Raw genomic sequence first — 451,435 nt, 5'->3', positions numbered from 1 at the left:
GACCGAGGCGACACGCCTGCGGGTCAAGCAGACAGCGGCGGCGCTGGGTTTCCGCCCCAATGCGATGGCGCGGGCGCTGACCCAGAACCGCAGCTTCACTGTGGGCCTCCTGACCGACGACACCTATGGCCGCTTCACCCTGCCGGTCATGGCAGGCATCAACGAGGCCCTGGTGGATCAGGGCGTTTCGGTCTTCCTTTGTGGCATTGAAGACGACGCGGCGCTCGGGGAGGTGCATGTCAATGCCATGCTTGACAAGCAAGTGGACGGGATCATCGCCACGGGCAAGCGCATCGACCGCCGCCTGCCGATTGACCTTTCGGGCCTCCCGGTGCCTGTGGTCTATGCCTTCACCCAGGGCCCCGAAGACGCAGTCACTCTCGTCTCCGACGACGCGCAGGGCGCGCGCGAGGCTACGCAGCATCTGGCCGCCATCGGACGACGCCGGCTTGTCCATGTCACCGGCCCGGAGAGCTTTGCCTCGGTAAGAACGCGTGCGGACGCATTCCACGCCGTCGCGGGGTCCGCAACCCCGGTGTTCCACGGTCCCTGGTCCGAAGCATGGGGGCATGAGGCCGTCACCCGGCTCTGGGGCACTCCAAACCCTCCAGATGGTATTTTTTGCGGCAATGACCAGATCGCGCGCGGGGTCATCGATGCGCTGCGCGAGCGCGGCGTGTCGGTGCCGGGCGCCGTATCGGTCATCGGCTTCGACAATTGGGAAATTGTCGCCGCGGCAACGCGACCGCCGCTTACCACCATTGACATGAATCTCAAGGAACTCGGCCGCGAAGCCGGACGCCTGATCCTGGATCTTGCCGAAGGCAAGCCAGTCGAGCCGGGCATCCGCACGCTGCCGTGCAAGCTCGTGGTGCGCCAATCCTGTGGGGGTACAGTGCCCGTCGCAGGCAAGCTGGAGGTGCAGCAGGAGACCTGAGGAGTGCTGCTACAGGCATTGGCGTGCCCGTAGCAGCGAGGAAATAGCCGCAAGGGAAGAGGAAACCCAAGCGGCGCAGCGCGGCCGAGGCCGCAAGGGAGGATATAATGCAGTTCACCAAGCACGGTCTATTGGCCGGTCTCGCTTTTGGCACATTGGTCGCAGCCACAACGGTACAGGCACAGGAAGACGTCACAATCACCGTCTGGTCGATTGACGGTGCCAATCAGGTTGGCCCGTCCGATACGTTCTCGGCCGAGTTCGACGCGATGGACAACGGAATTAAGGTTGACTACCGGATCCTGCAGTTTGACGAGATCGTCAACGAGACGCTCCGCGCCTATGCGACTGGCAATGCCCCGGACATTGTCAGCCTGGACAATCCGGATTTCGCGCTCTTCTCGTCTCGCGGCGCTTTCCTCGACATCACCGACATGGCCGCCAACAGCGACATCATCAATCCTGACGTCTATTTCGAAGGTCCGCTCAATTCGGTGAGCTGGGATGGACGCCTCTATGGCGTGGGCAAATATACCGACACGATCGGCGTGTTCTACAACAAGGACATGTTTGCAGCCGCCGGCATTGAGAACCCGCCACAAACCTGGGCTGAGTTCGAGGAATATGCTCGCAAGCTCTCCAATCCCGACACAGGCGTATACGGCGCGACACTGTCCGCGCGTGGCAATGAGGAAGGCACGTTCCAGTTCCTACCCGTCATCCAGATGTCCGGCGGCGGCTATGAAAACGTCAACACCGAAGGTGCCCGCAATTGGCTCTCCATGGTCAAGGGCATGATTGACGACGGCGTACTGAGCCAGGACGTGCTCTCGCTCGGACAGTGGGATTCTACCGGCACGTTCAACTCGGGCAATGCTGCCATGGCCATTTCCGGCCCGTGGGAAATCGACCGCATGGTCGAAGACGCTGATTTTGATTGGGGCGTGACCCTCCTGCCGACCTTCGGCGAGGGCGATGCGCGCTCTTCGGCTCTCGGTGGCTTCAACCTGGGCATAATGTCGACAACCAAGCATCCCGAAGAGGCCTTCAAGGTGCTTGAATATTTTGTCAGCCAGGATGATCGATTGTTCCCGGAATTCGGCTACTTGCCGACCCGCGGAGACGTCGAGCTCCCAGCCTCGGGCATTGCCAAGAAGGATGCCGCACTCGCGGTGTTCCAGGAGCAGCTTAAATACGCCCAGCCGCGCGGTCCGCACCCGGAATGGCAGAAAATCTCCAAGGCCATCTATGATGCCGAGCAGGCAGCACTCACCGGTCAGATGACGCCGGATCAGGCGCTGAGCCAGGCTCAGGCAAGCATCGACACGATCATCAAGAAGTAATCCTCCCGGACTGACCGGCCGGGGTGCGCTCCGGCCGGCATCTTCTTCAATTGCGCTGGAGGGTCCGGTGACACGATTTTTCAACACCCTGCGCGACGGGGTGGGCTTCGATATTCTGCTTGTCGGCGCGGCCTTGCTCTTTTTGCTCGCTCTTGCAGGCGCCCCGCTTGTCTATAATGTGCTGATGAGCTTCCAGCAGGTGGACATGTTCACTCTGGGTGTTTTGTTCCGGCCCTTTGTCGGCTTCGACAATTATGTAGCCGTGGTGCAGCAGTCAGAATTCTGGCTGGTCACGCGCAACACCTTGATTTTCGTATTTGGCTCCATGAGTGGCCAATTCGTTCTTGGTTTCGCCCTTGCCCTGTTTTTCGCCCAGAATTTCCCGGGCGCAGCCACCATTCGTGGCCTCTTCCTCGTGTCCTGGGTCATGCCAGGCCTGGTCGTCGGCGCCATCTGGAGTTGGATCCTGGCCGGTGACTTTGGCGTGCTCAATGTCATCCTCAAAAATCTGGGCATCATCCAGTCCAACATATTCTGGAAATCGGACCCGAACTTTTCCATCTGGGCCGTGATCATCGCCAATATCTGGCTGGGTCTGGCCTTCAACATGTTGCTGCTCTCGGTGGGACTGGCGGCTATTCCACGTGACCTCTACGAGGCCGCCGAGCTTGATGGCGCCAATGCCTTCCAACGATTCTGGACGATCACCCTGCCGATGATGCGCTCCACCATTGGCGCTGTGCTGTCGCTTGGCCTGATCGGTACGCTGCAGCAATTCGACCTGTTCCCGGCGCTGACGGAGGGCGGTCCCGCCAATTCATCAAACGTAGCAGGCTTCTGGTCCTGGCAGTTGAGTTTCAAGCTCTATGACTTTGCCAAGGGCGCGACAGTGTCCGTCATGATGTTCCTGCTCGTGTTCCTGGCGTCCATCATCTATGTGCGCTCGACCCGCCATGAGGTGCGCGGATGACCAAGACCTATACGCCCTGGTTTCTGCTGGTCGTCGCACTGGCACTGGCCGCCGTCTATCTGTTCCCGCTCTATTGGATGTATGTGACCAGCCTGAAGACGGGCTCTGAAATCTTCGCTAATCCGCCTACCTTATGGCCCAGTGCCCCCAATGCCGACATCTATCCGGAAACCTGGACACGGCGCACCATGCCGGTCTTCCTTCTCAACTCGGTCATCATTGCCGGAGGCATTACCGCCCTCACGGTCATCCTGGGCACGGGTTGTGCCTACGTGCTGGCGCGATACCGAAATGTGTGGATCGATGTTGGACTGTTCTGCGTGCTCATGCTGCAGGTCCTGCCGGCCTCGGTCATGGTGACGCCGCTGTTCGTCGGCTTCAACCAGATCGGCCTGCTCAACTTCCCCCGCACAGCGGTGGTCCTTGCCGCTGCTGCAAAGGCCATGCCCTTCTTTGTTGTTCTGGTCAGGGCCACTTTCATGAGTGTCCCGCGCGAACTCGAAGAAGCGGCCCTGGTTGACGGCAATTCCCGCGTCGGCGCCTTTTTCAACATTGTCCTGCCTTTGGCACGCAATGGCATCCTGGTCTGCGCCATCCTCACCTTCATGAGCGCCTTCGGCGAATACATCTATTCCAAGTCGATCATCCAAAGCCCCGCCCTGCAGCCCGCCAGCGTTGGCCTCAGCGGTTTCCTGGGCCCCAACTCGACCGACTGGAACGGCATCATGGCTTACTCCGCCATCTACGTGACGCCGATCCTCCTTGTCTTCGTCATCCTGCAGCGCCGCATTGTGTCCGGCCTTACCTCGGGAGCCCTGAAATGACCGCACAGATTGAGCTTGTCGATATCGACAAGCACTATGGCAGCTTCCATGCGCTCAAGAATGTGTCGCTGACGATCGACAAGGGGAGCTTCGTTGCCCTGGTCGGGCCATCGGGCTGCGGCAAGTCTACACTCCTGCGCTCCATTGCCGGATTGGAGACCATCACGTCGGGCCGCATGTCCATTGCCGGCAAGGAGATGACAGGCGTGCCGCCGCGACACCGCAACATCGCCATGGTGTTCCAATCCTACGCACTTTACCCGCATATGACGGTGGAGGAAAACCTCACCTATTCGCTGCGGCTGCATGGTGTGAACAGGGCCGAAGCGAAGCGGAAGGCGGTCGAAGTGGCGGCCACTACAGGTCTTTCTGAGCTCTTGGCGCGTTATCCGCGCCAGCTTTCAGGAGGGCAGAGGCAGCGTGTGGCCATGGGCCGAGCCATTATCCGCAACCCCAAGGCCTTCCTGTTCGACGAACCCCTATCCAACCTCGATGCCGCCTTGCGCGTGCAGATGCGCAAGGAAATCCGAGCCCTGCATGATCGCCTTGGCGCCACCTCGGTCTATGTCACGCACGATCAGATCGAAGCCATGACCATGGCTGACTGGGTCGTGGTAATGCGCGCCGGGATCATCGAGCAGCAGGGCCGCCCGCTCGATCTCTACGACAAGCCGGTCAATCGGTTCGTCGCCGGGTTCATCGGCTCACCGGCCATGAACTTTCTGCCCGGCTGCCTTGCGGAAAGCGGTAATACCGTGGACCTCGATGGTGGCGGCACGATCCCGCTGGCCCGCACTATCGAGCCCGGACGGCCGGTGGTCGCGGGTGTCCGTCCGGAGCACCTGCTGGTTCAGGCAGACCAGGCCACTTTTCATCTCGAGATCGGCGCCGTCGAATCCACCGGATCGGCCACCTACCTCACCTCACGCGACGGAAATTTCCAGTTGCTCCAATCGGAACGCACACAACTCGCCTCGGGCGATCGTGTCGGTCTCAGCATCGACCCGTCCCGCGTCCATCTCTTCGATCCCAAAACCGGCATCGCACTCTAAGGCACACCCATGTCCCGTTATGCTCCCGTTCCCTTTCCACAGGTCAAGCTCGAAGGCCAGTTCTGGCACGAGCGGCTCGATACCGTCCTCCATCGCACCGTGCCCAGCCAGCATAAAAAGCTGACCGAATACGGCATTCTCGACTCCCTCAAACTCCCCAATCCACCGCCTCCGCTACGCTTTCCCCGCCACTCAAACGGCTTTACCGTGCAGGTGTTCTGGGACAGCGATGTGGGCAAATGGATCGAGGCGGCCAGCTATGCCTTGGCCCATCGCCGCGACGCCGAAATCGAGACCAAGATCGAGGCTGCCATCGATGATCTGGAAAAGGCCCAGGCGCCGGATGGCTATCTCAATTGCTGGTATCTGGGTCGCGAGCCCGACAAGCGCTGGACCAATCTGCGTGATAACCACGAAATGTATAATGCCGGGCATCTGCTCGAAGGGGCCGTGGCCTATTTCCAGGTCACCGGGCGTCGGCGCTTCCTTGATGTGATGGAGCGCTATCTCGACCATATCTACGCCACTTTCGGCACCGGTCCCGGCCAGCGCCGCGGTTATGACGGCCACGAGGAAATCGAGCTGGCGCTGATGAAGCTCTACTACCTGACCGGTGAGCGCAAACATCTCGATTTCGCGACCTATATGATCAATGAGCGCGGGAACCAGAAGCCGCACTATTTCGACATCGAGCGCGAGCAGCGCGAAGGCAGCGGCGACAAGCGTCAGCCTTATGTCTTTCCGAATTACGAATATTCGCAGTCACACAAGCCGGTGCGTGAGCAGGACAAGGTGGTCGGCCATGCCGTGCGCGCCATGTATCTGTATACCGCGATGGCGGATCTGGCCGCCAAGCTCGAGGATGAGAGTCTCAAGCGTGCCTGCGAGGTCCTCTGGGACGACGTCATGGAAACCAAGATGTATGTGACCGCAGGTCTCGGCCCCTCGGCGCATAATGAAGGTTTTACCCACGACTTCGACCTGCCCAACCAGACGGCCTATGCCGAAACCTGCGCGTCGGTGGCGTTAATCTTCTGGGCGCAGCGCATGCTGCATCTCGATCTCGACGGCAAATATGGCGACATTCTTGAACTCGCCATGTTCAACGGCGCGCTTTCGGGTCTCAGCCGCGATGGCGAGCATTATTTCTACGCCAATCCGCTGGAAAGCGACGGCACGCCGACCCGTTGGGAATGGCATACTTGCCCCTGCTGCACCATGAACGTGTCGCGTCTGGTTGCGTCCGTGGGGCAGTATTTCCTTTCGACTGCACCCAATGGTGTCGCATTCCACCTTTATGGTGGCATTGCTTCGGACGTTGAAATTGCCGGAACCCGGGTCAGTCTGCGCGAAGTGTCGACCTATCCATGGTCCGGCGACATCGCAATCCATATCGATCCGGAAACGCCCGCCGCGTTCGACATCAAACTGCGCATTCCGTCCTGGTGCAGGGGCCCAAAGGTTGCGGTCAACGGCCAGGCTGTCGATGTCGCGGCAACCGAAAGCGGTTACCTGACCATCCACCGGACTTGGCAGAAGGAGGACAAGATCACCCTTGATCTGCCTATGCCGCCCGAGCGCCTTTACGCCCATCCGGGCGTCATCATGGATGCCGGCCGCGTCGCGCTGAAGCGCGGGCCTCTGGTTTATTGTCTCGAAGAAGTCGATAACCCAGGGGGGCGGGTGCAACGTCTGAAATTGCCACGCACGTCAGAATTGCGCGCCGAAAAGTTGGACCTCTTTGACGGCATTGTCGCTCTCAAGGCCGACGCCACTGCCATCGACGAGAGTGAGTTTAACCAGCTTTATCGAACTGCACCGCCCAAGGAAACGGCCTCAACGCTCACCGCAATTCCCTATTTCCTCTGGGCAAACCGCGAGCAAGGCTCGATGGTGGTTTGGGTGCCCGAGGGACAGGGTGCGACTCCACCGTGATATGGACGGTCGATTGGGTAGCGTCCGTCAACGTGGTGTAATTTCGGGTGTGGTTCCGGGCTGTCATGATCAGGCGGCTCTTGGTGTAATCTGAAGCGTCTTCTCCTCCTCGACTGCTGGAGTGTTGAGGTCGGCCATGGCCTCGACCTGCATGTATCGGTGCTGAAGCTGCCACTCGTCATTGGCCTCGAGCAGGACGGCTCCGATCAGGCGGATGATGCTGTCCTCGTTGGGGAAGATGCCGACCACATCGGCGCGGCGCTTCACCTCCTTGTTCAGACGTTCCAGCGGATTCGTGCTGTGCAACTTCGTTCTGTGCTGGGATGGGAACACCATGTAGGCGAGCACATCAGCTTCGGCGTCGTCCATGAAGGCTCCCAGCTTGGGCCATCTGGCCCGAAGCTGGTCGGCGACATGCCGCCAGGTCTGCACGGCATTGTCTTGGTCGGGCTGGATGAAGGCCTGCCGGATCGCGGCCGCGACCATGGTGTGCTGGCCCTTGGACCTCGAAGTTCTCTGCGAAGACGCGCTCGATCTCCGGTTTGAGCTCCAGGTCCCGCTTCGCCCGCGCCGACAGCTTCGCGGGATCAGCGCGCTTGGCGACATGATCGTGGTAGGTCGATGGGGCGATCGGCAGCACCTTGCAGATCGGCTCGACCCCATGCGCCTCGCGGTGATCGTCAATGAACGAGATCATCGTTTGAATGGGCGGTCGAGCTCCGCCTGGGCAAAATAAGCGCTCGCCTTGCGCAGAATCTCGTTGGCCTGCCGAAGCTCCCGGTTCTCCCGCTCAAGAGCCTTCATCTTCGCCGCCATATCCGTCGACAAACCGGCCCGCTTGCCGGCATCGATCTCGGCTTTCTTCACCCAATCCAGCAGCGTGTGCGTCGCACAGCCGATCTTGGCGGAAATCGACTGGCAGGCAGTCCAGCGGGAGGAATGATCAGCTTCGTGATCCAACACCATCCGCACGGCACGCTCGCGCACCTCAGGGGAAAACTTGTTCGTCGTTTTGCTCGTCATGGCTCCATCCTTTTTGGAAGTTGGAGCCTCCGGCAAACCCGGGGCGGTTCAAACCTTGTGGGCGACCCCTCGGACGTCGAGCGAACGATCCCGGTAAGGCGCGCGGTAATCTGCTTGTACCGCTCGTCGGGTCGGGTTTCGATCCAGTCATCCGAAAATCGTTATGGAAGACGGTGCACCTTCCAAGCGCTGGAAGGTCAAGAGCAATCGCTTCAGCGCTGGAACGCCCGTTCGTGCGGGAAACTGCCTTTTTCAAGATACACGTCTTCCGCCTCGGTGGATCTGCGGCCAAGAACGCGATTGCGATGAGGGTGACGACCGAAAGCTTCGATCACTTCTTTTACGTCCCGTGCCTGTTTCACCAGTGATTGGTAGATCGGCTGTAATGGCTCTGGTGCTTCTGCAGCGATCTCCTTGCGCAGCCCGATGAGGCGATTGATGCGTGCAAGGTGATCCGGCCCTTCGCAATGACCGAGCGGCAGGCCGTGAACGATCTTGAACCATGGGGTTGGCAGGGCGGCGTAATGACCATTCACCAACCCATCCAGCGAAAGCTCCAGCGCCGCCGGGTCCTGTGCGAAGGCGCGTGGGGAACCGCGCCAGACCGAGCGCGAAAATTGATCCAGCAATATGATGAGTGCGAGCCTTCCCTCAGGATCGGTGGCCCAGTGATTGAGATTGCCAGCCGCAGCTTGTGCGGTCATGTCTGAAAAGCGGGCGATGACCTCGCGGTCCGCGCCGCCTCGCATCCGCCAGAACCAGTGTTCCCGGTGGGCGTTCGATGCGATTGCCGCGAAGCGTCCCTCGGGGAACCAGAACTGAAGAACCTCGTCCCAGGGTTGTTCGTGGGAGTGAGTATTCATGTCCGCATCTCCGTCAAATCATTGCTGCCGCTTTTTGTACCTTATCGAAAGTTCCATCCCCGCGCCGGTGGGCGCGGGGAGACTCGTCATGAACACAGTTAGGTTCTAGCCCTGACTACCGTTGCGGCGGACGCCTGCGTTTCCCGACTGATGGCCGCGCGCCGGGCCGCCTTCGGCACCCGCAGCAGCCGCATGCCATTGGCGATGACGATCAGCACCGACAACTGATGCACCAGCATGCCGCCCGCCATATGAATGTCGCCCGAGAACACACCGGCCAGCAGTCCGGCAACGGTCACCAGAGCGATCACCAGATTCTGGCGCATATTGCCAAGTGTCGCACGCGAGATCGCCATGGCCTCGGGGATCTTGCCGAGATCATCGTTGAGGAGCGCAATATCGGCGGTCTCGATGGCAACATCGCTGCCCGCGGCACCCATGGCGATGCTGGTATCCGCAGCCGCAAGGGCGGGCGCATCATTGATGCCGTCGCCGACCATGGCGACATGGGCGCCCTCGGCCTTCATCTTGCGGATCAGTTCCAGCTTGTCCTCCGGCATCAGGCCGGCATGAACCTCGTCAATGCCGACCTCGCGGGCAATGGCCTTTGCCGCGCCCTCTTGGTCGCCGGTCAGCATGACGACGCGCCTGATGCCAATCTCGCGCAAGCGGGCAATGGCGTCCTTCGCACCTTCGCGAGCCATGTCCGACATGCCCAGCAGGCCGATTAGCCTGCCGTCCGCTGCAACCAGGATCGGCGTCTGGCCGGCCTTGAGCAGCTGTTCCAGCCCGGCTTCGCCCTCCGTGCCGAGCGGGATGCCAAGCCTTTCCATTAGGCGACGGTTGCCGGCGGCGATATCACGCCCCTCGATGCGGGCGCTGATGCCCATTCCGGCATGTTCGTCCAGGGCTTCAGGCGTCAGCAACGGCCCTTGCTTGCGAGCAGCTACGACGATGGGGCGGCCAAGTGGATGGTCCGATCCAGCTTCGGCAGTAGCGGCAAGGCGCAGCAACTCGTCCTCGCCCATGCCTTCTAGCGCGATCACCGTTGCCAGGCGTGGCTTGCCTTCCGTCAGGGTGCCGGTCTTGTCGAGCGCCAGCGTGTCGATCCGTCCGGCACTTTCCAGATGCTGACCGCCCTTGATCAGGATGCCGCTTCTTGCCGCCCGGCCGATTCCGGCGACAATTGACACCGGCGTCGAGATCACCAGCGCACCGGGGCAGCCGACGACCAGCAAGGTCAGCGCCAGCCTGATGTCCTGCGTGAAGGCGAAGGTCAAAACTGCAAGCCCGATGATCGCCGGCGTATACCATTGCGCAAAGCGCTCGATCATGCGCTGGCTGGGCGCTTTTTCCTCCTGCGCTTCCTCGACGCGCTGGATGATGCGCGCAAGCGTGGTGTCTGCGCCGACATTGGTGGCGCGAATGCGCAGGAGACCGTTCTCCGCTATGGTCCCGGCGTGAACGTGGCTGCCAGGTGCCTTCTCGGCCGGCATTGGCTCGCCGGTGATGGCGGCCTCGGAGACGGCGGCCGTACCCTCGGTCACCTCACCGTCGACCGGGATGCGCTGGCCAGCCTTGGCCAGCACGATCTCGCCCGGCTGCACTTCATGGGCCGGTATGTCGACCGGCTGACCATTGCGCAGGACGGTGGCGGTAGCAGGCGCGGCGTCCAGCAGTTCCTTCAATGCGCCGCGGGTCTGACCCATGGTCCGCACCTCGAGCCATGCACCGAACATGAAGAGGAAGGTGACGGCGGCCGATTCCCAGACTTCGCCAATCACCAGTGCGCCGACAGCAGCAACGGTGACAAGGAGCTCGATGCTCAGATGTTTGACCCGTAACGCCCGCCAAGCGCGCACGGCAATGTCGGAACCAGCCAGTAGGGCGGCGGCGACCATCAAGGCGGACCACAGCTCGATCATGCCAAAGCCATAGCGCGCAAGAAGACCGGTGGCGATCAGTCCGCCACTGCCCACAGTCAGCCAGAAGCGCCGGCGCGCCGGGTGCGCGAAGGCGTTTCTGATCTTCATTGTGACACCGCTCATCTCAACTCTCCTTTTCATCTTCCACAAAATGAACCGGCCGCGCGGTTCTTCGACGCGGCCGGTGAGTGGGGTTGGTCAGAAGGCCGATGGTCTTGCCTCATAGCCAGTGCTCCTGACCGCCTCGACCAGCGCTTCGACGTTCGTCTGGTTTGGATCGTGCTCGACCTCGATCTTGCCGGTGTTGAAACGCACAGCTGCCTTCTCGACGCCCGGCAAGGCATTCAGCGCCTTCTCGATCTTCGGCACGCAGGACGGGCAGGAAAGTTCGTCGCTACGCAGGACGGTTTTCATCGCTTGAGACATGGCTTTCTCCTTTCAGCTTCGGCCAGACGGGTGATGCTGGCCCTCGCTTTCAGATATGGTCTGTGCGAGACTGCATTTTGATTGGCAAAAGCAGCAAAGACGTCTTGCATGGATGCAAAGGCACAAAATTGGGATGACCTGCGCTACTTCCTGGCAGTCGCGAAGACCGGGTCGCTATCTGGTGCTGCAAGAAGGCTCGGGGTGAATCACTCGACCGTATTTCGCCGCATTGGGGCCTTTGAGACGCAGCTCGGAGTTCGTCTATTTGAACGCCTGCCAAGTGGTTATCTGCTTACCCAAGCGGGAGAGGAGATGCGCGAAGGTGCGCTGCGGGTCGAGGATGAGATTGCAAGCCTCAGTCGCAAGGTGACCGGGCAGGATCTGCGCCTCAGCGGCACGATCCGCGTGACCACGCTTGACATGCTGGCCTTTGGTTTGCTGCCGCGCCACCTTGCCAATTTCCGGACCGTTTATCCTGGCATTGAGGTGGAACTGATCGTTGGCAATGTAACGTTGAACCTGAACCGGCGCGAGGCCGACATCGCCTTGCGGGTTGGAAACACTCCACCAGAAACCCTGGTCGGCCGCCGTGTCGGGCAGCTGGTCTTCGCAATCTACGGCTCCGAGAACTATCTGGCCGGCAAGGGCGGTACCGGGCTGGAGCAGCATGACTGGATCGGGTTCGATACCGAGCACGCCGCGCTCACGCGCCGCTTTAGCGCGTTCTTGCCAGCGGCTCAGCCGCTGCTGCGGACAAATTCGATCGCCGCTGCCATCGCCGCCACAAAGGCTGGCATGGGATTGGCTCCTTTACCTTGTGGGCTTGCCGATCTCGAACCCGATCTCGTGCATGTTGCCGCGCTGCCGGAAGACTTCACGCTCGATCTGTGGCTTCTGACCCATGAGGATCTGCGTCAGACGGCACGGATTCGCGCATTTCTTGATTTCCTGGCCGGAGAATTGGCAAGGGAAGCGCCATTGCTGAAAGGAAACGGTCGTGCCGGGCCCGCTTCATCAATGCAGAACCACCCCATGAATGCCGAGGCTCGTGCCTCGGCCACGAGGAGATGATGTGAAACGCCTGTTGCAGATCGATCGTTCTTCCTTGCTGACGGTGCTCACCGTCTTCGGAATGGTGCTGGCAACGCTAGCGCTATGGCCGCTGGACGGCTCCCTTGCGGCATCCGCTTCCGTGACGGGTCTTTCGCTTGTTTATCTGGCTGGCGGTCTGCCCGTGGGCTGGCGGGCGGCCGTCACCTTGTGGCAAGAGCGCGTTCTCGACATCGACCTCCTGATGGTGGTTGCGGCCGTCGCTGCGGCAGTGGTCGGTGCTCCTTTTGAAGGTGCGGTTCTGCTGACGCTGTTCAGCATTTCCACCACGCTGGAGGAACGGGCGCTCGGCCGGGCACGCCGCGCCATCGAGGCACTCATGGAACTTCGACCCGAAACGGCCCTTCGAAAGGCACCGGATGGTTCAGTGACGGAAGTTGCTGCAGTCGACCTTGGCGTAGGCGATGTCGTGGTGCTGCGGCCCGGCGCGCGCGTGCCGGTGGACGGTCTGATCGTCAGCGGGCGCGGCTCTCTAGATGAAGCAAACATTACCGGCGAGTCGATGCCGGTCGCCAGGGAACCTGGCGCACAGGTCTTTGAGGCAACGGTCAATCTCGATGGCGTGCTTGAGGTCGCAGTGACCAAGACGGTCGAGGAAAGCACGATTGCCCGCATGATCGCCCTTGTGACGGAGGCGCAGGCGGCCAGGGCCCCGTCCGAACGCTTCAGCGCCTGGTTCGGCCAACGCTATACGGTCGCGGTGATGGCAGGGGCTGTCCTGGCCTTTGCTGCCTTCTACTGGCTCGGGCGCGACTGGGAAGAAGCACTCTATCGCTCGGCGACATTGCTGGTGGCGGCCAGTCCTTGTGCCATTGTCATTTCTGTTCCTGCTGCAATTCTGTCTGCCCTTTCTGCTGCCGCACGTGGCGGTGTGTTGTTCAAGGGTGGCGGCGCACTTGAAACCCTCGCTGCCGTCGACACTTTCGCCTTCGACAAGACTGGAACGTTGACGACCGGGAAGGCAACCGTCACTGCGGTTGTCGCGCTTGACGGTGATGAGCAGGGCTTTCTGTCGTTGCTCGCAGGGCTTGAAGCCCATTCCGAGCATCACAGCGCAGCGGCAATTCGGCAGGAAGCTGAAGATCGCGATATTGAACCGTCAATTGTCGTAAATGTTGCAGCCCGACCAAGCGCCGGCATTGTCGGCGAGTGGGGCGATGAGCAGGTCTGGGCCGGCAATCCACGCCTTGCTGCACAGATGAAGGCTGCGATCGACCACCCCGCCTTGAAATCGCTGGCTGCTGACACTCAGACCGTCATTTATCTGGGGCGCGGCGCGCAGGTGCTAGGGGCGGTCACGATTGCCGACCAGATTCGCCCGACCTCAGTTCGCGCCCTTGCGGCATTGAGGCAAAGCGGGGTCGCCACCATCGTTATGATGACGGGTGACAGATTGCCCGTCGCGCAGCGGATCGGTGCTGAACTTGGATTGAAGCCCACGGAAATCCATGCCGACATGCTGCCTGAAGACAAGGTGCGGATGGTGAGCGAACTGACGGCGGACGGGAAGATCGCATTTGTCGGTGATGGCGTCAACGATGCGGCGGCGCTGGCTCGTGCCGATGTTGGCATTGCCATGGGGGCGGCAGGGTCGGACGTCGCATTGCAGGCTGCCGACGTGGCGCTGCTATCGGAGGACATGGGACGGCTGGCGGATGCGCATCGACTTGCCCGCCACGCAGCGACAATTATTCGGCAAAACCTCGTCTTTGCCATGGGCGCCATGGCGATCCTCGTCACCGGCGGGCTATTTTTCGAACTGCCCCTGCCACTTGCCGTGATCGGCCACGAAGGTGGAACAGTTCTGGTCGTACTCAATGGCTTGCGCTTACTGAGGGATCCCATTCGCCGGGACGGAACGAAAACAGCGCCAAACACCTCTGTTCCTGCGAGTTCGAGCCAGCCCATTCCGCGAGAGGCCTATAGGAGAAAGGTGCCGAGGCGAGCAGGTTGATAGAACTTGGAATGGAGAAGGTTGGATGTCAGGCCCATCCCCTCCGCCATTTTGCTAATCGGCATCATAAATCCTCCTAACATATTGAACGGTAAAGACTTTTTTGGGGTTCGAAAGCCCTGAATCGGGTCATAGACCAGGTGGTCAGCGAAAGCCAATTTCAAGACTAATTTTTGGTGCGCAGGATTGCCAGAACTCCATAATTTTGAAGGGTTTGCGATAAATTCGAAGGCGAGTTCGAACATTTCCTCAAATGTGCCTCGCGAACGCCCTGCATTCTGGCGTTTTTCTTCCAGCACCAGCTTGCTGCGTTCCAGTACCTTAATTTTGCGCTCAAATGCGCCCATAACGGTTGAAGTCGTGGCCTCCACAATGCGGTCAAGCAAGCCAGATATCTGCTTCTCAACCCTCGCCACTTCACGTTCATAGCTAAGCGCCATCGCGCGGGCTTGGGTCAGTCGCTGATCCCATGCATCGCGAAACATGTCCTGGACCAGTAAAAACAGCGCTGGCGCGGGCGTCAGATCACCTAGAAGACCTTTAAAATCACCTTCCAGCTTGTCGCGCCGAATGGATTTTGACCTGGTTCACAGCCTTTCGTCACGCATAGATAATAAGCGTGTTTGACGCCTGTTTTGCTTTTTGACCAGCACGAGGTCATTGGCCGCTCGCAACAGCCGCAGGCGACCGCCCCACGCAGCGGAAAGTCCGCGCTGATATCCGGGCGAATGGGTATCCGCGCCTTGCTGTTCAGTCGCTCTTGAATGCGTTGGAACGTGGCCAGGCTGATTAGACCTTCATGCTGACCTTGGCGTAACGAGATGCTCCACTGCGGGCGCTCGACGTATCCTGCATAGACTGGATTTGTCAGAAGCTCTGGCACAAGCGTATTGCGCACCATGCCCCGCTTGCTTGTGGGGTATCCTGGATGCCCCTCAATGAAGCGCCGGACCTCTGCTTGCGATTGAAAGCGTCCCGACGCGAACCCTTCCAATGCTTCTTGGATAATGGACGCGATAGGTTCGTCGCGCACTAAAACCTTACCTTTGTCAATCGGCACCGAACTTTGACCCCTTATCGGCGCCCAATATTGACCCCCTTATTGGATGGCTGTGGAGCGGGGCGGATGGCAGAGCTGGTCAGGGTTGCGGCGCTATCCGGCCCGCGGGGGCAGGATGTCAGATACGGTTTTTGAAGCGCCAGCTGTCGTTGCCGGTTTCGACGATATCGCAGTGATGGGTGAGCCGGTCGAGCAGCGCCGTGGTCATCTTGGCGTCGCCGAAGACGGACGGCCATTCCCCGAAGGTGAGGTTGGTGGTGACGATGACCGAGGTCTGCTCGTAGAGGCGGCTGATCAGGTGGAACAGCAACTGGCCTCCTGACTGGGCGAAGGGCAGATAGCCCAGTTCATCGAGCACGACGACGTCCTTGCGGCCCATATAGTCGGCCAGGCGCCCCTGCCGACCGGCGCGGGTCTCTGCCTCGAGCCGGTTGACCAGATCGACGACGTTGAAGAAGCGGCCTCGCGCGCCGTTGCGGATGCAGGCCCGGGCAATGGCGATCGCCAGATGGGTCTTGCCAGTTCCGGTACCACCGACCAGCACCAGGTTACGCTGCATGGCCAGGAAGTTGCCGGCGGCCAGATCGCGCACCAGGGTCTCGTTGATGCCAGTGCCTTCGAAGGTGAAGTCGTCGATGTCCTTGGCCAGGGGCAGCTTGGCGATGGTCATCTGGTACTTGATCGAGCGGGCCTGCTTCTCGGCGATCTCGGAGGTGAGCAGGTCCGAGACGATGCGAGCGGGCTGATGCTCGCGTTTGATCGCCGTGGCGATGATCTCGTCATAGGCGCTCTTCATGCCATAGAGCTTGAGCGTGTTCATGGTGGTCAGGATCTCGGAGCGTTCCATCATATTGCCCTCCTCAGGCTGTCGTAGCGGGAACAGTCGGCCATGGGCTCGACGCGGAGCCGGAGGGCCTGTGGGGTATTGAGGATGGTGACCGGGCTGCGGGGTTCGCGCTGCCGGGCCAGGATGTTGAGCACGATATCGGCGGAGCAGACCCCTTCACGCAGCGCCTCGGCACAGGCCGCCTCGACCGCCGGCAAGCCATCGCTGAGCACGGCGGTCAGGATGGTGACCATCTGCCGGCCCCCATCGGTTGCCGAGCCCAACCGGCGCCGGATCTTCTCGATGCTGGCCGGCAGCACCCAGTCCTTGAAGGGCGCGCCATTGCGCCAGGCGCCGGGCTTGCGCGCCAGCACCGGCACGTAATGCCAGGGGTCATAGACGGTCTGGTCGCGACCGAAGATGCGGGGATGTTCACCCACTGGCCTGCCGTCCTGACGCAGCTCGATCCGATCGGCATAGGCCCGGATCTCGACCGGTCGCCCCACCGCACTGGCCATCACCGAGTACTTGTTGTTATCGAACCGAACCAGGCAGGTCTTGGAGACCGAGGCCGTCACCGCATGGAAGCCGTCGAACCGGCCGGCATAAGGCACCAGACTGCCGCGCTCTGCCTCGAAGGCTTCCCAGATGGTCTGGTCGCGGAACTCGGGATGGCGATGCGCCCGGGCATAGGCAATGGTCTTGTCCAGCAGCAGGGCATTGAGCTCGTCATAGCTGCTCACGCGCAGGCGGGGCGTGAAGAAGCGCTCCCGCACCAGCCCGACCTGGTTCTCGACCTGGCCCTTCTCCCAACCTGAGGCGGGTGTGCAGGCCACAGGGTCGATCAGATAATGCCCGCACATCTGCAGGAACCGGCGATTGTAGACTCGATCCTTGCCCACCAGGATCGTATCGACCGCCGTCTTCATGTTGTCGTAGATGCCGCGCGTGCAGGTGCCCTTGAAGAAGGCGAAGGCCCGATCATGAGCGTCGAACACCATCTCCTGGGTCTCGCGTGGATAGGCCCGCACGAACAGCATCCGGCTATGGCAGAGCCGGACATGGGCGACCTTGACCGTCACCGTGGTGCCGTTGATCAGCACCACGTCGTGGCTCCAGTCGAACTGGTAGGCCTCGCCCGGCGCAAAGCTCAGCGGCACGAAGGCGGATGCAACCGTAGCGGAGCGATCCTGATCCCAGTTCCGGGCATAGCGACGAACTGCATCGTAGCTGCCCGAATAGCCCAGTCCCGTGAGTTCCTCGAACACCCGGATCAGCGTCAGCCGCTCACGCGCAGCCTTCCCTTCATTGGCCAGCAATAGCTTATCCAGATCCCCCTGCCACGGACCGATCCGGGGCAGCGGCTGCTTCTCACGCTCATAGGAAAAGCTCGTCTCACCCGACCGGATGATCTTGCGCACCGTGTTGCGCGCAACATGCAACTCCCGCTCAATCTGCTTGATGGACTTGCCCTGCACAAAATATGCCCGACGAACCCGTGCAATCGTATCCACGCACTTCATCCCCCAACCGCCTATCCCAAACCAAAGGACGGACAGTCTGCCTAAAACACAAAATGGGGGGTCAATATTGGACGCCGATTACCCCCGGTAAGGGGTCAAATTTGCATGCCGAAACACAGGGTGAGGAAATGGCGGCTGGCATACAGACAGGCATTTTCGTCTCGCCCGATGAACATCATGGTCGGCCGCTGTTCGACGGTGCCAATCCGGAGCAGGAGGGCCTCGCCGTCCAGTTCGCCCATGAGACTGTGCTGGGGAGCCTGTCACCGGCGCGGGTGCTGGACATGGCGCGAGAGTTGTATCGGGCAGAGAGAGCGGGTCGGTAGCGGCTTCGCCTGTGCCATCGGACCATTGGTCTGATGGAGGATACGGGGTGGGGATGGGGCGCCCGGTTCAAAAATGGATATGCGCTACCCGGAAGTTTTGGTCATCGATTTTGACCCTTGAACACCCCCGTTACATCCTCAAGATGAGCGGAAGATCCGGAAACCCGCAACACTTATCCGACAAATGCGATTCCCCCATTAGACTAATGGTCCGATGGGGATTTCCATGCCTTGGCAGATTATTTTAGCCCGGCCGCAGATTCGTGCGTGTGGATTTCCAGGATCCAGTATTCATAGAGTGTGCGCTTGTGACAGCAGGCGTGCGTACCGGCCGTCCAGCCGGCGGAGCATTGTCCATGAAGCCCGTGGCATACTCTGTTTCCGATGTACTCAAAATGGTCGGCATCAGCCGCACCACCTTCTATCAGTTGGTCAAGTCGGGCAAGATCAAGGTCCGCAAGGTCGGCAATCGCAGCCTGATCCTGTCCCGCGACCTGGAGGAATGGCTCGACGGCTTGCCCGCCCTGCATGATTTCGGGGATGAGGAATGACCGAGCACCATTCGTCGCGCCTCGCCCGTGAAAAGAAGGACAGCGACCGTCAACAAGCTCACCGTGATGACCTAAAGGCGTCTGGCACTCCAACCACGCATGTGCTGAACCGCGCTCTGGTGGAAGGCCTGATGTGCCAGATCGACCTGCACCGCAAGCGGGACGTTGACCTCAAGGACATGAAGGTTTCGGTCCAGAATATTGTCGCTTATGCCACGTCCATTCTGACAGCGGGCACCAATGCCAGCGACCACTACGATGTGGAATCGGTAGTTGGGACCATTCGCAAGCGCATCGGCCAGCCCAAGCCCGGCAAGTTTCGCCTCGAATACATCCCCCAGCGCCTGCGCAATGCCGATGCCTTGAAGGCCATCGACTACGCCCATGACCTCGATGACTAGGAATCGACCCATGCAGCGAGACGACGTTCGGCTTTAGGGTAAACTTTAGGGTTGATGACGGGGTAAAATCCGAAACATCAGCAAAATCAAATCATTATGTAGGATAAATGGCGGAGAGTCGGGGAGACTCTTCGAACCCTGATTTAGTCGATTTCGATGAATTGTTCCAAGCCCTTTCGGACTGGGAACACCAGTTAAAACATACGGATAATGATATCCGGGAGGTGTTGTGATGAGCAACTTCCCCGGATTTCCCGAATTGGGCGGCAAAAAACGCCGCCCACCGCTGTCCATCCGCCTAACGGAAGAAGAACGCGGCAAGCTGGAACAACTGGCTGGCACAATGTCGCTGGCCGGTTTTATCAAAATGGTTGCTCTCGACGGCCATAAACCCAGCCGGGCACCCGTTCGCATGAAGGCCGACCAACGGGTATTGGCAAAGGTGCTGGCGGCGCTAGGTGCCAGCCAGCTTTCAGCGTCGCTGGAACGGCTGTCGTATGCCGCGCAGAACGGCAGTCTCTATGTCGATGACCGTCTGGCTGCAAAGTTTGGTGCGGCGTGTGATGACATCCGCGCCATGCATCTGCATTTGCTGGATGCTCTGGGCAAAAAGCCGCCTCGCGCACCTGTGCCAGGGCAGCGCCTAGGTATTCGCTTCGCGCAGGCTGCGGCGGATATAGATGAGGGAGTCGATCAATGATTTTGGTTGGCTCCCAGCGTGGCGGTGCGGGCAACCTTGCCCGCCACTTGCTCAATGACAAAGAAAACGACTATGTGACCGTGCAAGACCTACGCGGCTTCACCGCACGGGATTTGCACGGCGCGCTCGAAGAAGCGCACGCCGTGTCGCTGGGCACGAACTGCAAACAATTCCTGTTTTCGCTCAGCCTCAATCCACCAAAAGATACGAATGCTAGCCTCGATGACTTAACCCGTGCCGCTGACCAAGCCGAAGCCAAGCTTGGCCTGATCGGCCAGCCCCGCGCCCTGGTGGTGCATGAGAAGAACGGTCGCCGCCACGCTCATGTCGTGTGGTCGCGCATCGACGGTCAGGAAATGAAGGCCATCAACATGGCCTTCTTTAAAACCCGCCTGAACGACCTATCCAAATCCCTGTTTCTCGAACATGGCTGGAACCTACCAGACGGCCACCGCGAAAACGGCTGGAAAAACCCTCTCAATTTCACGCTGGCGGAATGGCAGCAAGCCAAACGACTCGATCTCGACCCCCGCGAAACCAAGCTGGTGTTCCGCGATGCGTGGGAACGCTCCGACAATCTCCCCAGCTTCAAAGCCGCTTTGGAAGATCGCGGCTATTTCCTGGCCCGTGGTGATCAGCGTGGTTTCGTCGCCACTGATATTCATGGCGAGGTTTACTCCGTCTCGAGAATGGCCGGCGTCAAAACGAAAGAGCTTCAGGCGCGTCTAGGCAGCCCCAATACACTGCCCAGCGTGAATGAAGCGAAAGCCGATACGCATAAGCGTATCTCCGCCCGCCTGCGCGACCACCTCAAGACGGTGCGCACCGAACAACAAGCGGCTTTGCAGCCCATACGGCAAAAACGCCAGCAGCTCGTCATCCGTCACCGTATGGAACGGGACATGCTCTTACGCGGCCAAGAACGCCGTTGGGATACCGAAACAAAAGAACGTAGCGCACGCTTGCGCACGGGCATCAAAGGCCTTTTGGACATCATCATCGGTCGCGCCTCTGCCATCAAAAAACGCAACGAACAAGAAGCCTATCAAGGTTTTCTACGTGACCGCGCGCAACGCGAAGCGCTGTTCAAATCGCAATCCGCCGACACCGCCACGCTGCACAAACTCTATGCCGCCCTGACTGCCCGACAACGGCAGGAACGCCAAACCCTCGCGGGCAAGGTGGGAGAGATGCTGCGTCTAACACGCAAGCCCGAACATACGCCGGAACCCCATCCATCCCGCTCGCGCCAGCCAAGTCGCGGCGCAGATTTCAGCCTGTAGGGAGGCGAATAATGTCTTTGAATCTTCCTCTGCCCTCCGATGATGATGGGCTTGATAACACTTTCATACCACTGGGAACGGCGGACTGGCTCGTCTTTGAAAACGACAATAAGCCGATTTTCAAAGACGGTGATTTCTGGCTTTCTCGTCTACCTTCAGATGAACCGGTAGGCTACCGCGATGACCGTCACGTTCTGGTTGTCAGTGGCACGCGCTCCGGCAAAGGCGCATCCGTCATCATCCCTAATCTGTGCCTATGGCCTGGGTCCGTCGTAGTCATCGACCCCAAAGGTGAAAACGCCATGGTGACGGCCAGACGCCGTGCGGGCGGATCGCAATGGTCATTGGGCATGGGCCAATCCGTGCATATCCTCGACCCCTTCGGCGAAACCACCACACGGCATGACGATTTTGCCGATTTGCGGGCATCCTACAATCCGCTGGATCTTTTGCAGGCCAACGCGCGGGATGCCGTCGATGACGCCGCCCGCATGGCTGATGCGTTGATCGTCTCAGAAGATTCCCGCGAGCCCTTCTTTGATGACTCTGCCAAGGGCGTCATCAAAGCCCTGTTGCTACACGTCGCCAGCTGGCCTGAGTTCCCGCCAGAAAAACGCAATCTGATTACACTTCGCTATATTCTGCTCGCGGGTGACGACGAAATGCGCCGCCTAATGGTGATGAATGATGCCGAGGATGCCCCCACGGGCATGAGCCTTCTATTCCAGACCATGCAACGCAATAGTGCCTATGATGGTTTCATCGCCAATGCGGGTGCCATGTACGCCGAATTGCTGGAAGCCTCGCCCCGCACATTAATGTCGGTGCTACAGGTGGCTCGCACGAATACCGAGTTTTTGGAGAGCCCCATGCTGCGCGGTTGCTTGCAATCGTCCAGCTTCCAACTGGCTGATTTAAAGCACAAGCCCACTACGCTCTATCTGTGCTTGCCACAGCGTTACATGGAGAGCCACTACCGTTGGCTACGCATGATGACCACGCTGGTATTGGGCGAGATGGAACGCACGCGCCCAAGGCCCACACCCGAACACCAGGTGCTTATGGTGCTGGATGAGTTCCCAGCCCTACGGCGCATGAAAGTTATTGAAAACGCTGCCGCTCAAATTGCAGGCTACGGCGTCAAGCTGATGTTCGTCGCGCAAACCCTTGCCCAACTCAAAGACATCTACAAAGACAACTGGGAAACCTTGGTTGCTAACGCTGGACTAAAACTCTTCTTCGGCAACGATGATCATTTTACCCGCCAATATGCCTCCAAACTCATGGGCGAGTTGGAAGTCCGCCGCTGGGGAAAAACTGAAAGTGACACGCAAGGCACATCACATAGTGAGGGTCACGGCACCCATTCCGGCAAATACGGCAGCGTGACACAAGGGTCGTCTTCCAGCATGGGCATGAATGGCGAGCATTTGAGCATGAGCTTTGGCTCATCCAGCAGCGTTACACATGGATGGTCGAACGGCAGATCACAAAATGTTAGTCACGGCAGCAATGAAAGCCATACTGAGGGCACGACGGAGACATTCCACAAACGTAACTTGCTCAACCCCGATGAAGTCGGGCGCTTGTTCGGAAACCGCGAAAACCCTGCCATGCTGGCTATAACATCAGGCCTGCAGCCCCTGGCCCTCAAACGCACGATGTACTTCACGGACCCAAAGTTCAAAGGTCTGTTCGATCCACATCGTGACCACGCCGAACCCATATCGCTCATCAGAGCGATTATGGACGAAGCTTGCGCCCAACAGAAAGTCCAAGGACGAAAAGCCAATCGAGCAATGCCCAAAACCATTGATGCAAGCGTAAGCGCCACGGCGCAATCCGTGCGGTTCTCCAAAACTAGGGCATTTCTACGCACCGCCATCTATCTGGGCTTTGTGGCATCGGTGATTTGGCTGCTAGGCAATATCTTGTCGTAGCTCACACTGCTTATGCTCTCGCGCTCAGAGTGTATCATTTCGGTGGCAGATTCTTCAGTTTGCCACCGTTCGATGTGAGCTTTGAGATCGAGCTATTGCTCCATGTTGGGAGGAACAAGAGCATAGCTTGTACTGCGGCCACCGCCCGGCACCTTTGCCAACACACCGCGATCAAGCAGATCGTTGATATCGCGCAGCGCCGTATCGGATGAGCATCTCTGAATCTTCGCCCATTTACCCGATGTGAGGTTTCCAAAAAAGCCATTTAGCAGGCGCATCAGCATGTCACGCTGGCGTTCGTTGAATGCATCGTTGGCGTGATACTCCCAAAACCGCGCCTTACGCAGGACGTTGGCTAGCGTTTCTTCAGCATGGTCAAAGGCACGATCCAAACAGCCCAAGAACCATGACAGCCAGGGAGTGATATCCAAGCCGTCTTTTTGCGTGCTCTCCAGAATATCGTAATAGTCGTTGCGCTCGATGCGTATCTGCGCGGACATTGAGTAAAACCTCTGTGCGCTGCCTTCGGAACGCGCCAAGACCAAATCTGCTATCGCCCGCGCAATACGCCCGTTACCATCTTCGAACGGGTGAATGGTCACAAACCAAAGATGCGCGATGGCCGACTTGAGCACCAAATCCAGTTTTGCATAACCCTCAATCCAGTCATGAAACGCAGACATCTCAGCATCCAAGCGCGCTGCCTCTGGCGCTTCATAATGAATGCGCTCTCGCCCCATAGGGCCAGACACAACCTGCATGGGGCCGTCTCGATCATCGCGCCACGCGCCAACCACTATGCGGCTCATGCCGGAGCGTCCTGTTGGAAACAGGGCGGCATGCCAATCGAACAAGCGTTCTTGGGTTAGTGGTTTCGTATAGTTCTGCGTGGCATCCAGCATCATTTCTACAACGCCCTCGACGTCACGATCTGCTGGAACGAGGCCGCCTATATCCATACCAAGGCGCCGAGCAATGGATGATCGCACTTGGTCTGCGTCGAGGCTTTCACCTTCGATCTCGCTAGACTTAATAACGTCCTGCGTAAGCGTTTGGAGAACGGCCTCGCCGCGCAGTTCGAAGCCCAGTGCCTCCATGCGTCCAATTAAGCGCCCTTGCCGATGGCGGACAGCAGCAAGCTGGTCTGACAGCGCTTTGTCATCCCATGTGAAATTAGGCCAATCCGACAGCTGGTGGTTATAGTTTATGGGCATAATCTCCGCACTCCTTGCGGTGATTATGCCAGATATTCGTCGCATAAAGCAACCTTATTCGCCGCTCAAAATGCGGTGAATGACCACTTTAATCACCGCATCCGCAGCTGCATAATCGTCTTATATGATAAGGTCAAAACCCTCATAATAAGCTGCGCTAGACACCGCGCGTCAGTTTCTATTGTATATAATATAGCATGAATAGTAATTTGCCTTATTGTAAAATTACTCTGGAAAATCAATGTTAGAATCCCGTTTAAGAGACTTGCTCTCGACGCAGTTAGAAATAATAGAAGACGGCATCGAATTAATCAAAATAGAACAGTATTTACCTAGCTCTCTGGGTACTAGAAGCTTTATCGATATACTAGCCAAAGATCGCCGTGGCCGCTGGGTGTTGATCGAGCTCAAAAGGAGCGATGCAGCCGCGCGCCAAGCAATACACGAGATACATAAATACGTTGAGGCCGTCAAAAGCCATCTAGGGGCACGTGACGATGAAATACGTGCGATAATCGTTTCAACGGAATGGAAGGAACTGATCGTTCCATTTTCGCGATTCTTTCACGATACCCCGATTTCAATTATCGGCATAAAGCTGACAGTCGATGATGCTGGTAACCTGTGTTTCGGCATGCAAATTTGACCCCTTACCGGGGGTAATCGGCGTCCAATATTGACCCCCCATTTTGTGTTTTAGGCAGACTGTCCGTCCTTTGGTTTGGGATAGGCGGTTGGGGGATGAAGTGCGTGGATACGATTGCACGGGTTCGTCGGGCATATTTTGTGCAGGGCAAGTCCATCAAGCAGATTGAGCGGGAGTTGCATGTTGCGCGCAACACGGTGCGCAAGATCATCCGGTCGGGTGAGACGAGCTTTTCCTATGAGCGTGAGAAGCAGCCGCTGCCCCGGATCGGTCCGTGGCAGGGGGATCTGGATAAGCTATTGCTGGCCAATGAAGGGAAGGCTGCGCGTGAGCGGCTGACGCTGATCCGGGTGTTCGAGGAACTCACGGGACTGGGCTATTCGGGCAGCTACGATGCAGTTCGTCGCTATGCCCGGAACTGGGATCAGGATCGCTCCGCTACGGTTGCATCCGCCTTCGTGCCGCTGAGCTTTGCGCCGGGCGAGGCCTACCAGTTCGACTGGAGCCACGACGTGGTGCTGATCAACGGCACCACGGTGACGGTCAAGGTCGCCCATGTCCGGCTCTGCCATAGCCGGATGCTGTTCGTGCGGGCCTATCCACGCGAGACCCAGGAGATGGTGTTCGACGCTCATGATCGGGCCTTCGCCTTCTTCAAGGGCACCTGCACGCGCGGCATCTACGACAACATGAAGACGGCGGTCGATACGATCCTGGTGGGCAAGGATCGAGTCTACAATCGCCGGTTCCTGCAGATGTGCGGGCATTATCTGATCGACCCTGTGGCCTGCACACCCGCCTCAGGTTGGGAGAAGGGCCAGGTCGAGAACCAGGTCGGGCTGGTGCGGGAGCGCTTCTTCACGCCCCGCCTGCGCGTGAGCAGCTATGACGAGCTCAATGCCCTGCTGCTGGACAAGACCATTGCCTATGCCCGGGCGCATCGCCATCCCGAGTTCCGCGACCAGACCATCTGGGAAGCCTTCGAGGCAGAGCGCGGCAGTCTGGTGCCTTATGCCGGCCGGTTCGACGGCTTCCATGCGGTGACGGCCTCGGTCTCCAAGACCTGCCTGGTTCGGTTCGATAACAACAAGTACTCGGTGATGGCCAGTGCGGTGGGGCGACCGGTCGAGATCCGGGCCTATGCCGATCGGATCGAGCTGCGTCAGGACGGCAGGCCAGTGGGTGAACATCCCCGCATCTTCGGTCGCGACCAGACCGTCTATGACCCCTGGCATTACGTGCCGGTGCTGGCGCGCAAGCCCGGCGCCTGGCGCAATGGCGCGCCCTTCAAGGACTGGGTGCTGCCGGCCAGCATCGAGAAGATCCGGCGCCGGTTGGGCTCGGCAACCGATGGGGGCCGGCAGATGGTCACCATCCTGACCGCCGTGCTCAGCGATGGCTTGCCGGCGGTCGAGGCGGCCTGTGCCGAGGCGCTGCGTGAAGGGGTCTGCTCCGCCGATATCGTGCTCAACATCCTGGCCCGGCAGCGCGAACCCCGCAGCCCGGTCACCATCCTCAATACCCCACAGGCCCTCCGGCTCCGCGTCGAGCCCATGGCCGACTGTTCCCGCTACGACAGCCTGAGGAGGGCAATATGATGGAACGCTCCGAGATCCTGACCACCATGAACACGCTCAAGCTCTATGGCATGAAGAGCGCCTATGACGAGATCATCGCCACGGCGATCAAACGCGAGCATCAGCCCGCTCGCATCGTCTCGGACCTGCTCACCTCCGAGATCGCCGAGAAGCAGGCCCGCTCGATCAAGTACCAGATGACCATCGCCAAGCTGCCCCTGGCCAAGGACATCGACGACTTCACCTTCGAAGGCACTGGCATCAACGAGACCCTGGTGCGCGATCTGGCCGCCGGCAACTTCCTGGCCATGCAGCGTAACCTGGTGCTGGTCGGTGGTACCGGAACTGGCAAGACCCATCTGGCGATCGCCATTGCCCGGGCCTGCATCCGCAACGGCGCGCGAGGCCGCTTCTTCAACGTCGTCGATCTGGTCAACCGGCTCGAGGCAGAGACCCGCGCCGGTCGGCAGGGGCGCCTGGCCGACTATATGGGCCGCAAGGACGTCGTCGTGCTCGATGAACTGGGCTATCTGCCCTTCGCCCAGTCAGGAGGCCAGTTGCTGTTCCACCTGATCAGCCGCCTCTACGAGCAGACCTCGGTCATCGTCACCACCAACCTCACCTTCGGGGAATGGCCGTCCGTCTTCGGCGACGCCAAGATGACCACGGCGCTGCTCGACCGGCTCACCCATCACTGCGATATCGTCGAAACCGGCAACGACAGCTGGCGCTTCAAAAACCGTATCTGACATCCTGCCCCCGCGGGCCGGATAGCGCCGCAACCCTGACCAGCTCTGCCATCCGCCCCGCTCCACAGCCATCCAATAAGGGGGTCAATATTGGGCGCCGATAAGGGGTCAAAGTTCGGTGCCGATTGACATGAATGCAATTTCAAGCGCATTGACAGCAGTGTTGGCTGCCATCAGAGCGATCATCGACGCGCCCATCAGTGTTGCAAGACGAGCAGTTTTCATATCCGTTCTCCTCCCTAGACATCTAGGATTTGCTGGATCGGCCTCCACCGACGATCAAACCGTCGCATGTTGATATTACATTTGTCAAACGAAATTACATTTGTATTCTAGGGGGATCTAAGTGATTGGAAATGAGGGCTTTGTGAGCGAAACCGAATTGGTGGCAAAGGCCGCCTGGCTTTATCACGTGGCTGGTTTGAACCAGGAGAGCACCGCAAAACGCCTCGGCATTACCCGGGCCCGCGTCAACAAGATGCTGTCCGATGCTCGCGAGTCGGGACTGGTCAGCATCAGTATCAATCAGGCTGATGTCGGCCTTCTGCCGGTCGAGGAAGCGCTGAAGGCCGAATATGGCCTGGATTTCTGTATCTGTACGCCGGCGCTCAACCTCAGTGCCGAAGAAGATGGCGATTTGAGCCAGAAGTTCGCGTTTCGGGCCGTTGGGGCGGCGGCGGCGGCGCATCTGCGCGAGGTTCTGGCCGAGAGTGCGCATCCGGTCATCGGCACGGGCTGGGGACGAACCATAGAGCAGATGACGTTACAGCTTGCCGGCATGCGTGCGCCCCACGCCCGCTTCATCAGTCTGATGGGGTCGCTGACCGCCAATTCGGCCTATAATCCATTCGAAGTGGTGCATGCGCTCGCCCGGAATACCGGCGGGCAGGGCTTCTTCCTGCCGGTGCCATTCATCGCCGACAGTGCCGAAGACCGCCAAGTATTGCTGTCGCAACGCTCGGTGCAGCGGGCGCTGGACATCGCCCGCACCACCAGTGTGGCCTATGTCAGCGTTGGCGAATTGACCGAAGATTCTTTGCTGCGCCAGCAGGAAATGATCACCAGGGATGAACTTGCGGCGCTGCGGGATTTAGGGGCCGTTGGGGATACCAATGGCATCTTCTTCGACCAGAATGGCGTTCCCGTTGAACACGATCTGGCGCGCCGAACCATCGCGATGCCGCTCGATGAGCTCAAGGAGGCCAGCATTGTTGCCCTGGTCGCGGGGATTGCCAAGGTCAAGGCGGCCAAGGCCCTTCTGCGGTCCGGCCTCTGCCGTGGGCTGATCATCGATGGCGATACGGCGTTGCAATTGATACAGCCGAGCTAGATTTGCAAATTGGTGAAAAAGCGCAGCGTCGGCGCGGAAACGTCAGGTTTTGGTCGGCCCATTTTGTTCGGGACCAAGGATGAGGCGCGCTCTATCGTCTTACTTGTGCAATTTAATCTCGAGGTTCATTCCATGATGCATCCCAAGCTGACCGCCGCAGCCGCGATGGCCGTTCTCTTAACCGCTCCCGCCCTGGCCCAGACCGATATGCTGGGCGTACCCGGGCCGATTTTGTTCCAGGGCGAGGACTATGCTCTGGCTTGGACATCGCAGCCTTCTGATGCCTATTTCAAGCAGGAATATGTGCCGGTGGGGCAGGCGGTCGAGACCTATGCCGACATGGTGCTGGTCGAAGCTGTGGCCGGAGCGATCACCCCGGCGCAGGCGGCGGCGTCGCAGGTCGAGATGCTTGCCTCGCGCAAGGACACCGATCCGGTAGTCAATCATGAAATCATTCGCAACGAGGTAACCGGCGAAGTGCTGCTCGACTTCCTGGTCAGTGACCTCAGCGCCGATCCGATATTGGTCGAGTGGAATGCCTATCGCTACTTGCCGCTCGCCGAAGGCGAAGGCGTTGCCCTGTTCGCCATTAGCCGCCGGGGTTATGGCGAGGATGGAGTTCGCGCCTTCCTCGGAGATTTGGGAACGGTGCGCGGCGAAGCGATCAACGCCCTTGCCACGTTCGATATCCCCGCGATCGGCATCCGCTGACGGTCACTGACGCCACGAGTGCGCATTCGGGCCGAGACGCCTCTCGGATCAGAACGCGCTGAAGAGTGCTTTTTGAGCGATCTTCAGAGCCGCTATGGCGTCATGCGGGCTTTGGGCCTCCTGTGGACAGCGCGCTCGACTATCTCGAACTCGCTGTCCAGCGGAATGAACCCAATGTTCTCGGCGTCAGGCTGGAATTGCCCGTAGCCGTCCTGAGCCAATCGCCGCGTTATGCTGAACTCGTCGCCCTGATCGGTTTTTCCGTCCAATAGATCGCTTCAGATTATAGAAAGGCGCGCTGCGGGCAGCGCGCCTTTCCGGGCTTGGGGTGTCGGCGCGGCTATATTCAGCGCGAATTGATCAGCCAGAAATCCTGCCAATCCTGGAGATGCTCGAAGTCGCTGGCGGCGGTTTCCGAATGCGGGACATGCATCTGGTCGAGATAGTTGATGATGCCCGAGGCTTCCGTTTCCGGCATGGTGGCATTGGTGTTGGTCGCCAGCTTGCCGTCATCGAGCTGCGGGATCATGCCCTCGCCCGACATCATGAAATGGGAGAAGAGCTTGGCGGCGTTCGGGTGCTTGGTGCCGCTGGCGATAACCGCGACGCGGGGGGTAAGCTGGCCGACCCACGGCTTGAGGCCATCGCAGATGCCCATGCCATAGCCATTCTTCTGCGCATCGCGGAAGATCGAGGTCGAGAGGAAGCCCATGAAGGGGTTTTCCTGGCCGGGCGCGCCGATGACCGGGCCGACATCGGTGTCCGAACGGGCAACGCTCGGCTTGTTCTGGGCCAGGCGCTTGACCCATTCGGCGGTGGCGCTGTCCTCGTCGGTCACGAGCTCCTCACCGAAGAAAGCCTCATAGGCCGCGCGCATTTCGGCGTCGTCATGCGTGGCGATCTGGTTGAACCAGAACATGGTCTCGTTGCGCAGGAGCGGGTCGGGGATGGCGACGCGTCCCGTCCATTCCTCGGTGGTCAGCGCCCATAGATTGTCGATGGGGCAGCCATCGGTGTGCACGTCGGTATTATAGGCCCAGACCCAGGGGTTGAGGCTGGTAATGGCCGGGTTCTGGTATTCGGCGGGGACCTGGTCGATCAGATCGGGCGGCATCCAGCTGGTGCCGGCGCCCAGCACCATGATCTGGGTCGTCACCGAAGGCAGGTTGGACATGTTGAACACGTCGGTCTGCACGTTCTGGGCCTGGGCCTCGCGCAGGATGATCTGCTCCTGGTCCTGGCCGCTCATCTTCACGCCGGTGGCTTCGATGCCGTATTTCTCGGTGAAGGCATTGGCCATGTCGACGATCTTGCCGGTGGCGTCGATAACGGTGATCGGACCTTCCTTCTGGGCGGCCTCGATCAGGGCGTCGAGCGAATAATCCGCATCGGACAAGCCGATTTCCTGGGCGGCGGCGGGGCCCAAAAGCATCAGGGCCAGTGCCGAAATACCGGCGGTGAGCGCCATCCGGGCGCGGGCGTGGGTCTTGGACGTGAGAGTCATCTGCTCCTCCTTGTATTGTCCGTTGAATTATTGAATTTCGATGCGGCGACCGGCCGCGTCGAAGATGTGCAGGTGCTCCCGGGAGACCGAGAGACCGACATTGCCGCCCGGCGCCACGCGAGGCGCTTCGGGCGTAATGGCGAAGAATTTATCGTTGTCGACCGACAATTCGACGATCCAACTGCCGCCGGTGGGGACGATGTCGACCACTTGTGCCGAGCGGGTTTCGTCGTCGGTTTCGCTGGTCAGATGCACCGATTCCGGGCGGATGCCGACCGAGCCCGCAGCTTCGGGCAGAGCGAGCTTTGCCAGCATGGTGCGCACCCAGTCGACCAGCGGGCCGCTGGCCCCGTCCTTCAGCTCGATGATATTGATCGGCAGATTGCCGACGAATTCGGCGACGAAGCGATTGGCGGGACGCTCATAGATGTCGTCGGGCGTACCCAGCTGCTGCAATTCGCCCTCGCTCATCACCGCGATATTGGTGGCCAATGTCATCGCTTCCCATTGGTCGTGGGTGACGAAGACGATAGTGGCGCCGACCTCCTGGTGGATGCGCTTCAATTCGGCGCGCATTTCCAGCCGCAGCTTGGCATCGAGATTGGACAGCGGCTCATCGAGCAGGATCACGTCGGGCTTGAGCGCCAGCATGCGGGCCAGCGCCACGCGCTGCTGCTGGCCGCCGGAAAGCTGCGAGGGCAGGCGGTCGCGGTAGCGGGCGATGCCCAGTTTTTCGAGAACCTCGGCGACGATGCGGTCGCGCTCGGGCTTGGCCAATTTGCGCAGCTTGAGGCCGAATTCGACATTCTGCGCCACGCTCATATGCGGCCAGAGCGCATAGTTCTGGAAGACCAGCCCCATATCGCGTTTCTCGGCCGGCACATAAATGCCCTCATCGACGGAAACCAGCGTGCGGTCGCCCACGACGATCTGGCCCTCGGTTGGATGTTCGAGGCCGGCGATCATGCGCAGCGTCGTTGTCTTGCCGCAGCCGGAGGGGCCGAGCAGGCAGAGGAAATCCGACTTGACGATTTCCAGGCTGAGCCGGTCGACGGCGGGCGGCGCCGACTTGGTATAGGCCTTGCGGACGTCGCGGATGCTGATGTTGGACATTAATTGCCTCCCAGGCCATCGGAGAGTTTGGATTTGGTGAGCCGCTGCACGAAGAGCGTGCCGCCGAAGGCGATGACGCAGATCATCAGCATGACGGCATTGCTGGCCTGCGCCATGCCGTAATCGACCAGGCGCAGCGCATAGGTGGTGAGCACGTCGGTGCCCGGAACCGCGAGCACGACAACGAGGCTCAACCCCTTGATGCCGGAGATGAACGGCAGCAGCACACCCGAAACCAGCGCGCCTTTCTGGATCGGGATCACCACCGAGGTCAGCCGGCGGGTGAAGCCGGCGCCGGCATTGCGCGCCGCCTCTTCCGGATCGCGGCCCAATTGCATCATTGAGGAGATGCCGGCGCGCGAGGCAAAGGGCATCTGGTCGGCCATGATGGCGAGAACGAGGATGATCGGCGTGCCATAAAGTGCCGGAACCGGCCCGCGCTGCACGGCGAACATGGTCAGATAGGCGGCGGCAAAGGCAATGCCCGGCACCAGATAGGGCAGGAACGTGACCTGCCGCAGGAACATGGCGACGGCCTTCACTTCGGTGCGCGCCACGACATAGCCGACCAGAAGGCCGAGAAAGCCGGCGCCAAGCGAGGCGACGCCCACGATCCACAGCGTGTTCCAGGTCGCCCGCCAGAATTCGGGCGTCAGCAGGATACCCTGTTGCAGCGCGACGGTGCCCAGGCCGGTGCCGATCCAGTATTCGAGGGTGAAATTGTCGGGCGAGAACACACCCGGCACTTTCATGATGGTGGTGAGGAACAGCGCCATCAGCGGAATGAAGGCGCTGACCACAAAGACCAGTCCGGCAAAGCCGAAGGCAGGCAGCCGCCAGCGACCCAGCCGGGTCGCGCGGTTCATCGATCCCTTGGAGCCGATGACGACGAAGCGGCGTGCTTCCTTCAGCAGGTACATGTCGATGAGAATCGAGAACGAGCCCAGAATGACGATGGTGAGCGCCAGCAGGGCGCTCATGCCGGTCTGGTTAGTCGAGATGGCGCGAAACAGCGAGGTTGCCAGCACGTCGAAACCGACGGGTACGCCCAGGATATAGGTGACGCCGAAATCACCCAGGCACTTGGCAAAGATCAGCGTCGAGGCGGAAACCAGCGAGGGCAGCATCAGCGGCAGGATGATCTTGCGCGCAATGGTGCCGCCGCCGGCGCCGATGCTGCGGGCGGCATCCTCCAGCGAGGAATCGAACTGGCGCAATGCATTGCCGAAAAGCAGGATGACGAAGGGCGTATAATGCAGGGCGAGAATGGTGGTGATGGGCAAGAAACCATAGGCGAGCCAGTCGGGCGGGGTGAAGCCGAGGCTTTCCATCCAACTGGCCGAGCCGCCGGTGGTGCGGTTCTTGAACAGCGTCATCCAGGCCAGCGCAAAGGTCCAGCTTGGCAGCATATAGGGCACGATGAGAGCCGTGGAGAACCACTTCTTGGCCGGCAGGTCGGTGCGGCTGATGAGCCAGCCCAGCGGCAGGCCGACTGCGAGCGATATGGTGATGGCGCAGAGGGCGATCAGCGCCGTGTGCATCAATGGCCGCCAGAACACATCCGTCGAAATGGCGGAGAACAGCACGCGATTGACGTAATAGAGCGTCACCTCGCCCATGGCCTGCTGCGCCCGCGTCTGGTCGGCGAACTGGACCAGAAACGCGTCGGCCACCAGCAATATGACCGGCGCGGCGATCAGGTAGGAAAACAGCACTGCCAGCGCCACGCCAATCAGCGTGGTCGGATCCTGATTATGGACCTTGATTTGATAGAGGCTTCTGCCGGGATTCTGCATGACTTTCCCTGATTGCGGGTGTGCGGGGCAGCGGCCTGGCGTTCTGGCCAGCTGCCGGGGGGATGCTTGGAAATTGCTCTTGGTTCAGAAGGGCGGCGGATCGCTCACCCGCTCGATCACCTCGCGGACCGAGGCCCAGTCGCGATCATAGCTGATCGGCAGGAAATGCTCGTCGCCGCCGAATTCGGCTTTCATCTCATCGGTGAAGGTGAAGTTGAAAAAGCAGCGCTTCATCTCGGCGACGAGGTCGGGATGCAGATCATGCGCATGGGCGAAGGAGGAGGTCGGGAAAAGTCCGCTCTCATAGATGACGCGAAAGGCCTCACGGCGCACCATGCCGCGCTCGATCATCCGTTCGAGAACGTCGGACGCCACCGCCGCCATGTCGTAATCGCCGTCGGCCACGCCGAGAATCGAGCGGTCATGGCCGCCGGACATCAGCGGCACATAATTCTCGCCCGGCACCAATCCCTCGGAGGGGAAGAAGACCTGGGGCGCCAGATGCCCCGAATTGGAGAGGGCGGAAGTATGCGCCACCTTGCGCCCGGCCAGATCGGCCAGGTCCCGATAAGGCGAATCCGCCCGCACGATGGCGAGGACGCGATAGCCGCGCAATTGGTCGCCTATGCCCTTGGCCGCGAAAGGAACGGCGCCGGCATGGTTGACCGCTTCCACGGTCGGCCCGGTGGAAAAGCCGGCAAAATGCAGACGCCCCGAACGCATCGCCTCGATCTCGGCCCCGGTGCTCAACACTGGATAATAGACGATCTGCCGCCCAAGGCAGGTTTCGAGGTGGCGGGTGAAGGTCTTGAAGAGATTGGCATAGACCGCCGGGTCTTCGATGGGCGCATAGGCCCAGACCAGGGTTTGCGGATCACGCCACAGGGCCGGATCGGCGGGTAGGTCCGCGACCTGGTCGCCATCGGCGTCGCAATAGCGCTCGTGCAGGGCGCCCTGGGCGGCACATTGCTCTGCCGCCACCGTCGTCAGCGACGACAGCAGCATCATGCACAATGCCAAGCTCGCAGCCAGATGCCCTGACACCCTGTTTCCTCTACCTCCGACCGCCGGTTTCGCCCATATGGGTTTCCGGGTTTTGACGTAACGCCGATGATACTGGCCGATGCTGTCATAATCCTGTTACTTGCTGGAACATGCGTATCCTGCTGATTGAAGACACTCCCGACATCGCCTTTGCCATCTCGATGCGGCTGGAAGATGAAGGCCATAGCGTAACCGTCGCGCATGACGGCGATGCCGGCGAAGCTTTGGCTATGGCCGGCGGGCACGATCTGGTCATTCTCGATATCAACCTGCCGAGAAAGGACGGCTTTGGCGTATTGCGCAGCATCCGCGATAGCGGCCTCTTGCTGCCGGTCATCGTCATCACCGCCCGCAATCAGGTGGCGGACAAGGTCGGGCTGCTCGATCTGGGAGCCGACGATTATCTGGTCAAGCCTTTCGACCTTTCCGAGCTTGTGGCCCGTATTCGCGCGGTGGCGCGGCGGCATCTGGGCGCGGCCCAACCGGTATTGCGGCTGGGCGCGGTCACCATCGATCTCGCCTCGCGCGCAGTGATGGTGGCGGGCAAGCCGCTCGATCTGGGGCGGCGCGAATTCGACGTGCTGCAAATGCTGGCCAGTCGCTCCGGCCATACCGTCAGAAAGGACAAGCTGGTGCTGAAGCTGTTCGGCTATGAGGATGCCGGCACGCCCAACGCCATTGAACTGCTGGTCTCGCGGGTGCGGCGCAAGCTGGAGGGGAGCGATCTCGAAATCGTCACCCATCGCGGTATCGGCTATATGCTGCGCCGGCGCGCGGAAGGGACGGCCGTTGACGCGTGAATTCTCCATTCAGAGGCGGCTGCTGCTCAGTGGCGCGGCACTGCTGGCCGTTGTCAGCCTGTTCATGTTCCTGGTGGTGCGCTGGTATGCCCATGATGCGGCGGAAGAAGCCTTCGACCGCGTATTGGGCGCCGCGGCGCTGTCGATAGCCGATACGGTGTCGATCCAGGAGGGCGAGGCGACGGTCGATCTGCCGCATTCGGCCTTTGCCATTCTGGGCACGTCGCGCCTCAACCGCATTTTTTATCGTGTCGTCGCGCCCGACGGGACCCTCATTACCGGTTCGCCCATTCTCGGGCTCGAAGTACCGCACGGCACCGGGCCGGGCCTGCGCTTCTTTCCCAGCACCCATCGCGGCGCGCCGGTGCGCATCGCCGCTGCAGCGCGCTATCACACCGATGCGGCCGATGGCGGCTGGGTGGATGTGCTGGTGGCCGAGACCCGGGAGGCGCGCGACCAGCTCGGCCTGCAACTGACCGTCAATGCCGCCCTGCCGGCGATAGCGCTCGCTTTGCTGGCTTTCCTGCTGATCTGGCTGGCAGTGCGACAGGCCTTTGTGCCGCTGCGGGCGGTGGAGGCCGATCTGCGCCAGCGCACCGCGTCCGATCTGAGGCCGGTGGCCGGGCCGGTGCCGCACGAGGTCAGCGCCCTGGTCTCGGCTCTCAACGAATTCATGGAGCGGCTGGATTCGGTGCTGGTGGGGCTGAAGGGCGTTACCGCCGATGCCGCCCACCAATTGCGCACGCCACTGACGGCGATGCGGGCGCTTTCGGAACTGTCGCTCGAAAGCGCGCCGGAAGGCCGCCATCGCGAAATCATGCGCCGCATCCATGCCAATTCGGTCAGCGCCACAATCCTCGCCAACCAGATATTGTCGGACGCCACGACGCTGCATTCGCTTGAAACCCGGCTGCGGGAAAACCTCGATATGCGACAGGTTATCCGCGACGCCCTGCAACGCCTGCAGACCGAAGGTTCCTATCCCGATCTGGGCGGCGCGCTGCAACTCGAGCTTCCTCAGGAGCCGGTCATCGTCGAGGGCGAGCCGACCAGCCTGCGCGAAATGGTGCGCAACCTGATCGAGAATGCCCAGATTCATGCGCCGGGCACGATCGCGGTGGCGCTGGGGCAGGAGGGCGAGGACATTGTCCTCACGGTCGCCGACCGCGGCCCCGGCATTGCGCCGGAAATGCGGGAGAGGGTGTTCGAGCGTTTCGAGCGCGCCGGCAGCAGCCGGCCCGGATCGGGCCTCGGCCTGCCCATCGCCCGCAATGTCGCCAGGGCGATGGGCGGCAGCATCGGCATCGCGGATCGCGAGGGGGGCGGGCTGGCGATCACCGTGCGCCTGCCCAGCAGCGGCGGCAACAAAGGCGGCGGACGATGAAGCGGCGCTCCTTTCTTTCGCTCATGCTGGCAACGCCTTTGCTTGGGGCCGGATTGTCGGGAGGCGCCGCGCAGGAACGCCAGCCGCTGGTGCTGATGGGCACTGAAGCGCCGGAGGTCATGCGGGGACTGGTCGAGGCCCTGGGCCAGTCGGCGGAAAGCGGCGGGCTGGCCGTTGACTATCGGCAAGCCCGGCCGGCCCAGATCGTCTCTCGCCTCTCCTCGCAGGCGGACGCGGCGGCGCTGCCGCATCTGGTGCTGCTGCCGACGCCCGATCTCGCTGTATATCTCGCCAATGAGGGCCATACCCTGCCGCAAGCGCTGCCGGCCGGCCTGCAGGCCCCGCATTGGCGCCACGAGGTCTTCGTGGTCGGCCACGATGCGGCGGTGTTCGTCACCCATAAACGGCGCGTCGCGGACGAAGAGGGGCCCCGGTCCCGCATCGAGCTGGCCCGCATGCTGGAACGCCATCGCAGCCGTTTCCAGGGGCGGGTGGGGCTGGTCAATATCGGTATCGACAATGTGGCCTATGGCTATGCGGCCCAGGATTCCCTGCGCTCGGCCCTGTTTTGGCGCATTTCCGGCGCTTTCGGCGCATCGCGGGCGCGCATCTTCGACACTCCCGAGGAATTGCTGGCGGCGCTTTCCGAGGGGATCATCGATTTCGGCTATAACGTGCCGCTCTCCGCCGCCCGCCGCGCCGCCAGCAATGATCCGGAAATCCAGATCATCATTCCGCAGGATTATGTGCTGGCCCTGCCCTGGACGGTCCTGGTTCCGGCCCGTGCGGGAAGACAGGACGGCATGCTCTTGCCATCCGAGCTTGTGGGGCTGTTTTTCCTGCCCCCTGTCCGCCAGGCATTGAGCGGGATGGGGCTGATCCCGATCGGGGCCGGCAGCGGCATGGAGAATATGCAGATGATCGAGCTGGGGCCGGAACTTCTCGTCTTTCTCGATCCCCTCAAGCGCAGCCGCTTTCTCGATACCTGGTTTCAGCAAGTGGTGCAGAACTGAAGGTGGACTCCCTCCGCTCCCACGCGCCTCAGCCAGTCATTCGTCCGGACGATGCTATCGGTCTCATGGCTTTTGCAAATCGTTGACTGGGCGTGGGGGCGCCAATATGGTCAAAACATGATCACAGGGCGCGATGCTGCCAAACGTGCGGCATTCCGCCCAAATTTGTCCGCTTATCTCATCAAAGGAGCGCCTCGTGAATCGCAATCCTCTCTTCGGCGCCACGGCCCTCGCGGCCATTACCCTGGCCCTGGCGACCTTCTCCGGCGTTCACGCTCAGGACGGCAGCATTTCCGGATCGAACCTGGTCGTCTATACGCCGAACGAAGAAGGGATGCTGGACAGCCTCATCCCGGTTTTCGAAGCTGAAACCGGCGTCAGGGTCCAATTGATCACTGCGGGCACCGGCGAGCTCTACCAGCGGATCCGCAGCGAAGCGGCCAACCCGCAGGGCGACGTCATGTTCGGCGGCGGCGCGGCTCAGGCCAATGCCAATGTCGAGCTCTGGGCCGAATATGTCTCTCCCGAAGATAGCGCGATGGTCGATGCCGGCAAAAACGTTACCGGCTCTATCACCCCCTATCAGGCGGATGGTTCCAACCTGCTCGTCAATGTCAACGCAGCGGCCGATGCCGGGCTGGAAATCGGCAGCTATGCCGATTTGCTGGCGCCGGAGCTCAAGGGCAAGATCGCCTTTGGCGACCCCACGGCGTCGTCCTCGGCATTTGCGCAATTGACCAATATGCTCAAGGCGGTCGGCGGCGATTATGAATCCGATGCGGCATGGGATTATGTCCGTTCTCTGGTCGTCCAGCTCGATGGCATTTCCATCGGCTCGTCCACCCAGGTGGCCCAGGACGTGGCCAATGGCGAATATATCGTCGCCCTGACCTATGAGCCGCTATCGCTCAATTTCGTCAGGAGCGGCGCTCCGGTGGAGATCGTCTATCCGGCGGAGGGCGCCGCTTTCCTGCCCGCAACGATCCAGATCATCAAGGACGGGCCGAATCCGGCGGCGGCGGAAGCCTTCATCGACTTCGTGATCTCCGAGGAAGGCCAGACGATCATTGCCGAGCAGACCGCCGGCCGGCCGCTGCGTGATGGCGTGACCAAGCCGGGCCTGCCGGCTCTTGCCGACATCCCGACCATCGAGGAAGACGGCGCCTATGTTTCCACGCATCGCGATGAGATCGTGGCGAAGTACAAGTCCATCCTCGAGGCACAATTTTGATGCTCAACGGGGCTGATATCGGGGCAGCGCGGTGACCAGCATCGCGCTGCGCTCCCTGCGCAAGGAATATGGCCAGCAAGTCGCGATTCCAGACCTCGATCTGGATATTCGCGACGGCGAGTTCTTCACTCTCCTTGGTCCGTCAGGATGCGGGAAGACCACCTTGTTGCGCATGATTGCCGGATTCAACACGATTGAATCCGGCACTATCGCTTTCGATGACATCGTCATCAACGACCGGTCGCCCGCCGCGCGCAATATCGGCATGGTGTTCCAGAGCTACGCGCTCTTTCCCCAGATGACCGCGGCGAAAAATGTCGCGTTCGGCTTGCAGACCCGCAGGATCGAGCGGGTCGAGAGTGACAGGCGGGTGGGCGAGGCGCTCGAATCCGTGCATATGGCGCATCTCAAGGACCGGCTTCCGGGGCAGATGTCGGGCGGGCAGCAGCAGCGCGTCGCTCTGGCCCGGGCGCTGGTGATCCGGCCCGCGGTGTTGCTGATGGACGAGCCGCTCTCCAATCTCGACGCCAAGCTCCGGGTGGAGATGCGCGATACCATCCGCGAAGCGCAGCGCGAGACCGGGATTACGACGGTCTATGTCACCCACGACCAGGAGGAAGCGATGGCGGTGTCCGACCGCATCGCCGTGATGAATCTGGGCGTCGTGCAACAGGTGGGATCGCCGGCCGAGATTTACCGTCATCCGGCAAACCGGTTCGTCGCCGAATTCATCGGCAAGACCAATCTGCTCGATCGCGAATTGCACCGTCGGAACGGCGCCGCCGTGATCGAACTGGGTGATGGCGTGACGATCGACGTCACGTCCATGGTCGAGCCCGCAGCGGGTGGGCGAGTTCAGGTATCGGTCCGTCCCGAAGCCGTGCATACCGGCGATGGCGGCCTTGGCGCCGAGATCGTCGATGAAACTTTCCTGGGCTCGCATTCCCAGGTTCGGGCGCAGCTGCCCACCGGCGAAACCATCGAATTCCTTGAATTCTCGCGCCGCTCCTCGCGGTGGGAGCGCGGGGAAAAAGTTTTCCTCGAGCTCAATACGGAGATGCTGACATTCTTCGACGCGCAGAGCGGCGTCTCGATCATGCGCGGAGCAGGGGAGTGAAGCTGCCCGGCGACCGCTTGGACGGCTGGACCTCCGTAGCCGTTGTGCTCACCGGCGGCTATCTGCTGATGGTGATCCTGCCGCTGGTCATGGTTCTGATCAACAGCGTCAGCAGCGGCGGCGAATTTACGCTGGCGGGCTTTGCGACCTTCTTCTCGTCGCGACTATATTACGGGACATTGATCAACAGCATCCTGGTTACGGTTTGCGTCACCGTTTTCGCGCTCGTCATCGCCTTCCCGCTGGCCTATTTCATGACGATGTTCCGCGTTCGCGGCAATCGCACCGTGCAGATGCTCATCCTGGCCTCGATGATGTCGCCGCCCTTTATCGGCGCCTATTCATGGATATTGCTGCTCGGCAATAACGGCATGATCACGCGGCTGTTCGAGAATGTTTTCGGCTTCAAATCCCCGAGCATTTACGGCTTTGCCGGGATCGTGCTGGTACTGACGCTGCAATTGGTGCCGCTGATCTTCACCTATCTGATGGGGGCGTGGCGCACCATCGACGTCTCCCTGCTGGAAGCCGCCGAGGGCATGGGCATTACCGGCTGGCGGCGCGCCGTCCAGGTGATCACGCCGCTGCTTTGGCCTACCGTGCTTGCCGGCAGCCTGCTCGTATTCGTGCGCGCCTTCGCCGATTTCGGTACGCCGATGCTGATCGGCCAGGGCTTCCGCACCATACCCGTGCTCATCTACAGCTCCTTCGTGGGCGAGGTGAGCATCGACCAGACCTTCGCCGCGGCGGTCGCGGTGATTGTCATGGTGGTCACGCTGGCCATTTTCCTGGTGCAGAAATATCTCGTCGACCGCCAGCAATTTTCCATGACGGCATTGCGCTCCATCGAGGCGCGTCGGCTGCCGGGATGGCGGGGCGTGGCCATCCACCTCTATGTGTACGGGTTCCTGACGCTGGCGCTGGCGCCGCTGGTGGTGGTCGTCGTCAGCTCATTCCGGAATACGCTCTATGGCCAGTTCGTCGATGGCTTCTCCTTTGACAATTACGTCAAATCGCAGCGCGACATTTTCCGCTATGTCGGCAATACATTCGGGATCGGGATCACCGCCTTGCTGATCCTGGTGGTCATCGCCGTGCTGGTTGCCTATCTCACGGTGCGGCGGAAAGGCATCCTGACCGGCGCGCTCGATACCATGACGATGGTGCCTTACGTCGTGCCCGGACTGGTGATCGGCATTGCCCTGATTACCGCTTTCAGCCAGGGGCCGCTGCTGCTCACCGGGACATTCGCGATCATGGTGATCGCCTTGACGATCCGGCGCCTGCCTTATTCGGTCCGCTCGACGACCGCGCTCATGCATCAGCTCAACCCCAGCATCGAGGAAGCCGCGATCAGCCTGGGCGCGTCGAAATTCCGGACGCTGGTGCGCATCATCGTGCCGGCTCTGGCCCCAGGTATCCTCTCCGGCGCGGTGCTTAGCTGGGTGACGATCATCACCGAATTGAGCACGACGCTGTTCCTCTACAACACCTCGACGCAGACGCTGTCGCTCGGCATCTATGCACAGGTGATCCGGGGTCAGCTCGGGACCGCCGCAGCGCTGTCCACCTTGCTGCTGGTGCTGACCATGCTGTCGCTGTTCCTGCTCATGCGCCTGCCAGGCGGCCACAGGGAATTGCGAATATGATGCGGGTTCGTCGCGACAGGCAGTCGCGCGGCGATAAACCGTCAGGGTACGGATATACCGCAGCCGCGTGACATCATGGCTGCCTGGCAAATTCGACCGCGTCCTCGCCTGCTTGACGTCAACATGCCCGTGAACCGAATATGCCGGAGCTTGAATGCAAGCAGGAAGTGCTTCATAAGGCCCCAAGTCGGCGCGCGCATGCTGCGCTGGCCAATTCTGAAAAAGCATAGGCTATCAACCCATGGACGACCCTTCCAGTCGTTTTCCTAGTAATCGAAGTGCCGCCTCCCACGCGCCACGTTCGACCTTGCACGGCTGATTGCCGCGCCTCGGTCGTCGTCCGTGAGGGACGGCGAAAAGAAACCGAGGTGCAACATGACCTTCGAGACACTCGCCCACGCGCTCGTGACCGGCTCGAACGCCGACACCAAGAACAATCGCGAATTCATCGCAAGCCGCCACGCCGCCGACATCGCGCAGTTCCTCAAGGAACACGACGCGGAGATCGACTGGCGCGTGCTCGACCTTATGGACCTCTCCAAGCAGGCCGACGTTCTGAGCTATCTCGACCGCGGCACGCAAGTTGAGCTCGCCAAATCCGCTCCGCGCAAGCGGCTGGCTAGCATTGTCACCGAGATGAATTCGGACGACCGCGCCGACTTCTTCAATGCCCTTACCGAGGACGAGCAGGAAGCCCTGCTGCCGGCGCTCGCCCAGGCCGAGCGCGAGGATATAAGGCGTCTTGCCGCCTATGAGGAGGGGACCGCCGGGGCGATCATGACCTCGGATTATGCGGTGCTGTCGCCCGAACTCACCGCTCGCCAGGCGCTGGACAAGCTTCGCCTCGAGGCCCCCGACAAGGAGACGATAAATCGTTCCTATGTCGTCGACGAGGACCGCAAGCTCATCGGCTCGGTCCGGCTTCAGGATCTCATCCTCGCGTCGCCGGCGTCCCGGATCGGAAACGTCATGGAGCGCGATACGCGCGCGGTGCGGGTTGACGAGGACCAGGAGGAGGTCGCCCGCAAGATCGCCCATTACGACCAGATCGCGCTGCCGGTGATCGATGCGGACGAACGCATTGTGGGGATCGTCACCTATGACGATGCGCTCGACGTCCTCACCCAGGAAGCCACCGAGGACTTTCACAAGTCCAGCACCGTGCGGGGCCTGACCGAGAGCGTGGGACGCGCCTCGATATTCATTCTGTATCGGGCACGGGTGGGCTGGCTGGTGCTGCTGGTCTTCGGTAACATTTTCTCGGGTGCCGGCCTGGCCCATTTCGAGGATGTCATCGCCGTCCATATGGCGCTTCTGTTCTTCCTGCCGCTGCTGATCGCCTCGGGCGGCAATGCCGGCACGCAGGCTTCGACCCTGACGATCCGCGCCATGGCGACCGGCGACGTGCGTCCAAGAGACTGGACACGGATGCTGGGGCGCGAAATCCTGGTCGCCGGGCTTCTCGGACTGACCATGGCGCTGGCCATTTACGGCATCGGCGCGTGGCGCGGGGGTCCGGACATCGCCGCTACCGTGTCGATCTCCATGATGATCATCGTGCTCGCGGGCTCGCTGATTGGGATGATACTCCCCTTCATCCTCGAACGCGCGCATATGGACCCGGCCACGGCCAGCGGACCGCTGGTGGCCTCGATCGCCGACGTCATGGGAATTCTGATCTATTTTGGGATCGCCCAGACAATCCTGAACTGAAAACGGCTGCGAGCCGCCCGGCCCTTCAATACCGTGGAAAACTTGGTGACCACGGCATTGAAGCGGTGGGCTGGGGGCGCTCGGCCGGGGGCTCGCACTTAGCGGTCCCAGACGACGGTGTTTTCGTGTCGCTTGATTATATGCTTGAGTTCATCGAACACATTGATGACGTGGTTGGCAAAGCGGTCGGCAGCGGGGACTTTGAGGGCATCGTGACGCCGCAGGATACCAAGGGAGCGGTCAGGCTGCGGAATGGAATAGGGCAGGGTGACGATCCGGTTTTCCCGCCGCAATGCGAATACCACCGAAAATGGCAGCACCGCCAAAGCCTCGGAATCGGCGAGAAAGTTGACCACGCTCATCAACGAGCCGCCTGAATATCGAATGTTCAGTTCGGAAACACCCAGGCTCGTCAGGATCATCTGCAGGTCGGTCATCAGCGGTGAACCGGGCAGGGGGGCGATCCAGGGATAGGCTGCCAGATCGCTGGCCTGTGGACGCGCCCGGCGAAGCAGCGGATGGCCGGTGCGACAGGCGACGATGTTCCGTCCGGGCAGGATTTCGATGAATTCATATTGCGATCCCGGATGCGTCGAGCCGATGGGAACGATGCCCAGATCGATGATCTGCGCATCGAGCGCGGAAATCAGCTCGGGCAGATTGCCATAGCTCTGTTGGACGGTGATTTCCGGTTCCTGCTCATGAAACTGGGCAATCATCTGGCTGACGATGGCGTCCATGAAGAACGGCACGCCGCCCACACGCACCAAGCCAGTCGTGCCCTTGAGATGCCCTTCCACCGCGTCGGTGGCACGGCGCGACGCGGTGAGGATCGCCCTTCCGTGAACAGCCAATTGTGTGCCCAATGCGGTGGCCTGCAAAGGGCGCCGGCCACGAACGAACAGCGCTTCGCCGACCCGCGCTTCCAGCATGGATAGCGACCGGCTGACCGCCGATTGCGTCATGCCCAGCATCGCGGCCCCCTCCGATACCCCGCCGGCATCCAGAACGGCTGCAAGCTGCATGAGATGTCGCTCGTTCAGCTTCATAGCAAAATGCTATATTACCTCCACCACAATTCATCAACATCCATGGCGGTGCGTGGCAGATTGTTTTCCAGGGATGGGAGACAATAGAGATGGGCGGCGGCAAGCACGCGAGCATCGACGTCAATGCCAGCGCGCGGCAGGCCTTCGAGGCGCGCCTGGCGACGCTGGCGCCGTCGCGGTTGGTCGAGGCCGTCGGCATTATCGGCGCGCATCTGCATGAGGTTGTCGAAGACCTTCGTCCAAGCCCCGCGGAATTTCGCGCGCTGCTCGCCTTCCTGACCGAGACGGGTCATCATGCCGATGCCCGGCGGCAGGAATGGGTATTGCTGGCAGATGCTCTGGGGCTCTCCAGCGCCATAGAGAAAATCCATTCCGTGCGGCCCGCCGGCGCGACGCCCGATACCGTGGCCGGTCCGTTCTATCGCGCCGACGCCCCTCTTCTCGCGCCGGGCGACGATATTTCCCGGGATGGCAAGGGCGAACCGATGCTGGTGACCGGCCGGGTGACGGCTCTCGCCGGCGCTGCCATCGATGCGGCGATGGTGGAAGTCTGGCAGGCCAATGGAAAAGGCCGGTACGAGAACCAGGAGCCGGACGCGCAGCCGGAACACAATCTGCGTGGCAAGCTGCAAACCGATGCCCAGGGCCGGTTTCGTTTCCTGACCGTCAAGCCACTCGGCTATTGTCTGCCCGCAAGCGGGCCAGCGGGAACGCTCCTGGCCCAATTGGGCCTGCCCCTTAACCGGCCGGCCCATCTCAATCTGCGGGTCTCGGCCGAAGGCTTCGAGACATTGACCACCCATATTTTCGACCGCGACGATCCGGCCATCGGAGAAGACGCCATTTTCGGCGTCAAACCCGAGCTATTGGCCGATTTTCGCGCCCTGCCAAACCGCGAAGGGCGCATTGCCTACGCCCTCGATATCAACCTTGTGCTCTGCCCCAAGGGCGGCGCGCAGCCCATGCCAGGAAGGAACCAAAAATGAGTGGCATCAACGGCTATCATCACCTGACGCTGTCCACGGACGGCGCTCAGGAGGATTTCGACTTCTACACCAAGACCCTCGGGCTGCATTCGGTGAAGCGCACCGTGCTGTTCGACGGCGTCCTGCCCGTCTACCACCTCTATTACGGCTCGCCCGATGGCGATGCCTCGACCATCATCACCACGTTCCCGTTCCGCAAGCCCGGCGTCTATGGCCGGCGCGGCACCAATCAGGCGCGGGCCATCCTGCAAGCCATTCCCAAGGGCGCAGCGGGTTTCTGGGTCGATCGGTTGAATGGTCGCGGCATCGAGGCCAGCAAGGTCACCCGCTTCGGCACCGAGCGCGTGATCTTCGCTCATCCTTGCGGCATTCCGCATGAATTGGTGGAAAGCGACAGCGACAGCCGCGAGCCGATCACCAATGAAGCGCAGGGCATTGGCAAGGAGCATGGCATCAAAGGCATTTATGGCAGCGTCGTCGCCACTACCGACAAGAGCGCCATGGACGATTTCCTGACGATCGCGCTGCCGCTCGAACTGGAATCGCGCACCGATGATGGCGACGTCTATCGCGTGCCCGACGCCAGCGGCGTCATTCAGCGCGTCGAGGTGATCACCGACCGCGAGAGCAGCCAGGGCACCTGGACCTTGTCGGGCGGCACCATCCACCATCTCGCGCTCAATGTGGGCGACGAGGAAACCCAGCTCAAGCTGCGTGCTCATATCGAGGGCCTCGGTTTTACCGACATTTCGGAGCAGAAGGACCGCAATTACTTCAAATCCTGCTATGTGCGGTCGCCCGGCGGCGCCTTGTTCGAATTGGCCTGGACCACGCCGCAGGGCTGGACCTCGGATGAGCCTCCGGGCCAGATCGGCAAGACCCTGGTGTTCCCGCCCTGGTTCAAGGACCGCGAAGCCGAATTGCGCGAAGGCCTCGAACAGGCGGATTTCGTCTGATGTCAATGCAGGCCGGCATGCGGCTGGGGGCATCCGGCTCCGGGGTCAGGGCGCTTTGCGTCCTGGTCCATGGCCGCGGCCAGTCGCCCGAGGAAATGGAGCGCCATATTCTCCGGCGCCTCGATATTTCTGATGTGGCCTTTGCCCTGCCGCGCGCGCCGGGCGGCGTCTGGTACGATGCCCGTGCGGTCGATCCATTGACCGATGGCACGCGGTCGCAGCTCGACGAGGCGCTGAAGGCCTTGCACGCGGAAATTACGGCTCTGCAAGGGGAGTATCCGGGGCTGCCCCTGCTATTGGCCGGCTTCTCCCAGGGAGCCTGCCTTTCTATCGAATATGTTTGCCGCGGCCATGCGGCACCGGATGCGCTGGCGGCCCTGACCGGCTGCCGTGTCGGCACGCCGAGCTGCGAGCGGCCCGATGCCGCCGCCGCCAATCTGCCGGCCTATCTCAGCGGCAGCGACGCCGACCCCTGGATTCCGCTTGCCGCGATGGCGGAAGCGGCGCTGGCGCTTGGCGGCCGGGGCCTTCGTCTACGCGCCGACATCTTCCCCGGCCGGCAGCATGAAGTGTCCGATGCCGAGATCGGCATGCTGGCGGGCATGCTGTCCGACCTGGCGGCGGGGCAGGACCCCGGATTGGCGGCGGCGCGATGAACCAGCCGGCTCCTTCAATCGCGCCAGACGGTATTCTGCTCATGTTGCTGGATGAAATGCGACAGGTTGCGGAACTCGGTTTCGATGAAGCGATGGAATCGGCGCACGGTGGGTCCGGCTGTGTCGACGTCCCGGGTGAGAATGCCAAGCATCCGTTCGGGATGGCCAATGCGGATGGACAGAGCCGAGAGCACCCGCTGCCGCCGGGCCATGAACACCACGGAATAGGGCAACACGGTCAAAGCGTCCGAATTGGACAGGATGGCGGTCATCGAGGCGAGCGTGCCGCCGGAAAAGGAGATGCGCGTATCGTTGACGCCGATATCGCTCAGGATATGGCGCATGTCTTTGTAGAGCGGGCTCGATGCCGGCGGCGCGATCCACGGATAGGGCGCGATGTCGGCCAGACGCAGCGATCGTTTGCGCAGCAGCGGATGCTGGCTGCCGCAGGCGATGACATTGCGGCCCGGAAGCACCGGCACGAACTGGAAGCCCTCGGCAAGCGCGGCCGGGTTCAGCGGGCAGATCGCGACATCCAGCGCTCCGGCGCTGAGTTGGCTCAAAAGCCCGGGCACGTAGCTGTAAGACTGCTCGATCCGCACCTGCGGATGCTTCTGCTGAAACTGCGCGATCAGCGCCGAAATTACCCCGTCCATGAAAACCGGTGTACCGCCGATGCGCACCATCCCCCGGTGCCCCGTTCTGAAAGTGGCGACGATGGCCGAGGCCGTGTTCCCCGCCGCACGGATGCGGCGTCCCTCGCCGGCCAGGCTGAGGCACAATTCGGTCGGCGCCAGCGGGCGCTTGTTCTTCTCGAACAGCGGGGCGCCGATCCGCGCTTCCAGCATGGCGATGGTGCGAGACACGCTGGGCTGAGCCCGGCCGACGCTCTGGGCGCCCTCGGTCAGGCCACCGCCATCGACAATGGCGGCGAGGATTTCGAGATGTCGCGGATCCAGCTTCATAACATGATGTTATGTGATGCCACACTATTTCGATCAAGATGGTATGAAGTTCGTGGCATCTTGCCCGAAGCCGCGTGGCCTTGCCGGCCGCGGGGGAGGGATTGATGTCGCATTTCACCTCGAGTTTCGTCGCCCAGCTCGCCTCGGTCCGCGTTCGGTTCGGCGTCGGAATTCGCCGCCAGGTCAGCGAGGAGGTGGCGCGCCTTGGCTGCAAGCGGGCGCTGGTCCTGTCCACCCCGGCCCAGGCCGACGCGGCCATGGAGATGGCCCAGGAAATCGGCGATATGGCGGTGGGCGTCTTTACCCGCGCCACCATGCACACCCCCATGGCCGTTACGGAAGAGGCGGTGGCCCACGCGCTGTCGGTGAATGCCGATTGCCTCGTGGCTATCGGTGGCGGATCGACCACCGGGCTGGGCAAGGCCATAGCGCTGCGCACCGACCTGCCGCAGATCGTCGTGCCGACCACTTATGCCGGCTCGGAAGCGACCAATATTCTGGGGCAGACCGAAAACGGCGAGAAGACCACGCTGACCGATGCCAGGGTGCAGCCCGAGGTCATTCTGTACGATCCCGAACTGGTGCGCACGCTTCCGGTGGAGTTGACCGTGACCAGCGCGCTCAATGCCATGGCCCATGCTGCCGAGGGTCTTTATGCGCGCGACCGCAACCCGATCTCGACGCTCCTGGCCATCGAGGGCCTGGAGGCCTTCGCCGAATCCCTTGATCAGGTCGTTGCCGATCCGGGCAATCTGGAGGCCCGTGCGCGCACGCTCTATGGCGCCTGGCTCTGCGGCACCGTGCTGGGCCAGGTCGGCATGGCGCTGCATCACAAGCTTTGCCACACATTGGGTGGATCGTTCGACCTGCCCCATGCCGAAACCCACGCGGTCATCCTGCCGCATGCCATCGCCTTCAATGCGCGCGCCGCGCAGCGGGAGTTGCAACCGATCGCCCGGATTTTCGGCGATCCGGCACCGGGCAAAGCGCTGCATTCCTTCGCCAAGAAACTCGGCGCTCCCATGGCATTGAAGGATCTGGGGCTGGGGGAGCGAGACCTGGACAGGGCAGCGGAGATTGCCACGTCCAAGCCTTACTGGAATCCGCAAAAGGTAACGAAAGACGATATCGCCACGCTGTTGGCGGCCGCCTGGAAGGGCGATCCGCCGGCCTTCTGATACCCGCCGCAAGGCTCATGATTTTTGGGAGGAGAACCAATCATGATTACCCGCCGCAATCTGCTCAAAGGCACCGCCGCGACCGGCCTCATCGCCGCGACCGGCGCCTTTCCCATGCCCGCCATCGCCCAGGGCGCCAAGATCAAGCTCGGATATGTCAGTCCGCAATCGGGACCATTGGCCGCCTTCGGCGAGGCCGACAATTTCATCCTGTCCAATTTCGCCCAGAGCGCGGCCGCGTCCGAATTCGAGATCATCGTCAAGGATAGCCAGTCCAACCCGAACCGCGCCGCCGATGTCGCTCAGGAATTGATCATTTCCGATGAAGTCGACCTGATGCTGGTGGCGTCCACGCCTGAAACCACCAATCCCGTGACCACGACCGCCGAAGCAGAAGGCGTGCCGCTGATTTCCACCATGGCGCCCTGGCAGCCCTGGTTCATCGGCCAGCAGGGTAATCCGGGCGATCCGGACAGCTGGCGTCCGTTCAACTATGCCTATCACTTCTTCTGGGGCCTGGAGGATGTGATCTCGGTCTTCACCAATATGTGGGGCCAGCTCGAGACCAATAAGATCGTGGGCGGACTTTTTCCCAACGATGCCGACGGCAATGCCTGGGGGGACCCCGTCAGCGGCTTCCCGCCGGCCCTGGCCGAAAAAGGCTTCCAGATTTTCGATCCGGGCCGCTATCAGAACCTCACCGACGACTTCTCGGCCCAGATCAACGCCTTCCGCCAGGCCAATGCCGAGATCATCACCGGCGTACCGATCCCGCCCGATTTCACCACGTTCTGGACCCAGGCCCGCCAGCAGGGCTTTACCCCCAAGGCGGCCTCGATCGGCAAGGCCATCCTGTTCCCGCAGGCCGTGGAGGCACTCGGCGATACCGGGCACAATCTGTCGTCCGAAGTCTGGTGGTCGCCGAGCCATCCGTTCTCGTCCTCGCTCAACGGCATGAGTTCGGCCGAACTCGCCGAGGCCTATACCGCCGAGACCGGCAGGCAATGGACCCAGCCGATCGGCTTCGTGCACGCGCTGCTGGAAATGGCCACCAATGTGATGGGCCGGGTCAGCGATGCCGGCGATGTCGACGCCGTGGTCGAGGCGATTGCGGCTACCGATCTGCAAACCATCGTCGGCCCGGTCGTGTTCAATGGCGCCGGCGTCCCGCCCTTCGCGGCCACCAATGTCTGCAAGACGCCGCTGGTGGGCGGTCAGTGGCGCATGCGCGACGGCGGCGGCTACGATCTGGTCATCGTGGATAATACCGGCTTCGAGAACATTCCCGCCGGCGGAACCATGGAAGCCATTTCCTGACCGCAATATCCGCCGGGCGCGCCAGCGCCCGGCCAAAGGGGCACCCGTAATGACCATCATTGCGCTCGACAATGTCAGCAAAAGCTTTGGCGCTCTCAAGGTCGCCGACGCCATCTCCCTGGAGGTGCGCGAGGGCGAGGCGCTGGGCATTATCGGCCCCAATGGCGCCGGCAAGTCGACGCTGTTCAACCTCATCACCGGCAATCTCGCCGCCGATAGTGGCACCGTCCATTTCATGGGCGAGGATGTGACGCGCGCTTCGGCCATGCAGCGCTGCCTGAGCGGCATCGGCCGCTCGTTCCAGATTCCGCAGCCTTTCGGCAAGATGACGGTGTTCGAGAACCTGCTGGTCGCTGGCGCCTTCGGCCAGGGCCGCAGCGAGCGCAGCGTCGAGGCGCAATGCGCCGAGATCCTGGAGCGGACCGGCCTTATCTCCCGCGCCAATGCCATTGCCGACAGCCTATCGCTGCTGGAGCGCAAGCGCCTGGAATTGGCGCGCGCTTTGGCCACCGATCCCAAGCTTTTATTGCTCGACGAGATTGCCGGCGGACTGACCGAAGGCGAGTGCCGGCAACTCGTGGCCACGATCAAGGATATCCATGCTCGCGGCACCACCATCATCTGGATCGAACACGTCCTTTACGCGCTCAACTCGGTGGTGGAGCGGCTGCTGATCCTCGATTTCGGCAAGGTCATCGGCATCGGCGAACCGGCCGCCATTATGGCGAGCCCCCAGGTGCGCGAAATCTATCTGGGGATCGAGGTCTGATGCCCATCCTCTCCACCCATGGCCTTACCGCCCATTACGGCCAGTTTCAGGCGCTGTTCGGCGTCGATATCACACTGGAGCCGGGCGAATGCGTCGCCATTATCGGCGCCAATGGCGCCGGCAAGACCACGCTGATGCGGGCCTTGTCCGGCATTCTGAAGAGCGATGCCATGGCGATCCGCTTCAACGATGTGGCTGTGGGCGACCGTCCCGCCGACGAAATGCTCAAACGCGGCATCGCCATGGTGCCGGAAGGGCGCAAGCTCTTTCCGTCCCTCAGCGTCGAGGAAAACCTGCTGATCGGCGCGCATGCCCGCCGCCTGGACGGCCCCTGGACCCTCGAAGCGGTCTATGCGCTTTTTCCGATCCTCAAGGAGCGCCGCAACAGTCCCGGCACCGCGCTTTCCGGCGGCCAGCAACAGATGGTCGCCATCGGCCGGGCTCTGATGAGCAATCCTGACGTGTTGCTATGCGACGAAATCTCGTTGGGCCTCGCTCCGGTGGTCATCCGCGATATTTACAATGCACTGCCCCAGATCCGCTCGGGGGGCGCCGCCTTGATCATCGTCGAACAGGATATCGGGCAGGCGCTGAAAGTCGCCGACCGGGTCTATTGCATGATGGAAGGGCGGGTGACGCTGTCCGGGCCGGCCAAGGACCTCAGCCGCGAAGCCATCCACAATGCCTATTTCGGAGCGGCGGCATGAATTGGGTCGATACAATCGTTCAGGGCGTGCTGCTGGGCGGACTCTATGCTTTGTTCGCCACCGGGCTCAGCCTCGTGTTCGGCATCATGCGGCTGGTGAACCTGGCCCATGGCGATCTCATCATTCTGGGCGCCTATCTGATCCTGCTGATCATTTCGCTGCTGGGGCTCTCGCCCTTTCTGGCGGCGCTCATTGCCCTGCCGCTCATGTTCGGGCTGGGTTATGCGCTCCAGAAGGTGGTGCTCAACCGCGTTCTCGGTGAAGATATCCTGCCGCCGCTGCTGGTCACCTTCGGTATTTCCGTGGTGGTGCAGAATGCCTTGCTGCAGGGCGCTTCTGCCGATACGCGCCGCTTGCCCACCGGCGATATCGGCGTTGCCTCCATCAATCTCGGCCCGGTCACTGTAGGCGTTCTGCCCGTGCTCACCTTCGTTTCCGCATTGGCGGTCATCGTCATCCTCAACCAGGTATTCTATCGCACGGCCATGGGCCGCGCCTTCCGCGCCACCTCCGACGATCCCGTCACGGCCAGCCTTATGGGCATAAAGCCCAAGGCGGTCTTCGCCCAGGCGACCGGCATAGCAATGATGATCGTAACCATTGCGGCGCTCTATCTGGGCATGCGCGCCAATTTCGATCCCGCCATTGGGCCCGCGCGGCTGATCTATGCCTTTGAGGCGGTGATCATCGGCGGGCTGGGATCGCTGTGGGGTACGCTGGCCGGCGGGGTCATTATCGGCGTGGCGCAAACGCTGGGGGCGGCCATCAATCCCGAATGGCAAATCCTCGCCGGCCACGTCGCCTTCCTGCTCGTCCTGTTGTTCAAGCCGCGCGGGCTGTTCCCGCGGGCCTTCGATTGAGGCCCGCCCATGACTGATCCGACATCCCATGCTTATCGCGTCGAAACGCGCACCCGCATGTCGGTGGTCGCGGGCGTCGCGGCCATCGCGCTCGTTGCGGCGCTTGTCGTCCTGCCCGCCTTTGCGTCGCGGAGCCTCGTCCAGGATCTGTTTTTCATTCTCACCATGCTGACCCTGGCGCAGTTCTGGAACCTGCTGGCGGGTTATGGCGGCCTGGTCTCGGTCGGCCAGCAGGCCTTTGTCGGCATGGGCGCGTATGCGCTCTTCGCCGCCGTGATCCTGTGGGGGCTCGATCCCGTGCCGGCCATTCTTCTGGGCGGGCTGGCGGCGCTGGTACTGGCCGTGCCATTCGGTTTTTTCGCCTTCCGGCTGCAGGGCGCCTATTTCGCGATTGGTACCTGGGTCCTGGCCGAGGTCGTTCGCCTGGTCGTCGCGCAATGGCGCGCTGTCGGGGGCGGCACCGGCACGTCGCTGCCGCGTGACGCCACCGAGAACATCATGTTCACCGCCGCCATCGCCGAACTGTTTGGCGTCCGCGCTCCGGCAGCGCGGGACATCCTTGCCTATTGGCTGGCGCTGGCGCTCGCCATAATCGCCATTGGCGGCATCTACTGGCTGTTGCGCTCCAAGCGCGGCCTGGCGCTGGCGGCGATGCGCGACAACCCGCAGGCGGCGCGTTCGGTGGGCATTGACGCCCAAAGGATCAAATGGGTCGTTTTCCTGACGGCAGCGCTCGGCACCGGCCTCACCGGCGCGCTCATCTACATGCAAAAGGCCCGCATCTCGCCCGATGCGGCGTTCTCGCTCAATGACTGGACCGCCTATGTGATCTTCATCGTGGTCATCGGCGGCATCGGCACCATCGAGGGGCCGATCGTGGGCGTACTGGTCTTCTTCATCCTGCAAAGCCTGCTCGCCCAATACGGCGCCTGGTATCTGATGGTTCTCGGCCTGATCGGCATCGGGGTCATGTTGCTCGCGCCACGCGGGCTATGGGGAAGCTTCTCGGACCGCACCGGCATCCAGCTGTTTCCTATTCGGCGGCGCCTCGTCGGCGGTCCCCTCGCATCCAAAACTGCCGCAAGGGAGGAATAATCATGGCGGATATCACCACCGACGTCCTGGTCATCGGCACGGGCCCGGCCGGATCGGCCACCGCGGCCCTGCTCTCCACCTATGGCGTGGATAACCTGGTCATCAACCGCTACCGCTGGCTGGCCAATACGCCGCGCGCCCACATCACCAACCAGCGCACCATGGAAGTGCTGCGCGATCTGGGGCAGGAGGTCGAGCAGGAAGCCTATCTCTACGCGACCGAACAGGAGCTGATGGGCGAGAACATCTTCTGTGAGAGCCTGGCGGGCGAGGAAATCGGACGCATGAAGAGTTGGGGCAACCATCCCCTGTCCCGCGCCGAACACCTGCTATCCTCTCCCACCAGGATGAACGACCTGCCGCAGACCTATATGGAGCCGCTGCTGTTCAAGACGGCCTGCGCGCGGGGCTCGCAATCGCGCATGTCGACCGAATATCTGCGCCACGAGCAGGACGAGGAGGGGGTGACCACCACCTGCCTCGACCGCCTGACCGGCAAGGAGATTACCATCCGCTCCAGATATCTGGTCGGCGCCGATGGCGGCAATTCCAAGGTTGCCGAACATGACGACCTGCCCTTCGAAGGCCAGATGGGCGTGAGCGGATCGATGAACATCCATTTCCGCGCCGACCTCTCGCGTTACGTCGCCCATCGCCCCTCGGTGCTCTATTGGGTGATGCAGCCGGGCGCCGATGTCGGTGGCATCGGCATGGGGCTGGTGCGCATGGTGCGGCCCTGGCATGAATGGCTGATCGTCTGGGGTTACGACATCAACCAGCCGGCTCCGGTCGTCGACGCCGAATTCGCCACTGGCGTCGCCCGCCAATTGGTGGGCGATCCGGAGCTTGAGATCGAGTTGCTCTCGGCCAGCGTCTGGACCGTCAACAATATGTACGCCACCCATTTGCAGAAGGGGCGGGTATTCATCATGGGCGACGCCGCCCATCGGCATCCCCCCTCCAACGGGCTGGGCTCGAACACCTCGATCCAGGACGCCTTCAATCTGGCCTGGAAACTGGCGGCGGTGGTCAAGGGCCAGGCCGGCCCCGGCCTGCTCGACACCTATTCGGTGGAGCGCGCCCCGATCGCCAGGCAGATCGTCACCCGCGCCAATCAGTCCATCGGCGAGTTCGGCCCCATTTTCGAAGCCCTGGGCATGACTGGCGGCTCCGATATCGACAAAATTCGCGCCTCCATGGACGCCCGTTGCGACGCGACGCCGGCGGCCGAACTCCAGCGCGAGGCCCTGCGCCAGGCCATCGCCTTCAAGAAATACGAGTTCGACGCCCATGGCGTGGAAATGAACCAGCGCTACAAGTCCGATGGCGCGGTTACCGATGGCCAGATGGAGCCGAGCTTCGACCTTGATGCCGAACTGCATTACCAGTCGACTACCTGGCCCGGTGCTCGCGTGCCGCATGCCTGGCTTTTCGACAGCAGCGGCGCCAAGCATTCCATCCTCGACATTACCGGTAAGGGCCGCTTCACCATTCTCACGGGTATTGCGGGTGAAGCCTGGGCGAAAGCCGCCGAAACGGTCGCCAAGTCGCTGGGTATCGACCTCGTGGCCCATGTCATCGGGCCGCGCCGCGCGCTGGCCGATCTGGAAGGTTCATGGGCGCGGGCCCGGGAAGTCGCCGATGGCGGCTGCGTCCTGGTGCGGCCCGACCATCACGTCGCGTGGCGCGCCGAGGAAATGATGGCCGATCCGGCGGCCGAACTCACCCGCGTGCTGTCCTCGATCCTTGATCGCGACGCGCTTCCCGGCCGCCAGGCCGCCGAATAGGAGGTCATCCATGACCGATACAATCGACTATTTCACCGAAGAGCGCAGTGAAGAAGTGGTCAATGCCAGCATGGGCGCCGATATCTCCCCGCGGCTTGCCGCGGTGATGACCTCGCTGGTCAAGCATCTGCATGCCTTTGCCAAGGATGTGGAACTGAGCCAGGAGGAATGGGCCTATGCCATCGATTTCCTGACCCGCACCGGTCAGATGTGCGACGCCAATAGGCAGGAATTCATTCTCCTCAGCGACGTGCTGGGCTTGTCGATGCTGGTGGACGCCATCAATCATCGGCGGCCCTCGGGGGCTACCGAGAACACGGTGCTGGGGCCGTTTCATGTCCCCGGCGCTCCAGAATATCCCATGGGCACCGATATATCGCTCGATGGCAAGGGCGAGAGCTGTCTGTTTACCGGCCAAGTGCGCGATAGCGCCGGCAATCCGATCGAGGGCGCGCGCATCGATGTGTGGTGCGACAATGCCGATGGCTATTATGACGTGCAGCAGCCGGGCATTCAGCCGAAATGGAACAATCGCGGCATTTTCGTCACCGGCGCCGATGGCGCCTATAGTTTCCGCGGCATCCGTCCGGTTTCCTACCCCATCCCCGATGACGGCCCGGTGGGCCAAATGCTCGGCGCTCTCGGCCGCCATCCCAATCGTCCGGCCCATATGCATTTCATTGTCAGCGCTCCCGGCCATGAAACCATCGTCACCCATACCTTCGTCGATGGCGATCAATGGTTGAGCTCCGATGCCGTCTTCGGCGTCAAATCGTCACTTGTCGCGACAATGGAGGCAGCAGACGACACCGCCTGGCGCTCGACCTTCGATTTCGTGATAACCCGGGCAGAGCCGGCTTCCTGAGAGAAACAGAAACCGGAATGTACCAGCGGTTCTCGGCTGCAACCGCTGACCTTCTCCACGCGCCGGCGGCGGCGATCATGCCTGGCTTGGCATGGCCAACGCTGTCGGCGTGTCGAACTATTTGTGTGTCGGCACGTCAATTCTTGATAGGTCCGAAAGCAAACAAGCTGCGATATCGAGCCGCATCAAGCATTTGTTCGGAGAACACCCATGGCCTTTCGGGCTTGTCAGGGTACAAAGGTATCCGATTGCGAAAGGAGAATTCATGCTTCATCTCGACATTCCCACTAGAAATGAATTTGCTCTGGTGGCGGACAAGCGCGCCGATGCCTGCGTTTCGATTTATTTGAAAACAACGCCCGTTACCGAGAACATACAGGCGTCCCGCATCGAAATGAAAAATTTCATCAAGGAGGTGCAGCTTCAGCTCGAGGAAGCCGGTCTGGACAAAAGGCGGTTGGCTTTGCTGCTGGATGGCCTCAACGATCTGCTCGACGACGATGAGTTCTGGCGGTTTCAAGCGAACAGCCTCGCCGTCTTCGCCACGCCGGACAGCATCCAGACATATCGGCTGGCCAACGAGCTGACCTCCATGGTGCAGGTTTCCGACCGCTTCCATCTCAAGCCGCTGTTCCGGGCGATTACCTTTCCGCACTCGGCCTTCATTCTTGCTCTGTCGGAGAACGCCGTCCGGCTGGTGGAAATGAATGCCGATCTGCCGGCAAGCGAAATCAAGGTGCCGGGCCTGCCGAAGGATGCCGCGTCGGCGCTGGGGAAGTCCACGCTCAACGACCGCTCGTTCAGCGGCCGCATTCATGGTTCGGAAGGCCAGAATGTCCGGCTCCAGCAATATGTCCGACAGGTCGATGCAGCCCTGCGATCAGTTCTTGCCGGTCGCGAAACCCCGCTGATCCTGGCGGCGACAGGCAGGGTCGCGGAATTGTTCAAGCAGATCTGTTCCTATTCGGCCCTGTTGCCCGAGACGATCGCAGACAGCCCCGACCGGCTGACCGAAGCCGAACTGGTCGCACGGGCGCGGCCGGTTCTCGACAATGCCTATGCCAAGCAGGTTGCGGATATCAGGGCGGTGTTCGACAAGCGCGCTGGGGAACGCCGCACGACGACAGACATTTCCGACGCGGCGCGCGCGGCGACGTTCGGAGCGATCCAGACGCTGCTGGTCGACATCGATTCCGTTGTTGCCGGTTTTATCGACAATGAAAGCGGCGCCGTGACCTTCGTTGAGCAGGACGACGCCAAGGCCTATGGCGTGGTCGACCAGATCACCGCCCGCGCTTTCGTCAATGGCGCAACGGTGCTGGGGGTCCGGCGCGAGGACATTCCCGGCGGCGGCGACCTGGCGGCGATCCTGCGCTATCCGCATTGACAAGGAACGTGCAAGGGGGCGGCAGCCGTCCCCTTGCACTTACTCCGACGGGGAAGACGCTATGTCGATAAAGATCATATTGGTTGCGATGGCGTTGGAGGACGACAGTACGCAGGTCGCCGATCGGGCCATCGCTCTGGCCAATGAGCATAAAGCGCAACTCGTCGGCGTGCATATCGTCGAGACCCTGCCGCCTCGCGATCCCGACTTGCCGCTATCGATCGACACGGACGCGCTGTCGGCGATGATCAGGGAAGAGAGGGCCGGACAGCTTCAAGCCCTGCTCCAGAAAGCAGACAGGCCCGCAATCGTCCATATCGATGCTGGCAAGCCCCACGCAATCATTGAAACGCTGGCGCGCTCCCACCATGCCGACCTGATCGTCATCGGCCCCGGCATTGCCAGGAACTTGCGAGAAAAGGTCTTCGGTTCCACGGCGGATCGCGTGGTCAGATGTGCGCCCTGTCCCGTGCTGATCGTGCGCAAGCATGCGCTGGGGCCCTATGGCCATGTCGCTATCGGCGTCGATTTCTCCGATCATGCGAAAGCGGCCGCGCATTGCGCCGCGCGCGTGTCGCCCAGCGCATCGCGCGAGTTCATTCACACAATCGAAATTCCACTCGCATTCGAGCAGGCCATGCTCAAGGCGGGCACGCCGCAAGCCGAAATCGACCGCTATCGCCGGGCGAAAGCCAAGGCCGCCCGTCAGCAGGTCATGGACACATTCGGCGAGAACGGGCGGTTGCCGGAAGCGGCGCGGGTTAGAATCGTTCAGGGAAATCCGGCCATTGTCCTGCTCAATGCTTCGCGCCGGCGCGGAACGGACCTGGTGGCTCTCGGGACGCAGGGCGCGAACGCCGTGACCCAGCATCTGCTGGGAAGCGTTGCGCGCAAGGTCCTGGCCGGTTCGGGATGCGATGTTCTGGTGGTGCCGGATTCGGCAGTATAGCACCGGCTCGGGCCGAGAGGCCCGGTCAGCCCCTGGCGGCCCTTATCTTATGTCAGGCGTCTATCCGCCGACCGCTATCGGGGTCGAAGAAATGCGGCTCATGGGCGCCCAAGGCGATGGTGGCGGTTTGTCCGACGCGGTTATCGAGGCGGACCCGGTCGATAGTCACGATCTGGGGGCCGCCCACATCGATGAACAAATGCTGCTCCGCACCCATCGGGTCGATCTGGGTGATGGTTCCCGACAATCCGGCATCGGCAAGCACGAAATTTTCTGGACGGATGCCCATTTCGACCGAGCGGCCGGACAGAGCCATGTATTTCGGCGCAAGCGGCAGGGTGCCGGCAATGGTGCGGAACAGGACTTGTCCGCCTTCCGCTATCACCTCGCCATGGATGAGGTTCATCGACGGTGAGCCGATAAAGGTCGCCACGAACCGGTTGGCCGGACGCTCATAGAGCTCCTGCGGCGTTCCCAATTGTTCGAGCACCCCGCCATGCATGACGGCGATCCGATCGGCCATGGTCATGGCTTCCACCTGGTCGTGGGTCACATAGACGATGGTGCTGCCCAGCCGCTGGTGCAATTGCTTGATTTCGGACCGCATGGTGACGCGCAGCTTGGCGTCGAGATTGGAGAGCGGCTCGTCGAACAGGAAGACTTGCGGGTTACGCACAATGGCCCGGCCCATGGCGACGCGCTGACGCTGCCCGCCGGACAATTGGCGGGGATAGCGCTTGAGCAATGGGGTCAGCCCGAGAATTTCTGCGGCCTTGGCCACGGCGGCTTCCCGCTCGGCGCGCGATGCGCGCTTGAGTTCGAGCGAGAAGCCCATGTTTCGCGCCACTGTCATATGGGGATAGAGCGCGTAGTTCTGAAACACCATGGCGACGTCGCGCCCCTTGGGAGGGCGCTCCGTCACGTCTTCTTCGCCAATGTGGATTCGTCCGGCGGTTATGCCCTCAAGTCCGGCAATCGAGCGCAGTAGCGTCGATTTTCCGCATCCCGAGGGACCGACCAGAACCAGAAATTCGCCATCGGTGATGTCGATGTCGATATTCTTGAGGACTTCGACATCCCCGAAGGATTTCCGCACACCGTCGATACGAACCTTGGCCATGGTGTTTCTCCGGTCTTGATCAGGCTGCGACGAGCAACTGGTTCGGTTTGGTCCAGAACGGCGGGAAGCACAGCGGCGTCGAGGACAAGGGCAGAATGCAGTCCTTAAGCGTGATGCCGAGAACGTCGCGCATGAAGTCACGCCGTGCCTGCATGCGGGCATAGACTTCCGGATGCGTCTCGGCGATCCGGGCCCGCAATTGTTCATCAGCGATAACGACGCCATCCTCGCAGTTGAGCCCCTGGCCAGCGGCCATTGGCGCGGGAATGATATCCACCTGGAACACCATGCCGGACTTCACCACATCTTCGGACCCCGCGCGCAAGGGCGAGTTCATCCATTCGTCGTGGCTGATGAGGTGGCCGGGGTTCAGGGCCGGCCGCAGACCGACGGTGGCCAGTTCGGCTTCGACCGCCTTTGCCACGTCCTTGCCGGCCACGCCGATATCCACGGTCTCGTACCAGGCCCGCAACGCCCCAAAATAGGCAATGGCCTTTTCCAGGAAGGCATCGTCGTGATCGGCCATGAGGCCGGCGCGGCACGACAGGCCGCCCCAATAGCCCACGGCGGTGGTGACGCCGTCGCCCGGCCTGATCTGCCGGGCCGAGGGGCTGCGGAGGCCGATAACGGCTTCGGGCGCGGTGGCCGAACTCATCATCACATGGCAGTTCAGCGGCTCGCCGGCATATTCCATGAGCGCTGCGCATTGCAATTCGCTCATGCCGGGCTTGGAGCCCTGCACGATCTTCCACACGGCGGCGGAACTGCGCGCCGAGCCCCATTCAATCTGAGCGATTTCGTCGGCATCGACGATGGCGCGGATGCCATCGGCCGGGCTCATGAGGATCGCCGTCGCATCGGTGATCCGCCCGGAAGGGCCGGTCGCCGCGCGCAGGCTGTCCACAACGAAGGCGGGCACGAAGAAGGTCGGGGCGCTATCGCTCCACTCCTCGGCGACCAGGTATTTCCATCCGGCAAGGGCAATGGACTGGCCGCTCGAAATGCCGCATTCGCGCAATATGGCGATGAGATCGGGAGACTGGCTGCGATCCTGGCCCATGAGGCTGAAGCTTTGCGCCAGCACCCCGCGCGTGTTCGGCAGGATCGCCACGGGCGTATAGTCGATGCTTTCGTTGCCGGTGACGATGATGCGCTCGCCATTGCGGCCCAGCAAGAGCAAGGCTTCTTCGAAGCGCGGTTCGAAGCCGGTCAGGAAGGCGATATTGGCCAGGTGTTCGCGGTCGGCATAGACCACGACCCAATCGCTGGCGGCGCGGTTGATAAGCGAGGTTACGCGAGCCTCGTAGGTGGCGGCGGGCACTTTCGGGCGGGCCTCGGGCACACCGAAATCGGGAACGGAAATTTCCTTGAGGACGACGGTCATATCAAGCCTTCTTCTGTAAAGGGTGGTTGGATGTGGCTGTCAGCCGGTATAGGTGGAATTGCCCGGAGACCAAGCGAAGTCGGGGTCGGCCGGCAAGGCCGGGCGCACGATGTGGCGCCAATCGCGGTTTTCCAGGTCAAGCGAAACAGTGCCTTCGCTCAATAGCAGGATATGGCGGTGCGCGATGTCTTCGATGCGCGGGTGCAGATAGCCCAGCTTGACCACGAATGCGGTAAAGGCAGCGCGGTCAAGGCCCATGGAGTCGAAGTGCTCGGGCGTGGTTATGCCGATGGGCCGTGCGTGGAAGGTCGCCACGATATCGCCGAAACGGATCGCGGTCCAGGCTGCCTCGACGCTGCGATAGGGCTGGAAGCCGGAGAGGTGCAGTTCTTCGCCGCCATTGATGATCTCGCCGGTGACAACCTTCTTCGTGCCTGCGAGGCTGATATGCTCATCGCCCAGCGTGATCTCGATCTGGGCGCCGATGCCTGCCCGGAGCGCTTTCCGCACCAGTTGCGGCGCCGTGATGCCTGCGACAACGGCCTTAGGCGGGGCTGGCAGGTCGAGCATCGCCTGCAATATGCCGGTCAGGTCCCCCGGCGCGCCGGCGGTGGTGTTGTCGCCGGAATCGCTGACGAAGACCGGCCCCTCCGTTGCCGCGGCCAAGCGCGCAAGGCCCTCGGTCACGCTGGCTGTCTCCATGCGCAGCACGAAGTCGTGGCGTCGTTGCCAGATGTCATTCGCCAATTCCTGCGCGCAGGAAGTTGCCAGTTCGGCGTCGCCATCGCTGGTGACGAGCGCCGTCATGCCGCCCCAGGGGACGTCGTTGAAGGCGAAGCCGACGAGAATATTGGCTTCCATGATTCCGTCCCGCGCATCGTATGAAGCAAGGCTCGCGTAAAGGCTCGCTCCGGGTTCGGTGGTGGTCACCGCCGCCTCGCCGGCGGTCAGGATCGGAATCGTGACGGCGGAGATATGCGGCTTGATGCCGGTGCGCAGCACGCGCAATAGCTGATCGGTGGTGCGATAGCCAGTCTGGCGATCGTCGCGATGCGGCGCGGTTCGCAGCGCGCTGATGACGGTCGCCAACTCGATGAATCGCGGGCTCATATGGCCGTGCAGATCCAGCGAAGCGCCGACCGGCACGTCCGGGCCGACCGCTTCGCGAACCGCCTCGAGAAAGTCCGCATCGGGCTGGACGGTGAGACCATCCACTTCGAGCGCGCCGTGATTGATGACAACCACACCATCGAAAGGACCGTTTTGCCGCAGCAATTCGACAGTTTCCTTCCGGATCGCGGCATAATTATCGGATGTCAGCGCGCCGCCGGGCAAAGCGGTCGCCCACATCAGCGGCACGGCCAGGACATGGTCGTCTTCGGCCAGGCGCTGCAGGACGCCGCGCACCATCCACAGATCGCCATCGATCATTTCCTGGCCGCGATAAATCTGCATGTCTGCCTGTTCCGTCTTGAGCGGCGAGCCGATCAGGCACTCAACGGAAAGGCCGACAATGGCAATTCGCAATTCAGTCATGAGATGGTCCTTGGAAAATAAGCGCTCACCACGGGAATGGTCCGTCGGCGTTAAGATAGGAAAGTCCCTGCAGAGCCACCGCCAGGGGGCCGTGGGAATGCGGCTTCTGCGAAAGCTTTGAAATCAGGATCGTGCAATGCGCCAATGCCTCGGGCAGGGCATGACGGCGCAATATGCGTTCCGCCGGCGGCATCAGGTGGGGTGCCAGCACTGCCAGCCCGCCGCCGATCACGATATTGGGCGGGTTGAGCAGGTTGATGAAGTTGGATAGCGCCAGGCCGAGAATCTGGCCGGCTTCATCGAGCACGCCCAATGCTTCCGGAATTCCCTGATCCGCCAATGCCTTCATCTCGGGAAATGAATTGGCGACGAGGCCGGTCCCCTTGAAGCTTTGGCGCAAAGCGGGCCCGGAAATATAGGCGGAGAGACAGCCGCCATCGCCGCATTGGCAGGTCCGGCCAAAGGGCACGATCTTGGTGTGGCCAATTTCGCCTGCAATGCCAAGCGAGCCGGCGTAAATCGCGCCCTCCAGATAGAGCGCGCCGCCAACGCCCGAATGGGAATCGATGAACACGTAGTCGTCGACGTCCACGCAACAGCCGAACAGGCGTTCGGCCAGCCCGGCGCCGCGTGCGTCATTGTCCACCCAGACGCGCTGGCCGAGACGCTGGCTCAGTTCGCCCGCGACGTCGACAGTGCCCCAGCGGAAATTCGACGAGGAAATGAGTTTGCCGCTGCGATCGACCAGACCGGGCAGGCAGACCCCGATGGAGCGCACCTCGGCCAGGGATTTGCCGCTCTGGTCGAGATGCGTCGATACCGCCGCGGCCACGCTGTCGGCGAATTCGTTCTCGTGCACGACGGCAGGATATTCGCTGGTGTGCAGCAGATGTCCGTCTATGCCGGCAGAGATGACCACAAGACGCTCCGGTTCGATATCGATGCCGAGCATCATTCCGGCGGCGCCATTGAGCTTGAAGCTTTCCGATGGCCGCCCGCGACCCTTGCGGGTTTCATCCGCGACGCGCTCCAGAAGCCGCAGGGAATCGAACTGATTGATGACGGCCGAGATGGTGGATTTGTCGATGCCGGTGCGGTCGCCGATTTCGCGCTGGGATATGCCCGGCTGCAGGCGGATGGCGTGAAAAATCTCGATCGAATTCGCCCTCCGCAGCACCGATGAATGCGATCCGGCCACTCCCCTGCTATCTCTGATCATTTTATCCGATGCTCGCACTAATCTTGAGGTTCGCAGCCCTGACGCAGCTTCTTCAGGCCATAATTTCTGCGTATTTTTGATCTATCCATGCAGTTATGTGCGCTATCGAGCAGTATGGTTGGACTTTTTGGCAGTCTTCTCGAGTGAAAAGTACAATGAACATTGTAAATTCTACCAAAAAATTACATGATTGCTCTATATGACGGGCCATTACTGGCCAATCTTTCTATAAGCTCTCAATTCTTTATGCTGTCGCTTGACTCTTGGTAAAGCTCGTCGTTATCATTTTTCCTAGGATCAGAAAAAAAGATCCGCAAGTCAAGGGAGATTTGATGATGAAGAAACTTGGAGCCGCTATCGCGCTCTCCACCATGCTCTCCACCTCCGCTCACGCGCAGGACGCCAGCCAGGTCTGGCACTATTGGGGTGGTGGCGCCGAACTCGATGCTGTCGAGGCATTGCTGTCCGTTGCCAATGAGCAATCGCCCGAAACCCCCATTGTGGGGCAGGATTTCCCCGGCAACGCGATCGAATTGCGGCGGCAATTGCAGACGGCATTGCTCGGCGGCACACCGCCGGCGGCCTATCAGAGTTCCATGGGCTATGAACTCAAGACCTTTGCCGATGCAGGTCAGCTTCGTGACATTTCCCCGCTTTGGGATGAGTTCGGTGGCGACCGGATTTTCCCTGTCGGGCTGCAACGCGTGATGAAAGTGGAAGGCGTGCCTTACGCCGTGCCGCTCAATATGCATGCGATCAGCAATATCTTCTACAACAAGGCGCTGGTCGACGAACTCGGTATCGCCATTCCCACGACCTTCGAGGAATTGCAGGCGGCTTGCGAAGCTATCGAAGCGGCCGGCAAAGGCTGCCTGGCCAATGCCGGTGGACCCTTCTGGAGCCTCTACAATTTCTACGTGCCACTGATCGCCGCCGTGGGCGCGGAAGGCTATTTCCAGCTCGGTTCGGGCGAATTGTCTTTCGACAGCGATGAGTTCCGCGCCGCGCTGGCCAATTACCGCGACACCTATGCCAAGCATTATATCGCCAACTGGTCGGGTAAAACCTGGCCGCAGGGTGCCGATGACGTTGTCGCCGGCAGGGCGGTGTTCTACCAGATGGGCGATTGGGCTGCGGGCTATTTCAAGGATGTCGGGCTGGAGGCGATCACCGATTACGATTTCTTCGCGGCGCCGGGCACGGGCGGGGCAGTGGTGATCCAAGTGGATGCCATCGCGACGCCGAACGGCACCGAAATGTCCAATGCGGCCGCCGACGCCTTGCTGCGGGCTGCCGCGGGGCCGGAAGGTCAGGCCGCGTTCAACGTCCATAAGGGCTCGGTCGCCGCCAATCTGGAAACGCCGACCGACATCTATGACGCCATCGGGGTCAAGACCTATGAGACGATGATGGCGGCCGAACAGAATGGCGCCGTTCTGCCCAATCTGTTCTTCCTGCTGCCAACCGAATTGGGTTCGGAACTGGGCGTACAGATCGAGCGCTTTGCCGCCGACCCGTCCGACGCGACGATGGAATCGGCGATTGCCACGCTGGAGAATCTGCGCCTGTCCGCCAAGGATCAGGGCCTGTTCGTGACTTGGTAATCCCGGGGCCTCCCTCCTGGGCCAAGGAGGCGGCTGTCTTCGGGCAGCCGCCTCTCGCTGAAATCCGACGACCAAATCCGCCTATATCGGAGCAGACGACATGGCAAAAGATCCTCCGGCCCCCTGGCAAAGCGGCTCGATGCGCGTCTATGCCCTTTTTCTAGCGCTGCCTGTCGGCATGTTCTGCCTTTTTTATATCTATCCGGTCTTCGAGACCTTCGTTCTTGCCTTTCAGCGTTGGGATGGCTTGTCACCCAATCGGGTGGATGTGGGTTTCGGCAATTTCGCGGCCCTGCTGCGCGATGGCCGTTTCCATAACTCCTTGCTCAACAATCTGCGCTGGCTGGTCTTCTATGTTCTTGCCCCAACCGGGCTAGGCCTGGCGCTGGCGCTGCTGGCCAATTCGCTGGTGCATGGACGCGGGCTGGCGAAATTCGTCTATTTCCTTCCCTATACATTGCCGCCCGTGGCGGTCGCCGCCATCTGGCGTTGGCTTTATGAGCCCAGTGCGGGGCTCATCACCCGTGTGCTGGAGGAAATCGGCCTCGGCTTTCTGGCGCAGAACTGGATCGGCGATACCGCCATCGTCACCTATTCGCTGATGGTGTCGGCGGCATGGTGGTCGGTGGGCTTCTCGTTCATCGTATTTTTCGCCGGCTTGCAGAACCTGCCACGTGAATGTCTGGAGGCGGCGCGCATCGATGGCGCCAGCGCCTGGCAGACTTTCACCAAGGTGACCTTTCCGCTGCTCTGGCCTTCCACCGCTGTGGCTCTGGGAATGTCCAGCGTCGACGCCATGCGCCTTTTCGACATCGTCTGGGCGACGACCGCCGGCGGCCCCGCCTATGCGTCCGACGTGCTGGCAACGCAGATGTTCGACGTCGCCTTCGGACGGCTCAAAATGGGCGAAGCAAGCGCCATCGCGGTCTTCATGCTGCTCATCTCCGCCGCAGTAATCCTGCCGTTCATCATCTATATGGCCCGCCGCGTCGAGGAGGCCTCCAATGATCAATGATCAAAGCACATCCTGGCTCAGGCATGGACTGGCCCTGATCGTCGGTCTGTTGATGGCAGTGCCGATCCTGGTCGCCATCAATACCTCGCTGAAGACCCCGGCAGAGGTGCTCGACGTGCTGTCGCTGCCCTTCGCCCCGACCTTCGACAATTATGCCGAAGCATGGCGGCGGCTCGGACCGACCTTTGCCAACAGCCTGATGATCACCGTGCCGGGCGTTGCGCTTTCCGTGCTGGTCGGCGCCATCGCCGCCTATCCGCTGGCCCAGATCAAAGGGCGGCTGGGCTTTGTCATCTATATGTTCCTGCTCACGGGCATGCTCGTGCCCTACCAGATCGTCCAGATTCCGCTGTTCTCGCTGATGCGCAATCTGGGGCTTTACAATTCCATACCGGGCATGTGGCTGGTCCACGTCGCCTATGGCGTACCGATTTGCACTTTCTTCATGCGCAATTTCTTCGCGTCGGTGCCGCGCTCCATGTTCGAAGCGGCGCTTCTGGATGGCTGTGGACACGGCCAATATTTCTACAAGGTCCTCTTGCCGGCATCCGGGTCCGGTCTGGCCGCGCTCAGCGTCATTCAGAGCCGTGCCGTCTGGAACGATCTTCTGTTTGCCATGACCCTGACCAATAACGACAATGCCCGTCCCGTAACGGTCGCCCTCAACGCCTTGACCAGCGGCTTTCAGGTGCAACACGGCACCCTGATGGCGGCGACCATCATCACGATCGGCCCCATTCTTCTGGCATACCTGCTCTTCCAGCGGGCGTTTGTCGCGGGCGTTCTGGGTGGCAGTTCGAAATAGGGTCGCGACGCCGAGGCGGCATGATCGGCTTGGGTCAGGACTTCGACGGTGGAGGCGGCACTTGCAGGAGTTGGTCGGCTTCACGCTGCCGCAGGCAACGGTCCAGGGCCTTGAACCAATATTCCTGCTCTTTTCCTTCCGGCCGGCCGTCCTGCTCCCAGAGGAAATAGGCCGTCTGCCGTACGGAATGCTCAAATTCCGGATCGATCCAAGGATCCTTGGTCACGTCATCGCATCCTGCGTCAGGTTTGGCCGGCCCAAATACCGGGCTCGAAGTCAACGGGGCTCCATGACATTGGCTCCCGGCTTTTGGAACAAAAGCGTGCTGAGTATTGTTCCAGCAGGGAAGGGAGCGGATCATGCATTACCGGCAGATAGAAATCGGGGAAGACGCGCCTGACGCCGTTACCGTCGGCATCGAGCGCGGCGAGAACGGTTCACCAATAGCCTCCATCTGGTGGCCCGCGCGCCCGGATGCGGATGCCGATGAGGCGATGTGCAATTCCGTCGAGGAGGCCTTGGAAAAAGCCGAGGCCGCGCGGGAATTATATGGCTTTTCCGAGATCGTCATCGCTCTTCAAAGCAGCGACCTCTGGCAGCCGGCCTGGGGCGAATTGGGCCCGGCGCCGCTTCGGCTCAATGAGGCGGAAGCGCTGGAGCTGGCCAGGGCGACAGAGGCCAGCCGCGACGCGTGACGGGCGAAAATGCTGTGTTGGATCTGGATCGAAACTGGGTGCATATCTGTGTCGATATGCAATCGCTCTTCGCTGAGGAGACCGATTGGCACGCGCCATGGCTGAAGCGAATTCTTCCTGCCGTCGAGGAGCTCGTGGCGGCTTCGGCGCCCCGCACCATATTCACCCGGTTCCTGCCGCCGGAAACGGTGGAAAGCGCTGGAGGCGGTTGGCGCCGCTATTATGAACGATGGCCCGGCATGGTTCGTCGAAATCTGGCGCCGGGCCTGCTGGACCTGGTTCCGTCCCTGGCCCGCTTCGTGCCGCCGGCGCATCTTTTCGACAAGGCCATCTATTCGCCCTGGCTTTCGGGGGCGCTGCATAATGCGCTTCGCGCCCGGGGCATCACTTCCGTGGTGATCAGCGGCGGTGAAACCGATATCTGCGTTCTGGCCACGGTGATGGGGGCGATCGATCTGGGGTATCACGTCGTTCTGCCGATAGACGCGCTGTTCGGTTCGGCCGATGCGACGCATGATGCCACGCTGGAAATCTACAAGAACCGCTTCCAGACCCAGCTCACCATCGCCAGCGTCGAGGATTTGGTTCAGCTTTGGCAGGAACAAGCATCGTGACGCCAGTGTCTGCGGCAGGATGCCTGAAAATATCGGCGCAATTGAGCAGCTAATGATCTGGATATTTCCGACTCAATGTCTTGAGGGTTTCGTCGGCGCCCTGGGGGTCGACTTTGCGCAGGATCGCATCGAGCTTCGCCTCGGAGCGGTCTTCGCTATCCTTCGATTGCGGCGAGCCCACCTGAAGCAGGATCGAGAGGCCCACCACCTGCCATAACAATTGCAGGAATTCCGATTGCCAGTTCTCAAGGGTGTCCCGGAGCATCTCGACGACATAGCCGCCGACCTGTATCGGTGCGTGATGCATGGCCTGCTCGTCGACATAGGCGAACCAGCCGAACAGCCAATGCCCGACAAGACTGATGCCGAAAAAGCCCAGCGTGACCCAGGCGAAGCCATATTTGCGCATCGGTGACATGGTTCTATTCCCTTTGGTTGTGCATCCAGGTCCAGGCAAGTGCGCTCCAAGCACCCAGCCGCACCAGTTCGCCCTGCTGGATGAACTCTCCAGTCGTTATCGGCGTACCGGTCACGACGCAGGCGAGATCGGCGGGGAAATCGCTGGCGTTGAGCGCCATGATCAGAATGCCAGCCTCAAACACACACAGGCGAAATTCAGTGGCCGAACTGCCCAGGTGGGGCCCGAACAAAGCTTTCATGATGTCGTTCCGATGCGATGCCCGGAACAACGAATGGGAGGTGACGGGCGTTCCGCAGCGGCAATTTTTGGCCGGGGTTCGAGGGTTAGGGATCGACAAATCCCAGCACGAAGAGTTCCAGCGTGTCCTCCGAAACCGGCGCGGTAAAATTGAACGTTACTTCGCGCACCGATTCGGCGGGCACATAGTCGAGGACGGCATGGCGGGGCAGGGGGTCGCCAGCCAGGATGCCGGCGATTTCCACTTCGGCGGCGGTGGCGTGGCCGACATTGCGCACTTCGATCACCACGCCATATGCCTGTGCGTGATTGACAATGCGGACCACTTGCAGGCTCAGCAATGGCTCGCCGCCGGACTTGGTGATCCCTTCAAAGACCAGGAATCCCGCAAGGCCCAGGACGATCAGGCCCGACAAGCCGCCCAGGACCCATTCCACGGCATGGACCTTGCCGTTATTGTTGCTTTTCGTGGTTGCGTCGGGGGTCGACATTGGCGCTCCTACAGGATGAGCCTGGCGGCGGCGGCGCCGATTGCGGCGGGAAAGCCCAATACGATGATGGCGGCGACGATCTGGTGGAGCGACATGCCATCCAGCCGGGAAAAAGTCCAAAGCGCGTAAAGTGCGATGGCAAGGCCCATAACATAGCCGACCAGTGTGAAGCGCAGCAGCGGTTGCCATATCGGGGTGCCTTGAGGCAGGGCGCCGCTGCCCTTGAACTCCACGGCGTAAACGAAGCCATGCATGACGAGAATGGAGACGACGACCAGCAGCAGGCTGTGCCAGGGAGTCATGCGATAGGCGATCACCATGGTCTCGTCGGTCGGGGCAATGTTGAGACTGAGAAAGAGGGCGCCTACGGCCATCACGCCCAGTTCCCCTCGATACCCCTCTTCCGGACCATCTTCATCGCGGTCCTGGCCAAGCTGACTTCGCGCCAGCAGGGCGCCCAGGGCGGCGGGTACGGCCTGAAGCACGAGCTTTCCGACAAGCTCCGACAGGGACATGCCGGGACCGGTGATCGCGAGCAGCAGCATGATGGCGCCGCTGGCCAGGATGCCGACGCCATAGGCGACGCCGACATCGCGGAGATCGTCCTGCCAGCCCTCGGTGCGCTCGAAGCCGGAATAGTGAGAAAGGAACATGAGCACCGGGACGCTGGCAAGCAATAGCAGCAGCAGCCGCCAGCGATTCATGGTGAAGCCCAGTTCCCACATTTCCATGGTCATGATCATGGGAAGGGAAAAGATCAGGGCGCCGCCAAAGGCGCGTCCCAGATCAACCGCCAGGGGGCGCAGCGACGAATCTGAAACCTCGCTCATGCGTCACCGGGATTGTGCCGAAAGCGATCGAGATGAGGACGGGCCGTTCATTTGCCCGCCCCGCCGGTTTTCCCGTCATGGGCCGGCTTCGTTGGCGCCTTGCCGCTATGGGTTTGGGGATTGACCTTCTGGACCGTGTCAGGCGGCGGCCTGGCGCCGCCGGGCCGGGCCTGATCGTGATAATGTTCTTCATCTTCCGAATGAGGGTCGTTGAGGCTGACTGGTTCGCTTGGGCCGGGCATTTGATGGCTCCTCAATTGCCTAGCCTGAACGCCTATCCTCCGGCTTTGGCTCCCTGTTGCGGTTCAGGTCAGGCTTTGCCCGGATCGATAAGCGGGATGCCGCTCTCCGGATCCAGGCGCTTGCGCAAATAGCTCGGCGACTCGGTCAGGATAATTTCGAGGGTAGGGCGCACGATGCCTCTCTGAAGATGTCCGGCAAGAGCCGAGCCATTATGCAATCCCAACACCGCGTGGGCGTGTACTGCCGGTTCGCCATCCGGCCCCAGCACGACATCGCCGGTAAAACTCGCGACTTCGACCTGCGCATCGACAGGAATGGCGCGATATTGTTTGGTCTCCCAGTCGAAATAGGCCAGTTCAGCGCGTTCGAAAGCGCCGATGGCGGTGAAGCCGGCCGCCGAGAGCTGTTCCGCCTGGGCGAAGGATTTCAGGCTGGCCATCGCTTCGTCGCCGCTGGCCAGAACGATGGCATAAGTCTTTTGCCCATCGGCCTCGTGGATAAGCTTGCTCTGCATGATTGGTCCTATTCCGATCCGCGCTCGGATGCTTTTTCAAGTTCGGCCACTTCCCGCTCCAGCCGCTTCCGCGGATCGCCGACAGGCTCCGGCGGCGTCGCCGCCTCCTTCAGCGCCTGGGCCAGGACCTGCTTCATCTGGTCCGGCCCGGCGGCGTAATGCTGGTCCACCAGCGTCTTTGCCGCCAGTTCGAAATTGGTGCCCATGATGCTCCTCCACTTTCCGCCTTGAAGCTCAACGCGCGGGCGGGAACAGAGTTTCGTCGGCAATGGCCCGATGATATCGCCAAGGGTCGACCGATGCCCCTATGTCGCCAGCCAGATCGCGGCGACGACGAGGGCAAGGGCGACGATCATGCCGATATAGAGCGCCATTCCGCCCCAGCGATCGCCCGGATCGTGAGCGACATCGCGCCTTTCGGACGGAAAACGGGTAGATACCCCGCCTGCTTCCGCGTCGGTCTCCAGCGGCGCGGCGGCGGGATCGGGAAAGGCCACCTTGTCGCCGGTCCTGCCGGCATCGATATCGTCCCGAAGCTGTTCGCCGGTGATTTTTTCGGCCATGGCTTCACCTAGGCGATGCCCTTGCCACCGGTGACCCCGAAGACCTCGCCGGTGATGAAGCTGCCTTCCTGGGAGGCGAGCAGCACATAGATCGGCGCCAGTTCGACGGGCTGTCCGGGGCGGCCGAAGGCGCTGTTCTGCCCGAAGGTCTCGACTTTCTCGGGAAATTGTCCGCCGCTGGGCTGAAGGACGGTCCAGAAGGGGCCGGGGGCGACCGCGTTGACCCGGATGCCCTTTTCGATCAATTGCTCGGCCAGGGCCTTGGTATAGGCGACGATCCCCGCCTTGGTGGTGGCGTAGTCGAGCAGGTGGGCCGAGGGCTCATAGGCCTGGATGGACGCGGTGGTGATAACCGAAGCGCCCGGCGGAAGATGTGGCACGGCGGCCCTGGCAAGCCAATGCAGCGCATAAAGGTTGGTCTTGAGCGTCTTGTCGAAATCGGCGCTGCTGACGTCTTCCACCGACTCGCGGGCCTGTTGGCGCCCGGCGTTGATGACGAGGATATCCAGGCCGCCCAATTGGTCCACCGCATCGGCGATGATGCGCTTGCAGGTGGCCTCGTCCGAGACATCCCCGGGCAGGGCGATGCCCTTGGTCCCGGCCTTGTCGATATATCCGATCACCTCATTGGCATCGTCCGCTTCGACGGCCAGGAAATTGATCGCGACATCGGCGCCTTCCCGGGCAAAGGCGATGGCCGCCGCCCGCCCGATGCCGGAATCGCCGCCGGTGATGAGCGCCTTGCGGCCCAATAGCCGGCCGAATCCGGCATAGCTTTCCTCGCCATGGTCCGGTGGCGGTTCCATCTTTCCCACCAGGCCTGGGCGTGGCTGGGTCTGACGCGGGAAAGGCGGCGCCGGATATTGATATCGGGGATCCTGCATGGTGAAACGGTCTGTCATCGCGGCCTCCTTGCGCTGCGAAAGCCAATGCCGCAGGCCGGACAAGCGTTCCCTCCGCGCTTCACCGAGCGCCGATCACTTCTTAAAAAAGCGAGCTATTCTTCGTCCGGATAATGTCCCTTGGTCTGCCCGACCAGGCGCGCCAGCGCGGAGAACGAGGCCAGTTCGCCATTTTGCGCTTCGCTGTTCGCCAGTCTCAGCAGGCGGGCCGGAAAGGCCAGGGCGTCCCGGCTGGCCGGGTTCAGGTCTTCCATCGACCTCTCTTCGCCTAAAGCTGCCTGTTCGGCGCGCGACAGGGCCAGGTCGAGCTCTTCCCGGGTCAGCACACCCTTGCTGACCAGACCTTCGAAAATGCCGGCGAGGACGATATAAAGCCCCTGAAGCTGCAGGTTCGACACGTTCATTGCACTTCTCCTTCGGCTGACACAGGCGCATTATCGGCGCGATAGCGGGCTAAAAGGGGGCGGTCAGCGTCCGACAAACATTTCGGGTTTGCCGACGCTGCGCAACACCTGACCTGCGGAAGTGCGGATGCGTCAGACGGTTTGGTGGAAGTGGCGGCTGACCGCGGCGAAAAGTTCGAGATCGGCCATGGAATCCTCGAGGCTGGTCTTGTTAGGGGTGCCGTTTTGCACGCTGTCGAGGAAGGCATTGAGCTCAATGCGGAAGGGATCTTCGTAGATCGGGCCGATGATTTCGGTGCCGGTTTCCGTGGCCGACGAGGTGGTAATTTCGAGGCGTGTCGGGAGGTTACGGATATAGGGGGTATCGTAATTCATCTTGAAATGCTGGGTCTGGGTCAGCACTTCGATGCCGGCGTCGAAGCGGGAGACGTCGTCGATGACGGCCTCGTAGAGGGCGGTGAAATGGCCGTAATCGAAGAGGGCGATGACGGTTTCGCCATGGTGCTGATGGGCATAGCGCACCCCTTGGGGCGGCCCCAGGAGATCGCGCATGGCCGAGAAGCTGTGCGAGGCCAGGCCGGTCAGAACCTGATAGGCGCGCAGGGCGTCGGGAGGGCAATCCTCGCCCATGACGGAGCGCAGCATGGCTTGCGTTTTGGCCCGGCCTTCGGCGATGAGCTCGGGCGAAATATCGTTTGGCTTGAAGATGTTACGGGTCTGCGCGACGAAGAAGGGCGCTTCGCGGATGATGTCGCGGATGCGGACATGGCGGATGGTTTCAAGCGGCGGCAGGCGCTGCTTGAGTTCGAGGAATGCGCGGGAGAAGCGGCGCATATAGCCGACGAAAACCACCTGTCCGGGCCGGCGCGGCATGGCCAGGATCGGCGCGAGCTGGCCGGCGGTGAGGCAGGCGGGCTTTTCGATGAAGACGTGTTTTCCCGAGCGAATGGCTGCTTCCAGCAGCTCGGCATGCAGGTGGTCCGGCGTCAGGATGAAAACCGCATCCACACCCGGATCGGTTAACAGACTGTTAGCATTTGGGTGTAGCTTGCCGACGCCATAACGCACCGCGACGTAGTTGAGGAGACTGGGCGACACATCGCTGATCGCGGCGATGGAAAAACGCTTGTCGTCGGCGAGCAATGGCAGGTGCATGAGCTGGGCGACTTCGCCCAGACCGATCAGGCCGACCTTGAGGGGAGCGGTCATGAATTGATCCCGTTCATATAAGCGAGGTTGCGGGCAGCGAGCTGCAGCGGGGTCTCGGCGGCATTGGCGGCGACGTCCTGCTCGACCACGATGGGGCCGGAGAAGCTGCGGTCGGCGAGCAGGCGCATGATCGCCTGGATATCGACGGCGCCATCGGGCAGGGGGCACATGACGCCGGCGCCGTAGGAGGCGGCAATCGACAGCTCGCCCGAGAGCACGCGGGCGCGGACTTTCGGATCGACATTTTTCAGATGCATATAGGCGATGCGGGAAAAGACCTTGTCCATATAGGCGAGGGGGTCCTGATCCCAGAAGGCGTGATGGCCAGTGTCGAAACAGAGGTCGATTTCGGTTTCGGCCAAGAGGCGATCGATCTGCGCTTCCTTTTCGACGGCGGTGCCGACATGAGGGTGGAAGCTGAGCTTGAGCCCATATTCGCCTTCGACCAGTTTCTGGGCCTCGCGGACCATGGTGACCAGGCCGCTCCAGCCGGCGGCGTCGAGCACGCCTTCTCTTCCTTCGGGATAGAAATTGCTTTCATCCATGATGACGAGGTGGCCGGCGTCGAGCGAGACGAGAAGTTTCGAGAGGTCCCTTAGCGTCGTCATGAAGGCGGGGGCGGAGCCGGCATCGCCCAAAGTGTGGACATGGGTGGCGCCGATCAGCGTCAGGTCGCGCCCGGCCAGCTCGTCCTTGAGCAGGGCGGCGTCTTTGGGCAGGAAGCCGAAGGGGCCAAGCTCGGTACCGCGATAGCCGGCCTGGGCCACCTCATCGAGATATTGCTGCCAGGAATAGGAATTGCCATTGGGATAATTGATGCCCCAGGAACAGGGCGCGTTGGCGATGAGCATTTGGGTCACTCGTTCTGTTCCCCTTCCCTTTGAGGGGAGGGGTTAGGGATAGGGCTGCTGCGGGTTTTGTTCAGAGCGGCATTGGAGGATGCTCCGACACCCCCATTCTCGATCTCGCCCCTCCAGGGGGAGGGAGGCGAAGGAGCCGCACCCGCAGCAAAAGCCTGATTAGCCGCGCACATAGATCGGATTGCTCAATGCGCGGCGGACGGGTTGTTCGGCCAAATCGGCACCCTGGAGTTGCCAGGGGAGGTCGCGGCCGTCGAGGGCGGCGGTGAATTGGGCGATGAGATCGCTGCGGCTGGCCTTGGCGATGATTTCGGCGCGGAGGAATTTTTGCGGGTCGACCGGGATGGTAGCCTGCCAGTCGTCGCTGTCGATCTCCAGCGTGGCGACGGGCCCGGTGGCGTCGATCAGGACAAGCTGGTCGCCCGGCGCGCCGTGCACGATCACGGTGACTTCCGGAAGCGCAGATAGCGTGTCGCCCATGACGGCGTTGCCGACGTGGATTTCCAGATGCGGGCCGGTGGGGCTTTCGGTGATGTAGCCATGGCCGGATTTCATGGCGGCGAGAATGGCGTCCTCGGACAGTTCGGGCAGCCAGAGCATGGTGGTGGGGCGGGCGAGGACCAGCGGACCTTCAGGCAGGACCCGGTCGGGCTGGTGATAATCGGAGCCGCCGATGGCCGAGAGCTTCATGCCGGCGGCGAGGCGCTGCTGATAGCGCTCCAGCGAGACCCAGTTCCAGGCCAGCCAGGTGGATTGCCAGACCTCCTGGCAATCGGCGACGGGGAAATCGTAATCCCAGGGAATGGTGGGCTTGTCGTGGTTGATGGAGAGCAGGCCGCCTTTGTCATGCACCAGCTTTTCCAGCACATGGGCGTCGGAGGGCCGGGTCATGCGGAAGTCGATCCAGTCATCGACGCCATAGACATTGGCATGGCCGATGGCGGTGGTGACTTCCATGGCGCGGACGAAGACCAGATCGGGCGATGAATTGGGATGGAAATAGCGGCGCTGGGTAATGGTGTTGTGGTCGGCCACGGCGAGGAAATCGAGGCCGGCCTGCCTCGCGGCTTCATGCAGCAATTCGGGGGCACCGCGGGCGTCGGAATGATAGGTGTGGCAATGCAGGTCGCCCTTGTACCAGCCGGCTTTCTGGCGCACGGGCCAGGTGCGGGCGGGCTGGGGGGCGAGGGCGCGGGGGGCGGCGTCGAGCGTGATGGTGACGATCGCCTCGGCGCCGGCTTCGGGGACTTTGTAGAGCCCGAGAATGACGTTCCAGGTGCCGGGCTGGATGTCGCCATGGATATAGCCGGGCGTGGCGTCATCCGTGGCGATGAAAAAGCTATCGCGAGCGCCGCCGCTCCAGCCGCGAAAACCGTCCGGGGTGGGATAGCCCGCATCGCGCGGGTCGAAGGCGCCGAGGTCGATGACACAATCCTCGGCCTTTGGATAGGCGAGGGCGACGTCGATGCGGGTCGTGCCCTCAGGCACGGTGAAGGGGATGTAGAAATAGGGGTTCGCTGACTGGTCGGCGCGGGTGATGCGGGTGGTGATTTTGGTCATGACGGGAACAATCGGTCCGTCGCCTCCCTCCTCCTTGGGGGGAGGGAACGAGGGTGGGGGTGCTGCGGGTTGAGGGCGCTTAAAAGCTCATTCGGATTCGAGGATGGGCCGGCACCCCCACCCCTAACCCTTCCCCTCAAGGGGGAGGGGGAGGCGCTGCCTGTGGTGTGGCGGAGGGCAGGCAAATCACTCCCCCGCCGCCGGGATGCGCATGCCGGCGCTGTCGAACAGGTGGACGTGTTCGGCGGTGAAGCTGAGGGTGACATTGTCGCCGAGATCGAGATGGTCGTCGGTGAAGATGCGGGCGGTGACGCGGGCGCCTTCGCCGCGATCGACGGTGACGAGGCTTTCGGGGCCCATATTCTCGTTGGCGAAGAGCGGGGCGGTGATGGTGTTGGCGGCGTCGGGCGCGGCGATGTGGAGATGTTCGGGGCGGACGCCGAGGGTGAGCTTGCTGCCGGCGGACAGGGCCTTGCCGATGGCGTCGGCCATGGGCAGGGCGGCGATGGTGAGGCCATCGGCCTGGAGCTGGAGCTGGCCGTCGCCCTGCCTGCCTTCGACCTCGACCAGGTTCATCGGCGGGTTGCCGACGAAATTGGCGACGAAGGTGGTGGTGGGGCGGCGATAGATTTCGATGGGCGAGGCATATTGCACGATGCGGCCGTGATCCATGACGGCGATGCGGGTGGCCAGCGCCATGGCCTCGGCCTGGTCATGGGTGACGTAAACGGCGGTCATGCCCATGTCGCGCTGCAAATGGTTGAGGAAGCCACGGGCTTCGAGACGCAGCTTGGCGTCGAGATTGGAAAGCGGCTCGTCGAACAGATAGACCCTTGCCGGATAGACCAGAGCGCGGGCCAGCGAGGTGCGCTGCTGCTGGCCGCCGGAAATCTGGCTGGGCAGGCGGTCCATCAGATGGCCGATCTTGAGCACGTCGGCCACTTCCCTGGCGCGGCCATGGCGCTTTTCGACGGGCTCTCCGCGCACCTTGAGCGGATACGCGATATTGTCGGCCAGGTTCATATGCGGATAGAGCGCATAATCCTGGAACACCATGGCGATGTTGCGATCCTTGGGATGGAGATGGGTCACCTCCTCGCCGCCGATGAGAATCCGGCCCGAGGTCGGGGTTTCGAGGCCGGCCATCATGCGCAGCGAGGTGGTCTTGCCGCAGCCCGAGGGGCCGAGCAGGCAGACGAATTCCCCGTCGCCGATATCGAAGCTGACATCGCTGACGGCCTTGAACTCGCCGAAGCTCTTTGTGACGTTCTTGAATTCAACAGATGCCATGGATTTACGCCTTGATGCCGCCGAAGAACCGGAAGCCGAACCTCCAGCTGACGAAGAGATAGAGTGCCACGACGGGCAGCGAATAGATGAGCGAATAGGCCGCCAAGAGCGTCACGACCGGGGTGCCGGCCTCCGAATAGAAGGAATAGATGGCGACGGCGGCCGGCATGTTGGCGCTGGAGCGCAGCAGGATGAAGGGGATGAGGAAGCTGCCCCAGATATTGACGAAGCTCCAGACGACGATGACGACGATGCCGGGGCGGATGACCGGCAGGGCGACATCGAAAAAGGCCTGGACCGGCGAAGCGCCGGCCACCATGGCGCTTTCCTCGTAGGATTTGGGAATGCCGTCGATGAAATCGCGCAGGATGAACATGGCCGTGGGCAGGAGACCGCCGGCAAAGGTGAGGATGACCGCCAGATGCGTGTCCATCAGGCCCATCGAGGACACGATGAGAAAGATCGGCACCATGGCGGCCGAGCCCGAGACCACCGAGGAAAAGAGCAAGAGGATATAGGTGACGGCGCCCTTGCCGGGGATGGAGGAGCGGGAGAGGGCATAGGCGGCGAGCGTGGCCGCCGCGCCGACGAGAATGACCCCGCCCACGGCCTGGATGAAGCTGTTCCACAAGGCCTGCATGGCAAAGGAATTGCCGAAGACGGTCATGAAATTGGCGAGCGTCCAGGGATCGGGCAGGGCCAGGCCCAATTCGGCGCGGGCATTGAAGGGCGCGAACAGGAACCAGAGCAGCGGCAGCGCGAAGATGATGCCGATAATGGTGGCCAGGGCCGAGAAGGCGATGCGTCCGAACAGGGCGGGGAAGGTCAGCTTCATGGCATTGTCCTCAGGTCTTCGGCGCTTTTTTCTTGCGGCCTATGCTCAGATAGACCAGTGCGAAGGCCAGATTGATCAGCATCATGATGACGCCGACGGCAGCGCCCTTGCCGAACTGGAAGTCCTGGAAGGCGACGCGGTAATTGTAGATGGAGACCAGTTCGGTCCGGTAGCTCGGCCCGCCATTGGTGAGCAGGAAGGGGGTGAAGGTGTTGAAGGTCCACATGGTGATGAGGATCAGGTCGGTGACGATATGGCCGCGAATGAGCGGCAGGCCGATATCGCGGAATTTCTGCCAGGAGGAAGCGCCGGCCACGTCCGCCGCCTGGAAATAGGAGGGCGGAATGGAGGAGAAGGCCGAATTGAACAGCATCATCGAAAAGGCGGCGCCGCGCCAGGTATTGAAGACGACGATGACCCAGAAGGGGGAATCGAGCAGGTAGTCCCCGGGCGGGAAGCCGATGCTGGTCAGGATCATGTTGAGGGTGCCGGCATCGCGGTCGAGAAAGGCGAACCAGGCAAAGCCGATGACCACTTCGGGCAGGATCCAGGCGGCGATGACGAAGGTTTCGGTGATGCGCTTGACGGTCGGCGGCACGGTCTGGATCAGCCAGGCGAGCAGCAGGCCGAGCAGCGCCTGGCCGATCAGCGCCGAAGCCAGCACGAACTGGGTGGTCAGGATCAGCGAGAAGCCGAACTGGCCGCGCTGGAAGAAGGTCGCCGGATCGAACAGCGCCAGATAATTGGCGAGACCGACGAATTCGGGATTGAGGGCGGTGCGGCCGAGCAGGGTGCGGTTGGTGAAGGAAACGAAGATCACCCAGAAGAACGGCACGATGACGAAAAGCGATACCAGAATGCCGGCCGGCGTGAGGAAGGCGGCGCCGGCGCGCGAGGAGAGCAGGGCGAAATTGCGGCCCTTGCGCCGGGGGGAGGTCTGGATGGTTTCGGTGGTCATGGCGGTCTCGCGGCATCCATTCCCTCCCCCTTGCGGGGAGGGGCCGGGGGAGAGGGTCGCGCGGCTCCTGCCGAACGATCCGAGCTTGCACGATCACCCGCTCCCCAGCCCTCCCCGCAGGGGGGAGGGGCGAGGGAGCCGGCAATGCTGTGCTTGACAAAGGTGCCCGGCACCCCGAAGGGCGCCGGGCGGCCGAGGGAGCTCTAGAGCAGGCTGACCGTGTTTTCTTCACCGACGATGGCGATGACGGCGCTCTTGTACTGGGCCATGGCCTCTTCGGGCGAGAGTTCGCCGGAAACCACGGCTTCGGTCATGCGCTGGATTTCCTGGCTGACCGAATTGTAATTGGCGTCGTTGGGACGCGCCGTGGTCAGCGGCAGCAGTGCCTGGCTGGTTTCGGTCAGGAAGGGCGAATCTGGGATCGGCACGTCCGAACGCGAACGAATGCCCGGCTGGTAATCCTGGAAGGCGGTCATCTGTTCCTGGCTCATCATGAAGGCGAGGAACTGCCAGGCTTCCTGCGGGCTGTCGGTGTTCGGGTTGATCACATAGCCGGTGCCGCCGGAAACCGAGACGAAGTCCTGGCCGTTCCAGCCGGCGCCCGGCTCCTGGGCCGGCATCTTCTTCCAGTCCATGACATTGTCGCGGTCGGCAACCTCGAATTCGGCGCCCGGCGAGGTGACCGCGCGATAGAACCAGTCGCCCTCGACCAGCATGGCGGTCTTGCCATCGCGGAAATTGGCGAAGGAGCGGTTGCGGCCATCGGCCAGCAGCTGGGCGCGCTGGTCGCCCAGGCCTTCATCGACATAGACGGTCTTGTAGAGGTCGAGGGTGTCGAGAATGCCTTTGCTCTCGACGATATATTTGCCTTCGGCGTCGGTGACGCCTTCGCCGGTGCCCAGGAGAGCCATCCAATAGCCCTGCATGGTGGTGGCTTCGCCCATGGCGACGCCGGCATTGAGCTGGAACGGGGCTTCGACGCCGGATTCCTTGAGCTTGCGGGCAGCGTCGAGCACGTCGTCCCAGGAGGAGGGCTGCCAGGAGGCGGCGTCGATGCCGGCCTGGTCGAGCAGGTCGGTGCGCACGAAGAGCATGCGCACATCGGTGCCCAGGCCCACGCCATAGGTCTCGCCCTCATAGGAGAGGATGGAGCGGATGCCAGGGGAGATATGCTCCCAGCCTTCCCAATTGGCGTAGTCGTCGCCGACCAGCTCGTCGAGCGACTTGAGCAGGCCGCCTTCGGCGAAGGAGGGAATGAGGAAGCCGTCGAAACCGGTAATGTCCGGGCCGGCGCCGGTGGAGAAATCGAGCGCCAGCTGCTGGGTGAGCTGGGCGTCTTCGCCGCCGAACTGGTTGAGGGTGACGCTGATATCCGGATTGGCCGCTTCGAAAGCCGGAATGACGCTCTCTTCGAGCCATTCGGCGGTAGCGGAGTTCACGCCGCCGATGACGCAGCGGCAGGTGATGTCGAGATCAACGGCAAAAGCGGGCGTGGCGAGCGCCGTGGCGCCGACAAGACCAAGCGCAAGGCTGCGCAGACGATTGCTCATGGCAATACCTCCCTGTGGATGGCTCCGAATTCTCCGGTAGCCGGTTTGGCCCGCATCGATCCACTCAGGCGGATGATATAGGCCCGATCAGGTTGAACACGTTTTCACTTTCTGTCAATGCGGAGAATTCGCCTGTTAAAAAGTGGCGCGGGGAAGCGCCGGGCGAAAGTGTCGGCTTTCTGCGACGTTCTCATGACAATTCGAATTGAATTTGCCCACGCTTGTCCCGGGCGCTACCTTGACAGTGCCGGTGCGCCGCGCCAGAAAATGAACACGTTTTCATCCCGACGGATGATGGGAGGGACATTTGTCCGATCAGCAGCTGCCCAATGGGCGGGCGACGGCGGAAATGGTCGCCGCACGCGCCAAGGTTTCGCGGGTGGCCGTGTCGCGCGCCTTCAATCCGGGTGCGTCCCTCAAGCCGGAAAAGCGCGAGCTGATCCTGCGCATCGCCCAGGAACTGAATTACACGCCGGACCGCGCCGCAAGGGCGCTGGTGAGCGGGCGCAGCCATTTGATCGGCGTCATCGTGCCGGATGTGTGCAGCCATTGGGAAAGCCAGGAAATCGATGCCCTGACCACGGCCTTGCAGGCCGAGGGCTTTGCGACGCTGCTGTTCAAGACCCGCACCGATTACAGCATGGACGAGAAGCTGCTGGCCTATATGCGCGGCTTCAATCCGGATTCGGTGATCGCCTTCGTCGAGAACGTCAAGCCGGCGACGCTGGTGCGGTTTCTCGACCGGGCCGTGCCGATCTATGTGCATTATCCCCATCCCGACGAAGTGCCGCCGGCGGCCGAGCCGCTTTATGACCGGCTCAATGTCTTGCAGCGCAACGGCATCGAGCAGGCGGTGGCGCTGTTGCAGGGCTATGGCGCGCAACGGATCGCCTATGTCTCCGGCCTCGACAAATCCCGCGCCAATACGGCGCGCGAGAAGATGCTGCGCTCGGTGATGGCGGCGCGCGACCTGCCGCCGCCTATCGTGGTGGCCGGCGATTTCAGCTATGACATGGCCTATGCGGCCACGCTCGACCTGTTTCGGCTGCATGGCGGCGCTGATGCCATTTTCGCCGCCAATGACGTGGGCGCGTTCGGCGTGCTCGATGCGCTGCGGCACGAACTGGGCCTGCGCGTGCCGGAAGACGTCAAGGTGGTCGGCTTCGACGACATCGCCCAGTCGCATTGGAAAAGCTACAATCTCACCACGGTGAAATTCGACCTGGACGAGCGCGTCAGGGCGCTGGTGCGGCTGATCCTGCGACGCCTCAGCGATCCCGGCATGCCGGCGCTGGAAGAAACCCTCAATACCCGCCTGGTCGTGCGCAGCACGGTGGGCTGACCGGAACATTCATGACGACACCTCTCATCCACCTGGTCTTCAAGACCCATCTCGATATCGGGTTCACCGACCATGCCGGGCCCGTGCGCCGGCAATATCATGACCAGTTCATTCCGCAGGCCATCGCCACGGGCGCGCATTTCTTCAATGAAAATCCCGACGCGCCGGCCTTTGTCTGGACCACCGGCGCCTGGCTGATCTGGGACCATCTCAATTCGCAGGCCCCCGAAAAGGTGCGGCTGCTGGAACAGGCGATCGAGCGCGGGCTGATCGCCTGGCATGGATTGCCGTTCACCACCCATACCGAGCTGATGAGCCCGGCCCTGTTCCGCGCCGGCCTCTCCTATGCGAGCGAGCTCGACAAAAGGTTCGGGAAACGGACCGTCGCCGCCAAGATGACCGATGTGCCGGGCCATACGCTGGGCATGGTGCCGCTGCTGGCCGAGGCGGGCATAAACTTCCTGCATCTGGGGGTGAACACGGCCAGCCCGGTGCCCGATGTGCCGCCGATCTTCCGTTGGCAGGCGCCTTCGGGCGAGGAAGTGGTGGTGATGTATCAAGGCTCCTATGGGGCCACCGACTTTCCGGCCGGCAAGGATATCGGCCTCAGCTTCGCCCATACCAATGACAATATCGGGCCGCAAAGCGTGGCGCAGACGGTGGAGGTGTTGCGCCATATCCACCATGAATTTCCCGAGACGGAAATCCGCGCCTCGACGCTCGATGCCTTCGGCGCCGAAATGTGGGCGCGGCGCGAGAGCTTCCCGGTGGTGACCCAGGAAATCGGCGATAGCTGGATCCACGGCACCGGCAGCGATCCGGAAAAGCTGGCGCGCTATCGGGCGCTGTCGCGGCTCCATACCGGCTGGGCCGGGACGCTGACGCCGGAACGGCTGGCTTTCGGGCGCGGCCTGGCGCTGGTGGCCGAACATACCTGGGGCGTCGATATCAAGACCTATCTGCGCGACGAGACCGCCTGGGACCGGGCGGATTTCGAGGCGGCGCGCCGAACCGATTACCGCTTTGCCTATGCCGAGCAATCCTGGGCCGAGCAGCGGGCCTATATCGAGACGGCGCTGGCGGCTTTGGGGCCGGCGGATCGGGCGGAAGCCGATGCGGCATTGGCGGCGTTGGTCGTGGCGCCGGAAGCCGCGCCCGTAGCCGGCACGACGCTGCGCGATGGCGGCTGGACGGCGGAACTCGATGCGGCGAGCGGCGATATCGTGCGGCTGAGCTCGCCGGGCGGGCGTGTGCTGGAAGGGATGGGCGGCAGCCTGATCGGCTATCGCCACGAAAGCTATGACTGGGCCGAATTGCAGCGCCACCTCGACACCTATCTGCAACACCGGCAGGAATGGGCGGTTCTCGACCATGACAAGCCGGGACTGGCCACGGCGAAGACGGCGCGGACTGCATGTTTCGCGCCGCTGCATCTGGGGGTGGATGGCTCCGGGCGGGTGGCGTCGGGCCAGATGCCGGAAGAAGCGCAAGCGCAATTGGGCGCGCCGCGCCGCGTCGATATCGCCATTCGCGGCCTGGATGAAAACCGGCTCGAACTGATGCTGGTGCTGCGCGACAAGCCGGCCAATCGCATGCCGGAAGCGGGGTTCCTGAACCTGACGCCGGCGGGCGGCGAGGGCTGGGAATTGCGCAAGCTGGGCCTGTGGAACCGGGGCGACAACGTGGTGCGCCGCGGCGGCGGGCAATTGCAGGCGGTCGAGGCGGTGCGGAACGGGCAGGTGACCATGACGCCGCTGGACAGCGCCCTGGCGATGCCGGCGGCAGCGCCGTTCATGCCGTTCCAGCCGGAAATCCCCGATTTCGGGGCGGGGCTGAGGTTCAACCTCTACAATAATAAATGGGGCACCAATTTCCCCATGTGGTGGGAGGGGAGCGCGGTGTTCCGGTTTGTGGTGGAGCTGGGGTAGGTCCTCAAGACCAGGGCTATCGTCTATGGCTCGTCACCCTCGCGCTCGACGCGAGGGCTCTTGCGGCAGCTTCCATAAACAAGGACCTTCGCGTCGAGCGCGAGGGTGACGAGCGATGATCGGGCCAAGCTCATGGCCGCTCGGTCCATATGCGATGCCCTCCCCTCAAGGGGGAGGGGAATGCAGGAGCCGATGCTTTGCCGGTGGGACGGGCCGTGCTCAGCGAAATGCCGGGATCACGTGGCGGCCGTAATTGGCGATGACTTCTTCCTCGTCGCCCGAGTCGAGATAGATGTTGAACTGGGTGATGCCGGCGGCTTCGAGATCGCGGACCTTGGCGATGTGCTCGTCGGGCTCGCCCAGCACGCAGAAGCTTTCCACCACATCGTCGGTGATGAAGTCGAGATAGGGATTATCGGCCTGGCCGTGCTTGGAATAGTCGTAGCCGCGGCGCTTTTCGATATAGGAGGTGAGGCTGGCGGGCACCTTGTCGCTGTCGGCGCCGTATTTCTCGACGATGTCGGCGACGTGGTTGCCGACCATGGCCGGGAACCATTTCACATGTTCGATGGCGCGCTTCTTGTCGCCGAAATAGGCGGGGGCGGCGGCCATGGAGCGGAAATTGGCCATGTCCTTGCCCGCCGCCTTGCCGGCTTCGATACATTGGTCGGTGAACCATTTGCACAGGCCCGGATCGGCGATCTGCAAGACGACGCCATCGGCGTGTTCGCCGGCGGTCTTGAGCGCCAGCGGGCCATAGGCGGCGATCCAGCTGGGCATGTCGTGGCCGATGGCCCAGGGGAATTTCACCGCGGCGGGGATGTCGCCATAGCTGACTTCCTCGCCGCGCACCATGGCCTTGGTCTTGTCGATGAATTCGGCGACGCGCTTGAGGGTGGCCGGCTTCTTGCCCATGACGCGCATGGAACTGTCGCCGCGCCCCACGGCGAGATCGAAGCGGCCGCCCGACTGCTTGGAGAGCGAGCCGAAAATGGAGGCGGCGACCGACCAGTCGCGCACATCGGGATTGGTCACCAGCGGGCCGAAGCGCATATCGGTGGTGTGTTCCATGCACATGGCGATGGCGGCGTAGCAATCGCGCCAGAGAATGTGGCTGTCATAGAACCAGCAATAGGAAAAGCCCGCATATTCGGCGGCGCGCACCAGATAGCGCGCCCGCTCGGCTTCGACGAAGCCCTTGAAGGTGATCCCGAATTCCATGATGTCCCTAAGCTCCCTTGTCGGTCTGAAATTTGACCAGTCGATCAAATTTTTGGGCGGCTGGCGCTGGATTGTCAATCGGGATTGTATGGAGACGTTGCGGCAGCGGCGTCGTCATAGACGATCAGGGGGCGGCCGGAGGCGGGATCGGGCAGCAGGCGGGCGCGGACGCCATAGACCTGGCGCAGCAGGGCGGGCGTCAGCACTTCGGCGGGCGGGCCTGCGGCGGCGAGCCTGCCAGCATGCAGGACCAGCAGATGATCGCAATAGCGGGCGGCGAGATTGAGGTCGTGCAGGGCCAGCAGCACAATAGTGCCGGCGGCGGCCTTGCGGCGCAGCAGGGCCAGCAATTGCAATTGGGCGCTGATGTCGAGATGGCTGGTGGGCTCGTCGAGCAGGAGCAGGCGCGGCTGCTGGGCCAGGGCGCGGGCGATATGCACCCGCTGCTGCTCGCCGCCGGAAAGGGTGTCGAAACGGCGATGGGCAAAGGCCGCCATGCCGGTATCCTCGAGCGCTGCGGCGATGATGGCCCGGTCTTCCGGCGCGCCGGCTGTGGCAAAAGCCGATTGGAACGGGATGCGGCCCAGGGCGACCACGTCCCGGACGGTGAGGCGTTCCTCGGTATTGGCGGATTGCTCGACATAGGCGAGCAGGCGCGCCCGGTCGCGGCGCTTCATCCCGGGCAGGTCGGCGCCGGCAAAGCGCGCCGTGCCCGACGAGAGGACGAGCCCGAGCAGGGCGGTCAGCAGGGTGGATTTTCCCGCGCCATTGGGGCCGATAAGTCCGGTCACGGCACCGGACGGGGCGGTGAAGGAAATGGCCGAGAGGATGGCTTTGCCGCCCCGGGCGACGGAAAGATCGTCGATATCGAGGCTCATGTGATCCGCCGATAGCGCAGGAGGACGAAGAGGAAGACCGGCGCGCCGATCAGGGCGGTGATGATGCCGACGGGCAATTCGCGCGGATCGAACAGGGTGCGGGCAGCGGTGTCGGTCCATAGCATGAAGATGGCGCCAACCAGCATGGCATGGGGCAGCAATCGGCGGTGGCGCGAGCCGGTGGCGAGGCGCACCGCATGGGGCACGACCAAGCCGACAAAGCCGATGGCGCCGCCAATGGCCACCATGATGCCGGTGAGCAAAGCCGTGGCGCCGAGCAGGGTCCAGCGCAGCCGCGGCACGTCGATGCCGAGGGCGACGGCGGCATTGTCGCCGAAGGCGAAGGCGTCGAGCGCCCGGCCGGACAGGAGGATGACGGGGGCGCAGAGCGCCAGGGCGGCGAGGACGAGGCCGGCATCGGACCAGACCGCGCCGGAGAGCGAGCCCATCAGCCAGGAGAGGATTTCGCGATAGGAATCGCCGGTGGCCGACCAGAAGATCAGATAGGAGGTGGCGGCCGAGGCGAGGGCGGAAATGCAGATGCCAGCGAGAATGGCGCGGGAGGGCGTGGCGCCGCCAAGCAGGCCGGCGATGAGCAGGGCCAGGGCCAGCGCGCCGAGGCTGCCGAGAAAGGCGCCGAGCGGCATGAGCAGGGCGAAGCCGCCGAGAAGAAAGAGCACAGCGCCGAGCGCGGCGCCGGAGGAGAGGCCGAGCAGATAGGGATCGGCCAGGGGATTGCGGGTCAGGGCCTGCATGATGGTGCCGGCGAGAGCCAGGCCGGCGCCGACGCCGAGGGCGGTGAGGACGCGGGGCAGGCGCAATTCCCAGACAATGGCGTCGCGCAGGCGGGAGACCGGGCTTTCGGGAATGAGGCCAAGATGGTGGAGAATGACCGACCAGACCTCCTGCGGGGTGATGTCGGCCGGGCCGAAGGCGACAGCGGCGGTGGCGCTGACGACGAGCAGGACGACGAGGGCGGGGAGGGAGAGGCGGCTCAAGGCGAGGTTGCCAGACTTGGCCGCGGCGTCATTCCCGCTTGCGCGGGGGTGACACCGAGAAAAAATACGGCAGCAGCGGGCGCGAAATGGACAAAGCTCATTGGGCGGGCCCGCTCATTCCGCGAAATCCAGCCTCGCCAATTGCGCCGCCATGTCGGCAGTGGCCGGGACGTTGCGTATGCCGGCTTCGGCGGCCGGGAACGGAATGATCAGGTAGCGCTGGTGGATCACCGCGTCCAATTGGCTGGTGATGGGATTTTCGGCCAGCAGAAGCTTTTTCTGTTCGGCCGAATTCCAGACGGCGTCGACCAGCACGATGATGTCGGGATTGGCGTCGACAATGGCCTCCCAACTGGCCGAGGTCCAGCCATCGTCGACATCGGCATAGATATTGGCGAGGCCCAAAGCCTGCATGATCATGGCGGGGGCATTGTTGCCGGCGCCGACATAGGGCGTCTTGATGCCGGAGGAATACCAGAGGGCGGTGAGGCCGCGCCGGTCGGCGTCGATGTCGTCGAGCACGGCCTGCTGTTCGGCGATGAGGGCATTGGCGGTGTCCTCGATGTCGAAAATCCGGCCCATTTCGGCGATCTCGGCGAACAGGGCCTCGAAGGTCAGCCTGGGCGGCTGGACGCTGCGGCAGGCGGGGGGGGCGACATAGGTGGCGACGCCCAAACGCGCCAGCGTGGAGCGCTCGCCCGCGCCATCGGCGGCGAAATTGCTCTCCCAGCCGCCATAGATGAAATCGGGCTCGGCTTCGAGCGCGACTTCCTGGCTGGGCAGCTTTTCGGAAAGCACTGGCAGGTCGGTAGCGAGGTGCTCGGGCAGGGGGCCATCCTGGAAACCCACACCGACGATATTATCGCCCAGGCCGAGCGAGAGCAGCAATTCGGTGGCGGTGGATTTGATGGTGACGACGCGCCGGGGGGCGGCGGGAAAGGTGACGGCGACGCCGCAATTGTCGAGCGTCAGGGGATAGGTGGTGGCGGCCTGGGCGGGGAGAGCGAGCGCCAGAAGCGCGCCCAACATGGCCATGCGCATGGTGTCATTGCCGCGAAAGCGGGAACCTCCGTTTCTCTGGGCAAATGCGGTTGGTAACCATCTTGGTGCGCGCATCATCATTCCTGACGCTGCCTGGTCTTGTTCTTCATCTCCGCCAGCGCCGCTTCGTAGCCGAGGCGATAGGCCTCGGCGCTGCCGAAGCGGAACATGTCGTCGTCGCCGGTGCGGGTGAGGCTGCGGGCGCCGGGAGCGTCGAGATCGCGGACGAAGCGGGCGAGGCCGCGCACCACGGCGACGGGAATGCCGGTGGTCTTGCCCTTGACCAGATCGGCGGCGCCGGCGATCTCGTCGGCGATCACCGCCTGGGTGACGTGCAGGGGCCGGCCATTGGCGTCGTCGGCGCCGCGCAGATCGTCGGTCAATTGCAGGCCGGCGGCGCCGATGGCCATGTCGGTCTGGCCGACGCGCCAGGCCCGGCCGATCGTGTCGGTGATGATGAGGCCGATATCGACGCCGAGCTTGTCCCGCAGGCCGGCGCAGAGGGCACGGGCCGAGGCGTCGGGATCGGCGGGCAGGCGCAGGGCCATGCCTTCGGGGACATTGGACATGTCGATGCCGGCGGCGGCCATGACCAGGCCCTGGCGGGTCTCGACGATACGGAAGGTGCCGCCGGGATGCACGCGTTCGGCGACGACGCGCACCGTATCGGCGGCGATGGCCTGTTCGCGCTCGGCGGCGGGCACCTGCATGCCCTCGGATTTGCTGACGATCTTGGAGGTGATGACGAGGATGTCGCCGGATCGGAGGGTAAGGTCGGGATCGGCGGCGGCCTGCGCCTGGATGGCGGTAGCAATCAGGGCGACGAGATCGTCACCGGCAGCGATTTCGGGCAGGCCGGGAATGCCCCAGACGGCGAGACGGGGAATCATGGCTGGAGGCTCCTGCGCCTCCCTCCCCCTTGAGGGGAGGGATCGAGAATGGGGGTGTCGGAGCAACGGCGAAACTGCCGATTATGTAGAAACCGCAGCACCCCCACCCCGGCCCTCCCCTCAAGGGGGAGGGGGCGAAGGAGCCTGTCGTGCCGCTTAAAGCCAGCCTTGGAATGCGCGAAATATGCATTCGTTTGCAAGGGAGGATGTTTGTGCATTTTCACCCCACCGATTTCTTCAGCCGTGGCAAGATCTCCTTGGCGTAAAGCCCGATAAACCGGCTCTGATCGGTTCCGGGGGCGTGGAAGACCAGGTGGTCGAAGCCATAGTCGATATAGGTCTGGATGGCCGCGACATGCTCGTCGGGGTCGGAGGAGACGATCCAGCGCTTGGCGACGCGCTCGATGGGCAGGGCCTCGGCGAGGCGTTCCATTTCCTCGGGGTCCTGCACCGAATGCTTTTCCTCGGCGGAAAGGGAGAGGGCGGCCCAGTTGCGGGTGTCCTCTAGGGCGCGGTCGGGATCGGTGTCGAAGGAGACCTTCACCTCGATCATGCGCTCGAAAGGCTTGCCGGCCAGTTCGCTTTCGGCGCGCCCGGCTTCGACATTGGGCAGCAATTGCTCGGTATAGAGTTCGGCGCCCTTGCCGGAGGTGCAGATGAAGCCATCGCCGGCGCGGCCGGCATATCTGGCATTGAGCGGGCCGCCGGCGGCGATGTAGATCGGCACGGGCTCGGCGGGCTTGTCGTAGATGGTGGCGTTGACGGTCCGGTAATATTCACCCTCGAAGGAGACACGATCCTCGCGCCAGAGCTGGCGGATGAGCTTGACCGCTTCGCGCAGGCGGGCGGAGCGCTCCTTGAGCTCGGGCCAGGCCATGCCGGTGGCGGGCACTTCGTTGAGCGATTCGCCGGTGCCGACGCCGAGGATGACGCGGCCGGGAAACATGGCGCCCATGGTGCCGAAGGCGTGGGCGGTCACGGTGGGATGCAGGCGGAAGGTCGGCGTCAGCACCGAAGTGCCGAGGACGATCTTTTCGGTGCGGGCCAGGACCGCCGACATCCAGCCCGGCGCGAAAGGCGCGTGGCCGTCGGTGTGCTTCCAGGGCTGGAAATGGTCGGAGACGAAAACGGAATCGAAGCCGGCCTGTTCGGCCTCAACCGCGAAGCGCAGGAGGTCGTTGGGGCCGAATTGCTCTGACGATGCCTTATAGCCGAACCGCATGGTTTTCCCTCCCGAGCGTCGACGGTTTATTTTTTTGATCGTTTGGTCAAAAAACATCGATAGTCAAGCGGCTTCATGTTAGAGGGGCAGCATGACAAGACCATAAGCGGATAGAGATTATCCCCTGACGATCAACGGGCCAATTGCATGAAAGTCATTTTTGACACCGATCCCGGCATCGACGATGCCATGGCGCTGCTCTATCTCAGCAAGCTGCCGGAAATCGAACTGCTGGGCATTACCAGCGTGGTGGGCAATGCCGATATCGCCGCGGTGACGCGCAATGCGCTGTTCCTGCGCCAGCAATTCGGCCTCACCGCGCCGGTTATAGCCGGGGCGGGGCAGACGCTGGATGGCGTCGTCAAGGCCGAGCCGGCGATCGTGCATGGTCATAACGGGCTGGGCGATATCGTCATTCCGGCCGTGGATGAAACCGGTTTGCAGCCGGGCGCGGCCAGCCGCTTCATCATCGACACGCTCAGGGCGCATCCGGGCGAGGTGACCATCATCGCGGTGGGACGCATGACCAATCTGGCGCTGGCGCTGCGCGAGGCTCCGGACGTGGCCGGGCTGGCCAAGCAGGTCGTCATCATGGGCGGCGCCTTCGGCTATCAGGGGCGCAGTGGCAATGTCACCCCGCTGGCCGAGGCCAATATCCATGGCGATCCGGTGGCGGCGGACGAGATATTCGCGGCGGAATGGCCGGTCGTGGCGGTGGGGCTGGACGTGACCCACGATATCATCCTCGACACAGAATATCTTGCGGTCCTCGCCGACGAGGCCGGCGCCAATGGCGAATTGCTGCGCCAGATGTGCGGGCATTATGCCAGGTTCTACAATGAGGTCATGGGCCTGTCCGGCGTGGTCGGGCACGATCTGCTGGCGGTGACCTATGCGCTGCATCCCGAATGGTTCGAAACGCGGCGCGGGCCGGTGGTGGTCATTCGCGAGGGCCTGGCCGTGGGGCAGACGGCGCAGATGCCGGAAAGCCGCAAGGGCGGCCATCCCCTCTGGGCCGGACGGCCGAGCCAGACGATCTGCACCGGCGTCGACAGCGCCAGGGTGCTGGAGCATTACCGGCGGACGGTGGGACGGAACTGAGCGCAGCAGACGCGGCGGGCCTGGTCCAAGCCATTGAGGATTAACGGCATTGTTCCGGGCGGGACGATGCCGTTTTTCGTGCGCATAAAGCCACTTTACATATAATAGTACTTTATGTAGCGTCCTCTGACCGTCCGAGGCGAGAAACGCCGGACGGCTTTTGGGAGGATCCATCGTGAGCATCATGACCAAGCTCGCCCTCGCGGCGAGCCTCGCTACTGCCTTGTCTTCCGCCGCCCTGGCCCAGGATATTTCCGGCAAGGTGGTGGGTTTTTCGCAGATCGGCTCGGAATCGGGCTGGCGCGCCGCCGAAACCTCGGTGACCCGCCAGGAAGCCGAAGCGCGCGGCGTCGACCTCAAATTCGCCGACGCTCAGCAGAAGCAGGAAAACCAGATCAAGGCCATTCGCGGCTTCATCGCCCAGGGTGTCGACGCCATTCTCATCGCCCCGGTGGTCGAGACCGGCTGGGACGAAGTGCTCGGCGAGGCCAAGGAAGCGGAAATTCCGGTGCTGCTGCTCGACCGCGGCATCGAGGCGCCGGAAGACCTCTATATGACCGCCGTGATGTCGGACCAGGTGCTGGAAGGCCGGGCAGCCGGCGAATGGCTGGTGAACAATGTCGGCGCGGATGAGTGCAAAGTGGTCGAATTGCAGGGCACGGTCGGCTCCAGCCCGGCCATCAACCGCAAGAAGGGCTTCGAAGAAGCCATTGCCGGCGCCGACAATATCTCCATCGTGCGCAGCCAGACCGGCGACTTCACCCGCTCCAAGGGCAAGGAAGTCATGGAGGGCTTCCTCAAGGCGGAAAATGGCGGTGCCGATCTCTGCGCGGTCTATGCGCATAATGACGATATGGCGGTGGGCGCCATTCAGGCGATCCGCGATGCCGGCCTCAAGCCGGGCACCGATATCCTCGTGCTCTCCATCGACGCCGTGCCGGACATCTTCACCGCCATCGCGGCCGGCGAGGCCAATGCCACGGTGGAATTGACGCCGAACATGGCCGGCCCGGCCTTCGACGCCCTGGCCGCCTATTGGGCCGATGGCACCGAGCCCGAGAAGTTCATCATCACCGAGTCCAAGCTCTATACTGCAGCCGACGATCCGTCCGGCGAATATGAGCGCCGCAAGGGCCTCGGATATTGATAAGATCGCCATGCAAGTGAATGGCCTCCCTCCCCCTTGAGGGGGAGGGAATGCCAGGCGATAGACCGGTGCGAACCGGCAGGGAGGGATAATGGGCGCAGATTATGCGCTGGAAGCGCGCGGGATCATCAAGGTCTTCGGCAATCATGTGGCGCTCGACAATATCAATTTCGGTCTGCGGGCCGGAGAAATCCATGCCCTGCTCGGCGAGAACGGCGCCGGCAAGTCCACCCTGATCAAGATTCTCACCGGGGCCTATCAGCCCGATGGCGGCACGGTGCTGGCCGGTGGCGCGCCGGTCAGCCTCGACAATCCGCAACAGGCGCAGAAGCACGGCATCGGCACCGTCTATCAGGAAGTGAACCTGGTGCCCAACAGGTCGGTGGCGGAGAACCTGTTTCTCGGCCACCAGCCGACAAGATTCGGGCTGGTCGACCGGCGCCGGATGGAGCGGGAATCGCGCGATGTCCTTCAGCGCTACGGGCTCGCCATCGATCCGGCCAGCGAATTGGGGGCCCATTCGGTGGCGGTGCAGCAGATCATCGCCATTGCCCGGGCGGTGGAATTGTCGGGCAAGGTGCTCATTCTCGACGAGCCGACGGCCAGCCTCGACCGCAACGAGGTCGAGCGCCTGTTCGAGATCATCCGCGATCTCAGGGCCAAAGGCCTCGCCATCATCTTCATCACCCATTTCCTCGAACAGGTCTTCGCGCTGGCCGACCGCGTGACCATCCTGCGCAATGGCAAGCTGGTGGAGACGCGGGCGCTGGACGACATGACCCGCACCGATGTGGTGCGGCTGATGCTGGGCAAGGACGTGGCCTTTTCCGGCGCGACGGGGCTTCAGGACGCGCGGCCGGTGGGCGAGGTGCTGCTGGACTTCAAATCCTATGGCCGCAAGCGCAGCGTGCATCCGTTCGACCTGACCATCCACAAGGGCGAGGTGGTCGGCGTGGCCGGGCTGCTCGGCTCGGGCCGCACCGAAATGGCCCGCATCATGTTCGGCGCCGACGCCGCCGATGAGGGCGAGGTGCATATGGATGGGCGGCCCATCGCCCTGGCCCGGCCCGGCGACGCCATTTCCCGCGGCTTCGGCTTCTGCCCGGAGGACCGTAAGGCCGAGGGAATTCTCGGCGATCTGTCCGTGCGCGAGAACATCATCATCGCCTTGCAGGGCAAGCTGGGCTGGTTCAGCGCCCTCAATCGCGACGAGCAGATGGACATTGCCGGCCGGTTCGGCGAGGCCATGGATATCCGCGCCGCCTCGCTCGACATGCCGGTCAAGCTGCTGTCCGGCGGCAACCAGCAGAAGGTGATCCTGTCGCGCTGGCTGGCGACGGACCCGATCTTCCTCATTCTCGACGAGCCGACGCGCGGCATCGATGTGGGCGCGCATGCCGAAATCGTGCGCACCATCAATCGCCTGCGCGACGAGGGGCTGGCGCTGGTGGTCATTTCCTCCGAACTCGATGAAGTCGTCGCCTATTCCTCGCGCATCGTGGTGATGCGCGACCGCGAATTGGTCGCCGAGCTTTCCGGCAAGGATATCAATCCCGGCGTCATCGTGCAGGCGATCGCCAATCATCACGAGGGTCCCGCTTCATGACGCGGCGCATTCTGACCCGGCTGGCCAATCCGCAATTGCTGGCGCTGGCCGGCGTGCTGTTGATCAACTGGATATTGTTTCCCAATTTCTTCCGCATCACCATCCAGGACGGTCGCCTGTTCGGCAGCCTGATCGACGTGCTCAATCGCGGGGCGCCGGTGGCGATCCTGGCCATCGGCATGGTCGGGGTCATCGCCACCAAGGGGGTGGACCTGTCGGTCGGCGCTGTCATGGCCATGGCCGGGGCGGTGGCGGCGACCATGGTGGTGGCCGGCTACCCGGCGCCGGTCGCCGTCGCCGCCGCTCTCAGTGTGGGCCTGCTCTGCGGCTTGTGGAACGGCTTCCTGGTGGCAGTACTCGATATCCAGCCAATCGTCGCCACGCTGGTGCTGATGGTGGCGGGACGCGGCATTGCCCAGCTCATCACCCAGGGTTTCATCGTCACCTTCAACGATCCGGTGCTGATCTTCATTGGCACGGGGTCGTTTCTCGGCCTGCCCATGGCGGTGGTGATCGCCATCGCGCTGTTGATCCTGGTGACGCTGCTGGTGCGGCGAACGGCCATCGGGCTGTTCATCGAGGCGGTGGGCGTCAATCGGGCGGCGGCGAGCCTTGCCGGCATCAGCAGTCGCATGCTGCTGATGCTGGTCTATGGACTGTCCGGTCTCTGCGCGGCGGTGGCGGGCATCATCGTCGCCGGGGACATCCGCGGCGCCGACGCCAATAATGCCGGGCTGTGGCTGGAGCTCGACGCCATTCTCGCGGTGGTCATCGGCGGCACTTCGCTGCTGGGCGGGCGCTTCTCGGTGCCGCTGGCGGTGATCGGCGCCATCATCATCCAGGCGATGAATACCGGCATCCTGGTCTCGGGCTTCCGGCCGGAATTCAACCTCATCGTCAAGGCGGGGCTGATTTTCCTCGTCCTGATCATCCAATCGCCGCTGGCGGGGAAGCTGTTCCCGGCCCGGTTGCGCCCCGTGGTCCAGGAGGCTGACAAATGAGCCGTTCCCTGCGCCCCCTTTTGGCCACGGCGGTGATCTTCATCATCGCCTATTCGCTGAGCGTCATGCAGTTTCCCGGCATGTTCTCGACGCGGGTATTGGGCAATTTCCTCACCGACAATGCGTTTCTGGGCATCGCCGCCGTCGGCATGACCTTCGTGATCCTGTCGGGGGGCATCGATCTCTCGGTCGGGGCGGTGATCGGGTTCACCGGCGTGCTCGTCGCGGTGCTGATCTCGTGGGCCGGTTTTCATCCCCTGTCGGCCTTCGCCGTCGCGCTGCTGGTGGCGGCCATTTTCGGCGGCGTCATGGGGATGGCGGTGCATTTCCTGCAAGTGCCGTCCTTCATCGTCACCCTGGCCGGCATGTTCCTGGCGCGGGGCGGCGCCTCGGTCATCACCCAGGATTCGGTGCCCATCAATCATGAATTCTACAGCTGGATTTCCAGCGTCATGATCCGCCTGCCGGGCGGCGGGCGGCTGAGTTTCATCGGGTTGAGCATGGTCGCCGTCTTCATCGTCGGGGCGCTTTTGGCGCACCGCACCAAATTCGGCTCCTATGTCTATGCGCTGGGCGGCAATCCGGTCTCGGCGTCGCTGATGGGGGTGCCGGTGGCCCGCACCACGATCAGCGTCTATATGCTGTCCAGCGTGCTGGCCGCCTTGGCGGGAATCGTCTTTTCGCTTTATACTTCGGCCGGCTATCCGCTGGCGGCGCTGGGCGTCGAGCTCGACGCGATCAGCGCGGTCGTCATCGGGGGAACGCTGCTCACCGGCGGTTATGGCTTCGTGCTCGGCACCTTTATCGGGGTCATGTTGCTCGGATTGGTGCAGACCTACATTATTTTTGACGGGACATTGTCCAGCTGGTGGACCAAAATCGTCATCGGTGTGCTGCTGTTCCTGTTCATCGTGTTGCAGCGGTTGATCTTTGCGGCCTCGGCACCGGGAGAAAAGGTGACCGAGAAGAGCTAGCATGATCGAAACAGGCAGCCTTATCCGCTCGTTGTCCGGGCGACGCGCTGCACGAAACTTCCACACCTTCGTCATCAACGAAATCGGCCAGGCAATCGTCACAGGCCAGTTTCCCATCGGGTCGGTGCTGGCGAGCGACGCGGTGATGATGGAGCGCTATGGCGTCTCGCGCACGGTTCTGCGCGAGGCGCTGAAGACGCTCGAGGCCAAGGGGCTGGTGGAAGCCCGCCCCAAAGTGGGCACTCGGGTTTCCCCGCGCAGCCGCTGGAACTTCTTCGATCCGCAGGTGCTGGCCTGGCATTTCGAGGCGGCGCCCGATCCGGCCTTCTATGAAAGCCTGTTCCGCGCCCGCGCCGTGCTGGAAGAGCCGATGATCGCGCTGGCGGCGCGGCACCGCACGGCCGAGCATGTGCGCCTGCTCAAATATTGGTGCCACCAGATGGAAACGGCCGGCGACAGCATCGAGCAGTTCGGCCTGGCCTGCCTGGAAGTGCATGGCATCATCGCCGACAGCGCCCAGGACATGCTGCTGCGTTCGGTGATCGGGGTGGTGGAACTGACGCTGGCCCTGGCGCTGACCCGGGACGGCGCGCTGTCCGGCGCCGCTTACCGCGCGCAATCGGCGGGCCTGTTCGCGGAGGTCACCGCCGCTGTCGAAGCGGGCGATGTCGAGGCGTCCGTGGCGCTGTTCGAAACCTGCAGGCTTCTGGATCGGCGGCAGGTTTATTGAGTCCGGTTCGACGTTGAACTTCGTGGCTATCCGTAGGATGCTTTCCGTATGGACGGGAGGCGCCATGACGGATAATGGCGGATTCGATGAGAGGTTCGGGCGCCCGATAGCGGCGGATGAGCATGTGGTGTTCGCCACTTCGCTGCTCGGGCTATACGGCCATCGCTGCGCCGTCACCGGGCGCGCATTCGCCCCGGCCGATATATTGCCGCATCCCGATCTGGACGTCATGCTGTTTCAGCCCCTGTCGCATCGCGGCCTGCTGGTTCCGGGCAATGCTCTGGTGGTGGAAATAGGGGCCGCCGACCTGCTGCGCCGGGGCGTGCTTATGATCAATGACGATTATGAAGCCTATATCGCGCGGCCCGAATTGCTCGATCCGCCCGGCAATGTGCCGCCGCCGCCGCGAAAGCTCCGCCTGCCGGCCGATCCGGCGCTCTGGCCCGACCGATCGGCATTGGCCTATCACCGCAGCCTGTTTCAGGTTCAATAAGCGGGGCTATTTTATCGGTGCGGGAACTTCGCTTTCGGCCGTCCGTTGCAGGTCCAGCGTCATCACTCATGCAATCGGAGCTGAAGACAAATGGCTGACAAGCAATTGGACGATCTTTTCCTCGATACGCTCAAGGACATCTATTACGCCGAGCGGCAGATTCTCAAAGCCCTGCCCAAAATGGCCAAGGCGGCCAGTTCCGAAGAGCTGCGCGCCGGCTTCGAGCAGCATCGCGCCGAGACCGAAATACATGTGGAGCGGCTGGAACAGGTGTTCGAACTGCTGGGCAAGGCCCCGCGCGGCAAGACTTGCGACGCCATCCTCGGCATTCTCGACGAGGGCAAGGAAATCATGGACGATTTCAAGGGCACTTCGGCGCTCGATGCGGGCCTGATTTCCGCCGCCCAGGCGGTCGAGCATTACGAGATCGCCCGTTACGGAACGCTGGCGACCTGGGCCAAGCAACTGGGCCACAAGGAAGCGCTCGACCTGTTCCTCACCACGCTCAAGGAAGAGGAAGCGACGGACGAGAAACTGACCATGCTGGCCAAGAGCTCGGTGAACTTGCAGGCCGCATGAGGCCGGAGCTTGCGACGGATTCAGAAAAAAGAACCCTCGCGTCGAGCGCGAGGGTGACGAGCGTGGTTTGGACTGATCGCGCCGGACCGCGCGAAGCGCGAGCGCAATTCAGTCCTTGGCGCGTTCGACGTAGGAATTGTCTTCGGTGAGGATGACGATGCGGGTGCCGGTGTCGATATGGGGAGGCACCATGACGCGCAGGCCGTTATTGAGCACGGCGGGCTTGTAGGACGAGGAGGCGGTCTGACCCTTGACCACCGGCTCGGTCTCGACGATCTCGAAGGTCAGGCGCTGCGGCAATTCCATGGAAAGCGCGATGCCCTCATGGGTCATCAGGTGCACCTTCATGCCATCGGTCAGATAGGCCTTCTGGTCGCCGACGATCTCGTCGGAGACGACGAGCTGCTCATAGGTTTCCGGCTCCATGAAGTGGTGGCCTTCGCCGTCGGAATAGAGATAATCATATTCGCGGTCGTCCACATCGGCCTTTTCGACCATTTCGACGGTGCGCCAGCGGCCGACCACCTTCACGCCATCGGAAATGCGGCGCATGGTGACGTTGGTCACCGAATTGCCCTTGCCGGGATGCACGTTTTCGGCGGTGAGGATGACGTGCAGATTGCCGTCCTGCTCGACGACATTGCCTTTCCGCAGCGAAGAGGCGATGACCTTGACCATAATTCTTCCTTGTCCGTATCGATGGCGCGGTTTAGAGGCAAGGCCATCCGCGCGCCGCACTATGTCCTGTCGAGCGCCCGATAAACCATTCTGTGCCTTTTCGCCAGACCACACGGCAAGAAACCCGTCATGACGGCATCCGCAACCTCGCCCTTCTGGCATCCCGAACGCCATGCCGACCGCCGGCCGGCGCTGCTGGCGCGCGCGCGCATCGACGCCGCCACGCGCCATTGGCTGGCCGAGCGGGACTTCCTCGTCATCGACCCGCCGGCCCTGCAGCGCTCGCCGGGCAACGAGACGCATCTGCATGCCTTCGGCACCAGCATGATCGGCAATGACGGGCGGGGGCAGGACATGTATCTGCACACCTCGCCGGAATTCACCATGAAGAAACTACTGGCGGCGGGGGAAAAATGCATTGCCAGCCTGCAGCATGTATGGCGCAATCGCGAGCGCAGCGCATTGCACCATCCCGAATTCACCATGCTCGAATTCTACCGGGCCGACGAGCCCTATGAGGCGGTCATCGCCGACAGCCTGGCGCTGATCCGGCTGGCGGCCGAAATTACCGGCATCGAAAACTTCCATTTCCGCGGCCGCGAATGCGATCCGCGCGCCGAAACCGAGCGCATCAGCGTCGCCGAGGCCTTCATGGCCCATGCCGGGATCGATCTGCTGGCGAGCATGGACGATAACGGGGTGCCGGATGGCGAGGCTCTGGCGGCACAGATGCAGGCGGCCGGCATGGCGGTGCCAGAGGATCGGAGCTGGAGCTATCTGTTCACCCAGATCCTGGTCGACAGGGTGGAGCCGCAATTGGGCAATGGGCGGGTGACGGTGCTGGACCGCTATCCGGCCTGCGAGGCGGCTTTGGCGCGGCGGGTGCCGGGCGACAGGCGGGTGGCGGAGCGCTTCGAAATCTATGCCGCCGGCGTGGAGCTGGCCAATGGCTTCGGCGAATTGACCGATGCGGCGGAGCAGCGCCAGCGGTTCGAGGCAGAAATGGCCGAGAAGCAGCGCCTTTATGGCGAGCGCTATCCGATAGACGAGGATTTCCTGGCGGCACTGGCCTTCATGCCGGAAGCGAGCGGGGTGGCCCTGGGCTTCGACCGGCTGGTCATGCTGGCGACCGGCGCCCAGCGGATCGAGGCGGTGCTGTGGGCGCCGGTGGCCGAATGAGCGTGTCCAAACCCCTCACCCGTCTCGGCCTGCAACCGATCCAGTCTCTCCCACAAGGGGAGAGGGGCGCTGGAGAAGGTGCCCGAAGGGCGGATGAGGGGGAGCGGTCCGTCAAGTCAGTCCATGGCCTTGTCTCTGCCGGCTTGGTGCGGTCGGATTCAGAGTCCGCTCTCGATGCCGTTGCGAAAAAATACGCCATCGGCATCACGCCGGCCATGCTCGAGCTGATCGATGCCAGCGATCCCGACGACCCCATTGCCCGCCAATTCGTGCCATCCCCCGAGGAATTGGCGACCACGCCCGACGAACGCGCCGACCCGATCGGCGATCTGGCCCATTCGCCGGTGGAAGGGATCGTGCATCGCTATCCCGACCGGGCGCTGCTCAAGGCGGTGCATGTCTGTCCGGTTTATTGCCGTTTCTGTTTCCGCCGGGAAATGGTGGGGCCGCAGGGCCTGGGTACGCTGACGCCGGCCGAGCTGGAGGCGGCCATCGCCTATATCGCGGCGCATGAGCAAATCTGGGAAGTCATCCTCACCGGCGGCGATCCGCTGGTGCTGTCGCCGCGCCGGCTGCGGGCGATCATGGAGAGGCTGGCCGGGATCGGCCATGTCAAAATCGTGCGCTTTCACACCCGGGTGCCGGTGGTGGAGCCGGAGCGGATCGATGCCGAGATGGTCGCGGCGCTGACAGCCAGCGGCAAGGTGACCTATCTGGCCGTCCATGCCAACCATCCGCGCGAGCTTACCCCGGCGGCGAAGCTGGCCTTTGCGCGAATGATCGATGGCGGCGTGGCGCTGGTCAGCCAGAGCGTGCTGCTCAAGGGCGTCAATGACGATGTCGAGACCTTGGCGGCGCTGATGCGCGGCTTCGTCGAAAACCGCATCAAGCCCTATTATCTGCACCATCCCGACCTGGCGCCCGGCACCGGCCATTTCCGCCTCGGTATCGAGGAAGGCCAGCAATTGGTGGCGGCGCTGCGCGGCCGTCTGTCCGGGCTGTGCCAGCCCACCTATGTGCTCGATATTCCCGGCGGCCACGGCAAGGCCGATATCGGCGCCGCCACGATTGCCGGCACCGATGGCTGCTTCACCATCCGCGACTGGCAGGGCGGCGAGCATCTGTATCCGCCGGGGTATTCGTAGACACCCTCTCGGATCGTTACCCGCGCGCTCGACGCGGGGGCTCTTGCGGTAGCGCCCACAACACAGCCCCCTTGCGTCAAGCGCGAGGGTGACGAGCGGATATGGGTGGAGGCCATCTCTCATAGACCTCATCCTGAGCTTGTCGAAGGACGAGGTCGGAGACCCAGTGGCCGCCTTCGACATGCTCAGCCGGCTCACATGAGCTCCAAGGGGTGTCGGGAGGAGAGGAGCAAGGAGCCGTGAAAAGCTCCTCAGCCTGCCGCCTCAATAATCGCGTTCGTAGAACACGCCGATGCTGGAATTGCCGTCCTGGCCGGCGGCGCCCTTGATGGTCAGATCGTCGGTGACGTCGAGATTGATCGTCACCCGGGACTGGCCATTGGCGCCGGCGGTGACGCCGAGATAGACATTGTCCTGGATATAGGTGCCGGCCTGGACGCCGACATTGCCTTCATCGTCGGTGACGATGTCGAGATCGGCGAGGCCCGCCGCGCCGCGCAGGCTGTCGACCAGGCCGCCGCCGCCACCGCCGCCGACCAGTTCGGCCGCCGCGGCGGCGAGCTGGGCCAATTGCAGCGGCGAGAGTTCGCCCATGGAGCGGTTGAAGATCAGCCGGCTCAGCACCTCGTCCTGCGGCAGGCTCGGATTGGAGCTGAAGGTTATGTCGGGCGCCGAGGCGCGGCCCGAGACGATGACGAAGACGGTGATGCCGTCGCCCTCGGTGCGGGCGACGAAATTGAGCTGCGGGTCGAGATCGCCGGTCAGGGTCACGGTGCCGGATTCGAAGATGACGCGCTGGCCGAGAATGGCCAGCCGGCCCCGCGTCAGCGAGAAGGCGCCGACCGGCTGGACGGCGCTGACCGGTCCGGTCAGCCGCACCGAACCGCCCACTTCCGCATCGAGCCCACGGCCCCGGATGAAGATCTGGTTGGGGGCATCGACATTGATGTCGAGCAGGAGGTTGGGACCGCTGCCGCCGGTCGACATGCCGGTACGCTCATTGATGCGGGCACGGTCGAGCGTCTGCTGTACCGGGGCCGGCGTGCGGGCATGCTGTACATCGATGAGCTGGGCGCCGCCGCCCAGGCTTTCCGGCACGGTGATATTGGCCTGCTCGACCAGCACATTGCCTGCCAGCAATGGCGAGCCGGTCAGATTGCCGGTCAGCGTCAGCCCGCCGGACAGGGTGGCGACGAAAATATCGCCATCGGCATAGCGCGCCGAATTGATGCTGAGCGACAGATTGGCGGGGAAGCCGTCGCCGAGGCCGATCGTGCCGGAGGCCGAGAGGCTGCCGCCGGTCGCCAGATTGGCCGACAGGCTTTCAACATTGGCATTGGTGCCGCTCAGCGCCACGCGGCCGGCAATATCGGTCAGGCGCAGATTGAGCTCGGGGTCGATATAGCCGGCGCCGCTGGTCGAGACGGTGCCGGAAAATTGCGGGTTGGACAGGGCGCCGCCGATATTGGCGTCGAAACTCACCGTGCCCGAAAGCTGCGCGCCGCGCTCGGCCACGAATTGATTGGCCAGCGCCAGCGGCGCCGAGCCATTGAGCGACAGCGCCAGGCCCGGCCCATCGAGCGGCACGCGGCCCGAGCCGGTGACGGACAGGCCGCCATTGCCATTGGCCGTCAGCGTATCGAGGGTAACGGCCCCGCCCGCATAGGAGCCGCTGGCCGCAACGGCGAGCGGCGCAATGCCGAACGGCGCGATGGCGCTGGCGCCGATGCCGCTGGCCCGCGCCTCGAAGCGCACCTGCGGATCGGCGGCGGCGCCGGACAGCGTGGCGCGTCCATTGACGATGCCCGACAGCCCCAGATCGGGCGCAATGGCATTGGCGATGGATAATGGCAGCTCGGAAATATCGACCACCATGTCGAGGACATTGCCCGCCGTGCCGCTGGCGGTGATGCTGCCTGAGCCGACATTGAAGCGGACGGCGTCGAGCGCCACGCTATCGCCGCTGACGGCGAGCGCGGTGGGGCTGGCGAGGCGCGCCGAGAGATCGCCCTGCACCAGATCGGCCCGGTCGAGCGCCAGCCGATAGCCATTTTCCACCGGGCTCAGCGAGCCGGCAATGTCGACATCCGTGCCGGTGGCCAGCGAGGCCTGCGCATCAAAGCTGGTCACATTGCCGTTCTGGCTGGCGCGGGCCGCGAGGCTGGTGACGCTGACGCCGCCGGCCAGCACATTGCTGGCCGTGGCCGTACCATCGATTACGGGAACGCCGAAAAGATCGGCAAGCCCGGCGGAAATATCGGCGCGGCCGACGCTGATATCGTTGATGACGAGATTGGCCGCATTGGCAGTGATGCCGGCGCCCTGCCGGCCATTTTGCGGCGTGAGCTCGACGGCGGCATTGAGCGTGCCGGAGGCATCGGCCAGCAGCAGCGCCGCCGCCAGCGATATATCGGGGGCAGCGACATCCAGCCGGCCTTGCAGCAGGCCGGTTTCCACCGCGCGCGTCACCTCGCCGGAAATGCGGGTCCCGGCGATTTCGAGACCGATGCCGGACAGCGCCTGTTGCGCGTCGTCGGCTGTAAAATGCGTGTTGAGCGTCGCCCGATATCCGTCGAGCATGGCGAGGCCGGTGACATCGCCGGCAATGCTGCCGTCGAGCAGGCTGGCGGCGACGCCGACCTTGGCGTCCCGCAGATCGCGACCGCTCAGCGTGCCGCTGGGCACCTCGGCGTCGAGCAACAGCATGAGCGGCGCTTCGGCGGCCTCGGAGCGGGCTGAGCCGCGTACGGTCAGGGCTCCGCTCGCCTCGTCCGAAAGCAGGCCGAGATCGCGGAGATCGAGCGCGATGTTGAAATCCGAAACCGCGCTGGCATAGCTGCCATCGGCCCGGAACTGCACCTGTTCATTGGCGATGGAGAAGTCATCGGCGGTGATGCCGGCCGTCGTCCGCGCCAGGCGGCCGGACAGGGTGACATCGCCCTCGAGCAGCGCGTCGACGGTCGGATCATCGACGCTGAGATCGGTGCCGATGCCATCGAAAACCAGGTCGAAGCCGCCGCTGACCGGCATGATGCGGCCATTGGCGGCCAGGGTCAGCGCCCCGGCGAGCGAGCGGCCCGCCAGAGCGGAAAACGGCGCGATATTGCCGGTTTCGATTCCGATGCGGCCATCGAAATCGGTGCCGTCGATGAGGCCCGACAGGCCGGCGGTCAGCGCCTCGCCGACGACGCGGAATTCGGCAAGCTGGATGGGCTCGCCCGCATTCCACAGCCCGGCCAGGCCCAGCCCGACGCTATCGCCCAGGGCAGCCTCGATGCCCGGATCGGCGCTGATGCCGGAGAGGGTCCCATCGCCATTGAAGGTGACCATGCGGTTGGCCGGATCGTCGAGATTGCTGGCCACCCCGCCGATGGCGAGGCCGAAGCTCTGCGCCGCAAAGCCAGCGGTGGTGAAGCCGTCGATATCGAGCCCGGCATGCCATTCCTCGCTCGCCCCGGCGCCGAACTGCACCGTAAGCTGCGCCGCTTGCAGGCGCGTGGCGCTGCCGGCCACCGGCAGGGTGACCAGGCCGCCCGCTGGATCGGCGATCTGGGCGGAAAGCTCGAGCCGCGAGAGGAAATTGTCCGCCGTGGTCGTGGCATTGGCCGAGAGCGCCAATTGCCCGCCGCTGAGCGTGAGATTGGAAATCTCGATGCCGCCGCCATCGCGCAGCAGCGCATTGGCGGTCAGCCGGGTGTCGGCGCCGAAAAAGGGACGATAGGGCGCGGCCATCAGCGTCGACAGCGGCCCGCCCAGATCGGCGGCAATGGCAAAGCCGTCCGGCTGCTGGGCGATCCGGGCCGTGCCGGCCAGGGCCTCGCGCTCATCGGCGAGCAGGCGCATCTCCGCCGTCAGGTCGGCCACCGGCCCCGCGCCTTCCAGCGTCAGGGTCATGGCCGGGCGGCCGTCGATATTGAGCAGATTGGCCATCACGCCATTGGGCGGCTCGACCAGCGCCAGGCTCAGATCGATAGCATTGCCCTCGCGCCGATAGGAGACGTCGAGGTCCAGATTGCCGCCCGGACCGTCGAGACGCTCGATATCGAGCACCGCATCGAGATTGCCGCCTTCCAGCGACATCGAGCCGGAAAGCGAGATTTCCGAGCCCAGGCCGAACACGCTTTCGCCGAAGGTGACGCTGGGCACCGACAATTCGCCCAGCTGGATGGCGACGGGAAATTCGGGGATTTCGAACGCGCCGGCTTCGGGCGGCGGCAGGTCCACCGCGCCTTCGACGGGCACGGCATTGCGGATATAATCCACGGATTCGGCGGTGAGCGAGCGCACGTCCAGCCGCCCGGTGAACAGGGCGGCCTGGTTCCAGTTGAGGCTGGCATTGCTGACGCGCAGCCACACGCCCTCGGCATCGGAAATGGTGATTTCGCGGATGGAAACGTCCGAGCCGAGAATGCCGTCGATATTGGAGAGGCGAATCTGCCGCTCGGGCGTCGACAACTGGCCTTCGACGAAACTGGTCAGCCAGTCCTTCTGCTCTTCATTGTTCAGGTCCTGCGCCACCAGCGCCACCGGCACGGCGGCGGGGACCAGCAGGAGGGCGGCGAGCAACAGGGTCTTGCGGGAAGGGCGACGCATCAGAAAGCCTGTCCGATACCGGCATAGATGGCATAATCCGCATCGCCCGGCCGCTTGTTGAGCGGCACGGCCACATCCAGCCGCAGCGGGCCGAAGCCCGTATAATAGCGAATGCCGAGGCCGGCGCCGAGGCGCAGGTCCTCGAGGCCGGGGAAGACGTCGGCGGCCACATAGCCGCCATCGACGAAGCCGACGACGCCGATATCTTCGGTGACCTTGGCCCGCGCCTCCAGCGAGGCTTCGAGCAGATAGCGCCCGCCGGTTACAGTGCCCGAGCCGTCATCGACGCCGATGGACTTGAAAGCATAGCCGCGCACCGAGCCGCCGCCACCGGCAAAGAACAGCTTGTCGGGCGGAATTTCGCTGAGTTCCGGCCCGAGCAGGGCGCCGGCCTTGAGCCGGCCGGCCAGCACGAAGGGATCGTCCTCGCCGAAGCCGAAATAGGTGCGCCCCTCGGCCTCGACGCGCAGGCCGGTATTGCCATAGATGAAATCGTAATAGGGCTCGACATTGGCGGCCGCGTACCAGCCCTCGGTGGGATCGACCGAGCTGTCGCGCCCGTCGAAGATCACCCCGGCATAGATGCCGGCCGTGGCGAAGTCGCGGGTGCCGAAATCGTCATCGAACCGGGCGCGCTTGAAGGTCGCGCCGCCCTCGAAGGTCACTTCGTCCGAGAAGAACCAGGAGAGGCCGAGGCGGCCGGCAGCCGAGGTTTCGGTATAGGTCGGATAGATGGTGCGCTCGGCCGAAACGGCAGCCACCAGGTCGACGTCGGGATGATAGAAGCCCGGCTTGGTGAAGGTGCCGCCGGCAAAATAGTCGAACTGCGCCGTGTCGATCGGCCAGGCAATGCTGGCAATGCGCGCATCGAGCCGCAGCCGTTCGGCCTGCCCGAACAGGTTGCGCCACAAATGATAGCCTTCGAGGCCCAGCCCGTCGATCGTGGAATAGGTGGCGCCGAGGCCGAAGCGGCGGCCGGGCAATTCCTCGACCAGCAATTCATAGGGCAGGAGGCCATCGGCGCCGATGGACTGGGCCGCCTCGAACCGGGCCGAACGGAACACTTCCAGCCGGTCCAGCCGCTTCTGGGCGCGGCGAACATCGTCGGGGTCATATTCCTGGCCCACGACCAGGCCGGTCTGCTGGGCGACGAATTCCGGATTCATGTCCCGCGTGCCTGAGACCGTCACCGGCCCGAAGGCCGCATGGCGGCCGGGATTGACCACGATGGTCGCATCGACGCTGTTGGTGGCATGGTCGGCGATGACATCGCGCGAGACGATTTCAGCCTTGGCATAGCCCAGTTGCCGCCAGGCTTCGAGCGCCAATTGCTCGGCCCTGGCGATCACCGCCGAGCGGGCAATTTCCCCGGCTCCGAAACCGCGCATCACCGGCAGGTCGACCTGATCGCCACGATCGGAGGTCGGCGGCGCCTGGTTGACGATATTGACATTTGCGAAGCGGAACAGCGGCCCGGCGGTGACGGCGATAGTGACGTCCACCGGATCGGGCAGGTTGGTATCGGGCGGCAGATTGGCCGCTTCGACCCCACCGATGCGGATGCTGATCGAGCCGCCATAATGGCCTTCGCCATAGAGCGCGGCGAGCAGGCGGCGATAATCGCCCCTGGCCTTGGCGATCAGCCCGGCGGCCCCCGATGCGGGCTCGTCCTGATCGGCGAGCAATGCCGAAGCATTGCGCAGGGCCGTTTCCACCGAACCGCCTTCGCTGGCGGTGAAGGTGACATTATAGGGCTGAGGGTCGACGATCACCGCTTCCGCGTCGCGGTCAGCCTGATCCTCGAAGAATTTGATGCCGAAGAGTTCGAAGGCATGCAGCGGCGGCGCGAGGGCAAAACTCGCCATCGCGATGCACAAGGCGCCAAAACTCGTTACCAGACGCGCACTTTGCAGTGGTCTATTCCCGCCCATTTACGCTTCAACCAATATAGGGCCGAAGCCGATCATTGCCGCATGGGCGGAAAGATTCCGTTAAGCCTTCCCCGGCCCCACCTGCATCCGCCCAAATGGCGAAGATTTCGTGGCGAGTTTAGGGCCGACAGGCCGGCAGCACTACCCTTGAAGCCAAATTTGTTCCGATTTGGCGGGCGGATCGTGGCGGATGGGCAACGGATTTGCCTCTACCTATTCTCCCGTGCGGGACGCTGCCCGCAGGACGAATGGACTATTCGACCACTCTCGGGTCCACATCCTTGCCGTAATCGACGCCGCCGACCCCGAAGCCGAAGAGCTTCAGGAATTCCTCGCGATATTTCGGCAGGTCGGCCAGCGCGGGCAGGGTTTCGGTGGTGAGTTCGCCCCAGCGTCGGGTCAGCTCGGCCTGCATCGGCGCGGACAATTCCCAATCGTCGACGCGGATGCGGTTTTCCGCATCGAGCTTGAGCTCGCCCTGGAGTTTGTCGCGGAACAGGCGGTCGATCTGGTGGATGGGGCCTTCGCCAAGGCCCATTTCGTCCTCGACCTTGATCAGCAGCGTGCCATAGAGCGGCACGACGGGGATGGCGGAGCTGGCCTGGGTCACCACGGCCTTGAGCGCCACGACATGGGCGGCGTGATCGCCATGGGCGGCGCGGATGGCGGCGGCGGCGCGGTCGAGATCGGCCTTGGCCTTGCCCAGCGTGCCCTTGTGATAGATGGGCCAGGTCAATTCGCTGCCCAGATAGGTGTAATTGAGCGTCTGGAAGCCGTCGGCCAGCACGCCGGCATCGGCCAGGGCCTTGATCCAGAGTTCCCAATCCTCGCCGCCCATCACCTTGACGGTGGCGGCGGCTTCTTCTTCGGTCGCCGGTTCGACGGTGATTTCAGAGACTTCGCCGGTCGCGGTATTGAGCGTCTTGGAGGTCACCTGGCTGCCATAGGGCTTGATCGCCGAGCGATAGGTGACGCCGTCCTTGGGATCGGTGCGGACCGGGGAGGCCAGCGAATAGACCACGAGATCGACCTGGCCGAGCTCGGCCTTGATGGCGGCAATCGTCTCGGCCTTGACCGCGTCGGAGAACGCGTCGCCCTCGATGGTGACGGCCTTGCGGCCGGCGGCGCGAGCGCGGTTTTCGAAGGCGCGGTTATTGTACCAGCCGGCCGAGGCGGGCTTGGTCTCGCCCGGCTCGCGCTCGAAGGAGACCCCGATCGTGTCCGCATCGCTGCCGAAAGTGGTGACGATGCGCGAGGCGAGGCCATAGCCGGTCGAGCAGCCAAGCACCAGGACCCGCTTCCTCTCCGAAGCAATGGGCCCCTTGATCGCCACATGATCGATCTGGCGCTGCACATTGGTGGCGCAGCCAGTGGGATGGGCGGTGGTGCAAATGAAGCCGCGAATCTTGGGCTCGATAATCATGGGATTTTCTCCTCGACTTGAGAGAAGCCAATAGCGGCATTGGCCGGCAAGTTCCAGCCGCCGCGTGCGCTTTTACCCGCCGGACCGATAGCGGTTCGGGCCTATTCGCCGCGATAGATGTCGAAGGGACCGATGGCCTGGGTCGTCGCCATCAACTGGATCTTGTTGACGTTCACATGTTCGGGCAGCGTGGTCGCCCAGAAGATGGATTCGGCGATATCCTCGGCAGTCATCGCCTTGGCATCGGCATAGACATTACCGGCCTTGCCCTCGTCGCCCTTGAAGCGGACCAGCGAGAATTCGGTTTCGGTCAGGCCCGGCTCGATATTGGTGACGCGCACCTTCTTGCCTTGCAGGTCGGAGCGGATGGCGAGGGCGAAATGCTTCACGAAAGCCTTGGTGGCGGCATAGACCGAGCCGCCGGGATAGGCGAATTCGCCGGCCACCGAGCCTAGGGTCACCACATGGCCGCCGCCGCGGGCGATCATGCCGGGCAATAGCAGGCGCACCGTATAGACCAGGCCCGAAACATTGGTGTCGATCATGGTCTGCCAATCGTCGAGATCGGTCTCGGCCGCCGGTTGCAGGCCCAGCGCCAGCCCGGCATTGGCGAGCACGATATTGATGGCGTCGAAGGGCGCGGGGATGGCGGCGATGGCCGCCTGCATGGCGGCGCGGTCGCGCACATCGAGCGGAATGACATGGCAATTGTCGTGGCCCAGCTCGTCGCGCAGCTCCAGCAGGCGATCCTCGCGGCGACCCGTCGCGATCACCTTGCCGCCGGCGGCGACATAGCGGCGCGCGGCGGCGGCGCCGAACCCGGACGTGGCGCCGGTGATGAAGACGATGAAGCGGCTGGGATCGAGCAGCTGGTACATGATAGGTCCTGCGGGGTGATCATAAGAGTGAGAACAGGGTGGACCGCTGGCTTCGCTTCCGTCAACCTTTCCAAAGTTTAATCCGCCCTAACGACAGCTAACGTGAATTTCGGGGGCCAAGGGAGTAGTTTGGCCGTGGAATTCCGTTCGAGGTAGGTTTGTGAAGCGATTTGGCAGATTTCTGATTATCCTGGCGGTGCTGGGCGCCGGCGCGGCTGCCGGCTGGTGGTATTTCTATGGCCAGACCCAGGCCAGGACCGTGCCCAATACGGTGTCGGTAGGCCTGGGGGATATCGAAACCACCGTGCTGGCCTCGGGCGTATTGGAGGCCAGCGCGCTGGTCAGCGTCGGCGCCGAAGTGTCCGGCACCATCAATGGGGTGCATGTGGCGCTGGGCGACGACGTCAAGCGGGGCGACCTGCTGGTGGAAATCGACAGCCTCAATCAGGTGAATGCCGTCAAATCCGCCGAAGCGGCTTTGGCCGGCATCCAGGCCCAGAAGCGCAATCAGGAAGCCAATCTGGCCAAGGCGCAATCCACCCTGTCGCGACAGCAGCAATTGAGCGCCAATAGCCTGATCTCGCAGACCGACCTGGAAGCGGCGCAATTGGCCGTCGAGCAGGCACAGGCGCAGATCGATCAGCTCGACGCGCAGATCGCCCAGGCCGAGCTGACGGTCGAATCGGCGCGGCTCAATCTCTCGCGTACGCAGATCGTGGCGCCCACCGATGGCACCGTGGTGGCTTTGCTGGTCGATGAAGGCCAGACGCTGAACGCCAATTCGGCGACGCCCACCGTCGCCAAGATCGCCAATCTCGACACCATGGTGATCCGCGCCGAAATCTCCGAGGCCGATGTGGTCAAGGTCTCGCCGGGCCAGCGGGTCTATTTCACCATTCTGGGCGAACCGAACAACCAGATCGAGGCGACGCTGCGCGAGGTCGAGCCGGCGCCGACCTCGATCGCCAGCGACACCGCCGCCTCGGGCAATGCCGTCTATTATAACGGCCTGTTCGACGTGCCCAATCCCGAACACAGGCTGCGCATTTCCATGACCGCCTCGGTGACCATCGTGCTCGATGAAGCGCGCAATGTGCTGACCCTGCCATCGGCGCTGGTGTCGCGGCGCGGGCCGGATGGTGGCGCCATGGTCATGGTCTATGACGAACAGACCGAGGAAATGCGCCAGGCGCGGGTCGAGATCGGCCTCAACAACAATATTTCCGCCGAAATCAAATCCGGCCTCAGCGAGGGCGACCTGGTGGTCAACAGCACCGGGGCGCAATTGACCGGCGGCCCGGGCGCTCCCGGCGGCGGCGGTTTCGGCGGGGGACGCGGTGGCGGCGGCATGATGATGCGCGGAATGGGCGGATGAACCAGGCCGCACCGATCCGCTCCGACAGTGCCGCGCCGGCCCGGCCGGCCAGCGCGCCGATCATTGCCATTCGCGGGCTGGTGCGGCGGTTCCAGGCCGGCGGGGAGAGCGTCGACATCCTCAAGGCGGTGGATCTCGATATCCATCGCGGCGAGATGGTGGCCATTATCGGCCAGTCGGGCTCGGGCAAATCGACCCTGATGAACATCCTGGGATGCCTCGACCGGGCCAGCGAGGGAGTGTACGAATTTGCCGGCAAGGATGTCGGCACGCTCGACGCCGACGAGCTGGCGGCTTTGCGGCGCGAGCATTTCGGCTTCATCTTCCAGCGCTATCAATTGCTGCCCGATCTCGATGCGGTCGAGAATGTCGAAGTGCCCGCCGTCTATGCCGGCGTGGTGCCGGCGGCGCGGCGGGAGCGGGCGATTGCGCTCTTGACCCGGCTAGGGCTGGGCGACCGGCTCGACCATCGCCCCAATGCCCTGTCAGGCGGCCAGCAGCAGCGGGTCAGCGTGGCGCGGGCGCTGATGAATGGCGGCGAGGTCATTCTGGCGGACGAGCCGACCGGGGCGCTGGATTCGCGCTCCGGCAAGGAATTGATGGCGCTGCTGCGCGAGCTGCACGCCGATGGCCACACCATCATCCTCGTGACCCATGACCCGCTGATCGCCGCGCAGGCGGAGCGCGTCATCGAGATTTCCGATGGCGAAATCATCGCCGACCGGATGAATACCGAATCCACCCAAGCGGTGAAGGCCCCGGTCAGCGTCAAGCAGGCCGCCTCATGGCGCCGCGGCTTCGACCGCATGGGCGAAGCGCTGAACATGGCCCTGCGCGCCATGGGCGCCCACAAGCTGCGCACCTTCCTGACCATGCTGGGCATCATTATCGGCATTGCCTCGGTGGTGGCGGTGGTGGCTTTGGGGCAGGGCAGCCAGCAGGCGGTGCTGGAGAATATTTCCTCCATCGGCACCAATACGATCAACGTCTATCCCGGCTCCGGCTTCGGCGATATGCGCTCGGGCCGGGTCCGCACCCTCAAGCCGTCCGACGCCGAGGCGCTGGCCGAGGAGCCCTATGCCGACAGCGTCACCCCGCAGGTCTCCGCCAGTGCCACGGCGCGCTATCGCAATACCGCCTCCAATGCCTCGATCACCGGCGTCGGCGTCGACTATTTCCAGGTCAATGGCCGCAGCTTCACCGCCGGCTCCGGCTTCACCCCGGAGAGCATCGACGCCCAGGCGCAGGAAGCGGTCATCGACCAGAACGCGGTCGATGCCATCTTCACCGACGGGCAGGACCCGATCGGCGAGGTGATCATGCTGAGCAATGTGCCGGTCCGGGTCATCGGCGTGGTGGCGACCAGCAGCGGTTTCGGGCCGGGCGGCAACAATGCCAATGTCTATATGCCCTATACTTCGGCGATGAGCCGGGTTCTGGGCCAGTCCTATCTCAGCCAGATCACCGTGCGCATCGCCGACGATTACGATACCAGCGAGGCGGAAGCGGCGATCACCGCGCTGATGGTGCAATTGCATGGCGGCACCCAGGATTTCTTCCTGCAGAACACCGATACGATCCGCGAGACCATTCAATCCACCTCGGCGACGCTGGCCGTGCTGATTTCCACCATCGCCATCATCTCGCTGGTGGTGGGCGGCATCGGGGTGATGAATATCATGCTGGTCTCGGTCAGCGAGCGCACCAAGGAGATCGGCATCCGCATGGCGGTGGGCGCGCGGCGCAGCGACATCATGCGGCAATTCCTCATCGAGGCGGTGCTGGTGTGCTTTGCCGGCGGGGCGGCAGGCGTGGCGCTGAGCTTCGCCCTGGGCTACGGGCTCACCGCCATCGTGCCGGGGGCGCGGCTGGCCTATTCGACCGAATCGATCGTCCTGGCCATTTTCTCGGCCAGCCTGATCGGCGTGGTCTTCGGCTTCATGCCGGCCCGCTCGGCGGCGCGGCTCGATCCGGTCGAGGCGCTGGCGCGGGAATAGGGGGCTCGTTCTCTCGCCGGTGGAGCTTGTCCCGCAAAAGCGACAGCCACTTTTGCTGGAAACGCCCTATTGTCCCGTCGCTCCCCCGGTGCGCGCCGCCTTGTCCGGGTCCCACCACCACAGCGCCGGGAAGCCGGACGAGAATTCCGGCAATTCCTCGGGCCGGCTGAAACGGTCCCAGCGGGCGGCGCGGAGCATGCGCAGGGTATAGCTGGGGATGACGAAATGGTGGGCCAGCACCACCCGGTCCAGCGCCTTGGTCACCGCTTCCTGCGTTTCCCGGTCATCGGCGACGATCAGTTTCTCGATCAGCGCATCGACACCCGGATCGGCCAGGCCGGCATAATTCTGCGCGCCCTGCTGCTCGGCGGTGGAGGAGCCGAAGAAGAAGCGCTGCTCATTGCCCGGCGAATAGGATTGCACCCAGCCATTATAGATCATGTCGTAATCGAAGCTGCGGGCGCGGTTGATGAATTGCGGGCTGTCGACGGTGCGGATATTCGCCACCACGCCGATCTGGGCGAGATTGGTGACCAGGTTCTGCGCCACCGGCTCGATAGTGGGGCCGTTGAGCAGGATTTCGAGGGTGAACGGCGTTCCGTCGGCGCCGAGCAGGCGATTGCCCTCCAGCCGGTAGCCGGCCTGGGTGAAGAGGTCGAGCGCGGTGCGCAGATTGGCGCGGAGCGCGGCGGGATCGCCGCTGACCGGATTGACATAGGGCGTGGTGAATACCGTTTCCGGCACCAGGTCGCGGACGCTTTCGAGCACCTCCAGCTCCTCGCCCTCGGGCAGGCCGGAAGACTTGAACGGCAGGCCGAAGAAGAAGCTGTCGATGCGCTCATATTGCCCATAGAACATGGTATTGCTCAATTCCTCGAAATCGAAGGCATAATTGAGCGCCTCGCGCACCAGCGGATCGGCGAACTTGTCGCGCCGCAGGTTCATGATGAAGCCGACCATCAGCCCGGAACTGGCATAATCCTGGGGGAACAATTCCTTGATGATGCGGCCATCCGTTACCGCCGGGAAATCGTAGGCGGTGGCCCAGCGGCTGGCCTGGTTCTCGCTCCACCAGTCGAACTGGTCGCCCTTGAAGGCCTCGAACATCACCGTCAGGTCGAGGAAATATTCGATTTTGTAGGTGTCGAAATTGTTCTGGCCCACATTGGTGGGGTGGTCTTCGCCCCAATAATCCTCGACCCGTTCATAGGTGATGGTGCGGCCGGGATCGAAGCTGGCGAGATGATAAGGCCCCGAGCCCATGGGCGGCTCCAGCGTCGATTCGGCGATATTGCGCGGCTTGCCATTGGCGTCCTCGCCTTCCCACCAATGCTGCGGCAGCACATGCAATTGCCCCAGGATCAGCGGCAATTCGCGGTTGTCGGTCTGATCGAAACCGAAGGTCACCTCGCCTGGCGCCGTCACCTCGGCTGAGGTGATATTGGCGTAATATTGGGTGCGGTCGGGATTGACCTCGATGAGCTTGTTGAAGCTCCACACCACATCCTCGGCCGTCACCGGCTCGCCATCGTGCCAGCGGGCATCGGGATCGATGCGGAAGGTCACCGCGCTGAAATCGGGCGCGATCTGCAGCGCCTCGGCCACAAGCCCGTAATAGGTGTTGAGTTCGTCCGCCGATGGCGTCAGCAGCGTTTCATAGACGAGGCCGATGCCGCCCGCCGTTTCGCCCTTGGGCAGAATGGGATTGAAGGTGTCGAAGCCGCCCAGATCCCCCAGCCGCACCGTGCCGCCCTTGGGCGCGTCGACATTGACATAGTCGAAATGGCTGTAATCCAGCCCATATTTCGCCTCGCCCTCCAGCGTGAAGGAATTGCTCCATTGTCCGGTCGGGGTTTGCGCCATGGCCGGAGCGGCCATGAAGACGGCGGCGAGGCCGGCCAGGGTCAGGGATGTCAGCTTGGTCGAGAGCGTCATGTCGCGGTTCCGCTTCTTTGGTCGGGTAGAGGTTAGAGCCTTTCAGCTGGTCACGGAAGCGGTGATGTTCGCTCCTCCCCATAGACCTCTTGATGAGCTCGTCGAACCATGGGTCGCGGCTCTTACCATCGCGTCATCCCCGCGAAAGCGGGGTCCCCCGTTGCCCAAGTGAGGCCCCCGCTTTCGCGGGGGTGACACCGAGAAAAAGATGACAGTAGCGCGCGAAATGGGCTTCCCTCCCGCGCGTCACCCTCGCGCTTGACGCGAGCGCGTTACCGGCACCGCAAGAGCCCTCGTGTCGAGCACGAGGGTGACGATCCGGGATTGGGGGAGCGCCGGCGTCTGCGAGAAAATCGGGCACCTTCCAAGCCCTGTGGCGCCGCCGCTTCAGCCGCTTCCCGGGGCGGCCAGGTCGAAAGCAGCGGCCAGCAATTGGCGGGTATAATCCTCGCGCGGCGCGGCGAAGATGTCGGCGGCAAGTCCCTGTTCCACCACTTTGCCATCACGCATGACGATCAGGCGATGGGCGAGGGCGCGCACGACCTTGAGATCGTGGCTGATAAACAGATAGCTCAGATTGCGCCTGTGCTGCACATCGCGCAGCAGGTCGATGACCTGGGCCTGAATGGAGACATCCAGCGCCGAGGTCGGTTCGTCCAACACCACGAGATCGGGTTCCAGCACCAGCGCGCGGGCAATGGCGATGCGCTGGCGCTGGCCGCCGGAAAATTCGTGCGGATAGCGGCTGGCATGGGCCGGATCGAGGCCGACTTCGCGCAGGGCCGCCGCCACCTTGGCGGCGCGCTCGGCGGCGCCGAGGCGCGGCATGTGGACCAGCAGCCCTTCCTCGACGATCTGGTTCACCGACAGGCGCGGGCTGAGCGAGCCGAACGGGTCCTGGAACACGATCTGCATATGCTTGCGCAGCGGCCGCAGCGCCCGCCAGGAGCTTCTGTCGACCGATTGTCCGAGCACGATTATGCGCCCTCGCGAGGGGATCAGCCGCAATAGCGCATAGCCCAGCGAGGACTTGCCCGAGCCGCTTTCGCCCACCACGCCCAGCGTCTCGCCCCTTGCTATGGCCAGGTCGACGCCATCGACGGCGCGGATATGCCCGACGGTGCGGCGGAACAGGCCGCGCTTGATCGGGAACCACACTTTGAGGTCGCTGGCTTCCACGACATTGGCGGCGCCGGGGGCAGGGGCCAGCGGCTCGCCGCGCGGCTCGGTGGCCAGCAGGTGCCTGGTATAGGCGTGCTGCGGATTGGCGAAAATGTCGGCCACCGGCCCGGTCTCGACGATTTCGCCGCCATTCATCACGCAGACGCGGTCGGCAATGCGCCGGACGATGGAGAGATCATGGGTGATGAACAGCATGGCCATGCCGTTCTGTCGTTGCAGCTTCTTGAGCAGGGCGAGAATCTGGGCCTGCACCGTCACGTCGAGCGCCGTGGTCGGCTCGTCGGCGATCAGCAGTTTCGGATCGTTGGCCAGGGCCATGGCGATCATCACCCGCTGGCGCTGCCCGCCGGACAGCTGGTGCGGATAATCCTCGAGCCGGTTCTGCGGGTCGGGCAGGCCGACAGCCGCGAGCAATTCCACGACGCGGCGGCGCGCCGCATTGGCCCGCATGCCCTGATGCACCGCCAGGATTTCGGCCACTTGCCGGCCGATCGTCTGCACCGGATTGAGCGACGACATCGGCTCCTGGAAGATCATGCCGACCTGATTGCCGCGCACGGCACGCAGGGCGGCGTCGGAGGCGCCGACCAGTTCCTGCCCGGCGAAGCGAATGGAGCCGGAAAGGCTGGCGGAGGGCGGCAGCAGCTTGAGCACCGAAAGCGCCGTCACCGACTTGCCCGAGCCGCTTTCGCCCACCAGCGCCAGCGTTTCGCCCGGGGCGATGTCGAACGCCACCTTGCTGGCCGCCGCGAAGGCGCCGAAACGGATATCGAGGTCGCGGACGGCGAGCAGGGCGCTCATCGGAAGGTCTTTCGCGGGTCGAAGGCATCGCGCACCGCTTCGCCGACAAAGACCAGCAGCGTCATCAGCAGGGCGATGGTGAAGAAGCCGGTCAGCCCCAGCCACGGCGCCTGCAAATTGTTCTTGCCCTGGGCCAGCAATTCGCCAAGCGAGGGCGAGCCCGGCGGCAGGCCGAAGCCGAGAAAATCCAGCGAGGTGAGGGTGGCCACCGAGCCGGACAGGATGAAGGGCATGAAGGTCAGCGTCGCCACCATGGCATTGGGCAAGAGGTGCCGCCACATGATGGTGCCGTTGGCGACGCCGAGCGCCCGGGCGGCGTTGACATATTCGAAATTGCGGGCCCGCAGGAATTCGGCGCGCACGATGCCCACCAGCGTCACCCAGGAAAACAGCAGCAATATGCCGAGCAGGACCCAGAAGCTTGGGGCGATGACCGAGGAGATGATCAGGAGCAGGTAGAGCGAGGGCACCGAGGTCCAGATTTCGATGAGGCGCTGGGCGATGAGGTCGAGCCAGCCGCCGAAATAGCCCTGCATCGCCCCGGCCGCCACGCCGATGACCGAGGAGGCCAGGGTCAGCATCAGCCCGAACAGGATGGAGATGCGGAAGCCATAGATCAGCCGCGCCAGCACGTCGCGGCCACGATCGTCGGTGCCCAGGACATGGAAATTGCCCGGCACGCAATTGGAATCCTCCATCCCCAGCGGGTAGCGCTGGCACAATTGCTCGCGGGTCAGCAACCAGCTGGGCGGATTGGCGCCGGGAAAGGCGATATAGGTATCCACCGTGCCATAGGAGAAGCGCACCGGCGGCCAGAGCATCCAGCCATGGGCCTCGATTTCCTCGGCGATGAAGGGGTCGCGGAAATTGGTGGTGGCGAAGAAGCCGCCGAACCTGGATTCGGGATAATCCACCAAAGCCGGCAGCAGCAATTCGCCCTTGTAGGAGACCAGGATCGGGCGGTCATTGGCGATAAATTCGGCGCCCAGCGTCAGGATGAACAGGACGAGGAAGATCCAGAAGCTCCACCAGCCGCGGCGATTGGCCTTGAAATTGGCCAGCCGCCGCTGGTTGAGCGGCGAGAGCCGCGCCGCTGGGGCCATGACCTCGCTCATACGTCGCGGCTTTCGAAGTCGAGCCGCGGATCGACCCACATATAGGCCAGGTCCGAGACCAGCCCGATGACCAGTCCGAGCAGCGAGAAGATATAGAGCGTGGCAAAGACCACCGGATAGTCGCGGGTGACCACCGATTGGAAGCCCAGCAGGCCGAGCCCGTCGAGCGAGAAAATGGTCTCGATCAGCAGCGAGCCGCCGAAGAACACGCCGATAAAGGCGCCGGGAAATCCGGCGATGATCAGCATCATCGCATTGCGGAACACATGGCCGTAAAGCACCTGGCGCTCGGTCAGCCCCTTGGCGCGGGCCGTGGTCACATATTGCTTGCCGATCTCGTCGAGAAAGGAATTCTTGGTCAACAGGGTGGCGGTGGCGAAGGCGCCCAGGCCCATGGCGATGACCGGCAGTACCAGATGCCAGGCATAATCGAGCACCTGCCGATACCAGGGAAAGCCGTCGAAGCCCGGCGAGGTCAGGCCTCGCAGCGGGAAGATCGACCAGAACGAGCCGCCGGCGAACAGCACCACCAGCGCGATGGCGATGAGGAAGCCGGGCACGGCATAGCCGACGATGATGACGGTCGAGGTCCAGACGTCGAAGCGCGAGCCGTCGCGCATGGCCTTGGCGATGCCCAGCGGGATGGAAACGCCATAGGCGATCAGCGTCATCCACAGGCCCAGCGAGATCGAGACCGGCATCTTTTCCAGCACCAGGTCGATCACCGAAATGTCGCGGTAATAGCTCTGGCCGAAATCGAAGCGCAGGTAATTGCCGATCATGGCGAAGAAGCGTTCCAGCGGCGGCTTGTCGAAGCCGAACTGCTTTTCGATCCGCGCCACCAGTTCCGGCGACAGGCCCTGGCTGCCGCGATAGCCCGATGTCGTGCCGCCCTGTCCGGGCTGGCCGGCGAAATCGCCCGCCTCGCTGCCGGTAATGCGTTCGGCAATGCCGACATTCTGCCCGGACAGGTTGGCCAGGGCCTGCTCCACCGGCCCGCCCGGAGCGAATTGGGTGATCAGGAAGGAGATCGCCATGATGCCGAACACGGTCGGGATCATCAGCAAGAGACGGCGGATAATGTAGGCGCCCATTGCTGCTCCGGCCGATCCAGCGGGTTGTGGTCCTCATTGTGCCGCCGCCAGCGCGGCAGGCAAATCACCCTGCGGTGAAATCTCGGCGCCAATGCACCATTTCGATGACGGCTTGGCAATCGCCTTGTGGCTTCAGGGGCTTGGACGGCATCCGGCGCCCGGGACGAAACGCGAGCCCGGCGGGTCATTCCCGCTTTCGCCGCAATGCAGGCGCGGGTAAGATCGCCTTCCCGCCGGTCCGAACAAAAGGCAATTTCATGCGCTTCACCCCCATCGCCCAGGTGAAAGGCCAGTCGCAGGCCCGCGTCCTGCTGGTCGCCCTGCGCGCCCATGGCTTTCATCCGCTCGAACCGCGCGAGGGCGGATTGCCGGGGGTGCCGAACCTTATCGGCGCTGACGGGTTTATACTGGAAGTGCCGGAAGACGAGGCGGAAGACGCCGCGCTGCTTGCGGCCGAATTGCTTAAGGATATGGGCCAGCCCGCCCCGTAAATCGGCCATAATAGTGTGAGACCGGGGACGATGCGGGTTGGGCGATTGAACCGAATGGCCGCTTTGAGATATAAGCCGCCACAAGTGTTAAAATGCATTAAGCCTTTGCGGCAGGAGTGATCGATGCAGGATTGGAAGCACAGCTTTACATCCGTGGCGGGACTGGCGGCCATTGCCCTTGTGCTGGCGGCGTGTTCGCCGAGCAGCCGGACCAATACCGCCAACCTCAATGTGGTTGGCCAGCCGCAACAGCTTCAGCCGGTGCAGCCTTCGAACGTGCAGCAGAACAGTCTGCCGCCGATCGGCGCCACCGGCACTCCGGCGCCGGGTCTTTCCGGGCAGCCGGTCCTGGGCGGGCAGATTGCCGGCGGAACCCAGGTGGCCGGCACGGGCGCCGGCTCCATCGTCTCGCTCGACCAGCCGATGTCCACCGGCATTTCCGTCGGCCCCGAAGGGGCCTGGGACGTGGCCGCCGCCGGCCAGTCCTGCCGGCTCAACCTGCCGCTCACCGCCAAGACCGGCACCAATTATTACCGGGCCTCGGCCCCCGGCTGCACCGTGCCGCAGATCGCCTCGGTCACCGGCTGGCAGCAGGTGGGCAGCCAGCTCCAGCTCTATGATGACAACGGCAATATCGCCGCCTTCCTCGCCCCCTCCGGCGGCCGCTATATCGGCACGATGGGCGGCGGTCAGGCCGTCTCGATGTCGCGATAAGCCGGATGCCCCATTTCTTTGGGGCCGCCACCAATCGGCACCCTCGCGCCTGACGCGAGGGTTCTTGCGATCTGGCAGGACCGGTCTTGTTCTCCGCTCGATCGCTCCCCTCCAGGCTTGACCCCTTAACGCGCTGCGCTCTATGCAAGCACGGTGTCACCCCCGCGAAAGCGGGGGCCTCTGTTTTGCATGTCGATCAGCAGGATTCCCGCTTTCGCGGGAATGACCCGGTGGTAATTTCTTTCATGTCTTCTTCTCCCTCCGCTGCCGTCCGCGCCGCCTATGACGATCTGGTCGCCCGGGCGGCGCTGACCGCCGATCCGGCGCAGCGCGATGCGGCGGGCGAGCTCGACCGTGTGCTCCAGGATCTGCTTGCCGCAAAGCCGAAGCGCCTGTTCGGACTGTTCGAGAAAAACCGCGCGGTCCGTGGCCTCTACCTTCATGGCGAGGTCGGCCGCGGCAAGACCATGCTGATGGACCTGTTCTTTGCTGCGGTTCCGTTCAGGGAAAAGCGGCGGCTGCATTTCCATGAATTCATGGATGAGGTCCATAATGGCATTGCCGCCTTCCGCCAATCGGCCAGGGGCAAGGACGACAATGCCGATCCGATCGAGGCGGTGGTGAAGCCCATCCTCAAATCCGGCCTGCGCCTGCTCTGCCTCGATGAATTCCACGTTCACGACATCGCCAATGCGATGTTGCTCGACCGGCTGTTCGGCAAGCTCTTCGCTGGTGGGGTAACGCTGGTCGCCACCTCCAACATGGCGCCGGACGGGCTCTACAAGGACGGTCTCAACCGCCAGCTCTTCCTGCCCTTCATCGCCCTGTTGCAGGAAAAAACTGTGGTGGCCTCGCTGCCCTCCGAGCAGGATTACCGGCGGCTGAAATTTGCCGGCCAACAGGTCTATGCCTTTGGCAGCGGCCCGGAGGTCGAGGCGGCGATGGACCGTATGTGGCTGCGCATCACCGGGGGAGAGCAGGGGACTCCGGGGGCGGTCGAGAGCATCGGCCGCCAGATTCTCGTGCCCCTCATGGCCATGGGGGCGGCGCGGTTCGACTTTGCCGATCTCTGCGAGACGCCGCTGGGCACCCGCGACTTCGTGCGCATCGCCCATCAATTCGACTCGCTGGTCATCGACAATGTCCCGCAGATGGACCGGACGAAATCCGACGCGGCCAAGCGCTTCATCCTGCTCATCGATTCGCTTTACGACCGGGGCGTCAAGCTCGCTGCCAGCTTCGCCGTGCCGCTGGAGCAATTGGGCGCCGACGACAAGACCGCCTTCGAATTCCAGCGCACCCTGTCCCGCCTCGCCGAGATGCAGTCGGAAGACTATCTGGCCAAGGGTCTTCGAGCCGAGCCATAGGCAAATTCGCTCCGGTGGAGCGAATTTAGGTGAGAAGGCCATGAGAGCTACGCTCGAATGGCGGGGCCGAGCCATAGGCAAATTCGCGCCACCTGCTCTCCGAGGGGGAGAAGAACAGATCGCTGCGGATCTCTTATTCCTCTCCCCCTCGGGGAGAGGGTGGATCGCCCGCAGGGCGAGACGGGTGAGGGGCTCTTTGCCCAAAAAGCATACCCCCTTCGCCCATGAGCATGGCCCATTTCCGCCTTACGACGAACGGTTCACTTGCCGGGCCATGCCGCTGGGGTTAAGAACTGCGCCAATTCAACGCAGTCGGGATGAAGGCTTATGGCGCGCAAGAAGATTGCCCTTATCGGTGCGGGACAGATCGGCGGGACGCTGGCCCTGCTGGCGGCGCAGAAGGAACTGGGTGACGTCGTGATGTTCGACGTGGTCGATGGCGTGGGAGCGGGCAAGGCGCTCGATATCGCCCAGTCGGCTACTACCCAGGGCTTCGACGTCTCGCTCAAGGGCACGTCCGAATACAAGGATATCGAAGGCGCCCACGTGGTGATCGTCACCGCCGGGGTGCCGCGCAAGCCGGGCATGAGCCGCGATGACCTTTTGGAAATCAATCTCAAGGTCATGGAGCAGGTGGGCGCCGGCATTGCCAAATATGCCAAGGACGCCTTCGTCATCTGCATCACCAATCCGCTCGACGCCATGGTCTGGGCGCTGCAGAAATTCTCCGGCCTGCCCGCCAACAAGGTGATCGGCATGGCCGGCGTGCTGGATTCCTCGCGCTTCTGCCACTTCATCGCCGAAGAGCTGGGCGTCTCCATCCAGGACGTCAATGCCTTCGTGCTGGGCGGCCATGGCGACACCATGGTGCCGCTGGCCCGCTATTCCACCGTGGCCGGCATTCCGCTCACCGACCTGGTCAAGATGGGCTGGATGAGCAAGGACAAGCTCGAGCAGATCATTCAGCGCACCCGCGACGGCGGCGCCGAGATCGTCGGCCTGCTCAAGACCGGCTCGGCCTTCTACGCGCCCGCCGCCTCGGCCATCGCCATGGCCGAATCCTATCTCCGCGACAAGAAGCGCGTCCTGCCTTGCGCCGTGCAACTGGGTGGCGAATATGGCGTCAAGGGCACCTATGTCGGCGTGCCGGTGATCATCGGCGCCGCCGGGGCTGAAAAGGTCGTCGAGATCGCGCTCAATTCCGCCGAGCAGAAGGCCTTCGACAAGTCGGTCGCGGCGGTCGAAGGGCTGATCGAGGCCTGCAAGAAGATCGCGCCGAAGCTGGCGTGACCACAAACACGGCGTCATCCCCGCGCCAGCGGGATTTCCGTGTGGAGCGCCGAAGTGAGATTTCCGCTGGCGCGGGAATGACGCGGTGGGGGTTGAGGCCCGGTGATCGCGACGAGATACCCATCCAGGGGAAACAGACATGAACATCCATGAACATCAGGCCAAAGAGCTGCTGAAATCCTACGGCGCGCCCGTCGCTGCCGGCGTGGCCATCTTCGCCGCCGACGAGGCGGAGGCGGCGGCGAAATCGCTGCCCGGACCGCTTTATGTGGTCAAGAGCCAGATCCATGCCGGCGGTCGCGGCAAGGGCAAGTTCAAGGAATTGGGTCCCGATTCCAAGGGTGGGGTGCGGCTGGCCAAATCGGTCGATGAGGTGGTGGCCAATGCCCGCGAAATGCTGGGCAATACGCTGGTGACCAAGCAGACCGGCGAGGCCGGCAAGCAGGTCAACCGCCTTTATATCGAGGACGGCGCCGACATTGCCCGCGAGCTTTATTGCTCGCTTCTGGTCGACCGCGCGTCGAGCCGCGTCTCCTTCGTGGTCTCCACCGAAGGCGGCATGGATATCGAGGCGGTGGCCGAGGCGACGCCTGAAAAGATCATCACCGTCGCCATCGATCCCGACACGGGCGTCACCGATGCCGATATCGCCAGGATCAACACGGCCCTCGAGCTTGACGGCGCCGCCGCCGAGGATGGCAAGAGTCTGTTCCCGATCCTCTACAAGGCGTTCACCGAAAAGGACATGAGCCTGCTCGAGGTGAACCCGCTGATCGTCATGCAGGACGGCCGCCTGCGCGTCCTCGACGCCAAGGTCAGCTTCGACGGCAATGCCGCGTTCCGCCATGAGGAACTCAAGCCCCTGCGCGATCTCAGCGAGGAAGACGCCAAGGAAATCGAAGCCTCCAAGTTCGACCTCGCCTATGTGGCGCTGGACGGCAATATCGGCTGCATGGTCAATGGCGCGGGCCTGGCCATGTCCACCATGGACATCATCAAGCTCTATGGCGCCGAGCCGGCCAATTTCCTCGATGTGGGCGGCGGCGCGTCCAAGGAGAAGGTCACCGCGGCCTTCAAGATCATCACCGCCGATCCGGCCGTGAAGGGCATTCTCGTCAACATCTTCGGCGGCATCATGCGCTGCGATGTCATTGCCGAGGGCGTCATCGCGGCGGTCAAGGAAGTCGGCCTCGAAGTGCCGCTGGTGGTTCGCCTCGAAGGCACCCGCGTCAAGGAAGGCAAGGAAATCCTCGACAATTCGGGTCTCGACGTCATCTCCGCCGACGATCTTGACGACGCTGCGCAAAAGATCGTCGCCGCCGTCGGCAAGGCCGCCTGAGCCCCACCTGCAAGAGAGAAGTAACCCATGTCGATTCTCGTCAACAAAGACACCAAGGTTCTCGTGCAGGGCCTGACCGGCAAGACCGGCACCTTTCACACCGAACAGGCCCTGGCCTATTTCGGCACCAAGATGGTGGGCGGCGTGAACCCCAGAAAGGCCGGGGAAACCTGGACCTCCGGGCTCGATGCCTCCGCCACGCTGCCGGTCTATGCCAGCGTTGCCGAAGGCAAGGAAAAGACCGGCGCCAATGCCTCGGTCATCTATGTGCCGCCGGCGGGTGCCGCCGCCGCCATCGAGGAAGCGATCGACGCGGAAATCCCGCTCATCGTCTGCATCACCGAAGGCGTGCCGGTGCTCGACATGGTCCGCGTCAAGGCCAGGCTGGAAAAGTCCAGTTCGCGCCTGATCGGCCCCAATTGCCCCGGCGTCCTCACTCCGGAAGAATGCAAGATCGGCATCATGCCGGGCTCGATCTTCTCCAAGGGCTCGGTGGGCATCGTCTCGCGCTCCGGCACGCTTACCTATGAAGCGGTGTTCCAGACCACCAATGAGGGCCTGGGCCAGACCACGGCGGTCGGCATTGGCGGCGATCCGGTCAAGGGCACCGAGTTCATCGACGTCCTTGAAATGTTCCTCGCCGACGAAGCCACCCAGTCGATCATCATGATCGGCGAGATCGGCGGCTCGGCCGAGGAAGAGGCCGCCCAGTTCCTGATCGACGAGGCCCGGAAGGGCCGCAAGAAGCCGATGGCCGGTTTCATCGCCGGCCTCACCGCCCCTCCCGGCCGCACGATGGGCCATGCCGGCGCGGTGATTTCCGGCGGCAAGGGCGGCGCCGAAGACAAGATCGCCGCCATGGAAGCGGCCGGCATTCGCGTCTCCAAGTCCCCGGCCCGCATCGGCGCCACGCTGGCCGAAGTGCTGAGGGGATAGGCTCTCATAGACCTCATGGTGAGCTTGTCGAACCATGGGGTCGCGGCCACCGAGCTGCCAACCGCCTCCTGCGGCATCCTGCGCTTGCCGAAGGATCAGGATGAGGGCTACGAGAGGCCATGCGACCAATGTCGGTCGCGCTTCGGTCATGGTTTGGTGCTAAGTCATGACCTGGACGATCGAGTGAGCCGCACCGCCTCTTGAAGGCGCTGCAAGTCTTAACAAGATACAAAGGAAAAGCGGTCATTATTGCCTCGCTTTTAATGACCGCATTTGCAATCGGCGCCGCCGGTTCGTTGAGAAGGATGGCAGGGCGAGAGGTCCTGCGACACACGCGATGACACGACAGGAAAAGAACGACACGTTCTTGCTGACCTCGTTCCTCTATGGTGGGAACGCCGACTACATCGAACAACTCTATTCCAGGTTCAAAAGCGATCCTTCCAGCGTCGACGAGAGCTGGGCCAGCTTTTTCTCCCGGCTCGACGACAGCCCGGACGCGGCGCGGAAGAATGCCGACGGCCCGAGCTGGAGCCGCCGGGACTGGCCGCCGGCCGAAAGCGGCGACCTGGTCAATGCCCTGGACGGCAATTGGGGCGAACTCGCCGTAAAGACCGAGCAAGCCACGGCCCGGCAGGCGAAGGAAGCGGGCAGACCCGCCCCCAGCGCCGACGAGGTGCTGCAAGCCACCCGCGATTCCATCCACGCCATCATGATGATCCGCGCCTATCGCATGCGCGGGCATCTGCATGCCGATCTCGATCCGCTCAAGCTCAAATCCGCCGACCAGGCGTCCGAGCTCGATCCGAAGAATTACGGTTTCACCGAGGCCGATTACGATCGCAAGATTTTCATCGACAATTATCTGGGCCTCGAATACGCCACCATTCCCGAGATGCAGGCCATCCTGCAACGCACCTATTGCGGTACGCTCGGCATCGAATTCATGCATATCTCCGATCCGGAGGCCAAGCACTGGATTCAGGAACGTATCGAAGGTCCGGACAAGGAAATCTCCTTCACCCCCGAAGGCAAGAAGGCGATCCTCAACAAGCTGATCGAGGCCGAGGGCTTCGAGAAGTTCCTCGACGTCAAATATACCGGCACCAAGCGTTTCGGCCTCGATGGCGGCGAAGCCACCATTCCGGCGCTGGAACAGATCATCAAGCGCGGCGGCGCGCTGGGGATCAAGGATATCGTGCTGGGCATGGCCCATCGCGGCCGCCTCAACGTCTTGACCCAGGTGCTGGGCAAGCCGCACCGCGCGCTGTTCCACGAATTCAAGGGCGGCGCCTTCTACCCCGACGATGTCGAGGGTTCGGGCGACGTGAAATATCACCTCGGCGCGTCCTCGGACCGCGAATTCGACAGCAACAAGGTGCACCTGTCACTGACGGCCAATCCCTCGCACCTCGAAATCGTCGATCCGGTGGTGCTGGGCAAGGCCCGCGCCAAGCAGGACCAGCATATCTCGCCCGATGGCAAGCTGGTCAATATCGAGCAGGAGGGCCGGCCCGACCGCTCCATGGTGCTGCCGCTGCTGATCCATGGCGATGCGGCCTTTGCCGGCCAGGGCGTCGTGGCCGAATGCCTGGGCCTGTCCGGCCTCAAGGGCCATCGGACCGGCGGTTCGATCCATTTCGTCATCAACAATCAGATCGGCTTCACCACCTCGCCGATCCATTCCCGCTCCTCGCCCTATCCCACCGATGTCGCCAAGATGATCGAGGCGCCGGTTCTGCATGTGAACGGCGACGATCCGGAAGCGGTGGTATTCGCGGCCAAGGTCGCGGTGGAGTTCCGCCAGAAGTTCGGCAAGCCGGTCGTCATCGACATGTTCTGCTATCGCCGCTTCGGTCACAATGAAGGCGACGAGCCCAGCTTCACCCAGCCGCTGATGTATTCCAGGATCCGGTCGCACAAGACCACGCTGGAACTCTATTCGGAAAAGCTCATCGCCGAAGGCCTGCTGAGCCAGGCCGAGATCGATGCGCTCAAGGCCGATTGGCGGGCCAGGCTGGAGGCCGAATTCGAGGCCGGCCAGGATTATCGCCCCAACAAGGCCGACTGGCTCGACGGGCAATGGAAGAGCTTCAAGCCCGCTCATGATGAAGGCCCGCGCCGTGGCGAAACCGGCGTCGCCATCGACCGGTTGGTGGAAATCGGCACCAAGCTCACCCAGGTGCCGGCGGAGTTCAACGTCCACCGTACGGTGAAGCGTTTCATGGACAACCGGCTGGCCGCCATCGAAAGCGGCGAGGGCATCGACTGGGCCACCGCCGAGGCGCTGGCCTTCGGCACGCTGGTCACCGAAGGATATCCGGTGCGCCTGTCCGGGCAGGACGTGGAGCGCGGCACGTTCAGCCAGCGCCATTCGGTGCTCAACGACCAGAAGGTCGACAACAAGACCTATACGCCGCTCAACCATCTCGATCCCGGCCAGTCGCGCTACGAAGTCATCAATTCGATGCTGTCGGAAGAAGCGGTGCTGGGCTTCGAATATGGCTATTCGCTCTCCGAGCCCAAGGCGCTGACCTTGTGGGAAGCCCAGTTCGGCGATTTCGTCAACGGGGCGCAGGTGGTCATCGACCAGTTCATCTCGTCGGGCGAACGCAAGTGGTTCCGCATGTCGGGTCTGGTGATGCTGTTGCCGCATGGCTATGAAGGGCAGGGGCCGGAACACTCGTCCGCGCGCCCCGAGCGCTTCCTGCAGCTTTGCGCCGAAGACAATATGCAGGTGGCCAATTGCACCACGCCCGCCAATTATTTCCACATCCTGCGGCGGCAGTTGAAGCGTGATTTCCGCAAGCCGCTGATCCTGATGACCCCCAAGAGCCTGTTGCGCCACAAACGTGCCGTCTCGGGTCTGGCGGAGCTGGGGCCGGACAGCGTGTTCCATCGCCTGCTCTGGGACGATGCCGAGGCGCCCGGCCTGCCCAAGACCACGATCAGGCTCACCGGCGACGAGAAGATCCGCCGCGTCCTGCTGTGCACCGGCAAGGTCTATTACGACCTGCTCGAAGACCGCGAGAAGAAGGGCATCGACGATGTCTATCTCCTGCGCATCGAGCAGCTCTATCCGTTCCCGGCCAAGGCGCTGCTGGACGAGCTGAGCCGCTTCCCCAACGCGGAAGTGATCTGGTGCCAGGAAGAGCCGCGCAATATGGGCGCCTGGGCCTTCATCCAGCCTTATGTGGAATGGGTGTTCGACCAGATGGGCCGCGGCAATCAGCGTGTGCGGTATATCGGCCGTCCCGCCGCCGCCTCGCCCGCCACCGGGCGCATGAGCGTGCATCTGGAACAGCTGCAGGCATTCCTCGACGACGCGCTGGGCACCTAGGCCTTGTGACAAGACATAAAGAGCGTCACATTCTTTTCCAGGACGTGGCGCTCTGGCCCGCAAAATAAGGACTAACTTCATGTCGACAGAAATCCGGGTGCCGACCCTTGGGGAAAGCGTTACCGAGGCCACGATCGGCCAATGGTACAAGCAGGTGGGCGATGCCGTCGCCGCCGACGAGCCTTTGGTCGAACTCGAAACCGACAAGGTGACCATCGAAGTCCCCGCGCCGGCCGCCGGCGTGCTCGAAGCCATTGCCGCGCAGTCGGGTGAAACCGTGGATGTGGGCGCATTGCTCGGCGCTATCGGCACCGCCGCTGCTGGCGCTGCCGCCGCTGCGCCCGAAGCCGAAGCCAAGGCGGACGCGCCGGCCAATAATGCTGCGGGCCCCGAGGCGATCAAGCCGGAACCGGCTGCCAAGCCGGTGACCGCGACCGACCGCGCGCCCGCCCCCTCGGCGCAAAAGCTCATCAATGAGAACGACCTCAAGGCCGATGACATTGCCGGTTCGGGCAAGGCTGGCCAGGTGCTCAAGGAAGACGTGCTGGCTTCGCTGGCCAAGCCCGCCGCCGCCCCGGCTGCCCCGGCGCCGGCTCCCGCCGCCGCGCCGCGCGCCCCGGTCGCCGCCGACGATGCCTCGCGCGAAGAGCGGGTGCGGATGACCCGCCTGCGCCAGACCATTGCGCGGCGCCTCAAGGAGGCGCAGAACACGGCGGCCATGCTCACCACCTTCAATGAGGTGGACATGCAGCCGGTGATGAACCTGCGCAAGCAATACCGCGAGCTGTTCGAGAAGAAGCATGGCGTCAAGCTGGGTTTCATGGGCTTCTTCGCCAAGGCGGTGGTGCATGCCCTCAAGGAAATCCCGGCGGTCAACGCCGAAATCGACGGCGACGATCTGATCTACAAGAATTACGCCCATATCGGCGTGGCCGTTGGCACCGACAAGGGCCTCGTGGTTCCGGTGGTGCGCGATGTCGACCGCATGTCGATCGCCGAAATCGAGCAGGAAATCGGCAATTTGGGCCGGAAGGCCCGCGACGGCCAATTGTCGATGGCCGACATGCAGGGCGGCACCTTCACCATCTCCAATGGCGGCGTCTATGGCTCGCTGATGTCCACGCCCATCCTCAATGCGCCACAATCGGGCATTCTGGGCATGCACAAGATCCAGGAGCGCCCGGTCGTGGTCGACGGTCAGATTGTCATCCGGCCGATGATGTATCTGGCACTCAGCTACGATCACCGGATCGTCGACGGCAAGGAAGCGGTGACCTTCCTGGTCCGCGTCAAGGAAAGCCTCGAAGCGCCCGAGCGCCTGGTGCTCGATCTCTAGAACCCAAGCGGGCCGGATCGCGGCCCGGCAATCGCCATTTTCGCAATTTAGAAGGGCCCGCTTCGGCGGGCCCTTTATGTTCACCAAATGGTGTGTGGGGAGCCGGCATCGGGTAACAATCTGTTAGCGAATTGCGTCATTATGCGAAGGAATGGCGCATCGTCACAGCGCTGATCGGAGAGGTTTGTATTGCGTCGGATTCTGATTGTCGCCGCTGCCCTTTTGGCTATCGTCCTGCCCGTCCAGGGTCAGGACGAGGCTGTCGACACCGCCCTGGTCGGCGAGCTGATGGCCTTCCATGGCTCCAAGGCCATCGTCGAGGCCATGAGCACCCATTGCTATGAAACCACCGGCCTGGACAATGCTTACAAGGAAGCGGCGGCGAACTGGTATCTGAGGAATATCAGTTACTTGGACCTGGCCGACCGGGTCATCAACCGCCTGGGCGGCGGGTCGGAGGCAGAGCTTGAGGCCGCCGAGAATTATGGTGGCAGCCAGATCATGAGCGCCTATAATCAGGCGGCCGACAAGAACGCCTTCTGCCGCACTTTCCTCGAACAGGTCGAAAGCGGCACGCTCGATATCGACAAGCAATTGCCCGAAATCCTCAAGCGCGCCCAGGATATATCGGCGTCGTGAATTTTTGTTAGCTACATAAAATCAAAGACTTACCTCGCGCGGAGCCATGATGACCATCGAGCTGACCTTGCTGATCTGGAGCGCCGTTCTTGCCCTGGCCTATGTGGCGGTGCAGTCCTTGGCCGCTCTGCGGGATTACGGCCCGGACTATGCCAGCAGCCAGCGCGACGGCGAGCCCCCGGCGGGCAAATGGGCCGGACGCGGTCAGCGCGCCCTGCGCAATTTCCTTGAAACATACAGCATTTTCATCGCCTTAGCGGTGGCGGTGGAACTGACTGGCCGCTCCGACTCCCTCACCCAATGGGGCGCGCATATCTGGTTCTGGGCGCGCTGGGCCTATATCCCGGCCTATTTCACCGAGGTGAGATATCTGCGGTCCGGCATCTGGGCCTTGTCCATGCTCGGCCTCGTGCTGTTGTTCATCGGCGTCGCCTTTTAGCCTGTGGATTTTTCCCGCCGGGCATCCTAAGTGAAGACAGAGCGGCCAGGCCATGGCCGCACCGCACAATGACAGTTTGGGGCACCCACATGGCAGATCAATTCGACCTCACCATCATCGGCTCCGGCCCCGGCGGCTATGTCTGCGCCATCCGCGCGGCGCAATTGGGCATGAAGGTTGCCGTGGTTGAGAAATGGGCGACGCTGGGCGGCACCTGCCTCAATGTCGGCTGCATCCCCTCCAAGGCGCTGCTGCATACGTCCGAACTGTTCGAGGAAGCGGGCCATGGATTCAAGGCCTTAGGCATCGATATCCCCGCACCGCAGCTTAATCTCAAGCAGATGCTGAACCACAAGGCCGAGACCGTGGCCTCCAATGTCGGCGGCGTGGATTATCTGTTCAAGAAGAACAAGATCACCGTTTTCCGCGGCATCGGTTCGATCCCCTCGGCCGGCAAGGTGCTGGTGACGCCGCAAAGCGGGGCACAGACCGAAATCGCCACCAAGAACATCGTCATCGCCACCGGCTCGGTATCGGCCAATCTGCCGGGCATCGAGATCGACGAAAAGAGCGTCGTGACCTCGACTGGCGGCCTGACGCTGGAGAGCGTTCCGCGCCATCTCGTCGTCATCGGCGCCGGGGTCATCGGGCTTGAGCTGGGTTCGGTCTGGATGCGGCTGGGGGCGCAGGTGACCGTGGTGGAATATCTCGATCGCATCCTGCCCGGCATGGACAGCGAAGTCGCCCGCCAGTTCCAGCGCATGCTGCAAAAGCAGGGCATGGAATTCAAGCTTTCCAGCAAGGTTGCCGGCGTCGACAAGCAGGACGATGGTTCGCTCAAGATCAGGATGGAGCCGGCCAAGGGCGGCGAGGCCGAGGAACTGGATGCCGACGTCGCTCTCGTCGCGATCGGCCGCCAGCCCTTCACCGAAGGGCTGGGCCTCGATATTGCCGGGGTGGCCATGGACGAACGCGGCCGGGTCCGGGTCGATTCCCATTACAAGAGCTCGGTCGACGGCATCTATGCCATTGGCGACGTCATTGCCGGCCCGATGCTGGCCCATAAGGCTGAGGATGAAGGCATCGCCGTGGCCGAAATTCTCGCCGGCCAGGCCGGGCACGTGAATTATGGCGCCATTCCGTCAGTGGTTTATACCAATCCGGAAGTCGCCGCCGTCGGCAAGACCGAGGACGAACTCAAGGCCGAAGGCGTGGACTACAAGATCGGCAAATTTCCCTTTACGGCCAATGGCCGCGCCAAGGCCATGCTGGCCACCCAGGGCTTCGTGAAGATCCTGGCCGATGTCGAGACCGACCGGGTGCTGGGCGCCCATATCGTGGGCAAGAATGCCGGCGAGATGATCCATGAACTGGTGACGCTGATGGAATTTTCCGGCGCGGCCGAAGATCTGGCCCGCACCACCCATGCGCATCCGACGCTGTCGGAGGCCATCCGCGAGGCGGCGCTGGCCCTGGGCGACGGAGCTATCCACATCTAGCGCGCGTCCGGACCGAGATTGTCGGTCCGGGCCGCGGCCTTTATCGTGCCCTTGGCGGCGGAAGGCACATGCTGGTGGCATAATGCGACCGGCACCACCCGGTCTGGCCAATGCGGGAGGACATCGCCGTGCTGACCATAGCCTTTTATATCGCCATAACGGCCGAGGCGATGACCGCGGCATTGGCGGCGGGACGCCGCAAGATGGATTGGTTCGGCGTTTGCCTGCTGGCCTGCGTCACGGCGCTGGGCGGCGGGACGATACGGGATATCCTGCTCGATCATTATCCGCTGGTATGGGTGGAAAATCCCTATCTGCTGCTGCTGGTCTGCGGAGCGGCAATGCTGACCATTCCGCTGGCGCGGCTGGTGGACCGGTTGAAATGGCCCTTCCTGCTGCTCGATGCGCTGGGACTGGTCGTGTTTACGGTCATCGGCTGCAATATCGGGATCGAAGCCGGGGCGCATCCGATGATCAGCATCGTGGCCGGCATGATAACCGGGATTGCCGGCGGTATTTTACGGGACGTGCTCTGCAACGACATTCCGCTGGTTTTTCAGGGCGAACTCTACGCCACCGTCTCGATAATAACGGGTGCGGTCTATTTCCTCGGCCTGGGTTGGGGCCTGCCGGTGGATTTGCTGGTCATCGGGTCCATCGCCATCGGCTTCACCCTGCGCGTCCTGGCCCTGGTGTTCAAATGGGAAATGCCCCGGTTCGTCTATGATCGGGAAATGCGCAAATGAGGCCGGTGCGCATCGTACTGTCGCGACAGGCGGGCTTTGATCTGCAAGCTATCTCGCAGGCGATCAACGGGTTGCCGGCGCGGTCGGTGGCGCGGCCCAGCCCGTGGGGCAATCCTTTCACCATCGAGGCGGTGATGACGGAAACCGGACTGGACAAGTCAGCGGCGCAGGCGGAAGCGGTGGCCCGGCATAGTCGGTGGATGCGTGGAGAAATCGCGGCGGATAGACCGCGCCCGACGCGGCAGGCTGTCCGCGAGGCACTGGCCGGCAAGAATCTGGCCTGCTGGTGCCGCGAAGGCACGCCTTGCCATGTGGACACGCTGCTGGCGCTTGCCAATGATGGCAAAGCCGGCGAGATGAAATGATTATTACCGGAATGGAGTTCTAAGTGCGACAGACGTGGCGGTGGTTCGGCCCCAAGGACCTCACCAGCATCGATGATATCACCCAGGCAGGCGCGGCGGGCGTGGTCAGTGCCCTGCATCACGTGCCCAATGGCGCGGTCTGGACGCCGGACGAAATTGCCAAACGCCATCGTGAGATCGCGATGCGCCTGGATGGGTCCGAATCGGGTCTCACCTGGGATGTGGTCGAAAGCCTGCCGGTCAGCGAAGACATCAAGAAGCAGCGGGGCAATTGGCGCGAGCATGTCGAGAATTACAAAATCTCGATGAAGCACCTCGCCGAAAGCGGCATCGAGACCATCTGCTACAATTTCATGCCGGTGCTCGACTGGACCCGGACCGATCTGCGCTGGTCCGTTGCCCATGGCGGCTCCTGCATGCGCTTCGATATCAACGATTTCGCCGCTTTCGACATCCATATCCTCAAGCGCCCCGGCGCGGCCACCGACTTCACCAATGCCATTGCCGATGAGGCCGGCCGGCGGTTCGAGGCGATGGACGACGACGACAAAAAGCAATTGGCGCGCAATGTCACCATGGGCCTGCCGGGCTCGACCGAGTCGATGACGCTGGAGGACGTGCAGGCGCATCTGGACGAATATGGCGCCATCAACCGCGAGCAATTGCGGGCGCATTTCATCGATTTTCTCGAACAGGTGGTGCCCACCGCCGAGGATCTGGGCCTGCGGCTGTGCTGCCATCCCGACGATCCGCCATTCGCCCTGCTCGGCCTGCCGCGCATCATGTCGACCGAAGACGATTACAGATATATTCTCGATGCCGTCGACAGTCCGGCCAGCGGCATGACCTTCTGCACCGGATCGCTTGGGGCACGGCCCGACAACGATTTGCCGGGCATGGTCGAGCGCCTCGGACCCAAGATACATTTCCTGCATCTGCGCAACGTCAAGCGGGATAATAGCGACATTGCCGGATCGTTCTACGAAGCCGAGCATCTGGGCGGCGATACGGACATGGTGGCGGTCATCGCCGCGATTATCCGTGAAGAGCGCCGCCGCAAGGCCGAGGGGCGGAAGGATTGGGAAATCCCGATGCGCCCCGATCATGGCCAGGACATCCTGGACGATCTGGGACGCCGCTCCCAGCCCGGCTATCCCACGATCGGCCGCATGAAGGGGCTGGCCGAATTGCGTGGCGTGATGACGGCGCTGGAGCATGCGGATTTGGGATTGGCGCAGGATTAGAGCAGCAGGCCGAGGCGACCGAAGCCAAATGCCAGGGCTGTCTCTCTAATCCTCCAGCAGATAGCCACCGGCTCTGGCCGGCAGAATGTCGGTGCCGACGATCTTGGCGACCGATGAGCCGGTAACGGCATATTTGGCGCTGGCCCGGGAGAGGATGAAACCGTCGGTTCCGGCGCGAAGCGGTGTGCGGAGCAGGAAAGCTTCGGGGCCGTCCATGGCGATGAGGTCGGCCACGATATCGCCCTTCTTCACCCTGTCCCCCAGCCCGACACGATAGGCGAGCATCCCGGGCCGGTCGGCGCGCAACACTTCCGTCGCCTCGAACGGGGTGGGCGTCGGCGCCGGATCGGCGGGGCTGGTGGACGCCCGGATCAGACCGCGGCCGGCGAAGAAGTCGAACAGGCCCCTGGCGTCCTGGCTGCCCAAGGCGTCGTGAGTGTCGGCCTGGCCGCGATATTCCAAGGTGGCGGCCTCGACCGCCATGGGAATGGGCAGTTCGGGATGAGAGCGCTGCGCCTGGCGATACAGGCTGGGCAGCATCTCGTCGAAAGAGCCGCCGCCGCTGTCCTCGGCGGTAAGCGTGGCGGCGGAGCCCATCCGGTCCGCCAGGTCCTGCAGGCCGGGCATGAGTTCGGGCGAGGTGAAGATGTGGATCAGGCTTTCATCGTCACAATGCAGATCGAGGACGATATCGGCGTCGTGGGCCGATTTCAGTACGGTCAGGCGAAGTTTCTGAGCGGCGGTCTCCGGTTGCTGGCCGTCGAGCCAATCGCCGACCGCCTGGCGGATCGCGCTGATATTGGCGGCGGGATCGGCAGAGAGTTTCCCGGCCAAAGCCTCGGCGACAAGCGGATAGAGGTCCGGCCAGCGGCGATTGAAATTGACGCCGGTTTCAAGGTCGTAACGGCCGATATGGCGGCGCAGGACGCGGGTGGCGAGCCCCAGCGGATTGACCGAGGGAAAGATGACGAAGCGGCCGTTCAATTGTCCCGCCGCATCGGCCTGGCGCAACATGGGCAGGAGGTGGTGCAAGACCATGGTGCCGGGTTGCTCGTCGGCATGCAGGGCCGCCTGCAAGTGTATCTTGGTCGCGGCATCCGTCGGCCCGATGCTATACCAGTAAAGCATGGTGGACTGGCCGGGCGCGTCGCCGGGCAGGGTGGCGGTGTGTTGCTGGAAGGTCATTGAACTAGCGAAGCCATTTGGGAGCGAAGCGCAGGCCCGGTTGCGTCGGCAGGTGGCGCATCAGGCGTTGGTAGATGAGGTCGAAGAAGAAGAATATCACCAGCGACACGAGCAGGAAGTAAAGTGCGGCAATGGAGAAATGCAGGAAGGCATTGAAGTCGCGTTCGAACAGGTCCTTGGCGGTGATCATCAGGTCCTTCTGCGCGCCGACCACCGGCAGAGCGAAATAGACGATGGCCGTGGCGTGGAACAGGAACACCACTTCATTGGTATAGGCTGGCCAGGCCAGGCGGATGAGATTGGGCCAGACGACGCGGCGGAATTGCTGCGAGCGGCTCATGCCATAGGCGCGGGCGGCCTCGACCGCATTGCGGGGCACGGCGCGCAGCGCGCCGTAGAAAATCTCGGCGGTATAGGCGGCGGTGTTGAGCACCAGTACCAGCGGTCCCATGAACAGCGGATGCAGCACGAAGCCGGATATGCCGAGCGGGCGCCATAATGTCATGTTGAGCGACAGCGCCAACGAATAGAACATGAAGAATTGGATGAAGAGCGGCGAGCCGCGAAAGGCATAGATATAGCCGCGCGACAGCCGGTTGATGAGCGGATTGGGCGAGGCCTTGCCGAGCGCCAGGAACACCGCCAGCACAAAGCCGATGGGGATGGAGGCGGCGGCGAAATAGATGTTGAACAGAACCGCCGGGGCCATGATGGCCAGATCGTCGAAAAATCCCTGCATCAGCCATGGGCCTCGCTGAGTATGCCGCGTCCGACCCGGCTCATGATGGCGTTGAAAGCGCGCTCGGACAGCCAGGTGACGAGGATGTAGAAGACGAAGAGCACCAGGTAATAGCGCCAGCGCCAGTCATCATGCACGAGCCCCACGGCGGGCAGGAAATTGGGCGCGCCGAGCCGGTCGGCCCATAGAACGATATCGGCAATCTGCAACAGCGAGAGCAGCGACGTGGCCTTGATGATCAGCATCCAGACATTGGAAAGGCCCGGCAGGGCATAGACCCACATCTGCCTTATATGGACCCGCCAGAGCACCTGGTTCGCCGACATCCCGTAGGCGCGCGCGGCTTCGAGCTGGCCATGGGGCACGGCGCGCATGGCGCCATGGATGACATTGGTGGCGAAGGCGCCATAGACGAGGCCGAGCGAGACGCTGGCCAGGAGCAGGTATTCAGTGGTGCCCAGGAACCAGTTCGCCTCGCGGCAGGGCGGCCAGGCGGAGGTCTGGGCGGCGATTGATTCGGGCGTGCAGACCTGGCTGGCGATGAGCCATTCCACGCCCTGCTCGAAGGCGAGCGGAAAGAACAGGAAAAACAGCACGTCGGGCACGCCGCGCACGATGGCGGAATAGAACGAGCCGACAAGACGCAGCGGCCAGAAGCGCGAATTCTTGAGGGTCGCGCCGGTCAGGCCGAAGACCACCGCCAGCGCACCGCCGAGCAAAGCTGCGAAAATGGTGAACTGGAAGCTGGCATACCAGGTCAGGTGCTTACCATTGGTAAGGTAGCCGACCCAGAAGGCGATGTCGTCGAACATGCCGCTCATCTCGTGGTTGGATGCTCCCCCCGAGAAATCGGAGGGAGCTGAAACAAAGCCGGCTAGGCTTATTCGGTGAAGAACGGCCCCATGCCGTCGAACCACTGGGCGATCAGGGCATCGACAGTGCCGTCGGCCTTGAGCATATCCAGGGCCGCATCGATCTGAGCCTTAAGCTCGGCTTCGTTCTTGCGCATGCCGGCAGCGACGCCGTCGCCGATCAGCACGTCTTCGCCATAATATTCAATGGCGCCGTTGGAGGCGTTGACCACCGGGTCCAGGTAAGCGCCGTCGGCCAGGATGGTGTCGATATTGCCGGCCATCAGGTCAGCCATGTTCTGGTCAGCGGTGGAGAAACTGACGATAGTGTTGCCCTCAGCCAGATTGGCTTCGGCATAGCCGGCCTGCATGGTGCCGCTCTGAACGCCGATACGGGCGCCGGACAGTGCCGAAAAGTCGAGATCGGAGCCGGGCGCGGCCACGAACCTGGACGGATCGGGCGGGAAATAATTCTGCGAGAAGTCGATGGTGGCGAGGCGTTCGTCGGTGATCGACATGCCGGCCATGATCAGATCGTAATTGCCGGCGAGCAAGTTGGGAATGATCGAATCCCAGTCGTTGAGAATCCACTCGCAGGTAAGACCCGCAGTCTCGCAGATGGCGTTGCCGAGGTCGATTTCGAAGCCCGCCGGCTCACCATTGTCATTGAGGAAGTTCCACGGCGCATAGGCGCCTTCGGTGGCGATGCGCAATGTTTCCTGAGCGAAAGCGGGGGCGCCAAGTGCCAGGACGGCGGTGGCCGCCAGCAGCATTTTCTTCATGATTGTTCTCCGTTCTGTGGTTTTTGTCGTTGTGCGCCCGGTTTTCCGGGTCGGTTCCCAATGCAATCAAGCATGGCTGGCGGCATTGAGGAATTGCTTGAGGCGAGCCGATCTGGTAGCGCCGAAGACTTCGGCCGGCGTTCCTTCCTCCTCGATCAATCCCTGATGCAGGAAAATCACGCGGTCGGAAACAGAGCGGGCGAACTCCATGTCATGGGTGACCAGCACCATGGTCCGTCCCTCATCGGCAAGGAGCTTGATGACGCGCAGGACTTCGACCTCCAGTTCGGGATCGAGCGCCGAGGTCGGCTCGTCGAACAGCATGACGCGCGGATTGATGCAGAGGGCGCGGGCAATGGCGGCGCGCTGCTGCTGGCCGCCGGACAATTGGGCCGGATAGGCGTCGACCTTGGCGCCGATCCCCACCTTGTCGAGCATGGCGCGCGCCTCTTCCTCGACCTCGGAGCGCTGGCGTCTCTGGACGATCAGCGGCGCTTCCATGACATTTTCCAGAATGGTCATATGCGCCCAGAGATTGAAGGACTGGAACACCATGCCCAGTTCCGAGCGGATGCGCCGGATCTGGCCCTCGTCGCCGATCTGGCGTCGTGCGCCCTCACCATTGAGGGCAATGGCCTCGCCGTCGATCAGCACCTCGCCCCGATCGGGAATTTCGAGCATGTTGATGCAACGCAGCAAGGTCGATTTACCCGAACCGGATGAGCCGATAAGCGAAACGACCTGCCCTTCATGTGCGACGAAGGAAATGCCCTTAAGGACTTCGAGTGCGCCAAAAGATTTATGCAGATCGCGCAGTTCAACAACTGGCAATGCCCCCGCAACGGCGGGTTCAGCTTGCTTCATGCTCACCCTGAGCCCGAAACGGGCGCCTTCCTGATTGGCGACTGCCTTATGAACCTGGCAATCTTGACCATCTGGTAGAAAACCAGATGCCAGTGAGATAGCAAGCAAAAAAGCAGTTTATCCCTGATCGGTTGGAGATGTTGGCTAATGTTTTTCGTGGCGTCGAAAGCGTTCTGGCTATTAGCGCAGCCGATCAGCCTGGTATTGCTGCTGGTGCTGGCGGGATTGACGCTGCTGATTTGGCGTCGGCGCAAGAGCGCCATCGTGGCGCTCAGTCTTGCGGCACTCATCCACGGGCTGCTCGGCTTTACCAGCCTGGGTTATCTGCTGATCCAGCCGCTTGAGGACCGGTTCAGCGTTCCGGCCCCGCCGCCGGCGGAGGTGGGCGCTATCGTCATGCTGGGTGGGGCGACCATGGGGCGTCCCAGCACCGCGCGGCAGATTGCCGAGCTCAATCAGGCCGGCGACCGGCTGACGACTACGCTCTGGCTGGCGCGGCGCTATCCGGAGGCGCGCATCGTGCTGAGCGGGGGAAGCAGCCTGTTCGACGAAACGGAGAGCGAAGCCGAGACCATGCGCCGGTTTCTCGTCGGCCTGGGTGTCGCCGAAGCGCGCATCGTTCTCGAAGCCGAATCCAGAAATACGGCGGAGAATGCGGCCTTTACCGGTGAAGCGCTCGGCAATATCGAGGGAGAGGTCGTTCTGGTGACTTCGGCATTCCATATGCCGCGCTCGGTGGGCCTTTATCGGGCCGACGACATTGCGGTGGTGCCTTGGCCGACCGATTACCGCAGCAGCGGCATAGAGGAATTCGGGCTCGACCTAGCCAATCCCAACCAGAATGTGGAGACGGCAACAATCGCCATCAGGGAGTGGATCGGCCTGGTCGCCTATCGCGCCACCGGGCGGATCGGGGAATGGTTTCCTGGCCCTTGAATGCAAAAAAGCGGCGCTTCGAAGCGCCGCTTTTTTGTCTTGGTTGCAGAAATCAGGTCCTGCGGAACAAGCCGATCACCAGCGAAATCACCAGGAAGGCCAGGAACAGGAAGAACAGGATTTGCGCGATGCCAGCCGAGGCACCGGCAATGCCGCCGAAACCCAGAACGCCGGCGATCAGGGCGATCACCAGAAATACGAGAGCGTAATACAGCATGGGAAGCTCCATGATTTAGTCCTGCCGGATAAACGATGGGCGAAGACAAGAGTTCCCGCACTGAACAATGCGGCACTGCCTTTATGTTGTTGACCGGATCACGCCGCGGCGCGCGATCCGTCCTCGAAGAACAGGGCCTGGCTGATCAATGCTTTCACCATTTCCGGGTTGAACGGCTTGGTGACCAGGAAGGTCGGCTCGGGGCGTTCACCGGTCAGCAACCGCTCGGGGAAGGCAGTGATGAAAATCACCGGCACCGAATGGGTGTTGAGAATGTCGTTGACCGCATCGATGCCGGAGCTGCCGTCGGCCAGTTGGATATCCGCGAGGATCATGCGCGGGCGGGTCTGATCGAACAGCGCCACGGCTTCCTTGTGGGTGCGGGCGATGCTGACCACCTTGTGCCCCAGGCTCTCCACCATCTGCTCGATGTCCATGGCAATGAGCGGTTCGTCCTCGATAATCATGATTTCGGTAGCCACCTGGCGCGAAATCTCGTTGGAGGCGGCGTCCAGGAGCGAGGCGAATTCCTCGTCCGGCACGGAGAGGATTTCGGCAGCCTGATCGTGGGTGAAGCCCTCCACCGCCACCAGCAGGAATGCCTGGCGGGGCCGCGGCGCCAGATTGGCGAGATTGGCGGCGGCGCGCTGCTCCCAAACGAAGCTGGAAGCCGGCTCGGGCACCGAAACCGCCGACGACGAGAACAGCGCCGAGAACAGCTTATACAGGGCGATGCGGTCGCTAGAGGCTTCGGGGAACAGAGAAATGTCGGCGATCAGGGTTTCGAGCGTGGCTGCCACATAGGCGTCGCCCGAGGTCTGCGACCCGGTGACCGCCCGGGAAAAACGACGCAGATAGGGCAGGTGCGGTGCAATCCGCGTGGACAAAGACATAGACGCGATCTCCCAGATGACGCTTGTGATGTGATCTCACAGCAGCCTGAAACGGCTCGGCAAGAGAAAAGTTCCTCAAAGGGATGGAACTTTTTTGCCTGCGGGACATTCTTAGGCTCCAGGGATGGCAAAAAGACTGATCGGTCGAATTAAGTATGACAAAGGATATATGGGTGACCCAGCGACGTGCGCGAACGCAGCCGGGGCAGGCTGATGACGGCCTTGGGCCGAATTCGGACATCGGATCGCGCCTGCGGGCGCTTTATGGGGCAGTACAGGAAGAAGGCGTTCCTGATCAATTGCTCGACCTGCTCGAAAGATTGGACAATGCCGAAAAGGCGCAGCAGGCCGGGACTAACAAACGGAACGGGGAGTAACGGCATGAGTGCCGAAGGAACCTCGTTCAAACGCGAGATGCTCGCCACGCTGCCCAGTCTGCGCGCCTTTGCCGTGTCCTTGACCGGCAAGCACGACAAGGCCGACGATCTGGTGCAGGATACGGTGATGAAGGCCTGGGCCAAGCAGACCAGCTTTCAGATGGGCACCAATATCAAGGCCTGGCTATTCACGATCCTGCGTAACGAATTCTACAGCCAGATGCGCAAGCGCGGCCGGGAAGTGCAGGACAGCGACGGTATTTTCACCGAACGCCTCTCCGTGCATCCATCGCAATATGGCGCCATGGACCTTGAGGATTTCAAGAAGGCTCTGGCGCAATTGCCTGATGACCAGCGCGAGGCGATCATCCTGATCGGCGCCTCCGGTTTTTCCTATGAGGAAGCGGCGGCGATCTGCGATTGCGCCATCGGCACGATGAAAAGCCGGGTCAGCCGGGCACGGTCGCGCCTGACTGAATTGCTGCAGATCAGCGGCGAAGCCGATTATGGTCCGGATGCGGTTTCCTCGCAGGTGACCTCGGGCAATCACTCGTTCTGATCGCCGGGGCCATGCAGCAGATGCAGCACGGCCACCGCCAGAGCATCGTCGGGTACGGGCTTGACCAATATCGCCATGCCGGAAAATTCCGGCATGGCGCTCTGCAATTGGCTGTCGGCGGTCAGGCCCAATACCGGGACACTCGATCCGAGCGCCTCCCGGACCAGGTGCAACTGATCGGGTCGCCGGGAATCCATCTCCAGGATGGCCAGAACCACGTCGTCCCATGATGTGCGGCGGCGGTGGAATTCCTGCGGACTGGTCATCATCACGACCGGGCCCGCTCCAAGATTTTGCAGTATTGCCCGCATGTTGAGGGCGATGATAATTTCGGTCTCGACGATAAGAACGGTTCGTCCCGCCAACAGGTCATGGCGGCGCAGGAGGAACGAATGCTGGTTGACCATCTGTTGAGCCTCGGCCGCCGGGGTGGCGCCGGAACGCGCCGCCTGTCTCCCTCGCTTCTGCATCAGGGCGTGCTCCTGGTCGACCTAGGAGTGAAACGGATTGAAATTCGACTGAAGCACTAACCTGTCGCCGATAGGCTAGTCTGCTCATCTGGCCGAGCTCGGGCGACCCATGGCAGCCGCGTTGGAGATTTAGAATGCGTTTCAGAGCCATTCTGAACCGGGACGGCGGGACGCTCCGTACCATGGATCTTGCTGATTTTTGTCGGCGGGCAGAAGAGGTGTTTTCGCGGCAAGGCCATGACCTGGAATGCCGCGTGATCGGCGGCGACGAAGTGGAGGCGGCTTTGGCCGAGGCCACCGGCGACGCCGCAGTGGATGTCATGCTGGCGGGTGGCGGCGACGGCACGATATCGGCAGCGGCGGCAGCGGCCTATGCCAGTGGCAAGCCGCTCGCCGTGCTGCCGGCCGGCACGATGAACCTTTTTGCCCGGGCGCTCGATATGCCCATGGATCTGGATTTGGCGCTGGCCGCCATTGCCCGCGGCCGGATCGACCATATCGACATCGCCACCGCCAATGGACGTCCGTTCGTGCATCAGTTTGGCGTGGGCATCCATGCAAGACTGGTCCGCATCCGCAATGGCATGGTGTATCGAGATCGCGTCGGCAAGATGATGGCGAGCCTGCGGGCGATTGTCGCAACCGCCGTCAATCCTCCGCGCTTTCTGGTTGAATTGATTGGCCCGGATGGCGCGAGAACCCAGACGGTTTCGGGCGTCGCCATATCCAACAACCCCTTGGACGATGGTCCGATCCCGGTGGCGGCGCGGCTCGATAGCGGGCTATTGGGCGTCTATGTCGCCGCCGGCACGACGGGCCGGGACCTGCTTGCGCTGGCGCTTGACGTGTTTACCGGCAGATGGCGGGACAATGCGCTGGTCAGCGAAGCGGAGGTGCCAGAACTGGTGCTTCGCTTCCCCAAGCGCAGGCGCGGCAATCACGCTGTTATCGATGGCGAATTGATCGCGCTTGACGCCAGCGTGACACTCAAGATGCATCCGCGGGCCATGCCGGTGGTCCGGCCCGGCGAGATTGCCGGGACGGAATAGGCAATCATCTAGCTCTTGTCGGAACGATCGCGCAGAAGCGCGAAGGCGACGACGGCCGCGGCCGGCAAGCCGAAACGAATTATTGCCGGCGAGCGCAGGAGCATAGGCAGAGCGGTGAGGGCTGCCGTGGTGACGAAGGCGCCGGATTCGCTGGCGCGACGTTGTTCCGCCACTTCCTGCCGGTGCCGGCCCCGGCCGATCAGGGTGCCAGCATAGATGGCCAGGGTCAGAAGCAAGAACGCGCCGCTCAGGATAAGAGCGGCAATGATCGGGCTGAAAAGGTCTGCCAGAGCCAGATAGGCGGCGAGGACGAGAAAAATGGCAGCGGCCAGCAGGAAAAGCGCCATCAATCCATAAAGGATGGCGGCGGCCCGAGCCCGGGCCGCAACGCTTTTCAATTCCAGCCCGAACAGCGCCGTCAAAGGCCCGAGCAAGCCCATGGTCAATGCCGGGTAAGTAGGGCGAGAACGAAGCCGACGCCGAGAGCGGTTGCCACCGCCGTCAGCGGCTTCTCGCGAATGGTATCCTTGAGCTGCTTTTCAACCGCTTCGGCCTGATCCTGGGCTTCGTCCAGCATATGCTGGCCCTTGCGCTTGAGCTCGCGCAATTCGGTGGCGGCGACCGAGCGGGCCTCGTCCACCTTGTCGCCGGTGAGCTTGCCGAGAGTTTCGGTGATGGATTTGAGGTCGTCCTGCAATTGAGCAACCTGGGCCTCCAGGTCACGCTCCTTGCCCTGCGGATCGGTATTGCGTTGCGGCGTGGTATTTTTGCTGGCGCCGCCCTTGCGGCCCGGGGCCATGTCACTCGTAGTTGCCATAAGACGCTCCTATTTTTAAATCGTAGAGAAAACGCATCGGCTCAATTGCCGGTTCCAATGCCCGCCCGAAAGCCGTCCCAACAAGCTCTCGCTCGTCGGGACGAAGGTTGCGCATGGATCGGGGGCGATTATCCATGGGCTATGGGTGCGTTTCCGAAAGACCGGAACGTGCCCGTTTTGCCGGTGGCCTACAGGCGTCCCATCAACACCAGGATCAGCACCACGATGAGCACGACGCCCAGGATGCCTGAGGGGAAATAGCCGAAACCGCGCGAATATCCCCAGGTCGGCAAGGCGCCGATAAGCAAGAGGATGAGGATGATGAGAAGAATTGTGCCAAGCGTCATATGGCCCTCCTGAATTTGGTGCGAATTCCGATATTGCGGAGCGACCCTTAAAGCAGCGCAACGAGCAGCACGGCGGTGGCCAGCAGGATCAGCGAAGCCGGGAGCAGCGCGATGAAGACGTCCGCATAGCGCGGCTGATGATCGAAGCTGTCGGAATTCCACACGGCGGTGGTGCGACCCGCATCTTCAAGCGTTCTGATCTGAAACTGGTTCATTTCGGTCTCCTGCGACGGCCAGTGGCTGCGTGACAGAAGAACGGAAGATGGGAATATTGGTTCCCTGCCGGCCATCGATGCGCCCGGGCGCGCTTATTCAAGCGCGTCGATTGCCTGGCGCTGTTTCAGCATTTCGAGGAAAATCCGGTAATCGCGGTCGAATTGCGGGCGCATCGCCGGATTGGGATGCCGTTGCGTGCTGCTCCGATGCATGGCGAGGCAGGCGCGGTCGAGGCTGGGATAGAGGCCGGCGGCATTGGCGGCCACCATGGCCATGCCGAGCAAGGTGGCGTCCGGCGTATTGGGCTCGATGACGATGCAGCCGGTCGCGTCAGCGTAAAGCTCCATCAGCAACGGATTTTTCGTATGGCCACCAATGACATGCAGGTATTCGACGGGGGAGCGGTCTCCGCTCATGGTTTCCAGGATATGGCGGATACCCAAGGCGATGCCGACACAGCTGCGCCAATAGAGGCGGCAGAGGCTGTCGAAATCGCTGTCGAGCGTCAGGCCGGAAATCACGCCGAGGGCATTTGGATCGCCCAATGGCGAACGGTTGCCGTGGAAATCGGGCAGGACATGCAGGCGGCTGGCAAAGGCAGGGCCAGCCTCGGCGCGCAGTTCCATGACGCGGTCGCAGATGGCTTGGTGCAGTTGAGCGCTGGGCTCGCCGCCGGCGCCGTGCCAGCGCAGGATGTGGTCGAGCAGGGCGCCGGACGCGGATTGGCCGCCCTCCAACTGCCAATATCCGTCCAGGATAGTGCCCAGATGCGGCCCCCAAATGCCTTTCACGGCAAGGCTTTGCCGCGACATGGACATGACGCAACTGGAGGTGCCGGCGATGAGGGCGCTGTGCCGGTCCATTTCCTCGGGACGGGCGGTGAGGGGACCCAATTCTGCCAATGTCCCGGCATAGGCATCGATCAATCCGGCGCCGACGCGGCACCTGGTGGTGAGGCCCAGTTGTTCGGCGGCAATCGGGGTCAGGGGGCCGAGATCGGCGCCTATCGGGGAGGCTTTTTCGGGCAGGGATGCCTTGGCGACCAGGTCCTCGAGGCCGACCTGTGTCAGAAAATCTTCTTTCCACCCAATGGCTTGGTGCGCCGCATAGGTCCATTTGGTGGCCAGAGTGCATTGGGATCGGGCGAGGGAGCCGGTGGCTTTCCAGGAGAGGAAGTCGGCGAGGTCGAACATCATCCCGGCGCGCTGCCAGCTTTGCGGCAGGTGGCGCTTGAGCCACATCAGCTTGGGCACTTCCATTTCCGGCGACATGACGCCGCCGATATAATCGAGCACTTCATGACCGGTGCGGGTGCATTGCTCGGCCTCGTCCAGCGCCCGATGGTCGAGCCAAACTATTGTATCCCAACGATCTTCTCCGTTGCGGGAGACGGTCACGGGCTCGCCGTCACCATCGCGGACGACGAGGGAGCAGGTGGCGTCGAAGGCGATGCCGGCAATGGCGGCGGGATCGGCCCCGGCGGCCGCCATGGCGCCGCGGACGGCGGCACAGACGGCGGACCAGATCTGGCTGCTGTCATGCTCGGCGAAATTGGCGTCTTCGCGCCGCATCAGGATCGGATTTTCGTGGCGCCCCAATAGTTTACCGTCGCGTGTGAAAATACCGGCCCGGGCGCTGCCCGTTCCTACATCCACGCCGACCAGGAAGTCTTGCGACACGCCCGCCCTCTCTTTTTGCTTCGGGCCGGACCATAACCGAAGCGATGGGAGCGGACTAGAGACGGTCGGCCAGATAGGCTTCGAGTGTCGCTGCCGTTCCTTCTTTCCACAGGAAATTCAATGACTTGGTAAAGGAAGATGCGAAGGATGGCGCTTGGGCGAGGTCGCCATAGATGTCGCTCATATCGAGCCAGGCGGCGGGTTTTTCTCGGGCTTTTCTTGCCTGGGCGGTGAGGCGGTCCCAGTTCGGATCATTGGGTCCGATGATGGCACCGCTCTCGGTGGTGCCGAAACAATAGCGGCACCATAAGGCTGACACCAAGGCCAATCCGGTTAACGCATTGTTAGCATTAGCGCGGTCCAAAGCACTGGGAATGATGAATTTGGGCTGACGATTGGACCCATCAAGGGCGAGGCGGCGGACAGTGTCGCCGATCTTGGGATTGGCGAAGCGTTTTTCGCACAGCGCGAAATATTCATACAGGTCGGTGCCGGGCACCGGCGGCACGATGGGGATGATCTCCTCGGTCTCGACCTTCCTGAGGAAAGCGGAGACGAGGGGATGTTCCATCGCCTCGTGCACGAAGTGGATGTCGAGCAGCCCGGCCGGATAGGCAATGGTGGCGTGGCCGCCATTGAGGATACGAATCTTCATGTGCTCATAGGGCGCGACATCGCCGACGAACTGCACGCCCACCGTCTCCAAGGCGGGGCGGCCGGCGGGGAAATTATCCTCCAGCACCCATTGGTTGAAGCTTTCGCAGAAGACGGGCCAGGAATCCTCGATGCCGAAAGTGTCGGCCAGCAGGTCGATCTCGCGCGCGGAGGTGGCGGGGGTGATGCGGTCGACCATGCCATTGGGAAAGGCGATGGAGGATTTTATCCAATCGGCCAGGGCCGGGTCGATGAGGGCAGCAAGGCCGGCGACGGCGTTGCGCGTGACCTGGCCATTGCCGGGGATATTGTCGCAGGACATGATCGTGAACGGCGCGATGCCGGCGGCGCGGCGTTGCACCAGGCCGGCGAGGATGAGGCCGAACGCGGTTTTCGGCGCATGGAAGTGAGCGGCGTCGTAGGCGATGTCGGGATGTGCCGGGTCGAATTTCTGCGAGGCCGGGTCGATATAATAGCCGCCCTCGGTGATGGTGAGGGACACGATGCGGATGGCGGGATCGGTGAGCGCGGCGATCACGGCCCGGCTGTCGCCGGGTTCGAGATAATCGACCATGGCGCCGGTGATGCGCGCCGTGGTGGAACCGGCTTCCTGCTCGACCACGCTGGTCAGCCAATCCTGCCGGCCCAGGGCCTCGCGCATGGCGGCGTCGGATGGCCGGACGCCGGCGCCGATAATGGCCCAATCATGATCCGCGCCGGTATTGAACAGCGCATCGAGATAGACGGCCTGGTGGGCGCGATGGAAGTTGCCGACGCCGAAATGGACTATGCCGGGCTTGAGGTCCTGGCGGGCATAGGTGGGCGTGGCGGCGCCGGCGATCGAGGGCAGGGCGGCGAGAGAGAGTTTGGCGGTCATGGGTCTGTGCTCGGTGCCTGGGACTGCGTCTTCTTCTCCCATGAGGGCGGGGCGGGCAAGAGCCGATGCGTTCGATCGTTTCACGCTCGAACTGAAATGATCGGCAAGACCTCATGGTGAGCTTGCCGAACCACGAGGTCGCGGACACCGAGTTACCCGACCTCGTCCTTCGACAGGCTCAGGATGAGGGTCTACTTCAACATGCCCCCGTATCAAATGGAGCGTGCGCCGCGCTAGCGCGCGCTTCGGCGGGTGGAGGGCGGTGTGCCCATATCGCTCAACGCATTGCTGATATCGCGTTCGGTATTCCTGAGATGGAGGCGCATGGCCTCGGCGGCGGCGCGGGCATTGCCGGCGCGGATGGCGTCGAGGATGCGCTGGTGGGCGTCGATGGTGTCGCGCAGGGTATGGCCGCGATTGGCATGGCCCTGGCGGCTGATCTGGATGCCGCTGCGCAAGGGGCCGGCCATGGCCTCGAACAGATAGCCCAGAATGCGGTTGCCGCTGGCCAGGGCGACGGCTTCATGAAAGCCGACGTCGAAATTGTGGAAGCGTTCCTCGGCGTCGGCATCGTCGGCCGCCTCGGCGTCGCGCATGCCCTGAAGGGCGCTTTCGATGGCGGCGATGCCGGCGCGGTTGGCGCGCTTGGCGGCGAGGGTGGCCGATTGCACTTCCAGCGACAGCCGCACTTCGACCAGGTCGAACAGGCCCTTGGAATCGTTGTGCAGCACCGAGACCAGAAAATCGGCAAAGGCAGCGCCGTCGGGCTCGCGCACCATGGCCCGGCGGCAGCGCGCCAGATCGACCAGGCCGCGCCCGGCCAGGAGCTTGACCGCCTCGCGCACCGTCAGGCGGCTGACGGCATAGCGCTCGGCCAGTTCCGCTTCGCTGGGCAGGCTGGCGCCGGGCGCCATCCGGGTCAGGATTATGTCCGCCAGATCATCGGCGACCGCATTGGCGGCGCTGGGCTGGTCGGGGCGATTGTCGCCGGTCTGAATAGTCGGCCTCCTAAAAGGTATCTGATACCTTTGCGTCTATACCGGCCCTTAGCCAGCGAGATACGGGGATGTTCTTTCCCTTTTCCGGCACCATAGCGTCGGCGAAACGCCGCTGCAACCGGGCTCAATCTATTATTCTAGCATCGAAAAAAATGAATAGGACGCGAGATGATGCTTTACAGACCTATCTGATTATCTTAGCGTCTGAGGCATGGACTGGGGGGTGTTTTACGGCTGAAAGCCGTTCGTACCGGAGAATTTCAAGCAGTTCGGGCCAGTGAAGCAACGCCTGGCGCCGGCCGATTGCGGTGCCGCCAAGGCCGCAACTGCCTGACTGATCCGGGCCCCTCGCGACCAGAAGAAAATCATCTCGAATATCAAAGGGAGTCGAGACGTGAAATTGTTTAAATCAATCATGACGGTGCTGACCGCCGGCGCGCTGGTGACCACTGCCGCGTCCGCCGTGCTGGCCCAGGACAAGGGCGCCATTGGCATCGCCATGCCGACCCAGTCGTCGCTGCGCTGGATTTCGGACGGCAATGAGCTGAAGTCCGCGCTGGAAGGCATGGGCTATTCGGTCGACCTGCAATATGCGGAAGACGATATTCCGAACCAGCTCGCCCAAATCGAAAACATGGTGACCAAGGGCGTGGACGCGCTGGTGATCGCCTCGATCGACGGCACCACCCTCAGCGCCGTGTTGCAGCAGGCCGCCGACCAGGACGTGAAGGTCGTGGCCTATGACCGCCTGATCCGCGACAGCGGCAATGTCGATTATTACACCACTTTCGACAATTTCCAGGTGGGCGTGCTGCAGGCCACCAGCCTGGTGAAGGGGCTCGAAGAGCGCTTCCCCAATGACAAGCCGTGGAATGTCGAGCTGTTCGGCGGTTCGCCCGACGACAACAATGCCTTCTTCTTCTATGACGGCGCCATGGCCGTATTGCAGCCGCTGATCGATTCCGGCGACGTGATCATCAAGTCCGGCCAGCAGGGCATGGACGTGGTCGGTACGCTGCGCTGGGACGGTGCGGTGGCCCAGGCCCGCATGGACAATATCCTGTCCGCCAATTATTCGGACGGCTCGGTGGTCCATGGCGTGCTGGCGCCCTATGACGGGCTTTCCCGCGGCATCATCTCGTCGCTGCGCGGCGTGGGCTATGGCTCGGGCGACCTCGCCTGGCCGATCGTGACCGGCCAGGACGCCGAAGTGCCTTCGGTCAAGGCGATCATCGCCGGCGAGCAGTATTCGACCGTGTTCAAGGATACCCGCGAACTGGCCCAGTATACCGCACAGCTGCTCGACACCGTGCTGTCGGGCGAAGAGCCGGGCGGCCTCGACACCACCACCTATGACAATGGCGTCAAGGTCGTGCCCTCGATCCTGCTGACCCCGTATGAAGTGGATGCCACCAATTACGAGGAACGCGTGATCGCCTCGGGCTATATCCAGGCGGAAGAGCTGGAGTAAGCTGCCGGCAAACGGGAGGGCTTCGTCGGAGGCGAGGCCTTTCGGGGACGTGAATCCGGGGCGCAGAAACAAGAGTTCCTGCGCCCCCTCCCTAATTGAGGGGGTGTTTACATCGGCGGCTTGCTTCGGCGCAGCACCCCGTCCCCCGGCCCTCGCCTCAAGGGGGAGGGGACTAAGGGCCTCACGTCCCGAGGCAGCTTGACTCGAAGTGCCCGATGTAAACACTTTCCAAATTGAGGGGAGGGAGGCGATGGAGCCGATCTTCATGCGGCGGACGAAAAATGCGCTCCCCCATTCCCCGCGCAAGCGGGTCCTGTGGAGAACCCATGAGGCCTCATGGTGAGCCTGTCGAACCAGGAGGACGTGCGCCGGGATCTCGTGCCCCGACCTCGTGCTTCGCCCGTCGACAAGCTCAGGAGGTTGAGGATGAGGTCTATTGAGCGATAGGTCCTATATATGACCAATACCATTTTGGAGATGCGCGGCATCACCAAGACCTTTCCCGGCGTCAAGGCGCTGCAGAACGTCAATCTGGATGTGCGGGAAGGCGAAATCCACGCCATTGTCGGCGAGAACGGGGCGGGGAAGTCCACCCTGATGAAGGTGCTGAGCGGGGTCTATCCGCACGGCTCCTATGACGGACAGATCATCTACAAAGGCGAGGAACAGTCCTTCCGCTCCATTCGCGACAGCGAGGACAAGGGCATCGTCATCATCCATCAGGAGCTGGCGCTGGTGCCGCTGCTGTCGATCGCCGAAAACATCTTCCTGGGCAATGAGCAGGCCAGGAACGGGGTGATCGACTGGGACGAGACCCGTGACGGCGCGCGCAAGCTGCTGGCCATGGTGGGGCTCAACGAGGACCCGGACACGCTGGTGACCAATATCGGGGTGGGCAAGCAGCAATTGGTGGAGATCGCCAAGGCGCTTTCCAAGCATGTGCAATTGCTCATCCTGGACGAGCCGACCGCGTCGCTGTCGGAAAAGGACAGCCAGGCGCTGCTCGATCTGCTGCTGGAATTCAAGCAGCAGGGCATTACCTCGATCCTGATTTCCCACAAGCTCAACGAAGTGTCCCGCGTTTCGGACCGCATCACCGTCATTCGCGACGGGCGCACCATCGAGACCATGGACAAGCAGGATATTTCCGAGGACCGGATCATCACCTCGATGGTGGGGCGGGCGCTGGAAGACCGTTATCCGCCCCATACGCCCAATGTGGGCGAGGTGGTTCTGGAGGTGAAGAACTGGAGCGTCTATCACCCGCAGCACCGCGAGCGGCAGGTGATCAAGAATATCGACATGGTCCTGCGCAAGGGCGAAGTGGTGGGGATTGCCGGGCTAATGGGGTCGGGGCGCACCGAATTCGCCATGAGCCTGTTCGGGCGCTCCTATGGGCAGAAGATTACCGGCGAGGTGTTCATGCATGGCAAGAAGGTGGACATGTCCAGCGTGGGCAAGGCGGTGGCGCGGGGCCTCGCCTATGCCACCGAGGACCGCAAGACCTTCGGGCTCAACCTCATCGACCACATCAAGCACAATACCACTTTGTCCAATCTCAAGGGCGTGTCGCGCTTCGGGGTGATCGACGATCTGGCCGAGCTGGATGTCGCCAACGATTACCGGAAAAAGACCAATATCCGCTCCTCCAGCGTCTATCAGGTGACGGGCAATCTTTCCGGCGGCAATCAGCAGAAAGTGGTGCTGAGCAAATGGCTCTACGCCAATCCCGACGTGCTCATTCTCGACGAGCCGACGCGCGGCATCGATGTGGGCGCGAAATATGAAATCTACACGATCATCAACCAGCTCGCGGCGCAGGGCAAAGCGATCCTGATGATCTCCTCGGAAATGCCGGAACTGCTCGGCATCACCGACCGCCTCTATGTAATGAACGAAGGCCGCATCGTGGGCGAGATGCCCACCAGCGAGGCGAGCCAGGAAAAGATCATGCGCTCCATCGTGCGCGCTGAAGGAAAGGCATCATGACGACCGAAACCGTACCGACCGGAATCCCGGCCGAACAGGCCCAGAGCCACGAGCTGTCCCTGATCGGCGCCTTGCGGGCCAATATGCGCGATTACGGCCTGTTGCTGGCGCTCATCCTCATCATGCTGTTCTTCCAGTATTTCACCAATGGCGTGCTGTTCAAGCCGGTGAACCTGACCAATATCATCCTGCAGAACTCCTATATCATCGTCATGGCCCTGGGCATGCTGCTGGTGATCGTGGCCGGGCATATCGATTTGTCGGTGGGCTCGGTTTCCGGGTTTATCGGGGCGCTGGCGGCGATGCTGATGGTGGGCTGGCGGTTTCCGCCGGAGCTGGCTTTTCTCGCCCATCCCATCGTCGCCGGGGCAATCTGCCTGGTGGCCGGCGCGGTCGTCGGGGCGGCGCAGGGCTATATCATCGCCTATCATCGCGTCCCCGCCTTTATCGTGACGCTGGCCGGCATGCTGATCTTCAAGGGCCTGTCGCTGGCGATCCTGGCCGGCAAGTCGGTCGGCCCGTTCCCGGCCGAATTCCAGATGCTGTCGGCGGGCTTCATTCCCGATTTCATCGGGCCGACGACCATGCCCTGGCTGGCCGAGAACGGCCAGAACGTGGTGCTGCACACCACCACCATGGTCATCGCCATCCTGGCCATAGTGGCGACGGTCTTCTTCTCGATCCGCACCCGGGCCAGGCGCAAGGCGCGCGGCTATGACGTCGAGCCGTTCAGCCTGTTCGTGGTCAAGAATCTGGTCATTGCCGGGCTGGTGCTGTTCTTCGCCTATATGCTGGCCTCCTATCGCGGGCTGCCCAATGTGCTGGTGGTGATGGGGGTGCTGATCGCGGGCTTCGTGTTCCTGACCAAGCGCATGACCTTCGGCCGCCGCATCTATGCGCTGGGCGGCAATCTCAAGGCGGCGGCTTTGTCGGGCATCAAGACCGAGCGGACCACGTTCTACATCTTCGCCATCATGGGGGCGCTGGCGGCCCTGGCCGGCATGATCTATGCGGCGCGCCTCAATTCGGCGACGCCGAAGGCGGGGCAGGGGCTGGAGCTCGACGTGATCGCGGCGGTGTTCATCGGCGGCGCCTCGGCGCTGGGCGGCGTCGGCCAGGTCGCCGGCGCGGTGATCGGCGCCTTCATCATGGGCGTGATGAATAACGGCATGTCGATCATGGGCGTCAATATCGACTGGCAGCAGATGATCAAGGGCGTGGTGCTGCTCGCCGCCGTGTTCTTCGACCTTTACAACAAGAACAAGTCGGCCTGATCTTCAGGGGCTGACGGAGATGAAGCCGCCGGGCACATTCGGCGGCTTTTTTCGTCGGGGAAATGGCTGACGAACAAAAGGATGCAGCGATATGGGTGGCAGTCTCTTCGATGCGCAGGCCGCAGCCGGCTATGCGCAAAGACCGCAGCGGCAGGTGCCGGGATTTGAGAGCCTGCATCGCATGGTGTCGATGCTGCTGGCCGAACGAGTGTCGGCGGATGGGCGGCTCCTGGTTTTGGGGGCCGGCGGCGGACTGGAATTGAAGGCGCTGGCCGAGGCGCATGCGGGCTGGACGTTCGATGGCGTCGATCCATCACCCGACATGCTGGCGCTGGCGCGGCAGGTATTGGGGCCGCTGGTGACGCGGGTGGCCCTGCATGAAGGCTATGTGGAGGCGGCGCCGGAGGGGCCGTTCGATGGGGCGGTGAGCCTGCTCACCTTTCATTTTATCGGGCGCGAGCAGCGCCTGGAGACATTGCGCGCCCTGCGGCGGCGCTTGCGGCCCGGTGCGCCGCTGGTGCTGGCGCATATCAGTTTTCCGCAGGACGAACCGGAGCGGTCGCGCTGGATCGCCCGCCATTCCGGCTATGCCGATGGCGTGACGGCGAGCGGGGCGCAATTGGACAATGCGTTACAGGCCATGAGCACCAAGCTGACCATTCTGGCGCCGGCGGAAGAGGAGGCGCTGCTGGAGGCGGCCGGCTTTGGCGATGTCAGCCTGTTTTACGCGGCCCTGAGCTTTCGCGGCTGGGTGGCCTATTCGCGATAATTAGGGACATCGCCCTGCCAGCAGGCTTCGATATTATTGCCGTCCGGGTCGAGCACGAAGGCGCCGTAATAATCGCCGGCGCCCTGACGCGGGCCGGGCGGGCCATTGTCGGTGCCGCCATTGGCCAGGGCGGCCTGGTGGAAGGCGTCGACCATGGCTTTGTTCCTGGCCTGAAAAGCCACATGCATCTGGTTGAGGCCGGCCCGCGAGCCCTCTACCCAATAGGAGGGGCGGGTGACGCCGATCCACAGATAGGGGATTCGCTCTTCGGCGCTTTTGCCGAAGAGGAAGGCCTCCTCGCCATTGTCGGCCGTTTGCAATTCGAGCGCGGCGGCGATGGCGTCGTAGAAGCGGCGGGCCTTGGCGAGATCGGTGACGACGATGCCGGTATGATCGAGCATGGCAATCCTTCCTTGGGCATTTTGCTTGTCGCGTTTCCGAACCGCAAAACCGAGGCCGCTTTTGCTGGAAAACGTTCTAGCTTTCTATTTCGGCGTCGGGCCTCGAGCCCCATTCGGCCCATGACCCGTCATAGACGGTAACGTCGCCGGCGCCGGCCTGTTCCAGCGCCAGGGCCAGGGTGACGGCGGTGATGCCGGAGCCGCAGGAGGTGATGATCGGGCTGTCGAGGTCGAGGCCGCGTTCGGCAAAAAGCGCCCGGAGGGTTTCGGTATCCTTGAGCGCGCCGTTCTCGGTGAGCAGCCCGACCGGCACGTTGAAGCTGCCGGGAATATGGCCGGACTTGAGGCCAGGGCGCGGTTCGGGAACTTCGGCATGAAAGCGCGGGGCGGGGCGAGCGTCGACGATCTGAGCGGCGCGATCCTTCGAGCGGGCATTGACGATGTCGAAATCGGCGACGGCAAGGGGATCGAGGCGCGGCTGGAAGATGGTGGGATGACGCTCGACCAGTCCGGCTTCGACATGGCGGCGCTCGGCGCGCCATTGGGGACCGCCGCCTTCGAGCATGAAGACATTCGGGGCGCCGAAAGTGCGGAAGGTCCACCAGGCGCGCGGGGCGCTGAACAATCCCACTTCGTCATAGACGACAATATTCATGTCCTCGCTAATGCCGAGCGCGCCGACGGCGCGGGCGAAATCGGCGGGCGCGGGCAGCATATGCGGCAGGCTGGACGCGGTGTCGGCAATGCCGTCGATGTCGAAGAACACGGCGCCGGGAATATGGCCGGCCAGATATTCGGCCTGGGCGTTGCGGGACGCATTGGGCAGGTGCCAGCTGGCATCGACCACGACGAGGCCGGGATCGGACAAATGCTGGGCCAGCCAGGCGGTGGTGACGAAAGGCGAAGTCATGAACGTACTCCGAGGCCGCCAGGGCGGCATAGGCCCTGCCGCAGGCAAAGCGCCGCTCCAGCACGATGCCCGAGCGCCCAATGCGGCATGGCGAGAAGCATAGCACAGGCGCGGGGCGAGCGCAGCGAATGGGTCAGGGATTTCGCAAAGGCGCCGAGCTTTCCCGCAGCACCAGCTCGACCGGCCAGATTTCGTGCACGTCTTCCACATGCTTGCCGGCCAGGACCTGGGCGATCAATTCGGCGATGCGGGTGCCGGCCTGGCGGATGGAGGAACGGGTGGTCGACATGGTCGGATACATGTTGTCGGCATTGAGATAGGGGAAGACGTCGTCGTGGGCGATCATGGAGATGTCGCGGCCCAGTTCCAGCCCGGCCTGGCGGATGGCGCGGAAAATACCCAGGGCCGTCATCATCGAGCCGGCGAGGAATGCCGTGGGGCGGGGCCGGCGCTCGAGCATGAACTGGGCGAGGCGGAAGGCGGTCTCGTCGGTGAAGACGGAATTGACCATAAGGGCGGGATCGAACGGAATGCCGCGCGCCGAGAGGGCGGCGAGATAGCCCAGTTCCCGATGCTCGGAAAAGGTGCGGCCCTTGAGGCCGTTGAACAGTGCAACGCGCTGATGGCCGAGATCGAGCAGATGGCCGGTGGCGCGTTCGAGGGCGCCGGTATTGTCGATGTCGAGCCAGGCGACGGGGTGACCGATATCGGTGCGGCCATGCAGCACGAAGGGTATCTTGAGATCGAGCAGGAGTTCGGCGCGCTCGTCGCGGAGGGTGGGCGAATGGAGCACCACGGCATCCACCTTCTGGCTGGCGGCCAGGCGGCGATAGGCCGCCAATTCCTCCTGCTGGCTGGCGACGGTGGAGACGAGAACGTCGATTTCGCGATGGGCCATGGAGGCGCCGAGCCCGGAGAGGAATTCGGACATATGCGGGCCGAGTTCGTCCGCGCCGCGCAGGACCAGGCCGATAGCGCCGGCGCGGCCGGTGGCGAGACGCAGCGCACTGGCATTGGGGCGGTAGCCGAGCGCGGTGGCGGCCGCTGCCACCCGGCGGCGGGTGGCCTCGTTGACTTCCGGATAATTGTTGAGCGCGCGGCTGACCGTGGTGGGGGACAGGCCGAGATGCTCAGCGAGGTCTTTCAGTCTCATAGCGGTTTTCGGCCCGGATGGTTCGACGGTCCGGCCCCCTGTGCCGGCAGCTTGCCTGGCGTCGAACCGGTCGGGTCTTGCCTTTAGGGCAGGCGCATTCCCATGAACAGGGCCTATCGCCATTCTCCTCCGGCGAGCATTCAAAGCGATTTCAAATTCCGTGGCAAGAGGGGGAAATCGTCGGAAATGTTTTGAGGTGCGTACATCATCGCCGCGCGGCACGAAATTAACCATTTCAGGAGCTGTTTTGTCATAACTTATTGTTTTTGTTTCTAAATTTTCGGATCGAATGGAAAGTTCCTAAAATTCTCCCGGCGAGCCGCTTGACAGCAAATAGGCTCTCTGGTTCCTTTCTGTCCAAAGCGCTTTAAAACCGCATGGCAAAGACCGGGCGGTGGGGTGCTTTTGACGGGGGAGGAGAATTGGCCGGGCGCGGAGGCGCCGGACGGATTCGACACGCTTCTCCCGTGACCTGTTTCTTTCGGGAGGATTTCCAATGAAGATGAACAAGCTGCTCGTCGGTCTTTTGACGAGCGTGACGCTGGTGGCGGGTGCGGCGCAGGCCGCCGAGCTCTCGATCGTGTCCGGCGATACCGGCACGGGCCTCGAATTCCTGCGCGGCCAGCTCGACAAGTTCGAAGCCGATACCGGTCACTCGGTCACCATCGTGCCGATGCCCTCGTCCACCACCGACCAGTTCGGCCAGTACAAGCTGTGGCTGGCGGCCGGCAATACCGATATCGACGTCTATCAGACCGACGTGATCTGGGCCCCGCAGTTGGCGGACCAGTTCCTCGATCTGAGCGAAGCCGCCGCCGGTGTGCTTGACGAGCACTTCCCCTCGATCATCGAGTCGCAGACCGTGAACGGCAAGCTGGTGGCGATGCCGGCCTTCACCGACGCCCCGGCGCTGTTCTACCGCACCGACCTGCTGGAAAAGCATGGCAAGTCGGTGCCGGCCACCTGGGCGGAAATGACCGAGACCGCCAAGGAAATCATGGATGCCGAACGTGCCGAGGGCAATTCGGAAATGTGGGGCTTCGTGTTCCAGGGCAATGCCTATGAAGGCCTGACCTGCAATGCGCTGGAATGGGTCAAGTCCTATGGCGGCGGCCAGATCATCGAGGCCGATGGCACCATCTCGATCAATAACGAGCACGCCGCCGCCGCGATCGATCTTGCCGCAAGCTGGATCGGCACCATCTCGCCCGAAGGCAATCTGGGCTATATGGAAGAGGAAAGCCGTGGCGTATGGCAGCTCGGCAATGCCGTGTTCCACCGCAACTGGCCCTATGCCTATTCGCTGGGCAATGGCGAGGATTCTCCGATCGCCGGCAAGTTCGACGTGGCGCCGCTGCCCGCCGGCGATGGCCCCGATGCCCGCTCCGCCGCCACGCTGGGCGGCTGGAACGTCGCCGTTTCCAAGTACTCGCCCGACCCGGATGCCGCCATCGAACTGGCGCTCTATCTGAGCTCGGCCGAAGTGCAGAAGGAACGGGCGCTGATGCAGTCCAACCTGCCCACGATCGAGGCGCTGTACGACGATGCCGACATCGCCGCCGGCCAGCCGATCATCCCGGCGTGGAAGGAAATCTTCCAGAATGCGGTTCCGCGTCCGTCCGCGCCGACCCAGGCCAACTACAACGAGGTCTCCTCGCTGTTCTGGAGCGCCGTGCATGACACGCTTTCGGGCAATGGCTCGGCAGCCGAGAATCTCGAAGTTCTCGAAGCCGACCTGACCGATCTCAAGGGCGATTCCTGGTAAGTCCTCCCAGGACCCAGAAGCGAGGCGGACGGCGGGGTTTTCCCGTCGCCCGCCTCGCGCAATAATGACGATGCGCGTCGGGAGGAAAACGATGGCGACGGAGACGATGGGACTGGCCGCCACGGCGCCGGCCCCCAGGGAGAGGTCGGAGCTGACGCAGCAGCGCTTGAGAGCTGCCCGGCTGTTCCTGATACCGATGTTGGCGGCTTTGGCCGTGGTGGCCGGCTGGCCTCTGATACGCTCGATCTATTTCTCGTTCACCGACGCCTCGCTGAGCAATCTCGATGCCGCCGAATGGTATGGCGTGGGCAATTATCTGCGCTGGTCGGTGCTGGAAAGCGGCACTGTGCGCTATCGCGGCCTGCTGGTCGATCCGGCCTGGTGGAATGCGGTGTGGAACACGGTGCGCTTCGCCTTCATCTCGGTCGCCTTCGAGGCAGTGCTGGGCATGATCGTGGCGCTAGTGCTCAATGCCGAATTCAAGGGGCGCGGCATCGTGCGCGCCGCCATCCTCATCCCCTGGGCCATTCCCACCGTCGTGTCGGCGAAGATGTGGGCCTGGATGCTCAATGACCAGTTCGGCATTCTCAACGATTTGGGCATGCGGCTGGGCCTGCTCAGCCAGAAAGTGGCCTGGACGGCCAATGCGGACACGGCGATGACCGCGGTTCTGGTCGTGGATATCTGGAAGACCACGCCATTCATGGCGCTGCTGGTCCTGGCGGGCCTGCAGATGATCCCCAAGGATATCTATGAGGCCGCCGAAATCGACGGCGTGCATCCGATCAAGCAGTTTTTCCGCATCACGCTGCCGCTGGTGCGGCCGGCGCTGATGGTGGCGATCATCTTCCGCCTGCTCGATGCGCTGCGCATTTTCGACCTCATCTATGTGCTGACGCCCAATAGCGCCTCCACCAAGACGATGAGCGTCCTGGCGCGGGAGAACCTCTTCGATTTCGACAAATTCGCCTATGGCTCGGCCATGTCGACGCTGCTGTTCCTGATCATCGCGGCGCTGACCATCCTCTATATCTGGCTCGGCCAGGTGCGTTTCGACGGAGGAGACCGCTAATGGGCGCGACATTCGATCTGTGGAAATTCACCAAATGGGTGCTGTTCTACCTGCTGGTGGCGGTCATCGTGGTGGTGAGCGTCTTCCCCTTCTATTACGCCGTCCTCACCAGCTTCAAATCCGGCACGGCGCTGTTCCAGATCAATTACTGGCCGACCTCGTTCAGCCTCAATAATTACTTCAACGTGCTCAATACCGGCAGCTTTCCGCGCAACCTGCTGAACTCGGTCTTCATCTCGACCGTGACGGTGCTGCTGGCCCTGTTCCTGGCCATCACCGCCTCCTTCGCCCTGAGCCGGGTGCGGTTCCGGGGGCGGGGGCTGCTGCTGATGACAATTCTGGGGATATCGATGTTCCCGCAAATGGCGGTGCTGGCCGGCCTGTTCGAGGTGATCCGGTTCATGGGCATCTACAATACCCCCTGGGCGCTGATATTCTCCTACACCATTTTCACCCTGCCGTTCACCGTCTGGGTGCTGACCACCTTCATGCGCGACCTGCCGGTGGAAATCGAGGAAGCGGCCATTGTCGACGGGGCGACGCCCTGGGTGATCATCACCCGCGTTTTCATGCCGCTGATGTGGCCGGCGCTGGTGACCACCGGGCTATTGGCCTTTATCGGGGCGTGGAACGAATTCCTGTTCGCGCTGACCTTCACGGCCAGCAACGACACCCGCACCGTGCCGGTGGCCATCGCACTGCTGTCGGGCAGCACGCAATATGAGATCCCCTGGGGCAATATCATGGCCGCGTCGGTGATCGTCACCGTGCCGCTGGTGGTGCTGGTGCTGATCTTCCAGCGCAAGATCGTTTCCGGCCTGACCGCCGGCGGGGTGAAGGGCTAAGGAGTAACAAGAAATGGCAAGCATAGAGCTTCGCAATATCCGCAAGTCCTTCGGCGTCATCGACGTCATCAAGGGCGTGGACCTGACCATCAACAAGGGCGAATTCATGGTCTTTGTCGGCCCCTCGGGCTGCGGCAAATCCACTTTGCTGCGCCTGATCTCGGGCCTGGAGGACATCACCTCCGGCGACATGCTGTTCGACGGGCAGCGGGTCAATGCGCTGGCCCCGTCCAAGCGCGGCATCGCCATGGTGTTCCAGTCCTATGCGCTTTATCCGCATATGAACGTTTACGAAAACATGGCCTTCGGGCTGACGCTGGAAAAGGGCCACAGCAAGGACGATATCCGCAGGCGCGTGGAGAAAGCCGCCGATATGTTGCAGATCGGGGATTATCTCGACCGGCTGCCCAAGCAGCTTTCCGGCGGCCAACGCCAACGCGTCGCCATCGGACGGGCCATCACCCGCGATCCGCAAGTGTTCCTGTTCGACGAGCCGCTCTCCAATCTGGATGCGGCATTGCGGGTGGCGACCCGGATCGAGATTGCCAAGCTGCATGAAGGCATGGCCGAAACCACCATGATCTACGTGACGCATGACCAGGTGGAGGCCATGACCCTGGCCGACCGCATCTGCGTGCTGCGCGACGGCATCATCGAGCAGGTGGGCACGCCCATGGAGCTCTACGAACGGCCGGACAGCATTTTCGTGGCCGGCTTCATCGGCTCGCCGAAGATGAATTTCATCACCGGCGACAAGGCCGTCAATTTCGGCTGCACCACGCTGGGCATTCGCGGCGAACACATGATCATCCGCCAGGACGGCATCTGGGAAGGCACGGTGATCCACACCGAAAATCTTGGCGCGGACGCCTATGTCTATCTCGAAATGGGCACCGAAGAGCCGGTGGTGGTGCGCCTGGAAGGCGCGGCGCAATATGTCAGCGGCGACAGGCTGCGGGTCTCGCCGATGGAGGACAAGATCCATCGCTTCGACGAGGCCGGGAAGCCGATCCGCTAACGTTCAATTTTCGGTGGCGGCCCCGCAACTGTCACCTTTCGCACACAGGCTGCCATTTCCGTCAAGGCGGGAACCTCCGTTGAGCAAACAAGGGTTCCCGCCTTTGTCGGAATGGCGCAAAGACCATCAGACTTTTCCGGCGCCTCCCCGCCGACATTTCATCAGGAGACTATCATGGCAATCCGTACCCTGGTCTGGGGCGAAAACGTTCACGAACAAAAGAACAAGCAGGTCGCCGAAAACTATCCCGAAGGGATGCATAACCAGATCGCGGCGCTGCTGCGTCAGGACAGCAATATAGCGGTGAAGACCACGACGCTGCAGGAGCCCGAGCACGGCTGCACCGAAGAGGCTCTGGCCGATACCGATGTGCTGATCTGGTGGGGTCATGCCGCGCACGACCAGGTGGACGACGGCGTGGTCAAGCGGGTGATGGAGCATGTCTGGCAGGGCATGGGATTGATCGTGCTGCATTCCGGCCACCATTCCAAAGTGTTCAAGGGGCTGATGGGCTCCCCCGCCAATCTGCACTGGCGCGAGGCGGGCGAGCGCGAGCGCCTTTGGGTGGTCAATCCGGGCCATCCGATCGCCAAGGGATTGCCGGCCTATTTCGAGCTCGAATATGAAGAAATGTATGGCGAGCCCTTCACCGTGCCGGAGCCGCTGGAAACCGTGTTCGTCTCCTGGTTCCAGGGCGGCGAAGTGTTCCGAAGCGGCCTGACCTATCGCCGCGGCGCCGGCAATATCTTCTATTTCCGGCCCGGCCACGAAACCTATCCGACCTATCACGACGCCAATGTGGGGCAGGTGCTGCGCAATGCGGTCAACTGGGCCTATAGCGGCGAGCGACAGGCGCAGTTGATGAAGGCGCCCAACAGGCCGGTAAGCGAAGCGATCGAGAAGATCGAGGAGCGCGGGGCCAAGCTGTCGGCGGCGGATCATGCGGGCGAAGTGAAGGTCTAGGCCAGTCTTGCAGGCGTCATTGCTCCCGCAGATCACGCAGGCGGGCCAGTGACGATCATGGTGTAAATGTCGGGACGTCTCGCCTTGCGGGACTGTTCCGGCGGGAATGTAAACATCGGGGCAACATCCCCAAGGAATAGCAGACTATGCGTATCCTCATCCTGGGTACCGGCGGCATGGCCAATACGCATGCCAAGAACTTCGCCAATATCGAGGGCGTGACCCTGGTTGGCGGCGTCGACGTCGAACCGGCGCGCGTCGAGGCGTTTTGCGCCGCCCATAATATCGAGCGCGGCTTCGGCTCGCTGGACGCGGCCCTGGCCTGGGGCGAGTTCGATGCCGTGGCCAATGTGACGCCCGACAGCGTGCATTATCCCACGACCATGGCGGCCCTGGCCGCCGGCAAGCATGTGTTCTGCGAAAAGCCGCTGGCGACCGACCATGCGCGCGCGCTGGAAATGACCGAGACGGCCGAGGGGCTGGGCCTGGTCAACATGGTCAACCTCACCTATCGCAATGTGGCGCAATTGCAGAAGGCGCGGGAAATCGTCAGCAGCGGACAGCTTGGATCGGTCAAGCATTTCGAGGCGAGCTATCTGCAAAGCTGGCTGGTGTCGAAAGCCTGGGGCGATTGGCGCACCGAAAGCCAGTGGCTGTGGCGCCTGTCCAAATCGCACGGCTCGAACGGCGTATTGGGCGATATCGGGGTCCATATCCTGGACTTCGCCGCCTATGGCGCGGGCAGCGATTTTTCGCGGATATTCTGCCGGCTGGAAACCTTCGAAAAGGTCCCCGGCAATGTGATCGGCGAATATGACCTCGACGCCAATGACAGCTTCGCCATGACGGCGCAGCTGGAAAATGGCGCGCTGGGCGTGATCCATGCCTCACGCTGGGCGACGGGACATTTCAACGAATTGCGGCTGCGGGTCTATGGCGAACTGGGCTCGCTCGAAGTGCAGCACCGGCACGACTGGTCCAAGCTCCTGACCTGCCTGGGACCGGATGTCGAGACCGGCACCTGGACCGAAGTGGAGGTCGACCCGGTGCCGACCAATTATCAGCGCTTCGTCGAGGCATGCCGGGCGGGCAAGAACCTCGAACCGAGTTTCCGCCACGCCACCAATATCCAGAAAGTGCTGGACCTGGCGACGGCGACCGACCGGGACCGGATGGAATACGCGGTTTAGAGCTGGACTGCGAGAGAAGCGCTTTGTGTTAAACGGAGGCTCCCACTTTCGCGGGAAGCATTTTATATTGGCAGCTTACTTGGGCGACTGGGTCAGCGCTCCGTCGCTTCCCTCCCCCTTGAGGGGAGGGATTGAGGGTGGGGGTGGCGGAGCGAGGCTGCCGGATGGGCAGGAACCGCAGCACCCCCTCGGGCCTCACATCCCGCGGCAACTTGACTCGAAGTGGCCGCAGCAACGGCAAGCCCGTTCCGCAAGCTGCAGCTCTTTCGTTCACGATCCGAAGACGAGCCAAGATGTGATCGATCTTGCAACCCGGCAGGGGACTTCCGACTTATCCGGTGGACCGAACACGGAGCGTCACATGTCAATCGTCTGGGCTATCATTATCGGCTTTTTCGCCGGCCTCATCGCCAAGTGGGTCACCCCGGGCGACAACAAGCCTTCAGGCTTCATTCTCACCACGGTGCTGGGGATCGTCGGCTCGGTGCTGGCGACCTGGCTCGGCCAGCAGATCGGCTGGTATGGGCCGGGCGACGGCGCGGGCTTCATCGCCTCGATCGTCGGCGCGGTGATCGTGCTGCTGGCCTGGGGCCAATTGGCGCGGCGGACCTGACGGGCCGGCAGTGCCGAGAGGGGCGCCCCGCCCGGGCGGCGGGGCGCTGCCGGTCGGTCGCAGGGCTGCATCCCGACGATGAAAAAGGGCGTCCCGGAGGACGCCCTTGCCGAAATCCGCTGGGATCTCTGCTATTCGATGATGGTGATGCGGCCATCGGTATAGGGGGTGTAGGTGCCGCCCTGCTTGGCGATGAAGTCGGCGACGACGTCTTCAAGCGGCGGGCCGAAATCGTAGGGATTGCTACCTTCGGCAAAGGTGCCGTAACCATCGCCGCCGCCACGCACGTAATTGTTGGTGACGATGATATAATTCGCGGCTTCGTCGATCGGCACCCAGGTGTCGCCGTCGCCCTTGACCAGCACGTCGCTGACGCGGCTGCCGGATGGCTGGGACAGGTCGAAGCTGTATTTGAGGCCGGCGACCTGGGCGAAGCGGCCGGCGCCGTTCTCGACATCACTGACGCCGTTTTCCAGCGCTTCGATGACATCGGCACCGCTGATCTCTACCGTGGCCAGGGTGTTGGAGAAGGGCAGGACCGTCAGCACGTCGCCGATAGTGACCTCGCCCGCATCGATGGAGGCGCGGATGCCGCCGCCATTCTGGAAGGCGATAGTGGCGCCCTGATCGGCAACGCGGTCGAGAATGGCATCGGCGAGCAGGTTGCCCATCGAGCATTCCATGGCGCGGCAGATTTCGCGGGAGCCTTCGATCTTGTCGGTGGCGGTGCCGATGACGGTGGTGGTCATTTCCTCGATCGGGCCGAGCAGGACCGCCAATTGGCTCTTGAAGTCCTCATTGCCGGTGACCGAAGCGTCGATGAGATAGGGTTCGCCCACGGCCGAGGTGACGACGCCGTCGTCGTCCCAGGTGATGGCGATGTCGCCCAGATATTTGCCATATTGATTGGCCTGCACCACCGGCACCTCGATGCCTTCGGGATTGGTGACCATGGTGGGGTAGGGGCCGGCGGCGCCCTCGGCAATATTGGAGAGCAGCGTGTGGCTGTGGCCACCGACGATGACGTCCACCAGCGGCAGGGCGGCGGCGACTTCCAGGTCGAGCGTGTAGCCGATATGGCTCAGCAGGATGATCTTGTCGATGCCGGCGGCATCGAGCGCTTCGGAGGCGCCGCGGACATATTGGATGACGTCGTGGAACTCCACGTCATCGCCCGGCGAGGCGATGTCCGGCGTGTCCTCGGTGGTGGCGCCGATAATGCCAATCTTTTCACCGCCGATCTCGACGACGATGGAGCCCTTGATCTTGCCGCGCAGATTTTCGTCGCGGGTGACGTCGAAATTGCCGCCGATGATGGGAAATTCGGCGGCCTCGATGAATTTCATGAATTCTTCGGGACCATCGTCGAATTCGTGGTTGCCGGTGGCGACCACGTCGAAGCCCATCTGATTGAAGAAGTCCGAAACCACCTTGGACTTGTAGGTGGTATAATAGAGGGATCCCTGGAAATTGTCGCCGGCCGATAAGAGGATGGAATTGCCGTCCGCATATTCGGCGCGGGTATCGTCGATGATGGTCTTGAGACGCGCAATGCCGCCGAAGCATTCGCCGGCGGCATCGGTATCGACGTCACAATTGGAATCGCTGTCCGTAATCGGATCGAACCGCGAGTGGAAATCGTTGATATGCAGGATGTTGAGCGTGAACTCAGCATAAGCGGCGCTGGAGAAGCCGGCGCAGATGGCGAGCGCGGTTGCGCCCAGCAATAGTTTCTTCATCCCTGTTATCCCTTTGCTCTTTGCGGTCGACGTCGCAACGTGCCGGGATGCCGGCAACGGGCCGCGTCGCCAGCAGTTAATCACCTATTTGTGACAGGCGAAAGTGGACCTTCCGGTCAAAATTCTGGCGTACGTGCAGCAAATCCGGACCGGTGCGGCAAGCGCCGCTTCCGGGCTTCGTTCACATCCCGGCCCCGGGCGCGGCAACGGGGTTTCAATAGCGGACGAGTAGGGTATTCTCCGCGCGCTTGATTTGCGGGGAATATTCATGCGCAGTGCTTTGATTGTTTACGGCGGTTGGGAAGGTCACGACCCCGAAGAATGTGCCGCCATCTATCGCCGTTGGCTGCACGAGGACGGCTATTCGGTTCGGACCGCTACGGAAACCAGCGCTTTCGCCGATCCCGCCATTCACGACCTGTCGCTGATCGTTCCGATCTACACGATGAGCAAGATCGCCAAGGAAGAGGTGGAAAATCTCACCAAGGCGGTGGAGAACGGAGTGGGGCTGGCCGGCCATCACGGCGGCATGAGCGACGCTTTCCGCGACTCGGTGGAATACCAGTTCATGGTCGGCGGCCAATGGGTGGCGCATCCGGGCAATATCATCGATTACAATGTCGATGTGGCCAAGCCGGACGATCCGATCATGGCGGGGATCAAGTCGTTTCCCTATACGTCCGAGCAATATTACATGCATGTCGATCCGTCGATCGAGGTGCTGGCGACCACGACCTTTTCGGGCGAGCATGCGCCCTGGATCGAGGGCGTGGTGATGCCGGTGGCCTGGAAACGTCATCACGGCCAGGGCCGGGTCTTCCATATGACGCTGGGCCACCGCGCCAAGGAATTCGAGAATGCCAATATGGCGACGATCCTGCGCCGGGGCATGAATTGGGCGGCCCGCGACGAATAGGCTCAAAGCAAGGTGAGTTGAAACCGGCGCGGTTTTGACATCGTATTGCTCCCGGGAGGTGGCGATATGAGTCACGAGGTGCCCGAGAGCCTGCCGGCGGCCAAGGGGCCGCTGGTTTATCGCCAGTCCGTCTGGACGCGGGTGACCCATTGGGTCTGGGCGATCTGCCTGTTCTTCCTGCTGCTTTCGGGATTGCAGATCTTCAATGCCCATCCGGCCCTGTATATCGGCCAGGAAAGCGGCTTCGAATATGACAATGCGGTGCTGCGTATCGGCTCGGTGAACACGCCGGACGGGCCGCGCGGGCGCACCATATTGTTCGGCCGGCAATTCGACACCACCGGCGTGCTGGGTGTGAGCGGCCCGGAAACCAGTCCGGCCTTCACCGCTTTTCCGGGGATGGTGACCATTCCCTCGTTCCGCGATCTGGCGACCGGCCGGGTGGTGCATTTTTTCTTCGGCTGGCTTTTCGTCGGCGCCTTGTTCGTCTGGTTCGTCGCCAGTTTCATCAACGGCCATCTGCGCCGCGACATTCTTCCCCAGGGTAGCGATGTGAGCGGTTTGCCGGGTGACGTGGTCGACCATGCGCGGTTTCGGTTCCGGCGGGGCCGATCCTATTCGCCGTTGCAGAAGCTCAGCTATTTCATCGTGTTTTTCGTGCTGTTTCCGCTGATCGTGCTGACGGGCCTGACCATGAGCCCGGGCATGGACGCGGCCTGGCCCTGGCTGCTCGATTTGTTCGGCGGGCGGCAGACGGCGCGGAGCGTGCATTTCATGATCATGGTGCTGCTGGTGCTGTTCTTCATCGTTCATCTCATCATGGTGCTGCTGGCGGGACCCCTCAATGGACTGCGCTCGATGATCACCGGCTGGTATCGCGCCGGGCCCGATATGGATGTGCGGGAAGGAGACAGGCCATGAGCCGGCTGATCGTCAATCGCCGCCGCTTCCTGCTCGGCTCGGCCGCCGCCGGATCGGGGCTGATCCTGTCGGGCTGCGACCAGTTCGATTTCCTGGCGCAGCGCGGCAATCCGGTGCGCGAGACAATGGAACAGGCCAATGTGCTGACCTATTCGGCGCAGCGGGCGCTGATCGGCGACCAGGTGCTGGCGCGGGAATATGAGGCAAGCGAAATCCGCCAGGGCATGAAGCCCAACGGCTCGACCGAGCCGACAACGGCGGAATACACCTCTCTGCGCCTGGCCGGCTTCGAGCCCTATCGGCTGCGTATCAAGGGCATGGTGGAGCGCGAAGTGAGCTTTTCGCTGGCCGAATTGCGCAATATGCCGGAGCGTACGCAGATCACGCGGCACGATTGCGTCGAGGGCTGGAGCTGTATCGCCAAATGGACCGGCACGCCGCTGGGCCCGGTGCTGGACCAGGCCGGGTTGAAGCCGAGCGCGCGGTTTTGCGTCTATCACTGCTACGACAATATCCAGCGCACCATTTCGGGCGACATCCTCTATTATACCAGTTCGGACCTGGTGGACGCCTATCACCCGCAAACGATCCTCTCCTATGGGCTCAACGATCAAGTGCTGCCGGTCAGCAATGGCGCGCCGCTGCGGCTGCGGATCGAGCGGACGCTGGGCTACAAACAGCCGAAATATCTCCACACCATCGAATTGGTGGACGATTTGTCGGCGTTCGGGCGCGGCAAGGGCGGCTATTGGGAGGACAACGGCTATGATTGGTATGGGGGGATTTGAGGGAGGGATGGGGGCATTTTGGCGCCACCCGGCAGTCTCGCCCTGGCTCCGCCACCCCCACCCCCACCCTCATTCCCTCCCCTCAAGGGGGAGGGAGGCGCAGGAGCCGGCGGCTTCGTCAAGCCGGAAGCCTCACTGCCAATCGTCACCCTCGCGCTTGACGCGAGGGTGTTACCGGCACCGCAAGAGCCCTCGCGTCAAGCGCGAGGGTGACGATCTGGGTTGGGGAGTGGTGACGCTCGGGGCGGGGTTGATCCTCGAATGCACAATGCTCCCATGCGCTTGTTGTGCTTGCTATTTTTCTGCAACTCCCCCATATGTGCATCACGTCGCGGCAGAATGACCGCTGATGGACTTCTCTTCTTACTCAAGCGGTGAGCAGCGGAGTCGGCCCGGAGACCTGAAAGCGGTCCGGGTTTGAGCCTGCACCCGCGCGATAAATCCCTATCGCCCGATTGCACAATTCAAGAAGCGCTCGCTGCGTGTGCGGTAGGCGTGCGCGCGGTTTCGCGCCATATGAAAGATTAATAGTTTGAACGATTTCATTTCGCTCGGCCTGCCGACGCTGATTACCGACAGCCTGACTGCCGGCGGCTTCACCGAGCCCACTAAAATCCAGAGCCAGGCGATTCCCAAACTGCTCGAGGGCCGGGACGTGATGGGCATTGCCCAGACCGGCTCGGGCAAGACGGCGGCTTTCGGCCTGCCGATCCTGGCCGGCCTGCTCGAACTGACCGGCCGCCCCCGGCCGATGACCACTCGGGCGCTGATCCTGGTGCCGACGCGGGAACTGGCCGTGCAGATCGACGAGAATATCCGCAAATTCGCGGGCTCCAAGATGAAGCTCGATACCGTGCTCGTGCTGGGCGGCGTGTCGCGCTACCATCAGGTGCAAAAGATCGCCAAGGGCGTCGATATCGTCGTGGCGACGCCGGGCCGTCTCAAGGACCTGCTGGACGACAACAAGATCCGTCTGAACGAAACGCGCTGGCTGGTGCTGGACGAGGCCGACCGCATGCTCGACATGGGCTTCATCGCCCCGGTGCGCGCCGTCGCCAAGGCGATCGGGCTGCGCCGGCAGACCATGCTGTTCTCCGCCACCATGGCGGCGGAGGTCGAGGACCTGGCCAAGACGCTGCTGAAGGAGCCGGTCAAGGTCGAGGCGACGCCGCAGGGCTCAACCGTGGTCAAGATCGATCAGCGGGTGATCCTGTCCGGCTCCAAGGCCAAGCGCGGCGTGTTGAACGACCTGCTTGCCGACGAGAAGGAAGGCATGGAGCGCGTCATCATCTTCTCGCGCACCAAGCATGGCGCCGACCGGGTGGCCAAGAACCTAGCGATAGACGGGCATGAGGCGGCCGCCATCCATGGCAATAAGAGCCAGAATGCGCGGCAGGCGGCGCTCAAGGGCTTTGCCAGCGGTTCGGTGCGGATTCTCGTCGCCACCGATATCGCGGCGCGCGGCATCGACGTGCAGGGCATCACCCATGTGGTGAATTACGAATTGCCGGACGATCCGGAAAATTACGTGCACCGCATCGGTCGCACCGGGCGCAATGGCGCGTCGGGCATTGCCATCACGCTGTGCGACGGTACAGAAAAGAGCAAGCTGCGTGACGTGGAGCGGCTGATCCGCCGCACCTTGCCGGTATCGGGCGATGTCAATCTGGTCGAGGAAGTCACGGCGCCGCGCGTGGCGCGCAATGCGCCGGGCGGTCCGGCCGGGGCGCGCAGTCCGCGCAATCCCAAGGCCAATGCGCGCAAGTTCAATACGCCGCGTCCGGGTGGTGAGCGGGTCCGCTCCGGCGCCCCGGCAGCGGGTGAGCGGCGCAATGATGTCCCGGCCAAAGCGGTGCGCCGCGATTCGGAAACCGGCAAGATCATCAGCACCAAGCCCAATAGCGGCAAGGGCGGCAAGCCGCGCTGGACCAAGGGCCAGCGCGATGCGGGCCGGGCCCGCCGGGCGATGGCAAACGCATAAAAAAGGGGCGGTCCTGCGGGGCCGCCCTTTTTGATTGCGGATGGGGCGCCTCTTTCTGGGAGCGTCACCCTCGCGTCGTCAGAAGCGCGCTACGCCACGGAGGCCAGATAGAGAATGTCCCTGGTGGTGGATTTGTCCTGCATGCCCGGCGCCAATCGGGCGAGAAAGCCGAGGGCCCAGTCATCGACATTGTGCTTTCTGGCGGCGGCCATCAGCGCCTGCCAGCGCTGCTGGCGTTCGTCCTGAGGCATGTCGAGGGCGATGCGCAGGGCCTCGGCGGTTTCGTCGGTGTCGAAGGGATTGACCAGCAGCGCCTCCGGGAAGATTTCGGCGGCGCCGGCGAAGCGCGACAGTACCAGAACGCCGGGATCGGCGGGGTCCTGGGCGCCGATGAATTCGTGGGCCACCAGGTTCATGCCGTCGCGCAATGGCGTCACCAACGCGACTCGGGCGAGACGGTAGAGGCCGGCCAGGCTCGGCTGGCCATAGGCGCGTTTCACATAGGTCAGGGGCTGCCAGTCGGGTTCGGCGAATTTGCCCATGACGCGGCCGCATATGGCGTCCAGTGCGTCGCTGGTTTCCTGATATTCCTTGATACTGTCACGCGAGGGCGGCGCCACCTGCAACAGGTGGACCGAGCGGCGCAGGCGCGCATTGTTGGTCAGGAGCTTTTCATAGGCTTCCACACGCTGCGGCAGGCCCTTGGAATAATCGAGCCGGTCGACGCCCAGGATCAGGCGCTGGCTGCCCATGGCCCGCCTCATGCGGTGAATCATCTTGGTTGCGGCGGGGCTGACCGCCAGCCGCGCAAAGGCCTCGGGGTCCGAGCCGATCGGAAAGGCATCCACCTCGGTGCGGCTGAAATCCACGGTCTTGGCGCGATGGCCACCAAAGGTCGAAGACGCTTGATGTTCGGCGAATTCGGTGAAGGCGGACACGTCACGTTTGGCCTGCATGCCCACCAGATCGTAACGCGAGAGATCGCGCATCAATTCCTCGTGGTGCGGGATGGCATAGAGCGCGTCGGGGGTGGGGAAGGGGATATGAAGATAAAAACCGATGCGGTTGCGGGCGCCGAGATTGCGCAATTCGGAGGCCAGAGGGATGAGGTGATAATCGTGCACCCAGACGATGTCGTCGGGCTTGAGCAGCGCCAGCAGCGCGCGGGCGAATTGCTGGTTCACCCGGCGATAGCCTTCATACCAATGGCTCTCGATGGTGGCGAGGTCGAGCCGGAGATGGAAGCTGGGCCAGAGGATGGAATTGGAAAAGCCGGCATAATAGGCGTGGTGATCGTCGCGGGTGAGATCGATCTGGGCGACCGTGAGGCCGTCAATATCCTCGAAGCGCGCCTCCGGGGCAGGTTGGTCGGTGAGCTTGCCGGACCAGCCGAACCAGAAGCCCTCGCGTTCGCTGAGTACCTTTCGCAGCGCCACGGCAAGGCCGCCGGCGGCGGGGCCCTTGCCGGGCGTGCGGTTCGATACGATGACAATGCGACTCATGGGGCCTCTGGCTCCTTTGCTGTTTGACGAAAGAATGCGGCCGCCGCGGCGGCGCGTACAAGGTCAGTGCGTGGTTTCCGCCATGGCCGGATTATCCGATTGATTGCGGTTGGCGATGTCGCCCAGGCCTTGCAGCAGGGCGTAGACCGAGGCCACATCGGCGATGCGCATGCGGGCGGCAGTATCGCCCTCGCCCAGCTTGATGCCGATGCCGCCCAAATCCTGGGCAGCGCGGAAGGCGTCTTCATCGGTGCGGTCATCGCCGATGAAGATCGGCGTACGGCCGGCAAAAGGTTCTTCCTGCATGAAGGCGCGGAGCGCCGCGCCCTTGTCGAAACCGATGGGGCGGGCTTCGAGCACCATCTTACCGGGCACCAGGGTGAATTGAGGATGGTCGAGCAAGGCATCCTGCATGGCCTGATGCACCGCGTTTTCCAATTCGGGTGCCTGGCGGAAGTGCAGGGCGACGGCGCCGTCCTTGGCTTCGACCAGCAGGCCGGGATTGGCGACGGTCAGCGCCTCCAGCGAGTGGGCGATGGCGTCGGCACCGGCAATGATCGCCGCGTCGACTTCTTCGCGGCTGCCGTCGGCGCGGCGGCGCTGGGCCCCGTGGGCCCCGGCCACCGGCAATTGCAGGGGCGACAGATAGCGGTCGATGTCGGCAATCTCGCGGCCGGTCAGGACGGCGAAGGCATTGCCAAAATCGTGCAGCGCCCGGTCGATGCGTCCCGCCAGTTCAGACGGCACTTCGATCGAATCGGGGGTTTCGGCGATCTCGACCAAGGTGCCGTCGAAATCGGTAAAGACGGCGAGCAGGGGAACCGAGCCGCCGGAATGAGCAATCAGGTCGGACATGGAAACTTCCTCGGTTGCAATACTGGCCAGCATTTCCAACGCCGGGAAGCTCAAAAGGTTCGGGCCGCATGGCAGCCATGCGCCTGGCGGGATTTATGCGGGCGGGGGCGAGAGCGTATTGGGGTGGCGGTCAGGCCAAGAGCGAGGTGTCCGAATGGCGCGGGTGAAAGCGGGGTTGCAAATATTCTTCACCGCGCTGGCGATCAGCGTTCTGACCTTTGCTGCGACGTTCGCCGAGGTGCCGCGCAGTCAATATCTGCCAGCGGCGGTGGCGGCGGAATAACCCTGGCTATGCCAGCGGGATGCCTTTATGGCCCTTGTCCTGCTGATAGGTCTTTGAAAGCTCGCCATAAAGCGCGGTGATCTCGTCAAAGCGGGCCATCAGCGCTTCCTTGCCGCTGCGATCGAGGCTGGCGATCATTTCCTGGATGCCATGGCTGGTCCAGAACGAATTGCTGCGATTGTAGAGGTCGCGATCGGGAGAGACTTGCCCGGTTTCCGGTTCCGGCACGGCATAGACCGCCTTGAGAATCTGGATGTCGTAGGGAATGGCGAAGCTGTCGCGGCTGTCCTGATGGCTGAACAGATAATAGAAATTATCGAAGCCCGACCAGGTGATGCCGGAAAGGCATAGCGAGCAGGGCTCGTGGGTGGCCAGGAACAGGCAATCCTTGGCCAGCGGGCGCTGGTCCGCCGGGATTTCGAAGAAGCGCTTGATGGCGTGCATTTCGCCATGCCAGAGGGGATTGTCGATCTCGTTATTGGTTTCGGCCACGACCACCGAGAGATCGGATTTCCGGAGGATCGCCGCGCCGAAGAGTTTGTTGCCGCGGGCGACGCCGGCGGCCGTTACCGGAGCGATATGCTTTTCGATGACGTCGAAAAGGCGTGAAATCAGCGCAGCATTGTCCAAGCCATTATTCCTTCGGGCGAACGAGACCGATCAGCGGCACACCGGCGGCATCGAGCAGGCGCAGGCTGTCGCCATCCAGTTCAAAGGATGCCACAGCGGCGAGCGCGGCGAAATAGGCGCTTTCCTGGGCCATGATGTCGGGTGCGCAGGCCATGCGGGTGGCCGCGGCAGGCCCGAAGGCAATGGCGCGGCCCTCTATGCTGGCCTCGGAGAAATAATTGTTGCAGCCGCCATTGCCACCGGCGCGCTGGTCGGCGGCGATGGACAGCGTCACCGGTCGCGTGCCGATGGCCGGACGCCCGCCAATACTGGTGACCGACCAGATATTGTCGATCAGGTCGGGTGGCAGCAGCGGCAAAGTGTCGAGAGGTTCCCGAGGCACGGATTGCAGCAGGATGTGGACTGGAAGCGCGGCATACGGATCGACGGGGACGGGCGCGGCATTGCGGAACAACGTATGGCCGCCGCTGCGGATTTCCGCGACCAGCCCATAGGCGTCGCCGCTCAGCTTACTGCGGATATTGAGCGAAAAGGCCAGCGGCACCTGGCCGATGACGGGAATATCGGACGAGGCCCCGACGATAGCCGCGCCGGACGGCAAGGCCACCAGCGATATCCGCAATTGCGCGCCTTGGGGCAGGGCGATGCGCTCGCGATAGGTGACGGTGCCGTCAAGCGTGACGGTCTCGGCCATTGCCGGCGCCGCCATCAGCGTCAGCGCCAGGACGATGCGGATGAGTTTGAGGACAAGCATGGATGTCTCCCTGCATTTCCCGTTCAAACTAGCGAATAGCCTGTGGGGTTGCGAGCGGCGGCGTGGATTAGGGTTAGCGGGGAAAGCAGGGCGCTCGTCTTACTGGACGATGCGCCATGGCACCTGGAAATGATGTTCTTCGAGATTATTGCCCTCGCCGCCCCGGTCGACGACGAGAAAGTCGCTTTGCCGTTCCAGTGGGGTCAGTACGCCATGCCAGATGTTCATGGCGATATTGACGCCCTGTCCGGGCGCCGGGCGGAAGGCGCGCAGGCGGGCCGGTTTGCCGGCTTCGTCCTCGGCGGCGATGGCCAGCCAGGGACTGGCGGAGAGCGGATAAAAGGCCTGGCTGCCCAGCGGGTGCCGCTCCACCAGTTTCAGGTCCAGCGGCAAGGCATAGGGCTGGCCGCGAAAGATGGAGATCAGCGGCCGGGGATGAGTGCCACCCAGTTCGACCTTCGCCAGATCATGGTAGCGCTCGGTCATGCCATTATTGATGGGATAATGATGCGCGCCGGCGAGCTGGATGACCTGGCCGAATGGTGCGAAGGCCTCGGCAGTCAGCGGCTCGATATGGATGATGCGATCGGGCATGGCTCAGAAGGGCAGCTTGGCGTGGCGATTGACGTCCTTGTAGAGCAGGTAGCGGAACCGCTGCGGCCCGGCATAACAAGCCTGGGGACAGAAGGCCCGCAGCCACATGAAATCGCCGGCCTCGACCTCGACCCAATCCCGGTTCAGCCGATAGACGGCCTTGCCTTCCAGCACGTAGAGCCCGTGTTCCATGACATGGGTTTCCTCGAAAGGAATGACGGCCCCCGGTTCGAGGGTGACGATATTGACGTGCATGTCGTGGCGGATATCGGCCGGATCGACGAAGCGGGTGGTGCCCCAGGTGTCCCCGGTGTCCGGCATCCAGCGGATCGGCTCGTCCTGCTCATTGGCGACGAAGGCAGGAGGAATATCGACGCCGTCCACCACTTCATAGCGCTTGCGGACCCAGTGGAAACGAGCCGGCGCGGTGCTGCGGTTGACGAGGCTCCATTGGCAGCCCGGCGGCAGAAAGGCATAGCCGCCTTCCTTGAGGGAATGGGCATTGCCGTCGATAGTGAGCGTCACCTGACCGTCGACCAGGAACAGCACGCCTTCGGCTTCCGCATTCGGCTCCGGGCGCTCGCTGCCGCCGCCGGGGGCGACTTCCACGATATATTGCGAGAAGGTTTCGGCGAAGCCGCTCATCGGGCGGGCGATGATCCAGAGGCGGCTGTCGCGCCAATGCGGCAGGTAGGAGGTGACGATGTCGCGCATCACCCCTTGCGGGATCAATGCATAGGCCTCGGTGAAGACGGCGCGGCCGGTATGCAGGGCCATCTGGCCCGGATGACCGGCGGGGGGCGAAGCGTAGGAAGCAGCCATTCTGGTCTCAGGACAAGCAGTAATTCATTCTTGATAGCGCAGTTCGCGCGCCATGGCATCCCATCCGCATGGTTTCGCGTCAGCGACTTCATAAGTGAGAGGGATTTCGCTTTCGTCTCGTTAAGGTTACCCAATCTTCAACATTATCTTCTAGCCTGGACCGATGCGTAGCGTGTCAGCGAATATCGGTGTCCCTCCGCGCCATTGGGTGCAGCACAATCTGCCCTGGCTGGCGGTGCTGGCCATGCTTTTCGGATTCGATGGCGCCGAAGACGACACGCATGCCGATGCGAACGGCCGGCACGGATGAAAATCCTAGGGCAGGATCGCCTGGAGCCTTAGCAGGGCGATCCGCTCCACCTGCGCGCAAGCCGTGGCAAATTCCTCATCCGCCGAATTGGCGAGCCGCCGCTCGAAATTTTCCAGGATCGACGCCTTGGTATGATCGCGCACGGCGATGATGAAGGGGAAGCCGAATTTATCGATATAGGCCTGGTTGAGCGCGGTGAATTTCTCCCGCTCGCCATCGGTCAGGGCATCGAGGCCGGCGGAGGCCTGTTCGGCGGTGGAATCCGCGGTCAGGCGCTTGGCGGCGGCCAGCTTGCCCGCCAGATCGGGATGGGCGCGCAGCACTGCCAGCCGCTCCTCGGCACTGGCCATGCGGAACTGGCTGCGCAGCGCGAAATGCAGGCCGATGGAATTGTCGTTGGCCGGCCCCATTTCGTCTTCCCAGGCGCGTTCGGCGATCCAGGGCGAGTGTTCGAAGATCGAGCCATAAAGCTGGACGAAATCGTCCTTGCCGAGCTGGCTGGGGATGGTTTCGGGCGCGATATAGGGATGCTCCCTGGCCCAGTGCTGGGCGATCTCCAGCCGCGTCGGCACCCAGACCTTGTCGAAGGTCTTGATATAATCGACGAATTTCCTGAGGCCCTGATAGCGACCCGGCTGACCCACCAGACGGCAATGCAGCCCCAGCGACATCATTTTAGGCGAGCCGGCCTGGCCTTCGGCATAGAGGCAGTCGAAGCTGTCCTTGAGGAAGGTGAAATATTCCTCGCCATTGCTGAAACCGGGCGCGGTGACGAAGCGCATGTCATTGGCGCTGAGCGTGTAGGGAATGATGAGTTGCGGCTTGCCGCCAATGACCTTCCAATAGGGCAGGTCGTCGTCATAGGTGTCGGAAATATAGGCGAAGCCGCCGTAATCGGCGACGAGGTCGATAGTGTTGAGACTGGAACGACCGGTATACCAGCCCAGGGGACGCGAGCCGGTGGCAATAGTGTGCAGGCGCACGGCCTCGGCGATCTGGGCGCTTTCTTCAGCCGGCCGCATGTCCTTGTGCTGCACCCATTTGAGGCCGTGGCTGGCAATCTCCCAGCCCGCTTCCTGCATGGCGGCCAATTGGGCGGGTGCGCGCATCAGCGCGGTGGCCACGCCATAGACGGTGACGGGCAGCCTCGCTTCCGTAAAAAGACGATGCAGCCGCCAGAAACCGGCGCGGGAGCCGTATTCATACATCGATTCCACATTGGCGTGACGCTGGCCGGGCCAGGGCGCGGCGCCCAGGACGTCCACCAGGAATGCTTCGGATTCCGCGTCGCCATGCAGGATGCAATTCTCGCCGCCTTCCTCGAAATTCAATACAAATTGTACCGCCACATGCGCGCCGCCGGGCCAGTTGGCGTGAGGCGGATTCTGGCTGTGGCCATGCATATCGCGCGGATAGCGGTTCATTTTACGGTCTCGTCCTGTTTGGGCCGCCGGGAGTGTAGCGGCATCGCGCTGGCGCACAAGATGTACAAAAGTGGACCACTTGGTAAAAAATGTGCATTGCGGTTCGGCTTCATTGGGATAATCTGTTCTCCGGGGAATGAGGATTTTGCGCATTCCGAACCTGGAAGGTGGACCTCACTTTCAGGCGGGGCGCGGAAGGGAGCAGCAGCAATGGCGGGCGGTCGCCTGACGACGCATATACTCGACACCATGCATGGCAAGCCGGCGCGCGGAATGCGCCTGGAACTGCATGTCGTGCATGGCGACCATACCCATCATCTGCTCGACAGCTATAGCAATGAAGATGGCCGCGTGGACCAGCCATTGCTCGCCGACGACCAGTTCCAGCAGGGCGAATTCGAAATCCGTTTCCATGTCGGGCAATATTTCGAGCGGCTCGGCGTCGAGATCGAAACGCCGTTCCTCGATGTTGTACCGATCCGCTTCACCATTTCCGAGGACAAGCATTATCACGTGCCGCTCTTGGTCAGCCCCTTTTCCTATTCCACCTATCGGGGGAGCTGAACCATGGTCGAAATCGCCAATGCCATCCGGTTCCTGCTCAATGGCGAAGAGGTGGCGCTGAAAGATGTGGCGCCCGACCTGACCCTGCTCGACTGGCTGCGGCTGGAGCGGCGCCTGCGCGGCACCAAGGAAGGCTGCGCCGAGGGGGATTGCGGCGCCTGCACCGTGCTGGTCGGCAAGCTGCTGGACGACGAGATCGTCTATGATTCAGTGACGGCCTGTATCCGCTTCGTCGGCAGCCTGCATGGTACGCATGTGGTGACCGTCGAGCATCTGCGCGGCGAGAACGGGGCGTTGCACCCGGTGCAGCAGGCCATGGTGGATCATCACGGCTCGCAATGCGGCTTCTGTACGCCGGGCTTCGTGATGAGCCTTTACGGGCTGTGGATGCGCGATCCCCAGCCGTCACGGACGGCCATCGAAAAGGCCTTGCAGGGCAATCTCTGCCGCTGCACCGGTTATGCGCCGATCATTCGCGCCGGGCAGGCGATATCCGATTATGGCCAGCCGCAGGGCGACCCGCTCTGGGCCGAGCGCATCGCGGTCAAGGACAAGATCAAAGCGCTCAATGACGGGCGCCGGGTCGAGATCGGCGACGGTGGCAACCGGGTCATCATTCCGGCCAGCCTCGACGACTTCGCCGCAGTCTATGCGGAAAATCCCGAGGCGCGGATCGTCGCCGGCTCGACCGATGTGGGCCTGTGGGTGACGAAGTTCATGCGCCATATCGGACCGGCGATCTTCATCGGGCATTTGCAGGAGCTGAAGCGTATCGACGAGAGCGACGGCGAAGTGCGCTTCCATGCCGGGGTCACCTATTCGGAAGCCTTGCCGGTCATCGCGGCCAGATTTCCGCAGCTTCAGGAATTGTGGAACCGCTTTGCCGGCGAACAGGTGCGCAATATGGGCACGATCGGCGGCAATATCGCCAATGGCTCGCCGATCGGCGATACCCCGCCGGTCTTCATCGCGCTGGGCGCCAGGCTGGGCCTGCGCAAGGGCGAGCAGCGGCGCGAGATCAGGCTGGAGGATTATTTCCTCGCCTATGGCAAGCAGGACCGCCAGCCGGGCGAGTTCGTGGAAAGTGTCACGTTGCCGCTATTGCCAGCGGCAGAGACATTGGCCGTCTACAAGATTTCCAAGCGGCGCGACGAAGATATTTCGGCGCTGTGCGGCGCGTTCCGCGTCGCCCTCGACGACAAAGGCATGGTGGAGATGGCCCGCATCGCCTTTGGCGGTATGGCGGCTATTCCCAAGCGCGCCAGCGCCGTGGAAACGGCCTTGCTCGGCATGCCCTGGACGATGGAAAGTGTCGAGGCGGCGCTGCCGGCTTTTGCCGAGGATTACCAGCCGCTCTCCGATATGCGCGCCTCGGCGGAATATCGGCTGCTGGCCGCCCAGAACCTGCTCAAGCGCTTCTATCTGGAGACGCAGGGGCAGGGCGAGCGGCTGAGACGGGAGGTGGCATGATGGAGCTCACCATGGGGACTCCGGCGGCAAAGGTGTGGCCATGAACAAGCATGAGGCCCCTATCGCGCTCGCGGTTTTGCACACCAATACCCGTCATGACAGCGGGCCCAAACATGTCACCGGCACCGCCGAATATATCGACGACATGGCCGAGCCCATCGGTACAATGCATGCCTATCTGGGCCTGTCGACCAGGCCGCATGCGGATATCCTCGCCATGGACCTGTCGGCGGTGGAGGCGGCGCCGGGGGTAATCGGGGTGCTGACCGCCGAGGACATTCCCGGCGAAAACGATGTCAGCCCGAGCCATAAGCATGACGAGCCGATCTTCGCCATCGGCAAGGTGCATTTCTGGGGGCAGCCGGTTTTCGCGGTGATAGCGGAGACGCGCGATGCGGCCCGCCGCGCGGCGCAATTGGCCAAGATCGATTATGGCGACCTGCCCTGGCTTCCCGATGTGCGCGCCGCGCAGGCGGCGGGCGGCGTATTGGTGACCGAGCCGTTGAAGCTGGAGCGCGGCGAGGTGGAGGCCGGGCTCGCCGCCGCGCCGCGCCGGGCAAAAGGCGCCATCGCCATTGGCGGGCAGGACCATTTCTATCTCGAAGGCCAGATCGCCATGGCGGTGCCGGGCGAGGACGACGATGTCGTGGTCCATTCCTCCACCCAGCATCCCAGCGAAGTGCAATTGATGGTCGCGGCCGTTCTCGGGATTCGGCACAATGCCGTCACCGTCAATGTGCGCCGCATGGGCGGCGGCTTTGGCGGCAAGGAAACCCAGGGCAACCTGTTCGCCGCGGTGGCGGCCGTGGCGGCCAAGAAATGGAATCGCGCCTGCAAGATCCGCCCTGACCGCGACGATGACATGCAGGCCACCGGCAAGCGCCATGACTTCGTGGTCGATTACGATGTCGGCTATGACGACAATGGAAAAATCCTGGCGGTGGATGCGGTCTATGGCACCCGGGCCGGCTTTTCGTCCGATCTGTCGGGGCCGGTTTCCGACCGGGCGCTGTTCCATTGCGACAATGCCTACTGGTTTCCCGCCGTGCGGGCGCGCTCCGAGCCGCTTTATACCAATACGGTTTCCAATACCGCCTTCCGGGGCTTTGGCGGGCCGCAGGGCATGATGGGATGCGAGCGCTGGATCGAGGATATCGCCTATGCGCTGGGCAAGGACCCGCTGGATATCCGCAAGGCCAATTTCTACGGCACCGACAAGGATAATGTGACGCCTTACCACCAGGTGGTGGAGGACAATATCATCCATCGCGTGGTGGACGAATTGGAGGCGTCGTCCGATTATCAGGCGCGCCGGCAGGCGATCCTCGCCTTCAACAAGACCAGCACGGTGCTCAAGAAGGGCATTGCGCTGACCCCGGTCAAGTTCGGCATCTCGTTCACCGCGACCTGGTATAATCAGGCTGGCGCGCTGGTTCACGTCTATAAGGACGGTTCGATCCACCTGTCCCATGGCGGCACCGAAATGGGGCAGGGGCTCTATATCAAGGTGGCGCAGGTGGTGGCCGACGCTTTCGGGGTCAATCTCGACAATGTCCGCATCATGGCGACCTCGACCGGCAAGGTGCCGAACACCTCGGCGACGGCGGCTTCGTCCGGCTCTGACCTCAACGGCATGGCCGCCTGGGATGCCTGCGAGCAGATCAAGCGCCGCCTGGAAGCGCATGCCGCCAAGCTCTACGAGGCTGATGCAGCGGACTGCCAATGGGTACAGGGCGGTATGAATGTGGGGCACAAATTCGTGCCCTTCGCCGAGCTGGCGGCATCCGCCTATCTCAATCGGGTGCAATTGTCGGCGGCAGGCTTCTACAAGACGCCGAAAATCCACTGGGACCGGGCGACCGGGCGCGGCCATCCGTTCTACTATTTCGCCTATGGCGCCTCGGTCAGCGAGGTCTCCATCGATACGCTGACCGGCGAATATAGCGTCGACCGGGTGGATATTCTCCATGACGTGGGCAAGTCGCTGAACCCGGCTATCGATATCGGCCAGGTGGAAGGCGGATTCATCCAGGGCATGGGCTGGCTGACCACCGAGGAACTGGTCTGGGACGCCAAGGGGCAATTGCGGACGCACGCGCCCTCGACCTACAAAATCCCGCTGGCCTCCGATGTGCCGCCAATCTTCAATGTCAAATTGGCCGAGTGGTCGGTGAACCGGGAGCCGACGATCGGTCGCTCCAAGGCCGTGGGCGAGCCGCCGCTCATGTTGGCCATGAGCGTGGTCGAGGCGCTGGGCATGGCGGTGGCGAGCGTGGCGGACTACGCCCATGCGCCGCAGCTGGATACGCCGGTGACGCCCGAGCGGGTGCTGATGGGGGTCGAGCGGATGAAAGGGATGAAGGGGTGAGGATTGCGCCGGTTGCATCGCCCGGGCCGCTCCATATGCGAGGGGCAGGCCAATGAACGCGGCCAGCCTCGCCACTTTTCTCGCCGACAATTCCTCCGCCATCGCTTGCGAACTCACCGCCGTGCGCGGCTCTTCGCCCCGGGAACAGGGGACCTTCATGCTGGTGGGGCCGGCGACGATCCTTGGCACGATCGGCGGCGGCGCGCTGGAATATATGGTCATCGACCATGCGCGGCGGCTGATCGCTGAGGGGCGCGCGGCGGAGGCCATGGATGTGCCGCTGGGCCCGGAAATCGGCCAATGCTGCGGCGGCCGGGTCAAGGTGGCGCTGCGCTTCGCCGACGGGGCCCTGCGCCAGGAGCTGCTGGCGCGGGCGGCGGCCGAAGAGGCCAGGGCGGCGCATGTCTATATTTTCGGCGCCGGCCATGTCGGCCGGGTGCTGGCGCAGATATTGTCGCTGCTGCCGGTGCGGCTGGAAGTCATCGATACGCGGCAGGAGGAGCTCGACCTGCTGGCGCCCGGCATCCCGCATAAACGGGTCGCCATGCCCGAGGCGGTGGTGCGTTCCGCGCCCCATGGCAGCGCTTTTGTCATTGTGACTCATGATCATGCGCTGGATTTCCTGATCGCCAACGAGGCGCTGGCGCGGCGGGATGCCGCCTATGTCGGCATGGTCGGCTCCAAAACCAAACGGGCGAAATTTTCCAGCTGGTTCATCGAGCAGGGCGGGGAGCGGACAGCCTTGGAGCGATTGATCTTGCCGATCGGGGCGCAAGGGCTTGGGGATAAACGGCCATCGGTGATTGCGGCGCTGGCGGCGGCTGAAATTATGGTCCACATCGGGGACAGGGACGTTGCTGCCGGGCCTGCGCCCATTCCCGGCACGATGGGGGTGGCGAGTGGAAGCTAATATACCAAGCCGGCTGGAGCTGGTCGAAATTACCAAGCAATTTCCAGGGGTTCTGGCAAACGACAATGTTTCGTTTTCGGTCAGGCCCGGGGAAATTCACGCGCTTTTGGGCGAGAACGGCGCGGGCAAGTCCACGCTGGTCAAGATGATCTACGGCATCATGCAGCCCGATGCGGGGGAAATCCGCTGGAATGGCGAGACGGTGATCGTGGCCAATCCCAAGGCGGCGCGAAAGCTGGGTATCGGTATGGTTTTCCAGCACTTTTCGCTGTTCGAAGCGCTGACCGTGCTGGAAAATATCGCGCTGGGCATGGACGCCAAAATCCCGTCGCGGGAGTTGGAGGCGCGGATTCGGGAGGTCATGCGGACCTATGGATTGGCGCTCGATCCGCATCGCACGGTGGCGACCTTGTCGGTCGGGGAGCGGCAACGTATTGAAATCGTTAGGGCTTTGCTGCTCAACCCTTCACTGCTGATCATGGATGAGCCCACCTCGGTGCTGACGCCGCAGGAGGTGGAGCAATTGTTCACCATCTTGCGCCAATTGGCCAAGGAAGGCTGCTCGATCCTCTACATCTCGCATAAGCTACATGAAATCAAAGCCTTATGCGATACGGCGACGATCCTGCGCGGCGGCAAGCTGGTGGATACCTGCGACCCGAAGCAGGAAACCAGCCGCTCCATGGCCGAAAAGATGATCGGCGCCGGGCTCAAGGAAATCGTCAAAAGCGCCGGCAGAACCTTTGGCGAAGCGAAGCTGTCGGTTAACAGATTGTCAACATCAAGCACCGGCCATTTTAACGTTCCGGTCAATGATGTGAGTTTTACGGTACGCGCCGGGGAAATCCTGGGCATAGCGGGGGTGGCCGGCAATGGGCAGAACGCGCTGCTCGACGCGCTGTCGGGGGAGATTCGCAGCACGGACCGCCAGACCATCAGCATCGACGGCAATGGCATCGGGCTGATGGACACCACCGAGCGGCGGCGGCATGGCCTCTGCGCGGTGCCCGAGGAGCGTAACGGCCACGCGGCGGTGGGGGATTTCTCGCTGTCGGACAATTCGGTGCTGACGGCGCGCGACCGGCTCGGCATGGTGATGCTGGGGCTGATCAATTCGGGAGCGGCCAAGACCTATACGGGCAAGGTGATCGCCGATTTCGCGGTCAAGGCGCTGGGGCCGGGCTCCACCGCCGGCTCGCTGTCCGGGGGGAATTTGCAGAAATACATCATGGGCCGGGAAATCCTGCAAAGGCCGTCGGTGCTGGTGGTCAGCCAGCCGACCTGGGGCGTCGATGCCGGCGCGGCGGCGGCGATCCATCAGGCGCTGGTCGACCTGGCCGCCGCCGGATCGGCCATTGTGGTCATCAGTCAGGACCTGGATGAATTGCGGGCCCTGGCCGATACGCTGGCGGTGATCAATATGGGACGGTTGAGCGAGGCGCGGCCGGTGAAGGATTTCAGCGTGGAGGAGATCGGCCTGCTGATGGGCGGCGTCCATGGCGGGACGGAGGCGGCATGATGCAGATACGCCTCGAAAAGCGCCTCGAACCCTCCAAGACCATGCTCTACCTGTCGCCGATCGGGGCGGTGCTGGTGACGGCGCTGGTGGGCGCGCTGGTATTTTCTCTGATCGGCTATGACGGCGTGGGAGCGGTGCGGGAGATTTTCCTCACTCCGCTGCTCAACCCGCTCAAATGGCAGGACCTGGCGGTCAAGTCGGCGCCGCTGATCATCATCGCGGTGGGCCTTGCCATCGGCTATCGCGCCAATGTGTGGAATATCGGAGCCGAGGGCCAATATGTGCTGGGCGGGCTGGCGGCAACCGGGGTGGCGCTGCTGACGCGCGACATGAGCGGCGCCTGGATCTTGCCGCTGATGATCGTCGCCGGCATGGCGGGGGGCATGGCCTGGGCGGCGGTGCCGGCCTTTTTGCGGACCCGGCTGCAGGTCAATGAAATCCTCACCAGCCTGATGCTGACCTATGTGGCCATCCAATTGCTGAACTATCTGGTCATCGGGCCCTGGAAGGACCCGATGGGCTTCGGTTTCCCGCAGACCCGGATGTTTACCGGCGACCAGATGCTGCCGCGTGTGGTGCCCGGAACCATCGTGCATCTGGGCGTGCCCATCGCCATCATCGTGGCTCTGGGAGCCTGGTTCTTCATGAGCCGGTCGGTGTTCGGCTACCAGATCAAGGTGGTCGGGGCGGCGCCCAGCGCGGCGCGCTATGGTGGCTTTTCGGTCAATCGCACGATCTGGCTGGCGCTGCTGACCGGCGGCGCGCTGGCGGGGCTGGCGGGGGTGCTGGAAGCGGCGGGACCGTTCGGGCGCATGGTGCCGTCCTTCCCGACCAATTACGGCTTCACCGCCATCATCGTGGCCTTTCTCGGGCGGCTGCATCCGATAGGAATCATTTTCGCCGGGCTGGCCATGGCGGTGGCCGTGGTCGGCGGCGAGGTGGCGCAGACGACGATCAAGCTGCCGGTCGCGGCGGTGGGCATTTTCCAGGCGATGATGCTGTTCTTCCTTTTGGCCAGCGACGTCCTGGTGCGCTATCGGCTGCGCCTCGGCGCCAGGGCCGAAGTGGAGATCGCGCGATGAGCATGGACCTGTTGATCCCCATCATCTTCACCCTGATCGGCGCCTCCACGCCGATCCTGATCGCCGCCTTGGGCGAATTGGTGGTGGAAAAGAGCGGCGTGCTCAATCTGGGCGTCGAGGGCATGATGCTGATCGGCGCGGTGGTCGCCTTCGCCGTGACCTATACGAGCGGCAATCCCTGGCTGGCCATTGGCTGCGCCGCTTTGGCCGCCGCCGCATCCTCGATGATCTTCGCCTTCCTGACGCTGACCCTGTCGGCAAGCCAGGTGGCCACCGGGCTGGCGCTGACCATTTTCGGCACCGGTTTCTCGGCCTTGTTCGGCCAGGGCTATACGGGCCGGCCCATCGATATCTTCCGCTCGGTGTTTCCGGCGGAGCTGGCGAGCCATCCCATCTGGCGGCTGATCTTCGGCCATAGCCCGCTGGTCTATTTCTCGCTGATCCTGGTCTTCGCCGTCTGGTTCTTCCTCAACAAGACCCGGGCGGGCCTGATCCTGCGCGCGGTGGGCGAGAACGATTTCTCCGCCCATTCCATCGGCTATTCGGTCATCGGCGTGCGCTATGCCGCGGTGGCGTTCGGCGGGGCGATGGCCGGCATTGCGGGCAGTTGCTTTCCGCTGCTGCTCACGCCGCAATGGGCCGAGAAGCTCACCGCCGGGCGCGGCTGGATCGCGCTGGCGCTGGTGGTGTTCGCCGCCTGGCGGCCGTTCCGCCTGCTGGCCGGCGCCTATCTCTTCGGACTCGTGATGACCATCGAGCTTTATACCAAAGCCTCGGGCAGCATGGGTCTGTTGCCGTCCGAATTCTGGGCAGCGCTCCCCTATCTGGCGACGATCATCGTTCTGGTGCTGATCTCGCTGCGGCGTTCCGGACATTCGGCAGCGCCCGCCTGCCTGGGCAAGCCTTTCATGCCCGGCCAATAAAAAGACTAGCAACAACAGTTTTCAGTCAAGGAGAACAAAATGACCATCATCACCCGCCGCACAGCGCTCAAGCTCGGCGCCGCGGGCCTGGCCCTGCCGCTGGCGAGCTCGCTCGCCTTCGCCCAGGACGGCCCGCTCAAGATCGGGTTCGTCAATGTCGGTCCCAAGGACGACAATGGCTGGACCTATGGCCATTGGGTCGGCGCCCAGGCGCTGGAAGAAGAATTCGGCGACCAGGTCGAGATCACCTTTGTGGAAAGCGTGCCGGAAGGCCCGGACTGCGAACGCGTGCTGCGCGAACTGGCCCAGCAGGGCAACAAGATCATCTTCGCCACCAGCTTCGGCTTCGGCGACTACGTGATCAAGGTGGCCCGCGAATTCCCCGACGTGATCTTCGAACACGCCACCGGCTATCAGCGCTCGGACAATGTCGGCACCTATAATGCCCGCTTCCATGAAGGCCGCGCCGTCATGGGCACCCTGGCCGGCCATCTGAGCAAGACCAATAATATCGGCTATATCGGCACGTTCCCGATCCCCGAAGTGGTGATGGGCATCAACGCCTTCACGCTGGCGGCCCGCAAGGTCAATCCCGAGATCACGGTCAATGTCGTGTGGCTCTCGAGCTGGCACGATCCAGCCAAGGAATCGGACGCCACCCGCGCGCTGATCGATCAGGGCGCCGACATCATCTCGCAGCATTCCGACGGTCCGGCGGCGCTGCAGGTGGCCGAGGAGCGCGGCATTATCGGCGGCTTCGGCCAGGGCGCCGATATGAGCGCCTTCGCCCCCAATGCGCATCTTTCCGCGATCATCGACGTCTGGGCACCCCATTATATCCAGGTGGTCAAGGACGTGCAGGCCGGTAACTGGGTGTCCGATGACAGCTGGCCGGGCATTGCCGCCGGCGAAGTGGTGATCGGGCCTTATAACGAGAAGATTCCCGCCGAAGTGGTGGAAGCCGCCGAAGCGGTCAAGAACGGCATTGTCGATGGCTCGCTGCATCCGTTTACCGGGCCGATCGTCGACAATACCGGCACCGAACGCGCGGCGGCCGGCGAAACCATCGACGATGCCGGGCTGTGGGCCATGGATTGGTATGTGGAAGGCGTGAAGGCCTAAAGGCGTTCATGCCGGCAGGCCGGCGTGAGGCGCCGGCCTGGTCTGTTTAGCTGCTCTCCCTCTCCCTTGAGGGGAGGATTGGGGGTGGCGGAGCGAGGGCGAGGCTGCGGATATGTAGGAAACGCAGCACCCCCACCCCGGCCCTCCCCTCAAGGGGGAGGGGGGCGCAGGCGGTTGGGGAATCATTTCCGCTGGCAGCTGACATGCGGGAAAAACCCCTCACCCGGTTTCGTCCGCTGAACGCGGACAAAACCACCCTCTCCCACCAGGGGCGAGGGGCAAATCGAGTATGAGGCTGGAATGGGCGATCTGGCGATTTTCTATGAATGGGCGATGTTCGCCGTGCGCTGGCTGCATGTGGTGACGGCCATTGCCTGGATCGGCTCGTCCTTTTATTTCATCGCGCTGGACCTGGGCCTGCGCAAGACCCCGAGCCTGCCGCCGCTGGCGCATGGCGAGGAATGGCAGGTGCATGGCGGGGGTTTCTACCACATTCAGAAATATCTGGTGGCGCCGGAATTCCTGCCCGAGCATCTGACCTGGTTTAAATGGGAGAGCTATGCGACCTGGCTGTCCGGGGCCATGCTGCTGGCATTGCTCTATTATGTGGGCGCCGACCTCTATTTGGTCGACCGTAATGTGCTGGACGTGGCCAATTGGGTGGCGATCCTGCTCTCGATCGGCTCCATCGTGCTCGGCTGGCTGCTTTACGACGCGCTGTGCAAGTCGCCGATCGGGCAATCCACCACCGGGCTGATGCTGGTGCTGTTCGCCATCCTGGTGGCGATGAGCTGGGGCTATACGCAATTGTTCACCGGCCGCGCCGCCATGCTGCATATGGGCGCGTTCACCGCCACGATCATGACCGCCAATGTGGCGATGATCATCATTCCCAACCAGAGAAAAGTGGTGGCGGACTTGAAGGCGGGGCGGGTGCCGGACGCCAAATATGGCGTCATCGCCAAGCAGCGCTCGCTGCATAACAATTACCTGACCCTGCCGGTGATCTTCTTCATGCTGTCCAGCCATTACCCGCTGGCTTTCGCCACGCAGTGGAACTGGATCATCGCCTCGCTGATCTTCCTGGTCGGCGTCGTCATCCGGCATTATTTCAACACCCGCCACGCCCGGAAGGGCAATCCGCACTGGACCTGGGGAATGGCCGTGGTGCTGATGCTGGTCATCGCCTGGCTGTCGACGGCGCCGAAATTGCCGGGCATGGGCGATGAAACGCTGCCGACGGCGGCGGGCGAGCGCTTCATGCAGACCGGACATTTCGCGGCGGCGAGCCTCGCGGTACAGACCCGCTGCGCCATGTGCCATACGGCCGAGCCGGTGCATGAGGGCATTTATCAGGCGCCCAAGAATGTCATTCTCGACAATGACGTGGCCATTGCCAACCACGCCCATGAGATCGCCATCCAGGCCGGGTGGAGCCATGCGATGCCGCCGGGCAATGTCACGGAGATGACCGGGGCGGAGCGGGCTTTGCTGGTGGAATGGTATCGCGAGGGCTCGGGGTCATGAGCCGCACCATTCTGCGCGGGCGGGTCTTGAGCTTTCACCGGGCGCCGCAGGGCCTGGACGATGCGGACAGCTATCTCTATCTCGAAGACGGCGCGGTCAGCATCGAGGATGGCAGCGTTGTCGCCTTGGGGGATTTTTCGGCGGCGGACATTTCCGGCGCCGTGGTCATCGACCATAGGCCCAACCTGATCCTGCCCGGCTTCATCGACCTGCACCTGCATTATGTGCAGAGCCAGATCACCGCCGCCTATGCCGGATCGCTGCTGGAATGGCTCAATACCTATACGTTCATCGAGGAACAGAAGTTCAGCCAGCAGGGCCATGCCGATGCGGTGGCGGTGGATTTCTACGATGCGCTGATCCGGCACGGCACCACCAGCGCGGTGGCCTATTGCTCCAGCCATCCGCGCTCGGTGGATGCGTTCTTCGCCGAGGCGCAAAGGCGCAACATGCTGATGGTCGGCGGCAAGGTGATGATGGATCGCAATGCGCCGGCAGGGCTCTGCGACGACGCGCAATCGAGCTATGACGATTCCAAGGCGCTGATCGCGCGCTGGCATGGGCGGGGCAGGGGGCTCTATGCCATCTCGCCGCGCTTCGCCATCACCTCGACGCCCGCACAGATGGAGGCGGCGCGGGCGCTGGTCGCAGAACATCCCGAAGCCTATGTGCAGACCCATCTCAGCGAGAACGACGCCGAGATTTCCTATTCGATGGAGCTGTACCCGGAGGCGCCGGATTATACGGGCATCTATGAGCATTACGGCCTGCTGGGGCGCAAGACGCTATTGGGCCATTGCATCCATCTCAATCATCGCGAGACCGGCATTCTGGCCGAAACCGGTTCGGTGGCGGTGTTCTGCCCGACCTCCAATCTCTTCCTGGGCTCGGGCCTGTTCGACCGCGAGCGGCTGCTGAACAACGGGGTGCGGATCGGCATTGCCACCGATATCGGCGGCGGCACCAGCTTTTCCATGCTGCGCACACTGGACGAGGGCTACAAGGTATTGCAATTACAGGGGCAGCGGCTCAATCCGTTCGCCTCCTTCCATATGGCGACGCTGGGCAATGCCGAGGCGCTGGGACTGGAACGGACCATCGGCGCCATTGCGCCGGGGCGGGCGGCGGACCTGGTGGTGCTCGATGCCAGGGCGACGCCGACCATGCGGATGCGCATGGCCAATGCCGAGACCCTGGCCGAGGAATTATTCGTGCTCCAGACGCTGGGCGACGACCGGGCGGTGGCCGAGGTCTATGTCGCCGGCGCAAGGGCGAAGTCCACCCTAGGCGGGTTGTGACGCCCGCGACGATGGCCTAAAGCTGTCGCCAAAGCTGTTTCCCAAGGACATCTGGCATGACTGAATATCAGACGAGATCCGGCCTTTCCGTGCATCCGCTGCTGGTGGATTTTGTCGAGAAGGAGGCGCTGGCGGGCACGCCGGTTACACAAGAACAATTCTGGGACGGCTTTGCCGCCATGCTGGCCGAGCATGTGCCGACCAATGCCCGTCTGCTGGCGCGGCGCGACGAATTGCAGGGGCAGGTCGACGACTGGCATCGCCAGAACGGGCCGGTCGCCAACAATCCGGCCGGCTATGAGGCCTTTTTGCGCCGGATCGGCTATCTGGTCGAGGAGCCGGGCGAGTTCAGCATCGAGACCGAGGGGCTGGACCCGGAAATCGCCACGATCTGCGGGCCGCAACTAGTGGTGCCGGTATCGAATGCCCGCTATGCGCTCAATGCCGCCAATGCGCGCTGGGGGTCGCTCTACGACGCGCTTTATGGCACCGACGCGGTGAGCCGCGATGGCGAATTGGCGCCGGGCAAGCAATATAATCCGGCGCGTGGCGCCGAAGTGGTGGCGCGGGCGGCGGCGTTCCTGGACGAGACCTTTCCATTGGCCACGGGAAGCCATGCCGATGCGACCGGCTATCATGTGATCAAGGACGGCGAGAGCCGGATTTTCGCGGTGGACCTGCCGACGGGGCAAACGGGACTGCGCGATCCATCGGCTTTCGTGGGCTATGGCGGCACCGAGCAGGCAGGAGAAATCGTCCTGCGCCATAACGGGCTGCATGTGGTGCTGATCATCGCCCCGGACACGCCGATCGGCGCGGCCCATGCCGCCGGCCTCAGCGATGTCGTCGTCGAGGCGGCGCTGACCACGATCCAGGATTGCGAGGATTCGGTCGCGGCGGTGGATGCCGAGGACAAGGTCGGGGTCTATCGCAATTGGCTCGGGCTGATGGACGGCACGCTGGAGGACACGTTCGAGAAGGGCGGCAAGTCGGTGACCCGCAGGCTCAAGGGCGACCGGACCTATAAGGACGTCAATGGCCAGGAATTGGTGCTCAAGGGCCGGTCGCTGCTGCTGGTGCGCAATGTCGGCCATCTGATGACCACCGATGCGGTGCTGCTCGACGGCAAGCCGGTGGGCGAGGGGCTGATGGATGCGGCGCTGACCGCGCTCTGCGCCCTGCATGACAAGGGCAATAATGCCCGCAACGGTGCGATCTATGTGGTCAAGCCCAAAATGCATGGCCCCGAGGAAGTGGCCTTTGCCTGCGCGATTTTTGCCTCGGTGGAGAATTTCCTCGGCCTGGAGCCGAACCGCATCAAGATCGGCATCATGGATGAGGAGCGCCGGACTTCGGCCAATCTCAAGGCGGCGATCTACGAGGCGCGCGCCCGGGTATTCTTCATCAATACCGGGTTCCTCGACCGCACGGGCGATGAAATCCATACCTCGATGGAAGCCGGGGCGGTGCTGCGCAAGGACGAGATCAAGGACGAGCGCTGGATCGGCTCCTATGAAGACCGCAATGTGCTGATCGGCCTGGCCGCCGGCTTCTCCGGCAAGGCCCAGATCGGCAAGGGCATGTGGGCGCGGCCCGACGATATGGCGGCGATGCTGGAGGCCAAGATCGGCCATCCCAGTTCCGGGGCCAATACGGCCTGGGTGCCGTCGCCGACGGCCGCAACGCTGCATGCGCTGCATTATCATCAGGTGGACGTGTTCGAGGCGCAGAAGCGGCGCCACAACCAGCCTCTGCCGCCGCTGGCGGAGCTGTTCTCCATGCCGGTGCAGGCGTCCGATGCGCTGAGCCACGAGGAAATCATCCGCGAGCTGGAAAACAACGCCCAGGGCATTCTCGGCTATGTGGTGCGCTGGGTGCAGCAGGGCGTCGGCTGTTCCAAGGTGCCGGACATCAACGATGTCGGGCTGATGGAAGACCGTGCCACCTGCCGGATTTCCAGCCAGGCCGTGGCCAATTGGCTGCGCCATGGACTGGTCAGCCGCGACGAGGTGACTGCCGTATTCGAGCGCATGGCCAGCGTGGTCGACCAGCAGAATGAAAGCGACCCGATCTATCGGCCCATGGCGGAGAACTTCCAGTCCGTGGCGTTCACTGCCGCCCTCGACCTGGCGCTGCATGGCGCCGACCAGCCCAGCGGCTATACCGAGCCGATCCTGCATGCGGCGCGGCGCAAGGTGAAGGCGCGGGACCGGAAATAGACTGGGGCTGCTGACAAAGAACCCTCGCGTCAAGCGCGAGGGTGACGAGCGGCGGTTTTGGGGCGATCACCCGGTCGGGCAGTCCATTTCGCCTGTGGGCTGTTTCGCTTTTCCCGGTGTGGCCCCCGCGCAGGCGGGGGCCTTCGTTATTGTAACCGAGGTTCCCGCTTTCGCGGGAATGACGCCGTGGTTGAACAGGTCCCCTCTTTCTTTCGATAGGCATCCTGATCGGGGCTTTGACGGCGTTTCCTTCCGGCGTGGTTTCTTGGCTGCTTCGTTTTCCTGGTGTCACCCCCGCGAAAGCGGGGGCCTTCATTATTGTAACAGAGGTTCCCGCTTTCGCGGGAATGACGCCGTTCAGCTCAATTTCAACTGACGAAATCGAAGCGATCGACGTCGAACAGGCCCCTGTCGGTCATTTTGAGATGGGGAATGACGGGCAGGGCGAGGAAGGCGACCTGGAGGAACGGTTCGGGCAGGATGCAACCGAGCGCCTTGGCGGCATCGCGGAGGAGGCGGAGGTCCTGGGCGACGTCCTCGAAGCTCTTGAGGCTCATGAGGCCGGCTATGGGCAGGGCCAGTTCGGCGGTGACCTTGCCGTTATCGGCGGTGACGAAGCCGCCGCCCAGCTCGATCAGCCGATTAACCGCCAAGGCCATGTCGGCATCGTCGGCGCCGACAACGGTGATGTTGTGGCTGTCATGGCCGACCGAGGAGGCGATGGCGCCGCGCTTGAGGCCGAAGCCGGTGACGAAGGACCGGCCGATATTGCCGTTCTTGCCGTGGCGCTCGATGACCGCGAGCTTGATGACATCGGCGTCGAGATCGGGTTGCAGGCCCTTATCGGTGACGGCGAGGCTGGCTTCTTCGCGGAAGGTGAGGATGAGGCCGGGTTTGACGCCGATAACCGGCACGCGGTTCTGGCCGGGCTTCGGCGCGGTGACGAAAGCCTCGGCATTGACGGGCCGGGCTTGCATCGAGCGGAGACCCACCGGCTCGACGGAGCCGCGACGATCGAACAGATCGGGGGTGACCAGCCGGCCGGCGGCAATGACATCGGAGACGCGGCAGGTTTCGAGGTTGTCGACCAGGACGATATCGGCGCGCCAGCCGGGGGCGACCAGGCCACGGTCGCGGAGCCCGAAAATGCGGGCGGCGGAATGGCTGGCGGCGCGATAGACGTGATGCAGCGGGCGGCCCATGGCGATGAGGCGGCGGATGGAGCTGTCGAGATGGCCTTCCTCGGCGATGTCGAGGGGATTGCGGTCGTCGGTGCACAGAGCGACGAAACTGGAGGTGTTTTCGTCGAGGATCTCGGCGAGGGCTTCCAGATCCTTGGAGACCGAGCCTTCGCGGATGAGGATGGCCATGCCCTTGGCGAGCTTCTCGCGGGCCTCGGCGGCGCTGGTGGCCTCGTGATCGGTGCGGATGCCGGCGGCGAGATAGCCGTTAAGGGCTTGCCCGAGCAGCAATGGGGCGTGGCCATCGATATGGCCGTTCTGGAAGGCGGCCAGCTTGGCGATGATGCCGGGATCGGCATTGAGCACGCCGGGAAAGTTCATCATTTCCGCCAGCCCGACCACTTTGGGATGGTCGCGGAAGGGCAGGAGGTCGTCGATTTCGAGTTGGGCGCCGGCGGTCTCGAAGGAGGTGGCGGGCACGCAGGAGGACAGATTGACCCGCACATCCATGATGGTGCGTTCGGCGCTGTCGAGGAAATAGCTTATGCCCTCCGCGCCCAGGACATTGGCGATTTCGTGCGGATCGCAGAGCACGGTGGTGACGCCATGGGGCAAGACGCAGCGGTCGAATTCCAGCGGGGTAACCAGCGAGGATTCGATATGCAGATGCGTATCGATGAAGCCGGGCACGGCGTAACGGCCGGCGCCATCGACGATTGCGCGCCCCTCATAGGCGCCGTGGGCGCCGACGATGCGGTCGGCGACGATGGCGATATCGGTGACATTCACCGCGCCGGTGATCACGTCGAGCAGGCCGACATCGCGGATGACGAGGTCGGCGGGGACCTTGCCCTGGCCGGCCATAATCATGCGGGTGAGCAATTCGGGCGAGGGGGTGGAGGAGGGGCTGATCATGCCAGAGCCTTTATCGCCGCCCGGTCGCCGTCAAGCCCTCGTGACGCAGCAAGGGAACCGGCATGTATGGCAGGCGTTGGATTCCAACGGAACCTGGAGCTTTACATGGAAACCTATGACCCGGACAAGAACACGACGGAAGTGCGGCAGGGCAATCCGCGCAAGATGAACCTGCGCGTCTTGATGATTTCCACGACGCTGATCATCGTGGTTTTCGCCATCATCTTCCTGGTGTTTTCTATTCTGCAGCCGGCGCCGGCCTGACCGCAGGGGCGATCTGGCATTCGCCCGGACGATGCGCTAATGCTCGCAGGTCTGCCGAGGAGGACCTGATGGCCAGGATGCGCGCGCTGGTGCTGGAACGTCAACACGAACTGGCCTTGCGCGACATCGACATGCCGCTTGATGTCGGCCCGGGGATGGTCAGGATCGCCATTCACACCGTGGGGGTCTGCGGATCGGACGTGCATTATTACACCCATGGGCGGATCGGCGGCTTCGTGGTTCGCGAGCCGATGGTATTGGGCCATGAGGCGGCGGGCACGATCGTGGAAACCGGGGAGGGGGTGACCCATCTCAAAATCGGCGACCGCGTCTGCATGGAGCCGGGCATTGCCGATGCCAACTCGCGAGCCAGCCGGCTGGGCATGTATAATGTCGATCCGGCGGTGCGGTTCTGGGCGACGCCGCCGGTGCATGGCGTACTGACGCCCGAAGTGGTGCATCCGGCCAATTACACGTTCAAGCTGCCGGACCAGGTCAGCTTTGCCGAGGGCGCCATGGTCGAGCCCTTCGCCGTGGGCATGCAGGCGGCCAGCAAGGCGCGCATCCAGCCGGGCGATATTGCCGTGGTGCTCGGCGCCGGGCCGATCGGCACCATGGTGGCCCTGGCCGCCCTGGCGGGCGGTTGCGCCCGGGTGATCATCGCCGATCTGGCGCAGCCCAAGCTCGACATCGCGGCGCGCTATCAGGGCATCGTTCCGGTCAATATAGCCGAGCAGGACCTGGTTGAGGAAGTGGCGCGGCTCACCGAGGGCTGGGGCGCCGATGTGGTGTTCGAATGCTCGGGCTCGCCGCGCGCCTGGCAGACTATTATGGAATTGCCGCGCCCGGGCGGGGCCATCGTCGTCGTCGGGCTGCCGGTCGAGCCGGTGGCGGTCGATATTGCCGGCGCCTCGGTCAAGGAAGTGCGGATCGAGAACGTGTTCCGCTACGCCCATCAATATGACCGCGCCATCGCGCTGATCGGCTCGGGCAAGGTGGATTTGAAGCCGCTGATTTCCGAAACCTTCGCGTTCGACGATGCTATCGAGGCGTTCGAGCGGGCGGTGGAGGCGCGGCCGAGCGATGTGAAGCTGCAAATCCGCGTCGCGGCGGAATAGGGGGAGCGAATGGATCTGGGGCTCAAGGGCAAGGCCGCAATCATCACCGGCGGCACGGTCGGAATCGGGCTGGCGATCGCCGAGGGACTGGCGGCGGAGGGCTGCCATCTGGCGCTGGTCGGCCGGGACGGCGAACGCGGACGGCGCGAAGCGGATCGCCTCGCCGCGAGCCATGGCGTCAGCGCCGTCGCCATCGCCGCCGATGTCGCCAGCGCCGCGGGATGCGATGCGGTGATCGAGGGGGTGATGGCGGCCTTTGGCGGGGCCGATATCCTCATCAATAATGCCGGCACCGGATCGAACGAAACCATCCAGCAGGCCGACGATGCCAAGTGGCAATATTACTGGGACCTGCATGTGATGGCGGCGGTGCGGCTGGCGCGCGGCCTGGTGCCGGCGATGAAGGCGCGGGGCGGTGGGGCCATCTTGCACAATGCCTCGATCTGCGCGGTGCAGCCGCTCTGGTACGAGCCGATCTACAACACCACCAAGGCGGCGCTGATGATGTTCTCCAAGACGCTGGCCAATGAGGTGGTGGGCGACAATATCCGCGTCAACACGGTCAATCCGGGCCTGGTGCTGACGCCGGACTGGATCAAGACCGCCAAGCAGATCGCCGGCGAGGATGGTTATGAGGCGCATCTGCAAGGCGTCGCCGACGAGGCGGGCGGCATGAAACGCTTCGCCTCGCCGGAGGAAGTGGCGAATTTCTTCGTCTTCCTGTGCTCGGACAAGGCCAGCTATTCGACCGGCAGCACCTATTTCGTCGATGGCGGCTGGCTGAAGACCGTCTAGCGCGGATTTCCGATCCGGCTTCAGGGAACCTGCGGGCATTGGCGGTGTTGTCAGGGCAGCGTCACGGTCTCAGGTGCCCCATGGATGTCGGCAATAGTTTCGGGCTGGTCGAAACCTATCTTCCCCAGCACATCATCGCGCTGCGGCTGCTGATGGCGGCGATTTTCGGCGCCATGATCGGTTTCGAGCGCGAGATCAATACCGCCGAGGCCGGGCTGCGCACCCATATCCTGATTTCGGTGGCGGCGGCATTGTTCACCATTCTCGCCTTCGAGATCTTCCATACAATCGAGGGCGGGCCGGTGGGAACGCGGGCCGATCCCATTCGGGCGGTTGAAGCGGTCACCGCCGGCATCGCCTTTCTCGGCGCCGGGGCGATTTTCCGCAGCGGCAGCAATGTGCAGGGGCTGACGACCGGCGCCGGCATGTGGTTGGCCGGCGCGGTCGGCGTGGCAACGGCGCTGGGCTTTTATGTCATTGCCGGACTGGTGGCGATCTTCGCCGTTCTGGTGCTGGCGGCGCTTCGGGCCTTCGCCCACCGGGTGGTGGGGCACAAGAGCGAGGAGCCGCCCCAGCGGCCCTGAATATGGGAAGCGGGGAGAAACTTCAGGCAGGTCTCGCGGGATCGAGGGACATATCCCGCAAGGCCATCGGCTTCTCCCCCCATACGAACGCAGCCGGGAGGAGCCGCATCCGTGACCCAGCGCCGGCGGCATCCGGGCCAGCCAGCGCTCCAGACCGTCAGCGGTGCAAGCTGCCGATCCGGATCCGATGGCGGAGAGAGACACTTGGGAATGCAGACCGGTGGAACCGGAATGCAGCGTCACTCTCCGCCGAGGCATGCAGCCTGTGGACGCAGGAGCTACATGCCAACCGCATCCAGGCACTGATGACGTGCCCAGAAACTGACAATGGCTGCCGCCTCATGCCGATAGGCAACGAGTTCGGCCTGCCTGAAAAACACATTTGCCGCGCCAGCATCGTGGAGAGCCTGCCGGCCCGCCTGGTCGATGGGAGCGGACATGACGGCGAGAGGAATGCCCTTCTGCCGTAGCATTGCATGGTTGCGGACGACAAATTCCAGATTGGCGCCGCTATGGGCCTTGAGGTCGATGAGGACCAGACCGGGCCAGGTGACGCCGGGGCTCGCAAGGATGGCGGCCAGGGCCTCCTCGCCTGCCGCGCCGCTGGCAAAGTGCCGGATGGCGGGCGCGTCATGGGCCGCCAGCATGCGGGTCAGCAGATAGGCCGAATGATCGTCGTCATCGATCAGCGCCATAAAGGGCGGGTCGGGGATTTGCGCGTACAATGGTCACCTCAAGTCCTGCGTCGTGCAGGCCAATACATGCAGAATACGGAATCCGTCCCGCACGCTTTGGCACCGGATGGGGTGGTGAACAGGGTTGTAGAACAGGGCCGAGCGGGGCCTGGCCGCCGGCGCGCATGTCGCGCCCATGGCATGACGGGCCGCCCTATGCGCCATGAGGAACGTGCCGCAAAGGCAAATCGGGGTAAAACACCGGTAACGCGGGTTGTATTTTACATGTAAAGAGTCACAATCGGCCTCGTTACGGAGGGGGTCCCGGGTGTCCGACGGCGAGCCAGGCGACGAGGAAACGGCCGAGGCCCTGCAACGCTTGCTGGCCTGGCCGGACATGGCCCGCTCGGGGCAATTGGCCAAGTTCCTCCGCTATATCGTCGAGCGCAAGCTCAACGGCGAGGCCCAGGGCATCAAGGCCTATTCGATCGCGGTCGACGTTTTCGGTCGCCCGCCGGATTTCGACCCGCAGGTCGATCCCATCGTGCGGGTGCAGGCGCGCCGGCTGAGAAGATTGCTCGACCAATATTATCGCGAGGCGGGTGCGGAAGAAAATATCCGCATCGTGCTGCCCACCGGCCGCTATGTGCCGGCCTTTATCCGTCGGGATCAACTGGCCGGGGCCGCGCCAGTCGAAGCGGAAAATGCAGCGCCGGCTGCTCCGCCGCCGCCCGCGCGCCCGCAGGCGCTTTCGATCTCCTGGTTTGTGCTGGCGGTGCTGACCACGGGCCTGGCCATCATGGCCTATGCCTTTTCCACCTGGGGGCCGCGTGACGGCGTAACCCTGCCGGACACGGGACGGATCGTGCGACCGGCAGTGCTGGTGACGGAATTCAAGAGCCTGACCGGCGATATTGCCGATCTGAGCATGGCGGCTGGATTGTCGGTTGCGCTGACGAATGCGCTGGATCGATTCGAGATGATCTCGGTGCGCTATGGCGGCGGGGCCAGCGCCGCCGGCGCAGAGGACCGGGATTTCGATTATGTATTGAGCGGCATAATCCGGCGGGTCGGCGGCGGGCTGCAATATAGCGCGATCCTCACTGAGATGACGACCGGTGCGGTGGTGTGGAACAAGGCAATCGCGCTGGGCAGCGCCGAGACGACGCGCGCCGATCTGCTGAGCTACGTGTCGGACAGGCTGAGCGTGGTGCTCGGCAGCCCGCGCGGCCCGCTATTTGGGCGATCCCGGGCGCTGCTCGCCGATTATGTCGCGAATTCAGGGGGCGAAAACCTCTATATCTGCCGGGTGCTGTTCGATCTTTACCGGGAGCGCGAGACGCAGAGCGCGGGAGAAAAGGCGCTGCATTGTTTCGACTCTCTGGGCGAGCGCGCCGGCCGGACAGGTCAGGCGATGGCGGCACGGGCCAGTCTGAGCGTCGAAGGCATAAGCGATGACCTGGCCCAGGACATGCCGTCCGAAGAGCGGCAGGCCTGGGCCGACGACCTGCTGGCCGCCGCCGTGAAGGCGGCGCCGGTCAGCGCTTTCGTCTGGGAGCAGCGGGCGCGGTTTTACGAGCTGACCGGGCAGGGCGAGCAGGCGGAAGCGTCCTATGGCACCGCCTTGCAGATCAATCCGGCAAACAATGATGCCTTAGCCGGCCGGGCGCGCCATTTGGCTTTGCTGGGCCGCCATGAAGCCGCCGAGCGGCTGGCCGCGCGTCTCATGACGGACAGCCCGAACCCGCCGCCCTGGTATTTCTGCGTGCCGGCGCTGGAGGCGCTGCGGGATGGCGATTACCTTTCGGCGGTGGACTATGCGGAGATTTATGCGGAGGCGGACCGCGAATTGGGGCCGATCCTGGCGGTGATGGCCGGGCAGGGCTTGAGGGACAGCGATATCGTCAATCGCTATCTGCCACGGATCCTCGACCATGCCAGTTTTCGCGCCAATGGTATCATGCCCCAGCTTCACCTGCGCATCGCCGATGAGATCCTGTTGAGCGATATCCGCATCGCCCTGCTCTCGGCCGGCGTCCCGGTGGCGGCGCTGATGGGGGCGTTTTAGGGATTTCATGACGGCCCGGTCAGCCCGGCGCCGGCAGGAAGAACTGGCGGCAAAGATCGACGAAGCGGGCGCCGCGCTGCTCGAAATTCTTGAACTGATTGTAGGAGGGCGCGCCGGGCGAGAGGATCAGCGTGTCGAACCGTTGCCGCTGCGCGGCGAGGGCCGCCAGAGCCGCGTCGAGGTCCGGCGCTTCGAGAACCAGAATTGCCGGCGCCCGGTCGCGGGTGGCGCGGGCCAGTCTGTCGCCGGTGACGGGCAGGGTGGCGAGCGTGGTGACGCCGCGCCGGGCGAGCTGATCCGCCAGGCCGCTATAATCCTGCTGGCGTTCGTGGCCGCCGGCGATGAGGGCGATGCGGCGTCCGGGATAGGCGGCAAGGGCCGCCTTGGTGGCCTCGGGCGTGGTGGAGATGGAATCATCGACCGCAACGATGTCGCCGAAAACATGCTCTTCCAGCCGGTGGGGCAGGGGGCGGAAGGCGGCGATGCCCTGCAACACGCCAGCCAGCGTCCCGCCGGCGCCGAGGGCGATCCGGGCGGCGAGGCGAGCATTGTCGAGATTATGGGCGCCGCGCAGTCGCGACCGGGCGGCGGCATCTTCGATGGCTCCGGCCTCGTCCGCCGTCAGCTCGGGAAGCAGCCGGGACGGGTCGCGGATGGCCCCGGCCACCAATGCATTGCCGCTGGCGGCGGCCCCCAGGGCGATGGCGAATGGGCCGTCGCGGTCCACCAAATGCAGCTTGTCGGCGTAATAGCGTTCGACCGAGCCATGCCAGTCGACATGTTCGGGGTAAAGATTGGTGATCGCCGCCATATCGGGCAAAAAATCCATGTCGGCGGTCTGGTAGCTGGAGAGCTCGAACAGGATCACGGCGTGCCGGTCGGCGATATCGAGCGGGGCGAGACCGACATTTCCGGCGAGGCCGGCATCCACGCCCGAATGGGTGAGCATCAGATGTGCCAGGGTCGCGGTGGTGGATTTGCCCTTGGTGCCGGTGATGGCGATGACGTAGCGGCCCTGCCGATAGGCGGCGCCCCATAGATTGAGATTGGAGGTGACCGGGATGCCGGCGGATTGGGCGAGAGCGAAAACCGGCTTGTAGCGAGAGACGCCGGGACTTTTGACGATGAGGCCGAAGCGACGCGCCGCGATGGCGTCGGGCAGCGCGGCGGCGGCTATCTGTTCGGTGTCGGGAATATTGGCGTCGCCGCTATCGACGGCGACGAAGACCTTGAGATCGGGCTGGCGGGCCTGGAGAAAGGCGCGGGTGGACAGCGCTTCCTTGCCGGCGCCATAGAGCAGGACCGGTTCGTCAAACCGCATAGGCCGCCACCTTGGCCGCCAAAGCCGGCGGAATGTGATGGTCGCGGCTGTCGGTCAGGCATTCGGCCATGGCGCGTTGCAGTTTCTCCTCGCCATATTGGGCGAACAGATCGGCTTTCACCGCACGAACCACCGCGTCTTCGTGCCAGTCGGCATGGCGGGTCAGGGTGTAGAGGCAGGCGGCGGCCTCGAGAATTTCGCCGACGCATTCCCAGGGCTTCTGGCCGGTCAGCCCGGCCAATTCGCGGAAGGAATGCTCATTGGCCGGTTCATCGAGCAGGTTCCGGCCGAAAATGCCGAGCAGGCGCTGTTTGGACATGAAGGGCGCGAAGATCAGGAAGACGAAATGGCATTTGGGACAGGTGCCGCACCAGAGCGGGCCATCATTGCCGGTCAGGCGGAAATTACGGTTGCAGCTGGAAAAGACGCTGTCGAATTGCCGGCTCTGGGTGAAAAGCGAGGCGATGCGCGCTTCCGAATAGGGGCGCAGCAGGGAGAAATATTTCAAGGCGCCGCCGGTGGCGTTGGCGAGCGTATCGGCGATCAGCAGTTCGAAGCCCAGCGATTTGGAATATTGGTGATTGGTCTCGCGCCCGTCGAAGACCACATTGCCCTCGCTGGCGGAGCGCTCATTGGACAGCACGACCTGGCTATAGCCGAACAGCAGGGCGCAAAGGGCGGCGATCATGGAATTGATCGCGGTCGAGGGCACGTGGCCGTTATAATAGCCCGGCTCCTGGCCCAGCCGGATCATTTCCGGATCAAGGCTGCGGGTGACGTAGAGCGGAGCGGCGCCGATGGCCTCCACCGAGGTGAGGATCGGGCCCTTGGGATTGACGGCGAAGGGGGTGAAATCCACACCGGTATGGCTGAGCAGATCGACGCTGACCAGGGAATCCTTGCCGCCGCCGATGGGCAGCAGGGTGCGGTCGGGCAGGATGGTCGCGGGCCGGGGCTGTCCGGCATCCTCGGGGGCGGTCAGGACCAGCTTGCCGAAACGCGCCAGTTCGTTGCGGGCGTAGAATTCGCCGAGGCCGTTTTCATAGACATCGATGACGAAGGCGCGTTCGGCGGCAGTGAGGGGAATTGCCGCGGCCTCGATGGCAAAAGGGGCGCGCAGCTTGAAATAGGACACGCCGAGGACGAGCGCGGTGAGATCGAGCAGCTTGCGGAAAGCCGGCGAGGCGGCGGCGATGGTGTCGGCGCCCGGGGGCAGGGTGAGAATTTCGGTGAAACCGAGATCGTTCAGCCGATAGGGGAAGCGGGCCTCGCCGGTGGCGGGATCGAAGGTGGGGCGCTCGATGCGGAAAATTTCGGTCACGGGCAACTCGCTGGGTTTGTCCGTAATATAGGTGATTTGCGGCGGTGGCGGGAGTGGGCTTCGAGCCGTTCCGCAGGGCAAAGCGCGCCAATGCGCGATTTGAGGCGAGAAGGCAGGCAGATTGGCCCAAATCAGGCTCGTCACCCTCGCGGGGGAGCAGTGGCGCCCGCTAATAAATCCGCATCTGCATGCGCATGACGATGTCGTTGCCGAGGCGCTGGAAGCCGAATTCGCGCATGGTGCATTGCCAGCCGGCGCCGGCTTTTTCGATGCGGAAGAGATTGTAGCGGGCCGGGTCGTCCAGCGTGCCGCCCTGGGCGGCGCTGGCGGCGGCGACGCCGATCACCGGGACTTCGTGGTTCTTGCCGGGAATCTGGTGGATCGAGGAGCGGTGGGTATGGCCATGCAGGATGAGTTCGGCGCCCTCGCTGGCGACGACCTGGCGGAAAATGCGGTGGCCCTTGAGGCCGAAAGAGGGATGCTGCAATTCGGCATTGGGCGGATGGTGGATCAGCACGACGCGGAAATAGCCGGCATCGCCCAGCAATTTGAGGATGCGGGCGAGGCGGGTGGCCTGCCTTTCCTCGAAACGGCCGATGGCGAGGAAGGGCGGGGTGGGCACGGCGCTGGAGCAGGAGATGACGGCCAGCTCGCCGACGCGGCGCACAAAAGGGAAGGCCTGGCCTTCCAGGGTTTCGCCCCTGAGGTAATCGCCCCAGATTTCCTGGGCGCTCTCCAGCGCCCCGGGCACATAGGCATCGTGATTGCCGGGGCACACGGCGACATGCCGGCTATCGCCCAGCGATTCCAGCCATTTGCCGGCGCGCGCCACTTCGGTGCGCAGGGCCAGATTGGTGAGATCGCCGGTGACGGCGGTGAAATCGGCCTTCTGCGCCTGCATGTGCCGCACCAATTGCACCAGGGTCTCGCTGTTGAGCTCGCCATGGCGCTTGAGCTTCCAGTTGAGAAAGCCGGTCAGGCGCTTGCCCACCAGATCGCGCAGGCCCAGCCGGGGCAGGGGGGACAGGTGAATGTCGGAGATGTGGGCAAGAGTAATCATCGTGGCGGTTCTGCCAGAAGGAAAAGGGCAAGAAAACGGTCAATCGTGCTCACATACGATTTTGTCGCGGGCAAAGCTCTGATAGCGGTGGCTATCCACAGGGAGCCAAGCCGATGATGAACCGTTACCAGCGCGTCCGGGCCAGGGTATTTCTCACGCTCAAGGGGGTGTGGCACCGCCTGACGATGGGGGCGCGCGTCATGGTGGTGGATGGCGACAAGGTCTTGCTGATCCGGCACAGGCATATTCCGGGCTGGCAGTTTCCGGGGGGCGGCGTGAGCCCGGGCGAAACCGTCGAGGAGGCGGGAGCGCGCGAAACGCTGGAGGAAACCGGGCACAAGCCGATCGGGCCGATGCAGCTTTTCGGGCTCTATCACAATTCCAGCTCGGTTACGAACCGCGATCATGTCGCCTTCTTCATCTGCACCAGTTTCGAAAAAACGTTCGATCACAAGGGCAGTTTCGAAATTGCCGAGGTCGGCTGGTTCGACCGGCGCTCGTTGCCGAACGGGGTAACGCCGGCGACCAGCCAAAGGATCGACGAATATTTCGACGGCGCCGAGAAGCGCACCATCTGGGGATATTGAGTAAGCGCTGCCGTTCGTCACCCTCGGGTGACGAACGGGGAAGCGGGGCGGCTGGTCTGTCGCGTTCAAGATGACAGAATCAATCCAGGAACGGCAGGTCCGGGCCGATGGGGATGATGCGGGTCGGATTGATCGTGGGGTGGCTCCAGTAATAATGGGTGCGGATCTGGTCGAGATCGACGGTTTCCTTGACGCCCGGCACCTCATAGAGCGCCTTGAGATAATGCGAGAGGTTGGGATAGTCGGCGATCCGCTTCCGGTTGCACTTGAAATGGCCGACATAGACGGCGTCGAACCGCACCAGGGTGGTGAAGAGCCGCCAATCGGCCTCGGTGATGCTGTCGCCGGTGAGATAGGACTTCTCGCCCAGAATGGCTTCAGCCCAGTCCAAGGCGTCGAACAGTTTGCCCACGGCCTCGTCATAGGCCTGTTGCGTGGTGGCGAAGCCGGCCTTGTAGACGCCGTTATTGATGTCGTCATAGACGCGTTCATTGATGGCGTCGATCTGCTCGCGCAGCGCTTCGGGGTAATAATCGTCCGTATTGCCGGTCAGCTCGTCGAAGGCCGAGTTGAACATGCGGATGATTTCCGAGCTTTCATTGGAGACGATGCTGTTGGTTTTCCTGTCCCAGAGCACCGGCACGGTGACGCGGCCGGTATAATGCGGGTCGGCCTGGGTATAGACCTGCCACAGCGTGTCCTTGCCCAACAGCGCGTCGCCGGTCGAGCCTTCGTCCTGCCGGAAGCTCCAGCCGGTTTCATCCGGCATTTTTGGAGAGACGACGGAGACCGAAATCAGCTGGTCCAGCTCCTTGAGCTTGCGGAAGATCAGCGTGCGATGGGCCCAGGGGCAGGCGAGCGAGACATAGAGATGGTAGCGGCCGGCTTCGGCGGCGAAGCCGCCTTCGCCGGATGGGCCGGGCGCGCCGTCGGCGGTGATCCAATTGCGGAAACCGGACTGGGAGCGCACGAATTTGCCGCCCGTCTTGCTGGTGTCATACCATTGGGTGGACCATTTTCCGTCGATCAATTGTCCCATATTCAAGCCCTTTCGGTGATTTTTCTGGCGGCCTTGGCAAGGCGAATTCCTGCCGGCGCACAAGGTTGCGGTACTGCCTCTTACCTAGGGGCGGGATGCCTGAACGAAAAGGCCGCTTTGGCGTAACAGTGCGTTATGCATTTGGGACATAGCAGCGCCCCGCAACAAGGAGTTTGGCCCCATGAGGCCGATATTGCCATTTACGGGCAGGTCTGCGGGTGCTATGGCGGATCAGGCATGGAGGCATTCAGATGGTGAAAGTCTTGCAGAGGAACCGACGACCCTAAACGGTCGTTTCGAGCGGAACGCCCAAGGGCCGGCCGCAATCTGTCCTGCACACTTTTCCCGGATTTGCTTTCATGACCATGCTCGTTGCGGCCGACGCCGCCAATCCGCTCGCCGGCCAACCCTATGTGCGGCCCGCCACCCCCGCCGATGACGCCTTTGTCGAGGAATTGCAAGCCCTGGCCTTCGGCCCGGGCCGGTTTGCGCGTACGGCGTTCCGGGTGCGCGAGCGGTTCCCGATCGACGAGAGCCTGAGCCTCATCGCCGAAGTCGAGGGCGCGCCTTGCGGATCGGTGTGGATGACGCCGATCAGCGTCAGCGGCATGCGCGGCTATCTGCTGGGGCCGCTGGCGACCCATCCGAATTTCCGCAAGCGCGGCGCCGGCAAGCTGCTGGCCCGGGAAGCGGCGCAGCGGGCGATGGCGCGGCGCGAGGGGCAATTCGTGCTCCTGGTCGGCGACCAGGATTATTATGGCCCGCTGGGCTGGGACATCACCATGCCGGGTCATATCCAGTTCCCCGGACCGGTCGATCCGGCGCGGGTATTGCTGCTCGCCAAAGACAAGAGCCTGGCCCGGTCGCTCAAGGGCGAAATCGCGGCGTTTTAAGGCTCGCCTTCCGGCCTCGCGCCTCGGCCGGCGCCTGCTCCGCCGAAAGATGGTGCCACTTTGCCGCGCCTGGCCTAAGATTGGCCGGTCATTGTTTTGTCGCCGAGTGTTCTTTGTTCATCGATGAAGATTTTGTTGACCTGCTCAGTACGCGACTGCTGCCCGGGCCGCCGCCGCTGGCGCCGGCCGAAGATCTGGTGCCGGACTGGGATCCGCTGACGCCGTTCTCGCGGCCGCCAGTGCCGGCGGCGGTGCTGATCGCCCTGGTGCGGCGGCCGGAGGGGCACACCATACTTTACACCGAGCGGTCGCCGGATTTGCGGGCGCATTCGGGGCAGGTGGCCTTTCCGGGCGGCAAGGTGGACCGCGAGGACAGGGGCGCGGGCGCAGCGGCCTTGCGGGAGGCCAATGAGGAAGTGGGCATGGCGCCCGGCGATGCCTCCATTCTGGGCTATATGCCGACTTATTATACGGGCACCAATTATCTCATCACGCCGGTGGTGGCGGAGGTCTCGCCGAGCGGACCATTCGTGCCCAATCCGGGCGAGGTGCATTCGGTATTCGAAGTGCCGCTGGGCCGGATACTCGATCCGGCCGCTTATGGCCGCTTCCGCATCAGCCGGGCGGGCAAGGAATATACGACCTGGCAGATCGACCATGACGGCCATGTGATCTGGGGCATCACCGCCAATCTGACGCGGAAATTCCGCGATCTGGCGCTGGGCGAGGCAAGGCCATGATTCCCGAGCGGATCAGCGGCGTGGAATGGCTCGAACGCCCGGCGGTGCAGGCGATTTTCGCAGCGCTGGAGGGAGCGACGGGCCGCACACGCGCCGTTGGCGGCGTGGTGCGCGACAGCCTGCTGGAGCGGCGGCGCGAGAATGCCGATATCGATATGGCGACCGAATTGCTGCCGGTGGCGGTGATGCAGATGGCCAGGGCGGCCGGCATCGCCGCCTATCCCACCGGCATCGACCATGGCACGGTGACGCTGCGGCTGGACGGGACGGTGGTGGAAGTGACGACGCTGCGCCAGGACGTGGCGACCGATGGGCGCCATGCCGAGGTGGCGTTCGGCTCCGACTGGGTGGCCGATGCCGAGCGGCGGGATTTCACCCTCAACGCGCTCTATTGCTTTGCCGATGGCCGGCTGTTCGACCCGCTGGGCGGGGCGGGGGACCTCATCAATGGCCGGGTGCGGTTCATCGGCGATGCCGGTCAGCGGATCGCCGAGGACGGGCTGCGGGTCTATCGCTTCTTCCGGTTTTCGGCCAGCCATGGCGGCGAGCAGTTCGACCCCGAGGGGCTGGCGGCCTGCCAGGCGGCGGCCGGCAGTCTCGATCATCTCTCGCGCGAGCGGGTGGGCAGCGAAATGCTGCGTATCCTGGCCTTGCCCAAAATCGTGCGTACGCTGGCGGCCATGGCGGCGATCGGGCTGCTCGCGCCGGAGGAAGAGGTCCTGACAATGCTGCAACGCTACGAGGCGCTGGGCGGGCATGCGCCGGCAGCGCGCCTGGCGCTGCTGTCAGCGGCGGGGTTGGCGCAATTGCAGGCCGATTGGAGGCTGTCCAATGCGGTGACCGAGCGGGCCGCGCGTATTGCCGGGGCGGCGGACTTGCTGGCCGAGGGCAAGGGGAACTGGGCGGCCTATCGTTTCGGCGAGGATGCAGTGGAAGGGCTCGCCGTGGCGGCGGCCAGACAGCACTGGCCACGGAGCCTGCTGGCCGAGACGGCGCGGGAATTGGGGCGGCTGCCGGCTGCGGCGATGCCGGTCAGCGGCAAGGACCTGATGGCGCGCGGCATGCAAAGCGGCCCGGAACTGGGCGCGGCTTTGCAGGTCCTGGAAAAGAACTGGGTCGAGAGCGGCTTTGCCCTCGACCGGGCGGCGTTGCTGGCGATGCTGCCGGTTTTCGACTAGCGGCGGGGGCCACCGGTAGCGTCGACATCGACGATCCGTTCCTTGATGCGCTCGATCATTTCGGGACGCACTTCGGATTCGCCATTGATGTTCTTCATGTTCTCGACGGCGCGGCGAACCACTTCCGCTTCGGTTTCCGCCTGGGCATGCCAGTTGGAGCCGGGAATGAGCGTGCTGGAATCAAAGCGTTTCATTGCTGAACCTCCTTCGCTGTGGCCGGTTCACATCAATGTGGGGCGCCACGTCGGGTTCCGCAATCATGCTACGGCCATTTTACCGCCGGAGGCATGGAGGAAAGGATGGAATTGACATTGCCGCCGGTCTTGAGGCCGAAAGTGGTGCCGCGGTCATAAAGCAGGTTGAATTCGACATAGCGGCCGCGGCGGACCAATTGCTCTTCGCGCTCGGCCTCGGTCCAGCTTTTCTCGAAATTGCGGCGAACCAGTTTGGAATAGATGTCGATAAAGGCTTCGCCGACCGCTCTGGTAAAGGCGAAATCGGCATCCCAGTCGCCGGAATTGAACTGGTCGTAGAAAATGCCGCCAATGCCGCGCGGCTCGTTGCGGTGGGGCAGGAAGAAATAGTCGTCGCACCAGGCCTTGAAACGCTCGTAATCGACGCCGGAACGATCCTGGCAGGCGGCTTGCATGGCGGCGTGGAAATCGACGCTGTCGGGATCGTCCTGGGTGCGGCGGGCGTCGAGCACCGGGGTCAGGTCGGCGCCGCCGCCCCACCATTGCTTGCCGGTGACGATCATGCGCGTGTTCATGTGCACCGCCGGTACATGCGGATTCCAGGGATGCACGATCAACGAAATGCCGGAACTCCAGAAGCCGGTGCCGGCTTCGGTGCCGGGCATCTGGCGGGCGAATTCCTCGGTGAAATGGCCATGAACGGTGGAGACGTGGACCCCGGCTTTCTCGAAGACGCGGCCATGCAGCATGCCCATCTCGCCGCCGCCGCCGCCGGCACGGTCCCAGGGGGTGCGCTCGAACAGGCCCGGCGCCATGTCGGCTTGGGGCCCGGCGACTTCACGCTCGATAGCTTCGAGCTCGGCATGGATACGATCGCGCAGGGTGTAGAACCAGGCGCTGGCGATGGATTTCTTGGTATCGATATCGGAGGGCAGGGTCATGGCTCGGGAATGGACCTTCAGGAAAGCTGTGTAAAGTTGCCAATCTGTCTCATGGCCTCTCCCAATATCATCGCGCCGGCAAGCGCGACATTGATCGAGCGCAATCCCGGCTGCATCGGGATGCGGACGCGAAGATCGGCCTGGGCGGCGATGTCGTCGGGCACGCCGGCGCTTTCACGGCCGAGCAGGAGAATGTCGCCCGCCGCATAGCTGGCCGCATAGGCCGAATTGGTGGTCTTGGTGGTGAGCAGAACCAGCCGCCGGCCCTGCGAAAGCTGCCAATCGCGGAAGGCGGCGAAGCTGGCATGTTCGATCAGATTCGCCCGGTCGAGATAATCCATGCCGGCGCGCGCCAGATTGCGCTGGGTGATGGCGAATCCCGCCGGATGGATGACGTGAACCGGTACGCCCATACAGGCCCCCAGCCGCAACAGGGTGCCGGTATTGGCGGCGATGTCCGGCTGGTAGAGGGCGAGATCCAGGGCCATGCTGTCTGTTCCAGAGGATAGGGAGCGCCCGGGATCGGGGGCTCGGCTTGGGTATAGTGTCGCAGTTTTGCACTGTCACCTTACGCGCACTGGACAAGTTCCTGGGACAGTGCAAAAAGACCCTACCTGACGGACCGCTTGAGGGCGGTCGGCGGTCGATTCCGCTATGCGGACGCGATTGCCGGAGCCGGCTCCGTCAATTGTGCATCGTACGGGGATACGGACCTTGGCCACGCAAGCAGAACAACATTCCACGAACCGGCGGGACTTTCTCTATGTCGCCACAGGCGCCGTCGGCGCCGTCGGCGCCGCAGCCGTGGTCTGGCCGTTGATCAATCAGCTCAATCCCGATGCCTCGACCCTGGCATTGGCGACCATCGAATTCGATGTCGGCGCTATTCCGGAAGGCCAGTCGGTGACCATCACCTGGCGCGGCCTGCCGGTCTTCGTGCGTCACCGCACGGCGGCCGAGATCGCCGAGGCCCAGGCGGTGCCGCTCAGCGAGCTCAAGGACCCCGAGACCGACGAGCAGCGCACCAAGCCGGGCCATGAGGAATGGCTGATCATGATCGCCAATTGCACGCATCTGGGCTGTGTCCCGGTCGGCGAATCGGGCGATTTCGATGGCTGGTTCTGTCCGTGCCACGGCTCGCACTACGATACGGCCGGTCGTATCCGTCGCGGCCCCGCCCCGTTGAACCTGGTGGTGCCGCCTTATGAATTCGTCAGCGATACGCTGGTCCAGATCGGCTAGTGGGGGCTTTTCCGATGTCTGAACATTCTACCTATATTCCCGGAAATGCCGTCGAGAAGTGGCTGGACGACCGCCTGCCGGTGGTGCGCTTCGCCAAAGAGCACCTGATGGATTTCCCCACGCCGAAGAACCTCAATTACTGGTGGACCTTCGGCGCCATCCTGGTCATGTGCCTGGCGGTGCAGATCGTCACCGGCATCATCCTGGCGATGCATTACGCGCCCAATGTGGCGCTGGCCTTCGATTCGGTGGAGCATATCCGCCGCGACGTGAATGGCGGCCGCATCATCCAGGCCACCCACGCGGTCGGCGCCTCGATGTTCTTCGCCGCCCTTTATATCCACATGTTCCGCGGCCTGTTCTACGGCTCCTACAAGGCCCCGCGCGAAATCCTCTGGATTTTGGGCGTCATCATGTTTGTGCTCACCATGGCCACCGCCTTCATGGGCTATACCCTGCCCTGGGGCCAGATGAGCTTCTGGGCCGCCACGGTGATTTCCAATATCTTCTCCGCGATCCCGCTGGTCGGCGACAGCCTCAAGCAATTGGTCCTGGGCGGCTTCGCCGTTGGCAATCCGACCCTCAACCGCTTCTTCTCGCTGCATTACCTGCTGCCATTCATCATCGCCGCCGTGGTGGCGCTCCATATCTGGGCGCTGCACGTGCCGGGCAATAACAACCCGGTCGGCGTCGAGGTGAAGGACAGCCGCGATACCGTGCCCTTCCATCCGTATTATACGATGAAGGACCTGTTCGCGATGGTCCTCTTCCTGATCCCGTTCGCCTGGTTCGTGTTCTTCGCCCCCGACATCCTGGGTCACGCCGACAATTACATCATGGCCAACAGCCAGGTGACGCCGGCCCATATCGTGCCCGAATGGTATCTGCTGCCGTTCTATACCATCCTGCGCGCGGTCGACTTCAACGTGCTGTTCATCAACAGCCAGCTGGGCGGCGTCATCGCCATGGCGGGATCGATGCTGGTGCTGCTGGTGCTGCCGTGGCTGGATACGTCCAAGGTCCGCTCCGGCGCATTCCGCCCGATGTTCAAGTGGTTCTACGCCCTGTTCGTGGTCAACTTCATTGCCTTGATGTATCTGGGCGCGCAGCCGGCGGAAGGCATCTATGTGACGCTGGCCAAGATCTGCACGGCCTATTATTTCATCTACTTCCTGGTGGTGCTGCCGGTCCTGTCCCGTATCGAGACGCCGAAGCCGCTGCCGACCAGTATTTCCGAGAGCGTTCTCGGCAAGGCAGACGCGTGAGCGGGGCGATAGACATGTTCAAGAGCAAGATCATCATCGCCGCCCTGGCCGCCTTTGTCGGTCTCGCCGCCCTGCCGGCGCATGCAGCCGAAGGCAGCCCGCATCCGGAACGGCAGAACTGGAGCTTTGCCGGCATTTTCGGCACCTATGACCAGAACCAGCTGCAACGCGGGTTCCAGGTGTTCCGCGAAGTCTGCGCCAGCTGCCACGGGGCGCGTCTCATGGCGTTCCGCAATCTTTCCGAGCCCGGCGGCCCCAATTTCTCGGAAGCGCAGGTCAAGGCGCTGGCCGCCGAATATGAGGTCGAAGACCCGACCGCCGAGGGCGGCCGCCGTCCGGGCGTCGCCGCCGACCGCTGGCCCTCGCCCTTCGCCAATGACCAGGACGCCCGCGACGCCATGGGCGGTTCGCTGCCGCCGGACTTCTCGGTGCTGGCCAAGGCCCGCGGCGTCTCCGACCCGTTCCCGACCTGGCTGTTCAACTATTTCACGGCCTATGAGGAAGGCGGCGCGGATTATATCCATGCGCTGCTGGTCGGCTATCACGACGACGTGCCGGCAAATGCGCCGGAAGGCTTCGAACTGGGCGATGGGCAATATTATAACGATTATTTCCCCGGCCACGCCATCGGCATGGCGCCGCCGCTGGCCGATGGTTCGATCAGCTATCCGCCGGGCGAGGACGGTGTGACCGCCCCCGAAACGCTCGATCAATATGCGACCGACGTTTCGGCCTTCATGATGTGGATGGCCGAGCCGCACCTGGTCGGTCGCAAGCAGACCGGTTTCGTGGTGCTGCTGTTCCTGGTGCTGTTCGCCGGCCTGATGTATGCCACCAAGCGCAAGCTGTGGGCCGGCATCGAGCATTAAGCTGCTGGTTTTCCAGAATTGAAAGGGGCCTTTCGAGGCCCCTTTTTTATGCCGGTCGCTTCGTTTTGCCGCCTGCGCAAAGCCGTGAAGGCCTTGTCATTGGGAGCGCCAGACGCGATATTCCACCCGTTCGGGTTGTTGGAGAGAATGCGATGTCCGCCATTCGCCTGGCTGTTACCGTCGTCAGCACCGCTTTCGCGGTCAGCCGCCATCCGGCGGTGCGCGCCATGGTCAATAATCCCAAGACCCGCGAGACCGCCATCAGCACGACGCGCAACGCCGCCTATAATGCCGGCGTATTGGCGCGGCACCTGCTCGGCCGCAACAACAAACTCTGAACCGCTCTCCAAACCAAGGCTATCGATGTCGCTCGACCTCAAGTCGCTGGTCCGCACGATTCCGGACTATCCCAAGAAGGGCATCCTGTTCCGGGACATCACCACGCTGATCGAGCATGGCGAGGGCTTCCGGGAAAGCGTCGAGCGCATCGCCGCTATGCATCGCGACCAGGGCATCACCCATGTGGCCGGAATCGAGGCGCGGGGCTTCATTTTCGGGGCGGGGATTGCCATTGCGCTGGGAACGGGATTCGTGCCGATCCGCAAGAAAGGCAAGCTGCCGGGCGAAATCATCGGGCAGGATTACGCGCTCGAATATGGGATCGACACGATCGAAATCCATGCCGATGCCGTAGGGCCGGGACATAAAGTACTGTTGGTGGACGATCTCATCGCCACTGGCGGCACGGCGGTGGCGGCGGTGAGCCTGTTACGCCGCGCCGGCGCCATTGTCGATCAGGCCGCCTTCGTCATCGACCTGCCGGAACTGGGCGGGGCGGAAAAACTGGCTGCCGAAGGGGTGAGCGTCAATTGCCTGATGGCCTTCGAGGGACATTGAGCCCTACCAGCTATTGCGCCCGTCTACCTGTTCGACGCTGACCAGCGACCAATCCAGATCATCGATCAGGTTGAGATTGACCGCATAGATGCGTTCCGCCGGCATGGCGTTGGCATCGCCATTCTTCGGTGTGCCGTCGGCATTGTACATTGAGGCCCAATCGGGGGAATCGCCCCAGGTCTGGATGCCGCATTTGCTGCAGAAATGATGGTGGTTCATGCCACTGGGCGAATAGACCGCCTCGCCTTCGCGCGAGATGAATTCCAGTTCGTCATGCTTGTAATAGGCCCATACGGCGCCGGTTCGGGCGCAGAACGTGCAATTGCAGGATTTGGCCTGGACAGGCTGCGAGGGCAGGGCGATGCGGGTGGCGCCGCAATGGCAGGTGGCGTGCAGGGTCATGGCGGGGCTCCGTCTGGCGTTCGTCGCAACCCTTGCAGGAGGCGCTGACAAGATGTGTCAGCACAAAGCGTTACGGGCCAAGCCGTCAGGCGGCCAGGGCTTCGCGGCGGTCCACGAGGCAGAACTGATTGCCTTCCGGATCACGCATGATCGTATAGGTCGGCAGGACGCGCTCGACGCTGGCGCCGGCCTGTTTGAGCCGCTCGACCTCGGCGGCGCGATCGGCGACCTGGACGTCGAAATGTACCCGATTGTTGTCCGGCCGCTGCCCGTCGACATTCTGGAAGCAGAGCGAAGGGCCGGGGCCATCGACCATCAAAGTGGTCGGCTCGGCCGGATCGAGCCCCAAGGCGAGGCTTAGAGCCGCGCTGGTCGTGTCCAATTGGCGCACCGAATAGCCTTCAAGCAGGCTGGCCCAGAAACTGGCCAGCGTTTTTGGTTCGTCGCAGTCGAAGACGATTTCGTGGATGGCACCCATCGGCGATCTCCTTTGTCGTTTCCTCCGATTCGTTAACGAGTAATTACGGCAAGAAAGGTGCAAAGGCCCGGCGTCCGGGCCGGGCCTTGCGGGCACCTCGACACGGTAATCGCCATCCGGACGGGCCGGATGGCGAGGAGGCGGGAAAGCGCTCGGGTTTACGGCTCCAACTGACCGGTCTCGGGCCGGTCTTCGGCGCTGATATTGGGCTCGTTGCGGGTCTTCCACAGCGAATAGAGCACACCGCCCGCCAGGATCGAGAGGGTGACGATCAGCGAGAGCAGGGTGTCGATGTGGATATTCATCGGCACGAGGAAAATCTTGATGCCGATCAGCACCAGGATGATCGCCAGCGAAATCTGTAGATAGCGGAAGCGGTTCATCGCGGCGGCCAGGGCGAAATAGAGCGCCCGCAAGCCGAGAATGGCGAAGATATTGGACGTATAGACGATGAACGTGTCCTGAGTGACCGCGAAAACCGCCGGCACCGAATCGACGGCGAAGATCAGGTCGACGAATTCGACCATGATCAGCGCCACGGCCAAAGGGGTCAGCCAGGTGACCATGGCGCCGGTCTTGGGATCGGGCTCGCGTACCGTGAAATTGCGGCCGCGCAGGTCCTTGGTGATGCGGAAACGTCCGCGCAGGAATTTGAGGAGCTTATTGTCCTCCATATTCGGTTCATCGCCGGAATGGCTGAACATGCGGATGCCGGTGAACACCAGGAAGGCGCCGAAGAAGAACAGGACCCAGTTGAAATTGTTGACCAGGGCGGCGCCGACACCGATGAGAACGGCACGGAACAGGATCACGCCCAGAATGCCCCAGAACAGCACGCGGTGCTGGTAGAGCCGGGGAATGCCCAGAAAGCCGAATATGGTGGCGATGACGAACATGTTGTCCATCGCCAGCGATTGCTCGATCAGATAGCCGGTGTAGAATTCCAGGCCCGCCTGCGCGCCGCGCTGGAACCAGACCCAGGCGCCGAAGGCCAGGGCCGTACAGACATAGAAGCCGTAGAGCAACAGGCTCTCTTTGGTTTCGATCTCGTGCTCCTCGCGGTGCAGGATGCCGAGGTCGAAAACCAGCAGGCCGATCACGATCGCGATGAATGCGACCCAAAAATAGACGGGTGTACCAAGAAAATCGCCCGATAGGGCGGCAAGAAGCGATTCCATCGCCGGACCTCTCCATGTAACCAGTGGAGCAGCTCCGACATCGCCATGGAGAAGCCATGACCAGAGGGGCCCGGCGCTGCCCCCTTAAAATGCGTAAAAAATGGAAAAGTTCAACCCCTTGCGCAGAGGGCGTGTTTACAGCGGCCCCATAGACAAGGAACCCTCGCGTCAGGCGCGAGGGTGACGAGTGTGGTTTGGGCCAAGGGGAGAAGGCGCAGGAACTGCCGATCTTGAGGCTCGCTCGGGGGAGCGGGGCGCTATAGGTTCAGCGCGGCGTGCAGAGCATGACGATGGCTTCGGCGGTTTCCATCTGCAAGGCCACGCCATAGCTGGGATCGTTGATGACGCGAACCGCCTGCACATTGCCGTTGAGGCGCAGATTGCCGTCATTGACGCCGATGCCGTCCTGATAGGGGGTCAGCATGCCGGTGCCGGAATTGGGATCGCCAGGGGTACGGGAGGCCCAGCCATAGACCTGGCCATAGATGGTCAGGATGCCGGCGCGCTCGGTACTGGCGTCGCGGCAGCTCCAATTGCCCTGATAGGCCTGCGCGAAGGCGGCGGTGGCGGTGAGGGCGGTGAGGGCGAAGACAAGGGCGAATCGGCGCATGGGCAGAGAGTGCCGATGCGCTTCGATGGATTCAAGAGCCGCGCCGGATCAGCTTGCCGAGAACAGGCACTTTGGTGAGCGCCAGCAACACTCTGAGCCTTGCCGGCATGCGATAATCCCGCAATTTCGAAAAACCGACGAGATCGGCGGAATAAACCAATTCGCCCCGCTGGTTGATCGCTGTCAGGCGGTTGAACAGCAGACCCCAGCCAGGAATGGTATTGGACCGGCGCTTGCCGGTGACGATCAATTGATAGGTCACCGTGTCGCCCGGGCGCACCGGCGCCTTGAAGTCCATGGCATTGACGCCGGGAGAAGGGCCGGACACGCCGGGCTCCTGTCCCAGGGCACGCAAGCGCTCTTCCTCGGCAAACAGCGCATCGACCATCTTGCGGTGGCCGACGCTGACCGTGTGCCAGCCCGAGGCGATCAATCCGCCGAAATGGCTGTGTTTGGCGAGATTCGGATCGGTATGGAAATATTGCGGATCGTAAAGGCCGCCGAAGCGGATGATTTCCGCTTCGGTAAAGGTGTGACTGCCGAGCGGGAAGGCCTCGTCAAGCGTGACGTCCTCGAACCAGCGGGTCATACGCCGGTCTCGGGATGGCGGCACTCGACCAGATTGGCCAGCCGCATGGTCATGACCGGCTTGCCATGCTGATTGCCGATAGCGAAGTCGAGCGTCACGATGCCCCATTGCGGGTGGCTGGCCGAGCGGCGCAATTCGGCAATCGTGGCGGTGCCCCCGATAATGTCGTCGACCATGACGGGATTTTTCCATTTGAGATTGCGAAATCCCAGGCCGCCGCAGGACGCGACATTGGCCAGGAAACGGTCGACCAGCATGCGCAGGCTCAGGGCGCCGGTCTGCCAGCCGCTGGAGGCCAGGCCGCCCAAAAGGCTCGCCTTGGCGGCTTCTTCGTCGAGATGAAAGGGGAAGGGGTCGAATTCGCGCGCGAAAGAGGTGATCATCTCCCGGCTGACGCTGGTGCGGCCCAAATCGATGACTTCGCCGATTGCAAGGTCTTCGAAGTGGCGCCGATCTTTTGTGACGGGGTTGGTCATTTACTTGTCCTATACGTCAAGAGGCGTTTTGGCATGAGCCCGCCGCAAGGGCAAGGCTGGCCAGAGCTTGGCGCGCCGGACAGCATCCGGGTCCGCGCCGCGCCGCCAAACATTGACATCGGCACCGATCCGACCCAATTGGAGCCCAACGATTTCCCGGAGATATTCATGGGCTTCAAGATGGGCATTGTCGGCCTGCCGAATGTCGGCAAGTCGACGCTTTTCAACGCATTGACCCGCACCGCCGCCGCGCAGGCGGCCAATTTCCCGTTCTGCACCATCGAGCCCAATGTGGGCGAGGTTTCAGTGCCCGATCCGCGTCTGGACCAATTGGCGGCGATCGGCAAGTCGATCAATGTCCTGCCGGCGCGCATGAGTTTTGTCGACATTGCGGGGCTGGTGAAGGGCGCTTCGCAGGGGGAGGGGCTGGGCAATCAGTTCCTGGCCAATATCCGGGAAACCGACGCCATCGCCTATGTGCTGCGGTGTTTCGAGGATGCCAATGTCATCCATGTGTCGAACCAGGTCGACCCGCTGGCGGATGCCGAGGTGGTCGAGACCGAATTGATGCTGGCCGACCTCGAAAGCCTCGAAAGGCGCCGCGCCGGGGTCGAAAAAAAGGCCAAGGGCAATGACAAGGAAGCCAAGCAGGCACTCGGCCTGATCGACCGCGCCCTGGCCGTGTTGCGGGACGGTAAATCGGCCCGCTTCGTCCAGCGCGACCCCGAGGAAGAAAAGGCCTTCAACGAGCTGCAATTGCTGACCAGCAAGCCGGCGCTCTATGTCTGCAATGTCGACGAGGCTTCGGCGGCGACGGGCAATGCGCTGAGCCGGAAGGTGGAAGAATACGCCAAGGCCAACGATGCCGGCGTGGTGGTGATATCCGCAGAAATCGAAAGCCAGCTGGCCCAGCTTGCCGACGAGGAACAGGCGGAATATCTCTCGTCGCTCGGGCTGGAGCAGCCCGGTCTCAACCGCTTGATCCGCGCGGCCTACGATCTGCTCGATCTGCAAACCTATTTTACCGTCGGTCCCAAGGAAACCCGCGCCTGGACCATCCATAAGGGCGACAAGGCCCCACAGGCCGCTGGCGTCATCCACACCGATTTCGAGCGCGGCTTCATCCGGGCGCAGACCATCGCCTTCGAGGATTTCGTGGCGCTGGGCGGTGAGCAGGGCGCCAAGGAAGCCGGCAAGGCGCGGGACGAGGGCAAGGAATATGTAGTCAAGGACGGCGATGTGATGCTGTTCAAGTTCAACACCTGACCCTTTCGGAATCGTCACCCCCGCGTTTGACGCGAGGGTGGCGAGTGGGGGGAGCGCGCCGAAGCGGGGTCTTTATTCCCCCTTGCCGAATAATTTGGCGAGCATATCGGCCATGGGGCCGGTTTTCGGCAGGTCGGCCTGGCTCCTGGCCGGGCGAGCCTGGCGGATATGGCTCTGGGTCTTGGGACCCGGCTTTTTCTCCTCGCCGCCCTGCGCGATCAGCGCCAGCTTGTTCATGAAGCCGGCATCGTCGCCCTTGAGCAGGAGCGGCGCCTGGCGGGCGATTTCGTCCAGCAGGGGATCGAGCCAGGCCTTGTCGGCCTTGGCGAAATCGCCGAGCACGTGGGGGGTGACGAATTCCTTGCCGGGATGGCCGATGCCGAGGCGGACGCGCTTGTAATCGAGGCCGATCTGCGGATCGATGGAGCGCAGGCCATTGTGCCCGCCATTGCCGCCGCCGACTTTCACCCGGACCTTGCCAGGCGCGAGGTCGAGTTCGTCGTAGAAGACGATGATGTCCTCATTGCCGATCTTGAAGAAGCGGGCGACCTGCTGAACGCTGTCGCCGGATCGGTTCATATAGGTCTGCGGCTTGAGCAGCAGCACACGCTCGCCGCCGATATTACCTTCGGCGAGCAGACCGGCATGCTTGGATTTCCAGCCGGAAATGCCGTTGGCGGCAGCAATCGCATCCACGGCCATGAAGCCGATATTGTGGCGGTTGCCGGCATATTGGGCGCCGGGATTGCCCAGACCGACGAGCAGTTTCATGATCGCAAGCCTCCCAAATGAATGAGGCGGCCACGGGGCCGCCTCGAAACGCATTGCAATGCCGACAAGGATTACTCCTCGGCGGCGGCTTCCTGCTCGTCTTCACCGGCGGCATCCGCCGACTTGAGGCCCGAAGGCGCGACGACGGTGGCAATGGTGAAGTCGCGGTCGGTGATGACCGGCTTGGCGTCATCCTGCAGGGCGATCGCCGAAAAGTGGATGGAATCGCCGATTTCAGTGCCGGTGAGGTCGACAATGAGGGAATCGGGAATGGCGTTGGCCGGAACGTTGATTTCCACGCTGTGACGCACAACGTTGAGCGTGCCGCCGCGCTTGAGGCCGGGGCTCTGCTCTTCGTTGATGAAGTCCACGCGAACGTCCACATTGAGCCGGGCATTGCCCGAAATGCGCAGGAAATCGATATGCAGCGGCTGGTCCATGACCACGTCCAACTGGTAATCGCGCGGGATCACCTTGTGGACGGTGCCATCGACATCGAGGTCGAGGACCGTCGACTTGAAACCGCCGGCATAGATGAACTTCAGGGCGTCCTTGAATTCGACGGAAACGGTGACGGGGGGCTTCTTGTCACCATAGATAACAGCGGGAACACGTCCCTGACGACGCACTTCGCGAGCGGCCCCCTTGCCCACTCCCTCACGCGCCTGTGCCTTGAGCACTGGATTGGCAGCCATGGAAATCATCCATTCTGGGTTGGTGTATGTCATCACTAAACGACATACGCGCCCGTCCTCCAGGGGTGACGAGCGCTTCATGGAGGCGGGATATAAAGGAAAGCCGGATGGTGGGCAAGAGATTCCGCCATCGCTGGCGGGCTTATGCTCCCGGCATGGGCAGGCATTCCATGATCTCGACGCCGGTGCCGGGAAAGATGCTGAAATGCGGATGGTCTTCGAACATGCGGGCAGCGGCGGTATGGGATTCGGCTTCGACGATGACATAGGCGGCCACCGCATTCGCCATGGGCGTGACGCCGTCCCGATTGGCTAGCAGGGTCTTGCCAAGGGGCGAGCCCATGTCGCGGATCGCCTGCTGGTGCCGGCCAACCCACGCGCCCCAGGCATGCATCGCCCGCTGCTGCGCTCCGATTGCTCGGCATCGGAAAGCTGGTCCCATTGGCGCTGAAGCTCGGAATCCTGCGTACCCATATAGAGCGCTAGAAAACGCGGCATTTCACCCTCCTTGCGGCTCGGCCCGCGAGAAGCATAGCAGCAAAGCGGGCGGAAATCAGTCGAACAGGCTCGACACGCTCTGCTCGCTGGCGGTGCGCGCAATGGCTTCGCCGATCAACGAGGCAATGGTCATGCGGCGGATATTGGCGGCGGCGCCGGTCGCTTCGGTGTCGAGGATCGAGTCGGTGACCACCAGTTCCTTGAGCTTGGAGGCGGCGATGCGCTCCGAAGCGGCGCCCGAAAGAACGCCATGGGTGATATAGGCGGAAACCTCCTTGGCGCCGGCATTGAGCAGGGCCTCGGCGGCATTGACCAGGGTGCCGCCGGAATCGACGATGTCATCGATGAGAATGCAGGTCTGGCCCTCGACATCGCCGATGATATTCATGACTTCAGAAACGCCGGCGCGGGGGCGGCGCTTGTCGACGATGGCCAGGCTGGCGCCGATGCGGCTGGCCACATTGCGGGCGCGGACCACGCCGCCGACATCGGGCGAGACGATCATGACATTCTTGATGTCGTAATTGTCCTTGATGTCGCGGACCATGACCGGCGCGGCGGTCAGATTGTCGGTGGGAATGTCGAAAAAGCCCTGGATCTGGGCGGCATGCAGGTCGAGCGTCAGCACGCGATTGGCGCCGGCCTCGGTGATCAGATTGGCGACGAGCTTGGCCGAAATCGGGGTGCGCGGCGCCGATTTCCGATCCTGGCGGGCGTAACCGAAATAGGGCAGCACGGCAGTTATGCGCCGGGCGGAGGAGCGGCGCAACGCATCGGTGATGATCAGCAATTCCATCAGATTGTCATTGGCCGGGAAGCTGGTCGACTGGAGAATGAAGACATCCTCGCCGCGCACATTTTCCTGCACTTCGACATAGACTTCGTTGTCGGCGAAGCGCTTGACGGTGCAATCGGTAAGAGGGAGTTCGAGATAGCTGGCGACGGCCTGCGCCAGCGGACGGTTGGAATTGCCGGACACCAGCTTCATGGACGCGATCCTGTCTCAACTGGTCCAGCGGGGGCGGACCTACCAGTTTCGCGGGCACCTTTAGCGGGTCGCTCCCGGGCTGACAACGCCACTTTGGGCGGATCGGTAAATTAAACCTGTGTCAGGCCGATGACAGCGATCTGGCGACCGGTTTTCGTGCCCCGATGGGTGGCGAGGCGATGAGAAAAATAGCGGTCGGGATGGGCATAGGTGCAGGCGCCGACGCGCTCGACCCGGGTGATGCCGGCGGCGCGCAGCCGCGCCTCGACGAAACCGGGCAGGTCGAAATGCGGCTGGCCGCCGGGCGGGGTGTGGAAATGATGTTCGCCGCCGGGATGGAGGGCGAGAAAGTCGGACCTGAATTTGTCACCGACCTCGTAATTGGGGGCGGAAATGCTGGGTCCATAGGCGGCGCTTATATTGGCAGGGTCGGCGCCAAGCGCGGCCATGGCGGCGACTGTGTTGCCGACTATGCCATCCACCGCGCCGCGCCAGCCCGCATGGGCGGCGCCGACCACGCCGGCATCGGGATCGGCCAGCAGGATGGGGGTGCAATCGGCGGTGAGGATAGCCAGGGCGAGGCCGGGCGTGGCGGTAACCAGGGCATCGGCTTCCAGGGTGGAGGGCGCGACGGCGCCGTGGATGGTTTCGACGGCGGCGGAGTGAACTTGCCTGACGACGATCAGCGGGCCGATAGCGGTCGCCTGCCGAACGCTCTCCCGGTTCCGTTCGACGATCTGCTGATCATCCCCGACCGCCCAGGAGACGTTGAGACCGGCGAAATCGCCCGTGGACATGCCGCCCCTGCGACCGAAAAAGCCGTGGCCTATATTGGAGATAGCGTCGAGGGCGGGGGAGGTTTCGCGTTCTATCATGGCGCGAAACCGGCGGGGCTGAGCCCGGGACTGTGGGCGCAGAAGACCTTGAACAGGCTTCCCATCTGGTCCTGGCCGACCAGGCGATCATGGGCGGCCCTGATTTCGGCGGCGGCGTCGGGATTGGCGCCGGAGAGCGCGGCGGCGCGTTCGCCGATGCCGAGCCGGGTCAGGAATTGCCCTTGCGTGGCAAGCGGTTGCGCGGCGAGGCCGGCCTGGCGGGCGACATTGGCGAGGGCGTCGAAATCGACATGGGCCGAGAGATCGGTGTCGCCGGGGGCGTCGAGCACAGCGGCATAGGCATGGCGGCGAACGCCTTGCAGGGTCTCGCCGGTCTGGGTCCGGGCATGGCCATAATCGATGGCGAGAATGCTACCGCCTTGTTTGGCGATGGTTTTCCCGAGCCGTGACAGGATTTCGGCAGCGGCGAAGTTGACCTCGAAAATGGTGTCGGGCTCGGCGTTGGCGACGGGGTCCGGCATGGCGGCGGGCGGGATCGGGGTGGGGGAGAGGCCGAAGGTGCGCTTGCCGTCGACGAGGCCGACCTGGCGTTCGTGCCAGCCGGTTTCCTTGCGGACGAATTGGCGGATCGGCAGGGCGTCGAAGAATTCATTGGCGACGATCAGGACCGGGCCATCTTCGAAATTATCAAAGTTTTGCAGCCACTTAGGGTCGTAAACTTCGAGCCTTGCCTTCTGTTCGGCCATGAGGTTGGGGCTGGTTTCGAACAGGTTCAGATGCAGGGCGTCGCGGAAGCCGGGGGCGCGGCAGGCGACGCGCAGAATATCGGCCATCAGCGTGCCACGGCCGGGGCCGAGTTCGAGCAGGGTGAAGGCTTTCGGCTCGCCCATCTGCTGCCAGAGATTGACCAGCCAGAAACCGATAAGCTCCCCGAACATCTGCGAAATTTCCGGTGCGGTGATGAAATCGCCAGCGCCGCCGATGGGGTCGCCGGCGCGGTAATAGCCCTTGGAGGGATGGGTGAGGCAGAGGCCCATATAGGTGGCGACGGAGATGGGGCCGCCGGTCCGAATCTGCAGATCGATCTGCTCCGCCAGGGTCAGCGTGTCATTCACTTCGGAGTCTCACTTCGGGCAATTGGTTAACAGATTGCTAGCCTTCAGGGCCGCAAAGAATTATCGCGGCGCGACAGGGCGTAGATGATGAGGATAAGCCCGCCGACCAGCAGGGGCAGGCTCAAAATCTGCCCCATGGTGACCCAGCCGAAATAGAGATAGCCAAGCTGGATATCGGGCAGGCGCACGAATTCGACGGCGATGCGCGACAGGGCATATCCGATGGCGAAAATGCCGGCGACCAGGCCCGGCCGCCGCAGAGCATAAAAGACATGGGTGGCGATGCGGATGACGAGGAACAGCAGCAGGCCCTCGAGCACGGCTTCGTAGAGCTGGCTGGGATGGCGGGCAACCTGCAGCGGGTCGGTGGGAAAAATGACGCCCCAGGGCGCATCGGTGGGAGCGCCATAAAGTTCGGCATTGATGAAATTGGCGAGGCGGCCGAGAAAGATGCCGATCGGGGCGACGGCGCCGAGCAGGTCGAGGCTGGAGAGCCAATTGCCGGCTTTGGAGCGGGTGAACAGAATGGCGGCCAGCATCAGGCCGAGCATGCCGCCGTGATAGGACATGCCGCCATCGAGGGTATTGACGATTTCGAGCGGGTTCTGGGCGTAATAGGGCAGGTTGTAAAACAGCACATAGCCGAGGCGCCCGCCGATGACGATGGAGAGCATGGCCCAGAAGGCGAAGTCCCAGACATCCTTGGCGGGGAAGGGCGGGGCGCCGCGATGCCAGAGGCGCTCATTGGCCAGCAGCCGGTAGCCATAGGCGGCGCCGAGCAGCACCCCGACGAGATAGGCCAGCGCATACCAGCGGATGGCGAAGGGGCCGATGGCGAAAGCGATAGGGTCGATATTGGGGAAGGGCAAGGGGCGCTCCAGATGTTCGACCGGGTGTGCCGCGCGAATGCGGCATTATCGTGCCTGGCGTACCCCCCTCCTGGGCCTTGCCGCAAGAGGGGAGGGAAAGAAAAGGCCGCACTGTTCAAGTGGCCATGGGTGCCTTACATATCACTCCACAGCACGGTTTTGCGGAACGGACGACAGCCATGAGCCAGAACAACAGGATTTTCGACGGATTGGGCCGCGTGATGAATGAGGCGGCGGGCGTGGCCGATGGCGTGCGTCGCGAGGTCGAGACGGTGGTGAAATCCCAGGCCCAGCGCATCGTCAACGACATGGACCTGGTCAAGCGCGAGGATTTCGACGCGCTGCGCGAACTGGTTCAGGTGCAGGGCGAGGAGATCGACGCGCTGCGCAAGGAAATCGCCGGGTTGCGCGAGGGCAAGCCGGCGAAATAGGCGGTATCGCTGGGCGCGGGCGGGGTGGAGCGACCGCCTGGGCTCGCAGGGCGTTTTGCGCGTTGTTGCCTCGATTTTCTCGGTGTCACCCCGGCGGATGGCGGGAGTGTTTACAATGGGTTCTTGCTTCGGCAACAGGGCCGGGGGTTCCTGTGCCTCCCTCCCCCTTGAGGGGAGGGATTGAGGGTGGGGTGTCGGAGCCCGGACCAGGCTCCCGGATGTGTAGGAACCGCAGCACCCCCACCCCTTCCCTCCCCTCAAGGGGGAGGGGGCTAAGGGCCTCACGTTCCGAGACAACTTGGCTCGAAGCATCCATATCGCTCGGCGCGGGTGGAGCGACCGCCTGGGCTCGCAGGGCGTTTTGCGCGTTGTTGCCTCGATTTTCTCGGTGTCACCCCGGCGGATGGCGGAGCCAGGGCCGGGCTCCCGGATGTGTAGGAACCGCAGCACCCCCACCCCGGCCCTCCCCTCAAGGGGGAGGGGGCTAAGGGCCTCACGTTCCGAGACAACTTGGCTCGAAGCATCCATTGTAAACACTTCCCCGCGACGGCGGGCTTGGTTTTGGCAACAGCGGTTCCCGCTTTCGCGGGAAAGACGCGGTGGACAGGAACGCGGTCCGGCGCCGCAGAGTCTTTTTCGACGGGCGTTCCATTGGGGCATTGCTAGCGTCTCCAATCCCGGTTCGTCACCCTCGCGCTCGACGCGAGGGCTCTTGCGGTACGACCAACGAGTGGGGATGGGGCGAGGGTGACGAGCGGGGTGGGCGAGACCGGCTGTTTGCAGTCGATATGCGACGGCTCGCCTCGAGGGGCGCCGATTTCGTCCTGGCGGGAAGCCTCCGGTGTGGCGCTGGAGGGGTTCGGCGGCTGTGGCGCCCGATGAAGTTATTAACAGATCGTTGATGCTAAAAGCGCCGGAATGCCGGGCGCTTTAACCCTTCGTTAACTTCGGCGGGCGGATCATCATCCACAAGAGAATGTCGTTCCTCCGAGCGGCTGCGTCCCCTGAATCAGCGGCGCAGTGTAGGTTTCGCTCAGGAGGACGATTCGATGCCGTTGTTGCGGCCTGTTGTTCCTTCCCGCGTATCCAAGAGCGCCGGCCCGGTGGGCCGTGTGGACGACCAATGCCTTAGCAGGACGGACCTTTTTTATGTCCCTGATTGAATTCGAGCCCGACCGGACGTCCCATCCCGTGGACCTTGTCGAGCATATCGCTTCGATCAATGACTGGACTTTCGAGCGGCAGGATGCCGACGAAATCTCCATTTCAGTGCGCGGCGGCTGGAGCGATTATCATGTGTCGTTCAACTGGATGGAAGATCTCGAAAGCCTGCACATCGCCTGTGCCTTTGACCTCAAGGTGCCCGATGGCCGCCGTGCCGAAATCAAACAATTGATCAGCCTGATCAACGAACAATTGTGGATCGGCCATTTCGATATCTGGCACCGGGAAGGTGTGGTATTGTTCCGCAATTCGCATCTGCTGACCGGCGGCGCCGATGTGTCGCCGCAGCAATGCGAGGCGCTGTTGCGCTCGGCATCCGACAGTTGCGATTTGTATTATCAGGCCTTCCAGTTCGTGGTATGGGCCGGCAAATCGGCCGCCGATGCGCTCAGTCATGTGATGTTCGAGACAGTAGGCGAAGCCTGAAATGACACATCTTCGCTCGATTGGCCCGGTCATGCTGGTTGGCGCCGGCAAGATGGGCATGGCCCTGGCGCGCGGCTGGCTGGATGCCGGCTTGCCGCCGACCAATCTGGTGCTGGTCGATCCCTCGCCCGGCGAGGCAGCCCGGGAACTGGCCGAGGATTTCGGCCTGGTCATCCATGAGCAGGCCAGCGGGCTCGAGCCCAATGTGCTGGTGCTGGCGGTGAAGCCGCAGATCATCGGGCCGGTCATGGACGGGCTGTTGCCGGTCATGGGGCCGCAGACACTGGTGCTCTCCGTCGCGGCGGGCATTTCGATCGCCCGATTGTCGGAAGGGCTGGGGACGGAGCGGGTGGTGCGTACCATGCCCAATGTGCCGGCCCAGATCGGCAAAGGCATGACCGGCGCCGTGGCCGGGCCGGAGGTCGAGCCGCGGGATCGCGAGGCGGCCAATGCGCTGCTGGCGGCGGCGGGGCAGGTGGCCTGGTTCGCCGAGGAAGGCGATCTCGACACGGTAACGGCGGTTTCCGGGTCGGGACCGGCCTATGTGTTCAACCTGGTCGAGGCGCTGGCCGCGGCGGGCGTGGCGCAGGGCCTGCCCGAGCATGTGGCGATGCAATTGGCGCGGCAGACGGTGGTGGGCGCGGCGGCCTTGCTGGACGCCGATCCGGCGCCGGCCAGTGTGCTCCGGCAGAATGTCACCTCGCCCAATGGCACGACCGCTGCGGCGCTCGCCGTGCTGATGGCCGATGACGGATTGGCCCCGCTCATGGCGCGGGCGGTGGATGCGGCGCGAAAGCGCAGCGAGGAATTGGGGCGGGGCTGATCCTGCGGAGAGCCAGGATGCGGTCTGCTAATGGTTCTTGCGCCTGACCGCCTCGATGAGCATGCGGCGCAGGGATTTGAGGCGTTCGGCCATCAGGGGATGGTCGTCCGTCGCGATTTCATCAAGCGCGAGATTGGCGGCCATCAGGTGGCGGGCCTCGCCCGAGCGCAGGAATTGCTGGTGATAAGCGCGCACCAGATTGATCCCCAAAGCGGGCGGCGTGTTGAACGGCGTGTTTCCGCCTAGCAGGCTGCGCGCCTTGCCCAGCCATTTGATCGCCTCATCGAGGAGGCGGTCACTTTTCGGATGGGGCGCGGTTTCCAGAAATTCATAGAGCAGGGCGGCGCCGAGATTAGCCCAGGTTTCGTATCGGGCGGCCGGATTGTCCAATAAGGCGGGTTCGTGCAGCAGGACGCGATATTCCAGCGCGGCGCGGCGGAATTGCTGTTGCTCCATGAGCGTGTCCGCCACGCGCATCAAGGCCGCCAGTTCCTGCGGAACGGGATCGCGCTGCTCCAGTGTCATTGCGGATTTCAGGCGCTGTCGCGCCCGGCTCCCTCCCCATGGGACAAGACGATATTGGAGCCCCCGAGGGAAGGCAAGTTGGCCCGAGCGCTAAATATTATCGGTGAGGCGCAGGCGGTCGAGGGTTGGCCGATCTTCGGTCCTGACCATGGCGACGAGGAAGCGGCGCACCTGGACCGCCGCTTCGGGGGGAAGCGAGGCGATCGCCGCGTCGATGCGGGTGGCCTGATTGGCTGAGAGATCGGCGAAGAAGGCGCGGCCCTTGTCGGTGGCATAGAGCAGGCGCTGGCGGCGGTCGGACGCGCCGGTGCGCTGTTCGACATAGCCATTGTCGAGCAATTGGCGCAGAACGCGGGCGAGACTCTGCTTTGTGATCTTCAGGATGTCGAGCAGGTCGGCCACCGGCATGCCGGGCTTGAGATTGACGAAATAAAGCACGCGGTGATGGGCGCGGCCAAAGCCCTGGCGTTCGAGCAGGGCATCGGCATCGCCGGTGAAATCCCTGTAGGAAAAGAATAAAAGCCCCATGATGTCGAGGGGCAAATGGGCATGCTCGGACAGCGAGGAATTTATGTCAGCCTTGTTGACACTTTTTCGAACCGCTGACATAGTCGCTCCATAGCCGCTGCCGTTTTGTCTTATCCCAAAGACGTTCCGGTTTGCCAAGGGTTTGGGCCTGATGCATGATCGGCGGCAACGGAAACGCGAAGGCGCGACTAAGGCAAGATTTTCTGGAGAGGAACTATGGCAGGCCTGCCGATGGACCAGCGTGATGGCTGGATCTGGTTTGATGGCGAACTCAAGCCCTGGAAGGATGCGAAGATCCATGTATTGACGCATGGCCTTCACTACGCCAGTTCCGTATTCGAGGGCGAGCGCGCCTATGGCGGCGAGATTTTCAAGTCGCGCGAGCATAGCGAGCGGCTGATTCGCTCGGCGGCCATGCTGGACATGCCCTTCCCCTATAGCGTCGACGAGATCGAGGCGGCCAAGCGCCTGGTGCTGGAAAAGAACGGGCTGGTCGATGCCTATGTGCGGCCCGTGGCCTGGCGCGGCTCGGAAGAGCTCAGCGTGCCGGCGCGCAACAACAAGGTGCATGTGGCCATCGCGGCCTGGGTGTGGCCGAGCTATTTCTCGGTCGAGGAAAAGCTCAAGGGCATTCGCCTGGAATGGAGCAAGTGGAAGCGGCCTTCGCCGGAAACCATTCCCTCCGCGGCCAAGGCGGCGGGCCTCTACATGATCTGTACGCTGTCCAAGGACGCGGCCATGGCCAATGGCTATGCCGACGCGCTGATGCTGGATTATCGCGGCTATGTGGCGGAAGCCACGGGCGCCAACGTGTTCTTCATCAAGGGCAAGGAAATCACCACGCCGACGCCGGATTGCTTCCTCAACGGCATTACCCGCCAGACGCTGATCGCGCTGGCCAAGGAGAACGGCTACACGGTCACCGAGCGGCATATCCTGCCCGAGGAACTGGGCCAGTTCGACGAATGCTTCCTGACCGGCACGGCGGCGGAAGTGACGCCGGTATCGCTGATCGGGGATGTCACGTTCACCCCGGGCGAGGGCTGCCGGACGCTGATCGACGCCTATGCGGCGGCGGTGCAGCCGAAACAGGTGGCGGCGGCGGAATAGATTTTCACTGGAATTGCGTGCGAGGCCGGGGTCATTCCCCGGCCTTTTTGTTTGGGGGGCACGATGCTATATTGGCGGTATGAAGACGCTGACCATATCGGTGACCGAACAGCAGGCGACGCTTCTCGAAGCGGCGGTGGCCGAGGGTAAATATGCCTCGGACAGCGAAGTGGTGCGCGAGGCGCTGAAGCTCTGGGAGCGGCGGGAGGCGGCGCGGTTGCAGGAATGGGCGCGGCTGCGCGCGGAGGTGGAGGCGGGGCTGGCCAGTGGGCCGGGCGAGCCCTTCGACTTCGACGATTTCCTCGCCAAAGCGCATGCCCGGCATATATCGCGTGGCTAGCTTCCGGCTAACGCCGAAAGCTCAAAACGATCTCGAGAATATCTGGGACTATATTGCCCGCGACAATCTGCAGGCTGCCAATGAGCTCATCCGCCAAATCCAAGGAAAGATCGAGCTGGCAGCGGCAAATCCGTCCATGGGGTCAATGCGGGACGTATTCGGTGAAAAAGTGCGGATGCTTATCGCCGGCGCTTACCTGATTTTTTATCGGCCGGAGCTTGACGGCATTCTGGTGATTGCCGTGGTCCATGGCATGATGAGTCAGGAATCCTGGCCGGACTGACGCCACCGTTCCCGGGCCGCGTCGTCGGCGGTCCTGGCTTCGACCCAGCGCAGACCGGATGGCGTTTCCTCCTGTTTCCAGAAGGGGGCGCCGGTCTTGAGATAGTCCATGAGATATTGCGCGCCCTCGAAGGCGGAATGGCGGTGGCCGGCGAGGGTCATGACCATCATGATGGTCTCGCCGGGCACCAGGCGCCCATGGCGGTGGATGATGGCGGCATCGATGAGGTCGAAGCGGGTGATGGCGGCATCGCGGATGGCGGCGATCTCGTTGCGGGCCAGGGGCTCGTAGCATTCGAGGATGAGGGCGGAAATCGGATCGTGCGGCTGGGAGCGGACCAGGCCGGTAAAGCTGACCATGGCGCCGGCTTCGATATGGGCGGCCTGGAAGGCATTGGCTTCGGCGCCGGGATCGAAGGGCTCGGTGGCGATGCGGATCATTTTCAGCCGCCGGTCATCGGGGGCAGGATGGCGATCTCGCTGGCCCCGGCGATGGGGGTGTCGCCGGGAACGATGCGGGCATTGAGGGAGAGCTTGAAGATGGCGGGGTTTTCCATTGCCAGATCAAGCGCTTCGTCCTGGCTGCGCAACCAGTGGACGAGGTCATCAAGGGTCACCACATCGGCCGGCGGGGCGACCTCGTCGCTGGCACGGTTGAGGCGCTCGCGCAGCCAAGCGAAATAAAGCACTTTCATTTGCCGATGCCCGAAAGATGCGGCCAGGAGGCGCGCAGATAGGTCCAGCCGGTCCAGATCGTGATAGCGCCGGCGACCCAGAGCCCGATGTCGGAGGCGAGGCCCAGGCCGGGAATGATGCGCTCGGCCAGGATGATGGCGAGGGCGACGAGCTGGATGGTGGTCTTCCACTTGGCGAGTTTGCTTACCGGCAGCACTATGGTCTTGTTGCCGAGGAATTCCCGCAGGCCGGGAATGAAGAATTCGCGGAAGAGGATGGCGCAGGCCGGGATCATGTCCCAGCCGGACAGGCTCCCATCCCAGGCCAGGGCGGCGATGAGGATGCCGACCAGCAGCTTGTCGGCGATGGGGTCGAGCATGCGGCCCAGATCAGAATATTGGTTCCAGGCGCGGGCCAGATAGCCGTCGATCCAGTCGCTGGCGGCGGCGATGACATAGAGCACCAGCGCGACGATGCGCAGAATGATGTCGCCATCCATCACCAGCCAGACGATGGGCCCGATCGCGAGGATGCGGGCGATGGTGATGATGTTGGGGACGAGGAGCAGCGGGTTTCTGGCCATGGGCGGAGAGAACAGGATGGCGGCCGGAGGGTCAAGGGCAGTGTTTACAATGGGTGTCTGCTTCGGCGGCAGGGGCTATCGCATATGAACCGAGAAGCGATGAGATTGGCCACGACGATCCGATGTGCGCGCAGCGCGAAGGCCCTCGGAGCGAGTCCGAGGGCCGGGTTTTACTAGGCTACGGCCTGATTGGTCGCGGCGCGGCGCTTGTCGACCGCCTGGGCCAGTGCCGTGAGGGCTTCGACGGTGGTGTCCCAATCGATGCAGCCATCGGTGATGGACTGGCCATAGACCAGGTCGCGGCCGGCAACGAGGTCCTGGCGGCCGGCGACGAGATTGGATTCGACCATGACGCCGATAACGCTCTTGTCGCCATTGGCCAACTGGTCGCCGATCTCGGCGAGGACCTGGGGCTGGTTCTCGGGCTTCTTGGAGGAATTGGCGTGGCTGGCATCGATCATGATCGCCGGATTGAGGCCGGCTTTGGTGGCGACTTCGGCGGCGGCGCGGACGCTGTCGGCGTCGTAATTGGGGGCCTTGCCGCCGCGCAGGATGATGTGGGTGTCTGCATTGCCGCTGGTGGCGGCGATGGCGGAGCGGCCATCCTTGGTCACGGCCATGAAATGATGCGGCTGGGAGGCGGAGAGCACGGCGTCGAGGGCGATGCGGACATTGCCGTCGGTGCCGTTCTTGAAGCCGACCGGGCAGGACAGGCCGGAGGCGAGCTCGCGGTGAATCTGGCTTTCGGTGGTGCGGGCGCCGATGGCGGCCCAGGAGACCAGGTCGGCAATGTATTGCGGCGTCGTCATGTCGAGGAATTCGCAGGCGGCGGGCAGGCCGAGATTGTTGATGTCGAGCAAGAGGGCGCGGGCGGTGTGCAGCCCCTGCGTGATGTTGAAGCTGCCATCGAGCTCGGGATCGTTGATCAGGCCCTTCCAGCCGATTGTGGTGCGGGGCTTCTCGAAATAGACGCGCATGATGATTTCAAGGCGGTCGCCCAGCGTATCGCGCAGCGCCACCAGCCGGCGGGCATAGTCCATGGCGGCGGCGGGATCGTGGATGGAGCAGGGGCCCACCACCACGGCGAGGCGGTCATCCTGGCCGGTGAGGATATTATGGAAGGCGTGGCGGGCCGACAGAACGGTGCGGGTGGCGGCATCGGTGCGTGGATGCTGGCGCATGACCTCGATGGGCGTGGTCAGCGGTTTTATTTCGATGATGCGCAGGTCGTCGGTGGATTTGAGCATGTGTCGGTCTTTCGAGGTTTACTCGAAGCGGCCAACAAAAAAGCCGCCTCGAAAGTCGGGCGGCTGGCTTGCGGTTTGGTCTGGTCGTCAGGGATCAGGACGCGCGCGCATTAGCCTCCGCCGGGAGCGGATAGCTAAAATACCAATAGAAGGTGGCGGCGTTGATCATGGGCGGGAAGGTAGCGAGGAGTTCCGGGGTTGTCGAGTCCCGACTTTGGTAGGGAGGGTTTGCCGCTCCTTCCTGGCGCCGCGGTGTTACCGACCTCGTCCTTCGACAAGCTCAGGATGAGGTCTATGGGAGATTGCAGGGCGGAGGGGAATGAGCCGGGTCAGCCCGCCATGTTGAATTGCTGCAGGTGGAGGATGGTGACTTCGCCGTCCCATTCCGGCCAGTGCTGGCGGTGCAACTCGACGAAGCGCTGGGTCCATTGGACGATCTCGGCCTCGCTGTCGAGCTCATAGATGGCATAGCCGCCGACCAGTTCCTTGGTCTCGGCAAAGGGGCCGTCGGTGGTCAGCGCGCCTTTCCTGGTGGTGACGGTGCCGGCAAGGGACATACCGCCGGTCTCGGCCATGCGGGCGCCGGCCTCGATGCCGAGCTGGACGATGGCGGACATGAGGGCCGGTGGCGGGTTGATGGCCGTTTCGGGATTGAACGTCTTGACCATGGTGAGGAATTTCATCGGGCTACTCCGGGTTGCTGCCAGGGCGACGAACGGGGTGGAGGGATTTCGACGGGGGCGGTCAGGTTCGGTTGAAATGATCGTAGATCAATTGCGCCATGGTGCGGGAGATGGTGGGCACGGCTTCCAAATCGGCGAGGGAGGCGCGGGAGACGGCTTTGGCGGAGCCGAAATGGTGGAGCAGGGCGCGCTTGCGGGCGGGGCCGATGCCGTCGATCTCGTCGAGCGGGTTCTTGACCACCTCCTTCTTGCGGCGGGCGCGGTGGGTGCCGATGGCGAAGCGGTGAGCTTCGTCGCGCAGGCGCTGGACGTAATAGAGCACCGGATCGCGATGCGGCAGCATGAAGGCGTCGCGGCCTTCCATGAAGAATTTCTCGCGCCCGGCATCGCGTTCCTCGCCCTTGGCGATGCCGATGAAGGTGACTTCGCGCGGCAGGTTGAGCTCGGCGACCACCGCGCGCACGGCATTGAGCTGGCCAGCGCCGCCATCGATGAAGACGATATCGGGCCAGTCAGGCATGCCGGTGGCCTCGTCCTCGGCATCGGTCCGGCTTTCGCTGGCGAGGCGGGAAAAGCGGCGGGTGAGCACTTCGCGCATCATGCCGAAATCGTCGCCGGGGGTGATGTCGGTGGAGCGGATATTGAAGGTGCGGTAGTGCTTTTTCGAGAAGCCTTCCTCGCCGGCGACGATCATGCCGCCCACTGCATTGGTGCCCGAGATGTGGGAATTGTCGTAAACCTCGATGCGGCGCGGGATTTCTTCCAGACCGAAGGTCTCGGCGACGCCTTCGAGCAGGGCGCGATGGGACGCGCCTTCAGCGAGCTGACGGCCCAGGGCCTCGCGGGCATTGTTGAGGGCGTGATTGACCAGATCGCGTTTTTCGCCGCGCTTGGGCTGCTCGATATAGACGCGGCGGCCGGCGCGGGTGGTCAGCGCCTCTTCCATCAGCGCGTGTTCGGACAATTCGTGGCTGATCAGGACCAGGCGGGCCGGGGTTCGGTTTTCGTAGAACTGGCCGATAAAGGCCTCCAGCACTTCGGCATCGCTGAGGCTGGCATCGGCGCGGGGGCGATAGGGATAATTGCCCCAGTTCTGATAGGCACGGAAGAAGAAGACCTGCACGCAGAACTGGCCGCCTTCATGATGGATGGCGAAGACATCGGCTTCTTCCACTGAACGGGCGGTGGCGTCGCCCTGCGACTGGGTGAGCGCCAGGGCCGAGAGCCGGTCGCGGATCATGGCGGCGCGCTCGAAATCGAGGTCTTCGGCGGCCTTGTTCATATCGGCCTGGAGATGATTGCGCACGGCATCGGACTTGCCGGAGAGGAATTGACGGGCATCCTCGACCAGTTCGCCATAGGCTTCGAGACCGATCTCGCGGGTGCAGGGCGCAGCGCAGCGCTTGATCTGGAATTGCAGGCAGGGGCGGGTGCGGGCGGCGTAGAAGCTGTCCGAGCAATTGCGCAGCAGGAAGGCCTTTTGGAGGCTGGCAATGGTGCGCCCGACCGCCGTGGCCGAGGCGAAGGGGCCGAAATAATGGCCCGGGCGGCGGCGGGCGCCGCGATGTTTGGTCAGCTCGGGCGCTTCGTGATCGGTGGCGATGAGGATATAGGGGAAGCTCTTGTCGTCGCGCAGCAGCACGTTGAAGCGGGGTTTCAGCCGCTTGATCATATTTGCTTCGAGCAGCAGCGCTTCGGATTCGGTCTCGGTGCGGACGAATTCCATGCTCACCGTCGAGGCGATCATGCGCTGCAGGCGCAGTTCCAAGCCTTCGGGGCGGGTGTAATTGGTGACGCGAGCCCTGAGGTTGCGGGCCTTGCCCACATACATAACCTCGCCCGCCGCATCGAGCATGCGATAAACCCCCGGCGCGGCGGGCAGGGTGCGGACAAAGGCCCGGATGATTTCCGGGCCGGATGGGAGCGGAGCTGGGTCTTCGGTCATAAGCTGGGCGTCGGCCCGTTCTTGGGCAAATATTCGAGATGTTCGCCGCCATCGAGCGCCAGCAATTGCCCGGTGAAGGACGGCATGGAGAGGATAGCGAGCACGGCGTTGGCAATGGCTTCGGGACCGGCATGGCGTTGCAGCGGCAGGGCCTTTACCGAGGAATCGAATTCGGCCTGGGTCTGGCGCGAATTGGGCAGGACCGGGCCGGGGCCGATGGCGTTGACGCGGATGGCCGGCGCCAGCGATTGCGCCAGGGTGCGGGTAGCGGTCCAAAGCACCGATTTGGACAGGTAATAGCTGAAGAAACCGGGCGTGGGATGCAGGACCCGCTCGTCGATCATGTTGACGATATTGCCCTCCACGCCTGCGGGCAATTGGGCGGCGAAATCGCGCGCCAGGAAGATCGGGGCTTCGGCATGAACGGCGAAATGGGCGTCCCAGAGGTCCTCGTCGACATCGCGGGCCGAATCCGGCTCGAAGATGGAGGCATTGTTGACGAGCAGGGTCAGCGGCCCGAAAAATTCGGCGGCGCGGGCGATGAGCGTGCGGCGCTGGGCGCGCTGGCCCAGATCGGCCGCGAGGATTTCGGCGCGGCCGCCCGCGGCGCGGATGCGCGCCTGCATCGCCTGGGCGCCCGCGGCATCCGAGCGGTAATGGATGATGACGGCATGGCCGTGCATGGCCAGCGCGAAGGCGATAGCCGCGCCGATGCGGTCGCCGGCCCCGGTGACCAGGGCGGTCTGATTCGTGGTGGTTTCGCTGGTCTTCTGCATCATGCGGAGCTTAGGCCGGAACGGGTGGTTTCTTCAATCGGCGGCGGGCGGGCCGGGCCTGCCTATGATCGAGGCATGACAGGAACTGGCAGGAGCTTTTTTATTTTGTCTCGGCATGAAACAGGGATAACCTTGCCCGTGTCGCCGGGTGGAGGACTCGGTGACACCAAAAAGAGGGGGTAATTATGGAAGCAATCGTTCCTATTCTGGTGCAATTGATTACTGGCGGAGCCGGCGGCAATGTGGTCGGTCAACTGGCCAAGCAGCTTAATCTGGGCACGGCGGGCAATTCCATCGTCGGCGCTATTGGCGGATTGGCGGGCACCTGGCTGGCCGGAATGATCCCGGGTCTCGATTCCCTGGTCGGCGCGGCAGCCGGTGCCGCCACGACCGGCGGGCTCGATCTGGGTGTATTGGTCGGGCAGGGCGTTACCGGCCTGGTCGGCGGCGGCCTGCTGACGGCGATTGCCGGGTTCGCCAAGTCGGCCATGGCGAAGTCCTGAGGCTGATATAGGATTGAAGACGCCCCGCGGCCAGGCCGCGGGGCGTCGTTGATTTTTCGAGGCGATGTATCGCCGATCAGCTATTCATGCAGAAATAGCCATTGGGGCCATTAAAGCAGAAGCTGGCGCCGGGATTTCCGGGGCGAACCGGATAGACCGGCCGCGGATTGGAATTCCAATGCGGGGGCTGCGGACGCGGCCGCGGATTCCAATGGGGCGGGCGCGGCGGGCGCGGTGGCGTCCAGACCGGCGGCGGCGGGGGCGGGCGGTTCCAGCCGCGATCGCCGCTGCTGAGATAATTGGCCGAGACCCAGCCATTGGGGCCGCGCTTTTCGACAAAGCACCAGCTGCCGCGACAATGCTGGACGTCAACCTGTTCGCCGCGGCGCAGCGTATCGACGACGCCATAGCTGGTGCCGGGGCCGGAGCGGACATTGACATTGCCGGTGGCGACAGCCGGGGCGGCCGAGGCGGCGATGGTGGTGACCAGGAGGCCGAGCGTGGCCAGGCCGGTCGTGAGCAGTTTCCTGTTAAGAGCCATGAAGGAGCTCCTTTCCCAATGCGTTTGGCGTTCGTGCCTTGAGCGCTAATCAACACGATGGCGCATGAACCCAAGCTGAACGATGCATTGGGTTTTAAACGACGAGGGGGAGCGGCAGTTCCAAGGCCAGCTGGAGCATGTCACTCTCGTTTGGTTCCAGTCAGCTTTTTCCCGCTGTCGCGGAAATGACGGTGAACCGTTTTACAGGCGCAGCAATTCCACGAAGCGCCCCAGCGCGGCGGCGAAGCGTTTGCGATGCTTGGGCTTGAGTTCGCCCATCAGCGCCTCTTCAAGCAGGGCCCAGTGATCGGCGAGGCCGTTGCGGATGCGGAGGCCGCGCTCGGTCAGCGCGAAGCCGGGCTCCAGTTCGGGGCCGACGGCCTGGCGGATGACGAGATCCCGTTCGGCCAGACGTTCGAGCCGGGCAGTGAGCAGATCGGGCGGCAGGTCCAACTCGTCGGCCAGAGCGGTTTCGGTGGCGCCGGAACGCCCGAGCACGAACAAGACCGCGTCGTCGCCGGGTTCGAGACCCTTCTCGATCACCGGAACCAGCAAAGCCTTGTGCGCCAACTGACCGGCCTCGATAAGCCGGTAGAGCGCGGATCGTGAAGATGGCTTGGACATGGGCGGAAAAATAGTCCGAACTCCGGGTCGGCGTCGATCAGGCATCCCATCCTATCGTTAATCCCCCAACGGCCAAGGGGCGTTATTGTTCACCCAACGCAGATGAGTTATGCCTTGATTGACCCTTTTATGGTGAACGGATTTCCATGATGCAAGACATCGGCCGCATTCGTGCTTTCGTTCAGGTCTTCGATGCCGGCGGGTTTTCGGCGGCGGCGCGCCAGCATGGCCGGTCCAAGGCGCTGCTCAGCAAATATGTGACCGATCTGGAAGATTATCTCGGTGTGCGGCTGATGAACCGCACGACCAGGAAGCTCAACCTGACCGAGGCGGGGGAGGTCTATTATCGCGAGGTCTCGGCGCTATTGCAGCAGCTCGACGACCTGGACGCCACGATCAGCGACCAGACCAGCGAGCCGCGCGGCCTGTTGCGGGTCTCGGCGCCGCGCAATTTCGGCGAATCGACATTGGCGCCGGCAATGTTCGAATATCTCCGGACATATCCCAAAGTGTCGCTCGATCTGCGGCTGGAGGACCGTTATGTCGACTTGGTCGACGAGGGCATCGACCTGGCCCTGCGCATTTCGACCCTGGCGGATTCCTCGCTGATCGCCCGCAAGATCGCCGACATGCATGTGGTGACCGGGGCCTCGCCGGAATTGCTGAAACGGCTCGGTACGCCCCAGCATCCCGAGGATTTGCGGCATATGCCCTGCATTGTCGACGTCAACTTGCAGGGGCAGTCCAATTGGCGTTTCACCGAGGACGGCAAGACGATTTCCGTGCCGGTCACCGGGCCGGTGCGGGTCAATTCGCCGCTGGCGGCGCGCACCGCGGCGATCATGGGCCTCGGTTTGGTCACCTTGCCGTCCTATCTCGCCGATCCGGCGGTGGAGCGGGGCGAACTCGTGCCGGTGCTGACGGACTTTCTGCCCAAGGGGCAGACCTTGCAGGCCGTCTATCCGCATCGGCGGCATCTGGCGGGCAAGGTCCGGGCGCTGATCGACCATCTGGTGGAGTGGTTCGCCGCCCATCCGATCAAATAGGGGCTAATAATCTTGGGTTTCTCGGGCTGGCGCAAATGGGTCGCCGCAACGGCATTGGCATGGCTTGGAACGTCCCTGCCGGCGGTGGCGCATCCTCATATCTTTATCGACGCACAGGTCGAAATCGGCTTCGATGAGGCGGGCCGGCTCTCGGCGCTTCATCACAGCTGGACCTTCGACACTGCGTTTTCCGTGTGGATGGTGCAGGGGCTCGATGCCAATGGCAATGGCGTGGTCGAGCCGGAGGAAATGCAGGAACTGGCCGACGAGAACATGCTCGGGCTGGCTGATTACGATTTCTACACCGTGGCCGGAGACGGCATGGATTTCGTCGCGACCGGCGACCAGCGCATGCGCTACGAGGACAATAGGGTCACGCTGGATTTCACCATCGAGGCGGTAGAGCCGCAACCGGTGGGCGGGCGTTTCGAGCTGGGCGTCTACGACGCCGAATATTACGTCGCCATCGCCTTCGACGATGTGGCGGATGTGGCGCTGAAGAATGCGGCGGCGGATTGCACGATCCGGCTCGAACCACCGACGCCGATGTCGCGCGAGATCGAGGAACGGCTTTATGCGCTGGGGCCGGAAGTGCTGGAATTGCCGCCCGACCTGGCGGCGGCGATGCGCGGCACGCAGGGCATGATCGTGCTGACCTGCGGCGCGGCGCGGCCGCCGGCAAATGCGGTGGAGGCGGTGAACGAAATGGCGCAGGGCCGGGCAGCGACGCCTTTCGGCGGGCCGCCGCCGGAAGTAGGACTCAACCTGCCGCGCACCGGCTTTTTCGGCTGGCTGCAACAGCAGCAACGCGATTTCTACATGGCGCTGACCGGGGCGCTGGACGCGCTGCGCAGCGATTGGACCGCCTTCTGGGTGCTGGGCGGGCTGAGCTTTCTCTATGGCGTGTTCCATGCCGCCGGACCGGGGCACGGCAAGGTGGTGATTTCTTCCTATGTGATGGCCAATGAGCGGCAATTGCGCCAGGGCGTGGTGCTGAGCGGCATTTCGGCCTTGATGCAGGCATTGGTGGCCATCGCCTTCGTGCTGGTGCTGGCGGGATTGCTGAACCTGACCAGCACGGCCATGGGCGAGGCGGCCCATTGGGTCGGCGTGGTTTCCTATGGCCTGGTGGCGCTGCTGGGGCTGTGGCTGGTGCTGCGCAAGGTCTTTGGCTGGGGCCATAGCCATGGCGCACACGATGGACATCATCATCATGACCATGCCGATCACGACCATATGCATCATGCCGTGGGGCCGGGGGATATTCGCGGCGATTGGCGGGAGCAATTGGGCGTGGTGCTGGCGGTCGGATTGCGGCCCTGTTCGGGGGCGCTGGTGGTGCTGGTCTTCGCGCTGTCGCAGGGCTTGCTGGCCGCCGGCATCGTCTCGGTATTGCTGATGTCGCTCGGTACGGCGATCACCGTGGCGAGCCTGGCGACGCTGGCGGTGATGGCCAAGGGGCTGGCGGCGCGCATTGGCGGGGCGGAAAGCGCCCTGGCTGGCCATATCGTGTGGTGGGCGGAACTGGCGGGCGCGGTCTTAGTGCTGGGTTTCGGCGTTCTGCTGCTGATTGCCAGCTTCTAGAGCGCGAAAGCGGGCATGACATTGTGGGAACCGACTGAGCCGGAACGAGAGTGAAACGGGTCAGTCGCTGATCCAGATCAATCCGGAGCGCGACCCATCGCCGCCTTGCCCTCGGGGCATAAAAGGTTAAGGTGCGCGCCATTCTGGAACCCTTCCAAACTGGTCCTTATGTCCGCACAGCTTTCTCCCGCCCATTCGCCCGCTTCCAATGAGAAGATCGGCGTCCTGCTGATCAATCTGGGAACGCCGGACGGCACGGATTATTGGAGCGTGCGCCGCTATCTGGGCGAGTTCCTGTCCGATCCGCGCGTCATCGAGACGCCGAAATGGCTGTGGTGGCCGCTGCTCAATCTCGGCATTCTCAGCACCCGCCCGCAGAAAAGCGGCGAGGCCTATGCGCTGATCTGGGACCGGGAGCAGAATGACAGTCCGTTGCGCGTTATCACCAAGGCGCAGCAGGTCAATCTGGCGCAGCGCCTGGCGGGCGAGAACATCGTCGTGGATTATGCCATGCGCTATGGCAATCCCTCGATCCGGAGCGCGCTGGACAAGATGGAGCAGGAGGGCTGCCGCAGAATCCTGCTGGTGCCGCTCTATCCGCAATATTCGGCGACGACGACGGCAACGGCCAATGACAAGGCGTTCGACGCGCTGCGCAATATGCGCTGGCAGCCGGCGGTGCGCACGGCACCGGCCTATTACGCCGATCCGCAATATGTCGCGGCTTTGGGCGATTCCATCCGCGATGGCGTCGCGGCGCTGGATTTCGAGCCGGATGTGGTGCTGACCTCCTATCACGGCTTGCCGCAGAGCTATGTCGATCGCGGCGATCCCTATGAGCGGCATTGCCACGAGACCACGCGGCTGGCCTGCGAATATCTCGGCTGGCCCGCCGAGAAGATGAAGGTCACCTTCCAGTCGCGCTTCGGGCCGACGCAATGGCTGACGCCGGCGACCGACACGACGCTGGAAGAGCTGCCCAAGCAGGGCAAGAAGAAGGTGGCGGTGCTGGCCCCGGCCTTCCACGCCGATTGCATCGAGACGCTGGAAGAGATTTCCATCGCCGGCCGCGAGAGCTTCCTCAAGGCCGGCGGCGAGAAATTCGCCTATATTTCCTGCCTCAATGACAGTACCGCCAGCATGGATTTCATCGAAGCCATGGTGCGGCGCGAATTGTCGGGCTGGCTCTGAGCTCTCCCTGAGCTCGGCCTGTCTGAAGGCCCCTCACCCGGCCTTTGGCCGACCTCTCCCCCAAGGGAGAGGTGAAGCTACCAGCCCGGGCCGGCGAAGTCCGGCGGGGTGACGTTGACCAGCCCGCGGCCGACGATCTGGTTGCGGGCGACCCAGCCATAATCGGGAATGCGGCAGAAGGTCTTGGCATTGGCCGGCCAGAGCGTGTGGCCGGCATCGCCGATCCAGGAGCCGCGGCGGCTGTCGCTATCGGTCTGGGTGCAATAATCGATGGGGATTTCGGTGCCGTCGGCAATGCGCCCGATGATCGGGAAGCGGTCGTCGGGGCCGGTATAGACGGCGATATTGCCGCCCGAGACGCGGGCGGTGATGGTCATGGCCTGAGCGGGGGCGGCCAGGACAAGGGCCGCGAGCAGGGCGAGAAGGATGCGGGTGCGCATGGGACGCTCCGAAAAGGTTGCTTCTCTGTCAATGCGCGACGGGCGTGGCGGGTTCAAGGCATGGGACCCCTTGCCTCGTCCGCAAGCCCGTGCATTCGCGTGAATATGTTCGGCGTCAGCGGCGGCGGAACAGGGCCAGCCAGATCAGGCCGATGCCGATTATTCCCAGCGCCGCGCCGCCCAATGCCCAGGGCAGCGACGGTCCTTCCAGCGCCTCGCAGGCGCCCACGCAGGCGATGGGCTCGATGACGATGGCGCCCACGCCCTGCAAAAACCACAAGCCGCCCAAGAGCAGGGCGGCAATTCCCAGGATGAGGCCAAGCCATTTCATCTTTGCGTCCTTCCGGAAGGGGTCAGGTCGTTCGAGAAGCGATGCAGGGCAGGCAAAGGAACCGCCGATTCCCTCTCGGCATCCGCTGCTCCAGACCGTCAGACACCAGCCGCCATTCGAGCATAGAGATTTGCCGAAGGCTAGGCGTCCGTCATGCCCGAGCCTTCCAGCGTATCCAGTTCCATTTCCCGCAGGCGCTTGACTTCGTCGCGCAGTCTGGCGGCTTTCTCGAATTCGAGGTTCGTTGCCGCCTCGCGCATTTCGCGTTCCAAATCCTTGATGACGGTGGCCAGATTGTCGCCGGTGACGGTCTTTTCCTTGCCGTCCTTGCCCTTGCCGATGGAAATGGTGACGTGGTCTTTTTCGTAGACGCTGTCGACGATGTCGTTGATGCGGGCCTTGACCGATTGCGGGGTGATGCCGTTGGCCTCGTTATAGGCGACCTGCTTTTCGCGGCGGCGGTTGGTTTCGGCGAGGGCGCGGGTCATGGAGCCGGTTTCGCGGTCGGCATAGAGCACGACGCGACCGTCGACATTGCGGGCGGCGCGGCCGATGGTCTGGATCAGCGAGGTTTCGGAGCGCAGGAAACCTTCCTTGTCGGCGTCGAGAATGGCGACGAGGCCGCATTCGGGGATGTCGAGGCCTTCGCGCAGCAGGTTGATGCCCACCAGGACATCGAATGCCCCCAGGCGGAGATCGCGAATAATCTCGATGCGCTCGATGGTGTCGACGTCCGAGTGCATGTAGCGCACACGAATGCCCTGTTCGTGCATATATTCGGTCAGGTCCTCGGCCATTTTCTTGGTGAGGACGGTGACGAGCGTACGATAGCCCAGCTTGATGGTCTGGCGGATTTCGTCGATGACGTCATCCACCTGATGGGTGGCGGGGCGGATTTCGACCGGGGGATCGATCAACCCGGTGGGGCGGATGACCTGTTCGGCGAAGACGCCGCCGGTCTGTTCCATCTCCCAGGAGCCCGGCGTGGCCGAAACATAGACCGATTGCGGGCGCATGGCGTTCCATTCCTCGAAGCGGAGCGGGCGATTGTCCATGCAGGAGGGGAGGCGGAAGCCATATTCGGCCAGGGTCGCCTTGCGGCGCAAATCGCCGCGATACATGGCGCCGAGCTGGCCGATGGTGACGTGGCTTTCATCGACGAAGACCAGGGCGTCGTCGGGGAGATATTCGAACAGGGTCGGGGGCGGCTCGCCGGGCTTGCGGCCGGAGAAATAGCGCGAATAATTCTCGATGCCGGCGCAGGAGCCGGTGGCTTCCATCATTTCGAGATCGAACAGGGTGCGCTGTTCGAGGCGCTGGGCCTCGAGGAAGCGGCCGGCGCCGTTGAGCTCCTGCAGGCGGGCGGCAAGCTCGCTGCGGATCAGCTTGATCGCCTGGTTCATGGTGGTGCGCGGCGTCACGTGGTGGGAATTGGCATAGACGCGGATGAAGGTGAGATCGGCCGACTTCTTGCCGGTGAGGGGGTCGAATTCGGTGATGTTCTCGACCTCGTTGCCGAACAGGGTGACGCGCCAGGCGGCGGCTTCATAGTGGGCCGGGAAGATTTCGACGGTATCGCCGCGCACCCGGAAGGTGCCGCGCACGAAGCCGGTATCGCCGCGCTTGTATTGCAGGGCGACGAGCTTGGCGAGCAGCTGGCGCTGGTCGATCTTCTCGCCCTTCTGCACGTCGATGGTCATGGCGGTATAGTCTTCCACCGAGCCGATACCGTAGATGCAGGAGACCGAGGCGACGATGATCACGTCGTCGCGTTCGAGGATCGCGCGCGTCGCCGAGTGGCGCATGCGGTCGATCTGCTCGTTGATGGTCGATTCCTTCTCGATATAGGTGTCGGTGCGCGGGACATAGGCCTCGGGCTGGTAATAATCGTAGTAGGAAACGAAATATTCGACGGCGTTATCGGGGAAGAAGCCCTTGAATTCGCTGTAGAGCTGGGCGGCCAGGGTCTTGTTGGGCGCCAGGATCAGCGCCGGACGCTGGGTGCGGGCGATGACTTGGGCGGCGGTGAAGGTCTTGCCGGAGCCGGTGACGCCGAGCAGGACCTGGTCGGTCTCGCCATTTTCGACGCCTTCCACCAGTTCGGCGATAGCGGTCGGCTGGTCGCCGGCGGGGACATATTCGGTGTCGAGGCGGAAGGGCTTTGAGGCGCCGCTTTTGAGCGGGCGTTCGGGACGATGCGGCACCCAGGGAGCGGAGCCCTCCACCTCCTTGCGGCCATGCAGGATGATCTGTTCCAGCGCCTTGACCGTGGCGGTGACGCCGACAGTGGTGGCGTTGGCCAGGTCCTCGCCCTTTTTCGCCTTGGCCTTCTTGGTGGCATCGGTGAGGGCGGCACGAATTTTCGCCGTGGTTTCGGGATCGGCGGCGGCGGCGCGGGAAATGTCGCGGGCGGAAAGCTGCGAGGCCGGGACATGGTTGAAGCCGGCCTGCGGCGCTTCACCGAACCCCTCGAAGTCGACGCGGTCGACGGCATTGATCTTGGTCTTGCCGGTCTTTTTCGACATGCCGGTGGCGGTGTCGTGGCTGGATTTGGTGGTGCGGCGCTTCTCAAGGGCGGTCTTGGGAGCGGCCGCCGCTTTTTCCGCCGCTTCCGCGCGGTCGAGGGCGCGCTTGTTCTTCATGCGCTCGGCATAAAGCGGCTTGCTGGCGGCGATGTCCTCGGCCTTTTCGATCTCGGCGAAGAACTCGTCGATGGAGAATTCAGCCTTGCCCGGCCGAGTGGACTTGGGAGCCATGGAAACACCGATGCGCTGGAATGCGACTCACATGGGGAACGAGACGCATGAATGCAATGTTCCGGCCAGCATAAAGGCTATCGAACGGAGAGGGAACAGGGGCTGCTGACAGGCGGCGTCAGGAAGGCAGCTTCTGGCCGCCGGGCCGGGTGGCGATCCAGATGGTGTGGCGGGCGCCACGGCCGGTTTTGCGGGCGCGGACGCCGAGTTCCTCGACGGTGAGGCCGCTGCGCTTGAGCCGGCGGGTGAATTGGGCATCGGGCGCCGAGGACCACACCGCCAGATGGCCGCCGGGCGTGAGGGCGGCCTTGGCGGCGGCGAGGCCGGCGGCATTGTAGAGCCGGTCATTGGCGGGGCGCGACAGGCCATCGGGCCCATTGTCGACGTCGAGCAGGATGGCGTCGAAGGGCTTGCCGCCGCCAATGGCCTTGGCGACATCGCCCTCGTGAATGCTGACGCGGGGATCGTCGAGGCTGGCGCCGTGGATGGCGCTGAGCGGGCCGCGCGCCCAGGCGATGACGGAAGGCACCAGTTCGGCAATGACGATGTCGCTGTCGGGGCCGAAACTATCCAGGGCGGCGCGGAGGGTGAAGCCCATGCCCAAGCCGCCGATCAGTACACGGGGCCGCTGGCGGCTGCCGATGCGGGCGGCCGAGAGGGTGGCCAATTGCTCTTCCGAGCCGCTGAGACGGCTGTTCATCAGCTCGATCGTGCCGGACATGATGGAAAACTCGCCGCCGCGCTGCATCAGCTTCAGCGGGCCGCCGCCCGGCATGGTGGTTTCATCGAGCTTGATCCAGGGCAGCATGAGGGACTCCTGTGTGACCGGTGCCGGCGCGGGCTGTAGTCCTGGCTTGTAGCCAGATTTTTCCCCGGCGTCATTGATGATGGGACGGCTGGCGACGTGCGATGATGTCGAATCCCGGAGCATTCGTTCGTTGACAGGGCATGGGCGGCGCGGTGCCGCTATTGGAGAGGGTCGAAAAATGCAAAAAGCCGGATGGGTGCTGAGCGGGTTGATCGCGCTGTTCATGCTGGCGGCGTCGGTGGCGCCGAAATTACTGCAACTCGATATCGCCAGCGAGCCGATGGCGGTGGTCGGCTGGCCGCCGAAATATCTGGTGCTGATCGGGCTGATCGAGCTGGCCTGCGTGGTGCTGTTCCTCATTCCCCGCACCGCCTTGCTGGGAGCTCTATTGTTCACCGGACTTCTGGGCGGGGCGCTGGCGGCCAATCTGCGGGTCGATAATCCACTGTTCAGCCATACGCTGTTCAGCCTTTATCTCGGCATTGCCGTCTGGGTGGCTTTGTGGCTGCGGGATGAGAAGGTGCGGGAAATATTGCCGCTTCGGCGCTAGGGCGGAGCCGGAACAGCGCCGCCCCAGGGGGCGGCGCCAGGCATCGGATGCGTCAATGTATCGGCGGCTGCCGGATCAGCGGACGCGGATCGAGGCGATATATTTGTCGAAATCACCGAGGCTCGAGGCGCTGGTGCTGTAAGTGCGGCAATTGCGGAATGCCACTTCCGAACAGACTTCGACGCGGACACGCGACGGATTGTTAATCGAGGAGATGCGGTCGGTCCAATTGCCGAGATCGCGGATGCTCTCACCCTGCTTGGCGCAGATGCTGGTGCCGCGGAAATTGGTGCGATCGAAGAAGCAGACCTCGGCAACCGGGCGAACGATCGGCGGTGGGCGCGGGCCGGGGCGCTGCGGCTGATTGCCGACGCCGATATTGATCTGCGGGCCATCCGGACCGCCAATGGTGAAGCCGAAGGACAGGCCCGGATTGGATGGATTTACCGGCCGGCCGCTGGTCGAGAGATAGCTGGCGGAAACCCAGCCATTGACGCCGCGGGCTCGCACCAGGCACCACGAGCCCTGGCAGCGTTGAACGTCAACCTGCTGGCCGCGATGCAGGGTGCTGATGACTCCATGACTGGTGCCCGGGCCGGAGCGCACATTGACATTGGCGGTGGCGGCGCCGGGCGCGGCCTGTGCCGCCGGCAGGAATACCAGCGCTGCGGCAGCAGCCACGGCAATGCCGGTGACGATATTGAGCAGTTTCTTGCGAGTCTGACGGTGCATCTCATGCTCCCTCTGGCGCTGGCTTGCCGGCTCCGGCCTTCCGGAGCAATGCAGGCGGCTAGCTTGCCGATTGTTAATGTTCTGAGAAACGGAACCGGGCCCGAAAGGGTTCCGGCCATCCCCAGGCGGCGCCCGCAGGCAGCCTGGGCAGAAAGAAACACGTGCTGGCTGAACGCAGTCTGAACGGGCGTCAGGCGGGTGGGATGGGCGCCTTCTTGCCGCTGTCGTCAATGGCCACATAGACGAAACGGCCTTCGGTCACTTTCACCCGGTCGTCCTGGCGGTTGCGCCGGGCCCAGGCTTCCACTCCCACGGTGATGGACGTGGTGCCGATCCTCTCGATCGTCGTATAGACGCAGAGCACATCGCCCACCTTGACCGGGGAGATGAAGGTCATGGCTTCCACGGCGACCGTGACGGTGCGACCCCTGACGCGTTCATGGGCGGCAATGGAGCCGGCAATATCCATCTGGCTGAGCACCCAGCCGCCGAAAATGTCGCCGGCGGGATTGGTGTCGGCGGGCATGGCCAGGGTGCGGATGGTCAGTTCGCCCCTGGGCTGGGCAGCGTCGTTCGGCATGATCTAGGGTCCTTTCACCGGCCAGCGGCCGAAGGCTTCCTCCCAATGCCGGCGGCAGAGGGAAACATAATCGGCCTTTTCGGGCGCTATGTTACTGCCATCGGTCTGCACGCGGCCATGCTCATTGCGCCGCACGACCATGGTGGCCTTGGCGCCGCAATGGCAAATGGTGCGGATTTCGCGCAGATTATCGGCAATGGCGAGAAGTTCCACCGCGCCGGGGAAGGGGCGACCGAGAAAATCGGTGCGCAGCCCGTAGCACATCACCGGAATATTCAGGCGATCGGCGACACGGGCCAATTGCCAGACATGCTCGCGCGTCAGGCACTGTACCTCGTCGAGGAAAACGCAATCGATCTTGGATTCCTGGGCATAATCGCGGATGCGCTGGAACAGATCGTCATCGTCGTCATAGAGCTCGGCGGGCTCGGAAATGCCCAGACGCGAACTGATCGTTCCCGGCTGGCCGCCCGCATAGGCGGCGCAGGTGAACAACAGGACCCGCAGGCCGCGTTCGCGGTAATTGTGGGCGGCTTGCAGCAAGAGGGTAGATTTACCCGCATTCATTGCCGCATAAGAGAAGTAGAGTTTGGCCATGATCCTGCCCGGAAACTGGGTTCCGTTGTGGCCCAGCCGGAGGCGGGGCGCGAGGGCAAAACCGGAGCGTCCACAAAAAAAGGCCGCCCGCTGGGGCGGCCAGGACAGATCGGTGGCAAGTCCCGGCTATGGGGAGGCCGGGACGGATGAACCATTAGTCCAGACGGGTGACGGGAGCGTGACGATGGCGTTCAGTTTGCGTTCAGCCGCCCCGGGGCAGATTTCGCGCCAGTTTCAACGGGAGCCCAGTATGACCAGATTGTCCCGCTATATCCTCGCCATCATCCTCGGCCTTGCCACGGCTTTGCCGGCAATGGCCTCGCCGGTGGGCCAATGGGAGATCGAGTTCGGGGATTCCCGCTATGACGTGACCATGTGCGGGGACGGCACGCAATTATGTGCCGAGCTGATCTGGCTGGGCAATGGCGCCGACAATGCCGAGAACATGCCTTATCTCAACACCCTTTTGATCGACCGCGCCACGCCGGTCCGGCCGGGTCAGTGGCGGGGCAAGCTGCATCTTTTCGGCCAGACTGCCGATGGCACGATCACCCAGGTGAATGCCGGCCAGATCACGCTCAGGGGCTGCGTTGTTTTCGTGATCTGCAAGAGCTACGATCTTTATCGGATGGCGCCGTAAAACCGTCCCCAAACTACGCTCGTCATCCTGGCGGTTGACGCGGCTCAATTGGTGATGCGGGGCGCGTGGGTCTTGCGCCGCGCCCAGAGCGGGGGCACCGCCTCCACCATGAAAATGGCCGCGAAAATCAGCGTGGCTCCGGCATAGCCCACCGGCGGCAGGCGTTCGCCCAGGATCAGGGCCCCGCCCAGGGCGGCAAAGAGGCTTTCGGCCGAAAGGATGATGGCGACATTGGCCGGAGGCACATGTTGCTGCCCCACCGCCTGAAGCGTGAAGCCCACGGCCGTGGAGAATATGGCGGCATAGGCGATTTCCATCCAGCCGCCGGCAATGGCCTCGACGGTCGGCGCTTCGGCGCCCAGGGCGATGGCGCTGGCGACAAGGCCGGCAAAGAGAAAGCTCATGGCCGAGACGAAGATGGGCAGTCCGGTCAGGCGCGCCACATGACCGAGCAGGATGACATGCAGGGCCCAGAAGACGGCGCTGCCCACGATCAGCCAATCGCCGCTATTGAAGCTGTCGAGGCCGCCGCCGTTCAAATAATAGATGCCGACCAGGGCCAGGGGCACGCCGACGAAAATGATCGGATGGGCGCGGGTGCGGAACAGGACATAGCCGAGCAGCGGCACGAAGAAGACATAGAGCCCGGTGAGAAAGCCGCCATTGGTGGCGGTGGTGGTGGCCAGCCCCGCCTGTTGCAGCCAGGAGCCGAGGAAAAAGACCGTGCTCATGGCGGCGATGAAAAGCCAATGCAAGCGGGTGAGCGTGACCGGCTTGCGGCGGCGCTCATGCAGGGCGAGCGGCAGGACGAGAAGGCCGCCGAGCAGATAGCGTGTCCCGGCAAAGCTCAGCGGCCCCATGCTATCCATCGCCGATTTCTGGGCGATGAAGGCGAAGCCCCAGAACATGGTGCAGACGAGCAGCAGGGCGGTGGCGAGGGGGCGGGACATGAAGGCGATCCGGTTGGTGCAGAACCTGCCCTTGCCCGCTCCCGGCCTGTTCCGCAAGGGGGAAACGGCTTGTCGCCCTCGCATCAGACGCGAGGGTGACGATCCGGGGAGGAGGTCCGGTCAGCCGGCGATATAGTCGCGCAGGGCCTCGGCTTCCTGTTCCACCTGCTCGATCTTCTGCTTGACCACGTCGCCGATGGAGACGATGCCGACCAGCTTGCCGTCCTCGATCACCGGCATGTGGCGGATGCGACGGCTGGTCATGCGCTCCATGACATCGGCGATGGGGGTCAGGCGCTCGCAGGTGATCACCCCCTTGGTCATGCAGGCGGCGATATTGGCGGCCAGCGCGCCCGTGGGGTTGCGGCCGAGCTGGCGGACGATGTCGCGCTCGGAGAGGATGCCGGCAATGGCGTCGTTTTGGCCGGTAATGACCAGGGCGCCGATATTGTGGGTATTGAGCAGGGCAATGGCATCGGCCAGCGTGCCGGTTTCGGGAAGCGTGTGGACCGTAATGCCCTTGGTCTGCAGGATAGTCTCAACGTGCATTGGTCAATCCTCCTTGCGGCAAGGAGTGTGGACTGTGGCGCCAGGCCCGGCAATAGGCCGAAAGTCACAAAAAAGGCCGGCGCGGGCGCCGGCCAGTAGCAAGAGGGAGAACAAGTTCGTGTTTGCTGGCTCAGCCGCCGGGCTGGTCGGGCGACCAGCGGAGCCGCCGGGAGGGGCGGTCGGCGAGCTGAGCGGGGAGTGCACCGCGCCGCACGAAGCGGGCGGCTTCGAAGAGCAGGACCAGGACCAGCAAGGTCAGCGGGATCATGAAGATCGCCACCTGGGTATCGGGCTGGCTGGCAATATTGGCGGCCTTGGCCGGGGTGACGCCGGCAATAAGCGCCATAACGGCCGAGGCCAGAACCAAGATGCCGAATAAAGCTGCAAGCCCGATTTTCTTGCGGCTGGGGGACGTGGATATGTGCATGGGATCGACGTCGCTATCCTCGCTTCAACGATTTCATAGAAGCGAGCCAATGCGGTCCCAATATGAAGGGCTATGGGTCATTTGGCGGCGGAAGTGTGGCGCGGCAGACGGTTTGCGCTTCCGCCGCGGCCCCGCTTGCACTAAACCGGAGCCGCTAATCTGGAGGCGGTGATGGGTTTTCTTTCCGATGCATTGGGGCGGGTGGCGCCATCGGCGACGGTAGCGATCAGCCAGCAGGCGCGGCTGATGGCGCAGGAGGGCAAGGACATCATCGCGCTCTCCGCCGGCGAACCGGATTTCGACACGCCGGAAAATGTCCGCGACGCCGCCAAACGCGCCATGGACGAGGGCAAGACGCGCTATACCAATGTGGATGGCATTGCCGAACTCAAGGAAGCGGTGGCGGCCAAGTTCCGCCGCGATAACCGGCTGGAGGTGAGTGCCGCCGATTGCTTTGTCGCCTCGGGTGGCAAGCAGATCATCTTCAACGCGTTGATGGCGACGCTCAATCCGGGCGACGAGGTGGTGGTGCCGGTGCCCTATTGGGTGAGCTATCCGGAAATCGTGCGGCTCTGCGGCGCGGAGCCGGTATTCGCGGTGGCCGATGCCTCGACCGGCTTCAAGCTTAAGCCGGAGGCGCTGGAGGCGGCGATTACGCCCAGAACCAAGTGGCTGATCCTCAATACGCCGTCAAATCCGACCGGCGCGGCCTATTCGGCGGCGGAATTGAAGGGGCTGGCCGAGGTGCTGATGCGACATCCGCATGTGCATGTCCTGACCGACGACATCTATGAAGTGCTGGTCTATGACGGCAAGTCCTTTGCGACCATCGCCCAGGTGGAGCCCGGCTTGCAGGCCCGGACACTGACCATGAACGGGGTCTCGAAATCCCATGCCATGACCGGATGGCGCATCGGCTATTGCACCGGGCCCCGGCCGCTGCTGGCGGCGATGACCAAGTTGCAGGGGCAATCCACCACCAATGCCTCGTCCATTTCGCAATGGGCGGCAGTGGAGGCGCTGACCGGACCGCAGGATTTCCTCAAGGAATGGCGCGAGGTGTTCCAGCAGCGCCGCGACATGGTGGTGGCAGGGCTCAATGCCAATACCGGGCTCGATTGCCTGACCCCGGAAGGCGCGTTCTACGTGTTTCCCTCCTGCCAGAGATTGCTGGGCAAGCGAAGCGCCGGCGGCAAAATGCTGGCGACGGACGAGGATTTCGTCATGGCGCTGCTGGAGGAGCAGGGGGTGGCGCTGGTGCATGGCGCGGCTTTCGGCCTGCCGGGGCATTTCCGCCTCAGCTATGCGGCGAGCAATGCCGAACTGGAGGAAGCGGTGCGGCGAATCCAGGGATTCTGCGCGGGTATTTCCTGATCGGTTCGTCGCGGTGTGAACGGTTTGGCAAGCAGAATAGTTGGACTAGAGTGACAACGTGCCGTTCGCATCGCGTTTAACCCGTTAGGTCTGATCATGTCTGAGCGTCCCTCCATGCTGGCTCCCTTCCGGCATGAAACTTTCCGCATGCTGTGGCTGGCGACGCTCGTGTCCAATCTGGGCGGCCTGGTGCAATCGGTCGGCGCGGGCTGGATGATGACCACCCTGACCACCTCGCACAATATGGTCGCCCTGGTTCAGGCATCCACCACCTTGCCGATCATGCTGTTCTCGCTGGCGGCGGGGGCGCTGGCGGACAATTTCGATCGCCGGATCGTCATGCTCGTTGCGCAGTTCGGCTTGATGGCGGTGTCCATCATGCTGGCCGTGCTGACGGTGCTGGGCATGCTGACGCCATGGCTGCTGCTGAGCTTCACCTTTCTGATCGGATGCGGCACGGCGCTGTTCAATCCGTCCTGGCAGGCTTCGGTGGGCGATATCGTGCCGAGGAGCGACCTGCCCGGGGCGGTGACGCTCAACTCGATGAGCTTCAACATGATGCGCAGCGTCGGGCCGGCGGTGGGCGGCCTGATCGTGGCGCTGGCGGGCGGCGCGGCGGCGTTCGCGGTGAATGCGGTGTCTTACGTGCCGTTGATCGCGGCGCTTTGGCGGTGGAAGCCGGAGGCGACGACGAGAAAGCTGCCGCGAGAACGCTTTGGCAGCGCCATGTGGGCGGGCATCCGCTATGTGTCGCTATCGCCCAACCTGACCACTGTGCTGTTCCGCGGCTTCGTGTTCGGGTCGGCGGCGGTCTCGATCCTGGCGCTGCTGCCGTCCATAGCCAACGAATATGTCGGCGGCGGGGCCCTGGTTTACGGCACTTTGCTCGGCTGTTTCGGCCTGGGGGCCATTGGCGGGGCGTTTCTGAACGGGCGCATTCGCGAACGCTTCAGCAATGAAGTCATCGTGCGGGTCGCCTGTCTGGGCTTTGCCGTGAGCTGTATCGGCCTAGGGTTCAGCCGCGATCCCCTGCTGAGCCATCTGGTGCTGATGCCCGCCGGCGCCTGCTGGGTACTGACCATGTCGCTGTTCAACGTCTCCATCCAGCTCTCCTCGCCCCGTTGGGTGGTCGGGCGGGCGCTGTCGCTCTATCAGACGGCGACCTTCGGCGGCATGGCGCTCGGCAGCTGGGTCTGGGGCGTGGGCGCCGATATTGCCGGCCCTGACTGGGCACTGGTGGGGGCGAGCGTGGTTCTGCTGCTTTGCGCGGCGGTGGGCCTGAGCGCGCCGCTTCCGGAATTCAATTCGCGCGACCTCAACCCGCTCGGCACGTTCAACGAGCCGGTGCTCAAGCTGGATCTGCGGGCGAGGAGCGGCCCGATCCTGGTCATGGTGGATTATCGCATCGATCAGGCGGATATCGACAAGTTCCTCGAGCTGATGGCGGCGCGGCGGCGTATCCGCATCCGCGACGGCGTCAGGCAATGGGCGCTGCTGCGGGATTTGCAGCAGCCGGACCTGTGGATTGAAAGCTATCACGTTCCCACATGGGACGATTACGTGCGGCACCAATTGCGGCGCACCAAGGCCGATGCGGAAAATACGGAGGCGCTGCGGGTCCTGCATAGCGGGGAGAGGCCACCGGAGGTGCACAGGATGATCGAGCGTCAGACGGTGCCGCTGCACGACGATACGCCGCTCCGGGATCTCCCGGAGGTCTGAATTTCTTCGACGGTTCGTGAAAAAAAAGCCCCGCCCGAGGGGATGGGCAGGGCTTAGGTCGTTGGCCGGGGCCGCTGACCTTGGAGGAGGCGGGTCACCACGAATGCCGCCGTTGGCGACAATATCTCCCGCCGGCTTACGGATCGCAAACGCTCAATCGGAAGTGCTGCCATGCAGATTCGCGGATGCAGCCGGCGCGTGAACAAAAAAAGAGGCTCCAACCGAAGTTGGAGCCTTTGATAGGGCCGAAGCCAAATCGCAAGTAATGGCCCGGACGCTAGGGAGGAGGAGAAGCGCCAGGCCGGTGAGTTGAAACCGAGGGAGGGAAGGACGGTTTCAACTCGGGTGTCGGCAACGCGGGTCCGAGGGAGGAGGAGACGGAGCGGCGTCGCAGCGACAAGGCCAATGTAGGTATGCACCGTCCGATCGGCAAGGCATGGCTGCTCATGCCAGCCATGCAACGGGCACAGCGTCAAACTGTCCCTTTTTTCCGGCGCGGGCCCAAGACGAAAAAAAGGCCCTATCCGAAGATAGGGCCTGATGACTGGGCCGAAGCCAAATCGGAAGTGGGGCAGAGAGCAAGGGAGGAGGAAATGCGCTCTGCCAGTGAGCCTTGGATCAAGGGAGGAGGAGAAGATCCTTGGCTCGGTGTTGCGATGCGGGGTCCGAAGGGAGGAGGAAAACGGAGCGCGCCTCAGCAACGAGGACATATATGAACTCTATCGATTTGATAGACAATCCCGTAACTGACATGTCAGCCATGCGTTTTTGCAGAGCCTGGAGCTTCGGCAAAAAGAAAGGCCCCACTCGAGGGGAGAGTGGAGCCTAAGATGGACAGGCCCGAAGGCCTGTCAGGAGGGAACGCAGCGGAGCAAGGGAGGAGGAGAAACATCCGCTGTGATGTATTGGCGTATAGGAAAATGCCGCCGGCCCGCCAATGCGCCTCGGCTCATGTCAGCCATGCGCCCTGCGCATGCGGATGGCGGCGATTTGTAGAGGCTCTCGGCCAGTGTGTCGTTCCCGCGGAAGGGGGACGCTCTGTTAAACGGAGGCCCCCGCTTTCGCGGGGAGCGAGCAAGAGCGCGGCTATCGGATGTGTAGGAACCGCAGCACCCCACCCCGACCCTCCCCTCAAGGGGGAGGGGGCGAAGGGTCCCACGTTCCGAGATAATTTCACTCGAAGTCCGCCGATACACCGAACCCTCGCGGCAAGCGCGAGGGTGACGAGTGGGGGAGGGGGTGGCCGGCGGGAAGAAGGGGTGAGCGGGGGCGGAAGGCCCTAGAAGCTCCACTCGCGGGCCTTGGAGACGAGGAAGTCGCGGAAGACGCCGACGCGCTTGGAATTTTTCAGTGCGGGCGGATAGACGAAATAGGCTTCGTAGGCGGGCAGTTCGATCTCAGGCAGGACCTGGACGAGGCCATCTTCCTTTTCGGTCACATAGGCGGGCAGCATGGCGATGCCGATGCCGGCGCGGCAGGCCTGCATCATACCGTAGATCGCATTGACGCGCAGCGCCGCGCGGCGCGGGCTGGAATCCGGCCGTCCCATGCGTTCGAGGAAATTGATGTCGCCCAGATAGGAGGGCACGGGCTCGCCGAAACTGATGATGCGGTGATCGTCCAGCGCCTCGGGCGAGGCCGGCATGCCGTGTTCGTCGATATAGGAATTGCTGGCGTAGAAATAATTGTGAACGGTGAACAGCTTGCGCTGGATCATTTCCGACTGGTTCGGGCGGTGCAGGCGAATGGCCACGTCGGCCTCGCGCATGGCCAGGTCCAGTTCGGCGTCGTTGAGGCGGATTTCCAACTGGATCAGCGGATAGAGCTTGAGAAATTCATCGAGTCGGGACGAGAGCCAGGTGGAGCCGATGCCGACCGTGGTGGTGACGATCAGCGGCCCGGTCGGTTCGTCCTGCGATTCCGACATCTGGGTTTCGACCTGCTGCAATTCCCAGTGCATGCGATGGGCGGTGCGGAACAGCTGCTCGCCCACTTCGGTGAGCACCAGGCCGCGCGCGTGGCGGATGAAGAGCTTGAGGCCCAGATCGTCTTCGAGGGCGGAAATCTGGCGGGAAACCGCCGATTGGCTCATGCCGAGTTTTTCGGCGGCGTGGGTGAAACTGCCCGACTCGGCGGCAATGTGGAAAATCCGGAGCTTGTCCCAGTCGAGCATTCTCATGACGCGTTCTTCTCGTTCTCGTTCAGCCGGGCCAAGCCCTGTCCACTGCCTTAGGCGAGTGGGGCGCAGGAATTGTGACGTATGAAGGTTTTCCAGGGGTCATGCTGTCGCAGTCTATTCCGCCGCCTCGGCCAATTCGTGTTCGGCCAGGAAGCGCTCGGCATCCAGCGCGGCCATGCAGCCCATGCCGGCGGCGGTGACCGCCTGGCGATAGACATCGTCGGTGACGTCGCCGGCGGCGAAAACGCCGGGAATATTGGTTTCCGTGGTGCCCGGCTTCACCTGCAGATAACCGCCGGGCTTCATGTCGAGCTTGCCGGCGAAGATCGAGGTGGCCGGCGCGTGGCCGATGGCGACAAAGACCCCGTCGATAGGCTGTTCATAGGTTTTTCCGGTGACGCGATCGCGCAGCGTGACGGCGTTGACCGAGGGCGGCATCGGCGCGCCGCCGACTTCGACCACTTCGGTATTCCAGCGGACCTCGATCTTGGGATGCTTGAACAGGCGGTCCTGCAGGATGCGCTCGGCGCGGAATTCGTCGCGGCGATGCACGACGATGACCTTGTCGGCGAAATTGGTGAGGAACAGGGCCTCCTCGACGGCAGTATTGCCGCCGCCGACCACCAGCACCTGCTTGCCGCGATAGAAGAAGCCGTCGCAGGTGGCGCAGGCGGAGACGCCGAAACCCTGGAATTTCTGCTCGGAGGGCAGGCCGAGCCACTTGGCCTGGGCGCCGGTGGCGATGATCAGCGAGTCGGCGGTGTAGGTTTCGCCGCTATCGCCATGCAGCACGAAGGGGCGGCGGTCGAGATCGACGGCGGTGATGACGTCGTTGACGATGCGGGTGCCGACATGTTCGGCCTGCGCCTTCATCTGGTCCATGAGCCAGGGCCCCTGGATGACATCGGCAAAGCCGGGATAATTTTCGACATCGGTGGTGATGGTGAGCTGGCCGCCGGGCTGGAGGCCCTGGATCATCACTGGCTCAAGCATGGCGCGCGCCGCGTAGACCGCGGCCGAGTAGCCGGCCGGGCCGGAACCGATGATGATGACTTTCGCGTGCATCGCGACGCTTCTCCAAAAAGACAGGAACGCTTCCTCGCCTTAGTTAAGGGGCGAAGCGGGCAGGTTTCAAGGCAAAGTCACTCCCGCGGGGCAGATGCCTGCGGGAGTGAACAGAAAAGATGCAGACCAGGGCGGCGATGCCCGTATTTTGGGCGTCAGATATAGACGACCTTGACGATCTCGTAGCTTCTGGAGCCGCCCGGAGCTGCGACTTCGAACGAATCGCCTTCCTCCTTGCCGATCATGGCGCGGGCGATGGGCGAGGAAATGGAGATGCGGCCGGCCGAGGCGTCGGCCTCCGGATCGCCCACGAGCTGGTAGACCTTTTCCTCTTCGGTGTCCTCGTCCAGGAAAGTGACGGTGGCGCCGAACTTGACCTTGCTGCCGCTGAGTTTGGTGACGTCGATGATCTCGGCCAGCGCCAGCATGGCTTCCAGCTCCTGGATGCGGCCCTCATTGAGGCTCTGCTGCTCCTTGGCGGCGGAATATTCGGCGTTTTCCGAAAGGTCGCCATGGGCGCGGGCTTCGGAGATGGCATTGATGATCCGGCGGCGCTCGTTCTGGGTGCGGTGCTCGTATTCGGCGCTGAGGGCCTGGTGCCCCTGAACCGTCATCGGAATCTTGTCCATAATTGTCCTGCCTCCAATCGGCTCGGCAAAATGCAAAGAATTGTGCGCGGCTGGTTTCCCGGGCCGCGACACGAAACGAAACTGTTATGTGCCAGCGGCAGGTTTGGCTGCCTGCATGGCTTCTTCCCGCCAAGCTTCGTTCGGCCAGTGCTTCACGATAAGTTTTCAGGGAGATGCCATCCAGCTTGCCCGGCTGCCGCGTTGCGGTCAAGCGGGTGTGCCCGGTTGGGGCAGGCACTCCACATGGCAATGCAATGGCGGGCGCTTCCGCCTGACAGAAAGGCAGAACAATGATGATCCGACTTGTTGCACTTTCCACCCTGATTGCGGCCACTACGCTGATCGCATCGCCCGGCCAGGCCCAGAATGTGGACTCGAGCGCGGGGCGACTCAATGCCGCGATCCTGGTCGAGGGATTGGAGCATCCCTGGGCGCTGGCTTTCCTGCCGGATGGACGGTTTCTGGTGACCGAACGGCCCGGGCGGCTGGTCGTCATCGAGGACGGCGCGGCCGGGACGCCGATCGAGGGGGTGCCGCAAGTGGAAGCGCGGGGGCAGGGCGGCCTGCTCGATCTGGCGCTGGCGCCCGATTTTGCCGAAACCGGGCAGATCTATCTCAGCTATGCCGAACCGGCGGAGGCCGCCGGATTGCAGCGCGGCACCGGCACGGCGGTGATGGCGGCGCGGCTGGTGCTGGACGGGGATGGCGGTCGGCTGGAAGACCAGAATGTCATTTTCCGCATGAACCGCTTCGACAATTCCAACCGGCATTTCGGCTCCCGCATCGTTGTCGGCCAGGACGGCAATCTGTTCGTGACGCTGGGCGATCGCGGCACGATGGACCGGGCGCAGGATGCGGCCGATCTCGCGGGCGGGGTGGTGCGCATCGCCCCGGACGGCTCGATCCCGGCGGATAATCCCCGGATCGAGAATTGGGCCCCCGAATTCTGGAGCATCGGGCATCGCAATCCGCAGGGCGCGACGCTACGGGACAGCGATGGCGCGCTGTTCATGGTGGAGCATGGCGCGCGTGGCGGCGACGAACTCAACCGGGTGGAAGCCGGTCGAAATTACGGCTGGCCGGTGATCACTTATGGCCGCGATTATTCCGGGCTGCCTATCGGCGTGGGCCAGCAGCAGGAGGGACTGGAGCAGCCGCTGCATTATTGGGACCCATCCATTTCCCCTTCGGGCCTCGACTTCTACCAGGGCAGCCTGATCCCCGATTGGGACGGCGACCTGCTGCTGGGCGGGCTGAGCGGCAATGTCCTGGTGCGGCTCGACATGGAAGGCGATGAGGTGGTGGCGGAGGAAGCCCTGTTCCAGGGGCAATTGGGTCGCATTCGCGATGTTCGCGTCGGCCCTGACGGGGCGATCTATCTTCTGACCGACGCCCCGAACGGGCAATTGATCCGCGTGGCTCCCGAGGGGGAATAGGCAAAAAGGCAAGGGGCGCGTTCCTCTGCGGAACGCACCCCTTTTATCGTTGTCCGTGAATCAGTCGGCGGTGAGATTGTCGGCGGCGGATTTACCGGTCCGCTTGTCCTTGACGATCTCGTAATTGATTTTCTGGCCTTCATCCAGGCCATTGAGGCCGGAGCGCTGGACGGCGGAGATATGGACGAATACGTCCGCACCACCCTCGTCCGGCTGAATGAAGCCATAGCCTTTTTGGCCGTTGAACCACTTAACGGTGCCCGTTGCCATGATGCGCGTTCCCTCGTGCAATCGCTGCTGGTTATGGTCCCTTCCGTGCACCCGGCTGGAACCATAATTGATATCAAATATCGGAAGATGACGTCAGCAATGGCGAATGGCATTCGCGTCTTCGGATCAGTCGGCCGCAATATTCGATATTGCAAATCTAGCCTGAAAATTCCAGAGCATCAATATGGCGTATCGGCGAGGTGAAGCATTCGGCAAAACGCGTGGTTTTGCCGAGTGAGCAAGGCTCTGGTTCCAAAAGTTCCGCTCCGGGCCGAACTGAAACCGGCGCCAGCGTGGGCAAGGCGGTCCGATCGGGCAAAGTGACGTCGGACGCCCCGCATTCTAGTCGAGTCCGGGGCGTTTGGAAGGTGCAAATAATGACGGCGGTGAAGGCGGCCTAGCCAAACCCGCCTCGGCTTGGCACAAGACCATGTTCTTCTCCCGGAGCCCGCCATGAACGTTGTCCGCCACGATTTCCGCTCCGATACGGTGACCCGGCCCAGCATCGGAATGCGCGCCGCCATGGCAGAGGCCGAGGTGGGCGACGATGTGTATGGCGAGGATCCCACCGTCAATCTGCTGGAGCAGCGCCTGGCCGGGATGCTGGGCAAGGACGCGGCCCTCTTCGTGCCCTCCGGCACGCAATCGAACCTGCTGGCATTGATGAGCCATTGCGGGCGGGGCGAAGGCTTCATCGCCGGGCAGGATGCGCATTGCTATAAATACGAGGCCGGCGGCGCCGCGGTCCTGGGCTCGATCCAGCCGCAACCCATCGTGCAGCAGCCGGACGGCACCATGGCGCTGGACGATATCGAGGCCGATATCAAATCCGGCGACAGCCATTTCGCCACGACGCGGATGATCGCGCTGGAGAACACCTATGGCGGCCGCGCGCTGCCGATGCGCTATATGGAGGCGGTGGCCGATCTGGCGGACCGATATGGGCTGGGCCTGCATCTCGATGGCGCGCGGGCCTTCAATGCCTGCGCGGCTCTGGGCGTCGGGATCGCGGAATTCACGGCGCGCTTCGACACGGTTTCCATTTGCCTCTCCAAGGGCCTGGGCGCGCCAGTCGGCTCAGTGCTGGCCGGACGCGCCGATCTGATCGAGACAGCGCGCCGCCACCGCAAGATGCTGGGTGGTGGCATGCGGCAGGCGGGCATATTGGCGGCGGCGGGGCTCTATGCACTGGACAACAATATCGCCCGGCTGGCCGACGACCATCGCCGCGCCCGGATGCTGGCGGCAGGCCTGGCCCGGCACGAGGCGTTGCGGGTGACCATGCCGGATACCAATATTGTTTGGGTGGACATGGATTCCGCTATCGGAGAGCGGCTGACGCCCTATCTCGCCAGCCATGGCGTGGCGGTTTCGGGGCGTTATGGCCAGCAACGCTGGGTGACGCATCTCGATGTGGGTGACGCGGATATTGAACAGGCATTGAACCTGGTGGACCGCTTTTTCCTTAGTGACGGTAATGCTTTACCATTTGGGCAGAAAGACTTTGTCTAATGCGCCGGGCAATTGCAAAGTCCATACGGGATTTTACGGTATCCGCGGTCAGGGGAATTGCAGCAAGTGTGGCCAAGGGGCAGCATTGCCACGCGTGTGCTCGGCACGCTGGAAGAGATCGAGGCCATTGCTGCGGCATGGCGCGGGCTCGAGACCGATTGCGCCGATCCGCTGGGCTATTTCCAGAGCTATGATTGGTGCCGCAATTGGGTGGCGCGCTTCGGCCGGGATGGCGCATATCGGCCCTATATCGTCACCCTTTGGTGCGACGAAAACCTGATCGCCATCTGGCCCCGCATGATTGTGGAAATTGCCGGCATCAAGCGGCTGGAAACGCTGGGCATGCCGCATAGCCAATATTGCGGCGTACTGGTGCGGCGGGACGCGGCGCCCATGGCCAAGATCGCCCGGCAGCTTCGGGCCGCCGTCCAGGCTTCGAAATGCGACGTGACGATTTCCCGGGCGGTGCCGGAAGGGTCGGCATTGGCGGAAATATTGGCCGACAAGCCGGTGGTGACGGGCTCTGACAACCTGGCCTCCCTGCTCGATCTGTCCGGCTTTGCCTCTGCGGAGGCTTATACCGCCCAATTGGGCAAGCTGCAGAAGCGCAATCGTAACCGGCGCCGCAACCACCTGGCGCGCCTGGGGGAATTGAGCTTTGAGGTGATCTGGCCCGATCATCCCGAATTCGAGGCGCTGGTGCGGCAATGCACCGAGATGAAGCGCCGTTGGCTGACCGAGACCGGACGGTTCAGCACCGGCTTCTCCATGGGTGGCTATGAGGATTTCCTGGCCTTGCTCGCCGGCGACAGCGTTAGGCATTCGGGGGCATGCCTGTCGGTGTTGCGGGTGGGCGACCGCGTGGCCGCCATCGAATTGGGCCTGCTCCATCAAAAGCATTATTACGCCTATATCGGCGGCTTCGACTGGGATCTGCGCGATCTGTCGCCGGGCAAGGTGCAGATGGACCTGACTGTGGGCTGGCTGATCGACCATGGCATTGCCGCCTATGACCTCTTGATCAATCAGGCCGATTACAAGACCAGCTGGACCAATAGATCGATTGCCGTGACCAGCCGGGCCGAGGCGCTGAGCTGGCGGGGCCGCTTCTATGCGTCAGCATGGCTGCCTCGACTGCGTCCGGCACTGAAGCGCTTGCATGGGCGCTTGCCGAAGACGGTGGAGCAGGCGACCAATTTCCTCAGGCCGGCGGTCTGCCTGCTGCTCTATGTCTGATGCCCGATCCGGGATGCTGGATGCCGCCATAGCCCTGGGCATCCGCGTGTTGAGCGCCGGATTGGTGTTCGGCTTGCAGGTGCTGCTCGCCCGGCTGATGCCGGCGGATGGCTATGGCGGTTTCGTGACGCTGTGGACCTGGATGCTGGCGCTGGGAAGCTTCGCGGCGCTGGGCTTTGCCGAATCCAGCGTCCGTTTCCTGCCGCGCTATCACCTGCGGGGCCGGGTGGCCGCCTTGCGGAATTATTGGCGGTTCGGGCTGGCAATGGTGTTCGGCGCCAGCGTGGCGCTGGCGATCGCGGCAATCGCCGTGGCGGTCGGCATCGGCATTGCCGATGGACCGGGATTGATGCTGCTGCTGGTGGCACTGGGATTGCCGTTCCTGGCCATGGAATATTTCCTCGAAGGGGTGGCGCGCAGCTTCGGCTGGTTCCGGCTGGCGGCTCTGCCGGTTTATATCGTGCGACCCATCCTGATCGGACTGATCTGTGTCGGCCTCAGCGCCGCCGGGATAGTCCTGAGCCTGCCGATTGTCGGCGCCGTGCTGATCGGCTCCATGGCGCTGGTGACGGCCGGTCTGGCGCTGGTGCTGGCGCGGCGGCTGCGGGTCGTGGCGCCCGAGGGGGCCGCGCCGACGCGCCGCCAGCGGCGCTTGTGGCTGATGGCCTCGCTGCCTTTGCTGCTGCTGTCCGGATTGGAGGATCTGACCGGCTATGGCGATGTGCTGGTGCTCAGCCTGCTGGCCGAGCCGGAAGCGGTCGGGATCTATTTCGCCGCGGCGCGCAGCCTGGCGCTGGCCGGCTTCGTCACCTATGCGATGACGCTGGTGGCCGGCCGGCGCTTCGCCCTGGACCTGGCGGGAAAATCGCGGGCCGACCTGCAAGACAGCATTCTTGAAAATACCCGGATGACCCTATGGGCGACCATCGCCGCCGTGGCCCTGGCCCTGCTGGCGGGACCGCTGCTTCTCGGCGCTTTTGGCGAGGCGTTCATTGCCGGATATGGCGTCATGGTCGTGCTTGGCGCCGGCATGGTGGTGCGGGCCATGGCAGGGCAGGCGGGTGAGGCTGTTATCGTGTTGGGACGCCAGCGGGAGGGCTTGCTGGTGGCGCTGGGCGTGCTGGCGATAATGACGGCGCTGGCATTGGCGCTGGTGCCGCTATTCGGCATTGTGGGCGCCGCCCTGGCCAGCGCCACGGCGATGACGTGCCGGACGCTGGCTCTGGCTTTGGTGCTGCATCGGGTCGAAGGCTTGCGCATATTGGCTTTCGGTTTGCCGCGTATTCGGCGCAAGCCCTTGTTATCGAAGCCGATTTGATCCGGTGCGAAGAGCGGATCAGGCGGCGAAATAATCCTGCAGGGCGCGGACCTGGAGACTGCCATTGCGGATGGCGAGGATGCCTTCCACGGCGGCGAGCGCGCCGTCGACCGTGGTGTAATACGGGATTTTCGCCAGCAATGCGGTGCGCCGGATGTCGCGGCTATCGCTGATCGACTTCACGCCATCGGTGGTGTTGATGACCAATTGCACCCCGCCATTCTTCATGGAATCGACGATGTGCGGACGGCCTTCGAGCACCTTATTGATCTTTATTGCTGGCACATCGTTATCGTTGAGGTAGCGCTGCGTACCGCCGGTGGCGAGAATCTCGAAGCCGGCTTCGACCAGGTGACGGGCCATGTCGACGATATGGGGCTTGTCGGCATCGCGGACCGAAATGAAGGCGGTTCCCGAAACCGGCACTTTCTGGCCGGCGCCCATCTGCGACTTGGCGAAGGCCATGGCGAAATCGGTATCGAGGCCGATGACCTCGCCGGTGGACTTCATTTCCGGCCCCAGAACCGTATCGACCCCGGGGAAGCGGTTGAAGGGGAAGACGGCTTCCTTGACAGCGATATGATCGAATTTCTTCTCGACCAGATTGAAGCTGGCCAGGCTTTCGCCGGCCATGATGCGCGAGGCGATCTTGGCGATGGGCTCGCCGATGACCTTGGCGACGAAGGGCACGGTGCGCGAGGCGCGCGGATTGACCTCGATGAGGTAGATGATGCCGTCCTTGAGGGCGAATTGCACGTTCATCAGCCCGCCGACCTTGAGCGCGAAGGCCAGTTCGCCGGTCTGGCGCTTGAGTTCGGCGATGATCTCGGGCGAGAGCGAACGCGGCGGCAGCGAGCAGGCGGAATCGCCGGAATGGATGCCGGCTTCCTCGATATGCTCCATGATGCCGGCGACGAACACGTCCTTGCCGTCGCAAAGGCAATCGACGTCGATTTCGGTCGCCCCGGACAGATAAGCGTCGAACAATAGTGGATTGTCGGAGAGGACCGAATTGATCTGGCCGGTCCGGTCATTGGGATAGCGTTGCAGGATATCGGGCGGCACCAGGCCGGTCAGGGTATCCTGAACATAGCGCTCGAATTCATTGGCTGAATGGACGATGGCCATGGCGCGGCCGCCCAGCACATAGGAGGGGCGGATGACCAGCGGATAGCCGAGGCGCTCGGCGATAAGGCGGGCCTGTTCGAGGCTATAGGCGATGCCGTTCTTGGGCTGGGTCAATTCCAGCTTGTTGAGCAGCTTCATGAACAGGTCGCGGTCTTCGGCCAGGTCGATGGCGTCAGGCTGGGTGCCCAGGATCGGCACACCGGCCTTCTGCACCGCCTCGGCCAGGTTGAGCGGGGTCTGGCCGCCGAATTGCACGATGACGCCATGCAGCGTCCCGTTCTGCTTTTCGGTCAGCAGGATCTCGATGACGTCTTCTTCGGTCAGCGGCTCGAAATAGAGGCGGTCCGAGGTGTCGTAATCGGTGGAGACGGTTTCGGGATTGCAATTGACCATGATGGTCTCGTAGCCGGCCTCGGCCAGCGCGAAAGCGGCGTGACAGCAGCAATAGTCGAACTCGATGCCCTGGCCGATCCGGTTGGGGCCGCCGCCGAGAATGACCACTTTCTTGCGGTCGGAGGGGCGGGCCTCGTCCTCGACCTTGCCGGCAAAGGGGGCTTCATAGGTCGAATACATATAGGCGGTCGGCGAGGCGAATTCCGCGGCGGAGGTATCGATGCGCTTATAGGCCGGGCGCACTTCGAGCGAATGGCGCAGCTTGCGGACGTCGGCGGGCTTGAGATTGGCGAGCTGGGCGAGGCGGGCGTCGGAGAAGCCCATCGACTTGAGCTGGCGCAGATTGGCTTCGTCCTGCGGCAGGCCGAATTGCCGGACCTTGGCTTCCATGTCGACGATGCCGCGCATCTGTTCGAGGAACCAGGGATCGATCTTGCAGGCTTCGAAAATATCTTCGTTGGAGACGCCGAGGCGCATGGCTTCGGCCACATGCAGCAGCCGGTTAGGCGTCGGGGTGCCGAGAGCGGCCTTGATGGCGTTCTTGTCCTCGCCTTCGCCCAGGCCCGGAATGCCGACCTCGTTGAGGCCGGTCAGGCCGGTTTCGAGGCTGCGCAGGGCCTTTTGCAGCGATTCCTGGAAGGTGCGGCCGATGGCCATGGCCTCGCCCACCGATTTCATCGAGGTGGTGAGGCGATTGTCGGCGCCGGGGAATTTCTCGAAGGCGAAGCGCGGAATCTTGGTGACGACATAGTCGATGCTGGGCTCGAACGAGGCCGGGGTAGCGCCGCCGGTAATGTCGTTTTCCAATTCATCCAGCGTATAGCCGACGGCAAGGCGCGCCGCGACCTTGGCGATGGGGAAGCCGGTGGCCTTCGAGGCCAGGGCCGAGGAGCGCGAAACGCGCGGATTCATCTCGATGACGACCATGCGGCCATCGGCCGGATTGATGCCGAACTGGACGTTGGAGCCGCCGGTTTCCACCCCGATCTCGCGCAGGACCGCCAAAGAGGCGTCGCGCATGATCTGGTATTCCTTGTCGGTGAGCGTCAGCGCCGGGGCGACGGTGATGCTGTCGCCGGTATGGACGCCCATCGGGTCGATGTTCTCGATGGAGCAGATGATGATGCAATTGTCCTTCTTGTCGCGGACAACTTCCATCTCGAATTCCTTCCAGCCGAGCACGCTTTCCTCGACCAGGACTTCATTGGTGGGCGAAGCGTCGATGCCGCTTTCGCAGATGGCGAGATATTCCTCGCGGTTATAGGCAATGCCGCCGCCGGTGCCGCCGAGGGTGAAGCTGGGGCGGATGATGGCGGGCAGGCCGATGACTTCGAGCGCCTGCAGGGCTTCGATGCTGTTATGAGCGAGCATGGAGCGCGGGGTTTCGAGCCCGATCTTCTTCATGGCGTCGCGGAACAATTCGCGGTCCTCGGCCTTGTCGATGGCCTCGGCGGTGGCGCCGATCATTTCGACGCCGAATTTTTCGAGTACGCCCATCTTGCGCAGCGACAGGGCGCAGTTCAGCGCCGTCTGGCCGCCCATGGTGGGCAGCAGCGCGTCGGGCCGCTCCTTCTCGATGATCTTGGCGACGACCTCGGGCGTGATCGGCTCCATATAGGTGGCGTCGGCCAGGTCCGGGTCGGTCATGATCGTCGCCGGATTGGAGTTCACCAGAATGATCCGGTAGCCCTCTTCCTTCAACGCCTTGCAGGCCTGGGTGCCGGAATAGTCGAACTCGCAGGCCTGCCCGATAATGATGGGACCCGCGCCGATAATGAGGATCGATTTGATGTCGGTACGCTTCGGCATTCGGGGCTCGCTCTATGACTGACTAATAGGACAGCGGGCGAGGGGAATCGCCCGGACGCACCCGTCCGCGCGAAACCTGCGTGGCAGCTGAGCACTGCGGCGCGGGGAAGAAGACCGAACATGGTGGTTAAGTGGGCGGTTTAGCGGAAAGGAACGGCGATGGGAAGGGGTGGATTGAGCACAGCGGCTATGTCCGGCGCGCTTTGCCGCAGACGATCGGAAAAGCTCGGGCGTGCACGCGCTTCAGAGGGTTTTCAGCGGCAGCCTCGATGATCTCGCCTCTTCCTTGATTCACCGCTCGTCACCTTCGCGCTCGACGCGAGCGTGACGATCCGAGAAAGAGGCGTCATCGAGGCCATATGCGATAGCCCTGCCTCAACAGGAGGAGAGAAAAGGAGCTGCGGGTTCCCCTCGAAGCCGGAAGCTCTGGGGAGACGTCAACTAAACAGGGCGCTCGCCATCCTGGCGGCGCAGGATCTTTTCCATGGCCTTGCCCTTGGCCAGTTCGTCGATGAGTTTATCGAGATAACGGATTTCGCGCATGAGGGGATCTTCGATCTGCTCGACCCGGACGCCGCAGACGACTCCGGTTATCTGCGAGCGGGACGGGTTCATCCGGGGCGCGCGGGCGAAAAAATCCTCGAAACTGGTCTGGTTCGTCAGTTCGGCCTCGAGCGAGGCCTGGTCGTGGCCGGTGAGCCAGCGGATGATTTCGTCGACCTCCTGGCTGGTGCGGCCCTTCTTTTCCGCCTTGGTGACATAATGAGGATAGACGCTGGCGAGGCTGACTGAATAAATCCGGTGCTTGGTCATGTCGCTTGCCTGGCTGAAATGATGTGGTGGGACGGGCGTTCAGGCGATGTCATCAGTGTTGAGACGCTGGCCGGGTTTGCTGCGTTTCGGTGACTTGCCTTGACTTATACGCAATTGAGACCGATATTGGCAGCATACGTTTTCTGCCCCTGTCGGCAAACTGATCCTTCCGGCGCGGCCGGTTGTTTGGCTTTCCTTCCGATCTGCAAACGTTTTTAGGCCCCTGATGCACGATGCGCAGGGGAAACCTGCTCGTTTGCAATGCTTCGAGCTAATCCGAAAGGGCGCCAAATGATTAACGGCACCGTGAAGTTCTACAATTCGACCAAGGGCTTCGGCTTCATCACCCCCGATCAGGGCGGCAAGGACGCTTTCGTCCACGTGTCGGCTCTGGAACGCGCCGGCATATCCGGTCTCGGTGATGGCCAGAAGGTCAGCTATGATCTCGAGCAGGGACGTGACGGTCGTGAATCGGCCATCAATATCCAGCTGGCTTAAGCTGTATCCGGCCTAAGCCGAATTTTTGTGGGGGCGCCTGGCGCGCCCTCATTTCTTCCGAACAGGAGCGTGCCATGCCCCACCTTTACAAAGTCGGCCAGATGCTTGAGCTGCGTTCCGCTCCTCGGCACAGCAATCGGCCCGCCGGGCCGTGCGAAGTCGTCTCCTGCATGCCGCATGACAAAGGCCCCGTGCTTTACCGGGTCAAGTCATTGGGCGAAAGCAATGAGCGGGTGGTCGAAGAACTCGACCTGTCGCCCAGCAATGTGATGAAGACCGAATATGATGAAGACGAGAACGTCTTCAGCATCGCCATCAGCAAGAGGTGAGCGCGAGCCTGGACTGGTCCGCGTCAGCCGAACTTTATTCAAGCGTCGCGACGTTCAAGTCGCGCAATAGCCGCTATCAGCGGTTCCCTTCCGCCGCCGAAGCCATCCGCTTCGCCATCGAGGAAATGCCCCGCGCGACATTGCGCAGCGTGGCTCTCGAATGCGGCGACGAACGATATGAGGGCGAGGCGATCCGGGAGCTCTATCATGCCCCCGATTACCCCCTCCAGCGCGGGAAGCGCTAAAAAACAAGCCGGGTGAACCGGCAGAGAGAGTAAAATGAATATCCAAATTCTTAACGCGCCGGCGGACCTGTTCCTCGGCAGCGACGCCGCGACCGCCTTCGCGCAGGGTCCGCGTCATTTCCGTTCCGCGGCCAAGGCCGTCCGCTTCGCCATGGAACATGCGGCGCCGGTAAGCCTGCGCGGCGCCATGCTGAAGATCGGGGACCGCAAACTCGGTCCGGCGCAGATCAGACACCTCTATCGCGGGCTCGACAGCGGCCGGGCCGCCGGCGGCCCTGTCCGTAATAACGGACAAGGCGCTGACGGCTTTTAGCTGGCGGGACGGCTCTGAGGCCGCGGAGGCGTGCGCTCGACCCGCTTGGGCGCGGCGATCAGCCCTTCGCGGATCGCCTGCTTACGCGCGTTCTTGCGCGCGCGGCGCACCGCCTCGGCCTTTTCCCGAATCCGGGCTTCGGAGGGCTTTTCGAAATATTTACGGAGCTTCATCTCCCGGAAGACGCCCTCGCGCTGAAGACGCTTCTTCAGCACCCTTAGGGCTTGGTCGACATTGTTGTCGCGTACCTGAACCTGCAAAAATTATCCTAACGTGATTTTTCGCCTCACCGGAGAGGCAGGCGGGGATCGGCCGGATGGCCGTCGGGAAGGCTCTATCAGCCCGAGCGGCCGCTGGCCAGCCGCCGGGTCGCCCGGCTGCCATGCGATTGGTTGCCGGGATCAGGGCTGAAGGCCGAGCGGCACCGGGGGGGCGGAATGCAGGACGGTGATGCGCACCCGCTCATTGGCGGCCATATAGGGATCGTTGGGGAAGAAGGGCTCGTCGGTGGCACGGCCGATCACCGATTTGATCCGGTCGTCGGACAGGCCGAATTCGCCAAGCGTCGAGCGCACCGAATTGGCACGGTCGGCCGATAATTCCCACGGACCGTAACGCGGATTGTCATAACGGCCGCCCGCCGCCGTATGTCCGGAAATGTTCACCTGGGCATTGAGCTGTTGCAGGATGGGGCCGATGGCGGCGATCGCCGCCCGCGTGGCTTCCAGCGGATATTTCGAGCCCTCGGGGAACATCGGGCGGCCCTGTTGGTCGACGATCTGGATATCGAGGCCCTCATCGGTCCGCTCCACCAGCAAATTGTCCATGAACGGGGTCAGTTCGGGCAGGGCCTGCCAGGCCTGCCTGATGCTGGCGGCGGCGCTGTGGAAGGCCTGGTCGTTCATGGATTTGAGATCGTATTCGCTGTCGCTGCTGGGCTGGGCCTCGCTGCCCTGCTGGCGCGCCGCGCCACCGAGATTGTTCTCAATCGCCTCGCGCTCGGCATTGTGGGGGGAGGCGGGGGAATCGGTGATGACATCGGCCGCCGAGCCGGACATCAGGCTGCCGGAATTGTCCATGGCGGTGCCGCCCAGCACCCCGCCCGATCCGCTGGAGGAGACGCTGGCGGCCGAGGGGGCGAAATAATCGGCCAGGCCTTCCTTCTGCTCGGGCGAGGTCATGCTGATCAGCCAGAGCAGCAGGAAGAAGGCCATCATCGCCGTGACGAAGTCGGCATAGGCGATCTTCCAGGCGCCGCCGTGATGGACGTGCTTGGCCTTCTTGATCTTCTTGATAATGATCGGCTGGTCGTAATTGGCCATTCTGGCTTGCCCTTTCCGGGAGGATCAGGCGGTGGCCGGCAGGGCCGCCGTCGCCGCTTCCACCTCGTTGAAGGTGGGGCGCACTTCGCTCATCAGGGCCTTGCGGGCGAATTCGATGGCCATGACCGGCGGCTGGCCGCTGATATGGGCCAGCAGGCCGACCTTGAGCGACAGGTAATATTTCGCTTCCGCCTCGAAGGTGTTCTTGAGCGACTGCGCCATGGGGGCGAAGAAGCCATAGGCGACGAAGACGCCGAAAAACGTGCCGACCAGCGCGCCGCCGATCAGATGGCCGAGTACTTCGGGCGGCTCGGTGATGGCGCCCATGGTCTTGATGACGCCGAGGACGGCAGCGACGATGCCCAGTGCCGGGGTGCCGTCGGCAATGGCCTGGACGGCGGAGACCAGGCGGTCCTGTTCCTGGTGATGGGTTTCCAGCTCCTCGTCCATCAGGGCGTCCATTTCATGCACATTGTTGGAGCCCATGGTCACCATGCGCATGTAATCGCATACGAATTCCACCGCGTGGTGGTTCCTGGCAAAGGAGGGAAAGGCGTTGAACAGCGTGGAATTGGCCGGGTCCTCGATATGCGCCTCGATGCCGAGAATGCCCTTTTGCTGCACCAGCTTGTACATGGAATATTGCATGCCCAGCAGTTCCACATAGGCGGCCTTGTTATATTTGGGCCCCTTGAACATGGTGGCGAACATGAACGGTACCGCCTTGAGCACCGGGGCGCCGTTGGCGATGACGAAGGCGCCGAAAGCGGCGCCCAGGATGATCACGAATTCAAAGGGTTGCCAGAGCACCAGCACATGTCCGCCCATGGCGGCATAGCCGCCGAACACGCTGGCAAAGACAACGATGACACCGATGATCAGACGCATGGACGCAATACTCTTGCTCGGACGCAATGATGCGCCAGCGGAATCAGGCCGATCCGCGAACGCGGCTTCATCATGCCGTTCCCAGGCTTAACAGCGCGTGTATGTCCAATCCGGCAGGCGGGCGGCGGCGTGCAAAGCCGCCGCCTCAAGCGCCGATAAGGCGCTTAGACCGTGCCGCGCGCCTTGCGTATGGCGAGCACCTCGTCGATATCGGCGGCGCTGTGGCGTTCGGCGAGCTGTTCGTCCTCGGGACCGCCGGTGGCATTGACGCAGCGGCCGCGCTTGACCGGCTCGCGGGCATCGATCTGCTCGGCCCAGCGCAACAGGTTCTTGTAGCTGCCGACATCGAGGAATTCGGCGGCGTTATAGGTCCGGCCCAGCACGATGCCGCCATACCAGGGAAAGATGGCCATGTCGGCAATGGTGTAGTCGCTGCCCGAAACATATTCGTGCTCGGCCAATTGCCGGTCCAGCACGTCGAGCTGCCGCTTGGTTTCCATGGCATAGCGATTGATCGGATATTCGAGCTTTTCCGGGGCGTAGACGTAGAAATGCCCGAAGCCGCCGCCGACAAAGGGGGCGCTGCCCATCTGCCAGAACAGCCAGTTCATGGTCTCGGCGCGCTTGGCCGCGTCCCTGGACAGGAAGGCGTCGAATTTGTCGGCGAGATAGACCAGGATCGAGCCGCTCTCGAACAGGCGGATCGGCTCGGAGGAACCGTAATCGACCATGGCCGGAATCTTGGAGTTCGGATTGATCGACACGAAGCCGGAGCCGAACTGGTCGCCCTTGCCGATATCGATGAGCCAGGCGTCGTATTCGGCGTCATGCCCGGCAGCCAGCAGCTCCTCGAGCATGATGGACACCTTCTGCCCGTTCGGCGTCGCCAGCGAATGCAATTGCAGCCTATGCTGGCCGCGCGGCAATTCGGCTTCATGGGTGGCGCCGGCTATGGGCCGGTTGGTGCTGGCGAAGGCCCCGCCATTCGACTGATCCCAGGTCCAGACTTTGGGCGGCACATATTCGGTCATTGCGGACACTCTCATTTTCATTTCGGCTGACGGCGAGGATTTCATCGCCTTCTGCCGATATAAGCATATTGGGCCGTCCGCGTAACCCTCCCCGCTTTTGTAACCGCTTCGGCGCCCCCGCCAGAGCGAGGTGCGTTCTATCGTCTTGTTGTCACATCGTTGTTTGCAGAAAACCGGATTTCCACTTTTCTGCACGATGCTCTAATGCTCCGTCATGACCCTGGTTCCTTTCGACATTTTCCTCGTCGCCACCCCCGGCCTCGAAGCCCCGCTGGCCGACGAGGCCCGCGAGGCCGGCTTCGCCGATGCGCAAATCATCGATGGCGGCGTTACCTTTTCCGGCAGCTGGCCGGATGTCTGGCGCGCCAATCTGACGCTGCGCGGGGCGACGCGCATTCTGGCGCGGATCGCGTCCTTCCGGGCCCTGCATCTGGCGCAGCTCGACAAGCGCGCCCGCAAGCTGGCCTGGGGTGATTTCCTGCGAGCCGATGTGCCGGTGCAGGTCGAGGCTTCCTGCAAGCGCTCGCGCATCTATCATGATGGCGCGGCGGCGCAGCGGGTGGCCAAGGCGATCAACGCGACTTTGGGAGCGCCGATCACCGAAGACGCCGCGCTGCGCGTCATGGTGCGCATCGAGGACGATCTGGTCACCATCAGCACCGACACGACCGGTGCATCGCTGCACAAGCGCGGCTTCAAGGAAGCGGTCAACAAGGCGCCGATGCGCGAAACCATGGCGGCGATGTTCCTGCGCCAATGCGGCTATAAGGGCGATGAACCGGTGCTCGACCCGATGTGCGGCTCGGGGACGTTCCCCATCGAGGCCGCCGAAATCGCCGCTGGCCTGCTGCCCGGCCGCGAGCGCCATTTCGCCTTCGAGCATTTGCCGAGCTTCGATCCCGCCGCCTGGGCGGCCTTGCGCGTCGCAGCGCCGGCCAAGCCCACATTGCTGCGCTTCCATGGTTCCGACCGCGATGCCGGGGCGATCCGCATGGCCGAGGAAAACGCCATGCGGGCGAGATTGGCCGATTTCACCCGCTTCGAGCAGAAATCCATCGAAGAGCTTACCCCGCCCGCAGGCCCGCCGGGCCTGGTCATCGTCAATCCGCCCTATGGCGGCCGCATTGGCAGCAAGGGGCCGCTCATCGCGCTGCATCGGACGCTGGGCATTGTGCTGAAAAGCCGGTTTCAGGGGTGGCGCGCCGGCATCGTCACCGCCGACAAGCAATTGGCCCAGGCGACGGGACTGAGCTTCGAGCCCATGCTGCCGCCGGTTCTGCATGGCGGCATCCGCGTGGCGCTCTACCGGACGAGCCAGCTCTGAGCGCGGGGCGCTGCGGGCCCTGCAAGTCGGAACAATTTGAACCAAATGCTAACCATGATGGCAGCCATGCGCCTGGCGGGTGCAACCAAAGGCGGCCCAATCCGCTTGCCCTTGCAGCGTCGCCCATAGAATCATTTCTGTCGCAAGGGACCAGTCCCATGTCCAAATTGTCGCGTATCCTCGCCGTCGAGGACGAGGTTTTATTGTTGCTCGATCTGGTCGATTCGGTCGCCGATCGCGGCATCGAAGTCATTCCGGTGACCAGCGCCCGTGGCGCCATCAGCCTGATCGACGCCGATATCGACGCCCTGATCACCGATATCGAATTGCCGGGAAGCTATAATGGCTTGCAATTGGCCCGGCTGGCCGCCCGCCTGCGGCCGGGCCTGCCCATTGCCGTGGTCTCCGGCGGCGTCCGTCCGGCCCCGGCCGATTTACCGCCCGGCGCGGTCTTTATGCCGAAACCCTACAGGATCGAGGCCGTGCTGGCCGCGCTCGAACGGCAGATCGCCGTCCGAGCGGCCTGATTCCGGCGCGCCGATCCAGCCAAGGCCGGAACGCTCCGGGATGTCGGGCGTTGAGTCTTCATACGAATTCAAAAGGAGACCACAATGGATTGGAACCGTGTTGAAGGAAACTGGAAGCAGTTTACCGGCAAGGTGAAGGAGCAATGGGGCAAGCTCACCGATGACGATATTGCCCAGATCAACGGCAATCGCGAGCAGCTCGAAGGCAAGATCCAGGAGCGCTACGGCAAGGCCAAGGACGAGGTCCGCAAGGAAGTCGACGATTGGTCCGGCCGGATAGATTGATCAGGTCTTCCATGATGACGAGAAAGGTCCGGCAGGTGCCGGGCCTTTTTTGTATAGGCGGCGGATGTTCCACGCGCAGAGCCTAGCAGGCTTTCACCTGGCCGCTACAAGAGCAGCTTGAAGCCCATATGGGTCTGTTCGAAGCCCAGCTTTTCGTAGAAGCGGTGGGCGTTGAGACGGACCTTGTTGGAGGTGAGCTGGACGAGGCCACAGCCGGCTTCGCGGCAGCGGGCCACCGCCCATTGCACCATTTCCGAGCCGAGGCCATTGCCGCGCTGGTCGGCGCGGACATGGACGTTTTCCAACATGCCCCGCTTCATCCCGAAACGCGGCAGTCCGGGGATGAAGCTGATCTGCAAGGTGCCGACCACTTCGCCACGGCGCTCGGCGACGATCAGCCGATGGTTCGGATCGGCAGAAATGGCGTCGAAGGCGGCGCGATAGCGCGGATCGTTGAGGCTGGCTGGGTCGAGGGGCGGCGCGTCTGCGCCGCGTGCATCGCCCGCATGGGCCAATTGCAACAGGGTAGGAATGTCGGCCGGCGTCGCATCGCGGAAGGTCAGGTCGGTCATGTCAGGCGGGCCGTGGAGCGATGAGTCGCGCCAAGCCTAGCACGCCGAGCGCGGCAAGGGCAGGAAGAAGGGCCAGCGGGGTGCCGGCGGCCCAGAGCGCGCCGGTGCCGGCCCAGAGAATGGACGAGAAGGCCTCACATAAAGTGGCGGCGCGCGAGGCGGTCTGGCGGCGGCGGAACATGGAGCGCTTGGCGGTGACGCGGAACCAGAGCTGGATGGCGGTGGCCGAAGCCGAGGCCAGGGCGGCGCAGCAGGCGGTGATCAGGGCCATGGGCCAGGAGGCAAAGGCCAAAAACACCAGGAGCGGAGCGAGGATGACGGCGATGACGACCAGCACCGCCTCGACCTTGGCGCGGAGAATGGTTGCGGGAAGGAGCGGCGCGGTGGCGACGAGGTCGTGCGCGTCTTCCCCGGAAATGGCCAGCCAGGCGAGGCCGCCGGCAAGCTGCCCCGAGGCCATGACCAGGACCGGCACGACGACGAAGAACGTGCCTTCGCCAGCGCCGTAATTGACCCAGAGCAGCAAGGCCGGCGGCACCAGATAGAGCAATTGCATCAAGGTCTGGGACAAGAGCCAGGGATCGCGTTGCAGCAGCTTCCATTCCTTGCGGCGCAGCGCCCGGCGCTGGCTGGTGGGCGCGAAGCTGACCCCGGATGCCCGGCGCTGGCTGCTGATATGGCTGAGCCCGGCGGCGGAGGTGGCGAGACGGCCATAGCTGGGGGCAATGAAGGCGATGGCGAGGCCGAGCACAACAAGCGCGGCGGCGAGGATGAGGGCGGCGGCTGCCAGGTCCCCCATGGCGGCGCGGGCGGGCAGCCAGAGCAGGCTGGTTTCGTCCGGGGCGGCGGCGATCAAGTCGGCGGACTGGAAGAAGGCGAAACGCGAAAAACCTTCATGGGACAGGATGGCGGCGGCCTGGATGCCGATGACGAAGCCGGCGCCGACAATGCCGGCGACGATCTGGGACAAAAGGCGCGTCCGCTTCGGCCCGGCAAGCTGGAACAGCAGCCGGGTGAGCGCCATGGCGATGGCGACCGAAAGGGCGGCGAGCGCCGCCAGGAGCAGATAGGCGGAGAGCCAGTGCCAGCCGGCTTGCAGCGCCAGGGCGAAGATCAGCGGGCTGATGAGCAGGGCGCCGAGCGCCGTGGTGGTGAGGCAGACCGCGCCGGCCCTGATGGCAAAGACGCGGGCGCTGGAGGTGGGGGATGACAGGATGAGATCGAGATCGGAGCGGCCGTAATAGACCCGGGTGACGGCTTCGAGCGCCTGGGACAGGGTCACCGCCCAAAAGAGCAGGCCCATGCCGGAAATGACCAGCAAGGTCTGCTTGTCGAGCACGGCGCCGGCCGTCACCCAGGGCCTGACGGCGAACCAGGCGATGAGGGTGATGAAGCCATAGACGGCGGTGCCGCCGACGATCCAGCTGATGAGGCGGGTTCGCTTGCCCCCGGTCATCATGGCCATCCATTCGCGCCAGGTGAGACGGAATTCGTGGCGGGCGAACCAGAGCAGGGAGGCGGATTTCATGCCGCGTCGTGTCCCTGCGCCACCAGATCGAGGAAGATTTCCTCCAAGGTGGTTTCGCGGCCGATGCGGGCGCGCAATTGGGCGAGGGTGCCTTCGGCGATGAGGCGGCCCTCGGCAATGACGCCGATGCGCTCGGCCATGCGTTCGGCGACTTCGAGGATATGGGTGGTCATGATCACCGCAACGCCGGACGCGGTTTTCTGGCGCAGCACGTCCTTGACCTGGCGGGCCGAGCCGGCATCGAGCCCGGTCAGCGGCTCGTCGAGAATGATCAGCTGCGGATCATGGACCAGGGCGCCGGCAAGGGCCACCTTTTGCAGCATGCCCTTGGAGAAGCTGCCGCACAGCTCGTTGGCATGGGGCGCCAGTCCCAGCCAGTCGATCAGTTCATGGGCCGCTTGCCGGGCCCGGTCCGGCTCGACCTGCCAGAGGCCGGCAACGAATTCGAGATATTCCAGCGGCGTGAGCCGGTCATAGACCATGGGCTCGTCGGACACCCAGGCCATGAGGCGCTTGGCGCCGACCGGGTCGGCAAGGGCGTCGATGCCGAAAATGGCGATGGCGCCGGCATCGGGCTTTAACAGGCCGGCGACCATGCGCAGGATCGTGGTCTTGCCGGCGCCATTGGGGCCGAGCAGGGCATAGAATTCGCCGGGCTGGATAGTGAGGTCCACGCCCTTGACCACGGGGCGATCGAAGGATTTGGCGAGGCCGGTCAGGGCAAGGGCGGCGGGCATGGCGGCTCCGAAAGATTGAGCCTGCGGGCAATCGGCACATCGGAACGCATGGCGCATTCCCTCCCCGCAGGGAAAGCGAGCCTAGTCTTGCTGCCCTTTCGGCCAAGTGAATGGCGATCGTTAACAAAAGCTCAGTGGCGGGCCGTTTTTACCTGAAGCCGACCGCGTCCACCTGGCCGGATCGACAATCGATGGCGGCGGGGTCGGCGGCGCCGATCAGCTCGGCAAAGGCATCCGGGCCGGTGATCGGGCCGGTCAGATTGATCCGCAATTCGGTAATGAGGGTGCGGTTGCCGTCCGCGGCGCAATCCATGGCTACCCGTTCGCCGGCTCCGGCGCCGAAAGCCGCGTCAAAGGCGGCGCGAATCTCGGCCAGGGTGAGGCGCTTGCCGATATTGGCGGCGAATAATTCGGTCACTTCGGAGGCGTTGAGCGCCCGCATGAGAGCGAGCGAATCGGCGTAATATTGGCGCTGATCGCCGCCATAGCAGGAGCCATGCTTGACCCATTCGTGGCGGTCGAGACCGGAAAGACTGCCGGGCATGACCCGGTCGAGTTCGCGGCGCTGGGCCATGGTGAGGTCGAGCGCCGGCAGGTCGCGCCAGCGGCCGTCCCGGCTGGCCCAGCGCTGGCGTTCGGAAATATTGCAATATTCGTTGCCGCGCGGCTGCGGCCACAGACCGTGCAGGGTGAAATTGGTCGCCTCGAAGGCATCGGGGCGCTGGTCGCGGCATTCGCGCACCCGGCTATTGAGTTCGCAAAAGGCCGGCTGCCAATTGACCGCGAGGACATATTGGGTGCCGCGATAGGCCGGCATCGCGGCGGGCTCGGCCTGTGGGCCATTGGCGGCGAGCGCCGGGCTGGTGCCACATGCCACCGCGACCCAGCGCTGCGCCGGCCGGGCACTCGGCACGTGGATACGCAAATGGGTGGCCGGCAGGCGATTGGCGGCGAGCAGATCATAGGTCTGGCCGGGCCCGATGCTGATATTGCCGGGATTGGTCCGGCGGCTGATCGACTGATAGGCCGGGCAGGCCTGTGCCGCCGTGAAGGTGCCGGTGAGCGGCACTTCGGCGCTGGCCGGATGGGCCAGGAGCGCGAGGGCGAGGCCCAGAAGGCGCGCCCGCATGCTCACCGCACCAGCTCGGGGTCCACCAGCGCGCCCTTGTGACCAATGACGATGCCGGCAATGCGATGGGCGGCTTCGGCGGCCTGCTGCAAGCCCTGACCATTGAGGCGGGCGGTGAGATAGCCGCCATTGAAGCTGTCGCCGGCGCCGGTGGCGTCCACGACCTTGGCACCGGGCGCGGGGGCGACGCGAACGCGTTCATTGGCGGTGGCGATCAAGGCGTCGTTGCTGCCATCCTTGACCACGACTTCCTCAGCGCCGAGTTCGAGATAGCGGTCGGCGGTGTCGTCGATGCTCTTGTCGCCGAAAAGCGGAGCCTCGTCGCTATGGGTGGGCAGGACGATGTCGCACAGGCTGGCGGCAGCGGTGAGAACGCCGGCCATGACGCGCGGGCTGGACCAGAGGGCGGGCCGCAGATTGGTATCGAAGGCGATCCGGGCGCCATTGTCGCGCGCCTTGACGATGGCTCCGAGCAGCCGGCCGCGGGCGCGGGGCGCGAGGATGGCCAGGGTAATGCCGGAAAAATAGACCAGTTCGGCCCCTTCGAGCGCATTGGCGAGGGCGGGCTTGTCATCGGCAAGCAGCTTGGCGGCGGAACTGTCGCGCCAATAGGTGAAATGCCGGTCACCCTTGTCCTGGTGGATCATGTAGAGGCCGGGGCGCCGGTCGGGGATGGTCTGGATGTGGCCGGCGCCGATATCGTTGTCGGTGAGGAAAGCGCGGATGTCTTCGGAATACCGGTCTTCCCCCAGAGCGGTGACATAGTCCACCGACCAGTCCCGGCCCAGCAAGGCGCGCAGATACCAGGCGGTATTGAGCGTATCGCCGGCATAGCCGAGCCGATAGGTGCGGTCCTCGCCGCCGCTCATCTCGATCATGCATTCCCCGATGGAGACGATACGTCTGCTGGCCACCCTGGTCCCTCCTTGCTGGTGCTTGCCCATACCCACAGCGCCGTTTTCGCGCAAGCGGGAACCCAGTTGCGCCGAAAACGCCGAACCTCGCTATCGCGGCAATGATTCCGTGGATAGAGACGGGGCGAGAGCACTATCCGAACTTCCATACAAGATTGGAAGTGACTATGGTGCGCGCCAGTCAAATTGCCGGAGTCTAATATGACGCGCCTCAGCGCCGCTTTCCTCAAAAATCCGCCCGCGGGAATACGCCTGCCCGATTATGACCGCAGCACGATAAAGCCGGGAATCGTGCATCTGGGGATCGGCGCCTTCCACCGGGCGCATATGGCGGTTTATATCGACGACCTGCTGGGCGAAGACCCCAATTGGGGCATTGTCGGCGCCAGCCTGCGCCGGCCCGATACCAAGGAGGCGCTGGAGCCTCAGGACGGGCTCTATACCATCGCCGTGCGCGACGCGGCGGGGACGCATCCGCGGGTGATCGGCTCGATCCTCAAGGTAATGGACGCCAATTCGCAGCGCGAGGAATTGCTGGCGCTGATGGCCGATCCGGCCATCCGGATCGTGTCGCTGACGGTGACGGAGAAGGGCTATTGCCACGATCCGGCAACGGGAGAACTGGACCAGCAGCATCCCGATATCGTGCATGATCTCGCCAATCCCGCCGCGCCGAAATCGGCGCCGGGCATGCTGGTCGAGGCCTTGGCGCGGCGCAAGGCGGCGGGCGTCCCGCCCTTCGCGGTGATGAGCTGCGACAACCTTCCCAATAATGGCGAGACGGCCAAGCGGATCGTGACGACATTCGCCGCGCTGCGGGACGCGGAACTGGGGCAATGGGTCGCCGCCGCCGCCTTTCCCTCCACCATGGTCGACCGCATCGTGCCGTCCACGACCGAGGCCGACCGTGAGGAAGTGGCGGGGCTGATCGGGGCGGACGATGCCTGGCCGATCATGACCGAGCCGTTCACCCAATGGGTGATCGAAGACGACTTTCCCGAGGGGCGTCCGGCTTTCGAAAAGGCCGGCGCGCAATTGGTGGGCGATGTCGAGCCTTTCGAGCATATGAAACTGCGCATGCTCAACGGCTCGCATTCGACCATGGCCTATGCGGGTTATCTGGGCGGCTATGACGCCATTGCCGATGTCATGGGCGATCCCGCCTATGTGAAATTGATCCGGGAGCTGATGAGCGAGGAGGTGATGCCGACCCTGGACATGCCCGGCGCCGATCTCGAAACCTATCGCGACCAATTGCTGGAGCGCTTCCGCAATCCGGCGCTCAAGCACCGCACCTGGCAGATCGCCATGGATGGCTCGCAAAAGCTGCCGCAACGCCTATTGGGCACGATCCGCGACCGGCTGGCGGCGGGGCAGGGGATCGAGCGGTTGGCGCTCGGTGTCGCCGCCTGGATGCGCTATGTCACCGGCGTGGCGGAAGATGGCAGCGATATCGATGTGCGCGATCCCCATGCGCTCAAGATGCACGCCATCGCCGCCGGCGCCGGGGACGATCCGGTGGCGCTGTTCGAGGGCCTGACGGCGCTGACGGAAGTGTTCGGCACCGATCTGGCGGGGAATGCGGTGTTCCGGTCGGCGGTCATCGGCCATCTGGAGAGCCTGTTCGACGACGGAGCGCGGGCGACGGTGGCCAGGGTGGCGGGCTAGGCGCTTCCGGTTCCGAGGCGCTGGCGCGACCTCAGATAGACCTCATGGTGAGCCTGGTGCTCGACTGAAGTTCGTCTGGTCACGCCGGGGCAGGCGGCGTGTCGAACGGCGCGCCGCAGGGAACCCGTTTCCTCTCCCCACACTTACTGCTAGCGTCCCCAGGACTATCGAAAGGCGTCGGCGATGAAGTGGCAGGGTCGGGAGCGCAGCTCCAATATTGAGGATCGGCGGGGGCAACGGGCCGGTGGCGGCCTGGGCGGTCTCGGCGGGTTGGGCGGCAATCGCGGCGGCATCCGCATTCCCACCGGCGGACGCGGCGCCGGTGGCGGCATTTCGGGCCTGATCGGCGTCGTCGTGGTGCTGGGCATCATCTGGTTCGCCACCGGCCAGAATCCGCTCGACCTGCTGACCGGCGACGGCATGAACGCGCCATCCGCCAGCGCCACTTCGCGGCAATTGCCGGCGGAGGGCCAGGACGAACTGGCCGATTTCGTCGCCGTGGTCGTCCGGGAAACCGAGGATTTGTGGAACCAGCAATTCGCCGCTATCGGCGAGAATTATCCCGAGCCCAATGTGGTGCTGTTCACCGACCGGGTGAATTCGGCCTGCGGTCTGGCCGATGCATCCATGGGGCCGTTTTATTGTCCGGGCGACAGCAAGGTCTATATCGACCTCTCTTTTTACGATCAATTGCATCGCGAGTTCGGGGCGCCGGGCGACTTCGCCCAGGCCTATGTGCTGGCGCATGAGGTCGGGCACCACGTGCAGAACCTCACCGGCATATTGCCCGAATTCAACCAGCGGCGGCAGAGCATGAGCCAGGAACAGGCCAATGCCTATTCGGTGCGGGTGGAATTGCAGGCCGATTGCTATGCCGGAATCTGGGCCAATTATGCCGGCCAGCAAAACCTGCTCGATAGCGGCGATATCGAGGAGGCGCTGAACGCCGCCGAGCAGATCGGCGACGATACGCTGCAAAAGCGCATGCAGGGCTTTGCCGTGCCCAAGACCTTCAATCACGGCACCTCGGCGCAGCGCAAAGCCTGGTTCGAGCGCGGCTACGAATCGGGCAATCCGGGCGATTGCGACACGTTCTCGGGCAGCATCTGATCGAACTGACTTGGCTCGCGGCGCGTTGGGCCGTCAACCAAGGAGTTTCTCATGCTGGGCAATATCGCAAATGTCGCGTTCGAGCAGTTCGCCGATGACGGCAGGTTTCCGAACAGCAATCTGCCGGTGGTGATCTACCGGCAGGCCATCGGCAGCGCCGAAATCTCGCCGGAGGCGATGGAGGCACTGTTCGGCGTCAATGGCTGGCCCAGCCGCTGGCGGGCCGGAATCTATGATTACGACCATTATCATTCCACGGCGCATGAATGCCTGGGCGTGGCCGGCGGCTCGGCCGTTCTGCGGCTCGGCGGTCCCCAGGGCCGGGACGTCGGGGTCAGGGCCGGCGACGTCCTGCTGCTGCCGGCAGGCACGGCGCATCGCTGCGTCAGCGCCGATGAGGGCTTCCTGGTCGTCGGCGCCTATCCGCCCGGACAGGATTGGGACGTGCTGACCGGTGAGGCCGGCGAGCGGCCCGCCGCGGATGAAAACATCGCCCGGGTGCCGCTGCCGCAAACCGATCCGGTCGGCGGGCAGGGCGGACCCTTATTGGAGAAATGGGGCTAGGCCGCGCTCTCCGGCGCCTTATATTCCGGCTTTTCGGGCAGACCCTTCTGCTTGCGCACTTCGTTGAGGAAGCGGGTGAACAGGTAATGGCTGTCGCGTGGGCCGGGGCTGGCCTCGGGATGATATTGTACCGAGAAGATCGGCTTGCCGTCGACGGCGAGCCCGGCATTGGAGCCGTCGAACAGCGAGATATGGGTCTGGGTGACGCCGGATGGCAGGCTGTCCGCATCCACGGCGAAGCCATGGTTCATCGAGGTGATCTCGACCCGGCCGGTGGTGAGGTCCTTGACCGGGTGATTGGCGCCGTGATGGCCCTGATGCATTTTCGACGTGGTGCCGCCCAGGGCCAGGCCCAGGAGCTGGTGGCCCAGGCAGATGCCGAAGATCGGCTTGCCGGTCTCCATCAGCTTCTGGATGGTGGGGACGGCATATTTGCCGGTGGCGGCCGGATCGCCGGGGCCATTGGAGAGGAAAATGGCGTCGGGCTCATGGGCGAGGACTTCCTCGGCCGTGGCGCCGGCCGGCACCACGGTCACCCGCGCCTGCTGATCGGTCAGGCAGCTCAAGATATTGCGCTTGATGCCGAAATCCATGGCGACCACATGAAATTGCGGATCTTCGAGCTTGCCATAGCCCTTGTTCCATTCCCAGCGGGTCTGGTCCCAGGGATAGCTCTGGGCGGTGGTGACCTCGCGGGCAAGGTCGAGGCCTTCCAGGCCCGGAAACGCCTTGAGCTCGGCGGCGATCGAGGCTTCGTCGAACTGGCCCGTCGGCTCGTGGGCGATGATGCCATTGGGCATGCCATGTTCGCGGATGCGGGCGGTGAGGGCGCGGGTATCGATGCCGGCAATGGCGATGATGTTGCGCTTCCTCAGCCAGGCATCGAGCTTTTCGGCGGCGCGATAATTCGACGGATTGGTGATGTCGGCCTTGAGCACGACGCCGCGCACGCCCGAAAGCGCGGCCATGTTCACCGTCTCGATATCCTCGTCATTGGTGCCGACATTGCCGATATGGGGGAAGGTGAAGGTGACGATCTGGCCGGCATAGGAGGGATCGGTGAGCACTTCCTGATAACCGGTCATTGCCGTGTTGAAGCAGACCTCGCCGGCCGCATGGCCGGTGGCGCCGAGTCCGAAGCCTTCGAGGCGGGTGCCGTCTGCCAGAATTAGCACTGCGGTCGCGGGATTGTGCTGCCAGCCGGTCACTTCGGTTCTCCAGGGCTCGGTTTTATGTGGTCGCGCGCCGGGGCGGTGGCGGCAGGGGCCTGCCACGCTGAAGCGGCGAAGATGTCGGTTGAGGCCTCCTCTTAAAAGGCCCTGGCCGGCAGCGCAAGTGGCAGAACCCGCGTTTCTTGCCTATATGGGTGGCACAGATTGCATAGCAAGGAGCCGGACAGACATGCGCGACGATATCAGCGAGGGGCTCAAGCGGGCGCTGAAGGCCCGCGACCAGCGGCGCACCGCCACGCTGCGCTCGATCAATGCGGCCATCAAGGACCGGGATATCGCCAATCGCGGCGATGGCAAGGGACCGGCCACCAATGACGAGATTCTGGCCATGATCCAGAAAATGGTGAAGCAGCGCGAGGAAAGCTTCGCCATCTATGCCCAGGCGAGCCGCGCCGATCTCGCCACCGTGGAAAAGGAAGAGATCGACATTCTCAACGAGTTCCTGCCCAAGCGGCTGAACGAGGACGAGGTGGCGGCCGCCATCAATGCCGCCATCGCCGCGACCGGCGCGACGGAGCCCAAGGATATGGGCAAGGTGATCGCCCGGCTCAAGGCGGATTATCCCGGACGAATCGATTTCGGCAAGGTCAGCGGCCAGGTCCGGGCGGCGCTGAGCGCCTGACCGGCAACGCCGATAGCGCTTACGCCACCAGCCGCAACGCCGCCAGATGCACCTGGTTGCGGCCGCTGCTCTTGGCCTTGTAGAGCGCGTCGTCGGCGCGGCGCAGCACCGATGAGAAGGTCTCGTCCACCCCGCCGGTGGCCAGGCCGGCGCTGACGGTGGCGATCTCGCCGGAATCGCCAATGCCGATGCGGAGCGCGGCGAAGGCCAGGCGCACGCGCTCGGCGGCCTGCCGGGCCGCGTCGCGGTTCAGCCCGGGCAGGATCACGCAGAATTCCTCGCCGCCGATGCGGGCGATGATGTCGTTGGCGCGCAATTCGGTGCGCAGCACTATGGCGAAATCGGACAGGACCTGATCGCCCTTGGCATGGCCGAGGCGGTCGTTGATCTGTTTGAAATGATCGAGGTCGAACATCAGCACGGCGAGGCCGGCGACGATGTCGGTCTCGCGGAAGCGGCTGAACAAGGCGCGGCGATTGAGGACGCCGGTGAGGGAATCGGTATTGGCCTCCTCGCGGTGGCGGCGGGCGGCGCGGGCGTGATGCAGCGTCAGGGTTATGGCGCCGATGCCGGTCAGGCCGACCAGCGACAATATGGAATTGGCGTCCTCGGCCCAATTGGCGGGCGGGCGGTCCAGCACCCATTGCCCGTCCGCCGCCAGGACGATGGCGCAGGCCAGGAAGGACAGCGCCACCAGGGTGTAGAGCATGGCATTGGCGACCATCGGGATGGGAGCATCCTGGCGGCCGCGCCAATATTCCCGCCCGCTGAAAAACATGAGAACGGCGCTACAGGCATTGAGCATCAGCGTGCCGATGCCCGAATAGCCGGCGATGAGCGGCATGGCGGTGAGCGTGATGGCCGTGCCGCCGAAAAGCAGCGGCGGCAGGAGACTGGATTGTGCGTCGCGAAACCGGCGGACGCCGGCAAAGACCAGCGCGAAGCCGGCCAGCAGCGCCGAAAAAGGCACGAATTGCGAGATGAGGTCATAGCGCCCGTCGCGCAATCCCATGATGAGCAGGGCGAAGACCACGAGGCCCATCCCCGCCGCGCCATAAGCGAGATAGGATTGCTGCCGCGCATTCATCCAGCCGATCAGCAGCGCCACCAGCAGGGAGGCGCTGGAAAAAGCGATTCCGATCAAAAGAGAAGCGTTGTCCAGCATGTTCCTGCGCCCTACGCCCGAGCAATTCCGGGGCCCCCTCATAGCGCCGAAACTGCCAAGGGACCCTTACAGGATTATTGGAAATGCAATGATGGTGACCAGAAGATTACCCGGAAGCTACGGTATTCGCCCTGGGTGGAACGGCGCCGCTGCGCTTTTCGAGAAATGCCGAGATCGTCACGATGACCACCGCCAGGCTCAGGGCCACCGCGCCGATAAGCGGCAGCGAGCGATAGCCCATGCCGGCTTCGAGCAGGCTCGCCCCGAGAACGGCGCCGATGGCGATGCCGGCATTGAATCCGGTGGGAATGAGGGCCGAGGTCAGGTTGGGCGCATCGGCGGCCCAGATCAGCATGCGCGATTGCAGCGGCGAGCCGAAGGCGAAATTGGCGCCGCCCCAGAGCACGACCATGATCGACATGAACATCGGATAGGGGCTGGCGAAATAGAGCCCGATGAAAAACAGCATCTGGATCGTCAGAATGGCGATGAGCGACGGCAAAAGCCGCCAATCGGCCAGGCGCCCGCCGATAAACACCCCGATGGTCGAGCCGATGCCATAGAGCAAAAGGATGGCGGGCAGGGTCTCGGCGGCGAGGCCGGTGACCTCGATCAGCAGCGGCGCGACGTAGGTAAAGAGGCTGTATTGTCCGATCATCACCAATATCGAGACGGCGAGGCTGGTTGCCACCTGCTGCCGCAAAAGCGCGCGGAATTCGTGCCGGACACTGCCCCGTGCCGCCGAGGCACCGGCATTGGCGGGCAAAAATATTGCGATGATCAGCGTGGCGGCGAGGCCCAGCACCCCCACGGCCCAGAAGGTGGAGCGCCAGCCCAGCGCGTGGCCGATGGCGGTGCCGGCGGGAACGCCGAGAATATTGGAGACGGTGAGCCCGGCCAGAATCAGCGCCATGGCGAAGCCGCGCCGCTCCTTCGGGACGATGCCGGTGGCCAGGATGAAGGCAATGCCGAAATAGCTGCCATGAAGCACCGCGACGAAGATGCGGGCCAACATCATCAGCTCGAAATTGGGCGCGAGGGCGCAGAGCGCCTGTCCCAGGGTGAAGCCGATGCCCAGCAGCACGACCAGCAGCTTGCGGTTCATCTTCTTGCTGGCCAGCGTCAGCAGGGGGCCGCCAATGGCAATGCCGATGGCATAGCCCGATATCAGAAAGCCGGCCACCGGGATCGAGATGCCAAGCCCCAGGGCCACGTCCGGCAAGACTCCGGCAATGACGAATTCGGCGGTGCCGAAAGCGAAAGCGGCAAGAAAAAGCGCAAGCAGCGGCAGGGACATGGTGCAACCGGGGGCGTGGGGAAGGAGATGTCACATTCCATGCCCGGCCGCCTGAGGCAATCCACAAAGTGCCGCTACCTTTTTGTGGGAGGGTGATAGCCAGCCTGTTGGCGCTCCTCCGCGATAGGTTTAGGCTCGCTGTCGTGAGTGCTGCGGGTTAGCCGCAAGGAGACATGGAAATGGCTGTTTCGTCCAAAACCAAGAAGCGTTTCGCCCTGGCGACGGCGCTGCGCGGATTGCTGATGCTGCTGGCGGGCATCTATGCCGTCGTCTGGCCGATCGAGGCTCTGGCGGTGCTGGTGCTGTTCGGCGGCATCCTGTTGATCATCGATGGCGTTCTGGGCCTGTGGAGCCTGACCTTCGGCGGCGGCAAGTCGGGCAATTACTGGTTCGACGTGGTGGCCAATGCCGCCTCGCTGATCCTGGGCATCCTGATCCTGATCAGCCCGCTGCTGGCGACGATCTTCACCGTCACCTTCATGTCGGTCCTGGTGGGTCTGGCGGCGATTGTGGTCGGCGTCATGCAGATCGTGGTCATCGTGCGGGAGCGTGAAAGCTATGCCCGTATCTGGCCGGTGGTGCTTTCGGGCGTCGCCTATGTGCTGCTCGGCCTGGTCTTCCTGCTGTTCCCGCTGCTCAGCGCTTCCATCGGCATGATCATCGGCGGCATCCTGCTGATCGTCTTCGCCATCGGCCTGTTCGGCTGGGCCTGGCGGCTCTATCAGGCCAGCCGGGCGGCGTGACCCGATCCGTGGCAGCCGTCATCGATAGATGACGGCGACGCCCGCGACATTTTCGTCCTGGCGGTAGATGTCCGCGCCTTCGGGCAGGGTCAGCTCGATGTTGCCATAGGCGTCCCAGCGCGGCCGCAGGTCGCTCTCCGCGGCAATCGATACGAAGCTGGCGGCGTCGAAAGGGACCTGCTCGCCCGGCGGGACGAGCGCTGCCTGCATATTGGCCTCGGTGGGGCCGCAGGCCCGCGAAAAGGTCACCAGGTCGAATGCGTCGTCCGGCGCGGTAAGGCGCTGGTGCTCGGTGACGGTGCATGCGGGGAGCAGGTCGTTGACGAACCATAATGTCAGCCCGATGGCCAGGGCCGGGCCGATGGTCAGCGCGAGCAGCAGAAGGGGCGGCATTGTCGTTTTCGCGGCCATGGGGTGTGGATAAGCTCCTTATTGGTGACACCGGCGGTTCCAGCGCCTAGATAGCATATATGCGCTTTTCCGATCAGTTCCTGGATGAGATCCGCCAGCGCCTGCCGATCACGCAGGTAGTGGGCGAGCATGTGCTGTGGGACAAGCGCAAGAGCCAGCCCGGCAAGGGCGATATGTGGGCCTGTTGCCCGTTCCATGCCGAGAAAAGCCCGAGCTTTCACGCCGATGACCGGCGCGGCATCTATCATTGCTTCGGCTGCGGCGCCGGCGGCGACCATTTCCGCTTCCTCACCGAAAAGGCGGGGATGAGCTTTCCCGAGGCGGTGGAGAAGCTGGCGGGCATGGCTGGCGTGCCCATGCCGGCGCGCGATGCGCGGACCGAACAGCGGGAAGCCGCGCAGAAAACGCTGGTCGACGTCATGGAGCTGGCGACGAAATATTTCGAAGCCGCCCTGGCGCATAATATCGGAGCGCGGGCGCGGGGCTATCTGTTCGAGCGCGGCGTAACCCTGGCCAGCCAGGCGCGGTTTCGGCTGGGCTTCGCGCCGGACAGCCGCAACGGGCTCAAGGAGCATCTGGCGGCCAATGGCGTGTCGGCGCAGGCGATGATCGATACCGGGCTGGTGAGCAGCCGCGACGACGATCCGCTGACCTATGACCGTTTCCGCAACCGGGTCATGTTCCCGATCAGCGATTTCCGCGGGCGGGTGATCGCCTTTGGCGGGCGGGCGATGAGCCCGGACGTGCCGGCGAAATATCTCAATTCCCCCGAGACCCAACTCTTTTCCAAGCGACAGACGCTCTATAACGGCCAGGCAGCCCGGCAGGCGGCGCGGGACGGGGCGACAATCGTGGTCGTCGAGGGTTATCTCGACGTCATCGCGGCGGTGGCGGCGGGCTTCGAGGGGGCCCTGGCGCCGCTGGGCACGGCGCTGACCGAGGAGCATGTGCAATTGCTCTGGCGCATGAGCGATGCGCCGGTCCTGTGCTTCGACGGCGACAAGGCCGGCCTCAAGGCGGCCGAGCGGGCGGCGGACATGATCCTGCCGCATCTCAAGCCGGGCAAGAGCGTCAAGATCGCCACCTTGCCGGAAGGGCAGGACCCGGACGATCTGATCAAGAGCCAGGGCCGGGGCGCCTTTGCCGACATAATCGAGCAGGCCCGTTCGCTTTCGGACATGGTGTGGAGCTTCGAGACCGGGGGCGGCCTGGTGCCGGAAGCGCCCGAAGAGCGGGCGGCCTTGCAGGCCCGGCTGCGGGAGCGCGCCAATTCCATCCAGGATTCGACCGTCCGCTTCCATTACAGCCAGGCCTTCGACGAGAAGATCAATGCGTTCTTCGCGCCATTGCGGCAGGGCCGGCGCGAGAACTGGCGCGGCGGCCGGCCGGCCTATGGCCAGAGCGGTGCCTATGGCTATCCGGGTCGCGGCACGCCAAGGCTGGTGGTGTCCGATACGCTCAAGAATTCGCGATTGCTGCGCCCCAGCGCCGTGGCCGACGCTTCTCCGCGCGAAGCCGCCATCATTCTGACCCTGGTGAACCATCCGGCGCTGGTCGAAGACCAGTTCGAGGCGCTGGCAGCGCTGGATTGCGAAACCTCGGTGGCGCGGCAGGTTCTCGGCGATATTCTGGCCCTGGCGGTGCGCCACCGCGATATTTCGGCGGCCGATCTGCATGCGGCCCTAGGGGTGCGCGGCTATGGGCCGGCGCTGGAGCGCATGGGCGAGAGCTTGCAGCGGCAAGGCGTTTGGCAGGTGGGGGCGGATACGGCGCGCACCGATGCCGAGACCGGCCTAAATCATGCCCTGGCCTTGCATAACAAGAAAGTTCAGCTAAATAGGGAGCTGAAAGCAGCCGAAGCCGCGCTGGGCGAAGACCCGAGCGAAGAAACCTTTGAAAGGCTGCGCGATATCAAGAACCAGATTACCACTGTCGATGGCACAGAGGCATTGATCGAAGGATTTGGTTCGCTCTCGGGACGCGCAACTCGCAGTTTTTAGGGAAATCCTGGAACGGCGACGATGCGCGATTTTGCGTTATGGCGAATCAGTCGTCCGGCGCGCCCGAAGCGACCGGATTGGCACGGATCGTTAACGGTCCGGTGACCAGACCTTTACCTTGTCTTGAGTTGTCACCACCTAAGACACAGCCGGGACCGCTCGCCCACGGGTCCCGAGGAGTAGATGATGGCCACTAAGGTAGCGAACAAAGTTTCCAAGGATACCGAAAAGCCGGAATCCGGCGCGCCCGAGACGTCGAATGACGGTCCGTTGATCGATCAGAACGACGCGGCGGTAAAGAAGCTGATCAAGGTCGCCAAGAAGCGCGGCTATGTGACCTATGAAGAGCTGAACGCCGTCCTGCCCTCCGATGAAACCAGCTCGGAGCAGATCGAAGACTTCATGTCCATGTTCTCGGAAATGGGCATCAATGTCGTCGACGAGGACGAAGTCGAAGATACCGAGGTGGAAAAGGACGAGGAGGAGAGCGGCACCGAAGTCGCCGCCTCGACCGGCACCGCCGTCGCCAATACCTCCAATGCGAAATCCGGCTCCGACCGCACCGACGACCCGGTGCGCATGTATCTGCGCGAAATGGGCTCGGTGGAACTGCTCAGCCGCGAGGGCGAAATCGCCATCGCCAAGCGCATCGAGGCCGGCCGCGAAACCATGATCGAGGGGCTCTGCGAAAGCCCGCTGACGTTCCAGGCCATCATCATCTGGCGCGACCAGCTCGGCCAGGGCGAGATTCTGCTGCGCGACATCATCGATCTCGAAGCCACTTATGCCGGTCCCGACGCCAAGCAGGCGGCGCCGGAAATTCCGGTGGCGCCCGCCAAGCCGGAGCCCGAGCCGGCCAAGGAAAAGCCCAGGACCGAATCCCGCCGCGCCGCCGCATCGGGCGAGAATGGCGAATATGTGCCCGAGGAGCCCCAGGCCCCCCAGGACCCGGTCGAGGACGACGACGACGAATTCGACAATGCGCTGTCGCTATCGGCCATGGAAGCCGAGCTCAAGCCGCAAGTGGTGGAAACCTTCGACCGCATCGCCGACGCCTATGGCAAGATGCGCGAAATGCAGGACCGCCATGCCGAGGACCGCACTGCCGCCGTGTCCGATGCGGAAACCGCGCGGCTGGGCGCCCTGCGCAGCGAGGTCATCGCCGACGTGAAGTCGCTGTCGCTCAATAATGGCCGTATCGAAAGCCTGGTTGAGCAGCTTTACGACATCAACAAGCGTCTGGTGCGCCTGGAAGGGCGGCTGCTGCGCCTGGCCGAAAGCTATGGCGTCAAGCGCGAATCCTTCCTCGAAAACTATTATGGCCGCGAACTCGATCCCAGCTGGGAGTGGTCGCTGGAAAGCTTCGACGGCAAGGGCTGGGGCGAATTCGCCCGCCGCGAGACCGACACGATTGCCGATATCCGCCGGGAAATCGCCACCCTGGCGACTGAAGCCGGGCTCGATATCGGTGAATATCGCCGCCTGGTGCACAAGGTGCAGAAGGGCGAGCGCGAAGCCGCCATCGCCAAGAAGGAAATGGTCGAGGCCAATCTGCGCCTCGTGATCTCCATCGCCAAGAAGTACACCAATCGCGGCCTACAATTCCTCGACCTGATTCAGGAAGGCAATATCGGGCTGATGAAGGCGGTCGATAAGTTCGAATATCGGCGCGGCTACAAGTTCTCGACCTATGCGACCTGGTGGATTCGTCAGGCGATCACCCGCTCGATCGCCGACCAGGCACGCACCATCCGCATTCCGGTGCATATGATCGAGACGATCAACAAGATCGTCCGCACCAGCCGGCAGATGCTGCACGAAATCGGCCGCGAGCCGACGCCGGAGGAACTCTCCGAAAAGCTCCAAATGCCGCTGGACAAGGTCCGCAAGGTCCTCAAGATCGCCAAGGAGCCGATTTCGCTCGAAACGCCGATCGGCGACGAGGAAGACAGCAATCTCGGCGATTTCATCCAGGACGTGAACGCCATCCAACCCATCGATGCGGCGATCCAGAGCAATCTTCGCGAAACGACGACGCGTGTTCTCGCCTCGTTGACCCCGCGCGAAGAACGGGTGCTGCGCATGCGCTTCGGCATCGGCATGAATACCGACCACACGCTGGAGGAAGTGGGCCAGCAATTCTCGGTGACGCGCGAGCGCATCCGCCAGATCGAGGCCAAGGCGCTACGCAAGCTCAAGCATCCCAGCCGGTCGCGGAAGCTGCGGAGCTTCCTGGATAACTAGGGGATGGGCGATGCCGACTATCTCATGGTTTTACGGCATCGCCATTAGAATGTACGTTGTCGATCACCCGCCGCCGCATTTCCACGCGGTCTATGGCGAGTTTGAAGCCAATGTCTCCATAGAGACCGGCAAAGTTCTGGATGGAAAGCTGCCGCGCAGGGCCGCCAGGCTGGTTTCGGAATGGACTGCCCTGCATCGAGAGGAATTACGGGCCAACTGGGCTATTGCCAGGAAAGGCGATCAACCGGAAAGGATCGCGGGACTCGATGCTGACCAAGGTAATTAAGTTTGATTTCGATGGCGGCCACCGGCTTTCCGTACACTTCAGCACTGGAGAACACGGAGTGCACGATTTCGGAGGCCTGATCGCGAGAGGCGGGTCGATGATCGTTCCGCTTCAGGACGAAGCTTATTTTCGTCGGGCCTTCCTGGAATTTGGTGCGTTGACCTGGCCGAACGGGCTGGATATTTCGCCCGAATGGCTCCGCCGCGAAATGGAGGCTGCCGGGGAGCTGCGCAAAGTGGCTGCCGCCGAATAGTGGGCGCTCCCCTCAAAGTCACCGCCATCCGCGCGGCCATTCCGTTCAAGCTGGCGGTGACGTTTAGCGATGGCACTTCGGGCACGTTCAATGCCGGGCCGATGCTGGCCCAGCGGGGCGAGGGGACCGAGCCTTTGCGTGATCGGGCCTATTTTGCCAAGGTGGCGCTGGCCAATGGCGTCCCGACCTGGCCGAACTATTTTGACATCTCCCCACTTTGGTTGCAGGAGGAGATGGAGAAAAACGGCGAGCTGGAAAGACCCCGGCCCGTACGCAGAATGAAGGTTTAAGGAGGCCCAGCCATGTCGTTCTTGAAGAAGCTTTTCGGCGGCGGGTCCGCCAGCGCCGAACCACAGGGTGACAAGGTTCTGGGCGAGGACAATCACAAGGGTTTTCTGATCAAGGCCATCGAGATGAAGGCCGGCAGCGAATTGCAACTGGCCGGAACCATCGAGAAAGAAATTGGCGGCGAGCTCAAGACCTATCGTTTCATCCGCGCCGACCGCATGAGTTCGGCGGACGATCTGGTGACGCTGGCACTGTCCAAAGGCCGGCAGATCGTGGACGAGCAGGGCGAGCAGATCTTCCGCTAAGCCCATCCCATTATCAGAGTTTTTCGACCGCGAGCCGCCCCGGCTCGCGGTTTATATTTGAAAGGATTGCCGCAATGGCTAGAAAACCAACCGCCCGCATGGAATTCGTGATGTTCGACGTCATCTATGAGGATGGCAGCCAGCGCTCCAACCGCAAGGTCGATGCCAGCCTCCTGGGGGGCCTCGATGGCGATGAGCCGGCGCGCACCGCCATCATGGAACAGGACCGCGCTATTTCCGAAAAATCCGGCATCCCGCCGCTGGCGATCAAGTCGATCACGCGCAGCGAGAAATAATCAGCCGGCAGCCGCGCCCCGCTTGCCGGCCAATGCCTTGTCGATAGCGGGCTTCACCACATTTCCGTAAAGTTCGATGGCCTTCATAACCTTGTCGTGGGGCAGGGTGCCGACACTCAATTGCAGGCCGAAGCGGTCGTGCCCAAACCATTCGTGCTGCATCAGAATCTTGTCGATCACTTCCTGCGGCGAGCCCATATAATAGGCGCCTTCGGCCGTGGTGCTGGCGTCGAACTGGGCGCGGCTGGTCGGCGGCCAGCCGCGTTCGGCCCCGATGCGGTCCATGGCCGCGCTATGGGCCGGAAAGGCGATGTCGCGGGCATCCTGGCTGTCTTCGGCGATGAAGCCGTGGCCGGAAACGCCGAGCTTGAGCCTGCTGGCGTCGTGCCCGGCCTTGGCGCCGGTCTGGCGGTACAGGTCGGTCAGCGGCTGGAACTGGCGGGGGCGGCCGCCGATGATGGCGATCATCAGCGGCAGGCCGTAATAGGCGGCGCGGGCCACCGAATTGGGGGTGCCGCCTACCGCGATCCAGAGCGGGATCGGGTCCTGGACAGGTTTGGGATAGATATCCAGCCCAGGAACGGGCCTGGTATGGGTGCTGCCGGGCCAGGCGACTTTGCCGCCCTCGCGGATTTTGAGCAGCATTGCCAGTTTTTCCTCGAACAGATCGTCATAATCGTTGAGGTCGAGCCCGAAGAGCGGAAAACTCTCGATGAAGGAGCCGCGCCCGGCCATGATCTCGGCGCGGCCATTGCTGATCAGGTCGAGCGTGGCGAATTGCTGCCAGACGCGAATCGGGTCTTCGGAACTCAGCACCGTGACGGCGGTGGAAAGGCGGATGGATTTGGTGCGGGCCGCGGCGGCTGCGAGGACGGTCACCGGCGCAGCGGCGACATAGTCGGAGCGGTGATGTTCGCCCAGACCATAGAAAGCCAATCCCAATTGATCGGCTAGCTCGATCTCCTCGATGAGATCGCGGAGCCGCTCGGCAGGCGATTGCACGACATTGCCGTTCAGCGGGTCCGGCGTGTTCTCGGCGAAAGAATAAAGTCCCAGTTCCATGACGCGTCTCCTTGCGCGCAGATGTGGCGGAGCCCGGCATCCGCTGCAAGAACGCACATGGCTGTGCCTGCTCTTTCAGTGGCGCGATAGCGGCGGGCCGGCCGGCCCTGCGCCCAATAGCAAAGACCCCGGTGGGGAGCCGGGGCCTTCGGGGCCTTGGAGGGAGGAACCAAGGCCGAGGGGAGACGGGCTATCAGACGCCCGGGGCAGCCGGTTCGGCAGCCGGAGCAGCCGGCGTTTCCGTGCCCGCCGGGGTATCGGCCGGGGCAGGAGCGGCATCCATGGCCGGAGCCTCGGTCATCGGGGCGGTCTCAGGAACCGCTGGAGCCGGAGCTTCAGTCATCGGGGCGGGGGTTTCGGTCATCGGGGCCGGAGCTATGGCCGGATCGGTCACGGCGGGAGTGCCATTGACGTCAACGGTCGTGGACGGGCCGGAATTGGCCGAGAACACCAGATAGCCGATTGCCAGCAGGGCGAGAACAACGATTATGCCGACGAACCAGCCGGTACCATTGCCCTCACGAGTATAGACGGTACGGTCGCCGTCGCGGGTATAAGCAGTATCGCGTTCAGGGGTAGCCATCATTCGCTCCTTTGTTTCAACGCTGGCTGGAAAACGCGATGAACAGCGGAACGTTCCCGATAATGTGAATTCTCTGTACGCCTGAATTTTGCCTCGATTCACTCCGTCGAATCAAAGGGTTAGGTGAGGGAGGCCGGTTTTTGTCCTCGGCGGGATTGCGGCTTTTTCGTGAAATCTGGCCTGATATGCCGTCGCAGCAATGAAAAGGCCGGGCAATTGCCCGGCCTCGCTTGCATTGTCCGGCCGATCAGCGGCTGGCAATGGTGATCAGCGGCGTGATCCGGCGGATGGTGACGCGGCGATTTTCGCGCTCGGCCGCCTCGGTGCGGATCTTGAGATAGCGTTCGCCATAGCCCTGGGTGGCCAGGTTTTCCGGCGGCACGCCATAGAAGTCGGTCAGGACGCGGGCCACTGTGGCGGCGCGCAGATCCGACAGGCGCAGGTTGGAAATGTCCGAACCCACTGCGTCGGTATGGCCTTCGATAAGGAAAGTCTCGTTCGGATTGCGTTCCAGGAGCGCCAGCATGGCATTGGCGACGCTGGACAGCGACCGCACCTGATCCCGCCCAATCGTAGCGGCGGCTGTGTCGAAGGTGAGATTACCCACTTCGAGCTTGCGCACGCTGTCGCGCACCCGGGCCGAACGCTTGACCTCATCGATGGAATAGATGCGGGCCACCTGCTCCACCGGCGGCTGGGCGAAGAAGCGTTCCAGCTCGGTTTCGTCGGCATAGCGGGCATCCAGCACATAATCGCGCACCGGAATATTCAGCCGCAGCGGCGGCAGGTCGAGGCCCGGATCGCGCCAGGTGGCCAGATCGTCGCCATAGCGTTCGTCGAAATAGGCCAGCACATATTCGCGGCCATTCGGATCGATGCGCGAGCGGCGCAGGATGTCGCCATTGCGGTTGCGCTCGGTGACGATCCGGGTGCCGTCAGGACGGGTGATCACTTCGCGAACCCGGCCATTGCGGAGATTTTCATAGTAAATCTCGTCCTGTTGCGGGTTGTAGAAGCGGTCGGTGTCCTGCCCGATCGAATTGACGATCAGCTGAGCGCCCACCTGCAGGATGACCTGCGCGATAGCGTCGCCGGTATTCGTCTGCACCACCGGTCCCTCCACCACGGTAACATTGTTCTGCTGGCCGATATTGGTCTGCGTATTGTTGGTCGTGGTGGTATTGTTGGTGATATTGGTGATGTTGTTGATGTAATTGTTCACGATCGTCTGATTGACGGTGGTGTTTTCCGTGGCGGTGACGGCGGTTCCTTCCTCGGCGGTCACGGCGGTCACGGGCTCGGCGGCGAAGGCCTGGATGGCTTCGGATTGCGCCGCCTCGTCGCTTTCAGGGGCCGGCGGCGCCGGCTCCGTGCTCTCCTCCACCGGAACCTCGCCGGCGGGCTCGTCCTTGGCGCTGTCGAGCACCGGGGCGATCTGCTCCAGGGTCACGCCTTCGGGCAGTTCGATAACGGGTTCGGCCATCTCGCCATCGGGCGTGACCTCTTCCACCGGGGCGGGCTGTTCGGCCACCGGCTCCTCATCGAGTACGGGTTCGTCGCCGACAGGCTCTTCGGCCGGAAGCGCGGGTTCTTCCGCTGGAGCAGCCGGCTGTTCGAGCGCGGGGACCACCGGCAATTCCAGGCCATATTCGGCCAGGCAGGCGGTCACGTCCGGCTGGCCGGCTTCGGCGCAAAGGGCGGCGATTTCGGCGCGCGCGGCGTCGATGCGCGCTTGCGCGGCGGCGGCATCGCCCCCGGCCATTAGGTCGGCGACGGCGTCTTCATAGAGGCCGACCTGCTCGGCCAGCAGGCCGGAATAATCGGCTTCAGGGGTTGCCGGCTGCTCGATAGCGGGCTGTTCGACCGCCGGTTCCTCGCTGCTCGGCTGCTCAACTGCGGGCTGCTCAGTCGCGGGTGCTGGCTCTTCATCTGGCGCGGGCTCCTCGATAACCGGCTCGGGCTGCGGCGCCGGCTCCTCGAAGGCTGGTTCGGGTTCCGGCTCGGGCGCCGGCTCTGGCGCCGGTTCAGGCGCGGGTTCCGGCTGGGGCTCGGGTTGCGGTTCGGGAACCGGTTCAGGAATCGGCTCGGGCTCGGGGGCGGGTTCCTCGATCACCGGCTCCGGTTCCGGCTGCGGCTCGGGCGCAATTTCCGGTTCCGGGGCGGGAGCGGGCACGGGAGCGCTGGCGGCGTTGAGCGCGGCGATGCATTCGTCCAGATTGGCGAAGCCGCCGACAATGCAGAACTCGGTGAGGTCGGCGCGGGCGGCGTCGAGCGCGGCAGCGTCCCCGGAGGCCTGGGCATTGAGATAGGCGCGATAGGCCGCCTGGAGGTCGGCGTCCTGGGCCAGTGCTGAGAGCGGCGCAAGGGTCATGAAGCCGATGCTGGTTCCGGCGAGCAGCCAGGTCTTGAGGCGCATATTGTAAATTCCTTTGTGTTTGGCACACGTCCGCCGAGCATGGTGGCTGCTTCCTGAACCCATCCTGAATGGATGAAGCGGCTTACCCAAGCGGCTCGGCAATCTCGCAAAAACCGGAACGCCGGGCTTTCCGCATGGTTCCCGGCGCTGTCACGGCCAGGTGAGCCAGCCCATTGGGGCCGGAATGGGGCAGTGGACGGATTGGCGGCGCATGGTCTTCGGTTCGGGCCGGGATCATGCTAGGCCGTGCTGATGCAGCAAGCCATCGATAGCGTCGTCGTGGAAACCAAGGGGCAGGGATTTTACGAAATGACCCGCGCCCTCGGCAGTTTCGTCGCGCGATCGGGCATCGAGACCGGCCTGTGCACCGCCTATATCCGCCACACGTCCTGCTCCCTCCTCATCCAGGAAAATGCCGATCCGGACGTGCAGACCGACCTGCTGGGCTTCTTCCGGCGTCTCGTGCCCGAGGGCATGGACTGGCTGGCGCACACGCTGGAGGGGCCGGACGACATGCCGGCCCATATCAAGGCGGCGCTGACCCAGACCTCCATCGGCATCCCGGTCAGTAATGGACGCCCGGTGCTGGGCGCCTGGCAGGGGCTTTATCTGTTCGAACACCGGCACAATCCGCATCGGCGGGAATTGGTGCTGCACATCATCGGAGAATGAACATGGATTTGGGCCTTGTGGTCAATTATTGGCCTTTTATCTTGGCTATGGGCCTTACCGGCATCTTTTCCGGCGTGGCGGCGGGCCTGCTCGGCATTGGCGGCGGCGCGGTGATCGTGCCGGCGCTGTCCAACAGCCTGCTGCTGATGGGCTTTGATCCCGATGTGGTGCAGCACGTGGCCGTGGGTACCTCGCTCGCCATCATCATTCCCACCGGCATCATGAGCGCCCGGGCCCATCACGCCCGCGGGGCGCTGGATGTCGGTGTGCTCAAGCTCTGGGCCCCGTTCATCGTCGCCGGCACCTTTATCGGTGGCCTCATGGCCGGCTGGTATTCGGGCGATGCGTTGCGCATCGTCTTCGCGGTGCTGGCCTTCGTCATCGCCGCCAATATCATTTTCGCGTTCCAGACCCGGCTGATGGGGCATCTCAAGGACGTGCCCTTGGTGCATCGGATATCGGCCTTCGTCGTGGGCTATCTGTCCTCGCTGATGGGCATTGGCGGCGGTTCGCTGACCGTGCCGACGCTGGTGGCCTTCGGGCGCAGCATGCACAAGGCGGTCGGCACCTCAGCGGCCATCGGCGTGGTCATCGCCATTTCGGGCACGGCGGGCTTTCTCCTTTCCGGCTGGAATGCCGAAAACCTGCCCCCGGCGAGCATCGGCTATATCAACCTGCCGGCCCTCGTCCTGGTTGGCGTGCTGGCGGCGGTCTGCGCGCCGGCCGGCGCCGCCCTGGCGCACAGGATGGACCAGAAGACGCTCAAATATGTCTTCGCCGCCTTCCTCGTGGCCGTGGGGCTCAACATGCTCTGGAAAGTGGTGCTGGGTTAGGGTGCTTGGCGCCACCGCAACGCCGTTAGACCTCATGGTGAGCCTGTCGAACCACGAGGTCGGTAGCTCCGTGGCCGCGACCTCGTCCTTCGACAAGCTCAGGATGAGGCCTACGAGAACATTGTGCGGCCTCTACCCCGGAGCAGGGCAACCCCCGCTCGTCACCCTCGCGCTTGACGCGAGGGCTCTTCCTTCGCGACCAGAGAAAATTCCAAAAAGGGGTTGGTGGGGACGGAGTGACTACGGTGGAACCGTCCCCACCGCCCAAGCCCCCTCGTTGAGGGGATTCGGGAACATGGCGGCAGATGGAGGACTCGATCCGCCGCCCATGTAACAACGTGCGTTTGGCCGGGCAGGTTTGTCCAAAACATGGCAGGCCCGAAAAGGTTCTGTGGATTAGTCGTTAGTGTTGTCCAAATCCCACGTCACATTGACGCTGATGGCGAAGGTCAGTTCGCCGGCCTCGACGGGAACGGCGGCGGACTGAGCCAGTTCGGCGCGGGCATACATGGGATAGGGCTGCGGGCCGCTGAAATCCTGCCGTTCGGAGATCGATTCCAGCTCGCCCAGACCGACGCCGGCGACATCGGCATAGAGTTCGGCCTTGCCGCGGGCATCGGCAAAGGCGGCCTTGCGGGCCTCGTTGAGCAGGTCGGCCGGATCGGCGACGGAGAAGGAAACGCCATTGACGGTATTGGCGCCCACGGTCACCGATTTGTCGAGAATGGCGCCGAGGTCTTCGAGGTCACGCACCACCACGGTCACCGAATTGGAGACCTGATAGCCATTGATGCGCGGGGGCAGCGTATAGCCCAATTCGTCGCGGGCATCGGAATAGACATAATTGGGATTGACCGAGAAGCCCGAGGTCTGGATGTCGCGGGCCTCGATGCCGGATTGCTTGAGAGCGGCGATCAGCTCGCTCATCGCCTCGGTATTGGCGTCGAGCGCTTCGCGCGCCGTGGCGCCCTGCGTGGTCACGCCGGAATTGATCGTGGCCATGTCCGGTGCGGCGCGCACTTCGCCGCGCCCTTCGATGGCGATCGAGCCGGCATAGGCGGGCAGCGCGGTGGCAAGAAAGGCAAGGGGGGCGAGGACGCTGAGGACACGCATTGGCAGACTCCTTTGGGGTGCATTGGCCCGGGAAGATTTCCCGGGCCAATGCGTCAGTATTGCGGCGTGGATGAACCGGAATTGAACGAGCATGCCCGCGATTGTTCAGGCATGCTTGGCATAAAGTATGATTTATCGTGTTCATGCTTGCGCCGGACCGGAGCACTGCGCTAGTCACTTGCCCTGACATGTCAGGGGCGATGCATATGAATTCAAACCATATTCCGGACGGCATTCTCATCGGGCGTGCCTGGGTTCCCGATTTCGATCATCCCCGTATCGTCACGGTCCGGGACGGGCAGCTTGTCGACATCACGGCGCGCGGGCTGGCCAGCGTACGCGACGTGGCCGAAAGCGGCCGCGCCGCCGAGCATGTGCGCAATGCGCCGGGCCGGCCGGTGGGCGAGGTGGACGCCGTTCTCGCCAATGCCCTGGACGGCAATAAGCGCGCCGATCTTCCGCGGCTGCTGGCGCCGATCGACCTGCAGGCGATCAAGGCTTCCGGCGTCACTTTCGTCGTCTCGCTGCTGGAGCGCGTCATCGAGGAACAGGCGCGCGGCGACATGTCCCGCGCCGAGGCGCTGCGTGGCGAAATCCTCGACCTGATCGGCACGGACCTGTCGCAATTGGTGCCGGGCTCGGATGCCGCCATGCAGGTCAAGGCGAAGCTGATCGAGAAGGGCGTGTGGAGCCAATATCTCGAAGTGGGAATCGGCCCGGACGCGGAAATCTTCACCAAGAGCCAGCCGATGAGCGCGGTGGGCTATGGCGCCGAGGTCGGGCTGCACCCGGTTTCGACGTGGAACAATCCCGAACCCGAGATTGCGCTGCTGGTGACCAGCAAGGGCGAGATCGTCGGCGCGACTTTGGGCAATGACGTCAATCTGCGCGACGTCGAAGGGCGTTCGGCGCTGCTGCTGGGCAAGGCCAAAGATAACAATGCGTCAGCATCGCTGGGTCCGTTCGTGCGGCTTTTCGACGGCGATTTCACCCTCGAAACGGTGAAACAGGCGGAAATCGCCCTGCGCGTCGAGGGGTTGGACGGCTTCGTGCTGGAGGGCCATTCCAACATGGCGGAAATCTCCCGTACCCCGGAATCCCTGGTATCCGCGACCATTGGCGAGCATCACCAATATCCCGATGGGCTGGTGCTCTATCTCGGCACCATGTTCGCGCCGGTGAAGGATCGCGACGGCGCCGGCAAAGGCTTTACCCACCGCATCGGCGACCTGGTCTCGATTTCGACACCCAGTCTGGGTACGCTGGCAAATCGGGTGAACCTGTCCACGAAATGTCCGCCCTGGACCTATGGCACCAGCCATTTCCTGCGTGATCTCGCTCGCGCCAACCTGCTCTGATCTAAGCGCTTTTTCCTCCGAGGCGCATTACCGAAAGGCATCGACATGACCGAATTGCACAAGAACCTCATCGATGGCGAATGGGTGGGCGCGGATGGGGTCGAGAATATCAACCCCTCCAATATCAACGAAGTCGTCGGCCTTTATGCCCGCGCCAATGTCGAGGAGACCAACCAGGCCATCGCCGCCGCCAAGGCCGCCTTTCCGGCCTGGTCGCGCTCGGGCATTCTCGAACGCCACGCCATCCTGTCCAAGGCCAGCCAGGAAATTCTGGCCCGCAAGCAGGAATTGGGCGAGCTGCTGAGCCGCGAAGAGGGCAAGACGCTGCCGGAGGGCATTGGCGAAGTGACGCGCGCCGCTCAGATTTTCGACTTCTTCGCCGGTGAAACGCTGCGTCTGGCCGGTGAGATCCTGCCCAGCGCGCGGCCCGGTCTGACGGTCGAAATCACCCGCGAGCCGGTGGGTGTCGTCGGCATCATCACGCCGTGGAACTTCCCGATCGCCATCCCGGCCTGGAAGATTGCCCCGGCCCTGGCCTATGGCAATAGCGTGGTCATCAAGCCGGCCGATCTGGTGCCGGGCTCGACCTGGGCCATCGTCGATATCCTGCACCGCGCCGGCCTGCCCAAGGGCGTGCTGAACCTGGTGATGGGCAAGGGCTCGGTGGTCGGGCAGACGCTGCTGGACAGCCCCGATGTGAATGCCATTTCCTTCACCGGATCGGTGGGGACCGGCAAGCGCGTGGCCGAGGCCTCGATCAAGCATGGCCGCAAGTTCCAGCTGGAAATGGGCGGCAAGAATCCGACCATCGTGCTCGATGACGCCGACCTCAAGGTGGCGGTGGAGAGCGTGGCGCAATCGGCGTTCTTCTCGACCGGCCAGCGCTGCACGGCGTCGAGCCGGGTGATCGTGACCGAAGGCATCCACGACAAGTTCGTCGCCGCGCTGGCCGAGCGGACCAGTGGTTTGCGGGTGGGCCATGCCCTCGAAAAGGATACGGAAATCGGCCCGGTGGTCGATCCGAGCCAGCTCAAGCAGGACGTGGATTACATCGAGATCGGCAAGGGCGAGGGCGCCAGGCTGGTGGCTGGCGGCGAGCGGGTGACGAAGGATACCGAGGGCTATTTCCTGCAGCCGGCGCTGTTCACCGAGGCCACCAATTCCATGCGGATCGCCCGGGAGGAAATTTTCGGCCCGGTCGCGGCGGTGATCAAGGTCAAGGATTACGAGGAAGCGCTGGCCACGGCGAACGACACGGAATTCGGCCTGAGCGCCGGTATCGTCACGACGTCGCTGAAATATGCCACCCACTTCAAGCGCAATTCGGAAGCCGGCATGGTCATGGTCAATGTGCCGACGGCCGGGGTGGATTTCCACGTGCCGTTCGGAGGCCGCAAGGGTTCGAGCTATGGCCCGCGCGAGCAGGGCACCTATGCGGCCGAGTTCTTCACCATCGTGAAGACCGCCTATACCGCTGCCGGCTAAGCTCCCTCACGCGGTCTGGGCGAAGCGTTCGTCGAAGGCGTAGCCGGCCCCGCGCACGGTGCGGATGGGGTCGGCTTCGCGGCCGCGATTGATGGCGCGGCGCAGCCGGCCGATATGGACGTCGACGGTGCGCTCGTCGACATAGACGTCATTGCCCCAGACGCCATCGAGCAATTGCTCGCGCGAATAGACGCGGCCGGGATGGCGCATGAGATATTCGAGCAGGCGATATTCGGTGGGGCCGAGATGGACGTCGCGATTGGCGCGGCGGACCCGGTGGGTGGTGCGGTCGAGCTCGAGATCGCCGAGCTTGAGCGCGGCGGTGACCAGATTGGGGTTGGAGCGGCGCAGCAGCGCCTGGATGCGGGCGACCAGTTCGGGCACCGAGAAGGGCTTGACGATATAATCGTCGGCGCCGGTGGTAAGGCCGCGCACCCGCTCTTCCTCCTCGCCGCGGGCGGTGAGCATGATGATCGGCACGCGGCTGGTTTGCTCGCGGGCGCGCAGGCGCCGGCACAGCTCGATGCCGGAGACTTCCGGCAGCATCCAGTCGAGCAGGATCAGATCGGGGAGCTTTTCGGCGATGGCCTGCTGGGCCTCGTCGCCGCTTTCGGCGGTAACGACGCGATAGCCCTCCGCTTCGAGATTATAGCGCAGAAGGAGGGCGATATCGGCTTCGTCTTCGACGATGAGAATGGTCGCGGGCATATGGATGTGCTCCGTCGGTCGGCGCTCGGAAGAGGCCGGGGGCTGTTCCGGGAATGACGCTGTAACGTTGTCGCTAAACCTTTATCTGCTGGCGCTGCAATTCCTGTACTTCGACGGTGAGCTGCCGGCCGGTGGCCAGGTAATAGGCGCGTTCGGCGATATTGGTGGCGTGGTCGCCGACCCGTTCGAGGTTCTTGGCGCAGAACAGCAAATGGGTGCAGGTGGTGATGTTGCGCGGGTCTTCCAGCATATAGGTCAGGAGTTCGCGGAACAGCGAGGTGTACATGGCGTCGACCTCGTCGTCGCGGTTGCACACATCGACCGAGGCGGCGGCGTCGCGATTGGCATAGGCGTCGAGCGCGTCCTTGACCTGGCGCAGCACCAGGCCGGTCATGTTCTTGACGCCGTTATAGAAGGTGGGTTGCAGGTTTATGCCTTCGAGCTTGAGCGAGCGGCGGGCCAACTGCTTGGCCATGTCGCCGATGCGTTCGAGGTCGTTGGCGACGTGGATGGCGGTGATGATGGCGCGCAGGTCGCTGGCCATGGGCTGGCGGCGGGCGATCATGGAAACGGCCATGTCGTCGATCCGGCGCTGCATATCGTCGATGCGCTGATCGGCGATGATGGTGATATCGGCCAGTTCGCGGTCGAGCTTGAGCAGGGAACGGGTGCCGTTTTCGATGGCGACTTCGACCAGGCCACCCATTTCGGCGATGGCTTGGGCGAGCCCGGCGAGTTCATCGCTATAGGCGGTAACGATATGTTCAGAACCGGTATTGGGCATGACGATCTCCTTCCCCGCAATCAGCCGATGCGGCCCATGATGTAGTCCTGGGTCTGCTTGTTCACCGGATTGGTGAAAATCTCTTCGGTGTCGCCCTGCTCGATGAGGTTGCCGAGATGGAAGAAGGCGGTCTTCTGGCTGACCCGGGCCGCCTGCTGCATCGAATGGGTGACGATGACGATGGTGTAGTTTTCGCGCAATTCGTCGATCAGTTCCTCGATGATGGCGGTGGCGATGGGGTCCAGCGCCGAGCAGGGCTCGTCCATGAGGATGACTTCGGGGCCGACGGCAATGGCGCGGGCAATGCAGAGCCGCTGCTGCTGGCCGCCGGAAAGGCCGGTGCCGGGTTCGGCGAGGCGGTCCTTGACCTCCTCGAACAGGCCGGCCTTGCGGAGCGAGGACACGACGATCTCGTCGAGATCGGCCTTGGTCCGGGCCAGGCCATGGATGCGGGGGCCATAGGCGACATTGTCGTAGATCGATTTGGGGAAGGGGTTGGGTTTCTGGAACACCATGCCGACCCGGGCGCGCAGCTCCACCACGTCGAGATCGGCGGCATAGATATCCTGGCCGTCCAGTTCGATGCGGCCGCCGACCCTCGCGCCCTCAATGGTGTCGTTCATGCGGTTGATGCAGCGCAGGAAGGTGGATTTGCCGCAGCCCGAGGGGCCGATAAAGGCGGTGACGGCGCGGTCGGGGATGTCGATGGAAATGCCGTGCAGGGCCTGCTTGGCGCCGTAATGGACGGTGACATCGCGGGCGGTGAGGCGAATATTGGGCTCGATCATCTCGATGGGGTCCAGGTTGGCGCTCAAGGTCTTGGCGGGGATTTTGGTCTTGCCGGCCAGAATGTCCATTTGTCAGGCTCCTAAGCGCGCTTTTCAAGCCGCGACCGCAGGAAGATCGCGATGGCGTTGAGAGTGATCATGAAGACCAGCAGCACCAGAATGGCGGCGGAGGCGCGCGGCTCGAAGAAATTGCGGTTCTCATTGCCCTGCCAGAGATAGATCTGCACCGGCAGAGCGGTGGCCTGCTCGATCGGCGTGCCGGGCACGGCGGCGACGAAGGCATTCATGCCGATAAGCAGCAATGGCGCGGTTTCGCCCATGGCCTGCGCCACCCCGATAATGGTGGCGGTGAGGATGGAGGGGAAGGTGACGGGCAGGACGTGGTGGAACACCATCTGCGTCCGGGAGGCGCCCATGCCGAGGGCCGCCTGGCGCAAAGCGGGGGAGACGCCCTTGAGCGCGGCGCGGGTGGCGATGATGATGGTGGGCAGGGTCATCAGCGTCAGCACCAGGCCGCCGACCAGCGGCGCCGAGAGCGGCAGGCGAAACCAGTTGATGAACACGGCGGCGCCGAGCAGGCCGAAGACGATGGAGGGCACGGCGGCGAGATTGTTGATATTGACCTCGATGAGATCGGTCAGTCGCGATTTGGGCGCGAATTCCTCCAGGTAGATGGCGCTGCCGACGCCGAGGGGCACGGCAAGGACGATGACGACCAGCATCATCCAGAACGTGCCCATGAGCGCGCCGAGCAGGCCGGCGGCGGCCGGGGCGGAGCGGCTGTCGACATTGGTGAACAGCGACCAGGCAAAGCCCTGGCTGATGGTGCCGTTTTCCTCGAAAATGTCGATGAGGGCGCGGGCGGGGGCGGAGAGCTGCTGCCGGGCATCATCCAGTTCGCGGTTGATATTGCCCTTGACCCAATTGTCGGTATTGGCCGAGGCCAGCAGGTCGACATTGACGCGCTGGCCGAGCAGGCCCGGATCGCGGACGAAGAGTTCGCGGACGCGGTGCCGGCCATCGCTTTCGGCAATGGTCAGAATCTGGCGGCTGTCGATGTCGAAACCGGCCGGCGCGGCGGCGCGCAGGGCGGCTTCGATGACATTGTTCCAGTTCAGCATGGCCACCTGGCGTTCCCAGGCGAGGCGCGTGGCGCGGAAATCGGCATCGGACTGGCCGGCGGCGCGGATGGGCGCGGGATCGACCTTGAGCAATTCCGGATCGAACCTGACTTCGAGGTGGAGATTGGACTGGGTAAAGGCCGGGATGCCCTTGCGCAGCACATCGGTGAACAGCACCGCCACGAAGCCGAGCGCCAGGACGATGGCGACGACGCCAAAGCCACGGAACAGGCGCTCGCCCAGATGGCGGCGGGCCAGGCCGGCACGGACGCGCTGGCGGCGCTCGGCCGCGGAATCGAAGCTGGCGCTGGTCATTCGTACTGCTCCCGGAAGCGGCGGACGATATAGAGGGCGACGATGTTGAGGCACAGCGTCATGATGAAGAGCGTCAGGCCCAGCGCGAAGGCGACGAGCGATTGCGGGCCGGTGAAATCGGTGTCGCCGGTGAGCTGGTTGACGATGGAGACGGTGATGGTGGAAACCGGCTCCAGCGGATTGCCGCGCAGGATCGGGGCATTGCCGGCGGCCAGCACCACGATCATGGTTTCGCCGATGGCGCGGCTGACCGCCAGCAGGAAGGCGCCGACAATGCCGGGCAGGGCGGCCGGCAGCAATACATTGCGGATGGTTTCCGACTGGGTGGCGCCCAGGCCATAGGCGCCGTCGCGCAGACTGCGCGGCACCTGGCTGAGAATGTCGTCGGACAGCGAGGAGATGAAGGGAATGATCATCACGCCCATGACGAGGCCGGCGGTGAGCGCGCTGGTGGCGCTGACATGCAGCCCGATGGAGGAGCCGACATCGCGCAGGAACGGCCCCACGGTCACCAGGGCGAAAAAGCCATAGACGATGGTGGGGATGCCAGCGAGGATTTCGATGACCGGCTTGACGATCCGGCGCACCGAGCGATGGGCGTATTGGTTGAGATAGATGGCGGCCATGAGGCCCACCGGCACGGCCACCAGCATGGCGATGGTCGAGATCATCAGCGTGCCGGACAATAGCGGAAGCAGGCCGAATTGGCCCGCATCGCCGGTGCCGGTGGAAGAAAATTTCGGCGCCCAGACGGTGCCGAAGAAGAAATCGAGCGGATTGATATAGGTGAAGAAGCGCAGGGCCTCGGTGACCAGCGAGGCGACGATGCCCAAAGTGGTCAGGATGGCGACGGCCGAACAGGCGATCAGCAGCCAGGAAATGGCGCGTTCGACCTCGTTGCGGGCGCGCAGGCGGGCGGAGATGCGGCGCTGGGCGAAGGTCAGGCCGAGCACGCCCAGGCCGGCGGCGGCGGCCAGCATGATGAGAAAGCTGAGAAGCTGGAAGCGGGCGAGATTTTCCCCGGCCTCCTGCTCGAAGGGGCGCAGTTCGCCGGCGACGCCGAAGCCGGAGGCCAGGTCGCGAATGCGCTGCATCTGCTGGTTGAGCCCGGTCTGATCGAGGCTGGTCAGCACCTCATTGGGGATTTGCGAGACGATGTACCAATGAGCGACGCCGGGGGAGAAGAAAGCCCAGAGGGCGAGGACGAGCAGGGCGGGGATCAGGGTCCAGAGGACGACGAGCGTGCCGTGATATTGACCGCGCGAATGGACGCGCTGCCCTTCCGGAATGGCGAGGGCGCGGCTTTTGGTCCAGCCCCGTTGATAGGCGACGCCCAGGAGAACGAGAAGCAGGCCGGCGACGATGAAAGTGTTCACGTGTCAGGCTTCCTCGATTGATCCCTTGAGTGGAACGGGCCGCGGAACACCGCGGCCCGCCGATATTTGGCTTATTGCTGGAAGGCGGAGAGCACTTCGGCGGTGACTTCCGCCGGCTGCGGGATCAGGCCGGCGGCTTCGAGAATGCCGCCATTGCCCGACATGGCTTCGGACAGGAAGTATTCGGTGAATTCGACCAGGCCCGGAACGGTGCCGATATGCTCGCCCTTGACGTAGAAGTAGAGCGGGCGCGAGACCGGATATTCGCCGGCGGCGACGGTTTCCAGCGACGGGATGATGCCGTCGACGGTGGCGACCTTGAGGATGTCGCGGTTCTGGTCGTAGAAGCTGAGGCCGAAGACGCCGACAGTGTTCGGATCGGCCGTCAGGCGGGCGAGGGTCTCGGTATAATCGCCGGCGATTTCGACCACCACATCCTGGCGGAACGTGGTTTCCACGGCGCTCTTTTCCTCGGCGGAAAGGTTTTCCGGCAGATCGGAGGCTTCGGCGCCGGGGGTCACGACGCGCTCCTGGAAGACTTCACGGGTGCCGTGATTGGAGCCGGGTATGGCCAGGACGATCGGCTGGGCCGGCAGCGACGGGTCGATCTGGTCCCAACTGGTATAGGGATTGTCGACGAGTTCGCCATCCACCGGAACCTTGGCGGCGATGGCCTTGAACACATGCGCGGGGGTCAGGGCGAAATCGCCGCCATTGGCCGAGGAGGCGAAGACGATGCCGTCGAAGCCGAACTGGATTTCGCGGATGTCGTTGACGCCGGCATTGTTGCAGGCTTCACGCTCGCCGTCGCGCATCGGGCGCGAGGCATTGGCGATGTCGATGGTATTGTCACCGACGCCCTGGCAGAACTGGCTGAAGCCGCCGCCGGTGCCGCCCGAACCCACGACCGGCGTATTGAATTCGGGGAAAATGGCGCCGAATTCCTCGGCGACGATGGAGGAGAAGGGCAGGACCGTCGAGGAGCCGGCGATCTGGATGGTGTCGCGCGACTGGGCGAAGGCGGCATTGGTGCCGAAGGCGGCGAGCGCGATGACAGCGGCACTGGCGTAAAGTGCGGTCTTCATGGAAGTTCCCTTTCGGAATTCATTGCAAACATGGCCAGCCGGTTCTTGGGCCGCCCTGTGACGCGGCAGACCATAGGAGCGCCCGGCGAAGGTTTTATTGCAGTTCCATGACCGGTTTGTGACACGATAAGCCGCTGTTTTTAAAAGATATATTTTACGACACTGGCTATATGACAGAGCCGATTGCGACGGAATCGGCAGGCAGGCGGCGCCGAGAATTATCGCAGCAGGGGCCGCAATTCGGCCTGTACTTTGCGCATCAATGGCAGGAAATTGGCGATCATTCGCGAAGTGGGGGAGCGGGCGGTCTGGGCGCCGATATTGATCGCTGCCACCACCTGGCCGGCGGCATTGGTCAGCGGCACGGCGATGGAGCAGAGGCCCAGTTCCAGTTCCTGGTCGATCACGGCGAAGCCCTGGGCGGCGATCACCGCCAATTCGGTGGTGATGCCGGCCATGTCCGCCTTGGTGCGCTCGGTATAGGCGATGAGCTCGGAGCGCTCGAGGATGGCCCGGGCCTCGCCGGCGGGTAAGGCGGCCAGCAGGGTGCGGCCCATCGAGGTGCAATAGGCCGGCAGGCGCGCGCCCGGCGCCAGATTGATCGACATCACCCGGCGGGTCGAGGCGCGGGCGACATAGAGGATGTCGGTGCCTTCGAGAACCGCCGCCGACGTGCTTTCGCTGGTGGCGTGCGACAATTCCTCGAGAAAGGGCTGGATGAGCCGGGGCAGGGGGGTGGCCGCCAGATAGGAATGGCCCAATTTGAGAATGCGCGGGGTGAGCTGGAAGAATTTGCCGTCATAGCTGGCATAGCCGAGATGAACCAGCGTCAGCAGGCAGCGCCGCGCCGTCGCTCGTTCGAGGCCGGTGCGGCGGGCGACATCGGTGATGGACAGGCGCGCATGTTCCTCATCGAAACATTCGACGACCGACAGGCCCCGAACCAGTCCGTGAATGATGTCGCCCTGACGCATTGTGCGGATACCGAAATTTGTGCGGAGCGCGCATTCTAGGCGATGTTTGGCGGCGGGAACAATATGGGCTGGCTTGGCGCGCTGCCCGCATGGCGCAAGAATCGGGGACAGAACGATATTTCCTGGTCCACCGGGTTCTCGACGCCGCCATGTTCGCTTATAAGCCTTCGACGGAAGGGCGCGTAGCTCAATGGTTAGAGCCGAGTGCTCATAACACTCTGGTTGCAGGTTCGAGTCCTGCCGCGCCCACCAGCTTCTAGGCTTTCTTGGAAAGGCCGATGCGTTCCATGGCCATGCGGGAGACGAGGTCGCCCATGCCCACCGCTTTCTGCATCTGGACCGAGGTGAGGGAGCTGGCCTGGGCGTTCATCTTGGCGATCTCCTCGCGGATCTGCGCGCGGCGCTCGCGATGATATTGCAACTGCTCATAGGATGAGAGCTGGTATGCATTCCAGCGCGTGATTCTGCCCGAAATCGCCATGCTGCCAGCATGAAGCGCCGGCCTTAACGCGGCGTTAAACCCGCTAATGCTGGAGGGCGACGAGGCCGGCGGCGCCGGCCATCATGGCGCCGGCGGTCTTGTTGAGGCGGCCAAGGGCCTTTTCGCTGCGGAACAGGTCCCTGGCCACCGAAGCCAGCCAGGCATAGCCGCAGCCGATGATGAGCAGCACCACGACCACGATGGCGGTGAGTTCGATGAAGGCGAGCGGGTTCATCTCGGCCAGCGGCACCACGCTGGGCAGGATGGCGAGGTAGAAAACGATGGTCTTGGGATTGCCCATGGTCAGCGAGAAGCCGGCCAGGAAGGTTTTCCAGCCATCCTCGTTTCTGGGCTTCATCTGTTCGGCGCCGGGGCGGGCGGTCCAGAACTTCCAGGCGATATAGAGCAGGTAGGCGGCGCCGGCCCAGCGGACGATGGTGAAGATGGGCCCGAAATAAGTGGCGATGGCGGCCAGGCCGAATACGGCGAACAGGAAATAGAGCAAGTCCCCGGCCAGGATGCCCAATACCATCGGGAACGCCCCCTTGAAGCCGCCGCCCAGGGCGCGCGCCACCACGGCGGCAACGCCGGGTCCGGGCACCAAGACGGCAATGGCATAGGCGAGGGTGAAGGCGGCGAGCGTGAAAAGGTCCATCTGGGCAGTCCATTGCGAAGCTGGCGGACCCTACGCCTCCCGCCGCCGATTTGCCAGAGAAGTTGACGCGGCGCCGAAGACGATTATGTAATGCCTCATCGCAACCCGACCGGACGGTACCCAATGGATCGCAATCCCAACGCAACGCCAACCTGCCTTGCCCTTGGGGAATACTCGATCCATGCCCGTTTCCGTCACGATTTCGCGTCTCGCCTATACCGGCCCTGACGGCCGAACTCTCTTTTCCAATCTCGATCTCAGCTTCGGCCCCGGGCGCACCGGTCTGGTCGGCCGCAATGGCGTGGGCAAGACCACGCTGCTGCGCCTGATCACCGGCGAGTTGACGCCGGCCGCCGGCACGATCAGCGTTTCCGGCCGCATCGGCATGTTGCGCCAGCAGGTGCAGCCGGTGCCCGGCGAAACCATCGCCGATCTTTTTGGTGTTCGCGATGCGCTCGCCCTGCTCGAAAAAGCCGTTTCGGGGGCAGCGAGCGCCGAGGAGCTGGCGGAGGCCGACTGGACGCTGGAGGCGCGGCTGGATGCGGCGCTGGATAGTCTCAAACTGGCGGTGACGCCGCAAACCCCGCTCGCCGAACTATCGGGCGGGCAACGGACGCGGGCGGCCCTTGCGGCGCTGATTTTCGATGCGCCCGACCTGATCCTGCTCGATGAGCCGACCAATAATCTCGATGCCGATGGCCGCGCCGCGGTAACCGAATTGCTGGCGCGCTGGCGGGGCGCGGCCATCGTCATCAGCCATGACCGGGCGCTGCTGGAGGAGATGGACGCCATTGTCGAGCTGACCGGCCTCGGCGCCAGCTTTTATGGCGGCAATTGGAGCCATTACCGCGAGCGCAAGGCGCTGGAACTGGCTTCGGCGCAGCATAGTCTGGATATTGCCGAGCGGCAGATGCGGGACGCGGCGAGATCGGCGCAGGAGACGCGCGAGCGGCAGGAGCGCCGCGATGCCGGCGGGCGTCGCAAGGCCGCCAAGGGCGATATGCCGAAAATCGTCATGGGCGGCCTCAAGCGCCGCGCCGAGGAAACCGCTGGCGGCCTCGACCGGCTCGCCGAGAAACAGGCCGATGCCGCGCAGGCCCAGGCCCAGGCGGCGCGCGCCCGGATCGAGGTGCTGACGCCTTTTGCGCTGAAGCTGGCGCCGAGCGGGCTGGCGGCGGGCAAGGTGATGTTGCGCGCCACTGGCATGACCGGCGGGCACGATCCGGAGCGGCCGATCATCCGCAATTTCTCCATCGACATTATCGGGCCGGAGCGGGTGGCGATTACCGGACCGAACGGGGTGGGCAAGACCACGCTGCTGAAACTTCTTACCGGCGAATTGGCGCCGCTTGCCGGCAGCGTGCAGATCGGCGGGCCGATGGCGTTGCTCGATCAGCAAGTGGGCTTGTTGCGGCGGGACCTGTCCATCGTCGAAAATTTCCAGCGGCTCAATCCGTCCAGTTCGCTCAATGATTGCCGCGCGGTACTGGCGGCGTTCATGTTCCGCAACGATGCGGCGTTGCAACTGGTCGGCACGCTGAGCGGCGGCGAGATGTTGCGGGCAGGGCTGGCCTGTGCGCTGGGCGGCAAGACGCCGCCCATGCTGCTGGTGCTGGACGAGCCCACCAATCACCTGGATATCGACGCCATCGAAGTGGTGGAAGCGGGCCTGCGCGCCTTCGACGGCGCCTTGCTGGTGGTCAGCCACGACCGGGCGTTTCTGGAAAATATCGGGATCGGCCGAGAGGTGGAATTGAGGTGAAGAACCCCCTCACCGACTCGGCTTTGCCGAGCCACCTCTCCCCGAGGGGGAGAGGAATAAGAGGAATGCGCGATGCCTATCCTTCTCCCGCTTGGGGAGAAGGCGACCCGAAGGGCCGGATGAGAGGGTACGCCAGCCACCCCTCACCCGTCTCGCCCTGCGGGCGATCCACCCTCTCCCCGAGGGGGAGAGGAACAAGAGGGCGCGCGATGCCTATTCTTCTCCCCCTCGGGGAGAAGGTGGCCCGAAGGGCCGGATGAGGGGGTTACGGCAGCCGCGCCAATCGCTCATTGAGCAGCGCGTAAAATCCATCCGCGTCGCCGGAGCGCAGATAATTGGCGTTAGGGGCGCGGCCGGTGACGTGCCAGTAATCCACCACGGTCATACCGACCGTCAGTTCGCTCGCGGTTTCGATGGCCACGTGGCAATGGCGGCCTTCGAAGAGTTCGGGCTTGAGCAGATAGGCGATGACGGTGGGATCGTGCAGCGGCGCACCGTTCCAGCCATATTTCTTGAGATCGAAGCTCTCCGAAAAGCTCAGCATGTCATGGACCGCCTGGCCGCTCTTATTGCCCAGCGCCTTGATGGCGTCGAGACGGGCCGGGGTGGACTGGATCATATGGGTCACGTCCAGCGGCAGGATGGTGATCGGCGCGCCGCAGCGCATCACCACATCGGCGGCTTCGGGGTCGACATAGATGTTGAATTCGGCTGTCGGGGTGATGTTGCCCACCTCGAAATAAGCGCCGCCCATCATGACGATTTCGGCGATACGCTCGGCGATGCGCGGCTCCTTGACCAGCGCCATGCCGATATTGGTCAGCGGGCCGAGAGTGCACAGGGTTATGGTTTTCGGCTCGGCATTCATCAATGTCTCGATGATGAAATCGACGCCGTGCCGGTCCTGGAGCGGGATGTGCGGAGCGGGCAGGTCGGGGCCGTTGAGGCCGGTATCGCCATGCACATGCTCGGCGGTGACGAGTTGCCGCCGCATCGGCCGGGCGCAGCCGGCATAGACCGGAACATCGCTGCGGCCGGAGAGCTCGACCACTTTGCGGGCATTGATGGCGTTCTGGGCGAGGCCGACATTGCCGGCCACCGCCACCACGCCGAGAACCTCCAGTTCCGCGGGCGAGGCGAGGGCGAGCAGGATGGCGACGGCATCGTCCTGGCCGGGGTCGGTATCGATGATGATCTTGCGGGACATGGCGCTTCTTCTGGCGGGAGAGACAAGGAATCGCGGCAAGCTTATCCAAGCGGCCCGCCAGGGTCGATCACCAAGAGGCGCCCAGGAACGAAAGTCATTGCCGTAACGTTTTCGGGGCACTCTCCCATGTGGATACCGCAATGCGTCAAGCCAGGCCCAGGGCCGTTCCTGCCGAAATGAACGAAAGCCAGTTCGAGCGGGTGCTCGGCAATGCCGCCCGCCTGGCGGTGGTTGGCATCGGTTTTGCCGTCTTGCTCCTGGTGTTGCAGGCGGGGCAGGTCTTCCTGGCGCCGGTGACGCTGGCCATCGTCATCGGCCTGATGTTCGGGCCGGTGGCCGACCGGCTGGAAAGCTGGAGCGTGCCGCCGGCACTGGCGGCCGGCATCGTCGTGCTGCTGCTGCTCGGCGTCATTGCCGGGTTCGCCGTCTTGTTCGCGGTGCCGCTCAGCGAATGGGTGGCGCGGGCGCCGATGATCTGGGCCAGGCTGCAGACGCAATTGGCGGGCCTCAAGGGGCCGCTGCAATCGATCAGCGACTTCCAGGCCCAGCTCGCGGCGGCGCTGGGCACCGGCGATGCCATGGCGGTGACGGTGGATGACGGCGGCACGGTGACCGGCATGGCCATGCTGGCGCCGGCGGTGCTGGCACAGATCGCCATCTTCCTGGCCAGCCTCTATTTCTTCGTGGCGACGCGCGATCACATCCGCATGTCGGTGCTGTCGATGTGCGTCACCAGGCGCATGCGCTGGCGCACGGCGCATGTGTTCCGCGATGTCGAGTTCAAGGTCAGCCGGTTCCTCCTGACGGTGACCATGATCAATCTGTGCGTCGGCACCGCGGTCACCCTGGCCATGTGGGCCATCGGCATGCCCTCGCCACTGCTCTGGGGTGCCATGGCGGCAGTGCTGAATTACGTGCCCTATGTGGGGCAGGCCATCATGATCACCGTGCTGCTGGCGGTGGGGCTGGGCACCCAGACCGGGTTGCTGGAAATCTTGCTGCCGGTCATCTGCTATGCCAGCATCAATTTCCTCGAAGGCCAGCTATTCACCCCCCATTTCATCGGCCGCACGCTGACGCTCAATCCCTTCATCATCTTCTTGTCGATCACCTTCTGGATCTGGGCCTGGGGGCCGATGGGGGCGCTCATCGCCGTGCCGACGCTGCTGATTGCTCAATCGGTCATCACCCATGCGCTGCCGAGCCGGCCGGTCATGCCCCGCCGCCCGGTGCGCCGGACGCGGGCGATGACCGATCGCGACGAATTGCTGGCCAATGCCGCCCAGGTCATCCGGGAGCAGCGGCTGGATGACGAGGGCGAGGAGGCGCGCAAGCGGGAGCGGCTGGAGCCGCCCAAGGGCACGGGTCCCACCGGCGTCGAGCCCCGGCCCGGCTAGCCCCGGGCATGGGGGCTTTTCCCTTTACGGATTAAGTGCAAGACTACCCGCATTCTGAGGGGAATATCGTCATGAACACTGGATTGCGAGATGCCGCAAAAGCCGATCGTCTACGATGCCCCTACGCCCGAACCGCGTTCGACGACCGTTGAAGCTATCCAGGCGGAGATACTTGAACGGCTGATTTATTCGGTCGGCAAGGACCCGATCGTCGCCCGCCCGCATGACTGGCTGCGGGCCACCATCCTGACGGTTCGCGACCGCATCATGGATCGCTGGATGGAAAGCTCGCGTGAAACGTGGCGGACCTCCAACAAGCGCGTCTATTATCTCAGCCTCGAATTCCTTATCGGCCGGCTCATGCGCGACGCCATGAGCAATGTCGGCCTGATGCAGCCGGTGCGCGAGGCCCTCAGCAATCTCAATGTCGACCTGGGCGAACTGATCGACATGGAGCCGGATGCGGCGCTGGGCAATGGCGGCCTGGGGCGTCTCGCCGCCTGTTTTCTAGAATCCATGTCGTCGTTGAAAATCCCGGCCTATGGCTATGGCATCCGCTATGCGCATGGGCTGTTCCGCCAGGAAATGAGCGAGGGCTGGCAGGTCGAGCTGCCGGAGGACTGGCTGGCGCATGGCAATCCCTGGGAATTCGAGCGCCGCGAAAGCGCTTATGAAGTGGGGTTCGGCGGCCATGTCGAGCCGGTGACCGACCCGGACGGCGCGGTGCGGCAGGAATGGCAGCCCAACGAACATCTCCTGGCGGTCGCCTATGACACGCCCATTGTCGGCTGGCGCGGCGCGCGGGTGAACACGCTGCGCCTGTGGAGCGCCCAGCCGATCGACCCGATCCTGCTCGACAAGTTCAATTCCGGCGACCATATCGGCGCGCTCGAGGAAAGCGCCAAGGCCGAGGCCATTACCCGCGTGCTCTATCCCGCCGACTCGACGGCGGCGGGGCAGGAATTGCGGCTGCGGCAGGAATTCTTCTTCTCCTCCGCCTCCCTCCAGGACATCGTGCGCCGCCATTTGCAGCAATATGGTGAATTGAGCTCGCTGCCCGACAAGGTCGCCATCCAGCTCAACGACACGCATCCGGCCATTTCGGTGGCCGAGTTGATGCGCATTCTGGTCGACGACAATGGCGTGCAATGGGCCGATGCCTGGAAGATCGCCAAGGGCACGTTCGGCTATACCAATCACACGCTGCTGCCCGAGGCGCTGGAAAGCTGGCCGGTGGCGCTGCTGGAGCGGCTGCTGCCGCGCCACATGCAGATCGTCTATCAGATCAATGCCGATATCCTCGCCGAAGCCCGCAGCAAATCGGGCTTTTCCGAGCAGCAGATCGCCGCCCTGTCGCTGATCGACGAGCAGGGTGGGCGGCGGGTGCGCATGGGGCAATTGGCCTTTGTCGGCTCGCATTCGGTCAATGGCGTGTCGGCGCTGCATACGGAATTGATGAAGCAGACCGTGTTCTCCGACCTGCACAAGCTCTATCCCGAGCGCATCAACAACAAGACCAATGGCATCACGCCGCGCCGCTGGCTGATGCAATGCAATCCCGGCCTGACCGAATTGGTGAGCGAGCGGATCGGCCCGGAATTCCTGGACAATATCGACAAGCTCAAACAGCTCGCGCCCCATGCCGGGGATCCCGGCTTCCAGCAGCAATTCGCGGCGGTGAAGCTAGACAACAAGCAGCGGCTGGCCAGGCTGATCCGGGAGCGGCTGAACATCGTCGTCTCGCCCGAAGCCATGTTCGACGTGCAGATCAAGCGCATCCACGAATATAAGCGCCAATTGCTCAACATCATCCAGACGGTGGCGCTTTATGACGAGATCCGCGCCCATCCGGACCGGGACTGGGCGCCGCGGGTCAAGATTTTCGCCGGCAAGGCGGCGCCGAGCTATTGGAATGCCAAGCTGATCATCAAGCTGATCAACGACGTGGCGCGGGTCGTCAATCACGATCCGGGGGTGCGTGGCCTGCTCAAAGTGGTGTTCCTGCCCAATTACAATGTGAGCCTGGCCGAAATCATCGTGCCGGCCGCCAATCTGTCCGAGCAGATTTCCACGGCCGGCATGGAAGCCTCGGGCACCGGCAATATGAAGTTCATGGCCAATGGCGCCATCACCATCGGCACGATGGATGGCGCCAATGTCGAGATGCACAAGGAAGTGGGCGCCGACAATATCGTCATTTTCGGCCTCACCGCCGACGAGGTCGAGGACAAGCATGCCCGGGGGGAGACGCCGCGGGCCTCTATCGAGGCGTCGCTGCGCCTGCGCGAAGTGCTGGACTCGATCGCCTCGGGGGTATTCTCACCCGACGATCCGCATCGCTATCGCGACCTGATCGGCGGGCTCTACGAGCATGACTGGTTCATGGTGGCGCGGGATTTCGACGCCTATGCAGCGGCGCAGGCAAGGGTGGACCAGATCTGGAACGACCCGGCGCGCTGGAACGCTATGGCGATCCGCAATACCGCCAATGTCGGCTTCTTCTCGTCGGATCGGACCATAAGGCAATATGCTGCCGATATCTGGGGGGTGAAGACCGGCTGATCCGGCGGGGCGTCGGGCCTGTCCCGCCGCACCGAAACGATCCTGTATGCGTTATGTCTATCCTGCCGGTTCGAAAGCGGGCAGCGAGTGGGGAAAGCGGGCATGAGTTCAAACACGGAAAACTGGCAAGCCGATGCGCGTGAGGTCGCGGCCATCGTGGCTGGCCGCCACAGCGATGCCTTTGCCTTTCTCGGCCTGCACGACGTCCAGGGCCAATGGGTGCTGCGCGCCTTCGTGCCGCATGCCGAAACGCTCGATGCCTATACGCTCGACGGCAAGCCGCTCGGGCATATGATCCCGCGCCATGCCGCCGGCTTCTTCGAGGCCAGGGTGGATATCGCCGGGCGCCAGCCCATCCGCTATGAAGCGAAGAATGCGGGCGGCGCCTGGACCATTTACGATCCCTATTCCTTCGGTCCGGTCCTGGGGCCGATGGACGATTATTATATCGGCGAGGGCAGCCATTTACGGCTGTTCGACAAGCTGGGCGCCCACGAAATGGAATTCGAGGGCATTCACGGCACCCATTTCGCCGTCTGGGCCCCCAATGCCTTGCGGGTGTCGGTGGTCGGTCCCTGGAACGATTGGGATGGCCGCCGCCACCCGATGCGCAACCGCAAGGGCATCTGGGAGGTCTTCATTCCGGTGCTGGGCACCGGCACCATCTATAAATTCGAGATCGTCGGGCCCGATGGCGTGGTGCTGCCGCTCAAGGCCGATCCCTTTGCCCGCCAGGCGGAAGTCAGGCCGCATAATGCCTCGATAGTTCCCGACCCGACGCCCTTCACCTGGACCGACCAGCGTTACATGGAAGAGCGGGCCAGCCACGATTGGCGCCGCGTACCCATGTCCATCTACGAGGTGCATCTGGGCTCCTGGCGCCGGCGGCCCGATGGCGGCTTCATGAGCTATGACCAATTGGCCGAGCAATTGGTGCCCTATGCGGCCGATATGGGCTATACCCATCTCGAATTCATGCCCATTTCCGAACATCCCTTCGATCCCAGCTGGGGCTACCAGCCGACCGGTCTCTATGCGCCCACCTCGCGCTTCGGCGATCCGGCGGGTTTCGCGCGGCTGGTTAATGCGGCGCACGAAGCCGGGCTGGGCGTCATCCTGGACTGGGTGCCGGCGCATTTCCCCACCGACGATTTCGGGCTGGCGCAATTCGACGGCACGGCGCTTTACGAACATGCCGATCCGCGCCAGGGCTTCCATCCGGACTGGAACACGGCGATCTACAATTTCGGGCGCAAGGAGGTTTCGGCCTATCTCACCAATAATGCGCTGTTCTGGTTCGAGAATTTCCATATCGACGGATTGCGCGTCGATGCCGTGGCCTCGATGCTCTATCTCGATTATTCCCGCCAGCCGGGCGAGTGGGTGCCCAACCAACATGGCGGCAATCAGAACCTTGAGGCGGTGGCCTTCCTGCAACGGGTCAATGCTGAGGTCTATAGCCGTTTTCCCGGCGCCTTCATGATCGCCGAGGAATCCACGTCCTGGCCGGGCGTCAGCGCCCCCACTTATGCCGGGGGGCTGGGCTTCGGCTTCAAGTGGAATATGGGCTTCATGAACGACACTTTGCGGTTCATGAGCCGCGACGCCGTGCATCGGCGCTTCCATCACAACGATCTCACCTTCGGCATGGTCTATGCCTTTAGCGAGAATTTCGTGCTGCCGCTGAGCCATGACGAGGTCGTGCATGGCAAGGGATCGCTGCTGGGCAAGATGCCGGGCGACGATTGGCAGCAATTCGCCAATCTGCGCGCCTATCTCGCTTTCATGTGGGGCTATCCGGGCAAGAAGCTGTTGTTCATGGGCCAGGAATTCGCCCAACGCGCCGAATGGTCGGAAAGCAAGGCGCTGGACTGGTTTCTGCTGGATTCGCCGAACCATGAGGGCATGCGGCGGCTGGTGGCCGATCTCAATACGGCCTATCGCAGCCTGCCGGCGCTTTATGAACGCGATTGCGAGCCGGAGGGCTTTGAATGGGTGATCGCCAACGATCACACCAATTCGGTGCTGGCCTGGCTGCGCAAGGCGCCGGGCGCCGATCCGGTGCTGGTCATCTCCAATCTGACGCCGACGCCGCGCAGCGGCTATAAGGTGCCCATGCCGATCGCCGGCCGTTGGGTGGAGCGGATCAATACCGATGCCGGCTGGTATGCCGGCGGCAATAAGGGGAACCAGGGCGCCATCATGGCCCATGCCGTTGAGGGGCGGCACCTGCCGGCGGAAGCGGAGCTTTACCTGCCGCCGCTGGCCACCCTGTTCCTGAAATACGAGCCGGACTGAGATGGTTCGCGCGTCATACGATCCGGTTCGAGCCGGGCAAAGTGGAGGGAAGTAAAATGGCAGATTATCGGGTTCCGTCGCCGCTGGCTCGTGAGGCAATGGCCTATGTGCTTGCGGGTGGGCGCGGCACGCGGCTCATGGAATTGACCGACCGGCGCGCCAAGCCGGCGGTCTATTTCGGCGGCAAGGCGCGCATCATCGACTTCGCGCTCTCCAATGCCATCAATTCGGGTATCCGCCGCATTTCGGTGGCCACGCAATATCAGGCGCATAGCCTGATCCGCCACCTGTCTCGCGGCTGGAACTTCCTGCGCCAGGAGCGCAATGAAAGCTTCGATGTGCTCCCCGCCAGCCAGCGTGTTTCGGAAACGCAATGGTATGCCGGCACCGCTGATGCCGTGTACCAGAACATGGACATCATCGAGGATTACGGCGCCCGCTACATCGTCATCCTGGCGGGCGACCATATCTACAAGATGGACTATGAGATCATGCTGCGCCAGCACGTCGATACCGGCGCGGACGTGACCATCGGCTGCCTGGAAGTGCCCCGCATGGAAGCCACCGGCTTCGGCGTCATGCATGTGGACGGGCGCGATCGGGTGGTGGATTTCGTCGAAAAACCCAAAGATCCGCCCGCTATTCCCGACCGGCCCGACATGGCGCTGGCCTCGATGGGCATTTATGTGTTCGAGACCCGGTTCCTGATGGAACAGCTCAAGCGCGATGCGGCGACCGAGGGGTCCAGCCGCGATTTCGGCAAGGACCTCATCCCCTATATCGTCAAGAACGGCACGGCCTGGGCGCACCGCTTCAATCGCTCCTGCGTCCGCTCCAGCAATGAGAAAGTGGCCTATTGGCGCGATGTGGGCACGGTCGATGCCTATTGGAAGGCCAATATCGACCTCACCGACATCAATCCGCAGCTCGATCTTTACGACCGCGACTGGCCGATCTGGACCTATGCCGAGATCACGCCGCCGGCCAAGTTCGTCCACGATTTCGATGGACGGCGCGGTTCGGCGGTCAATTCGCTGGTCTCGGGCGATTGCATCATTTCGGGCGGACATTTGCAGCGTACGCTGCTCTCCACCGGCTCGCGGGTGCATTCCTATTCGACGCTCGAAGAAGCGGTGGTGCTGCCCTATTGCGATATCGGGCGCAATGCGCGGCTCAAGAAGGTGATCATCGACCGCGGGGTCAATATTCCCGAGGGTCTGGTGGTGGGCGACGATCCCGAATTCGACGCCAAATGGTTCCGCCGCACCGAGGAGGGCGTGACCCTCATCACCCAGAACATGATCAACAAATATCTGGCCGACCGATGATCGAAGTTCTTTCGGTCGCCTCGGAGGTCTACCCGCTGATCAAGACCGGCGGACTGGCCGATGTCGCCGGGGCGCTGCCGGGCGCCCTGGCTGGGTCCGGGGTGAGCATGCGCACGCTGATGCCCGGCTATCCGGCGGTTCTCGGCAAGATGAAGAATGGGCGCGAAGTCGCCCGGTTCGACGACCTGTTTGGTGTCACCGGGCGGCTGATCGCCGGGCGGGCCGAGGGCCTAGACCTCATCGTGCTCGATGCCCCGGCGCTCTATGACCGGCCGGGCAATCCCTATATGGGGCCGGAGGGCTGGGACTGGCCGGACAATTGGAAACGCTTCGCGGCGCTGAGCTGGGTGGCGACGGAACTGGGGCTGGGTCTGGTCGAGGGCTATCGCCCGCAGGTCATCCACGCCCATGACTGGCAGGCCGGCCTCGTGCCCGCCTATGTGAAATTCGGCCCGTCCGCGACGCTCAAGACGGTGATGACCGTCCACAACATGGCGTTCCAGGGCACGTTCGGCGCGGAAATCTTCGGGCAATTGCGTTTGCCCGCCCACGCCTTTTCGGTCGAGGGCGTCGAATATTACGGCGGCGTCGGTTATCTCAAGGCCGGCGTGGAATGCGCCGATGTGGTGACCACGGTGTCGCCCACCTATGCGGTGGAGATCCGCACGCCTGCCTCCGGCATGGGTCTGGACGGCTTGCTCAACAATCGTTCCGCCACCGTGTTCGGCGTGCTCAACGGCATCGACATGGAGGCCTGGAACCCGGCGACCGACACGGCGCTCAAGCAGAATTATACCGCCAATACCATCCAGTACCGGCAGGTCAACAAGCGCGCCTTGCAGGAAGCCTTCGGGCTGGAGCAATCCACCGGCCCGCTCTTTGCCGTAGTGAGCCGGCTGACCTGGCAGAAGGGCATCGACCTGCTCGCCGCCAATATCGACCTCATCGTCGCCGAGGGCGGTCAGCTCGCCGTGCTCGGCTCGGGCGAGGCGGACCTAGAAAACGCCATCCGCGCCGCCGCCATGCGGCATCCCGGCAAGGTCGGCCTGGTGACCGGCTATAACGAGGCGTTAAGCCACCTGGTGCAGGGCGGCGCCGACGTGATGATGATGCCGTCGCGTTTCGAGCCCTGCGGCCTCACGCAGCTTTATGCGCTGCGCTATGGCTGCATACCGCTGGTCAGTCGCGTCGGAGGCCTCAATGACACGGTCATCGATAGCAATGTGGCAGCGTTACAGGCCCAGGTGTCAACCGGCGTGCAATTCGCGCCGCCTGAGCAGGGCGCATTGGCCGATGCCATCAGACGTATGCTAAACCTTTATGCCGACGAGAAATCCTGGAAGAAAATGCAGCGGCGGGGCATGAAATCGGATGTGAGCTGGGCCACCAGCGCCGCCCGCTATGCCCAGCTCTATGCCGCGCTGACCGGAACCACGCTAAATGACAATTCTGACAGTTAAAACAACGCCCTACAATGACCAGAAGCCCGGAACCTCCGGCTTGCGCAAGCGGGTGCCGGTCTTCCAGCAGCCGAACTATGTCGAAAACTTCATCCAGTCGATTTTCGATAGTCTGGAAGGTTTTAGCGGCCAGATTCTGGTGATTGGCGGCGATGGCCGCTTCTACAACGATGTCGCCATCCAGAAGGCCATCCGCATCGCCGCCGCCAATGGCTTCGGCAAGGTGATGGTGGGGCAGGGCGGGCTGCTCTCGACGCCGGCGGCCAGCAATATCATCAGGCATTACAAGGCCTTCGGCGGCCTGGTTCTCTCGGCCAGCCACAATCCGGGTGGGCCGGAAGGCGATTTCGGCATCAAGTATAATGCCGGCAATGGCGGCCCGGCGCCGGAAAAGATCACCGACGCGGTCTTTGCCCGCAGCACGGTGATCGACAGCTACAAAATCCTCGACACGCCCGATATCGACCTCCACGCCATCGGCACTCAACAGGTCGGGGATATGGTGGTGGAAGTCATTGATCCGGTTGCCGATTATGCGGCGCTGATGCGGACGCTGTTCGATTTCGACGCCATAAAGGCGCTGTTCGCCTCCGGCTTCCGCATGACCTTCGATGCCATGCACGCGATCACCGGGCCCTATGCGCATACCATTCTCGAAGACCTGCTGGGGGCTCCCAAGGGCACGGTCGTCAACGGTACGCCGTCGCCGACTTTCAATAACGGCCATCCCGACCCGAACCTGGTCTATTGCAAGGAAATGCACGACTTGCTCATGACCCCCGACGGTCCGGATTTCGGCGCCGCCTCGGATGGCGACGGGGATCGCAACCTCATCATCGGCAAGAACCGCTTCGTGACGCCCTCGGATTCGCTGGCGCTGCTGGCGGCCAATGCGCATCTGGCGCCCGGATATAAAGGCGGCATTGCCGGCATTGCCCGCTCCATGCCCACCAGTGCCGCCGCCGATCGGGTGGCGGAGAAGCTGGGCGTCGAGATGCATGAGACGCCAACGGGCTGGAAGTTCTTCGGCAATCTGCTCGATGCCGGCCGCGTCACCATTTGCGGCGAGGAAAGCGCCGGCACCGGCTCCGACCATGTGCGGGAAAAGGACGGGCTGTGGGCGGTGCTGCTCTGGCTCAACATTCTGGCGGTGCGCCAGCAAAGCGTCGATGCCATCGTGCGCGAGCATTGGCGCAGCTATGGCCGCAATTACTATACCCGCCATGACTATGAGGAAGTCGACGTCGCCATCGCCAATGAATTGGTGGATGAATTGCGCGCCCGCCTTCCCTCATTGCCCGGCAGGATTTTCGCGGACGATCTGCAAATCGCCTATGCGGACGATTTCACCTATCACGACCCGGTGGACGGCTCGACCAGCGCCAGACAGGGTATCCGCATCGGCTTTACCGATGGATCGCGGATCGTCCTGCGCCTCTCGGGAACCGGAACGGTCGGCGCCACATTGCGGGTCTATCTTGAGCGCTATGAGGCCCCGGATGGACGCCACGACCTCGAAACCCAGCTGGCCCTCGAACCGCTTATCGGCATCGCCGAAGACCTCTGCAAAATCCGCGAACGCACCGGCCGCACCGGCCCCAGCGTCATCACCTAGGCCCGTCATGTCCAATCAGCCGCAATTGGTGCCGCAGGGTGGCCGCACCGAACATCTTGGCGCTACCGTGGTCGAACAGGGCGTCAATTTCGCCGTCTATTCGGAAAGCGCCTCCGCCATATGGGTCTGCCTGTTCGGGGAGCAGGATCAGGAGATCGGCCGCTTCCAGCTCGATGTGCAGCAGGACAATATCCATGCCGGCCTGATCGCCAATGTCGGGCCCGGCGCGCGCTACGGCCTGCGCGCCGATGGGCCATACGATCCGGATCAGGGCTTTTTCTTCGATCCGCACAAATTGCTGGTCGATCCCTATGCGCGTTTCCTCGACCGCACCTTCGTGCGGTCGCCGAGGCTGCGTCTGGCGCGCGAAGATGCGGTGGATACGGCGCCCCTGGTTCCCAAGGCCATTGTGCAGGGCACCGCCAACAAGCCGGCTTTGCCGCGCAAGAAGGCGCCGAGCCTGTTCTATGAACTCAATGTGCGCGGCTTCACCATGCGCCATCCCAGCGTGCAGGGTCCGTTGCGCGGCACCATCGCGGGGCTGACCACCAAGCGGGTGATCGATCATTTCAAATATCTGGGGGTCGATACCATCCAGTTGATGCCGACCGCCGCCTGGATCGACGAGGGGCATCTGCCCTCGCTGGGGCTGACCAATGCCTGGGGCTATAACCCGATCGTCTATTCGGCTCTCGATCCGCGGCTGGCGCCGCGCGGCCCGCAGGAAATGCGGGTCATGACCGACACCTATCGCAAGGCCGGCATCTCGGTCATTCTCGATGTGGTCTATAACCACACCGGCGAGGGCGATGAGCAGGGGCCGATCCTCTCGATGATGGGGCTCGATCCCCAGACCTATTACCGCTTCGTCGAGGTGGATGGGAAAAAGTGGCTCGTCAACGATTCCGGCACCGGCAATACGCTGCGCTGCGACCATCCTGCCGTGCAGAGGCTGGTGATCGAGAGTCTGCGCTATTACGTCGAGGAACTGGGCGTCTCCGGCTTCCGCTTCGATCTCGCCACCATTCTGGGCCGCGAGCCGGGCTTTAACCCGGATGCGGCAATGCTCCAGAAGATCAAGACCGATCCGGTGCTGAGCAAGGCAATCCTGGTGGCCGAACCCTGGGATCCGGGACCGGGCGGCTACGCATTGGGCAAGTTCGGCAAGGAATTCCAGGAACACAACGATACGTTCCGCGACGAGGTTCGCGCCTTCTGGAAGGGCGAAAACGGCAAGATCGGTTCGCTGGCCGGCAAGGTCTCGGGTTCCGCCGAGATTTTCAACGTGGCGGGACGCAAGCCGCGCCATGGCGTCAATATGCTGGCGGTGCACGATGGATTCACGTTGCGCGACCTGGTGAGCTATCAGGACAAGCACAACGAGGCCAATGGCGAGAACAACCAGGACGGCCATAACAATAACCAATCCTGGAATTGCGGCGTCGAGGGGGAAACCGACGATCCGGCGATCAATGACGCCCGGAAGCGCGATGTCCGCGCCATGCTGGCGACCTTGTTCCTGTCGCGCGGCATCCCGTTGATCCAGCAGGGCGATGAGATGTATCGCACCCAGCAGGGCAACAACAATGCCTATGCCCAGGACAACGAGATCACCTGGCTCGATTGGGAGAACGGCGACGGCGCGCTGGTGGACTTCGTCTCGGCCGTCAATGCGTTCCGCAAGGCGCATCCGGCGATCAGCCACGATCACTGGCTCTTGGGGCAGGATCGCAACGGCGTTCGCGACGTGATGTGGCTGCATCCCGATGGCCGCGAGATGAACGATGGCGACTGGAGCGATTCCGGCGCTTCGGTGCTGGGCATGCATCTGCGCTACAAGCACGACGAGGTGCTGGTCTGGTTCAATCGGCGCGTCGAGCCGGTCAATGTCCGCTTGCCGGAAGGCGATTGGGTGGTGGGCGTCAAATCGGATATCACCTTCGTCGTCGCCTTCAGCGACGGAACCGCCACCTTGCCGCCCCGCAGCGTCGTGGCCCTGGTGCGGCCGGATCAATAGCTAGTCAGTTTTCCACCGGGTCATTCCCGCGAAAGCGGGAAACTCCGTTTTCTCTTCCGGCAAGCCAACAGGGATTCCCGCTATCGCGGGAATGACATCGTGGACAGAGGCTATGCTCGAGAGCCGCCGCGCAGATCTACGGCGTCAGCTCAGGCGGAAATAGACCAGGACGATGAAACCGAGGCCGAGGAACAGGCAGAGCGGGGAATAGACGCGGCGGTCGTTGAGGCGGAAATTCGGCTCGGGCGTGAGCTGCGCCCACCAGGACGTATAGCCGAGAATGCCCCGCGCGAGGAAAATGGCGGCGAGGCCCAGTCCGACGACGTCCAGCCACCCGCCGCCGCTATCGTGGTCGGCCAGGGACAAGGCAAAGATACCGGTGATGAATGTGCCGATGGCGATGGCGAACGAGGCCAGCCGCGGCATGCGCTCGACGTCCTTGAAGCCCAGGACGGTCTGGGCCAGCAGTTTCTGGTTGCGGATCGGCCAGGTCCGGCCGAATGACCAGAGCAGATGGGCGATCGAAACGGCGAACAGGGCGATGAACATGAGGGAGGCGATGAACATGTTCATGGGCGGAAGCGTCCCGGCGCGTTTGATGCTTGGTGCGAGCAATAGCAGCGCCATAGGCGAGATCGGGTTCGGGCGCAAGCCGCCGGATGCGTGTGAACCGGAAGCATCGTGCAGAAAAGTGGATTGCGATTTTCTGCAGAAACGAAGCGACGACAAGAAGATTGAGCGGCACATTGCGTGCGATAGAAGGCACGCTGCTCTCGCCCGACCTAATTGACGTAGAAGAAGCGCGTCATCAGATAGATTTGATAGGTGATGTGCAGGCCCACTATGGCGAAATGAACGCGGCGGTTATCGCTCCGCCAGGCGATGACGCACAGGATCAGTCCGATGGGAACCTGAATGAAGTAGCTGGCCCCGAAATTCTCCCAATGCGTCGCGCCCTTGAGCAGCGTGTCGATGGTGTCGAACACGAAAGTGAGGGCGAGCAGGCCGAAAAACCAGCGCCGCCGCTTGATGAAGAAATCCTCGTAGCCGGTATATTCCGAAATATTGTCCGGCGAGAGCAGGGTGGCCATCAGGAACAGGGTCACCGCATAGGAAATCAGGAACAGCGCTACGCCAAATGTCCAGAACGGCAATTGGAACAGCGCGAATTCCCACCACCAGAACAAGACGATCTCGAGCAATATCGAGGCCATCCAGATCAGGTGCAGGGCGGATTCCTTGGCGCGGCGGGGATGCTGGACCATCCCGGCAAAGGTCATCAGCAGGCGCGTGATGCCCAGCCCCACAATGGTGCCGAGCAGGATGCGGATATGGGGGAAGATTTCGGCGGAATGTGCTGGGTCCATGGCCGCGTATCAGGGCGTATTGCTGACTTCGCTGCACGTGGCCAATGGTTCGGAATCCTCATCCTGCATCAGGTCGCGCAGGGTCGCCTCGCCCTGATGGCTCCACCATTCGTAAGGGCCGGCCACATAGCGGGCGCCGGAGCCGGAAATGGTGGTGGCAAAGACGATGTTCTGGCCCTCGACCGGGACGATGGCGAGGAAATTGGGGGCGGCATTGAGATAGTGAACCGTCAGCGCCTGCTCGTCGTCGCATTGATAGGTGACGACATTGCGTTCGACATCGCCGGCGCTTTCGAGCGTAAGCGTCAGATTGGCGCCGGTCGTGGCCTGGGCGAAAGTCAGGGCGGTGGAGGCCGCCAGAACGACAGCGGCAAGGGGCAGGGCGAAGGCGCGGCTCATGAGCGAATCCTTTGTCGGTGCACATCACTATTGCACAAGCCGGGGGCAGAAGTGAGACAGTCTTTGCTGGCGCTTCGATCGCCTCTTAGTGCCGCTTTGCCAGATGTTGGCGGTAAAGCGCCACCGAACGGTCGATCAATGCATCGAGCAGCCCTTCGCCCTGCGCGATCACGGTATCCGCCCGCTGGGTGCCGGCCACCAGCGAGGTCGCCAGTGCCTGAACGGCATAGGCCTGCTTGGTGCGGCCGGCCTGGTGCAGCGCATTGCCCTGCTTTTCGAATGATTGCAGCAATTCGTCGTAATTGTCGGCAGACATGGCGTCCTTGGCCCGGCTCCAGCTGGCCTGGCGGAACTTGTCCGACAATTGGGTGGCGAGGCTGCCGATCAGCGCTACCGCCTCGCCGTCCTGCGCCGCCGTCTCCTGCAAGTCCGCCAGTACGGTGGCCAGATGCTGTCTGAACTGTTCGCGCGCGCGGGGCGGCTGGGCGTGGTCGGTGGTCATGATTGCAGTGCCGTCTTCGGGGTCGATGGGGTTCTTAGAGCAGTTTTCGAGCGCCTGCGCCATGGCGAAGGTTTCGGGCCGGTCGCCGATATCGGCGCCGGGGCCGCGAAAGCCTTGTCCAATCACTTTTGCCCTTTGTCCCAGATTTCTTGCAACGATCCACGCCGACGCTCGTTTTTGGCGGTGAGCAGGTGCTCTTTCAGTAAGAATTTTCAAGAGGCATTAAAATGACCATCAAATCTACCTTGAGTATTGTTGCCCTTCTGACCGGCGTTGCCTTTTCCGGCGCCGCCTATGCGCAGACCATGGTGGGCAATCACGACGTTTCGGATGCCGACATGCCCTATGTGCAGGCCCATTGCGACAGTCTGAAGCTTGCCGACGACGATAGCAGGCGCGCCGGTACGCAGTCTGACGACGCCACTGAGGCCACCGAGCCCGCTGAAGGCGAAGAGACCATGCCTGCCGAGGACAATCTGCAAGCCGATATCGACTCGCGCAATTCCTCCACCACGGTTGATCTCGATACGATCACCCTGGACGATTGCATCACGGCCGGTCTGGTCGAACGTCTCTGATCCGGGTGCCCGGCTTGGCGTCGGGCGCTTGTTTAAATCGCCGCATCAATGACCGGGAGTCGGGACAGGATCGCATCCTGCCAGGCTCCCGGATGCCGTTCAGGCTACGGCGTTTCCCCTATTTCCGCGCATCCCGCGCATGGAACGCATAAAATCAGGCCGCCAAATTGCCATGCGGCGGTTGCCGGTGCTCACTCGCTCCTGTGCTTCAAGCATGTGTTCGAAGGAGTATCTGAAATGAAATCGATTATCGCTCTGGCAGTCGTTGCCACCCTGGCCATGGCCCCCGCCGCGCAGGCTGGCGGTTTCTTCAGCAAGTCCAGCGGCGGCCTTCTGGGCAATGTGTCGGCCGTATTGGGCATCAAGGACATCAACGTGCTCAACGGCACCACGGTCGCCGTCGGCAATAACAGCTCGATCCTCTCCAATATCGGCAGCGGCAACGGCATTCTGGGCCTTGGCGGGCAGAACACCAGCTACGCCAATTCCGGCAATACCACGAACGTCAATTCCGGAAACACCGTCAACAACAACGTCAATTCCGGCAACCGCACCAATGTCAATTCCGGCAATAGCCAGGCCAGTTACTGGAACAGCTTCAACAAGCAGCACAACGCCAAGCGCTGGTAGACCCCTCCCCGTGAGGGAAATCTAACCTCCATTCCCTCACAGACCCGCGCCGCTGCCCCCGGCGCGGGTCGCCAATTCACCCTCGCACTCGATGCGAGGGTTTTTTTATGGGTCTATCGGCGGGGCCTGAGGATGTCATGGCTACGCTTAAGGCCGCGCTTGCTGCCACAGGGTCAGCGTCTGGCGCTGGGTCTGGTCGGCGGCGATGCGCACTTCCTCGAAGCGGATATCGCCCAGAGCGTCGCAGCGGGCGAAATGCGGCTCGGCCAGGCAGAGCCGTTCGCCCGCCACCGAATAGACGATCATGGCCAGCGTCGCGCACCAATATTCGTCCTGCTGCATGAAGGGCAGGGTGACGGTCAGCCCGACCGTGCCGGAAGGCTGTTTGAGGATGGCGACGAAGCGTTGCCAGACGGGGGCGAAGGCCGGATTGCGATCCGGGTCCAAGACCCAGCCGAAGCGGTCGAAGAGCTCGGAACCGCTTCGCAAGGTCCGGCTGCGGGCAATGATGGTGTGATGCATGTCGATCAGCAGCAGGTGCTGGCTGGATTGCTCGACGAAATGCCTGAGCCCCTGCAAGGGCTCGGCATCCGGTCCCCAGATCAGCCGGCGGATGGCTTCCACATTGTGCGGGCGCGGCAGATCGCGGCCGCTTTCCCAGCGGCTCACCTGGCTTTGGGTCACGCCAAGGCATTCGGCAATCGCCGATTGCTGCAGGCGGCCCTGGATGCGCCAGTTACGCAGGGCCCGGCCGATATCGCTTGCTTGCTGATGCATCGAAAATCCTTCCGAACGCCGGCAGGATTTTGGCTTTCATCAGAATAACATAGTTAATCAAATACTTACGTAGCGGGATTGCGCCATTCACCATTAATCTCAACCAGTGTTTCTACGGGGAATTCCGCATTTTCTACGTACAATATTGGTTACCGCCGTGCTTCATCTTGCCTGACGACGCTGGAGGTGGTGATGCGTTGGCTGATTGTCGTCGTCATGGGCGGGCTGGGTGCGATGGAGGCGGCCGCGCAATCGCCGGTCGTGCTGACCAGTTCGGTCGAAAGCGGCTGGACCTCGAATGCGACGGAGAATCGCGGCGGCACTGCCGATTTCTACCTGCGCCACAGCCATGATCTGTCGATCACGGGCCGGCAGGGGCCGCTGTCCCTGCGGGGCGGGCTGATGCTGGAGCAGGAGGTGTTCCGGTTCCATGCCGGCGAAAACGACTTGTCGGTCACCGGCGGGATCGAGGCCGGTCTGGCGCTGGGCGAAGGCCGCTCCTTGCGGCTGGGCTACGCGCTGACCCAGACATGGACCGGGGAAATGGTCGATCTCGGCCCGGCCATGCTGGCGCTGAACAGCCCGGCACTGGAGCATGAAATGCTCGGCGAAATCATCGTGACCGGGCCGGATCGCGCCGTGACCATCGGCGTCGACGCCAAGCGCCGCCAGCCCGGCCTGTCCCGGTTCGAGGGGCTGCCCTTGCCGCCCTCGCGGATCGATCCCGAATTGGGGCAGGTGACGGCGCGGATCGATGGCGAATGGGTGCTGACACCGGAAATGGCGGGGCTGGCCCGCTTCCACTGGACAATGCTCTCGGTGCCCGATGGCGACCGTGTGCAATTCGGCCGCGAGCCGGCGAGCGCGGCGCGGATGGCGGCGGGCCTGCGTTTGCGGCAGGGCTCGTGGAGCGTGCAAGCTCGGGCCGGGCTGGACCTGGTCTGGCCCGAGGCCGCGCCGCACCTGCTGCGGCGATTGCCCCATATCGATGCCGCCGGCGAACTGGCTTTGACCGAGCGGTTGACGCTCAACGCCCGGGCGGTGGCGGGGGTGGAATTGTTCAATCCGGTGGATGGCGTCGCCGGCCGCCAGACCGAAGCCGAACTGGGCGCCCGACTGGCGCTGACCGAGACATTGTCGCTATCGGCGGGGCTGGCCGTCAGCCGCGAGCAGGGGCTTTACGACGAGAGCCTGATCGCCACCCGGCGCAGCCTGCATGGCGCGGTCTCCCGGACCTTCGCGCCGGGCATCGAGGGCAGTTTCAAGGCCAGTCACGCTGAAGTCGAGGAGCCCGGCAACGCCTATGGGGTGACGACGATCGGCCTGACGCTTGCCGGACGGGTCTAATCCAGGGGACGCAGTGTGGCCAATTCCGCGCCATCGGCATCGGACAGGATCAGATCGGCGCCGTCCAGCCGATATTGCCCGGTGGCCTCAAGCGCCTGAAACCAGTCATGTTCCTGCTGCATTGCCGGGTCGGGGCAGGCCATCATCGTGGAAAAGACCTGGGTGAAGCCGATGCCGCCGGGCTTGGTCTGCAAGGTGCCGCCATAGGTGTTGCAGCCGCCTTTGCCGCCAATGCCATCAGCGCTGATGTTGAGCGTCGTTTCGACACTGTCGGCCACTGTCTCGCCCGCCAGGCTCTGCAAGCGCCACGAGGTGCCGATCAACTCGGTTCCCGGCGCGACGCCATCGGCGAAGGCCGGGCTGGCCAGCATGGCGACGAGGACGATTGGGGCAATGCGCATGGTGATCTCCATCTGAAGCGACACATTATCCGCAAGCATTGTGTCAGATCGTCGGCGGCACGACGATCACAAATCGTGCATCCGCCATTTTTGCGGGAACCGCCCCTGTCCTCTGTCGTTCTCCACGCGAACCGGTCAGCGATGCCCGGCAGGAATCGACGGAACGCCAATAGCGTCTCCGTCAAACGGACGGCGGATGTAGGCGAAGGTTGACGCTCCTTTGTTAACGTCCCCGAAGGGGTGCGAAACTTCGGTTTCGCACCCTGTTTTTTGGGATTATCAATAATTATAATATAATTATCTCTGGTTTGTATTCTTTAAAAAGCAATTGCGCTGCTTCAGCAATTTTTCTCTCTGATATTTGCAATAAATCTCTATGCCGAAACTTTTTCTGATCCTGACCGTAATTTCATAACGACGCTTGGTCGTGCGAAATGGAGATGGATCATGAAGCTGTTTGCTGCAACTCTTCTTTCTGCCGCCCTGCTTGCGGGCGTGTCACTTCCCGCTCAGGCGCAGTCGCTGCTTGGCGGCGTTATCGGCGGGAAAGGCGACAATGCCCTCGTGACCCTGGGTTCCGGCGATGCCGGGACGTCCGGTCTCGTCAATGTCGGCGTCGGCGGGCAAAATCAGGTACTCGATGCCCGGATCGGCAATGGCAATGTCGGCTCGGCCACGGTCGGCTCCGGCGGTTCCTCCGGCGTGCTCGATGCCGATATCCGTCTGCTCGACGACAATGCCCGGATCGGCGTGGGAATTGGCGGCGGCAATCTGGTCGATCTCGATGTCGGCATAGGCGGTCCCGGCAATGATGGCGGCTCCGGCGATAACGGCAATGGCAATGGTCCCGGTTCTGGCAATGGCGGCACTGGCACCGGCATTGCTCATACCGGCTCCGGCGATCCGGCGTGTGTCGGCCTGTCCAATTCCGAACTGGAGCGTCTCTTGCGGACCACGCGTCTCGACGGCTCCTGGAACCGCGCCAGCAATGTGCAGATTCGGCCGGTCGCGGTCTGCCCCGAGCAGCGCCATTGGCTGGCAGCCGCGCTGGCCAGCACCAATCTGGGCCCCGGCCTCAAATCGGCCATTGCCAATGATGCGCTGCTATCCGCCTCGCTCAGCCGTTCGCCCTATAGCGCCGACCGCGTATTCGCGGTGCAGCAAAGCGGCGGTCAATTGACGATATTCGTCTATTAATACCGGCATTCGGCATTTGCTGTCTTGCGCGCTATCCCGCTATATTCGGAGAAAATCTGAATTTCTTGGGGTAGCGCGCAATGTCATTGCAGATCGATCACACGGATCGCAAATTGCTGCGGGAATTGCAGCAGGATTCGCGGCGCAGCGTGCAGGTGCTGGGCGAGGCGGTGGGGTTGTCGGCCTCGGCCTGCCATCGTCGCGTCAAGGCGCTGGAAGAGGCGGGTCTTATTTCGGGCTATAGCGCGCAGCTCGATGCCGCCCGCCTCGGCTATACTATGCAATTCTTCATCGAAGTCGGCCTGACCAGCCAGAGCGAAGCCGCGCTGGAGGCGTTCGAGGCGGCGGTGCAAGGCATTCCCGAAGTGCTCGAATGCCATCTGATGGCGGGGCATTCGGACTATATTCTGCGGGCCATCTGCCGCGACCACGAGGATTTCGAGCGGCTGCACCGGCGTCTCAGCGCACGCCTGCCGGGGGTCGCGCGGCTGCACTCCAATCTGAGTATCCGCACCGTGAAGATGCGGACGGGCCTGCCGATCTAGAGCGGTTCTCAGGCCCTGATCGCCTCGCCCTTGCGGGAGCGGTCGGCGCGTAGGGCCGGGCAAGGGGGCCTTCCCAATAAGACGGGCTTGCCTTCTGTCCGCCGCTGGCGACAATGCCGGCGCGAAGCGGAGGAAGCCATGGCCGAAACCAGCCATATCGTGGGCGGCGGCCCCAAAAAGGTTCTCTATACCCTGGCCACGATCGGGCAGATGGGGGTGGGCAAGGCTGCCAAAGCGCTGACCGCCAAGAATACCTGCAAGGCCTGCGCCTATGGCATGGGCGGCCAGAATGGCGGCATGACCAATGAACTGGGCGAGTTTCCCTCGGTCTGCAACAAGAGCGTGCAGGCGCAATCCACCGATATCCAGCCGCCCATCCCCCAGCCGATCTTCGAGCATACGATCGAGGATCTGGCCGAGCTGACCGGCAAGGAGATGGAGCATCTGGGCCGGCTGGGCACGCCATTGTTCCGCCGCGCCGGCTCCACCCGATTCGAGCCGATCGAGTGGGAAACAGCGCTCCACCATGCCGCTCATCGCCTGGCCGAGATCGATCCGCGCCGCAGCTTTTTTTATTCCTCGGGCCGCTCTTCCAACGAGGCCGGTTTCCTGTTCCAGCTGCTGGCCCGCGCCTATGGCACCAATAATGTCAATAATTGCTCCTATTATTGCCATCAGGCCACCAGCGAAGGCCTGGCCAGTACCATCGGCACCGGCACGGCGACGGTCGAATTGGAGGATCTGACGGCAGCCGACCTGATCTTCGTCATCGGCGCCAATCCCTCGTCGAACCATCCGCGCTTCATTCACATGCTCAAGAATTGCCGCGAGCGGGGCGGCCAGGTCATCGTCATCAATCCGGCCAAGGAGCCGGGCCTGGTCAAGTTCGCCGTGCCGAAATCGCCTGCCTCCATGCTCAAGGGCGGCAGCGACATCGCATCCGATTACCTACAGCCGCGCATCGGCTCGGACATCGCCTTGTTCAAAGGGCTGGCCAAGGCCGTGCTGGAACAGGGGCTGGAGGATCGCGACTTCATCGCCGCCCATGGCGCGGAATATGCGGCGTTCCGCGCCGATCTGGACGCGCTGTCCTGGGAAGACATCACCGCTTCCTGCGGCCTGTCCCGCGAGGATATCGCCCGGGTCGCCGCCGCCTATGGCCGGGCGAAAAACGCCGTCTTCGCCTGGGGCATGGGCATGACCCACCACATCCATGGCGTCGCCAATGTCGAGGCCATCGCCAATCTGGCGCTGTTGCGCGGCATGATCGGCAAGCCCTATTCGGGCCTGCTGCCGTTGCGCGGCCATTCCAATGTTCAGGGAATTGGAACGATCGGGGTCAAGCCGGTCCTGGCCCGCGACGTGCTGCGCAAGATGGAAGAGGCGTTCGGCGTCACCTTCCCGGAGGAGCAGGGCATGGACACCATGGCCTGTCTCAAGCGCGCCGAAGCCGGCGATATCGACGCCGCGGTGATCATGGGCGGCAATCTCTGGGCGGCGACCCCCGACACCGCCTTTTCCACCCGCGCCATGGCAGGGATCGGCTTCAAGCTGTTTCTGACCACCACGCTCAATCAGGGCCATGTGCATGGGCTGGGCGATGGCGAGGTGATGATCCTGCCAGTGACCGCCCGTGACGAGGAATGGGAGCCGACGACGCAGGAATCCATGTTCAATTTCGTGCGCCTGTCCGATGGCGGCATTCGCCGCATCGACAATGTGCGTCCCGAAAGCTGGATATTGGGCCAGTTGGGCCGGCGGGTCCTGCCGCATTCGCCTATCGATTTCGAGGCCTTTTCCGGCCATGCCCGCATTCGCGACGCCATTGCCGCCATCGTGCCGGGCATGGAGGACCTGGCCGATCTCGACGTGGCCAAGCGGGAATTCCATATCCGCAATCGTGTCATGCACGTTCCCAGCTTCGGCACGCCGGATGGCAAGGCGCATTTCGTCGTCACGCCCATTCCCGCCCGCGAAGCGGATCGGCTGATGCTGGCCTCGGTGCGCAGCGAGGGGCAGTTCAATTCCATCATCTATGAGGAAACCGACAGCTATCGCGGCAAGGCGGGCCGGCAGGCCGTCTTCCTCAATGCCCGCGACATGGCGGCGCGGGGCCTGGTGGAAGGTCAACGGGTGGTCGTCACCTCCGCCGCCGGCCGCATGGAGGGCCTGGCGACGCTGTTCGACCTGCCGGAGGGCTCGGTGCTGGCCTATTATCCGGAAGCCAATGTTCTGGTCGGCACCGCCGTCGATCCGCGCAGCAAGACGCCGGCCTTCAAGTCCGTTCCGGTGACGATAGCGGCCGCCTAGGCGCGGCCCCGTTGCCCCTTCTCTCCGCTTGCCCTACATAGGCGCCAATTCACCCAGAACTCCCTTATGAGGTTTCGTCGCGATGGCGCGCCAGTTCATCTATCACATGCACGGAATGTCCAAGGCCTATGCCGGCGGCAAGAAGGTGCTGGATAATGTCAATCTCTCCTTCTATCCCGACGCCAAGATCGGCGTGCTCGGCCCCAATGGCTCGGGCAAGTCGACCCTGCTTAAGATCATGGCCGGCATCGACACCGAATTCACCGGCGAAGCCTGGGTCGCCGACGGCGCCAAGGTCGGCTATCTGGCGCAGGAGCCGCAGCTCGATCCGGCGCTGAACGTGCTGGGCAACGTCATGACCGGCGTCAAGGAGAAGAAGGACATCGTCGACCGCTACAACGAGTTGATGATGAACTATTCCGACGAGACCGCCGACGAGGCGAGCCGGTTGCAGGACGTCATCGACAGCCAGAACCTGTGGGATCTCGAATCGCAGGTGGAAGTGGCCATGGAGGCTTTGGGCTGCCCGCCGGGCGATGCCGATGTGACCAATCTTTCGGGCGGCGAGAAGCGCCGCGTCGCGCTCTGCGCGCTGCTGCTGTCCAAGCCCGACCTGCTGCTGCTGGACGAGCCGACCAACCATCTCGACGCCGAGACCACGGCCTGGCTCGAACGTCACCTGCGCGAATTCGAAGGCGCGGTGCTGATCATCACCCACGACCGCTATTTCCTCGACAATGTCACCGGCTGGATTCTGGAGCTCGATCGCGGCCGCAGCGTGCCCTATGAGGGCAATTACTCGGCCTATCTCGACGCCAAGGCCAAGCGCTTCGCCCAGGAAAAGAGCGAGGACGCCGCCCGCGCCAAGGTGCTGGAGCGCGAAAGGGAGTGGATGGGCCAGTCGCCGCAGGCGCGCCAGGCCAAGTCCAAGGCGCGTATCAGGGCCTATGACGAACTGGTCAAGGTCAACGAGGCCCGCACCCAGTCCCACACCGCCCAGATCATCATTCCGCCGGGCGAGCGGCTGGGCCAGAACGTCATCAATGTCGAAAACCTGTCCAAATCGTTCGGCGACCGCCTGCTGATCGACAATCTCACCTTCAAGCTGCCTCCGGGCGGCATTGTCGGCATTATCGGCCCCAACGGTGCCGGCAAGACCACGTTGTTCAAGATGCTGACCGGTCAGGAGACGCCCGATAGCGGCACCGTCACCGTGGCCGAGAACGTGCATCTGGGCTATGTCGACCAGAGCCGCGACGCGCTCGACCCGAACAAGACCGTCTGGGAGGAAATCTCGGAAGGCGACGAAGTGCTGATGCTGGGCAAGCGCGAGATGAACAGCCGCGCCTATACGTCCGCCTTCAACTTCAAGGGCGGCGACCAGCAGCAGAAGGTCGGCAATCTCTCGGGCGGCCAGCGCAACCGCGTCCATCTGGCCAAGATGCTCAAGTCCGGCGCCAACGTTCTCCTGCTCGACGAGCCGACCAACGACCTCGACACCGAAACCCTGGCCGCGCTCGAAGAGGCGCTGGAGGAATTCGCCGGTTGCGCCGTGATCATCAGCCACGACCGCATGTTCCTCGACCGCCTGGCCACCCATATGCTGGCCTTCGAGGGCAATAGCCATGTCGAATGGTTCGAAGGCAATTTCCAGGATTACGAGGCCGACAAGGTCCGCCGGCTGGGCGCCGACGCGGTCAATCCCAAGCGGGCGACCTATAAGCCGCTGACGCGGTAGCAACGGGCAGGGCGGGTTCGCGGAACCCGCCCTTGCTTTATGCGCTGCCGCCCGGCGGGGCCGGCTTTTCGCGCCATGCGCCGATGACGGGCAATTTTGCTCCCGCCCCGATGCATTTTAGGCCATCCAACCACGAAAACCCGACCGATCCGATGTAGTAATAGGCCAGTTCTATTCGTGGAGTGTTCTTCATGCGTCTTGCACCGCTCATCGCCGCCGCCGCCTTCGTCGCCGCGGCTCCCGTCATGGCCAATGCGCAGGAGGTCACGCCGCTGGTGACCGCCGAATGGCTCCAGGCCCATGCGGGTGACGAAAACCTGGTTATCGTCGATATCCGCGATAACATCGCCGATACCGATCTGGGCGACTTGCCCTATATCGCCAATGCCGTGGTCGCTCCCTATGCCGCCTATGGTTGGCGCACCGAGGTCGATGGCGTACCGGCCCAGATTCCGGGCGACGAGGAAATCGCGGCGCTGATCGGCGGCCTCGGCATTGATGGCGACGATCATGTGGTCATCGTGCCCTGGGGCACCGATTCCTCCGAATTCGGCGGCGCCACCCGCGTCTATTGGACCTTCAAATATCTCGGCCATGACGCCGTTTCGATCCTCGATGGCGGCTGGCGCCAATATGACGCCCTGGGCGGCGAGCGCGTGGCCGAGGCGGCGGTTCCCGTCGCCACCACTTTCCCGATCAATGTGCGGCCCGAATTGCGCGCCACCACGCCCGATGTCGAAGCGGCGCTCGCCGATGGCACCGCGCTGATCGACGGCCGCCCCGAAGAGCAGTTCCTGGGCCAGTCCAAGAGCCCGGTCGTGCGTATCGAAGGCACCATTCCCGGCTCGCGCAATATTCCGCATTCGGCTGTTTACAGCGCCGATTATGCCAGCTTCGCGCTGCCCGAGACCGTCGCCGCCCTGGCGCAGGGCGTTGGCCTCGGCGAAAACGAAAAGAACATCGTGTTCTGCAATACCGGCCATTGGGCTTCGATTGCCTGGTTCGCGCTGAGCGAAGTGGGCGGCAACAAGAACACCGCCATGTATGACGGGTCGATGGCCGAATGGGCCGCCGATCCGGCCCGCCCGATCCAGTAGGTCAGGCTGTCCATCCCATCGGATTGCCCGGCTGGCCGGGCAATCCAGCCATTGCGAGATGGCAATTGGATGTTGCGCTTCCGGGCCGCGGCATCCAAAACTTTTCTAAACATGGCTTACCGAGAATCATGAGCGATATTTCCCTATCCGCGCCGAAATTCCTGCCCCCCGCGGCAGTGGATCGCGCGCCTCTTTTCATCGCCGCCCTGTTTTTGCTGGCGGGCTTTTTCTTCATCACCTGGCAGGTCGATCTCAGGCAGGGCAGTCTGTTCCTGATCGGCGGCGGGCTGGGCGTGGCGCTTTATCATGGCTCGTTCGGCTTCACCGGCGGCTGGAAGCGCATGGTGGTCGAAAAGCGCGGCCGCGGCATGCGGGCGCAGATGCTGACCATCGGCGTCGCGGCCATCGCCATGCTGCCGCTGGTGGCTGCCGGCAATATCGGCGGTCAGCCCATGGTCGGGGCGATGGCGCCGGTCGGCGTCTCGGTGCTGCTCGGCGCGGCGATCTTCGGTCTTGGCATGCAATTGGGCGGCGGCTGCGGCTCGGGCACCCTGTTCACCGTCGGCGGCGGCTCGGCCCGCATGCTGGTGACGCTGGCTTTCTTCATCATCGGGGCGGTCGTGGGCACGGCGCATCTGCCGTTCTGGCTGGAGCAGCCGGCACTGCCCGTCATCAGCCTCGGCGCCGAACTGGGCGTCGGCTTCGCCCTGGCCGCCACCATTGCCGGCCTCGCCATCGTGGCGCTGATTACCGCGCTGATCGAAAAGCGGGCGCATGGCAATATCGAGGCGGAACCGGCCCCGGCGCGACAGGGCTGGAGCTGGATTCTCTATGGGCCATGGCCGCTGGTCGGAGCAGGTCTGGTATTGGCGCTGCTCAATATCGCCACGCTCCTGCTCGCGGGCCATCCCTGGTCGATCACCTATGGCTTCGGCCTGTGGGGCGCCAAGATCGCCCAGGCGGTCGGCATCGATGTCGCCTCCTGGGAATTCTGGACCTGGCCGGCTCAGGCCCAAGCGCTCAATTCCAGTGTGCTGGCCGATAGTGTTTCGGTCATGGATTTCGGCCTGGTGCTCGGCGCTGCCCTGGCCGCCGCCATTGCCGGCAAGTTCGCGCCCAAGGCCAAGCTGCCGCTGGGCTCGCTCGTCGCCGCCATTATCGGCGGGCTGCTGATGGGATATGGCGCGCGCCTGTCCTTCGGCTGCAATATCGGGGCGCTGTTCTCCGGCATCGCCACGGGCAGCCTGCATGGCTGGCTCTGGTTCGCCGCCGCCTTTGTCGGCTCCATTGGCGGCGTCTGGCTGCGCCCGGTCTTCGGTCTGGATGGGTTCAAGAAATGAACGGTCGCAATACTCTGCTTTTCGGCGCGGCGCTCGCCGCCACCACCGCCGCCATTGCGGCCGATCACCTGAGCAAGCCGGTGCCGCCGCGCCCGGTCTATGGCGCGACCGCCAGCGCTTCTTCGGGCTCGGCGCCCTGCGCCGCCGGGGCTCCCTGTGCCGCCGGCGCCCCTGTGGCCCCCTGCGCGGCGGGGGCGCCTGCCGCCCCTGCCAAGGCCGCTCCGCCGCCACCGCCGGCTCAGCGCCCGGCGGAAGCCGCCGGCAAGCTGGCACCGCCACCGCCGCCGGCACGGCCACCTGCATCCGAGCCCGCGCCGCAATTGCAGCCGCCACCGGCCGCGCCGCTGAGCAAGCCGGCAGACGAGGAAGCGCCTGAACTGGTGGTGGCTCCCTGATGGCCGGAGAGCGCGACCAGGCTCTGGCCGAGATCGCCTTTTGCGAGGCCGTGCTCGCCAAGGGCGGGCTCAACGTGCTCTCCGAAACCTTCCAGGGCGTCGACGACATTGCCGCCTGGGATCATTACCCGCCCGGCGACGTCTTCGATCCGGCCAGCAATGCGCAATGGTTCTATCATTGCCATCCGGCTGAGGACGGCGCCGCCGAGCATGGCCATTTTCACTGTTTCCTGCGGCCTGAAGGCCCGGATGGTCCCATCCATCATCTGGCCGCTATCGGCGTGGATGCAGAGGGGCGCTTGCTGCGGCTGTTCACCGTCAATCAATGGGTGGTCGGTGACGACTGGGCCGATGCGGAAACCAGCATCGCCCTGCTGCCGCGCTTCGACATGCAGATGCCCCGGCCATCCTATCTGGTCAATCGCTGGCTGACCGCGATTTTCGTGGCTTATGAAGATGAAATCGCCGCGCTGATCCGTCATCGCGACGCGGCCTTGGCGCGCCATGTGCCGGCTGGCGGCGGCAGCGCCCGCGAGGATCGCGAACTCGAAGTCCTCTCGGAACTGATCCTCTCGCCGGGCCGGCCGGATTGAGGCTTTACCAAGTCTGCACCGCCCGGGCGAAAAGCCGTTGGGGCGCGCTGGACATTCTGCCATAAGCTGTGCAAAACGAGCGGGTCCCGCTCGGGTTCGCGTTCTGGGGGAATGCATGAAGATGTTTGTGACGGGGGCAGTGCTGCTGGCCAGCCTTGCCCTCGCCGTTCCGGCCCATGCCGCGCCGGGACAATGTTCCATGACTGGCTATGGTTCTTTCGATTGCGATGTGACCGCCGATGGCGGCGGCATCACTTTCGCACTGCCCGACGGGCAGGTTTTCGTGTTCGCCCATCTCGCCGATGGCGCGGGTCTCGGCTATCTCAATCCAGCCGAGCCCGAGAGCAGCCGCTATCCCGCCGAGCTCGGCGCCTTCCTGCCCGTCGAGGGGGAGGACGGTTGCTGGCTGGGCGAAAAAGACAGCGTCAAATTCTGCGCCGCCCTGATGCAGTGAGCGCGCCCCGCTGATATTCGGCGGGCGCTGGGCTAGACCGCGATGATCCCGTCCAGATGCTTGTCCAATTGCGGTGTCGGGGTATTGGTGAGGTCCTTGTCGAGCTCGGCGAGGATGGTTTTCTTGACATGCTCCGACAGGGCCTTGCGCAGATTGCCAAGGGCGATGGGCGCTGCGGCGATGACCAGGCGGTCGAAAGCGCCGCTCTTGGCCTTTTCGTCCAGCGCATTGGCAATCGAGCGCATGAATTCGGCCTCCCGATGCTGAGCCGAATCGGTTCTGGGTTCCATGGCGCTTCTGCCGACGGTCGAATGGGCCCGGCCGGGCCGGTCGGTATCGATATCCTGCGATTGCAGCGGGGGGATGGACCATTCCAGGCCCTGGACATTGGCAAGGCCTTTTCCCGGGCCGGTATGTTCGAACACACGGGCCTGGTTGCCATCGGCGATCAGGATCCAGGTTACGGTCTTTTTCATCTGCGGCTCCTCACATTGGACAGGCCGGCGCACAATTTGGGCGCGGCCCTTGGAGCCAAACGTCCGACCGGGGCAAAGGTTGGCGCCGACCGTCGCCATTGCCGGTCAAAGATCGCAAAGTCTGATTTGCCGTGACTCGCCCGGGCTGGTAGATGGGCTCCGCGCCCGCTGCGGCGTGGAGCAATTTCATGACCCTGCCCGAGCAATCCCCAGAGCTGGCCAGCCCGGCCGCTTCATCCGTCAATGTCGATCCGAACGAGACCCGCAAAGGGGTCGTCGCGGCGCTGCTGGCCTATCTGCTCTGGGGCTTCCTGCCGATCCTCTTCCGGCTGCTCGACCAGGTTGGCGCGGTGCTGATCGTGGCCGAGCGGACCATGTGGTCGCTGGTGCTGCTGTTCGGTGTCGTTTTACTGACCGGCGGCATGGCTGAAGTGCGCAATGTGTTGACCGATTGGCGCCGGATGCGAGTCATTGCGCTGTCGGCAGTGCTGCTGGTGGGCAATTGGCTGCTCTATGTCTGGGCGGTGGAGACGGGCCAGCTCCTCGAAGCCAGTTTCGGCTATTTCATCAATCCCCTGGTCAATGTCGCCATCGGCATGATCCTGCTGGGCGAGCGGCAGAACCGGTTGCAGACCATGGCTATCGCCATTGCCTGCATCGCCATCGCCATCCAGGCCGTGGGGCTCGGCAATGTGCCCTATATCGCGCTGGGACTGGCGCTTTCCTTTGGTTTTTATGGCTTTATCCGCAAGACCGCCCAGGCCGGACCCGCCACCGGCCTGTTCGCCGAAACCCTCGTCGTCGCCCCGCTGGCGCTTGGCTATGTGATGTTCGACCTGGTCACCAATGGCCCCGGCGCCCATGCCGATCCCGGGCTGTTGCTGCTCTTGGTCCTGACCGGTCCCGCCACGGCGGTGCCGCTGCTGCTCTTCGCCTATGGGGTGAGGCGGCTACGCCTGACCACGATCGGCATGTTCCAATATCTGGCGCCATCGATCCAGTTCATGGTGGCGATCTATCTGTTCGGGGAACAGCTCAACGGATTGCGGCTGCTCAGTTTTGCCCTGATCTGGCTGTCTCTGATCGTGTTCAGCTACGATAGCTTCCGAATGCATCGGGCGCGCGCCTGACCCGCTACGAGCGCGGTTTCCGTACAATTTGAATTAAAATGTCCGCGACGCTTTCAGGCCCCGCAAGACGTTCTGGGGCAAGCTCTGCTGTGACTATACGGCAGAAGCCGGGAGAAACCGCCATGATCGACCCCACGACCGAACTGGATGAAGGCCACCGGGCGTTTGCGAATTTTCGCGTGCTCAATGGCGACGACAATCATTCCGAGCGCGAGCAATTGTTCCGCAACATGGCGCAATTGTTCAGCTATGTGTCCGAGCGCTGCGACGACGAGCAGGTCGCCCAATATGACGAAGTGCTGTGCCAATTGGCCGAGCTGGTCGAAGTCGAGGCGCGGGTTCACGTCGCCAAGCTGCTGGCGCCGCTCGACCGCGCGCCCGGCACCGTGGTGCTGAAGCTCGCCAATGACGATATCGAAGTCGCCCGGCCTTTGCTGGAATTCTCCAGCCTGCTGAGCGACGACGACCTCATCGACATCATTTCCAAGCAATCGGAAGAGCATCGCGTCGTCATTGCCGGTCGCGCCGCGCTCAACGAGCGGGTCGGCGATGCCATCGTGGAGCATGGCGAAACCGCTTCGGTGGTCCGCCTGGTGCGCAATTCCAATGCCGGCTTCGACCGCGCCACGCTGGAAAAGCTGGTCGAACGGGCGACGCGCGACGCCGAAATCGCCGCCGATTTGCGCGGACGCACCGATATCGACTGGAAATCGCTGCGCGGCGAAATCGATGAAGTCGCTGGCAAGGTGCTGCAATCGCTGGGCGAAGTGGAGCGCCGCGTCGATCCTGTCGCCGCCGGCAAGATCAATACCGTCGTCTATAACCGTATCCGCAACCGCGCCGGTTTCAATGCGCAGGAATGGAAGGTCGCCTATAATCAGGTCAAGGGCCTGGCCGACCGCAAGCAGCTCGACGATCGGGCCCTGGCGCGCTTTGCCCGTTTCGGTTATGGCCATCACGCCGCCGCCGCCATGGGCGTCATCCTCAGCGTTTCCCCGGAAATCGTGGTGAAATGGCTCGCCGGCCAGGATTACGTGGCCGTCACCGTCGCCTTGCGGGCCGCCGGCCTCAGCCCCGACCTGTTCGAAGCCATCGTCGCCACGCTGCCCTGGCGCGACCTGCCGAGCGAGCATGACAAGCGCATGGTGTTATCGCGCTTCACCGCGCTGGATGGCGAGGACGCCAAGGATATCTTCGAGCTCTGGCGAGCGCATTCCTTCCGCAAGCGGGCGGTGAGCGAAGACCGCTAGATCGCCTGACCTTTCTCGGTGTCACCCCCGCGAAAGCGGGGGTCTCCGTTTTCCAACAGAGGTTCCCGCTGTCGCGGGAATGACGCCGTGGTCAAACATGGCGCTAAGCAGGGGTTAGGGTGTTGGAACGGGGGTTAGACTGCCGATTCTGACGCTGTCATATTCTGCAGGTCATGCCCCGCCGGGTTCTGGAACACGCGCAGGTCGAACTCGCCCAATATTGCGTAAAGATGGTCGAAGATATCGGCCTGGATGCCCTCATAATTCACCCAGACGATGGTGTCGGTAAAGGCGTAGAGCTCTATCGGCAGGCCGTCGGGGCCGGGGGCCAATTGGCGCACCATGATGCTCATGCCCTGGTGAATATGCGGATGGCTGCGCAGATAGGCCTCCGCATAGGCGCGGAACGTGCCGATATTGGTCGAGCGCCTGGTATTGGCCAGCACCTTGGCCCGGTCGCCCAGCCGGTCGTTCCATTCGGTGATTTCGGCGCGCTTCTTTTGCAGGTAATGTTCCAGCACGCCGATGGATTCGAGCCGGTCCAACTCGTCCTGGCTCAGAAAGCGGATGCTGCTCTGGTCGATATAGAGGGCCCGCTTGATCCGGCGTCCGCCCGATTCCTGCATGCCGCGCCAATTCTTGAACGGCTCGGTCACCAGTTTGCGAATGGGAATGGTGGTGATGGTCTTGTCCCAGTTCTGCACCTTGACCGTATGCAGTTCGATGGCGATCACCGCGCCATCGGCTTTCTGGTCGGGCATCTCGATCCAGTCCCCCACCCGCACCATGTCGGTGGAGGAAATCTGGATGCCGGCGACGAGTGACAGCAATGTGTCCTGAAATACCAGGATGAGCACGGCGGCCATGGCGCCCAGGCCGGACAGCAGGATGAGCGGGGACTGGTCGAGCAGGGTGGCGATCATCAGCAGCGCCGCCAGCACATAGACCGCGATCTTGAAGACCTGGATATAGCCCTTTACCGGGCGTAGCCGCGCCTGCGGGCGGCGGTGATAGATCACGTCGACGATGTTGAAGACGGCGCTGATGGCCATGGCGACGGTGAGGATGATCGTCGCATTGGCGACATTGCGCACCACGAGCACCACGAATTCCGGCAGATTGGGCACGAGGGCGATGCCGGCCGAAACCACCATTGCCGGCATGACATTGGCCAGCCGCTCGATGACCCCATGCTGCTTGAGTTCCGCATCGCGGCCATAGGGCGTGTAGGACAGCAGGCGGTGAACCAGCCGCAGCAGCAGAACCTTCACGACGAAATTGGCGAACAGGGCCGCGAGCGCCAGGCCGACAAGCGCCAGGGCGGTGCCAATGAGCGGATAGGTTTCGAGCAGCTCGGTGGGCATGCGTTACCTCGTGTTGCAGCAAAGAATGTTCGGACCTGCCGCATTGGCCGATGCGGTAGGCGGGTTTCCGACAATGTGCGGATTACTGGGTTGATCTGCGGGGCGCGGTGCTTCGCGCGGGGCAGTATCATAACAGGCCCAAACGCACAAACCCGCGGCCGTCGCGCCTGCTTGGCGCGAAGTGCTCAAAACAGGCTGGACCTGGACCTGAAGTGGATATAAAGAAATCTTTATATCCGAGGTGATGATGGGCAGTTTGAACAAACTTGTCGGGGTGTTGAAGGCGGCGGGCGAGAGCACGCGCCTGCGCCTGCTCGCGCTTCTGGCCGATGGCGACCACTCGGTCAAGGATCTCACGGAAATCCTCGATCAGAGCCAGCCGCGCGTCTCGCGGCATCTCAAGTTGCTGGCCGATGCCGGCCTGGTGGAGCGCCATGCCGAGGGCGCCTGGGCCTATTACCGGCTGGCGCAAGCCGGGCAGGGCGCCGATCTGGCCCGCTGGCTCACCGTGCGGGTCGATGCGCTGGATCCCGAGCGGCAACGCGACAAGGCGCGCCAGCTCGACGCCCGGGCCGCCCAGCAGGCGCTGGCGGCGGATTATTTCGCCAAGGTGGCCGAGAGCTGGGACCTGCTCAAGACCCTGCATGTGCCCGAAGCGGCGGTGGAAGCGGCCGTCCTGGCCGAGCTTGGCGGGCGCAGCGTCGATCTGCTGATCGACCTTGGCACCGGCACCGGGCGCATGCTGGAAGTTCTCGCCCCCGCCTATAAGCGGGGAATCGGCATCGATTCCAGCCGTGAAATGCTGGCGGTGGCGCGCTCGCGCCTGGCTGCTGCCGGTCTCGCCCATGCCCAGGTTCGGCTGGGCGACATAGCGGCGCTCGATCCCGCCAGCGGCCCGGCGGATGTCGTCGTCATCCATCAGGTGCTGCATTATTTCGACGATCCGGGGCGAATGCTGGCGCAGGCCCGGCGCCTGCTCAAACCCGGCGGGGAAATCCTCATCGTGGATTTTGCCCCGCACGATCTCGAATTCCTGCGCAGCGAGCACGCCCATCGGCGTCTCGGCCTGTCGCGGGAACAGATGAATGGCTGGGCGGCGCTGGCGGGACTCGAGGTGAGCGCCATGCACGAATTTCCCAGCGACACTCAGGATCGCGGCCTGACGGTCTGCCTCTGGCGCCTCAGCGATCGCAGCAGAACGGACTAGATCTTCATGCTTGACGATAATTTGCGCGCCAGCCGCCGGACGGCCGATCAGCGCCCCGAATTGCAGCTTTCCTTCGAATTCTTCCCGCCCAAGACCGACGCGATGGAAGAACGGTTCTGGGAGAGCATCCACAAGCTGGCGCCGCTCAATCCGCGTTTCGTCTCGGTGACCTATGGCGCCGGCGGTTCGACCCGGGAGCGCACCTTGCGCATGGTCAGCCGCATCAAGGCCGATACCGGCGTTGCCGCCGCGGCGCACCTCACCTGTGTCGGGGCGACGCGAGACGAGGTGGACGCCGTCGTTCGCGGCTATCAGGAAGCCGGGATCAATCGCATCGTCGCCCTGCGCGGCGATCCGCCCGAAGGGGTCGGCCAGCCATTCACGCCGCATCCCGAGGGCTATCAGAATGCCGCCGATCTGGTGGCCGGGATCAGGCGCATCGGCGATTTCGACATTTCCGTCGCCGCCTATCCGGAAAGGCACCCGCAAAGTGCCGATTGGGACGCCGATATCGATAATTTGAAGCGCAAGCTCGATGCCGGTGCCGACCGCGCCATCACGCAGATGTTTTTCAGCAATGGCGATTACCTGCGCTATCTCGAACGCGCCCGCAAGGCGGGGATAAATGCGCCCATCGTGCCGGGCATCCAGCCCATTCATTCCTATAAGCAGATTTCCGGCTTCGCTTCCCGCTGCGGCGCCTCAATTCCCGCCTGGCTGGCCGAGCGCTTCGCCGGGCTGGAGGACGATCCGGAGACCCATGCCCTGGTCGCGGCGGCCGTGGCGGCCGAGCAGGTGACCGAATTGCTGGACGAGGGGGTGACCGAATTCCACTTCTATACGCTCAACCGCTCCAATCTGGTTCTGGCTTTGGCGCGGCTGCTGGGGCGGCGATATTAGGCCCTGGCGCCGGCGCGTTCATGGCCGGTTCAGGCGGCGGGTGGGACGATGTGCTCGCCCTCCATATTCTGGCCATGAATAAAAGCATGTTCGCTCCTCGGGGGCACGAGCCTTTTCGGATGAATTCGCTATGCAGATAGATCGCCGTATCACCAATGGCCTGGCTTGGGCCGGCGCCGTGCTGGTCGTGGCCATCCCTGCCGTCGATCTGGTCGCCCGCCAGTTCGCGCCATCCACAGCGCCGCAAATGGCCATTGTGCAGGAAGAACCGGTGGTTCCGGTGCCCGATGCGCCAAAGCCGTCTCCGGCGCCTGAGGCGCCGACGCCGAGCCGGCCAGCGCCGGCTCCCGAGCCCGTCGCCAGCGCCGAGGCGGCGGCGCCGGCTGGCGCAAGGGGCGATAATGCGGTCGATATCTATTTGCAATCCGGCCGCGAATTGCCCAGCTATATCAGCGATGGCGGCGCGGCTCCGGCGCCAAAGCCCGCCGAACCGGTGACCGCGCCCGAACCGGCGCCAGCTCCCGAACCGGCGCCCGCGCGGCCGGTCATCACCCCGCCGCCGGTCAAGCCCGTCACGCTGCCGACGCCGGTTTCGGAGCGTCCGGCGCCGGTGGTTGCGCCCGTGATCGCCACACCGGCGCCGCCGCTCGTCGTCGAGACACCTGCGCCGGTCGTCACCTCGCAGGACCTGGATGAGTGGGAAACCGGCCCGCTATCCGAATTCCTCGCCAAAAGACAGGGGCAGGGCAGCCGTCCGGCGCCGGCCGATTATGATTCGAACGGGTTCTGGCTGGACGAGGGGCCGCGCGGCGGCGGCAATCGCCGGCTGCCATCGGCCTATGGCGACGATTATTATTATCCGTTTGGTCAATAGGCCGGGCGCCGCTAGTCTGGGGCCGTAAAGGAAAGGTTGCGAGATGTTGTGCTGTGTCCGCCGGGCCGAGGAAAATCGGGATGTGTGGCACAAATTCGCTCAATTTCTCGGCTCGTTTACCGAGCGCACCGGCATTGCCGGCCATGTCGCCAATATCCTCGATCCCGACAATTGGCTGCCCGGCGGACGCGACGCCGCCTTTACCCTGGCGCTGATCGCGCTGTCGGCCAAGATGGCCGTCGCCGACGGCGCGGTGACCGCCTCGGAAGTGCGGGCCTTCAACGCCACGGTGGAGATCGCCAAGGGGCAGGAGCCGCAGGTGGAAAAGCTCTTCAACCTGGCCAAGCAGGATGTCGCCGGCTACGACGCCTATGCCCGCAAGGTCGCGCGCTTTTTCGCCGACACGCCGGAAACGCTGGAACATGTGCTGGACGGGCTGTTCTTCATCGCCACCGCCGATGGCCTCGTGCACGAGGCGGAGCTGGATTACCTGCGCGATGTCGCCGGCATTTTCGGATTCGATGACGCCCGCTTTGAGCAGATCGCGGCCCAGCACGTGATGCTGGACGAGGGCGTCGATCCCTATATGGTGCTGGGCCTGACCCATGATGCGCCGCCCGAGGAAGTGCGCCGGGTCTATCGGCTGCTGGTGGCCGAGCATCACCCCGACCGGCTGATTGCCAAAGGGGTGCCGGGCGAGCTGATCGACATGGCGACGGCGCGCATGTCGGTCATCAATCTGGCCTATCAGGCGATCACCCGGCCCAAGGCGCAGCCATTGCTCACTTGACGCCGGCTTGCGGCTCCCGCACATAAGCCGCGCCAGTTGACCGGGTGGCCGCTGGCATGCGGGTAACTGCATGCCGGAGGAAAGTCCGGGCTCCATCGAAACACGGTGACGGCTAACAGCCGCCGGGGGCGACCCCAGGGAAAGTGCCACAGAAAGCAAACCGCCACGGTTCGCCGGGGTAAGGGTGAAAGGGTGCGGTAAGAGCGCACCGGGTGCCTGGCGACAGGGACCGCACGGTAAACCCCACCGGGAGCAAGACCAAATAGGGATGACGCGGGTTTCGGCCCAGCCTGTTTCGAGGCCAGATCATCCGGGTTGGTTGCACGAGCGCGTCCAGTAATGGCCGCCATAGATGAATGGTCACCACGTCGCGGCAACGCGGCCCTACAGAACCCGGCTTACAGGTCAACTGGCGTTGACTTCTTTCGTCCGTCGTCGCTAAACGATGTCCCTTTCTTTCCGCCGTACTTTCCGGCGGGCACACGCTGGTTGGAGTTCGGCGCGATGCCCTTGGCAACCCCTTATTACCTCATCGACGAAAATGCCCTGGCCGAAAATCTGGCGCGGGTGGACCGATTGCGCGCCGCATCGGGCGCCAAATGCCTCTTGGCGCTCAAGGCCTTCGCCACCTGGTCGACCTTCCCGCAGATCGCGCCTCATATGGACGGCACCACCTCGTCCTCGCTCAACGAATTGAAGCTGGGCCGGGAGAAATTCGGCGGCGAGACCCATGCCTATTCCGTGGCCTGGTCGGATGGCGAGATCGATGAGGCCATCGCCAATGCCGACAAGATCATCTTCAATTCGGTGAACCAGCTGGAGCGCTTCGGCGACAAGGCGGCGCATCTGTCCACCGGGCTGCGGGTCAATCCGGGCGTCAGCCACTCGCATTTCGACCTCGCCGATCCGGCGCGGCCATTCAGCCGACTGGGCGAAAGCGACCGGTCCAGGGTCGAGGCGGCGATGGATCGGATTTCCGGCTTCATGCTGCATTGCAATTGCGAGAACGATTCGGTGGAGTCCTTCTCGGCCCTCTTGGGGCAGATCGAGCAGCGGATCGGCGATCTGCTGCATCGGCTCGATTGGGTCAGCCTGGGCGGGGGGATTCACTTCACCAAGCCGGGCTACGACATCGACGCGCTGGCGGCGCGGCTCAAGGCCTTTGCCGAAAAATTCGGCGTTCTGGTCTATCTCGAGCCGGGCGATACCGTGGTCACCGATACGACGACGCTGGAAGTGTCGGTGCTCGACATCGTGCAAAACGACAAGGCCGTGGCCATTGTCGATAGCGCGGTGGAGGCCCATATGCTGGATCTGCTCGTCTATCGGGAGAGCGGGACGGTGGCGCCCGATGCGGGGCCTCACCGCTATGTGATCGCCGGCAAGTCCTGCCTGGCCGGCGATGTGTTCGGAGAGTTCGATTTTCCGGCGCCGCTGGCTGTGGGCGACCGGGTTTCGCTGCTCAATGCGGGGGGATACACCATGGTGAAGAAAAACTGGTTCAACGGCGTGGCAATGCCCGCTATAGCCATCCGCAGAAAAAATGGCACGATCGATCTTGTACAATCGTTCGATTATGCCGACTATGTCGCCAGTCTCTCGTAAGAGCGGCTGATCTGTCCACCGTGAAAAAGGTGTTTCGTGTCAATTGAAAAAGAATCTTCTGATCATCGGCGCCGGAGGTGTCGCGCAAGTCGCTGCGTTTAAGGCAGCTATGAACAATGATGTGCTCGGAGACATCCACATTGCCTCCCGCACCCTGTCGAAATGCGAAGCCATTATTGGCTCCATACTCGACAAGAAGGCGCTGAAGCGCCCGGGCATTCTGGCCGCCCATCAACTCGATGCCATGGATGTCGAGGCGACAAAGGCCCTGATCCGGCAGACCAAGAGCCAGATCGTTCTCAATCTAGGTTCCGCCTTCCTCAACATGTCCGTCTTGCGGGCCTGTCTGGATACTGGCGTGGCCTATATCGACACCGCCATTCATGAAGACCCGGCCAGGATATGCGAAGCGCCGCCCTGGTACGGCAATTACGAGTGGAAGCACCGCGAGGAAGCCGAACGCAAGGGCGTGACGGCGATCCTGGGGGCCGGTTTCGATCCCGGCGTGGTCAATGCCTATGCGGCTTTGGCCGCCAATGCCTATTTCGACCGGATCGACTCTATCGACATCATCGATGTCAATGCGGGCAGTCACGGACGCTATTTCGCGACCAATTTCGATCCGGAGATCAACTTCCGCGAATTCACCGGCAAGGTGTGGACCTGGCAGCAAGGCCAGTGGACCGAGAACAAGATGTTCGAGGTCAAGCGCACCGACGATCTGCCGGTGGTGGGATCGCAGACCACCTACCTCACCGGCCATGACGAAATCCATTCGCTCTCGGCCAATCTCGACGTTCCCGATATCCGCTTCTGGATGGGCTTCGGCGAGCATTACATCAATGTCTTCACGGTGCTGAACAATCTCGGCCTGTTGTCGGAAAAGCCGGTGGTCACCGCCGAAGGGCTGGAAGTGGTGCCGCTCAAAGTGGTGAAGGCGGTCCTGCCCGATCCGATGTCGCTGGCGCCGGATTATAAAGGCAATACCTTTATCGGCGATCTGGTGAAGGGGGTTCGCGACGGGGTCGAAACGGAATTGCTGGTCTATAATATCAGCGACCACGAAGCAGCCTATGCCGAGACCAATAGCCAGGCCATTTCCTATACGGCCGGCGTCCCCGCCGTGGCGGCGGCCATGCTGATCGCCAAGGGCGATTGGGATTGCCATCGCATGGCCAATGTCGAAGAATTGCCGCCAGTGCCGTTTCTCGATCTGCTGGGCAAGATCGGCCTGCCGACCCGGGTTCGCGACGCCAAGGGCGATCGTGAATTCAACCCGGCCGAGTTCCGCGAGGAACGCCGCAAAACCGCCCGCGTGCATGGCGCCTGACGGCGCCAGTCAACTGGATCGAACGGCCGGGGTTTCCCCGGCCGTTTTCGTTTGCTGGACGGACGGTGCCCGGACCTTGTGGTTCGACAAGAGGTCCATGAACATCCGGAGCGCTTTGCTCCCGGATCGTCATCCTCGCGCTTGACGCGAGGGCTCTGGCGACAGGCTTCACAAAAGCCCCCCGCGCCAAGCGCGAGGGTGACGAGCGGGGGCGGGGTAAGACGCCGTTTCCGTCAAAGCCGGAGCCGCTCGAGCAATAGCATCGGCATCCTCGGAGACCTCATGGTGAACTTGTCGAACCACGAGGTCGGGTATGCCGACTCTGCCGGAAATACAGGACGGGCCAAGCCTCAGGTCGAGAAGGTCACCATGACCCTGGTGCCCGGTCCTTCGCCATAGGCCACCTTGGCGTCGAGGCTATGGGCCATTGCCTTGACGATGCGGCTGCCGAGGCCGGTGCCCTGCGGCGTGCCGGTGCCCTGCCAGCCGATGCCATCGTCCTCCACCACCACCCGGACCTCGTCGCCTTCGCGCGCCACGACAATCCGCACCTCGCCGGATTCGCGGTCGGCATAGGCATATTTGAGCGCATTGGTGACCAGTTCGGTGATGATGACCCCCAGGGACGCGACCTTTTCGGTGGCCATGGGAAAGCCTTCGACCTGGAGGTGGATGCCGGGATTGCTGGTGCTGTCCTGAATGCTGCTTTCCAGCTCGCCGATCAGGCTGTTGAGATAGTCGCCGATCTGTACCCAGCGGGTATCGTCGGAGGTGTAGAGGTGGCGGTGCACCCCGGCAATGGCCTGGATGCGGACCTGGGTTTCGCTCAACGCGCGCTTGGCTTCGGCATCTTCGACCGCGTTTGACTGCAAGCCGACAAGGGCGGCGACCATGGCCAGGGAATTGGCGACGCGATGGTTCACCTCGCCCAGCAGCATTTCGGCGCGTTCGCGCGCTTCCTGCATTTCGCGCTCCGCCTCGGCCTTGGCGCGGTCGAGGCGCACATTGTGGATGGCGTGATCGATGGCCGCGAGCAGCAATTCCATGAATTCTTCAGCGCCGGATTTGGGCACGAAATCGGTGGCCCCGGACTTGAGCGCGGCGACGGCGATGGCCATTTCGGACGAACCGGTGACATAGACCACGGCCGGCCGGTCTTCGAGCCCCTCCATGGCCTTGAGCACGTCCAGCCCGGTGCCGGTGGGCAGATAATGGTCGAGGGCGACGACGTCGATACCGCCATTGCGGACGATTTCGAGGCATTGTTCGCCGGTGCTGGCATGGTCGAAGATATAGCCGCGCCGCTGCATGGCCTTTTCCACAAGGCGGATCAGACCCGGATCGTCGTCAATATAGAGAACATGCGGCGTACGCTTGGGCATGATGGATTATTCGGTTTCCGGGATTTGCATGACCGAGAAGAACAGGCCCAATTGCTTGATGGCATTGGCGAAGCCATCATAGTCCACGGGCTTGGTGATATAGACATTGGCGCCCAGGTCATAGCAGCGCTGGATTTCGCGCTGGTCGTCGGTGGTGGTCAGCACGACGACGGGGGACCGCCTGGTATGTTCGTTGGCCTTGACCTTTTCGAGGATGTCGATGCCGGTCATGTCGGGCAGGTTGAGGTCCAGCAGGACCAGCAATTGCCGGCCCTTGTTGACGGCGCCGGAGCCGTCGGGGCCCAGGAGATACGTCAGGGCGTCGGTGCCATTGCCGAAGGGGATGATGTCGTTGGCGACGCCGGCGCGGCGGATGTTTTTCTCGATGAGGCGGGCATGGCCTTCATCGTCCTCGATCATGATGATGGTAACCGGACGGGCATCGTTCATGTCCCGGAACTCCCCAGATAGCTGCGCAGGTCGCGCGGCAGATTGATGTTGAATGTGGTGCCCCGGCCCAGCACGGAGGTCAAGGTGACGTCGCCGCCCAGGCTCCGCACCATGGTGCGGACATGGGCGAGGCCGATGCCCTCGCCGGGATGGGTTTGCGAGCCCGAGCGGCGGAACAGTTCGAAGACGCGCTCATGGTCGGTCTCGGCGATGCCGCGGCCATTGTCCTCCACCTCGATGAGCACGCGGTTGGCCGGCAGGTGGCGGCCGCGAATGGCAATGCGCAGCGGCCGCTCCGTATCCTGATATTTCACCGCATTGTCGACCATGTTGCCCAGCACCTGCTCGATCGAGAGCTTGTCGGTGACGATATTGCGGACGCGGACATCGATGGAGATTTCGCCGCCGCTCTCGGCCAGCTGATGATGCAGCGCGGCGGCGCTGTTCTCGGCGATTTCGGCGAGGTCGACGGGTTCCGGCTTGAGCAGGCGACGGCCCTCGCGGGAAATCTTGAGGATGGCGTTGATCAGCCCGTCCATCTTGCGGGTGGCGGCGCGGATGAAGGAAATGGCCTCGGGCAGATCCTCGGCGGCGGCGGTGCGGGCCTCGGCGAAAACCGCATCGTCCTCGGGGGCGGATTGGGTGTCCATATAGGATTTCACCGCCTCGACGCTGGTTTCCAGCTCGCTGGTGAAGCCCATGATATTGACGAGTGGCGCCCGCAGGTCGTGGGTGACGATATAGGCGAAGCGCTGGATTTCCTCATTGGCCTTGCCCAGGTCGGAGGTGCGCTCCCTGACGCGCTCCTCGAGGCTGGAATTGGCTTCTTCGGTGGCGCGGCGGGCCGCGGCCAGTTCCCGGGTGTAATTCAGCACCGCCCAGATGGCGCCGGCGATGACGGCGAGGATGACCAGGCCCCCGGCCAACGAGACGATGCGCAGCAGATTGGCGGTGTTGCGCTGCGATTCCACCCCTTCGGTCAGCCTTTGGTCGGCGGCGCCGATCAGGGCCGAGAAGAAGGCCTGGGAGCGATCCATGGCTTCCTTGCCGGCATCGGTCCGGACGATCAGCACGGCTTCGGCGCGCCGGCCCTGTTCGGTCAGATCGAGCGTATGGGCCATTTCATCGAGCTTGATGGCGATGTCGCGGCGCAATTGCTGCAAGGATTGGGCGGCTTCGGGATGGCCTGCGAGCACGGCTTCCAGATTCAGCAGCGTTTCACCGACCTGCGGCAGCGCCTCCCGGTAAGGGTCGAGATATTCCGGCTCCAGGGTGATGATATAGCCGCGCTGGCTGGCTTCCGCGTCCTGCAGCAGCGCCCGCAGGTCCACCGCCGCGGTGCGCACGTCCCGGGCCTCGATCACTTCGTTGAAATAAACCTGGGTGCGCTCCACCAGCCATAATGTCGTGCCAATGATGGTCAACAGCGCCAGCAGGCCAACGAGCAGCAGCAGCGCCGTGGATCGCACGAATGTCTGGCTGGTGATCGGCATGCTGCCCCCAATTCGGTCCACCTTCATCGCCTGATCCGGCTTTGAGGGCAATATGGATAGATTTAAGTCACGCGCTTTTACCCGCACGGATACCGGAGCGAAATAGGAAACAGAATCTTAAGCGTCGCCATGCGAAATTCTGGACGAGTTTATGTAACCGGCTGCGGCCGGAATGGAGTTGTGGCGGATATGGGCAAGCCATCCCTGCCCGAGACCGAGGCGGCGGGCGGACCTCATGTCCCTGTCCTGCTCGACGAGGTGCTGGCGGCTTTGTCGCCAGGGGCCGGCAGCCGCATTGTCGACGGAACGTTCGGGGCAGGGGGCTATTCGCGCGCCCTGCTCAGGGCCGGCGCACAGGTTATCGGCATCGACCGCGATCCCTCGGTGGGCCCGCATGCGGCGGCGCTCGCGGCCGAGTTTCCCCATAGCTTCACTTTCGTGCCCGGCACCTTTTCGGAGCTCGACACCCTGGCGTCCCGCTTCGGGCCGGTCGATGCCGTGGTGCTCGATATCGGCGTATCCTCCATGCAGCTCGACGAGGCCGATCGCGGCTTCTCCTTCATGCGGGACGGCCCGCTCGATATGCGCATGAGCCGTGCCGGCGCCAGCGCCGCCGATCTGGTCAATGATCTCGATGCCGAAAATCTGGCCAACCTGCTCTATGCCTTCGGAGAAGAGCGCAAGTCCCGCCGCATCGCCCAGTTCATCGTCGCGGCGCGGCAGGATGCGCCCATCGCCACGACGCTGGAGCTGGCGCGCATCATCGAAAAGGCCATCGGCCGCAAGCCGGGCGACGCGCATCCGGCGACGCGCTCCTTCCAGGCGCTGCGCATCGCGGTGAATGGCGAATTCGAGCAATTGGTTGAGGGCCTGTTCGCTGCCGAGCGCCTGCTGCCCGAAGGCGGCAAGCTGGCCGTGGTCAGCTTCCATTCGCTGGAGGACCGGATCGTCAAGCGCTATTTCGACCCCGACAAGGGCGGCCCGGCCATGTCGCGCCACCTGCCTCAGGCCGAGAGCGAACCCCGGCGCTGGCAGAATGTCGCCAAGGCGGTCAAGGCCGGCGCCGGCGAAGTGGCCCGCAATCCGCGCGCCCGCTCGGCGGTGCTGCGCAGCGCGATACGGACCGCGCAGCCGGCCCGGCCGGTGCAGGCGGCCGGCCTGGGCGTCCCGACATTCAAGGGTGCCGCATGATCCGCAACATCAATATCTTCCTGATCTTTGCCTCCATCGTCATGTTGGCGGGGGTCTATGCGTTGAAATTTTCCATCGAGGGCACCGCCGCCGAGCGCACGGCGCTGACGGCCACGATCTCGGAGCAGGAAGGCAAGCTCTCGCTGCTCAAGGCCGATTGGGCGGTGCTCAATCAGCCCGGCTACATCGATCCCATCGTGCGCCGCCATGAGGCAGAACTGGAAATCGCCGCGGTCAGGCAGGAGCAGTTCGGGTCCTTCGCCGCCCTGCCCATGCGCCCGGCCAAGCCCGACAGCGCCGCCATGGATGCGCTGTTCGAGGCCATTGCCATGGGCATCGATCCGATCGATGCCATTCTCGAACTGGAAGGGATCGAGTGATGGCCGCCGCCACGGAAGGCTATTCGCCCACAATCGCCCTGGATGGCGCCCGCAAGCAGCGGGGCAATCTCACCCAGGCCCGCATCCGCTGGATGATCCTGGGCGTGGTGATCGGCTTCATGCTGGTCGGAGGACGCCTGGTGCAATTGGGCATGGTGGAAACCGACCAGACCATCGAGGGCCAGGCCCGCGACGTGATTACCGCCACGAGGCCGCCGATCCTGGATCGCAACGGACTGGAAATGGCGGTGGATATCCGCGTCCCCTCGCTCTATGCCGAGCCGCGCCGCATCATCGATGTCGAGGAAGCGGTGCAGAAGCTGCGCACCGTGCTGCCCGATCTCAGCGAGACCTGGCTGCGCAACCGGCTGACCGGCGACAAGGGCTTCGTCTGGGTACAGCGCGAGCTGACGCCCGCCATTCAGGATCAGGTGATGCGGCTGGGCATTCCCGGCATCGACTTCATCACCGAATCCAAGCGCTTCTACCCGGCCATGAACGAAGCGGCGCATATTCTCGGCTCCACCAATGTCGACAATCAGGGCATTGCCGGCATCGAGCGGCATATGGATACCGAATCCGTGGCGCTGCTCCAGGAACTCGGCCTGGCGCGCGGCAATGCGCTGACGCCGGTGGAGCTGTCGGTGGACATGCGCGTACAGCACGTGCTGCACGACCAATTGGTCGATGCGATGACGCGCTATCAGGCCGTCGCCGCCGCCGGCGTGATGATGGACATCTATACCGGCGAAATCGTCGCGCTGGCCTCGGTGCCCGATTTCAATCCCAACGAGCCGGCCAGCGCCCTGGTCAAGGATACGTTCAACCGCATCACTTCGGGCATTTTCGAGCCGGGCTCGATCTTCAAGACGGTGACGATTGCCGGGGCGCTCGACAGCGGCGCAGTCCGCGCCACCGACCAGTTCGACGCCCGTTATGGCATCCGCTTCGGCCGCTATACGATCGACGATTTCCATGGCAAGCACCGCATCATGAGCCTGTCCGAAATCTATAAATACTCGTCGAATATCGGCACGATCCGCATCATGCAGGCGATGGGCAAGGACAATTTCCGCGACTTCCTGGGCCGGATGAAGTTCGATCAGCGGGTGGAATTCGAATTGCCGGAAATGCGCGTTCCCACCGTGCCCAAGACACTCTCCGAAGTCGGCGCGGCAACGGCATCGTTCGGCCATGGATTGTCGGTGTCGCCGCTGCATATGGTCACCGCCTATGGGGCGCTGGTCAATGGCGGCAATTACATCGCGCCGACGCTCTACAAGCGCAGCGTCGCCGAGGCCGAACCGCTTTACGAGCGGGTGGTGACGCCCCAGACCAGCGAGGTCATGCGCTACCTGATGCGCCTGAACGCCCTGGAAGGTTCCGGCTCGCAGATGAACCGGGCTGCGCTGGGCTATCGCGCCGGCGGCAAGACCGGTACCGCCGAAAAGGTGGTGGATGGCCGCTACTCGTCCAGCAAGGTCACCAATTTTTTCGCGTCGGCCTTTCCGCTCGACAATCCGCGCTATGCCATCGTCATCATGGTCGATGAACCCAAGGCGGAAAATCCGCAATCGGGTACCACGGCCGGCTGGAATGCCGGCCACCTCACCGGCCGCCTGATCCAGCGCGTGGCCCCGATGCTGGGCGTCGCCCCCGATTTCAGCGAAGCGCTCGATCGCCAGATCGTGCCGCCCGCTCTCCGCTAAACTGATCCAGAAGGATTTGACGCCGTGTCAGTCAGTGTAACCCAACTGCTCGAAGGCTCCGGCGCCCGCCCGAAAAAGGGTCTTGGCGCCGTTTTCGGGCTGAATTCGGATAGCCGCCGGATCGAGCCGGGCGACGTCTTCTTCGCCCTGCCGGGGGCCAAGGTGCATGGCAATCAATTCGTGGCCGATGCCATCGAGCGCGGCGCGCTGGCCGTCGTCACCGATGTGGCGCCGCCGGGCGATCCCGGTGTGCCGATTATCGTGGTGAAGGATGTGCGGGCCGCCTATGCCCGGGCCGCCTCGCGGGTCTTCGAGCCGCAGCCCGAAATTCTCGTCGCCGTCACCGGCACCAATGGCAAGACCTCGGTGGCCTCGTTCGTCCGGCAGATCTGGGACTATGCCGGCGTGCCGGGCGCCAGTATCGGTACGCTCGGCATCGAGACGGCCAAAAGGCGGATCGACGGGGCCTTGACCACCCCGGATTCGCGCACCCTGCATCAGGCCATGCGGGCGCTCAAGGCGCAGGGCATCAACCATGTCGCGCTGGAAGCCTCCAGCCATGGCCTCGACCAGCACCGGCTGGACGGCATTCATTTCGAAGCCGTGGCCTTCACCAATCTCAGCCGCGACCATCTCGATTACCACGCTGACATGGATGAATACCGCAATGCCAAGCTGCGGCTGTTCACCGACCTGCTGGTCGATGGCGGCGCGGCCATCGTCAATGTCGACGATCCCGAGCACGAACAATTCATGTTCGCGGCCCTGTCGGCCAGCGCCACGCTGCTGACCGTGGGCCGCGAGGGCGCCTATATCGAAATCCTCTCCATCGAGCCGGAAGGCTATGGCCAGCGCGTCGAAGTGCGCCATATCGGCGAAAAGGTCAGTTTCCACCTCAAGATTCCCGGCGAATTCCAGGTATCCAATGCCTTGATTGCGGCGGCGCTCGCCATGTCCGGCGGGGTCGAGAAGACCGACGCTTTCGCGGCTTTGTCCGAACTGGTCGGGGCGCGCGGGCGACTCGAACTGGTCGCCGAGCACAATGGCGCGGCCATTTTCGTGGATTATTCGCACAAGCCGGAAGCGCTGCGCACCGCGCTTACGACCCTGCGTCCCTATGCGACGAACAAGCTGCGCGTGGTTTTTGGCTGCGGCGGCGACCGCGACAAGGGCAAGCGCCCTCAAATGGGCGAAATTGCCAGCGAGCTTGCCGATGTGGTGATTGTCACCGACGACAATCCGCGCACGGAGGACCCGGCCGCTATCCGGGCCGAAGTGCTGGCCGGAGCCAGGGGGGCCGAGGAAATTGCCGATCGTAAAACGGCAATCGAGCAGGCCGTGCGCTCGCTGCAGAAAGGCGATGTCCTGCTCGTCGCCGGCAAGGGGCACGAGACCTATCAGATCATCGGCACCAAAAAGCATCATTTCTCCGACCACGAAGTGGTGGAAGCAGCCGCCAGGGCCTAATATGCGGGTTGAAAGCCGGAAAAATTCCCTCCCATGACCCGACCCCTTTTCACCCTCGACGCCATTCTGCAAGCCACCGGCGGCCGCGCCGAGGGTGTCGACGCCGAGGCGATCAATTCGATTTCCATCGATTCCCGCGAACTCGGCCCGGATGCTCTTTTCGTCGCCATCAAGGGCGACCGCTTCGATGGGCATGATTTCGTCGAGGCCGCGTTAGCCAATGGCGCGGTGGCGGCTCTGGTCAGCGAGGGGCGCGGTTCCGGTCCGGGCCGCATCGTGGTTCCCGATGCGCTGGGCGGTCTCCGCGACCTGGCCCGTGCCGCCCGCGAACGCAGCAGAGCCTTCATCGTCGGGATCACCGGCAGCGTCGGCAAGACCACGACCAAGGAAGCCTTGCGCCTGGTGTTCGAAGCGGCGGGGGAAACCCATGCCTCGATCAAGAGCTTTAACAATCATTGGGGCGTGCCGCTGATGCTGGCGCGCATGCCGGAAACGGCCCAGTTCGGCATTTTCGAAATGGGCATGAACGCGCCCGACGAAATCCGGCCATTGAGCCAATTGGTGCGGCCGCATGTGGCGGTGATCACCTCCATCGCGCCGGCGCATCTGGAACGACTCGGCAGCCTGGAAAATATCGCGCGCGCCAAGGCGGAAATATTCGAGGGGCTGGAGTCTGGCGGCACAGCTATCGTCAATGCCGATCATGCGCAGATCGGCGCACTTTTTGATGCGGCTGCTACAGCTGGGGTTAGCAATCTGTTAACATTTGGCTTCTCAAGGGGAACGGATTGGCAGCTCATCGATCCCCAGACCGCTGCCGATCGCAGCTTCGCGATCGTGCTGCATGGCGACGAGCGGCACGAGCTGGCGCTCAGGGTTTCCGGCCGCCACATGCTCTCCAATGCCACGGCGGCGCTGGCCGTCGCGCATCTGGCCGGCATCGAGCCCTCCATTGCCTTGCCGGCGCTGGCCGGCTTCGCGGCGCAGCCGGGCAGGGGTCAGCGGAAAGCATTGGGACCAAAAGATAAAAAGCTGTTGCTGATCGACGAAAGCTACAATGCCAACACCGCTTCAATGGTCGCGGCGCTGGAGGTGTTTGCGGCCATCGAGGCCCCCGGCGGCCGCAAGGTGGCGGTGCTGGGCGATATGCTGGAGCTCGGTCGGGAAGCCGAAGCGCAGCATGCAGGTCTCAGCGAAGCGGTGCGAATGAGCGGCGCCGACAAGGTCCATCTCGTCGGCCGGAATATGGCCGCCCTCGCAGCAGCGCTGCCCGCAGATTTGCTGGCGAGCTATTCGCAAAATGCTGAAGAAGCCGAAGACGTTATCGTCGCCGACCTTGCCTATGGCGATGCTATTATGATCAAAGGGTCCAACGGTGTCGGGCTGGCGCGCATTGTGAATGCGATTATCGCGCGCTTCGAACAGAGCTGAAACACCCAAGCGGAACAGCGGAATAAATGCTCTATTTTCTCGGCCAGTTGGGTGAACAACTCACCGCCTTCAACGTCTTCCGGTACATCACTTTCCGCACCGCCGGCGCGGTGGTGACCGCCTTGTTCTTCGTCTTCCTGTTCGGCCCGGGCATGATCGCCCTGCTCCGGCTGAAACAAGGAGGCGGCCAGCCGATCCGCGAAGACGGTCCGGCGGGGCATCTGCTGACCAAGAAGGGCACGCCGACCATGGGCGGGCTGATGATCTTGTCCGGCGCGGTGATCTCGACGCTGCTCTGGTCGAACCTTACCAACGGCTATGTCTGGGTGGTGCTCTTCGTGACCGTGGGCTTCGGCGCCATCGGCTTCTACGACGATTATCTCAAGGTCAAGCGCATGAGCCATGCCGGCTTCGGCGGCAAGCAAAGGCTGATGCTGGAGGCGATTATCGGCGCGATGGCGGCCTTCTTCATTTCCCAGCTCGCCTCGGGCTCCTACGGCACCTCGCTGCTATTCCCCTTCGTCAAGGATCTGGCTCTCAACCTGGGCTATTTCTACATCCTGTTCGGCGGTTTCGTGGTGGTGGCGGCGGGCAATTCAGTCAATCTCACCGATGGGCTCGATGGCCTTGCCATCGTGCCGGTCATGGTGGCGGCTGCCTGTTTCGGGCTCATCGCCTATCTCGTCGGGTCCCAGAACTATGCCGATTATCTGCTGCTCAATGCGGTGCCCGGCACGGCGGAACTCGCCGTGGTCTGCGGCGCGCTGATCGGGGCAGGGCTGGGTTTCCTCTGGTTCAACGCGCCCCCGGCGCAGATTTTCATGGGCGATACCGGCTCTCTGGCTCTGGGCGGCGCCCTGGGCGCCATCGCCGTGGCGACCAAGCATGAAATCGTGCTGGCCATTATCGGCGGGCTGTTCGTGCTGGAAGCCGTTTCGGTGATCGTGCAGGTCACCTCGTTCAAGCTGACCGGAAAGCGGGTGTTCCGGATGGCGCCGATCCACCACCATTTCGAGCATCTCGGCTGGACCGAGAGCCAGGTGGTGATCCGGTTCTGGATCATCTCCTTCGTGCTGGCACTGATCGGGTTATCAAGCCTGAAATTGCGGTAGGCGGACAAGCCTGCGCGACGGCCGATCTTTTCTCCTGCGACTCGCAAAACGCGAAAACCTTGGCAAATCGGTAACCAAAGCTCCGATACAATTCGAGACAGTTTGTATCGAGTACCGGGCTGCCCCGATGATGTTTTCCCGCGCCGAAAAGACCCCGCTCGCCGAGTGGTGGTGGTCGATTGATAAAGAATTGCTGGGAGCGCTGATCCTGCTCCTGATGGGCGGAGTGGTGCTAAGCTTCGGCGCCAGCCCGGCCGTGGCCGAACGCATCGGCCTGGACGAATGGCATTTCGTTATCCGTCACGCTTTCTTTGCCGTACTGGCCGTGCCGGTCATGCTGGCCACGTCACTGCTGAGCCAGCGCCAGGCGCGGTTCGCGGCTTTGGGCGTGTTGATCGCCATGACCATCATGCTCTGGGCGACGCTGCGCTTCGGCACCGAGGTCAAAGGCGCGCGCCGCTGGCTGTCCATCGCCGGGCAATCCTTGCAGCCTTCGGAATTCGTCAAGCCGGCCTTCGCGGTGATCGGCGCCTGGCTGTTTTCCGAATATATGATCCATCGCAATGTGCCCGGCCGGATAATCGCGACCCTGATCATGCTGGCCATTGTCGGCGCATTGTTGCTGCAACCGGATCTGGGGCAGACGGCGCTGGTCATGGCGACCTGGGCGGTACTGCTGTTTTTTTCCGGTATTTCCTGGTGGATCATTTTCGGCCTGGCCGGTGCCGGCGGTGCGTTGCTGTTCGGGGCCTATGCGTTCTTCCCGCACTTCGCGCGACGCATCGACACGTTCATCAATCCTGACGGCGGCGGCAATACCTATCAGATCGACCGGGCCTTGCAGTCGCTGATGGAGGGAGGCTGGTTCGGGCGGGGGCCGGGTGAATCGCTGGCCAAGAAGCTGATTCCCGACGCCCATGCCGATTATGTGTTCTCGGCCGCCGCGGGGGAGTTCGGCATCCTGTTCTGCATCGGCCTGGTGGCGCTGATCGGCTTCATCGTCGTGCGGGCGATGCTTGCGGCGCAGCGGCAAACCAGCCTGTTCGCAAGGCTTGCGGCCTCGACCATCGCGGTGCAATTCGCCATGCAATCGGGCATCAATCTCGCGGTGAACCTCAATCTCGTTCCGCCCAAGGGCATGACGCTGCCCTTCGTTTCCTATGGCGGCACCTCGATGCTGGCGGTGGCGTTCGGCATGGGGCTGATGCTGGCGCTGACCCGCACCAAGCCTGAAGAACGGATGGCGACCGGGCTTCCCTCCTACCGCAGCGCCGTGGTAGCCCCGGCGGAATGAAAACTTTTGTCCTCATGGCGGGCGGTACGGGGGGGCATCTCTTTCCGGCCATGGCGCTGGCTCAGGAATTGACCCGGCGCGGTCACGCGGTCGAGCTGATGACCGATCACCGGGTGGAGAGTTATGGCGCCGATTTTCCGGCGCGGCAAATCCATATCGTGCCGGCGGCGACACCCTCGGGCGGTAATCCGATCAAGCTGGTTTCGGCTGGTCTCACCATTCTTCGGGGCATCGCCGCAGCGCATGGAAAGCTGCGCAAATTGCGGCCCGATGCGGTGGTCGGCTTTGGCGGCTATCCGACTTTTCCGCCGTTCATTGCCGCCAATGTCCTTGGAATCCCTGGCATTTTACATGAACAGAACGCGGTGATGGGCCGGGCGAACCGGGCGCTGGCGCGCTTTGCCGATATGCTGGCCATGAGTTTTCCGACTACCAAATTCGCCGACCAGCATGGGCTGGACAAGGTGGTGACCGGCAATCCGGTGCGGGATCGGGTGCGCAATCTGATCGGTACGCCCTATCCGGCGCCGGACGATAAAGGACCGATCCGGCTGGTGATTACCGGCGGCAGCCAGGGGGCGCGGGCGCTGTCGGAGATCGTGCCGGAGGCGATCGCATTGCTGCCGCCGCCGATGCGAAGCCGGCTGCAAATCGTGCACCAGGCGCGTAGCGAAGACGTCGAGCGGGTAACAGACTGTTACCGTCGAGCGCGGGTCAGCGTCGAAATCGCCAGCTTTATCGCCGATCTGCCGGAACGTATCGCCCAGGCGCATCTGGTCATCTGCCGGGCGGGGGCATCGACCATTGCCGAGCTGGCGGTTCTCGGCCGCCCGGCCATTCTCATCCCGCTGCCGGGATCGCTCGATGCCGACCAGAAATATAATGCCCGCTTCCTCGAAGAGGGTGGCGGCGGATGGGTGGCGGAACAGGCCACGCTTTCACCGCAATCGCTTGCCACTCGGCTGCACGACTTGTTGACCGATCCGCCGCTCTTGCAGCAAGCCGCCGAGGCGGCGCGTTCGCTGGGACAACCCCATGCGGTCGAGAAACTGGCCGACCTGGCGGAGGCGCTGGCCGGCAAGCATAGCCAGATCAAAGAAGGACCCCGATCATGAAGATGCCACGCAATATGGGGCCGGTCCATTTCATCGGCATCGGCGGCATCGGCATGAGCGGCATTGCCGAAATCCTGCATAACCAAGGCTATGTGGTGCAGGGCTCCGATGCCTCGCTCAATCCCAATGTGCAGCGGCTGCGCGATATGGGGATCAGGGTCGAAATCGGCCAGAGCGCCGACAATCTGGGTCAGGCCGAGGTCGTGGTGGTGTCCTCCGCCATCAAGAAGGACAATCCCGAACTGGTCGCGGCCCGCGCCCGGGCGCTGCCCATCGTGCGCCGGGCCGAAATGCTGGCCGAGATCATGCGGTTCAAGACCGCCATCGCCATTGGCGGCACGCATGGCAAGACCACGACGACGACGCTGGTGGCGACCCTGCTGGATGCCGGCAATCTCGACCCGACCGTCATCAATGGCGGCATCATCAATGCCTATGGCACCAATGCGCGGCTGGGCGGCGGCGAGTGGATGGTGGTGGAGGCCGACGAGAGCGACGGCACCTTCGTCAAGCTGCCGGCAGACGTGGCGGTCGTGACCAATATCGATGCCGAGCATCTCGATCATTATGGCGACTTCGACGGGGTGAAGAAGGCATTTCGCCAATTCGTCGAGAACGTGCCGTTCTACGGCTTCGCGGTAATGTGCCTCGATCATCCCGAGGTCCAGGCCCTGGTGGGCGATATTCTCGACCGGCGGGTCATTACCTATGGCCGCAATCCGCAGGCCGACGTCCGGCTGGTCGATCTGGAGAACCGGGACGGGGTGCAGCATTTCTCGGTGGAAATCCGCGACCGGATCCGCCAGACGCAATTGCGCATCGACGGGCTGCAATTGCCCATGCCCGGTATCCATAATGCGCTGAATGCCACCGCGGCGATTGCCGTGGCGGATCAATTGCATGTGCCGGCAGAGGCCATCCGCCGGGGCCTGAAGGGCTTCACCGGGGTGAAACGGCGCTTCAGCAAGACCGGCGAGGTCGGCGGCGTAACCATCATCGACGATTATGGACATCATCCGGTGGAGATCGCGGCAGTGCTGCAGGCGGCGCGGCAATCGGCGCGGCGCGATGTCGTGGCCGTGGTGCAGCCGCATCGCTATTCCCGGGTACATGACCTGTTCGACGATTTCGCCGCCTGCTTCAACGATGCCGACACGGTAATCGTCGCGCCGATCTATGCAGCGGGCGAGCAGCCCATTGCCGGGGTGACGCATGAGGAACTGGTCAATCGCATAACCGCGCGCGGGCATCGCGACGCGCGGGTGCTGGATGGACCGGAAGCGCTGGCGGCATTGCTGGCGAGCCGGGTGGAAGACGGCGATTACGTGGTCTGCCTCGGTGCAGGCAATATTACCCAATGGGCGGCGGCGCTGCCGGCGGAGCTGGGCGCGCTGGTGGAGAAGGGAGCGGCGTGATGGTGTCCCCCTCATCCGGCCCTGCGGGCCACCTTCTCCCCGAGGGGGAGAAGAATGGTGCGGTGTCGGCTTTTGGGGATTTCAGGCCGCACCGATCCCCCTCATCCGGCCCTTCAGGCCGCCTCATCCCCGAGCGGGAGAAGCATGATGCGGCGCTGCTTTTCCAGATTTCAGACAGGATCCTGCCATGACCAAGCATGTCGCCGTTCTCATGGGGGGATGGTCGAATGAGCGCGAGGTGTCGCTGAGTTCGGGCCGTGAATGCGCCGCAGCGCTGGGTCGGGCCGGCTATCGGGTCACCGAAGTCGATGTGGGCCGCGATCTTTCCAATGTCCTGCTCGACCTCAAGCCGGATGTCGCCTTCAACGCGCTGCATGGCCCGTTCGGCGAAAGCGGCATGGTGCAGGGCGTGCTGGAATTGCTCCAAATCCCCTATACCCATTCCGGGGTATTGGCCTCGGCGCTGGCCATGGACAAGCACCAGGCCAAGATCATGCTCAAGGCCGCCGGGGTTCCGGTGACCGACCATGTCATTGCGGGCCGGGAGGAAGTGGCGCGCTCCCATGTCATGGCGCCCCCCTATGTGATCAAGCCGATAGCCGAAGGATCGAGCTTCGGCGTCTTCATCGTCAAGACCGGAACCAGCCATCCGCCGCAGGAAATCCTGCGCGAGGACTGGAATTGCGGCGAGCAGGTCATGGTGGAACGCTATATTCCCGGGCGCGAACTGACCTGCGCGGTGATGGGCGATGTGGCATTGGCCGTCACCGAGATCGTCACCGATCTCAGCTTTTACAATTACGAAGCGAAATATGCCCAGGGCGGATCACTTCACACCATTCCCGCCGACATTAAACCTAAAATTTACGACAAAGTGCAAAAGCTTAGCCTGGCTGCGCATTTGGCGCTCGGCTGCCGTGGCGTGACGCGGACGGACTTCCGCTACAACGACGCGGCCGGCGAGGATGGCGAACTCGTCTGTCTGGAAATCAACACCCAGCCAGGCATGACGCCGACCTCCCTGGTGCCCGAGCAGGCCGCCCATGTCGGGCACAGCTTTGAAGATCTGGTCTCCTGGATGGTGGAGGACGCGAGTTGCAACAGGTAAAGAGCGAGACCTTTCTCGCCGGCGCGCAGATGGTTCATCCGCGCGCATTGCCTGTTCCCGTCCGCACACAGCGCCGGCGGCTCGCCAATCGGGTCAATCGCGCCCTGGTCTTGCACGGCCGCCTGGTGCGCCGGGGCGTGCTCATGGTCGTGCTCGCCGCTGCGGCGCTGGGTGTCTATCAATTGCGCGAGCCGATCGGCAATCTTGCCGCGATGCTGGGCGAAATCGCCCAGGGCAATTTCGCCCAGGCAGGGCTGGCCATCGGCGAAATCTCCATAAGCGGGCAGACGCTTACCGCCGAACAGGACATTTTCGACGCGCTCGGCATCGCGCCGCACACCTCGACGCTGGGCTTCGATGTGGATGCGGCGCGCCAGCGCATCGCCGAATTGCCGGCCGTGCAGGCGGTTACTGTCCGCAAGACCTATCCGGGCGACGTGGCGGTGGTGATCACCGAAAAAGTACCGGTGGCGCGCTGGCGGGTGGATGGGGTGACGTTCGTGATCGACGGACGCGGCGACCAGATCGGCGAGGATCGCGGCGCTTATGGCGAACTGCCCCTGGTCATCGGGGACGGGGCCGCCGACGACGCCCTGGTGATGATCCGGGCGATCGGCACCGTGCCGCGCTTGCAGGACGGGCTCGTCGCGCTGTCGCGCATTGCCGACCGGCGCTGGGACCTGATCTACGATACCGGGCTGCGCGTGCAATTGCCGGAGCAGGGCGTGGCGCCGGCTTTGCGCCGGCTCGTGTCCTATCAGGACCAATATCAGCTTCTCGACCGCGACGTTTCGATCATCGATCTGCGCCTCGATACGATCGTCGCCATTCGCCCCAACAAGACCGAAGAATCCGATAAATCATGATGACCGATGCGATGACGTCCCGGCTGCGGCCGGTCCAACCCGGCAAGACGACGCTGGTGGCGGTGCTCGATATCGGGTCCACCAAGATCTGTTGCGTCATCGCCCGCCTGGTTCCGCGCGCCGAAGGCAAGTCGCTCAAGGGCCGCACCCATCAGGCCGAGGTGATCGGTTTCGGCTATGGCCCCTCCACCGGGGTCAAGAGCGGCGTGGTGGTGGATATCGAAAAGGCCGAGCAGGCCATCCGCAATGTGGTCGGCATGGCCGAACGCGCGGCGGGACTGACGCTGGAAAGCGTGCTGGTGAACGTGACCGCCGGACGGCTGGGCTCCGAGACCTTTTCCGCCGCCGTGTCGCTGGACGGGCAGGAAGTGGAGAAGGCCGATATCGTCCGGGTGCTGAAGGCGGTCAATTCGCGTTCGGTGCGGCCGGAGCGCTCGATCATCCATGCGCTACCCATCGGTTACGCCCTGGACGGCAATAGGGGGGTTCGCGACCCCAAGGGCATGGTGGGCGAAAAGCTCGGCGTCGACGTCGCCGTGGTGAGCGCCGAGACCCTGGCGATGCGCAATCTGGAACTGGTGCTGCATCGCTGCCATTTGCAGATCGAGGCCCTGGTGGCGACCCCTTACGCTTCGGGGCTGGCGACGCTGGTGGATGACGAGGCCAAGCTGGGCGTCGCCTGCATCGATTTTGGCGGGGCCACGACCACGGTTTCGGTCTTCAATGACGGGCATATGGTCTATGCCGACGCCATCGCCATTGGCGGGCATCATCTGACGCTGGACATTGCCCGGCAGCTGTCGGTCAGCGTGGCCGATGCCGAGCGGCTGAAGACGCTGCATGGCTCGGTGCTGCCGGGGCAGGCCGACGAGCGCGAGATGATCGCGATCCAGCCGGTGGGCGCCAGCCATGACGAGGCGCCCGGCCAGATTCCACGGGCGGTGCTGACGCGCATCATGCGCCCGCGCATCGAGGAAATCCTCACCGCGATCCGCGACCGGATGCAGGCGACGGGCATGATGGATGTGTGCGGACGCCGTTTCGTGCTGACCGGGGGCGCCAGCGAAATGACCGGCCTGCCGGAAGTGGCGCGCCGGACCCTGGCGCGCAATGTGCGCAATGGCAGACCGATGGGCATTGCCGGCCTGCCGGACATCGCCAAGGGCGCCGCCTTCGCCACCATGGCGGGAATGCTGGTCTATCCGCAGGTCTGCGGGCAGGAATATGTCGAGCCGCGCGGAAGGGGAAAGCTTACCGGCACCGATGGCTATTTCGCCCGGGTCGGCAATTGGCTGCGCACGAGTTTTTAGCGGATGCGCCGGCGCGGCATGGTTAACGGCAAGGCAATTGGCAGGCGTGTCCTGTCGCAATTTGCGCGGAAGTTAACGGGAACGACTCACTTGTTAGGCTGCGGTTAACGAATGGGCGGGTAAATGTTAACCAACCACGCCAGTATGGGGCCTTCTATGACCATCAATCTCACCATCCCGGATATCCAGGAACTCAAGCCCCGCATCACCGTGTTCGGTGTGGGCGGCGGCGGCGGCAACGCCGTTAACAACATGATCGAATCCGGTCTGGACGGGGTGGATTTCGTCGTCGCCAATACCGACGCGCAAGCCCTGGCCCTGTCCAAGGCGCCGCGTATCATCCAGCTCGGCGTCGGCGTCACCGAAGGATTGGGCGCCGGTTCGCATCCGGAAGTGGGCCGGGCGGCGGCCGAGGAAAGCTGGGACGAGATCAACGATCACCTGTCCGGCTCGCATATGGTGTTCATTACCGCCGGCATGGGCGGCGGCACCGGCACCGGCGCGGCCCCGGTGGTGGCGCGCGCGGCCCGCGAGCAGGGTATTCTGACGGTTGGCGTGGTCACCAAGCCGTTCAATTTCGAAGGCAATCGTCGCACCCGGCTGGCCGATGACGGCATCGATGAGCTGCATCGCCATGTCGATACGCTGATCGTCATTCCCAACCAGAACCTGTTCCGGGTGGCCAATGAGAAGACCACCTTCGCCGACGCTTTCGCCATGGCCGACCAGGTCTTGTTCTCCGGCGTCGCCTGCATCACCGACCTGATGGTCAAGGAAGGCCTGATCAATCTCGACTTCGCCGACGTGCGCGCCGTGATGCGCGGCATGGGCAAGGCGATGATGGGGACGGGCGAGGCATCGGGTGAAGATCGCGCCCGCCATGCCGCCGAGGCCGCCATCGCCAATCCGCTGCTCGACGATGTGTCGATGCAGGGGGCGCGCGGGCTGCTGATCTCGATCACCGGCGGGCCGGATTTGACGCTTTATGAAGTGGACGAAGCGGCGAGCCGCATTCGCGAGGAAGTCGATACCGACGCCAATATCATCCTGGGCGCGACCTACGATCCGAACCTCAACGGCACGATCCGCGTGTCGGTGGTGGCCACCGGCACCGATGCGACCATGGTGCAGGCGCTGGAGCCGGCCAAGCCGAATGCGTCGCGCACGCCGCTATCGGTGAAGCGCCATGTGCCGGCCGAGCGCTCGGTCGTGCCGCCGGCCGCCGAGCCGGTCATGCAGGAGGAAGAGGATATCGGCTACCAGGTGGAAGCCGCCGTCGCCCAGGCCTTCGCGGCCCAGCCGCCGGCCCAGCATTATGCCCATGAGGATGATGGCATCCTGGTCGAGCCCTATATGCCGGAAGCCGAGGCCATGGCCGAGCCCGAAGAGGCGGAAATGCCCGAAGAGCAGCCGATCCCGAGCGTCTATGTGCCCTCGCACGCCGCCCGTCCGGACGGACAGCGCCGGATGCCGCGCACCGAGGAACTGCCAGTTGTTGCACGTCGGTCACAGGATGCGGCGGAACGTCAGGACGCCGAGCCGCGCAATGCGCGCGCCCTGTTCAAGCGCCTGGCCTCCAATGTGGGCATCAATCTGAGCCAGCAGCAGCCGCAGACGCGCAGCGAGCCGCAGCGCTCGCTGGCCGATGACGCGGCGGCGCGCAGCGCCATCGAGGCCGGTGGCGCAAGGACTTCGCGGGTTCCGCCGGCCAGCGAAGGCGCACGCGGCAATCTCGACAATCAGGGACGTGTCCCGGCAGGCCCGACGGCAAAGGAACACTTGGAAATACCGGCATTCCTGCGTAAACACGGCTGATCAGCTGTTGATCGTTTACCGAAAGCTCACTCGGTGCGGCTTCCGCACCGAGTTTTTTTTGGCTAACAGTTCTCACGAGCGTGAAGTCGTCACGGAGTATCTCGACGTATGAACAAGCTATTGACGCGCCAGCGCACGCTCGCCGGTGAGATCAGCTTCTCCGGCTATGGCGTTCACAGCGCGCAATCGGTGACGTTGACGATCGCCGCCGCGGCCCCCGATAGCGGCTATCTCATTCGCCGCGACCTGGGCGAAGGCCGGATGAGCAATGCGGTGCCGGTGCATCATTCGCGCGTCAGCCGCACGACGCTGTGCACGACGCTCGATCTGGGCGACAGCATCAGCGTGGCGACGGTGGAGCATGTGGTTTCCGCGCTGTCGGGCATGGGCGTCGACAATGCGCTCATCACGCTTGACGGCCCCGAATGTCCGATTATGGACGGCTCGGCTTTTCCCTTCGCCGAAGCCATTCTGGCGTGCGGCGTGGAAATCCAGCCGGCGCAGCGCCGGTTCCTCAAGGTCGTGCGGGCGGTCACCGTGCGCAATAACGACGCCTTCGCGGCGCTCGAACCTTATAACGGCCGGGCGCTGGACCTGGAGATCGATTTCGATTCCAAGGTCATTGGCCGGCAGCGGATGATTTTCGACTGGACGCCGCGCCGCTATTTCGAGGATGTGGCGCCCGCCCGCACTTTCGGTTTCGTGCGCGACGCCAAGATTCTGCGCCAGGCCGGCTATGCCCTGGGGTCCAGCCTCGACAATTCGATCACCGTGCACGAGGATCGCATCCTCAATCCGGGCGGGCTGCGCTACGAGGACGAATTCGTGCGCCACAAGCTGCTCGACGCCATCGGCGACCTGTCGCTGGGCGGGCTGCCCATCTGGGGCCGGTTCCGCTCCTATAAGGGCGGACACGCGCTCAATGCACATGTTCTGGCCGGTCTCTTTTCGAGCGAAGCCAATTATGAGATAGTCGGCGCGGAAGACCTGCCGCTGGAATTCGAGGCATTCGACGACCAGCCGGACGGTCTGGAGGTTCATCACTATCTGCGGTCCGTGCGCTGATCCGGGGGCGCTCCCGGCAAGCCGCGCCACAGTTTTGATCCATTTGCCAACTACGCCGCAGCCCTTATGCGGAATGATTAGGAACGGGGCAGTTCGTGAAACTTGTCGTTTTCAGCCAGTTTTCCAGCCGGGCCGCCCGGATCGCCGCCATCGGGCTCGTCGCCGCGGCGCTTGCCGGCTGTAGCCTGTTCAGCCCGCCCAAGGTCAGGGAAGAGCCCATCGTGCCGGCCGCCTCGCTCTATCAGGGCGCGCTGGACGACATGGATCGCCAATATTACCAGACCGCGATCAAGAAGCTGGAACAGCTCGAACGCCAGCATCCGCGCGATGCGCTGACCGAGCAGGGCAAGCTGATGCTGGTCTATGCGAATTATCGCAGCGGCAAGCTGGACGAGGCGATTCTGGCCGCCGACCGGTTCCTGGCGCTCTATCCCAATGGCAAGGACGTGCCTTACGTTCTCTGGCTCAAGGGCACCGCCTATTTCGCCCAGATCAAGGACATCACCCGCGACCAGCAATTGTCGCGCGATGCCATCGACACCTATCAATTGCTCATCAACAATTATCCCAAATCCGAACACGCCATCGACGCCAAGGAAAAACTGCTGGTCGCCTTCGACCAATTGGCCGGCAAGGAAATGTCGGTGGGACGCTATTATCTGGGCAATGGCCAATATGCCGCCGCGATCAACCGCTTCCGCGAGGTGGTGGAAAAGTGGCAGACATCGACTCATGTCGAGGAAGCGCTGTATCGCCTGACGGAAAGCTATCTGCTGCTGGGCCTCACGAATGAGGCGATGTCGGCGGCGGCCGTGCTGGGCCACAATTACCCGTCCAGCGATTGGTACAAGCGCGGCTTCGAGCTGCTGGGCAAGCAGGGCCTGGCGCCGCAGCTGAATTCCGGCAGCTGGCTGGCGTCGCATAGGCGCTAAGCGGCAGATCATCGAAAAGCAGGAAGGGCCCCGTTCGGGGCCCTTTTTATTTTCGGGGGTTCGCCGGGGGCTCCTATGGCCGCTCTATGGAGGAGCTTATGGTGAGCTTGTCGAACGATGGGGTGGGCATCGCGTTTTCGACCTCGTCCTTCGACAGGCTCAGGATGAGGTCTTCTGGGGGTGTGGGACCCAGGATGAGGTCTATTCCCATCGAGAGCCTCATGGTGAGCTTGTCGAACCATGGGGTGAGCATTGAGTTTCCCGACCTCGTCCTTCGACAAGCTCAGGATGAGGTCTGCTGGGGACCCAGGATGAGGTTTGCGGAAGATTGTGCCGTGGCGGATATCTCCATCAAAAACAATGTTGCCATTTTGTTCTAGTTCATTATCATGCCGTTCACCGGTCTTTGCTGTGGAAGCGGGGTCGATGAATCGGTGACGCCGGCGGGACGGTGTTATATCGGGCTATCGGTCCAATTCGGGAAACTCGCGCATGCTCAACGCGCTGTCGGTCCGCAATATCGTTCTTATCGACCAGCTCGACCTGGCGCTGGGCGCGGGCATGACGGTGCTGACCGGCGAGACCGGGGCCGGCAAGTCCATTCTGCTGGATGCGCTGGCGCTGGCGCTGGGCGGGCGCGGCGATGCCTCGCTGGTGCGGCTGGGGCAGGATAGCGGCCAGGTGGTTGCGGTGCTGGAACTGGCGCCCGGCCATCCGGCGCGGACGCTGTTGCGCGACAATGCGATTCCCGACGATGAAGACGTCATCCTGCGGCGGGTGCAATTCGCCGATGGGCGCACCCGCGCCTTCATCAATGACCAGCCGGTTTCCGCCTCGCTGCTCCAGAAGGTGGGCAGCCAGATCATCGAAATTCATGGCCAGCACGACGAGCGGGCGCTGGTGGATGTGGCGACGCACCGCGCCGCATTGGATGCCTTCGGCGAGTTGAATGCCGAAGGCGCCATGGTGCGCGAAAACTGGGCAGCGCTGGTCGAGGCGCAACAGGCGGTCGAGGAGCAGCGGGCGCTGGTGGCGGAAGCCGTGGCGGCCGAGGATTATGCGCGCCATACGGTGGAGGAGCTGGAAAAGCTCAGGCCGGCAGCCGGCGAGGAGGACGAATTGGCCGCGCGGCGGCAGCAATTGCAGCAGGCCGAAAAGGCTGCGTCGGATGTGGCCGAAATCGATGACATCCTCAACGGCGCCAATGCGCCGTCGCCGGCCCTGGCATCTTTGCTGCGCCGGCTGGTGCGCAAGGTCGATGGCGAAGCCAGCCTGTTTCAGCCGATCGTCGACGCGCTGGACGCCTCGCTGGTGGCGCTGGACCGGACGAATGACGCGCTCGAAGACGTGAAGCGGGAAATGGCGTTCGATCCCGGGGAATTGGAGGCGGTCGAAGAGCGGCTCTTCGCCTTGCGGGCGGCGGCGCGCAAGCATCAGACGTCTTGCGACGGGCTGGCCGACGTGCTGGAGAAGTATCGGGGCGATCTCGACACCTTGCAGAGCGGGGAAAGCCGGCTCAAGGCGCTGGAAGCCGAAGAGGCGGCGGCGCGGGCGCGTTATCGCGAGGCGGCCGATATGCTGAGCGCCGGGCGCAAAAAGGCGGCCAAGGCGCTGAGCAGGGCAGTGGAAGCCGAATTGCCCGATCTCAAGCTGGGGGCGGCCAGGTTCATCGTCGATCACCAGGTCGATGGCGAGCGTGTCGCGGCGGCGGGCCTGGACCAGATCGCCTTTCATGTGCAGACCAATCCGGGGACGGCAGCCGGGCCGCTGCTCAAGGTGGCGTCGGGCGGTGAATTGAGCCGGTTCCTCTTGGCGCTCAAAGTGGTGCTGGCCGATCGCGGTTCGGCGCCGGTGCTGATCTTCGACGAAATCGACACCGGGGTCGGCGGCGCGGTGGCCGATGCGATCGGGCGGCGATTGGCGCGGCTGGCCAGTGGGGTGCAGGTGCTCACGGTGACCCACGCCCCACAGGTCGCGGCGCGGGCCGACCGGCACCTGCTCATCGAAAAGCAGATGGTGAATGAGGGGGCGTTCATGCGCACCCATGTCCAGCCGCTGGACAAGAATGCGCGGCAGGAGGAGGTGGCGCGCATGCTGGCCGGGGCGGAGATTTCCAATGAAGCGCGCGCTGCCGCCAAGAAATTGCTGAGCGCATTGGGATAGATCCGGAAGTCACCGGGTCATTCCCGCTTTCACGGGAACGACCCGGTGGGTAATGTTCATTTTCCTGTTCGTGCTGAGTTCCCCCATGTCCGAATTGCCGCAAAAAGACGTTGTCGATCTGTCCGAGGACGAAGCCCGCATTGAACTGGAGCGGCTGGCGGCCGCTATCGCGGCGGCGGACATTGCCTATCATCAGAATGACGCGCCGGAGATCAGCGACGCCGAATATGACGCGCTGAAACAGCGTAATGACGCGCTAGAAGAGGCGTTTCCGGAACTGGTGCGGGCGGACAGCCCCAAGGGCAAGGTGGGGGCGGCGCCGGCGGAAGGCTTTGCCAAGGTGCGGCATGGCGCGCCCATGCTCAGTCTGGCCAAGGCCTATAGCGATCAGGACGTGGTCGATTTCATCGAGCGCGGGCGGCGGTTTTTCGAGCGGGACAAGGATTTGGAGCTGGCCTTTACCGCCGAGCCCAAGATCGACGGGCTGTCGGCATCGCTGCGCTATGAGAACGGAATCTTCGTGCGGGGCGCCACGCGCGGCGACGGGACGGTGGGCGAGGACATAACCGCCAATCTGCGCACGATCGAGGATATTCCGGAGCGGCTGGCCGGTTCGGGCTGGCCGGAAGTGATCGAAATTCGCGGCGAGGTCTATATGACCTATGCCGAATTCCAGGCGCTGAAACAGCGCTCGGCGGCGATTGGCGGCCAGGATTACGTCAATCCGCGCAATACGGCGGCCGGCTCGCTGCGGCAGAAGGATCCCTCCATCACCGCCAGCCGCAATCTCAAATTCTTCGCCTATGCCTGGGGCCTGGCCAGCAGCGAGCCGGCCGACAGCCAGTTCGGGGCGGTGCAGAAATTCGCCGAATGGGGGTTCAAGGTCAGCCCGCTCATGGTGCGCGCGGCTTCGGCGGACGAGCTGATCGCCCATTACCGGAACATCGAGGCGCAGCGGGCTTCTCTCGGCTATGACATCGACGGGGTGGTCTACAAGGTCGACCGGATCGAGCTGCAAAAGCGCTGGGGCTATGTGACCGGCGAGCCGCGCTGGGCCATCGCCCATAAATTCCCGGCCGAGCAGGCGACGAGCGTGGTGCGGGCCATCGACATCCAGGTGGGCCGGACCGGTACGCTGGCGCCGGTGGCGCGGCTGGAGCCGGTGACGGTCGGCGGCGTGGTGGTGGAGAATGTCACGCTGCACAACGAAGATTACATCAAAGGCGTCGACAGCAAGGGCGAGCCGATCCGCGAGGGGATCGATATAAGGATCGGCGACAGCGTTGTCGTACAACGGGCCGGCGACGTCATTCCGCAGATCGTGCGGGTGGTGCTCGACAAGCGGCCGGAGGGGGCGGTGCCCTATGAATTTCCGCAGACCTGCCCGGTTTGCGGCTCGCCCGCCACGCGGGAGATCAACCCCAAGACCGGCAAGGAGGATTCGCGGCGGCGCTGCACCGGCGAATTGATCTGCCCGGCCCAGGCGGTGGAGGGCTTGCGGCATTTCGTGTCGCGCGGGGCGCTGGATATCGAGGGGCTGGGGGCAGAGAATATCGATCTCTTCTTCGCCAAGGGCCTGGTGCGCAACGCCGCCGAGATTTTCACGCTTAAGGATCGGCGGCCCGAAGTGCAACTGGCGCTGGCCGAGCGGCGCGAGGAGCAGGCCAGGGCCCGCGAGGCCGCTTCGGGCAGGGTGCGCAAGAATGTGCGGAGCGTCGATGAGCGAAATTTCGAGGGACTGGACAAGCTGTTCGCCGCCATCGATGCGCGGCGGCAGCCGGAACTGGACCGGTTCATTTTCGCGCTGGGCATCCGCCATATCGGGGAGACCACGGCGGCGGCGCTGGCGCGCACATTCGGAACGATGGAAGAATTGATCCGCGTCGGCAAGGACGTGGCGGCGGCGGCGGACCCGATCGCGGCATTTCCTTCCGTGGACGGCATAGGCGGCACGGTGATCGGGGCGCTGGCCGATTTTTTCGGCAATGAACGCAATGACGATGTGCTGGAGGCGCTGCTGCGGCAGGTGCAGCCGCAGCCCTATGTGCTCAGCATCGCCACCGACAGCCAGGTGGCGGGCAAGACGGTGGTGTTTACCGGCTCCCTGGAAAAAATGACCCGCTCGGAAGCCAAGGCCATGGCCGAACGGCTGGGGGCCAAGGTGGCCGGCTCGGTGTCGGCGAAAACCGATATTCTGGTCGCCGGCCCCGGCGCCGGATCGAAGCTGAAATCGGCGCAGGCGCTGGGCGTCGAGGTGATCAGCGAGGACGAATGGTTCGAGCGGGTCGGGGGCTGATGCGTTTTCGCGTTCTCGAACGCAGGCGAGGAAGGCTATCGGAGATCACACCACGCTCGTCACCCTCGCGCTTGACGCGAGGGTGACGATCCGGGAAAGCGGCGCTATCGAAGCCATGGGCGATAGATTGCCTCAAGGGGAGGGCGCAGCGGAGGAATAGGCGCATAATCCCTCAGATGGCGGCGGTGGCGTGCTTAAGCCAATCCTTGGCCTTGCTTTGCAGCAGCGGGCCGATCTCGGTCCACACGCGGGCGTGGAAATCGTTGAGCCAGTCGCGTTCGTCGGCGGTGAGCAGGCCGGGCTCGATCAGCCGCGTATCGATGGGTGCCAGGGTGAGGGTTTCGAAATCCAGATAGCCGGGGAAGTCTTCGGCGTCCCGGACCACGAGCAGGTTCTCGATGCGGATGCCGTATTCGCCGGTTTTGTAATAGCCCGGTTCGTTGGACAGGATATTGCCGGCCTCCAGGGGCAGGGTGTAGCGCGGGGCGATGCCCACCGGGCCTTCATGCACGCCGAGAAAGGCGCCGACGCCATGGCCGGTGCCGTGATTATAGGTGATGCCCTTCTGCCAGAGATATTGCCGCGCCAGCACGTCGATCTGCGCGCCGGTCGTGCCCCGGGGAAAGCGGGCGGTGGAAATGGCGATCATGCCCTTGAGCACGCGGGTATAGCGGTCCTTCTGTTCCGGCGTCGCCGAGCCGGTATAGAGGGTGCGGGTGATGTCGGTGGTGCCCGACAGATATTGCGCGCCACTATCGACCAGCATGAGTTCGCCGGCATTGAGCCGGCGGTCGGTCTTGTCGGTCACCCGGTAATGAACGATAGCGCCGTTGGGGCCGGCGCCGGAAATGGTGTCGAAACTGGCATCGATGCAGGTTTCTTCCTCGCGGCGGCAGGCTTCGAGCGCGGTGACGATGCCGATTTCGGTCAACTCGCCCTTGGGCGCTTCCGCATCGAACCAGCAGAGGAATTTGGCCAGCGCGACGCCATCCAGCCGGTGCGCCTCGCGCATGCCGGCCAGTTCGGCGTCGTTCTTGCGCGATTTGGGACCGAGAACGGGATCGCGCTTTTCAACCACTTCGGCGCCGGCTTGGCGCAGAATATCGGCGACGGCGGCAGGAGCGGATTGCGGGTCGACGATGACGGCCCGCTTGTCCGATCCCAGCTTTTCCAGCGCCTCCGCCAGGGTGGCGCTCGGGGCGATCGTGGCGATGCCGTCCAGCGCGCGGGTCAGGTCGGGCGTGATCTTGGCTTCATCGAGATAGAGCGTGGGCAGGCCGGATTCCGGCACGATGGCGAAGCCCAGGACGAAGGGGGTGTTGGGCACATCGCGGCCGCGCATATTGAACAGCCAGCAAATCGATTCCGGCAGGGTCAGCACGGCGGCGTCGGCCGGTTCGGCGGCGAGCACGTCATGGAGATAGGCGATCTTGTCCGCGGCCGTGCGCCCGGCGCGATTGTGGCCGAGAAATTCGATGGGGCTGACCGGCGGCGCCGGGCGGTCGCTCCAGATCGCGTCGACCAGATTGGCATGGGGCACGATTTCGGCATGACCAGCCAGTTTTTCGGCGAGGTCGCGCACCTCGCCCGGGGTATGCAGCCAGGGATCATAGGCGAGCCGGCCGCCCTTGGGGACATAAAGCTTCACGTCCGGGCTGATGCCGCCCTGATTGACTTCATGCACATCGATCTTGCCGGTATCGGTCTGGGCCGGGGCCTGCAAGGTATAGCGGCTGTCGACAAACAGCCCAGCCTTCTCCGATCCGATCACGGCGAGCCCGGCCGAGCCGGTGAAACCGGTGACATAGGCCAGGCGCGCCTCGCTCGCGGGAACGGATTCGCCCCGATGCGCATCGGCGCGGGGGATGAGGAAAGCGTCGAAGCCGGCTTGTTTCATGGCGACGCGGAGCGCCGCCAGGCGGGGCGCGACCTGACCGGGATCGGTCTTTTCGTCGAATGACTGGAACCTGGTGGGGGGGAAAGGAGAGGAGGTCATCTGCATATCCTGGCGCCGGGGTGCACCCCGGTCATGGCTGGCCTGATTTTCTGGCGGTGGTCGCCGCGCAATCCGAACCTATCTTAAAGGCGTAGGACAAGGAGAGACAAATGAACAAGAAGCAGAATTTCTTTCAGCGCGCCTTCGATGCCATTGTGGAAAGCCGCTCCCGCGAGGCCGAGCGCTACCTCGAACTTTATGGGCGCAAGTATGAAGCCAGCCGGGACAAGACGGATCGCCGTTAATCGCGCTTGCGAAAACGGCATGGCTGACCTGCCTGTGGCCACCTAACCGAGAGGGCGCAAACAGCCTAAAGAGAGATTGTCGGATGGCGATGGACCCTCCGGCACATGGAGTGGAAGATGACTGAAAGCAAGAATGGTTTTCGCAACGCTTTGGGTGGCCTGATCGATGCCCGTGGCCGCGAAGCCTCCCGCCAGATCAGCTACCGCATGCAGTATCAGCTGATCGGCGCGGTTACCAAGCGCCCCTGACATTGCTGCAGGCTTACTGCTGACGATCCCTGCCGATCCCCGGAGCCCGCTTCGGGGATTTTACTTTTTTGGGGGTGTTTCAGCTTTCATGAAAGCGGCGATATTCGTGTCCCCCGCTCGCACTATCGCCTATGGCGTCTCCTCCCGGATCGCCAAGAACCCTCGCGTCAAGCGCGAGGGGGACGAGTGGGGGATTGAGGCGTCGATTTCGTCAAAGCCGGAATGGCGCCGGGGTCAGCGTTTCCGCAGGACCAGAGTGGTCCATTCCTGGCGCTTGAGGTGATCTTCCAGGGCGAAGCCGGCGGAATCATAGGCGGCGATGACGCCATCGGCCTGAATATTGAGAATGCCGGACAGGATGGCATGGGCGCCGGGCTGTGCGACCTGGCCGATGCCGGGCGCCATCTCGGTCAGCGGGCCGGCGAGAATATTGGCGACAATCAGGTCGAAGGGCGCGCGCGTGGCGATTTCGGCATGATCAAGGCCGATTGCTTCGAGGGCGTCGATCTGATCGCCGACGCCATTGTCCCGCGCATTTTCAATGGTCGTCGCGACCGCGATCGGGTCGATATCGGTCGCGAGGATTTTGGCGTGAATGCGCTTGGCAAGGGCAATGGCGAGAACGCCGGTTCCGGTGCCGATATCGATCATGCGGCCGGGGGTGCGCTTGCGCAGAACCATCTCGATGGCTTCGAGGCAGCCCGTGGTGGTTTGGTGGTGGCCGGTGCCGAAGGCTTGCGCCGCCTCGATCTTTATCGGGGTCAGGCCTTGGGGGACCGGATCGCTGGAATGGCTGCCATAGACATAGAAGCCGCCGGCGATTACCGGGGCGAGCCCTTCGAGCGACTTGGCAACCCAGTTGACCTCGGGATCAATGGGCTCGACGGAAAAAGCGACATCGCCACCGAGCACTTGCCGCGCCAGTTCGGAAAAGGCTTCAAGGTCGGGCGGGCTGTCGCAAGTGGCCTCGAACACCCATTCGCCCGTCTCCTCGTTTTCATGCGCCGAAGCGGTCAATGCCAGATCGTCGCGCTCGGAGACGGCGTCGACCAGGGCATAGGCCTGTTCCTTGGTGAGCGAGACGGAGAGCTGGTCGACGGACATGGGGCGGCCTCGGGGTCTGTTTGGCCTTCATTGCTGCACGAGGGCAGGGCAAGTCAATGGCGGCGCTTGACGCCGGGATGAGATTTGTTCATCATTTGTTCGGGCGAGGAGTAAAATCATGTATGGATTGATCGGTCGGATGATGGCGGCGCCGGGCCAGCGCGAAGCGTTGCTGACGGTGATGCAGGAGGGGCAGGTGCCGATGGCGGGCTGCCTGAGCTATGTGCTGGCGCGCGATCCGGGGAGCGAAGACGGCATCTGGATTACCGAAGTGTGGGACAGCAAGCAGAGCCATGCGGCCTCGCTGCACATCCCCGAAGTGCGCGAGACCATCAGCCGCGCCAGGCCGATGATCGCCAGCTTCGCGGAGCAATTCGAAACCGAGCCGGTGGGCGGCGTGGGGATTTAGGGTGTTCAGCTTCCCATGGAAGCGTTCACGAATGGGGGTAGGGCGGTCGCATGGCCGCTAGGCCCAGAGGAATAGCGCTGCTTCAAGAACTTGCGATGGAGAGCTGGGTTCTTGCGTTCCCTCATCTCGGTTAGGCGGGAAATGCTCTAACGGCGTCACGCCTTCCTGATAAAGCTCTCCAGCACCTTTTTCGTGGCGGCCTTTTCGAAGTCGATGGTCAGCTTGTTGCCTTCGATCTGGATGACTTTGCCATAACCGAATTTGAGGTGGAAGACGCGTTCGCCCAGGGCGAATCCGCTCGACTGGCCGCCGAGATCGACGGAGCGGGCGACGAGTTCGCCTTCGATGGTCAGGGGGCCGGGGCTCTTGCGGCTGGCCTGGTTGGCGCGGGCGCGTTGCCAGCCGGGGGTTTCATAGACGCTTTCGAACGGATCGGCCTTGTTGAAGCGACTGCTGGCGCCGCCGCCATAGCCATAACCGCCATAGGAGGAGCCGGTATCGGTCACCTCCACCACGTCGGCGGGCAATTCGTCAAGGAAGCGCGAGGGGATGGCCGATTGCCAAAGGCCGTGAATGCGGCGGTTCTGGGCGACGGAGAGGCGCACGCGCTTGCGGCCCCTGGTGATGCCGACATAGGCGAGGCGCCGTTCTTCCTCCAGTCCGGCGCGGCCGCTTTCGTCCAGCGAGCGCTGATGGGGAAAAAGGCCCTCTTCCCAGCCGGGCAAGAAAACGGTGTCGAATTCCAGGCCCTTGGCCGAGTGCAGGGTCATGATGGAGACGGCGTCTTCGGCTTCGCCGCTATCGCGGTCCATGACCAGCGAGATATGTTCGAGGAAACCGCCCAGGGTTTCGAATTCCTCCATGGAGCGGATGAGTTCCTTGAGGTTTTCCAGCCGGCCGGGACTGTCCGGTGACTTGTCGGCCTGCCACATGCCGGTATAGCCGCTCTCGTCGAGGATCTGCTCGGCGACTTCCCAATGGTGCATGCCGTCGAGGCGCTGGGCCCAATGGTCGAATTGCATGACCAGTTCGCGCAGGGTGGTGCGTTGCTTGGGCTTGAGTTCCTCGGTCTCGATCAGCGTCCGGGTGGCGGCGAGGAGCGGCACATTGAGGTGCCGGGCCGTCTCCAGCAGGATTTTCACGGTGGAATCGCCGAGGCCGCGCTTGGGCACATTGACGATGCGCTCGAAGGCGAGATCGTCGGCGGGCTGGGCGACGAGGCGGAGATAGGCGAGGGCGTCGCGGATTTCCTTGCGCTCGTAGAAGCGCGGGCCGCCGATGACGCGATAATTGAGGCCGAGGGTGATGAAGCGCTCTTCGAATTCGCGCATCTGGAAGGAAGCGCGAACCAGGATGGCGATGGAATTGAGTTGCTCGCCCCGGCGCTGATATTGCTCGATTTCCTCGCCGATATGGCGGGCCTCCTCCTCGCTGTCCCAGACCGAGGTGAGGGTGACCTTCTCGCCGCCCTCGGCCATGTCGGTATGCAGCGTCTTGCCCAGCCTGCCTTCATTGAAGGCGATGAGGGTGGAGGCGGCCTTGAGGATATTGGCGGTGGAGCGGTAATTGCGCTCCAGCTTGATGACCTTGGCGCCGGGGAAATCGCTTTCGAAGCGCAGGATATTGTCGACCTCGGCGCCGCGCCAGCCATAGATGGACTGGTCGTCGTCGCCCACTACGCAGATATTGGCTGCGGAAGCGGGTTTGCCCTGCGCCAGCAGTCGCAGCCAGAGATATTGGGCGACGTTGCTATCCTGGTATTCATCCACCAGCATATATTTGAAGCGGCGGTGATATTCGGCCAGCACTTCCGGATTTTCGCGGAAGAGGCGGATGCATTCGAGCAGCAGATCGCCGAAATCGGCGGCGTTGAGGGTTTTGAGGCGCGCCTGGTAATCGTGGTAGAGCTTGCCGCCCTTACCATTGGCGAAATAGCCGCTTTCGGCGGCGGGCACGTCCTTGGGAAGCCAGCCCCGGTTCTTCCAGGCGTCGAGCATGCCGGCGAATTGCCGCGCCGGCCAGCGTTTCTCATCGATATTCTCGGCTTCGAGCAATTGCTTGATCAGCCGGATCTGGTCGTCGGTATCGAGGATGGTGAAGGCCGGCTTCAAATCCACCAATTCGGCGTGGCGGCGCAGGATGCGGGCGGAAATGGAGTGGAAAGTGCCCAGCCAGGGCATGCCTTCGACCGAAGCGCCGACCAGATTGGCGATGCGCTCCTTCATCTCGCGCGCCGCGCGATTGGTGAAGGTCACCGACAGGATTTCGCTGCCGCGCGCCAGGCGCTGGGTCAGGATATGGGCGATGCGGGTGGTGAGGACGCGGGTCTTGCCGGTGCCGGCGCCGGCCAGCACCAGGAGCGGCCCGTCCGTGGTCAGCACGGCTTCGCGCTGCTCGGGATTGAGCCCGGACAGATAATCCGGCTCGCGCCGGTGAAGCTGGCTGGTGATCGGCCCGCCTTGGGGGCGGGATAGGGGAGCGGGTTCGGCCATGCGGATTTTTTTACGAGGCGCGCAGGGCGGAGGCTACCGCGCGGCCAAGCCTTGATGAATCTTATTTTGTTCTACTCGCCAATATAGGGAGCCGATGCCTGTCTGTATAGAAGCGCGGCCGTTTGCGTAGCGGGGCGGCAGGGGTTATGGAGACGGGGTTTCCTCTGCTCAAATCGGCCTCATCCGGCTTGCGCGGCAAGCGCAAGTGCCTACACTCAAGCCGGTTTCAGCCCAGGACAGAACGCGCACAGTGCTCAATCGCATCTATATCGTGGTCGGCGTTTTCGCCATCGTGGTGCTGGCCGGCGCCTTCATCGCGCCGTTCTTCATCCAGTGGAGCGATTATCGCGACCGCATGGAGGTATTGGCCAGCGGCGTGCTCGGCGCCGAGGTGACGATTCGGGGCGATATATCCTTCTCGCTGCTGCCCTCGCCGCGCCTCGAATTCTCCGACGTGGTGGTGGGCGATCTGGAATCGCCGGTGGCCAGCGCGGCGGCGGTGGAAGCCGAGTTCGCGCTGTTCGATTTCCTGCGCGACAATTACACGGTCACGGCGCTCACCCTCGTCCAGCCGGTGGTCGATCTGGTGCTGGACGAAAATGGCCTGTTCAGCAGCGGGGTCGATCTGGCCGGCGAAGGGAGCGGGGTAGCTCTCGGTCACGCCCGCATTGCCGATGGCCGCGTGAGATTGACCGATTTGCGCGCTGACGAGGTGTTCTCGGCCAGCCATATCGACGGCGATCTGCGGTTATCGAGCTTTACCGGGCCGTTCCAGTTCCAGGGCGCCGCCGATTATGGTGGCAAGCGCTATGAGGTGCGGTTCAACTCGGCCGCCAGCGACGCCATGGGCGCCAACCGCATTTCGGCATTCCTGCGTGAATCCGCCGGCGCCTATTCGCTGACCGGCGAAGGCATGCTCACCGCCGGCATGGCGCCGAAATTCGACGGCACGGTGGTTTATCGCCAGGCGCCGCCGGCCGCCGCTGTGGCCGACGATATTCGCGGCGCGCTGGTATTGGAAAGCAGCGTAAATATATCCACCGATCGCGTGGTTCTGTCGGGCTATACGCTGCATCCCGACGAAAACCGCGCCGGCATGCGCTTGACCGGCTCCGCCAATATCCAGCTTGGCGCGCGGCGCAGTTTCGATGCGGTGGTCTCGGGTGGGGTATTTTCACTGCCGCCCCGCGATGCGACGGAAGTGCCATCCGAGCAGAGCTATGAATTGGTGCGGCTGCTTGCGGAAATACCGCCGCCGCCCGTGCCGCCCATGCCGGGCCGGCTGAATATCGATCTGGCCGAAGCCAATCTGCGCGGCTTTTCGTTGCGGGAACTGCGTCTCAACGCCACCAGCGATGGCTCGGCCTGGCGGATCGAACAGGCAGTGGCGCATCTGCCGGGCGATACGGAAATCCGCCTCTCGGGCACGGCGACCAATGAACGCGGACGCGCCGGGTTCAAGGGCGATCTCTTCGTGTCGGCGCGGCGTCTCGATGCTCTGGCCCAGCTCTGGCGCCGTCCCGGGGATGACAATCCGCTGTTCAATACGCCCGGTTCCCTGGAGGGCCGGATCATGCTGGCCGGCGATGCATTCGGGCTCAACAATGGGCGGCTGGAATTTGCCGGGCAGAGCCATTCGCTGGAGATAAGACTTGGATTTGGTGAAGAGCCGCGTCTCGATAGCGTGGTGCATCTCGGGCAATTAAGTCCTGCCCAGACGGCGGGGCTCCTGGCGCTGGCGCCGGCTGCCGCCAATGACGGCAGTTTCGCCGTGAGTTTCCCCAATGGCAGTTTTTCGCTGACGGCGCAGACCATCGACCTGCTGGGGCTCATGGCAAGCGAGCTGTCGCTTGAAGGGCAATGGTCACCATCGGAACTGCGCCTGCCAAAGGTCTCGGCTGGCGATTGGGGCGGAATATCGCTCAATGGCGCCCTGCGGCTGGCCGGCAATCTGGCCGATCCCCGGGTGACGGGCACGGGGCAGGTCACCGTGAGCGCCGCGGATGCGCCGGGGCTGGCGGCGTTCTATGAAATGGCCGGGATGCCTTATGTCTGGCAAGAGGGGCTGGACGGCGTCTGGCCCGGAGACCTGCGTTTCAATCTGTCGGATGCCGAGGCCGGCGCCGGGCAGGTCCTGACCCTGGGGGGTGAACTGGGCGCTGCGGCGCTCGACCTGCGGGCCGATATGGTTTCAGGATTGTCGGGCCTGGCGGAGGACGATCTGCGGCTGGTGGTGTCGCTGGAAGCCGGAGATGCCGGCGCGGCCCAGCAACAGTTCGGGCTCGGTCCGGTTCCCCTGTTCGAGGGCGACGGGCCGATGGTGGCGAGCCTGTTCATGGAGGGCAGCGGCACTGGCGGGTTCGCCGGGCGAGCCTCTATCAGCCAGGCGGGACAATCGATCAGCTATTCCGGCGACCTGACGGTTGCGCCCAATGGCGAGTTAAGCGGGCAGGGCACGCTGGATGTGCTGCTGGAAGATGGCAGCGGGCTGGCTGCGTTGGCGGGCCTCGATGGCGCGAGCCTGCCAGCCATCGAGGCCAGTGCGGCGCTGCGTTTTGCCGGGCGGCGTGAATTGGTGTTCACCGATATTGCGGGAAGCAGCGGCGAGACCGGGTTTTCCGGCGAGCTTTCCATGCAGATGCTTGGGCAATTGCCGACCTTCAGCGGAACGCTTCGTGCCGATATGGTCGATGCGCTGGGCCTCGGCATGGCCCTGTTCGGCAAGGAAGCGATCGTCGTGCCCGGGGAGGGATTCTGGCCTGAAGGACCATTGGCTTTGACAACGGCGCCGCGCCCCTCGCGCGGCGATATCGCCGTCGAGACCGATGCCATAGCCGCCAATGGCGCGCCGCTGCTCGGCGAGAGCAGTTTCGTCTATGCCTGGACGCCGGAAACGATGAGTCTCGACCGGTTCCAGGCCCAGGTCGGCGATGGCAGGCTGACGCTGAGCCTGGCGCAATGCTGTTCAGGGCCATTGACCGAACGCAGCGTCACTGGCCGGATGTCGCTGTCCGGCGTGGAGATCGATGCTCTGGTGCCGCCGGCGATGCATTGGGGGCTGGGCGGGCAGATCGCGGCAGGATTGCAGTTCGAAGGGAACGGCCGGAGCCTGGGCGAGGTCGTGCGCAGCCTTTCCGGCGAGGGTAATTTCACCGTCGCGGATTTCCAGGCGTCCGGGCTGGCTCCGGCTGTGTTCCCGACCATGGCCGGCATCGAGGATCCGCTGAATGAAGAGGCGGATGCGCTGGAGACGCTGATCGGACTGGCCTTGGCGCAAGGATTCTTCACGGCGGATGGAGCGCAAGGGGCATTTTCCATTGCCGGCGGTACGGCGCGGCTGGCCAATCTGATCGTGGACGGCGCCGGCGGGCGCCTGGCGGGCAGTCTCAACCTGTCATTGAACCGGCTGGGGCTCGATGGCAGCTTCGTCTTGACGCCGCGAAACTATGTCGATCCCAACGGCCTGATCGAGCCGGACACCGCCCGCATCGTCGCGCGGATCGGCGGCACGCTGCTGGGCCCATTGGTCAGGCTCGACCTGGCGGAAATGGTCGCCGCTATCCAGGTGCGGGCCAATGAATTGGAATTGGAGCGCCTCGACGCGCTGCGGCGCGAGGACGAGGCGCGACAACGCGCGGCGGCGGCGGAGCGCAACAGGCTGGCCGAAGAACAGCGTCAAAGAGCGGCGGAAGAGACCGCAAGGCGGGCGGAGGAAGAAGCCAGACGGCTTGAGGAAGAGCAGGTTCCGGACGAGCCGGGGCTGGAGCCGGGCGAGACCGCGCCGACCCTGCCGCTCAATCTCGGCTTTCAGCCCGGCGTTCCTCTGCCGAACTGATGTCGGGCCGATCCCGATACCAGGCGAGAACGGCCAGGCGCACAGCGGAAGACAAATTGGCGGTCTGGCGGGTTTCGTCTATCTCGCGGATGAGGCCGGCAAGGCTGAGCCGCCGCGCCGCGGCCATGGCTTCGAAACCGCGCCAGAAATCGGGCTCAAGGGCGATCGAGGTGCGATGCCCGGCAATGGAGAAGGAGCGCTTTTCCATGGGCCAGGACAGGATCAGGGCTTCTTGCGGAAGGCGTCGAGGCTGATCACCTTTTCGCCCTGGCTTTCCGATGTATCGGCGACGGCTTCGGTGGCCGCGTCCGCCGCCGCCTCTATGCCGCCTTCATCCTGCGGGGCCGTGGCGGGGTCGAATTGCAGGCCGAATTGCACGGAAGGATCGAAAAAGCCCTTGATGGCGGCAAAGGGAATAACCAGCAGTTCCGGCTGACCGTTGAAGCTGAGGCCGACCTCGAAGGTGCTTTCATTGACCTTGAGGTCCCAATACTGGTTTTGCAGCACGATGGTCATTTCCTTGTCGTACTGCTTGAGCAGTTCCTCGGAGAGCCGCACGCCGGGGGCCCTGGTGGCGAAGGAAATGAAGAAATGATGTTCGCCGGGCAGCCCGGTCCGCGACACCTCGGCCAGAACCTTGCGCACGACGCCGCGCAGGGCTTCCTGGGCGAGAATGTCGTATCGCATGTGGTCTTCGGCCATGATGCCTTCTGCTCCTCGTTGGAATCGTTCACCGTCTCTGCGAAACACCGAACGCGTCCTGGTTTTGTCTTGTCGCGCTTGCGAACCGGAAAAGCCGTGTCCGCTTTTCCTGAAATGCCCGGGGATCGGACAGAATCCCGAACGGCTCATATCAGCCCTACGTTCCAGGAGATTTCAAGGACAAAGGCGTCGCAGGCGAACAACATTGAAAAGAAGTGCAGGCTTCTGTTGCCAGGTGCCTGCGAACCCCGCCTGCCGCCCGGCTAGGAGCGGAGGACTTCAATTCCCAGTGCTAGCACCGCTTACGCGGCGAGAGCGACCGGAGCCTTATTGTTGTCATTAGCAACTATAAGTTTCGGACCGATAACGGTGGTACCTCACCGAGCAAAAGCACACTCTTTACGCCCTCGTCGATCCTGTTTCGTCCCCATGGGCTCGCCCTCGAAAGGAGGAGATGGTGGAGACGCCGGGTACTGCCCCCGGGTCCGATGGGTTTATTACAATGACCATTTATCGCCATAGCCCTTGCGGGCACTCCCTATATAGGTGAGGCCCGAGCCGGATGCAAATGCGGGGCAAAGAAAAACCGGCGCAGAATGTGCGCCGGTTTTTGCATTTGTCGCCAAACGACCCTATTCGCCGGCCGGCGGGGCGGTGTCCTCGACGGCGGGCGGCGCTTCCGTGCCCACGGTCGGCTCGAGCTGCGAGCCATCTTCCAGAGTGAGGCTGGGAGCGACGGTTTCCTCGATACCCAGACCATCGAGCGCCGGCTCGTCGGTGGTGGCCGGGATTTCGACCGTGCCGGCGGGCGGCAGCGGGGTGGAAAAAGTGGTGCTCGCCGCCGGTATCTCGCCATCCGAACCGAAGTAACGGAAGAAAGCGCTTTCGGGCGACAGGACCATTGTGGTGCCGGAATTGGCCAATGCCAGGCGATAGGCTTCCATGGAGCGGTAGAACTCGAAGAATTCCGGGTCCTGGCCATAGGCGGCGGCATAGATGCGGTTCCGATCGGCGTCGCCCTGACCGCGGATGATCTCGGCATCGCGGGTCGCGGCGGCGACGATTTCCACCGCCTGACGATCGGCGATGGCGCGCAGGCTCTGGGCCTGTTCCTGACCGCGGGCGCGGAGCAGGGCGGCTTCGGCGAGACGTTCGGCGCGCATGCGTTCGAAGGTCGTGGCCGAAACCTCGGAATCGAGGTCGGTGCGCAGGATGCGGACATCGACGATGTCCAGGCCCAGCTCAGCCAGATCCGGACGGATCAGATTGCGGGTTTCCTGCATCATCTGCGTGCGCTGATCGGACAGGGCATCCGTGAATTCACGCAGGCCATAGACCTGCCGCAGAGCCGCATCGAGGCTGGCGCCGATACGGGCTTCAGCCACCGAAAGCTGGCCGGTGGCCCGCTCGCGGAACAATTGCGCATCGGCGATCCGATAGGTCAGGAAAGCGTCCACCTGATAGAAGGCGTTGCCCGAAACCTGCACCCGCATATTGGCGATGTCGTAGCGCAGCAAACGGTCGTCGACGATCTGGACGCTGTCGACGATATCGGTCGGGATCTTGAAATAGAGGCCCGGCTCGGTGCGGACGTCGGTGATCTGACCGAAGCGCATGACGATGGCCTGTTCCCGCTCGTCGACGATGTAGATCGAGGAAAACAGCACGTAGAGCGCGGCGATGATAACGGCGCCAATGATGAAGAGACGATTGGTCATGATCAGTTCCCCGTCGAGCTGGTTGCGCGCGAACGCAGTTCAGGCAGCGGCAGATAGGGCACGACGCCCGATCCCTGGGTGCCATTCTCGATCAGGACCTTTTCCGACCCGCCCAATACCTCTTCCATGGTTTCAAGGAACAGGCGCTTGCGGGTCACGTCCGGCGAATTGACGTATTCGGCATAGATGGAGTTGAAGCGCTCCGCCTCACCGGTGGCTTCCTGCACCACGCGATTGGTGTAAGCGGCGGCATCTTCGCGCTGCGCGGCGGCGCGACCACGGGCATCGCCCAGCAGGGTATTGGCGTAGGAGCGGGCCTCTTCCTGCAGGCGCGTCTCGTCCTGACGGGCACGCTGCACTTCGTTGAAGGCGTCAATCACCTCCGCCGGCGGGCTGGCGTTCTCGATCAGGATCTGGCTGACGGTGACGCCCAGGCCATAGGCTTCCAGCGTGCTTTGCGTGATGCGCAGCACGTCTGCCTGAATGCCGGCGCGGTCATCGGAATAAACTTCCTGTGCCGGACGGCGGCCGACGACTTCGCGCATGGCGCTTTCGGCGGCGTAGCGGACCAGCGAATCCTGATCACGGACGTTGAAGATATAGGATGTGGGTTCGCTGATGAACCAGAACACCGAGAACTGCACATTGACGATGTTCTGATCGCCCGACAGCATCAAGCCGTCGCTGGCGCCGGCGCGCGAGCCGCTGGCATTGGGCACGCCGATCTGGATCTGGTTGACAGTGGTGACGACGCGCTCGACGGTCTCGACCGGCCAGAGCATGAAATGCAGGCCCGGGCCGGACAGCTCGGGCTTGGGCTTGCCGAAGCGCAGTTCGACGCCGACTTCCTGCGGATTGATCGTATAGACGGAATTGACGCCCCAGAAAGCGAGCAGCGCGACCACGCCGCCGACAATAGCCCAGCGGCCACCGGGCACACCGCCCTTGAACTGGTCGCGTCCCCGATTAAGAATGTCTTCGAGATTGGGAGTGTTTCCGCCACCCGGTCGACGCGGACCCCCGCCGCCGCCAGGAGCCTGGCCCCAGGGACCGCCTGTATTGCGGCCACCTCCGCCTCCATTATTCTCCCAAGGCATCGCATTCCTTTCGGTGTCTAAGAGAAATCGTTGCTGCCATATATAGGCAAGGCGCCCCTGCGATCAATGCGCGGGGCCGTGAACACGTTCATAGATGCGGATGTCGTAACCGGCGCCGTCTTTTTCCGAGCGGGGAATGACCGGTTGGCCGGTCAGGCGCCATTCCTCTGGGTCGATGGCGGGAAAATGGACATCGCCCGGGGGTTCCAGGTCCACATGAGTGATGTAGAGCCGGTCCGCCAGGGGCAGGGCCTGCGCGTATATGTCGCCGCCGCCGATGACCATGATTTCGTCGGTTCCCGATGCCACGGCGATCTCGCGGGCGGCTTGCAGGGCCTCGGCGAGGCTATGGCGCACGATGATTCCGGGGGCAGCGTAATCGCGCTGGCGGGTGACGACGATGTGGGGACGGCCCGGAAGGGGCTTGGGAAAGGTCTCGAATTGCTTGCGGCCCATGACCATCGGCTTGCCCATCGTCATTTGCTTGAACCAGGCAAAGTCGGACGGAATGCGCCAGGGAATGGTCCGGTCGGCGCCAATGACATTGTTGCGCGCGACGGCGGCGATGAGGGAGACCGGGATGTTCATGGCCGCTCCGGGTCGCTCAGATGGCGGAACCATTTCCGCTGCAAGGCGACCTCGAGATCGATATCGTTGTGGCGGGCATAGAGCAGCAGCATGGCCAGCAGGTCGGCCGCTTCGTCGTCCCGCGCCTGGACAATATCAGCGGCATCCTGCCCCTTGCGGCGGCCGCGCCCGCTCAGCCGAAGATGCTCCGCGGTGAGTTCGCCCAGTTCCTCCTGCAATTTCAGCATGAACCAGTCGTCGTCGCGGCGGATATCGTTACGCTGGGCATAAATATCGGAAACCTGCGTCACCAAGCCGGTCAGGTCGGCCAGCGAGCGACTCATACCGCTACTGCGGCCTTGATGTGGGGATGAGGATCGTAGCCTTCAAATTCGAAGTCCTCGAAGACGAAATCTTCCAGCCGCTTTCGCTCGGGATTGATGCGAAGGCGCGGCAGCGGACGCGGATCGCGGGTGAGTTGCAGGCGGGCCTGCTCGAAATGGTTGGAATAGAGATGCACGTCGCCGAAGGAATGGACGAAATCGCCAACTTCCAGGTTCGTGACCTGCGCCACCATATGGGTGAGCAGGGCATAGGAGGCGATGTTGAAGGGCACGCCGAGGAAAGTGTCGGCGGAGCGCTGGTAGAGCTGGCAACTGAGCTTGCCATCGGCGACGTAGAACTGGAACAGGCAATGGCAGGGCGGCAGCGCCATTTCGTCCACCTCCGCCGGATTCCAGGCGGAGACGATGTGACGGCGGGAATCGGGCCTGGTGCGGATGCTCTCGAGCACATTGGCGATCTGGTCGATATGCCGGCCATCCGGCGCGGGCCAGCTGCGCCATTGGCTGCCATAGACCGGGCCGAGATCGCCGTTCTCGTCGGCCCATTCATCCCAGATCTTCACCCCGTGTTCCTGCAACCAGCGGACATTGGTTTCGCCTCGGATGAACCAGAGCAGTTCATAGACGATGGATTTGAGATGCAATTTCTTGGTGGTGAGCAGCGGAAAGCCCTTCGAGAGATCGAAGCGCATCTGATAGCCGAACAGGCTGCGCGTGCCGGTGCCGGTGCGGTCCGACTTGTCGGCGCCGTTTTCCAGGATGTCGGAGAGAAGCGTGAGATAGGGCTGCATGCGGCGAGTTTAGGACGATTCGGCAGCTTCCGCTGCCCCACCGTCGCATCTATGCCCGCTTTCGATGGAGCGTAATTGAATACCGCCATCGATCCTGACACGACATGGCAGCGCCGGCGCATTATGTTGCTGCGGCACCTTATCGGAAGGAAAGGCAATGGCTGTCGAACACATCAATCCCGCGGGCATGTATAACAGCCCGGTCTTTTCGCAGGGCATCATCCTGCCGGCCAATGCGCGCATCTTGCTGATCGGCGGGCAGAACGGGGTCAACGAGCAGGGCGAGGTCGTCGGCAAGGGCGATGTCGCTAAACAGGCGGAGCAGGCATTGGCCAATATGGTCAAGGTGCTGGCGGCGGCCGGCGCGGGGGTCGAGCATCTGGTCAAGACCACGATTCTGCTACAGCAGGACGCCGACCTGAATGCTGCCTTCGGGGCCTGGATGGCGATATGGGGTCAGCGGCAAAATCCGCCGACAGTGACCGGAATGCGGGTTGCCGCATTGGCCAATCCGGATTTCCTGATCGAAATCGAAGCCATGGCGGTATTGCCATAAGCCCGCGCCTGCGTCCCTTGCGGCCCAGAGAGGACATGCCGGAATTCGTCCATGCGGCTTTGGAGGCGCGCGGGCTGCGCGCCCGATATGACGCGCGCCCGCCTTATCAACGCAATGATTACCTGTTGTGGATCAACAAGGCCCAGCGCGCGACGACCAAACAGAAGCGGCTGGCGCAGATGCTGGACGAGCTGGAGAGCGGCGGCGTCTATATGCGGATGAAGTGGAACGGCTGAGGACTTCAGCGGACGAAATCGTCCTCGGCATAGCCTTGCAGATAGAGCAGGGCGGTGAGATCGCCGTGATCTATGCGGATGGCGGCGGCCGCGGCGACGGCGGGCTTGGCATGGAGCGCCACGCCGAAACCGGCGACGCCGATCATGTCGAGATCGTTGGCGCCGTCGCCCACAGCCATGGTCTGTGCCAGATCGAGGCCACGCTCGGCAGCCAGGGCGACAAGGCGTTCGCGCTTGGTGTCCTTATCGACGATGGGTTTCGTCACCGTGCCGGTGAGCCGGTCGCCCTCGAATTCCAGCACGTTGGCGACGGCTTCGTCGAAACCGATACGCTTGGCGAAATAGTCGGCGAACAGGGTGAAGCCGCCGGAAACCAGGGACGTATAGGCGCCATAAGCCTTCATGGTCTGCACCAGGGCGCGGCCGCCGGGCGTCAGGGTAATGGCTTCGCGGCGGATTTCCTCGATGATCTTGCGCTCCAGGCCCTTGAGCAGGGCGACGCGGGTATCGAGGGCCTGGGCGAAATCCAATTCGCCGCGCATGGCGCGGTCGGTGATTTCGGCCACCTGCGGCTTGAGATCGAGCGCGGCGGCCAGTTCATCGATGCATTCCTGCTCGATCATGGTGGAATCCATATCGGCCACCAGCAATTGCTTGCGGCGGCCGGTGCTGGGCACCAGATTGGCGTCCACGGCTTTCGCGGCGAGCAGGTCGCGCGCCAGATCCAGGGCATCGGGTGCGGTTGGCTCGACTATCTCGCAGGCCACGCCGTGGTTTAGCCAGTTGAGTTCGCCGCCGGTTTTTGCGACCACAGCGGCGGCAAGGGCCGCGTCCAGTTCGGGATCGGCGGGATTGGCGATGAGAGACAGGACCGGCATGGCGGCGGCAACTTTCGGGAGCAGATGATGGGGGCGCAGAGACGCGCTGTGCTGATAGCGGGTCCGACTGCCAGCGGCAAGTCGGCGCTGGCTCTTGAGCGGGCGCAGGCGTCGGGCGGCATCATCGTCAACGCCGATTCCATGCAGGTCTATGACACGCTGCGCATTGTCACGGCCCGCCCGGGCGCGGCTGAGGAAGCACTGGCCGAGCATCGGCTCTATGGTGTCGTACCGGCAGGACAGCGTTTTTCCACCGGGCAATGGGTGCGGGCGGTCGCGGCGGTCCTGGCCGATGGCGCGCCGGAGCGGGAACTGATTTTCGTTGGCGGAACAGGCCTTTACTTCGATGCGCTGACAAAAGGATTCGCCGATGTGCCGGAGATTCCGGAACAAGTGGTGCTTGAAGTTAAACAAGAGATTCAAGCGCTGGACGAGGCGGGACGCCGGGCGTTGCTGGCGCGGGAAGACCCCGGCACCGCGCATCGGCTGAAGGTTGCCGATCCGCAACGGGTGCTGCGGGCGCTGGCGGTGAAGCGGGCCACGGGGCGGACGCTGTCCAGCTTTCAGAGCGATCAGCAACCGGGATTGCTGGCGGAGTGGGATATCGAGCGGCTGGTGCTATGGCCGGACCGCGATGTGCTGCGCGCTCGCATTGCACGGCGGTTCGAGACCATGTTCAGTTCGGGCGCGGTGCAGGAGGTCGAAGCCTTGCTGGCGCAGAGGCTCGACCCGGCGCTGCCGGCGATGAAAGCGATCGGCGTACCGGAAATCGCCGGCTGGCTGGATGGGACGCTGACGCGCCAAGAGGCGGTCGAGCGGGCGATCATCGCCACACAGCAATATGCCAAGCGGCAGCGAACCTGGTTCCGCAACCGCATGGGCGACTGGCCGCGCCGGACGCTCTAGCTCTTCGTTCCACGCATCGGATTTTCCGAAAATTGCTGGTCCACTTTTCGGTCCGATGCCTAGGCGCGCCTGACGCCGATCTTTTCCAGCAGGCCAAGGCGTTCGCGCAGGGCGAAGCGGGAAACCAGCAGGACGGCGACGAAGGCGAGGCCGACGGCCAGGCCGAGCCAGATGCCGACGCCGCGCCAGTCGAGGACGAAGCCGAGCACATAGCTGGTGGGCAGGCCGACCAGCCAATAGCCGAATATGGCCAATAGCATCGGAATCTTGGTATCGCTCAGGCCGCGCAGGGCGTGGGCGGCGGTGACCTGCGCGCCATCGACCAATTGGAAAATGCCGGCGATGGCGATGAAGGACACAGCCAGAGTGGCGGCGTGGACATTGGCTTCGATGGTGGGATCGAGAAAAATCGACACGATTGGGCGGGCGAAGAGCAGGAAGGTGGCGCAGGAAATGGTCATGAAGCCGATGCCGAGCATGAAGGCCATCCAGCCGGCCTTGCGGATACCGTCCGGGTCGCGGCGGCCATAGGCGACGCCGACGCGCACGGTGGCGGCGATGCCCAGGCCCAGCGGAACCATGAACGCCATGGAGGCGCATTGCAGGGCAATGGCGTGGGCGGCGACCTCATCGGTGCCGATGCGGCCCATCAGCAGGGCGGCGGCGGTGAACATGCCGACTTCCGCCAGCACCGTGAGCGCGATGGGCGTGCCGATGGCGAAGATGGAGCGGAAATGGCTCCAATCGGGCTTCCAGAACCGCATGAGAATATGGAACCGGCCGAAACGCCGGTGGCGCACCACATAGGCCAGCATGGCGAGGAACATGAGGATATTGGTGGTGAGCGTGGCGATGCCGGCACCGCGCAATTCCAGCCGTGGCATACCGAAATTGCCGAAGATCAGCGTATAGGCGATGAAGGCGTTCACCACGACGCCGAGCACGGTAATGACCAGTACCGCGCGGGTCGCGTCGAAAGCCGAGAGGAACGAGCGCAGGGTGATGATGCCGATGGCCGGGAACAGCGACCAGGCAACGATCTGGACGAATTGCTCCGCCATGTCGGTGGCTTGCGGGTCCTGGCCCAGGAACAGGTAAAGCGGCTTGATTTGCAGGACGAGCGGCAGCAGGAGCGCGGCGAGCACGATGGCGGCCCAGAAGCCCTGGCGCACGATGCGGCGGATGGCCTTGATGTTGCGCGCGCCGCGCGCTTGCGCCACGAGCGGAGCCACGGCGCCGACAATGCCGACGCCGAACAGCAGGAACGGCGTGAAGAAGGTCGTGCCCAGCGTGCCGGCGGCCAGATAGACGGGCCCCAGCCAGCCAAGCAGGATGACGTCCGTGGTATGCAGGGCATTCTGCGCCAGTTGCGCGATGACCAGCGGCCAGGCCAGCGAAAAGGTGGCGCGCAGTTCCGCGCCCCAGCTGGAAGCAGCCGGCGGCGAAAGCGCCGGCTCGGCCGACGCGACTTTGTCACTCATTGTCATTTCTCACACTCTCGGGCCATGCTGTAGTCCAAAGCGGTGCAACGGGGAAGCGGTGCAGCGGGGAGCAGCCATGCAACGAGTATTGCTTATCGTCGCCGGTCTTGCCGGCGCTGTGGGCGTCGCCGCCGCAGCAGCCGCTTCGCATATGGCGGAGTCGCGCAATCTGGCCGCCATTGCCGCGATCTGTCTGTCGCATGGTCCGGCATTGCTGGCCTTGGGACTGCATGGTCGAACGCGGCCCTTGCTGGTGGCCGGCTGCGTGCTGGCGGTGGGGACGCTGCTGTTTGCCGGCGATCTGGCGATGCGCGAATGGGCCGGGCGCGGCCTGTTTACCGGTGCGGCGCCGCTGGGCGGAGCGGTGATGATGCTCGGCTGGCTGGGCCTGGCCATTGCAGGCCTGGTTCGGCCGGAGCCGATAAAGAAAGATTAAAACGCCGCTGGAACCTTTGGGCAGACCATGCATTCTTGCCACGAGCATCTCGCTGGAGGACTTCAATGCATAAGATTCTGATCATCGCCGCGACCGCGCTGTCGCTTGCCGCCTGTACCACAACCCAGCAGGGCGCCGCTGTCGGCGGAATTGGCGGGGCGGTAGTCGGCGCTGGCCTCACTGGCGGCAGTGTCGTTGGTACCGCTGTCGGCGCCGGTATTGGCGCAGTTGCAGGCGCCGCCGTCGGCGACGCGGTTCGCTATCACGACCGCTCCCGCAACCAGTGCGTCTATCGCGACCGCCATGGCCGGGAATTCATCGATATCTGCCGCGGCTAAGCCGGCTATCCCATGCCGTAGCGCCCCCTGCGGCTAAGCGCCCCCAGGCGCCAAGACACCCGGTTGGCCCCCCAGCCGGGTGTCTTTTCGAGCGGTATATCGATCTTGAAAAAGTCGATGCACCAATAGATAATGGACGTTACGTGCCACTTGTCTTGCGCTACCTGAACGGCCGGCTCGCCCGGAAACTAGGCTACCTCCTGATCTCGTGAATCGTAAGTCCGATTTTCGGATAAACCCTTCGCCGCAGCAGCGGCACAACAGACCAAGAGGTTCTCTAGATATGGCCATCACCGGTACCGTGAAATTTTTCAACACCACCAAGGGCTACGGCTTCATTTCGCCTGACAATGGTGAAAAGGATGCCTTTGTACATATTTCCGCGGTGCAGCGTTCGGGCCTGCAGGGCCTGTATGAAGGCGACAAGGTGAGCTTTGAATTGCAGACCGGCCGCGACGGCAAGGTTTCGGCCACCGATCTGACCCTGCTGAGCTAAGCGCTCCGGCAAGGCGGCCTGCGCTTCCTGCCCGTGGACGTTATGGATTACCGAATTTGAAGGGGCCCGGCGGGGCCCCTTTGCATTGTTGTGGTGGACTCTGGTGGCCGCGCCATGCCACAGGGCCATCTGAATAACGTTCATGCGGTGCGGCGATGCGCGACTTCCTCAAAAACTGGAGCCACAAGGTGGAGACGCCAAGCGGCCTGCGACAGGCCGGCGCCATGCCCTATGCCATCGTCGATGGCCGGGTGGCGTTCCTGCTGATTACCTCGCGGCGGACCGGACGCTGGATCTTTCCCAAAGGCGCCATCGAGCCGAGCATGACGCCGTGGGAAAGCGCCGCCCTGGAAGCGCTGGAGGAAGCGGGCGTGTCCGGCGAGATCGCGACACAGCCTATCGGCGCCTATCGCGGCAGCGCCGGCACCGACGAATCCGTGCTGGTCGATATCGACATCTATCCGCTACGCGTGGAGGTCCAGCACGAAAAATGGCGCGAAATGGACCAGCGGCTGCGCCATTGGGCCGTGCTCAGCGAAGCGCAGCGTCTGTTGCACGACGCGGCCCTGGTGCGGCTTGTCGTCGGGCTCCATGTGCAATTGACGGGATCGCTCAGCGCATGACCAGGTTGAGCACAACATAAACCAGCGCCGAGAGCGCGCCGGCAGCCGGTACGGTTACGATCCAGGCGGCGGCGATGCTCAGGATATGACGCCGCCGGACCAGCCGCCGGCCCTCCTGCTTGCGGGAGCGGGCCAGGGCTTCCTCGGGCGTGGCATTGAGCGTTTCGGGATCGACATGGCGCGCATGGCGCGGCACGGCGGAAAATTCCAGCACCTGGCGCTGCCAATATTCACGCAGGAACCCGACGCCGAAAATGCCGCCAATAGCGATATGGGTGGAGGAGACGGGCATGCCCAAGGCCGAAGCCGCCAAGACGGTGACGGCTGCCGACAAGGCGACGCAGAAGGCGCGGATTTCGTTGAGCTTGGTGATCTGTTCGCCGACGGTGCGAATGAGGCGCGGGCCGAACAGGGCCAGGCCGAGCGCGATGCCGACCGCACCGATGGCCATGACCCAGAAGGGAATGCCGACAGTGGCATGATCGGCGTGGGCGCCCAGCCGGTCGACAATGGCTGCCAGGGGGCCGATCGCATTGGATACGTCATTGGCGCCATGGCCGAATGACATCAGGGCCGCCGCGACGATCAGCGGGACGCGGAACAGGCTGGCAACGTGCTTGGTGCGGTTTTCGATGGTCAGGGAGCGCCGGCGGATCAGCGGCATGGCGATAATCCATCCCAGCGCCCCGAAGCCGATGCCGATCAGGACGACCATCCAGTTTTCGGGTTTCCAGACGCGGCTCAGGCCCTTGGTCGCCAGATACATCGAGAAGATTGCGGCCATGGCGGCCACGAAGATCGGCACCCAGAGGCGCGCCGAGGAAATCTTGTCGATGCGCCCGGTAATGGTGACATGGACGAGCGCCAGGGCCAGTGCCGCGAACAAGCCGCCGAGCACCGGCGAAATCACCCAGCTGGCGGCGATCATGGCGATGTTCTGCCAGGTCACGGCATAAAGTCCGGCTGCGGCAATGGCGGAGCCGACAATGCCGCCGACAACGGCATGGGTGGTGGAGACCGGCGCGCCGATATAGGTGGCGATATTGATCCACAGGGCCGCCGCCAGCAGGGCGGACATCATCACCAGAACGAAGGTCATGTCATCGAGATGGGTGCCGGGTGCGACGATGTCCCGGGCCAGCGTGTTGACCACGTCGCCGCCGGCGAGCAGGGCTCCGGCCGCCTCGAAAATGGCGGCGATGAACAGCGCCCCCAGCATGGTGACCGCCTTGGCGCCGACAGCGGGACCCATATTGTTGGCGACGTCGTTGGCGCCGACATTGAGCGCCATATAGCCGGCGATCACGGCGGCGATGACGACGAGGTAACCGGATTGGATATCGGTGACGACGTGGCTGGCCCATAGGGTGGCGGCGAGAAGGAAGACCAGCGCGATGCCGGGGGCGGACAGCTTGCGGCCCAGATCGTGCGTGGCGACCTCAAGGCCGGACACTCGCTTCAGGTCCTTGTCCAGCGCGCTTTTGCTCATGTCATCAAACTGTCATCATTGGCGTCGCTGGGGCTTTAGCATCCCTGCGCCCCCCTGCAATCCCTAAAGCGATCGATCTGGCGCCTGTCCCCACCTGTTACTGAACGGCGGCAGAAAGGAATGGCTGCATCAGCTTGACTTTGCCGCCGCTATCCTCTTATCAATGCCGCGTCTAGAATTTTGGAGCGGTCCAGTGCGGGCACTCATTCTCGTAGTATGCAGGCGCATCGGCAACGTGGGGTAAAACCCCGCGCGATAGCTGGTGCGCCGAAAACAGGTCCCAAAAGGGGCCTTTTTTATTGCCTTTTTTCCGCCGCGCGGGAGAGGCGGCAGGTGACGGACAAGTCCCCGGAAGGGGGCAAGACTTAGGAAGGGCTGACAATGGCCGAGAAAATGACCGGCGCAGAAATGGTGATCCAGGCGCTGACCGACCAGGGGGTCGAGCATATCTTCGGATATCCGGGCGGCGCGGCTTTGCCGATCTACGATGCGATGTTCCAGCAGGATTACGTCAAGCACATCCTGGTGCGGCACGAGCAGGGCGCGACGCATATGGCCGAAGGCTATGCGCGCTCGACCGGCAAGCCCGGCGTGGTCCTGGTCACCTCCGGCCCCGGCGCGACCAATGCGGTCACCGGTCTTACCGACGCGCTGATGGATTCGATCCCGCTGGTCTGCATCACCGCGCAGGTGCCGACCACGCTGATCGGAACCGATGGTTTCCAGGAATGCGACACGGTCGGCATTACCCGCTCCTGCACCAAGCATAATTACCTGGTCAAGAACGTCGCCGACCTGCCGCGCGTCCTGCATGAGGCTTTCCATATCGCCACTACCGGCCGTCCGGGCCCGGTGGTGATCGATATTCCCAAAGACGTGCAGTTCGCGGTCGGCGATTATTACCAGCCGGAGCGGGAAACGCTGCGGCACCAGTCTTATCGGCCGCAGATGGACGGCGATCTGGCTGCCATCGAGGCGGCCGTGGACATGATGCTCAAGGCGGAGCGGCCGATCTTCTATACCGGCGGCGGCGTCATCAATGCCGGGCCGGAAGCCTCCGAGAGCCTGCGGGAACTGGCGGAACTGACGGGTTTCCCGGTCACCTCCACGCTGATGGGGCTCGGTGGCTTCCCGGCGTCCAATCCGCAATGGATGGGCATGCTGGGCATGCACGGCACTTACGAGGCCAATATGGCCATGCATGATTGCGACGTGATGATCAATATCGGCGCGCGGTTCGACGACCGCATCACCGGCCGGGTCGATGCCTTTTCACCGAACAGCCGCAAGATTCACGTCGATATCGATCCCAGCTCGATCAACAAGATCATCCGCGTCGATCTGCCGATCGTCGGCGATTGCGGGCGGGTGCTGGCCGAGATGATCCGCATCTGGCGCAGCAAGACCAACCAGCCGCGCGGCGAAGCGATCGCGCCATGGTGGCAGCAGATCGACAAGTGGCGGGCTGTCGGCTCGCTCAATTTCAAGAATTCCGACACCGTCATCAAGCCGCAATGGGCGATCCAGCGGCTTTACGAAGCCACGAAGAAGCAGGCCAAGGAGGTGTATATCACCACCGAAGTCGGCCAGCATCAGATGTGGGCGGCGCAGCATTTCCATTTCGACAAGCCCAACCATTGGATGACCTCGGGCGGGCTGGGCACGATGGGCTATGGCCTTCCCGCCGCGGTCGGTGTGCAGGTCGCGCATCCGGACGCGCTGGTGATCGACATTGCCGGCGAGGCGTCGGTGCAGATGACCATGCAGGAATTGTCGACGGCGGTGCAGTACCGTCTGCCGATCAAGGTGTTCATCCTCAACAATGAGCGCATGGGCATGGTCCGCCAGTGGCAGGACCTGCTGCACGGCTCGCGCTATGCCCATTCCTATTCGGAATCGCTGCCGGATTTCGTCAAGCTGGCCGAGGCTTACGGCGCCAAGGGCATCAAATGCGACACGCCGGCCGAACTCGACGCGGCCATTGCCGAAATGATCGATTACGATGGTCCGGTGCTGTTCGACGTGCTGGTCGAAAAGGATGAGAACTGCCTGCCCATGATCCCATCGGGCAAGCCGCATAACGAGATCATCCTGCCCGATACCGCCGATATCGGCGACATCATCGACGAGAAGGGACGGGCGCTGGTTTAGGCCGCGACGGAGGACAAAGACATGAACGCACATCTGCAACCCACCGGCTCCGCCTATTTCCTGACCCAGGAAACCCAGCAGACCGAGCGCCACACGCTTTCGGTGCTGGTCGACAATGAACCCGGCATCCTGGCGCGGGTGGTCAGCCTGTTCTCGGCGCGCGGCTACAATATCGAAAGCCTGACCGTCAGCGAGACCGAACACGACAAGCGACTTAGTCGCATCACCGTGGTGGTGGTGGCGACGCCCCGAGTGCTGGTGCAGATCAAGACCCAGCTCGAACGGCTGGTGCCGGTGCACAAGGTGCACGATCTGACCGCCGAAGGGCCTTTTCTCGAACGCGAGTTGGCGCTGATCAAGGTCAAGGGATCGGGCGAGCACCGGGCCGAGACCCTGCGCCTGGCCGACGCCTTTCGCGCCCATATCGTCGACGCGACGGTGGAAAGCTTTGTCTTCGAGGTGACCGGCAAGCCGGAAAAGGTCGACAGCTTCATCGCCCTGATGGCGCCGCTGGGATTGGTGGAAGTGGTCCGCACCGGACTGGCCGCCATCGGGCGCGGCGCCGAAGGGATGTGAGCGGGCGGCGCTTCGGCAGCTCTCATCACAAGGTTCGATTGGGCGCGGCACGCAGTCTGGTGTATGGCAGGATTCGAATTGTTCGAGTCCTGCCATGACCTTGCTCTCCGTCAATCTCAATGCCGTCGCCCAGCTTCGCAATCGGCGCGATCTGCCCTGGCCCAGCGTGACCGGCATCGCCCGAATCGTGCTGGAGGCCGGGGCGAGCGGCATCACGGTGCATCCACGCCCCGATGAACGCCATATCCGCCGGACCGATGTGTTCGAGCTTTCGGCATTGCTGCGCGCCGATTATCCGGAGGCCGAGTTCAACATCGAGGGCTATCCCAGCGAGGATTTCCTGGAGCTTATCGAACAGGTCCAGCCGCAGCAGGTGACGCTGGTGCCGGACGATCCGGCGCAGGCCACCTCGGATCATGGCTGGGATTTCGTCGGCAAGGGCAATTTCCTCACCTCGGTGGTGCAACGCCTCAAGCGTGCCGACCGCCGGATTTCGCTGTTCTGCGATCCCGATGCCGGCGAGACTGGCGTGTTGGCGGCCAAGGCCAGTGGCGCGGACCGGGTGGAATTGTTCACCGGGCCCTATGGCGCCTGTTACGACAATCCCGAGCGCGCCGAAGAGGAATTGGCGGCCATGGCGGCGACGAGTCGCGCCGCTCTCGCTGCCGGTCTGGGCGTCAATGCCGGTCACGACCTGACGCTGGATAATCTGCCCGGCTTCCAGGCGGCCGTGCCGGGGGTGATCGAGGTATCCATCGGCCATGGACTCACCGCCGATGCGCTGCTGATGGGTTTTGCCGAGGCGACGCGGCGCTATATCGGCGTTCTCGCTGCCTGAGCGGTAGGAAATCATTGTTCGGTTTTAACGAACACTTCGTCCTTGCGGCGGGATCGAAGCGGCGAATAAGGACAGGATTGCGGTCCTTTTCCGCATAAAGCGTTGAGTTTCCTATACTTACATCAATGTAACCAGGCAACGCCGATGTGTGCGGAGAACAGAAACATGCCTTCTTGAGGCTTTTGGCTGCAGGCACATATATCGCCTCAGTTACGTTTTGTTACCAAGGAGGGCATCAATGTCCAAGCTCAAGATCGGCGTCATCATCTCGTCCACCCGTCCCAGCCGTTTCGGCGACATTCCCGCCAAGTGGATTTTGGACAAGGCCAATGAACGCCCCGAAATCGACGCCGAGATCGTCGACGTCCGCGATTTCGACCTGCCGTTCTTCGATGAAGTCGCGTCCAATGCCTGGGCCCCGTCGCAGAATGCCAATGCCGTCAAGTGGCAGAATAAGATCTCCGAGTTCGACGGGTATATCTTTGTCGTCGCCGAATATAACCGCGCCATTACCGGCGCGCTGAAGAACGCCATCGACCAGGCCTATACCAACTGGAACAAGAAGACCTTCGGCGCCGTGGGTTACGGCACGGTCGGCGGCGCGCGGGCCATCGAGAATCTGCGCACCATCGGCGTCGAATTGCAGATGGCCTCGACCCGTTCGGCCGTTCACATTGCCGGCGCCGATTTCATGTCCGTGCATCCCGGCTTCGGCGGCACCAAGTCGCTGAGCGAGATCGAGGCCTCGATCGGCAATTCGGCCACTGACATGCTGGACCAGCTGATCTGGTGGGGCAATGCCACCAAGGCCGCCCGTGAAGGCGAAGCCGTGGCCAAGGCCGCCGAATAAGCTACCGCGAAGACCTCCAAGTCCTCGCTTACCTGGCAGGGGCCGTTCCGAAAGGGGCGGCCCCTTGCTGGTCGATGAACCTTTCGCTCCGGGCGGTGTTGTGTGTGGCGGGCGGCGGGTGTATAGCGGCGCCCGCCTTGCAACAGCGACAGCTCGAACCTCATGACGCGCACGGATCATCCCGGCCGAACGGCCGGTGACGGAGCGACCGAACAGGCCAGTCCCGAAAAAACCAATCTGCCGCTCCTGACCCTGGGAGCGATCGGCGTCGTCTATGGCGATATCGGCACCAGTCCGATCTATGCCTTCCGGCAGGCGACGCATATCCGGCCCGGCGCGGCCTCTACCGATATCGAAATCCTCGGATTGCTCTCGCTCATCGTCTGGGCGCTGACGCTGACCGTGGCGGTCAAATACGTGTTCTTCGTGACCCGGGCCGACAATAATGGCGAAGGCGGCACGCTGAGCCTGATGGCGCTGGCGCGGAAGACCTTTGCCGATCCGCCCGTCTGGATCACAATATTGGGGGTGTTGGGCGCGGCGATGTTTTTCGGCGATGCCCTGCTTACCCCCGCAATTTCAGTGCTTTCGGCGGTCGAGGGCGTGGATTTGGTGGCGCCGGGGATGGGGCGCTGGGTGGTGCCGATCACGTTGGTCATCATCGTGGGCATATTCGCGGTGCAGCGGTTCGGCACGGCCAAGGTCGCCATCGTCTTCGGGCCGGTGACCGCATTGTGGTTTCTGGTCTTGGGCCTGTCGGGGCTGGTGCATATCATCGCCTATCCGGCGGTGCTTTCGGCTCTCAATCCCTTGCTGGGCTTCGGTTTCCTGTTCACCCATTTCGGCATTGCCTTCGTGGTCATGGGCGCCATTTTCCTGGCGGTGACCGGCGCCGAGGCGCTCTATGTCGATCTGGGGCATTTCGGGCGTAAGCCTATCGTACTGGCTTGGTTTTCCTTGGTTTTTCCCTGCCTGCTGTTGAATTATTTCGGGCAGGGCGCCTTCGTGCTGGAGGTCGGTATCGACAATGTCGCCAGCCCGTTCTTCCAGATGCAGCCCGATTGGGCCTTGCCGCCTTTCGTGATGCTGGCGACCCTGGCAACGATCATTGCCAGCCAGGCGGTGATCACCGGGACATTCAGCCTGACCCAGCAGGCCATCGCGCTCAACATGCTGCCGCGCATGGTGGTCCAGCATACTTCAGCGACACAGAGCGGGCAGATCTATATGCCGCAGATCAATATGATGCTGATGATCGGTGTGCTGATCCTGGTGGCGGCGTTCAAAAGTTCGGCTGCGCTTTCAAGTGCTTACGGCATCGCCGTATCCGGCGTCATGGTGGTGACGCTGGCGCTGCTGGTGGTGGTCATGTGGCGGAACTGGAAATGGCATAAGGCGCTGGTCATCGGCTTCGCGCTGGTCTTCGCCGTGATTGACGGGGCGTTCTTTGCGGCCAATGCCGCCAAGCTGTTCCAGGGCGGCTGGGTGCCGGCGGTGGTGGCTCTGGCCGTGGCGATCCTGATGTGGAGCTGGATGGCGGGGCGGCGCCGGCTGACGGCGAAGACGCGGCGGGACGAAGTGCCTTTAGAGTTTCTTGTCAATAACTTAGCCAAGAAAAAGCCCAATGTGGTTCCGGGTACGGCGGTGTTTCTGACCAGCGATGTCGAGGGGGCGCCGACGGCCTTGCTGCATTCGCTCAAGCATTACAAGGTATTGCACGAACAGAACGTCATCCTGACGGTTCGGACCTCGACATCGCCGCGTGTACCCGACGACGAGAAGGTGACCATCGACGCCTATAACGAATTGTTCTTCCGGGTGGTCGTGACTTTCGGGTTCATGGAAAGTCCTAATGTTCCCAAGGCATTGGCGCTGGCGCGAAAGCTGGGATGGAAGTTCGACATCATGTCGACCTCGTTCTTCCTGTCGCGGCGGTCGCTGAAACTGGGGCAGAAAACCGGGCTGGTCCGCTTCTGGCAGGACCGGCTGTTCATCCGGCTGGCGCGCAATGCCAGCGACGCGACCGAGTATTTTCATATCCCCACCGGGCGGGTGGTGGAGATCGGCACCCAGGTTGTCATCTGAGCCCATCGGTTAGCAGACTGCTAACCCTTGGCGTCTCATTCCGGCGAAAACAGGTGGCGGCGCCGGCATTGACGTGAAAGCCGGCGCCATCCCGGCCGGCAGAAGCAATTCCGGTTCGGGATTATTTCGTCAGGCGATCATATTCGGCGACGCGCCGGCTTTGGACCGGCCAGAGTGTGTAATCGCCTCCCTGTTCGCGATTGGCGTGGAGAGCCCAGTTCGGATCGTCGAGCGCGCCGCGCGCCAGGGCGATGAAATCGGCTTCGCCCTGTTCAAGAATAGCTTCGGCGGCCGCCACATTACCCAATACGCCGACGGCGACGGTGGGAATGCCGGCGCCGGACTTCACGGCCCGGGCGAAGGGCACCTGATAATTCTGCGCGGAGCGGATGCGGCCCTGGGCGAAGCCGCCGCTGGAGCAATCCACGGCGTCGACGCCGCGCGCCTTGAGCTCCGTGGCCAGGACCACGCTGTCCTCGACGCTCCAGCCGCCTTCGGCATTGTCGCTGACCGAGAGGCGGGCGAGCAGGGGCTTTTCCTGTGGCCAGACGGCGCGGACGGCTTCGGTGACTTCCAATACCAGCCGCATGCGGTTCTCGCGGCTGCCGCCATATTCGTCGGTGCGGTGATTGGCGAGTGGGGAGAGGAATTGATTGAGCAGATAGCCATGGGCGGCGTGGATTTCGACCACGTCGAAACCGGCCTGCTCGGCCCGTTGCGCGGCCGCGACAAAGCCGCGGATGACGCGGCGAATGCCGTCCTGGTCGAGCGCGGCGGGAACCTGGAAATCCGGATTGGCCGGATCGTGCGATTCGGCGCTGGGGGCGACGGGGCGCCAATGCTCGTAGCCGACGGCGCGGCGCTGCTCCTCACTGGCCAGTTCGGCCGGGCCATTCCAGGCAACCGGCGTCGACGCCTTGCGGCCGGCATGGGCGAGCTGGATGCCGGCAGCGGCGCCCTGGCTGTGGAGGAAGGCGACGATGCGGGCGAGCGGGGCGACGTGCTCGTCCTTCCACAAGCCGAGATCGCCATAGGAGATGCGGGCTTCGGGCAGGATGCCGGTTGCCTCGAAGACGACCAGGCCGAAGCCGCCCATGCCGAAGCGCCCAAGGTGGACCATGTGCCAGTCATTGGCGAAGCCATCGCGGGCCGAATATTGGCACATGGGCGCGACGATCGTGCGGTTGCGCAGCGTCAGGCCGCGCAGGGTGATCGGAGACATAAGCTTGGACATGGACATTCCTTGGCGCGAAAGGCGGACGATGGCGCTTACATGCCCTTTTTTATACTCCATCGGCAAGTAACGATGATTGAAGTGCTGTGTTGCGGGCACTGCAGTGCAATGGCTAGGGTCGGACGGAATTTCTCGTGTCGCCGGAGTCGCTTATGGCCATCACCCGAACCCGTTTCCGAGAGCTGCTCGGCTTCGCCGAACCGGAAATTACCCTTTTATCGCGCCGGGAAGAGGCGGCGGATGGCTATGCGATCGAGCATGTCCGGCTGCTTGTGGGCGGCGTGGAGGTGCGCGGCATCCTGACCCGGCCGGTGGTAGCAGCGGGGCGATTGCCGGCCATTCTCTATGGGCATTCGCATGGCGGCGGCTATCATATCGGGGCGCGGGAATTGCTCGACGGGCGGGACTATCTGCTCGATCCGCTGGGGCCGGTCCTGGCGCGAGCGGGTTATGTGACGCTGTGCATCGACATGCCGATATTCGGCGAGCGGGCGCAGGTGAAGGAAAGTTTTGCCGCCAAGGCACTGTTATGGCACGGCAAATCGCTGTTCGGGCAGATGCTGTCCGAACATGCGGCGGCCTTGACCTATCTGGCCGAGCGGGACGATGTCGATGCCGGGCGGATCGGCGCCTTCGGCATTTCCATGGGCTGTGTGCTGAGCTATTGGCTGGCGGCGCTGGATGAGCGGATCGCCGCCGTGGCGCATCTCTGCTGCTTCGCTGATTTCCGCACCATGATCGAGCTGGGCGCGCATGACGGGCACGGCATCTATCTCACCGTGCCCGGGCTGTTGCGGGAGGCCGATGGCGGCAGCATCGCCGCGCTGATCGCGCCGCGACCGCAATTGATCTGCGTCGGCGAAGCGGATGCGCTGACCCCGAAGCCGGCAGTGGCGCGGGCGCTGGAGGAATTGCGGCACGCCTATGCCGCCATGCCGGAGCGGCTGCAATTTCTGGGCGAGGAAGGCGTGGGACACCGGGAAACGCCGACAATGCGGGCGGCCATGCTGGAGTTCTTCGCGCGCTATCTGGGATAGGGGCGTTATGGGTGCCCGCTCGCCCATAGACCTCATCCTGAGCCTGTCGAAGGACGAGGTCGCGGCCACCGAGTTACCGACCTCGTGGTTCGACAGGCTCACCATGAGGTCTACGAGAAAGCGCGGTTTGTTCGGGCGGGGGTCGCGGGCACGGAACCTTACCTCTCCCCCAGAGGGTGAGGGGGCGCAGGGGCGGTGGCTATGAGGTCTGGAGGATATCTGCCTTTCAAAGGACGGCGGCGTTAACCTATCGCCGTAACCTTATTTAGAGGGTTGGGCGGTCTGATGTGGGCAGTTGCCGAAAGTGGGGGGACGGCATGGGACTGGATATTCCGACGCTTTTTGTGGCCAATATCTTTGTGTTGGCCATTTCGTCGGTCGCCTATATCTCGGTCTTCGTCCGCAGCCAGGGGGATCGCTACTGGCTCTATTGGATCGCCGCCAATGTGGTCCTGGCGGCGAGCCTGGCCATTTATCTCAGCTGGCCGGAATTGCCCGCCCATATGGCCATCATTCCCGACGCGCTGCTGGTGCTGGGCTTTGCATTGCGGCATGCGGCGGCGCGGCTGTTTGCCGGGCGGGCGATCAATCGCTGGCCGTTTGGCCTGGTGCCGCTGTTCATGGCGGCGAGCATGGGCATCGGCCATGTCAGCTTCGGCTATGCCCTGACCAATATCGTGCTTGCGGGACTGGCGGTGCTGGTGGCGTGGGAATTCTGGCGCGATCGCGGGGACCGGCTGTTTTCCCGGTTCGGGCTGGTTTCGGTCTATGGGCTGATGACCCTGTCCTTTGGCGCCCGGGCGGGGCAGGGCATGCTGGCTTCCGACCAGGTGCAGTCCTACATTCCCTATGATGCCTTCCTCGAAATGCACCTGCTGGTGGCCCTCATTCACGTCATCGCCGGTAGCCTCTTCGTGTTGTCGCTGGCCTCGGAACGGTCGGCCGAGGCGCTGCGCGAGGTGGCGCGGCGCGATCCGCTGACCGGCCTGTTCAACCGGCGGGCCTTCGAGACGCAATTGGCGCAATATCTGGGCCGGAGCGATGTGGCGGTGGCGCTGGTGGATGTCGACCATTTCAAGGCGGTCAATGACCGGTTCGGCCATGCCGCCGGCGATCTGGTGCTGAAGGCGGTGGCGGAGGCGCTGGCCGCGGCGGTGGGCGCGGCGGGCCATGTGGCGCGGATCGGGGGCGAGGAATTCGCCATCGTGCTGCCCGGTGTCGATGTCGCCGCGGCCGAGGCAGCGGCGGAACGGGCCCGGCGGGCGGTAGAAAATTGCCATATCGGCCATGGCGGCCAGGTCATCGGGGTGACGGTCAGCGTCGGCGTGGCCCATGCCGGCGAGCCCTGCGAGACGGCGGACGATTTTCTCGAAAGCGCCGACCGGGCGCTTTACGGCGCCAAGGCCGATGGGCGGAATATCTGCGCCATGGGCGCGGGGGCGGCACAGCAATATCGGCGGGGAATTGCAGCGCTGGCGAGTTGAGGGCGGCAATGTTCAAGCCTCCACTCGGCCGACCTTGTGCTTCGACAAGCTCAGCATGAGGTCTCTGGGGTGTGGTGCAGCCGGCTTCGATGGGCTCCGCATGAGGCCTCCCGGTGCGGCGTATCCGGGGAGAATGGGGCTAACGGACAAATTGTGCTTGCATAGAACCGTACCGTACGGTACGCCAGCGAACGGAAAGGCGGCGAAGCGTTCGCTGCCGGTTCGGAGGTATCCCCGTGGCCCTGGCCATCAAGGTCAACGAAGAGACGTTCACCCCGCGCCAGCAGGCAGTGCTGACGGCGGCGCTGGACCTGCTCGTCGAGAACGGCAACGGGCTGACGATGACGGCGGTGGCGCGGCGCGCCTCCTGTTCCAAGGAAACGCTCTATAAATGGTTCGGCGACCGGGACGGGCTGCTGACCGCGACGGTGCAATGGCAGGCGGCCAAGGTGCGCATGCCCTATGTCGACCGCAGCCATCTGAGCACCGCGGCGCTGCGCGCCAGCCTCGAACAATTCGCCCGCGACCTGCTGACCACCATTATCGGGGAAGTGTCCATCACCCTTAACCGCACCGCCATTACCCAGGCGGGGCAGGAAAAGGACAGTCTGGGCATTATCGTGCTAGAAAATGGACCGCTGGCGATCCGGCGGCGGCTGAAGCCGATCCTGGAAGCGGCGCGCGACGCGCGGCTATTGCGCTTTCCCTCCAGCGAGGAAGCCTATCGCACCTTTTTCGGCCTCGTCGTCCGCGACGTGCAGATCCGCCTGCTCCTCGGCGACAAGAGCCTCACCCAATCCAATGTCGAATCCAACATCGATGCCGATGTGAAGATTGCGACCGACCAGTTCCTGGCCCTTTACGGGGCCAAGGCCCATACCTGACCCAAATCGCATAAATTCCAGGGAGACCCTCGATGCGCGTCTATTACGATCGTGATGCCGATCTCAACATCATCAAGTCCAAGAAGGTGGCCATTATCGGCTATGGTTCGCAGGGCCACGCCCATGTGCTGAACCTGCGCGATTCCGGCGTCACCAATGTCGCCGTGGGCCTGCGCCCCAATTCGCCTTCGGCCAAGAAGGCCGAGAGCGAAGGCCTCAAGGTGATGAGCGTGGCCGAGGCGTCCGCCTGGGCCGACGTGATCATGCTGCTGACCCCGGACGAGTTGCAGGCCGATATCTACAAGCAGGATATCGAGCCCAATATCCGCGACGGCGCGGCGCTGGCCTTCGCCCATGGCCTCAACGTGCATTTCAACCTGATCGAGCCGAAGTCGACCGTCGACGTCATCATGATCGCGCCCAAGGGTCCGGGCCACACCGTGCGCGGCGAATATCAGCGTGGCGGCGGCGTGCCCTGCCTGATCGCGGTGCATCAGGATGCCTCGGGCAATGCCCATGACATCGCGCTGGCCTATGCCTCGGGTGTCGGCGGCGGCCGTTCGGGCGTCATCGAGACCAATTTCCGCGAGGAATGCGAGACCGACCTGTTCGGCGAGCAGGCTGTGCTGTGCGGCGGCCTGGTGGAACTGATCCGCGCCGGTTTCGAAACGCTGGTGGAAGCCGGCTATGCCCCGGAAATGGCCTATTTCGAGTGCCTGCACGAAGTGAAGCTGATCGTTGACCTGATCTATCAGGGCGGCATCGCCAATATGAACTACTCGATTTCCAACACCGCCGAATGGGGCGAATATGTCTCCGGTCCGCGCGTCATCACCTCTGACACCAAGGCCGAGATGAAGCGCATCCTGGCTGATATCCAGTCGGGCCGGTTCACCTCCGAATGGATGCAGGAAATCAAGGCCGGCGGCGCCCGCTTCAAGGCCACCCGCCGCCTGGCCGACGAGCATCCGATCGAGGAAGTCGGCACCAAGCTGCGCGACATGATGCCCTGGATCAAGGCTGGTGCGCTGGTGGACAAGGCGAAGAACTGATTTCGGTCTTGCTCCACGGTTTTTGGTCTGCGCGCTAACGCGCCGCTGGCGATCAAGGCCGGGGCCCTCGTGGGCAAGGCATGAAGCGAAACCTGATGGGAACGGGGGCGAGAGCCCCCGTTTTCTTTTGGGCGCGGGCGCAGTAGGAAGGAAGAGGGTGGCAGGGCCGCCGGGAGGATTTGCATGCATACCGAAGACGAAATCGCCCGCGTCAAGCGGCAGGAAAATGAACTCGTATTGCCGGCTTTCGACGAGGAAACGGCCTTCGCCATCGGCGCTGCCATCAGGGCGCGGGCGCTGGAGGAGGGACTGTCGCTGGTGGTGGATATCCGCAGCTGGGACCGGCAATTGTTCTTTGCGGCGACCGCGGGCACCAGCGCCGACAATGCCGAATGGGTGCGGCGCAAGGTCAATTCGGTGCGGCGCTTCCAGCGGGCCAGCTATCGGCTGGTGCTGGAGCGGGGCGAGGAACCGTTCGACGTGCAAGCGGGCGCCGATCCGGCCGATTACGTCATTGCCGGCGGCGGCTTTCCGATCCGGGTTCCGGGCGCCGGGATCGTCGGCGCGCTGACCATTTCCGGCCTGCCGGGACGCAGCGACCATGGCGTGGCGGTGGATGCGCTGTGCGATTATCTGGGCAAGGCGCGAGCCGATTATGCGCTGCCGGAGCAGGCCAGTTGAAACTTCCCTATCTGGTGCTCGACGTTTTCACCCGCACGCCGCTGCAAGGCAATGGCCTGGCGGTGATTCCCAAGGCCGATGGGCTGCTGGACGGCGAGATGCAGGCCATCGCGCGGGAATTCAATCTCAGCGAGACGGTGTTCATCTGCAAGCCGCAGCACGAGCGCAACACGGCCTCGCTGCGCATCTTCACGCCCTATGAGGAATTGCCCTTTGCCGGACATCCGACCGTGGGCGCGGCCGTGGTGCTGGGATTGCAGCGCAAGGCCTCGGCGTTGCGTATCGAGGAGAAGGTGGGGCTGGTGACCGCGCTGTTCGACCGGGTGGATCGCCGCACCGGCGCGGCGCGGTTCACGCTGCCCCGGCTGCCGGCGCGGATCGCCGACCTGCCGGACCGGCTGGGCATGGCGCAGGCGCTGGGCATCGAGGTCGAGGATATCGGCTGCGCGATGTTCAGGCCGGCGGTGTTTTCGGCGGGGGTGACGTTTCACCTCGTGCCGGTGCGCAATGCCGAGGCGCTGCGGCGTGTGTCGGTCAATCGGCTGCTATGGGACAAGGTGTTCCACCACGACCACAACTCGGCCTATGTGTTCACGCTGACGCCGGACGAGGCCGACAACGATATCGCCGCCCGCATGTTCGGCATGGGCGTGGGCGAAGACCCGGGCACCGGCTCGGCGGCGGCGGCGCTGCTCGGGCTGCTGGCGGAACAGGAAATGGCCAATGGCCAATTCGACCTGACGCTGCGCCAGGGCGTCGAGATGGGCCGGCCATGCCAAATCGCGCTGCAATTCCGCAAGGACGACGATAGCCTGACCCATGGCGCCATTGGCGGCGAAGCGGTGGTGGTTGCCGAGGGGGTGCTGGATCTGGGCGATTGAAAGCGACCGCCGCATGGAATTACGACAGCGATACGCCTGCCGGCCTTGCAACGCGGCGCGTATTGGCGCATTGTCAGTGCAATTGAAAGCGTATCAGAGCGTATTTTATGCAGCGCCGCCGGGCCAGAGCCATTGCCATCGCACAACAGCAGGTCTTGATGACCAAGCTGGCGATCGCGGCCGCGCTGTTGCTGCTGCCCGCGCTTCTCCTCCTTCTTATCAGCCCCTGATCACCGGCAGCTCGGCGTAGCGAGCGGGTCGTCAGGGGATTGCGCCATCAACCGAACATCAAAATGTCCGGTCCAGTGAGCCATTGTCTCCGGGCCGATAGGAAAGAGCCAGAAATGTCCGCAGCCGCCAGCAATTCGAACAAAGAACGCGTCTATATCTTCGACACCACCCTGCGCGACGGCGAGCAATCGCCGGGCGCGACCATGACGCTGGAAGAAAAGCTCCAGGTGGCCGATGCGCTGGACGAAATGGGCGTCGACATTATCGAGGCCGGTTTCCCGATCGCCTCGGTGGGTGATTTCGAGGCGGTGGTCGCGGTGGCCAAGCAGGCCAAGAATGCCACTGTCGCCGGGCTGGCCCGCGCCATTTCGGCCGATATCGACCGCGCCGGCGAGGCGGTGCGCCATGCGCGGAAGGGGCGCATCCATACGTTCGTCTCGACCTCGCCGATCCATCTGGCGCATCAGATGAAGAAGACCGAGGACGAGGTGATCGAGATCATCGCCCGCACCGTGGCACAGGCGCGCAACCTCATCGATGACGTGGAATGGAGCGCGATGGACGCGACCCGCACCCCGATCGAGTTTCTCAAGCGCTGCGTCGAGACGGCGATCAAGGCCGGCGCGACGACGATCAACCTGCCCGATACGGTGGGCTATGCGGTGCCGGAAGAGCATTTCGCCATGTTCAAGGACATTATCGAGAGCGTGCCGGGCGCCGACAAGGCGATCTTCTCGGTGCATTGCCATGACGATCTGGGCATGGCGGTGGCCAATTCGCTGGCCGGACTGGCCGGCGGGGCGCGGCAGATCGAATGCACGATCAACGGGCTGGGCGAGCGCGCCGGCAATGCGGCGCTGGAAGAAGTGGTGATGGCGCTGCGCACCCGTGGCGATGCCATGCCCTATTATACCGAGGTCGAGAGCACCCATCTGGCGCGGGCCAGCCGGATCGTCTCGGCAGCCTCGAATTTCCCGGTGCAATATAACAAGGCCATTGTGGGCAAGAATGCCTTCGCCCATGAAAGCGGCATCCACCAAGACGGCATGCTGAAAAATGCCGAGACCTACGAAATCATGACCCCGGCCAGCGTCGGCATCAAGGAAACCACGCTGGTCATGGGCAAGCATTCGGGCCGCGCCGCCTTCAAGGACAAGCTCAAGGAACTGGGCTACGAACTGGGCGACAATGCCTTCCAGGAAGCCTTCCAACGCTTCAAGGATCTGGCCGACCGCAAGAAGCACGTCTATGACGCCGATATCGTGGCCCTGGTGGACGACGAGGTCGGCTCGGTCGGCGACCGGATCAGGCTGGTGGACATGGAGGTCGTCTCCAAGACCGGCGGCGTGCATCGCTGCGACCTGACCGTGACCATCGATGGGGTGGAGAGCACGGTGTCTTATGAAGGCACCGGCTCGGTGGACGCCATCTTCAATGCCATCAAGCAGGTTTCCGGGCAGGACCCGCATCTGGTGCTCTATGCCGTGGACGGCGTCACCGGCGGCACCGACGCACAGGCTTCGGCCAATGTGCGGCTGGAAATGAATGGCCGGATCGCCTCGGGCAATGCGGCGGAGCCCGATACGCTGGTGGCCTCGGCGCGGGCCTATCTCAATGCGCTCAACCGGGTGATGATCGAGCGCGGCGCCTCGGCCCAGGGCGCGCTGGCGGGGTAGGGGCGCTGGCCGACCTCGTCCTTCGACAAGCTCAGGATGAGGTCTGGGGGGGCGGGTGCGCCTGCCGGCGGCGGCCGCGCCGGCCGGATGAATATCGCCTCCGCTTGCATCCGGATGTGGAAGCTGGTCTAGCGTTCGGCACCTGATGGGGGCTTGCTTCGGCGACAGGGCCGGCGGTTTCTGCGCCTCCGTCTCCTCAAGGGGGAGGGGCTATGGGCCTTCCGTCCCGAGACAACTTGGCTCGAAGTGCCTGATGTAAAAACTTCCCACCTGATGAGGGCGATATGCTGAGCAAGGCGGAGTTTCGGGGTGGGGTGCTTGGGGTTTCGGCGATCCTGATTGTCGTGCTGCTGCTGGTGTCGGTGCGGCCGGGACTGCCGGGCGAATTGCTGTTGCAGAGCTTGCGGCTGCATCTGATCCTCGTCGGACTGGGGCTGGCGCTGCTGGCCATGGCGCTCGGCGCGCGGTGGCGCGGGCTGGCGGTGCTGCTGATCGTGCTGGCCAGCGGGGCGCATGCGGCGCTGTTCGTCTGGGATTTCCACGCACGGCGGGCGGCGCCGATGGGCGAGCCGGCGGCGCAGTTCCGCTTCCTGAGCTTCAATGTCTTGTCGGGCAATCCACGGGCAGCGGAATTGGTGGATGCCATCATCGCCGATCCGCCCGATGTCATGCTGGTGATGGAGACGCCGGGCATCGAACCATATCTCGACCGCCTGGCGGGGGTGCTGCCCTATCGCGTCGGCTGCGAGGCGGGCGGCCGCTGCGATATTTCGCTGCATTCGCGCTTTCCCATCGCGGATGCGCAATTGCGGCTATTGCCGCCCTTCGGGCCGGAGCGCGTGGTGACCGGGCGGGTGAGCGTGGATGGGCACGGCGTCACCATTGCCGGACTGCATCTGTCCAAGCCGTATTTCGACCAGGCGTCGTGGATAGAGCTGGCTTTTATCCGCCGATTGCTGCGCGATATCGAGGGGCCGATGGTGGTGGCGGGCGATTTCAACGCCGCGCCCTGGACCGAGCCGGTGGCGCTATTGGGCGAGGAATTGCAATTGGCGCCGGGGCCCTGGCCGATCGCGACCTGGCCGGTATTGCTGGGTCCCCTGGGCGTGCCGATCGACAATATGTTTTCGCGCGGCAATGCCCGCCTGCTGGTGCTGGAATCAGGCGACAGCCATGGTTCCAATCACCGGCCGCTCTGGGCCGATGTCGCGCTCTATCCAGAGCCATAGCGCGGCAGGGGACCGGCGCTCGCGGGCGCCGGCGCGCCGCCAGAGCATTGAAGTAACGGGGTGATTCGTCACATTGCCGCCGCATTGGGCCAGGGCCGGGGGTCTAAAAATCTTCGCCCCCGTAATTGTGCACAGCAAGAAAAAATCTTCACCGGGCGCAAAGGCGCATGAAACCAAAGTTTTCTTCGGGTCCGGCGTGGAAATGGGATTTGGATAAAATGCCATCCATCCCGGCAAGGTCCGGGAAAGTAAGCAGGTCCAGTTTTTTCCAACGCCAACCCCCGGCGTTTCTCCACTCTAGTTGCCTGAAGGAGACTTCCAGTGCCTCCCACCTTCGTGCTTGCGCGTGACCATTTGCAGCGCGCCGCCACCATTCTACAGGGGGCGGACCAGCGTTCTCAGCAATTGCGGCATATTATCGAACGCACAATCGGGCTCATGGACGATTATCGCCCCGAGCCGTCCCCCGCGGCCGACAATGTCGTCGAACTCAACGATTACCGGCATCTGCGCCAGTGAGAAAATAGCGCCCGGCCGATGGGCCGGGCGCATTGCAGTTTTGTGCGGACAAAGTGACGACGGGCGCTGGACAGGGCGGAATCGCTTTGGTAGAGAGGCGCCACTTTGGTGCCGGACCGCAAGGCGGACGGGTGCATAGCTCAGATGGTAGAGCAGCTGACTCTTAATCAGCGGGTCCAAGGTTCGAGTCCTTGTGCACCCACCAAAGTTTTCCCTGGAACAGAATTGATGGTCGGCTGCCTGGCGGATGCGCGCCGTCGAAAAAAAAACGGCGGCGGCGGAACCATTGCCGGGCCGGCCCGTTATGGTCGTATCGGAAGACGATTGAAAATATCGAAATCCGGTAAAAGAGCCCCGAAGGTGAATAACCTCCGGGGCTTTTTTTGTCCGCAGGCGGCGCCGGTGGCGACCGGTCGCCGGGCCGAAAATCGAGAGTTTCGCATCATTTAGCCCTCGGGCCCCTTGCCCTGCGGCTGTGACGGGAGTAGCTGCAACGCGGTCGCATTGCGCTTTCCAAGGACCTCAAACATGTTCGGTATCGATCCGAGTTTCCTCAGCTCGCTCTTTCAGGTCATTCTCATCGATCTGGTTCTGGCAGGGGACAATGCGGTGGTCATCGGCCTGGCGGCGGCCGGGCTGGCGCCGGATTTGCGGCGCAAGGCCATCCTGATCGGCATTCTCGCCGCTACCGTGCTGCGCATATGCTTCGCCCTGATCACCACGCAATTGCTGTCGCTGGGCGGCGGGCTGCTGATCGCGGGCGGGCTGCTGCTGCTCTGGGTGTGCTGGAAGATGTTCCGCGAATTGACGGTGTCCGAGCACGAGGAGCGCGAGGCCACCGAAGCGCTGGCCGATGCCGATCTCAACACCGACGGCAAAGTCGCAGGCAAGGCTCCGCGCAAGACCCTGCGGCAGGCCGTCATCCAGATCATCATCGCCGATGTCTCCATGTCGCTCGACAATGTGCTGGCGGTGGCGGGCGCGGCGCAGCACCATTTCGAGGCGCTGATTTTCGGCCTGGCGTTGTCGGTGGTGCTGATGGGCGTGGCGGCGACCTTTATCGCGCGGCTGCTGCACCGGTTCCGCTGGATCGCCTGGATCGGCCTCATCCTCATCCTGTTCGTGGCCATCCGCATGGGGCTGGAGGGATTGGGGGATTTCATCGTCATTCCCGAAATTCCCTTGCTCTATACGCCGCATGCGGCCGGGGTCGCCCATTAGCCTTTGGTAACCAAGGGCGAAGGTTTGCGGCATTTGCGGCTGGCCAATAGGACTTTGCACACCCTCGGGGGTTAGGTTTCCGGCTGAATGAACACAGCCGGAAGCTTTGCCATGTCCGCCATTGCAGGATTGGTCCTCGACACCACGATTGCGGCCCGCCATTACGCGCCGGATGCGAGCGAGGCGGTCACATTGCGCCGCGTCGAGGGCCGTCGCTGGGACGAAGTGGCGGCGGGCTTCGATGGGGTGTGCCAGGAGCAATTGCACGCTTTTGCCGCCATACGCTGGCCGGGCGTGACGCTGGAGGCGCAATTGGCAGAGCGGGACGGCCGCATTGTCGGCGGCGCCTTGATGATGGTGCAGCAATTGCCGCTCGGACTGGGCAATATCGCCATATCGAAATGGGCGCCGATGCTGGCCGATGCGCAAGCGGCCGACCGGCAGGCGATCTATGCCGGCATGGTCGAGGGGCTGATGGCCGAATATGGCCGGAAGCGCGGCATGATGCTGTCCATCCTGCCGCATGCTTCGGTGGCGCCGGTCAATGCCGAATATCTGGCGCTGCGGGCGCGCGGCTTCCGGCGCGGCTCCCCCTTGCGCTATCCCTATCGCTACCTGGTCAATCTGCAGCTCAGCGACGCGGCGCAGCGCCAGAGCTTCCAGCAGACCTGGCGGCGGCAGCTCAACAAGGCGGAGAAATCCGCATTGAGCTTCGAGCATGGCGGGGTCGAGCGGCTGGACGAATTCAAGGCGCTGTACGAGGCGATGAGCGACCGCAAGCAGTTCCCCGACCATTCGGCCTATGACACGCTGGACGTGCTCATGGCGATGGACCAGCGGCTGCGGCCGGAATTGTTCTTCGTGCGGCATGCGGGCGCCATCGTCGCCGGAGCGCTGATCTTCAAGGCCGGGGAGCGGGCGGTCTATCTCTATGGCGCCACCAATGATCAAGCGCTGCCGCTGCGCGCCGGCTATTTCCTGCATTGGCATATCATCCGCTGGCTGCGCGATAACACGCGGGCCCGCTGGTACGATTTGGGCGGCACGGACGGTTTTCTCGGGCTGCACCGGTTCAAGAAGGGCATGGTGGGGGATGCGGGGCTGATGCATCCGGTGCCGCCGGTGGTCAATTATGCGGCGCACCCGCTGGCCTTCTGGCTGGGCAGCGCCGCCTTCGCCGCGCGCGACGCGGTCAATGGCTTCAAGCACCGGATCGACCTGCTGCGGCCGGGCCGGGCCCGGCCCGACCAGCCATTGCCCGAGCTGGACGATTACCTGAAATGAACCTGGTCAACAGCCTCGCCTCCCAGTCCACGATCATTTTCGGCGGGCGCCTGTTCGGCGCGGGACTGGTCTTTGTGGTTCAGGCTTTCATCGCGCGGGTCTGGGGCGCGGCGATCCTGGGCGAATATCTGCTGATCATCGCGGCGGTGAACCTGATCGCGGTGGCGATGCCGCTCGGTTTCCAGACCATCGGGACCTATTTCGCCGCGGAATATCGCGCGCGCGGCGACCGGCGGCAATTGATCGCTTTCCTGCGCTACGCCTATGGGCATGTGGCGGGCATATTGGTGCTGTTGCTATTGGCCGGGCCGCTGCTGCAATATTTGCCGGGGCAGGGCGGCGTCGTGGCCGGGCATTTCGTGCCGGTGGCGCTGCTAGCGCTGGCCACGGCGGTGGTCTATGTCAATGGCGGGGTGCTGGTGGGGCTGAAACGGCCATTCGCGGGCTTTTTCGCCGATGGTATCTTCCGGCCCATGGTGGTGCTGGCCACTTTCGCGATTTGCGCCCTGGCCTTCGAATTGCCGGTGGATGGCTTCGACGCCATGCTCTGGGGCATCGCCATCGGCTATGTGCTCATTTCGGCGGTGCATTTCGGCTTCGTCGTCATCACGGTGCGGAGCATCGACGAGCGCGCCGAGGTGCGACAGAACGAGTGGCCGCGCTGGTGGCGGTTCGCGGCGCCCTGGGTGCTGATCACGCTGGCCACCGATTTCCTCTTCGATATCGATCTGCTGCTGCTGGCCAATCTGCTGGCCAAGGAAGAATTGGCTATTTTTGGCGTGTGCACGCGCATCTTCTCGCTGGTGTCGTTCGGGGTGGCCGCCGTCTATGCGGTGACGCTGCCGGACATGTTCGAGAGCGAAGCGCAGAATGACCGTGCGGCGTTCCATCGCAAGGTCGGGGAGGCCAATCTGGTGGCGACGCTGGTGTCGCTGGTGCTGTTCGCGCTGGTGGCTGTCGGCGGCCCCTTCGCGCTGCTGCTGTTCGGCGAGGGTTTTACTGCCGGCGCGGTGCCATTGGCGATCCTGTGCCTGGCGCTGGTGGTGCGCTCGGCCATGGGGCCGGCCTCGATGGTCCTGTCCATCCATGACCGGCCCTGGGCCAGCCTGCCGGCGGTGCTGCTGGGCATGGGCGCGCTGGCGCTCGCCAATTGGCTGCTGGTGCCGGCATTTCACCTGGTCGGCGCGGCCCTGGCGGCGATCATCGCCATCAGCGCTTGGTCGCTGGCGCTATGGGTGATCGCGTTGCGGACGGCGGGGGTGGATGTGTCGATCCTGCAATGGTTCAAGACGCGACGGGCGGTGCCGGCGGAGTAGGGCAGGGTTGAGGGCGACGAGCGGGGCGGACGTTATGACTCAAAGAGCGCCGCATAGTCGCGGCCGCCATAGAACACGTTGACGATTTCCACGCTCTCTTCAGTGATCCGAAAGGCGATGACGGCTGAGCGCTCGAATGGCGCGATACGGATGCCGGCGCCGAGATCGGGCCTTGCCACATATCCTTCCGGGGCGTGGCCGATTTTCCGGCATTGCTGGAGAATGCGCTGGACAAAGCCGTGTACGACCGCTTCATCGGCATCATGTTCTACAAGGTAGGACGCGATCTCCTCAAGATCTGCAAGGGCCTCCTCACGGAGCCGGACCGGCAGGTCGCGCATCAGCGAGAGCGCAGCAATCGGTCGGCGTGTGCCCGCACCCGGACGAAAGCATCGTCAAGCGGAACTGTCGGCTTGGGATCGTCAAGGGATCGTTTTATCCGGGCCCGGAGAGCCGCGAGGCGCTCGGCATGCTCTTCCTCGTCCCGCATCCAGGCACGCATCGCCTCGCGCAGCACTTCACTGGTGGAGGAGTAACGTCCAGAATCGACGCTCTCCTTAATGGCGGCTACCATTTCGGCCGGCAGGGTAATACTGAGCTTTTCTGACATCTGGATGGCCTTCGCTTATGCCACGAAGGTAGGAACAAATTCAGCAACGTGCAAGCGAAGCAAATGCCGTGCAGCGCCAGTAGATGATCAAGCGCCCACCAGCCCCTTCAGCCGTTGTTTCAGGCGTCCGAGGCGGCCGGCGATGTAGCCGCTGTCATAGGGACCGTCCTGGCGGGTGTAGAATTTTTCGATGAGCAAATAGTCCTGGCCGAAAATGTGCTGCTCGAGCAAGGCGGTTTCCCGATAGCCGTAGCGCTTGAGCAGGGCGCGGGCGACTTCGTTTTCGGGGCGCACGAAGGTGAAGGCCTTGTGGAAGCGCGAATTGTCCCAGCGCTCGTCGAAGGCACGCATGCCGAACAGGCCGAGCCGGGACTGGCGATGGGTGGGGAAAACCCAGCTCCAATAGCGGAAGACGGCGCCGCATTCGGGGCCGGACACCATGGCACCGCCCGGAACGCCATCGGCGCACATGATCATGATATGCCAGGGGTCGACCGCGAGCAGGCCCTTGAGGAAGGTCTTGTCGAGCCGCGCCGCCTCATGCTGTTTGAAACGGTCGGAATAATGGGGAGATGTCATGATGACATCGTTCAGTTCGCGGTGAATCAGGTCTATATCCGCATGGGTCGCGGCGCGAATGGTCATTTCGGCCATGCTGCAACTCCTCGTGATGGTCGAGGCAGTCTAGAACAGCGCGGTTAACACCCCGTGCCCATGCCCGTTGGGCACGGCCCCTTGCCGGAAATAGCCCCGGACGCCGCCCCACAGGCCTTGCCGCTGCCGGGCCTGCTCACTAGAACAATTCTCAGGAGATAAGGGAGAAAGACGATGAGCGACCAGCTCCTGTTCCAGCCAAGTGCGGCTGCCGTGGCCCGCACCCATACGACCGCCGACCAATATGGCGAGCGCTATGAGCGCTCCATCCGCGACCCCGACGGGTTCTGGGCGGAGCAGGCCAAGCGGTTGGACTGGATGACCTTTCCCACCAAGATCAAGAACACCACGTTCGACTATCCCGACGTCTCGATCAAATGGTTCGAGGACGGCGTCCTGAACGTCGCCGCAAACTGCATCGACCGGCACCTGGCCGAGCGCGGCGACGATGTCGCGATCATCTGGGAACCCGACAATCCGGCCGATGAGGCCGAATATATCACCTATCGCACGCTGCACGAGAAAGTGTGCCGTTGCGCCAATGTGCTGAAATCGCTCGGCGTCAAGAAGGGCGACCGCGTCACCATCTACCTGCCGATGATCCCGCAGGCGGCCTATGCCATGCTGGCCTGCGCCCGCATCGGGGCGGTCCATTCGGTGGTGTTTGGTGGCTTTTCGCCCGACGCACTGGCCGGCCGCATCAATGATTGCGACTCGGCCGTGGTGATCACCGCCGACGAGGGCCGAAGGGGCGGCAAGACGGTGCAGCTCAAGGCCAATGTGGACAAGGCGCTGGAAGATTGCCCGGGCGTGCAGAAGGTGCTGGTCGTGCACAATACCGGCGCCGACGTGCCGATGAAGGGCTCGCGCGACATCTGGTGGCACGAGGCGGCGGCAGGGGTGGAGCCGTTCCACGATCCCGAGCCGATGAATGCGGAAGATCCGCTTTTCGTCCTGTACACCTCCGGCTCGACCGGCAAGCCCAAGGGCGTGCTGCATACGACCGGCGGCTATCTGGTCTATACTTCGCTCAGCCATGAGCAGACCTTCGATTACCGGCGCGGCGACGTCTATTGGTGCACCGCCGATGTGGGCTGGGTGACCGGGCACAGCTATATCGTCTATGGGCCGCTGGCCAATGGCGCGACCACGGTGATGTTCGAGGGCATTCCCTCCTGGCCCGATGTCAGCCGCTTCTGGCAGGTGGTCGAGCGCCACAAGGTCAATATCTTCCACACCGCGCCGACCGCCATCCGCTCGCTGATGGGCGCGGGCGCCGAATTCGTCGAGAAATACGAAATGCCCAGCCTGCGGCTGCTGGGCACGGTGGGCGAGCCGATCAATCCGGAAGCCTGGCTGTGGTATCACGACAAGGTGGGCAAGGGCCGCTGCGAGGTGATCGACACCTGGTGGCAGACGGAGACCGGCGGACACATGATCGCACCGATGCCCGGCGCCATTCCGACCAAGCCGGGCTCGGCGACGCGGCCCTTTTTCGGGGTTCAGCCGGAGATTTTGTCGCCCGAGGGTGAATTGCAGCCGGACATGGTGGCCGAGGGCGTGCTGGTCATCAAGGATAGCTGGCCGGCCCAGGCGCGGACGCTGTGGGGCGATCACGGCCGCTTCGTCTCGACCTATTTCGAGACCTATAAGGGCTATTATTTCAGCGGCGATGGCTGCCGCCGCGACGAGGACGGCTATTACTGGATCACCGGGCGCGTCGACGACGTGCTCAACGTTTCCGGTCACCGCCTCGGCACCGCCGAGATCGAAAGCGCGCTGGTGGCGCATCCGAAAGTATCGGAAGCGGCGGTGGTGGGCTTTCCGCATGACGTCAAGGGGCAGGGCATCTATTGCTATGTCACCCTGATGGCGGGCGAGGAATATGACGACGCGCTGCGCGGCGAACTCCGCAATTGGGTGCGCAAGGAAATCGGGCCGATCGCCTCGCCGGATTTCATCCAATGGGCGCCGGGCCTGCCCAAGACGCGCTCGGGCAAGATCATGCGCCGCATCCTGCGCAAGGTGGCCGAGAACGATTTCGGGGCTTTGGGGGACACCTCCACTCTCGCCGACCCCTCGGTGGTGGACGACCTCATCGCCAACCGGATGAACAAGCCGGATTGATAGGGTTTCACTCCCAGGTTGTCGTCACCCTCGCGCTTGCTGCGAGGGTGCTTGCGGCAGATCCACAAATAAGCGCCCTCGCGTCAAGCGCGAGGGTGACGAATGGTGGGTGGGGAGGGTGACCAACGGTGAGGGGGGCCTGTGGGCCGCCGATGGACCCACAAGCCCGGCCCCTCTTCTGAGGGGGAGTGGAGCGAAGAGCCGCCGATTCGCGGGAACGCTCCAGGAGGTCCGGCCGGCCGGAGCAAAAAAAAAACGGGCGGTGGTCGCGAGACCGCCGCCCGATCAGTTTGGTGGTGTCCCGGATGGAAGGTTGAAATCCCCAGGCCCTCATCCACCTGCGCCATTGTGATCATTTCTGGCCGGCCGACGCATCCCCCGAATGGGGGGTACCATTGTCTTGCCGTCTTTTGATCGTCATGGTGCCGGCCTCGATTCACGCTTTCGGTGTTGTTTTGCCCCGTGTTCTGATCTCCGTCCTCGCTGTTCTCGTCCTGACATTCCCCGCCGCCGCCGCCACGCTGGAGCAGATGGCCGGGCAGATGATCGTCGTGGGGTTCGAGGGCGATGGCGCCGATGACGATGGCGTGGAGGCGGTGACGGCGGAACTGGCGGCCGGGCGGCTGGGCGGGGTGATGTATCTGAAGAAGAACGTCGCCGACCTCGCCAGCGTAAGGGAGATGAATGCCAGGTTCCGCGCCGCCGCGCCGGACCTGCCGGCTTTCATCACCCTCGACCAGGAGGGCGGATCGGTGGAGCGGCTGACCCGGGATGTCGGCTTCAAGGAAATCCCCAATGCGGCGAGCATTGCCGCCAATCACTCGCCCCTGGCGGCGGAACGGATTTACGGCGAGATGGCCCGGGCGATCGCGGCGGAGGGCTTTACCGTCAATTTCGGGCCGGTGGCCGATCTCGGCAGCAATCCGGACAACCAGATCATCGCCAGGTTCGGCCGCGCCTTTTCGGCCGAGGCCGATATCGTGGCTGCCTATGACGAGGCTTTCATCCGGGCGCATCACCACGCGGGACTGATCACCGCGCTCAAGCATTTTCCCGGCCATGGCTCGTCCACCGCCGACAGCCATGAGGGTTTCGTGAACATAACCCGGACCTGGAAGCCCGAGGAACTGGAGCCCTATCGTACATTGATCGGCGCCGGGCTGGTGGACATGGTGATGGTGGGTCATCTTTACCATGCCGATTACGCCGAAGGGGATGGCGAGACGCCGTCCTCGCTGTCGCCGCGCTGGATCGATGGGGTCTTGCGGGATGAGCTGGGGTTCGACGGCGTGGTGATCAGCGACGACCTCGAAATGGCGGCCATTCGCGATCATTTCACGCTGGAGGAAACGGTGACCAGGGCAGTGCGGGCGGGGATGGATGTCCTGCTGTTTTCTAACACGGCGAAATATCGCCCGGGCCTGTCGGGCGAGGTGCTGGACATCCTGCTGGCCGAGGCGGAAGCCGATCCGGCATTCGCGGCGCGGATCGAAGAAAGCTATGGGCGGATCGTGGCGCTGAAAGCGCGGATCGAGTGAAGCGCAAGGCCGCCGGCCTTCCCTGCCGATTTCCCCGGCTTTCTCCGCCTGCATGTTTGCAGTGCCGGCCCGGCGGGGTAATGTGGCGCCGAACCAGCAGGAGGCCATTGGCTGATGGCGGAAAACCGCGAGGTCCGGCGCGTCCGGGCGCTGTTCCTGTCCGATGTGCATCTGGGAATGAAGCCGACCCGCAGCAGGCAGTTGATCGAGTTCCTGCGCCATCACGACGCCGACACGATTTATCTGGTCGGCGATATCATCGATGGCTGGCGGCTGGCCAAGCAATGGCATTGGCCGGCCGAATATAACGGGCTGATCGATATCTTGCTGGCCAAGGCCAATGCCGGGACGCGGGTGGTCTATCTGCCGGGCAATCACGACGAGTTCCTGCGCGAATATCTGGGCACCTATTTCGGCGAGATGGAGCTGGTGGACCGCACCATCCACACCTCGGCGGCCGGCAAGACCTATCTGGTCATCCATGGCGACCAGTTCGACGTGGTGGTGATGAACATGAAATGGCTCGCCCATGTGGGGGACTGGGCCTATAACGCCGCCCTGCGCGTCAATATCGCCATCAATTGGGTGCGCCGCCGGCTAGGGCTGCAATATTGGTCGCTCAGCGCCTGGGCCAAGCAGAAAGTGAAGAACGCCGTATCGGTCATCGGGCGCTTCGAAGAGGCGCTGGTGCGCGAGGCCAAGGAATCGGGGGTGGACGGGGTAATCTGCGGCCATATCCATTTCGCCGATATTCATGACCGGCTGGGCATCGAATATATCAATACCGGCGATTGGGTGGAGAGCTGCACCGCCATTGTCGAGAATCACGATGGCGGGTTCGAGTTGATCAAGTGGACCGAAATGGTCACCGGCCAACCCCGCCGCCGGCGCGCGCGCGCCAAAACTGCAAACGGACAGTAATTCTCTCGCTTGCCCGGCCCGGAATGAGGGCCGAACCAGTGCCAGGCCCGGGCCGGCCATAGCCCTCTTGCATTGCAACGATTTACGGGGCACCAAAGAACACGCGGCGCGGTTTTGCGTCGGGAGTTCTTTTCCATGCCATCGGCCCTTTCGCGCTTGGATTCTCCCGAGCTGCGCGCATCCATTTATCAGTTCACCGTCTATGTCCCCGGTGGCGTTGCTTCGGTGTTTCTTGGAATCTGGCTCAGCGAGCGTGGTATTCCAGCCGACCAGATCGGGCTTATCAATGCCCTGCCGACGCTGTGCCTGCTGCTGCTCAACATCATAGTGGGCCGTATTGCCGACAAGGCGGATGATTGGCGCTCGGCGCTGATCGTCTTGTCCTTCGCCTCGGCCCTGGCGCCGCTGCCGCTTTATTTCGTCTCCGAATTCTGGGGCATCCTGACGATCTGGGCGCTGACGGCGACCAGCAATGGCCTGGTGGCGCCGGTGATCGACGCGGCCACCGTGCGCATGACGCGCCGCAACGGTACCGATTTCGGCGTGGTGCGGGCCTGGGCCACGGTGGGCTATGTGTTTGCCGCCGGCGGATTGGGCCTGCTGATCAACGTGCTGGGCTCGGAGATTTTTGTCACGCTCTATGTGGCCATGGTGGTGGCGCGCGCGGCGCTGTCCTTTTTGCTGCCGCGCTTCCGGGCGCCGGCGCCCAAGGTGACGCTGGCCAATACGGCGCCGGATATCGTGGCGCAGCCGAGCCGGCTCAAGGACAGTCTGCAACTCTGGTTCGTGCTGCCGCTGCTGGCCTTCGCGCTGGTCAATTCCTCCAATGCACTGATCGGCGGCTTCGCGGCCCTGCTCTGGCACGAAAACGGCATACCGAGCTATTTCCTCGGGCCGCTGCTGGGCGTGGCGGCGCTGGGGGAAGCGATATTGATGTTCGCCTGGCGCCGTTTCGGCGGGCGGGTGACGGCGCGCAACATGATCCTTGTCGGCTCGCTGGCGGGGCTGATCCGCTTCACCATCATGGCGTTCAACCCGCCGGTGGAGGTGCTGTTCTTCACCCAATTGCTGCATGCCTTCAGTTTCGGCATGGGCTATTTCGGCGTGGTGCATTTCATCGCCAACTGGACCAATGAGGCCAATGCCGCCGAGGCGCAGGGCTTCGCCAATATGCTCAGCATGGGCGCGTCCATGGTGGCGCTGACGCTGTTCGGCGTGCTGATGGAGCATTTCGGCAGCTATGCGTTCTTGTATTCCACCATCACCTCGCTGCTGGCGGTGGGCTGCGTGCTGCTGTCGTTGAAATTGCGGCCGCCCAAGGCGCTGGTGGGGTAGCGGGGGGCGCTCCCTCGGCCCGATGCAGCCAGATGCAGCCGCCGTGACAGTCATGTCCATTCCAGCTATCTTGCCGCAGCCGAGAATAGAGTTGCAGGCTGGTATCCCCTGCGCCCGCCCAGCGGGTTCTTCCCCGCCACGGCGTCAACCCGACCATGTCAGGAGGGCGCTTGCGATGACAGGGGCGCTCCCGACGATGATGGAGCGCAACATGAACTATCTATATCTCGCCGGCGCCATTACCGCCGAAGTCATCGCCACCACCTTCATGAAGGAGAGCGAGGGCTTTACCAGGCTGGTCCCCAGCCTCATTACGGCGGCCGGATATGCGCTGGCGTTTTACTGTCTCTCGCAAACGCTCAAGACCATACCGACCGGCATCGCATATGCGATCTGGTCCGGTCTCGGCATCGTTTTGATCTCGGCAATCGCCTGGATCTTTCAGGGACAGAAGCTGGACGCCCCGGCGATGATCGGAATGGGCATGATCGTCGGCGGCGTGATTGTTATGAACGTCTTCTCGCAAACAGCCTCACATTGAGGCCGCTGGCAGCGCGCCTATCCGATACGAAAAGGCCCCGGAATTATCCGGGGCCTTTGTCATTTCATCCAGGCGCGGCTCAGTTCAGCCGGCCGCTGGCATGGGCGAGGGTGGTATAGACCTTGCCGCGTTCCGACAGCAGGTATTCGCGGGTTTCGGCGGCCGGGTTGGGACCGGCAGCGGCGCGCTTCAGGAGCTGTTCGAATTCGCTCATATAGGCCTGGGCGGTGCGGGCGAAATCGGCCTCGCGCTGGATACGCTTGCGGACCTCGTCATAGGTGCCCTGGCCGGTCAGCGTATAGATGCGGCGGGTGAAGACATTGGACTCGCCGGCCTGGTAGCGGGACCAGGCATCGGCCAGGGCGCTGTCATCGATGGAGCGCACGATTTCCTCGCTGAGCCCCGACAGGCCTTGCGGAGACGTGGCGCCGGCCTGCTTGGCCGAGGCGTTGCGCAGGACGTCGCGCAGCCAGCCGCCGCTTTCAGCCTCATTGGCCTGTTGCGGCGCCGGTGCCGGTGCGGGCATCGGGGGAATGGGCGCGGGGGCAGGCTGTTCAATGACGCTCGGGCGGATCGGATCGACCAGCGTCTGGCGGACCGGGGCCGGCTCGGGGCGATAGGCTTCGCGCGGTTCGGGCTGACGCGGCGGCTGATAGGCCGGCGGCTCGGGCTGGCGCGGTGCCCGCTGGGGTGCGCGGCGGTCGGTCAGGTCATGGCTGGCCGGCTGCGAGCGGACGATGGCGTTGAGCTCGCTCAGCGCCTCGATCTGCTCGGCTACGACGCGGCGCATGGCGGCGGCGCTGGCGCGGGTTTCCTCGGGCAATTCGTTGACACCGCGCGCCAGCTCGGCGCGGGTGGCTTCGAGTTCGCCGCCGACTTCGCGGGCGGTTTCGCGCATGGAGCGGGCGGTCTCGGCAAAGCGCTGGGTGGCATCCTCGATGGCGCGCTGCATCTCGCCCACCATGCGTTGCTGCGCCTCCTGCAAGGCGCCGGTGGCGCGGCGGCCTTCGCTGTCGGCGATCGTATGGAACTCGCCCAGCTTGCCGGTGACCTCGCCGGAGGTTTCGTCCAGGGCGCGGCGCAATTGTCCGGTATTGGAGGCGATGGCGCTGCGCACCGAGCTGGTGGAATCCGAGATGGTGTCGGCCAGGGTGCTGGTGGTGGTGGTGAGCACATCGGTGACGCTGCTGGCGGTCGAGGCGAGCACGTCGCTGACCTTGGCGGCATTGTCTTCCAGCGCCATGGCGGCGGCATCGGCGGCGCGGCGCACCGCATTGTCCATCTGCGTCACATTGGCATTGAGCTGGCCGGAGAAGCGCTCATTGGTGGCATAGAGCGCGTTGCTGACGGCGTCGGAATTGCTTTCCAACGCGCCGGTCACGGCGCTGGTGGTCTGTTCGAGAACCTCATGGACCGAATGCGAGGTGGCATGCAGCGCCTCGTCCATGGCGCGGCGGGCCGAGATCAGGCGGCGCTCGGTGTCGTTGACCGTGTCGGCAATGGTCTGGGCAAACATGCGCATGCGGCCATCGATATCGTCGGCGCGGGCGGCGAAGCTCTGCGCCAGCGCGTCCATGGCGCCGCGGCGGTCTTCGAGGTTCTCCAGCGCCGTGCTGCTGCTCGATTCCAGCGCTTCGGAGGCGCGGGTGAGGCCGACTGCCTCGGAATCGAGCCGGCCGAGGATGGAGGAGAACTCGTCCACCATGCTGCGGATGGTGTTTTGCAGCGCCCCCACATGCTGGGTGACCATGGTGCCGGCCTGCTCGGTCTGGCCCATGGCTTCGCGCATGGTGGTGGAATAGGAGGCGGTCTGCTGGGCGACGCTGGTTTCGAGGCTGGCCAGGTTGGCCGTCGACGCATCGAGAACGCGTTGCAGCAGCAGGTTGGAATCGTTGAGCTTGTTGAGAGCGTTGGTAACGTCGCTGAGGATGCGGGTGGTCGAGACCGACATGATCTCCTCGGCCTCGCGGGAATTTTCCGCCAGGGCGTCGCGCAGCAGATTGCCATGGCTGGCCAAGGCATTTTCCAGGTCGGCCGAACGCTCGGTGACCAGGTTGGCGAAATGGGTGGTCTTTTCCTCGACCGAGCGGTTGATGTCGGTGAGGCGCCCTTCGATGGTATCGACCGCGCCCACGGCCTTGACCGAAACGATCTGGTCGATATTGGCGGCCGCCAGGCGGATCTGGTCGAGCGCGTCGCGCACGGCACCATCCATGCGATTGGCGGTGCTTTCCACATTTTCGGAAATCGCCAGCGCCGCCGAGGTGATGCGGGTGGAGATGGTTTCCTCGATGCGGTCGGCGCCGGCCTCGAGATCGGCCATGGATTGGGTGATCGAGGTGCTGATCGACGCGTTGAGGGCGGAGAGCCGCTCGGCGGTGATGTCGGCGCGGGCAGTGATGGCCTCGGGCAGGGTGCCCAGGCGCTGATCGACCATTTCGGCAATGGCGTTGCGGGCGGCGGTGACGCCGTTTTCGATGAGCTCGGCGGCCTGGCGGGCGCTGTCGCCCACCGTCAGGCTGGCATGTTCGATGCTGGCGGCGACACCCTTCTCGGCATCGGAAATGCGGGTGATGGCGGTGTCCAGCCCGTCGCCAAGGCTCGAATTGATCTCGGCAACCTTGCTCGACACCACGCTCGACATGTCGTTGAGCCGGCTTTCCATGGTGCCGGTGACCTGGCGCAGCGAGGTATCGATGCTCTCGCGGGCCTTGGCGCCGTGCTGGTCCAGCGTTTCGGCCAGCTCGCTGGTGTGCAGGCCAATGGTCTCGCCGATGGAAGTGGTGTGGGTCGACAGCGTGTCGGACAGGGCGCGGGTGCGCTCATCCAGGCGGTTGACCAGGGTGACCGCGCGTTCGTCGATCTGGCCGGAGAGATCGTTGGTGCGGGTCTCGATTTCCAATGACAGGGCATTGGTGCGCTCGGACAGGGTATCCGCCAGGCGCTGGGTGCGGCCGGCAATGGCCTGGTCGAAGGCCTGGGTGCCGGCGCCCAAAGTCTGGCCCAGCTCCTGGGAGCGCAGGCGGATGGCTTCGTTCATCTCGCCGGCCTGGGCAGCAAGGGCCTGCTGCAATTCATCCGACCGGGACGCCATGGTCTCGGCGATCTCCGTGGTGCGGGCCCCAAGGTTGTGCTGCAATTCTTCGGAGCGGGCCGCGATGGTGTCGGCAATCTCGGAAGCCCGAGCGCCCAGGGTCTGGTCGAGTTCGCTGGTGCGCGCGCCGATGGCGTCGGTGACCTCGCCGGCGCGGTTGGCCAGAAGCTGGTCGAGATGGCCGGCGCGGCTGTCGAAGGTCTCGGCGATGAGGCCGGCATGGCCGTCCAGCGTATCGCTGATCTCGCGGGTGCGATTGGTAAGGCTTTCGGCGATGGCCTTGGTCTTGGCGCCCAGGACCTCGCCCAGTTCGCGGGTGCGGTCGGCGACGATGTCGTTGAAGCGGCCCGATTCCTCGTTGAGCGCCATTTCCAGCACATTGGCGCGGGCGGCGAAGCTGGTGCCCTGCTGGTCGAGGCGGGAAATCAGATGCTCGCCCTTGTCGCCGATGACATTGTCCAGCGCATGCAGCTTCTCGTCGAGCAGGCCGGTGATTTCGGTGAGGCGGGTATCGAAGAGGCTGAGCGAATCCTGACCGGCGGTGGACAGGGTGAAGCGGGCGCGTTCGGCAGTGTCGCCCAGCGCGCCATTGATCTCGATGATCGCCGATTGCAGGCGGCTGTCGAGCGAATTGAGCTGGATGGAAACCGATTCATCCAATTGGCGGCTCATGGTGGCCAGGAGCAATTCGGCCTCGGTCGCCCGGCCGCTGATGTCGCCGGCGACGCGCGAGCCGATTTCGCTCAGCGCGGCGCTGACCTCGTCGCCGCGATCGCGCAATTGATCCAGCAGCGAGCTGCCGCCATCGGTGAGCAGGTTGGAGAGCGAATGCGTGCGTTCGTCCAGGGCCGTGGCGAGTTCGCTGGTGCGCGATTCGATAAGGCCGGCAATAGTGCGCGAGCGATCCTCGAAGGTCGCGGTGACGGCGTCGGTGCGGTCGGCGATCTGCTGGGTGCGGGAATCGATGGCCGAGGCGATGCTGGTGGCGTGGGCGTCCAGCGCGTCGCTGAGGATGGAAATGCGGCCTTCAATGCCGGAATTCAGCTCCGATGCGCGGGCATCCAACGCCCGTTCCATCGCCGATGTCTGTTCCTCGAAGCCGAGCGAAAGCCGGTCGGAGCGCTCATCGAGGGCGCCGAGGAAATCGGTGGTGCGGTTTTCCATCAGGCCGACAAAGCTGTCGGCGCGCTCGTTGAAGCCGGAATTGAGCGTATTGCCCGCCGTTTCCAGCGCCCGCGTCAGGTTGCCGCCGCTTTCCACGATAGTGCCGGCAATGCGCTGGCTGATCATGTCGAGGTCAAAGACCAGGCCGGTATGGCTCTCGGTGATGGCTTCGCGCACCCGCTCGGTATTGGTGAGAACGCTTTCGCGCTGGCTGGCCAGTTCGGCAATGAGGGCGCGCATGCGCGATTCATTGTCGGAATAGGTGCGTTCGAGCGCGGTGACCTCGTTATGGATCATCACTTCGAGCTCGCCGGCGCGGGAGAGGGCGCGTTCGAGCCCGTCGCCCAGGGCATTCACCTCGCGGCGCACGGCCTGACCGACCGAAGCGACCTTGTCGGCGGCGGTAACCTCGGGCTCGGCCAGCCGGATGGCGGCCTGGGTGATCGAGGAGGCGGCATTGCGCAGATCGGCGGCGCGGCGGAACAGGGTGGCGACGGCGAAGAAGCCGAGCACCGGCAAAACCATGATGGCCAGGGTGGCGACGAATTCGATGGAGCCGACAAAAGAGCCGAAATCGGCGATTTGCGGGCCCATGCGCAGCCAGGCGACGAGGCCGGTGGCCAATATCCAGACGATGGAGAGCAGCAGGGCCAGCCAGGTCGGCGCCGCGGACGAACGGGTCTGCAGGCCGTACAGCATCTTGGAGGTGGAAATGCGGTCGTCATTGGCAACGGCGCCGGCCTGCTGGGCGATCTTGTCGGCGGCGCGCAGGCGCTCGGAGCGGGCATTGTCGGCCGGCTTGCGCTCCGGCGGCGTCTGGCTGGAATTGTCCAGACTGAACATGGAATCCTTGAGAGCGTCCTCGACGGCCGAAAAGGCCAGGGCGGCAGGATCGTTCTGGGGGGTCGGATTCTTGGCCATACTCTTTACAACTCTCGCGTCGACATAACAGCGACAAAGCGGATTTCGTGAGTTGTCATGAACCAATAGCCCTTTCCGGGCCAAAAGCCATTCTGGAACAATTCGATGCAAATGCCCCGCATCGTCCCCCAACCGTCGCCGCCGCGCGCTGGTTCAAAGCCCATTCATACATTCAATTTTATGCAAACCGAATGGTTTCTTACCCAAAGGTTAATTTTTGGGTGGGAAACCTTAAGGAATGAACGAACAAACAAAGGCGAAGATGTGGCTTAATCAGCTGTTCACCCGGCAATCCTAGTCTGGCCGATGACGGAATGCGCCTCGCCCCGGCCAGGCGCGCGTATCCGCCGCCAGCAGGAGATGCCAGAATGGCGCAGCGAGCATTTGTAGAAGCGTCCAGTCCCGTCACGCCATCAAGGCCGGTGCGGCCGATAGACCTGGTGCATCTGGCCAGGCAATGCCTGGGCGATGAGAACCTGGAGCTGGAAATCCTGCGGCTTTTCGATGCGACGCTGCTGACCTATTTCGAGCGGCTGAAGCTGGCGACGAGCTTCGACGATCTGGCCATTCATCTCCATGCCATCAAGGGCGCTGCCGCGGGGGTCGGGGCCTGGGCCGTCGCCGACCTCGCCAAGGCGCTGGAAAGCGAATTGCGCGAGGGCCGCCCATTGACGATGGAACGGATCGACGATCTCGGCATGGCGGTCGAGGAAGCCCGGGATTTCGTCGGGCGGATGCTGGCCGACGCGGCGGCCAGGGACGATTAGCGGGCGGTGATCCGCTGATGGTTTGACCGGATAGTAGTGTTTCGCATATAGAGCGCCCATATAAAATGCCGCTCCCTTGCTCCGGCACAAAAGTCCAGCAGTTCCATGTCCCTTGCCCTATCAGCCGAGGCCTCCCCCCGGCCCGTTTCCGAACCGTTCCGCCTGCGCCGCACCTTTGCGATCATTTCGCACCCGGACGCCGGCAAGACCACACTGACCGAACGCCTGTTGGCGGCGGCCGGCGCGATCCAATCCGCCGGCGCGGTGCGCGGCAAGGCGGGAAAGCGCTCGACGCGCTCGGACTGGATGGAGATGGAGCAGCAGCGCGGCATTTCCATCACCTCCTCGGTGATGACCTTCGATTATGACGGGCTGACGCTCAATCTGCTCGATACGCCGGGCCACTCGGACTTTTCCGAGGACACTTATCGCACCCTGACGGCGGTGGACGCCGCCATCATGGTGATCGACGCGGCCAAAGGAATCGAGAGCCAGACGCAAAAGCTGTTCGAAGTGTGCCGGCTGCGCGACATTCCCATCATCACCTTCATCAACAAGGTGGACCGGGAGGGCCATGCGCCGCTGGACCTGATCGATGAGATTCAGGGCAAGCTGGCGCTGGACCTGACGCCGGTGCTGTGGCCCATCGGGCAGGGCGTGGATTTCGGCGGCTATATCGACCTGGTCGAAAAGCGGGTGCTCAATCCGCAGGGCAAGGCCATCGCCGAATTCGAGCAGTTGGAGGACCTGCTGGAGGTCGAGGAACTGATCGATAATCCCGTATTCATGACGGCGCTGGAAACGCTGGAAATGGCGCAGGCCATGTTGCCGGGCTTCGATCTGGAGACTTTTCATGCCGGGCATCTGAGCCCGGTATTGTTCGGCTCGGCGCTGAAAGGCATTTCGGTGGCCGAATTGCTGCGCACCCTGGGCGAATGGGGGCCGGAGCCGCGGCCGCAGCCGGCCATTCCCGAGCCGATCGATCCGGCGGGCAAGAAGGTGAGCGGCTTCGTGTTCAAGGTGCAGGCGAACATGGACGCCAATCACCGCGATCGTATCGCCTTCGTGCGCCTGTGCTCAGGCAAGTTCGAGCGCGGCATGCGGCTCAAGAATGTGCGCTCGGGCAAGGATATGGCGGTGTCCAATCCCATGTTCTTCTTCGGCAATAATCGCGAACTGGCCGAGGAAGCGGTGGCTGGCGACATTGTCGGCATACCCAATCACGGCACGCTGTCGGTGGGCGATACGCTGACCGAGGGGGCCAATATCAATGTCACCGGCATTCCGAACTTCGCGCCGGAAATCATCCGCCGGGTGCGGCTGACCGATCACATGAAATCCAAGCAGATGGCCAAGGCCCTGTCCGACCTGGCGGAAGAGGGCGTCACGCAGGTATTCCGCCGCATGATGGGTGCCGACTGGATCGTGGGCGTGGTCGGGCAATTGCAGCTTGAAGTGCTCCTGGCGCGCGTGGCCAAGGAATATGGCGTGCCGATCGGCTTCGAGAGCATGGGCTATGAAGTGGCGCGCTGGATCGAGAGCGACGATCCCGAGGAACTCAAGCGCTTCATTGCCGCCCAGAAGGTCAATATGGCGGAGGACCGGTCCGAGGCTCCGGTGTTTCTGGCGCAGAATGCGTGGTGGGCGGACCGAGCCAAGCAGGACTGGCCCAATATCCGCTTCCTGACCACCAAGGAACGGCATTGAGCCGGCTCGACCGCATTGCGGAATTCGCCGTCGCGGTGCGCGAGGCCTGGGAGGAGAACAGGCTGATCCGCTTGCGTCTTTCCGGCTATGAGGGTGAGGAAGCGGAGCTCAAATCCGTCGATATGCGCCGGGTGGTGATCAAGGGGCGGGAGAAGATCAGCGCCGTCAGCCATTTCAAGACCCGCGACATCACCAAGAATTACGATTTCGACGAGGTGATGGAAACGCTGCTCGCCAAACTGAGCACAGAGTTCCGGGTGGCGACGCTGAATAGCGTGAGCTTCGATCTGGTCTTGGAGCGCCACGGCCAGAAGGTGCGGCTGAAGCAGACCGAGATCGCCGGGCGCGAGGCGCCGCCCATGGAGCATGATCGTGCCAAGAACCGGCCGCTGACCGATGGTGGAAAGCTCTGGCTACAGCAGTTGGACCTTGCTGGCAAGAACGGCCGGGTGCGTAATGATGCGCAGGATAAGTTCCGCCAGATCAACAAGATGGTGGAAATCTTTGCTCCCTTGATTCAGGGCCTTGATGCAAAGAATCCGCGCATAGTCGATATGGGCGCGGGCAAGGGCTATCTGGATTTCGCGCAGCAGGTGGAGATCGTCGGGGTCGAATTGCGCGACAGGCTGGTGGCGGACGGCAATGACAATGCACAACAATCCGGATTTTCCGGCCTGAGCTTCGTGCAGGGCACGATTCTCGATTTCGATGCGAGCCAGGCCGATGCGGTGATTGCGCTGCATGCCTGCGACACTGCGACCGACGATGCGATCTATCAGGGGATCAAGGCCGGCGCCGCCCTGATCGCGGTGGCGCCGTGCTGCCACAAGCAGATCAGGCGGCAGATGGAGGCGGGCAGCGCCGATGGGCGGCTGGACTTCCTGCTGCGCCATGGCACGTTCCTGGAAAAGCAGGCGGAGATGGTCACCGACGGGCTGCGGGCGCTGTTGCTGGAGGCCAATGGCTATCGCACCAAGGTGTTCGAATTCGTCTCCGACGCGCATACGCCGAAGAACAATCTCATCGTGGCGCAAAAGGGCGGCGGTGGGTCGCGGCCGGCGGCGCTTGACCGCATTGCGGCAGTGAAGGCTATGTTTGGGATCGAAAAGCACTATCTAGAGACTCTGCTCGATCCGTGAGCAGTCTCAACTGACCTTAGGCTCCCAATGACCAAGATTACCTATGTTACTCCCCAGGGCGAACGCATCGAGACCGAGGGCGAAAACGGCTCCACGGTGATGGAGACCGCGATCATGAACGCCATTCCCGGCATCGTGGCGGAATGCGGCGGTGCCTGCACCTGTGCCACCTGTCATGTCTATGTCGAGGAAGAATGGCGGGAAGCGGTCGGCGGTCCGTCGATGATGGAGGAGGACATGCTCGATTTCGCCTTCGACGTGCAGGATAGCAGCCGCCTGTCCTGCCAGATCAAGGTTCGGCCGGAGCTCGACGGGCTGGTGGTGCGGGTGCCGACCCGGCAGGGCTAGGCTTATCCCGCCAAGTGAAATTTGCGCCGCGGGGGATCGTCGGGGATTCATTTGGCGGTCCAGGGGCGAAGCCGCCCCGGCTTTTCTAAGCGGCGCTGGCGCAGGGAAATATAAAAGCTATTAGATTTCAAGGCATTGCGATGCCTGTTTGGTTCGGATTACTGTCCGGGCAATTCGGACAGGATCACGATGTCTCATCTCAACACATTTCCGTTGAGCTTCAAGGTCAAGGGCAGGCGGATCGTCATCGTCGGCGGCGGCGACGAGGCCCTCAACAAGGTCCGGTTGCTCGCCAAGACCACCGGATCGATAGAAATCTATTCGCGGCGTATCGAGGCCGATTTTTCGGCAATCGCGGCGACGATCCATGAACGGGCGCTGCGGGCCGGGGATTTGGCCGGAGCGGCGCTGGTCTTCGTGGCGGCAGAAGGCGAAGATGCCGAATTGGCCAAGGCAGAGGCGCGGCGGCTGAATATTCCGCTCAATGTCGTCGATGTTCCGGCTGAATGCGATTTCTATACGCCGTCGATCGTGGATCGCGCCCCGCTGACGGTCGCCATCTCCACCGAAGGCGATGCGCCGGTGCTGGCGCGGCTGGTGCGGGCGCAGATCGAGGCGCTGCTGTCGCCGGGGATCGGGAAAATCGCGAGTCTGGCCGGTGGGTTACGCCATAAGGTTGAGAGCCTGATTCATGACGGTCCGGCGCGGCGGCGCTATTATGAGGATCTGGTCACGCGGCCGGTAATGGGCGTCGCGGAGGCCGAGCAATTGCTGGCCGCCCATATTGCCAATGGCCGGGGGCGGGGACTGGTCTGGCTGATCGGGGCCGGCCCGGGCGCGGCAGACCTTCTGACCCTGCGGGCCCAGCGATTGCTGCAACAGGCCGATGTGATCGTGCATGACCAGCTTGTGCCCGCCGCCGTGGTGGAAATGGGCCGCCGCGACGCCGAGCGGATTTGCGTCGGCAAGGCGCGGGGGCACCACTCGTTCTCGCAGGCGCAGATCAATGCGCTGATCGTGCGGCTGGCCGGAGCGGGCAAGAAGGTGGCGCGGCTCAAGTCCGGTGATCCCATGGTGTTCGGGCGGGCCGGCGAAGAGATTGCGGCGCTGCGCAAGACCGGCATCGCCTATGAGATCGTGCCCGGCGTCAGCGCCGCGCTTGCCGCCGCCGCCGATACGGCAACGCCGCTGACGCTGCGAAAAATATCGAGCGGCCTGGTCATGGCCACGGCGCATGGGGCCGATGATGGCGAGCTGGCCCATTGGGCGGCGCTGGCGCAATCGGGCCTGACGCTGGCGCTTTACATGGGCAAGGCGATCTCCGCCGAGGTGGCGAGCCGGCTGGTGGCGCATGGCGCAGCGCCGGACCTGCCGATCGGCATCGTGGTCAATGCGGGCCGCGCCGACAGCAGCTCCTATGCGGGTTCGCTGGCCGGGCTGGCCGCCGGCGCCGTCGATTTTGCCGATGGCCCCGCAATCATTCTGGTTGGCCGCGCAATTGCCCATGGCGACTGGGCCAGCGCGGCGATTGTCGCCGCAAGCAATATCAAGGTGGCCTGACATGGAAATCCTGACCGGTAACGAGCTGATCTCAGGCGCCTCCGTCTATCTCGACGCGGCCGGCACATGGGTCGTGGATCTGCAGCAGGCGCGGCTGTTTTCCAAGGAGGAAGCGGCCGAGCGCGATGCGGCATTGGCGGCGAGCCAGGCCACCGGCCGGATCGTCAGCCTCGAAGTGGAAGAAGTCGAGCAGGTGGCAGGTGCGATCGTGCCCAAGCGCCTGCGCGAACGGATCAGGGCGGCGGGCCCCACCGCCCCCCTCTCTCTCAATGGGCAAGCATATGAACGCCAGCGCTTAGGTGAAGACGGGCATGTATCGATATGACGAATTCGACACCGCTTTCGTAGCGGGTCGCACGGCGCAGTTTTCCGATCAGGTGAAGCGACGCCTTTCGGGCGAGCTTTCCGAGGACCAGTTCCGGCCCCTGCGGCTGATGAACGGGCTCTATCTGCAATTGCATGCCTATATGCTGCGCATCGCCGTGCCCTATGGAACACTGTCGAGCCGCCAGATGCGCAAGCTGGCGCATATTGCCCGCACCTATGACCGGGGCTATGGCCATTTCACCACGCGGCAGAATATCCAGTTCAACTGGCCCAGGCTCAAGGACGTCCCGGCGATCCTGGGGGAATTGGCGAGCGTGGAAATGCACTCGATCCAGACCTCGGGCAATTGCATCCGCAATGTGACGACCGACCAGTTTGCCGGCGCCGCAGCCGACGAGATCATCGATCCGCGCCCGGTCGCGGAAATCCTGCGGCAATGGTCGAGCCTGCACCCCGAATTTTCTTATCTGCCGCGAAAATTCAAGATCGCCATAACCGGCTCGCCCAATGATCGCGCCGCTATCCGCTTCCACGATATCGGCTTGCAGGCCGCCGCCAATGCGGCGGGGGAGATCGGCTGGGAGGTCTGGGTCGGCGGAGGATTGGGGCGTACGCCCATGGTCGCCAAGCTGATCAACAGCTTCGTACCCAATGAGCACCTGCTCGCCTATCTCGAAAGCATCATGCGGGTCTATAACCGCTATGGCCGGCGGGACAACAAGTTCAAGGCGCGCATCAAGATATTGGTGCATGAAGAGGGCCTGGAAAGCATCAAGGGGCAGGTCGAGGCCGAGTTCGCCGAAGTGCGCGGCGGCGTCCTGACCCTGCCGCAGGAGGAACTGGACCGGATCGGCACCTATTTCGCGCCGCCGGATTTCGCCGAACGGTCCGGCGACAGGATCGACGTGGCCTATCAGTCGATCATCGACCCCGCCTATGGGCGCTGGCTCGACAATAACCTGCATCCGCACCGCATTCCCGGCTATGCCTCGGTGACGATTTCACTGAAGCCGGTGGGTGGCGCGCCCGGGGACGCCACCGATCTGCAGATGGATGTGGTGGCCGACCTGGCCGAGACCTATTCCCATGACGAATTACGCGTGACCCATGAGCAGAACCTGGTTCTGCCGCATGTGGCGGTGCGCGATCTGCGCGCGGTCTATGACGTGCTGGTGGCTAATGGGCTGGCGGAAGGCAATAACAACCAGATCACCGACATGATCTGCTGCCCGGGGCTGGATTTCTGCGCCCTGGCCAATGCCCGCTCGATCCCGATCGCACAGGAAATCTCCAAGACATTCGCCGAGCCGCAGCGGCAGCAGGACATCGGCGATCTCAAGATCAAGATTTCCGGCTGCATCAATGCCTGCGGGCACCACCATGTGGGCCATATCGGCATTCTCGGCGTCGAGAAAAAGGGTGGCGAATTGTACCAGATCACGCTTGGTGGCGACGCCACCGAGAGTGCGGCGGTGGGCAAGATCATCGGGCCGGGATTCGAAGCCGAGCAGGTGCCGGGCGCCATCGAGAAACTGGTCGACTTCTATATCGCCCAGCGCCAGGGCGAGGAAGAAACCTTCCTCGCGGCCTATCGCCGGCTGGGCGAGGCGCCGTTCAAAGAGGCGTTGTATGGGAATGGGTAACAGCTGGCTCGATGCCTCCATTCCTCTCCCCCTCGGGGAAAGGTGGTTCGGCGGAGCCGAGGCGGTGAGGGGGATTTCGCCATTCGCGCTGAAGCATCCCCCTCATCCGGCGCTGCGCGCCACCTTCTCCCCGAGAGGGAGAAGAACAGGAGGCCGCCATGGCCATGCCTAAGCTCGCCCCGGCGCCGGTCGCCAATGACAAATTGCGGGCGCTCGGCATTCTGGCGCTCAATGGCATGTTCGACGAGATGGATGCCGTTGGGGTGCTGCGCTATGCGGTGAGCGAGGTGTTGCCGGGTGACCTGGCCATCGTCTCCTCGTTCGGCGCCGATTCCGCGGTGCTGCTGCATATGGTGGCGCAGGTGGACCCGTCCATGCCGGTCTATTTCCTCGAAACCGGCCAGCATTTCCCGGAAACGCTGGCCTATGTCGAGACGCTGAAACAGCAGTTCGGGCTGATCAATATTCACGCCATCCATCCCGATCCCGAAGATGTGAAGCGGTTCGATCCCCATGGCGATCTTTGGGAGACCGACCCGGATTCGTGCTGCCATATCCGCAAGACCGAGCCGCTGGAGCCGGTCACCGAGCAATATGGCGGCTGGGTCACCGGCCGCAAGCGCTACCAGACTAGGGAGCGCGGCGTGCTGCCGCATTTCGAGCTGACCAGCGACGACCGCGTCAAGGTCAATCCGCTGGCCTATTTCTCGGATGCCGATGTCATCGAATACCGCCAGAAGCACAACTTGCCGGAGCATCCGCTCTATGCCAAAGGCTACAAGTCCATTGGCTGCGCGCCCTGCACCTCGATCGTCGCCGAGGGCGAGGATCCGCGCGCCGGACGATGGCGCGGCCTGAACAAGAAGGAATGCGGCATCCATTACGATTTCAACGGAGCCATTGCCTCGCCGATGAATGCCGCTGCCCGCCATAATCTCTGGAAAGACGGGGCTTTCATCGCCGACCCGTTCAAGAGCTGGGAAGAAGGCGCCGATCCGGCGCAGGCGCGCTATGTGCACGTGCCGCTGCCGGCGTTCCTGGCCAATCGGGCCGAATTCCTGGCCAATCCGCACCCGATTGGCGTCTTGGTGACCCCGGGCGACAAGGTCGAGGATGTGGCGGACGATCTGTCGCGTTTCGCCTCGATAGCAATCCTGTTCCCGGCCTTTACCGATGGGCGCGGCTATTCGACGGCGCGGCTGCTGGTGGAGCGTTACCGATATGCCGGCGAAATCAGAGCTTTAGGCGATGTCTTGCAGGATCAGATTCCGCATATGCGCCGCTGCGGCTTTAACGCGCTGGTGGTGAATCACGAGCCGACGCGCGCGGCGCTGATCGAAAACCGCCTGCCGGAAGTGGCGCTTTTCTACCAGCCGGTGGGCCTCGACGAAGTTCCGCTGGGCACTCGCCCCTTCCTTCGGCGCGTCTCCTAGGGTAAGTGGATCACATCAATCATATTATCACAGGGTCATTCCCGCCAAGGCGGGAACCTGTTTCCCGATAACAGAGGTTTCCGCCTTGGCGGGAATGATGCCAGGGCGAACGAGGAGCCCTGGTTAGCATGGACTTTGAAAGATGAGCACTGAGATCAATACCGATGTCGTCGTCATTGGCGCGGGGCCCTGCGGGCTGTTCGCAGCCTTCGAACTCGGGCTGCTCGACGTCAAATGTCATTTCATCGACATCCTGGATCGCCCCGGCGGGCAGTGCGCCGAACTTTATCCGGAAAAGCCGATCTATGACATTCCCGGCTTCCCGGTCATCACCGGCCAGCAATTGACCGACAATCTGATGGCGCAGATCGCGCCGTTCGCGCCGGAATTTCATTTCTCGCGCATGGTCAATTCCATCGAGAAGCTGGAAGACGGCTCGTTCAAGCTAGAGACCGATGCCGACGAAACCTTCTTCACCAAGGTCGTGGTGATCGCCGCCGGCGGCGGCTCGTTCCAGCCCAAGCGCCCGCCGGTGCAGGGGATCGAGCAATATGAGAACAAGTCGGTGTTCTACGCCGTCCGCAAGATGGAGGATTTCCGCGACCAGGATGTGGTCATCGTCGGCGGCGGCGATTCGGCGCTGGACTGGACGCTGAGCCTGCAACCGATCGTGCGCACGCTGACGCTGGTGCACCGGCGCGATGCCTTCAAGGCGGCGCCGGCCTCGGTCAACAAGATGAAGGAGCTGGTGGCCGAGGGGAAGGTCAATTTCCAGCTCGGCCAGATCGCCAAGCTCGACGGCGAAGACGGCCAGATCAACCATGTGCATCTGACCACCGATGCCGGCGATCTGTCCATTCCGGCCACGCGGCTGCTGCCCTTTTTCGGCCTGACCATGAAGCTGGGTCCGGTCGCCGATTGGGGGTTGGAGCTCAATGACAACACCATCGTGGTCGACACCGAAAAGTTCGAGACCTCGGTGCCGGGCATCTTCGCCATCGGCGATATCAATTACTATCCGGGCAAGCTGAAGCTGATCCTTTCCGGCTTCCACGAGGCGGCCCTGATGGCGCAGGCGGCGAAGGCCATCGTCTCGCCGGGCGAGCGCATCGTCTTCCAGTACACGACCAGCTCGACCAAGCTGCAGAAGAAGCTGGGCGTGGCATAGGCCAGACCACCCGGACAAGCCTGGGACGAGGATGGATAGGATGGTCTTGCGGCCCCGTTCATTCGACGCTAGAGCGACCTGCGTTCTATCGAACGCAAAGTGCCGCTCTACCTTGCTGTTGTCGCATCGCTTTTGCAGAAAAACGGATTCCACTTGTCTGCACGATGCGTTAATCCCCTCGCGCTGTTGAGGAGCGCCTTATGAAGATCAGTGTGACCGATCAGGCCGGCGATGTGCACGAGCTCGAAGGGCTCGAAGGCTGGCGGGTGATGGAGGTGATCCGCGACTGGGGCCTCGACATCAAGGCCGAATGCGGCGGCGCGCTGAGCTGCGCCACCTGCCATGTCTATGTCGATCCGGACTGGCTCGACGCGGTCGGCGCGCCGAACGACGAGGAAGAGGACATGCTGGACAGCGTGGGCGACGTCAGATCGAACTCGCGATTGAGCTGCCAGATCCTGTGTTCGGACGCGCTGGACGGGCTGAAGGTCACGCTGGCGCAGAGCGCGGCGAAGGATTGAGGTCTGGGCATCGTGGCTGCGGCCTCGTGCTTCGATAAACTCAGAATGAGGTCTGTGGCGGCGCAGTGATGCCCTGGATCAGGCCTGATGCCCTTTCCCTTGCTCGGTCGTCACCTTCACCAGTTCCGGGATGAAGTCGCGCACCATGGGTTGCGGCAGGGTTTCGAAGGGCAGGGGGCGGACGACGCGCATGGCAGCGATGCCGACGCGGACGGTCATCAGGCCATTGACCACGCCTTCGCCCAGCCGGGCGGAGAGCTTGGCGGCAAGGCCCTGGCCGACCAGCTGTTCCACCACGCCATCAGTCAGCACGAGCCCGCCGGTGACGGCCAGATGCGCCAGCACCGAGCCAGCGAGGCGCCAGAAGCCGAAAAAGCCGGGACGGGCGCCGTAAAGGGCGGCGATGGCGCCGGCGAGGCGTACGCTTTCGTAGATGACGAAGGCGATGTCGATCAGCGCGCGCGGCGACACGGCAGTGACCAGGGCCACGCGGCGGGCCGAGGCGGCTGTCAGGGCCTTGGCGCGGGCGTCGAGCGGCGCCATGAGGTTGCGTTCGGCCAGGGCGATGGTTTCGTGGCCATCGAAGAGATTGGGAAGGTTCTGGGCCACGACATCGCGGGCCCGCGCCAGGTCAGGCCGCGCCGCATAAATGCTTTCGAGCTGGCCGACCACATGGCCGGCCAGCTTGCGGTCATTGGCTTCGGTGGCCCGGGCGGCGTCGGCCTTGAGCCCGTCGAGTACCCGCAGGCGGCGCAGGGCCAGCATTTCGCGCAGGACCAGCGCCAGAATCGCGACCAGGAAGGCCCCGAGCACACCCAGCCCGATCCAGCCCAGATATTCGTTGCTGGCAAAAAGATCGCGGATCAGCCGGTCGGCGGCGAGGCCGAGCCCGGCGGAAACGAGGATGCCGCCGCTGGTCCAGGCGAGTTTCGCCAGCCAGGACGTGCGGCGCAGCCGGGGCGCGACCAGTTCCGGCTCCGGTTCGGGCTCGAAGGCGATTTCGACGATTTCGGCGCGATCGGGGGTGAAGGCGCGCGGCGTGCGGACCGGCTCGGCGCCGTCATCCTGACGAGAAATGGTGCGGGCTATCGGGCGCTTCATGCCATCCAGTCTCCGATGAGATAATCCAGCGCCCGGTCGAGCCGGATATGAGGCAGGACCGGATCGCCGGCGGCATTGCGTTCCAGCCGCTGGGGCGGCGTGAAGCGGAGGAAGTTGAGCGCGACGGGATTGCCGTCTTCGAACAATGAATCCGGACGCTCCGGCAAGTCGCCGGGAAATAAGGCGATTTCCGTTCTGCCGTCATAGGTCCGACCATCCAGCATCTCGCCCTTGAGCGGGGTGCCGATCAGGGTGGGGAGCGTTTCGCCATTTTCGCGGATCGTGCCTTCGCTGGTGGCGCGGATGCCGGCCATGGCGATGGAGCGCGTTTCAGCGCCGGCAAAGCGGGCGCGTTTCGAGGCATTGGCGACGAGGCGGTTGAGGATGGATTCGAGCCGGTCATGGCTGGTGTGATGCACATGATCGGCCTTGGTGGCGGCAAAGAGAATGCGGTCGATACGCCGGGAGAAGGGGCGCAATAGGGGATTGGCCTCGCCCTGGCGGAAGCAGGCCAGCACGGCGGTGAGTGCGGTTTCCAGGTCGCTG

435 protein-coding genes, 2 tRNA genes, 2 other RNA genes, 2 pseudogenes and 1 other annotated feature (2 of these 442 cut by a window edge) are annotated in these 451,435 nt (G+C 63.3%); of the genes and pseudogenes, 253 read left to right on the top strand and 188 right to left on the bottom strand.

All coding sequences use genetic code 11. From position 1 onward, the window contains the following. From O9Z70_RS11360 to O9Z70_RS11335, 6 genes are all read left to right on the top strand, one after another. A protein-coding gene (locus O9Z70_RS11360; protein WP_286019212.1) for a LacI family DNA-binding transcriptional regulator crosses the window boundary here: on the top strand, positions 1 to 937 show its 3' portion. Its footprint begins 113 nt before the window's first position; the window shows 937 of its 1,050 coding nt (coding positions 114–1,050); the start codon falls outside the window, past its left edge; its stop codon occupies positions 935 to 937. 107 nt (positions 938 to 1,044) lie between these two features. Then, positions 1,045 to 2,280 carry an ABC transporter substrate-binding protein gene (locus O9Z70_RS11355; protein ID WP_286019203.1) on the top strand — a complete coding sequence of 412 codons (1,236 nt, stop codon included), beginning with the start codon at positions 1,045 to 1,047 and terminating at the stop codon, positions 2,278 to 2,280. A 67-nt stretch (positions 2,281 to 2,347) separates the two neighbouring features. Further along, positions 2,348 to 3,250 carry a carbohydrate ABC transporter permease gene (locus O9Z70_RS11350; RefSeq protein WP_286019197.1) on the top strand — a complete coding sequence of 301 codons (903 nt, stop codon included), beginning with the start codon at positions 2,348 to 2,350 and terminating at the stop codon, positions 3,248 to 3,250. Continuing rightward, positions 3,247 to 4,074 carry a carbohydrate ABC transporter permease gene (locus O9Z70_RS11345; RefSeq protein ID WP_286019182.1) on the top strand — a complete coding sequence of 276 codons (828 nt, stop codon included), beginning with the start codon at positions 3,247 to 3,249 and terminating at the stop codon, positions 4,072 to 4,074. The genes O9Z70_RS11350 and O9Z70_RS11345 overlap by 4 nt, the downstream gene beginning before the upstream one ends. Continuing rightward, positions 4,071 to 5,126, top strand: coding sequence for an ABC transporter ATP-binding protein (locus O9Z70_RS11340; protein WP_286019176.1), 1,056 nt, complete (start codon positions 4,071 to 4,073; stop codon positions 5,124 to 5,126). Before O9Z70_RS11345 ends, O9Z70_RS11340 begins: the two co-directional genes overlap by 4 nt. Before the next feature lie 9 nt (positions 5,127 to 5,135). Then, positions 5,136 to 7,061, top strand: a complete 1,926-nt coding sequence (locus tag O9Z70_RS11335) for a glycoside hydrolase family 127 protein (RefSeq protein ID WP_286019170.1) — start codon at positions 5,136 to 5,138, stop codon at positions 7,059 to 7,061. 69 nt (positions 7,062 to 7,130) lie between these two features. Here O9Z70_RS11335 and O9Z70_RS11330 read toward each other — a convergent pair. The 5 genes and pseudogenes from O9Z70_RS11330 to O9Z70_RS11310 all read right to left on the bottom strand — a co-directional run. Next, positions 7,131 to 7,565 (bottom strand): annotated as a pseudogene (locus O9Z70_RS11330) (transposase); the annotation flags it as partial. Continuing rightward, positions 7,558 to 8,084: pseudogene (locus tag O9Z70_RS11325) on the bottom strand (transposase); the annotation flags it as partial. The pseudogenes O9Z70_RS11325 and O9Z70_RS11330, both read right to left, overlap by 8 nt. After that, positions 7,684 to 7,800: a sequence feature (AL1L pseudoknot), on the bottom strand. Its footprint overlaps the pseudogene before it by 117 nt. 212 nt (positions 8,085 to 8,296) lie before the next feature. After that, positions 8,297 to 8,947, bottom strand: coding sequence for a DUF924 family protein (locus O9Z70_RS11320; RefSeq protein WP_286019163.1), 651 nt, complete (start codon positions 8,945 to 8,947; stop codon positions 8,297 to 8,299). A 98-nt stretch (positions 8,948 to 9,045) separates the two neighbouring features. Next, positions 9,046 to 10,995, bottom strand: a complete 1,950-nt coding sequence (locus O9Z70_RS11315; protein WP_286019157.1) for a heavy metal translocating P-type ATPase — start codon at positions 10,993 to 10,995, stop codon at positions 9,046 to 9,048. 75 nt (positions 10,996 to 11,070) lie between these two features. After that, a complete protein-coding gene (locus tag O9Z70_RS11310; RefSeq protein ID WP_286019151.1) occupies positions 11,071 to 11,298 on the bottom strand; it encodes a heavy-metal-associated domain-containing protein in 228 nt (75 codons plus the stop codon). A gap of 108 nt (positions 11,299 to 11,406) precedes the next feature. Between O9Z70_RS11310 and O9Z70_RS11305 the strand changes: the two genes are divergently transcribed. Next, entirely contained in the window at positions 11,407 to 12,369 is a 963-nt protein-coding gene (locus O9Z70_RS11305; protein WP_286019146.1) for a LysR family transcriptional regulator, read from the top strand. A gap of 61 nt (positions 12,370 to 12,430) precedes the next feature. After that, positions 12,431 to 14,362 carry a heavy metal translocating P-type ATPase gene (locus O9Z70_RS11300; RefSeq protein WP_286021999.1) on the top strand — a complete coding sequence of 644 codons (1,932 nt, stop codon included), beginning with the start codon at positions 12,431 to 12,433 and terminating at the stop codon, positions 14,360 to 14,362. Here the strand turns inward: O9Z70_RS11300 and O9Z70_RS11295 are convergent. The 5 genes from O9Z70_RS11295 to O9Z70_RS11275 form a co-directional block, all read right to left on the bottom strand. Continuing rightward, positions 14,329 to 14,847, bottom strand: coding sequence for a hypothetical protein (locus tag O9Z70_RS11295; protein ID WP_286019141.1), 519 nt, complete (start codon positions 14,845 to 14,847; stop codon positions 14,329 to 14,331). The genes O9Z70_RS11300 and O9Z70_RS11295 overlap by 34 nt on opposite strands. Positions 14,848 to 14,891: 44 nt before the next feature. Then, positions 14,892 to 15,422 (bottom strand): recombinase family protein, encoded by a 531-nt coding sequence (locus O9Z70_RS11290; protein ID WP_286019134.1) that lies wholly within the window; start codon positions 15,420 to 15,422, stop codon positions 14,892 to 14,894. A 118-nt stretch (positions 15,423 to 15,540) separates the two neighbouring features. Further along, entirely contained in the window at positions 15,541 to 16,269 is a 729-nt protein-coding gene (istB, locus tag O9Z70_RS11285) for an IS21-like element helper ATPase IstB (RefSeq protein WP_286021956.1), read from the bottom strand. Next, positions 16,269 to 17,771, bottom strand: coding sequence for an IS21 family transposase (gene istA, locus O9Z70_RS11280; RefSeq protein ID WP_286018323.1), 1,503 nt, complete (start codon positions 17,769 to 17,771; stop codon positions 16,269 to 16,271). The genes istB (O9Z70_RS11285) and istA (O9Z70_RS11280) overlap by 1 nt, the downstream gene beginning before the upstream one ends. A gap of 95 nt (positions 17,772 to 17,866) precedes the next feature. Further along, on the bottom strand, positions 17,867 to 18,013 hold the full coding sequence (locus tag O9Z70_RS11275) for a hypothetical protein (RefSeq protein WP_286019128.1): 147 nt from the start codon (positions 18,011 to 18,013) through the stop codon (positions 17,867 to 17,869). 440 nt (positions 18,014 to 18,453) lie between these two features. Here O9Z70_RS11275 and O9Z70_RS11270 point away from each other — a divergent pair, with 440 nt between their 5' ends. From O9Z70_RS11270 to O9Z70_RS11250, 5 genes are all read left to right on the top strand, one after another. Beyond that, positions 18,454 to 18,648, top strand: a complete 195-nt coding sequence (locus O9Z70_RS11270) for a helix-turn-helix transcriptional regulator (protein ID WP_286019122.1) — start codon at positions 18,454 to 18,456, stop codon at positions 18,646 to 18,648. Beyond that, positions 18,645 to 19,049 carry a hypothetical protein gene (locus O9Z70_RS11265; RefSeq protein WP_286019116.1) on the top strand — a complete coding sequence of 135 codons (405 nt, stop codon included), beginning with the start codon at positions 18,645 to 18,647 and terminating at the stop codon, positions 19,047 to 19,049. Before O9Z70_RS11270 ends, O9Z70_RS11265 begins: the two co-directional genes overlap by 4 nt. 232 nt (positions 19,050 to 19,281) lie before the next feature. Beyond that, positions 19,282 to 19,749: a hypothetical protein gene (locus O9Z70_RS11260; protein WP_286019111.1), complete on the top strand. Its 468-nt coding sequence runs from the start codon at positions 19,282 to 19,284 to the stop codon at positions 19,747 to 19,749. After that, the gene (locus O9Z70_RS11255; protein WP_286019106.1) at positions 19,746 to 21,032 is read left to right on the top strand and encodes a relaxase/mobilization nuclease domain-containing protein; all 1,287 of its coding nucleotides are present in this window, start codon (positions 19,746 to 19,748) and stop codon (positions 21,030 to 21,032) included. The genes O9Z70_RS11260 and O9Z70_RS11255 overlap by 4 nt, the downstream gene beginning before the upstream one ends. Before the next feature lie 11 nt (positions 21,033 to 21,043). Then, positions 21,044 to 22,972, top strand: a complete 1,929-nt coding sequence (locus tag O9Z70_RS11250) for a type IV secretory system conjugative DNA transfer family protein (RefSeq protein ID WP_286019101.1) — start codon at positions 21,044 to 21,046, stop codon at positions 22,970 to 22,972. A gap of 92 nt (positions 22,973 to 23,064) precedes the next feature. Here O9Z70_RS11250 and O9Z70_RS11245 read toward each other — a convergent pair whose 3' ends face one another. Further along, the gene (locus O9Z70_RS11245) at positions 23,065 to 24,180 is read right to left on the bottom strand and encodes a Fic family protein (RefSeq protein WP_286021998.1); all 1,116 of its coding nucleotides are present in this window, start codon (positions 24,178 to 24,180) and stop codon (positions 23,065 to 23,067) included. Between the two features lie 247 nt (positions 24,181 to 24,427). On the opposite strand from O9Z70_RS11245, the gene O9Z70_RS11240 reads away from it, so the two are divergent. The 6 genes from O9Z70_RS11240 (at position 24,428) to O9Z70_RS11215 (ending at position 29,471) form a co-directional block, all read left to right on the top strand. Next, a complete protein-coding gene (locus O9Z70_RS11240) occupies positions 24,428 to 24,832 on the top strand; it encodes an endonuclease NucS domain-containing protein (RefSeq protein WP_286019097.1) in 405 nt (134 codons plus the stop codon). Positions 24,833 to 24,927: 95 nt separating this feature from the next. Further along, positions 24,928 to 26,430 carry an IS21 family transposase gene (gene istA, locus O9Z70_RS11235; protein ID WP_286018323.1) on the top strand — a complete coding sequence of 501 codons (1,503 nt, stop codon included), beginning with the start codon at positions 24,928 to 24,930 and terminating at the stop codon, positions 26,428 to 26,430. Then, the gene (gene istB / locus O9Z70_RS11230) at positions 26,430 to 27,158 is read left to right on the top strand and encodes an IS21-like element helper ATPase IstB (RefSeq protein ID WP_286021956.1); all 729 of its coding nucleotides are present in this window, start codon (positions 26,430 to 26,432) and stop codon (positions 27,156 to 27,158) included. The genes istA (O9Z70_RS11235) and istB (O9Z70_RS11230) overlap by 1 nt, the downstream gene beginning before the upstream one ends. 367 nt (positions 27,159 to 27,525) lie before the next feature. After that, positions 27,526 to 28,488 (top strand): sugar-binding transcriptional regulator, encoded by a 963-nt coding sequence (locus O9Z70_RS11225; protein WP_286019083.1) that lies wholly within the window; start codon positions 27,526 to 27,528, stop codon positions 28,486 to 28,488. Between the two features lie 132 nt (positions 28,489 to 28,620). Continuing rightward, complete coding sequence (locus O9Z70_RS11220) at positions 28,621 to 29,199, top strand: HI_0983 family protein (RefSeq protein ID WP_286019078.1); 579 nt, start codon at positions 28,621 to 28,623, stop codon at positions 29,197 to 29,199. A 122-nt stretch (positions 29,200 to 29,321) separates the two neighbouring features. Beyond that, positions 29,322 to 29,471, top strand: a complete 150-nt coding sequence (locus O9Z70_RS11215; protein WP_286019071.1) for a hypothetical protein — start codon at positions 29,322 to 29,324, stop codon at positions 29,469 to 29,471. Between the two features lie 74 nt (positions 29,472 to 29,545). Here the strand turns inward: O9Z70_RS11215 and O9Z70_RS11210 are convergent, their stop codons facing one another. From O9Z70_RS11210 to phnD, 4 genes are all read right to left on the bottom strand, one after another. Further along, the gene (locus O9Z70_RS11210) at positions 29,546 to 30,703 is read right to left on the bottom strand and encodes an ABC transporter substrate-binding protein (RefSeq protein ID WP_286019064.1); all 1,158 of its coding nucleotides are present in this window, start codon (positions 30,701 to 30,703) and stop codon (positions 29,546 to 29,548) included. A gap of 27 nt (positions 30,704 to 30,730) precedes the next feature. Continuing rightward, a complete protein-coding gene (locus O9Z70_RS11205) occupies positions 30,731 to 31,816 on the bottom strand; it encodes an ABC transporter ATP-binding protein (protein WP_286019056.1) in 1,086 nt (361 codons plus the stop codon). Further along, a complete protein-coding gene (locus O9Z70_RS11200) occupies positions 31,816 to 33,612 on the bottom strand; it encodes an ABC transporter permease (RefSeq protein ID WP_286019043.1) in 1,797 nt (598 codons plus the stop codon). The genes O9Z70_RS11205 and O9Z70_RS11200 overlap by 1 nt, the downstream gene beginning before the upstream one ends. Positions 33,613 to 33,696: 84 nt before the next feature. Beyond that, on the bottom strand, positions 33,697 to 34,620 hold the full coding sequence (gene phnD / locus O9Z70_RS11195) for a phosphate/phosphite/phosphonate ABC transporter substrate-binding protein (protein ID WP_286019029.1): 924 nt from the start codon (positions 34,618 to 34,620) through the stop codon (positions 33,697 to 33,699). 146 nt (positions 34,621 to 34,766) lie between these two features. On the opposite strand from phnD, the gene O9Z70_RS11190 reads away from it, so the two are divergent. The 7 genes from O9Z70_RS11190 (at position 34,767) to mgtE (ending at position 43,563) form a co-directional block, all read left to right on the top strand. Further along, positions 34,767 to 35,456 carry a response regulator transcription factor gene (locus O9Z70_RS11190; RefSeq protein WP_286019022.1) on the top strand — a complete coding sequence of 230 codons (690 nt, stop codon included), beginning with the start codon at positions 34,767 to 34,769 and terminating at the stop codon, positions 35,454 to 35,456. Next, positions 35,446 to 36,840: a sensor histidine kinase gene (locus O9Z70_RS11185; protein ID WP_286019015.1), complete on the top strand. Its 1,395-nt coding sequence runs from the start codon at positions 35,446 to 35,448 to the stop codon at positions 36,838 to 36,840. Before O9Z70_RS11190 ends, O9Z70_RS11185 begins: the two co-directional genes overlap by 11 nt. Then, on the top strand, positions 36,837 to 37,853 hold the full coding sequence (locus O9Z70_RS11180) for an ABC transporter substrate-binding protein (protein ID WP_286018998.1): 1,017 nt from the start codon (positions 36,837 to 36,839) through the stop codon (positions 37,851 to 37,853). Before O9Z70_RS11185 ends, O9Z70_RS11180 begins: the two co-directional genes overlap by 4 nt. A gap of 196 nt (positions 37,854 to 38,049) precedes the next feature. Then, positions 38,050 to 39,084, top strand: coding sequence for an extracellular solute-binding protein (locus O9Z70_RS11175; RefSeq protein WP_286018992.1), 1,035 nt, complete (start codon positions 38,050 to 38,052; stop codon positions 39,082 to 39,084). Between the two features lie 31 nt (positions 39,085 to 39,115). Continuing rightward, positions 39,116 to 40,201 carry an ABC transporter ATP-binding protein gene (locus O9Z70_RS11170; RefSeq protein ID WP_286018986.1) on the top strand — a complete coding sequence of 362 codons (1,086 nt, stop codon included), beginning with the start codon at positions 39,116 to 39,118 and terminating at the stop codon, positions 40,199 to 40,201. Continuing rightward, positions 40,198 to 41,850: an ABC transporter permease gene (locus O9Z70_RS11165; protein WP_286018973.1), complete on the top strand. Its 1,653-nt coding sequence runs from the start codon at positions 40,198 to 40,200 to the stop codon at positions 41,848 to 41,850. The genes O9Z70_RS11170 and O9Z70_RS11165 overlap by 4 nt, the downstream gene beginning before the upstream one ends. A gap of 375 nt (positions 41,851 to 42,225) precedes the next feature. After that, complete coding sequence (gene mgtE / locus O9Z70_RS11160) at positions 42,226 to 43,563, top strand: magnesium transporter (protein WP_286018964.1); 1,338 nt, start codon at positions 42,226 to 42,228, stop codon at positions 43,561 to 43,563. A gap of 98 nt (positions 43,564 to 43,661) precedes the next feature. Here mgtE and O9Z70_RS11155 read toward each other — a convergent pair whose 3' ends face one another. Further along, entirely contained in the window at positions 43,662 to 44,612 is a 951-nt protein-coding gene (locus O9Z70_RS11155) for a LysR family transcriptional regulator (protein WP_286018946.1), read from the bottom strand. A gap of 89 nt (positions 44,613 to 44,701) precedes the next feature. Here O9Z70_RS11155 and O9Z70_RS11150 point away from each other — a divergent pair, with 89 nt between their 5' ends. Genes O9Z70_RS11150 through O9Z70_RS11140 form a run of 3 tightly spaced genes read left to right on the top strand, consistent with a single transcriptional unit; the run spans position 44,702 to position 47,210 of the window. Further along, positions 44,702 to 45,598: a dioxygenase family protein gene (locus tag O9Z70_RS11150; RefSeq protein WP_286018940.1), complete on the top strand. Its 897-nt coding sequence runs from the start codon at positions 44,702 to 44,704 to the stop codon at positions 45,596 to 45,598. Continuing rightward, positions 45,595 to 46,554, top strand: a complete 960-nt coding sequence (locus tag O9Z70_RS11145) for a VOC family protein (RefSeq protein ID WP_286018933.1) — start codon at positions 45,595 to 45,597, stop codon at positions 46,552 to 46,554. The genes O9Z70_RS11150 and O9Z70_RS11145 overlap by 4 nt, the downstream gene beginning before the upstream one ends. Further along, positions 46,554 to 47,210 (top strand): alpha/beta hydrolase, encoded by a 657-nt coding sequence (locus O9Z70_RS11140; protein WP_286018927.1) that lies wholly within the window; start codon positions 46,554 to 46,556, stop codon positions 47,208 to 47,210. The genes O9Z70_RS11145 and O9Z70_RS11140 overlap by 1 nt, the downstream gene beginning before the upstream one ends. A gap of 14 nt (positions 47,211 to 47,224) precedes the next feature. On the opposite strand, the gene O9Z70_RS11135 is transcribed toward O9Z70_RS11140, so the two are convergent. Beyond that, the gene (locus O9Z70_RS11135; protein WP_286018921.1) at positions 47,225 to 48,175 is read right to left on the bottom strand and encodes a LysR family transcriptional regulator; all 951 of its coding nucleotides are present in this window, start codon (positions 48,173 to 48,175) and stop codon (positions 47,225 to 47,227) included. A 104-nt stretch (positions 48,176 to 48,279) separates the two neighbouring features. Here O9Z70_RS11135 and O9Z70_RS11130 point away from each other — a divergent pair, with 104 nt between their 5' ends. The 10 genes from O9Z70_RS11130 to O9Z70_RS11085 all read left to right on the top strand — a co-directional run bounded on the left by O9Z70_RS11130 (position 48,280) and on the right by O9Z70_RS11085 (position 59,089). Then, on the top strand, positions 48,280 to 49,353 hold the full coding sequence (locus tag O9Z70_RS11130) for a maleylacetate reductase (RefSeq protein ID WP_286018915.1): 1,074 nt from the start codon (positions 48,280 to 48,282) through the stop codon (positions 49,351 to 49,353). 42 nt (positions 49,354 to 49,395) lie between these two features. After that, on the top strand, positions 49,396 to 50,670 hold the full coding sequence (locus O9Z70_RS11125) for an ABC transporter substrate-binding protein (RefSeq protein WP_286018899.1): 1,275 nt from the start codon (positions 49,396 to 49,398) through the stop codon (positions 50,668 to 50,670). A 49-nt stretch (positions 50,671 to 50,719) separates the two neighbouring features. After that, positions 50,720 to 51,439, top strand: coding sequence for an ABC transporter ATP-binding protein (locus O9Z70_RS11120; RefSeq protein ID WP_286018894.1), 720 nt, complete (start codon positions 50,720 to 50,722; stop codon positions 51,437 to 51,439). After that, positions 51,439 to 52,146 carry an ABC transporter ATP-binding protein gene (locus O9Z70_RS11115; protein WP_286018887.1) on the top strand — a complete coding sequence of 236 codons (708 nt, stop codon included), beginning with the start codon at positions 51,439 to 51,441 and terminating at the stop codon, positions 52,144 to 52,146. Before O9Z70_RS11120 ends, O9Z70_RS11115 begins: the two co-directional genes overlap by 1 nt. Beyond that, positions 52,143 to 53,006 (top strand): branched-chain amino acid ABC transporter permease, encoded by an 864-nt coding sequence (locus O9Z70_RS11110; RefSeq protein WP_286018886.1) that lies wholly within the window; start codon positions 52,143 to 52,145, stop codon positions 53,004 to 53,006. Before O9Z70_RS11115 ends, O9Z70_RS11110 begins: the two co-directional genes overlap by 4 nt. A 9-nt stretch (positions 53,007 to 53,015) precedes the next feature. After that, entirely contained in the window at positions 53,016 to 54,101 is a 1,086-nt protein-coding gene (locus O9Z70_RS11105; protein WP_286018885.1) for a branched-chain amino acid ABC transporter permease, read from the top strand. Positions 54,102 to 54,103: 2 nt separating this feature from the next. Beyond that, positions 54,104 to 55,888: an FAD-dependent oxidoreductase gene (locus O9Z70_RS11100; RefSeq protein WP_286018884.1), complete on the top strand. Its 1,785-nt coding sequence runs from the start codon at positions 54,104 to 54,106 to the stop codon at positions 55,886 to 55,888. A gap of 10 nt (positions 55,889 to 55,898) precedes the next feature. Then, a complete protein-coding gene (locus O9Z70_RS11095) occupies positions 55,899 to 56,753 on the top strand; it encodes an intradiol ring-cleavage dioxygenase (RefSeq protein WP_286018883.1) in 855 nt (284 codons plus the stop codon). Between the two features lie 265 nt (positions 56,754 to 57,018). Next, positions 57,019 to 58,140 carry a baeRF11 domain-containing protein gene (locus O9Z70_RS11090; RefSeq protein ID WP_286018882.1) on the top strand — a complete coding sequence of 374 codons (1,122 nt, stop codon included), beginning with the start codon at positions 57,019 to 57,021 and terminating at the stop codon, positions 58,138 to 58,140. A gap of 61 nt (positions 58,141 to 58,201) precedes the next feature. Next, positions 58,202 to 59,089 (top strand): universal stress protein, encoded by an 888-nt coding sequence (locus tag O9Z70_RS11085; RefSeq protein WP_286018881.1) that lies wholly within the window; start codon positions 58,202 to 58,204, stop codon positions 59,087 to 59,089. A 52-nt stretch (positions 59,090 to 59,141) separates the two neighbouring features. Here the strand turns inward: O9Z70_RS11085 and O9Z70_RS11080 are convergent, their stop codons facing one another. Genes O9Z70_RS11080 through O9Z70_RS11065 form a run of 4 tightly spaced genes read right to left on the bottom strand, consistent with a single transcriptional unit; the run spans position 59,142 to position 64,348 of the window. After that, positions 59,142 to 60,209 (bottom strand): ABC transporter ATP-binding protein, encoded by a 1,068-nt coding sequence (locus O9Z70_RS11080; protein ID WP_286018880.1) that lies wholly within the window; start codon positions 60,207 to 60,209, stop codon positions 59,142 to 59,144. A 19-nt stretch (positions 60,210 to 60,228) separates the two neighbouring features. Further along, entirely contained in the window at positions 60,229 to 61,593 is a 1,365-nt protein-coding gene (locus O9Z70_RS11075) for a M24 family metallopeptidase (protein ID WP_286018879.1), read from the bottom strand. 39 nt (positions 61,594 to 61,632) lie between these two features. After that, positions 61,633 to 63,129 carry a M81 family metallopeptidase gene (locus O9Z70_RS11070; protein ID WP_286018878.1) on the bottom strand — a complete coding sequence of 499 codons (1,497 nt, stop codon included), beginning with the start codon at positions 63,127 to 63,129 and terminating at the stop codon, positions 61,633 to 61,635. Between the two features lie 25 nt (positions 63,130 to 63,154). Next, positions 63,155 to 64,348 (bottom strand): ROK family transcriptional regulator, encoded by a 1,194-nt coding sequence (locus O9Z70_RS11065; RefSeq protein WP_286018877.1) that lies wholly within the window; start codon positions 64,346 to 64,348, stop codon positions 63,155 to 63,157. A gap of 332 nt (positions 64,349 to 64,680) precedes the next feature. Here O9Z70_RS11065 and O9Z70_RS11060 point away from each other — a divergent pair, with 332 nt between their 5' ends. From O9Z70_RS11060 to O9Z70_RS11050, 3 genes are all read left to right on the top strand, one after another. After that, positions 64,681 to 65,952: an ABC transporter substrate-binding protein gene (locus tag O9Z70_RS11060; protein WP_286018876.1), complete on the top strand. Its 1,272-nt coding sequence runs from the start codon at positions 64,681 to 64,683 to the stop codon at positions 65,950 to 65,952. A 100-nt stretch (positions 65,953 to 66,052) separates the two neighbouring features. After that, positions 66,053 to 66,967 (top strand): carbohydrate ABC transporter permease, encoded by a 915-nt coding sequence (locus O9Z70_RS11055; protein ID WP_286018875.1) that lies wholly within the window; start codon positions 66,053 to 66,055, stop codon positions 66,965 to 66,967. Then, positions 66,957 to 67,772 carry a carbohydrate ABC transporter permease gene (locus O9Z70_RS11050; protein ID WP_286018874.1) on the top strand — a complete coding sequence of 272 codons (816 nt, stop codon included), beginning with the start codon at positions 66,957 to 66,959 and terminating at the stop codon, positions 67,770 to 67,772. Before O9Z70_RS11055 ends, O9Z70_RS11050 begins: the two co-directional genes overlap by 11 nt. Before the next feature lie 34 nt (positions 67,773 to 67,806). Here the strand turns inward: O9Z70_RS11050 and O9Z70_RS11045 are convergent, their stop codons facing one another. After that, the gene (locus tag O9Z70_RS11045) at positions 67,807 to 67,998 is read right to left on the bottom strand and encodes a DUF2934 domain-containing protein (RefSeq protein ID WP_286018873.1); all 192 of its coding nucleotides are present in this window, start codon (positions 67,996 to 67,998) and stop codon (positions 67,807 to 67,809) included. A 133-nt stretch (positions 67,999 to 68,131) separates the two neighbouring features. Here O9Z70_RS11045 and O9Z70_RS11040 point away from each other — a divergent pair, with 133 nt between their 5' ends. Further along, positions 68,132 to 68,467, top strand: a complete 336-nt coding sequence (locus tag O9Z70_RS11040; protein ID WP_286018872.1) for a hypothetical protein — start codon at positions 68,132 to 68,134, stop codon at positions 68,465 to 68,467. A 14-nt stretch (positions 68,468 to 68,481) separates the two neighbouring features. Then, entirely contained in the window at positions 68,482 to 69,081 is a 600-nt protein-coding gene (locus tag O9Z70_RS11035) for a cysteine hydrolase family protein (protein WP_353057795.1), read from the top strand. Between the two features lie 49 nt (positions 69,082 to 69,130). Here O9Z70_RS11035 and O9Z70_RS11030 read toward each other — a convergent pair whose 3' ends face one another. From O9Z70_RS11030 to O9Z70_RS10950, 17 genes are all read right to left on the bottom strand, one after another. Further along, a complete protein-coding gene (locus O9Z70_RS11030) occupies positions 69,131 to 69,499 on the bottom strand; it encodes a DUF6766 family protein (protein WP_286018871.1) in 369 nt (122 codons plus the stop codon). A 4-nt stretch (positions 69,500 to 69,503) separates the two neighbouring features. After that, positions 69,504 to 69,740, bottom strand: coding sequence for a hypothetical protein (locus O9Z70_RS11025; RefSeq protein WP_286018870.1), 237 nt, complete (start codon positions 69,738 to 69,740; stop codon positions 69,504 to 69,506). Positions 69,741 to 69,825: 85 nt separating this feature from the next. Next, the gene (locus O9Z70_RS11020) at positions 69,826 to 70,230 is read right to left on the bottom strand and encodes a hypothetical protein (protein ID WP_286018869.1); all 405 of its coding nucleotides are present in this window, start codon (positions 70,228 to 70,230) and stop codon (positions 69,826 to 69,828) included. Positions 70,231 to 70,238: 8 nt separating this feature from the next. Next, positions 70,239 to 71,060: a TIGR02587 family membrane protein gene (locus tag O9Z70_RS11015; protein WP_286018868.1), complete on the bottom strand. Its 822-nt coding sequence runs from the start codon at positions 71,058 to 71,060 to the stop codon at positions 70,239 to 70,241. A 47-nt stretch (positions 71,061 to 71,107) separates the two neighbouring features. Next, positions 71,108 to 71,302, bottom strand: a complete 195-nt coding sequence (locus O9Z70_RS11010) for a hypothetical protein (RefSeq protein ID WP_286018867.1) — start codon at positions 71,300 to 71,302, stop codon at positions 71,108 to 71,110. A gap of 68 nt (positions 71,303 to 71,370) precedes the next feature. Further along, positions 71,371 to 71,817 (bottom strand): PPC domain-containing DNA-binding protein, encoded by a 447-nt coding sequence (locus tag O9Z70_RS11005; protein ID WP_286018866.1) that lies wholly within the window; start codon positions 71,815 to 71,817, stop codon positions 71,371 to 71,373. 8 nt (positions 71,818 to 71,825) lie between these two features. Next, complete coding sequence (locus O9Z70_RS11000) at positions 71,826 to 72,023, bottom strand: hypothetical protein (protein WP_286018865.1); 198 nt, start codon at positions 72,021 to 72,023, stop codon at positions 71,826 to 71,828. A gap of 99 nt (positions 72,024 to 72,122) precedes the next feature. Next, positions 72,123 to 72,380, bottom strand: a complete 258-nt coding sequence (locus O9Z70_RS10995) for a hypothetical protein (RefSeq protein WP_286018864.1) — start codon at positions 72,378 to 72,380, stop codon at positions 72,123 to 72,125. A gap of 8 nt (positions 72,381 to 72,388) precedes the next feature. Further along, positions 72,389 to 73,282 (bottom strand): SDR family oxidoreductase, encoded by an 894-nt coding sequence (locus tag O9Z70_RS10990; protein WP_286018863.1) that lies wholly within the window; start codon positions 73,280 to 73,282, stop codon positions 72,389 to 72,391. 95 nt (positions 73,283 to 73,377) lie between these two features. Continuing rightward, positions 73,378 to 73,686 (bottom strand): hypothetical protein, encoded by a 309-nt coding sequence (locus O9Z70_RS10985; protein WP_286018862.1) that lies wholly within the window; start codon positions 73,684 to 73,686, stop codon positions 73,378 to 73,380. A 132-nt stretch (positions 73,687 to 73,818) separates the two neighbouring features. After that, on the bottom strand, positions 73,819 to 74,895 hold the full coding sequence (locus O9Z70_RS10980; protein WP_286018861.1) for a Gfo/Idh/MocA family protein: 1,077 nt from the start codon (positions 74,893 to 74,895) through the stop codon (positions 73,819 to 73,821). Continuing rightward, a complete protein-coding gene (locus tag O9Z70_RS10975; RefSeq protein ID WP_286021996.1) occupies positions 74,892 to 75,746 on the bottom strand; it encodes a sugar phosphate isomerase/epimerase family protein in 855 nt (284 codons plus the stop codon). Before O9Z70_RS10975 ends, O9Z70_RS10980 begins: the two co-directional genes overlap by 4 nt. Positions 75,747 to 75,914: 168 nt before the next feature. Continuing rightward, a complete protein-coding gene (locus O9Z70_RS10970) occupies positions 75,915 to 77,315 on the bottom strand; it encodes a CehA/McbA family metallohydrolase (protein ID WP_286018860.1) in 1,401 nt (466 codons plus the stop codon). 186 nt (positions 77,316 to 77,501) lie between these two features. Beyond that, on the bottom strand, positions 77,502 to 78,605 hold the full coding sequence (locus tag O9Z70_RS10965; protein WP_286018859.1) for an ABC transporter ATP-binding protein: 1,104 nt from the start codon (positions 78,603 to 78,605) through the stop codon (positions 77,502 to 77,504). Between the two features lie 4 nt (positions 78,606 to 78,609). Then, entirely contained in the window at positions 78,610 to 79,440 is an 831-nt protein-coding gene (locus tag O9Z70_RS10960; protein WP_286018858.1) for a carbohydrate ABC transporter permease, read from the bottom strand. Between the two features lie 10 nt (positions 79,441 to 79,450). Next, a complete protein-coding gene (locus O9Z70_RS10955; protein ID WP_286018857.1) occupies positions 79,451 to 80,398 on the bottom strand; it encodes a carbohydrate ABC transporter permease in 948 nt (315 codons plus the stop codon). 203 nt (positions 80,399 to 80,601) lie between these two features. Further along, positions 80,602 to 81,948, bottom strand: a complete 1,347-nt coding sequence (locus tag O9Z70_RS10950) for an extracellular solute-binding protein (RefSeq protein WP_286018856.1) — start codon at positions 81,946 to 81,948, stop codon at positions 80,602 to 80,604. Between the two features lie 307 nt (positions 81,949 to 82,255). Between O9Z70_RS10950 and O9Z70_RS10945 the strand changes: the two genes are divergently transcribed. Further along, positions 82,256 to 83,290, top strand: coding sequence for a LacI family DNA-binding transcriptional regulator (locus O9Z70_RS10945; RefSeq protein WP_286018855.1), 1,035 nt, complete (start codon positions 82,256 to 82,258; stop codon positions 83,288 to 83,290). Positions 83,291 to 83,301: 11 nt separating this feature from the next. Next, the gene (locus O9Z70_RS10940) at positions 83,302 to 85,218 is read left to right on the top strand and encodes a DUF5054 domain-containing protein (protein WP_286018854.1); all 1,917 of its coding nucleotides are present in this window, start codon (positions 83,302 to 83,304) and stop codon (positions 85,216 to 85,218) included. A gap of 219 nt (positions 85,219 to 85,437) precedes the next feature. Here O9Z70_RS10940 and O9Z70_RS10935 read toward each other — a convergent pair whose 3' ends face one another. The 6 genes from O9Z70_RS10935 to fgd all read right to left on the bottom strand — a co-directional run bounded on the left by O9Z70_RS10935 (position 85,438) and on the right by fgd (position 91,468). Beyond that, positions 85,438 to 86,439: a TIGR03842 family LLM class F420-dependent oxidoreductase gene (locus tag O9Z70_RS10935; RefSeq protein WP_286018853.1), complete on the bottom strand. Its 1,002-nt coding sequence runs from the start codon at positions 86,437 to 86,439 to the stop codon at positions 85,438 to 85,440. Between the two features lie 74 nt (positions 86,440 to 86,513). Next, positions 86,514 to 87,317, bottom strand: coding sequence for an ABC transporter ATP-binding protein (locus O9Z70_RS10930; protein WP_286018852.1), 804 nt, complete (start codon positions 87,315 to 87,317; stop codon positions 86,514 to 86,516). After that, a complete protein-coding gene (locus O9Z70_RS10925) occupies positions 87,314 to 88,315 on the bottom strand; it encodes a putative F420-0 ABC transporter permease subunit (protein WP_286018851.1) in 1,002 nt (333 codons plus the stop codon). The genes O9Z70_RS10930 and O9Z70_RS10925 overlap by 4 nt, the downstream gene beginning before the upstream one ends. A 114-nt stretch (positions 88,316 to 88,429) precedes the next feature. Then, positions 88,430 to 89,350, bottom strand: coding sequence for a putative F420-0 ABC transporter substrate-binding protein (locus O9Z70_RS10920; protein ID WP_286018850.1), 921 nt, complete (start codon positions 89,348 to 89,350; stop codon positions 88,430 to 88,432). Positions 89,351 to 89,433: 83 nt separating this feature from the next. Further along, positions 89,434 to 90,246: a coenzyme F420-0:L-glutamate ligase gene (cofE, locus tag O9Z70_RS10915; RefSeq protein WP_286018849.1), complete on the bottom strand. Its 813-nt coding sequence runs from the start codon at positions 90,244 to 90,246 to the stop codon at positions 89,434 to 89,436. A 220-nt stretch (positions 90,247 to 90,466) separates the two neighbouring features. Continuing rightward, complete coding sequence (gene fgd, locus O9Z70_RS10910; protein ID WP_286018848.1) at positions 90,467 to 91,468, bottom strand: glucose-6-phosphate dehydrogenase (coenzyme-F420); 1,002 nt, start codon at positions 91,466 to 91,468, stop codon at positions 90,467 to 90,469. Between the two features lie 147 nt (positions 91,469 to 91,615). On the opposite strand from fgd, the gene O9Z70_RS10905 reads away from it, so the two are divergent. From O9Z70_RS10905 to O9Z70_RS10870, 8 genes are all read left to right on the top strand, one after another. Next, the gene (locus O9Z70_RS10905) at positions 91,616 to 92,569 is read left to right on the top strand and encodes a nucleoside hydrolase (protein ID WP_286018847.1); all 954 of its coding nucleotides are present in this window, start codon (positions 91,616 to 91,618) and stop codon (positions 92,567 to 92,569) included. A gap of 184 nt (positions 92,570 to 92,753) precedes the next feature. Further along, positions 92,754 to 93,716 carry a galactofuranose ABC transporter, galactofuranose-binding protein YtfQ gene (ytfQ, locus tag O9Z70_RS10900; RefSeq protein WP_502870196.1) on the top strand — a complete coding sequence of 321 codons (963 nt, stop codon included), beginning with the start codon at positions 92,754 to 92,756 and terminating at the stop codon, positions 93,714 to 93,716. A gap of 91 nt (positions 93,717 to 93,807) precedes the next feature. Continuing rightward, positions 93,808 to 95,322 (top strand): sugar ABC transporter ATP-binding protein, encoded by a 1,515-nt coding sequence (locus O9Z70_RS10895; protein WP_286018845.1) that lies wholly within the window; start codon positions 93,808 to 93,810, stop codon positions 95,320 to 95,322. After that, entirely contained in the window at positions 95,319 to 96,323 is a 1,005-nt protein-coding gene (locus tag O9Z70_RS10890; protein WP_286018844.1) for an ABC transporter permease, read from the top strand. The genes O9Z70_RS10895 and O9Z70_RS10890 overlap by 4 nt, the downstream gene beginning before the upstream one ends. Next, the gene (gene yjfF / locus O9Z70_RS10885; protein ID WP_286018843.1) at positions 96,320 to 97,297 is read left to right on the top strand and encodes a galactofuranose ABC transporter, permease protein YjfF; all 978 of its coding nucleotides are present in this window, start codon (positions 96,320 to 96,322) and stop codon (positions 97,295 to 97,297) included. Before O9Z70_RS10890 ends, yjfF begins: the two co-directional genes overlap by 4 nt. A 1-nt stretch (position 97,298) precedes the next feature. After that, positions 97,299 to 98,027, top strand: coding sequence for a FadR/GntR family transcriptional regulator (locus tag O9Z70_RS10880; protein WP_286018842.1), 729 nt, complete (start codon positions 97,299 to 97,301; stop codon positions 98,025 to 98,027). Between the two features lie 64 nt (positions 98,028 to 98,091). Beyond that, complete coding sequence (locus O9Z70_RS10875; RefSeq protein ID WP_286018841.1) at positions 98,092 to 98,520, top strand: hypothetical protein; 429 nt, start codon at positions 98,092 to 98,094, stop codon at positions 98,518 to 98,520. A 90-nt stretch (positions 98,521 to 98,610) separates the two neighbouring features. Beyond that, positions 98,611 to 99,099 carry a YciE/YciF ferroxidase family protein gene (locus tag O9Z70_RS10870; RefSeq protein WP_286018840.1) on the top strand — a complete coding sequence of 163 codons (489 nt, stop codon included), beginning with the start codon at positions 98,611 to 98,613 and terminating at the stop codon, positions 99,097 to 99,099. Positions 99,100 to 99,207: 108 nt separating this feature from the next. Here O9Z70_RS10870 and efp read toward each other — a convergent pair whose 3' ends face one another. Beyond that, the gene (gene efp / locus O9Z70_RS10865) at positions 99,208 to 99,777 is read right to left on the bottom strand and encodes an elongation factor P (protein ID WP_286018839.1); all 570 of its coding nucleotides are present in this window, start codon (positions 99,775 to 99,777) and stop codon (positions 99,208 to 99,210) included. Positions 99,778 to 99,906: 129 nt separating this feature from the next. On the opposite strand from efp, the gene epmA reads away from it, so the two are divergent. Both epmA and O9Z70_RS10855 read left to right on the top strand, forming a co-directional pair. Then, a complete protein-coding gene (gene epmA, locus O9Z70_RS10860; protein WP_286018838.1) occupies positions 99,907 to 100,956 on the top strand; it encodes an EF-P lysine aminoacylase EpmA in 1,050 nt (349 codons plus the stop codon). A 146-nt stretch (positions 100,957 to 101,102) separates the two neighbouring features. After that, a complete protein-coding gene (locus O9Z70_RS10855) occupies positions 101,103 to 102,101 on the top strand; it encodes a lysine-2,3-aminomutase-like protein (RefSeq protein WP_502870125.1) in 999 nt (332 codons plus the stop codon). Between the two features lie 264 nt (positions 102,102 to 102,365). Here O9Z70_RS10855 and O9Z70_RS10850 read toward each other — a convergent pair whose 3' ends face one another. From O9Z70_RS10850 to O9Z70_RS10835, 4 genes are all read right to left on the bottom strand, one after another. After that, a complete protein-coding gene (locus O9Z70_RS10850; protein WP_286018837.1) occupies positions 102,366 to 106,694 on the bottom strand; it encodes a translocation/assembly module TamB domain-containing protein in 4,329 nt (1,442 codons plus the stop codon). Further along, positions 106,694 to 108,559, bottom strand: coding sequence for an autotransporter assembly complex protein TamA (locus O9Z70_RS10845; protein ID WP_286018836.1), 1,866 nt, complete (start codon positions 108,557 to 108,559; stop codon positions 106,694 to 106,696). The genes O9Z70_RS10850 and O9Z70_RS10845 overlap by 1 nt, the downstream gene beginning before the upstream one ends. A 319-nt stretch (positions 108,560 to 108,878) precedes the next feature. Continuing rightward, positions 108,879 to 110,048, bottom strand: coding sequence for an enoyl-ACP reductase FabV (gene fabV / locus O9Z70_RS10840; RefSeq protein WP_286018835.1), 1,170 nt, complete (start codon positions 110,046 to 110,048; stop codon positions 108,879 to 108,881). 101 nt (positions 110,049 to 110,149) lie between these two features. Continuing rightward, on the bottom strand, positions 110,150 to 110,926 hold the full coding sequence (locus O9Z70_RS10835; RefSeq protein WP_286018834.1) for an SDR family NAD(P)-dependent oxidoreductase: 777 nt from the start codon (positions 110,924 to 110,926) through the stop codon (positions 110,150 to 110,152). Between the two features lie 160 nt (positions 110,927 to 111,086). Here O9Z70_RS10835 and O9Z70_RS10830 point away from each other — a divergent pair, with 160 nt between their 5' ends. Further along, on the top strand, positions 111,087 to 112,301 hold the full coding sequence (locus O9Z70_RS10830; RefSeq protein ID WP_286018833.1) for an efflux RND transporter periplasmic adaptor subunit: 1,215 nt from the start codon (positions 111,087 to 111,089) through the stop codon (positions 112,299 to 112,301). After that, a complete protein-coding gene (locus tag O9Z70_RS10825; protein WP_286018832.1) occupies positions 112,298 to 114,298 on the top strand; it encodes a MacB family efflux pump subunit in 2,001 nt (666 codons plus the stop codon). The genes O9Z70_RS10830 and O9Z70_RS10825 overlap by 4 nt, the downstream gene beginning before the upstream one ends. 66 nt (positions 114,299 to 114,364) lie before the next feature. Here O9Z70_RS10825 and O9Z70_RS10820 read toward each other — a convergent pair whose 3' ends face one another. From O9Z70_RS10820 to O9Z70_RS10805, 4 genes are all read right to left on the bottom strand, one after another. Next, complete coding sequence (locus O9Z70_RS10820; protein WP_286018831.1) at positions 114,365 to 116,233, bottom strand: extracellular solute-binding protein; 1,869 nt, start codon at positions 116,231 to 116,233, stop codon at positions 114,365 to 114,367. A 387-nt stretch (positions 116,234 to 116,620) separates the two neighbouring features. After that, positions 116,621 to 118,216 (bottom strand): ABC transporter ATP-binding protein, encoded by a 1,596-nt coding sequence (locus O9Z70_RS10815; protein ID WP_286018830.1) that lies wholly within the window; start codon positions 118,214 to 118,216, stop codon positions 116,621 to 116,623. Continuing rightward, positions 118,213 to 119,319, bottom strand: coding sequence for an ABC transporter permease (locus tag O9Z70_RS10810; protein ID WP_286018829.1), 1,107 nt, complete (start codon positions 119,317 to 119,319; stop codon positions 118,213 to 118,215). The genes O9Z70_RS10815 and O9Z70_RS10810 overlap by 4 nt, the downstream gene beginning before the upstream one ends. 8 nt (positions 119,320 to 119,327) lie before the next feature. Further along, complete coding sequence (locus tag O9Z70_RS10805) at positions 119,328 to 120,425, bottom strand: microcin C ABC transporter permease YejB (protein ID WP_286018828.1); 1,098 nt, start codon at positions 120,423 to 120,425, stop codon at positions 119,328 to 119,330. Positions 120,426 to 120,682: 257 nt separating this feature from the next. On the opposite strand from O9Z70_RS10805, the gene O9Z70_RS10800 reads away from it, so the two are divergent. The 14 genes from O9Z70_RS10800 to uxuA all read left to right on the top strand — a co-directional run bounded on the left by O9Z70_RS10800 (position 120,683) and on the right by uxuA (position 136,170). After that, entirely contained in the window at positions 120,683 to 120,916 is a 234-nt protein-coding gene (locus O9Z70_RS10800; protein WP_286018827.1) for a hypothetical protein, read from the top strand. A gap of 123 nt (positions 120,917 to 121,039) precedes the next feature. Then, positions 121,040 to 121,630: an AprI/Inh family metalloprotease inhibitor gene (locus O9Z70_RS10795; protein WP_286018826.1), complete on the top strand. Its 591-nt coding sequence runs from the start codon at positions 121,040 to 121,042 to the stop codon at positions 121,628 to 121,630. Positions 121,631 to 121,875: 245 nt separating this feature from the next. Further along, a complete protein-coding gene (gene zapE / locus O9Z70_RS10790) occupies positions 121,876 to 122,997 on the top strand; it encodes a cell division protein ZapE (RefSeq protein WP_286018825.1) in 1,122 nt (373 codons plus the stop codon). Positions 122,998 to 123,324: 327 nt separating this feature from the next. Further along, complete coding sequence (gene mdh, locus O9Z70_RS10785; RefSeq protein WP_286018824.1) at positions 123,325 to 124,287, top strand: malate dehydrogenase; 963 nt, start codon at positions 123,325 to 123,327, stop codon at positions 124,285 to 124,287. Positions 124,288 to 124,426: 139 nt separating this feature from the next. Further along, positions 124,427 to 125,626 (top strand): ADP-forming succinate--CoA ligase subunit beta, encoded by a 1,200-nt coding sequence (gene sucC / locus O9Z70_RS10780; RefSeq protein WP_286018823.1) that lies wholly within the window; start codon positions 124,427 to 124,429, stop codon positions 125,624 to 125,626. 27 nt (positions 125,627 to 125,653) lie between these two features. Continuing rightward, positions 125,654 to 126,562 carry a succinate--CoA ligase subunit alpha gene (gene sucD / locus O9Z70_RS10775; RefSeq protein WP_286018822.1) on the top strand — a complete coding sequence of 303 codons (909 nt, stop codon included), beginning with the start codon at positions 125,654 to 125,656 and terminating at the stop codon, positions 126,560 to 126,562. 337 nt (positions 126,563 to 126,899) lie between these two features. Beyond that, complete coding sequence (locus tag O9Z70_RS10770) at positions 126,900 to 129,902, top strand: 2-oxoglutarate dehydrogenase E1 component (RefSeq protein WP_286018821.1); 3,003 nt, start codon at positions 126,900 to 126,902, stop codon at positions 129,900 to 129,902. 79 nt (positions 129,903 to 129,981) lie between these two features. Beyond that, a complete protein-coding gene (odhB, locus tag O9Z70_RS10765) occupies positions 129,982 to 131,238 on the top strand; it encodes a 2-oxoglutarate dehydrogenase complex dihydrolipoyllysine-residue succinyltransferase (protein ID WP_286018820.1) in 1,257 nt (418 codons plus the stop codon). A 189-nt stretch (positions 131,239 to 131,427) separates the two neighbouring features. Next, positions 131,428 to 131,877, top strand: coding sequence for a hypothetical protein (locus tag O9Z70_RS10760; RefSeq protein WP_286018819.1), 450 nt, complete (start codon positions 131,428 to 131,430; stop codon positions 131,875 to 131,877). Between the two features lie 46 nt (positions 131,878 to 131,923). Next, positions 131,924 to 132,316, top strand: a complete 393-nt coding sequence (locus O9Z70_RS10755) for an MAPEG family protein (protein WP_286018818.1) — start codon at positions 131,924 to 131,926, stop codon at positions 132,314 to 132,316. Positions 132,317 to 132,405: 89 nt separating this feature from the next. Then, a complete protein-coding gene (gene lpdA / locus O9Z70_RS10750) occupies positions 132,406 to 133,815 on the top strand; it encodes a dihydrolipoyl dehydrogenase (protein WP_286018817.1) in 1,410 nt (469 codons plus the stop codon). A gap of 110 nt (positions 133,816 to 133,925) precedes the next feature. Further along, positions 133,926 to 134,561 carry a trimeric intracellular cation channel family protein gene (locus O9Z70_RS10745; RefSeq protein ID WP_286018816.1) on the top strand — a complete coding sequence of 212 codons (636 nt, stop codon included), beginning with the start codon at positions 133,926 to 133,928 and terminating at the stop codon, positions 134,559 to 134,561. Continuing rightward, the gene (locus O9Z70_RS10740; protein ID WP_286018815.1) at positions 134,558 to 134,926 is read left to right on the top strand and encodes a DUF4326 domain-containing protein; all 369 of its coding nucleotides are present in this window, start codon (positions 134,558 to 134,560) and stop codon (positions 134,924 to 134,926) included. Before O9Z70_RS10745 ends, O9Z70_RS10740 begins: the two co-directional genes overlap by 4 nt. Positions 134,927 to 134,949: 23 nt before the next feature. Continuing rightward, complete coding sequence (uxuA, locus tag O9Z70_RS10735) at positions 134,950 to 136,170, top strand: mannonate dehydratase (protein ID WP_286018814.1); 1,221 nt, start codon at positions 134,950 to 134,952, stop codon at positions 136,168 to 136,170. A 45-nt stretch (positions 136,171 to 136,215) separates the two neighbouring features. Here the strand turns inward: uxuA and O9Z70_RS10730 are convergent, their stop codons facing one another. From O9Z70_RS10730 to O9Z70_RS10710, 5 genes are all read right to left on the bottom strand, one after another. Beyond that, positions 136,216 to 137,355: a succinylglutamate desuccinylase/aspartoacylase family protein gene (locus O9Z70_RS10730; protein ID WP_286018813.1), complete on the bottom strand. Its 1,140-nt coding sequence runs from the start codon at positions 137,353 to 137,355 to the stop codon at positions 136,216 to 136,218. Between the two features lie 4 nt (positions 137,356 to 137,359). Continuing rightward, positions 137,360 to 138,094 (bottom strand): ABC transporter permease, encoded by a 735-nt coding sequence (locus O9Z70_RS10725; RefSeq protein ID WP_286018812.1) that lies wholly within the window; start codon positions 138,092 to 138,094, stop codon positions 137,360 to 137,362. Then, positions 138,094 to 138,906, bottom strand: a complete 813-nt coding sequence (locus O9Z70_RS10720) for an ABC transporter permease subunit (RefSeq protein WP_286018811.1) — start codon at positions 138,904 to 138,906, stop codon at positions 138,094 to 138,096. Before O9Z70_RS10720 ends, O9Z70_RS10725 begins: the two co-directional genes overlap by 1 nt. A 68-nt stretch (positions 138,907 to 138,974) precedes the next feature. Next, positions 138,975 to 139,727, bottom strand: a complete 753-nt coding sequence (locus O9Z70_RS10715) for a transporter substrate-binding domain-containing protein (RefSeq protein ID WP_286018810.1) — start codon at positions 139,725 to 139,727, stop codon at positions 138,975 to 138,977. Positions 139,728 to 139,793: 66 nt separating this feature from the next. After that, entirely contained in the window at positions 139,794 to 140,591 is a 798-nt protein-coding gene (locus tag O9Z70_RS10710; protein WP_286018809.1) for an ABC transporter ATP-binding protein, read from the bottom strand. Between the two features lie 147 nt (positions 140,592 to 140,738). Between O9Z70_RS10710 and O9Z70_RS10705 the strand changes: the two genes are divergently transcribed. Continuing rightward, a complete protein-coding gene (locus tag O9Z70_RS10705; protein ID WP_286018808.1) occupies positions 140,739 to 141,527 on the top strand; it encodes a YdcF family protein in 789 nt (262 codons plus the stop codon). Between the two features lie 52 nt (positions 141,528 to 141,579). On the opposite strand, the gene O9Z70_RS10700 is transcribed toward O9Z70_RS10705, so the two are convergent. Both O9Z70_RS10700 and O9Z70_RS10695 read right to left on the bottom strand, forming a co-directional pair. Further along, the gene (locus tag O9Z70_RS10700) at positions 141,580 to 141,744 is read right to left on the bottom strand and encodes a DUF1328 domain-containing protein (RefSeq protein WP_046142315.1); all 165 of its coding nucleotides are present in this window, start codon (positions 141,742 to 141,744) and stop codon (positions 141,580 to 141,582) included. 98 nt (positions 141,745 to 141,842) lie between these two features. Beyond that, entirely contained in the window at positions 141,843 to 142,637 is a 795-nt protein-coding gene (locus O9Z70_RS10695) for a response regulator (protein ID WP_286018807.1), read from the bottom strand. 173 nt (positions 142,638 to 142,810) lie between these two features. On the opposite strand from O9Z70_RS10695, the gene O9Z70_RS10690 reads away from it, so the two are divergent. Together O9Z70_RS10690 and O9Z70_RS10685 are read left to right on the top strand one after the other, a co-directional pair. Beyond that, complete coding sequence (locus O9Z70_RS10690; RefSeq protein WP_286018806.1) at positions 142,811 to 143,014, top strand: NepR family anti-sigma factor; 204 nt, start codon at positions 142,811 to 142,813, stop codon at positions 143,012 to 143,014. A 4-nt stretch (positions 143,015 to 143,018) separates the two neighbouring features. Next, positions 143,019 to 143,573: an RNA polymerase sigma factor gene (locus O9Z70_RS10685; RefSeq protein WP_286018805.1), complete on the top strand. Its 555-nt coding sequence runs from the start codon at positions 143,019 to 143,021 to the stop codon at positions 143,571 to 143,573. Here the strand turns inward: O9Z70_RS10685 and O9Z70_RS10680 are convergent. After that, on the bottom strand, positions 143,561 to 144,043 hold the full coding sequence (locus O9Z70_RS10680) for a response regulator (RefSeq protein WP_286018804.1): 483 nt from the start codon (positions 144,041 to 144,043) through the stop codon (positions 143,561 to 143,563). The genes O9Z70_RS10685 and O9Z70_RS10680 overlap by 13 nt on opposite strands. Before the next feature lie 134 nt (positions 144,044 to 144,177). Here O9Z70_RS10680 and O9Z70_RS10675 point away from each other — a divergent pair, with 134 nt between their 5' ends. Continuing rightward, complete coding sequence (locus O9Z70_RS10675; protein WP_286018803.1) at positions 144,178 to 145,092, top strand: diacylglycerol/lipid kinase family protein; 915 nt, start codon at positions 144,178 to 144,180, stop codon at positions 145,090 to 145,092. A gap of 8 nt (positions 145,093 to 145,100) precedes the next feature. Here O9Z70_RS10675 and O9Z70_RS10670 read toward each other — a convergent pair whose 3' ends face one another. From O9Z70_RS10670 to O9Z70_RS10640, 7 genes are all read right to left on the bottom strand, one after another. Next, positions 145,101 to 145,532 carry a hypothetical protein gene (locus O9Z70_RS10670; RefSeq protein ID WP_286018802.1) on the bottom strand — a complete coding sequence of 144 codons (432 nt, stop codon included), beginning with the start codon at positions 145,530 to 145,532 and terminating at the stop codon, positions 145,101 to 145,103. A gap of 2 nt (positions 145,533 to 145,534) precedes the next feature. After that, positions 145,535 to 145,909, bottom strand: a complete 375-nt coding sequence (locus O9Z70_RS10665) for an ElaB/YgaM/YqjD family protein (RefSeq protein WP_286018801.1) — start codon at positions 145,907 to 145,909, stop codon at positions 145,535 to 145,537. 188 nt (positions 145,910 to 146,097) lie between these two features. Beyond that, positions 146,098 to 146,256 carry a DUF3309 family protein gene (locus O9Z70_RS10660; protein ID WP_286018800.1) on the bottom strand — a complete coding sequence of 53 codons (159 nt, stop codon included), beginning with the start codon at positions 146,254 to 146,256 and terminating at the stop codon, positions 146,098 to 146,100. A 47-nt stretch (positions 146,257 to 146,303) separates the two neighbouring features. Further along, on the bottom strand, positions 146,304 to 146,471 hold the full coding sequence (locus O9Z70_RS10655; protein ID WP_286018799.1) for a hypothetical protein: 168 nt from the start codon (positions 146,469 to 146,471) through the stop codon (positions 146,304 to 146,306). A gap of 93 nt (positions 146,472 to 146,564) precedes the next feature. Beyond that, on the bottom strand, positions 146,565 to 148,151 hold the full coding sequence (locus O9Z70_RS10650; protein ID WP_286018798.1) for an FGGY-family carbohydrate kinase: 1,587 nt from the start codon (positions 148,149 to 148,151) through the stop codon (positions 146,565 to 146,567). Between the two features lie 55 nt (positions 148,152 to 148,206). Then, complete coding sequence (locus tag O9Z70_RS10645; RefSeq protein WP_286018797.1) at positions 148,207 to 149,682, bottom strand: mannitol dehydrogenase family protein; 1,476 nt, start codon at positions 149,680 to 149,682, stop codon at positions 148,207 to 148,209. A gap of 233 nt (positions 149,683 to 149,915) precedes the next feature. Beyond that, positions 149,916 to 150,596 carry a FadR/GntR family transcriptional regulator gene (locus O9Z70_RS10640; RefSeq protein WP_502870124.1) on the bottom strand — a complete coding sequence of 227 codons (681 nt, stop codon included), beginning with the start codon at positions 150,594 to 150,596 and terminating at the stop codon, positions 149,916 to 149,918. 499 nt (positions 150,597 to 151,095) lie between these two features. Between O9Z70_RS10640 and chvE the strand changes: the two genes are divergently transcribed. From chvE to O9Z70_RS10620, 4 genes are all read left to right on the top strand, one after another. After that, positions 151,096 to 152,151, top strand: a complete 1,056-nt coding sequence (gene chvE, locus O9Z70_RS10635) for a multiple monosaccharide ABC transporter substrate-binding protein (RefSeq protein ID WP_286021994.1) — start codon at positions 151,096 to 151,098, stop codon at positions 152,149 to 152,151. A 456-nt stretch (positions 152,152 to 152,607) separates the two neighbouring features. After that, positions 152,608 to 154,140, top strand: a complete 1,533-nt coding sequence (mmsA, locus tag O9Z70_RS10630; RefSeq protein ID WP_286018796.1) for a multiple monosaccharide ABC transporter ATP-binding protein — start codon at positions 152,608 to 152,610, stop codon at positions 154,138 to 154,140. After that, positions 154,137 to 155,414: a multiple monosaccharide ABC transporter permease gene (mmsB, locus tag O9Z70_RS10625; protein ID WP_286018795.1), complete on the top strand. Its 1,278-nt coding sequence runs from the start codon at positions 154,137 to 154,139 to the stop codon at positions 155,412 to 155,414. Before mmsA ends, mmsB begins: the two co-directional genes overlap by 4 nt. 91 nt (positions 155,415 to 155,505) lie before the next feature. Beyond that, entirely contained in the window at positions 155,506 to 156,183 is a 678-nt protein-coding gene (locus O9Z70_RS10620) for a class I SAM-dependent methyltransferase (RefSeq protein WP_286018794.1), read from the top strand. On the opposite strand, the gene O9Z70_RS10615 is transcribed toward O9Z70_RS10620, so the two are convergent. From O9Z70_RS10615 to O9Z70_RS10605, 3 genes are all read right to left on the bottom strand, one after another. Then, positions 156,171 to 156,584 (bottom strand): VOC family protein, encoded by a 414-nt coding sequence (locus O9Z70_RS10615; protein ID WP_286018793.1) that lies wholly within the window; start codon positions 156,582 to 156,584, stop codon positions 156,171 to 156,173. The two genes, O9Z70_RS10620 and O9Z70_RS10615, sit on opposite strands and share 13 nt — an antisense overlap. 76 nt (positions 156,585 to 156,660) lie before the next feature. Continuing rightward, a complete protein-coding gene (sseA, locus tag O9Z70_RS10610) occupies positions 156,661 to 157,494 on the bottom strand; it encodes a 3-mercaptopyruvate sulfurtransferase (protein WP_286018792.1) in 834 nt (277 codons plus the stop codon). A gap of 133 nt (positions 157,495 to 157,627) precedes the next feature. Continuing rightward, on the bottom strand, positions 157,628 to 158,647 hold the full coding sequence (locus O9Z70_RS10605; RefSeq protein ID WP_286018791.1) for a substrate-binding domain-containing protein: 1,020 nt from the start codon (positions 158,645 to 158,647) through the stop codon (positions 157,628 to 157,630). 496 nt (positions 158,648 to 159,143) lie between these two features. Here O9Z70_RS10605 and O9Z70_RS10600 point away from each other — a divergent pair, with 496 nt between their 5' ends. From O9Z70_RS10600 to O9Z70_RS10570, 7 genes are all read left to right on the top strand, one after another. Continuing rightward, positions 159,144 to 160,412: an ABC transporter substrate-binding protein gene (locus tag O9Z70_RS10600; RefSeq protein ID WP_286018790.1), complete on the top strand. Its 1,269-nt coding sequence runs from the start codon at positions 159,144 to 159,146 to the stop codon at positions 160,410 to 160,412. Between the two features lie 106 nt (positions 160,413 to 160,518). Further along, complete coding sequence (locus O9Z70_RS10595; RefSeq protein ID WP_502870195.1) at positions 160,519 to 161,484, top strand: carbohydrate ABC transporter permease; 966 nt, start codon at positions 160,519 to 160,521, stop codon at positions 161,482 to 161,484. Continuing rightward, entirely contained in the window at positions 161,484 to 162,329 is an 846-nt protein-coding gene (locus O9Z70_RS10590; protein ID WP_286018788.1) for a carbohydrate ABC transporter permease, read from the top strand. Before O9Z70_RS10595 ends, O9Z70_RS10590 begins: the two co-directional genes overlap by 1 nt. 13 nt (positions 162,330 to 162,342) lie before the next feature. Next, on the top strand, positions 162,343 to 163,347 hold the full coding sequence (locus tag O9Z70_RS10585; protein ID WP_286018787.1) for an ABC transporter ATP-binding protein: 1,005 nt from the start codon (positions 162,343 to 162,345) through the stop codon (positions 163,345 to 163,347). 174 nt (positions 163,348 to 163,521) lie between these two features. Beyond that, complete coding sequence (locus O9Z70_RS10580) at positions 163,522 to 164,310, top strand: ThuA domain-containing protein (RefSeq protein ID WP_286018786.1); 789 nt, start codon at positions 163,522 to 163,524, stop codon at positions 164,308 to 164,310. Between the two features lie 146 nt (positions 164,311 to 164,456). After that, positions 164,457 to 165,500 carry a Gfo/Idh/MocA family protein gene (locus O9Z70_RS10575; RefSeq protein WP_286018785.1) on the top strand — a complete coding sequence of 348 codons (1,044 nt, stop codon included), beginning with the start codon at positions 164,457 to 164,459 and terminating at the stop codon, positions 165,498 to 165,500. 361 nt (positions 165,501 to 165,861) lie between these two features. Then, positions 165,862 to 166,113, top strand: coding sequence for a GlsB/YeaQ/YmgE family stress response membrane protein (locus tag O9Z70_RS10570; protein ID WP_286018784.1), 252 nt, complete (start codon positions 165,862 to 165,864; stop codon positions 166,111 to 166,113). 131 nt (positions 166,114 to 166,244) lie between these two features. On the opposite strand, the gene O9Z70_RS10565 is transcribed toward O9Z70_RS10570, so the two are convergent. After that, complete coding sequence (locus O9Z70_RS10565) at positions 166,245 to 167,852, bottom strand: bifunctional metallophosphatase/5'-nucleotidase (RefSeq protein ID WP_286018783.1); 1,608 nt, start codon at positions 167,850 to 167,852, stop codon at positions 166,245 to 166,247. A 268-nt stretch (positions 167,853 to 168,120) separates the two neighbouring features. On the opposite strand from O9Z70_RS10565, the gene O9Z70_RS10560 reads away from it, so the two are divergent. The 4 genes from O9Z70_RS10560 to O9Z70_RS10545 all read left to right on the top strand — a co-directional run bounded on the left by O9Z70_RS10560 (position 168,121) and on the right by O9Z70_RS10545 (position 172,458). Next, complete coding sequence (locus O9Z70_RS10560; protein WP_286018782.1) at positions 168,121 to 168,768, top strand: ThuA domain-containing protein; 648 nt, start codon at positions 168,121 to 168,123, stop codon at positions 168,766 to 168,768. Between the two features lie 66 nt (positions 168,769 to 168,834). Continuing rightward, a complete protein-coding gene (locus O9Z70_RS10555) occupies positions 168,835 to 169,689 on the top strand; it encodes a cytochrome b/b6 domain-containing protein (RefSeq protein ID WP_286018781.1) in 855 nt (284 codons plus the stop codon). Next, the gene (locus O9Z70_RS10550) at positions 169,686 to 170,477 is read left to right on the top strand and encodes a molybdopterin-dependent oxidoreductase (protein ID WP_286018780.1); all 792 of its coding nucleotides are present in this window, start codon (positions 169,686 to 169,688) and stop codon (positions 170,475 to 170,477) included. Before O9Z70_RS10555 ends, O9Z70_RS10550 begins: the two co-directional genes overlap by 4 nt. A 532-nt stretch (positions 170,478 to 171,009) precedes the next feature. Continuing rightward, on the top strand, positions 171,010 to 172,458 hold the full coding sequence (locus O9Z70_RS10545; protein WP_286018779.1) for a DEAD/DEAH box helicase: 1,449 nt from the start codon (positions 171,010 to 171,012) through the stop codon (positions 172,456 to 172,458). 89 nt (positions 172,459 to 172,547) lie between these two features. On the opposite strand, the gene O9Z70_RS10540 is transcribed toward O9Z70_RS10545, so the two are convergent. Further along, a complete protein-coding gene (locus O9Z70_RS10540; RefSeq protein ID WP_286018778.1) occupies positions 172,548 to 173,960 on the bottom strand; it encodes an alpha,alpha-trehalose-phosphate synthase (UDP-forming) in 1,413 nt (470 codons plus the stop codon). 63 nt (positions 173,961 to 174,023) lie between these two features. After that, positions 174,024 to 174,815 carry a trehalose-phosphatase gene (otsB, locus tag O9Z70_RS10535; RefSeq protein ID WP_286018777.1) on the bottom strand — a complete coding sequence of 264 codons (792 nt, stop codon included), beginning with the start codon at positions 174,813 to 174,815 and terminating at the stop codon, positions 174,024 to 174,026. Between the two features lie 154 nt (positions 174,816 to 174,969). Between otsB and O9Z70_RS10530 the strand changes: the two genes are divergently transcribed. Next, entirely contained in the window at positions 174,970 to 175,098 is a 129-nt protein-coding gene (locus O9Z70_RS10530; protein ID WP_286018776.1) for a hypothetical protein, read from the top strand. Positions 175,099 to 175,104: 6 nt separating this feature from the next. Here the strand turns inward: O9Z70_RS10530 and O9Z70_RS10525 are convergent, their stop codons facing one another. The 4 genes from O9Z70_RS10525 to O9Z70_RS10510 all read right to left on the bottom strand — a co-directional run bounded on the left by O9Z70_RS10525 (position 175,105) and on the right by O9Z70_RS10510 (position 177,898). Next, entirely contained in the window at positions 175,105 to 175,728 is a 624-nt protein-coding gene (locus tag O9Z70_RS10525; RefSeq protein WP_286018775.1) for a nucleoside deaminase, read from the bottom strand. 4 nt (positions 175,729 to 175,732) lie between these two features. Then, positions 175,733 to 176,482, bottom strand: coding sequence for an META domain-containing protein (locus O9Z70_RS10520; protein WP_286018774.1), 750 nt, complete (start codon positions 176,480 to 176,482; stop codon positions 175,733 to 175,735). 99 nt (positions 176,483 to 176,581) lie between these two features. Next, entirely contained in the window at positions 176,582 to 177,076 is a 495-nt protein-coding gene (locus O9Z70_RS10515) for an ureidoglycolate lyase (RefSeq protein ID WP_286018773.1), read from the bottom strand. A gap of 3 nt (positions 177,077 to 177,079) precedes the next feature. Continuing rightward, positions 177,080 to 177,898 carry a bifunctional allantoicase/(S)-ureidoglycine aminohydrolase gene (locus tag O9Z70_RS10510; RefSeq protein WP_286018772.1) on the bottom strand — a complete coding sequence of 273 codons (819 nt, stop codon included), beginning with the start codon at positions 177,896 to 177,898 and terminating at the stop codon, positions 177,080 to 177,082. 172 nt (positions 177,899 to 178,070) lie between these two features. On the opposite strand from O9Z70_RS10510, the gene O9Z70_RS10505 reads away from it, so the two are divergent. After that, positions 178,071 to 178,208 (top strand): hypothetical protein, encoded by a 138-nt coding sequence (locus O9Z70_RS10505; RefSeq protein WP_286018771.1) that lies wholly within the window; start codon positions 178,071 to 178,073, stop codon positions 178,206 to 178,208. Positions 178,209 to 178,213: 5 nt separating this feature from the next. Here O9Z70_RS10505 and puuE read toward each other — a convergent pair whose 3' ends face one another. Next, positions 178,214 to 179,632, bottom strand: a complete 1,419-nt coding sequence (puuE, locus tag O9Z70_RS10500; RefSeq protein ID WP_286018770.1) for an allantoinase PuuE — start codon at positions 179,630 to 179,632, stop codon at positions 178,214 to 178,216. Between the two features lie 210 nt (positions 179,633 to 179,842). Here puuE and uraH point away from each other — a divergent pair, with 210 nt between their 5' ends. The 11 genes from uraH to O9Z70_RS10445 all read left to right on the top strand — a co-directional run bounded on the left by uraH (position 179,843) and on the right by O9Z70_RS10445 (position 194,634). Next, the gene (gene uraH / locus O9Z70_RS10495) at positions 179,843 to 180,196 is read left to right on the top strand and encodes a hydroxyisourate hydrolase (protein ID WP_286018769.1); all 354 of its coding nucleotides are present in this window, start codon (positions 179,843 to 179,845) and stop codon (positions 180,194 to 180,196) included. Between the two features lie 3 nt (positions 180,197 to 180,199). Next, positions 180,200 to 181,666 carry a xanthine dehydrogenase small subunit gene (xdhA, locus tag O9Z70_RS10490; RefSeq protein ID WP_286018768.1) on the top strand — a complete coding sequence of 489 codons (1,467 nt, stop codon included), beginning with the start codon at positions 180,200 to 180,202 and terminating at the stop codon, positions 181,664 to 181,666. 40 nt (positions 181,667 to 181,706) lie between these two features. Further along, positions 181,707 to 184,034 carry a xanthine dehydrogenase molybdopterin binding subunit gene (gene xdhB, locus O9Z70_RS10485; RefSeq protein ID WP_286018767.1) on the top strand — a complete coding sequence of 776 codons (2,328 nt, stop codon included), beginning with the start codon at positions 181,707 to 181,709 and terminating at the stop codon, positions 184,032 to 184,034. Positions 184,035 to 184,086: 52 nt separating this feature from the next. Beyond that, positions 184,087 to 184,944 (top strand): xanthine dehydrogenase accessory protein XdhC, encoded by an 858-nt coding sequence (gene xdhC / locus O9Z70_RS10480; protein WP_286018766.1) that lies wholly within the window; start codon positions 184,087 to 184,089, stop codon positions 184,942 to 184,944. Beyond that, positions 184,934 to 186,463 (top strand): ABC transporter ATP-binding protein, encoded by a 1,530-nt coding sequence (locus O9Z70_RS10475; protein ID WP_286018765.1) that lies wholly within the window; start codon positions 184,934 to 184,936, stop codon positions 186,461 to 186,463. Before xdhC ends, O9Z70_RS10475 begins: the two co-directional genes overlap by 11 nt. Continuing rightward, entirely contained in the window at positions 186,460 to 187,545 is a 1,086-nt protein-coding gene (locus tag O9Z70_RS10470; RefSeq protein ID WP_286018764.1) for an ABC transporter permease, read from the top strand. The genes O9Z70_RS10475 and O9Z70_RS10470 overlap by 4 nt, the downstream gene beginning before the upstream one ends. 2 nt (positions 187,546 to 187,547) lie before the next feature. Then, positions 187,548 to 188,468 (top strand): ABC transporter permease, encoded by a 921-nt coding sequence (locus tag O9Z70_RS10465; RefSeq protein ID WP_286021993.1) that lies wholly within the window; start codon positions 187,548 to 187,550, stop codon positions 188,466 to 188,468. 39 nt (positions 188,469 to 188,507) lie between these two features. Further along, positions 188,508 to 189,590, top strand: coding sequence for a BMP family ABC transporter substrate-binding protein (locus O9Z70_RS10460; RefSeq protein WP_286018763.1), 1,083 nt, complete (start codon positions 188,508 to 188,510; stop codon positions 189,588 to 189,590). Between the two features lie 300 nt (positions 189,591 to 189,890). Then, entirely contained in the window at positions 189,891 to 191,117 is a 1,227-nt protein-coding gene (locus tag O9Z70_RS10455) for a urate hydroxylase PuuD (RefSeq protein WP_286018762.1), read from the top strand. Then, on the top strand, positions 191,114 to 192,415 hold the full coding sequence (guaD, locus tag O9Z70_RS10450; protein WP_286018761.1) for a guanine deaminase: 1,302 nt from the start codon (positions 191,114 to 191,116) through the stop codon (positions 192,413 to 192,415). Before O9Z70_RS10455 ends, guaD begins: the two co-directional genes overlap by 4 nt. 56 nt (positions 192,416 to 192,471) lie before the next feature. Beyond that, positions 192,472 to 194,634, top strand: a complete 2,163-nt coding sequence (locus O9Z70_RS10445; RefSeq protein WP_286018760.1) for a malate synthase G — start codon at positions 192,472 to 192,474, stop codon at positions 194,632 to 194,634. Between the two features lie 368 nt (positions 194,635 to 195,002). Here O9Z70_RS10445 and ade read toward each other — a convergent pair whose 3' ends face one another. Continuing rightward, positions 195,003 to 196,730 carry an adenine deaminase gene (gene ade / locus O9Z70_RS10440; protein WP_286018759.1) on the bottom strand — a complete coding sequence of 576 codons (1,728 nt, stop codon included), beginning with the start codon at positions 196,728 to 196,730 and terminating at the stop codon, positions 195,003 to 195,005. A 105-nt stretch (positions 196,731 to 196,835) separates the two neighbouring features. Here ade and O9Z70_RS10435 point away from each other — a divergent pair, with 105 nt between their 5' ends. The 4 genes from O9Z70_RS10435 (at position 196,836) to O9Z70_RS10420 (ending at position 199,491) form a co-directional block, all read left to right on the top strand. Next, entirely contained in the window at positions 196,836 to 196,994 is a 159-nt protein-coding gene (locus tag O9Z70_RS10435) for a hypothetical protein (protein WP_286018758.1), read from the top strand. A gap of 68 nt (positions 196,995 to 197,062) precedes the next feature. Beyond that, positions 197,063 to 198,112 (top strand): NAD(P)-dependent alcohol dehydrogenase, encoded by a 1,050-nt coding sequence (locus O9Z70_RS10430; protein WP_286018757.1) that lies wholly within the window; start codon positions 197,063 to 197,065, stop codon positions 198,110 to 198,112. 9 nt (positions 198,113 to 198,121) lie between these two features. Next, on the top strand, positions 198,122 to 198,907 hold the full coding sequence (locus tag O9Z70_RS10425; protein ID WP_286018756.1) for an SDR family NAD(P)-dependent oxidoreductase: 786 nt from the start codon (positions 198,122 to 198,124) through the stop codon (positions 198,905 to 198,907). 80 nt (positions 198,908 to 198,987) lie between these two features. After that, entirely contained in the window at positions 198,988 to 199,491 is a 504-nt protein-coding gene (locus tag O9Z70_RS10420) for an MgtC/SapB family protein (RefSeq protein ID WP_286018755.1), read from the top strand. Positions 199,492 to 199,769: 278 nt separating this feature from the next. Here O9Z70_RS10420 and O9Z70_RS10415 read toward each other — a convergent pair whose 3' ends face one another. After that, positions 199,770 to 200,216 (bottom strand): hypothetical protein, encoded by a 447-nt coding sequence (locus O9Z70_RS10415; RefSeq protein ID WP_286018754.1) that lies wholly within the window; start codon positions 200,214 to 200,216, stop codon positions 199,770 to 199,772. A gap of 277 nt (positions 200,217 to 200,493) precedes the next feature. Between O9Z70_RS10415 and O9Z70_RS10410 the strand changes: the two genes are divergently transcribed. Beyond that, on the top strand, positions 200,494 to 202,233 hold the full coding sequence (locus tag O9Z70_RS10410) for a tetratricopeptide repeat protein (protein WP_286018753.1): 1,740 nt from the start codon (positions 200,494 to 200,496) through the stop codon (positions 202,231 to 202,233). A 19-nt stretch (positions 202,234 to 202,252) separates the two neighbouring features. Here O9Z70_RS10410 and murD read toward each other — a convergent pair whose 3' ends face one another. The 3 genes from murD to O9Z70_RS10395 form a co-directional block, all read right to left on the bottom strand. Continuing rightward, the gene (gene murD / locus O9Z70_RS10405) at positions 202,253 to 203,554 is read right to left on the bottom strand and encodes a UDP-N-acetylmuramoyl-L-alanine--D-glutamate ligase (protein WP_286018752.1); all 1,302 of its coding nucleotides are present in this window, start codon (positions 203,552 to 203,554) and stop codon (positions 202,253 to 202,255) included. Continuing rightward, positions 203,544 to 204,875: a MurL-like N-terminal domain-containing gene (locus O9Z70_RS10400; RefSeq protein ID WP_286018751.1), complete on the bottom strand. Its 1,332-nt coding sequence runs from the start codon at positions 204,873 to 204,875 to the stop codon at positions 203,544 to 203,546. Before O9Z70_RS10400 ends, murD begins: the two co-directional genes overlap by 11 nt. A gap of 169 nt (positions 204,876 to 205,044) precedes the next feature. Beyond that, the gene (locus O9Z70_RS10395) at positions 205,045 to 205,935 is read right to left on the bottom strand and encodes a metallophosphoesterase family protein (RefSeq protein WP_286018750.1); all 891 of its coding nucleotides are present in this window, start codon (positions 205,933 to 205,935) and stop codon (positions 205,045 to 205,047) included. 113 nt (positions 205,936 to 206,048) lie between these two features. On the opposite strand from O9Z70_RS10395, the gene O9Z70_RS10390 reads away from it, so the two are divergent. After that, complete coding sequence (locus O9Z70_RS10390) at positions 206,049 to 206,522, top strand: NUDIX domain-containing protein (protein ID WP_286018749.1); 474 nt, start codon at positions 206,049 to 206,051, stop codon at positions 206,520 to 206,522. A gap of 79 nt (positions 206,523 to 206,601) precedes the next feature. Here O9Z70_RS10390 and O9Z70_RS10385 read toward each other — a convergent pair whose 3' ends face one another. Continuing rightward, positions 206,602 to 207,561 (bottom strand): glutathione S-transferase family protein, encoded by a 960-nt coding sequence (locus O9Z70_RS10385; RefSeq protein ID WP_286018748.1) that lies wholly within the window; start codon positions 207,559 to 207,561, stop codon positions 206,602 to 206,604. Positions 207,562 to 207,920: 359 nt separating this feature from the next. On the opposite strand from O9Z70_RS10385, the gene O9Z70_RS10380 reads away from it, so the two are divergent. From O9Z70_RS10380 to O9Z70_RS10370, 3 genes are all read left to right on the top strand, one after another. Continuing rightward, positions 207,921 to 208,454 (top strand): GNAT family N-acetyltransferase, encoded by a 534-nt coding sequence (locus O9Z70_RS10380; protein WP_286018747.1) that lies wholly within the window; start codon positions 207,921 to 207,923, stop codon positions 208,452 to 208,454. A 113-nt stretch (positions 208,455 to 208,567) separates the two neighbouring features. Then, positions 208,568 to 209,194 (top strand): CoA pyrophosphatase, encoded by a 627-nt coding sequence (locus O9Z70_RS10375; RefSeq protein WP_286018746.1) that lies wholly within the window; start codon positions 208,568 to 208,570, stop codon positions 209,192 to 209,194. Continuing rightward, positions 209,191 to 210,372 carry a CCA tRNA nucleotidyltransferase gene (locus O9Z70_RS10370; protein WP_286018745.1) on the top strand — a complete coding sequence of 394 codons (1,182 nt, stop codon included), beginning with the start codon at positions 209,191 to 209,193 and terminating at the stop codon, positions 210,370 to 210,372. The genes O9Z70_RS10375 and O9Z70_RS10370 overlap by 4 nt, the downstream gene beginning before the upstream one ends. On the opposite strand, the gene O9Z70_RS10365 is transcribed toward O9Z70_RS10370, so the two are convergent. The 3 genes from O9Z70_RS10365 to O9Z70_RS10355 all read right to left on the bottom strand — a co-directional run bounded on the left by O9Z70_RS10365 (position 210,369) and on the right by O9Z70_RS10355 (position 211,995). Continuing rightward, a complete protein-coding gene (locus tag O9Z70_RS10365) occupies positions 210,369 to 210,566 on the bottom strand; it encodes a DUF1059 domain-containing protein (RefSeq protein ID WP_286018744.1) in 198 nt (65 codons plus the stop codon). The genes O9Z70_RS10370 and O9Z70_RS10365 overlap by 4 nt on opposite strands. A 68-nt stretch (positions 210,567 to 210,634) precedes the next feature. Continuing rightward, complete coding sequence (gene hemF, locus O9Z70_RS10360) at positions 210,635 to 211,507, bottom strand: oxygen-dependent coproporphyrinogen oxidase (protein WP_286018743.1); 873 nt, start codon at positions 211,505 to 211,507, stop codon at positions 210,635 to 210,637. A gap of 17 nt (positions 211,508 to 211,524) precedes the next feature. Next, the gene (locus O9Z70_RS10355) at positions 211,525 to 211,995 is read right to left on the bottom strand and encodes a tRNA (cytidine(34)-2'-O)-methyltransferase (RefSeq protein ID WP_286018742.1); all 471 of its coding nucleotides are present in this window, start codon (positions 211,993 to 211,995) and stop codon (positions 211,525 to 211,527) included. 226 nt (positions 211,996 to 212,221) lie between these two features. On the opposite strand from O9Z70_RS10355, the gene petA reads away from it, so the two are divergent. From petA to O9Z70_RS10330, 5 genes are all read left to right on the top strand, one after another. After that, the gene (gene petA / locus O9Z70_RS10350; protein WP_286018741.1) at positions 212,222 to 212,749 is read left to right on the top strand and encodes a ubiquinol-cytochrome c reductase iron-sulfur subunit; all 528 of its coding nucleotides are present in this window, start codon (positions 212,222 to 212,224) and stop codon (positions 212,747 to 212,749) included. A 14-nt stretch (positions 212,750 to 212,763) separates the two neighbouring features. Continuing rightward, positions 212,764 to 214,014 carry a cytochrome b gene (locus O9Z70_RS10345; protein ID WP_286018740.1) on the top strand — a complete coding sequence of 417 codons (1,251 nt, stop codon included), beginning with the start codon at positions 212,764 to 212,766 and terminating at the stop codon, positions 214,012 to 214,014. A 14-nt stretch (positions 214,015 to 214,028) separates the two neighbouring features. Further along, positions 214,029 to 214,883 carry a cytochrome c1 gene (locus O9Z70_RS10340; protein ID WP_286018739.1) on the top strand — a complete coding sequence of 285 codons (855 nt, stop codon included), beginning with the start codon at positions 214,029 to 214,031 and terminating at the stop codon, positions 214,881 to 214,883. 152 nt (positions 214,884 to 215,035) lie between these two features. Then, the gene (locus O9Z70_RS10335) at positions 215,036 to 215,221 is read left to right on the top strand and encodes a hypothetical protein (RefSeq protein WP_286018738.1); all 186 of its coding nucleotides are present in this window, start codon (positions 215,036 to 215,038) and stop codon (positions 215,219 to 215,221) included. A 25-nt stretch (positions 215,222 to 215,246) separates the two neighbouring features. After that, positions 215,247 to 215,780, top strand: coding sequence for an adenine phosphoribosyltransferase (locus O9Z70_RS10330; protein WP_286018737.1), 534 nt, complete (start codon positions 215,247 to 215,249; stop codon positions 215,778 to 215,780). A gap of 3 nt (positions 215,781 to 215,783) precedes the next feature. Here the strand turns inward: O9Z70_RS10330 and O9Z70_RS10325 are convergent, their stop codons facing one another. From O9Z70_RS10325 to O9Z70_RS10300, 6 genes are all read right to left on the bottom strand, one after another. Beyond that, positions 215,784 to 216,182 (bottom strand): GFA family protein, encoded by a 399-nt coding sequence (locus O9Z70_RS10325; protein WP_286018736.1) that lies wholly within the window; start codon positions 216,180 to 216,182, stop codon positions 215,784 to 215,786. An 85-nt stretch (positions 216,183 to 216,267) separates the two neighbouring features. Then, positions 216,268 to 216,660: a VOC family protein gene (locus O9Z70_RS10320; RefSeq protein ID WP_286018735.1), complete on the bottom strand. Its 393-nt coding sequence runs from the start codon at positions 216,658 to 216,660 to the stop codon at positions 216,268 to 216,270. Positions 216,661 to 216,818: 158 nt separating this feature from the next. After that, on the bottom strand, positions 216,819 to 217,838 hold the full coding sequence (locus tag O9Z70_RS10315; protein WP_286018734.1) for a TerC family protein: 1,020 nt from the start codon (positions 217,836 to 217,838) through the stop codon (positions 216,819 to 216,821). Between the two features lie 265 nt (positions 217,839 to 218,103). Beyond that, on the bottom strand, positions 218,104 to 218,448 hold the full coding sequence (locus tag O9Z70_RS10310; RefSeq protein WP_286018733.1) for a hypothetical protein: 345 nt from the start codon (positions 218,446 to 218,448) through the stop codon (positions 218,104 to 218,106). Positions 218,449 to 218,479: 31 nt separating this feature from the next. Continuing rightward, positions 218,480 to 219,037 carry a MaoC/PaaZ C-terminal domain-containing protein gene (locus O9Z70_RS10305; protein WP_286018732.1) on the bottom strand — a complete coding sequence of 186 codons (558 nt, stop codon included), beginning with the start codon at positions 219,035 to 219,037 and terminating at the stop codon, positions 218,480 to 218,482. After that, the gene (locus O9Z70_RS10300) at positions 219,034 to 219,513 is read right to left on the bottom strand and encodes a MaoC family dehydratase (protein WP_286018731.1); all 480 of its coding nucleotides are present in this window, start codon (positions 219,511 to 219,513) and stop codon (positions 219,034 to 219,036) included. Before O9Z70_RS10300 ends, O9Z70_RS10305 begins: the two co-directional genes overlap by 4 nt. Before the next feature lie 168 nt (positions 219,514 to 219,681). Between O9Z70_RS10300 and ychF the strand changes: the two genes are divergently transcribed. Continuing rightward, positions 219,682 to 220,779 (top strand): redox-regulated ATPase YchF, encoded by a 1,098-nt coding sequence (gene ychF, locus O9Z70_RS10295; RefSeq protein WP_286021992.1) that lies wholly within the window; start codon positions 219,682 to 219,684, stop codon positions 220,777 to 220,779. A gap of 72 nt (positions 220,780 to 220,851) precedes the next feature. On the opposite strand, the gene pth is transcribed toward ychF, so the two are convergent. The 7 genes from pth to lgt form a co-directional block, all read right to left on the bottom strand. Continuing rightward, positions 220,852 to 221,550 carry an aminoacyl-tRNA hydrolase gene (gene pth, locus O9Z70_RS10290; protein WP_286018730.1) on the bottom strand — a complete coding sequence of 233 codons (699 nt, stop codon included), beginning with the start codon at positions 221,548 to 221,550 and terminating at the stop codon, positions 220,852 to 220,854. Positions 221,551 to 221,621: 71 nt separating this feature from the next. After that, positions 221,622 to 222,245, bottom strand: a complete 624-nt coding sequence (locus tag O9Z70_RS10285; protein ID WP_286018729.1) for a 50S ribosomal protein L25/general stress protein Ctc — start codon at positions 222,243 to 222,245, stop codon at positions 221,622 to 221,624. A 142-nt stretch (positions 222,246 to 222,387) separates the two neighbouring features. Further along, positions 222,388 to 222,588, bottom strand: coding sequence for a hypothetical protein (locus O9Z70_RS10280; protein ID WP_286018728.1), 201 nt, complete (start codon positions 222,586 to 222,588; stop codon positions 222,388 to 222,390). Positions 222,589 to 222,798: 210 nt separating this feature from the next. Continuing rightward, positions 222,799 to 223,731, bottom strand: a complete 933-nt coding sequence (locus O9Z70_RS10275) for a ribose-phosphate pyrophosphokinase (RefSeq protein WP_286018727.1) — start codon at positions 223,729 to 223,731, stop codon at positions 222,799 to 222,801. A gap of 110 nt (positions 223,732 to 223,841) precedes the next feature. After that, on the bottom strand, positions 223,842 to 224,528 hold the full coding sequence (gene pgeF / locus O9Z70_RS10270; RefSeq protein WP_502870123.1) for a peptidoglycan editing factor PgeF: 687 nt from the start codon (positions 224,526 to 224,528) through the stop codon (positions 223,842 to 223,844). Positions 224,529 to 224,602: 74 nt separating this feature from the next. After that, positions 224,603 to 225,682 (bottom strand): class I SAM-dependent methyltransferase, encoded by a 1,080-nt coding sequence (locus tag O9Z70_RS10265; RefSeq protein WP_286018725.1) that lies wholly within the window; start codon positions 225,680 to 225,682, stop codon positions 224,603 to 224,605. Positions 225,683 to 225,726: 44 nt separating this feature from the next. Continuing rightward, positions 225,727 to 226,551, bottom strand: a complete 825-nt coding sequence (gene lgt, locus O9Z70_RS10260; protein WP_286018724.1) for a prolipoprotein diacylglyceryl transferase — start codon at positions 226,549 to 226,551, stop codon at positions 225,727 to 225,729. Between the two features lie 179 nt (positions 226,552 to 226,730). Between lgt and O9Z70_RS10255 the strand changes: the two genes are divergently transcribed. The 3 genes from O9Z70_RS10255 (at position 226,731) to proC (ending at position 229,455) form a co-directional block, all read left to right on the top strand. Next, entirely contained in the window at positions 226,731 to 226,982 is a 252-nt protein-coding gene (locus O9Z70_RS10255; protein WP_286018723.1) for an accessory factor UbiK family protein, read from the top strand. 1,149 nt (positions 226,983 to 228,131) lie between these two features. Beyond that, positions 228,132 to 228,632 (top strand): type III secretion system chaperone family protein, encoded by a 501-nt coding sequence (locus tag O9Z70_RS10250; protein WP_286018722.1) that lies wholly within the window; start codon positions 228,132 to 228,134, stop codon positions 228,630 to 228,632. Between the two features lies 1 nt (position 228,633). Continuing rightward, positions 228,634 to 229,455, top strand: coding sequence for a pyrroline-5-carboxylate reductase (proC, locus tag O9Z70_RS10245; protein ID WP_286018721.1), 822 nt, complete (start codon positions 228,634 to 228,636; stop codon positions 229,453 to 229,455). Between the two features lie 27 nt (positions 229,456 to 229,482). Here proC and O9Z70_RS10240 read toward each other — a convergent pair whose 3' ends face one another. Together O9Z70_RS10240 and O9Z70_RS10235 are read right to left on the bottom strand one after the other, a co-directional pair. Further along, positions 229,483 to 229,980: a hypothetical protein gene (locus O9Z70_RS10240; protein WP_286018720.1), complete on the bottom strand. Its 498-nt coding sequence runs from the start codon at positions 229,978 to 229,980 to the stop codon at positions 229,483 to 229,485. Between the two features lie 90 nt (positions 229,981 to 230,070). Further along, positions 230,071 to 230,589: a MarR family winged helix-turn-helix transcriptional regulator gene (locus tag O9Z70_RS10235; protein WP_502870122.1), complete on the bottom strand. Its 519-nt coding sequence runs from the start codon at positions 230,587 to 230,589 to the stop codon at positions 230,071 to 230,073. A 135-nt stretch (positions 230,590 to 230,724) separates the two neighbouring features. Between O9Z70_RS10235 and O9Z70_RS10230 the strand changes: the two genes are divergently transcribed. The 3 genes from O9Z70_RS10230 (at position 230,725) to O9Z70_RS10220 (ending at position 232,241) form a co-directional block, all read left to right on the top strand. Then, positions 230,725 to 231,618 carry a branched-chain amino acid aminotransferase gene (locus O9Z70_RS10230; protein WP_286018719.1) on the top strand — a complete coding sequence of 298 codons (894 nt, stop codon included), beginning with the start codon at positions 230,725 to 230,727 and terminating at the stop codon, positions 231,616 to 231,618. 79 nt (positions 231,619 to 231,697) lie between these two features. Further along, a complete protein-coding gene (locus tag O9Z70_RS10225; RefSeq protein WP_286018718.1) occupies positions 231,698 to 231,958 on the top strand; it encodes a type II toxin-antitoxin system ParD family antitoxin in 261 nt (86 codons plus the stop codon). After that, positions 231,951 to 232,241: a type II toxin-antitoxin system RelE/ParE family toxin gene (locus O9Z70_RS10220; protein WP_286018717.1), complete on the top strand. Its 291-nt coding sequence runs from the start codon at positions 231,951 to 231,953 to the stop codon at positions 232,239 to 232,241. The genes O9Z70_RS10225 and O9Z70_RS10220 overlap by 8 nt, the downstream gene beginning before the upstream one ends. On the opposite strand, the gene O9Z70_RS10215 is transcribed toward O9Z70_RS10220, so the two are convergent. The 7 genes from O9Z70_RS10215 to O9Z70_RS10185 all read right to left on the bottom strand — a co-directional run bounded on the left by O9Z70_RS10215 (position 232,220) and on the right by O9Z70_RS10185 (position 238,149). Beyond that, positions 232,220 to 232,681, bottom strand: coding sequence for a molybdenum cofactor biosynthesis protein MoaE (locus tag O9Z70_RS10215; RefSeq protein ID WP_286018716.1), 462 nt, complete (start codon positions 232,679 to 232,681; stop codon positions 232,220 to 232,222). The genes O9Z70_RS10220 and O9Z70_RS10215 overlap by 22 nt on opposite strands. A 2-nt stretch (positions 232,682 to 232,683) precedes the next feature. Continuing rightward, positions 232,684 to 232,935 (bottom strand): MoaD/ThiS family protein, encoded by a 252-nt coding sequence (locus O9Z70_RS10210; protein ID WP_286018715.1) that lies wholly within the window; start codon positions 232,933 to 232,935, stop codon positions 232,684 to 232,686. After that, a complete protein-coding gene (gene pgsA / locus O9Z70_RS10205) occupies positions 232,932 to 233,498 on the bottom strand; it encodes a CDP-diacylglycerol--glycerol-3-phosphate 3-phosphatidyltransferase (RefSeq protein ID WP_286018714.1) in 567 nt (188 codons plus the stop codon). Before pgsA ends, O9Z70_RS10210 begins: the two co-directional genes overlap by 4 nt. Before the next feature lie 173 nt (positions 233,499 to 233,671). Next, positions 233,672 to 234,745 (bottom strand): 3-deoxy-7-phosphoheptulonate synthase, encoded by a 1,074-nt coding sequence (locus O9Z70_RS10200; protein ID WP_286018713.1) that lies wholly within the window; start codon positions 234,743 to 234,745, stop codon positions 233,672 to 233,674. 329 nt (positions 234,746 to 235,074) lie between these two features. Continuing rightward, positions 235,075 to 235,428, bottom strand: a complete 354-nt coding sequence (locus O9Z70_RS10195; RefSeq protein WP_286018712.1) for a YciI family protein — start codon at positions 235,426 to 235,428, stop codon at positions 235,075 to 235,077. Between the two features lie 61 nt (positions 235,429 to 235,489). Continuing rightward, entirely contained in the window at positions 235,490 to 237,373 is a 1,884-nt protein-coding gene (gene uvrC / locus O9Z70_RS10190; RefSeq protein ID WP_286018711.1) for an excinuclease ABC subunit UvrC, read from the bottom strand. Beyond that, the gene (locus tag O9Z70_RS10185) at positions 237,370 to 238,149 is read right to left on the bottom strand and encodes an SDR family oxidoreductase (protein ID WP_286021990.1); all 780 of its coding nucleotides are present in this window, start codon (positions 238,147 to 238,149) and stop codon (positions 237,370 to 237,372) included. Before O9Z70_RS10185 ends, uvrC begins: the two co-directional genes overlap by 4 nt. 185 nt (positions 238,150 to 238,334) lie before the next feature. Here O9Z70_RS10185 and O9Z70_RS10180 point away from each other — a divergent pair, with 185 nt between their 5' ends. After that, the gene (locus tag O9Z70_RS10180; protein WP_286018710.1) at positions 238,335 to 238,652 is read left to right on the top strand and encodes a hypothetical protein; all 318 of its coding nucleotides are present in this window, start codon (positions 238,335 to 238,337) and stop codon (positions 238,650 to 238,652) included. Between the two features lie 76 nt (positions 238,653 to 238,728). Here the strand turns inward: O9Z70_RS10180 and O9Z70_RS10175 are convergent, their stop codons facing one another. Next, on the bottom strand, positions 238,729 to 239,193 hold the full coding sequence (locus O9Z70_RS10175) for an SH3 domain-containing protein (protein ID WP_286018709.1): 465 nt from the start codon (positions 239,191 to 239,193) through the stop codon (positions 238,729 to 238,731). Positions 239,194 to 239,394: 201 nt separating this feature from the next. Then, a complete protein-coding gene (locus tag O9Z70_RS10170) occupies positions 239,395 to 239,817 on the bottom strand; it encodes a winged helix DNA-binding protein (RefSeq protein WP_286018708.1) in 423 nt (140 codons plus the stop codon). Positions 239,818 to 239,963: 146 nt separating this feature from the next. Between O9Z70_RS10170 and O9Z70_RS10165 the strand changes: the two genes are divergently transcribed. The 3 genes from O9Z70_RS10165 (at position 239,964) to hemH (ending at position 243,638) form a co-directional block, all read left to right on the top strand. Then, positions 239,964 to 240,863 carry a LysR family transcriptional regulator gene (locus O9Z70_RS10165; protein ID WP_286018707.1) on the top strand — a complete coding sequence of 300 codons (900 nt, stop codon included), beginning with the start codon at positions 239,964 to 239,966 and terminating at the stop codon, positions 240,861 to 240,863. Between the two features lie 12 nt (positions 240,864 to 240,875). Further along, positions 240,876 to 242,447: a HoxN/HupN/NixA family nickel/cobalt transporter gene (locus tag O9Z70_RS10160; protein WP_286018706.1), complete on the top strand. Its 1,572-nt coding sequence runs from the start codon at positions 240,876 to 240,878 to the stop codon at positions 242,445 to 242,447. A 168-nt stretch (positions 242,448 to 242,615) separates the two neighbouring features. Then, positions 242,616 to 243,638 carry a ferrochelatase gene (hemH, locus tag O9Z70_RS10155; protein WP_286018705.1) on the top strand — a complete coding sequence of 341 codons (1,023 nt, stop codon included), beginning with the start codon at positions 242,616 to 242,618 and terminating at the stop codon, positions 243,636 to 243,638. Between the two features lie 77 nt (positions 243,639 to 243,715). On the opposite strand, the gene O9Z70_RS10150 is transcribed toward hemH, so the two are convergent. The 4 genes from O9Z70_RS10150 to O9Z70_RS10135 form a co-directional block, all read right to left on the bottom strand. After that, the gene (locus O9Z70_RS10150) at positions 243,716 to 244,078 is read right to left on the bottom strand and encodes an SH3 domain-containing protein (RefSeq protein WP_286018704.1); all 363 of its coding nucleotides are present in this window, start codon (positions 244,076 to 244,078) and stop codon (positions 243,716 to 243,718) included. Between the two features lie 115 nt (positions 244,079 to 244,193). Then, positions 244,194 to 244,409, bottom strand: a complete 216-nt coding sequence (locus tag O9Z70_RS10145) for a hypothetical protein (RefSeq protein WP_286018703.1) — start codon at positions 244,407 to 244,409, stop codon at positions 244,194 to 244,196. 140 nt (positions 244,410 to 244,549) lie between these two features. Beyond that, the gene (gene uvrB, locus O9Z70_RS10140) at positions 244,550 to 247,165 is read right to left on the bottom strand and encodes an excinuclease ABC subunit UvrB (protein ID WP_502870121.1); all 2,616 of its coding nucleotides are present in this window, start codon (positions 247,163 to 247,165) and stop codon (positions 244,550 to 244,552) included. A gap of 118 nt (positions 247,166 to 247,283) precedes the next feature. Then, a complete protein-coding gene (locus tag O9Z70_RS10135) occupies positions 247,284 to 247,973 on the bottom strand; it encodes a spermidine synthase family protein (protein WP_286018702.1) in 690 nt (229 codons plus the stop codon). Positions 247,974 to 248,151: 178 nt separating this feature from the next. On the opposite strand from O9Z70_RS10135, the gene O9Z70_RS10130 reads away from it, so the two are divergent. Next, positions 248,152 to 248,523, top strand: a complete 372-nt coding sequence (locus O9Z70_RS10130; RefSeq protein ID WP_286018701.1) for a DoxX family protein — start codon at positions 248,152 to 248,154, stop codon at positions 248,521 to 248,523. Positions 248,524 to 248,598: 75 nt separating this feature from the next. Here O9Z70_RS10130 and O9Z70_RS10125 read toward each other — a convergent pair whose 3' ends face one another. The 3 genes from O9Z70_RS10125 to O9Z70_RS10115 form a co-directional block, all read right to left on the bottom strand. Next, the gene (locus tag O9Z70_RS10125) at positions 248,599 to 249,255 is read right to left on the bottom strand and encodes an SH3 domain-containing protein (protein WP_286018700.1); all 657 of its coding nucleotides are present in this window, start codon (positions 249,253 to 249,255) and stop codon (positions 248,599 to 248,601) included. A gap of 190 nt (positions 249,256 to 249,445) precedes the next feature. After that, a complete protein-coding gene (locus tag O9Z70_RS10120) occupies positions 249,446 to 249,835 on the bottom strand; it encodes an acyl-CoA thioesterase (protein WP_286018699.1) in 390 nt (129 codons plus the stop codon). Between the two features lie 3 nt (positions 249,836 to 249,838). Further along, positions 249,839 to 250,432: a thymidine kinase gene (locus O9Z70_RS10115; protein ID WP_286018698.1), complete on the bottom strand. Its 594-nt coding sequence runs from the start codon at positions 250,430 to 250,432 to the stop codon at positions 249,839 to 249,841. 250 nt (positions 250,433 to 250,682) lie between these two features. On the opposite strand from O9Z70_RS10115, the gene O9Z70_RS10110 reads away from it, so the two are divergent. Beyond that, complete coding sequence (locus O9Z70_RS10110; protein WP_286018697.1) at positions 250,683 to 251,072, top strand: DUF2147 domain-containing protein; 390 nt, start codon at positions 250,683 to 250,685, stop codon at positions 251,070 to 251,072. Positions 251,073 to 251,116: 44 nt separating this feature from the next. Here the strand turns inward: O9Z70_RS10110 and O9Z70_RS10105 are convergent, their stop codons facing one another. The 3 genes from O9Z70_RS10105 to O9Z70_RS10095 all read right to left on the bottom strand — a co-directional run bounded on the left by O9Z70_RS10105 (position 251,117) and on the right by O9Z70_RS10095 (position 252,998). Further along, positions 251,117 to 252,022: a DMT family transporter gene (locus O9Z70_RS10105; RefSeq protein ID WP_286018696.1), complete on the bottom strand. Its 906-nt coding sequence runs from the start codon at positions 252,020 to 252,022 to the stop codon at positions 251,117 to 251,119. A gap of 120 nt (positions 252,023 to 252,142) precedes the next feature. Continuing rightward, positions 252,143 to 252,571, bottom strand: a complete 429-nt coding sequence (locus O9Z70_RS10100) for a CBS domain-containing protein (RefSeq protein WP_286018695.1) — start codon at positions 252,569 to 252,571, stop codon at positions 252,143 to 252,145. Between the two features lie 130 nt (positions 252,572 to 252,701). Beyond that, on the bottom strand, positions 252,702 to 252,998 hold the full coding sequence (locus O9Z70_RS10095; protein WP_286018694.1) for a hypothetical protein: 297 nt from the start codon (positions 252,996 to 252,998) through the stop codon (positions 252,702 to 252,704). 171 nt (positions 252,999 to 253,169) lie between these two features. On the opposite strand from O9Z70_RS10095, the gene O9Z70_RS10090 reads away from it, so the two are divergent. Then, positions 253,170 to 254,372, top strand: coding sequence for a pyridoxal phosphate-dependent aminotransferase (locus O9Z70_RS10090; protein WP_286018693.1), 1,203 nt, complete (start codon positions 253,170 to 253,172; stop codon positions 254,370 to 254,372). Positions 254,373 to 254,468: 96 nt separating this feature from the next. Continuing rightward, entirely contained in the window at positions 254,469 to 256,094 is a 1,626-nt protein-coding gene (locus O9Z70_RS10085; RefSeq protein WP_286018692.1) for an MFS transporter, read from the top strand. Positions 256,095 to 257,373: 1,279 nt separating this feature from the next. Here O9Z70_RS10085 and O9Z70_RS10080 read toward each other — a convergent pair. From O9Z70_RS10080 to greA, 3 genes are all read right to left on the bottom strand, one after another. Beyond that, on the bottom strand, positions 257,374 to 258,273 hold the full coding sequence (locus O9Z70_RS10080; RefSeq protein ID WP_286018691.1) for a LysR family transcriptional regulator: 900 nt from the start codon (positions 258,271 to 258,273) through the stop codon (positions 257,374 to 257,376). Positions 258,274 to 258,387: 114 nt separating this feature from the next. Further along, entirely contained in the window at positions 258,388 to 259,338 is a 951-nt protein-coding gene (trxB, locus tag O9Z70_RS10075) for a thioredoxin-disulfide reductase (RefSeq protein ID WP_286018690.1), read from the bottom strand. Between the two features lie 155 nt (positions 259,339 to 259,493). Continuing rightward, on the bottom strand, positions 259,494 to 259,967 hold the full coding sequence (greA, locus tag O9Z70_RS10070; protein ID WP_286018689.1) for a transcription elongation factor GreA: 474 nt from the start codon (positions 259,965 to 259,967) through the stop codon (positions 259,494 to 259,496). A 290-nt stretch (positions 259,968 to 260,257) separates the two neighbouring features. On the opposite strand from greA, the gene O9Z70_RS10065 reads away from it, so the two are divergent. Next, a complete protein-coding gene (locus O9Z70_RS10065) occupies positions 260,258 to 261,403 on the top strand; it encodes a PQQ-dependent sugar dehydrogenase (RefSeq protein WP_286018688.1) in 1,146 nt (381 codons plus the stop codon). Positions 261,404 to 261,463: 60 nt separating this feature from the next. Here the strand turns inward: O9Z70_RS10065 and O9Z70_RS10060 are convergent, their stop codons facing one another. After that, the gene (locus O9Z70_RS10060) at positions 261,464 to 261,673 is read right to left on the bottom strand and encodes a cold-shock protein (protein ID WP_286018687.1); all 210 of its coding nucleotides are present in this window, start codon (positions 261,671 to 261,673) and stop codon (positions 261,464 to 261,466) included. Between the two features lie 453 nt (positions 261,674 to 262,126). On the opposite strand from O9Z70_RS10060, the gene ltaE reads away from it, so the two are divergent. The 3 genes from ltaE to O9Z70_RS10045 all read left to right on the top strand — a co-directional run bounded on the left by ltaE (position 262,127) and on the right by O9Z70_RS10045 (position 265,739). Beyond that, entirely contained in the window at positions 262,127 to 263,185 is a 1,059-nt protein-coding gene (gene ltaE / locus O9Z70_RS10055; protein WP_286018686.1) for a low-specificity L-threonine aldolase, read from the top strand. A 66-nt stretch (positions 263,186 to 263,251) separates the two neighbouring features. Further along, entirely contained in the window at positions 263,252 to 264,421 is a 1,170-nt protein-coding gene (locus tag O9Z70_RS10050; protein WP_286021989.1) for a GNAT family N-acetyltransferase, read from the top strand. Next, on the top strand, positions 264,414 to 265,739 hold the full coding sequence (locus O9Z70_RS10045) for a lipopolysaccharide biosynthesis protein (protein WP_286018685.1): 1,326 nt from the start codon (positions 264,414 to 264,416) through the stop codon (positions 265,737 to 265,739). The genes O9Z70_RS10050 and O9Z70_RS10045 overlap by 8 nt, the downstream gene beginning before the upstream one ends. Positions 265,740 to 265,757: 18 nt before the next feature. On the opposite strand, the gene carB is transcribed toward O9Z70_RS10045, so the two are convergent. Both carB and O9Z70_RS10035 read right to left on the bottom strand, forming a co-directional pair. Further along, complete coding sequence (gene carB, locus O9Z70_RS10040; protein ID WP_286018684.1) at positions 265,758 to 269,069, bottom strand: carbamoyl-phosphate synthase large subunit; 3,312 nt, start codon at positions 269,067 to 269,069, stop codon at positions 265,758 to 265,760. A gap of 441 nt (positions 269,070 to 269,510) precedes the next feature. Continuing rightward, the gene (locus O9Z70_RS10035) at positions 269,511 to 269,882 is read right to left on the bottom strand and encodes a DUF2200 domain-containing protein (RefSeq protein WP_286018683.1); all 372 of its coding nucleotides are present in this window, start codon (positions 269,880 to 269,882) and stop codon (positions 269,511 to 269,513) included. Positions 269,883 to 270,173: 291 nt separating this feature from the next. On the opposite strand from O9Z70_RS10035, the gene O9Z70_RS10030 reads away from it, so the two are divergent. The 4 genes from O9Z70_RS10030 (at position 270,174) to O9Z70_RS10015 (ending at position 271,267) form a co-directional block, all read left to right on the top strand. Next, positions 270,174 to 270,380, top strand: a complete 207-nt coding sequence (locus tag O9Z70_RS10030; protein ID WP_286018682.1) for a cold-shock protein — start codon at positions 270,174 to 270,176, stop codon at positions 270,378 to 270,380. Between the two features lie 74 nt (positions 270,381 to 270,454). After that, positions 270,455 to 270,709: a hypothetical protein gene (locus O9Z70_RS10025; RefSeq protein WP_286018681.1), complete on the top strand. Its 255-nt coding sequence runs from the start codon at positions 270,455 to 270,457 to the stop codon at positions 270,707 to 270,709. Further along, on the top strand, positions 270,706 to 270,954 hold the full coding sequence (locus O9Z70_RS10020; protein WP_286018680.1) for a hypothetical protein: 249 nt from the start codon (positions 270,706 to 270,708) through the stop codon (positions 270,952 to 270,954). The genes O9Z70_RS10025 and O9Z70_RS10020 overlap by 4 nt, the downstream gene beginning before the upstream one ends. 34 nt (positions 270,955 to 270,988) lie before the next feature. Further along, a complete protein-coding gene (locus O9Z70_RS10015) occupies positions 270,989 to 271,267 on the top strand; it encodes a hypothetical protein (protein ID WP_286018679.1) in 279 nt (92 codons plus the stop codon). Here O9Z70_RS10015 and rpsU read toward each other — a convergent pair. The 4 genes from rpsU to yghU all read right to left on the bottom strand — a co-directional run bounded on the left by rpsU (position 271,264) and on the right by yghU (position 274,508). Next, complete coding sequence (gene rpsU / locus O9Z70_RS10010; RefSeq protein ID WP_286018678.1) at positions 271,264 to 271,527, bottom strand: 30S ribosomal protein S21; 264 nt, start codon at positions 271,525 to 271,527, stop codon at positions 271,264 to 271,266. The two genes, O9Z70_RS10015 and rpsU, sit on opposite strands and share 4 nt — an antisense overlap. 141 nt (positions 271,528 to 271,668) lie before the next feature. Beyond that, complete coding sequence (locus O9Z70_RS10005; RefSeq protein ID WP_286018677.1) at positions 271,669 to 272,589, bottom strand: flagellar motor protein MotB; 921 nt, start codon at positions 272,587 to 272,589, stop codon at positions 271,669 to 271,671. A gap of 24 nt (positions 272,590 to 272,613) precedes the next feature. After that, on the bottom strand, positions 272,614 to 273,477 hold the full coding sequence (gene motA, locus O9Z70_RS10000) for a flagellar motor stator protein MotA (protein ID WP_286018676.1): 864 nt from the start codon (positions 273,475 to 273,477) through the stop codon (positions 272,614 to 272,616). 164 nt (positions 273,478 to 273,641) lie between these two features. After that, the gene (gene yghU, locus O9Z70_RS09995) at positions 273,642 to 274,508 is read right to left on the bottom strand and encodes a glutathione-dependent disulfide-bond oxidoreductase (protein ID WP_502870194.1); all 867 of its coding nucleotides are present in this window, start codon (positions 274,506 to 274,508) and stop codon (positions 273,642 to 273,644) included. 214 nt (positions 274,509 to 274,722) lie between these two features. Between yghU and O9Z70_RS09990 the strand changes: the two genes are divergently transcribed. From O9Z70_RS09990 to O9Z70_RS09980, 3 genes are all read left to right on the top strand, one after another. Next, positions 274,723 to 275,832: a THUMP domain-containing class I SAM-dependent RNA methyltransferase gene (locus tag O9Z70_RS09990; protein ID WP_286018674.1), complete on the top strand. Its 1,110-nt coding sequence runs from the start codon at positions 274,723 to 274,725 to the stop codon at positions 275,830 to 275,832. Between the two features lie 158 nt (positions 275,833 to 275,990). Beyond that, positions 275,991 to 276,359, top strand: coding sequence for a response regulator (locus tag O9Z70_RS09985; RefSeq protein WP_286018673.1), 369 nt, complete (start codon positions 275,991 to 275,993; stop codon positions 276,357 to 276,359). 84 nt (positions 276,360 to 276,443) lie between these two features. After that, positions 276,444 to 276,644 (top strand): CsbD family protein, encoded by a 201-nt coding sequence (locus O9Z70_RS09980; protein WP_286018672.1) that lies wholly within the window; start codon positions 276,444 to 276,446, stop codon positions 276,642 to 276,644. Positions 276,645 to 276,748: 104 nt separating this feature from the next. Here O9Z70_RS09980 and O9Z70_RS09975 read toward each other — a convergent pair whose 3' ends face one another. The 5 genes from O9Z70_RS09975 to O9Z70_RS09955 form a co-directional block, all read right to left on the bottom strand. Further along, the gene (locus O9Z70_RS09975) at positions 276,749 to 277,216 is read right to left on the bottom strand and encodes a GNAT family N-acetyltransferase (protein WP_286018671.1); all 468 of its coding nucleotides are present in this window, start codon (positions 277,214 to 277,216) and stop codon (positions 276,749 to 276,751) included. Position 277,217: 1 nt separating this feature from the next. Further along, a complete protein-coding gene (locus tag O9Z70_RS09970; protein ID WP_286018670.1) occupies positions 277,218 to 278,744 on the bottom strand; it encodes a permease in 1,527 nt (508 codons plus the stop codon). Beyond that, positions 278,741 to 279,481: an ABC transporter ATP-binding protein gene (locus O9Z70_RS09965; RefSeq protein ID WP_286018669.1), complete on the bottom strand. Its 741-nt coding sequence runs from the start codon at positions 279,479 to 279,481 to the stop codon at positions 278,741 to 278,743. The genes O9Z70_RS09970 and O9Z70_RS09965 overlap by 4 nt, the downstream gene beginning before the upstream one ends. Positions 279,482 to 279,629: 148 nt before the next feature. Further along, the gene (locus O9Z70_RS09960; RefSeq protein ID WP_286018668.1) at positions 279,630 to 280,610 is read right to left on the bottom strand and encodes a ribonuclease T2 family protein; all 981 of its coding nucleotides are present in this window, start codon (positions 280,608 to 280,610) and stop codon (positions 279,630 to 279,632) included. A 2-nt stretch (positions 280,611 to 280,612) separates the two neighbouring features. Continuing rightward, positions 280,613 to 281,524 carry a sugar kinase gene (locus tag O9Z70_RS09955; protein WP_286018667.1) on the bottom strand — a complete coding sequence of 304 codons (912 nt, stop codon included), beginning with the start codon at positions 281,522 to 281,524 and terminating at the stop codon, positions 280,613 to 280,615. 201 nt (positions 281,525 to 281,725) lie between these two features. Here O9Z70_RS09955 and O9Z70_RS09950 point away from each other — a divergent pair, with 201 nt between their 5' ends. The 3 genes from O9Z70_RS09950 to O9Z70_RS09940 all read left to right on the top strand — a co-directional run bounded on the left by O9Z70_RS09950 (position 281,726) and on the right by O9Z70_RS09940 (position 284,866). Next, positions 281,726 to 283,192, top strand: coding sequence for a mannitol dehydrogenase family protein (locus tag O9Z70_RS09950; protein WP_286018666.1), 1,467 nt, complete (start codon positions 281,726 to 281,728; stop codon positions 283,190 to 283,192). Positions 283,193 to 283,375: 183 nt separating this feature from the next. Continuing rightward, positions 283,376 to 284,302, top strand: a complete 927-nt coding sequence (ypfJ, locus tag O9Z70_RS09945; RefSeq protein ID WP_286018665.1) for a KPN_02809 family neutral zinc metallopeptidase — start codon at positions 283,376 to 283,378, stop codon at positions 284,300 to 284,302. Between the two features lie 51 nt (positions 284,303 to 284,353). Then, positions 284,354 to 284,866, top strand: coding sequence for a hypothetical protein (locus O9Z70_RS09940; protein ID WP_286018664.1), 513 nt, complete (start codon positions 284,354 to 284,356; stop codon positions 284,864 to 284,866). Here the strand turns inward: O9Z70_RS09940 and carA are convergent. Beyond that, positions 284,863 to 286,074 carry a glutamine-hydrolyzing carbamoyl-phosphate synthase small subunit gene (carA, locus tag O9Z70_RS09935; protein WP_286018663.1) on the bottom strand — a complete coding sequence of 404 codons (1,212 nt, stop codon included), beginning with the start codon at positions 286,072 to 286,074 and terminating at the stop codon, positions 284,863 to 284,865. The genes O9Z70_RS09940 and carA overlap by 4 nt on opposite strands. A gap of 193 nt (positions 286,075 to 286,267) precedes the next feature. Between carA and O9Z70_RS09930 the strand changes: the two genes are divergently transcribed. Next, positions 286,268 to 286,720 (top strand): GatB/YqeY domain-containing protein, encoded by a 453-nt coding sequence (locus O9Z70_RS09930; protein WP_286018662.1) that lies wholly within the window; start codon positions 286,268 to 286,270, stop codon positions 286,718 to 286,720. Positions 286,721 to 286,739: 19 nt separating this feature from the next. Here O9Z70_RS09930 and O9Z70_RS09925 read toward each other — a convergent pair whose 3' ends face one another. Further along, positions 286,740 to 287,885, bottom strand: a complete 1,146-nt coding sequence (locus O9Z70_RS09925; protein WP_286018661.1) for a GGDEF domain-containing protein — start codon at positions 287,883 to 287,885, stop codon at positions 286,740 to 286,742. Positions 287,886 to 287,991: 106 nt separating this feature from the next. Further along, positions 287,992 to 289,182: an MFS transporter gene (locus tag O9Z70_RS09920; RefSeq protein ID WP_286018660.1), complete on the bottom strand. Its 1,191-nt coding sequence runs from the start codon at positions 289,180 to 289,182 to the stop codon at positions 287,992 to 287,994. Positions 289,183 to 289,361: 179 nt separating this feature from the next. Between O9Z70_RS09920 and O9Z70_RS09915 the strand changes: the two genes are divergently transcribed. After that, entirely contained in the window at positions 289,362 to 289,925 is a 564-nt protein-coding gene (locus tag O9Z70_RS09915) for a DUF308 domain-containing protein (protein WP_286018659.1), read from the top strand. An 18-nt stretch (positions 289,926 to 289,943) separates the two neighbouring features. On the opposite strand, the gene O9Z70_RS09910 is transcribed toward O9Z70_RS09915, so the two are convergent. Beyond that, positions 289,944 to 290,318, bottom strand: a complete 375-nt coding sequence (locus tag O9Z70_RS09910) for a hypothetical protein (RefSeq protein WP_286018658.1) — start codon at positions 290,316 to 290,318, stop codon at positions 289,944 to 289,946. Between the two features lie 77 nt (positions 290,319 to 290,395). Here O9Z70_RS09910 and dnaG point away from each other — a divergent pair, with 77 nt between their 5' ends. The 7 genes from dnaG (at position 290,396) to O9Z70_RS09875 (ending at position 296,008) form a co-directional block, all read left to right on the top strand. Beyond that, on the top strand, positions 290,396 to 292,336 hold the full coding sequence (gene dnaG / locus O9Z70_RS09905) for a DNA primase (RefSeq protein ID WP_286018657.1): 1,941 nt from the start codon (positions 290,396 to 290,398) through the stop codon (positions 292,334 to 292,336). Between the two features lie 186 nt (positions 292,337 to 292,522). Then, positions 292,523 to 294,580, top strand: a complete 2,058-nt coding sequence (gene rpoD / locus O9Z70_RS09900) for an RNA polymerase sigma factor RpoD (RefSeq protein ID WP_286021988.1) — start codon at positions 292,523 to 292,525, stop codon at positions 294,578 to 294,580. A gap of 10 nt (positions 294,581 to 294,590) precedes the next feature. Next, positions 294,591 to 294,866, top strand: a complete 276-nt coding sequence (locus O9Z70_RS09895; RefSeq protein ID WP_286018656.1) for a DUF4160 domain-containing protein — start codon at positions 294,591 to 294,593, stop codon at positions 294,864 to 294,866. Further along, positions 294,847 to 295,119 carry a DUF2442 domain-containing protein gene (locus O9Z70_RS09890; RefSeq protein ID WP_286018655.1) on the top strand — a complete coding sequence of 91 codons (273 nt, stop codon included), beginning with the start codon at positions 294,847 to 294,849 and terminating at the stop codon, positions 295,117 to 295,119. The genes O9Z70_RS09895 and O9Z70_RS09890 overlap by 20 nt, the downstream gene beginning before the upstream one ends. Then, a complete protein-coding gene (locus O9Z70_RS09885) occupies positions 295,119 to 295,409 on the top strand; it encodes a DUF2442 domain-containing protein (RefSeq protein ID WP_286018654.1) in 291 nt (96 codons plus the stop codon). Before O9Z70_RS09890 ends, O9Z70_RS09885 begins: the two co-directional genes overlap by 1 nt. Before the next feature lie 12 nt (positions 295,410 to 295,421). After that, a complete protein-coding gene (locus tag O9Z70_RS09880) occupies positions 295,422 to 295,712 on the top strand; it encodes an HlyU family transcriptional regulator (protein ID WP_286018653.1) in 291 nt (96 codons plus the stop codon). A gap of 74 nt (positions 295,713 to 295,786) precedes the next feature. After that, positions 295,787 to 296,008 carry a hypothetical protein gene (locus tag O9Z70_RS09875; RefSeq protein WP_286018652.1) on the top strand — a complete coding sequence of 74 codons (222 nt, stop codon included), beginning with the start codon at positions 295,787 to 295,789 and terminating at the stop codon, positions 296,006 to 296,008. On the opposite strand, the gene O9Z70_RS09870 is transcribed toward O9Z70_RS09875, so the two are convergent. The 3 genes from O9Z70_RS09870 to O9Z70_RS09860 all read right to left on the bottom strand — a co-directional run bounded on the left by O9Z70_RS09870 (position 296,009) and on the right by O9Z70_RS09860 (position 300,069). Further along, positions 296,009 to 297,070, bottom strand: a complete 1,062-nt coding sequence (locus tag O9Z70_RS09870; protein WP_286018651.1) for an LLM class flavin-dependent oxidoreductase — start codon at positions 297,068 to 297,070, stop codon at positions 296,009 to 296,011. A gap of 193 nt (positions 297,071 to 297,263) precedes the next feature. Continuing rightward, positions 297,264 to 297,656: a hypothetical protein gene (locus tag O9Z70_RS09865; protein ID WP_286018650.1), complete on the bottom strand. Its 393-nt coding sequence runs from the start codon at positions 297,654 to 297,656 to the stop codon at positions 297,264 to 297,266. A 244-nt stretch (positions 297,657 to 297,900) separates the two neighbouring features. Further along, entirely contained in the window at positions 297,901 to 300,069 is a 2,169-nt protein-coding gene (locus tag O9Z70_RS09860) for an OmpA family protein (protein ID WP_286018649.1), read from the bottom strand. Positions 300,070 to 300,321: 252 nt separating this feature from the next. Between O9Z70_RS09860 and O9Z70_RS09855 the strand changes: the two genes are divergently transcribed. Both O9Z70_RS09855 and O9Z70_RS09850 read left to right on the top strand, forming a co-directional pair. Further along, the gene (locus O9Z70_RS09855; RefSeq protein WP_286018648.1) at positions 300,322 to 300,741 is read left to right on the top strand and encodes a secondary thiamine-phosphate synthase enzyme YjbQ; all 420 of its coding nucleotides are present in this window, start codon (positions 300,322 to 300,324) and stop codon (positions 300,739 to 300,741) included. Between the two features lie 2 nt (positions 300,742 to 300,743). Further along, the gene (locus O9Z70_RS09850) at positions 300,744 to 301,574 is read left to right on the top strand and encodes a sulfite exporter TauE/SafE family protein (protein ID WP_286018647.1); all 831 of its coding nucleotides are present in this window, start codon (positions 300,744 to 300,746) and stop codon (positions 301,572 to 301,574) included. 396 nt (positions 301,575 to 301,970) lie between these two features. Here the strand turns inward: O9Z70_RS09850 and O9Z70_RS09845 are convergent, their stop codons facing one another. Beyond that, positions 301,971 to 302,687 carry an SIMPL domain-containing protein gene (locus tag O9Z70_RS09845; RefSeq protein WP_286018646.1) on the bottom strand — a complete coding sequence of 239 codons (717 nt, stop codon included), beginning with the start codon at positions 302,685 to 302,687 and terminating at the stop codon, positions 301,971 to 301,973. 206 nt (positions 302,688 to 302,893) lie between these two features. On the opposite strand from O9Z70_RS09845, the gene O9Z70_RS09840 reads away from it, so the two are divergent. Continuing rightward, a complete protein-coding gene (locus O9Z70_RS09840) occupies positions 302,894 to 304,045 on the top strand; it encodes a fumarylacetoacetate hydrolase family protein (protein ID WP_286018645.1) in 1,152 nt (383 codons plus the stop codon). A 45-nt stretch (positions 304,046 to 304,090) separates the two neighbouring features. Then, on the top strand, positions 304,091 to 305,530 hold the full coding sequence (locus O9Z70_RS09835; RefSeq protein ID WP_286018644.1) for an aldehyde dehydrogenase family protein: 1,440 nt from the start codon (positions 304,091 to 304,093) through the stop codon (positions 305,528 to 305,530). Between the two features lie 6 nt (positions 305,531 to 305,536). Here O9Z70_RS09835 and phoB read toward each other — a convergent pair whose 3' ends face one another. The 7 genes from phoB to O9Z70_RS09800 form a co-directional block, all read right to left on the bottom strand. Then, on the bottom strand, positions 305,537 to 306,238 hold the full coding sequence (gene phoB / locus O9Z70_RS09830; protein ID WP_286018643.1) for a phosphate regulon transcriptional regulator PhoB: 702 nt from the start codon (positions 306,236 to 306,238) through the stop codon (positions 305,537 to 305,539). Positions 306,239 to 306,311: 73 nt separating this feature from the next. Then, positions 306,312 to 307,022: a phosphate signaling complex protein PhoU gene (phoU, locus tag O9Z70_RS09825; protein WP_286018642.1), complete on the bottom strand. Its 711-nt coding sequence runs from the start codon at positions 307,020 to 307,022 to the stop codon at positions 306,312 to 306,314. A 20-nt stretch (positions 307,023 to 307,042) separates the two neighbouring features. Continuing rightward, complete coding sequence (gene pstB / locus O9Z70_RS09820; protein ID WP_286021987.1) at positions 307,043 to 307,810, bottom strand: phosphate ABC transporter ATP-binding protein PstB; 768 nt, start codon at positions 307,808 to 307,810, stop codon at positions 307,043 to 307,045. A gap of 80 nt (positions 307,811 to 307,890) precedes the next feature. Continuing rightward, entirely contained in the window at positions 307,891 to 309,246 is a 1,356-nt protein-coding gene (gene pstA / locus O9Z70_RS09815; RefSeq protein ID WP_286018641.1) for a phosphate ABC transporter permease PstA, read from the bottom strand. Continuing rightward, positions 309,243 to 310,622 (bottom strand): phosphate ABC transporter permease subunit PstC, encoded by a 1,380-nt coding sequence (gene pstC / locus O9Z70_RS09810; RefSeq protein ID WP_286018640.1) that lies wholly within the window; start codon positions 310,620 to 310,622, stop codon positions 309,243 to 309,245. Before pstC ends, pstA begins: the two co-directional genes overlap by 4 nt. A 71-nt stretch (positions 310,623 to 310,693) precedes the next feature. Beyond that, complete coding sequence (locus O9Z70_RS09805) at positions 310,694 to 311,707, bottom strand: substrate-binding domain-containing protein (RefSeq protein ID WP_286018639.1); 1,014 nt, start codon at positions 311,705 to 311,707, stop codon at positions 310,694 to 310,696. 218 nt (positions 311,708 to 311,925) lie between these two features. Next, the gene (locus tag O9Z70_RS09800) at positions 311,926 to 312,681 is read right to left on the bottom strand and encodes an IclR family transcriptional regulator domain-containing protein (RefSeq protein WP_286018638.1); all 756 of its coding nucleotides are present in this window, start codon (positions 312,679 to 312,681) and stop codon (positions 311,926 to 311,928) included. 176 nt (positions 312,682 to 312,857) lie between these two features. On the opposite strand from O9Z70_RS09800, the gene O9Z70_RS09795 reads away from it, so the two are divergent. Further along, positions 312,858 to 312,933: transfer RNA gene (locus O9Z70_RS09795), tRNA-Ile, on the top strand. A gap of 4 nt (positions 312,934 to 312,937) precedes the next feature. Here the strand turns inward: O9Z70_RS09795 and O9Z70_RS09790 are convergent. Then, entirely contained in the window at positions 312,938 to 313,162 is a 225-nt protein-coding gene (locus O9Z70_RS09790) for a hypothetical protein (protein ID WP_286018637.1), read from the bottom strand. Between the two features lie 43 nt (positions 313,163 to 313,205). After that, entirely contained in the window at positions 313,206 to 313,817 is a 612-nt protein-coding gene (locus O9Z70_RS09785; protein ID WP_286018636.1) for a LysE family translocator, read from the bottom strand. Positions 313,818 to 313,998: 181 nt separating this feature from the next. Between O9Z70_RS09785 and O9Z70_RS09780 the strand changes: the two genes are divergently transcribed. Beyond that, positions 313,999 to 315,579 (top strand): ABC-F family ATP-binding cassette domain-containing protein, encoded by a 1,581-nt coding sequence (locus tag O9Z70_RS09780; RefSeq protein ID WP_286018635.1) that lies wholly within the window; start codon positions 313,999 to 314,001, stop codon positions 315,577 to 315,579. 265 nt (positions 315,580 to 315,844) lie between these two features. Here O9Z70_RS09780 and O9Z70_RS09775 read toward each other — a convergent pair whose 3' ends face one another. Continuing rightward, complete coding sequence (locus O9Z70_RS09775; protein WP_286018634.1) at positions 315,845 to 316,786, bottom strand: nucleoside hydrolase; 942 nt, start codon at positions 316,784 to 316,786, stop codon at positions 315,845 to 315,847. Positions 316,787 to 316,926: 140 nt separating this feature from the next. Here O9Z70_RS09775 and O9Z70_RS09770 point away from each other — a divergent pair, with 140 nt between their 5' ends. The 7 genes from O9Z70_RS09770 to glgX all read left to right on the top strand — a co-directional run bounded on the left by O9Z70_RS09770 (position 316,927) and on the right by glgX (position 329,463). Then, positions 316,927 to 318,183, top strand: a complete 1,257-nt coding sequence (locus O9Z70_RS09770; RefSeq protein WP_286018633.1) for an AI-2E family transporter — start codon at positions 316,927 to 316,929, stop codon at positions 318,181 to 318,183. A 90-nt stretch (positions 318,184 to 318,273) separates the two neighbouring features. Then, on the top strand, positions 318,274 to 320,745 hold the full coding sequence (locus tag O9Z70_RS09765; RefSeq protein ID WP_286018632.1) for a glycogen/starch/alpha-glucan phosphorylase: 2,472 nt from the start codon (positions 318,274 to 318,276) through the stop codon (positions 320,743 to 320,745). Positions 320,746 to 320,847: 102 nt separating this feature from the next. Then, the gene (gene glgB / locus O9Z70_RS09760) at positions 320,848 to 323,043 is read left to right on the top strand and encodes a 1,4-alpha-glucan branching protein GlgB (protein ID WP_286018631.1); all 2,196 of its coding nucleotides are present in this window, start codon (positions 320,848 to 320,850) and stop codon (positions 323,041 to 323,043) included. Positions 323,044 to 323,099: 56 nt separating this feature from the next. Beyond that, entirely contained in the window at positions 323,100 to 324,371 is a 1,272-nt protein-coding gene (glgC, locus tag O9Z70_RS09755; RefSeq protein WP_286018630.1) for a glucose-1-phosphate adenylyltransferase, read from the top strand. Beyond that, positions 324,371 to 325,831: a glycogen synthase GlgA gene (gene glgA / locus O9Z70_RS09750; RefSeq protein ID WP_286021986.1), complete on the top strand. Its 1,461-nt coding sequence runs from the start codon at positions 324,371 to 324,373 to the stop codon at positions 325,829 to 325,831. The genes glgC and glgA overlap by 1 nt, the downstream gene beginning before the upstream one ends. Further along, complete coding sequence (locus O9Z70_RS09745) at positions 325,812 to 327,446, top strand: alpha-D-glucose phosphate-specific phosphoglucomutase (protein ID WP_286018629.1); 1,635 nt, start codon at positions 325,812 to 325,814, stop codon at positions 327,444 to 327,446. Before glgA ends, O9Z70_RS09745 begins: the two co-directional genes overlap by 20 nt. A gap of 7 nt (positions 327,447 to 327,453) precedes the next feature. Continuing rightward, positions 327,454 to 329,463 carry a glycogen debranching protein GlgX gene (glgX, locus tag O9Z70_RS09740; RefSeq protein ID WP_286018628.1) on the top strand — a complete coding sequence of 670 codons (2,010 nt, stop codon included), beginning with the start codon at positions 327,454 to 327,456 and terminating at the stop codon, positions 329,461 to 329,463. Positions 329,464 to 329,607: 144 nt separating this feature from the next. Here the strand turns inward: glgX and O9Z70_RS09735 are convergent, their stop codons facing one another. The 4 genes from O9Z70_RS09735 to O9Z70_RS09720 form a co-directional block, all read right to left on the bottom strand. Next, positions 329,608 to 330,036, bottom strand: coding sequence for a DUF3995 domain-containing protein (locus O9Z70_RS09735; protein ID WP_286018627.1), 429 nt, complete (start codon positions 330,034 to 330,036; stop codon positions 329,608 to 329,610). 209 nt (positions 330,037 to 330,245) lie between these two features. Next, a complete protein-coding gene (locus O9Z70_RS09730; protein WP_286018626.1) occupies positions 330,246 to 330,830 on the bottom strand; it encodes a hypothetical protein in 585 nt (194 codons plus the stop codon). Between the two features lie 9 nt (positions 330,831 to 330,839). Continuing rightward, positions 330,840 to 331,229: an MliC family protein gene (locus O9Z70_RS09725; RefSeq protein WP_286018625.1), complete on the bottom strand. Its 390-nt coding sequence runs from the start codon at positions 331,227 to 331,229 to the stop codon at positions 330,840 to 330,842. Between the two features lie 85 nt (positions 331,230 to 331,314). Then, entirely contained in the window at positions 331,315 to 331,857 is a 543-nt protein-coding gene (locus O9Z70_RS09720) for a hypothetical protein (protein WP_286018624.1), read from the bottom strand. A gap of 101 nt (positions 331,858 to 331,958) precedes the next feature. Here O9Z70_RS09720 and O9Z70_RS09715 point away from each other — a divergent pair, with 101 nt between their 5' ends. Further along, positions 331,959 to 332,309 (top strand): hypothetical protein, encoded by a 351-nt coding sequence (locus O9Z70_RS09715; RefSeq protein WP_286018623.1) that lies wholly within the window; start codon positions 331,959 to 331,961, stop codon positions 332,307 to 332,309. Positions 332,310 to 332,546: 237 nt separating this feature from the next. Then, on the top strand, positions 332,547 to 332,939 hold the full coding sequence (locus O9Z70_RS09710; protein ID WP_286018622.1) for a hypothetical protein: 393 nt from the start codon (positions 332,547 to 332,549) through the stop codon (positions 332,937 to 332,939). Positions 332,940 to 333,086: 147 nt separating this feature from the next. Here the strand turns inward: O9Z70_RS09710 and O9Z70_RS09705 are convergent, their stop codons facing one another. Further along, entirely contained in the window at positions 333,087 to 333,716 is a 630-nt protein-coding gene (locus O9Z70_RS09705; RefSeq protein ID WP_286018621.1) for a helix-turn-helix domain-containing protein, read from the bottom strand. 192 nt (positions 333,717 to 333,908) lie between these two features. On the opposite strand from O9Z70_RS09705, the gene O9Z70_RS09700 reads away from it, so the two are divergent. Continuing rightward, positions 333,909 to 335,063, top strand: coding sequence for a hypothetical protein (locus O9Z70_RS09700; RefSeq protein ID WP_286018620.1), 1,155 nt, complete (start codon positions 333,909 to 333,911; stop codon positions 335,061 to 335,063). On the opposite strand, the gene O9Z70_RS09695 is transcribed toward O9Z70_RS09700, so the two are convergent. After that, positions 335,060 to 335,464, bottom strand: a complete 405-nt coding sequence (locus O9Z70_RS09695) for an META domain-containing protein (RefSeq protein ID WP_286018619.1) — start codon at positions 335,462 to 335,464, stop codon at positions 335,060 to 335,062. The genes O9Z70_RS09700 and O9Z70_RS09695 overlap by 4 nt on opposite strands. A 447-nt stretch (positions 335,465 to 335,911) precedes the next feature. On the opposite strand from O9Z70_RS09695, the gene O9Z70_RS09690 reads away from it, so the two are divergent. The 9 genes from O9Z70_RS09690 to O9Z70_RS09650 all read left to right on the top strand — a co-directional run bounded on the left by O9Z70_RS09690 (position 335,912) and on the right by O9Z70_RS09650 (position 345,133). Next, positions 335,912 to 336,661: a hypothetical protein gene (locus O9Z70_RS09690; RefSeq protein ID WP_286018618.1), complete on the top strand. Its 750-nt coding sequence runs from the start codon at positions 335,912 to 335,914 to the stop codon at positions 336,659 to 336,661. A gap of 80 nt (positions 336,662 to 336,741) precedes the next feature. Further along, entirely contained in the window at positions 336,742 to 337,206 is a 465-nt protein-coding gene (locus tag O9Z70_RS09685) for an Lrp/AsnC family transcriptional regulator (protein ID WP_286018617.1), read from the top strand. Positions 337,207 to 337,344: 138 nt separating this feature from the next. Then, complete coding sequence (locus O9Z70_RS09680; RefSeq protein ID WP_286018616.1) at positions 337,345 to 339,516, top strand: FdhF/YdeP family oxidoreductase; 2,172 nt, start codon at positions 337,345 to 337,347, stop codon at positions 339,514 to 339,516. An 82-nt stretch (positions 339,517 to 339,598) separates the two neighbouring features. Further along, on the top strand, positions 339,599 to 341,254 hold the full coding sequence (ettA, locus tag O9Z70_RS09675; protein WP_286018615.1) for an energy-dependent translational throttle protein EttA: 1,656 nt from the start codon (positions 339,599 to 339,601) through the stop codon (positions 341,252 to 341,254). A 191-nt stretch (positions 341,255 to 341,445) separates the two neighbouring features. Further along, positions 341,446 to 342,351: a sulfurtransferase gene (locus O9Z70_RS09670; protein WP_286018614.1), complete on the top strand. Its 906-nt coding sequence runs from the start codon at positions 341,446 to 341,448 to the stop codon at positions 342,349 to 342,351. Between the two features lie 128 nt (positions 342,352 to 342,479). Continuing rightward, positions 342,480 to 343,691 carry a YeeE/YedE family protein gene (locus O9Z70_RS09665; RefSeq protein ID WP_286018613.1) on the top strand — a complete coding sequence of 404 codons (1,212 nt, stop codon included), beginning with the start codon at positions 342,480 to 342,482 and terminating at the stop codon, positions 343,689 to 343,691. Then, positions 343,688 to 344,086, top strand: coding sequence for a hypothetical protein (locus O9Z70_RS09660; protein WP_286018612.1), 399 nt, complete (start codon positions 343,688 to 343,690; stop codon positions 344,084 to 344,086). Before O9Z70_RS09665 ends, O9Z70_RS09660 begins: the two co-directional genes overlap by 4 nt. Further along, positions 344,086 to 344,679 (top strand): DUF6969 family protein, encoded by a 594-nt coding sequence (locus O9Z70_RS09655; protein ID WP_286018611.1) that lies wholly within the window; start codon positions 344,086 to 344,088, stop codon positions 344,677 to 344,679. Before O9Z70_RS09660 ends, O9Z70_RS09655 begins: the two co-directional genes overlap by 1 nt. A 115-nt stretch (positions 344,680 to 344,794) precedes the next feature. Next, a complete protein-coding gene (locus O9Z70_RS09650; protein ID WP_286018610.1) occupies positions 344,795 to 345,133 on the top strand; it encodes a hypothetical protein in 339 nt (112 codons plus the stop codon). A gap of 32 nt (positions 345,134 to 345,165) precedes the next feature. On the opposite strand, the gene O9Z70_RS09645 is transcribed toward O9Z70_RS09650, so the two are convergent. Continuing rightward, positions 345,166 to 345,609, bottom strand: a complete 444-nt coding sequence (locus O9Z70_RS09645) for a host attachment protein (RefSeq protein ID WP_286018609.1) — start codon at positions 345,607 to 345,609, stop codon at positions 345,166 to 345,168. 188 nt (positions 345,610 to 345,797) lie between these two features. Here O9Z70_RS09645 and rarD point away from each other — a divergent pair, with 188 nt between their 5' ends. Together rarD and O9Z70_RS09635 are read left to right on the top strand one after the other, a co-directional pair. Beyond that, positions 345,798 to 346,739, top strand: a complete 942-nt coding sequence (gene rarD, locus O9Z70_RS09640; protein ID WP_286018608.1) for an EamA family transporter RarD — start codon at positions 345,798 to 345,800, stop codon at positions 346,737 to 346,739. Positions 346,740 to 346,861: 122 nt separating this feature from the next. Further along, on the top strand, positions 346,862 to 347,989 hold the full coding sequence (locus tag O9Z70_RS09635; RefSeq protein ID WP_286018607.1) for a DUF2336 domain-containing protein: 1,128 nt from the start codon (positions 346,862 to 346,864) through the stop codon (positions 347,987 to 347,989). Between the two features lie 134 nt (positions 347,990 to 348,123). Here the strand turns inward: O9Z70_RS09635 and O9Z70_RS09630 are convergent, their stop codons facing one another. Next, complete coding sequence (locus tag O9Z70_RS09630; RefSeq protein WP_286018606.1) at positions 348,124 to 349,353, bottom strand: mechanosensitive ion channel family protein; 1,230 nt, start codon at positions 349,351 to 349,353, stop codon at positions 348,124 to 348,126. Positions 349,354 to 349,600: 247 nt separating this feature from the next. Between O9Z70_RS09630 and O9Z70_RS09625 the strand changes: the two genes are divergently transcribed. From O9Z70_RS09625 to O9Z70_RS09595, 7 genes are all read left to right on the top strand, one after another. After that, entirely contained in the window at positions 349,601 to 350,560 is a 960-nt protein-coding gene (locus O9Z70_RS09625; protein WP_502870193.1) for an ArsR/SmtB family transcription factor, read from the top strand. 6 nt (positions 350,561 to 350,566) lie between these two features. Further along, positions 350,567 to 351,460 (top strand): methylenetetrahydrofolate reductase [NAD(P)H], encoded by an 894-nt coding sequence (gene metF / locus O9Z70_RS09620; RefSeq protein ID WP_286018604.1) that lies wholly within the window; start codon positions 350,567 to 350,569, stop codon positions 351,458 to 351,460. A 130-nt stretch (positions 351,461 to 351,590) separates the two neighbouring features. After that, positions 351,591 to 352,334, top strand: a complete 744-nt coding sequence (locus O9Z70_RS09615) for a hypothetical protein (RefSeq protein WP_286018603.1) — start codon at positions 351,591 to 351,593, stop codon at positions 352,332 to 352,334. A 43-nt stretch (positions 352,335 to 352,377) separates the two neighbouring features. Continuing rightward, the gene (locus tag O9Z70_RS09610; RefSeq protein ID WP_286018602.1) at positions 352,378 to 353,124 is read left to right on the top strand and encodes a J domain-containing protein; all 747 of its coding nucleotides are present in this window, start codon (positions 352,378 to 352,380) and stop codon (positions 353,122 to 353,124) included. A gap of 32 nt (positions 353,125 to 353,156) precedes the next feature. Beyond that, positions 353,157 to 353,541, top strand: an RNA gene (gene rnpB / locus O9Z70_RS09605) — RNase P RNA component class A. 87 nt (positions 353,542 to 353,628) lie between these two features. After that, positions 353,629 to 354,729: a carboxynorspermidine decarboxylase gene (locus O9Z70_RS09600; RefSeq protein WP_286018601.1), complete on the top strand. Its 1,101-nt coding sequence runs from the start codon at positions 353,629 to 353,631 to the stop codon at positions 354,727 to 354,729. A 43-nt stretch (positions 354,730 to 354,772) separates the two neighbouring features. Continuing rightward, entirely contained in the window at positions 354,773 to 356,059 is a 1,287-nt protein-coding gene (locus O9Z70_RS09595) for a saccharopine dehydrogenase family protein (protein ID WP_286018600.1), read from the top strand. Between the two features lie 350 nt (positions 356,060 to 356,409). Here O9Z70_RS09595 and O9Z70_RS09590 read toward each other — a convergent pair whose 3' ends face one another. The 3 genes from O9Z70_RS09590 to O9Z70_RS09580 are packed head-to-tail and all read right to left on the bottom strand — an operon-like array spanning position 356,410 to position 359,384. Then, the gene (locus O9Z70_RS09590; RefSeq protein ID WP_286018599.1) at positions 356,410 to 357,441 is read right to left on the bottom strand and encodes a histidine kinase dimerization/phosphoacceptor domain -containing protein; all 1,032 of its coding nucleotides are present in this window, start codon (positions 357,439 to 357,441) and stop codon (positions 356,410 to 356,412) included. Between the two features lie 6 nt (positions 357,442 to 357,447). Then, complete coding sequence (locus O9Z70_RS09585) at positions 357,448 to 357,891, bottom strand: response regulator (protein ID WP_286018598.1); 444 nt, start codon at positions 357,889 to 357,891, stop codon at positions 357,448 to 357,450. Continuing rightward, complete coding sequence (locus tag O9Z70_RS09580; RefSeq protein ID WP_286018597.1) at positions 357,888 to 359,384, bottom strand: sensor histidine kinase; 1,497 nt, start codon at positions 359,382 to 359,384, stop codon at positions 357,888 to 357,890. The genes O9Z70_RS09585 and O9Z70_RS09580 overlap by 4 nt, the downstream gene beginning before the upstream one ends. 189 nt (positions 359,385 to 359,573) lie before the next feature. Here O9Z70_RS09580 and rsmH point away from each other — a divergent pair, with 189 nt between their 5' ends. The 17 genes from rsmH (at position 359,574) to ligA (ending at position 382,053) form a co-directional block, all read left to right on the top strand. Further along, positions 359,574 to 360,575: a 16S rRNA (cytosine(1402)-N(4))-methyltransferase RsmH gene (gene rsmH, locus O9Z70_RS09575; protein ID WP_286018596.1), complete on the top strand. Its 1,002-nt coding sequence runs from the start codon at positions 359,574 to 359,576 to the stop codon at positions 360,573 to 360,575. Further along, positions 360,572 to 360,955 carry a cell division protein FtsL gene (gene ftsL / locus O9Z70_RS09570; RefSeq protein ID WP_286018595.1) on the top strand — a complete coding sequence of 128 codons (384 nt, stop codon included), beginning with the start codon at positions 360,572 to 360,574 and terminating at the stop codon, positions 360,953 to 360,955. The genes rsmH and ftsL overlap by 4 nt, the downstream gene beginning before the upstream one ends. Then, complete coding sequence (locus O9Z70_RS09565) at positions 360,955 to 362,664, top strand: peptidoglycan D,D-transpeptidase FtsI family protein (protein ID WP_286018594.1); 1,710 nt, start codon at positions 360,955 to 360,957, stop codon at positions 362,662 to 362,664. Before ftsL ends, O9Z70_RS09565 begins: the two co-directional genes overlap by 1 nt. Positions 362,665 to 362,688: 24 nt before the next feature. Further along, entirely contained in the window at positions 362,689 to 364,131 is a 1,443-nt protein-coding gene (locus O9Z70_RS09560; RefSeq protein ID WP_286018593.1) for a UDP-N-acetylmuramoyl-L-alanyl-D-glutamate--2,6-diaminopimelate ligase, read from the top strand. Positions 364,132 to 364,164: 33 nt separating this feature from the next. Next, the gene (locus O9Z70_RS09555) at positions 364,165 to 365,562 is read left to right on the top strand and encodes a UDP-N-acetylmuramoyl-tripeptide--D-alanyl-D-alanine ligase (RefSeq protein ID WP_286018592.1); all 1,398 of its coding nucleotides are present in this window, start codon (positions 364,165 to 364,167) and stop codon (positions 365,560 to 365,562) included. Between the two features lie 26 nt (positions 365,563 to 365,588). Further along, entirely contained in the window at positions 365,589 to 366,674 is a 1,086-nt protein-coding gene (gene mraY, locus O9Z70_RS09550) for a phospho-N-acetylmuramoyl-pentapeptide-transferase (protein WP_286018591.1), read from the top strand. A gap of 130 nt (positions 366,675 to 366,804) precedes the next feature. After that, on the top strand, positions 366,805 to 367,968 hold the full coding sequence (locus O9Z70_RS09545) for an FtsW/RodA/SpoVE family cell cycle protein (RefSeq protein ID WP_286021985.1): 1,164 nt from the start codon (positions 366,805 to 366,807) through the stop codon (positions 367,966 to 367,968). After that, positions 367,965 to 369,083, top strand: coding sequence for an undecaprenyldiphospho-muramoylpentapeptide beta-N-acetylglucosaminyltransferase (gene murG / locus O9Z70_RS09540; protein WP_286018590.1), 1,119 nt, complete (start codon positions 367,965 to 367,967; stop codon positions 369,081 to 369,083). Before O9Z70_RS09545 ends, murG begins: the two co-directional genes overlap by 4 nt. Continuing rightward, on the top strand, positions 369,080 to 370,498 hold the full coding sequence (gene murC, locus O9Z70_RS09535; RefSeq protein WP_286018589.1) for a UDP-N-acetylmuramate--L-alanine ligase: 1,419 nt from the start codon (positions 369,080 to 369,082) through the stop codon (positions 370,496 to 370,498). Before murG ends, murC begins: the two co-directional genes overlap by 4 nt. A gap of 187 nt (positions 370,499 to 370,685) precedes the next feature. Continuing rightward, complete coding sequence (locus tag O9Z70_RS09530) at positions 370,686 to 371,606, top strand: D-alanine--D-alanine ligase (RefSeq protein WP_286018588.1); 921 nt, start codon at positions 370,686 to 370,688, stop codon at positions 371,604 to 371,606. After that, positions 371,594 to 372,472 (top strand): cell division protein FtsQ/DivIB, encoded by an 879-nt coding sequence (locus O9Z70_RS09525; RefSeq protein WP_286018587.1) that lies wholly within the window; start codon positions 371,594 to 371,596, stop codon positions 372,470 to 372,472. Before O9Z70_RS09530 ends, O9Z70_RS09525 begins: the two co-directional genes overlap by 13 nt. Continuing rightward, complete coding sequence (gene ftsA / locus O9Z70_RS09520) at positions 372,469 to 373,782, top strand: cell division protein FtsA (RefSeq protein WP_286018586.1); 1,314 nt, start codon at positions 372,469 to 372,471, stop codon at positions 373,780 to 373,782. The genes O9Z70_RS09525 and ftsA overlap by 4 nt, the downstream gene beginning before the upstream one ends. 156 nt (positions 373,783 to 373,938) lie before the next feature. Continuing rightward, positions 373,939 to 375,597: a cell division protein FtsZ gene (gene ftsZ, locus O9Z70_RS09515; RefSeq protein ID WP_286018585.1), complete on the top strand. Its 1,659-nt coding sequence runs from the start codon at positions 373,939 to 373,941 to the stop codon at positions 375,595 to 375,597. Between the two features lie 108 nt (positions 375,598 to 375,705). Continuing rightward, a complete protein-coding gene (gene lpxC / locus O9Z70_RS09510) occupies positions 375,706 to 376,662 on the top strand; it encodes a UDP-3-O-acyl-N-acetylglucosamine deacetylase (RefSeq protein WP_286018584.1) in 957 nt (318 codons plus the stop codon). A 95-nt stretch (positions 376,663 to 376,757) separates the two neighbouring features. After that, positions 376,758 to 377,594: an outer membrane protein assembly factor BamD gene (locus tag O9Z70_RS09505; protein WP_286018583.1), complete on the top strand. Its 837-nt coding sequence runs from the start codon at positions 376,758 to 376,760 to the stop codon at positions 377,592 to 377,594. Between the two features lie 492 nt (positions 377,595 to 378,086). Further along, positions 378,087 to 379,757, top strand: coding sequence for a DNA repair protein RecN (gene recN / locus O9Z70_RS09500; RefSeq protein WP_286018582.1), 1,671 nt, complete (start codon positions 378,087 to 378,089; stop codon positions 379,755 to 379,757). Positions 379,758 to 379,809: 52 nt separating this feature from the next. Continuing rightward, complete coding sequence (gene ligA / locus O9Z70_RS09495) at positions 379,810 to 382,053, top strand: NAD-dependent DNA ligase LigA (RefSeq protein ID WP_502870120.1); 2,244 nt, start codon at positions 379,810 to 379,812, stop codon at positions 382,051 to 382,053. 172 nt (positions 382,054 to 382,225) lie between these two features. Here the strand turns inward: ligA and O9Z70_RS09490 are convergent, their stop codons facing one another. Next, a complete protein-coding gene (locus O9Z70_RS09490; protein ID WP_286018581.1) occupies positions 382,226 to 384,049 on the bottom strand; it encodes an aminopeptidase P family protein in 1,824 nt (607 codons plus the stop codon). Positions 384,050 to 384,159: 110 nt separating this feature from the next. Between O9Z70_RS09490 and O9Z70_RS09485 the strand changes: the two genes are divergently transcribed. Beyond that, positions 384,160 to 384,294 carry a hypothetical protein gene (locus O9Z70_RS09485; RefSeq protein WP_286018580.1) on the top strand — a complete coding sequence of 45 codons (135 nt, stop codon included), beginning with the start codon at positions 384,160 to 384,162 and terminating at the stop codon, positions 384,292 to 384,294. Positions 384,295 to 384,411: 117 nt separating this feature from the next. Continuing rightward, positions 384,412 to 384,543 (top strand): hypothetical protein, encoded by a 132-nt coding sequence (locus O9Z70_RS09480; RefSeq protein ID WP_286018579.1) that lies wholly within the window; start codon positions 384,412 to 384,414, stop codon positions 384,541 to 384,543. 234 nt (positions 384,544 to 384,777) lie between these two features. On the opposite strand, the gene O9Z70_RS09475 is transcribed toward O9Z70_RS09480, so the two are convergent. After that, a complete protein-coding gene (locus O9Z70_RS09475; protein WP_286018578.1) occupies positions 384,778 to 385,647 on the bottom strand; it encodes a 50S ribosomal protein L11 methyltransferase in 870 nt (289 codons plus the stop codon). A 118-nt stretch (positions 385,648 to 385,765) separates the two neighbouring features. On the opposite strand from O9Z70_RS09475, the gene O9Z70_RS09470 reads away from it, so the two are divergent. Continuing rightward, positions 385,766 to 386,056, top strand: coding sequence for a putative quinol monooxygenase (locus O9Z70_RS09470; RefSeq protein ID WP_286018577.1), 291 nt, complete (start codon positions 385,766 to 385,768; stop codon positions 386,054 to 386,056). A gap of 155 nt (positions 386,057 to 386,211) precedes the next feature. Here O9Z70_RS09470 and O9Z70_RS09465 read toward each other — a convergent pair whose 3' ends face one another. Then, a complete protein-coding gene (locus tag O9Z70_RS09465) occupies positions 386,212 to 388,548 on the bottom strand; it encodes an ATP-dependent helicase (protein WP_286018576.1) in 2,337 nt (778 codons plus the stop codon). Between the two features lie 250 nt (positions 388,549 to 388,798). Here O9Z70_RS09465 and O9Z70_RS09460 point away from each other — a divergent pair, with 250 nt between their 5' ends. Further along, positions 388,799 to 392,383 (top strand): AsmA family protein, encoded by a 3,585-nt coding sequence (locus tag O9Z70_RS09460; protein ID WP_286018575.1) that lies wholly within the window; start codon positions 388,799 to 388,801, stop codon positions 392,381 to 392,383. Here the strand turns inward: O9Z70_RS09460 and O9Z70_RS09455 are convergent. The 8 genes from O9Z70_RS09455 to O9Z70_RS09420 form a co-directional block, all read right to left on the bottom strand. After that, positions 392,343 to 392,591 (bottom strand): ribbon-helix-helix domain-containing protein, encoded by a 249-nt coding sequence (locus tag O9Z70_RS09455; RefSeq protein WP_286018574.1) that lies wholly within the window; start codon positions 392,589 to 392,591, stop codon positions 392,343 to 392,345. The two genes, O9Z70_RS09460 and O9Z70_RS09455, sit on opposite strands and share 41 nt — an antisense overlap. A 14-nt stretch (positions 392,592 to 392,605) precedes the next feature. After that, positions 392,606 to 393,085, bottom strand: a complete 480-nt coding sequence (locus O9Z70_RS09450; RefSeq protein ID WP_286018573.1) for an SspB family protein — start codon at positions 393,083 to 393,085, stop codon at positions 392,606 to 392,608. Between the two features lie 214 nt (positions 393,086 to 393,299). Beyond that, positions 393,300 to 393,657, bottom strand: a transfer-messenger RNA (tmRNA) gene (ssrA, locus tag O9Z70_RS09445). Positions 393,658 to 393,717: 60 nt separating this feature from the next. Next, a complete protein-coding gene (gene hflC / locus O9Z70_RS09440; RefSeq protein ID WP_286018572.1) occupies positions 393,718 to 394,803 on the bottom strand; it encodes a protease modulator HflC in 1,086 nt (361 codons plus the stop codon). Positions 394,804 to 394,805: 2 nt separating this feature from the next. Then, the gene (gene hflK / locus O9Z70_RS09435) at positions 394,806 to 395,900 is read right to left on the bottom strand and encodes an FtsH protease activity modulator HflK (protein WP_286018571.1); all 1,095 of its coding nucleotides are present in this window, start codon (positions 395,898 to 395,900) and stop codon (positions 394,806 to 394,808) included. Positions 395,901 to 395,963: 63 nt separating this feature from the next. Then, a complete protein-coding gene (locus O9Z70_RS09430) occupies positions 395,964 to 396,488 on the bottom strand; it encodes a dihydrofolate reductase (protein ID WP_286018570.1) in 525 nt (174 codons plus the stop codon). Then, positions 396,485 to 396,811, bottom strand: coding sequence for a nucleoside triphosphate pyrophosphohydrolase family protein (locus O9Z70_RS09425; RefSeq protein ID WP_286018569.1), 327 nt, complete (start codon positions 396,809 to 396,811; stop codon positions 396,485 to 396,487). The genes O9Z70_RS09430 and O9Z70_RS09425 overlap by 4 nt, the downstream gene beginning before the upstream one ends. After that, positions 396,808 to 397,602, bottom strand: a complete 795-nt coding sequence (locus O9Z70_RS09420; protein ID WP_286018568.1) for a thymidylate synthase — start codon at positions 397,600 to 397,602, stop codon at positions 396,808 to 396,810. The genes O9Z70_RS09425 and O9Z70_RS09420 overlap by 4 nt, the downstream gene beginning before the upstream one ends. Positions 397,603 to 397,759: 157 nt before the next feature. Here O9Z70_RS09420 and O9Z70_RS09415 point away from each other — a divergent pair, with 157 nt between their 5' ends. Next, a complete protein-coding gene (locus O9Z70_RS09415) occupies positions 397,760 to 398,158 on the top strand; it encodes a RidA family protein (protein WP_286018567.1) in 399 nt (132 codons plus the stop codon). 35 nt (positions 398,159 to 398,193) lie between these two features. After that, complete coding sequence (locus O9Z70_RS09410; protein ID WP_286018566.1) at positions 398,194 to 398,394, top strand: YdeI/OmpD-associated family protein; 201 nt, start codon at positions 398,194 to 398,196, stop codon at positions 398,392 to 398,394. Positions 398,395 to 398,399: 5 nt separating this feature from the next. On the opposite strand, the gene serB is transcribed toward O9Z70_RS09410, so the two are convergent. Then, positions 398,400 to 399,272 carry a phosphoserine phosphatase SerB gene (gene serB / locus O9Z70_RS09405; RefSeq protein WP_286018565.1) on the bottom strand — a complete coding sequence of 291 codons (873 nt, stop codon included), beginning with the start codon at positions 399,270 to 399,272 and terminating at the stop codon, positions 398,400 to 398,402. A gap of 24 nt (positions 399,273 to 399,296) precedes the next feature. Between serB and miaA the strand changes: the two genes are divergently transcribed. After that, complete coding sequence (gene miaA / locus O9Z70_RS09400) at positions 399,297 to 400,178, top strand: tRNA (adenosine(37)-N6)-dimethylallyltransferase MiaA (protein WP_286018564.1); 882 nt, start codon at positions 399,297 to 399,299, stop codon at positions 400,176 to 400,178. 59 nt (positions 400,179 to 400,237) lie between these two features. Here the strand turns inward: miaA and O9Z70_RS09395 are convergent, their stop codons facing one another. Beyond that, positions 400,238 to 401,659, bottom strand: coding sequence for an MATE family efflux transporter (locus O9Z70_RS09395; RefSeq protein ID WP_286018563.1), 1,422 nt, complete (start codon positions 401,657 to 401,659; stop codon positions 400,238 to 400,240). Between the two features lie 76 nt (positions 401,660 to 401,735). On the opposite strand from O9Z70_RS09395, the gene O9Z70_RS09390 reads away from it, so the two are divergent. The 4 genes from O9Z70_RS09390 to O9Z70_RS09375 all read left to right on the top strand — a co-directional run bounded on the left by O9Z70_RS09390 (position 401,736) and on the right by O9Z70_RS09375 (position 403,552). Continuing rightward, positions 401,736 to 402,095, top strand: a complete 360-nt coding sequence (locus O9Z70_RS09390) for a DUF423 domain-containing protein (RefSeq protein WP_286018562.1) — start codon at positions 401,736 to 401,738, stop codon at positions 402,093 to 402,095. Positions 402,096 to 402,160: 65 nt separating this feature from the next. Then, positions 402,161 to 402,433 (top strand): YMGG-like glycine zipper-containing protein, encoded by a 273-nt coding sequence (locus tag O9Z70_RS09385; protein WP_286018561.1) that lies wholly within the window; start codon positions 402,161 to 402,163, stop codon positions 402,431 to 402,433. Between the two features lie 283 nt (positions 402,434 to 402,716). Further along, the gene (locus O9Z70_RS09380) at positions 402,717 to 402,929 is read left to right on the top strand and encodes a cold-shock protein (RefSeq protein ID WP_286018560.1); all 213 of its coding nucleotides are present in this window, start codon (positions 402,717 to 402,719) and stop codon (positions 402,927 to 402,929) included. A gap of 188 nt (positions 402,930 to 403,117) precedes the next feature. Beyond that, positions 403,118 to 403,552 (top strand): NUDIX hydrolase, encoded by a 435-nt coding sequence (locus tag O9Z70_RS09375; protein ID WP_286018559.1) that lies wholly within the window; start codon positions 403,118 to 403,120, stop codon positions 403,550 to 403,552. Here the strand turns inward: O9Z70_RS09375 and O9Z70_RS09370 are convergent. Further along, positions 403,542 to 405,041 carry an inorganic phosphate transporter gene (locus O9Z70_RS09370; RefSeq protein ID WP_286018558.1) on the bottom strand — a complete coding sequence of 500 codons (1,500 nt, stop codon included), beginning with the start codon at positions 405,039 to 405,041 and terminating at the stop codon, positions 403,542 to 403,544. The two genes, O9Z70_RS09375 and O9Z70_RS09370, sit on opposite strands and share 11 nt — an antisense overlap. Positions 405,042 to 405,422: 381 nt before the next feature. On the opposite strand from O9Z70_RS09370, the gene O9Z70_RS09365 reads away from it, so the two are divergent. The 5 genes from O9Z70_RS09365 to O9Z70_RS09345 all read left to right on the top strand — a co-directional run bounded on the left by O9Z70_RS09365 (position 405,423) and on the right by O9Z70_RS09345 (position 411,541). Next, complete coding sequence (locus tag O9Z70_RS09365; protein ID WP_286018557.1) at positions 405,423 to 407,192, top strand: acetolactate synthase 3 large subunit; 1,770 nt, start codon at positions 405,423 to 405,425, stop codon at positions 407,190 to 407,192. Between the two features lie 21 nt (positions 407,193 to 407,213). Further along, complete coding sequence (ilvN, locus tag O9Z70_RS09360; RefSeq protein WP_286018556.1) at positions 407,214 to 407,768, top strand: acetolactate synthase small subunit; 555 nt, start codon at positions 407,214 to 407,216, stop codon at positions 407,766 to 407,768. Between the two features lie 94 nt (positions 407,769 to 407,862). Beyond that, positions 407,863 to 408,606 (top strand): pyridoxine 5'-phosphate synthase, encoded by a 744-nt coding sequence (locus O9Z70_RS09355; protein WP_286018555.1) that lies wholly within the window; start codon positions 407,863 to 407,865, stop codon positions 408,604 to 408,606. A gap of 238 nt (positions 408,607 to 408,844) precedes the next feature. Beyond that, the gene (locus O9Z70_RS09350) at positions 408,845 to 409,456 is read left to right on the top strand and encodes an NADPH-dependent FMN reductase (RefSeq protein ID WP_286018554.1); all 612 of its coding nucleotides are present in this window, start codon (positions 408,845 to 408,847) and stop codon (positions 409,454 to 409,456) included. Positions 409,457 to 409,618: 162 nt separating this feature from the next. After that, entirely contained in the window at positions 409,619 to 411,541 is a 1,923-nt protein-coding gene (locus tag O9Z70_RS09345; protein WP_286018553.1) for a potassium transporter Kup, read from the top strand. A 121-nt stretch (positions 411,542 to 411,662) separates the two neighbouring features. On the opposite strand, the gene O9Z70_RS09340 is transcribed toward O9Z70_RS09345, so the two are convergent. Further along, the gene (locus O9Z70_RS09340) at positions 411,663 to 412,775 is read right to left on the bottom strand and encodes an NADH:flavin oxidoreductase/NADH oxidase (RefSeq protein WP_286018552.1); all 1,113 of its coding nucleotides are present in this window, start codon (positions 412,773 to 412,775) and stop codon (positions 411,663 to 411,665) included. Between the two features lie 152 nt (positions 412,776 to 412,927). Between O9Z70_RS09340 and O9Z70_RS09335 the strand changes: the two genes are divergently transcribed. From O9Z70_RS09335 to O9Z70_RS09265, 15 genes are all read left to right on the top strand, one after another. Beyond that, entirely contained in the window at positions 412,928 to 413,812 is an 885-nt protein-coding gene (locus O9Z70_RS09335; RefSeq protein ID WP_286018551.1) for an alpha/beta hydrolase family protein, read from the top strand. Between the two features lie 317 nt (positions 413,813 to 414,129). Next, positions 414,130 to 415,296: a GGDEF domain-containing protein gene (locus O9Z70_RS09330; RefSeq protein WP_286018550.1), complete on the top strand. Its 1,167-nt coding sequence runs from the start codon at positions 414,130 to 414,132 to the stop codon at positions 415,294 to 415,296. A gap of 230 nt (positions 415,297 to 415,526) precedes the next feature. Beyond that, complete coding sequence (locus O9Z70_RS09325) at positions 415,527 to 416,180, top strand: TetR/AcrR family transcriptional regulator (RefSeq protein ID WP_502870192.1); 654 nt, start codon at positions 415,527 to 415,529, stop codon at positions 416,178 to 416,180. Positions 416,181 to 416,212: 32 nt separating this feature from the next. After that, positions 416,213 to 417,232 carry a ketol-acid reductoisomerase gene (ilvC, locus tag O9Z70_RS09320; protein WP_286018548.1) on the top strand — a complete coding sequence of 340 codons (1,020 nt, stop codon included), beginning with the start codon at positions 416,213 to 416,215 and terminating at the stop codon, positions 417,230 to 417,232. 183 nt (positions 417,233 to 417,415) lie between these two features. Then, positions 417,416 to 417,913 carry a heme-degrading domain-containing protein gene (locus tag O9Z70_RS09315; protein WP_286018547.1) on the top strand — a complete coding sequence of 166 codons (498 nt, stop codon included), beginning with the start codon at positions 417,416 to 417,418 and terminating at the stop codon, positions 417,911 to 417,913. Beyond that, a complete protein-coding gene (locus O9Z70_RS09310; RefSeq protein ID WP_286018546.1) occupies positions 417,910 to 418,794 on the top strand; it encodes a PhzF family phenazine biosynthesis protein in 885 nt (294 codons plus the stop codon). The genes O9Z70_RS09315 and O9Z70_RS09310 overlap by 4 nt, the downstream gene beginning before the upstream one ends. Before the next feature lie 107 nt (positions 418,795 to 418,901). Then, entirely contained in the window at positions 418,902 to 419,024 is a 123-nt protein-coding gene (locus O9Z70_RS09305) for a hypothetical protein (protein WP_286018545.1), read from the top strand. Between the two features lie 114 nt (positions 419,025 to 419,138). Then, positions 419,139 to 420,701, top strand: coding sequence for a 2-isopropylmalate synthase (locus O9Z70_RS09300; protein ID WP_286018544.1), 1,563 nt, complete (start codon positions 419,139 to 419,141; stop codon positions 420,699 to 420,701). Between the two features lie 284 nt (positions 420,702 to 420,985). Further along, positions 420,986 to 421,930 carry an endonuclease/exonuclease/phosphatase family protein gene (locus tag O9Z70_RS09295; protein WP_286018543.1) on the top strand — a complete coding sequence of 315 codons (945 nt, stop codon included), beginning with the start codon at positions 420,986 to 420,988 and terminating at the stop codon, positions 421,928 to 421,930. Positions 421,931 to 422,251: 321 nt separating this feature from the next. Continuing rightward, positions 422,252 to 422,449 (top strand): hypothetical protein, encoded by a 198-nt coding sequence (locus O9Z70_RS09290; RefSeq protein WP_286018542.1) that lies wholly within the window; start codon positions 422,252 to 422,254, stop codon positions 422,447 to 422,449. Between the two features lie 129 nt (positions 422,450 to 422,578). Further along, positions 422,579 to 422,654, top strand: a tRNA-Lys gene (locus O9Z70_RS09285). A 23-nt stretch (positions 422,655 to 422,677) separates the two neighbouring features. Next, entirely contained in the window at positions 422,678 to 422,899 is a 222-nt protein-coding gene (locus O9Z70_RS09280) for a hypothetical protein (protein ID WP_286018541.1), read from the top strand. Between the two features lie 78 nt (positions 422,900 to 422,977). After that, complete coding sequence (locus O9Z70_RS09275; protein ID WP_286018540.1) at positions 422,978 to 423,670, top strand: YjbE family putative metal transport protein; 693 nt, start codon at positions 422,978 to 422,980, stop codon at positions 423,668 to 423,670. A gap of 111 nt (positions 423,671 to 423,781) precedes the next feature. Continuing rightward, a complete protein-coding gene (locus tag O9Z70_RS09270; protein WP_286018539.1) occupies positions 423,782 to 424,954 on the top strand; it encodes a lipid II:glycine glycyltransferase FemX in 1,173 nt (390 codons plus the stop codon). Next, the gene (locus tag O9Z70_RS09265) at positions 424,951 to 426,270 is read left to right on the top strand and encodes a lipopolysaccharide biosynthesis protein (protein ID WP_286018538.1); all 1,320 of its coding nucleotides are present in this window, start codon (positions 424,951 to 424,953) and stop codon (positions 426,268 to 426,270) included. Before O9Z70_RS09270 ends, O9Z70_RS09265 begins: the two co-directional genes overlap by 4 nt. Positions 426,271 to 426,302: 32 nt before the next feature. Here the strand turns inward: O9Z70_RS09265 and O9Z70_RS09260 are convergent, their stop codons facing one another. The 3 genes from O9Z70_RS09260 to O9Z70_RS09250 all read right to left on the bottom strand — a co-directional run bounded on the left by O9Z70_RS09260 (position 426,303) and on the right by O9Z70_RS09250 (position 427,534). Then, positions 426,303 to 426,611: a type II toxin-antitoxin system RelE/ParE family toxin gene (locus tag O9Z70_RS09260; RefSeq protein ID WP_286018537.1), complete on the bottom strand. Its 309-nt coding sequence runs from the start codon at positions 426,609 to 426,611 to the stop codon at positions 426,303 to 426,305. Further along, the gene (locus O9Z70_RS09255) at positions 426,611 to 426,880 is read right to left on the bottom strand and encodes a type II toxin-antitoxin system ParD family antitoxin (RefSeq protein ID WP_286018536.1); all 270 of its coding nucleotides are present in this window, start codon (positions 426,878 to 426,880) and stop codon (positions 426,611 to 426,613) included. The genes O9Z70_RS09260 and O9Z70_RS09255 overlap by 1 nt, the downstream gene beginning before the upstream one ends. 87 nt (positions 426,881 to 426,967) lie before the next feature. Next, positions 426,968 to 427,534 carry a GNAT family N-acetyltransferase gene (locus O9Z70_RS09250; RefSeq protein WP_286018535.1) on the bottom strand — a complete coding sequence of 189 codons (567 nt, stop codon included), beginning with the start codon at positions 427,532 to 427,534 and terminating at the stop codon, positions 426,968 to 426,970. Positions 427,535 to 427,708: 174 nt separating this feature from the next. Between O9Z70_RS09250 and acs the strand changes: the two genes are divergently transcribed. The 5 genes from acs to O9Z70_RS09225 all read left to right on the top strand — a co-directional run bounded on the left by acs (position 427,709) and on the right by O9Z70_RS09225 (position 433,996). Next, entirely contained in the window at positions 427,709 to 429,661 is a 1,953-nt protein-coding gene (gene acs, locus O9Z70_RS09245) for an acetate--CoA ligase (protein WP_286018534.1), read from the top strand. 455 nt (positions 429,662 to 430,116) lie between these two features. Next, complete coding sequence (locus tag O9Z70_RS09240; RefSeq protein WP_286018533.1) at positions 430,117 to 431,199, top strand: glycoside hydrolase family 3 N-terminal domain-containing protein; 1,083 nt, start codon at positions 430,117 to 430,119, stop codon at positions 431,197 to 431,199. 114 nt (positions 431,200 to 431,313) lie between these two features. Next, positions 431,314 to 432,120, top strand: a complete 807-nt coding sequence (locus O9Z70_RS09235; RefSeq protein ID WP_286018532.1) for a UDP-2,3-diacylglucosamine diphosphatase — start codon at positions 431,314 to 431,316, stop codon at positions 432,118 to 432,120. Between the two features lie 135 nt (positions 432,121 to 432,255). Then, entirely contained in the window at positions 432,256 to 433,455 is a 1,200-nt protein-coding gene (locus tag O9Z70_RS09230) for an MFS transporter (RefSeq protein ID WP_286018531.1), read from the top strand. 211 nt (positions 433,456 to 433,666) lie between these two features. Next, on the top strand, positions 433,667 to 433,996 hold the full coding sequence (locus O9Z70_RS09225) for an SMR family transporter (protein WP_286018530.1): 330 nt from the start codon (positions 433,667 to 433,669) through the stop codon (positions 433,994 to 433,996). A 79-nt stretch (positions 433,997 to 434,075) separates the two neighbouring features. On the opposite strand, the gene O9Z70_RS09220 is transcribed toward O9Z70_RS09225, so the two are convergent. Further along, the gene (locus O9Z70_RS09220; protein WP_286018529.1) at positions 434,076 to 439,175 is read right to left on the bottom strand and encodes an apolipoprotein A-IV repeat region-like domain-containing protein; all 5,100 of its coding nucleotides are present in this window, start codon (positions 439,173 to 439,175) and stop codon (positions 434,076 to 434,078) included. Between the two features lie 368 nt (positions 439,176 to 439,543). On the opposite strand from O9Z70_RS09220, the gene O9Z70_RS09215 reads away from it, so the two are divergent. The 10 genes from O9Z70_RS09215 (at position 439,544) to O9Z70_RS09170 (ending at position 449,788) form a co-directional block, all read left to right on the top strand. Next, entirely contained in the window at positions 439,544 to 439,942 is a 399-nt protein-coding gene (locus O9Z70_RS09215) for an Hpt domain-containing protein (protein ID WP_286018528.1), read from the top strand. A gap of 105 nt (positions 439,943 to 440,047) precedes the next feature. Then, positions 440,048 to 441,649, top strand: coding sequence for a peptide chain release factor 3 (locus O9Z70_RS09210; protein WP_286018527.1), 1,602 nt, complete (start codon positions 440,048 to 440,050; stop codon positions 441,647 to 441,649). Then, positions 441,646 to 442,788, top strand: coding sequence for a class I SAM-dependent methyltransferase (locus tag O9Z70_RS09205; protein ID WP_286018526.1), 1,143 nt, complete (start codon positions 441,646 to 441,648; stop codon positions 442,786 to 442,788). The genes O9Z70_RS09210 and O9Z70_RS09205 overlap by 4 nt, the downstream gene beginning before the upstream one ends. Before the next feature lie 27 nt (positions 442,789 to 442,815). Next, on the top strand, positions 442,816 to 443,136 hold the full coding sequence (locus tag O9Z70_RS09200; protein ID WP_286018525.1) for a 2Fe-2S iron-sulfur cluster-binding protein: 321 nt from the start codon (positions 442,816 to 442,818) through the stop codon (positions 443,134 to 443,136). 189 nt (positions 443,137 to 443,325) lie between these two features. Next, the gene (cysG, locus tag O9Z70_RS09195) at positions 443,326 to 444,696 is read left to right on the top strand and encodes a siroheme synthase CysG (protein ID WP_286018524.1); all 1,371 of its coding nucleotides are present in this window, start codon (positions 443,326 to 443,328) and stop codon (positions 444,694 to 444,696) included. A gap of 1 nt (position 444,697) precedes the next feature. Next, positions 444,698 to 445,021, top strand: coding sequence for a DUF2849 domain-containing protein (locus tag O9Z70_RS09190; protein WP_286018523.1), 324 nt, complete (start codon positions 444,698 to 444,700; stop codon positions 445,019 to 445,021). Continuing rightward, the gene (locus O9Z70_RS09185; protein ID WP_286018522.1) at positions 445,008 to 446,666 is read left to right on the top strand and encodes a nitrite/sulfite reductase; all 1,659 of its coding nucleotides are present in this window, start codon (positions 445,008 to 445,010) and stop codon (positions 446,664 to 446,666) included. Before O9Z70_RS09190 ends, O9Z70_RS09185 begins: the two co-directional genes overlap by 14 nt. A 158-nt stretch (positions 446,667 to 446,824) precedes the next feature. Next, entirely contained in the window at positions 446,825 to 448,099 is a 1,275-nt protein-coding gene (locus O9Z70_RS09180; RefSeq protein ID WP_286018521.1) for a phosphoadenylyl-sulfate reductase, read from the top strand. A 142-nt stretch (positions 448,100 to 448,241) separates the two neighbouring features. After that, entirely contained in the window at positions 448,242 to 449,267 is a 1,026-nt protein-coding gene (locus O9Z70_RS09175; protein ID WP_286018520.1) for an NAD(P)/FAD-dependent oxidoreductase, read from the top strand. Between the two features lie 200 nt (positions 449,268 to 449,467). Continuing rightward, on the top strand, positions 449,468 to 449,788 hold the full coding sequence (locus tag O9Z70_RS09170) for a 2Fe-2S iron-sulfur cluster-binding protein (RefSeq protein ID WP_286018519.1): 321 nt from the start codon (positions 449,468 to 449,470) through the stop codon (positions 449,786 to 449,788). A gap of 78 nt (positions 449,789 to 449,866) precedes the next feature. Here the strand turns inward: O9Z70_RS09170 and O9Z70_RS09165 are convergent, their stop codons facing one another. Next, positions 449,867 to 450,889: a YcjF family protein gene (locus O9Z70_RS09165; protein ID WP_286018518.1), complete on the bottom strand. Its 1,023-nt coding sequence runs from the start codon at positions 450,887 to 450,889 to the stop codon at positions 449,867 to 449,869. Further along, positions 450,886 to 451,435: the 3' end of a YcjX family GTP-binding protein gene (locus O9Z70_RS09160; protein ID WP_286018517.1), read on the bottom strand. 902 nt of this gene lie beyond the right edge of the window; the window shows 550 of its 1,452 coding nt (coding positions 903–1,452); its start codon lies beyond the right edge, outside the window; it ends in the stop codon at positions 450,886 to 450,888. The genes O9Z70_RS09165 and O9Z70_RS09160 overlap by 4 nt, the downstream gene beginning before the upstream one ends.

The sequence above is a fragment of the Devosia sp. YIM 151766 genome, from assembly GCF_030285925.1.
Lineage (GTDB): Bacteria > Pseudomonadota > Alphaproteobacteria > Rhizobiales > Devosiaceae > Devosia.
This window is presented reverse-complemented; position numbering and strand designations above follow the sequence as displayed.

Bases quoted from the DNA above. Each gene is read 5' to 3' on its own strand.
- O9Z70_RS11115 (WP_286018887.1), top strand. From the start codon at position 51,439: ATGCCCATCCTCTCCACCCATGGCCTTACCGCCCATTACGGCCAGTTT.
- O9Z70_RS11205 (WP_286019056.1), bottom strand. From the start codon at position 31,816: ATGTCCAACATCAGCATCCGCGACGTCCGCAAGGCCTATACCAAGTCG.
- O9Z70_RS10715 (WP_286018810.1), bottom strand. From the start codon at position 139,727: ATGAAGAAAATGCTGCTGGCGGCCACCGCCGTCCTGGCACTTGGCGCC.
- O9Z70_RS11055 (WP_286018875.1), top strand. From the start codon at position 66,053: ATGGCAAAAGATCCTCCGGCCCCCTGGCAAAGCGGCTCGATGCGCGTC.
- glgB (WP_286018631.1), top strand. From the start codon at position 320,848: ATGAGTTCAAACACGGAAAACTGGCAAGCCGATGCGCGTGAGGTCGCG.
- pgsA (WP_286018714.1), bottom strand. From the start codon at position 233,498: ATGGCCAGAAACCCGCTGCTCCTCGTCCCCAACATCATCACCATCGCC.
- O9Z70_RS09880 (WP_286018653.1), top strand. From the start codon at position 295,422: ATGTCGTTCTTGAAGAAGCTTTTCGGCGGCGGGTCCGCCAGCGCCGAA.
- O9Z70_RS10105 (WP_286018696.1), bottom strand. From the start codon at position 252,022: ATGTCCCGCCCCCTCGCCACCGCCCTGCTGCTCGTCTGCACCATGTTC.
- O9Z70_RS09635 (WP_286018607.1), top strand. From the start codon at position 346,862: ATGATCGACCCCACGACCGAACTGGATGAAGGCCACCGGGCGTTTGCG.
- glgX (WP_286018628.1), top strand. From the start codon at position 327,454: ATGTCCAATCAGCCGCAATTGGTGCCGCAGGGTGGCCGCACCGAACAT.
- O9Z70_RS10170 (WP_286018708.1), bottom strand. From the start codon at position 239,817: ATGTCCAAGCCATCTTCACGATCCGCGCTCTACCGGCTTATCGAGGCC.
- O9Z70_RS10095 (WP_286018694.1), bottom strand. From the start codon at position 252,998: ATGCACATATCCACGTCCCCCAGCCGCAAGAAAATCGGGCTTGCAGCT.
- xdhA (WP_286018768.1), top strand. From the start codon at position 180,200: ATGGTCGAAATCGCCAATGCCATCCGGTTCCTGCTCAATGGCGAAGAG.
- serB (WP_286018565.1), bottom strand. From the start codon at position 399,272: ATGCCGGTCCTGTCTCTCATCGCCAATCCCGCCGATCCCGAACTGGAC.
- O9Z70_RS09630 (WP_286018606.1), bottom strand. From the start codon at position 349,353: ATGCCCACCGAGCTGCTCGAAACCTATCCGCTCATTGGCACCGCCCTG.
- mmsA (WP_286018796.1), top strand. From the start codon at position 152,608: ATGACCAATACCATTTTGGAGATGCGCGGCATCACCAAGACCTTTCCC.
- O9Z70_RS10060 (WP_286018687.1), bottom strand. From the start codon at position 261,673: ATGGCAACGGGCACCGTTAAGTGGTTCAACGGCCAAAAAGGCTATGGC.
- O9Z70_RS11315 (WP_286019157.1), bottom strand. From the start codon at position 10,995: ATGAGCGGTGTCACAATGAAGATCAGAAACGCCTTCGCGCACCCGGCG.
- phoB (WP_286018643.1), bottom strand. From the start codon at position 306,238: ATGCCCGCGACCATTCTCATCGTCGAAGACGAAGCCGATATCGCCCTC.
- O9Z70_RS10355 (WP_286018742.1), bottom strand. From the start codon at position 211,995: ATGGCCCTGGATCTCGCCCTCTACCAGCCGGACATCGCCGCCAATACC.
- O9Z70_RS09170 (WP_286018519.1), top strand. From the start codon at position 449,468: ATGAAGATCAGTGTGACCGATCAGGCCGGCGATGTGCACGAGCTCGAA.
- O9Z70_RS10320 (WP_286018735.1), bottom strand. From the start codon at position 216,660: ATGGGTGCCATCCACGAAATCGTCTTCGACTGCGACGAACCAAAAACG.
- O9Z70_RS11150 (WP_286018940.1), top strand. From the start codon at position 44,702: ATGGGCGGCGGCAAGCACGCGAGCATCGACGTCAATGCCAGCGCGCGG.
- O9Z70_RS09370 (WP_286018558.1), bottom strand. From the start codon at position 405,041: ATGAGCAAAAGCGCGCTGGACAAGGACCTGAAGCGAGTGTCCGGCCTT.
- O9Z70_RS09305 (WP_286018545.1), top strand. From the start codon at position 418,902: ATGCAGCGCCGCCGGGCCAGAGCCATTGCCATCGCACAACAGCAGGTC.
- istB (WP_286021956.1), top strand. From the start codon at position 26,430: ATGGAACGCTCCGAGATCCTGACCACCATGAACACGCTCAAGCTCTAT.
- ychF (WP_286021992.1), top strand. From the start codon at position 219,682: ATGGGCTTCAAGATGGGCATTGTCGGCCTGCCGAATGTCGGCAAGTCG.
- O9Z70_RS09180 (WP_286018521.1), top strand. From the start codon at position 446,825: ATGGCCATGCCTAAGCTCGCCCCGGCGCCGGTCGCCAATGACAAATTG.
- O9Z70_RS09700 (WP_286018620.1), top strand. From the start codon at position 333,909: ATGCGTTGGCTGATTGTCGTCGTCATGGGCGGGCTGGGTGCGATGGAG.
- O9Z70_RS10530 (WP_286018776.1), top strand. From the start codon at position 174,970: ATGGCGCGGGTGAAAGCGGGGTTGCAAATATTCTTCACCGCGCTGGCG.
- pth (WP_286018730.1), bottom strand. From the start codon at position 221,550: ATGAAACTGCTCGTCGGTCTGGGCAATCCCGGCGCCCAATATGCCGGC.
- O9Z70_RS09965 (WP_286018669.1), bottom strand. From the start codon at position 279,481: ATGCCCGCCGCCCTTGCCCTGACCGGCCTCGCCAAATCCTTCGATCGC.
- O9Z70_RS10280 (WP_286018728.1), bottom strand. From the start codon at position 222,588: ATGGGCTCGCCCCTTGGCAAGACCCTGCTAGCCAATCGGGACGGCGTC.
- O9Z70_RS10740 (WP_286018815.1), top strand. From the start codon at position 134,558: ATGAGGCCGGTGCGCATCGTACTGTCGCGACAGGCGGGCTTTGATCTG.
- O9Z70_RS09970 (WP_286018670.1), bottom strand. From the start codon at position 278,744: ATGAAATCCGCCTCCCTGCTCTGGTTCGCCCGCCACGAATTCCGTCTC.
- O9Z70_RS09615 (WP_286018603.1), top strand. From the start codon at position 351,591: ATGCAGATAGATCGCCGTATCACCAATGGCCTGGCTTGGGCCGGCGCC.
- O9Z70_RS09685 (WP_286018617.1), top strand. From the start codon at position 336,742: ATGTCATTGCAGATCGATCACACGGATCGCAAATTGCTGCGGGAATTG.
- O9Z70_RS10685 (WP_286018805.1), top strand. From the start codon at position 143,019: ATGAGTGCCGAAGGAACCTCGTTCAAACGCGAGATGCTCGCCACGCTG.
- O9Z70_RS11065 (WP_286018877.1), bottom strand. From the start codon at position 64,348: ATGATCAGAGATAGCAGGGGAGTGGCCGGATCGCATTCATCGGTGCTG.
- O9Z70_RS10935 (WP_286018853.1), bottom strand. From the start codon at position 86,439: ATGGAATTCGGGATCACCTTCAAGGGCTTCGTCGAAGCCGAGCGGGCG.
- O9Z70_RS09925 (WP_286018661.1), bottom strand. From the start codon at position 287,885: ATGCTGGACAACGCTTCTCTTTTGATCGGAATCGCTTTTTCCAGCGCC.
- O9Z70_RS09930 (WP_286018662.1), top strand. From the start codon at position 286,268: ATGCGCGACGATATCAGCGAGGGGCTCAAGCGGGCGCTGAAGGCCCGC.
- hflC (WP_286018572.1), bottom strand. From the start codon at position 394,803: ATGACCAATCGTCTCTTCATCATTGGCGCCGTTATCATCGCCGCGCTC.
- O9Z70_RS10180 (WP_286018710.1), top strand. From the start codon at position 238,335: ATGGAAGCAATCGTTCCTATTCTGGTGCAATTGATTACTGGCGGAGCC.
- O9Z70_RS11020 (WP_286018869.1), bottom strand. From the start codon at position 70,230: ATGTCGACCCCCGACGCAACCACGAAAAGCAACAATAACGGCAAGGTC.
- O9Z70_RS10230 (WP_286018719.1), top strand. From the start codon at position 230,725: ATGGCAGGCCTGCCGATGGACCAGCGTGATGGCTGGATCTGGTTTGAT.
- glgC (WP_286018630.1), top strand. From the start codon at position 323,100: ATGGCAGATTATCGGGTTCCGTCGCCGCTGGCTCGTGAGGCAATGGCC.
- O9Z70_RS09790 (WP_286018637.1), bottom strand. From the start codon at position 313,162: ATGGCGATTTCGGGCAGAATCACGCGCTGGAATGCATACCAGCTCTCA.
- O9Z70_RS11060 (WP_286018876.1), top strand. From the start codon at position 64,681: ATGATGAAGAAACTTGGAGCCGCTATCGCGCTCTCCACCATGCTCTCC.
- O9Z70_RS11120 (WP_286018894.1), top strand. From the start codon at position 50,720: ATGACCATCATTGCGCTCGACAATGTCAGCAAAAGCTTTGGCGCTCTC.
- yghU (WP_502870194.1), bottom strand. From the start codon at position 274,508: ATGACCGAATATGTGCCGCCCAAAGTCTGGACCTGGGATCAGTCGAAT.
- O9Z70_RS09950 (WP_286018666.1), top strand. From the start codon at position 281,726: ATGACGCGCCTCAGCGCCGCTTTCCTCAAAAATCCGCCCGCGGGAATA.
- O9Z70_RS09225 (WP_286018530.1), top strand. From the start codon at position 433,667: ATGAACTATCTATATCTCGCCGGCGCCATTACCGCCGAAGTCATCGCC.
- O9Z70_RS10815 (WP_286018830.1), bottom strand. From the start codon at position 118,216: ATGAGCGCCCTGCTCGCCGTCCGCGACCTCGATATCCGTTTCGGCGCC.
- O9Z70_RS10025 (WP_286018681.1), top strand. From the start codon at position 270,455: ATGCCCCACCTTTACAAAGTCGGCCAGATGCTTGAGCTGCGTTCCGCT.
- O9Z70_RS09175 (WP_286018520.1), top strand. From the start codon at position 448,242: ATGAGCACTGAGATCAATACCGATGTCGTCGTCATTGGCGCGGGGCCC.
- O9Z70_RS09350 (WP_286018554.1), top strand. From the start codon at position 408,845: ATGTCCAAGCTCAAGATCGGCGTCATCATCTCGTCCACCCGTCCCAGC.
- O9Z70_RS09920 (WP_286018660.1), bottom strand. From the start codon at position 289,182: ATGTCCCTGCCGCTGCTTGCGCTTTTTCTTGCCGCTTTCGCTTTCGGC.
- O9Z70_RS11310 (WP_286019151.1), bottom strand. From the start codon at position 11,298: ATGTCTCAAGCGATGAAAACCGTCCTGCGTAGCGACGAACTTTCCTGC.
- ettA (WP_286018615.1), top strand. From the start codon at position 339,599: ATGGCGCGCCAGTTCATCTATCACATGCACGGAATGTCCAAGGCCTAT.
- O9Z70_RS09210 (WP_286018527.1), top strand. From the start codon at position 440,048: ATGTCCCTTGCCCTATCAGCCGAGGCCTCCCCCCGGCCCGTTTCCGAA.
- O9Z70_RS09705 (WP_286018621.1), bottom strand. From the start codon at position 333,716: ATGCATCAGCAAGCAAGCGATATCGGCCGGGCCCTGCGTAACTGGCGC.
- O9Z70_RS10645 (WP_286018797.1), bottom strand. From the start codon at position 149,682: ATGACCGCCAAACTCTCTCTCGCCGCCCTGCCCTCGATCGCCGGCGCC.
- O9Z70_RS10085 (WP_286018692.1), top strand. From the start codon at position 254,469: ATGTCTGAGCGTCCCTCCATGCTGGCTCCCTTCCGGCATGAAACTTTC.
- zapE (WP_286018825.1), top strand. From the start codon at position 121,876: ATGTCTTCTTCTCCCTCCGCTGCCGTCCGCGCCGCCTATGACGATCTG.
- O9Z70_RS09265 (WP_286018538.1), top strand. From the start codon at position 424,951: ATGAACCTGGTCAACAGCCTCGCCTCCCAGTCCACGATCATTTTCGGC.
- sseA (WP_286018792.1), bottom strand. From the start codon at position 157,494: ATGACTTCGCCTTTCGTCACCACCGCCTGGCTGGCCCAGCATTTGTCC.
- O9Z70_RS11180 (WP_286018998.1), top strand. From the start codon at position 36,837: ATGAAGCGGCGCTCCTTTCTTTCGCTCATGCTGGCAACGCCTTTGCTT.
- O9Z70_RS09300 (WP_286018544.1), top strand. From the start codon at position 419,139: ATGTCCGCAGCCGCCAGCAATTCGAACAAAGAACGCGTCTATATCTTC.
- fgd (WP_286018848.1), bottom strand. From the start codon at position 91,468: ATGCGGTTCGGCTATAAGGCATCGTCAGAGCAATTCGGCCCCAACGAC.
- O9Z70_RS11095 (WP_286018883.1), top strand. From the start codon at position 55,899: ATGACCGATACAATCGACTATTTCACCGAAGAGCGCAGTGAAGAAGTG.
- ligA (WP_502870120.1), top strand. From the start codon at position 379,810: ATGTTCATTTTCCTGTTCGTGCTGAGTTCCCCCATGTCCGAATTGCCG.
- O9Z70_RS09485 (WP_286018580.1), top strand. From the start codon at position 384,160: ATGAACAAGAAGCAGAATTTCTTTCAGCGCGCCTTCGATGCCATTGTG.
- O9Z70_RS10250 (WP_286018722.1), top strand. From the start codon at position 228,132: ATGTCCCTGATTGAATTCGAGCCCGACCGGACGTCCCATCCCGTGGAC.
- O9Z70_RS10305 (WP_286018732.1), bottom strand. From the start codon at position 219,037: ATGACCCGCTGGTTCGAGGACGTCACGCTTGACGAGGCCTTCCCGCTC.
- O9Z70_RS09840 (WP_286018645.1), top strand. From the start codon at position 302,894: ATGAATTCAAACCATATTCCGGACGGCATTCTCATCGGGCGTGCCTGG.
- O9Z70_RS09295 (WP_286018543.1), top strand. From the start codon at position 420,986: ATGCTGAGCAAGGCGGAGTTTCGGGGTGGGGTGCTTGGGGTTTCGGCG.
- O9Z70_RS10870 (WP_286018840.1), top strand. From the start codon at position 98,611: ATGGCTGACAAGCAATTGGACGATCTTTTCCTCGATACGCTCAAGGAC.
- O9Z70_RS10970 (WP_286018860.1), bottom strand. From the start codon at position 77,315: ATGACCAAAATCACCACCCGCATCACCCGCGCCGACCAGTCAGCGAAC.
- O9Z70_RS10225 (WP_286018718.1), top strand. From the start codon at position 231,698: ATGAAGACGCTGACCATATCGGTGACCGAACAGCAGGCGACGCTTCTC.
- istB (WP_286021956.1), bottom strand. From the start codon at position 16,269: ATGGAACGCTCCGAGATCCTGACCACCATGAACACGCTCAAGCTCTAT.
- O9Z70_RS09255 (WP_286018536.1), bottom strand. From the start codon at position 426,880: ATGTCAGAAAAGCTCAGTATTACCCTGCCGGCCGAAATGGTAGCCGCC.
- O9Z70_RS11300 (WP_286021999.1), top strand. From the start codon at position 12,431: ATGGTGCTGGCAACGCTAGCGCTATGGCCGCTGGACGGCTCCCTTGCG.
- O9Z70_RS10590 (WP_286018788.1), top strand. From the start codon at position 161,484: ATGGGCGCGACATTCGATCTGTGGAAATTCACCAAATGGGTGCTGTTC.
- O9Z70_RS09715 (WP_286018623.1), top strand. From the start codon at position 331,959: ATGACCATCAAATCTACCTTGAGTATTGTTGCCCTTCTGACCGGCGTT.
- O9Z70_RS10165 (WP_286018707.1), top strand. From the start codon at position 239,964: ATGATGCAAGACATCGGCCGCATTCGTGCTTTCGTTCAGGTCTTCGAT.
- O9Z70_RS10120 (WP_286018699.1), bottom strand. From the start codon at position 249,835: ATGCCGAACGACGCTGCCCAGCCCAGGGGCGAACTGACCATCCGCACC.
- O9Z70_RS09480 (WP_286018579.1), top strand. From the start codon at position 384,412: ATGACTGAAAGCAAGAATGGTTTTCGCAACGCTTTGGGTGGCCTGATC.
- O9Z70_RS10990 (WP_286018863.1), bottom strand. From the start codon at position 73,282: ATGACAGACCGTTTCACCATGCAGGATCCCCGATATCAATATCCGGCG.
- O9Z70_RS10755 (WP_286018818.1), top strand. From the start codon at position 131,924: ATGATGACCATCGAGCTGACCTTGCTGATCTGGAGCGCCGTTCTTGCC.
- O9Z70_RS09860 (WP_286018649.1), bottom strand. From the start codon at position 300,069: ATGCGCCTCAAGACCTGGCTGCTCGCCGGAACCAGCATCGGCTTCATG.
- O9Z70_RS09690 (WP_286018618.1), top strand. From the start codon at position 335,912: ATGAAGCTGTTTGCTGCAACTCTTCTTTCTGCCGCCCTGCTTGCGGGC.
- O9Z70_RS09745 (WP_286018629.1), top strand. From the start codon at position 325,812: ATGACAATTCTGACAGTTAAAACAACGCCCTACAATGACCAGAAGCCC.
- O9Z70_RS10470 (WP_286018764.1), top strand. From the start codon at position 186,460: ATGATGCAGATACGCCTCGAAAAGCGCCTCGAACCCTCCAAGACCATG.
- O9Z70_RS09890 (WP_286018655.1), top strand. From the start codon at position 294,847: ATGCTGACCAAGGTAATTAAGTTTGATTTCGATGGCGGCCACCGGCTT.
- O9Z70_RS11260 (WP_286019111.1), top strand. From the start codon at position 19,282: ATGAGCAACTTCCCCGGATTTCCCGAATTGGGCGGCAAAAAACGCCGC.
- ypfJ (WP_286018665.1), top strand. From the start codon at position 283,376: ATGAAGTGGCAGGGTCGGGAGCGCAGCTCCAATATTGAGGATCGGCGG.
- O9Z70_RS10665 (WP_286018801.1), bottom strand. From the start codon at position 145,909: ATGGCAACTACGAGTGACATGGCCCCGGGCCGCAAGGGCGGCGCCAGC.
- O9Z70_RS11125 (WP_286018899.1), top strand. From the start codon at position 49,396: ATGATTACCCGCCGCAATCTGCTCAAAGGCACCGCCGCGACCGGCCTC.
- O9Z70_RS10710 (WP_286018809.1), bottom strand. From the start codon at position 140,591: ATGAAGCAAGCTGAACCCGCCGTTGCGGGGGCATTGCCAGTTGTTGAA.
- O9Z70_RS11080 (WP_286018880.1), bottom strand. From the start codon at position 60,209: ATGGCCAAGGTTCGTATCGACGGTGTGCGGAAATCCTTCGGGGATGTC.
- O9Z70_RS10240 (WP_286018720.1), bottom strand. From the start codon at position 229,980: ATGACACTGGAGCAGCGCGATCCCGTTCCGCAGGAACTGGCGGCCTTG.
- O9Z70_RS09555 (WP_286018592.1), top strand. From the start codon at position 364,165: ATGACCCGACCCCTTTTCACCCTCGACGCCATTCTGCAAGCCACCGGC.
- O9Z70_RS11015 (WP_286018868.1), bottom strand. From the start codon at position 71,060: ATGAGCGAGGTTTCAGATTCGTCGCTGCGCCCCCTGGCGGTTGATCTG.
- O9Z70_RS09355 (WP_286018555.1), top strand. From the start codon at position 407,863: ATGACCTTGCTCTCCGTCAATCTCAATGCCGTCGCCCAGCTTCGCAAT.
- O9Z70_RS09565 (WP_286018594.1), top strand. From the start codon at position 360,955: ATGGCCGCCGCCACGGAAGGCTATTCGCCCACAATCGCCCTGGATGGC.
- O9Z70_RS11320 (WP_286019163.1), bottom strand. From the start codon at position 8,947: ATGAATACTCACTCCCACGAACAACCCTGGGACGAGGTTCTTCAGTTC.
- otsB (WP_286018777.1), bottom strand. From the start codon at position 174,815: ATGTCCGACCTGATTGCTCATTCCGGCGGCTCGGTTCCCCTGCTCGCC.
- O9Z70_RS11110 (WP_286018886.1), top strand. From the start codon at position 52,143: ATGAATTGGGTCGATACAATCGTTCAGGGCGTGCTGCTGGGCGGACTC.
- O9Z70_RS09600 (WP_286018601.1), top strand. From the start codon at position 353,629: ATGCCCTTGGCAACCCCTTATTACCTCATCGACGAAAATGCCCTGGCC.
- O9Z70_RS10905 (WP_286018847.1), top strand. From the start codon at position 91,616: ATGAAAGTCATTTTTGACACCGATCCCGGCATCGACGATGCCATGGCG.
- O9Z70_RS09875 (WP_286018652.1), top strand. From the start codon at position 295,787: ATGGCTAGAAAACCAACCGCCCGCATGGAATTCGTGATGTTCGACGTC.
- O9Z70_RS10100 (WP_286018695.1), bottom strand. From the start codon at position 252,571: ATGCACGTTGAGACTATCCTGCAGACCAAGGGCATTACGGTCCACACG.
- O9Z70_RS11305 (WP_286019146.1), top strand. From the start codon at position 11,407: ATGGATGCAAAGGCACAAAATTGGGATGACCTGCGCTACTTCCTGGCA.
- uraH (WP_286018769.1), top strand. From the start codon at position 179,843: ATGGCGGGCGGTCGCCTGACGACGCATATACTCGACACCATGCATGGC.
- O9Z70_RS10090 (WP_286018693.1), top strand. From the start codon at position 253,170: ATGGGTTTTCTTTCCGATGCATTGGGGCGGGTGGCGCCATCGGCGACG.
- hemF (WP_286018743.1), bottom strand. From the start codon at position 211,507: ATGACCCTGCCCTCCGATATCGATACCAAGAAATCCATCGCCAGCGCC.
- O9Z70_RS10960 (WP_286018858.1), bottom strand. From the start codon at position 79,440: ATGAAGCTGACCTTCCCCGCCCTGTTCGGACGCATCGCCTTCTCGGCC.
- O9Z70_RS09470 (WP_286018577.1), top strand. From the start codon at position 385,766: ATGTATGGATTGATCGGTCGGATGATGGCGGCGCCGGGCCAGCGCGAA.
- O9Z70_RS09940 (WP_286018664.1), top strand. From the start codon at position 284,354: ATGCTGGGCAATATCGCAAATGTCGCGTTCGAGCAGTTCGCCGATGAC.
- murD (WP_286018752.1), bottom strand. From the start codon at position 203,554: ATGCGGTTTGACGAACCGGTCCTGCTCTATGGCGCCGGCAAGGAAGCG.
- O9Z70_RS09725 (WP_286018625.1), bottom strand. From the start codon at position 331,229: ATGAGCCGCGCCTTCGCCCTGCCCCTTGCCGCTGTCGTTCTGGCGGCC.
- O9Z70_RS09380 (WP_286018560.1), top strand. From the start codon at position 402,717: ATGGCCATCACCGGTACCGTGAAATTTTTCAACACCACCAAGGGCTAC.
- O9Z70_RS09850 (WP_286018647.1), top strand. From the start codon at position 300,744: ATGGATTTGGGCCTTGTGGTCAATTATTGGCCTTTTATCTTGGCTATG.
- O9Z70_RS11200 (WP_286019043.1), bottom strand. From the start codon at position 33,612: ATGCAGAATCCCGGCAGAAGCCTCTATCAAATCAAGGTCCATAATCAG.
- O9Z70_RS10705 (WP_286018808.1), top strand. From the start codon at position 140,739: ATGTTTTTCGTGGCGTCGAAAGCGTTCTGGCTATTAGCGCAGCCGATC.
- O9Z70_RS10370 (WP_286018745.1), top strand. From the start codon at position 209,191: ATGATTCCCGAGCGGATCAGCGGCGTGGAATGGCTCGAACGCCCGGCG.
- O9Z70_RS10575 (WP_286018785.1), top strand. From the start codon at position 164,457: ATGCGTATCCTCATCCTGGGTACCGGCGGCATGGCCAATACGCATGCC.
- O9Z70_RS10045 (WP_286018685.1), top strand. From the start codon at position 264,414: ATGTCTGATGCCCGATCCGGGATGCTGGATGCCGCCATAGCCCTGGGC.
- O9Z70_RS11050 (WP_286018874.1), top strand. From the start codon at position 66,957: ATGATCAATGATCAAAGCACATCCTGGCTCAGGCATGGACTGGCCCTG.
- O9Z70_RS09975 (WP_286018671.1), bottom strand. From the start codon at position 277,216: ATGACCGACCTGACCTTCCGCGATGCGACGCCGGCCGACATTCCTACC.
- O9Z70_RS10445 (WP_286018760.1), top strand. From the start codon at position 192,472: ATGACTGAATATCAGACGAGATCCGGCCTTTCCGTGCATCCGCTGCTG.
- O9Z70_RS10745 (WP_286018816.1), top strand. From the start codon at position 133,926: ATGCGGGAGGACATCGCCGTGCTGACCATAGCCTTTTATATCGCCATA.
- rarD (WP_286018608.1), top strand. From the start codon at position 345,798: ATGACCCTGCCCGAGCAATCCCCAGAGCTGGCCAGCCCGGCCGCTTCA.
- O9Z70_RS10615 (WP_286018793.1), bottom strand. From the start codon at position 156,584: ATGCTCGATCATACCGGCATCGTCGTCACCGATCTCGCCAAGGCCCGC.
- O9Z70_RS09625 (WP_502870193.1), top strand. From the start codon at position 349,601: ATGGGCAGTTTGAACAAACTTGTCGGGGTGTTGAAGGCGGCGGGCGAG.
- O9Z70_RS09895 (WP_286018656.1), top strand. From the start codon at position 294,591: ATGCCGACTATCTCATGGTTTTACGGCATCGCCATTAGAATGTACGTT.
- O9Z70_RS10335 (WP_286018738.1), top strand. From the start codon at position 215,036: ATGTCCGCCATTCGCCTGGCTGTTACCGTCGTCAGCACCGCTTTCGCG.
- O9Z70_RS09985 (WP_286018673.1), top strand. From the start codon at position 275,991: ATGTCCAAATTGTCGCGTATCCTCGCCGTCGAGGACGAGGTTTTATTG.
- yjfF (WP_286018843.1), top strand. From the start codon at position 96,320: ATGAGCCGTTCCCTGCGCCCCCTTTTGGCCACGGCGGTGATCTTCATC.
- O9Z70_RS10130 (WP_286018701.1), top strand. From the start codon at position 248,152: ATGCAAAAAGCCGGATGGGTGCTGAGCGGGTTGATCGCGCTGTTCATG.
- O9Z70_RS09775 (WP_286018634.1), bottom strand. From the start codon at position 316,786: ATGTCCCGCAAGATCATCATCGATACCGACCCCGGCCAGGACGATGCC.
- O9Z70_RS09415 (WP_286018567.1), top strand. From the start codon at position 397,760: ATGGCTGTCGAACACATCAATCCCGCGGGCATGTATAACAGCCCGGTC.
- O9Z70_RS10435 (WP_286018758.1), top strand. From the start codon at position 196,836: ATGGAAACCTATGACCCGGACAAGAACACGACGGAAGTGCGGCAGGGC.
- phnD (WP_286019029.1), bottom strand. From the start codon at position 34,620: ATGATGCTGCTGTCGTCGCTGACGACGGTGGCGGCAGAGCAATGTGCC.
- O9Z70_RS09960 (WP_286018668.1), bottom strand. From the start codon at position 280,610: ATGCGGGCGCGCCTTCTGGGCCTCGCCCTCGCGCTCCTGGCCCATCCG.
- hflK (WP_286018571.1), bottom strand. From the start codon at position 395,900: ATGCCTTGGGAGAATAATGGAGGCGGAGGTGGCCGCAATACAGGCGGT.
- O9Z70_RS10600 (WP_286018790.1), top strand. From the start codon at position 159,144: ATGAAGATGAACAAGCTGCTCGTCGGTCTTTTGACGAGCGTGACGCTG.
- O9Z70_RS10595 (WP_502870195.1), top strand. From the start codon at position 160,519: ATGGGACTGGCCGCCACGGCGCCGGCCCCCAGGGAGAGGTCGGAGCTG.
- O9Z70_RS10380 (WP_286018747.1), top strand. From the start codon at position 207,921: ATGACCATGCTCGTTGCGGCCGACGCCGCCAATCCGCTCGCCGGCCAA.
- O9Z70_RS11010 (WP_286018867.1), bottom strand. From the start codon at position 71,302: ATGCCCGGCCCAAGCGAACCAGTCAGCCTCAACGACCCTCATTCGGAA.
- O9Z70_RS09260 (WP_286018537.1), bottom strand. From the start codon at position 426,611: ATGCGCGACCTGCCGGTCCGGCTCCGTGAGGAGGCCCTTGCAGATCTT.
- O9Z70_RS09450 (WP_286018573.1), bottom strand. From the start codon at position 393,085: ATGGCCGAAGACCACATGCGATACGACATTCTCGCCCAGGAAGCCCTG.
- sucC (WP_286018823.1), top strand. From the start codon at position 124,427: ATGAACATCCATGAACATCAGGCCAAAGAGCTGCTGAAATCCTACGGC.
- O9Z70_RS09585 (WP_286018598.1), bottom strand. From the start codon at position 357,891: ATGAACGATGCCCGTCCGGTTACCATCATCATGATCGAGGACGATGAA.
- O9Z70_RS10570 (WP_286018784.1), top strand. From the start codon at position 165,862: ATGTCAATCGTCTGGGCTATCATTATCGGCTTTTTCGCCGGCCTCATC.
- O9Z70_RS10620 (WP_286018794.1), top strand. From the start codon at position 155,506: ATGGGTGGCAGTCTCTTCGATGCGCAGGCCGCAGCCGGCTATGCGCAA.
- O9Z70_RS10985 (WP_286018862.1), bottom strand. From the start codon at position 73,686: ATGAACGTGTCGAACCTGCAGCTTCAGGGGCTTTATATCGTCCTCGCC.
- ftsA (WP_286018586.1), top strand. From the start codon at position 372,469: ATGATGACCGATGCGATGACGTCCCGGCTGCGGCCGGTCCAACCCGGC.
- O9Z70_RS10605 (WP_286018791.1), bottom strand. From the start codon at position 158,647: ATGAGACTGAAAGACCTCGCTGAGCATCTCGGCCTGTCCCCCACCACG.
- chvE (WP_286021994.1), top strand. From the start codon at position 151,096: ATGACGGTGCTGACCGCCGGCGCGCTGGTGACCACTGCCGCGTCCGCC.
- O9Z70_RS10955 (WP_286018857.1), bottom strand. From the start codon at position 80,398: ATGACCACCGAAACCATCCAGACCTCCCCCCGGCGCAAGGGCCGCAAT.
- O9Z70_RS10930 (WP_286018852.1), bottom strand. From the start codon at position 87,317: ATGAGCCTCGATATCGACGATCTTTCCGTCGCCCGGGGCGGCAAAGCC.
- O9Z70_RS10920 (WP_286018850.1), bottom strand. From the start codon at position 89,350: ATGGCCATGTTGGGCGCGCTTCTGGCGCTCGCTCTCCCCGCCCAGGCC.
- O9Z70_RS11085 (WP_286018881.1), top strand. From the start codon at position 58,202: ATGTCGATAAAGATCATATTGGTTGCGATGGCGTTGGAGGACGACAGT.
- O9Z70_RS10660 (WP_286018800.1), bottom strand. From the start codon at position 146,256: ATGACGCTTGGCACAATTCTTCTCATCATCCTCATCCTCTTGCTTATC.
- O9Z70_RS09230 (WP_286018531.1), top strand. From the start codon at position 432,256: ATGCCATCGGCCCTTTCGCGCTTGGATTCTCCCGAGCTGCGCGCATCC.
- O9Z70_RS10655 (WP_286018799.1), bottom strand. From the start codon at position 146,471: ATGAACCAGTTTCAGATCAGAACGCTTGAAGATGCGGGTCGCACCACC.
- O9Z70_RS11345 (WP_286019182.1), top strand. From the start codon at position 3,247: ATGACCAAGACCTATACGCCCTGGTTTCTGCTGGTCGTCGCACTGGCA.
- O9Z70_RS10730 (WP_286018813.1), bottom strand. From the start codon at position 137,355: ATGACCTTCCAGCAACACACCGCCACCCTGCCCGGCGACGCGCCCGGC.
- O9Z70_RS09280 (WP_286018541.1), top strand. From the start codon at position 422,678: ATGGTCGGCTGCCTGGCGGATGCGCGCCGTCGAAAAAAAAACGGCGGC.
- O9Z70_RS10330 (WP_286018737.1), top strand. From the start codon at position 215,247: ATGTCGCTCGACCTCAAGTCGCTGGTCCGCACGATTCCGGACTATCCC.
- O9Z70_RS11070 (WP_286018878.1), bottom strand. From the start codon at position 63,129: ATGACTGAATTGCGAATTGCCATTGTCGGCCTTTCCGTTGAGTGCCTG.
- O9Z70_RS10695 (WP_286018807.1), bottom strand. From the start codon at position 142,637: ATGTCTTTGTCCACGCGGATTGCACCGCACCTGCCCTATCTGCGTCGT.
- O9Z70_RS09465 (WP_286018576.1), bottom strand. From the start codon at position 388,548: ATGGCCGAACCCGCTCCCCTATCCCGCCCCCAAGGCGGGCCGATCACC.
- O9Z70_RS10200 (WP_286018713.1), bottom strand. From the start codon at position 234,745: ATGCTCAAATCCACCGACGACCTGCGCATCATCGAAATAAAACCGCTG.
- O9Z70_RS10800 (WP_286018827.1), top strand. From the start codon at position 120,683: ATGCGCTTCACCCCCATCGCCCAGGTGAAAGGCCAGTCGCAGGCCCGC.
- O9Z70_RS11190 (WP_286019022.1), top strand. From the start codon at position 34,767: ATGCGTATCCTGCTGATTGAAGACACTCCCGACATCGCCTTTGCCATC.
- O9Z70_RS09330 (WP_286018550.1), top strand. From the start codon at position 414,130: ATGGGACTGGATATTCCGACGCTTTTTGTGGCCAATATCTTTGTGTTG.
- O9Z70_RS10235 (WP_502870122.1), bottom strand. From the start codon at position 230,589: ATGTCAGCGGTTCGAAAAAGTGTCAACAAGGCTGACATAAATTCCTCG.
- O9Z70_RS09420 (WP_286018568.1), bottom strand. From the start codon at position 397,602: ATGCAGCCCTATCTCACGCTTCTCTCCGACATCCTGGAAAACGGCGCC.
- carB (WP_286018684.1), bottom strand. From the start codon at position 269,069: ATGCCGAAGCGTACCGACATCAAATCGATCCTCATTATCGGCGCGGGT.
- O9Z70_RS09425 (WP_286018569.1), bottom strand. From the start codon at position 396,811: ATGAGTCGCTCGCTGGCCGACCTGACCGGCTTGGTGACGCAGGTTTCC.
- O9Z70_RS10210 (WP_286018715.1), bottom strand. From the start codon at position 232,935: ATGAAAGTGCTTTATTTCGCTTGGCTGCGCGAGCGCCTCAACCGTGCC.
- O9Z70_RS11275 (WP_286019128.1), bottom strand. From the start codon at position 18,013: ATGGGCGAACTGGACGGCGAGGCCCTCCTGCTCCGGATTGGCACCGTC.
- O9Z70_RS09590 (WP_286018599.1), bottom strand. From the start codon at position 357,441: ATGCCCAAGCGTACGCCGCATGTTCTCTATATTGACGACGATCCGGGT.
- pstB (WP_286021987.1), bottom strand. From the start codon at position 307,810: ATGATCGAGCCCAATATTCGCCTCACCGCCCGCGATGTCACCGTCCAT.
- O9Z70_RS10670 (WP_286018802.1), bottom strand. From the start codon at position 145,532: ATGGGCTTGCTCGGGCCTTTGACGGCGCTGTTCGGGCTGGAATTGAAA.
- ltaE (WP_286018686.1), top strand. From the start codon at position 262,127: ATGAACGTTGTCCGCCACGATTTCCGCTCCGATACGGTGACCCGGCCC.
- greA (WP_286018689.1), bottom strand. From the start codon at position 259,967: ATGGACAAGATTCCGATGACGGTTCAGGGGCACCAGGCCCTCAGCGCC.
- O9Z70_RS10770 (WP_286018821.1), top strand. From the start codon at position 126,900: ATGACACGACAGGAAAAGAACGACACGTTCTTGCTGACCTCGTTCCTC.
- O9Z70_RS10395 (WP_286018750.1), bottom strand. From the start codon at position 205,935: ATGATTACTCTTGCCCACATCTCCGACATTCACCTGTCCCCCCTGCCC.
- mmsB (WP_286018795.1), top strand. From the start codon at position 154,137: ATGACGACCGAAACCGTACCGACCGGAATCCCGGCCGAACAGGCCCAG.
- O9Z70_RS09680 (WP_286018616.1), top strand. From the start codon at position 337,345: ATGGCCGAAACCAGCCATATCGTGGGCGGCGGCCCCAAAAAGGTTCTC.
- O9Z70_RS10975 (WP_286021996.1), bottom strand. From the start codon at position 75,746: ATGCTCATCGCCAACGCGCCCTGTTCCTGGGGCATCAATTATCCCAAT.
- O9Z70_RS10940 (WP_286018854.1), top strand. From the start codon at position 83,302: ATGACGACACCTCTCATCCACCTGGTCTTCAAGACCCATCTCGATATC.
- O9Z70_RS09215 (WP_286018528.1), top strand. From the start codon at position 439,544: ATGGCGCAGCGAGCATTTGTAGAAGCGTCCAGTCCCGTCACGCCATCA.
- O9Z70_RS10345 (WP_286018740.1), top strand. From the start codon at position 212,764: ATGTCTGAACATTCTACCTATATTCCCGGAAATGCCGTCGAGAAGTGG.
- O9Z70_RS11255 (WP_286019106.1), top strand. From the start codon at position 19,746: ATGATTTTGGTTGGCTCCCAGCGTGGCGGTGCGGGCAACCTTGCCCGC.
- trxB (WP_286018690.1), bottom strand. From the start codon at position 259,338: ATGCACGCGAAAGTCATCATCATCGGTTCCGGCCCGGCCGGCTACTCG.
- O9Z70_RS10950 (WP_286018856.1), bottom strand. From the start codon at position 81,948: ATGAGCAATCGTCTGCGCAGCCTTGCGCTTGGTCTTGTCGGCGCCACG.
- pgeF (WP_502870123.1), bottom strand. From the start codon at position 224,528: ATGTCCACGGGCGATTTCGCCGGTCTCAACGTCTCCTGGGCGGTCGGG.
- O9Z70_RS10065 (WP_286018688.1), top strand. From the start codon at position 260,258: ATGATGATCCGACTTGTTGCACTTTCCACCCTGATTGCGGCCACTACG.
- O9Z70_RS09770 (WP_286018633.1), top strand. From the start codon at position 316,927: ATGCGTCAAGCCAGGCCCAGGGCCGTTCCTGCCGAAATGAACGAAAGC.
- O9Z70_RS10015 (WP_286018679.1), top strand. From the start codon at position 270,989: ATGAATATCCAAATTCTTAACGCGCCGGCGGACCTGTTCCTCGGCAGC.
- O9Z70_RS10460 (WP_286018763.1), top strand. From the start codon at position 188,508: ATGACCATCATCACCCGCCGCACAGCGCTCAAGCTCGGCGCCGCGGGC.
- lpdA (WP_286018817.1), top strand. From the start codon at position 132,406: ATGGCAGATCAATTCGACCTCACCATCATCGGCTCCGGCCCCGGCGGC.
- O9Z70_RS10135 (WP_286018702.1), bottom strand. From the start codon at position 247,973: ATGCTGCCCTGGATCAAGCTCGATGAAACCACCATGCCGGGCGGCGGC.
- O9Z70_RS09845 (WP_286018646.1), bottom strand. From the start codon at position 302,687: ATGCGTGTCCTCAGCGTCCTCGCCCCCCTTGCCTTTCTTGCCACCGCG.
- O9Z70_RS10030 (WP_286018682.1), top strand. From the start codon at position 270,174: ATGATTAACGGCACCGTGAAGTTCTACAATTCGACCAAGGGCTTCGGC.
- guaD (WP_286018761.1), top strand. From the start codon at position 191,114: ATGAGCCGCACCATTCTGCGCGGGCGGGTCTTGAGCTTTCACCGGGCG.
- O9Z70_RS11250 (WP_286019101.1), top strand. From the start codon at position 21,044: ATGTCTTTGAATCTTCCTCTGCCCTCCGATGATGATGGGCTTGATAAC.
- O9Z70_RS09660 (WP_286018612.1), top strand. From the start codon at position 343,688: ATGAACGGTCGCAATACTCTGCTTTTCGGCGCGGCGCTCGCCGCCACC.
- uvrB (WP_502870121.1), bottom strand. From the start codon at position 247,165: ATGGCTCCCAAGTCCACTCGGCCGGGCAAGGCTGAATTCTCCATCGAC.
- O9Z70_RS09275 (WP_286018540.1), top strand. From the start codon at position 422,978: ATGTTCGGTATCGATCCGAGTTTCCTCAGCTCGCTCTTTCAGGTCATT.
- O9Z70_RS10880 (WP_286018842.1), top strand. From the start codon at position 97,299: ATGATCGAAACAGGCAGCCTTATCCGCTCGTTGTCCGGGCGACGCGCT.
- O9Z70_RS11270 (WP_286019122.1), top strand. From the start codon at position 18,454: ATGAAGCCCGTGGCATACTCTGTTTCCGATGTACTCAAAATGGTCGGC.
- O9Z70_RS10580 (WP_286018786.1), top strand. From the start codon at position 163,522: ATGGCAATCCGTACCCTGGTCTGGGGCGAAAACGTTCACGAACAAAAG.
- murG (WP_286018590.1), top strand. From the start codon at position 367,965: ATGAAAACTTTTGTCCTCATGGCGGGCGGTACGGGGGGGCATCTCTTT.
- O9Z70_RS09780 (WP_286018635.1), top strand. From the start codon at position 313,999: ATGCCCGTTTCCGTCACGATTTCGCGTCTCGCCTATACCGGCCCTGAC.
- O9Z70_RS11335 (WP_286019170.1), top strand. From the start codon at position 5,136: ATGTCCCGTTATGCTCCCGTTCCCTTTCCACAGGTCAAGCTCGAAGGC.
- O9Z70_RS09800 (WP_286018638.1), bottom strand. From the start codon at position 312,681: ATGCGTCAGGGCGACATCATTCACGGACTGGTTCGGGGCCTGTCGGTC.
- O9Z70_RS11295 (WP_286019141.1), bottom strand. From the start codon at position 14,847: ATGTTTCGCGATGCATGGGATCAGCGACTGACCCAAGCCCGCGCGATG.
- O9Z70_RS10035 (WP_286018683.1), bottom strand. From the start codon at position 269,882: ATGACCAAGCACCGGATTTATTCAGTCAGCCTCGCCAGCGTCTATCCT.
- O9Z70_RS09990 (WP_286018674.1), top strand. From the start codon at position 274,723: ATGACCCTGGTTCCTTTCGACATTTTCCTCGTCGCCACCCCCGGCCTC.
- O9Z70_RS10725 (WP_286018812.1), bottom strand. From the start codon at position 138,094: ATGCAGGGATTTTTCGACGATCTGGCCATCATGGCCCCGGCGGTTCTG.
- O9Z70_RS10560 (WP_286018782.1), top strand. From the start codon at position 168,121: ATGCGCAGTGCTTTGATTGTTTACGGCGGTTGGGAAGGTCACGACCCC.
- mgtE (WP_286018964.1), top strand. From the start codon at position 42,226: ATGACCTTCGAGACACTCGCCCACGCGCTCGTGACCGGCTCGAACGCC.
- lpxC (WP_286018584.1), top strand. From the start codon at position 375,706: ATGAACAAGCTATTGACGCGCCAGCGCACGCTCGCCGGTGAGATCAGC.
- O9Z70_RS10680 (WP_286018804.1), bottom strand. From the start codon at position 144,043: ATGCAGAAGCGAGGGAGACAGGCGGCGCGTTCCGGCGCCACCCCGGCG.
- O9Z70_RS09865 (WP_286018650.1), bottom strand. From the start codon at position 297,656: ATGATGGCTACCCCTGAACGCGATACTGCTTATACCCGCGACGGCGAC.
- cysG (WP_286018524.1), top strand. From the start codon at position 443,326: ATGTCTCATCTCAACACATTTCCGTTGAGCTTCAAGGTCAAGGGCAGG.
- hemH (WP_286018705.1), top strand. From the start codon at position 242,616: ATGTCCGCACAGCTTTCTCCCGCCCATTCGCCCGCTTCCAATGAGAAG.
- O9Z70_RS10795 (WP_286018826.1), top strand. From the start codon at position 121,040: ATGCAGGATTGGAAGCACAGCTTTACATCCGTGGCGGGACTGGCGGCC.
- puuE (WP_286018770.1), bottom strand. From the start codon at position 179,632: ATGAACCGCTATCCGCGCGATATGCATGGCCACAGCCAGAATCCGCCT.
- O9Z70_RS09365 (WP_286018557.1), top strand. From the start codon at position 405,423: ATGGCCGAGAAAATGACCGGCGCAGAAATGGTGATCCAGGCGCTGACC.
- O9Z70_RS10325 (WP_286018736.1), bottom strand. From the start codon at position 216,182: ATGACCCTGCACGCCACCTGCCATTGCGGCGCCACCCGCATCGCCCTG.
- O9Z70_RS09980 (WP_286018672.1), top strand. From the start codon at position 276,444: ATGGATTGGAACCGTGTTGAAGGAAACTGGAAGCAGTTTACCGGCAAG.
- O9Z70_RS09190 (WP_286018523.1), top strand. From the start codon at position 444,698: ATGGAAATCCTGACCGGTAACGAGCTGATCTCAGGCGCCTCCGTCTAT.
- O9Z70_RS10810 (WP_286018829.1), bottom strand. From the start codon at position 119,319: ATGGCCCCAGCGGCGCGGCTCTCGCCGCTCAACCAGCGGCGGCTGGCC.
- O9Z70_RS10700 (WP_046142315.1), bottom strand. From the start codon at position 141,744: ATGCTGTATTACGCTCTCGTATTTCTGGTGATCGCCCTGATCGCCGGC.
- miaA (WP_286018564.1), top strand. From the start codon at position 399,297: ATGATGGGGGCGCAGAGACGCGCTGTGCTGATAGCGGGTCCGACTGCC.
- O9Z70_RS09220 (WP_286018529.1), bottom strand. From the start codon at position 439,175: ATGGCCAAGAATCCGACCCCCCAGAACGATCCTGCCGCCCTGGCCTTT.
- O9Z70_RS10255 (WP_286018723.1), top strand. From the start codon at position 226,731: ATGAGCCAGAACAACAGGATTTTCGACGGATTGGGCCGCGTGATGAAT.
- O9Z70_RS11220 (WP_286019078.1), top strand. From the start codon at position 28,621: ATGATGCATCCCAAGCTGACCGCCGCAGCCGCGATGGCCGTTCTCTTA.
- pstA (WP_286018641.1), bottom strand. From the start codon at position 309,246: ATGACCAGCGCCAGCTTCGATTCCGCGGCCGAGCGCCGCCAGCGCGTC.
- O9Z70_RS10115 (WP_286018698.1), bottom strand. From the start codon at position 250,432: ATGGCCAAACTCTACTTCTCTTATGCGGCAATGAATGCGGGTAAATCT.
- motA (WP_286018676.1), bottom strand. From the start codon at position 273,477: ATGCGTCTGATCATCGGTGTCATCGTTGTCTTTGCCAGCGTGTTCGGC.
- ilvC (WP_286018548.1), top strand. From the start codon at position 416,213: ATGCGCGTCTATTACGATCGTGATGCCGATCTCAACATCATCAAGTCC.
- O9Z70_RS09455 (WP_286018574.1), bottom strand. From the start codon at position 392,591: ATGGAAAAGCGCTCCTTCTCCATTGCCGGGCATCGCACCTCGATCGCC.
- O9Z70_RS10565 (WP_286018783.1), bottom strand. From the start codon at position 167,852: ATGAAGAAACTATTGCTGGGCGCAACCGCGCTCGCCATCTGCGCCGGC.
- O9Z70_RS09235 (WP_286018532.1), top strand. From the start codon at position 431,314: ATGGCGGAAAACCGCGAGGTCCGGCGCGTCCGGGCGCTGTTCCTGTCC.
- O9Z70_RS10555 (WP_286018781.1), top strand. From the start codon at position 168,835: ATGAGTCACGAGGTGCCCGAGAGCCTGCCGGCGGCCAAGGGGCCGCTG.
- acs (WP_286018534.1), top strand. From the start codon at position 427,709: ATGAGCGACCAGCTCCTGTTCCAGCCAAGTGCGGCTGCCGTGGCCCGC.
- O9Z70_RS11155 (WP_286018946.1), bottom strand. From the start codon at position 44,612: ATGAAGCTGAACGAGCGACATCTCATGCAGCTTGCAGCCGTTCTGGAT.
- O9Z70_RS10640 (WP_502870124.1), bottom strand. From the start codon at position 150,596: ATGGCGCCCGGCGCCAGCCTGCCCAGCGAAGCGGAACTGGCCGAGCGC.
- O9Z70_RS10850 (WP_286018837.1), bottom strand. From the start codon at position 106,694: ATGCGTCGCCCTTCCCGCAAGACCCTGTTGCTCGCCGCCCTCCTGCTG.
- O9Z70_RS09730 (WP_286018626.1), bottom strand. From the start codon at position 330,830: ATGGACCCAGCACATTCCGCCGAAATCTTCCCCCATATCCGCATCCTG.
- istA (WP_286018323.1), top strand. From the start codon at position 24,928: ATGAAGTGCGTGGATACGATTGCACGGGTTCGTCGGGCATATTTTGTG.
- O9Z70_RS09250 (WP_286018535.1), bottom strand. From the start codon at position 427,534: ATGGCCGAAATGACCATTCGCGCCGCGACCCATGCGGATATAGACCTG.
- O9Z70_RS09645 (WP_286018609.1), bottom strand. From the start codon at position 345,609: ATGAAAAAGACCGTAACCTGGATCCTGATCGCCGATGGCAACCAGGCC.
- O9Z70_RS09345 (WP_286018553.1), top strand. From the start codon at position 409,619: ATGACGCGCACGGATCATCCCGGCCGAACGGCCGGTGACGGAGCGACC.
- O9Z70_RS09695 (WP_286018619.1), bottom strand. From the start codon at position 335,464: ATGCGCATTGCCCCAATCGTCCTCGTCGCCATGCTGGCCAGCCCGGCC.
- O9Z70_RS09430 (WP_286018570.1), bottom strand. From the start codon at position 396,488: ATGAACATCCCGGTCTCCCTCATCGCCGCCGTCGCGCGCAACAATGTC.
- O9Z70_RS10875 (WP_286018841.1), top strand. From the start codon at position 98,092: ATGACGGATAATGGCGGATTCGATGAGAGGTTCGGGCGCCCGATAGCG.
- O9Z70_RS10300 (WP_286018731.1), bottom strand. From the start codon at position 219,513: ATGACCAACCCCGTCACAAAAGATCGGCGCCACTTCGAAGACCTTGCA.
- O9Z70_RS09655 (WP_286018611.1), top strand. From the start codon at position 344,086: ATGGCCGGAGAGCGCGACCAGGCTCTGGCCGAGATCGCCTTTTGCGAG.
- O9Z70_RS10465 (WP_286021993.1), top strand. From the start codon at position 187,548: ATGGACCTGTTGATCCCCATCATCTTCACCCTGATCGGCGCCTCCACG.
- O9Z70_RS10980 (WP_286018861.1), bottom strand. From the start codon at position 74,895: ATGACCGCTCCCCTCAAGGTCGGCCTGATCGGTCTGGGCGAAGTCGCC.
- O9Z70_RS10420 (WP_286018755.1), top strand. From the start codon at position 198,988: ATGGATGTCGGCAATAGTTTCGGGCTGGTCGAAACCTATCTTCCCCAG.
- rpoD (WP_286021988.1), top strand. From the start codon at position 292,523: ATGGCCACTAAGGTAGCGAACAAAGTTTCCAAGGATACCGAAAAGCCG.
- O9Z70_RS10150 (WP_286018704.1), bottom strand. From the start codon at position 244,078: ATGCGCACCCGCATCCTTCTCGCCCTGCTCGCGGCCCTTGTCCTGGCC.
- O9Z70_RS09530 (WP_286018588.1), top strand. From the start codon at position 370,686: ATGACCAAGCATGTCGCCGTTCTCATGGGGGGATGGTCGAATGAGCGC.
- O9Z70_RS09185 (WP_286018522.1), top strand. From the start codon at position 445,008: ATGTATCGATATGACGAATTCGACACCGCTTTCGTAGCGGGTCGCACG.
- O9Z70_RS09340 (WP_286018552.1), bottom strand. From the start codon at position 412,775: ATGTCCAAGCTTATGTCTCCGATCACCCTGCGCGGCCTGACGCTGCGC.
- O9Z70_RS11340 (WP_286019176.1), top strand. From the start codon at position 4,071: ATGACCGCACAGATTGAGCTTGTCGATATCGACAAGCACTATGGCAGC.
- O9Z70_RS09915 (WP_286018659.1), top strand. From the start codon at position 289,362: ATGGCTGTTTCGTCCAAAACCAAGAAGCGTTTCGCCCTGGCGACGGCG.
- O9Z70_RS10455 (WP_286018762.1), top strand. From the start codon at position 189,891: ATGGGCGATCTGGCGATTTTCTATGAATGGGCGATGTTCGCCGTGCGC.
- O9Z70_RS09390 (WP_286018562.1), top strand. From the start codon at position 401,736: ATGCAACGAGTATTGCTTATCGTCGCCGGTCTTGCCGGCGCTGTGGGC.
- O9Z70_RS09855 (WP_286018648.1), top strand. From the start codon at position 300,322: ATGCAGCAAGCCATCGATAGCGTCGTCGTGGAAACCAAGGGGCAGGGA.
- O9Z70_RS10195 (WP_286018712.1), bottom strand. From the start codon at position 235,428: ATGAAATTCCTCACCATGGTCAAGACGTTCAATCCCGAAACGGCCATC.
- O9Z70_RS10310 (WP_286018733.1), bottom strand. From the start codon at position 218,448: ATGCGCCGATTCGCCCTTGTCTTCGCCCTCACCGCCCTCACCGCCACC.
- O9Z70_RS11355 (WP_286019203.1), top strand. From the start codon at position 1,045: ATGCAGTTCACCAAGCACGGTCTATTGGCCGGTCTCGCTTTTGGCACA.
- O9Z70_RS10540 (WP_286018778.1), bottom strand. From the start codon at position 173,960: ATGAGTCGCATTGTCATCGTATCGAACCGCACGCCCGGCAAGGGCCCC.
- epmA (WP_286018838.1), top strand. From the start codon at position 99,907: ATGACGGCATCCGCAACCTCGCCCTTCTGGCATCCCGAACGCCATGCC.
- ade (WP_286018759.1), bottom strand. From the start codon at position 196,730: ATGATCAGCCCCTCCTCCACCCCCTCGCCCGAATTGCTCACCCGCATG.
- O9Z70_RS09490 (WP_286018581.1), bottom strand. From the start codon at position 384,049: ATGACCTCCTCTCCTTTCCCCCCCACCAGGTTCCAGTCATTCGACGAA.
- O9Z70_RS11030 (WP_286018871.1), bottom strand. From the start codon at position 69,499: ATGTCACCGATGCGCAAATATGGCTTCGCCTGGGTCACGCTGGGCTTT.
- xdhC (WP_286018766.1), top strand. From the start codon at position 184,087: ATGAACGCGGCCAGCCTCGCCACTTTTCTCGCCGACAATTCCTCCGCC.
- O9Z70_RS11240 (WP_286019097.1), top strand. From the start codon at position 24,428: ATGTTAGAATCCCGTTTAAGAGACTTGCTCTCGACGCAGTTAGAAATA.
- O9Z70_RS09200 (WP_286018525.1), top strand. From the start codon at position 442,816: ATGACCAAGATTACCTATGTTACTCCCCAGGGCGAACGCATCGAGACC.
- O9Z70_RS10720 (WP_286018811.1), bottom strand. From the start codon at position 138,906: ATGTTCGACGACATCGCCTTCTGGGTCGGCTACCTTACCAATGGTAAG.
- O9Z70_RS10510 (WP_286018772.1), bottom strand. From the start codon at position 177,898: ATGGCTGCTTCCTACGCTTCGCCCCCCGCCGGTCATCCGGGCCAGATG.
- O9Z70_RS10365 (WP_286018744.1), bottom strand. From the start codon at position 210,566: ATGAAACGCTTTGATTCCAGCACGCTCATTCCCGGCTCCAACTGGCAT.
- O9Z70_RS09545 (WP_286021985.1), top strand. From the start codon at position 366,805: ATGTTTTCCCGCGCCGAAAAGACCCCGCTCGCCGAGTGGTGGTGGTCG.
- O9Z70_RS10805 (WP_286018828.1), bottom strand. From the start codon at position 120,425: ATGGGCGCCTACATTATCCGCCGTCTCTTGCTGATGATCCCGACCGTG.
- phoU (WP_286018642.1), bottom strand. From the start codon at position 307,022: ATGCCCAATACCGGTTCTGAACATATCGTTACCGCCTATAGCGATGAA.
- O9Z70_RS11105 (WP_286018885.1), top strand. From the start codon at position 53,016: ATGACTGATCCGACATCCCATGCTTATCGCGTCGAAACGCGCACCCGC.
- O9Z70_RS10585 (WP_286018787.1), top strand. From the start codon at position 162,343: ATGGCAAGCATAGAGCTTCGCAATATCCGCAAGTCCTTCGGCGTCATC.
- efp (WP_286018839.1), bottom strand. From the start codon at position 99,777: ATGGTCAAGGTCATCGCCTCTTCGCTGCGGAAAGGCAATGTCGTCGAG.
- O9Z70_RS10820 (WP_286018831.1), bottom strand. From the start codon at position 116,233: ATGACGCTCTCGACCAAGCTGACATCCCTGACCCTGGCCGGCCTCGCC.
- sucD (WP_286018822.1), top strand. From the start codon at position 125,654: ATGTCGATTCTCGTCAACAAAGACACCAAGGTTCTCGTGCAGGGCCTG.
- O9Z70_RS09315 (WP_286018547.1), top strand. From the start codon at position 417,416: ATGCATACCGAAGACGAAATCGCCCGCGTCAAGCGGCAGGAAAATGAA.
- O9Z70_RS11040 (WP_286018872.1), top strand. From the start codon at position 68,132: ATGCATTACCGGCAGATAGAAATCGGGGAAGACGCGCCTGACGCCGTT.
- O9Z70_RS09610 (WP_286018602.1), top strand. From the start codon at position 352,378: ATGTTGTGCTGTGTCCGCCGGGCCGAGGAAAATCGGGATGTGTGGCAC.
- proC (WP_286018721.1), top strand. From the start codon at position 228,634: ATGACACATCTTCGCTCGATTGGCCCGGTCATGCTGGTTGGCGCCGGC.
- recN (WP_286018582.1), top strand. From the start codon at position 378,087: ATGCTCAACGCGCTGTCGGTCCGCAATATCGTTCTTATCGACCAGCTC.
- O9Z70_RS09765 (WP_286018632.1), top strand. From the start codon at position 318,274: ATGCCGCAAAAGCCGATCGTCTACGATGCCCCTACGCCCGAACCGCGT.
- O9Z70_RS10895 (WP_286018845.1), top strand. From the start codon at position 93,808: ATGGGCGCAGATTATGCGCTGGAAGCGCGCGGGATCATCAAGGTCTTC.
- O9Z70_RS10995 (WP_286018864.1), bottom strand. From the start codon at position 72,380: ATGGCCGAAAAAATCACCGGCGAACAGCTTCGGGACGATATCGATGCC.
- O9Z70_RS10215 (WP_286018716.1), bottom strand. From the start codon at position 232,681: ATGATCCGCATCGCCACCGAGCCCTTCGATCCCGGCGCCGAAGCCAAT.
- O9Z70_RS09910 (WP_286018658.1), bottom strand. From the start codon at position 290,318: ATGCCGCCCCTTCTGCTGCTCGCGCTGACCATCGGCCCGGCCCTGGCC.
- O9Z70_RS09395 (WP_286018563.1), bottom strand. From the start codon at position 401,659: ATGAGTGACAAAGTCGCGTCGGCCGAGCCGGCGCTTTCGCCGCCGGCT.
- O9Z70_RS10515 (WP_286018773.1), bottom strand. From the start codon at position 177,076: ATGCCCGATCGCATCATCCATATCGAGCCGCTGACTGCCGAGGCCTTC.
- O9Z70_RS10965 (WP_286018859.1), bottom strand. From the start codon at position 78,605: ATGGCATCTGTTGAATTCAAGAACGTCACAAAGAGCTTCGGCGAGTTC.
- O9Z70_RS11145 (WP_286018933.1), top strand. From the start codon at position 45,595: ATGAGTGGCATCAACGGCTATCATCACCTGACGCTGTCCACGGACGGC.
- mdh (WP_286018824.1), top strand. From the start codon at position 123,325: ATGGCGCGCAAGAAGATTGCCCTTATCGGTGCGGGACAGATCGGCGGG.
- uvrC (WP_286018711.1), bottom strand. From the start codon at position 237,373: ATGACCGAAGACCCAGCTCCGCTCCCATCCGGCCCGGAAATCATCCGG.
- O9Z70_RS10550 (WP_286018780.1), top strand. From the start codon at position 169,686: ATGAGCCGGCTGATCGTCAATCGCCGCCGCTTCCTGCTCGGCTCGGCC.
- O9Z70_RS09385 (WP_286018561.1), top strand. From the start codon at position 402,161: ATGCATAAGATTCTGATCATCGCCGCGACCGCGCTGTCGCTTGCCGCC.
- O9Z70_RS10315 (WP_286018734.1), bottom strand. From the start codon at position 217,838: ATGGAATCGCTTCTTGCCGCCCTATCGGGCGATTTTCTTGGTACACCC.
- ftsZ (WP_286018585.1), top strand. From the start codon at position 373,939: ATGACCATCAATCTCACCATCCCGGATATCCAGGAACTCAAGCCCCGC.
- O9Z70_RS10125 (WP_286018700.1), bottom strand. From the start codon at position 249,255: ATGCACCGTCAGACTCGCAAGAAACTGCTCAATATCGTCACCGGCATT.
- O9Z70_RS09475 (WP_286018578.1), bottom strand. From the start codon at position 385,647: ATGTCCGTCGACCAGCTCTCCGTCTCGCTCACCAAGGAACAGGCCTAT.
- O9Z70_RS10275 (WP_286018727.1), bottom strand. From the start codon at position 223,731: ATGAAGCTGGTGTCCGGCAATTCCAACCGTCCGCTGGCGCAGGCCGTC.
- O9Z70_RS10285 (WP_286018729.1), bottom strand. From the start codon at position 222,245: ATGGCTGCCAATCCAGTGCTCAAGGCACAGGCGCGTGAGGGAGTGGGC.
- dnaG (WP_286018657.1), top strand. From the start codon at position 290,396: ATGCGCTTTTCCGATCAGTTCCTGGATGAGATCCGCCAGCGCCTGCCG.
- O9Z70_RS11005 (WP_286018866.1), bottom strand. From the start codon at position 71,817: ATGCAGAGCAAGCTTATCCACGAGGCCGATGGGCAAAAGACTTATGCC.
- O9Z70_RS09870 (WP_286018651.1), bottom strand. From the start codon at position 297,070: ATGGAACTGGGACTTTATTCTTTCGCCGAGAACACGCCGGACCCGCTG.
- ytfQ (WP_502870196.1), top strand. From the start codon at position 92,754: ATGACCAAGCTCGCCCTCGCGGCGAGCCTCGCTACTGCCTTGTCTTCC.
- O9Z70_RS10175 (WP_286018709.1), bottom strand. From the start codon at position 239,193: ATGGCTCTTAACAGGAAACTGCTCACGACCGGCCTGGCCACGCTCGGC.
- O9Z70_RS09785 (WP_286018636.1), bottom strand. From the start codon at position 313,817: ATGGACCTTTTCACGCTCGCCGCCTTCACCCTCGCCTATGCCATTGCC.
- O9Z70_RS10110 (WP_286018697.1), top strand. From the start codon at position 250,683: ATGACCAGATTGTCCCGCTATATCCTCGCCATCATCCTCGGCCTTGCC.
- O9Z70_RS10080 (WP_286018691.1), bottom strand. From the start codon at position 258,273: ATGAGAATGCTCGACTGGGACAAGCTCCGGATTTTCCACATTGCCGCC.
- O9Z70_RS09165 (WP_286018518.1), bottom strand. From the start codon at position 450,889: ATGAAGCGCCCGATAGCCCGCACCATTTCTCGTCAGGATGACGGCGCC.
- O9Z70_RS11135 (WP_286018921.1), bottom strand. From the start codon at position 48,175: ATGAAGCTGGATCCGCGACATCTCGAAATCCTCGCCGCCATTGTCGAT.
- O9Z70_RS11090 (WP_286018882.1), top strand. From the start codon at position 57,019: ATGCTTCATCTCGACATTCCCACTAGAAATGAATTTGCTCTGGTGGCG.
- O9Z70_RS10675 (WP_286018803.1), top strand. From the start codon at position 144,178: ATGCGTTTCAGAGCCATTCTGAACCGGGACGGCGGGACGCTCCGTACC.
- fabV (WP_286018835.1), bottom strand. From the start codon at position 110,048: ATGATTATCGAGCCCAAGATTCGCGGCTTCATTTGCACCACCGCCCAT.
- O9Z70_RS11140 (WP_286018927.1), top strand. From the start codon at position 46,554: ATGTCAATGCAGGCCGGCATGCGGCTGGGGGCATCCGGCTCCGGGGTC.
- O9Z70_RS10890 (WP_286018844.1), top strand. From the start codon at position 95,319: ATGACGCGGCGCATTCTGACCCGGCTGGCCAATCCGCAATTGCTGGCG.
- O9Z70_RS09805 (WP_286018639.1), bottom strand. From the start codon at position 311,707: ATGAAGACCGCACTTTACGCCAGTGCCGCTGTCATCGCGCTCGCCGCC.
- O9Z70_RS11025 (WP_286018870.1), bottom strand. From the start codon at position 69,740: ATGAAAGCTTTGTTCGGGCCCCACCTGGGCAGTTCGGCCACTGAATTT.
- O9Z70_RS10145 (WP_286018703.1), bottom strand. From the start codon at position 244,409: ATGAAATGGCTTGGCCTCATCCTGGGAATTGCCGCCCTGCTCTTGGGC.
- O9Z70_RS09335 (WP_286018551.1), top strand. From the start codon at position 412,928: ATGGCCATCACCCGAACCCGTTTCCGAGAGCTGCTCGGCTTCGCCGAA.
- O9Z70_RS10845 (WP_286018836.1), bottom strand. From the start codon at position 108,559: ATGGCGAGTTTTGCCCTCGCGCCGCCGCTGCATGCCTTCGAACTCTTC.
- O9Z70_RS09710 (WP_286018622.1), top strand. From the start codon at position 332,547: ATGAAATCGATTATCGCTCTGGCAGTCGTTGCCACCCTGGCCATGGCC.
- O9Z70_RS11075 (WP_286018879.1), bottom strand. From the start codon at position 61,593: ATGACCGTCGTCCTCAAGGAAATTTCCGTTCCCGATTTCGGTGTGCCC.
- O9Z70_RS11130 (WP_286018915.1), top strand. From the start codon at position 48,280: ATGTCGCATTTCACCTCGAGTTTCGTCGCCCAGCTCGCCTCGGTCCGC.
- O9Z70_RS10835 (WP_286018834.1), bottom strand. From the start codon at position 110,926: ATGTACCAGCTGCTCGATCCCAGCCGCTTCATCGTCTTCATCACCGGC.
- ilvN (WP_286018556.1), top strand. From the start codon at position 407,214: ATGAACGCACATCTGCAACCCACCGGCTCCGCCTATTTCCTGACCCAG.
- O9Z70_RS10520 (WP_286018774.1), bottom strand. From the start codon at position 176,482: ATGCTTGTCCTCAAACTCATCCGCATCGTCCTGGCGCTGACGCTGATG.
- cofE (WP_286018849.1), bottom strand. From the start codon at position 90,246: ATGATTCCCCGTCTCGCCGTCTGGGGCATTCCCGGCCTGCCCGAAATC.
- murC (WP_286018589.1), top strand. From the start codon at position 369,080: ATGAAGATGCCACGCAATATGGGGCCGGTCCATTTCATCGGCATCGGC.
- O9Z70_RS11000 (WP_286018865.1), bottom strand. From the start codon at position 72,023: ATGGGCACCAATTTCGAACTGGCGGCAAAGACGCTGGTGGACCAGCAT.
- rsmH (WP_286018596.1), top strand. From the start codon at position 359,574: ATGGGCAAGCCATCCCTGCCCGAGACCGAGGCGGCGGGCGGACCTCAT.
- O9Z70_RS09270 (WP_286018539.1), top strand. From the start codon at position 423,782: ATGTCCGCCATTGCAGGATTGGTCCTCGACACCACGATTGCGGCCCGC.
- O9Z70_RS10005 (WP_286018677.1), bottom strand. From the start codon at position 272,589: ATGGCCAATTACGACCAGCCGATCATTATCAAGAAGATCAAGAAGGCC.
- xdhB (WP_286018767.1), top strand. From the start codon at position 181,707: ATGAACAAGCATGAGGCCCCTATCGCGCTCGCGGTTTTGCACACCAAT.
- mraY (WP_286018591.1), top strand. From the start codon at position 365,589: ATGCTCTATTTTCTCGGCCAGTTGGGTGAACAACTCACCGCCTTCAAC.
- O9Z70_RS11210 (WP_286019064.1), bottom strand. From the start codon at position 30,703: ATGACTCTCACGTCCAAGACCCACGCCCGCGCCCGGATGGCGCTCACC.
- O9Z70_RS10825 (WP_286018832.1), top strand. From the start codon at position 112,298: ATGAACCAGGCCGCACCGATCCGCTCCGACAGTGCCGCGCCGGCCCGG.
- O9Z70_RS09410 (WP_286018566.1), top strand. From the start codon at position 398,194: ATGCCGGAATTCGTCCATGCGGCTTTGGAGGCGCGCGGGCTGCGCGCC.
- ftsL (WP_286018595.1), top strand. From the start codon at position 360,572: ATGATCCGCAACATCAATATCTTCCTGATCTTTGCCTCCATCGTCATG.
- O9Z70_RS10425 (WP_286018756.1), top strand. From the start codon at position 198,122: ATGGATCTGGGGCTCAAGGGCAAGGCCGCAATCATCACCGGCGGCACG.
- istA (WP_286018323.1), bottom strand. From the start codon at position 17,771: ATGAAGTGCGTGGATACGATTGCACGGGTTCGTCGGGCATATTTTGTG.
- O9Z70_RS11100 (WP_286018884.1), top strand. From the start codon at position 54,104: ATGGCGGATATCACCACCGACGTCCTGGTCATCGGCACGGGCCCGGCC.
- O9Z70_RS09580 (WP_286018597.1), bottom strand. From the start codon at position 359,384: ATGCCGATCACCAGCCAGACATTCGTGCGATCCACGGCGCTGCTGCTG.
- metF (WP_286018604.1), top strand. From the start codon at position 350,567: ATGCTTGACGATAATTTGCGCGCCAGCCGCCGGACGGCCGATCAGCGC.
- O9Z70_RS09835 (WP_286018644.1), top strand. From the start codon at position 304,091: ATGACCGAATTGCACAAGAACCTCATCGATGGCGAATGGGTGGGCGCG.
- O9Z70_RS10385 (WP_286018748.1), bottom strand. From the start codon at position 207,561: ATGGGACAATTGATCGACGGAAAATGGTCCACCCAATGGTATGACACC.
- O9Z70_RS09670 (WP_286018614.1), top strand. From the start codon at position 341,446: ATGCGTCTTGCACCGCTCATCGCCGCCGCCGCCTTCGTCGCCGCGGCT.
- odhB (WP_286018820.1), top strand. From the start codon at position 129,982: ATGTCGACAGAAATCCGGGTGCCGACCCTTGGGGAAAGCGTTACCGAG.
- O9Z70_RS10430 (WP_286018757.1), top strand. From the start codon at position 197,063: ATGGCCAGGATGCGCGCGCTGGTGCTGGAACGTCAACACGAACTGGCC.
- O9Z70_RS10390 (WP_286018749.1), top strand. From the start codon at position 206,049: ATGATGAACCGTTACCAGCGCGTCCGGGCCAGGGTATTTCTCACGCTC.
- O9Z70_RS09665 (WP_286018613.1), top strand. From the start codon at position 342,480: ATGAGCGATATTTCCCTATCCGCGCCGAAATTCCTGCCCCCCGCGGCA.
- O9Z70_RS11265 (WP_286019116.1), top strand. From the start codon at position 18,645: ATGACCGAGCACCATTCGTCGCGCCTCGCCCGTGAAAAGAAGGACAGC.
- O9Z70_RS09650 (WP_286018610.1), top strand. From the start codon at position 344,795: ATGAAGATGTTTGTGACGGGGGCAGTGCTGCTGGCCAGCCTTGCCCTC.
- O9Z70_RS09735 (WP_286018627.1), bottom strand. From the start codon at position 330,036: ATGAACATGTTCATCGCCTCCCTCATGTTCATCGCCCTGTTCGCCGTT.
- O9Z70_RS10185 (WP_286021990.1), bottom strand. From the start codon at position 238,149: ATGCAGAAGACCAGCGAAACCACCACGAATCAGACCGCCCTGGTCACC.
- O9Z70_RS10340 (WP_286018739.1), top strand. From the start codon at position 214,029: ATGTTCAAGAGCAAGATCATCATCGCCGCCCTGGCCGCCTTTGTCGGT.